Origin of the sequence: Citrobacter sp. RHBSTW-00859 (genome assembly GCF_013729795.1) — a bacterium.
GTDB lineage: Bacteria > Pseudomonadota > Gammaproteobacteria > Enterobacterales > Enterobacteriaceae > Citrobacter > Citrobacter braakii.
Genome location: NZ_CP056284.1, coordinates 2405198 through 2866570, shown reverse-complemented (window position 1 = coordinate 2866570; position 461373 = coordinate 2405198). Strand labels below are relative to the sequence as shown.

At 51.6% G+C, this 461373-nt stretch carries 449 protein-coding genes, 2 tRNA genes, 1 other RNA gene, 18 pseudogenes and 1 other annotated feature (2 of these 471 only partly in view); of the genes and pseudogenes, 201 read left to right on the top strand and 269 right to left on the bottom strand.

Features of this window, described 5'->3' with window-relative positions:
- Both HV302_RS14340 and HV302_RS14335 read left to right on the top strand, forming a co-directional pair.
- On the top strand, positions 1–79 hold the end of the coding sequence (locus HV302_RS14340; protein WP_016152813.1) for a hypothetical protein. It extends 275 nt beyond the left edge of the window; 79 of the gene's 354 nt are visible here — the last part of the coding sequence; its start codon lies off the left edge, out of view; it ends in the stop codon at positions 77–79.
- Between the two features lie 178 nt (positions 80–257).
- Positions 258–1112: an aldo/keto reductase gene (locus HV302_RS14335; RefSeq protein ID WP_181626072.1), complete on the top strand. Its 855-nt coding sequence runs from the start codon at positions 258–260 to the stop codon at positions 1110–1112.
- Positions 1113–1207: 95 nt separating this feature from the next.
- Here HV302_RS14335 and HV302_RS14330 read toward each other — a convergent pair whose 3' ends face one another.
- Together HV302_RS14330 and gapA are read right to left on the bottom strand one after the other, a co-directional pair.
- Positions 1208–2092, bottom strand: coding sequence for a D-hexose-6-phosphate mutarotase (locus tag HV302_RS14330; RefSeq protein ID WP_016156308.1), 885 nt, complete (start codon positions 2090–2092; stop codon positions 1208–1210).
- A gap of 199 nt (positions 2093–2291) precedes the next feature.
- Positions 2292–3287 carry a glyceraldehyde-3-phosphate dehydrogenase gene (gapA, locus tag HV302_RS14325; protein ID WP_003030697.1) on the bottom strand — a complete coding sequence of 332 codons (996 nt, stop codon included), beginning with the start codon at positions 3285–3287 and terminating at the stop codon, positions 2292–2294.
- Positions 3288–3628: 341 nt separating this feature from the next.
- Here gapA and msrB point away from each other — a divergent pair, with 341 nt between their 5' ends.
- Positions 3629–4042, top strand: coding sequence for a peptide-methionine (R)-S-oxide reductase MsrB (msrB, locus tag HV302_RS14320; protein WP_016152816.1), 414 nt, complete (start codon positions 3629–3631; stop codon positions 4040–4042).
- Positions 4043–4084: 42 nt separating this feature from the next.
- Positions 4085–4360 (top strand): YeaC family protein, encoded by a 276-nt coding sequence (locus HV302_RS14315; protein WP_151222743.1) that lies wholly within the window; start codon positions 4085–4087, stop codon positions 4358–4360.
- A gap of 44 nt (positions 4361–4404) precedes the next feature.
- On the opposite strand, the gene yajD is transcribed toward HV302_RS14315, so the two are convergent.
- The 5 genes from yajD to sppA form a co-directional block, all read right to left on the bottom strand.
- The gene (gene yajD / locus HV302_RS14310) at positions 4405–4749 is read right to left on the bottom strand and encodes an HNH nuclease YajD (protein WP_003832478.1); all 345 of its coding nucleotides are present in this window, start codon (positions 4747–4749) and stop codon (positions 4405–4407) included.
- Positions 4750–4842: 93 nt separating this feature from the next.
- Positions 4843–6096, bottom strand: coding sequence for a glycoside hydrolase family 18 protein (locus HV302_RS14305; protein ID WP_155574162.1), 1254 nt, complete (start codon positions 6094–6096; stop codon positions 4843–4845).
- Positions 6097–6356: 260 nt separating this feature from the next.
- Entirely contained in the window at positions 6357–6995 is a 639-nt protein-coding gene (pncA, locus tag HV302_RS14300; RefSeq protein ID WP_046275890.1) for a bifunctional nicotinamidase/pyrazinamidase, read from the bottom strand.
- 14 nt (positions 6996–7009) lie between these two features.
- Positions 7010–8026 (bottom strand): asparaginase, encoded by a 1017-nt coding sequence (gene ansA / locus HV302_RS14295; RefSeq protein WP_016156311.1) that lies wholly within the window; start codon positions 8024–8026, stop codon positions 7010–7012.
- 55 nt (positions 8027–8081) lie between these two features.
- A complete protein-coding gene (gene sppA, locus HV302_RS14290) occupies positions 8082–9938 on the bottom strand; it encodes a signal peptide peptidase SppA (RefSeq protein WP_016156312.1) in 1857 nt (618 codons plus the stop codon).
- Between the two features lie 175 nt (positions 9939–10113).
- On the opposite strand from sppA, the gene HV302_RS14285 reads away from it, so the two are divergent.
- The 3 genes from HV302_RS14285 to topB all read left to right on the top strand — a co-directional run bounded on the left by HV302_RS14285 (position 10114) and on the right by topB (position 13776).
- Entirely contained in the window at positions 10114–10665 is a 552-nt protein-coding gene (locus HV302_RS14285) for an NAD(P)H nitroreductase (RefSeq protein ID WP_016152830.1), read from the top strand.
- 116 nt (positions 10666–10781) lie between these two features.
- On the top strand, positions 10782–11825 hold the full coding sequence (selD, locus tag HV302_RS14280) for a selenide, water dikinase SelD (RefSeq protein WP_016152831.1): 1044 nt from the start codon (positions 10782–10784) through the stop codon (positions 11823–11825).
- Positions 11826–11829: 4 nt separating this feature from the next.
- The gene (gene topB / locus HV302_RS14275) at positions 11830–13776 is read left to right on the top strand and encodes a DNA topoisomerase III (protein ID WP_019076618.1); all 1947 of its coding nucleotides are present in this window, start codon (positions 11830–11832) and stop codon (positions 13774–13776) included.
- A 63-nt stretch (positions 13777–13839) separates the two neighbouring features.
- Here topB and gdhA read toward each other — a convergent pair whose 3' ends face one another.
- Positions 13840–15183, bottom strand: a complete 1344-nt coding sequence (gdhA, locus tag HV302_RS14270; protein ID WP_016152833.1) for an NADP-specific glutamate dehydrogenase — start codon at positions 15181–15183, stop codon at positions 13840–13842.
- A gap of 237 nt (positions 15184–15420) precedes the next feature.
- Between gdhA and HV302_RS14265 the strand changes: the two genes are divergently transcribed.
- Positions 15421–15696 (top strand): YnjH family protein, encoded by a 276-nt coding sequence (locus tag HV302_RS14265; protein ID WP_131405834.1) that lies wholly within the window; start codon positions 15421–15423, stop codon positions 15694–15696.
- On the opposite strand, the gene HV302_RS14260 is transcribed toward HV302_RS14265, so the two are convergent.
- The gene (locus tag HV302_RS14260; RefSeq protein ID WP_032947020.1) at positions 15656–16069 is read right to left on the bottom strand and encodes a pyrimidine (deoxy)nucleoside triphosphate diphosphatase; all 414 of its coding nucleotides are present in this window, start codon (positions 16067–16069) and stop codon (positions 15656–15658) included. The two genes, HV302_RS14265 and HV302_RS14260, sit on opposite strands and share 41 nt — an antisense overlap.
- Positions 16070–16148: 79 nt before the next feature.
- Here HV302_RS14260 and HV302_RS14255 point away from each other — a divergent pair, with 79 nt between their 5' ends.
- Both HV302_RS14255 and HV302_RS14250 read left to right on the top strand, forming a co-directional pair.
- Positions 16149–16718: a carboxymuconolactone decarboxylase family protein gene (locus tag HV302_RS14255; protein ID WP_181626070.1), complete on the top strand. Its 570-nt coding sequence runs from the start codon at positions 16149–16151 to the stop codon at positions 16716–16718.
- Entirely contained in the window at positions 16711–17334 is a 624-nt protein-coding gene (locus HV302_RS14250; protein WP_137352125.1) for a CDP-alcohol phosphatidyltransferase family protein, read from the top strand. Before HV302_RS14255 ends, HV302_RS14250 begins: the two co-directional genes overlap by 8 nt.
- A gap of 100 nt (positions 17335–17434) precedes the next feature.
- Here the strand turns inward: HV302_RS14250 and HV302_RS14245 are convergent, their stop codons facing one another.
- The 7 genes from HV302_RS14245 to xthA all read right to left on the bottom strand — a co-directional run bounded on the left by HV302_RS14245 (position 17435) and on the right by xthA (position 24564).
- Positions 17435–18742 carry a sulfurtransferase gene (locus tag HV302_RS14245; RefSeq protein WP_181626068.1) on the bottom strand — a complete coding sequence of 436 codons (1308 nt, stop codon included), beginning with the start codon at positions 18740–18742 and terminating at the stop codon, positions 17435–17437.
- Positions 18743–18828: 86 nt separating this feature from the next.
- Positions 18829–19461, bottom strand: a complete 633-nt coding sequence (locus HV302_RS14240; protein WP_181626066.1) for an ATP-binding cassette domain-containing protein — start codon at positions 19459–19461, stop codon at positions 18829–18831.
- Positions 19461–20996 carry a thiamine ABC transporter permease gene (locus HV302_RS14235; protein WP_181626057.1) on the bottom strand — a complete coding sequence of 512 codons (1536 nt, stop codon included), beginning with the start codon at positions 20994–20996 and terminating at the stop codon, positions 19461–19463. Before HV302_RS14235 ends, HV302_RS14240 begins: the two co-directional genes overlap by 1 nt.
- Positions 20969–22138, bottom strand: a complete 1170-nt coding sequence (locus HV302_RS14230) for an ABC transporter substrate-binding protein (protein ID WP_181626055.1) — start codon at positions 22136–22138, stop codon at positions 20969–20971. The genes HV302_RS14235 and HV302_RS14230 overlap by 28 nt, the downstream gene beginning before the upstream one ends.
- A 32-nt stretch (positions 22139–22170) precedes the next feature.
- Entirely contained in the window at positions 22171–22881 is a 711-nt protein-coding gene (locus HV302_RS14225; protein WP_181626052.1) for a TVP38/TMEM64 family protein, read from the bottom strand.
- Positions 22878–23552, bottom strand: a complete 675-nt coding sequence (locus HV302_RS14220; protein WP_249417959.1) for a TVP38/TMEM64 family protein — start codon at positions 23550–23552, stop codon at positions 22878–22880. The genes HV302_RS14225 and HV302_RS14220 overlap by 4 nt, the downstream gene beginning before the upstream one ends.
- Positions 23553–23757: 205 nt before the next feature.
- Positions 23758–24564 (bottom strand): exodeoxyribonuclease III, encoded by an 807-nt coding sequence (xthA, locus tag HV302_RS14215; protein WP_016156323.1) that lies wholly within the window; start codon positions 24562–24564, stop codon positions 23758–23760.
- Between the two features lie 444 nt (positions 24565–25008).
- Between xthA and astC the strand changes: the two genes are divergently transcribed.
- The 7 genes from astC to ves all read left to right on the top strand — a co-directional run bounded on the left by astC (position 25009) and on the right by ves (position 32795).
- A complete protein-coding gene (gene astC / locus HV302_RS14210; protein WP_181627464.1) occupies positions 25009–26229 on the top strand; it encodes a succinylornithine/acetylornithine transaminase in 1221 nt (406 codons plus the stop codon).
- Complete coding sequence (gene astA / locus HV302_RS14205; protein WP_181598306.1) at positions 26226–27260, top strand: arginine N-succinyltransferase; 1035 nt, start codon at positions 26226–26228, stop codon at positions 27258–27260. Before astC ends, astA begins: the two co-directional genes overlap by 4 nt.
- Positions 27257–28735, top strand: coding sequence for a succinylglutamate-semialdehyde dehydrogenase (gene astD / locus HV302_RS14200; RefSeq protein ID WP_181598305.1), 1479 nt, complete (start codon positions 27257–27259; stop codon positions 28733–28735). The genes astA and astD overlap by 4 nt, the downstream gene beginning before the upstream one ends.
- Complete coding sequence (astB, locus tag HV302_RS14195; protein ID WP_181626050.1) at positions 28732–30075, top strand: N-succinylarginine dihydrolase; 1344 nt, start codon at positions 28732–28734, stop codon at positions 30073–30075. Before astD ends, astB begins: the two co-directional genes overlap by 4 nt.
- Positions 30068–31033 carry a succinylglutamate desuccinylase gene (gene astE, locus HV302_RS14190; RefSeq protein WP_049282040.1) on the top strand — a complete coding sequence of 322 codons (966 nt, stop codon included), beginning with the start codon at positions 30068–30070 and terminating at the stop codon, positions 31031–31033. Before astB ends, astE begins: the two co-directional genes overlap by 8 nt.
- Before the next feature lie 349 nt (positions 31034–31382).
- Entirely contained in the window at positions 31383–31868 is a 486-nt protein-coding gene (spy, locus tag HV302_RS14185; RefSeq protein ID WP_003030629.1) for an ATP-independent periplasmic protein-refolding chaperone Spy, read from the top strand.
- Between the two features lie 351 nt (positions 31869–32219).
- Complete coding sequence (gene ves, locus HV302_RS14180; protein ID WP_046275875.1) at positions 32220–32795, top strand: environmental stress-induced protein Ves; 576 nt, start codon at positions 32220–32222, stop codon at positions 32793–32795.
- Here ves and cho read toward each other — a convergent pair.
- Together cho and nadE are read right to left on the bottom strand one after the other, a co-directional pair.
- A complete protein-coding gene (cho, locus tag HV302_RS14175) occupies positions 32755–33669 on the bottom strand; it encodes an excinuclease Cho (protein ID WP_181626048.1) in 915 nt (304 codons plus the stop codon). The genes ves and cho overlap by 41 nt on opposite strands.
- Before the next feature lie 106 nt (positions 33670–33775).
- Positions 33776–34606, bottom strand: a complete 831-nt coding sequence (gene nadE, locus HV302_RS14170; protein WP_016152852.1) for an ammonia-dependent NAD(+) synthetase — start codon at positions 34604–34606, stop codon at positions 33776–33778.
- A gap of 210 nt (positions 34607–34816) precedes the next feature.
- Here nadE and osmE point away from each other — a divergent pair, with 210 nt between their 5' ends.
- The 7 genes from osmE to chbG all read left to right on the top strand — a co-directional run bounded on the left by osmE (position 34817) and on the right by chbG (position 40728).
- The gene (gene osmE / locus HV302_RS14165) at positions 34817–35158 is read left to right on the top strand and encodes an osmotically-inducible lipoprotein OsmE (protein ID WP_003030621.1); all 342 of its coding nucleotides are present in this window, start codon (positions 34817–34819) and stop codon (positions 35156–35158) included.
- A 297-nt stretch (positions 35159–35455) separates the two neighbouring features.
- Complete coding sequence (gene chbB / locus HV302_RS14160; RefSeq protein ID WP_003832547.1) at positions 35456–35776, top strand: PTS N,N'-diacetylchitobiose transporter subunit IIB; 321 nt, start codon at positions 35456–35458, stop codon at positions 35774–35776.
- Positions 35777–35863: 87 nt separating this feature from the next.
- The gene (chbC, locus tag HV302_RS14155) at positions 35864–37222 is read left to right on the top strand and encodes a PTS N,N'-diacetylchitobiose transporter subunit IIC (RefSeq protein WP_003030619.1); all 1359 of its coding nucleotides are present in this window, start codon (positions 35864–35866) and stop codon (positions 37220–37222) included.
- Between the two features lie 54 nt (positions 37223–37276).
- Positions 37277–37624 carry a PTS N,N'-diacetylchitobiose transporter subunit IIA gene (chbA, locus tag HV302_RS14150; RefSeq protein ID WP_003030618.1) on the top strand — a complete coding sequence of 116 codons (348 nt, stop codon included), beginning with the start codon at positions 37277–37279 and terminating at the stop codon, positions 37622–37624.
- Positions 37625–37634: 10 nt separating this feature from the next.
- Positions 37635–38477, top strand: a complete 843-nt coding sequence (chbR, locus tag HV302_RS14145; RefSeq protein WP_085951046.1) for a transcriptional regulator ChbR — start codon at positions 37635–37637, stop codon at positions 38475–38477.
- Between the two features lie 124 nt (positions 38478–38601).
- On the top strand, positions 38602–39957 hold the full coding sequence (locus tag HV302_RS14140; RefSeq protein ID WP_181626046.1) for a 6-phospho-beta-glucosidase: 1356 nt from the start codon (positions 38602–38604) through the stop codon (positions 39955–39957).
- 12 nt (positions 39958–39969) lie between these two features.
- Positions 39970–40728, top strand: coding sequence for a chitin disaccharide deacetylase (chbG, locus tag HV302_RS14135; protein WP_019076632.1), 759 nt, complete (start codon positions 39970–39972; stop codon positions 40726–40728).
- A gap of 36 nt (positions 40729–40764) precedes the next feature.
- Here the strand turns inward: chbG and katE are convergent, their stop codons facing one another.
- Entirely contained in the window at positions 40765–43023 is a 2259-nt protein-coding gene (gene katE / locus HV302_RS14130) for a catalase HPII (RefSeq protein WP_181626043.1), read from the bottom strand.
- 212 nt (positions 43024–43235) lie between these two features.
- Here katE and cedA point away from each other — a divergent pair, with 212 nt between their 5' ends.
- Positions 43236–43478, top strand: a complete 243-nt coding sequence (gene cedA, locus HV302_RS14125; protein WP_029139771.1) for a cell division activator CedA — start codon at positions 43236–43238, stop codon at positions 43476–43478.
- Positions 43479–43543: 65 nt separating this feature from the next.
- Here the strand turns inward: cedA and tcyP are convergent, their stop codons facing one another.
- The 4 genes and pseudogenes from tcyP to hxpB form a co-directional block, all read right to left on the bottom strand.
- Positions 43544–44935: a cystine/sulfocysteine:cation symporter gene (gene tcyP, locus HV302_RS14120; protein WP_019078417.1), complete on the bottom strand. Its 1392-nt coding sequence runs from the start codon at positions 44933–44935 to the stop codon at positions 43544–43546.
- A gap of 135 nt (positions 44936–45070) precedes the next feature.
- The gene (locus tag HV302_RS14115) at positions 45071–45670 is read right to left on the bottom strand and encodes a metal-dependent hydrolase (RefSeq protein WP_087050648.1); all 600 of its coding nucleotides are present in this window, start codon (positions 45668–45670) and stop codon (positions 45071–45073) included.
- 83 nt (positions 45671–45753) lie between these two features.
- A pseudogene (locus HV302_RS14110) lies at positions 45754–45876 on the bottom strand (2-deoxy-D-gluconate 3-dehydrogenase); the annotation flags it as partial.
- Between the two features lie 30 nt (positions 45877–45906).
- A complete protein-coding gene (gene hxpB / locus HV302_RS14105; protein WP_181626033.1) occupies positions 45907–46575 on the bottom strand; it encodes a hexitol phosphatase HxpB in 669 nt (222 codons plus the stop codon).
- A gap of 168 nt (positions 46576–46743) precedes the next feature.
- Here hxpB and HV302_RS14100 point away from each other — a divergent pair, with 168 nt between their 5' ends.
- On the top strand, positions 46744–47280 hold the full coding sequence (locus HV302_RS14100) for a YniB family protein (RefSeq protein WP_019076635.1): 537 nt from the start codon (positions 46744–46746) through the stop codon (positions 47278–47280).
- 64 nt (positions 47281–47344) lie between these two features.
- Here the strand turns inward: HV302_RS14100 and HV302_RS14095 are convergent, their stop codons facing one another.
- Together HV302_RS14095 and pfkB are read right to left on the bottom strand one after the other, a co-directional pair.
- The gene (locus HV302_RS14095; protein ID WP_016152861.1) at positions 47345–48205 is read right to left on the bottom strand and encodes a fructosamine kinase family protein; all 861 of its coding nucleotides are present in this window, start codon (positions 48203–48205) and stop codon (positions 47345–47347) included.
- A 269-nt stretch (positions 48206–48474) separates the two neighbouring features.
- Positions 48475–49404, bottom strand: coding sequence for a 6-phosphofructokinase II (pfkB, locus tag HV302_RS14090; RefSeq protein ID WP_016156336.1), 930 nt, complete (start codon positions 49402–49404; stop codon positions 48475–48477).
- A gap of 287 nt (positions 49405–49691) precedes the next feature.
- Between pfkB and HV302_RS14085 the strand changes: the two genes are divergently transcribed.
- Positions 49692–50450 (top strand): DUF481 domain-containing protein, encoded by a 759-nt coding sequence (locus HV302_RS14085; RefSeq protein ID WP_016152863.1) that lies wholly within the window; start codon positions 49692–49694, stop codon positions 50448–50450.
- A 167-nt stretch (positions 50451–50617) separates the two neighbouring features.
- Here HV302_RS14085 and yniD read toward each other — a convergent pair whose 3' ends face one another.
- A complete protein-coding gene (gene yniD, locus HV302_RS14080; RefSeq protein ID WP_003030590.1) occupies positions 50618–50725 on the bottom strand; it encodes a small membrane protein YniD in 108 nt (35 codons plus the stop codon).
- A gap of 304 nt (positions 50726–51029) precedes the next feature.
- On the opposite strand from yniD, the gene thrS reads away from it, so the two are divergent.
- The 8 genes from thrS (at position 51030) to ihfA (ending at position 58305) form a co-directional block, all read left to right on the top strand.
- The gene (gene thrS, locus HV302_RS14075; RefSeq protein WP_047500283.1) at positions 51030–52958 is read left to right on the top strand and encodes a threonine--tRNA ligase; all 1929 of its coding nucleotides are present in this window, start codon (positions 51030–51032) and stop codon (positions 52956–52958) included.
- A 3-nt stretch (positions 52959–52961) separates the two neighbouring features.
- Positions 52962–53504 carry a translation initiation factor IF-3 gene (gene infC / locus HV302_RS14070; RefSeq protein WP_048997935.1) on the top strand — a complete coding sequence of 181 codons (543 nt, stop codon included), beginning with the start codon at positions 52962–52964 and terminating at the stop codon, positions 53502–53504.
- A 96-nt stretch (positions 53505–53600) separates the two neighbouring features.
- On the top strand, positions 53601–53798 hold the full coding sequence (gene rpmI, locus HV302_RS14065) for a 50S ribosomal protein L35 (protein ID WP_003030583.1): 198 nt from the start codon (positions 53601–53603) through the stop codon (positions 53796–53798).
- Positions 53799–53853: 55 nt separating this feature from the next.
- On the top strand, positions 53854–54210 hold the full coding sequence (gene rplT, locus HV302_RS14060) for a 50S ribosomal protein L20 (RefSeq protein ID WP_003030578.1): 357 nt from the start codon (positions 53854–53856) through the stop codon (positions 54208–54210).
- Positions 54211–54330: 120 nt separating this feature from the next.
- Positions 54331–54455, top strand: a sequence feature (Phe leader region).
- Positions 54336–54380, top strand: coding sequence for a pheST operon leader peptide PheM (gene pheM / locus HV302_RS28030; RefSeq protein ID WP_001386830.1), 45 nt, complete (start codon positions 54336–54338; stop codon positions 54378–54380). It overlaps the preceding feature by 45 nt.
- Before the next feature lie 159 nt (positions 54456–54614).
- Positions 54615–55598 carry a phenylalanine--tRNA ligase subunit alpha gene (pheS, locus tag HV302_RS14050; protein ID WP_016152865.1) on the top strand — a complete coding sequence of 328 codons (984 nt, stop codon included), beginning with the start codon at positions 54615–54617 and terminating at the stop codon, positions 55596–55598.
- Positions 55599–55613: 15 nt separating this feature from the next.
- Positions 55614–58001 carry a phenylalanine--tRNA ligase subunit beta gene (gene pheT, locus HV302_RS14045; RefSeq protein ID WP_181626022.1) on the top strand — a complete coding sequence of 796 codons (2388 nt, stop codon included), beginning with the start codon at positions 55614–55616 and terminating at the stop codon, positions 57999–58001.
- A 4-nt stretch (positions 58002–58005) separates the two neighbouring features.
- Positions 58006–58305, top strand: a complete 300-nt coding sequence (gene ihfA, locus HV302_RS14040) for an integration host factor subunit alpha (RefSeq protein WP_003030571.1) — start codon at positions 58006–58008, stop codon at positions 58303–58305.
- A 40-nt stretch (positions 58306–58345) separates the two neighbouring features.
- Here the strand turns inward: ihfA and HV302_RS14035 are convergent, their stop codons facing one another.
- From HV302_RS14035 to HV302_RS14015, 5 genes are all read right to left on the bottom strand, one after another.
- Positions 58346–59575 (bottom strand): NupC/NupG family nucleoside CNT transporter, encoded by a 1230-nt coding sequence (locus HV302_RS14035; RefSeq protein WP_181626019.1) that lies wholly within the window; start codon positions 59573–59575, stop codon positions 58346–58348.
- 3 nt (positions 59576–59578) lie between these two features.
- Positions 59579–60541: a nucleoside hydrolase gene (locus HV302_RS14030; RefSeq protein WP_181626017.1), complete on the bottom strand. Its 963-nt coding sequence runs from the start codon at positions 60539–60541 to the stop codon at positions 59579–59581.
- A gap of 17 nt (positions 60542–60558) precedes the next feature.
- Positions 60559–61293 (bottom strand): outer membrane protein OmpK, encoded by a 735-nt coding sequence (locus HV302_RS14025; protein ID WP_016152869.1) that lies wholly within the window; start codon positions 61291–61293, stop codon positions 60559–60561.
- A 31-nt stretch (positions 61294–61324) separates the two neighbouring features.
- On the bottom strand, positions 61325–62539 hold the full coding sequence (locus HV302_RS14020; RefSeq protein WP_181626014.1) for a PfkB family carbohydrate kinase: 1215 nt from the start codon (positions 62537–62539) through the stop codon (positions 61325–61327).
- An 85-nt stretch (positions 62540–62624) separates the two neighbouring features.
- Entirely contained in the window at positions 62625–62783 is a 159-nt protein-coding gene (locus HV302_RS14015; protein ID WP_016152871.1) for a DUF1427 family protein, read from the bottom strand.
- Between the two features lie 304 nt (positions 62784–63087).
- Between HV302_RS14015 and btuC the strand changes: the two genes are divergently transcribed.
- The 5 genes and pseudogenes from btuC to HV302_RS13990 form a co-directional block, all read left to right on the top strand.
- Entirely contained in the window at positions 63088–64068 is a 981-nt protein-coding gene (gene btuC / locus HV302_RS14010; RefSeq protein WP_032931198.1) for a vitamin B12 ABC transporter permease BtuC, read from the top strand.
- 60 nt (positions 64069–64128) lie between these two features.
- Positions 64129–64680: a glutathione peroxidase gene (locus HV302_RS14005; protein ID WP_016156341.1), complete on the top strand. Its 552-nt coding sequence runs from the start codon at positions 64129–64131 to the stop codon at positions 64678–64680.
- Positions 64680–65429, top strand: a complete 750-nt coding sequence (gene btuD, locus HV302_RS14000; RefSeq protein ID WP_016152874.1) for a vitamin B12 ABC transporter ATP-binding protein BtuD — start codon at positions 64680–64682, stop codon at positions 65427–65429. Before HV302_RS14005 ends, btuD begins: the two co-directional genes overlap by 1 nt.
- A 77-nt stretch (positions 65430–65506) precedes the next feature.
- Positions 65507–65971 (top strand): NlpC/P60 family protein, encoded by a 465-nt coding sequence (locus HV302_RS13995; protein ID WP_003832591.1) that lies wholly within the window; start codon positions 65507–65509, stop codon positions 65969–65971.
- Positions 65972–66289: 318 nt separating this feature from the next.
- Positions 66290–66607, top strand: a pseudogene (locus HV302_RS13990) (EAL domain-containing protein); the annotation flags it as partial.
- A gap of 13 nt (positions 66608–66620) precedes the next feature.
- Here the strand turns inward: HV302_RS13990 and HV302_RS13985 are convergent.
- A protein-coding gene (locus HV302_RS13985) for an IS1 family transposase (protein WP_223429336.1) occupies positions 66621–67318 on the bottom strand; the annotation gives its coding sequence in 2 pieces (ribosomal slippage) (positions 66621–67069 and positions 67069–67318; 699 coding nt in all).
- Between the two features lie 47 nt (positions 67319–67365).
- On the opposite strand from HV302_RS13985, the pseudogene HV302_RS13980 reads away from it, so the two are divergent.
- Both HV302_RS13980 and selO read left to right on the top strand, forming a co-directional pair.
- Positions 67366–67779: pseudogene (locus HV302_RS13980) on the top strand (EAL domain-containing protein); the annotation flags it as partial.
- A 61-nt stretch (positions 67780–67840) separates the two neighbouring features.
- Positions 67841–69283, top strand: a complete 1443-nt coding sequence (selO, locus tag HV302_RS13975) for a protein adenylyltransferase SelO (protein ID WP_181626011.1) — start codon at positions 67841–67843, stop codon at positions 69281–69283.
- A gap of 14 nt (positions 69284–69297) precedes the next feature.
- Here the strand turns inward: selO and HV302_RS13970 are convergent, their stop codons facing one another.
- The 8 genes from HV302_RS13970 to ppsR all read right to left on the bottom strand — a co-directional run bounded on the left by HV302_RS13970 (position 69298) and on the right by ppsR (position 77362).
- Complete coding sequence (locus HV302_RS13970; protein WP_181626010.1) at positions 69298–70059, bottom strand: heme ABC transporter ATP-binding protein; 762 nt, start codon at positions 70057–70059, stop codon at positions 69298–69300.
- Positions 70052–71044, bottom strand: a complete 993-nt coding sequence (locus tag HV302_RS13965) for a FecCD family ABC transporter permease (protein WP_032947022.1) — start codon at positions 71042–71044, stop codon at positions 70052–70054. Before HV302_RS13965 ends, HV302_RS13970 begins: the two co-directional genes overlap by 8 nt.
- A complete protein-coding gene (locus HV302_RS13960) occupies positions 71044–71865 on the bottom strand; it encodes a heme/hemin ABC transporter substrate-binding protein (protein WP_115190643.1) in 822 nt (273 codons plus the stop codon). Before HV302_RS13960 ends, HV302_RS13965 begins: the two co-directional genes overlap by 1 nt.
- On the bottom strand, positions 71862–72893 hold the full coding sequence (gene chuS, locus HV302_RS13955) for a hematinate-forming heme oxygenase ChuS (protein WP_181626009.1): 1032 nt from the start codon (positions 72891–72893) through the stop codon (positions 71862–71864). The genes HV302_RS13960 and chuS overlap by 4 nt, the downstream gene beginning before the upstream one ends.
- Positions 72894–72940: 47 nt before the next feature.
- The gene (locus tag HV302_RS13950) at positions 72941–74926 is read right to left on the bottom strand and encodes a TonB-dependent hemoglobin/transferrin/lactoferrin family receptor (RefSeq protein ID WP_181626001.1); all 1986 of its coding nucleotides are present in this window, start codon (positions 74924–74926) and stop codon (positions 72941–72943) included.
- Positions 74927–75000: 74 nt separating this feature from the next.
- Positions 75001–75231 (bottom strand): hemin uptake protein HemP, encoded by a 231-nt coding sequence (gene hemP, locus HV302_RS13945; RefSeq protein ID WP_072034386.1) that lies wholly within the window; start codon positions 75229–75231, stop codon positions 75001–75003.
- 124 nt (positions 75232–75355) lie between these two features.
- Entirely contained in the window at positions 75356–76402 is a 1047-nt protein-coding gene (gene aroH / locus HV302_RS13940; protein WP_181625991.1) for a 3-deoxy-7-phosphoheptulonate synthase AroH, read from the bottom strand.
- A 126-nt stretch (positions 76403–76528) separates the two neighbouring features.
- Positions 76529–77362: a posphoenolpyruvate synthetase regulatory kinase/phosphorylase PpsR gene (gene ppsR / locus HV302_RS13935; protein WP_016152884.1), complete on the bottom strand. Its 834-nt coding sequence runs from the start codon at positions 77360–77362 to the stop codon at positions 76529–76531.
- 328 nt (positions 77363–77690) lie between these two features.
- Between ppsR and ppsA the strand changes: the two genes are divergently transcribed.
- Positions 77691–80069 carry a phosphoenolpyruvate synthase gene (gene ppsA / locus HV302_RS13930; protein WP_181625981.1) on the top strand — a complete coding sequence of 793 codons (2379 nt, stop codon included), beginning with the start codon at positions 77691–77693 and terminating at the stop codon, positions 80067–80069.
- A 94-nt stretch (positions 80070–80163) separates the two neighbouring features.
- Here ppsA and fadK read toward each other — a convergent pair whose 3' ends face one another.
- From fadK to HV302_RS13905, 5 genes are all read right to left on the bottom strand, one after another.
- Positions 80164–81810: a medium-chain fatty-acid--CoA ligase gene (fadK, locus tag HV302_RS13925; RefSeq protein ID WP_047358876.1), complete on the bottom strand. Its 1647-nt coding sequence runs from the start codon at positions 81808–81810 to the stop codon at positions 80164–80166.
- Between the two features lie 83 nt (positions 81811–81893).
- Positions 81894–82187 carry a ferredoxin gene (locus HV302_RS13920; protein WP_016152887.1) on the bottom strand — a complete coding sequence of 98 codons (294 nt, stop codon included), beginning with the start codon at positions 82185–82187 and terminating at the stop codon, positions 81894–81896.
- Positions 82184–83473 carry an FAD-dependent oxidoreductase gene (locus HV302_RS13915; protein WP_181625979.1) on the bottom strand — a complete coding sequence of 430 codons (1290 nt, stop codon included), beginning with the start codon at positions 83471–83473 and terminating at the stop codon, positions 82184–82186. Before HV302_RS13915 ends, HV302_RS13920 begins: the two co-directional genes overlap by 4 nt.
- 53 nt (positions 83474–83526) lie before the next feature.
- Positions 83527–84462, bottom strand: coding sequence for an electron transfer flavoprotein subunit alpha (locus HV302_RS13910; protein WP_016152889.1), 936 nt, complete (start codon positions 84460–84462; stop codon positions 83527–83529).
- Between the two features lie 21 nt (positions 84463–84483).
- Entirely contained in the window at positions 84484–85248 is a 765-nt protein-coding gene (locus HV302_RS13905; RefSeq protein ID WP_016156353.1) for an electron transfer flavoprotein, read from the bottom strand.
- Positions 85249–85487: 239 nt separating this feature from the next.
- Here HV302_RS13905 and HV302_RS13900 point away from each other — a divergent pair.
- From HV302_RS13900 to HV302_RS13890, 3 genes and pseudogenes are all read left to right on the top strand, one after another.
- A protein-coding gene (locus tag HV302_RS13900) for an IS1 family transposase (RefSeq protein ID WP_223429336.1) occupies positions 85488–86185 on the top strand; the annotation gives its coding sequence in 2 pieces (ribosomal slippage) (positions 85488–85737 and positions 85737–86185; 699 coding nt in all).
- An 8-nt stretch (positions 86186–86193) separates the two neighbouring features.
- Positions 86194–86691 (top strand): annotated as a pseudogene (locus tag HV302_RS13895) (acetate CoA-transferase YdiF); the annotation flags it as partial.
- A 13-nt stretch (positions 86692–86704) separates the two neighbouring features.
- On the top strand, positions 86705–87856 hold the full coding sequence (locus tag HV302_RS13890; RefSeq protein ID WP_003836610.1) for an acyl-CoA dehydrogenase: 1152 nt from the start codon (positions 86705–86707) through the stop codon (positions 87854–87856).
- 54 nt (positions 87857–87910) lie between these two features.
- Here HV302_RS13890 and HV302_RS13885 read toward each other — a convergent pair whose 3' ends face one another.
- The 8 genes and pseudogenes from HV302_RS13885 to HV302_RS13850 all read right to left on the bottom strand — a co-directional run bounded on the left by HV302_RS13885 (position 87911) and on the right by HV302_RS13850 (position 95285).
- Positions 87911–88801, bottom strand: coding sequence for an AraC family transcriptional regulator (locus tag HV302_RS13885; protein ID WP_016156354.1), 891 nt, complete (start codon positions 88799–88801; stop codon positions 87911–87913).
- A gap of 344 nt (positions 88802–89145) precedes the next feature.
- A protein-coding gene (locus tag HV302_RS13880) for an IS1 family transposase (protein WP_223429336.1) occupies positions 89146–89843 on the bottom strand; the annotation gives its coding sequence in 2 pieces (ribosomal slippage) (positions 89146–89594 and positions 89594–89843; 699 coding nt in all).
- Between the two features lie 55 nt (positions 89844–89898).
- Positions 89899–91011: pseudogene (locus HV302_RS13875) on the bottom strand (CoA-transferase); the annotation flags it as partial.
- A gap of 156 nt (positions 91012–91167) precedes the next feature.
- Complete coding sequence (gene aroD / locus HV302_RS13870; protein ID WP_047500321.1) at positions 91168–91926, bottom strand: type I 3-dehydroquinate dehydratase; 759 nt, start codon at positions 91924–91926, stop codon at positions 91168–91170.
- A gap of 36 nt (positions 91927–91962) precedes the next feature.
- Positions 91963–92688 (bottom strand): annotated as a pseudogene (gene ydiB / locus HV302_RS13865) (quinate/shikimate dehydrogenase); the annotation flags it as partial.
- Positions 92689–92827: 139 nt separating this feature from the next.
- The gene (locus tag HV302_RS13860; protein WP_042934497.1) at positions 92828–93808 is read right to left on the bottom strand and encodes an IS5-like element IS5 family transposase; all 981 of its coding nucleotides are present in this window, start codon (positions 93806–93808) and stop codon (positions 92828–92830) included.
- A 73-nt stretch (positions 93809–93881) separates the two neighbouring features.
- A pseudogene (locus HV302_RS13855) lies at positions 93882–94028 on the bottom strand (quinate/shikimate dehydrogenase); the annotation flags it as partial.
- A 21-nt stretch (positions 94029–94049) separates the two neighbouring features.
- Positions 94050–95285 (bottom strand): MFS transporter, encoded by a 1236-nt coding sequence (locus tag HV302_RS13850; protein ID WP_181625975.1) that lies wholly within the window; start codon positions 95283–95285, stop codon positions 94050–94052.
- A gap of 175 nt (positions 95286–95460) precedes the next feature.
- Between HV302_RS13850 and HV302_RS13845 the strand changes: the two genes are divergently transcribed.
- Positions 95461–96158 (top strand): IS1 family transposase gene (locus tag HV302_RS13845; RefSeq protein WP_223429336.1). Its coding sequence is split into 2 segments (ribosomal slippage): positions 95461–95710 and positions 95710–96158, totalling 699 coding nucleotides; the frame shifts between segments, so codons are not numbered across the junction.
- A gap of 18 nt (positions 96159–96176) precedes the next feature.
- On the opposite strand, the pseudogene HV302_RS28605 reads toward HV302_RS13845, so the two are convergent.
- From HV302_RS28605 to ydiK, 3 genes and pseudogenes are all read right to left on the bottom strand, one after another.
- Positions 96177–96239, bottom strand: a pseudogene (locus HV302_RS28605) (Aca2/YdiL-like domain-containing protein); the annotation flags it as partial.
- Between the two features lie 158 nt (positions 96240–96397).
- An RNA gene (rprA, locus tag HV302_RS13835) (antisense sRNA RprA) lies at positions 96398–96505 on the bottom strand.
- A 184-nt stretch (positions 96506–96689) separates the two neighbouring features.
- Positions 96690–97799, bottom strand: a complete 1110-nt coding sequence (ydiK, locus tag HV302_RS13830; RefSeq protein ID WP_016156362.1) for an AI-2E family transporter YdiK — start codon at positions 97797–97799, stop codon at positions 96690–96692.
- Positions 97800–98012: 213 nt separating this feature from the next.
- Here ydiK and ydiJ point away from each other — a divergent pair, with 213 nt between their 5' ends.
- The 3 genes from ydiJ (at position 98013) to HV302_RS13815 (ending at position 101742) form a co-directional block, all read left to right on the top strand.
- Positions 98013–101069 (top strand): D-2-hydroxyglutarate dehydrogenase YdiJ, encoded by a 3057-nt coding sequence (gene ydiJ, locus HV302_RS13825; protein WP_141875122.1) that lies wholly within the window; start codon positions 98013–98015, stop codon positions 101067–101069.
- Positions 101066–101476 carry a 1,4-dihydroxy-2-naphthoyl-CoA hydrolase gene (menI, locus tag HV302_RS13820; RefSeq protein ID WP_016152900.1) on the top strand — a complete coding sequence of 137 codons (411 nt, stop codon included), beginning with the start codon at positions 101066–101068 and terminating at the stop codon, positions 101474–101476. Before ydiJ ends, menI begins: the two co-directional genes overlap by 4 nt.
- 77 nt (positions 101477–101553) lie before the next feature.
- A complete protein-coding gene (locus HV302_RS13815) occupies positions 101554–101742 on the top strand; it encodes a YdiH family protein (RefSeq protein ID WP_029139522.1) in 189 nt (62 codons plus the stop codon).
- Positions 101743–101809: 67 nt separating this feature from the next.
- On the opposite strand, the gene HV302_RS13810 is transcribed toward HV302_RS13815, so the two are convergent.
- Entirely contained in the window at positions 101810–102661 is an 852-nt protein-coding gene (locus tag HV302_RS13810) for a Vmh family MBL fold metallo-hydrolase (RefSeq protein WP_181625973.1), read from the bottom strand.
- 122 nt (positions 102662–102783) lie between these two features.
- Here HV302_RS13810 and HV302_RS13805 point away from each other — a divergent pair, with 122 nt between their 5' ends.
- From HV302_RS13805 to ldtE, 8 genes are all read left to right on the top strand, one after another.
- Positions 102784–103671 (top strand): LysR family transcriptional regulator, encoded by an 888-nt coding sequence (locus HV302_RS13805; protein ID WP_181625971.1) that lies wholly within the window; start codon positions 102784–102786, stop codon positions 103669–103671.
- 769 nt (positions 103672–104440) lie between these two features.
- A complete protein-coding gene (sufA, locus tag HV302_RS13800) occupies positions 104441–104809 on the top strand; it encodes a Fe-S cluster assembly scaffold SufA (RefSeq protein ID WP_016152905.1) in 369 nt (122 codons plus the stop codon).
- Between the two features lie 8 nt (positions 104810–104817).
- Complete coding sequence (gene sufB, locus HV302_RS13795) at positions 104818–106305, top strand: Fe-S cluster assembly protein SufB (RefSeq protein WP_016152906.1); 1488 nt, start codon at positions 104818–104820, stop codon at positions 106303–106305.
- 16 nt (positions 106306–106321) lie between these two features.
- Positions 106322–107068 carry a Fe-S cluster assembly ATPase SufC gene (sufC, locus tag HV302_RS13790; RefSeq protein WP_181625969.1) on the top strand — a complete coding sequence of 249 codons (747 nt, stop codon included), beginning with the start codon at positions 106322–106324 and terminating at the stop codon, positions 107066–107068.
- Complete coding sequence (gene sufD, locus HV302_RS13785; protein WP_103283866.1) at positions 107043–108314, top strand: Fe-S cluster assembly protein SufD; 1272 nt, start codon at positions 107043–107045, stop codon at positions 108312–108314. The genes sufC and sufD overlap by 26 nt, the downstream gene beginning before the upstream one ends.
- Positions 108311–109531 carry a cysteine desulfurase SufS gene (sufS, locus tag HV302_RS13780; protein WP_080858722.1) on the top strand — a complete coding sequence of 407 codons (1221 nt, stop codon included), beginning with the start codon at positions 108311–108313 and terminating at the stop codon, positions 109529–109531. The genes sufD and sufS overlap by 4 nt, the downstream gene beginning before the upstream one ends.
- A gap of 12 nt (positions 109532–109543) precedes the next feature.
- Positions 109544–109960, top strand: coding sequence for a cysteine desulfuration protein SufE (sufE, locus tag HV302_RS13775; protein ID WP_016152910.1), 417 nt, complete (start codon positions 109544–109546; stop codon positions 109958–109960).
- Between the two features lie 117 nt (positions 109961–110077).
- Complete coding sequence (ldtE, locus tag HV302_RS13770; protein WP_016152911.1) at positions 110078–111082, top strand: L,D-transpeptidase LdtE; 1005 nt, start codon at positions 110078–110080, stop codon at positions 111080–111082.
- Between the two features lie 68 nt (positions 111083–111150).
- Here ldtE and lpp read toward each other — a convergent pair whose 3' ends face one another.
- From lpp to ynhH, 3 genes are all read right to left on the bottom strand, one after another.
- Complete coding sequence (gene lpp / locus HV302_RS13765) at positions 111151–111387, bottom strand: murein lipoprotein Lpp (protein ID WP_003029373.1); 237 nt, start codon at positions 111385–111387, stop codon at positions 111151–111153.
- Between the two features lie 309 nt (positions 111388–111696).
- Positions 111697–113109, bottom strand: coding sequence for a pyruvate kinase PykF (pykF, locus tag HV302_RS13760; RefSeq protein WP_016152912.1), 1413 nt, complete (start codon positions 113107–113109; stop codon positions 111697–111699).
- Between the two features lie 7 nt (positions 113110–113116).
- Positions 113117–113347 carry a protein YnhH gene (gene ynhH, locus HV302_RS28600; RefSeq protein ID WP_419095934.1) on the bottom strand — a complete coding sequence of 77 codons (231 nt, stop codon included), beginning with the start codon at positions 113345–113347 and terminating at the stop codon, positions 113117–113119.
- A gap of 338 nt (positions 113348–113685) precedes the next feature.
- Between ynhH and HV302_RS13755 the strand changes: the two genes are divergently transcribed.
- From HV302_RS13755 to HV302_RS13745, 3 genes are read left to right on the top strand one after another with little or no spacing between them, the layout of a single operon-like run.
- Positions 113686–114708 (top strand): methionine ABC transporter ATP-binding protein, encoded by a 1023-nt coding sequence (locus tag HV302_RS13755; protein WP_181625968.1) that lies wholly within the window; start codon positions 113686–113688, stop codon positions 114706–114708.
- Positions 114701–115369: a methionine ABC transporter permease gene (locus HV302_RS13750; protein WP_016152914.1), complete on the top strand. Its 669-nt coding sequence runs from the start codon at positions 114701–114703 to the stop codon at positions 115367–115369. The genes HV302_RS13755 and HV302_RS13750 overlap by 8 nt, the downstream gene beginning before the upstream one ends.
- A 21-nt stretch (positions 115370–115390) precedes the next feature.
- Positions 115391–116203, top strand: a complete 813-nt coding sequence (locus HV302_RS13745) for a MetQ/NlpA family ABC transporter substrate-binding protein (protein WP_003029358.1) — start codon at positions 115391–115393, stop codon at positions 116201–116203.
- 74 nt (positions 116204–116277) lie between these two features.
- Here the strand turns inward: HV302_RS13745 and ttrA are convergent, their stop codons facing one another.
- From ttrA to ttrB, 3 genes are read right to left on the bottom strand one after another with little or no spacing between them, the layout of a single operon-like run.
- Positions 116278–119349, bottom strand: a complete 3072-nt coding sequence (gene ttrA, locus HV302_RS13740) for a tetrathionate reductase subunit TtrA (RefSeq protein ID WP_181625967.1) — start codon at positions 119347–119349, stop codon at positions 116278–116280.
- Positions 119342–120364, bottom strand: a complete 1023-nt coding sequence (gene ttrC / locus HV302_RS13735; RefSeq protein WP_181625966.1) for a tetrathionate reductase subunit TtrC — start codon at positions 120362–120364, stop codon at positions 119342–119344. The genes ttrA and ttrC overlap by 8 nt, the downstream gene beginning before the upstream one ends.
- Complete coding sequence (gene ttrB, locus HV302_RS13730; RefSeq protein WP_019076686.1) at positions 120365–121099, bottom strand: tetrathionate reductase subunit TtrB; 735 nt, start codon at positions 121097–121099, stop codon at positions 120365–120367.
- 227 nt (positions 121100–121326) lie between these two features.
- Here ttrB and ttrS point away from each other — a divergent pair, with 227 nt between their 5' ends.
- From ttrS to ydhT, 9 genes are all read left to right on the top strand, one after another.
- Positions 121327–123060 (top strand): tetrathionate respiration histidine kinase TtrS, encoded by a 1734-nt coding sequence (gene ttrS / locus HV302_RS13725; RefSeq protein ID WP_326928776.1) that lies wholly within the window; start codon positions 121327–121329, stop codon positions 123058–123060.
- Positions 123035–123619, top strand: coding sequence for a tetrathionate respiration response regulator TtrR (ttrR, locus tag HV302_RS13720; protein WP_016156376.1), 585 nt, complete (start codon positions 123035–123037; stop codon positions 123617–123619). Before ttrS ends, ttrR begins: the two co-directional genes overlap by 26 nt.
- A 92-nt stretch (positions 123620–123711) precedes the next feature.
- On the top strand, positions 123712–123921 hold the full coding sequence (gene fumD / locus HV302_RS13715) for a fumarate hydratase FumD (protein WP_003029345.1): 210 nt from the start codon (positions 123712–123714) through the stop codon (positions 123919–123921).
- Positions 123922–124403: 482 nt separating this feature from the next.
- Complete coding sequence (locus HV302_RS13710) at positions 124404–125030, top strand: ferredoxin-like protein (RefSeq protein ID WP_016152920.1); 627 nt, start codon at positions 124404–124406, stop codon at positions 125028–125030.
- Between the two features lie 118 nt (positions 125031–125148).
- Positions 125149–127251, top strand: a complete 2103-nt coding sequence (locus HV302_RS13705) for an aldehyde ferredoxin oxidoreductase (protein ID WP_046274686.1) — start codon at positions 125149–125151, stop codon at positions 127249–127251.
- 10 nt (positions 127252–127261) lie between these two features.
- A complete protein-coding gene (locus HV302_RS13700; protein ID WP_151222723.1) occupies positions 127262–127927 on the top strand; it encodes a YdhW family putative oxidoreductase system protein in 666 nt (221 codons plus the stop codon).
- Between the two features lie 64 nt (positions 127928–127991).
- Complete coding sequence (locus HV302_RS13695) at positions 127992–128660, top strand: 4Fe-4S dicluster domain-containing protein (RefSeq protein ID WP_016152923.1); 669 nt, start codon at positions 127992–127994, stop codon at positions 128658–128660.
- Positions 128657–129442 carry a thiosulfate reductase cytochrome B subunit gene (gene phsC, locus HV302_RS13690; RefSeq protein ID WP_049040486.1) on the top strand — a complete coding sequence of 262 codons (786 nt, stop codon included), beginning with the start codon at positions 128657–128659 and terminating at the stop codon, positions 129440–129442. The genes HV302_RS13695 and phsC overlap by 4 nt, the downstream gene beginning before the upstream one ends.
- 3 nt (positions 129443–129445) lie before the next feature.
- Entirely contained in the window at positions 129446–130258 is an 813-nt protein-coding gene (ydhT, locus tag HV302_RS13685) for a protein YdhT (RefSeq protein ID WP_016152925.1), read from the top strand.
- A 9-nt stretch (positions 130259–130267) separates the two neighbouring features.
- On the opposite strand, the gene HV302_RS13680 is transcribed toward ydhT, so the two are convergent.
- From HV302_RS13680 to HV302_RS13660, 5 genes are all read right to left on the bottom strand, one after another.
- A complete protein-coding gene (locus tag HV302_RS13680) occupies positions 130268–130945 on the bottom strand; it encodes an amino acid ABC transporter permease (protein ID WP_019076692.1) in 678 nt (225 codons plus the stop codon).
- On the bottom strand, positions 130935–131720 hold the full coding sequence (locus HV302_RS13675) for an amino acid ABC transporter permease (RefSeq protein WP_137352089.1): 786 nt from the start codon (positions 131718–131720) through the stop codon (positions 130935–130937). Before HV302_RS13675 ends, HV302_RS13680 begins: the two co-directional genes overlap by 11 nt.
- On the bottom strand, positions 131720–132538 hold the full coding sequence (locus HV302_RS13670; RefSeq protein ID WP_181625964.1) for an amino acid ABC transporter ATP-binding protein: 819 nt from the start codon (positions 132536–132538) through the stop codon (positions 131720–131722). The genes HV302_RS13675 and HV302_RS13670 overlap by 1 nt, the downstream gene beginning before the upstream one ends.
- Before the next feature lies 1 nt (position 132539).
- Entirely contained in the window at positions 132540–133373 is an 834-nt protein-coding gene (locus HV302_RS13665) for an ABC transporter substrate-binding protein (protein WP_016156383.1), read from the bottom strand.
- 204 nt (positions 133374–133577) lie between these two features.
- Positions 133578–133718, bottom strand: coding sequence for a hypothetical protein (locus tag HV302_RS13660; protein WP_016152930.1), 141 nt, complete (start codon positions 133716–133718; stop codon positions 133578–133580).
- 331 nt (positions 133719–134049) lie between these two features.
- Between HV302_RS13660 and HV302_RS13655 the strand changes: the two genes are divergently transcribed.
- Positions 134050–135531: an APC family permease gene (locus HV302_RS13655; protein WP_016152931.1), complete on the top strand. Its 1482-nt coding sequence runs from the start codon at positions 134050–134052 to the stop codon at positions 135529–135531.
- A gap of 21 nt (positions 135532–135552) precedes the next feature.
- On the opposite strand, the gene HV302_RS13650 is transcribed toward HV302_RS13655, so the two are convergent.
- Together HV302_RS13650 and HV302_RS13645 are read right to left on the bottom strand one after the other, a co-directional pair.
- Positions 135553–136251 carry a cache domain-containing protein gene (locus tag HV302_RS13650; protein WP_016152932.1) on the bottom strand — a complete coding sequence of 233 codons (699 nt, stop codon included), beginning with the start codon at positions 136249–136251 and terminating at the stop codon, positions 135553–135555.
- A gap of 24 nt (positions 136252–136275) precedes the next feature.
- Positions 136276–137001, bottom strand: a complete 726-nt coding sequence (locus tag HV302_RS13645) for a FadR/GntR family transcriptional regulator (protein ID WP_016156385.1) — start codon at positions 136999–137001, stop codon at positions 136276–136278.
- Positions 137002–137316: 315 nt separating this feature from the next.
- Between HV302_RS13645 and HV302_RS13640 the strand changes: the two genes are divergently transcribed.
- The 4 genes from HV302_RS13640 to HV302_RS13625 all read left to right on the top strand — a co-directional run bounded on the left by HV302_RS13640 (position 137317) and on the right by HV302_RS13625 (position 142422).
- Positions 137317–138744, top strand: coding sequence for a gamma-aminobutyraldehyde dehydrogenase (locus tag HV302_RS13640; protein WP_181625963.1), 1428 nt, complete (start codon positions 137317–137319; stop codon positions 138742–138744).
- Between the two features lie 11 nt (positions 138745–138755).
- Positions 138756–139229, top strand: a complete 474-nt coding sequence (locus tag HV302_RS13635; protein ID WP_016152935.1) for an ester cyclase — start codon at positions 138756–138758, stop codon at positions 139227–139229.
- A gap of 88 nt (positions 139230–139317) precedes the next feature.
- The gene (locus tag HV302_RS13630) at positions 139318–141210 is read left to right on the top strand and encodes an NAD(P)/FAD-dependent oxidoreductase (protein ID WP_016156387.1); all 1893 of its coding nucleotides are present in this window, start codon (positions 139318–139320) and stop codon (positions 141208–141210) included.
- Between the two features lie 3 nt (positions 141211–141213).
- The gene (locus HV302_RS13625; RefSeq protein WP_181625962.1) at positions 141214–142422 is read left to right on the top strand and encodes a c-type cytochrome; all 1209 of its coding nucleotides are present in this window, start codon (positions 141214–141216) and stop codon (positions 142420–142422) included.
- Positions 142423–142469: 47 nt separating this feature from the next.
- Here HV302_RS13625 and pdxR read toward each other — a convergent pair whose 3' ends face one another.
- Positions 142470–143945, bottom strand: coding sequence for a MocR-like pyridoxine biosynthesis transcription factor PdxR (pdxR, locus tag HV302_RS13620; RefSeq protein WP_181625961.1), 1476 nt, complete (start codon positions 143943–143945; stop codon positions 142470–142472).
- A gap of 106 nt (positions 143946–144051) precedes the next feature.
- Between pdxR and puuE the strand changes: the two genes are divergently transcribed.
- From puuE to HV302_RS13600, 4 genes are all read left to right on the top strand, one after another.
- Positions 144052–145314 (top strand): 4-aminobutyrate transaminase, encoded by a 1263-nt coding sequence (gene puuE / locus HV302_RS13615; protein WP_016152939.1) that lies wholly within the window; start codon positions 144052–144054, stop codon positions 145312–145314.
- Positions 145315–145489: 175 nt separating this feature from the next.
- Positions 145490–146545, top strand: coding sequence for an ABC transporter substrate-binding protein (locus HV302_RS13610; protein ID WP_181625960.1), 1056 nt, complete (start codon positions 145490–145492; stop codon positions 146543–146545).
- Positions 146532–147536: a FecCD family ABC transporter permease gene (locus tag HV302_RS13605; RefSeq protein ID WP_181625959.1), complete on the top strand. Its 1005-nt coding sequence runs from the start codon at positions 146532–146534 to the stop codon at positions 147534–147536. Before HV302_RS13610 ends, HV302_RS13605 begins: the two co-directional genes overlap by 14 nt.
- Positions 147533–148285: an ABC transporter ATP-binding protein gene (locus HV302_RS13600; RefSeq protein ID WP_181625958.1), complete on the top strand. Its 753-nt coding sequence runs from the start codon at positions 147533–147535 to the stop codon at positions 148283–148285. The genes HV302_RS13605 and HV302_RS13600 overlap by 4 nt, the downstream gene beginning before the upstream one ends.
- Here the strand turns inward: HV302_RS13600 and HV302_RS13595 are convergent.
- The 6 genes from HV302_RS13595 to HV302_RS13570 all read right to left on the bottom strand — a co-directional run bounded on the left by HV302_RS13595 (position 148254) and on the right by HV302_RS13570 (position 152371).
- A complete protein-coding gene (locus HV302_RS13595) occupies positions 148254–148994 on the bottom strand; it encodes a substrate-binding domain-containing protein (protein WP_181625957.1) in 741 nt (246 codons plus the stop codon). The two genes, HV302_RS13600 and HV302_RS13595, sit on opposite strands and share 32 nt — an antisense overlap.
- Before the next feature lie 200 nt (positions 148995–149194).
- A tRNA-Val gene (locus tag HV302_RS13590) sits at positions 149195–149271 on the bottom strand.
- 4 nt (positions 149272–149275) lie between these two features.
- Positions 149276–149352, bottom strand: a tRNA-Val gene (locus HV302_RS13585).
- A 199-nt stretch (positions 149353–149551) separates the two neighbouring features.
- Positions 149552–150034 (bottom strand): glutathione peroxidase, encoded by a 483-nt coding sequence (locus HV302_RS13580; protein ID WP_016152944.1) that lies wholly within the window; start codon positions 150032–150034, stop codon positions 149552–149554.
- Positions 150035–150301: 267 nt separating this feature from the next.
- A complete protein-coding gene (gene gap, locus HV302_RS13575) occupies positions 150302–151312 on the bottom strand; it encodes a type I glyceraldehyde-3-phosphate dehydrogenase (protein ID WP_047417734.1) in 1011 nt (336 codons plus the stop codon).
- 78 nt (positions 151313–151390) lie between these two features.
- Entirely contained in the window at positions 151391–152371 is a 981-nt protein-coding gene (locus HV302_RS13570) for a GlxA family transcriptional regulator (protein ID WP_049281863.1), read from the bottom strand.
- Positions 152372–152619: 248 nt separating this feature from the next.
- On the opposite strand from HV302_RS13570, the gene HV302_RS13565 reads away from it, so the two are divergent.
- The gene (locus HV302_RS13565) at positions 152620–153090 is read left to right on the top strand and encodes a GNAT family N-acetyltransferase (RefSeq protein ID WP_019076706.1); all 471 of its coding nucleotides are present in this window, start codon (positions 152620–152622) and stop codon (positions 153088–153090) included.
- 98 nt (positions 153091–153188) lie between these two features.
- Here the strand turns inward: HV302_RS13565 and HV302_RS13560 are convergent.
- Positions 153189–154382, bottom strand: a pseudogene (locus tag HV302_RS13560) (MFS transporter).
- A 141-nt stretch (positions 154383–154523) separates the two neighbouring features.
- Positions 154524–155660: an alpha/beta hydrolase gene (locus tag HV302_RS13555; protein WP_181625956.1), complete on the bottom strand. Its 1137-nt coding sequence runs from the start codon at positions 155658–155660 to the stop codon at positions 154524–154526.
- 172 nt (positions 155661–155832) lie between these two features.
- Here HV302_RS13555 and HV302_RS13550 point away from each other — a divergent pair, with 172 nt between their 5' ends.
- A complete protein-coding gene (locus tag HV302_RS13550) occupies positions 155833–156723 on the top strand; it encodes a LysR family transcriptional regulator (RefSeq protein WP_181625955.1) in 891 nt (296 codons plus the stop codon).
- A 51-nt stretch (positions 156724–156774) separates the two neighbouring features.
- Here HV302_RS13550 and HV302_RS13545 read toward each other — a convergent pair whose 3' ends face one another.
- The 6 genes and pseudogenes from HV302_RS13545 to HV302_RS13520 all read right to left on the bottom strand — a co-directional run bounded on the left by HV302_RS13545 (position 156775) and on the right by HV302_RS13520 (position 161403).
- Positions 156775–157287 carry a GNAT family N-acetyltransferase gene (locus tag HV302_RS13545; RefSeq protein ID WP_181545868.1) on the bottom strand — a complete coding sequence of 171 codons (513 nt, stop codon included), beginning with the start codon at positions 157285–157287 and terminating at the stop codon, positions 156775–156777.
- 258 nt (positions 157288–157545) lie between these two features.
- A complete protein-coding gene (brnQ, locus tag HV302_RS13540; protein WP_181625954.1) occupies positions 157546–158715 on the bottom strand; it encodes a branched-chain amino acid transport system II carrier protein in 1170 nt (389 codons plus the stop codon).
- Between the two features lie 85 nt (positions 158716–158800).
- A complete protein-coding gene (locus HV302_RS13535) occupies positions 158801–159607 on the bottom strand; it encodes a PhzF family phenazine biosynthesis protein (RefSeq protein ID WP_046274915.1) in 807 nt (268 codons plus the stop codon).
- A complete protein-coding gene (locus HV302_RS13530; protein WP_181625953.1) occupies positions 159594–160250 on the bottom strand; it encodes a helix-turn-helix transcriptional regulator in 657 nt (218 codons plus the stop codon). Before HV302_RS13530 ends, HV302_RS13535 begins: the two co-directional genes overlap by 14 nt.
- Positions 160251–160263: 13 nt before the next feature.
- A pseudogene (locus HV302_RS13525) lies at positions 160264–160531 on the bottom strand (RidA family protein).
- 395 nt (positions 160532–160926) lie between these two features.
- Positions 160927–161403 (bottom strand): GNAT family N-acetyltransferase, encoded by a 477-nt coding sequence (locus HV302_RS13520; RefSeq protein WP_095715934.1) that lies wholly within the window; start codon positions 161401–161403, stop codon positions 160927–160929.
- A gap of 382 nt (positions 161404–161785) precedes the next feature.
- Here HV302_RS13520 and HV302_RS28320 point away from each other — a divergent pair, with 382 nt between their 5' ends.
- Both HV302_RS28320 and HV302_RS28315 read left to right on the top strand, forming a co-directional pair.
- Positions 161786–162148 carry a hypothetical protein gene (locus HV302_RS28320; RefSeq protein WP_326928713.1) on the top strand — a complete coding sequence of 121 codons (363 nt, stop codon included), beginning with the start codon at positions 161786–161788 and terminating at the stop codon, positions 162146–162148.
- A gap of 206 nt (positions 162149–162354) precedes the next feature.
- Positions 162355–162564, top strand: coding sequence for a hypothetical protein (locus tag HV302_RS28315; protein WP_326928712.1), 210 nt, complete (start codon positions 162355–162357; stop codon positions 162562–162564).
- Positions 162565–162774: 210 nt separating this feature from the next.
- Here HV302_RS28315 and HV302_RS13510 read toward each other — a convergent pair whose 3' ends face one another.
- Positions 162775–163458 (bottom strand): hypothetical protein, encoded by a 684-nt coding sequence (locus HV302_RS13510; RefSeq protein WP_326928711.1) that lies wholly within the window; start codon positions 163456–163458, stop codon positions 162775–162777.
- A 248-nt stretch (positions 163459–163706) separates the two neighbouring features.
- Between HV302_RS13510 and HV302_RS28310 the strand changes: the two are divergent.
- The 3 genes and pseudogenes from HV302_RS28310 to HV302_RS13500 all read left to right on the top strand — a co-directional run.
- Positions 163707–163891: pseudogene (locus HV302_RS28310) on the top strand (IS630 family transposase); the annotation flags it as partial.
- A 468-nt stretch (positions 163892–164359) separates the two neighbouring features.
- Entirely contained in the window at positions 164360–165532 is a 1173-nt protein-coding gene (locus HV302_RS13505) for a YiiX/YebB-like N1pC/P60 family cysteine hydrolase (RefSeq protein WP_181625951.1), read from the top strand.
- A 747-nt stretch (positions 165533–166279) separates the two neighbouring features.
- A complete protein-coding gene (locus HV302_RS13500) occupies positions 166280–166885 on the top strand; it encodes a hypothetical protein (protein WP_326928710.1) in 606 nt (201 codons plus the stop codon).
- Here the strand turns inward: HV302_RS13500 and HV302_RS28305 are convergent.
- Positions 166841–166966 (bottom strand): annotated as a pseudogene (locus HV302_RS28305) (AbrB family transcriptional regulator); the annotation flags it as partial. The gene HV302_RS13500 and the pseudogene HV302_RS28305 overlap by 45 nt on opposite strands.
- Positions 166967–167083: 117 nt before the next feature.
- Here HV302_RS28305 and HV302_RS13490 point away from each other — a divergent pair.
- Positions 167084–167781, top strand: a protein-coding gene (locus HV302_RS13490) for an IS1 family transposase (protein WP_223429336.1) whose coding sequence is annotated in 2 segments (ribosomal slippage) — positions 167084–167333 and positions 167333–167781 — 699 coding nt in all. Because the reading frame shifts where the segments join, the coding sequence is not laid out codon by codon here.
- A 460-nt stretch (positions 167782–168241) separates the two neighbouring features.
- On the opposite strand, the gene trpS is transcribed toward HV302_RS13490, so the two are convergent.
- From trpS to HV302_RS13475, 3 genes are all read right to left on the bottom strand, one after another.
- On the bottom strand, positions 168242–169246 hold the full coding sequence (gene trpS, locus HV302_RS13485; protein ID WP_053389369.1) for a tryptophan--tRNA ligase: 1005 nt from the start codon (positions 169244–169246) through the stop codon (positions 168242–168244).
- Between the two features lie 218 nt (positions 169247–169464).
- Positions 169465–171249 carry a sensor domain-containing diguanylate cyclase gene (locus tag HV302_RS13480; protein WP_181625950.1) on the bottom strand — a complete coding sequence of 595 codons (1785 nt, stop codon included), beginning with the start codon at positions 171247–171249 and terminating at the stop codon, positions 169465–169467.
- A 119-nt stretch (positions 171250–171368) separates the two neighbouring features.
- Positions 171369–172478: an AI-2E family transporter gene (locus HV302_RS13475; protein WP_016156415.1), complete on the bottom strand. Its 1110-nt coding sequence runs from the start codon at positions 172476–172478 to the stop codon at positions 171369–171371.
- Between the two features lie 203 nt (positions 172479–172681).
- On the opposite strand from HV302_RS13475, the gene HV302_RS13470 reads away from it, so the two are divergent.
- Positions 172682–173641, top strand: coding sequence for a YbgA family protein (locus HV302_RS13470; protein ID WP_019076716.1), 960 nt, complete (start codon positions 172682–172684; stop codon positions 173639–173641).
- 153 nt (positions 173642–173794) lie between these two features.
- On the opposite strand, the gene HV302_RS13465 is transcribed toward HV302_RS13470, so the two are convergent.
- The 7 genes from HV302_RS13465 to HV302_RS13435 all read right to left on the bottom strand — a co-directional run bounded on the left by HV302_RS13465 (position 173795) and on the right by HV302_RS13435 (position 180316).
- Positions 173795–175723 (bottom strand): putative bifunctional diguanylate cyclase/phosphodiesterase, encoded by a 1929-nt coding sequence (locus HV302_RS13465; RefSeq protein WP_181625949.1) that lies wholly within the window; start codon positions 175721–175723, stop codon positions 173795–173797.
- A gap of 17 nt (positions 175724–175740) precedes the next feature.
- Complete coding sequence (locus HV302_RS13460; protein WP_016152974.1) at positions 175741–176235, bottom strand: molybdopterin-dependent oxidoreductase; 495 nt, start codon at positions 176233–176235, stop codon at positions 175741–175743.
- 541 nt (positions 176236–176776) lie between these two features.
- Positions 176777–177418: a helix-turn-helix transcriptional regulator gene (locus HV302_RS13455; protein ID WP_103928178.1), complete on the bottom strand. Its 642-nt coding sequence runs from the start codon at positions 177416–177418 to the stop codon at positions 176777–176779.
- A gap of 124 nt (positions 177419–177542) precedes the next feature.
- The gene (locus HV302_RS13450) at positions 177543–178511 is read right to left on the bottom strand and encodes a threo-3-hydroxy-L-aspartate ammonia-lyase (protein ID WP_016156418.1); all 969 of its coding nucleotides are present in this window, start codon (positions 178509–178511) and stop codon (positions 177543–177545) included.
- A 27-nt stretch (positions 178512–178538) separates the two neighbouring features.
- Positions 178539–178934, bottom strand: a complete 396-nt coding sequence (locus HV302_RS13445) for a RidA family protein (RefSeq protein WP_019076721.1) — start codon at positions 178932–178934, stop codon at positions 178539–178541.
- 245 nt (positions 178935–179179) lie between these two features.
- Positions 179180–179488 (bottom strand): monooxygenase, encoded by a 309-nt coding sequence (locus HV302_RS13440; protein WP_103928180.1) that lies wholly within the window; start codon positions 179486–179488, stop codon positions 179180–179182.
- A 36-nt stretch (positions 179489–179524) separates the two neighbouring features.
- Complete coding sequence (locus HV302_RS13435) at positions 179525–180316, bottom strand: PhzF family phenazine biosynthesis protein (RefSeq protein ID WP_049040335.1); 792 nt, start codon at positions 180314–180316, stop codon at positions 179525–179527.
- A 133-nt stretch (positions 180317–180449) separates the two neighbouring features.
- Here HV302_RS13435 and HV302_RS13430 point away from each other — a divergent pair, with 133 nt between their 5' ends.
- Positions 180450–181148: an RluA family pseudouridine synthase gene (locus HV302_RS13430; RefSeq protein WP_181625948.1), complete on the top strand. Its 699-nt coding sequence runs from the start codon at positions 180450–180452 to the stop codon at positions 181146–181148.
- A gap of 38 nt (positions 181149–181186) precedes the next feature.
- Here HV302_RS13430 and mdtK read toward each other — a convergent pair whose 3' ends face one another.
- Positions 181187–182560 carry a multidrug efflux MATE transporter MdtK gene (gene mdtK / locus HV302_RS13425; RefSeq protein ID WP_016152981.1) on the bottom strand — a complete coding sequence of 458 codons (1374 nt, stop codon included), beginning with the start codon at positions 182558–182560 and terminating at the stop codon, positions 181187–181189.
- Between the two features lie 217 nt (positions 182561–182777).
- Here mdtK and HV302_RS13420 point away from each other — a divergent pair, with 217 nt between their 5' ends.
- Complete coding sequence (locus tag HV302_RS13420; RefSeq protein WP_016152982.1) at positions 182778–183425, top strand: riboflavin synthase; 648 nt, start codon at positions 182778–182780, stop codon at positions 183423–183425.
- 41 nt (positions 183426–183466) lie between these two features.
- Here the strand turns inward: HV302_RS13420 and cfa are convergent, their stop codons facing one another.
- Positions 183467–184615 (bottom strand): cyclopropane fatty acyl phospholipid synthase, encoded by a 1149-nt coding sequence (cfa, locus tag HV302_RS13415; RefSeq protein ID WP_016152983.1) that lies wholly within the window; start codon positions 184613–184615, stop codon positions 183467–183469.
- A 290-nt stretch (positions 184616–184905) separates the two neighbouring features.
- Positions 184906–186111, bottom strand: coding sequence for a purine nucleoside transporter PunC (gene punC, locus HV302_RS13410; RefSeq protein ID WP_016156423.1), 1206 nt, complete (start codon positions 186109–186111; stop codon positions 184906–184908).
- Positions 186112–186224: 113 nt separating this feature from the next.
- Here punC and punR point away from each other — a divergent pair, with 113 nt between their 5' ends.
- Positions 186225–187157: a DNA-binding transcriptional activator PunR gene (gene punR, locus HV302_RS13405; RefSeq protein ID WP_080858749.1), complete on the top strand. Its 933-nt coding sequence runs from the start codon at positions 186225–186227 to the stop codon at positions 187155–187157.
- Here the strand turns inward: punR and purR are convergent.
- Positions 187154–188179, bottom strand: a complete 1026-nt coding sequence (gene purR / locus HV302_RS13400) for an HTH-type transcriptional repressor PurR (protein ID WP_003832757.1) — start codon at positions 188177–188179, stop codon at positions 187154–187156. The two genes, punR and purR, sit on opposite strands and share 4 nt — an antisense overlap.
- A gap of 297 nt (positions 188180–188476) precedes the next feature.
- On the opposite strand from purR, the gene cydH reads away from it, so the two are divergent.
- Both cydH and HV302_RS13390 read left to right on the top strand, forming a co-directional pair.
- Positions 188477–188566 (top strand): cytochrome bd-I accessory subunit CydH, encoded by a 90-nt coding sequence (gene cydH / locus HV302_RS13395; protein WP_003029209.1) that lies wholly within the window; start codon positions 188477–188479, stop codon positions 188564–188566.
- A gap of 176 nt (positions 188567–188742) precedes the next feature.
- On the top strand, positions 188743–189912 hold the full coding sequence (locus HV302_RS13390; protein ID WP_103283845.1) for an MFS transporter: 1170 nt from the start codon (positions 188743–188745) through the stop codon (positions 189910–189912).
- A gap of 40 nt (positions 189913–189952) precedes the next feature.
- On the opposite strand, the gene sodB is transcribed toward HV302_RS13390, so the two are convergent.
- Together sodB and HV302_RS13380 are read right to left on the bottom strand one after the other, a co-directional pair.
- Complete coding sequence (gene sodB, locus HV302_RS13385) at positions 189953–190534, bottom strand: superoxide dismutase [Fe] (RefSeq protein WP_016152988.1); 582 nt, start codon at positions 190532–190534, stop codon at positions 189953–189955.
- 127 nt (positions 190535–190661) lie between these two features.
- On the bottom strand, positions 190662–191492 hold the full coding sequence (locus HV302_RS13380; protein ID WP_019076728.1) for a C40 family peptidase: 831 nt from the start codon (positions 191490–191492) through the stop codon (positions 190662–190664).
- A 333-nt stretch (positions 191493–191825) separates the two neighbouring features.
- Here HV302_RS13380 and grxD point away from each other — a divergent pair, with 333 nt between their 5' ends.
- Positions 191826–192173: a monothiol glutaredoxin 4 gene (gene grxD / locus HV302_RS13375; RefSeq protein ID WP_003832760.1), complete on the top strand. Its 348-nt coding sequence runs from the start codon at positions 191826–191828 to the stop codon at positions 192171–192173.
- A 54-nt stretch (positions 192174–192227) separates the two neighbouring features.
- Here grxD and rnt read toward each other — a convergent pair whose 3' ends face one another.
- From rnt to HV302_RS13355, 4 genes are all read right to left on the bottom strand, one after another.
- A complete protein-coding gene (gene rnt, locus HV302_RS13370) occupies positions 192228–192875 on the bottom strand; it encodes a ribonuclease T (protein WP_181625947.1) in 648 nt (215 codons plus the stop codon).
- A 94-nt stretch (positions 192876–192969) separates the two neighbouring features.
- Entirely contained in the window at positions 192970–193377 is a 408-nt protein-coding gene (gloA, locus tag HV302_RS13365; RefSeq protein WP_003029198.1) for a lactoylglutathione lyase, read from the bottom strand.
- 97 nt (positions 193378–193474) lie between these two features.
- Complete coding sequence (locus tag HV302_RS13360) at positions 193475–194572, bottom strand: alkene reductase (protein WP_003029197.1); 1098 nt, start codon at positions 194570–194572, stop codon at positions 193475–193477.
- Positions 194573–194626: 54 nt separating this feature from the next.
- Positions 194627–195226 (bottom strand): TetR/AcrR family transcriptional regulator, encoded by a 600-nt coding sequence (locus HV302_RS13355; protein WP_016152991.1) that lies wholly within the window; start codon positions 195224–195226, stop codon positions 194627–194629.
- 101 nt (positions 195227–195327) lie between these two features.
- Here HV302_RS13355 and HV302_RS13350 point away from each other — a divergent pair, with 101 nt between their 5' ends.
- From HV302_RS13350 to sodC, 3 genes are all read left to right on the top strand, one after another.
- A complete protein-coding gene (locus HV302_RS13350) occupies positions 195328–195567 on the top strand; it encodes a DUF1289 domain-containing protein (protein ID WP_016156428.1) in 240 nt (79 codons plus the stop codon).
- A 49-nt stretch (positions 195568–195616) separates the two neighbouring features.
- Complete coding sequence (locus HV302_RS13345; RefSeq protein WP_181625946.1) at positions 195617–196513, top strand: aldo/keto reductase; 897 nt, start codon at positions 195617–195619, stop codon at positions 196511–196513.
- 81 nt (positions 196514–196594) lie between these two features.
- Positions 196595–197119 carry a superoxide dismutase [Cu-Zn] SodC gene (gene sodC, locus HV302_RS13340; RefSeq protein WP_016156429.1) on the top strand — a complete coding sequence of 175 codons (525 nt, stop codon included), beginning with the start codon at positions 196595–196597 and terminating at the stop codon, positions 197117–197119.
- Here sodC and HV302_RS13335 read toward each other — a convergent pair.
- From HV302_RS13335 to HV302_RS13325, 3 genes and pseudogenes are all read right to left on the bottom strand, one after another.
- Positions 197095–199135: pseudogene (locus HV302_RS13335) on the bottom strand (FUSC family protein). The gene sodC and the pseudogene HV302_RS13335 sit on opposite strands and share 25 nt — an antisense overlap.
- Positions 199132–199995, bottom strand: coding sequence for an efflux RND transporter periplasmic adaptor subunit (locus HV302_RS13330; RefSeq protein ID WP_016152996.1), 864 nt, complete (start codon positions 199993–199995; stop codon positions 199132–199134). The pseudogene HV302_RS13335 and the gene HV302_RS13330 overlap by 4 nt, the downstream one beginning before the upstream one ends.
- Before the next feature lie 2 nt (positions 199996–199997).
- On the bottom strand, positions 199998–200234 hold the full coding sequence (locus HV302_RS13325) for a DUF1656 domain-containing protein (protein WP_016152997.1): 237 nt from the start codon (positions 200232–200234) through the stop codon (positions 199998–200000).
- A gap of 192 nt (positions 200235–200426) precedes the next feature.
- Between HV302_RS13325 and slyA the strand changes: the two genes are divergently transcribed.
- On the top strand, positions 200427–200867 hold the full coding sequence (gene slyA, locus HV302_RS13320; RefSeq protein WP_019076732.1) for a transcriptional regulator SlyA: 441 nt from the start codon (positions 200427–200429) through the stop codon (positions 200865–200867).
- A gap of 47 nt (positions 200868–200914) precedes the next feature.
- Here the strand turns inward: slyA and slyB are convergent, their stop codons facing one another.
- Positions 200915–201382 carry an outer membrane lipoprotein SlyB gene (gene slyB, locus HV302_RS13315; protein ID WP_046276343.1) on the bottom strand — a complete coding sequence of 156 codons (468 nt, stop codon included), beginning with the start codon at positions 201380–201382 and terminating at the stop codon, positions 200915–200917.
- A 274-nt stretch (positions 201383–201656) separates the two neighbouring features.
- On the opposite strand from slyB, the gene anmK reads away from it, so the two are divergent.
- The 5 genes from anmK (at position 201657) to pdxY (ending at position 206236) form a co-directional block, all read left to right on the top strand.
- Entirely contained in the window at positions 201657–202778 is a 1122-nt protein-coding gene (gene anmK, locus HV302_RS13310) for an anhydro-N-acetylmuramic acid kinase (protein ID WP_016152999.1), read from the top strand.
- 87 nt (positions 202779–202865) lie between these two features.
- Complete coding sequence (gene mliC, locus HV302_RS13305; protein WP_085951051.1) at positions 202866–203195, top strand: C-type lysozyme inhibitor; 330 nt, start codon at positions 202866–202868, stop codon at positions 203193–203195.
- Positions 203196–203253: 58 nt separating this feature from the next.
- Complete coding sequence (gene pdxH, locus HV302_RS13300) at positions 203254–203910, top strand: pyridoxamine 5'-phosphate oxidase (protein WP_003029169.1); 657 nt, start codon at positions 203254–203256, stop codon at positions 203908–203910.
- 126 nt (positions 203911–204036) lie between these two features.
- On the top strand, positions 204037–205311 hold the full coding sequence (tyrS, locus tag HV302_RS13295; RefSeq protein WP_003836431.1) for a tyrosine--tRNA ligase: 1275 nt from the start codon (positions 204037–204039) through the stop codon (positions 205309–205311).
- 64 nt (positions 205312–205375) lie between these two features.
- Positions 205376–206236, top strand: coding sequence for a pyridoxal kinase PdxY (gene pdxY / locus HV302_RS13290; protein ID WP_181625944.1), 861 nt, complete (start codon positions 205376–205378; stop codon positions 206234–206236).
- A gap of 83 nt (positions 206237–206319) precedes the next feature.
- Here the strand turns inward: pdxY and gstA are convergent, their stop codons facing one another.
- The 12 genes from gstA to blr all read right to left on the bottom strand — a co-directional run bounded on the left by gstA (position 206320) and on the right by blr (position 216673).
- On the bottom strand, positions 206320–206925 hold the full coding sequence (gene gstA / locus HV302_RS13285) for a glutathione transferase GstA (RefSeq protein ID WP_016153002.1): 606 nt from the start codon (positions 206923–206925) through the stop codon (positions 206320–206322).
- A gap of 104 nt (positions 206926–207029) precedes the next feature.
- Positions 207030–208535 (bottom strand): dipeptide/tripeptide permease DtpA, encoded by a 1506-nt coding sequence (dtpA, locus tag HV302_RS13280; protein ID WP_016153003.1) that lies wholly within the window; start codon positions 208533–208535, stop codon positions 207030–207032.
- A gap of 612 nt (positions 208536–209147) precedes the next feature.
- Entirely contained in the window at positions 209148–209783 is a 636-nt protein-coding gene (gene nth / locus HV302_RS13275; RefSeq protein ID WP_016153004.1) for an endonuclease III, read from the bottom strand.
- Complete coding sequence (locus tag HV302_RS13270) at positions 209783–210475, bottom strand: electron transport complex subunit E (protein WP_016153005.1); 693 nt, start codon at positions 210473–210475, stop codon at positions 209783–209785. The genes nth and HV302_RS13270 overlap by 1 nt, the downstream gene beginning before the upstream one ends.
- 3 nt (positions 210476–210478) lie before the next feature.
- Positions 210479–211099 carry an electron transport complex subunit RsxG gene (gene rsxG, locus HV302_RS13265; protein ID WP_016153006.1) on the bottom strand — a complete coding sequence of 207 codons (621 nt, stop codon included), beginning with the start codon at positions 211097–211099 and terminating at the stop codon, positions 210479–210481.
- A gap of 8 nt (positions 211100–211107) precedes the next feature.
- Positions 211108–212160 carry an electron transport complex subunit RsxD gene (rsxD, locus tag HV302_RS13260; protein WP_181625943.1) on the bottom strand — a complete coding sequence of 351 codons (1053 nt, stop codon included), beginning with the start codon at positions 212158–212160 and terminating at the stop codon, positions 211108–211110.
- Entirely contained in the window at positions 212161–214278 is a 2118-nt protein-coding gene (rsxC, locus tag HV302_RS13255) for an electron transport complex subunit RsxC (protein WP_181625942.1), read from the bottom strand.
- Entirely contained in the window at positions 214271–214849 is a 579-nt protein-coding gene (gene rsxB / locus HV302_RS13250; protein ID WP_181625941.1) for an electron transport complex subunit RsxB, read from the bottom strand. The genes rsxC and rsxB overlap by 8 nt, the downstream gene beginning before the upstream one ends.
- Positions 214849–215430: an electron transport complex subunit RsxA gene (rsxA, locus tag HV302_RS13245; RefSeq protein WP_003029144.1), complete on the bottom strand. Its 582-nt coding sequence runs from the start codon at positions 215428–215430 to the stop codon at positions 214849–214851. The genes rsxB and rsxA overlap by 1 nt, the downstream gene beginning before the upstream one ends.
- A 76-nt stretch (positions 215431–215506) precedes the next feature.
- Complete coding sequence (locus HV302_RS13240) at positions 215507–215947, bottom strand: DUF2569 domain-containing protein (RefSeq protein ID WP_181625940.1); 441 nt, start codon at positions 215945–215947, stop codon at positions 215507–215509.
- Positions 215948–216038: 91 nt separating this feature from the next.
- Positions 216039–216254, bottom strand: coding sequence for a transcription modulator YdgT (ydgT, locus tag HV302_RS13235; protein WP_181625939.1), 216 nt, complete (start codon positions 216252–216254; stop codon positions 216039–216041).
- Positions 216255–216547: 293 nt separating this feature from the next.
- The gene (gene blr / locus HV302_RS13230; protein ID WP_019076739.1) at positions 216548–216673 is read right to left on the bottom strand and encodes a division septum protein Blr; all 126 of its coding nucleotides are present in this window, start codon (positions 216671–216673) and stop codon (positions 216548–216550) included.
- Positions 216674–216914: 241 nt separating this feature from the next.
- Between blr and HV302_RS13225 the strand changes: the two genes are divergently transcribed.
- The gene (locus tag HV302_RS13225) at positions 216915–217955 is read left to right on the top strand and encodes an oxidoreductase (RefSeq protein ID WP_016153010.1); all 1041 of its coding nucleotides are present in this window, start codon (positions 216915–216917) and stop codon (positions 217953–217955) included.
- A gap of 52 nt (positions 217956–218007) precedes the next feature.
- Here the strand turns inward: HV302_RS13225 and add are convergent, their stop codons facing one another.
- The 3 genes from add to malX all read right to left on the bottom strand — a co-directional run bounded on the left by add (position 218008) and on the right by malX (position 221885).
- Complete coding sequence (add, locus tag HV302_RS13220; RefSeq protein WP_181625938.1) at positions 218008–219009, bottom strand: adenosine deaminase; 1002 nt, start codon at positions 219007–219009, stop codon at positions 218008–218010.
- A 100-nt stretch (positions 219010–219109) separates the two neighbouring features.
- Positions 219110–220282, bottom strand: coding sequence for a MalY/PatB family protein (locus HV302_RS13215; RefSeq protein WP_181625937.1), 1173 nt, complete (start codon positions 220280–220282; stop codon positions 219110–219112).
- A gap of 10 nt (positions 220283–220292) precedes the next feature.
- Positions 220293–221885 carry a maltose/glucose-specific PTS transporter subunit IIBC gene (malX, locus tag HV302_RS13210; protein ID WP_016153013.1) on the bottom strand — a complete coding sequence of 531 codons (1593 nt, stop codon included), beginning with the start codon at positions 221883–221885 and terminating at the stop codon, positions 220293–220295.
- A 169-nt stretch (positions 221886–222054) separates the two neighbouring features.
- Between malX and HV302_RS13205 the strand changes: the two genes are divergently transcribed.
- Positions 222055–223083: a Mal regulon transcriptional regulator MalI gene (locus HV302_RS13205; protein WP_016153014.1), complete on the top strand. Its 1029-nt coding sequence runs from the start codon at positions 222055–222057 to the stop codon at positions 223081–223083.
- Positions 223084–223128: 45 nt separating this feature from the next.
- Here HV302_RS13205 and HV302_RS13200 read toward each other — a convergent pair whose 3' ends face one another.
- On the bottom strand, positions 223129–224637 hold the full coding sequence (locus HV302_RS13200; protein WP_181625936.1) for a YdgA family protein: 1509 nt from the start codon (positions 224635–224637) through the stop codon (positions 223129–223131).
- A 106-nt stretch (positions 224638–224743) separates the two neighbouring features.
- On the bottom strand, positions 224744–225919 hold the full coding sequence (manA, locus tag HV302_RS13195) for a mannose-6-phosphate isomerase (RefSeq protein ID WP_181625935.1): 1176 nt from the start codon (positions 225917–225919) through the stop codon (positions 224744–224746).
- Between the two features lie 262 nt (positions 225920–226181).
- On the opposite strand from manA, the gene fumB reads away from it, so the two are divergent.
- A complete protein-coding gene (fumB, locus tag HV302_RS13190) occupies positions 226182–227828 on the top strand; it encodes a class I fumarate hydratase (RefSeq protein WP_095715956.1) in 1647 nt (548 codons plus the stop codon).
- A gap of 142 nt (positions 227829–227970) precedes the next feature.
- Positions 227971–229374 (top strand): class II fumarate hydratase, encoded by a 1404-nt coding sequence (gene fumC, locus HV302_RS13185; protein WP_016153018.1) that lies wholly within the window; start codon positions 227971–227973, stop codon positions 229372–229374.
- Here fumC and tus read toward each other — a convergent pair.
- Positions 229371–230300, bottom strand: a complete 930-nt coding sequence (tus, locus tag HV302_RS13180) for a DNA replication terminus site-binding protein (protein WP_131405896.1) — start codon at positions 230298–230300, stop codon at positions 229371–229373. The two genes, fumC and tus, sit on opposite strands and share 4 nt — an antisense overlap.
- Before the next feature lie 73 nt (positions 230301–230373).
- Entirely contained in the window at positions 230374–231675 is a 1302-nt protein-coding gene (gene rstB / locus HV302_RS13175; RefSeq protein ID WP_181625934.1) for a two-component system sensor histidine kinase RstB, read from the bottom strand.
- A gap of 65 nt (positions 231676–231740) precedes the next feature.
- On the opposite strand from rstB, the gene HV302_RS13170 reads away from it, so the two are divergent.
- Positions 231741–232085, top strand: coding sequence for a DUF1294 domain-containing protein (locus HV302_RS13170; RefSeq protein WP_181625933.1), 345 nt, complete (start codon positions 231741–231743; stop codon positions 232083–232085).
- Positions 232086–232107: 22 nt separating this feature from the next.
- Here HV302_RS13170 and HV302_RS13165 read toward each other — a convergent pair whose 3' ends face one another.
- Positions 232108–232899, bottom strand: a complete 792-nt coding sequence (locus tag HV302_RS13165; RefSeq protein WP_181625932.1) for an MBL fold metallo-hydrolase — start codon at positions 232897–232899, stop codon at positions 232108–232110.
- A gap of 192 nt (positions 232900–233091) precedes the next feature.
- Here HV302_RS13165 and HV302_RS13160 point away from each other — a divergent pair, with 192 nt between their 5' ends.
- Positions 233092–233931 carry an aminoglycoside phosphotransferase family protein gene (locus tag HV302_RS13160; protein ID WP_181625931.1) on the top strand — a complete coding sequence of 280 codons (840 nt, stop codon included), beginning with the start codon at positions 233092–233094 and terminating at the stop codon, positions 233929–233931.
- 120 nt (positions 233932–234051) lie between these two features.
- Positions 234052–235080 (top strand): HoxN/HupN/NixA family nickel/cobalt transporter, encoded by a 1029-nt coding sequence (locus HV302_RS13155; RefSeq protein WP_181625930.1) that lies wholly within the window; start codon positions 234052–234054, stop codon positions 235078–235080.
- Between the two features lie 148 nt (positions 235081–235228).
- Here the strand turns inward: HV302_RS13155 and rstA are convergent, their stop codons facing one another.
- A complete protein-coding gene (gene rstA / locus HV302_RS13150) occupies positions 235229–235972 on the bottom strand; it encodes a two-component system response regulator RstA (RefSeq protein ID WP_181625929.1) in 744 nt (247 codons plus the stop codon).
- Between the two features lie 117 nt (positions 235973–236089).
- On the opposite strand from rstA, the gene HV302_RS13145 reads away from it, so the two are divergent.
- Entirely contained in the window at positions 236090–236425 is a 336-nt protein-coding gene (locus HV302_RS13145; RefSeq protein WP_016153026.1) for a GlpM family protein, read from the top strand.
- Here HV302_RS13145 and folM read toward each other — a convergent pair.
- From folM to ydgH, 3 genes are all read right to left on the bottom strand, one after another.
- The gene (folM, locus tag HV302_RS13140; protein ID WP_101700678.1) at positions 236422–237144 is read right to left on the bottom strand and encodes a dihydromonapterin reductase; all 723 of its coding nucleotides are present in this window, start codon (positions 237142–237144) and stop codon (positions 236422–236424) included. The two genes, HV302_RS13145 and folM, sit on opposite strands and share 4 nt — an antisense overlap.
- Positions 237145–237180: 36 nt before the next feature.
- Positions 237181–238563: an amino acid permease gene (locus HV302_RS13135; RefSeq protein WP_016153028.1), complete on the bottom strand. Its 1383-nt coding sequence runs from the start codon at positions 238561–238563 to the stop codon at positions 237181–237183.
- Positions 238564–238807: 244 nt separating this feature from the next.
- Positions 238808–239752, bottom strand: coding sequence for a DUF1471 family protein YdgH (gene ydgH, locus HV302_RS13130; protein ID WP_016156455.1), 945 nt, complete (start codon positions 239750–239752; stop codon positions 238808–238810).
- Positions 239753–240277: 525 nt separating this feature from the next.
- On the opposite strand from ydgH, the gene pntA reads away from it, so the two are divergent.
- The 4 genes from pntA (at position 240278) to HV302_RS13110 (ending at position 245273) form a co-directional block, all read left to right on the top strand.
- Entirely contained in the window at positions 240278–241807 is a 1530-nt protein-coding gene (gene pntA / locus HV302_RS13125) for a Re/Si-specific NAD(P)(+) transhydrogenase subunit alpha (RefSeq protein ID WP_029139532.1), read from the top strand.
- A gap of 10 nt (positions 241808–241817) precedes the next feature.
- Positions 241818–243206, top strand: a complete 1389-nt coding sequence (pntB, locus tag HV302_RS13120) for a Re/Si-specific NAD(P)(+) transhydrogenase subunit beta (protein ID WP_016153031.1) — start codon at positions 241818–241820, stop codon at positions 243204–243206.
- A 187-nt stretch (positions 243207–243393) separates the two neighbouring features.
- Positions 243394–243852 (top strand): IS200/IS605 family transposase, encoded by a 459-nt coding sequence (gene tnpA, locus HV302_RS13115; RefSeq protein WP_181625928.1) that lies wholly within the window; start codon positions 243394–243396, stop codon positions 243850–243852.
- 224 nt (positions 243853–244076) lie between these two features.
- Positions 244077–245273 carry a multidrug effflux MFS transporter gene (locus tag HV302_RS13110; protein ID WP_137380407.1) on the top strand — a complete coding sequence of 399 codons (1197 nt, stop codon included), beginning with the start codon at positions 244077–244079 and terminating at the stop codon, positions 245271–245273.
- A gap of 25 nt (positions 245274–245298) precedes the next feature.
- Here HV302_RS13110 and HV302_RS13105 read toward each other — a convergent pair whose 3' ends face one another.
- Entirely contained in the window at positions 245299–246333 is a 1035-nt protein-coding gene (locus HV302_RS13105) for an AI-2E family transporter (protein WP_181625927.1), read from the bottom strand.
- Between the two features lie 138 nt (positions 246334–246471).
- On the opposite strand from HV302_RS13105, the gene HV302_RS28595 reads away from it, so the two are divergent.
- The 3 genes from HV302_RS28595 (at position 246472) to mdtI (ending at position 247431) form a co-directional block, all read left to right on the top strand.
- On the top strand, positions 246472–246642 hold the full coding sequence (locus tag HV302_RS28595; RefSeq protein ID WP_085951052.1) for a protein YdgV: 171 nt from the start codon (positions 246472–246474) through the stop codon (positions 246640–246642).
- 107 nt (positions 246643–246749) lie between these two features.
- Positions 246750–247115: a multidrug/spermidine efflux SMR transporter subunit MdtJ gene (mdtJ, locus tag HV302_RS13100; protein ID WP_161623250.1), complete on the top strand. Its 366-nt coding sequence runs from the start codon at positions 246750–246752 to the stop codon at positions 247113–247115.
- Positions 247102–247431 (top strand): multidrug/spermidine efflux SMR transporter subunit MdtI, encoded by a 330-nt coding sequence (mdtI, locus tag HV302_RS13095; RefSeq protein WP_047500497.1) that lies wholly within the window; start codon positions 247102–247104, stop codon positions 247429–247431. Before mdtJ ends, mdtI begins: the two co-directional genes overlap by 14 nt.
- A 34-nt stretch (positions 247432–247465) precedes the next feature.
- On the opposite strand, the gene HV302_RS13090 is transcribed toward mdtI, so the two are convergent.
- The 5 genes from HV302_RS13090 to msrP all read right to left on the bottom strand — a co-directional run bounded on the left by HV302_RS13090 (position 247466) and on the right by msrP (position 252181).
- A complete protein-coding gene (locus HV302_RS13090) occupies positions 247466–248287 on the bottom strand; it encodes a trypsin-like serine peptidase (protein WP_181625926.1) in 822 nt (273 codons plus the stop codon).
- A gap of 270 nt (positions 248288–248557) precedes the next feature.
- Entirely contained in the window at positions 248558–248878 is a 321-nt protein-coding gene (gene asr / locus HV302_RS13085; RefSeq protein ID WP_181627463.1) for an acid resistance repetitive basic protein Asr, read from the bottom strand.
- Between the two features lie 137 nt (positions 248879–249015).
- Entirely contained in the window at positions 249016–250503 is a 1488-nt protein-coding gene (locus HV302_RS13080; RefSeq protein ID WP_095715962.1) for a carboxypeptidase M32, read from the bottom strand.
- Positions 250504–250549: 46 nt separating this feature from the next.
- The gene (msrQ, locus tag HV302_RS13075) at positions 250550–251176 is read right to left on the bottom strand and encodes a protein-methionine-sulfoxide reductase heme-binding subunit MsrQ (RefSeq protein WP_181625925.1); all 627 of its coding nucleotides are present in this window, start codon (positions 251174–251176) and stop codon (positions 250550–250552) included.
- Entirely contained in the window at positions 251177–252181 is a 1005-nt protein-coding gene (gene msrP / locus HV302_RS13070; RefSeq protein ID WP_181625924.1) for a protein-methionine-sulfoxide reductase catalytic subunit MsrP, read from the bottom strand.
- A gap of 189 nt (positions 252182–252370) precedes the next feature.
- Here msrP and HV302_RS13065 point away from each other — a divergent pair, with 189 nt between their 5' ends.
- The 3 genes from HV302_RS13065 to HV302_RS13055 all read left to right on the top strand — a co-directional run bounded on the left by HV302_RS13065 (position 252371) and on the right by HV302_RS13055 (position 255419).
- Positions 252371–253093, top strand: a complete 723-nt coding sequence (locus HV302_RS13065) for a response regulator transcription factor (protein WP_016153040.1) — start codon at positions 252371–252373, stop codon at positions 253091–253093.
- Positions 253090–254580, top strand: coding sequence for a sensor histidine kinase (locus HV302_RS13060; protein ID WP_181625923.1), 1491 nt, complete (start codon positions 253090–253092; stop codon positions 254578–254580). Before HV302_RS13065 ends, HV302_RS13060 begins: the two co-directional genes overlap by 4 nt.
- Positions 254581–254732: 152 nt before the next feature.
- Entirely contained in the window at positions 254733–255419 is a 687-nt protein-coding gene (locus HV302_RS13055) for a CPBP family intramembrane glutamic endopeptidase (protein WP_181625922.1), read from the top strand.
- Positions 255420–255452: 33 nt separating this feature from the next.
- Here HV302_RS13055 and HV302_RS13050 read toward each other — a convergent pair whose 3' ends face one another.
- The gene (locus tag HV302_RS13050; protein ID WP_016153043.1) at positions 255453–256706 is read right to left on the bottom strand and encodes an MFS transporter; all 1254 of its coding nucleotides are present in this window, start codon (positions 256704–256706) and stop codon (positions 255453–255455) included.
- A 107-nt stretch (positions 256707–256813) separates the two neighbouring features.
- Here HV302_RS13050 and HV302_RS13045 point away from each other — a divergent pair, with 107 nt between their 5' ends.
- From HV302_RS13045 to bioD, 3 genes are all read left to right on the top strand, one after another.
- On the top strand, positions 256814–257722 hold the full coding sequence (locus tag HV302_RS13045) for a LysR family transcriptional regulator (protein ID WP_181625921.1): 909 nt from the start codon (positions 256814–256816) through the stop codon (positions 257720–257722).
- 118 nt (positions 257723–257840) lie between these two features.
- Positions 257841–259061, top strand: coding sequence for a sugar metabolism global transcriptional regulator Mlc (mlc, locus tag HV302_RS13040; RefSeq protein WP_181625920.1), 1221 nt, complete (start codon positions 257841–257843; stop codon positions 259059–259061).
- 125 nt (positions 259062–259186) lie between these two features.
- Positions 259187–259882, top strand: coding sequence for a dethiobiotin synthase (gene bioD / locus HV302_RS13035; RefSeq protein ID WP_016153046.1), 696 nt, complete (start codon positions 259187–259189; stop codon positions 259880–259882).
- Here the strand turns inward: bioD and clcB are convergent.
- The 6 genes from clcB to HV302_RS13005 all read right to left on the bottom strand — a co-directional run bounded on the left by clcB (position 259838) and on the right by HV302_RS13005 (position 266283).
- Positions 259838–261127 carry a voltage-gated ClC-type chloride channel ClcB gene (clcB, locus tag HV302_RS13030; RefSeq protein WP_181625919.1) on the bottom strand — a complete coding sequence of 430 codons (1290 nt, stop codon included), beginning with the start codon at positions 261125–261127 and terminating at the stop codon, positions 259838–259840. The genes bioD and clcB overlap by 45 nt on opposite strands.
- Before the next feature lie 119 nt (positions 261128–261246).
- The gene (dmsD, locus tag HV302_RS13025) at positions 261247–261861 is read right to left on the bottom strand and encodes a Tat proofreading chaperone DmsD (protein ID WP_016153048.1); all 615 of its coding nucleotides are present in this window, start codon (positions 261859–261861) and stop codon (positions 261247–261249) included.
- Positions 261862–261903: 42 nt separating this feature from the next.
- Positions 261904–262758 (bottom strand): dimethyl sulfoxide reductase anchor subunit family protein, encoded by an 855-nt coding sequence (locus HV302_RS13020; RefSeq protein WP_181625918.1) that lies wholly within the window; start codon positions 262756–262758, stop codon positions 261904–261906.
- 1 nt (position 262759) lies between these two features.
- Complete coding sequence (locus HV302_RS13015) at positions 262760–263377, bottom strand: DMSO/selenate family reductase complex B subunit (protein WP_047358406.1); 618 nt, start codon at positions 263375–263377, stop codon at positions 262760–262762.
- Positions 263378–263387: 10 nt separating this feature from the next.
- A complete protein-coding gene (gene ynfE, locus HV302_RS13010) occupies positions 263388–265826 on the bottom strand; it encodes a selenate/tellurate reductase subunit YnfE (RefSeq protein WP_181625917.1) in 2439 nt (812 codons plus the stop codon).
- 148 nt (positions 265827–265974) lie between these two features.
- On the bottom strand, positions 265975–266283 hold the full coding sequence (locus HV302_RS13005) for a DUF1161 domain-containing protein (RefSeq protein WP_085951053.1): 309 nt from the start codon (positions 266281–266283) through the stop codon (positions 265975–265977).
- Between the two features lie 102 nt (positions 266284–266385).
- On the opposite strand from HV302_RS13005, the gene HV302_RS13000 reads away from it, so the two are divergent.
- The gene (locus HV302_RS13000; RefSeq protein WP_181625916.1) at positions 266386–267096 is read left to right on the top strand and encodes a YnfC family lipoprotein; all 711 of its coding nucleotides are present in this window, start codon (positions 266386–266388) and stop codon (positions 267094–267096) included.
- A gap of 7 nt (positions 267097–267103) precedes the next feature.
- On the opposite strand, the gene speG is transcribed toward HV302_RS13000, so the two are convergent.
- Together speG and HV302_RS12990 are read right to left on the bottom strand one after the other, a co-directional pair.
- Positions 267104–267664, bottom strand: coding sequence for a spermidine N1-acetyltransferase (gene speG, locus HV302_RS12995; protein ID WP_006684613.1), 561 nt, complete (start codon positions 267662–267664; stop codon positions 267104–267106).
- 35 nt (positions 267665–267699) lie between these two features.
- Positions 267700–268041, bottom strand: a complete 342-nt coding sequence (locus HV302_RS12990; protein ID WP_016153054.1) for a DUF1283 family protein — start codon at positions 268039–268041, stop codon at positions 267700–267702.
- 153 nt (positions 268042–268194) lie between these two features.
- On the opposite strand from HV302_RS12990, the gene HV302_RS12985 reads away from it, so the two are divergent.
- From HV302_RS12985 to HV302_RS12970, 4 genes are all read left to right on the top strand, one after another.
- A complete protein-coding gene (locus HV302_RS12985) occupies positions 268195–268521 on the top strand; it encodes a YnfA family protein (protein ID WP_016153055.1) in 327 nt (108 codons plus the stop codon).
- A gap of 107 nt (positions 268522–268628) precedes the next feature.
- A complete protein-coding gene (gene rspA, locus HV302_RS12980; RefSeq protein WP_016153056.1) occupies positions 268629–269843 on the top strand; it encodes a starvation-sensing protein RspA in 1215 nt (404 codons plus the stop codon).
- 60 nt (positions 269844–269903) lie between these two features.
- Complete coding sequence (locus tag HV302_RS12975) at positions 269904–271238, top strand: MFS transporter (protein WP_049041486.1); 1335 nt, start codon at positions 269904–269906, stop codon at positions 271236–271238.
- A gap of 159 nt (positions 271239–271397) precedes the next feature.
- Positions 271398–272864 (top strand): mannitol dehydrogenase family protein, encoded by a 1467-nt coding sequence (locus HV302_RS12970; protein ID WP_181625915.1) that lies wholly within the window; start codon positions 271398–271400, stop codon positions 272862–272864.
- A 74-nt stretch (positions 272865–272938) separates the two neighbouring features.
- Here the strand turns inward: HV302_RS12970 and ydfZ are convergent, their stop codons facing one another.
- The 3 genes from ydfZ to ydfG all read right to left on the bottom strand — a co-directional run bounded on the left by ydfZ (position 272939) and on the right by ydfG (position 274851).
- On the bottom strand, positions 272939–273142 hold the full coding sequence (ydfZ, locus tag HV302_RS12965) for a putative selenium delivery protein YdfZ (protein ID WP_003032393.1): 204 nt from the start codon (positions 273140–273142) through the stop codon (positions 272939–272941).
- Positions 273143–273331: 189 nt separating this feature from the next.
- The gene (locus HV302_RS12960; protein WP_016153060.1) at positions 273332–274018 is read right to left on the bottom strand and encodes a GntR family transcriptional regulator; all 687 of its coding nucleotides are present in this window, start codon (positions 274016–274018) and stop codon (positions 273332–273334) included.
- Positions 274019–274104: 86 nt separating this feature from the next.
- Positions 274105–274851 (bottom strand): bifunctional NADP-dependent 3-hydroxy acid dehydrogenase/3-hydroxypropionate dehydrogenase YdfG, encoded by a 747-nt coding sequence (ydfG, locus tag HV302_RS12955; RefSeq protein WP_016153061.1) that lies wholly within the window; start codon positions 274849–274851, stop codon positions 274105–274107.
- Positions 274852–274988: 137 nt separating this feature from the next.
- Here ydfG and dcp point away from each other — a divergent pair, with 137 nt between their 5' ends.
- Positions 274989–277034 carry a peptidyl-dipeptidase Dcp gene (gene dcp / locus HV302_RS12950; protein WP_181625914.1) on the top strand — a complete coding sequence of 682 codons (2046 nt, stop codon included), beginning with the start codon at positions 274989–274991 and terminating at the stop codon, positions 277032–277034.
- Positions 277035–277200: 166 nt separating this feature from the next.
- Here dcp and HV302_RS28590 read toward each other — a convergent pair whose 3' ends face one another.
- Together HV302_RS28590 and mgtS are read right to left on the bottom strand one after the other, a co-directional pair.
- Positions 277201–277350, bottom strand: a complete 150-nt coding sequence (locus tag HV302_RS28590; protein WP_367397983.1) for a YnfU family zinc-binding protein — start codon at positions 277348–277350, stop codon at positions 277201–277203.
- A gap of 423 nt (positions 277351–277773) precedes the next feature.
- On the bottom strand, positions 277774–277869 hold the full coding sequence (gene mgtS, locus HV302_RS12945) for a protein MgtS (RefSeq protein WP_003032406.1): 96 nt from the start codon (positions 277867–277869) through the stop codon (positions 277774–277776).
- A gap of 486 nt (positions 277870–278355) precedes the next feature.
- On the opposite strand from mgtS, the gene urtA reads away from it, so the two are divergent.
- The 5 genes from urtA to urtE are packed head-to-tail and all read left to right on the top strand — an operon-like array spanning position 278356 to position 283823.
- Positions 278356–279627 carry an urea ABC transporter substrate-binding protein gene (urtA, locus tag HV302_RS12940; protein ID WP_181625913.1) on the top strand — a complete coding sequence of 424 codons (1272 nt, stop codon included), beginning with the start codon at positions 278356–278358 and terminating at the stop codon, positions 279625–279627.
- 43 nt (positions 279628–279670) lie between these two features.
- The gene (urtB, locus tag HV302_RS12935; protein WP_181625912.1) at positions 279671–281245 is read left to right on the top strand and encodes an urea ABC transporter permease subunit UrtB; all 1575 of its coding nucleotides are present in this window, start codon (positions 279671–279673) and stop codon (positions 281243–281245) included.
- Positions 281245–282318, top strand: a complete 1074-nt coding sequence (gene urtC / locus HV302_RS12930; protein WP_181625911.1) for an urea ABC transporter permease subunit UrtC — start codon at positions 281245–281247, stop codon at positions 282316–282318. The genes urtB and urtC overlap by 1 nt, the downstream gene beginning before the upstream one ends.
- Positions 282318–283115, top strand: coding sequence for an urea ABC transporter ATP-binding protein UrtD (gene urtD / locus HV302_RS12925; RefSeq protein ID WP_016153067.1), 798 nt, complete (start codon positions 282318–282320; stop codon positions 283113–283115). The genes urtC and urtD overlap by 1 nt, the downstream gene beginning before the upstream one ends.
- Before the next feature lie 9 nt (positions 283116–283124).
- The gene (urtE, locus tag HV302_RS12920) at positions 283125–283823 is read left to right on the top strand and encodes an urea ABC transporter ATP-binding subunit UrtE (protein ID WP_191212325.1); all 699 of its coding nucleotides are present in this window, start codon (positions 283125–283127) and stop codon (positions 283821–283823) included.
- 49 nt (positions 283824–283872) lie between these two features.
- Here urtE and ydeE read toward each other — a convergent pair whose 3' ends face one another.
- On the bottom strand, positions 283873–285060 hold the full coding sequence (gene ydeE / locus HV302_RS12915; protein ID WP_047359042.1) for an efflux MFS transporter YdeE: 1188 nt from the start codon (positions 285058–285060) through the stop codon (positions 283873–283875).
- A 198-nt stretch (positions 285061–285258) separates the two neighbouring features.
- On the opposite strand from ydeE, the gene eamA reads away from it, so the two are divergent.
- Entirely contained in the window at positions 285259–286158 is a 900-nt protein-coding gene (gene eamA, locus HV302_RS12910; RefSeq protein WP_019076776.1) for an O-acetylserine/cysteine exporter, read from the top strand.
- Positions 286159–286188: 30 nt separating this feature from the next.
- Here eamA and marB read toward each other — a convergent pair whose 3' ends face one another.
- Genes marB through marR form a run of 3 tightly spaced genes read right to left on the bottom strand, consistent with a single transcriptional unit; the run spans position 286189 to position 287274 of the window.
- Entirely contained in the window at positions 286189–286407 is a 219-nt protein-coding gene (gene marB / locus HV302_RS12905; RefSeq protein ID WP_016153071.1) for a multiple antibiotic resistance protein MarB, read from the bottom strand.
- Positions 286408–286437: 30 nt separating this feature from the next.
- On the bottom strand, positions 286438–286821 hold the full coding sequence (marA, locus tag HV302_RS12900) for an MDR efflux pump AcrAB transcriptional activator MarA (RefSeq protein WP_003032424.1): 384 nt from the start codon (positions 286819–286821) through the stop codon (positions 286438–286440).
- Between the two features lie 18 nt (positions 286822–286839).
- Complete coding sequence (gene marR / locus HV302_RS12895) at positions 286840–287274, bottom strand: multiple antibiotic resistance transcriptional regulator MarR (RefSeq protein ID WP_016156485.1); 435 nt, start codon at positions 287272–287274, stop codon at positions 286840–286842.
- Positions 287275–287531: 257 nt separating this feature from the next.
- On the opposite strand from marR, the gene HV302_RS12890 reads away from it, so the two are divergent.
- On the top strand, positions 287532–288197 hold the full coding sequence (locus tag HV302_RS12890; RefSeq protein ID WP_016153073.1) for a MarC family NAAT transporter: 666 nt from the start codon (positions 287532–287534) through the stop codon (positions 288195–288197).
- A 35-nt stretch (positions 288198–288232) separates the two neighbouring features.
- Here HV302_RS12890 and HV302_RS12885 read toward each other — a convergent pair whose 3' ends face one another.
- Together HV302_RS12885 and ptrR are read right to left on the bottom strand one after the other, a co-directional pair.
- Positions 288233–289429: a sugar transporter gene (locus tag HV302_RS12885; RefSeq protein WP_019076778.1), complete on the bottom strand. Its 1197-nt coding sequence runs from the start codon at positions 289427–289429 to the stop codon at positions 288233–288235.
- A 221-nt stretch (positions 289430–289650) separates the two neighbouring features.
- Positions 289651–290526 (bottom strand): putrescine utilization regulator PtrR, encoded by an 876-nt coding sequence (ptrR, locus tag HV302_RS12880; protein WP_016153075.1) that lies wholly within the window; start codon positions 290524–290526, stop codon positions 289651–289653.
- Positions 290527–290628: 102 nt separating this feature from the next.
- On the opposite strand from ptrR, the gene sad reads away from it, so the two are divergent.
- The 6 genes from sad (at position 290629) to HV302_RS12850 (ending at position 296768) form a co-directional block, all read left to right on the top strand.
- Positions 290629–292017: a succinate-semialdehyde dehydrogenase gene (gene sad, locus HV302_RS12875; protein WP_191212341.1), complete on the top strand. Its 1389-nt coding sequence runs from the start codon at positions 290629–290631 to the stop codon at positions 292015–292017.
- 175 nt (positions 292018–292192) lie between these two features.
- A complete protein-coding gene (gene glsB, locus HV302_RS12870; RefSeq protein WP_016153077.1) occupies positions 292193–293119 on the top strand; it encodes a glutaminase B in 927 nt (308 codons plus the stop codon).
- Positions 293119–293478 carry a DUF4186 domain-containing protein gene (locus HV302_RS12865; RefSeq protein WP_181625908.1) on the top strand — a complete coding sequence of 120 codons (360 nt, stop codon included), beginning with the start codon at positions 293119–293121 and terminating at the stop codon, positions 293476–293478. The genes glsB and HV302_RS12865 overlap by 1 nt, the downstream gene beginning before the upstream one ends.
- A gap of 81 nt (positions 293479–293559) precedes the next feature.
- Positions 293560–294087 (top strand): GNAT family N-acetyltransferase, encoded by a 528-nt coding sequence (locus tag HV302_RS12860; protein WP_181625907.1) that lies wholly within the window; start codon positions 293560–293562, stop codon positions 294085–294087.
- A gap of 106 nt (positions 294088–294193) precedes the next feature.
- On the top strand, positions 294194–295645 hold the full coding sequence (locus HV302_RS12855) for a tagaturonate reductase (RefSeq protein ID WP_181625906.1): 1452 nt from the start codon (positions 294194–294196) through the stop codon (positions 295643–295645).
- A gap of 208 nt (positions 295646–295853) precedes the next feature.
- Complete coding sequence (locus HV302_RS12850; RefSeq protein ID WP_088582962.1) at positions 295854–296768, top strand: bestrophin family protein; 915 nt, start codon at positions 295854–295856, stop codon at positions 296766–296768.
- Here the strand turns inward: HV302_RS12850 and HV302_RS12845 are convergent.
- The 7 genes from HV302_RS12845 to HV302_RS12815 all read right to left on the bottom strand — a co-directional run bounded on the left by HV302_RS12845 (position 296765) and on the right by HV302_RS12815 (position 303552).
- Entirely contained in the window at positions 296765–297142 is a 378-nt protein-coding gene (locus tag HV302_RS12845) for a GFA family protein (protein WP_016153082.1), read from the bottom strand. The two genes, HV302_RS12850 and HV302_RS12845, sit on opposite strands and share 4 nt — an antisense overlap.
- 131 nt (positions 297143–297273) lie before the next feature.
- On the bottom strand, positions 297274–298032 hold the full coding sequence (gene tam, locus HV302_RS12840; protein ID WP_016157955.1) for a trans-aconitate 2-methyltransferase: 759 nt from the start codon (positions 298030–298032) through the stop codon (positions 297274–297276).
- 519 nt (positions 298033–298551) lie between these two features.
- Positions 298552–299358: a hypothetical protein gene (locus HV302_RS12835; protein ID WP_016239971.1), complete on the bottom strand. Its 807-nt coding sequence runs from the start codon at positions 299356–299358 to the stop codon at positions 298552–298554.
- A 17-nt stretch (positions 299359–299375) separates the two neighbouring features.
- Positions 299376–299816, bottom strand: a complete 441-nt coding sequence (locus HV302_RS12830) for a hypothetical protein (RefSeq protein WP_016239970.1) — start codon at positions 299814–299816, stop codon at positions 299376–299378.
- 152 nt (positions 299817–299968) lie between these two features.
- Positions 299969–301330 carry an FRG domain-containing protein gene (locus HV302_RS12825; RefSeq protein WP_000482601.1) on the bottom strand — a complete coding sequence of 454 codons (1362 nt, stop codon included), beginning with the start codon at positions 301328–301330 and terminating at the stop codon, positions 299969–299971.
- A gap of 13 nt (positions 301331–301343) precedes the next feature.
- Positions 301344–302147, bottom strand: coding sequence for a hypothetical protein (locus tag HV302_RS12820; protein WP_000589340.1), 804 nt, complete (start codon positions 302145–302147; stop codon positions 301344–301346).
- A gap of 58 nt (positions 302148–302205) precedes the next feature.
- Positions 302206–303552, bottom strand: a complete 1347-nt coding sequence (locus HV302_RS12815; RefSeq protein ID WP_076611902.1) for an ISNCY-like element ISLad2 family transposase — start codon at positions 303550–303552, stop codon at positions 302206–302208.
- 226 nt (positions 303553–303778) lie between these two features.
- Here HV302_RS12815 and HV302_RS12810 point away from each other — a divergent pair, with 226 nt between their 5' ends.
- A complete protein-coding gene (locus tag HV302_RS12810; protein WP_001567369.1) occupies positions 303779–304411 on the top strand; it encodes a DUF6904 family protein in 633 nt (210 codons plus the stop codon).
- A 28-nt stretch (positions 304412–304439) separates the two neighbouring features.
- On the opposite strand, the gene HV302_RS12805 is transcribed toward HV302_RS12810, so the two are convergent.
- From HV302_RS12805 to HV302_RS12685, 25 genes are all read right to left on the bottom strand, one after another.
- Entirely contained in the window at positions 304440–305843 is a 1404-nt protein-coding gene (locus HV302_RS12805; RefSeq protein ID WP_001567368.1) for an ISNCY-like element ISKpn21 family transposase, read from the bottom strand.
- 322 nt (positions 305844–306165) lie between these two features.
- Positions 306166–306699: a DUF2514 family protein gene (locus tag HV302_RS12800; protein ID WP_181625905.1), complete on the bottom strand. Its 534-nt coding sequence runs from the start codon at positions 306697–306699 to the stop codon at positions 306166–306168.
- Positions 306696–307196 carry a lysozyme gene (locus tag HV302_RS12795; protein WP_181627462.1) on the bottom strand — a complete coding sequence of 167 codons (501 nt, stop codon included), beginning with the start codon at positions 307194–307196 and terminating at the stop codon, positions 306696–306698. Before HV302_RS12795 ends, HV302_RS12800 begins: the two co-directional genes overlap by 4 nt.
- Positions 307197–307215: 19 nt before the next feature.
- Positions 307216–307422, bottom strand: coding sequence for an HP1 family phage holin (locus HV302_RS12790; RefSeq protein ID WP_050547389.1), 207 nt, complete (start codon positions 307420–307422; stop codon positions 307216–307218).
- 69 nt (positions 307423–307491) lie between these two features.
- The gene (locus HV302_RS12785; protein WP_071446448.1) at positions 307492–307830 is read right to left on the bottom strand and encodes a phage baseplate plug family protein; all 339 of its coding nucleotides are present in this window, start codon (positions 307828–307830) and stop codon (positions 307492–307494) included.
- Positions 307831–308445, bottom strand: a complete 615-nt coding sequence (locus HV302_RS12780) for a phage baseplate protein (RefSeq protein WP_008324361.1) — start codon at positions 308443–308445, stop codon at positions 307831–307833.
- Positions 308446–308528: 83 nt separating this feature from the next.
- Positions 308529–308795 (bottom strand): DUF4282 domain-containing protein, encoded by a 267-nt coding sequence (locus tag HV302_RS12775; protein WP_071446446.1) that lies wholly within the window; start codon positions 308793–308795, stop codon positions 308529–308531.
- Between the two features lie 10 nt (positions 308796–308805).
- Positions 308806–310863 carry a tape measure protein gene (locus tag HV302_RS12770; protein ID WP_181625903.1) on the bottom strand — a complete coding sequence of 686 codons (2058 nt, stop codon included), beginning with the start codon at positions 310861–310863 and terminating at the stop codon, positions 308806–308808.
- Positions 310864–310990: 127 nt separating this feature from the next.
- Positions 310991–311419, bottom strand: a complete 429-nt coding sequence (locus tag HV302_RS12765) for a hypothetical protein (RefSeq protein ID WP_226999269.1) — start codon at positions 311417–311419, stop codon at positions 310991–310993.
- A gap of 49 nt (positions 311420–311468) precedes the next feature.
- The gene (locus HV302_RS12760; RefSeq protein ID WP_008324353.1) at positions 311469–311897 is read right to left on the bottom strand and encodes a hypothetical protein; all 429 of its coding nucleotides are present in this window, start codon (positions 311895–311897) and stop codon (positions 311469–311471) included.
- 2 nt (positions 311898–311899) lie between these two features.
- Complete coding sequence (locus tag HV302_RS12755; RefSeq protein WP_181625902.1) at positions 311900–313267, bottom strand: DUF3383 family protein; 1368 nt, start codon at positions 313265–313267, stop codon at positions 311900–311902.
- Entirely contained in the window at positions 313268–314050 is a 783-nt protein-coding gene (locus HV302_RS12750; RefSeq protein WP_181625901.1) for a phage neck terminator protein, read from the bottom strand.
- On the bottom strand, positions 314050–314403 hold the full coding sequence (locus tag HV302_RS12745; RefSeq protein ID WP_057063258.1) for a hypothetical protein: 354 nt from the start codon (positions 314401–314403) through the stop codon (positions 314050–314052). The genes HV302_RS12750 and HV302_RS12745 overlap by 1 nt, the downstream gene beginning before the upstream one ends.
- A complete protein-coding gene (locus tag HV302_RS12740) occupies positions 314400–314873 on the bottom strand; it encodes a hypothetical protein (protein WP_171845820.1) in 474 nt (157 codons plus the stop codon). The genes HV302_RS12745 and HV302_RS12740 overlap by 4 nt, the downstream gene beginning before the upstream one ends.
- A 121-nt stretch (positions 314874–314994) precedes the next feature.
- Positions 314995–315354, bottom strand: coding sequence for a DUF4054 domain-containing protein (locus HV302_RS12735; protein WP_071687678.1), 360 nt, complete (start codon positions 315352–315354; stop codon positions 314995–314997).
- 9 nt (positions 315355–315363) lie between these two features.
- Positions 315364–315618: a hypothetical protein gene (locus HV302_RS12730; protein ID WP_071687677.1), complete on the bottom strand. Its 255-nt coding sequence runs from the start codon at positions 315616–315618 to the stop codon at positions 315364–315366.
- Between the two features lie 3 nt (positions 315619–315621).
- Complete coding sequence (locus tag HV302_RS12725) at positions 315622–316560, bottom strand: major capsid family protein (protein WP_071446437.1); 939 nt, start codon at positions 316558–316560, stop codon at positions 315622–315624.
- Positions 316561–316577: 17 nt separating this feature from the next.
- Positions 316578–317360, bottom strand: coding sequence for an Ig-like domain-containing protein (locus HV302_RS12720; RefSeq protein WP_181625900.1), 783 nt, complete (start codon positions 317358–317360; stop codon positions 316578–316580).
- Positions 317360–318373 (bottom strand): DUF2213 domain-containing protein, encoded by a 1014-nt coding sequence (locus HV302_RS12715; protein WP_071446435.1) that lies wholly within the window; start codon positions 318371–318373, stop codon positions 317360–317362. Before HV302_RS12715 ends, HV302_RS12720 begins: the two co-directional genes overlap by 1 nt.
- Positions 318351–319706, bottom strand: a complete 1356-nt coding sequence (locus HV302_RS12710; protein WP_181625899.1) for a phage minor head protein — start codon at positions 319704–319706, stop codon at positions 318351–318353. The genes HV302_RS12715 and HV302_RS12710 overlap by 23 nt, the downstream gene beginning before the upstream one ends.
- Positions 319693–321045, bottom strand: a complete 1353-nt coding sequence (locus HV302_RS12705) for an anti-CBASS protein Acb1 family protein (RefSeq protein ID WP_181625898.1) — start codon at positions 321043–321045, stop codon at positions 319693–319695. The genes HV302_RS12710 and HV302_RS12705 overlap by 14 nt, the downstream gene beginning before the upstream one ends.
- Positions 321042–322430 carry a PBSX family phage terminase large subunit gene (locus HV302_RS12700; protein WP_181627424.1) on the bottom strand — a complete coding sequence of 463 codons (1389 nt, stop codon included), beginning with the start codon at positions 322428–322430 and terminating at the stop codon, positions 321042–321044. The genes HV302_RS12705 and HV302_RS12700 overlap by 4 nt, the downstream gene beginning before the upstream one ends.
- Positions 322420–322962, bottom strand: a complete 543-nt coding sequence (locus HV302_RS12695) for a hypothetical protein (RefSeq protein ID WP_128298837.1) — start codon at positions 322960–322962, stop codon at positions 322420–322422. The genes HV302_RS12700 and HV302_RS12695 overlap by 11 nt, the downstream gene beginning before the upstream one ends.
- A gap of 741 nt (positions 322963–323703) precedes the next feature.
- A complete protein-coding gene (locus HV302_RS12690; protein WP_284930911.1) occupies positions 323704–324207 on the bottom strand; it encodes a hypothetical protein in 504 nt (167 codons plus the stop codon).
- Positions 324208–324357: 150 nt separating this feature from the next.
- The gene (locus tag HV302_RS12685) at positions 324358–324720 is read right to left on the bottom strand and encodes a hypothetical protein (RefSeq protein ID WP_181627422.1); all 363 of its coding nucleotides are present in this window, start codon (positions 324718–324720) and stop codon (positions 324358–324360) included.
- Positions 324721–325021: 301 nt separating this feature from the next.
- Here HV302_RS12685 and HV302_RS12680 point away from each other — a divergent pair, with 301 nt between their 5' ends.
- The 4 genes and pseudogenes from HV302_RS12680 to HV302_RS12665 all read left to right on the top strand — a co-directional run bounded on the left by HV302_RS12680 (position 325022) and on the right by HV302_RS12665 (position 329023).
- The gene (locus HV302_RS12680; protein ID WP_181627421.1) at positions 325022–326554 is read left to right on the top strand and encodes an ERF family protein; all 1533 of its coding nucleotides are present in this window, start codon (positions 325022–325024) and stop codon (positions 326552–326554) included.
- A gap of 17 nt (positions 326555–326571) precedes the next feature.
- Positions 326572–327087, top strand: coding sequence for a Ref family recombination enhancement nuclease (locus HV302_RS12675; RefSeq protein ID WP_181627420.1), 516 nt, complete (start codon positions 326572–326574; stop codon positions 327085–327087).
- Positions 327088–327809: 722 nt separating this feature from the next.
- Positions 327810–328445 (top strand): annotated as a pseudogene (locus HV302_RS12670) (tail fiber protein); the annotation flags it as partial.
- A complete protein-coding gene (locus HV302_RS12665) occupies positions 328445–329023 on the top strand; it encodes a tail fiber assembly protein (RefSeq protein WP_181627419.1) in 579 nt (192 codons plus the stop codon). The pseudogene HV302_RS12670 and the gene HV302_RS12665, both read left to right, overlap by 1 nt.
- A gap of 15 nt (positions 329024–329038) precedes the next feature.
- Here HV302_RS12665 and HV302_RS12660 read toward each other — a convergent pair whose 3' ends face one another.
- The 22 genes from HV302_RS12660 to HV302_RS12555 all read right to left on the bottom strand — a co-directional run bounded on the left by HV302_RS12660 (position 329039) and on the right by HV302_RS12555 (position 342270).
- The gene (locus tag HV302_RS12660; protein ID WP_057064842.1) at positions 329039–329308 is read right to left on the bottom strand and encodes a hypothetical protein; all 270 of its coding nucleotides are present in this window, start codon (positions 329306–329308) and stop codon (positions 329039–329041) included.
- Between the two features lie 84 nt (positions 329309–329392).
- Positions 329393–330025: a hypothetical protein gene (locus HV302_RS12655; protein ID WP_181627418.1), complete on the bottom strand. Its 633-nt coding sequence runs from the start codon at positions 330023–330025 to the stop codon at positions 329393–329395.
- Positions 330025–330261: a hypothetical protein gene (locus HV302_RS12650; RefSeq protein WP_008324325.1), complete on the bottom strand. Its 237-nt coding sequence runs from the start codon at positions 330259–330261 to the stop codon at positions 330025–330027. Before HV302_RS12650 ends, HV302_RS12655 begins: the two co-directional genes overlap by 1 nt.
- Positions 330261–330491 (bottom strand): hypothetical protein, encoded by a 231-nt coding sequence (locus HV302_RS12645; protein ID WP_008324324.1) that lies wholly within the window; start codon positions 330489–330491, stop codon positions 330261–330263. The genes HV302_RS12650 and HV302_RS12645 overlap by 1 nt, the downstream gene beginning before the upstream one ends.
- A complete protein-coding gene (locus tag HV302_RS12640; RefSeq protein WP_181627417.1) occupies positions 330484–331239 on the bottom strand; it encodes a hypothetical protein in 756 nt (251 codons plus the stop codon). The genes HV302_RS12645 and HV302_RS12640 overlap by 8 nt, the downstream gene beginning before the upstream one ends.
- Positions 331239–332648 (bottom strand): baseplate J/gp47 family protein, encoded by a 1410-nt coding sequence (locus tag HV302_RS12635; protein ID WP_151219215.1) that lies wholly within the window; start codon positions 332646–332648, stop codon positions 331239–331241. Before HV302_RS12635 ends, HV302_RS12640 begins: the two co-directional genes overlap by 1 nt.
- Positions 332632–332982: a hypothetical protein gene (locus HV302_RS12630; protein WP_008324318.1), complete on the bottom strand. Its 351-nt coding sequence runs from the start codon at positions 332980–332982 to the stop codon at positions 332632–332634. Before HV302_RS12630 ends, HV302_RS12635 begins: the two co-directional genes overlap by 17 nt.
- 214 nt (positions 332983–333196) lie before the next feature.
- Positions 333197–333574 (bottom strand): hypothetical protein, encoded by a 378-nt coding sequence (locus tag HV302_RS12625; RefSeq protein ID WP_181627416.1) that lies wholly within the window; start codon positions 333572–333574, stop codon positions 333197–333199.
- A 9-nt stretch (positions 333575–333583) separates the two neighbouring features.
- Positions 333584–334294: a phage baseplate protein gene (locus HV302_RS12620; protein ID WP_181552884.1), complete on the bottom strand. Its 711-nt coding sequence runs from the start codon at positions 334292–334294 to the stop codon at positions 333584–333586.
- Positions 334291–335244 (bottom strand): hypothetical protein, encoded by a 954-nt coding sequence (locus HV302_RS12615; protein WP_181627415.1) that lies wholly within the window; start codon positions 335242–335244, stop codon positions 334291–334293. The genes HV302_RS12620 and HV302_RS12615 overlap by 4 nt, the downstream gene beginning before the upstream one ends.
- A 1078-nt stretch (positions 335245–336322) precedes the next feature.
- A complete protein-coding gene (locus HV302_RS12610) occupies positions 336323–336580 on the bottom strand; it encodes a hypothetical protein (RefSeq protein ID WP_181627414.1) in 258 nt (85 codons plus the stop codon).
- A gap of 3 nt (positions 336581–336583) precedes the next feature.
- Positions 336584–337465 carry an integrase gene (locus tag HV302_RS12605; protein ID WP_230127381.1) on the bottom strand — a complete coding sequence of 294 codons (882 nt, stop codon included), beginning with the start codon at positions 337463–337465 and terminating at the stop codon, positions 336584–336586.
- Positions 337452–337892, bottom strand: a complete 441-nt coding sequence (locus HV302_RS12600) for a hypothetical protein (RefSeq protein ID WP_181627501.1) — start codon at positions 337890–337892, stop codon at positions 337452–337454. The genes HV302_RS12605 and HV302_RS12600 overlap by 14 nt, the downstream gene beginning before the upstream one ends.
- Positions 337893–338168, bottom strand: a complete 276-nt coding sequence (locus tag HV302_RS12595; protein WP_181627413.1) for a hypothetical protein — start codon at positions 338166–338168, stop codon at positions 337893–337895. It lies immediately after the preceding gene.
- 14 nt (positions 338169–338182) lie between these two features.
- A complete protein-coding gene (locus HV302_RS12590; RefSeq protein WP_181627412.1) occupies positions 338183–338413 on the bottom strand; it encodes a hypothetical protein in 231 nt (76 codons plus the stop codon).
- Positions 338414–338609: 196 nt separating this feature from the next.
- On the bottom strand, positions 338610–338969 hold the full coding sequence (locus tag HV302_RS12585; protein WP_071687563.1) for a hypothetical protein: 360 nt from the start codon (positions 338967–338969) through the stop codon (positions 338610–338612).
- On the bottom strand, positions 338956–339219 hold the full coding sequence (locus tag HV302_RS12580) for a hypothetical protein (protein WP_181627411.1): 264 nt from the start codon (positions 339217–339219) through the stop codon (positions 338956–338958). The genes HV302_RS12585 and HV302_RS12580 overlap by 14 nt, the downstream gene beginning before the upstream one ends.
- 2 nt (positions 339220–339221) lie before the next feature.
- Positions 339222–339491 carry a helix-turn-helix domain-containing protein gene (locus HV302_RS12575; protein ID WP_181627410.1) on the bottom strand — a complete coding sequence of 90 codons (270 nt, stop codon included), beginning with the start codon at positions 339489–339491 and terminating at the stop codon, positions 339222–339224.
- Between the two features lie 9 nt (positions 339492–339500).
- Positions 339501–340223, bottom strand: coding sequence for a hypothetical protein (locus HV302_RS12570; protein ID WP_181627409.1), 723 nt, complete (start codon positions 340221–340223; stop codon positions 339501–339503).
- 7 nt (positions 340224–340230) lie between these two features.
- Positions 340231–340752 carry a hypothetical protein gene (locus HV302_RS12565; protein ID WP_071446410.1) on the bottom strand — a complete coding sequence of 174 codons (522 nt, stop codon included), beginning with the start codon at positions 340750–340752 and terminating at the stop codon, positions 340231–340233.
- A gap of 10 nt (positions 340753–340762) precedes the next feature.
- Positions 340763–341053 (bottom strand): hypothetical protein, encoded by a 291-nt coding sequence (locus tag HV302_RS12560; protein WP_181627408.1) that lies wholly within the window; start codon positions 341051–341053, stop codon positions 340763–340765.
- Positions 341054–341553: 500 nt separating this feature from the next.
- Complete coding sequence (locus HV302_RS12555) at positions 341554–342270, bottom strand: YebC/PmpR family DNA-binding transcriptional regulator (RefSeq protein ID WP_046276377.1); 717 nt, start codon at positions 342268–342270, stop codon at positions 341554–341556.
- A 454-nt stretch (positions 342271–342724) separates the two neighbouring features.
- Between HV302_RS12555 and HV302_RS12550 the strand changes: the two genes are divergently transcribed.
- On the top strand, positions 342725–343012 hold the full coding sequence (locus HV302_RS12550) for a VF530 family DNA-binding protein (protein WP_016153085.1): 288 nt from the start codon (positions 342725–342727) through the stop codon (positions 343010–343012).
- A 12-nt stretch (positions 343013–343024) separates the two neighbouring features.
- On the top strand, positions 343025–344392 hold the full coding sequence (locus HV302_RS12545) for a glycoside hydrolase family 10 protein (protein ID WP_181627407.1): 1368 nt from the start codon (positions 343025–343027) through the stop codon (positions 344390–344392).
- A gap of 65 nt (positions 344393–344457) precedes the next feature.
- On the opposite strand, the gene HV302_RS12540 is transcribed toward HV302_RS12545, so the two are convergent.
- The gene (locus tag HV302_RS12540) at positions 344458–346401 is read right to left on the bottom strand and encodes a methyl-accepting chemotaxis protein (RefSeq protein ID WP_181627406.1); all 1944 of its coding nucleotides are present in this window, start codon (positions 346399–346401) and stop codon (positions 344458–344460) included.
- Positions 346402–346556: 155 nt separating this feature from the next.
- Complete coding sequence (hdeB, locus tag HV302_RS12535; protein ID WP_003019999.1) at positions 346557–346886, bottom strand: acid-activated periplasmic chaperone HdeB; 330 nt, start codon at positions 346884–346886, stop codon at positions 346557–346559.
- Between the two features lie 400 nt (positions 346887–347286).
- On the opposite strand from hdeB, the gene HV302_RS12530 reads away from it, so the two are divergent.
- The 7 genes from HV302_RS12530 to HV302_RS12500 are packed head-to-tail and all read left to right on the top strand — an operon-like array spanning position 347287 to position 354204.
- Positions 347287–348153 (top strand): MurR/RpiR family transcriptional regulator, encoded by an 867-nt coding sequence (locus HV302_RS12530; RefSeq protein WP_181627405.1) that lies wholly within the window; start codon positions 347287–347289, stop codon positions 348151–348153.
- A 14-nt stretch (positions 348154–348167) separates the two neighbouring features.
- Complete coding sequence (gene ddpX / locus HV302_RS12525) at positions 348168–348755, top strand: D-alanyl-D-alanine dipeptidase (RefSeq protein WP_016156534.1); 588 nt, start codon at positions 348168–348170, stop codon at positions 348753–348755.
- Between the two features lie 15 nt (positions 348756–348770).
- Positions 348771–350333: an ABC transporter substrate-binding protein gene (locus HV302_RS12520; protein ID WP_181627404.1), complete on the top strand. Its 1563-nt coding sequence runs from the start codon at positions 348771–348773 to the stop codon at positions 350331–350333.
- A 44-nt stretch (positions 350334–350377) separates the two neighbouring features.
- Complete coding sequence (locus HV302_RS12515) at positions 350378–351400, top strand: ABC transporter permease (protein WP_016153091.1); 1023 nt, start codon at positions 350378–350380, stop codon at positions 351398–351400.
- A complete protein-coding gene (gene ddpC, locus HV302_RS12510) occupies positions 351397–352293 on the top strand; it encodes a D,D-dipeptide ABC transporter permease (RefSeq protein ID WP_049281776.1) in 897 nt (298 codons plus the stop codon). Before HV302_RS12515 ends, ddpC begins: the two co-directional genes overlap by 4 nt.
- Positions 352290–353276: an ABC transporter ATP-binding protein gene (locus tag HV302_RS12505; protein ID WP_016156537.1), complete on the top strand. Its 987-nt coding sequence runs from the start codon at positions 352290–352292 to the stop codon at positions 353274–353276. The genes ddpC and HV302_RS12505 overlap by 4 nt, the downstream gene beginning before the upstream one ends.
- Complete coding sequence (locus tag HV302_RS12500; RefSeq protein ID WP_046276374.1) at positions 353269–354204, top strand: ABC transporter ATP-binding protein; 936 nt, start codon at positions 353269–353271, stop codon at positions 354202–354204. The genes HV302_RS12505 and HV302_RS12500 overlap by 8 nt, the downstream gene beginning before the upstream one ends.
- A 28-nt stretch (positions 354205–354232) precedes the next feature.
- Here the strand turns inward: HV302_RS12500 and HV302_RS12495 are convergent, their stop codons facing one another.
- The gene (locus HV302_RS12495) at positions 354233–355123 is read right to left on the bottom strand and encodes a LysR family transcriptional regulator (protein WP_016153095.1); all 891 of its coding nucleotides are present in this window, start codon (positions 355121–355123) and stop codon (positions 354233–354235) included.
- Positions 355124–355265: 142 nt separating this feature from the next.
- Here HV302_RS12495 and HV302_RS12490 point away from each other — a divergent pair, with 142 nt between their 5' ends.
- The 6 genes from HV302_RS12490 to HV302_RS12465 are packed head-to-tail and all read left to right on the top strand — an operon-like array spanning position 355266 to position 360981.
- Positions 355266–355973, top strand: a complete 708-nt coding sequence (locus HV302_RS12490) for a CoA transferase subunit A (protein ID WP_016153096.1) — start codon at positions 355266–355268, stop codon at positions 355971–355973.
- A 2-nt stretch (positions 355974–355975) separates the two neighbouring features.
- A complete protein-coding gene (locus HV302_RS12485; protein ID WP_016153097.1) occupies positions 355976–356632 on the top strand; it encodes a CoA transferase subunit B in 657 nt (218 codons plus the stop codon).
- Positions 356633–356642: 10 nt separating this feature from the next.
- A complete protein-coding gene (locus tag HV302_RS12480) occupies positions 356643–357848 on the top strand; it encodes an acetyl-CoA C-acetyltransferase (RefSeq protein ID WP_181627403.1) in 1206 nt (401 codons plus the stop codon).
- Positions 357838–358761, top strand: coding sequence for a 3-hydroxyacyl-CoA dehydrogenase family protein (locus HV302_RS12475; RefSeq protein ID WP_181627402.1), 924 nt, complete (start codon positions 357838–357840; stop codon positions 358759–358761). Before HV302_RS12480 ends, HV302_RS12475 begins: the two co-directional genes overlap by 11 nt.
- A gap of 43 nt (positions 358762–358804) precedes the next feature.
- Positions 358805–360199 (top strand): GntP family permease, encoded by a 1395-nt coding sequence (locus HV302_RS12470; protein WP_220131625.1) that lies wholly within the window; start codon positions 358805–358807, stop codon positions 360197–360199.
- 11 nt (positions 360200–360210) lie between these two features.
- Positions 360211–360981: a 3-hydroxybutyrate dehydrogenase gene (locus tag HV302_RS12465; RefSeq protein ID WP_047359111.1), complete on the top strand. Its 771-nt coding sequence runs from the start codon at positions 360211–360213 to the stop codon at positions 360979–360981.
- Positions 360982–361028: 47 nt separating this feature from the next.
- Here the strand turns inward: HV302_RS12465 and HV302_RS12460 are convergent, their stop codons facing one another.
- Positions 361029–361460, bottom strand: a complete 432-nt coding sequence (locus HV302_RS12460; RefSeq protein WP_181627401.1) for an OsmC family protein — start codon at positions 361458–361460, stop codon at positions 361029–361031.
- 227 nt (positions 361461–361687) lie between these two features.
- Between HV302_RS12460 and sra the strand changes: the two genes are divergently transcribed.
- The 3 genes from sra to HV302_RS12445 all read left to right on the top strand — a co-directional run bounded on the left by sra (position 361688) and on the right by HV302_RS12445 (position 365730).
- Positions 361688–361828 carry a stationary-phase-induced ribosome-associated protein gene (gene sra / locus HV302_RS12455; protein ID WP_006684530.1) on the top strand — a complete coding sequence of 47 codons (141 nt, stop codon included), beginning with the start codon at positions 361688–361690 and terminating at the stop codon, positions 361826–361828.
- Positions 361829–362007: 179 nt separating this feature from the next.
- Entirely contained in the window at positions 362008–363705 is a 1698-nt protein-coding gene (gene maeA / locus HV302_RS12450) for a malate dehydrogenase (RefSeq protein WP_181627400.1), read from the top strand.
- Positions 363706–364014: 309 nt separating this feature from the next.
- Complete coding sequence (locus HV302_RS12445) at positions 364015–365730, top strand: ABC-F family ATP-binding cassette domain-containing protein (protein WP_131405921.1); 1716 nt, start codon at positions 364015–364017, stop codon at positions 365728–365730.
- Between the two features lie 139 nt (positions 365731–365869).
- Here HV302_RS12445 and fdnI read toward each other — a convergent pair whose 3' ends face one another.
- The 3 genes from fdnI to fdnG are packed head-to-tail and all read right to left on the bottom strand — an operon-like array spanning position 365870 to position 370464.
- Entirely contained in the window at positions 365870–366526 is a 657-nt protein-coding gene (fdnI, locus tag HV302_RS12440) for a formate dehydrogenase-N subunit gamma (protein WP_016153106.1), read from the bottom strand.
- Positions 366519–367403, bottom strand: coding sequence for a formate dehydrogenase N subunit beta (gene fdnH, locus HV302_RS12435; protein WP_016153107.1), 885 nt, complete (start codon positions 367401–367403; stop codon positions 366519–366521). The genes fdnI and fdnH overlap by 8 nt, the downstream gene beginning before the upstream one ends.
- Before the next feature lie 13 nt (positions 367404–367416).
- Complete coding sequence (fdnG, locus tag HV302_RS12430) at positions 367417–370464, bottom strand: formate dehydrogenase-N subunit alpha (RefSeq protein ID WP_181627399.1); 3048 nt, start codon at positions 370462–370464, stop codon at positions 367417–367419.
- Between the two features lie 287 nt (positions 370465–370751).
- Between fdnG and yddG the strand changes: the two genes are divergently transcribed.
- The 4 genes from yddG to HV302_RS12410 all read left to right on the top strand — a co-directional run bounded on the left by yddG (position 370752) and on the right by HV302_RS12410 (position 374910).
- Positions 370752–371633, top strand: a complete 882-nt coding sequence (yddG, locus tag HV302_RS12425; RefSeq protein WP_016156546.1) for an aromatic amino acid efflux DMT transporter YddG — start codon at positions 370752–370754, stop codon at positions 371631–371633.
- A gap of 490 nt (positions 371634–372123) precedes the next feature.
- Complete coding sequence (locus tag HV302_RS12420) at positions 372124–373104, top strand: IS5-like element IS5 family transposase (RefSeq protein WP_042934497.1); 981 nt, start codon at positions 372124–372126, stop codon at positions 373102–373104.
- Between the two features lie 187 nt (positions 373105–373291).
- The gene (ompD, locus tag HV302_RS12415; RefSeq protein ID WP_181627398.1) at positions 373292–374386 is read left to right on the top strand and encodes a porin OmpD; all 1095 of its coding nucleotides are present in this window, start codon (positions 373292–373294) and stop codon (positions 374384–374386) included.
- Between the two features lie 143 nt (positions 374387–374529).
- Entirely contained in the window at positions 374530–374910 is a 381-nt protein-coding gene (locus HV302_RS12410; protein WP_085951055.1) for a GFA family protein, read from the top strand.
- Here HV302_RS12410 and HV302_RS12405 read toward each other — a convergent pair whose 3' ends face one another.
- Positions 374911–376398 carry an MFS transporter gene (locus HV302_RS12405; RefSeq protein WP_047417428.1) on the bottom strand — a complete coding sequence of 496 codons (1488 nt, stop codon included), beginning with the start codon at positions 376396–376398 and terminating at the stop codon, positions 374911–374913. It abuts the gene before it with no gap.
- A 117-nt stretch (positions 376399–376515) separates the two neighbouring features.
- Here HV302_RS12405 and HV302_RS12400 point away from each other — a divergent pair, with 117 nt between their 5' ends.
- The 6 genes from HV302_RS12400 to narI all read left to right on the top strand — a co-directional run bounded on the left by HV302_RS12400 (position 376516) and on the right by narI (position 385459).
- Positions 376516–377094, top strand: coding sequence for a TetR family transcriptional regulator (locus tag HV302_RS12400; protein ID WP_047417424.1), 579 nt, complete (start codon positions 376516–376518; stop codon positions 377092–377094).
- 212 nt (positions 377095–377306) lie between these two features.
- Positions 377307–378692, top strand: a complete 1386-nt coding sequence (locus HV302_RS12395) for a NarK family nitrate/nitrite MFS transporter (protein WP_019076799.1) — start codon at positions 377307–377309, stop codon at positions 378690–378692.
- A gap of 113 nt (positions 378693–378805) precedes the next feature.
- Positions 378806–382546: a nitrate reductase subunit alpha gene (locus tag HV302_RS12390; protein WP_181627397.1), complete on the top strand. Its 3741-nt coding sequence runs from the start codon at positions 378806–378808 to the stop codon at positions 382544–382546.
- Positions 382543–384087 carry a nitrate reductase subunit beta gene (gene narH, locus HV302_RS12385; protein ID WP_151222657.1) on the top strand — a complete coding sequence of 515 codons (1545 nt, stop codon included), beginning with the start codon at positions 382543–382545 and terminating at the stop codon, positions 384085–384087. The genes HV302_RS12390 and narH overlap by 4 nt, the downstream gene beginning before the upstream one ends.
- A complete protein-coding gene (narW, locus tag HV302_RS12380) occupies positions 384087–384782 on the top strand; it encodes a nitrate reductase molybdenum cofactor assembly chaperone (RefSeq protein WP_181627396.1) in 696 nt (231 codons plus the stop codon). Before narH ends, narW begins: the two co-directional genes overlap by 1 nt.
- Complete coding sequence (gene narI / locus HV302_RS12375; RefSeq protein WP_003833047.1) at positions 384779–385459, top strand: respiratory nitrate reductase subunit gamma; 681 nt, start codon at positions 384779–384781, stop codon at positions 385457–385459. Before narW ends, narI begins: the two co-directional genes overlap by 4 nt.
- A 105-nt stretch (positions 385460–385564) precedes the next feature.
- Here narI and nhoA read toward each other — a convergent pair whose 3' ends face one another.
- Complete coding sequence (nhoA, locus tag HV302_RS12370) at positions 385565–386410, bottom strand: N-hydroxyarylamine O-acetyltransferase (protein ID WP_181627395.1); 846 nt, start codon at positions 386408–386410, stop codon at positions 385565–385567.
- A 157-nt stretch (positions 386411–386567) separates the two neighbouring features.
- Between nhoA and HV302_RS12365 the strand changes: the two genes are divergently transcribed.
- Positions 386568–387140, top strand: a complete 573-nt coding sequence (locus tag HV302_RS12365; RefSeq protein WP_016156553.1) for a flavin reductase family protein — start codon at positions 386568–386570, stop codon at positions 387138–387140.
- A 39-nt stretch (positions 387141–387179) separates the two neighbouring features.
- On the opposite strand, the gene pptA is transcribed toward HV302_RS12365, so the two are convergent.
- Together pptA and HV302_RS12355 are read right to left on the bottom strand one after the other, a co-directional pair.
- Positions 387180–387407, bottom strand: a complete 228-nt coding sequence (gene pptA, locus HV302_RS12360; RefSeq protein WP_016156554.1) for a tautomerase PptA — start codon at positions 387405–387407, stop codon at positions 387180–387182.
- Positions 387408–387441: 34 nt separating this feature from the next.
- The gene (locus HV302_RS12355) at positions 387442–388494 is read right to left on the bottom strand and encodes a LacI family DNA-binding transcriptional regulator (RefSeq protein ID WP_233628821.1); all 1053 of its coding nucleotides are present in this window, start codon (positions 388492–388494) and stop codon (positions 387442–387444) included.
- A 271-nt stretch (positions 388495–388765) separates the two neighbouring features.
- Here HV302_RS12355 and HV302_RS12350 point away from each other — a divergent pair, with 271 nt between their 5' ends.
- Together HV302_RS12350 and HV302_RS12345 are read left to right on the top strand one after the other, a co-directional pair.
- Positions 388766–389962: an L-talarate/galactarate dehydratase gene (locus HV302_RS12350; RefSeq protein ID WP_016153126.1), complete on the top strand. Its 1197-nt coding sequence runs from the start codon at positions 388766–388768 to the stop codon at positions 389960–389962.
- 73 nt (positions 389963–390035) lie between these two features.
- Positions 390036–390437, top strand: a pseudogene (locus tag HV302_RS12345) (MFS transporter); the annotation flags it as partial.
- A gap of 13 nt (positions 390438–390450) precedes the next feature.
- On the opposite strand, the gene HV302_RS12340 reads toward HV302_RS12345, so the two are convergent.
- Positions 390451–391148 (bottom strand): IS1 family transposase gene (locus HV302_RS12340; RefSeq protein ID WP_223429336.1). Its coding sequence is split into 2 segments (ribosomal slippage): positions 390451–390899 and positions 390899–391148, totalling 699 coding nucleotides; the frame shifts between segments, so codons are not numbered across the junction.
- Between the two features lie 282 nt (positions 391149–391430).
- On the opposite strand from HV302_RS12340, the gene ansP reads away from it, so the two are divergent.
- Complete coding sequence (gene ansP, locus HV302_RS12335; RefSeq protein ID WP_047358134.1) at positions 391431–392873, top strand: L-asparagine permease; 1443 nt, start codon at positions 391431–391433, stop codon at positions 392871–392873.
- Between the two features lie 41 nt (positions 392874–392914).
- Here the strand turns inward: ansP and HV302_RS12330 are convergent, their stop codons facing one another.
- Together HV302_RS12330 and yncE are read right to left on the bottom strand one after the other, a co-directional pair.
- Positions 392915–393136 (bottom strand): YgdI/YgdR family lipoprotein, encoded by a 222-nt coding sequence (locus HV302_RS12330; RefSeq protein ID WP_003020157.1) that lies wholly within the window; start codon positions 393134–393136, stop codon positions 392915–392917.
- A 136-nt stretch (positions 393137–393272) separates the two neighbouring features.
- Entirely contained in the window at positions 393273–394334 is a 1062-nt protein-coding gene (gene yncE, locus HV302_RS12325) for a 7-bladed beta-propeller protein YncE (protein WP_046275590.1), read from the bottom strand.
- Between the two features lie 260 nt (positions 394335–394594).
- On the opposite strand from yncE, the gene pqqU reads away from it, so the two are divergent.
- Positions 394595–396715 (top strand): TonB-dependent receptor PqqU, encoded by a 2121-nt coding sequence (pqqU, locus tag HV302_RS12320; RefSeq protein WP_181627394.1) that lies wholly within the window; start codon positions 394595–394597, stop codon positions 396713–396715.
- Between the two features lie 30 nt (positions 396716–396745).
- On the opposite strand, the gene HV302_RS12315 is transcribed toward pqqU, so the two are convergent.
- A complete protein-coding gene (locus HV302_RS12315; protein WP_046275592.1) occupies positions 396746–397783 on the bottom strand; it encodes an NADP-dependent oxidoreductase in 1038 nt (345 codons plus the stop codon).
- Positions 397784–397841: 58 nt separating this feature from the next.
- Positions 397842–398417, bottom strand: a complete 576-nt coding sequence (locus HV302_RS12310; RefSeq protein WP_016153140.1) for a helix-turn-helix domain-containing protein — start codon at positions 398415–398417, stop codon at positions 397842–397844.
- A gap of 37 nt (positions 398418–398454) precedes the next feature.
- Between HV302_RS12310 and HV302_RS12305 the strand changes: the two genes are divergently transcribed.
- Together HV302_RS12305 and HV302_RS12300 are read left to right on the top strand one after the other, a co-directional pair.
- Positions 398455–398973: a GNAT family N-acetyltransferase gene (locus tag HV302_RS12305; RefSeq protein WP_016156571.1), complete on the top strand. Its 519-nt coding sequence runs from the start codon at positions 398455–398457 to the stop codon at positions 398971–398973.
- Complete coding sequence (locus tag HV302_RS12300; protein WP_016156572.1) at positions 398970–399419, top strand: DMT family transporter; 450 nt, start codon at positions 398970–398972, stop codon at positions 399417–399419. Before HV302_RS12305 ends, HV302_RS12300 begins: the two co-directional genes overlap by 4 nt.
- Positions 399420–399485: 66 nt before the next feature.
- Here HV302_RS12300 and HV302_RS12295 read toward each other — a convergent pair whose 3' ends face one another.
- Together HV302_RS12295 and HV302_RS12290 are read right to left on the bottom strand one after the other, a co-directional pair.
- Complete coding sequence (locus HV302_RS12295) at positions 399486–399719, bottom strand: YdcY family protein (protein ID WP_046275594.1); 234 nt, start codon at positions 399717–399719, stop codon at positions 399486–399488.
- A 17-nt stretch (positions 399720–399736) separates the two neighbouring features.
- Positions 399737–401335, bottom strand: a complete 1599-nt coding sequence (locus HV302_RS12290) for an ABC transporter substrate-binding protein (protein ID WP_016156573.1) — start codon at positions 401333–401335, stop codon at positions 399737–399739.
- A gap of 282 nt (positions 401336–401617) precedes the next feature.
- Here HV302_RS12290 and HV302_RS12285 point away from each other — a divergent pair, with 282 nt between their 5' ends.
- Genes HV302_RS12285 through HV302_RS12275 form a run of 3 tightly spaced genes read left to right on the top strand, consistent with a single transcriptional unit; the run spans position 401618 to position 408067 of the window.
- Positions 401618–402925, top strand: coding sequence for an SrfA family protein (locus HV302_RS12285; protein WP_181627393.1), 1308 nt, complete (start codon positions 401618–401620; stop codon positions 402923–402925).
- A 4-nt stretch (positions 402926–402929) separates the two neighbouring features.
- On the top strand, positions 402930–405911 hold the full coding sequence (locus HV302_RS12280; RefSeq protein ID WP_046275606.1) for a virulence factor SrfB: 2982 nt from the start codon (positions 402930–402932) through the stop codon (positions 405909–405911).
- A complete protein-coding gene (locus HV302_RS12275) occupies positions 405908–408067 on the top strand; it encodes a virulence factor SrfC family protein (protein WP_181627392.1) in 2160 nt (719 codons plus the stop codon). Before HV302_RS12280 ends, HV302_RS12275 begins: the two co-directional genes overlap by 4 nt.
- A 19-nt stretch (positions 408068–408086) precedes the next feature.
- On the opposite strand, the gene HV302_RS12270 is transcribed toward HV302_RS12275, so the two are convergent.
- Complete coding sequence (locus tag HV302_RS12270) at positions 408087–408260, bottom strand: GhoT/OrtT family toxin (protein ID WP_016153148.1); 174 nt, start codon at positions 408258–408260, stop codon at positions 408087–408089.
- Positions 408261–408452: 192 nt separating this feature from the next.
- On the opposite strand from HV302_RS12270, the gene yncL reads away from it, so the two are divergent.
- The gene (gene yncL, locus HV302_RS12265) at positions 408453–408548 is read left to right on the top strand and encodes a stress response membrane protein YncL (protein WP_071524268.1); all 96 of its coding nucleotides are present in this window, start codon (positions 408453–408455) and stop codon (positions 408546–408548) included.
- A gap of 119 nt (positions 408549–408667) precedes the next feature.
- On the opposite strand, the gene HV302_RS12260 is transcribed toward yncL, so the two are convergent.
- Positions 408668–409447, bottom strand: a complete 780-nt coding sequence (locus tag HV302_RS12260) for an AraC family transcriptional regulator (RefSeq protein WP_181627391.1) — start codon at positions 409445–409447, stop codon at positions 408668–408670.
- 101 nt (positions 409448–409548) lie between these two features.
- Here HV302_RS12260 and HV302_RS12255 point away from each other — a divergent pair, with 101 nt between their 5' ends.
- Positions 409549–410676: a multidrug effflux MFS transporter gene (locus HV302_RS12255; RefSeq protein WP_181627390.1), complete on the top strand. Its 1128-nt coding sequence runs from the start codon at positions 409549–409551 to the stop codon at positions 410674–410676.
- A 193-nt stretch (positions 410677–410869) separates the two neighbouring features.
- On the opposite strand, the gene patD is transcribed toward HV302_RS12255, so the two are convergent.
- The 8 genes from patD to HV302_RS12215 form a co-directional block, all read right to left on the bottom strand.
- Positions 410870–412297, bottom strand: coding sequence for an aminobutyraldehyde dehydrogenase (gene patD, locus HV302_RS12250; RefSeq protein ID WP_016156580.1), 1428 nt, complete (start codon positions 412295–412297; stop codon positions 410870–410872).
- A gap of 21 nt (positions 412298–412318) precedes the next feature.
- A complete protein-coding gene (locus HV302_RS12245) occupies positions 412319–413125 on the bottom strand; it encodes an ABC transporter permease (RefSeq protein WP_003020204.1) in 807 nt (268 codons plus the stop codon).
- Positions 413115–414059 carry an ABC transporter permease gene (locus HV302_RS12240; protein WP_016153152.1) on the bottom strand — a complete coding sequence of 315 codons (945 nt, stop codon included), beginning with the start codon at positions 414057–414059 and terminating at the stop codon, positions 413115–413117. Before HV302_RS12240 ends, HV302_RS12245 begins: the two co-directional genes overlap by 11 nt.
- The gene (locus tag HV302_RS12235) at positions 414060–415076 is read right to left on the bottom strand and encodes an ABC transporter ATP-binding protein (protein ID WP_016153153.1); all 1017 of its coding nucleotides are present in this window, start codon (positions 415074–415076) and stop codon (positions 414060–414062) included.
- Positions 415077–415092: 16 nt separating this feature from the next.
- The gene (gene ydcS, locus HV302_RS12230) at positions 415093–416238 is read right to left on the bottom strand and encodes a putative ABC transporter substrate-binding protein YdcS (protein WP_181627389.1); all 1146 of its coding nucleotides are present in this window, start codon (positions 416236–416238) and stop codon (positions 415093–415095) included.
- A 329-nt stretch (positions 416239–416567) separates the two neighbouring features.
- Entirely contained in the window at positions 416568–417977 is a 1410-nt protein-coding gene (locus tag HV302_RS12225) for an aminotransferase-like domain-containing protein (protein ID WP_019076828.1), read from the bottom strand.
- A gap of 92 nt (positions 417978–418069) precedes the next feature.
- Positions 418070–418486: a type II toxin-antitoxin system HicB family antitoxin gene (locus HV302_RS12220; protein ID WP_131341011.1), complete on the bottom strand. Its 417-nt coding sequence runs from the start codon at positions 418484–418486 to the stop codon at positions 418070–418072.
- A gap of 31 nt (positions 418487–418517) precedes the next feature.
- On the bottom strand, positions 418518–418706 hold the full coding sequence (locus HV302_RS12215) for a type II toxin-antitoxin system HicA family toxin (RefSeq protein WP_181627388.1): 189 nt from the start codon (positions 418704–418706) through the stop codon (positions 418518–418520).
- 263 nt (positions 418707–418969) lie between these two features.
- On the opposite strand from HV302_RS12215, the gene HV302_RS12210 reads away from it, so the two are divergent.
- The 4 genes from HV302_RS12210 to HV302_RS12195 all read left to right on the top strand — a co-directional run bounded on the left by HV302_RS12210 (position 418970) and on the right by HV302_RS12195 (position 421928).
- Complete coding sequence (locus HV302_RS12210) at positions 418970–420373, top strand: cytochrome ubiquinol oxidase subunit I (protein WP_016153156.1); 1404 nt, start codon at positions 418970–418972, stop codon at positions 420371–420373.
- Positions 420373–421383 (top strand): cytochrome d ubiquinol oxidase subunit II, encoded by a 1011-nt coding sequence (cydB, locus tag HV302_RS12205; protein ID WP_016153157.1) that lies wholly within the window; start codon positions 420373–420375, stop codon positions 421381–421383. Before HV302_RS12210 ends, cydB begins: the two co-directional genes overlap by 1 nt.
- Positions 421383–421508: a DUF2474 domain-containing protein gene (locus tag HV302_RS12200; RefSeq protein WP_003020230.1), complete on the top strand. Its 126-nt coding sequence runs from the start codon at positions 421383–421385 to the stop codon at positions 421506–421508. The genes cydB and HV302_RS12200 overlap by 1 nt, the downstream gene beginning before the upstream one ends.
- Before the next feature lie 189 nt (positions 421509–421697).
- A complete protein-coding gene (locus HV302_RS12195; RefSeq protein WP_016153158.1) occupies positions 421698–421928 on the top strand; it encodes a DUF2554 family protein in 231 nt (76 codons plus the stop codon).
- A 3-nt stretch (positions 421929–421931) separates the two neighbouring features.
- Here the strand turns inward: HV302_RS12195 and HV302_RS12190 are convergent, their stop codons facing one another.
- Both HV302_RS12190 and HV302_RS12185 read right to left on the bottom strand, forming a co-directional pair.
- Positions 421932–423893, bottom strand: a complete 1962-nt coding sequence (locus HV302_RS12190) for a peptidase U32 family protein (RefSeq protein WP_181627387.1) — start codon at positions 423891–423893, stop codon at positions 421932–421934.
- A gap of 79 nt (positions 423894–423972) precedes the next feature.
- Complete coding sequence (locus HV302_RS12185; protein ID WP_016153160.1) at positions 423973–424509, bottom strand: helix-turn-helix domain-containing protein; 537 nt, start codon at positions 424507–424509, stop codon at positions 423973–423975.
- Between the two features lie 105 nt (positions 424510–424614).
- Here HV302_RS12185 and HV302_RS12180 point away from each other — a divergent pair, with 105 nt between their 5' ends.
- Complete coding sequence (locus HV302_RS12180) at positions 424615–425781, top strand: benzoate/H(+) symporter BenE family transporter (RefSeq protein WP_181627386.1); 1167 nt, start codon at positions 424615–424617, stop codon at positions 425779–425781.
- On the opposite strand, the gene HV302_RS12175 is transcribed toward HV302_RS12180, so the two are convergent.
- Positions 425764–426633, bottom strand: a complete 870-nt coding sequence (locus HV302_RS12175) for an AraC family transcriptional regulator (protein ID WP_046275602.1) — start codon at positions 426631–426633, stop codon at positions 425764–425766. The genes HV302_RS12180 and HV302_RS12175 overlap by 18 nt on opposite strands.
- Before the next feature lie 184 nt (positions 426634–426817).
- Between HV302_RS12175 and HV302_RS12170 the strand changes: the two genes are divergently transcribed.
- Entirely contained in the window at positions 426818–427726 is a 909-nt protein-coding gene (locus HV302_RS12170; RefSeq protein ID WP_016153163.1) for a DMT family transporter, read from the top strand.
- A 35-nt stretch (positions 427727–427761) separates the two neighbouring features.
- On the opposite strand, the gene HV302_RS12165 is transcribed toward HV302_RS12170, so the two are convergent.
- From HV302_RS12165 to tehA, 3 genes are all read right to left on the bottom strand, one after another.
- Entirely contained in the window at positions 427762–428436 is a 675-nt protein-coding gene (locus HV302_RS12165; RefSeq protein WP_019076834.1) for a DUF3313 domain-containing protein, read from the bottom strand.
- A 155-nt stretch (positions 428437–428591) separates the two neighbouring features.
- Positions 428592–429188 carry a tellurite resistance methyltransferase TehB gene (gene tehB, locus HV302_RS12160; protein ID WP_181627385.1) on the bottom strand — a complete coding sequence of 199 codons (597 nt, stop codon included), beginning with the start codon at positions 429186–429188 and terminating at the stop codon, positions 428592–428594.
- Positions 429188–430189 carry a dicarboxylate transporter/tellurite-resistance protein TehA gene (gene tehA / locus HV302_RS12155; protein WP_181627384.1) on the bottom strand — a complete coding sequence of 334 codons (1002 nt, stop codon included), beginning with the start codon at positions 430187–430189 and terminating at the stop codon, positions 429188–429190. Before tehA ends, tehB begins: the two co-directional genes overlap by 1 nt.
- Positions 430190–430302: 113 nt before the next feature.
- Here tehA and ydcK point away from each other — a divergent pair, with 113 nt between their 5' ends.
- Positions 430303–431283 (top strand): YdcK family protein, encoded by a 981-nt coding sequence (ydcK, locus tag HV302_RS12150; RefSeq protein ID WP_181627383.1) that lies wholly within the window; start codon positions 430303–430305, stop codon positions 431281–431283.
- On the opposite strand, the gene rimL is transcribed toward ydcK, so the two are convergent.
- The 5 genes from rimL to HV302_RS12125 form a co-directional block, all read right to left on the bottom strand.
- A complete protein-coding gene (gene rimL, locus HV302_RS12145; RefSeq protein WP_016156595.1) occupies positions 431275–431820 on the bottom strand; it encodes a 50S ribosomal protein L7/L12-serine acetyltransferase in 546 nt (181 codons plus the stop codon). The two genes, ydcK and rimL, sit on opposite strands and share 9 nt — an antisense overlap.
- Before the next feature lie 102 nt (positions 431821–431922).
- Entirely contained in the window at positions 431923–432147 is a 225-nt protein-coding gene (locus HV302_RS12140) for a YdcH family protein (RefSeq protein WP_003833168.1), read from the bottom strand.
- A 167-nt stretch (positions 432148–432314) separates the two neighbouring features.
- Positions 432315–433970, bottom strand: a complete 1656-nt coding sequence (locus HV302_RS12135; RefSeq protein ID WP_029139548.1) for a glucan biosynthesis protein D — start codon at positions 433968–433970, stop codon at positions 432315–432317.
- A gap of 193 nt (positions 433971–434163) precedes the next feature.
- Positions 434164–435507 carry a 2-oxoadipate dioxygenase/decarboxylase HglS gene (gene hglS, locus HV302_RS12130; RefSeq protein WP_181627382.1) on the bottom strand — a complete coding sequence of 448 codons (1344 nt, stop codon included), beginning with the start codon at positions 435505–435507 and terminating at the stop codon, positions 434164–434166.
- Positions 435508–435627: 120 nt separating this feature from the next.
- Complete coding sequence (locus HV302_RS12125) at positions 435628–436530, bottom strand: manganese-dependent inorganic pyrophosphatase (protein WP_181627381.1); 903 nt, start codon at positions 436528–436530, stop codon at positions 435628–435630.
- Between the two features lie 230 nt (positions 436531–436760).
- On the opposite strand from HV302_RS12125, the gene pcaQ reads away from it, so the two are divergent.
- A complete protein-coding gene (gene pcaQ / locus HV302_RS12120; protein ID WP_003020288.1) occupies positions 436761–437684 on the top strand; it encodes a pca operon transcription factor PcaQ in 924 nt (307 codons plus the stop codon).
- A 45-nt stretch (positions 437685–437729) separates the two neighbouring features.
- Here pcaQ and HV302_RS12115 read toward each other — a convergent pair.
- The 3 genes and pseudogenes from HV302_RS12115 to HV302_RS12105 form a co-directional block, all read right to left on the bottom strand.
- Positions 437730–439418, bottom strand: a pseudogene (locus HV302_RS12115) (methyl-accepting chemotaxis protein).
- Positions 439419–439587: 169 nt separating this feature from the next.
- Positions 439588–440706 carry an S-(hydroxymethyl)glutathione dehydrogenase/class III alcohol dehydrogenase gene (locus tag HV302_RS12110; protein ID WP_016153173.1) on the bottom strand — a complete coding sequence of 373 codons (1119 nt, stop codon included), beginning with the start codon at positions 440704–440706 and terminating at the stop codon, positions 439588–439590.
- Between the two features lie 32 nt (positions 440707–440738).
- The gene (locus HV302_RS12105) at positions 440739–441014 is read right to left on the bottom strand and encodes a metal/formaldehyde-sensitive transcriptional repressor (protein ID WP_003833178.1); all 276 of its coding nucleotides are present in this window, start codon (positions 441012–441014) and stop codon (positions 440739–440741) included.
- A 357-nt stretch (positions 441015–441371) separates the two neighbouring features.
- Between HV302_RS12105 and HV302_RS12100 the strand changes: the two genes are divergently transcribed.
- Positions 441372–442069 (top strand): IS1 family transposase gene (locus HV302_RS12100; RefSeq protein ID WP_223429336.1). Its coding sequence is split into 2 segments (ribosomal slippage): positions 441372–441621 and positions 441621–442069, totalling 699 coding nucleotides; the frame shifts between segments, so codons are not numbered across the junction.
- Positions 442070–442080: 11 nt separating this feature from the next.
- Here the strand turns inward: HV302_RS12100 and HV302_RS12095 are convergent.
- From HV302_RS12095 to hrpA, 7 genes and pseudogenes are all read right to left on the bottom strand, one after another.
- A pseudogene (locus HV302_RS12095) lies at positions 442081–442482 on the bottom strand (histidine-type phosphatase); the annotation flags it as partial.
- Positions 442483–442760: 278 nt separating this feature from the next.
- A complete protein-coding gene (locus HV302_RS12090) occupies positions 442761–444029 on the bottom strand; it encodes a Y-family DNA polymerase (protein WP_029139549.1) in 1269 nt (422 codons plus the stop codon).
- 2 nt (positions 444030–444031) lie between these two features.
- Positions 444032–444451 carry a translesion error-prone DNA polymerase V autoproteolytic subunit gene (locus HV302_RS12085; protein WP_016153176.1) on the bottom strand — a complete coding sequence of 140 codons (420 nt, stop codon included), beginning with the start codon at positions 444449–444451 and terminating at the stop codon, positions 444032–444034.
- Positions 444452–444622: 171 nt separating this feature from the next.
- Positions 444623–445153, bottom strand: a complete 531-nt coding sequence (gene cybB, locus HV302_RS12080; protein WP_019076843.1) for a cytochrome b561 — start codon at positions 445151–445153, stop codon at positions 444623–444625.
- Positions 445154–445302: 149 nt separating this feature from the next.
- Positions 445303–446742, bottom strand: a complete 1440-nt coding sequence (gene aldA, locus HV302_RS12075; RefSeq protein WP_181627380.1) for an aldehyde dehydrogenase — start codon at positions 446740–446742, stop codon at positions 445303–445305.
- Positions 446743–446941: 199 nt separating this feature from the next.
- The gene (locus tag HV302_RS12070) at positions 446942–447733 is read right to left on the bottom strand and encodes a YdcF family protein (RefSeq protein WP_047417340.1); all 792 of its coding nucleotides are present in this window, start codon (positions 447731–447733) and stop codon (positions 446942–446944) included.
- An 85-nt stretch (positions 447734–447818) separates the two neighbouring features.
- Entirely contained in the window at positions 447819–451721 is a 3903-nt protein-coding gene (hrpA, locus tag HV302_RS12065) for an ATP-dependent RNA helicase HrpA (protein WP_181627379.1), read from the bottom strand.
- A gap of 201 nt (positions 451722–451922) precedes the next feature.
- Between hrpA and azoR the strand changes: the two genes are divergently transcribed.
- Positions 451923–452528 carry an FMN-dependent NADH-azoreductase gene (gene azoR / locus HV302_RS12060; RefSeq protein ID WP_181627378.1) on the top strand — a complete coding sequence of 202 codons (606 nt, stop codon included), beginning with the start codon at positions 451923–451925 and terminating at the stop codon, positions 452526–452528.
- A gap of 43 nt (positions 452529–452571) precedes the next feature.
- On the opposite strand, the gene HV302_RS12055 is transcribed toward azoR, so the two are convergent.
- From HV302_RS12055 to HV302_RS12040, 4 genes are all read right to left on the bottom strand, one after another.
- Complete coding sequence (locus HV302_RS12055; RefSeq protein WP_016153181.1) at positions 452572–452757, bottom strand: hypothetical protein; 186 nt, start codon at positions 452755–452757, stop codon at positions 452572–452574.
- 127 nt (positions 452758–452884) lie between these two features.
- Positions 452885–453208: a YdbL family protein gene (locus HV302_RS12050; RefSeq protein ID WP_049041608.1), complete on the bottom strand. Its 324-nt coding sequence runs from the start codon at positions 453206–453208 to the stop codon at positions 452885–452887.
- Between the two features lie 7 nt (positions 453209–453215).
- Positions 453216–453407: a YnbE family lipoprotein gene (locus HV302_RS12045; protein WP_016156612.1), complete on the bottom strand. Its 192-nt coding sequence runs from the start codon at positions 453405–453407 to the stop codon at positions 453216–453218.
- Entirely contained in the window at positions 453404–456043 is a 2640-nt protein-coding gene (locus HV302_RS12040) for a YdbH family protein (RefSeq protein ID WP_181627377.1), read from the bottom strand. The genes HV302_RS12045 and HV302_RS12040 overlap by 4 nt, the downstream gene beginning before the upstream one ends.
- A 690-nt stretch (positions 456044–456733) precedes the next feature.
- Here HV302_RS12040 and HV302_RS12035 point away from each other — a divergent pair.
- Complete coding sequence (locus HV302_RS12035; RefSeq protein WP_003833196.1) at positions 456734–457723, top strand: 2-hydroxyacid dehydrogenase; 990 nt, start codon at positions 456734–456736, stop codon at positions 457721–457723.
- A 112-nt stretch (positions 457724–457835) separates the two neighbouring features.
- On the top strand, positions 457836–458255 hold the full coding sequence (hslJ, locus tag HV302_RS12030; RefSeq protein WP_046274558.1) for a heat shock protein HslJ: 420 nt from the start codon (positions 457836–457838) through the stop codon (positions 458253–458255).
- A gap of 13 nt (positions 458256–458268) precedes the next feature.
- On the opposite strand, the gene HV302_RS12025 is transcribed toward hslJ, so the two are convergent.
- Positions 458269–458535 carry a putative hemolysin gene (locus tag HV302_RS12025; protein ID WP_003020360.1) on the bottom strand — a complete coding sequence of 89 codons (267 nt, stop codon included), beginning with the start codon at positions 458533–458535 and terminating at the stop codon, positions 458269–458271.
- Between the two features lie 274 nt (positions 458536–458809).
- On the opposite strand from HV302_RS12025, the pseudogene nifJ reads away from it, so the two are divergent.
- A pseudogene (gene nifJ / locus HV302_RS12020) lies at positions 458810–461373 on the top strand (pyruvate:ferredoxin (flavodoxin) oxidoreductase); it runs 960 nt beyond the window's last position.

Sequence of the window (461373 nt, the reverse complement as noted above, 5' to 3'; positions counted from 1 at the left end):
CTTGATTTCCGTCATTGTCTATAAAAACGGGAAAATTAACGCGATGAAAGAGGGGAAATATTTAGGTCGCTTAAAATAACCGCAGTGCAGTTAAGATTTTCTGTCATTCGGCCCGGGAGCATTGTTTGTTCCCGGGTTTTTTATTGCCGTTGCCATAGCGGTCAACTTCCAATCTTAGAAGGTGCAATTTGTGCACCCTAACAGGACACATGCCAGTTGTTTTGCTTTACTGTGGTGCATTAACACAGGAGGGCGCGATGACAGCGAAACAGGTGATGTTTACAAAGCAGGTATCGCTGCCTGCTATTGGGCAGGGAACATGGTACATGGGCGAGGATCCTGGCCGACGCCGGGAAGAGGTTTTAGCGCTGCGGGCTGGTCTGGATCTCGGTCTGCGGTTGATCGATACCGCCGAAATGTATGCAGATGGTGCAGCGGAAGAGGTAGTGGGTGAAGCATTAATCGGGCGTCGTGATAGCGCTTTTTTAGTCTCGAAAGTATACCCCTGGAATGCCGGTGGTCAGAAAGCCATTGCCGCCTGTGAAGCGAGCCTGCGTCGACTAAAAACCGATTATCTGGATCTCTATTTGCTGCACTGGACGGGCAGTTTTTCATTTGCTGAGACCGTTGATGCCATGGAAGCACTCATTGCGCAGGGGAAAATCCGCCGCTGGGGCGTCTCTAATCTCGATTACGATGACATGCAGGCGTTATGGCAAGTCACAGGTGGGCGGGAATGTGCCACTAACCAGGTGCTTTATCATTTAGCATCGCGCGGTATTGAATATGATTTACTGCCGTGGTGCCAGCAGCAGCAGATGCCGGTCATGGCTTACAGTCCGCTGGCTCAGGCGGGGCGATTGCGCGGTGACTTGCTTTCTCACTCTGTGGTGAACGACATCGCGCACGCGCACAATGTTAGTGCTGCGCAGATTTTGCTGGCATGGGTGATCCGTCTGCCGGGCGTGATGGCGATTCCAAAAGCGGCAAGCGTAGCGCATGTCGAACAAAATGCCGCCGCGCTGGAGATAACGCTCTCTGTTGATGAGCTGAAGCAGTTAGATAAGGCATATCCAGCGCCAAAGGGTAAAACGGCGCTGGATATGGCCTGATTTGCCGAATGGCGATGCTCACGCTTCTTATCCGGCCTACGCAATGTTTGGTAGGCCGGATAAGGCGCAAGCTCCGTCAGGCTGCAGACACAATCTTAGCGTTTAGCAACGCGGATAGTTTGTGCCAGGCGTGATGGTTTTTCTTCGCGGGTTTTCTGCGGCGCGGTTGCGTAAGCCGTCTCTACGCAAACAAACGTTTTATAGCCGTCATCCGGCATGTCGCCCATGCTAACGGACAGCGCCGGACCCGGGTTCCAGCCCACGACATTCAGATGGTGGTGATGGACGACGTCGATATTGCGGTTGAGCGCATCATCATGGATAACGCTGCACGCTTGCGGATTCAGATAGACACGATCGGTGCGGTCCGGGAAGGTCTGGATACCATCAGCCAGCACATCTTCTTTAGCATCATTCACTTTGTCGATCAGGCGATCGCCAAGTCCACTGACTTTTACTGCCGCAATGTCACCGACGTTGAAATAGGTATGCAGCGCAGAGGTGGTTTCAAATTCACCGTGGGCTTCCAGTTCCATTTCACAGGTGGCACCTACTTTGAAACGGGCCAGCAGGCAGAACTCGTGCGGCCATAGCTGACGCGTTTCAGCGTTGCTTTGCAATTCAAACGTCAGCACCACGCCATTGTCGTCTTCGTTGTGCGCTTTCAGCGTCCATGGCAGGTTGCGGGCAAAACCATGAGAAGGCAGACCCTGCTGAGCAGCCGGGCCAAACCACGGCCAGCAAATTGGTACGCCGCCACGCAGCGCTACGCCGGTTTTAAACGGGGTATTGTTACTTAGCCACAGGACTTCCTCTTCGCCGTTGGGTTTCCAGGAAAGAAGATGTGCGCCCTGCAGTGCGAAAGATGCTTTAACCTGTGGATGATCGACCACAAGAATCTCAAGTTCATCAAGCTGGCGGCGGGAGAGGACCGGGGTAATTTGTTCGATTACCGGAAGTGCAAAAATTTTATTAATCATTATGCAATCCTTTTTTTTACCCTAAATAATTCGAGTTGCAGGACGGCGGCAAGTGAACGATCCCGATGAGCTTACAGAAGTAAGTGATTCGGGTGAGAGAGCATTGCCAACACACCGGTAACTTGAAGTATGACGGGTATCTTCAGGCAAAAAAAAGAGCGACCTGAGTCGCTCTTACAGATTACTGTTTCATCTCAACTTATTTGGAGATGTGAGCAATCAGGTCCAGAACTTTGTTGGAGTAGCCGGTTTCGTTGTCGTACCAAGATACCAGTTTCACGAAGTTGTCGTTCAGTGCGATACCAGCTTTAGCATCGAACACGGAAGTGCAAACTTCACCGTTGAAATCGGTAGATACTACGTCGTCTTCGGTGTAACCCAGAACGCCTTTCATCGGGCCTTCGGAAGCAGCTTTGATTGCTTTCTTAATTTCTTCGTAAGAAGCAGCTTTTTCCAGACGAACGGTCAGGTCAACAACAGATACGTTCGGGGTAGGAACGCGGAACGCCATACCAGTCAGTTTGCCGTTCAGTTCTGGCAGTACTTTACCTACAGCTTTAGCAGCACCGGTAGAGGACGGGATGATGTTCTGGGATGCGCCGCGGCCGCCGCGCCAGTCTTTGTGAGACGGGCCATCAACGGTTTTCTGAGTAGCGGTGGTCGCGTGAACAGTAGTCATCAGACCTTCGATGATGCCGAAGTTGTCGTTGATAACTTTAGCCAGCGGAGCCAGGCAGTTAGTGGTGCAGGAAGCGTTAGAAACGATGTCCTGACCTTCGTATTTGTCAAAGTTAGCGCCTTTAACAAACATCGGAGTGTTATCTTTGGACGGACCAGTCAGAACCACTTTTTTCGCGCCAGCAGTGATGTGCTTACGAGCGGTTTCATCTGTCAGGAACAGGCCAGTAGCTTCAGCTACTACGTCAACACCAACTTCGTCCCATTTCAGGTTAGCCGGATCACGTTCAGCGGTAACACGGATTTTTTTACCGTTCACGATCAGATGACCGTCTTTCACTTCAACGGTACCGTTGAAACGGCCGTGAGTGGAGTCATATTTCAGCATGTAAGCCATGTAGTCAGCGTCTAACAGGTCGTTGATTGCAACGATCTCGATGTCAGAGCGTTCTTGAGCAGCACGGAAAACAATGCGACCGATACGGCCAAAACCGTTGATACCTACTTTGATAGTCATATATTCCACCAGCTATTTGTTAGTGAATAAAAGGTTGCCTGTAAAATTACAAAAACCTTACGCAGCGTCAAGCGGAATCGTGTCAATCATTGCGACAAATCAATCTGCTGCTTAAGCTTTGCGCAACTGACTCGCCTCACTCTTCCTTTGGGCTTGAAACCACATGGGGTCGGCGGCCCGAATTTTAAAGGGCAATCAAGATAAAAACGTGATTGTGATCACGAATTGCAGGCTGCCATTTCGCACGGATCAAGTTTAGAACAAAAGTTCGCACTCTGGTGTTAATGTTTTGTTAGAATCTGTCTCGCGATGTGAGTTTAGATAAAGCGAGATGTGAGCAAATGGCTAATCAACCTTCTCCAGAAGAACTAAAAAAAAATTTAACCGAAATGCAGTTCTACGTGACGCAGAATCACGGGACAGAACCGCCATTTACCGGGCGTTTGCTGCACAACAAGCGTGACGGAATCTACCACTGTTTGGTCTGTGACAAACCGCTATTTCGTTCCGAGACAAAATATGACTCTGGCTGCGGCTGGCCCAGCTTTTACGAGCCTGTCAGCGCAGAGGCTATCCGTTACATTAAAGATACTTCACACGGCATGCAGCGCATTGAAATCCGCTGTGGTAACTGTGATGCGCACCTGGGGCACGTCTTCCCGGATGGTCCGCAACCTACAGGTGAACGTTACTGCGTTAACTCAGCCTCTTTGAACTTCACCGATGGTGAAAACGGTGAGCAGACCAAAGGCTGAAGAAACGATTCAGCAAATTATTCTACGGAGAGTGGATTTAACATGAATCTTGATGAGATGATCAACAGCATGACGCCGGAAGTTTATCAGCGCTTATCAACTGCCGTTGAACTCGGAAAATGGCCGGATGGCGTGGCGCTAACGACAGAACAAAAAGAGAACTGCTTACAGCTGGTGATGTTATGGCAGGCACGAAACAATATTGACGCGCAGCATATGACGATTGATACCAATGGTGAGATGGTGATGAAGAGTAAGCAGCAGTTGAAAGTGGAGTTTGGTATTACGCCCGAACCCATTGCGACGTTTAAATCCTGATTACTCAGGCCCGGCAAACATCTATGTCGGGCCCGCAGTTGAAGTTATTTCTTGTTCATCATCGCCTTCAGATCGGCGAACGGATTATATTTCGCTTCGCCCACCGCTTTCTGTGCATCTTCGCCTGCAACCACCGTTGAACCATACTGGTCCGCTTCCGTATATTTGGAATGTTCGTGATCGTGGCAGTACAGGCACAACATTTCCCAGTTGCTACCATCTTCCGGGTTATTGGAGTGATCGTGATCGATATGGTGTACCGTCAATTCGCGCAAATTTGAATATACGAACTCACGGGAACAACGTCCGCAGACCCAGGGGAAGAGTTTAAGCGCCTTTTCCCGGTAACCGACTTCCAGACGGGCGTAATTTTTAGGGATAAAAGCCATAAAGCTCATGCCTCCAGTAGAAAATGAAAAGCTGCGCCAAAAGCTGGCGCAGCAGAATGCGATAATCATAACCTATTGTGTCAGGCGTTGGGATCAGTGTTTGATGCCTAACGAATCGGCTAACTGCTTAGCCAACTGGTTTTGGTCATCCGCACCGTATTCCCAGAACATGGCGCCTCCCAGCCCCTTGCTCTTGATGTAGTCAGCCTTGATCGCTACCGAGCGCGGGTTTTCATAGGAGAGGGCAAAGAGCGCTTTTCCATCCACAGACTGCACTGACAGCCACGGTACTTTTGCTTCATCATCCCAATGCTGGCTAAAGCGCTTTTGCGGATCGTTGATCAATTTCGCCACAATGTCGTTGTACTTCACATAGGTATCTTTGCTCAGATCGACGCCCAGTGATTTGAACAATTCAATTTGCGCGGGCTCGAAATAGGGCTGGGTAACAGGATTTTTCTGTGCGTCAGGTTTGCTCCAGTCAATGCCTGGCTCAACAGCGCGTTTCGGTACGCGACCATAAAAACCAATGCCCAGGTTCATCTGACTCGCTTTTAGACCGGCAGCAAGATAGTTGTTGACCACAAAATCAGCGCTGTACTTATCCGCCGCGGCGACTGTCGGCCATTGTGTCGAATCGTACAGGTTCGAGTTGAAATACTGCGTACCGTAAGCCATGTCATAGGTCATCAGGTTTATGTAGTCGAGCGATGGCGCAATGGCTTTCACATCCACCCAGCTTTTCGGGCTTTCCGCATTTGCGCCCACGGCGATAGTCAGTAGTTTTTTATGCCCCAATGCGGCGCGGAGCTCTTTTAACAGTGCGGTAAAGTTAGCTCGGTCGGCCGGTTGACTTTCGACCAGTCCCCAGGCGCCGTTGACCGGATATTCCCAGTCGAGGTCGATGCCATCAAGGCCATATTTCGCAATTATCTCCTGAGCAGACTGAATAAACACCGCCCGAGATTCTTTCGTTGCTGCCGCACCAGAGAATCCACGTGCCCCCCAACCACCGACGGAAAGCAATACTTTCAGGTTCGGATTCTGTTTACGCAGCTGTGGAATTTTCAGTAAATCATCCTGCACTTTCGGTGAAAGCCAAATCTGATGCAGCTTGCCGGCGTCTTTTAAGGCGTCATTGGTCTCGTCTTTTTCGTTGTTGTAGACAAGCCCAAACGAATAGTTGAGATGGGTTATCTGACGAACATCCAGTTTATTGATGTCACCACCAGGACCGGCAGTGACGTCGCCGCCACCATTGAAGTAGCCAACTGACATCAGTGAACTGGCGGAAACAACGCTGGCGCAAAGCAGGGGTAATGCTGCCAACAAAGGCAATAGTTTCATCGGTGTTCCTCTTTGACATTTAAACAAGCAAACACGCCACGGAAATGGCGTGGCGAAAAAAACAGCACCTGCAGGTTAACAGTTTCATAACAGGAAAAATGCGAAGAGGTTCACGTCATGTCGGCGAAGCGGCAAACCATTTCTGGTAGGTTGTATCGGTTGGGGCAAACATTACTGAGTGTTGACGCAAGTCCTTTTTCTGGCCTACAGATTTGCATACATGCGCAAATTCAATAGGCCGGATAAGGCGTTTTAAAGTATTAGCGATGGGTTTCCAGCCAGTCATCAAGCGTATACAGCGTTGCGCCCGCTGCGGCCATTTCCATAAACGCCTCTGCACTGTCCTGGGGTTGAATATTGACGCCACGGCAGCCGTCGGTAATAACGCTGACGGTATAACCAAGATCGAGCGCATCCAGAACGGTGAATTTAACGCAATAGTCGCTAGCCAGACCCATGATAATAAGCTCAGCAATACGGTGTTCGAGCAGCCAGGCGTTCAGCGCGGTTGCCTGACGACGACCGTTATCAAAAAATGCACTGTAACTGTCGACCAGCGGGTTCTCGCCTTTGGTGAAGGTTTTCGCTATTGCACGCTGGTTCAGCAGCGGATGCAGGGCCGCCCCTTCGCTGTTTTGCACGCAATGATCGGGCCAGAACGTTTGCGCCAGACCATCCAGTTGTCCCTGACTGTAGGGGGCGACCTGATGCTGGCTGGCAAAACTACCGTGATTAGCCGGATGCCAGTCAAGACTGGCAACAACCGTGTCGCCGCGTAGGGCGCACCAGTCAATCAGACGGTTGGCAATCTCGATTGTGCTGTCGCCTTGCGGAACAGCGAGAGCGCCGCCGGCACAAAAGTCATTTTGTAAATCGACCAACAGTAAGGCTCGGGCCATGGGCATAGACTCCTTTATTCGTCCGGGGTGAGCTCGCCGCGCAGATTTTGCGTCATAGCTTCACGAATGCTCTGCACATCCAGTCCCTGACTGAGTAAATAGTGCAATTTGGTGAGCGTGGCTTCGACGGTCATATCCGCGCCGCCAATTACGCCAGCGTGGGCGAGGGCATTACCCGTCGCGTAGCCACCCATGTTTACCTTGCCGGACATACACTGGGTCAGGTTCACCACCACAATGCCACGTGAGCTCGCATCTTCAAGTTCTTGCAGAAACTCTTTATTTTGCGGTGCATTGCCCACGCCGTAGGAGCGCAAAATTAACGCTTTTACCGGCTGGCGCAGGAAGTTACGCACCACATCAGCGGAGATACCTGGATAAATGGTGACCACGCCAATCGGTTGTGGAGTAATAGGATGAACAATCAGTTCACCTGCGCCGTGCGGTGCTGGCGGAGTTCCCAGTCGACGGATGTGGATCCCGGCTTCCAGTAGCGGCGCAAGGTTGGGTGAGGCAAAGGCGTCAAAGCCATCGGCGTGCGCTTTAGTGGTACGGTTGCCGCGAAACAGTCGATTGTTGAAAAACAGGGTTACTTCATTGATCGGATAATTTGCCGCAACGTACAGCGCGTTGAGCAGATTGATTTGCCCGTCTGAACGTAGCTCTGCCAGCGGAATTTGTGACCCTGTCACAATGACCGGTTTACCCAGGTTCTCCAACATAAAAGAGAGCGCCGAAGCCGTAAACGCCATGGTGTCGGTGCCGTGCAGAATGACAAAACCATCGTAATCGTCGTAGTGTGCTTTAATGTCTTCCGCAATATGCTGCCAGTCTTCCGGCGTCATGTCGGAGGAATCCATCAACGGGACGTATTCGTGGATGGTGAAGTCTGGCATCTCCGGGCGGTGGAATTCAGGCATCAATGCCAGTTGACGCTGGAGATGACCAGAAACAGGAATATAACCCTGTTCTGAGCGCTGCATACCAATGGTACCGCCGGTATAGGCAACGTAAATCGATTTCTTTTGCATGACTTTTCTTCTGTCTCAATGAAAACCCCTCTTCATCCCGAAGAGGGGGCAATTGTTAGCGAACGTTGGCGCAGGTCAGGCAAAACGCATATCGGTTTTGCGGATCGTTAAACGCGGCCAGCTTATCGCTTTCCGCTTTAACTGCACTTGCCGCAGAAGCAAGCGGCGCCGGGAGCATGGCCTGAATAGCTTCGGGCAGCATGGCGCGAACGGAGCCTGACATGCTGTCCATTACCATATCGACGAATGTCGGTTCATCCTGATAATACGCAATGTGCCACTGTTTCAGCTTGGCAAGCTCAGCCGCTTTCGCGATGGCGTCGTCAAAATCACCGAGGCTGTCTACCAGTCCGTTGGCTTTCGCATCCTGACCGGTCCAGACGTGACCCTGCGCGATTTTGTCAATCTGCTCAGGGGTTGTCTTACGTGCATCCGCGACCAGCGTGATAAAGCGCTTATAGCCATTTTCAATGCTCAATTGCATCATTTGCTGCACTTCAGGCGGTAACGCTTTGGTGATGGAGATATCCGCCAGCGGGGAAGTGGCCACGCCATCGGTATGTACACCAATGGAATCCAGGCTGTTTTCTACGGTGTTGATCACACCAAAGATCCCGATTGAACCGGTTAACGTGCTGGGGTTTGCCACAATGTAACTGGCTGGGGTGGAGATCCAGTAGCCACCGGAGGCCGCCATGCCGCCCATAGACACGACAACCGGTTTACCCGCCGCTTTTGCCGCAGCCAGCTCAGCACGAATGACTTCCGAGGCGCTGACGCTGCCGCCAGGACTGTTCACGCGCAGTACAATAGCTTTCACTTTCGGATCGAGACGCGCTTCGCGGATTTGTGCGGCAGTGGTGTCGCCCCCCACATTTCCTGGGGTTTCTTCACCGTCCATAATCGCGCCGTTCGCGAAGATAACGCCAATGCTGTCTCCGGTATCCGCCGGTGTTTTCAGCGAATAATCGTAATAGCTGACGGCGCGATAGTTTTTATCCGCTTTGCTCCAGCCAAACTGTTTGGTCAGCATTTTTTCGACTTCGGCGCTGGAGGCGAGTGCATCCACCAGTTTGTTGTCGAGCGCATATTTCGCCGTATCTCCATCGACCTTCGTCAAACCGTCCAGCATCGCCTGTGCGCCAGGGAACACCTGCTGAGCTGGGATCTGGCGGTTGGCGGCGACCGTGTCGAGATAGTTCTGCCACAGCTCGCCGATCCAGCGACTGTCGGCTTCACGCGCGGCAGGAGACATATCATCGCGGATAAACGGCTCTACGGCAGACTTATAGGTCCCGACGCGGAACACGTGCGTGGAGACTTTCAGCTTATCGAGCAGGGACTTGTAGTACAGACCGTTGGTGGCAAAGCCGTGCAGATCAACGGAACCCTGCGGAGAGAGGTAAATTTTGTTAGCAAAACTGGCGAGGTAATACTGCCCCTGGCTGAAGTTATCGCCCACGGCAAAGACCGGTTTACCGCTGTCGCGGAATTCCCGCAGTGCTTTGCCGATATACTGCATGGAAGGCTGGTCTGCCCCGGCAAAATTTTTCAGATCCATCACGATGCCGGTGATGTTGCGATCATCTTTTGCCTGGCGAATCGTATTCACGATATCGAACAGGGAGTTTTCCTGCAGACGATCGGAACTGGCGCCAAACAGCTGACGACCAATAACGCTTAAACGACTGGTGCTCGAAGGCTTATCGACAATCACCCCGGAGATATCCAGCAGCAGCGCGCCTCGCTCAGCGTGTTCGCTGGTGTTGCTGCTGCTGACCTGCATCCAGATGCCCACGCCAACCAGCACCAAAAAGATGAAGAACAGGTTAAGCACAAATTCACGGACGAAATTGAGTAATCGCCATGTCCATTTAAAAAATCCGGCAATAAATCGCCACAGGGTTCGCATGTATTCTCCCTACCAATTAACAACACGCCACCCCGAAATCCCGGAGAAAGGCGATAAGATGAGGCTATCGTAATGACCCGACAGGCACTTGTCAGCAGGAATCACCGCCTGTGCTGTAACAAAATCCGCTCACGTGTTAATTTTGTGAACAAATTTCATTGTTGGAGTTAAGCAAATGGATGCACTCGAATTACTTATGACCCGTCGTAGCGCCTCTCGTCTCGTCGAACCGGCCCCGGCAGGAGAACAACTGCAAAATATTCTGCGTGCGGGAATGCGCGCGCCGGACCACAAAACGCTGCAACCGTGGCAATTCTTTGTCATTGAGGGCGAAGGGCGTGAACGCTTTGCCGCCGTGCTTGAAAAAGGCGCTATTGCATCTGGCAGCGATGAGAAGGCCCAGGAAAAAGCGCGCAGCGCGCCGTTTCGCGCGCCGCTGATTATTACCGTGGTGGCGAAATGTGAAGCAAACGACAAGGTTCCGCTATGGGAACAGGAAATGTCTGCCGGTTGTGCGGTGATGGCCATGCAGATGGCTGCCATTGCCCAGGGCTTTGGCGGTATCTGGCGCAGTGGCGCATTAACCGAAAGTGAGGTCGTCCGCGAAGCGTTTGACTGTCGCCCACAGGATAAAATCGTCGGTTTTCTCTATCTGGGCACACCACAGTTGAAAGCATCCACGACGATTACCCTTGCCGATCCGAGCGCATTCGTCCGTTATTTCTGATATCAACGGCAAAACTGTCTGGATTATGAGCAAAGGCACCCGAATTCAGACAGTCACTCTTACCACATCATGGAATGAGCGCTACCATATCCGGATTGCAATGACAGGAGATGTCCATGAGCGAGCAAGCTATTCGTTTAACGCAATACAGCCACGGAGCCGGTTGCGGTTGTAAAATTTCCCCAAAAGTGCTGGAAACCATCCTGCACAGTGAGCAGGCGAAGTTTGTTGATCCAAACTTACTGGTGGGTAATGAAACCCGCGACGACGCGGCTGTATACGATCTGGGAAACGGCACCAGCGTAATCAGCACCACCGATTTCTTTATGCCGATTGTCGATAATCCGTTTGATTTTGGCCGCATCGCCGCCACCAACGCCATCAGCGATATTTTCGCCATGGGCGGCAAACCGATTATGGCAATTGCTATCCTGGGCTGGCCGCTTGATAAGCTGGCGCCGGAAATCGCCCGCGAAGTAACCGAAGGCGGACGCTTTGCCTGCCGTCAGGCGGGTATCGCGCTGGCGGGGGGGCACTCTATCGATGCCCCTGAGCCTATCTTTGGTCTTGCGGTAACCGGCGTTGTTCCAACTGAACGCGTGAAGAAAAACAGCACCGCCGAGGCGGGATGCAAGCTGTTTTTGACCAAGCCTCTGGGTATTGGTGTCCTGACCACCGCAGAGAAAAAATCGCTGCTGAAGGACGAGCACAAAGGGCTGGCGACGGAAGTGATGTGCCGGATGAACATTGCCGGGGCGGCATTTGCCGATATCGACGGCGTGAAAGCCATGACCGACGTTACCGGTTTTGGGCTGCTGGGGCATCTGAGCGAGATGTGTCAGGGGGCCGGCGTTCAGGCGCAGATCGTCTACCAGGCTATTCCTAAGCTGCCAGGTGTTGAAGAATACATCGCGCAGGGCGCGGTGCCGGGCGGTACCCAGCGAAACTTTGCCAGCTACGGACACCTGATGGGTGAAATGCCGCAGTCGGTTCGCGATCTGCTCTGCGATCCGCAAACTTCCGGTGGTCTGCTGTTAGCGGTAACGCCGGAAGCTGAAGCCGAAGTTAAAGCGGCAGCGGCGCAGTTTGGCATCGACCTCACCGCGATTGGTGAGTTAGTGGAAGCTCGTGGCGGTCGCGCCATGGTTGAGATCCGTTAACTCGATGCGGTTGTTTATTGCCGAAAAACCGAGTCTGGCGCGCGCTATCGCCGATGTGCTGCCGAAGCCGCATCGCAAAGGTGACGGTTTTATCGAGTGCGGAAACGGGCAAGTGGTGACCTGGTGTATTGGTCACCTGCTTGAGCAGGCGCAGCCAGATGCCTACGACAGTCGTTATGCTCGCTGGAGTCTGGTTGATCTGCCGATTGTCCCAGAAAAGTGGCAACTGCAGCCGCGTCCCTCGGTGACCAAACAGCTCAACGTTATTAAGCGATTTTTGCATGAGGCCAGTGAAGTCATTCACGCAGGTGACCCCGATCGTGAAGGACAGCTGCTGGTGGATGAAGTGCTGGATTACCTGCAACTGGCCCCTGAAAAGCGCCAGCAGGTGCAACGCTGCCTGATTAACGACCTCAACCCGCAGGCCGTCGAGCGGGCGATTGAGCGTCTGCGCGCCAACAGTGAGTTCATCCCCCTGTGTGTGTCGGCACTGGCGCGAGCGCGGGCGGACTGGCTGTACGGTATCAACATGACGCGCGCTTATACCATTCTGGGGCGTAATGCGGGCTATCAGGGCGTACTTTCGGTCGGGCGCGTGCAAACGCCGGTGCTCGGACTGGTTGTGCGTCGCGATGAAGAAATTGAAAACTTCGTTGCCAAAGACTTCTTCGAGGTAAAGGCGCATATCGTGACGCCCGCCGATGAGCGGTTTACCGCTATCTGGCAGCCGAGCGAAGCGTGTGAGCCGTATCAGGATGAAGAAGGGCGCTTGCTAAACCGCACGCTGGCTGAACACGTGGTAAACCGCATTAACGGTCAGCCGGCGATCGTCACCAGCTATAACGATAAACGGGAATCAGAATCCGCGCCGCTGCCGTTTTCGCTGTCGGCGTTGCAGATTGAAGCGGCGAAACGCTTTGGCTTAAGTGCGCAAAACGTTCTGGATATCTGCCAGAAGCTGTATGAAACCCATAAACTGATCACCTATCCGCGTTCGGATAGCCGTTATCTGCCGGAAGAACACTTTGCCGGACGTCACGCGGTGCTGAACGCGATTAGCGTCCATGCGCCGGATCTGCTTCCGCAACCGGCGGTCAATCCCGATACGCGAAACCGCTGTTGGGATGATAAAAAAGTGGATGCCCACCACGCCATCATTCCAACCGCGCGCAGTTCGTCCATCAACCTGAACGATAATGAAGCGAAGATATACAATCTGATTGCCCGTCAATATCTGATGCAGTTTTGCGCGGATGCGGTATTCAGGAAGTGCGTTATTGAGCTGGATATCGCGAAAGGTAAGTTTGTCGCCAAAGCCCGTTTTCTGGCGGAGGCTGGATGGCGTACGCTGCTTGGCAACAAAGAGCGCGACGAAGATAACGACGGGACGCCGCTGCCGGTGGTGGCAAAAGACGACGAGCTGCTGTGCGAAAAAGGCGAAGTGGTTGAACGACAGACCCAGCCTCCGCGGCACTTTACCGATGCCACGCTGCTGTCAGCGATGACCGGAATCGCGCGCTTTGTGCAGGATAAAGATCTGAAAAAGATCCTGCGCGCAACGGACGGACTGGGAACGGAAGCGACGCGCGCCGGGATTATCGAGCTGCTGTTTAAGCGTGGTTTCCTGGTGAAGAAGGGGCGCTATATCCATTCTACCGATGCCGGAAAAGCGCTGTTTCATTCGCTGCCTGAAATGGCGACGCGTCCGGATATGACTGCGCACTGGGAATCTATCCTGACCCAAATCAGCGAAAAACAGTGTCGATATCAGGATTTCATGCAGCCGCTGGTGGGGACGCTGTATCAGCTAATCGATCAGGCGCGCAGCACGCCGGTACGACGCTTCCGTGGTATTGCCGCACCGGGTAGTAGTGGTGGTGACAAGAAAAAGAGCGCGCCGCGTAAACGCACGGCGAAAAAAAGCCCGCCATCTGAAGAGGCGGGCCTGTAGTGCGCTCTTAGGCTGGATAAGGCGCGTGTGCCGCATCAAGCCTACGGGAACAACAGATCTGAATTAAATCACACCCTGGCCCAACATCGCGTCGGCAACTTTCACGAATCCCGCGATGTTGGCGCCACGTACGTAGTTGGTTTGCTTGCTTTCGCCGCCGTACTCGACGCAGGCATGGTGAATATCCAGCATGATGTGGTGCAGGCGCGCATCCACTTTCTCCGCTTTCCAGCCCAGACGTGCGGCGTTCTGCGCCATTTCCAGACCGGATGTCGCTACGCCTCCCGCGTTGGCCGCTTTACCCGGCGCGAACAATACACCCGCTTCCAGGAACAGATCGGTGGCCTCGATGGTGGTAGGCATGTTTGCCCCTTCGGCGACAGCCTTCACGCCGTTGGCGATCAGCACGCGTGCCGCATCGACATCAAGTTCGTTCTGGGTGGCGCACGGCAGGGCGATATCAACCGGAACCGACCACGGCTGTTGGCCTTCCAGATAGGTCAGGCCAAATTCGCGGGCGTAATCCGCCACGCGGCCGTCGCGGCTGTCTTTGATCGCGCACAGACGCGCCAGTTTTTCTTTGGTAAATCCGCTTTCGTCGACCACGGTACCGCTGGAATCGGAGGCGGTGACTACTCGCGCGCCAAACTCCATGGCTTTCTCAATGGCGAATTGCGCCACGTTACCGGAACCAGAGACGGCCACGCGCATGCCTTCAAAGCCCAGGCCATGGCGTTTGAGCATCGCTTCGGTGAAGTACACCAGACCGTAGCCGGTAGCTTCCGGGCGAATCAGGCTGCCGCCGAAAGAGAGACCTTTACCGGTAAAGACGCAGGCGCTGTTGTTGGACAGTTTTTTCATCATCCCGGCCATAAAGCCGACTTCACGACCGCCTACGCCGATATCGCCCGCCGGAACATCGGTATCGGGCCCTAAATGGCGGAACAGTTCGGTCATCAGCGCCTGGCAGAAACGCATAATTTCGCCTTCGCTTTTACCTTTCGGATCGAAATCGCTCCCGCCTTTACCCCCGCCCATTGGCAGCGTGGTGAGGGCGTTTTTAAATGTTTGCTCGAAGCCAAGGAATTTCAGGATCGACAGGTTCACGGAAGGGTGGAAACGCATCCCGCCTTTGTATGGGCCAATGGCGGAGCTAAACTGCACGCGCCACGCGCGGTTGACCTGCACCTGATTGCGATCGTCCAGCCAGACGACGCGGAACTGGATCACGCGCTCCGGTTCAACCAGACGTTCCAGCAACGACATCTGACGATAACGCGGGTTTTGCTCAAGGAAGGGCCACAGTGTCGTCATTACCTCACGAACGGCTTGCGCGAACTCGGTCTGATTCGGGTCGCGCTTTTGCACATGGTTAAGGAATGACTCCAGAGAACGTGTCTGATCCATAGATATAAGTACCTCTTATGTATTGATATGGTTATATTTTTGATTTTTGTGTTAAGTGTTTTGCAGTTTTTGACTATAACATCAGCAGTGTGACGGGACGCAAGAAAAAATTAACCGCGCTAAGTAAATTAATATTGCGGCGTGGGTCATAACCAAAAGCGATGATGGCAAGGGCTAAAGTTTCTGCCGGTTTATACCGTTATACTGAGCATAACTGTCAGTCAAAAAGGAAAGAATATGCGCCGTATAATCATGGCAGGAGTGTTGGCACTGGTGTCCAGCGCGACGCTGGCAAATCAGCTCTATCGCCCGGACGTGCAGGTGAATGTCCCACCGGAGGTGTTCAGTTCCAGCGGTCAGCGGGCGCAACCCTGTAGTCAGTGCTGCATTTATCAGGATCAAAACTACTCAGAAGGGGCGGTGATTAAAGCGGATGGCGTTTTGCTTCAGTGCCAGCGTGATGATAAAACGATCAGCACGAATCCGCTGGTCTGGCGTCGCGTAAAAGGATAAACGCTTCTAATAGCGGGATATCGGCAGGCGCCAGCGGATAACGCAGCGCCTCTTCGGGTGAACACCAGACGATATCCTGATGTTCATACACTTTCAGCTCCCCCTGATATGACGGTACATGCCAGGCATGTAAGTGAATGAGTCGGCCTGAAACCTCGCGTTGATGGCTGGCAATGTAGCGCCCAACGACCGCCTCGATGCCCAACTCTTCACGCAGTTCACGGACCAGCGCCTCTGGCTGACTTTCCCCCGGCTCAACCTTACCGCCAGCAAACTCCCACATACCTGACTGATCCGCATGCTGCGGGCGTTGAGCCAGTAAAATTTTGCCATCACGTTCAATGATAGCGGCGACCACGTCGAGGGTTTTCATTATATTCATCAATATCTAACGGCAGAAAATGACATACTATCGTTATCTTTGTTTTATCTAAAGTATTCAGGAGCCACCGTTGAACGATCCTCAGTCGTGGGTAAAACCGTTAACGCGTATCCCTTCCAGTTTGCAACCGCTCGTTGCTACGCAGAAAAAACATTATGGCGATGTGCTGCATCCCACGCGCTGGTGGGGGCGGATGCCGTTCCTGTTCTGGCTGGTGGCGCTGTTTGTCGGGTTTCTGGAGCGTAAAAAGGCGCGCCTGTCGCCGGTGATGCGCGCGCTGTTGATGACCCGCGTTTCTCAGGTGTGCCACTGCGCTTTCTGCGTTGACGCCAACAGTTTACGGCTGGCTGAACGCTGCGGCGCGCTGGATAAAGTCTTACAGGTTGCCAGCTGGCAAGAATCGACGCTATTTAGCGCAGAAGAACGTGTAGGGCTGGCCTATGCTGATGCGGTCACCGCAACGCCACCACAGGTTGACGATGCGCTGAAAGCGCAGATGAAGCAGTATTTTACCGATGACGCCATTACTGAAATGACCGCGCTGATTGCGTTTCAAAATCTCTCGGCGCGTTTTAATGCCGCTCTCGATATTCCCTCCCAGGGACTGTGCGACAGTTTTAAAGGACGCCCGCATGCTTGACCGCCATCTTCATCCGCGATTAAAACCGCTTTTGCATCGCTGCGTGGGCATCATTGATCAACCGGCGATTACCCCGGACGGACTTACGCTGGTCGGTTTTGCTATTGGCGTGCTGGCGTTGCCATTTCTGGCGTTAGGCTGGTATATGGCGGCGCTGGTGGCCATTGTACTCAATCGGCTGTTTGACGGGCTGGATGGGGCGCTGGCACGGCGCAGAGGACTAACGGACGCGGGAGGATTTCTTGATATCTCGCTCGATTTTCTGTTTTACGCCTTAGTGCCGTTTGGTTTTATTCTTGCTGCGCCGGCGCAAAATGCGCTGGCAGGCGGTTGGCTGTTGTTCGCGTTTATTGGCACCGGCAGCAGCTTCCTGGCCTTCGCCGCGCTGGCGGCAAAGCATCAGATTGATAACCCCGGTTATGCGCATAAATCGTTTTATTATCTGGGCGGACTGACCGAAGGAACCGAGACGATTTTGCTGTTTGTGTTGGGATGTCTGTTCCCGGAATATTTTGCCGTAATGGCGTGGGTCTTTGGCGCGCTGTGCTGGATGACGACGTTCACCCGGATCTGGAGCGGATATCTGACGCTGAAAGCGGTCCAGCGTCCGGAGTGACGTAGTGCGTTGCCGGATGCGCTTCGCTTATTCGGCCTACAACGATGGTTTATGTAGGCTGGGTAAAGCGTTCTCGCTGCATCCGGCAACAATGACAATCTTACTTGCTGGCGTCCGGACCCCGTTCACCGCTGGCGATCGGGTTTTTCGGAGAGCTGCTCCACTCATACCAGCCGCCGTCGTAGACGGAGACGTTTTTCCAGCCCATTGCGCGGGCATACATAAACGTTTCCGAAGCACGCCAGCCGGTACCACAATAGAATGAGACTTGTTGCTGTGGCAGGATATTCCATTGCTTCCACATGGCGGCGATGTCATCGGCGCTGCGCATGGTGCCATCGGGGTTATGGAAATCTTCCATGTGGGTGGAGTCGCTGCCTGCATGGCCCCAACGCGCCCCTGCGATCTCACCTTTTGGCTTAATGTAGCTATAGCCACTGGTCGTACCGATAAATTCCGGCCATGAACGAATGCTCACCAAAGACGCATCCTGGCGATGCAGCAGACCGCGAGCCTGTTCCATATCCAGCATCAGCTGCGGTTGGGCAGGGATCGTCACGCCGAAATCAGGTTCAGGCTTCACCGTTGGTGCCGTACCGCGTTCGACCGGTAAACCTGAGTCAGACCAGGTCTGCCAGCCACCGTCGAGCAGACGAACATCTTTCACACCTGCATACAGCATAATTTGCGCCACGCGCGCGGCGGCGTAGACATCGCGGCCGTATAAAATCACCGTGGTGTCGTGGCGGATGCCGTGTTTCGCCAGCATCGCTTTGAGCTGCGCGTCGGACACTTTATTCCACAGCGGTTCGCTTTCGACTTCGTTGGTATCAATATAGCCCGCGCCAGGGATATGGCTGAGCAGATACAACTTCGGCGCGCCCCAGGCGGCTTCAATCACTTTCCAGTCACCGGCCGGTTTGGCGGTCACCTCTTTACCCTGCTGAAGGTCGTGCAGCCACTGCGGGTAAACCAACTGTTCGAAGTGCGGCAGACGTTGCAGGCGGGCAGGGTCCGTAAGCGCATCGCTGAGGGTTGAGATAGCGTTAAAGCCGACTTTCTGCAGGCGGGATTTGACGGCCTGCATGTCAGTATCGCTGCCATACAATGCCACCGGCGCGTCGGTTTTCAGGTGATGTGCCTTAACCCAGGCGCTGAGTTGTTCATCATTCATCTTGTCGAGCCAGGCGGCAGACAGGTTCAGTGCGAAAGGCTCGTGTCCTGAAGGACCATTAAGCGATTGCGGCCAGCCGTTGTAAAAAGCGCTCTGACGGGTATCGATCGCCGCGCCTTGCTTTTGCTGTAACTGGTTGAGGGTGAGCGTCTGTGCTGTTTCAGCAGCCCAGGAAGAAGCGCAAGCGAGCCCTAAAGCCAGTGCCAGCGCGGTCATTTGAGAAACACGTTTCATCGAATAGCCCGACGTTGAAAAAGAGGACGACATTCTGTGCCGCCAGTTAAGTAAAAACCTTGCGTTAACGCAGCATATCGCCACATTCACGCCCAGTTTTCCATCTGTAATACGCGACCTGCTGGCGGAACGTCCTGCGCATCGTGGGTAACCTGGACCACCGGAATACCCAGTTTACGTACTTCGGTGAAGACCCACTGGCGAAAGGTATCGCGCAGCGACGCATCCAGCCGGCTAAAGGGTTCATCGAGTAACAGCGCCTGGGGTTGCGCCAGCAGCGCGCGAAGCAGGGCGACACGCGAGCGTTGCCCGCCGGAGAGCGAAGCCGGATCGCGTGAATAAAATCCTGCCAGGCCCGCGCGTGCGAGGGCGCTTTCCACCGCATGGCGTCTGGTGGGACCTTGCACGCTGGCGGGTAAGGCCAGCAGTAAATTCTGCCCAACGCTGAAATGGTCAAACAGCAGCGCATCCTGAAACAGAATGCCAATATGGCGCTGCGCAGTAGGCAGTGTGTCTACGCGCTGTTCGTTGAGCCACAGTTCGCCTGACGCCTGAAACTGAGGAGACAACGCCCCGATCATCCACGAAAATAACGAAGACTTACCGCTGCCGGAAGGCCCCATAATGGTGACAATGTCACTTTTATTAACCTGGAAATTAACGTCCTTCAGTAGCGCCGTCGTACCCTGGTACAACCAAACGCCTTGTACAATGAGCATTAGCGGAGTCCTTGTCGAAAGCGGCCAATCCACGCAGCGAGAAACGCCGCCAGTGCGAAAATTATAAGCGGTAACAGAAGCTGCCATAGCGCCTGGGTTGCCAGAATGGCGGTGCTACCGCCGCTGCTTAATGCCACCGCTTCGGTGGTCAGCGTGGGATAGCGCCCGGCGCCTAACCACAGCGTCGGCATATACTGGGCGATACTGACTGAGAACCCTACCGTGAAGGCAACCAGCGCCGGGCGCGCCAGCTGCGGACATTTTACTTGCCAGAATATGCGCCCCCGGGTCCAACCCAGCGTTTGCGCAATCAAAATCAATCGTGGGTCAATGCGTTGCCACGCCGGTTTGAGCACAAACAGCATCCATGGCATCACCCACAGCAGGTGTCCCCAGACAATGGTTATCATCAGCCCATCCTGTCCGGCATATAACGCCAACAGATACTGTCCAGTTACCAGCGGCAGCGCAGGCAAAATGAGCGGTAGCCAGACCCAACGGTGTCCGGTTTGCGGACCCCATTCCAGCCAGGCAAAAAGTATCAGCAGCGCCAGCACGCTGGAGAGAAGCCCCAGTTGCAGGCTATTGCTGAGCGCCTCGCTATTTAGCGACGAATAGCTGGCGATCAGCGCCAGAACCAGCGCGCACACCACACCGCCAAAGGGCAAAAGTTGTACCAGCGAACGTCCGATTGTACAGGATGAAAAACGCAGGCGTTCCCCGTTTACTGCGGGAATAGTGCGTTGCCAGGCGCGCCAGAGCAGATACCCCAGCAGTGCGATGATGAGTAGCAGCAGTACCAGCAGCAGGCTGGCGAGTGCTCCTTTAGCCTGTTGCTCGGCATCGCCCTGACTGAGCCATTGCCAGCTCAACACGGCAAGCGTTGGTGGGTTTCCGGGACCAAGGACGATTGCTACATCCACTACCGAGAGCGACCAGGCGACGATCGCCAGCATGGCTTTGCCTAACGCGGGGGCGAGAGAGGGCAGAACCAGCCAGTTCAGGCATTGCAGTCGGCTGTAACCCAGCGAATCCAGGATGATAACCTGCTGCGAAAGCTGTTTTTCACTCAGCAGAGCTGAGAGGATCCATAACAAAAAGGCACTCTCTTTTACCGCCAGCGTCACGCCAAGCCCAATGCCGTAGCGGTCAGGCTGGGAGCTGAGAAACGGGAGCCATTGCCAGAGCATGCCGCCTTCGGCAAAAACCAACAGCACGCTGGTGGCGAAGGCAACATGTGGAATCGCCAGCAGCCACGGAAGACGCGTGCACAGACGCGCCCAGCCTGCGCCGGGCCATAAGGCGAGGATCGCCAGCAGGGCGATGATCAGCGCGCCGCCAGCCGCGAGGCTTACGGAAACCAGCGTTGCCAGTAACGCCTGCGGGAGTTGAGGATCGCTAAATAGCGCCAGCCAGTGTCTGGTGCTCAGCGCCGGCGTTATCAGAGAAAAAGCCGCTGGCGCCAGCGGCAGATAAACGCCCGCCATGATGGCCCAGAGTAGCAGAATTAATGTGTACCGTAGCGGCGTAGCCATTCTTGTTCCAGAGCGTTTACCCATGCAGCATGCGGTTCTGGCAGTATGGCAGGGAGCCCTTGTGGGATCCGCGCCAGCAGCGCATTACGCTGGTCGACAGGCAATTTTTGTGGATCAAGCACCGAAGGATCTCCCCAGACTGACGGGTCGGCTTTACGCAACTGCGCTTCGGGTGAAAGCAGGAAATTTGCCACGACTTTCGCTCCGGCGCTGGCGCGCGCATTCGCTGGAATAGTGACAAAATGCACGTTGCCGAGCATGCCCTGTGAGAAACCAAAACTATAGCTGCTTTTGGGTAATTCACCGCTGGCCACTTTTTGCTGCGCGTGGGCAGGATTAAAGGTCATTGATAAACGCAGGGAGCCACCGTTGAGCAGCGCATCCATTCGCGCGGGCGTGGGCGGAAAATCTTTACCTTCGCGCCACAGGGCAGGATGCAAAGCATCAAGGTAATGCCACAATGGAGCGGTAACGTCGGCGAATGTGGACGCATCTGGCGCTATTTTCAGCGCCTGCGGCTTGTTGGTGAGCGAAATTAACAACTGCTCAAGAAAAGCCGTTCCGGTAAAGTCTGGCGGACGCGGATAGGTCACCGTGCCAGGGTGCGTCTGGGCAAACTCAAGCAGTGCTTGCGGGGATTGCGGCGGCTGCGCGGTGACATCGTGCCTGGCAATAAAGGTAAGCTGTGCGCCGCCCCACGGTGATTCAGCCCCCTCCGTTGGAATGGAAAAGTCTTCTTTCACCGGTTTCTGGGTATCAACATAGCGCCAGTTAGGCAGCGTTTGTGCCCACTTGGTCTGTAGCAGCCCGGCTTCTTTCAGCGTGCGGAAATTTTCGCCGTTCACCCACAGTAAATCGACCGAGCCACCGGTTTTTCGCCCGGATGCCGCTTCCGTCTGGATACGTTTTACAGCGTCGGCGGCATCCGCCAGGCGTACGATTTTCAGGTTAATGGCATAGTGCGTTTTCATCTCGCCGCTAACCCAGTCGAGATACTGGTTAACTGCGTTGTCGCCACCCCAGGCGTTGAACCACACCGTCTGACCGCGGGCGTCATTTTTGATTTGCTGCCAACTGGCGTCCTCGGCGAAAGCCGCCAGCGGAGAGAGCAGCAAACTCAGGCACAATAAGCAGTAACGCATAATATCTCCATTGCTAAAAATGGGGGAAAGACTCAGGTCTTTTTCCGTTGATGCTCAAGATAAAGGCTTCTGGCTACGGCAATCACCACGCTCAGAGCGAACAGGATGAACAGGCCGGTAACAAACCAAAATGTGCCGCCGGTTAACAGGCTTCCAGCCCATGAATAGACGATAGTGGCCGGTAACTGACCGATGCCGGTGGCGATGAAGAAATGGCGAAAACGAATCGAGGTCAGGCCTGCTGCGTAGCTTACCGGGTCGAACGGCACAAAAGGTAACAGGCGACAGACAAGAATTGTGTGCTTGCCATAGCGCTCGAAAAAAGCATCCATGTTGCTTAGCACCGTTTTTCCGGTTAGTTTTTCCACCGCGCCGCGACCTAAAACGCGGGCAATAAAAAAGCACAGCGCCGCGCCAGCCATCGCGCTGCTCCAGGACAGTACGCCGCCCCAAAATGCGCCAAACAGCGAGGCGTTGGCAAAGGTGATCACAAAGGCGGGAAGCGGCGCGACGATGGCCTGTAAGATCATCAGGAAGAACGACACGACCGCCGCCTGGGTTCCGTAAGAACGAATGAAGTTCTCAAGAGCATGCTGATCGAGCGTGGTAAATGCCGCCAGGCTGGCGTGAAGAAAATCACTCACGCCAGGTATCCACGCCCACGCCATCAGGGCGAGCAGCAGCAGGGCAAGCAAGCTTAAACGGTAATAGCGTATCCACCGCGCTTTATTCATCTTGATCATTTACCCGCGTACTCGTGACCGGGCGCCGGATCGACATGTTTATGTCGCGCCCAGGCTTTGGCTGCCTGAACGAGGACGAATAGCGCCAGCCCCGCAACGCTGAGCTTACCGATAAATGCCCAGCTAATCCCTTCGCTGGCCAGTTCGTGCGACATCAGCGTATAGATAAAGATGCCGGGCAAGGTGGTTAGCGCAGATATCACGGTAAATGACCAGAACGGAATGGCCGTTAGCCCATAGGCATAGTTTTGAATGTTATAGGGGAACAGTGGCACGAGCCGGGTCAGGATCAGAAAGTCTACTCCACTATGGGCAATGCCTTTTTCGATAGCCTGAAACGTTGCCGTGTGGCCAACGTATTTCAGCAGTAATTCCCGGCCAAGCCAGCGAGCCAGCATAAACGACAGCGCCGAAGCCATGGTTGCCGCCACTAACGAGATAAGCGTCCCTGTCACCGGGCCAAACAGCACACCGCCGACGATCACCAGGATGCTGCCAGGGATCAGACACAGCGCGGCAACTATAAACAGCAGGATATAAAGGGTATAGCCGAACAGGCCGCTTTGGCCGATGACATCTTGTAAATGATGGAAATTGGTGATCAGATCGGTCAGACCGTAATGATGGAAAACTCCCGCCAGAACGCAGAACGATACCGCAACAATTAGCAGCCGGTATTCTGCGTTATGCGAACTTCTTTTTCATGGGGGTTCTCCTGTAAAACCGAATGCAATGTAGCGTTTTCGTCAGCGAAAAGTGCGCGCGAAGATATAATAAATTTCCGGCCGCAACAATGTATTACCGTGGCTTTATTGATTTTGCACAGAATAAACAGACTCTCCAGGCAAGGCCCGGAGAGTGAAAATACGCAGACGATCAGACGCGGAATTTAGCCCATACAGGCGCATGGTCGGACGGCTTTTCCATGCTGCGGATTTCATAGTCGATGCCGGTTTCTTCGCAGCGCTCCGCCAGCGGTTTGCTCGCCAGCAGCAGATCGATACGCAGGCCACGGTTATCATCAAAGCCTTTTGAGCGGTAATCAAACCACGAGAACTGGTCGTTCTTTTCAGGCCAGGCGTGACGGTAGGTATCTACCAGGCCCCAGCCCAGCAGACGTTCCATCCACTCGCGCTCTTCTGGCAGGAAGGAACATTTGCCGGTACGCAGCCAGCGTTTACGGTTCTCTTCGCCAATACCGATATCGAGGTCGGTTGGGCTGATATTCATATCACCCATGATCAATACCGGATTGTCGCGCTTCAGTTCAGTCTCCAGGTAGTTTTGTAGGTTCTGATAAAACGCGGCTTTGGCCGGGAACTTGGTTTCATGGTCACGGCTTTCGCCCTGCGGGAAATAGCCGTTGATCACCGTGATGCTGCCCAGAGGCGACGGAATTTCCGCCATGATGATACGACGCTGCGCTTCTTCGCCATCACCCGGGAAGCCACGACGCACCGCAATCGGCGTTTCTTTCGTTAATAGTGCTACGCCGTAGTGGCCTTTCTGACCGTGATAAAAGACGTTATAACCCAGCTTTGCTACCTCTTCGAGAGGGAACATATCGTCGTGGACTTTTGTCTCCTGTAAGCCAATAACATCCGGTTGGTGTTTTTCGACAATGGCTGCCAGTTGATGGGGACGGGCACGCAGGCCGTTGATATTAAAAGAGACAAATTTCATAGTCGCTGCCACTTTGCAAGATGAATAGTGCAAGGATGGTAGCAGAATTTCTGCAGGCTGACTGCTTCTTGTCACCTGATTCCAACAATGATTGCTAATGGTGTTAACGATGGAGCAAAAACTGCACCGTTTTGGCGCGTAGCGCGTCGGAATAGAGCAATAATTTCCGATAAATTTCGTATACGATCACAATTCCAGAATTATATTTGGCGACTGAATAAAATTGCGTTTTTTCCTCTGTTTAGTCATCTGGTACGCAAACATATTCACTTTATATGCACATACAGTGAATATCGTCAGGTTGTAACTCGTTGATATTCCGTCACCGCCCTCCGTTTATGCACTTTTTTCGCTGGCTGGCACGAAGCCTGCAATCTACATTTACACCGCAAACACTATATTTATTAACATATGAATAACCTTTTATTTACCGTTGAGGTCGCTATGTCTCTGTCAATTACGCGTGAAAATTTTGATGAATGGATGATGCCCGTATACGCTCCGGCCCCTTTTATTCCGGTGCGTGGCGAAGGTTCACGTCTGTGGGATCAGCAGGGTAAAGAGTATATCGATTTCGCGGGAGGCATTGCGGTTAACGCGCTGGGTCATGCACATCCGGCATTGCGCGAGGCATTAAACGACCAGGCGAGCAAATTCTGGCATACGGGAAATGGCTACACCAACGAGCCGGTGCTGCGCCTGGCGAAAAAGCTGATTGATGCCACTTTTGCCGAGCGTATTTTCTTCTGTAACTCTGGCGCAGAAGCTAACGAAGCGGCATTAAAATTGGCACGTAAATATGCCCACGATCGTTTTGGTAGCCAGAAGAGCGGCATTGTGGCGTTTAAAAATGCTTTCCATGGTCGCACGCTGTTTACCGTCAGTGCCGGAGGACAGCCCGCCTATTCACAGGACTTCGCGCCGCTGCCGCCGGATATCCGCCATGCCGTGTATAACGATCTCGACTCTGCCAGCCAACTGATTGATGACAACACCTGTGCGGTTATTGTGGAGCCGGTGCAGGGGGAAGGCGGCGTAGTGCCGGCAACAAACGCCTTTTTGCAGGGGCTGCGTGAATTATGCGATCGCCATAATGCGCTGTTGATTTTTGATGAAGTTCAGACCGGAGTTGGTCGTACCGGCGAACTGTATGCCTACATGCACTACGGCGTTACGCCGGACCTGCTGACGACAGCGAAAGCGCTGGGCGGCGGTTTCCCCATCGGCGCACTGCTGGCGACAGAGCGTTGCGCCAGTGTGATGACGGTCGGTACGCACGGTACAACCTACGGCGGAAACCCGCTGGCCACTGCGGTGGCGGGAAAACTGCTGGAAATTGTTAACACGTCGGAAGTGCTTAACGGAGTGAAACAGCGCCACGACTGGTTTGTGGAGCGTATTAACGCCATTAACGAACGTTTTGGACTGTTTAGTGAAATTCGTGGACTCGGACTGCTGATTGGCTGTGTGCTGAACGCGGAATTTGCCGGGAAAGCAAAACTCATCTCGCAAGAAGCGGCGGTTGCCAGAGTGATGGTGCTGATTGCTGGCGCTAATGTGGTGCGGTTTGCGCCAGCGTTAAACGTCAGCGAAGAAGAAATCGCCACCGGACTGGATCGCTTTGCGCTGGCCTGCGAACGCATTAAAGCAGGAGGTTCATCATGATGGTGATTCGTCCCATTGAACGCGCTGATATCACCGCGCTGATGCTGCTTGCCAGTAAGACCGGCGGCGGGTTGACCTCGCTACCGGCGAATGAAGCTACGCTGATGGCGCGTATCGAACGTTCGCTACAAACCTGGCGCGGTGAGTTGCCCAAAAGTGAGCAGGGATATGTGTTTGTGCTTGAAGACAGCGCCAGCGGAACCGTGGCAGGGATTTGCGCCATTGAGGTGGCCGTAGGGCTTAACGATCCCTGGTACAACTACCGGGTCGGTACTCTGGTGCACGCCTCGAAAGAGCTGAACGTGTATAACGCGCTGCCGACGCTGTTTCTGAGTAACGATCACACGGGCAGTAGCGAACTTTGTTCTCTGTTTCTCGATCCGGACTGGCGTAAAGAAGGCAACGGCTATTTGTTGTCGAAGTCGCGCTTTATGTTTATGGCGGCCTTTCGTGATCGATTCAATGAGAAGGTCGTGGCCGAGATGCGCGGCGTGATCGATGAGCACGGCTACTCTCCGTTTTGGCAAAGCCTCGGCAAACGTTTTTTCTCAATGGAGTTCAGCCGGGCGGATTTTCTCTGCGGAACCGGGCAAAAAGCCTTTATTGCTGAACTGATGCCTAAGCATCCGATTTATACCCATTTCCTGTCTGACGAAGCGCAAAGCGTGATTGGTCAGGTGCATCCGCAAACGGCTCCTGCGCGGGCGGTGCTGGAGAAAGAAGGATTTCGCTATCGCAACTACGTCGATATTTTCGACGGCGGACCGACCCTGGAATGCGATATTGACCGGGTACGGGCTATCCGTAAGAGCAGGCTGGTGGAGGTGGCTGAAGGGCAGCCTGCGCCGGGCGACTATCCTGCTTGTCTGGTTGCCAATGAAAATTATCAAAACTTCCGCGTCATGTTGGTTCGTGCCGACCCGGATACTCAGCGTCTGGTACTGACGGCGGCGCAACTGGATGCCCTGAAATGTCACGCGGGCGACCATGTACGTTTTGTGCGTCTTTGTGCAGAGGAGAAAACAGCATGACATTATGGATAAACGGCGACTGGGTGACGGGGCTGGGCGAGCGTCGGGTGAAAACCAATCCCGTAAGCGGTGATGTACTGTGGCAGGGCAATGATGCCGATGCAGCCCAGGTAGCGCAGGCGTGCCGGGCCGCGCGCGCAGCCTTTGCCAGTTGGGCTAAACAGCCCTTTGGCGCACGCCAGGCCATTGTTGAAAAATTTGCCTCATTGCTGGAAAGCAATAAAGCCGAACTCACACAGATTATCGCCCGGGAAACCGGCAAACCCCGTTGGGAAGCCGCTACAGAACTGACGGCGATGATCAATAAAATTGCCATCTCCGTGAAAGCCTGGCATGCGCGTACCGGAGAGCAGCACAGCGAATTACCGGATGGCGCAGCGACGTTGCGCCATCGCCCGCACGGCGTGCTGGCGGTTTTTGGCCCGTATAACTTCCCCGGCCATTTACCCAATGGTCATATTGTTCCGGCACTGCTGGCAGGCAACACATTGATTTTCAAACCCAGCGAGCTGACTCCGTGGACCGGTGAAGCCGTGACAAAGCTCTGGGAGCAGGCGGGATTGCCGCCGGGCGTGCTGAACCTGGTGCAGGGCGGTCGCGAGACGGGGCAGGCGCTGAGCGGGCAGGACGATCTCGATGGTCTGCTGTTTACCGGCAGTGCCAATACGGGTTATCAACTGCATCGACAGCTATCCGGCCAGCCGGAAAAAATCCTCGCTCTGGAGATGGGGGGCAACAACCCGCTGATTATTGAGAACCCAGAAGATATTGATGCCGCAGTGCATCTGACTATTCAGTCCGCGTTTGTCACCGCCGGACAGCGTTGTACCTGCGCCCGTCGCCTGTTAGTTAAAAAAGGCGCGCAGGGGGATGCGTTCCTGAGGCGCCTGGTGGACGTCAGCCAGCGTTTAATGCCCGGCAACTGGGATGCAGAACCGCAGCCATTTATTGGCGGGCTGATTTCCGAACAGGCCGCGCGGCATGTCTATGATGCCTGGCAGCGTCTGGAGTCGTTAGGAGGCCGGACGCTGTTAGCGCCACGTCTGGTGCAAGCCGGAACGTCACTGCTCACCCCAGGGATCATCGAACTGACCGGGGCGGCGAACGTACCCGATGAAGAGGTCTTTGGACCGCTGCTTGGCGTCTGGCGTTATGACAGCTTTGATGACGCAATTCGTATGGCGAACAACACCCGCTTTGGATTGTCGTGTGGGTTGGTTTCCCCCGATCGCAGCCAGTTTGATCAACTGCTGCTCGAGGCGCGGGCCGGGATCGTCAACTGGAATAAGCCGTTAACCGGCGCGGCGAGTACAGCGCCGTTTGGCGGCGTTGGCGCATCCGGGAACCATCGCGCCAGCGCGTGGTATGCCGCAGATTATTGCGCCTGGCCGATGGCAAGTCTGGAATCACCGGCCCTAACGCTGCCAACGACGCTTAGCCCCGGCCTGGATTTTTCTCGCGAGGATAAGCTATGAAAGCCCGTGAGGTAAATTTTGATGGTCTGGTGGGGCTGACCCACCACTATGCGGGGCTGTCATTTGGTAATGAGGCCTCAACCAAACATCGTTTTCAGGTATCGAACCCGCGTCTGGCGGCGAAGCAGGGTCTGCTAAAGATGAAAGCGCTGGCGGATGCGGGATTTCCCCAGGCGGTGATCCCGCCTCATGAGCGGCCGTATATTCCGGTGCTGCGTCAGTTGGGCTTTACCGGCCGCGACGAACAGATACTGGAGAACGTGGCGCGTCAGGCGCCTCACTGGCTCTCCAGCGCCAGCTCCGCATCGTCTATGTGGGTGGCGAATGCGGCAACGGTCTGCCCTTCAGCCGATGCGCTGGACGGGAAAGTGCATCTGACGGTGGCGAATCTGAATAATAAGTTTCACCGTTCGCTGGAAGCGCCGACCACCGAAGCGTTGCTACGGGCGATTTTCCGTGATGAGAATAGTTTTACGGTCCACGGTGCGTTACCCCAGGTTGCACTATTCGGTGATGAAGGTGCGGCAAACCATAACCGCCTCGGCGGGGATTACGGCGACCCTGGCGTACAGCTGTTTGTTTACGGTCGTGAAGAAGGGAATGCGTCCCATCCGAAGCGCTATCCGGCGAGGCAATCCCGTGAGGCCAGCGAGGCGGTCGCCCGACTGAATCAGGTTAACCCGCATCAGCGCATTTTTGCCCAGCAAAACCCGGACGTTATCGATCTTGGCGTGTTTCATAACGATGTGATTGCGGTGTCGAATCGCCAGGTACTGTTTTGTCATCAGTTGGCGTTTGCCAGACAGCAGGCGTTGTTCGAGCAGTTACGCAGTCAGGTGGCAGGTTTTACCCCGCTGGAAGTCCCGGCTGCGGAAGTGTCGGTGCAGGATGCGGTGACCACCTATCTGTTTAACAGCCAGTTATTGAGCCGTGATGACGGTTCGATGATGCTGGTCCTGCCGCAGGAGTGTCGGGAGCATGCGGGCGTGTGGCGGTATTTGAACCGTCTGCTCGAGGAAGACAATCCGATCGATGACCTGCAGGTATTCGATCTGCGTGAAAGTATGTCCAACGGCGGCGGTCCGGCATGTCTGCGCCTGAGAGTGGTGCTTACGCCACAGGAGCTGCAGGCCGTAAATCCGGCGGTTATCATGAACGATAATCTGTTTAACACGCTGAATAATTGGGTCGACCGTTACTATCGCGATCGTCTTACCGCCGCCGACCTTGCCGACCCGCAGCTGTTGCGTGAGGGGCGTGAAGCGCTGGATACGTTGACGCAATTGCTCAACCTCGGCTCTGTGTATCCCTTCCAGCAGGAGAGGACCAGCCATGGATAATTTTCTGGCCCAGACGCTGGCAGGGATAACCCCCGAGACAACCGAGGGCACAGCTCGCGGCTTTTCCTGGCAGTGGATTGGTCATGGGATTCTGGAGCTGACGCCGGACACTCCGGCGGAATATTCGCTGGTGCTGTCTGCGGGGATCCACGGTAATGAAACGGCCCCGGTAGAGATACTTGATTCAATTCTCTCCAGGCTGTTTAGCGGTGAACTAACGTTGACATGGCGGCTGCTGGTGATTCTGGGGAACCCGCAGGCGCTGGCGGCGGGACAACGTTATTGTCATAGCGACCTGAACCGTATGTTTGGCGGCCGTTGGCAGATTTTTGCCGCGAGTGAAGAAACGCACCGAGCCCATCAGCTTGAGCTGTGTCTGGAGGGTTTTTATTCGCGGGCGAAAGAGCCTGTACGCTGGCATCTGGATCTACACACCGCGATTCGCGGCTCGCAGCATCTGCGCTTTGGTGTGTTGCCACAACGCAACGTTGCCTGGGACGAAGATTTTTTGGGATGGCTGGGAGAGGCAGGGCTGGAGGCGCTGGTTTTCCATCAGACACCTGGCGGCACGTTCACCCATTTTAGCGCTGAACATTTTGGCGCGCTGGCCTGCACGCTGGAACTGGGTAAAGCGCTGCCGTTTGGACAAAACGATCTGACTCAGTTTGCGCAGACGGCAGATGCGCTGGCGAAGCTGCTGCAGGGCGAGCGAATGTCACCGGGAGAAACATCTCCGCTGCGTTACCGCGTGGTGTCGCAAATCACGCGGCGTAGCGACGATTTCATTCTTCACATGGATAACCAGACGCTTAACTTTACCCCTTTTACAGAGGGCACCTTGCTGGCGCAGGACGGTGATGAACGTTTTACCGTCACCCATGATGTTGAATACGTTCTTTTTCCAAATCCAAACGTGGCCTGTGGTTTACGTGCCGGATTGATGCTCGAAAAATTGTGACAAATATATATGCCCTTTTGGTTTATCCCTAAGGGCTTATTTTTACGTGCTGTTTTTATTTATTACAGATTATTCCTGGTGAATTGCTTTCTTAATAATCAGGGATGAGGTATAGTTCTTCATAATCCCTTCAAAATCATCCTGTTGTAATTTTTTATTGCAACTCTGCGCAATTTATTCTTTTTTTCTCCATAATTGATGAAAGTTTGTTTTTTACACTTTCATTGTTTTACCGTTGCTCTGATTAATTGACGCTTAAGCCGGTAAAGTTAATCTCGTCAACACGACATCACATTGCATAAGAGTCGCATGAGTGTCGTAAAAATAACTGAAAGAAAGGATAGAAATTATGCGTAAACTGACTGCTCTGTTTGTTGCCTCTACCCTGGCGCTGGGCGCTGCTAACCTGGCCCACGCCGCTGACACGACAACAGCTGCGCCAGCTGATGCCAAACCAATGATGCACCACAACGGTAAGTTTGCCCCGCATCACGACATGATGTTTAAAGACCTGAACCTGACCGATGCGCAGAAACAGCAGATTCGCGAGATCATGAAAGGTCAGCGTGATCAGATGAAACGTCCGCCGCTGGAAGAGCGCCGCGCAATGCACGACATCATCGCCAGTGATAGCTTCGATAAAGCGAAAGCGGAAGCGCAGATTGCGAAGATGGAAGAACAGCGCAAAGCCAACATGCTGGCGCATATGGAAACCCAGAACAAGATTTACAACATTCTGACCCCGGAACAGAAAAAGCAGTTTAATGCCAATTTTGAGAAGCGTCTGACAGAACGTGCCGCGCAGAAGGGTAAAATGCCGCAAGCTGCTGAGTAATCGTTCAGCGTCTACACTATATCATTCAAGCTGTGTGTGCTGATTGCCGCACAGTGTGAAACCAAACTCAAGACCGCCGCTCTTGTCCACAACACGTTTAACGAGGTGGGCAGGATCGGCGGTTTTTTCTTTGCTACCTCTTGCACCGCGCTTGTGACACGTTATTCTCCTGAAGCCCGCGAAAATTCCACCTGGAGGGCGCGTTGTTCTTTTTTGCAAAACACCGGGTTCATCGCTAAGGCAAATCAACTCTGCTGCCGATAACAATAATCTGCAGGGTGAACATAACAATGATGAATTATGGCTGCCTGTTTACGGTGGGCTGCCGTGCTGCGCCTTTCTGGAGGGATGATGGAATACTTTGATATCCGCAAAATGCCGGTCAATCTGTGGCGAAATGGTGCGGGAGAAACGCGTGAGATTTGCTGTTTTCCGCCAGCAACACGAGATTTTCACTGGCGGGCGAGTATCGCCTCCATCGCAGCGAATGGAGAGTTTTCTCTTTTTCCCGGCGTAGAACGCGTGATTACTCTGCTGGAAGGCGGAGAAGTGACGCTGGAAGAGTCGAACACCTTCACGCATACCCTGAAACAGCATCAGCCTTTTACCTTTGCCGGTGACAAGGTGGTAAAAGCGAAGCTGACGGAAGGGCAGATGTCGATGGATTTTAATATCATGACCCGACGGGATGTCTGCCAGGCAAAAGTCAGAGTTGCCGATCGCACCTTTACGACCTTTGGTTCGCGCGGCGGCGTGGTGTTTGTTATCAGCGGAGCCTGGCAACTGGGTGATAAGTTGTTGACCGTCGATCAGGGTGCAAGCTGGCACGACGGTAAACACACGTTACGACTGCTGGAGCGCGAGGGGAAACTGCTGTTCAGCGAGATTAACTGGATGCCGGGGCATTCTCCGGACTCAGTTCAATAATGTCATATTGACCAGACAGAATAGGCCGGCAGAGAATTTTGTAGCCATCTTGATCAAAGCCGGCCGGCATTCGCGCCAGTGTAGCTGCCTCATCCAGCGTTGAAACGGCTCCCAGCCACAGCCAGTTATTGATGATATGGTACTGCGTCATTTCAGCGCGGGTTTCCTGCAGCGCAATGGCATTGCTCCACGGCCAGCAGATTACGCGCACTCTTTCCAGGGCTTCTACCAGACGCAAATGATGTGCTTCAGGGCTTTCTTTCCCGCAGCAGGCTCCGGCGCAGCGTTTAAGCGCGGAGCGAAAACAGGCGCGCCCGTGGCTGAGGGGTTCCAGCCCCAACAGGCCGTAGCACAGCTGTTGTTCATCGGCGAGGCTTTGCAGCGTCTGTAGCGCTGCGCGGCGGTTGGCAAACAGGCCAAACAGATTTGGGGCGTGGGAGAAATCAATATCTCGTGCGTAAACCACCTGAACCGTTCGATCGGTAAGCTGCAAGGCACACAGCTGGCGATTGCGTCGCAGCCGTTTGTTAAACAGGGGCTGCTGTTCTTTGATAAGCCGCGCTTCCAGTAGCAGGGCGCCAATTTCTCCGGCCGTACAAATCCAGCTAATGCGCCTGGCCTGACGCAGCATACTCGCTTCGTCTGCGGTACGCAGATGCGCCAGCACACGGCTGCGAATATTGACACTTTTACCAATATAAAGCGGCATGGTGTCGCTATCACTGTGAAACAGATAGACGCCTGGCGCGGTGGGAAGCGTACTCAAAAACGGGCGCAGGTGCTCGGGATATTCATAGATTGCCGCTGCCTCAAATGTCAGACGAGGGGCTGATTGACGCTGTACCACTGTTGACTCCAGATGCTGGTTATTCATCCAGTATAGCAGTTTGAGGGCGATTAAAAAAGCGGCATGAGATTCAGCAGGCTAATGCCAGATAGTGCCAATCCTGGCGCTACCCGGCATTTTGAAGGGAAAAGGATTACGCTTTTTTCCAGAAATTATCAAACACGGTGATCGGTGTGCGACGTTTATGCTCAGTTTTCACGTACCAGCCTTCAATTTTTTTCGCGACGTCGGCATCCAGCGTTTTTCCTTCCAGATAGTCGTCGATGTTGTCGTAAGTGACGCCGAGTGCGGCTTCATCCGGCAGAGAAGGGCGATCGTCCTCGAGGTCGGCAGTTGGTGCTTTCTTATATAAGTGCTCCGGGCACCCCAGCGCGGCGAGCAGTTGTTTGCCCTGGCGCTTGTTCAGACGAAATAGTGGGTTAATGTCGGTACCGCCATCGCCGTACTTAGTGAAAAATCCGGTGATGGCTTCTGCAGCATGATCGGTACCCACGACAACGCCGCTGGTCATGCCGGCGATACTGTATTGTGCCTTCATACGTTCACGGGCTTTTTCATTGCCACGCACAAAATCGCTCAGTTCAATACCCGCTTCACGCAGGGCCTGCTCGCTGGCCAGCACCGCGCCCTTAATATTGACGGTCAGTACGCGGTCCGGTTGAATAAAGGCGATGGCATCCTGGCAGTCCTGCTCATCGGCCTGAACGCCATACGGTAGGCGTACGGCAATAAACTGCAGTGCGTCATTACCCGTTTCTTTTCGCAGCTCGGTGATAGCCATCTGGCACAGTTTTCCCGCGAGCGTTGAGTCTTGTCCGCCGCTAATTCCCAACACCAACGATTTCAGAAAGGGGTAGGTCTGCAGATACGATTTCAGGAAATCCACGCTGCGGCGAATTTCTTCTTCTGCATCGATGTGCGGTTTTGCGCCAAGCGCCTGGATTATCTCTTGCTGCAGAGTCATTTAACCCCCTCCGAAAAATAAAATGATCAAAAAAATGATGTGTTAAAGCTAACGCGTTGAGGCCCAAACGACAAGGGATGCGAGCCTGATATAGCATCATTTTGTTTTAATAGAATTTTCCGAAACCACCTAAGTATCCTCTGATTGCTTGAAAAATGCGTTGTTGTGCTCCAGGCTTATATAACACGCTGAAATACAAGAGGACGGAATATGAACAAGAATCTAACAGGAATTCTGAGCGCAGCGGCTGTTTTGACTATGCTGGCAGGGTGTACGGCTTACGATCGTACGAAAGACCAATTTGTTCAGCCCGTGGTGAAAGATGTGAAGAAAGGGATGAGCCGGGCGCAGGTAGCGCAGATTGCCGGTAAACCGTCTTCCGAAGTCAGTATGATCCATGCGCGTGGGACGTGTCAGACCTACATCCTGGGTCAACGAGATGGTAAAGCTGAGACCTATTTTGTTGCTTTAGATGACACCGGACACGTGATTAACTCTGGCTACCAGACCTGCGCAGAGTACGACACCGACCCGCAGGCAGCGAAGAAGTAACAACTGTTTATTGCCTGAGCACTCGGGAAAACCGGCCACTGCGCCGGTTTTTTTATGTCACACGATCTTAATTATTGACGCGAATTATTTACCTGAAGTGTGAGGGTGGTCATAACGCCAGGTCAAGGAGAGACAATTTAGTTGGTCAAGGAAATACCATCCGCTGGTGCAATCCCGTATACTCATTTCAGCCACCTAAAAAAGTAATTTAGCTGACGCAAGTTACCCAGAGCATGGATGCAGGTTAGGGCTTGCGGAGTGTCTGGTGACAGATAATCGCACATGAGGATCGTTTTAATGGAAAAGAAACACATTTATCTGTTTTGTTCTGCGGGCATGTCGACTTCATTGTTGGTTTCGAAGATGCGTGCTCAGGCCGAAAAATACGAAGTACCGGTTATTATTGAAGCGTTTCCTGAAACGCTGGCCGGAGAAAAAGGTCCAGTGGCCGATGTTGTATTATTAGGTCCACAAATTGCTTATATGTTGCCCGAAATTCAGCGTTTGTTACCCAACAAGCCTGTGGAAGTGATTGACTCGCTGCTGTATGGCAAAGTCGATGGTTTAGGCGTGCTTAAGGCTGCGGTTGCAGCAATTAAAAAAGCCGCAGCAAATTAATTATTTTATTTTAATTTTTCCCGTCAAAGAGTTATTTCATTAACATTCACCGCAATTATTAATTGCGGTATTTAAGGGTATTTTTCTATGAGTAACGCTATTGCTTCACTTGAAAAGGTACTCCTTCCTTTTGCTGTAAAAATTGGAAAGCAGCCACACGTTAATGCAATCAAAAACGGTTTTATTCGTTTAATGCCGTTAACCCTCGCAGGGGCCATGTTTGTATTAATCAATAACGTTTTCCTGAGCTTTGGGGAGGGGTCGTTTTTTTATTCAATGGGCATTCGACTTGATGCTTCAACTATTGAAACGCTGAATAGTTTGAAAGGCATTGGTGGAAACGTCTATAACGGTACGCTGGGTATCATGTCATTGATGGCGCCGTTCTTTATCGGTATGGCGCTGGCAGAAGAACGCAAAGTCGACTCTCTGGCTGCCGGGCTGTTATCCGTCGCCGCGTTTATGACCGTAACGCCATATAGCGTGGGTGAAGCCTATGCCGTTGGCGCGAACTGGCTCGGCGGTGCCAATATTATTTCCGGTATTATTATCGGCCTCGCGGTCGCGGAAATGTTCACCTTTGTGGTCCGTCGCAATTGGGTAATTAAATTACCTGATAGCGTACCGACATCCGTGTCGCGCTCTTTCTCTGCGCTGATTCCTGGCTTCCTTATCCTCTCCATTATGGGGATCATCGCCTGGGCATTGAACACCTGGGGTACGAACTTCCACCAGATCATCATGGATTCCATTTCAACTCCGCTGGCATCGCTGGGCAGCGTGGTGGGTTGGGCCTACGTGATTTTTGTTCCGCTGCTGTGGTTCTTCGGTATTCACGGTTCACTGGCGCTGACCGCGCTGGACAGCGGTATCATGACGCCATGGGCGCTGGAAAACATCTCCATTTATCAACAGTTTGGTTCCGTAGACGCCGCGCTGGAAGCCGGAAAGACCTTCCACGTCTGGGCGAAACCGATGCTCGACTCCTATATTTTCCTCGGGGGTAGCGGGGCTACGCTGGGTCTGATTATCGCTATCTTCCTGGCATCGCGTCGTCCGGATTATCGTCAGGTTGCTAAACTGGCACTGCCGTCAGGCCTGTTCCAGATTAACGAACCTATCCTGTTCGGTCTGCCGATCATCATGAACCCGGTGATGTTTATCCCGTTCATTCTGGTGCAGCCGATTCTGGCGGCGATTACGCTGGCAGCTTATTACTCCGGCATTATTCCACCGATTACCAACATCGCACCGTGGACCATGCCAACCGGTTTGGGCGCGTTCTTTAACACCAACGGTAGCGTCGCTGCTCTGCTGGTCGCGCTGTTCAACCTCGGTATCGCCACGCTGGTTTACCTGCCGTTCGTGGTGGTAGCCAACAAAGCGCAGAACGTTATTGATCAAGAAGAAAGCGAAGAAGATATCGCTAACGCATTGAAATTCTAAATTTAATCCGGCATGGCTTCACGGTCATGCCGGACTGAACCAGAGGAAAAAAGTATGTTGGATATCGAAAACATCGTCGACACGCAGTCAGAAGCAGAAGAACTTGAAGAAGTGGTGATGGGGCTCATCATCAATTCCGGTCAGGCGCGTAGCCTGGCGTACGGCGCGCTCAAAATGGCCAAGCAAGGCGATTTCGAGTCAGCTAAGGCTATGATGGACCAGTCTCGTCTGGCGCTGAATGAAGCGCACCTCGTGCAAACGAAACTGATTGAAGGCGATCAGGGCGAAGGTAAAATGAAAGTTAGTCTGGTGCTGGTTCATGCTCAGGACCACCTGATGACATCAATGCTGGCGCGTGAGCTGGTGACTGAACTGATTGAGCTTCACGAAAAGCTGAAATAGCGAGGAGTGCATAATGCAGCTACAGATTAACGCACCGGAAATCAAAACCGTCTATGAACAGCAGCTGTTTAATGGCAAAAATTTCCATGTGTTCATCTATAACAAAACTGAGAGCATCAGCGGGCTGCATCAGCATGACTACTACGAATTTACCCTGGTTTTAACCGGGCGCTATTATCAGGAAATCAACGGTAAACGCGTATTGCTCGAACGCGGGGACTTTGTTTTTATTCCATTGGGATCGCACCACCAGAGTTTTTATGATTTTGGGGCGACAAGGATCCTGAACGTCGGTATCAGTAAACGCTTTTTTGAACAGCACTACCACCCGCTGCTGCCATTTTGTTTCGTTGCATCGCAGGTCTATCGGGCGAATAATTCGTTTCTCACTTACATTGAAACGGTTATTGCATCACTAAACTTTCGCGAGAGCGGACTGGATGAATTTGTAGAAGTGGTCACCTTCTATATTATTAACCGGTTGCGCCATCATCGCGAAGAGCAGGTGCTGGATGATATTCCGCAGTGGCTTAAAACCACCGTGGAGACCATGCATGACAAACGGCAGTTTAGCGAGAATGCGCTGGAAAACATGGTACACCTGTCCGCGAAATCCCAGGAGTATCTGACCCGCGCAACCCAGCGTTATTACAGCAAAACGCCGATGCAGATCATTAATGAAATCCGCATTAACTTTGCTAAAAAACAGCTGGAAATGACTAACTATTCTGTAACGGATATTGCTTACGAATCTGGCTACAGTAGTCCAAGTCTGTTTATTAAAACGTTTAAAAAGCTGACGTCATTTACACCTAATAGCTATCGTAAGAAATTAACTGAATTTAATCAGTAGATATTATTAGCCAATAACCCATTTTTTATAGCTTGCCCAAAATAGCGTCGGGACAGCCACGCTATATCTGACAAACGGGTTGAGCATAATACACGTCAGTGTTTTGACACTGAAGGGAGAAAGTATGAGCCAGAAATTAAAAGTCGTCACTATCGGTGGCGGGAGCAGCTACACCCCTGAGTTACTTGAAGGCTTTATTAAGCGCTATCATGAATTACCGGTTTCTGAATTGTGGCTGGTTGATGTCGACGATGGAAAAGAGAAGCTGGACATTATTTTTGACCTTTGCCAGCGCATGATCGATAAAGCTGGCGTGCCGATGAAGTTGTTTAAAACGCTGGACCGCCGTGAAGCGCTGAAAGATGCTGATTTCGTTACCACCCAACTGCGCGTAGGGCAACTGAAAGCCCGCGAAAAGGATGAACGCATTCCGCTGAGCCACGGGTATTTGGGGCAGGAAACTAACGGCGCTGGTGGGCTGTTCAAAGGTCTGCGTACTATTCCGGTTATCTTTGATATTGTCAAAGATGTGGAAGAACTGTGTCCGAATGCGTGGGTGATTAACTTTACTAACCCGGCCGGGATGGTGACGGAAGCGGTCTATCGCCATACGAATTTTAAGAAATTCATCGGTGTATGTAATATTCCTGTTGGCATGAAAATGTTCATTAGCGATGTGCTGGCGCTGAAAGAGAGCGATGACTTATCCATCGATCTGTTCGGTCTGAACCATATGGTCTTCATTAAAGACGTGCTGGTGAATGGTAAATCACGCTTTGATGAACTGTTGGATGGCGTGGCTTCAGGTCAACTGAAAGCCTCCACCGTGAAGAACATCTTCGACCTGCCGTTCAGTGAAGGGTTGATTCGCTCGCTGAAGCTGCTGCCGTGCTCATATTTGCTCTATTACTTCAAGCCAAAAGAGATGCTGGCGATTGAAATGGGTGAATACTATAAGGGCGGCGCTCGCGCTCAGGTGGTACAGAAAGTGGAGAAACAACTGTTTGATCTGTACAAAAACCCGGATTTGAACGTGAAACCGAAAGAGCTGGAACAGCGCGGTGGAGCCTATTACTCCGATGCGGCCTGTGAAGTGATCAACGCCATCTACAACGACAAACAGACCGAGCACTATGTCAACGTTCTGCACCATGGGCATGTTGACAATATCCCGGCGGACTGGGCGGTTGAGATGACCTGTACACTGGGACGCAACGGCGCCACGCCGCACCCACGTATTACCCATTTTGATGAGAAAGTGCTCGGCCTTATCTATACCATTAAAGGCTTTGAAGTCGCGGCGAGCAATGCGGCACTGAGCGGTGAGCTGAATGATGTGCTGCTGGCGTTGAACCTGAGTCCGCTGGTGCATTCTGACAGCGATGCCGAGATTCTGGCGCGTGAGCTGATTCTGGCGCATGAAAAATGGCTGCCAAACTTCGCCGGGTGTATCGAGAAACTCAAAAGCGAACAACACTAACTGAGGTCGGCTATGGAACGCGTACTGATTGTAAATGCGGATGATTTTGGCCTGAGTAAAGGACAAAACTACGGCATTGTTGAAGCCTGTCGCAATGGCGTGGTCACCTCGACAACCGCACTGGTTAATGGCGCAGCCATTGACCATGCGGTACAGCTGAGTCGCGACATTCCTGAACTTGCCGTTGGGATGCATTTTGTTCTGACGCTGGGCAGGCCGTTGACGGCAATGCCAGGCCTTACTCGTGACGGGTTACTGGGAAAATGGATCTGGCAGATGGCTGAAGAAGACACCTTGCCGTTGGATGAAATTTCTCAGGAACTGGCCGCGCAGTATCAGCGTTTTATTGACCTGTTCGGGCGGGAGCCAACGCATCTGGATAGCCATCACCATGTGCATATGTTCCCGCAGATTTTCCCTATCGTGGCCGGGTTTGCTGCCCAACGGGGGATTGCGTTACGGATCGATCGTCAGACGGTATTCCAGGCGTCTGACTTTCCGCAGACGTTACGGACTTCCCAGGGATTCAGCAGCGAGTTTTATGGCGAAGCGATTTCTGAAGCCCTGTTTTTGCAAACGCTTGACGCGTCAGCAGACCGGGGAGAGTCCTCGCTGGAAGTGATGTGTCATCCGGCCTTTATCGATGACATTATTCGTCAAAGTGCCTACTGTTACCCCCGCTTAACTGAGCTCGACGTGCTGACGTCTCCGTCACTGAAATATGCTATTGCGGAGCGCGGTTATCGTCTTGGCAGTTTTCTGAACGTCTAACTCCTGAGTTTGCGGCGCATAATGCGCCGCATTTTTTTAGGCTGGTATCGTGTCGATTTTTCCGGCGCGTGACCAGACGCGGTGCGCAGTCATTAGCGTCAGCAGGGTATCCATAAACTGTGCGTCTGCACTGTCTGCCTCCACCACGCCTTCTTCTCCTTCATTTTTGATATTCAACGTTGCTTTAAACTGACGCGCATCGCCAGCCAGTGCGATAGGTTTTAAGTGCTTATACGCTTCGAGTAAGTAATATCGGGCATCACCGTTCATAGCGATATCTGCGATATTGCCACACGGAACGATAACCGCATCGACGGTCAGCGATGGTGAACCCGCAAAGGTACCGGCGATTGTCAGGACGGAACCATCATCGGCAACCACATTACCCATTCGGGAATAGAGCAGTTTGGCGTGAACGCCTTTGGCCTGTAAGGCTTGTATGATGGCAAGCAGGTCGCCTGATTTCACCTGGTCATTAAGTAGAATGGCGACCACGCGGCCCTTAATCTCACCTTGCGCACCCGCATATAAACTGAGTGACGGCGCACTTTTCAAACCATTGACGTTAGCCGGTGGGGCGATTTTGGCCTGTTCCTCGGTTAGCTCAAAACCGAGATTATCGGCAACCGCCTCGGCGAGGGCTGTATCAATATGGGCTAACTGTTCGACCACTCTTTCCCGAATATAGGGGCGCGTAACTTTGCTGAGTTCGAAGCTGAATCCGCCGATAATATGCTGCTGTTCAATTGGCGTCTGACTTAGCCAGAACAGGCGAGGGTGCGCATAGTATTCGCCAAAAGAGGGGCTACGTTCGCGGATTTTGTTTCCTTCAATCCGTTCCTGATACGACTCAAATCCACCGCGTTTTGGCCCCGGCGGCGTTTCACGCGGCCAGTTATCATTGATGGAATTTGGTTCATAGTTGGCAGGGTTGGTATCGATGTCCATACGATGCATGCCGTCACGCTGGAAATTATGGTACGGGCAGGTCGGGCGATTAATCGGGATTTCATGGAAGTTGGGCCCGCCCAGGCGGCTGATTTGGGTATCGGTATACGAAAACAAGCGGCCTTGCAGCAAGGGATCGTTGGTAAAATCGATACCAGGGACGATGTGTCCGGGATGAAAAGCGACTTGTTCATTTTCGGCGAAGAAATTATCCGGATTACGGTTCAGCACCATTTTACCGACGCGTTGCACCGGAACCAGCTCTTCTGGGATCAGCTTGGTCGGGTCGAGCAGGTCAAAATCGAACTTGAATTCGTCTTCTTCAGGAATGAGCTGCAGCCCCAGTTCGTATTCCGGATAATCGCCTGCTTCAATAGCTTCCCACAGATCGCGGCGATGAAAATCGGGATCACGACCGGTAAGTTTTTGCGCTTCATCCCATACCAGCGAAGCTTTGCCCGCCAGCGGTTTCCAGTGAAAACGGACAAAGGTGGCTTTCCCTTGCGCATTTATCAACCGGAACGTGTGAATGCCAAAGCCTTCCATCGTGCGATAGCTGCGTGGAATACCCCGGTCGGACATTGCCCATATAACGTTGTGCAACGTTTCTGGCTGTAATGAAACATAATCCCAAAAGGTATCGTGGGCGCTTTGACCCTGTGGGATAGCCCAATGCGGCTCCGGTTTTACCGCATGAACGAAATCCGGGAATTTATGGGCATCTTGAATGAAGAAGACTGGCGTGTTGTTTCCCACCAGATCGAAAATGCCCTCTTCAGTATAAAATTTGGTCGCAAATCCTCGAATATCTCTGACCGTATCCGCTGAGCCTGCGCCGCCCTGAACCGTAGAGAAACGGACAAAAACCGGGGTGATTTTATTTTCATCACTCAGAAAGTCCGCTTTCGTTGTCGCGCTGAGACTGGCATAGGGCTGAAAGTAACCATGAGCGGCCGAACCTCGGGCATGTACGATCCGCTCCGGGATGCGTTCGTGATCAAAATGGGTGATTTTTTCCCGCAGGATAAAGTCTTCCAGCAGAGTTGGCCCACGGTTTCCTGCGCGCAGAGAGTTTTGATCGTCCGCGATGCGAACTCCCTGATTGGTTGTCAGAGCAAAATCTTCGCTGCCTTTGCGAAAACTTTCCAGCGCGTTGAGTTTGTCACTTCTGGTGTCAGGCGCTTTTAAGCTGCCGGACGTAGTGGGCTGCATGCCTGGTGGCGTGGGTTCAGGTGTTGGCCGATGTGAACCGTCTGCTGGCGCCAGTGAGTCAAGTCCTGGCTGGGATTCGCTGGCATCATGAACCGGCGCTGAGTGATGGAGTGGGTGCTTATCATTCTGTGACATTAAACTCGTCTCCTGTTTTCATCGCTTAAAGGTCGTTGTTGCCGTCAAAAGCTTTAACTATAGACCACTTGCTTAGTGGTGCAGGAACTGACCGAGGGCGTAAAGCGCGATGAACCAGGCAAACAGCGCACGCAAGGCAGGACGTCAGGAGGCAAAATCGGCTAAGATAGCCGTTTTCTGATTTTTAGAATTAGTCTTTAGTGAAGCAACTGATTATGAAACCTCTTCGCCAACAAAATCGTCCGGTAATTAGCTATGTTCCTCGCGTGGAGCCAGCCCCACCAGAGCATGCAGTTAAAATGGATGCGTTTCGTGACGTATGGATACTGCGCGGAAAATATGTCGCTTTTGTCTTAATAGGGGAGGCGTTTCAGCGTTCGCCTGCATTTACGGTCCCGGAATCAGCGCAACGCTGGGCTAATCAGGTTCGCCAGGAAAATGAACTGAGTGATTAATGGATATAAAAAAACCGCCGGAGCATGACACTCCGGCGGTTTTTTGTTTTTCAGATCTAACAGATTTAGCGATGCGCCAGTTCGGCGTTATCGTCGCTGTCCAGAATTGTTTTATCGGTCTGTTTCAGCCATTGGCTGGTCAGCGTACCGGCTGTCATAGAACCGCTCACGTTCAGCGCGGTACGACCCATATCGATCAGCGGCTCAACGGAAATCAGCAGCGCAACCAGCGTGACCGGCAGACCCATAGCTGGCAGGACGATCAGCGCGGCAAACGTTGCACCGCCACCCACACCCGCAACCCCTGCGGAACTGACGGTGACGATACCGACCAGCGTCGCAATCCACATCGGGTCCAGCGGGTTGATCCCGACGGTCGGGGCGACCATTACTGCCAGCATTGCCGGGTACAGCCCTGCACAACCGTTCTGGCCAATGGTGGCGCCAAAGGAGGCGGCAAAAGAGGCGATGGATTCAGGAACGCCCAGACGACGGGTTTGCGCTTCAACGTTCAGCGGAATTGAGGCTGCGCTGGAACGGCTGGTGAAGGCGAAAGTCAGCACCGGCCACACCTTGCGGAAGTATTTCAGCGGGCTAACGCCGTTAACACCCAACAGGATCCCGTGTACCACGAACATAATGCCCAGACCGAGATAAGAGGCCACGACGAAGCTACCCAGCTTGATGATGTCCTGCAGGTTGGAGCCCGCAACCACTTTGGTCATCAGCGCCAGAACACCGTATGGTGTCAACTGCATCACCAAACGAACCAGCTTCATCACCCAGCTTTGCAGGGTATCGATAGCGACCAGCACGCGCTCGCCTTTCGGCGCATCATCTTTCAGCAGCTTCAGTGCGGCAACACCGAGGAATGCCGCGAAGATAACCACGCTGATAATCGACGTCGGGTTAGCTCCGGTCAGATCGGCAAACGGGTTTTTCGGGATAAACGACAACACCAGCTGTGGAACGCTGAGGTCAGCTACTTTGCCAACATAGTTGGTTTCAATCGCGTTCAGACGAGCGGTTTCAGCCCCACCTTGCACCAGACCTTCTGCGGTCAGGCCGAACAGGTTGGTCACCAGAACCCCTACCAGCGCGGCAATCAGCGTAGTAAACAGCAGCGTGCCGATGGTCAGAAAGCTGATCTTACCTAACTGAGAGGCGTTGTGCAGACGCGCAACGGCGCTGAGAATAGACGCAAACACCAGCGGCATGACAATCATCTGCAGCAGTTGGACGTAACCGTTGCCGACAATGTTGAACCACTGTACGGAATCTTTAAGAACCTGGCTGTCGGAACCATAAATGGTGTGCAGGGCGAGGCCAAACACCACACCCATGACCAGACCGACCAGTACTTTTTTTGCCAGACTCCACTGCTTGTGACGGGCTTGCGCCAGCACGAACAGCAGCACTACGAACACGATAATGTTCGCGATTAATGGATAGTTCATCCCCGTTCTCCTGATCTTATTATGCGTTTCACCGTGTGACGGTGATTCTGTTGGCGCAAGATTAGCAGAACTGTGACTTGCCTCTTATATTCAAATGGAATTGTTTATGCCAAAAATAACTTTTTGGCTGATTTATTAGTCAACCTGGTGCGTTATAAAACGATTAAACTGCATTTGCAGCGTATTTATCATTTGTGATGACCAGCGCACCGCACTGTTCTCTTGTACGGTCTGCGGCATCCAGATTGCCCACGCGAACAGCGCCATGCACAGAAACCGCTCCAGTTGGTTGCCTTTTTGCGGCACGAGGATAGGCAGACGAAAACGCCAGCGGCAGGGCCAAAGCAAGGGGACGCCCGCCGGGGTCAACATGTCGGCCAGAATGTGGCTGAGATAACCGAGAACCATACCTTGTAAGGCATCCGCTGGAATTATCCAGGTATCAGGGACTTTCAGGTAAAACGTGGCCAGCAGGGCAAAAACCGCCAGCAGGCTATGTGTAAATCCGCGATGACCAAATGCCCGGGCAATGGGCTTTGATATCCACTTCAGACGCTGCCCAAGCAGGGATTTTGGATGATCGATATCCGGCAGCAGGCACGTTAAAATGGCTGAAGGAACAATATGCCACCAGTCACCCTGCGCAAGAACGGGCGTTAGCTCGGCATTCTTGGCAAATACCGCACAGGCAATAGAAAAAAGAAGGTGACCTTCCGCCGTCATGATAAAACCCAATAAACTGTCGATTCATACAGTATAGGGGTTTTATACAGTAGGCGGAAGAGGTGACGTTGTAACCCTTTGTCACAAGTGCGCCTTTACCGCGCCAGCCAACCGCCATCCACGGCCTGCGTATAGCCATGTATATAGTCCCAGGCAGCACTTGCGAGGAACACGACCGGGCCTTTCAGGTCATCAGGCGTGCCCCAGCGTCCGGCAGGCGGGCAATGCGATCATTGCCCGTCGCAGGATTAGCCGCGCAGGTGAGCGGCAGTGAGTTCGGTGAGCGAGGCCAGTTTGACGTCGGCCAGAACGAAGCGAGGATCGTCCTGATTTTCATGAGCAGGTACTACGATGGAACGCATACGGGCGGCTTTCGAAGCAATCATGCCGTTCACCGAGTCTTCCAGTGCTACGCAGTTTATAGGGTCAATGCCCAGTTTCGCCGTGCAATCGAGATAAACCTGCGGGTGCGGTTTGCTGTAGGGCAGTTTTTCCGCAGAAGCCAGTGCGTCGAAGCTGCTGCGCAGATCAAACATGATTAGCACTTTTTCCAGCATATGCAGCGGCGAGGCGGATGCCAGTCCTACTTTCAACCCCTGAGATTTACACAATGCCACGGCCTCACGCACGCCCGGCAGCAGTGGTTTTGTCTCTTCAACTAACGCAATTGCGCGGGTAATGATGCGCTCGGTTACTTCCTGACGTGAGGGACCGTTCCACGGTTGCTGTGCAAACCACAAATCAACCACCATGTCGATGCGTAAGCCAAGTGTATCGGGAAGTTCATGGCGGCGGGAGATATCAACGCCTAAACTTGCTATCACATCCAGTTCGGCCTGATCCCAAAGCGGTTCAGAATCGACCAGTAATCCATCCATATCGAAAATTGCAGCAAGAATTTGACGCGGGGTTGACATCACAACCTCTCCTTTACGGGTGATAAAAGGGATTAAGAGCCAGCCTGGACGGGCTCTGAGCGTTCATTATGGCTAATACAGCAGTATACCGCCTTTAAAGATCAGGCGAAAACGATAATCAACGGGTAAACTTAGGCCAAAATGACACGTCTTAATCAAGGGGAACTCATGACGTATCAACAAGCTGGACGCATTGCCATCTTGAAAAGGCTGGTGGGATGGGTGATTTTCATTCCCGCGCTGATTTCAACCCTGGTTTCAGTACTGAAGTTTATGTATGCGCACAGCGAAAAGCAGGAAGGGATTAACGCGGTCATGCTCGATTTTGCTCACGTGATGATCGACATGATGCGTGTGAACACACCTTTTCTTAACGTGTTTTGGTATAACTCGCCGACGCCCGATTTTCAAAGTGGACTGAATCTCGTTTTTTGGCTGATTTTCATTCTGATTTTTATCGGTCTGGCGTTGCAGGATTCAGGCGCCAGAATGAGCCGTCAGGCGCGTTATTTACGCGAGGGCGTTGAGGATCAGTTGATTCTGGAACAGGCAAAGGGCAGTGAAGGGTTATCACGCGAGCAACTTGAGTCGCGTATTGTGGTACCGCACCATACGATCTTTTTACAAATTTTCCCGCTTTATATTTTGCCGGTGATCGTTATCGTGATTGGCTACTTCTTCTTTTCATTACTGGGCTTTTTGTAACTGCTGCACTATCAGGCCTGACGCGTTGCGAAACGCCAGGCCAGATAAGCAACGTGCGACTTTGCTAAGCCGCCAGTAACCTGTCCAGCGCTTTCTGCGCCACGACCAGATGCTGTCCCCCGAACAGAATAGCCCTGTTCAGCAGCGTATAGAGCTGGTAGACAGGCTGTCTGTCGAGAAAATCCAATGGTAGCGGAGAAACAGACTGATAACCGTCATAGAGTTGCGGCGGCTGATCGGTATGTAACGGCAGCATTGCCAGGTCACACTCTCTGTCCCCCCAGTAGCAGGCAGGGTCAAAGATGTACGGGCCGTTCGGGCCGAGGGCGCAGTTCCCGGACCACAAATCACCATGCAGAAGAGATGGCTGCGGCTGATGGGAAGAGAGACGCTGCTGAACATGCTCGACAATGGCGTCGATATTGCCAAACGCAATGCCTTTTTCAGCGGCGAGTTCCAGCTGCCAGCCAATACGCTGCTCGGCAAAAAAGGTTGACCAGCGACGTTGCCAAGTGTTGGGCTGCGGCGTGGTAGAGAGCGCATTATCGAAGTCGAGCCCAAACTGCGGCTGATCGCTCCATTCGTGCAAATGTGCCAACTGCTGGCCGAGGATAAACGCGTTGTGCGCATCAAGCGGACGGGGAGGGAGGAAATCCATCACCAGAAAGCTGTAATCTCTGTCTGCGCCTACCGCCCAGACTTTCGGTACAGATACGGTTTGACTGCGAGAAAGTAGCTCCAGCTGATCGGCTTCCGCCGTAAAGCCGGTTAACAGCTCTCTTTCATCGCATTTAACGAAAAAATCGCGCCCCGCATAGCGTAAATGCCATGCGGCGTGGATCTCTCCGCCGGGCAGTTCGTTACGCAGTTCGATTTCGCCTTCACCTAATTGCTCGCTTAAAAGACGACTGATAGCCTGCCACATGATGTCTCTCCCCATGTTGTATGCCAGATCATAAGGTTAGCGCAAGAATGCGGTTAAAAAACACGAACTGACGCACACCACGGACGCGTCATCGCTGGAAAGGCACTTAATGTGTGTCGTTCTTCTTCACCTCGCATCGTTGTGAAGACGCCCGGTCGCACATGATTCACTTCTTTGTAATCATGTGATTTTTTATCATAGACGTATAACACCCATGCCGACAGTTTTACGGGGAAATCCCCTTGTATCTAGACAAGGGGAAGCCGTCATTACTGAGCCAGATACGCATATATTTTTTGCGTATCGTCTAAAGCGCACAGACGCGTACCCTGATTCAGGGTGGCGGCGCTACCTGCGGCGACACCGTAACGAACAATATCTGCAAAAGGTGCGCTCTCAGCCAGTTTAAGCGTCATGGCCCCGACCATACTGTCGCCCGCGCCTACGGTACTTTGACTCTTCACCGGTGGCGGAACCACCTGGACACAGGTTTCACGATCAACGCCCAGCGCTCCTTGTGGTCCAAGCGAGACTACTACCCGATGCGCTTTTCCGCTTTGCACGATTTCTTGTGCGGCGTTGCGCACATCATCGGGCTGCGTGAGTTCGCGATTCACCAGCGCGCTCAGTTCTTTGAGGTTGGGTTTGACCAGTTCGATATTGCCGATGGTTAATGCTGCTGCCAGCGCTTCGCCAGAACTATCGACGATACAGCGAATCCCTTGTTTTTGTGCTGTGGTAATGAGCCGGGTCAGCTTCTCAAGCTGTACGCCAGGCGGCAAACTGCCACTGATAACCAGCAGTGCGCCAGACTCAATTTCCAGCACCTGATCCTGAAGTTGGTAGAACTCATCATCGGTGAGCGCAGCGCCTGGCATGACGAAGCGATACTGTTCGCCGCTGGACTCAACGTGGACATGGAGATTTTGTCGGGTCCAGTCTTTAGCTTCGACGGTGGATACGGGAACATTTTCGTCGGCGAGCAAAGCAACAAGATGCTCTCCGGTGGCGCCACCCGCAGGGAAGATGGCCGTAGCGGTGCCGCCAAGATGGGCAATTGCGCGAGCGACGTTGATACCGCCGCCGCCGGGTTCAAAAACCGGCGAGGTACAGCGAAGCTTACCTTCCGGGTAGATTTGCGGCGTGATTGTTGCGCTATCGAGAGAGGGCGCAAGTGTTAACGTATAGATACGTACCATCTTTACCTCCTGTTAGGCTGTCCTCAGTCTGGCACTTAACCCCCCGAAAGTGAAGTAATTAACAACATGATTTTTCATATCTTTATTTAAAATAATCGCGTTAAAGATATATAAATAAAAAAACGGTTTAGGAACGCTCTTATTCAAAAAATGAAATAAGAATTTATTGCTATGTTATTCGAGTCTTTTTATAATTTGTTACCTTTCAAGGGTCTTTTGTCATTGATCCATATGAAAGTTTCCGAGACCGTTATGGTCTCTTTTTTTGTTGTACGGACTCTTAATAAATGAAGCTTTTGAAGACAGTGCCCGCAGCGTTACTGCTGACGGGTGGCCTGCTTGCGTCAATGCAGGCTGCCGCCGATGATTCCGTTTTTACTGTCATGGATGACCCTTCCAGCGCGAAAAAACCCTTTGAGGGTAACCTGAACGCGGGATATCTCGCCCAGTCAGGCAACACAAAAAGTTCTTCTTTAACTGCAGACACCACCATGACCTGGTACGGTCAAACTACGGCGTGGTCTTTGTGGGGAAATGCCAGCAATACCTCCTCAAATGATGAGCGTTCATCGGAGAAATATGCCGTAGGTGGCCGTAGTCGTTACAACATGACCGACTATGACTATCTCTTTGGTCAGGCAAGCTGGCTGACCGACCGTTACAACGGCTATCGCGAGCGTGACGTACTAACCGCAGGTTATGGTCGTCAGTTCCTCAACGGACCGGTGCACAGCTTCCGTTTTGAATTCGGTCCTGGTGTGCGCTATGACGAGCACACGGATGGCACCACCGAAACACAGCCGCTGGGCTATGCGTCCGGGGCCTATGCGTGGCAGATGACGGACAATACTAAGTTTACGCAAGGTGTGTCGGTATTTGGTGCTGACGATACAACGCTCAATTCTGAAACAGCCTTGAACGTTGCCATCAACGAACACTTTGGGTTAAAGGTGGCTTACAACGTTACCTGGAACTCTGAACCACCGGCAACAGCGCCGGAGCATACCGATCGTCGTACAACTGTGTCACTCGGCTATCGTATGTAATGACAAGCCGGGTCAAATAATTGGCCCGGCTTTTCTCAATTAACGTTAAATTTATTTAATATTAAATCTGTGTTTTATTTTTAATACTTATCAATAACGCGCTATTTTCAGACGAATTCGATTTAATTGATAAATACAACGGAACCGGAACAGCGTGTGCCAGTATTTTAACCCCAGATCATCGCAGCCCAACGTAGCATCAGCATTGCCGCACAAATAACGAGCAGTATCACAACCATCTTCCAGTGTTTCTTCGCAAAGCGATTTGTTGGCATTGTCCTTTTCCTGCTCAGGTTAGATGACTTTATACAAGTGTAACAAAAACGTCAGGGTGTCAGTGAATTGATTTACATCATAGAGTGCGCGTTGATTGTTGCTTTGATCGGCTCGTAATGCCGTGTACACTGTCAAACGGTGTTATCAAAAAGCGGGTGTAGGTCCAGTGTAGCCATTAAGGCGACCAGTGACATATTTCGCAGAGTGAAGCGGGAATCAGCCCACACCTTTTTGATGATTTTAAATATTGAATCTTTGTATGTGATCTTACGTGTGGGTCACCACTGCAAATAAGGATATAACATGCCTGTTATTACTCTTCCTGATGGCAGCCAACGCCATTACGACCACGCTGTAAGCCCCATGGATGTTGCGCTGGACATCGGTCCAGGTCTTGCGAAAGCCACTATTGCTGGCCGTGTTGACGGTGAGCTGGTAGATGCTTCCGATCTGATTGAGCATGATGCGAAGCTCTCCATCATCACCGCGAAGGATGAAGAAGGTCTGGAGATCATTCGTCACTCCTGTGCGCACCTGTTAGGGCACGCGATCAAACAACTCTGGCCGCACACCAAAATGGCGATCGGACCGGTTGTTGATAACGGTTTTTACTACGATATCGATCTTGACCGTACGCTAACCCAGGAAGATGTCGACGCGCTCGAGAAGCGGATGCACGAGCTCGCTGAGAAAAACTACGATGTCATTAAGAAGAAAGTCAGCTGGTACGAAGCGCGTGAAACCTTCGTGAAGCGTGGCGAGACCTATAAAGTCTCCATTCTTGATGAAAACATTGCCCATGATGACAAGCCTGGCTTGTACCATCATGAAGAATATGTCGATATGTGCCGTGGCCCGCACGTGCCGAACATGCGTTTCTGTCATCACTTCAAACTGATGAAGACCGCTGGGGCATACTGGCGTGGCGACAGCAATAACAAGATGCTGCAGCGTATTTATGGTACTGCATGGGCCGATAAAAAAGCCCTGAATGCCTACCTGCAACGTCTGGAAGAAGCGGCCAAACGCGACCACCGTAAAATCGGTAAGCAGCTTGACCTGTATCATATGCAGGAAGAAGCGCCGGGTATGGTGTTCTGGCACAATGATGGCTGGACAATCTTCCGTGAACTGGAAGTCTTTGTTCGCTCAAAACTGAAAGAATACCAGTATCAGGAAGTTAAAGGTCCGTTCATGATGGACCGCGTGCTGTGGGAAAAAACAGGTCACTGGGATAACTACAAAGATGCGATGTTCACGACCTCCTCTGAGAACCGTGAATACTGCATTAAGCCCATGAACTGCCCGGGCCACGTGCAGATCTTCAATCAGGGTCTGAAATCCTATCGTGATCTGCCGCTGCGTATGGCCGAGTTTGGTAGCTGCCACCGTAATGAGCCGTCAGGCGCGCTGCATGGCCTGATGCGTGTTCGTGGCTTCACTCAGGATGATGCACATATCTTCTGTACAGAAGAGCAGATCCGTGATGAAGTTAACGCTTGCATTCGTATGGTCTACGATATGTATAGCACCTTTGGCTTCGAGAAAATCGTCGTCAAACTGTCCACTCGCCCCGAAAAACGTATCGGTAGCGATGAAATGTGGGACCGTGCTGAAGCTGACCTGGCCGTTGCGCTGGAAGAAAACAACATCCCGTTTGAGTACCAACTGGGTGAGGGCGCATTCTACGGTCCGAAAATTGAATTTACCCTGTATGACTGCCTCGATCGTGCATGGCAGTGCGGTACTGTACAGCTGGACTTCTCTCTGCCGTCCCGTTTAAGCGCCTCTTATGTTGGCGAAAACAACGAGCGTCAGGTGCCGGTTATGATTCACCGCGCAATTCTTGGGTCGATGGAACGTTTCATCGGTATCCTGACCGAAGAGTTCGCTGGCTTCTTCCCGACCTGGCTTGCGCCAGTTCAGGTTGTCGTCATGAACATCACCGATTCACAGTCTGAATACGTCAACGAATTAACGCAGAAACTACAAAATGCGGGTATTCGTGTAAAAGCAGACTTGAGAAATGAGAAGATTGGCTTTAAAATCCGCGAGCACACTTTACGTCGTGTCCCTTACATGTTGGTCTGTGGCGACAAAGAGGTAGAAGCAGGCAAAGTTGCCGTGCGCACCCGTCGTGGCAAAGACTTGGGCAGCCTGGACGTAAATGAAGTGATTGAGAAGCTGCAACAAGAGATTCGCAGCCGCAGTCTTCAACAACTGGAGGAATAAGGTATTAAAGGCGGAAAACGAGTTCAAACGGCACGTCCGAATCGTATCAATGGCGAGATTCGCGCCCTGGAAGTTCGCTTAACAGGTCTGGAAGGCGAAGCTTTGGGTATTGTGAGTCTGAGAGAAGCGATCGAAAAAGCTGAAGAAGCTGGAGTAGATTTAGTTGAAATCAGCCCTAACGCCGAACCGCCAGTTTGTCGTATTATGGACTACGGCAAGTTCCTTTATGAAAAGAGTAAGTCTTCTAAGGAACAGAAGAAAAAGCAAAAAGTTATCCAGGTTAAGGAAATTAAATTCCGTCCTGGCACCGACGATGGCGATTACCAGGTAAAACTCCGCAGCCTGGTACGCTTTCTGGAAGATGGCGATAAGGCTAAGATCACGCTGCGTTTTCGCGGTCGTGAGATGGCCCACCAACAGATCGGTATGGAAGTGCTCAACCGCGTCCGTGACGATCTGAGTGAACTGGCAGTAGTCGAATCCTTCCCTACGAAGATCGAAGGCCGCCAGATGATCATGGTGCTCGCTCCTAAGAAGAAACAGTAAGGCCTTCAAGTAGCAATGTCTGTGGAGCCTGCGGGCTCCACAGCCGTTGTTCGCCTACGTTTCGTTTATTAACAATGCGAAGTGGAAGTTATTAAAATGCCAAAAATTAAGACCGTACGCGGTGCTGCTAAGCGCTTCAAAAAAACCGGTGGTGGTGGATTTAAGCGTAAGCACGCAAACCTGCGTCATATTCTGACCAAAAAATCTACTAAGCGTAAACGTCACCTGCGTCCAAAAGGCCTCGTTTCTAAAGGCGATCTGGGTCTGGTTATCGCGTGCCTGCCGTACGCATAAGCCGTTAACGTTTAATTAATTTTTTTACTAAGAATATAGATACAGGAGAGCACATATGGCTCGCGTAAAACGTGGTGTAGTTGCCCGTGCACGTCACAAGAAAATTTTGAAACAAGCTAAAGGCTACTACGGTGCGCGTTCTCGCGTATACCGCGTTGCCTTCCAGGCTGTTATCAAAGCTGGTCAGTACGCTTATCGTGACCGTCGTCAGAAAAAGCGTCAGTTCCGTCAACTGTGGATTGCGCGTATCAACGCAGCAGCACGTCAGAACGGTATTTCTTACAGCAAATTCATCAACGGCCTGAAAAAAGCCTCTGTTGAAATCGACCGTAAGATCCTGGCTGACATCGCAGTATTCGACAAAGTAGCGTTCACCGCTCTGGTCGAAAAAGCGAAAGCAGCTCTGGCATAAGCCGGTGAAAAGAGGGAGCCTGGCTCCCTCTCTTTTATTTGTAGTGCAATCAATTGGTTGACAATTTATCCGTAAGCCTTTTCAATAAAGGTTGTCCGGTTTTTACCACACAAGGTAACGCAAGCATGAATGCTGCTATTTTCCGCTTCTTCTTTTACTTTAGCACCTGAACTCAGGAGGCTTGCGCGTGAAAGAAGAAACGGAAAACAGCGCCTAAAAGCCTCCCTGGTGGAGGCTTTTTTTATACACGTTATCCTTCAGGCTGCCTCTGCGTTGGCTGCAGTCGCTTACCCCAGTCACATATTTGTCTGAGGATTAGCGCTCTACTGCTGTCTTGACTCAGCCAGAATGATTTTGTGTATATACGAGCGACTAGTGAATATCGCAACATAACGAGGAAAACCATGTCACATCTCGCAGAGCTGGTTGCCAGTGCAACGGCCGCCATTAACCAGGCTTCAGATGTTGCCGCGTTAGACAATGTCCGCGTCGAATATTTGGGCAAGAAAGGGCACCTGACCCTTCAGATGACTACCCTGCGTGAACTGCCGGCAGAAGAGCGCCCGGCAGCAGGTGCGGTGATAAACGAAGCCAAAGAGCAGGTTCAGCAAGCGCTGAACGCGCGTAAAGCCGAATTAGAAAATGCCGCGCTGAATGCTCGTCTGGCTGAAGAAACGATCGATATCTCCTTGCCAGGGCGTCGTATCGAAAACGGCGGTTTGCATCCGGTAACGCGGACTATCGATCGCATTGAAAGTTTCTTTGGTGAGCTGGGCTTTACCGTGGCGACCGGTCCGGAAATCGAAGATGACTATCATAACTTCGATGCGCTGAACATTCCTGGCCATCACCCGGCGCGCGCTGACCACGACACTTTCTGGTTTGATGCGACGCGTCTGCTGCGCACGCAGACTTCCGGCGTGCAGATCCGCACTATGAAAGAAAAACAGCCTCCGATCCGTATTATCGCTCCGGGCCGCGTATATCGTAACGACTACGATCAGACGCACACCCCAATGTTCCATCAGATGGAAGGGCTGATTGTTGATACCAACATCAACTTCACCAACCTGAAAGGCACGCTGCATGATTTCCTGCGCAACTTCTTTGAAGAAGACCTGCAGGTTCGTTTCCGTCCTTCCTACTTCCCGTTCACCGAACCTTCTGCGGAAGTCGATGTGATGGGTAAAAATGGCAAATGGCTGGAAGTATTGGGTTGCGGAATGGTTCACCCGAACGTGCTGCGTAACGTCGGTATCGATCCGGAAATCTACTCTGGCTTTGCATTCGGTATGGGTATGGAGCGTCTGACCATGCTGCGTTACGGCGTAACCGATCTGCGTTCTTTCTTCGAAAACGATCTGCGTTTCCTCAAACAGTTTAAATAAAGGCAGGATAAAACAATGAAATTCAGTGAACTGTGGTTACGCGAATGGGTAAACCCGGCGATTGATAGCGATGCGTTATCAAACCAAATCACGATGGCGGGTCTGGAAGTTGACGGTGTGGATCCTGTTTCTGGCGCGTTCAACGGTGTTGTGGTGGGCGAAGTGGTTGAGTGCGCTCAGCATCCTAACGCTGACAAACTGCGCGTCACCAAGGTGAATGTCGGCGGCGACCGCCTGCTGGATATCGTCTGCGGTGCGCCAAACTGCCGTCAAGGGTTGAAAGTGGCTGTAGCAACCGTTGGTGCCGTTCTGCCGGGCGATTTCAAAATCAAAGCCGCGAAACTGCGCGGTGAGCCGTCTGAAGGCATGCTGTGCTCGTTCTCCGAGCTGGGCATTTCCGACGATCACAACGGTATTATCGAACTGCCTGTCGATGCACCAATTGGTACCGATATCCGTGAATACCTGAAACTTGACGATAATACTATCGAAATCAGCGTCACTCCTAACCGCGCCGACTGCTTAGGCATTATCGGTGTAGCACGTGACGTTGCGGTACTGAACAAAGCCCCTCTGGTTGAGCCGGAAATAGCGCCAGTAGCCGCAACCATTAGCGACGTCCTGCCGATTCAGGTCGACGCGGTGGAAGCCTGCCCACGCTATCTGGGCCGCGTGGTGAAAGGCATTAACGTTAAAGCGCCAACCCCGCTGTGGATGAAAGAAAAACTGCGTCGTTGCGGCATCCGCTCGATCGATGCCGTGGTTGACGTGACTAACTATGTGCTGCTCGAATTGGGCCAGCCGATGCACGCATTCGACAAAGACCGCATTGAAGGCGGGATTGTTGTCCGCATGGCAAAAGAAGGTGAAACCCTGGTATTGCTGGACGGCAGTGAAGCGAAGCTGAATGCGGATACGCTGGTGATTGCGGACCATAACAAAGCGCTGGCAATGGGCGGCATCTTTGGTGGCGAGCACTCCGGTGTGAATGATGAAACGCAAAACGTCCTGCTGGAATGCGCGTTCTTCAGCCCGCTGTCTATTACCGGTCGCGCACGTCGTCACGGTCTGCACACCGATGCATCTCACCGCTATGAGCGTGGTGTCGATCCGGCGCTGCAACATAAAGCCATGGAACGTGCTACGCGCCTGCTGATTGATATCTGCGGCGGCGAAGCGGGTCCAATTATTGACGTGACGAACGAAGCCTCGCTGCCAAAACGCGCAACCATTACGCTTCGCCGTAGCAAACTGGATCGTCTGATCGGACACCATATTGCAGATGAGCAGGTGAGCGATATTCTGCGCCGTCTGGGTTGTGATGTCACGGAAGAGCAAGATGAGTGGAAAGCGGTAGCGCCGAGCTGGCGTTTCGATATGGAGATCGAAGAAGACCTGGTCGAAGAAGTCGCCCGCGTATACGGTTATGACAATATCCCGAATACGCCAATTCAGGCGGGTCTTATCATGGGTACGCATCGTGAAGCGGATTTGTCGCTGAAACGCGTAAAAACCATGCTGAATGACAAAGGCTACCAGGAAGTTATTACCTACAGCTTTGTCGACCCGAAAGTCCAGTCGCTGCTGCACCCGGGTGAAGAATCGCTGCTACTGCCAAGCCCAATCTCTATTGATATGTCGGCAATGCGTTTATCCCTGTGGACCGGCTTGCTGTCTACGGTAGTGTACAACCAGAATCGTCAGCAAAACCGCGTGCGTATTTTCGAAACGGGTTTACGTTTCGTACCGGACACGCAGGCCAATCTCGGGATCCGTCAGGATCTGATGCTAGCGGGCGCGATCTGCGGTAACCGTCATGATGAACACTGGAATCTGGCAAAAGAGACTGTTGATTTCTATGATCTGAAAGGCGATCTGGAAGCGGTTCTCGACCTGACCGGCAAGCTGGCGGATATTCAGTTCAAAGCTGAAGCGAATCCAGCACTGCATCCGGGGCAGTCTGCGGCGATTTATCTGAAAGGTGAACGCATTGGTTTCATTGGGGTTGTTCATCCTGAACTGGAACGTAAACTGGATCTGAACGGTCGCACTCTGGTGTTTGAACTGGAGTGGAACAAGCTCGCAGACCGCGTGGTGCCTCAGGCGCGTGAAGTTTCTCGCTTCCCGGCGAACCGTCGTGACATCGCGGTCGTTGTGGCTGAAAACGTTCCCGCTGCGGATATTTTATCCGAATGTAAGAAAGTTGGCGTAAATCAGGTAGTTGGCGTAAACTTGTTTGACGTGTACCGCGGTAAGGGTGTTGCGGAGGGTTATAAGAGCCTCGCTATCAGCCTGATCCTTCAGGATACCAGCCGTACACTTGAAGAAGAGGAGATTGCCGCTACCGTCGCCAAATGTGTAGAGGCATTAAAAGAGCGATTCCAGGCATCATTGAGGGATTGAACCTATGGCGCTTACAAAAGCTGAAATGTCAGAATATCTGTTTGATAAGCTTGGGCTTAGCAAGCGGGATGCCAAAGAACTGGTCGAGCTGTTTTTCGAAGAGATCCGTCGTGCTCTGGAAAATGGTGAGCAGGTAAAACTCTCTGGTTTTGGTAACTTCGATCTGCGTGATAAGAATCAACGTCCGGGCCGTAATCCGAAAACGGGCGAAGATATTCCCATTACAGCACGGCGCGTGGTGACCTTCAGACCCGGACAGAAGTTAAAAAGCCGGGTTGAAAACGCAACGCCGAAAGAAGAGTAATCTGAACTAACTAAAAAGGCCGCGAATGCGGCCTTTTTTCTTAGTGGGCCAGAAGGAAAAACAGTCCGGTCAGTGCTGCGCTCAGTAGGTTAGACAACGTGCCCGCCAGGATCACTTTAAGCCCCATTTTAGCAATGAAACTTTTTTTCCCCGGCACAATCCCCCCCAGTACGCCAATCAATGCGGCAGGAGAGGACAAATTGGCAAACCCAGCCAGCGCCATGATCGTTATTATCTGCGAATATTCCGACAGTTGGTCTTTCATTGGAATAAAGCTGGTATACGCGACGAACTCATTCAACACCAATTTTTGACCTAACAGGCTGCCAATTTGCAAGACTTCATTAGTGGGAATGCCCAACAGCCAGGCAACCGGAGCAAAGAGGTAACTAAAGATAAATTGTAGCGTGACGTTACCATAGCCGAAAAAGCCACAAAACCAGCCCAACAAGCCGTTCACCATAGCAATTAATGCAATGAGTGCCAGAAGCATTGCCCCCACGTTAGCGGCGAGCTTCAGCCCGATAGTCGCGCCATTTGTCGCCGCTTCAACGATGTTGATAGGCTTTTCATCTTGACCAAGCATATCGCCCGTCACGTTGGCAGTGTTTTCGGGTTCCGTTTCTGGAAACAGCATTTTCGCCATTAACAGACCGCCTGGCGCTGACATAAAAGAGGCGGCTACCAGATAGCGAATTTCGATCCCCATACTGGCATAGCCAACCAGCACTGAGCCTGCGATAGAGGCCACACCACCTGTCATGAGGGCAAACAGTTCTGAGCGCGTCATGCGTGGCGCATAAGGTTTCATCAGGACGAAGACGTCAGTATTGCCCGCAAAAATATTGGCCGTTGCAGCCATGGATTCTGCCGGGCTGGTGCGCAGCAGTTTATGGATACCCGTACCGATGAGACGGATAATCCACTGCATGATGCCCAGGTAGTACAGCACGGAGAACAATGCCGACATAAAAATGGTAATCGGCAGAACATGCACGGCAAATACAAACCCCATTTTGAACTGTCCGAGATTACCAAAGAGAAAGTTAATCCCTTCCGACGAATAGTTCAGCATGCCTGACAGACTGTTTGATATGGCGAGTAAGATTTTTTCCCCTAAGGGGACATACAGGATAAATGCAGCAAAAAGAGCCTGGATTGCAAAGGCGCCGCCAACGGTGCGAAACCGGATAGCTTTGCGATTTTCTGAACATAGCCAGGCAACGAGTAACAGGACAACAATGCCAAGTATGACGATGAGTATCTGCATGGTTTATCCCTCATCGGCATCAATGATGCTACGGAAAAGATCTTTAAAGAGAGCATCCCGCTCAATAAATTTTGCGACCTGAATGACGTGACGGCGGTTATCAAAACTCCAGCTCAGATTGTCATTGATCAAAGGGGATGTACGGTATTCACAGGTGAACCAGTCAGGATTCAGGACATAGCCAACCGTAGTGATATCCCAAATGACTTTGCGGGATGCAAAACCAATCCAGGGGCATCGCGGGGCAATTTCAGCAAAGTAGCTACCAATGCGGCTGGTCTCTGCAAAATAGTGCTGCATCTCTGGGACCGATGAGGCCATAGTGTTAGCCACGCCAAAGCAGGGGATTTGGGTGAGCGCTACGCCGCTACCAAAAAGTACCCGACTCGCCGCAATGTCCTGCATCAGGTTGAATTCATGATTATCTTTCCAGGCATAACTGTTACCCCCAAGCCAGATGACATGAATCTTTGTGACGATGTCCGGCGCGAGGAGCAGTGCGTTAGCGATATTGGTCGGCGCGGCGATTGCGAGTACATGTAATGTTTGCTCAGCCGTTCTTGCCCGGTTAATCAAATCCTGTACTGCTGCTGACATCTCCGGCTGGTTGCTATCTTTCAGATAGCGTGTTGAACCCTGGAATATTTGCGGTATGTTTTCGCGGCGGGGGAGTTTGTTAAATACGCGATAGATCTCATCGACGCTCAGTTGCATGCCTACTGCGGGATCGTCAACATATGTGTGCGAGCCCTCTTTACCAAAATAGTGGTTGATAAACGGAGCGGCGTAAACAGCTTGCAGATCGAGGCGCTCCGGGTGTAAGAATGCCCAGGCAATGGCCATCTGATCGTCAATTTCATTGTAGGTATCGCTGTCTATAACGATAGGCACTTTGCCATACTTAGGTGGCGTAATTAAGGCAATACGCTGCGCTGAAGTTAATTCAGGCCAGTGGATACTTAACATCGTTAATGTTCCTTAAGTTAGAAGTCGTAGGCCAGTCGATAAATGAGAATATCGCCATATCCATCCGCACCAAGTTTGTTATAAAAGTATCGATACATTAATGTGGTGGATATATGAGGCATGATTTTCCAGGTAATATTCAGGCCGCCGTTTAAACCATTGCTACCATGATTGTTAGCGGTATAGTCATCATTACGGTCAAGTTCTATTTCATTCCAATTGGACAGTAAGAAGTCCTGGTTGAGAAGATTGAAAGCATAACCAGCGTTCCATCCAATTGAGAAACCATTGAGTCCATTAATATCATAAGCTGGGCCAAAATTACTGTGCGCGGTAATATACTGACGAGCAATCCAGGGTTTAAACCACCATCCATCGCCTTTCAGGTCGGTATAGCCAAGCCCAATAAATTGATTCGTCTCTTTAAAATTGGGACTTTGCGAATTATAGACTTTTGTAAATAGGCTGGCACCCGTTTTCCAGAGGTAGGTATGGATTTCACCATTCGCAGTCTGCCCCTGATTTCCCTCGTCGTCTAGAATATTTTCAAAATCATAAAAACCGTACATCTCACCCCAATCAAAACCAATACCTCCCTCAATACCAATTAAGGCTTGTTCATATTCGAGGTCTTTAACACCGGCATCCCAGGATTGATAGTCAAAATGTATATTCCCCCAACCGTATTGTTGTTCAGCTAATGAGGAAAAAGCTACGCACGATAATAAAGCCCCGAAGGCGATTTTTTTCATTTTATATCCCTATTTTTGTGGTGGGTTAATATCAGTATTTAGTACAAGCTAATCGTTTTAATACGAGTTCATGGGATGGCATATTGGCTGCACCTTCACGCTCTACGGCCAGTGCTGCAAATACACAGGCGTAATGAATTGCGTTGGCAATATTTTCTCCACAGGCAAGTCGTGCAGCGAGTGCACCATTAAATGCATCACCGGCGCCGGATGTATCAATATTAACGGCGGGATATGCCGGGAACTGTTGGTGTGTAGATCCATCAAATAACCAGCACCCATCTTTGCCTAACGTAATTAGAATATATTGTGGTCCCATTTGGTGCATGATTTCGGCGGCCTGACGAATATCGTCTGGCGTACGAATAGCCTTGCCAATAATCGCCTCTGCTTCTGTGAGGTTTGGGGTCAGGATGTGTGTCCAGCGGAGAAGGTCTGTCACCTCCTTGCGCCATGGTGCTGGATTCAGGATTGTCATCACCCCGGCGGCTTGTGCGAACTTAATAGCTTGAGCTGTAGCGTCAGGATTGTTTTCCATCTGCGTCAAAAAAACATTGGCGGTGCCAATCTCGTCATAACAGGATATAATTTCTTCACTCGTTATTTCCTGATTAGCCCCTGGATTAATAACGATTACATTATCGCCAGCCTCTTCGGATATCATCACTACGGCACTGCCGGTTGGTGCATCATTTTTGGTAAAGATGGTTAGTTTTTCTAATCCTACGCCATTTAAAAAATGCTGGGCTTTGGTTGAAAACTCATCTTCACCTAATTTGACTGTAAAATAAGTGCGAGCATTGGCTTGTGCGGATGCTATCGCCTGGTTGCTGCCTTTCCCTCCGGGTAAACAACAGGAAAAAAGCGCGCGCGTAGTTTCCCCTGAAATAGGAAAACGGTGAAGCCGATATACTAAGTCAGTATTAAATGAACCCAGAATGTAAACTTTCCCATTGTTTTCGTTCATTGATATTTCTCGTTCGATCTTTGATTGGTTAATGATGATGTTTTGGTGCAAATAAAGAGAGTTATTCTCATATAATGGGAATGCATTGTCGTGATTATATACAGCACCTCCATAGCATGAGCGGACATGTCCTGTTTTTACGAGGTCATTGATGTCGCGGCGGAGTGTTCTTTCCGTAACATCAAGTACCTTAACAAGAGATGATATTTTTACACTTCCTTGTTTTTTGAGTAGTGTTAAAATATAGCGAAGACGCTGTTTTTTGTAATGACAGGGCATCTAATCCTCACTTTTCATGAATGTGATGAGAGGTCCATGTAATAAGTTTATTTTGTCTATACGTTAATTTCTTTGGTGAATGAATTTATTTGTTGAATAAATAATTAAAGATCTGATTACCACTAAGTACACCGATGATACCAAATACACCAGGCCAGGCAGCAGGGGCTGGAATGGGGAGTTTTATTAATGTAAATATGAAACCAATAATTGCACCGGCAATAAGCGAAAGAATTATATCCATAAGATAATTCCTGAGGGTGTTATGATGATATGAAGACTACACAATATATTTACGTATTGATGAGAAGACAATCACACAAAACTTCTGCAACCGGACATCTTGTCCGGTTGTGGTTATTTATTTAATCTCAGGAACGATATTAATAATGACAGCTACTACCTGGTATTGCTGCCAGCATTGCATTATGCAAAAGACTAAGGTTCATGCTGTTTTGGGCCATTGCCTCATTTGCGGTAGAGCTTCCTTCCATGTTTTTTGCTTTCATCGTAAAATTAATGAGATAACCCATAAAAAAAGTATAAACATGCAACCTTTTGCACAATTACAACGTCGGCGAGACCGATACTGGTTAGGCACTTTATCGCTGTTGCTATTGGTCATGCTCGTGATTAGCTTATGCGCAGGAGAACAGTGGATCGCCCCCGGCGACTGGTTCAGCGCCCGCGGCGATCTGTTCGTCTGGCAAATCCGATTTCCCCGTACCCTCGCCGTTTTGCTGGTAGGCGCTGCGTTGGCCTTATCTGGCGCAGTGATGCAAGCTCTCTTTGAAAACCCGCTCGCAGAGCCTGGATTACTGGGCGTGTCTAATGGCGCGGGAGTCGGGCTCATCGCGGCGGTGTTGCTGGGGCAGGGGCAGCTCCCCGGCTGGGCGTTGGGCTTATGCGCCATCGCTGGGGCGCTGATTATCACGCTTATTCTGCTCCGTTTTGCCCGCCGTCATTTGTCTACCAGCCGTCTGCTGTTGGCGGGGGTGGCGCTGGGCATTATCTGTAGCGCGCTGATGACATGGGCCATCTACTTCTCCACTTCTTTTGATTTGCGACAGCTAATGTACTGGATGATGGGGGGCTTTGGTGGCGTTGACTGGCATCAGGCCTGGCTCATGGTGGCGTTGATTCCGGTGCTGGTGTGGATCTGCTGTCAGTCGCAGCCGATGAATATGCTGGCGCTGGGGGAAACTTCTGCACGTCAGTTGGGATTGCCATTATGGTTCTGGCGCAACCTGCTGGTGGTCGCCACGGGCTGGATGGTTGGCGTAAGCGTGGCTCTGGCGGGAGCGATTGGCTTTATTGGGCTTGTGATCCCACATATTCTGCGGCTGTGCGGCTTAACCGATCATCGCGTGTTACTGCCGGGCTGCGCGTTGGCTGGCGCTATCGTATTACTGTTGGCTGATGTTGTCGCGCGTCTGGTGCTGGCCTCGGCTGAGCTGCCAATTGGTGTGGTGACGGCCACCATGGGCGCACCGGTATTTATCTGGCTATTGTTAAAAGCCGCGCGCTAGAACGCGTTGATTCGGTCTATGATTAAAAACTGAAAATCCACCTGTTGTTCTGGAGATGCTATGCAAAACACTATCCTCGATACAGACGTGACGACCATCGACGGCGAGGTGACCTCACTGCAACCGTATGCCGGAAATGTGCTGTTAATCGTCAACGTTGCTTCAAAATGTGGGCTAACGCCGCAATATGAGCAACTGGAGAATCTGCAGAAAGCCTGGCATCAGCAGGGCTTTACCGTTCTTGGGTTCCCCTGCAACCAGTTTCTGGGCCAGGAGCCGGGCAGTGAAGAGGAAATAAAAACGTACTGCAGTACCACCTGGGGCGTTACCTTCCCGATGTTCAGCAAAATTGAGGTCAACGGCGAGGGACGCCATCCGCTGTATCAGAAACTGATTGATGCCGCGCCAACCGCCGTTGCGCCTGCGGATAGTGGATTCTATGAGCGAATGGCGAGTAAAGGTCGGGCGCCGCTCTACCCGGACGATATTCTGTGGAATTTCGAGAAGTTTTTAGTGGGTCGGGATGGTCAGGTACTGCAACGATTTTCACCCGATATGACGCCTGAGGATCCTGTTCTGGTGCAATCCATCAAGACGGCGCTGGCAAACTAATGTCTCGATTGATGCAGCTACAGGACGTAGCAGAATCGACCCGACTCGGCCCGCTTTCTGGTGAGATAAAAGCAGGGGAGATCCTGCATTTAGTGGGGCCTAACGGCGCAGGAAAGAGCACGCTGTTGGCGCGAATGGCGGGGCTGACGACCGGCAAGGGCAGCATCACCTTTGGTGATGTGTCATTGGATGAATGGCCGGCAGCAAAGCTGGCGCAATATCGCGCTTATCTTGCGCAACAGCAAAACCCACCGTTTGCGATGCCGGTCTGGCATTTTCTGACGCTGCATCAACCCGATAAAGCACGCACCGATCTGTTACAGGAAGTCGCCGATGCGCTTGGGCTTGGGGATAAGCTGGGACGCAGCGTGAATCAGCTCTCCGGCGGTGAGTGGCAGCGCGTGCGCCTGGCTGCGGTTATCCTGCAGATTTGCCCACAAGCGAATCCATTCGGCCAGCTTTTGTTGCTGGATGAGCCGATGAACAGCCTGGACGTGGCGCAACAAAATGCACTGGACCGGATGCTGGGTCAGCTGTGTTTACAGGGTATCGCGATTGTAATGAGCAGCCATGACCTTAATCACACCTTACGTCATGCGCACAAGGCCTGGCTCCTCAAACGCGGGAAGCTGCTTGCCAGTGGTGCTCGTGATACGGTACTAACGCCGGCCAATCTGTCTGCGGCTTATGGCGTGAACTTTCGTCGTTTGGATATTGAAGGCCACAGAATGCTCATATCAACCACTTAAGTTAAATGGGTTCTTGAAAATCATATAATTTCCACGCTAAATTGACATAAAAATATAATTCAGAGGATTCGTCCTGAATGCGCTTTTGGCTTCTTTTCATCACAGCATTGTTTTTGGCGGGCTGCAGCAGCCATCGTGCTCCTGCGCCAAATGCCCGCTTGTCGGATTCTATCGCCGTTATCGCCGGGCTTAATGACCAGCTACAAACCTGGCATGGCACACCCTATCGTTATGGCGGCATGAGCCGTAGCGGAGTGGATTGTTCTGGATTTGTATTGATGACAATGCGCGATAAATTCGATCTGCAACTCCCGCGTGATACCCGCACGCAATCAAAGATTGGTACCGAAATTGATAAAGATGATTTGCTGCCCGGCGATCTGGTGTTCTTTAAAACCGGTTCTGGGGAAAGCGGTCTGCATGTCGGAATTTACGATACCAATAATCAATTTATTCATGCCTCAACCAGCCGTGGTGTGATGCGCTCGTCACTGGACAACGTTTACTGGCGCAAAAACTTTTGGCAGGCGCGACGTATTTAATCCTCATCAGTCACGAGGCTGCCTACGGCTGAGCAGCCTCGACATTTCCATTTGTTAGTAACTTCTTATTTCTGCCGCCAGCCGGACAATACCCCTGAACATTAAGAGCGTATCTTGCTAAAAATATGATTTATTCCGAGATATTAAAAAGTGCAAAGCTGGATATTCGCTTATAATCAGGATAAGCTAAAAAAAAGGATTCGATTTACTGGCTATAAAGGGAAAAATGAAAGGGCCTCTACTTGCATCAGCAATAACGTATTTCTCCATCCTTTGCTACAGGATGCCGGATAACACCTATGCAGAGGGGCTGGCACGATGATTGTTTCAATGGATACTCTTTACCATTCAGAGTTCTCTTTTCTCCCTGCGAGAAACGAAAAAGGCGATCTTGAATACGTAGATATCATTACCAGTTTTGCCAGTGCGCAGGGGGATGTGCGTATACCCACCGAACTGGTCTTACCTCGGATGTCGGACGAAGAGCAATGTCGCTTATTTACCGAAAAGCTTGAATTAATCGAAACGTGCCAACATTTTTTTATTCAACGAAAGGTTTCTGCCTGGATTAATTTAACGCCGGCAATTGCTAATACTTTATTATCAGATACTAAATTTGTTTCACAAGTTGAACGGTAATGACTCCAACTTACTGATAGTGTTTTATGTTCAGATAATGCCCGATGACCTTGTCATGCAGCTCCACCGATTTTGAGAACGACAGTGACTTCCGTCCCAGCCTTGCCAGATGTTGTCTCAGATTCAGGTTATGTCGCTCAATGCGCTGAGTGTAACGCTTGCTGATTACGTGCAGCTTTCCCTTCAGGCGGGATTCATACAGCGGCCAGCCATCCGTCATCCATACCACGACCTCAAAGGCCGACAGCAGGCTCAGAAGACGCTCCAGTGTGGCCAGAGTGCGTTCACCGAAGACGTGCGCCACAACCGTCCTCCGTATCCTGTCATACGCGTAAAACAGCCAGCGCTGACGTGATTTAGCACCGACGTAGCCCCACTGTTCGTCCATTTCCGCGCAGACGATGACGTCACTGCCCGGCTGTATGCGCGAGGTTACCGACTGCGGCCTGAGTTTTTTAAGTGACGTAAAATCGTGTTGAGGCCAACGCCCATAATGCGGGCGGTTGCCCGGCATCCAACGCCATTCATGGCCATATCAATGATTTTCTGGTGCGTACCGGGTTGAGAAGCGGTGTAAGTGAACTGCAGTTGCCATGTTTTACGGCAGTGAGAGCAGAGATAGCGCTGATGTCCGGCAGTGCTTTTGCCGTTACGCACCACCCCGTCAGTAGCTGAACAGGAGGGACAGCTGATAGAAACAGAAGCCACTGGAGCACCTCAAAAACACCATCATACACTAAATCAGTAAGTTGGCAGCATCACCAGTTGAACGATTGTCATTTCTGGAACTGGCTATTAATGAAAACTATCCAGAGTTAAATAATGGAAAAGCGAATCCAACGCTGGCAGCACTGGCGGCGCGATTTCCATTAGTACTGACAAACTATGGTGCTGGCGGCATATCAAACCGAGCAATTTTTGATGGGCTGTTCAAACGCGTCGTGCTCGATAAAAACTTTGTTCAACAAAGGATTACACATATTTCGTTTGAGCCATTTATGCGGGCTATCCTGGCACAGCTATTTCCCAGCAGTGAGTCAATTATCATTAGCGGTATTGATACACCCGAGATGTTAGCGCGCGTACTGCCTCTGGGATTCAGCGCCATGCAGGGCGCGCTGTGGCCTGCTGTGCCCCCCGCGCAGATAATTTCGCTCGCGAAGATATAACCCTCATATTTGCTGGTGTTTAACAGGCTTTTAACAGTCTACACTAGAGACAGGAGGCCCTATGACCCTGTCTTTTACCACCCGCTGGCGTGATGAATTACCAGCAACCTATACAGCACTTTCACCCACTCCCCTGAAAAACGCGCGCCTGATTTGGCATAACGATGCGCTGGCGGAGCAATTAGCTATTCCAGAGACGCTATTTGATATTCCGACCGGAGCCGGTGTTTGGGGCGGTGAATCGTTGCTTCCCGGGATGTCGCCTTTAGCGCAAGTTTATAGCGGACATCAGTTTGGCGTCTGGGCGGGCCAGCTTGGCGATGGACGCGGGATCCTGTTGGGCGAACAACAGCTCGCTGACGGCTCAACGTGTGACTGGCACCTGAAAGGCGCCGGACTTACGCCTTATTCCCGTATGGGGGATGGTCGCGCCGTACTGCGCTCGACAATTCGCGAAAGCCTGGCCAGCGAAGCGATGCATTACCTGGGAATACCGACTACGCGGGCATTGTCGATTGTTACCAGCGACACGCCGGTGTATCGCGAAACGGTAGAATCAGGGGCGATGCTCATTCGCGTGGCGCAAAGCCATATGCGCTTTGGCCATTTTGAGCATTTTTACTATCGCCGTGAGCCGGAAAAAGTGCGCCAGTTGGCTGACTTTGCGATTCGCTATTATTGGCCGCAATGGCAGGAAGAAGCCGATAAGTATCAGCTGTGGTTTAACGATGTTGTCACGCGTACTGCGACGTTAGTCGCGGACTGGCAGGCGGTAGGATTTGCGCATGGTGTCATGAACACCGACAACATGTCGATTCTGGGACTGACGATGGATTACGGTCCATTCGGTTTCCTTGATGACTACGTGCCCGATTTTATCTGCAACCACTCAGACAACCAGGGGCGATACAGTTTCGATAATCAACCGGCCGCGGCGCTTTGGAACCTGCAACGTCTGGCGCAAACTCTGTCGCCATTTATCCCGGTCGAGGCGCTTAATGATGCGCTGGACAGTTATCAACTGGCGCTGTTAACACGCTACGGTCAGCGGATGCGACAAAAGCTTGGCTTCTTTAGCGAGCAAAAAAACGATAACGAACTGCTTAGTGAACTGTTTAACCTGATGGCGCGGGAAAGAAGCGACTATACCCGAACGTTTCGCATGCTCAGTCAGACGGAACAACACAGCGCGCAATCCCCGCTGCGCGATGAGTTTATCGACCGCGCAGCGTTTGACGACTGGTTCACGCGGTATCGCTCACGCCTGCAGCAAGACAACATTGCCGACGCAGACAGACAAACGCAGATGAAGGCGGCTAATCCGGCGATGGTATTGCGTAACTGGTTGGCGCAACGGGTGATTAATCAGGCAGAGCAGGGGGATTACGCCGAGCTGCATCGGTTACACGAGGCGTTGCGTACCCCATTTGTCGATCGTGATGATGACTATGTCAGCCGTCCACCTGACTGGGGTAAACGGCTGGAAGTGAGCTGTTCAAGCTAAGGGGCCAGAAACACCTACGGGGATCCGTTGGCCGGATGCTGGCCAACGTGTACCTGCGCGCCATACCAGCGTTTCAGGTCATCGGCCTGTAACACGGCCTCTGGCGTTCCCTGCGACACCAGCCTGCCGTTGTGCAGCAACACTATTCTGTCTGCCCACAGTGCGGCGAGATTCAGATCGTGAAGCACAATGCACACATGCAGCTCTTGTGAAGCGGTAAGCGTCTTCAGCAAGCGCAACAGATGCTGCTGGTGGTAAAGATCCAGCGCAGAGGTCGGTTCATCAAGGAATAACCAGCCGCGAGGCGCGCCGTCGCACCAAAGTTGCGCCAGTGCACGGGCTAACTGTACTCGCTGTTGCTCGCCGCCGGAAAGCGCGGCGTATTGCCGGCCCGCCAGCGGTGTACATCCGGTCATTTCCATCACCTGAGCGATAAGTCGAGGTTCCGACCGCTGGGTCCAGGGCGCACGCCCCATCGCGATGACGGCCTCTACCGGCCAGTCAAATCCCAACTGCGTTTGCTGGCGCATCACCGCCCGATGCCGCGACAGTGTTTGGCTATGCCATTCATCCAGCGGTTTACCCGCCAGCACGCAACGCCCTATAGCCGGTTTCAGAAAACCGGTCAGCAGGCGCAGCAGGGTGGATTTCCCCGCACCGTTTGGGCCGATGAGCGCCACCAGTTCACCTTTTTCGAGAGCAAGAGTGACGTCGTCAATCACCGCTCTGCCCGCGACGCGATAGTGAAGCCCTTCAGCGATGAAATGTTCAGCCATGCGGTCCTCGCTGACGAAAAATAAGCCATAAAAACCACGGTGCGCCCAGAAGACTGGTTAGCAAACCGACCGGCATTTCCGCAGGCGCAACCGCCGTACGGGCCAGCGTGTCGGCTATCAGCAATAAAAATGCGCCCGCCAGCACGGAACCTGGGATAACGGCCCGATGGTCTGAGCCGAGCCACATGCGCATCAGATGCGGGATAACCAGCCCGATGAAGCCAATTACGCCGCTTACCGCCACGGCTGCGGCAACCAGCAGTGCGCTACAAAGTAGCAAAACACGCTGAACGGTACGCACATCTACGCCGAGGTAATGCGCCTCTTCCTCACCTAACTGCAGCAGGTTCAGCGCCGGTGCCAGACGCCAGATGATCAGCACCGTCGGGACAGTCAATGAAGTGACAGCCAGCAGCGTGGACCATTGCGCGGCCCCCAGACTGCCCATCCCCCATAGCGACAGCTGGCGCAGTTGCGCGTCATTACTGACCCACGACAGAACGCCAACCGCCGCCCCGCACAGCGCGTTGATGGCAATACCGACCAACAGCAGACGTGAGAGTGAAGCGTCGCGCTGTTGGCTAAGGATAAATATAACCACCGTTGCCGCCAGCGCACCGAGAAAAGCGGCCAGCATGGGGGCGTACAGCATCAACAGCGCGGGCAAAGAGACCGGCAGCACTACCCACAGGGCGACGGCGCAGGCGGCTCCGCTGCTTATCCCCAGTAATCCCGGATCGGCAAGCGGGTTGCGAAACAGGCCCTGCATCACGCAGCCCGCGAGCGCCAGAGAACCGCCAATCACCAGCGCCAGCAGGACGCGGGGCAGGCGAATGGTGAGCCAGATTTGACGCAGTGCCTCATCGCCATCACGCCACAGCAGACTTACCGGCAGGCGCAACGCGCCAAAACCGGTAGCCATGATTGTCATCACGACCAACATGAGTGCGAGTGTCCATAAAGAACAACGGATACGTCGCGACATCAGGGCAATTGCTCAGCTTTAGCGCGAAGCTGCAAAATGGCCTGCGGGGTGCGTACGCTAAAGCCGAGTAGCGCCATATCGTCAACCTGCAATACCTGTTTATTCCGTCCGGCAGGCGTCTGCGCCAGGCCCGGCAGCGCCCACAGGTTATCTTCGCCCCCCATCGCCTTAACGCCGTCCTGTGAAATCACCACCAGATCGGGCTGGCTGGCAATGACGCCTTCCTGCGACAGCGGCTGATAGCGGTTAACACCCTGCATTGCGTTGCGCAAACCGGCGGCACGAATAGCCGCATCGGCTGCAGTTTGCTGGCCCGCTGCCATCGCGGTCATCCCGCCATGATTGAGAATAAACAGCACGCGTTTGTTGAGTTCAGATGACGGCAGCGCCGCCAGTTCCTGACGGAAGCGGGTGCGCAGCGTTTCGCCATCGGCCTCCCTATGGGTGGCTTCGGCGATGACGCGAATTTTTTCATCAATCACGTTAAGCTCGTTGCTTGCCGGGATCGTCACAACCCTGACGTTGCTCTGTTCGAGCTGTTTTAGCGCCAGAGAGGGCTGCGCCTGCGCGCTGGCAAGGACCAGCGTAGGACGGGTGGCAAGGATCCCTTCGGCGTTGAGCTGGCGCAAATAACCGACATCAGGTAGGGCGTTTGCTGCTTCAGGCCACTGGCTGGTGCTGTCTCGCGCCACAAGGGAAGACTGTGCTCCCAGTGCGTATACAATCTCGGTGACATCGCCACCGAGAGCAACAACCCGTTCCCTGGACGCAGCCATCGCGACGATGGGCAGTAGCGCAATCAGGACCAGCAGTTTTTTCATGCGGCCAGCCCCTTCGGCGTCAGTGCGTCAATTTGCGCGCGCCATTGCGTCTGCTCTGGTTCGCCTTCCGTTCGTTGACCATACAGCTGGGCGATTTGCGTGCCGTCGGCAGCAAACAGTTCCAGGCTGGTGACGTGGCCATCGGCGGTCGGTTTGCGCGTTACCCATGTTTCTGCCACGCTCTCTTCCAGCAGGTGTAAGGTAAATGTCGGGTTGAATATATTCAGCCAGCCTTTCATCGGCACCAGTTTTTCTATCACACCGGTAAAAATCTGTACGCAGCCACGATTACCCACAAAGACCATAATTTCATTGCCATCCTGGCGCGCGGTGTCGAGTAACTGCGCCAGAGCGCTATTTGCGACTTTACAGGCCAGATCGTCGCCCACCAGGTTAAACGCCTGTTGGCGGGTGAGATCGTGGCGTTTCAGCAGACCGAAGAACTGGTGTACATCGGTCATGGCTCGCCACTCTTGATCAACGGTCTGCGCATCGACCGTGACGGTGGCTCGAGTAGAAGGGGGGGCGGGTTGCAGCGCCAGGGGCGGGTTTTCAGCGAAGATGAAACGGGTCAGCAACGCAGCCCATTCCTCAATGAGGGTATTCTGTGTGGCATAGACCTTCAGCAGCGCATCCCCCTGATGGTCAAAGAACTGGATGCTCTGACGCTCGCCGTGGGCGGTTGTTTCGCTGATATGGAACACGCTTGCCCACTGATTGAGGAACAGGCGCAGGTCGAGGGCGCGCGGATTGAGTACCAGTCCGGCATGACCGTTCAGGTGCTGATTGGTAAACGCACCAACCTGCTCATGCACAGCATATTCGTTGCGGCATATACATTTGGTTTCGCCGACGGCTTCCAGTGCGCCGAGGATTTCACGCACTTCGCCACGTAAGCGCCAGGCGTCATGACCGACGCGCGCGAAGGTCAGTTCGGCTTCGCTAATATTCATCAATCCCGCAATATCACGTGCGTATTTGCCCGGATTTTCTTTCTTCAGTTCCAGCCAGCGTGTGTAATGATTCATTGTCTCTTCCTTCCAGATTGCTGCCCCGGCGAACCGGGGAAAAGTGATTACCACTGATAACTCACGAAAATTTTGCCATTACGACCATCCTGCGGAATGCCCTGCGGCGACCAGTACTCTTTGTCGAAGGCGTTGCCCAGTACCAGCGTGGTGGTCATGCCTTTCAGCGCTTGTTGGCCCTGATAGCTCACGTAGAAATCGTTTACCGCATAACCGGGCTGTTTCGTGTAGCTGCTGCTGATATGCGTTGAACGGTCAGCAAATGTACCTATCCAGCCAACGGAAAAACCGCTGTGCGCAACCGGTACGTTCAGTTTGCTGGTGACGGTATCCGGGTTAATGCTGGAAATGTATTCGCCGGTGTCTGTATCTTTGCCGCGCGTACGGTTATAGGCCATGTCGAGGCTGAACAGATCGGCGGAATATTTCGCCATCACGTCCCAGCCCCAGATTTTGGCGTTGGGTACGTTATAGGACATGGTTGTCGCGGCGGCGAAGTCGACGCTGGTGGAGATGTAATCTTTAGCTTTGGTGTCGAAATAGCTGGCTTTAAATTCGAGCGCATCGCTCGCCATCAACAGATCGTCAAAGCGCAGGCCAAATCCGTATTCCTGGGTTTCGTTGGTTTCCGGGCGTAGGTTAGGGTTCGGCACCCAGTAGTTGGTGTAAAAACGGCCAATCGAGAAGTGTTTCGCATCGTTATACATCTCGCCCATGGTCGGCGCACGGAAGGCCTGAGCGTATGAACCGAACAGCATCAGCCAGTCGGTTGGCGCAACGGTGAGCCCGGCGCGGGACGACCATTTATCGGCATCGACATCTTCATAGCCGTCGCTGCTGCCGCGATAAGAGTCATAACGGGTACCGCCCAGCAGCGTAACCGGCAGGTCGCGCAGGGTGATTTCATCTTGTAACCAACCGGAGCTGAAATCGATTTTTGCCTCCGGGAAACCGGTGGTTGCGCCGCCTGGCTGTTGTTCCTGACGATAGTATTCCCCGCCGTAGGTCAGCAAATGAGATGCAAAAGAGTCGGTAAACAGGCGGCTGCGGTTGTCGATTTTGCCGCCTTTGGTGGTTTGTTTGCGAAACTCGCCGGTGTTATCCGTGTTTTGCGCATTAATGCGTGCTTCGGACCAGTAGACGCGGGCATCCGTGTTCAACCAGTCATTGTCGGCTGGAGCAATCGAGTAGGTCAGTTGCGCGTCGCGCTGGATGGTTGACCGATCGGTCATCGGGTTGCTGGTGGCATCCGCTGCGCTGGTTTGCGGATTTTTAGGTTCACGGGCGTCATTGTTGTAGTAACGCAGCGAGCCGGCCAGCGTCTGGGCGCTGTCAATTTTCCAGCTGCCCTTCGCCAGCATATTGTTAATCGCTTCGTCGTTTGGCGCCGTAGTACCGTCGCTCTGGCGCAAATCACCGCGATCGCGACTGGACCAGGCAAGCAGTCCGTCCAGCGTATCGGTGCGACCAAACGCGCTGGCGCCCATACCGAGGCTGTGATCGCCGGTTGCCGCGGTACCGAACACGCGATAACCGCTGTTTTGACCGGCTTCCAGCAGATCTTTGGCATCCGCAGTGTCATAGGCGATCACACCACCTAACGCGCCGCTACCGTACAGCAGTGCAGAAGGGCCACGGACGACCTCGATGCGTTTGATCAGCGCCGGATCGAGGAAGGTACTGTTCAGGTGTCCGGTGTCGGTTCCCTGACGAACGCCATCAACCAGCACCAGAACGCCACGTCGATCGTAGCCGCGCAGATTCACGTCCTGGCCGTTAGTGCGACCGGTGCCGTCAAGGGTCAGGCCTGGAACCGTACGCAACAGGTCGGCTGCTGAGCTGGCGGTCTGGTTTTCCGGCGCGGTGGCATCAATCACGCTGACCATCATCGGTGCTTCAAAAGCACTTCGGGCATTGCCGGTAGCGGTGACGGTCATATCTTCTACCGCCGCATACGCGACGGCGGGCAGGTTACTGATAATTGCCAGCGCCAAGAGCGAAGGGCGCAGGGATGCAGTGTGCAGGTGTGGCATAGCAACTCTCCATTAGGAAATCGAAAAGCGCTGGCTGCCTGGGTACTACCTGGGTGGCTGGCGAAAAGTGGTGTTTATTTGGTCAGAATGAGTTTTCCAGCTTGTGTCTGGCGCAGCAGATAGAGCTGACCATCGTGTTCTATGATCACGCGCCCCTCTTTGCCCAGCAGACTTTTACTGTCAATTCGGCGCTCGTTTGGCGCGACGGCAGGCGGTGTTTTTTCTTTTGCGGGCGTTGTTGTGTTATCCATACGTGAATAGTGTTTAAAAATAACAATCAATTTAACAATGATAATCATTATCATCAAACTGCAAAATTGCGGCAAGCCTTTTTGTGAAATAATTGTGACGAGAATAGATTTTGTACAATAAGGAGGGGGAAAACAAAGGATTAGCACCGGGCAACGTGATGTTACCCGGCGAACAGCATTAAAAACGGCTATTAACCGCAGAGGCGAGTTTTTCAACCAGTAGTTCAGTATCTTCCCAGTTCAGGCACGGGTCGGTAATGGACTGGCCGTAAACCAGCGGCTGGCCGCTAACGATTTTTTGCGTACCTTCACGCAGGAAACTCTCCGCCATAATCCCGGCAATCGCCGTCGAACCATTGCGAATTTGCTGGCACACATCATCACAAACGTCCAACTGACGACGATGCTGCTTCTGGCAATTGCCATGGCTAAAATCGACCACCAGATGTTCAGGCAGGGAAAATTCGTGCAGGGTATCGCAGGCGGCGGCAATATCTTCAGCATAATAATTCGGCTTTTTACCGCCGCGCATGATGATATGCCCGTAAGGATTACCGCTGGTCTGATAAATGGTCATCTGGCCGGTTTTATCCGGAGAGAGGAACATGTGGCTGGCACGGGAGGCGCGAATCGCATCGACGGCAATACGCGTATTGCCATCCGTACCGTTTTTAAAGCCGACCGGGCAGGAAAGCGCAGAGGCCATTTCACGGTGGATCTGGCTTTCGGTGGTGCGTGCGCCAATGGCTCCCCAACTGATTAAATCGGCAATAAACTGACCGGTCACCATGTCGAGGAATTCTGTTGCCGTGGGTACGCCCAGTTCATTGACCTGCAACAGCAGTTTACGCGCCAGTTCAATGCCGTGGTTCACGCGGTAGCTGCCGTTTAAATCTGGGTCGGAAATTAAGCCTTTCCAGCCCACTACGGTGCGCGGTTTTTCAAAATAAGTGCGCATCACGATTTCCAGACGCGCCTGATGTTTTTCGCGCAGCGCCTGTAAACGCGTCGCGTATTCCATGGCGGCATCAAGATCGTGAATCGAGCAGGGACCTACGATCACCAGTAAACGAGCGTCTTCACCATTTAATATTTTTTCTATCCGGCGTCGGGAGTCCGTAACATGACGGGCGACGGAGGACGAAACAGGATGCCGTTGCGCAAGCTCTGCTGGAGTGACCAGGTTGTCAATACGCGCAGTACGGAGTTCATCGGTTCTGTTCATTACTTGTCTCAGAAATTTGTTGCTTCAACGGCAGGACTACCGGGAAGTGATGTATATCACAATATCATACTCATCCTGCCTGGTGGCGAGCATAATAACAAAAAATCGAACCAATGCACTAGCACTCTAGTACATGCGGCGATTCAGCCCCATGATGTCGAGGATCTTGGTAGCAATCTCTTCTACCGAATAATTGGTACTGTTCAGCCATGGGATCTGGTTTTTCCGGTACAGCGCTTCCACCTCAGCAACCTCCATCCGGCACTGGCGCATCGAGGCGTAACGGCTGTTTTCCCGGCGCTCTTCGCGGATGGCCGCCAGGCGCTCAGGGTCAATGGTCAGGCCGAACAATTTATGCTGTAACGGCTTCAGGGACGCTGGCAGCACCAGATTATCCATATCATCGGCAATAAAGGGGTAGTTGGCCGCGCGAATGCCAAACTGCATGGCCAGATACAAACTGGTCGGGGTTTTACCGCAACGGGAAACGCCAAGCAGGATCACCTGCGCCTGATCGAGGTTGCGCAACGAAATGCCGTCGTCATGGGCGAGGGTATAATCAATGGCGGCAATGCGCGCGTCGTACTTGTTAAGGTTGCCGGGGTTCAGGCCGTGGGTACGATGGGCGATCGGCGTAGGGTCGAGCTTCATCTCTTGCTGCAGTGGGGCAACCAACGCCTGCACGATATCCTGACAAAATCCTTCGCTTTGCAAAATGATCGAGCGAATTTCCGGCAAAACGATTGAGTAAAACACCAGAGGGCGCACGCCAGTTTGTTGATAGATCGCGTCAATCTGGTCTTTAACCGCTCGCGCACGACTCTCATTTTCCACAAACGGCAGCGTAATGCTGCTGATCGTAACCGGAAATTGCGACATTACCGCGTGGCCCAATACCTCGGCGGTGATGGCCGTACCATCAGAAATATAAAATACGTGACGATCAACAGCATTATCCATTTTGCTCATCCTGGGGCTGACATAATTCTCTGAAAGCATAAATTAAAATTCGCCAGAAGCGAATATTGCTGCATCTATTTTGTAAAATGAAACGGTATTTTTATATTTACTGAAAAGTACATTTCATTTTTCGGAACAAATGTTTATACCGGTAGTTTTTGTGGTGATCCCCTGTGGCTCGCGGGTTTGCGCAAATGCGGAAACAATCTGAAAAAATAAAAAATAAAGTTGCTTGAACGATTCACCGTTTTTTTCGCTGAAGTAAATATGCAAAGATAATTACGCAAAATTGAGTTTCCTAACCTCGTTCATATATAAGGATTGTTCGATGTCCAACAATGGCTCGTCACCGCTGGTGCTTTGGTATAACCAACTCGGCATGAATGATGTAGACAGAGTTGGGGGCAAAAATGCCTCCCTGGGTGAAATGATTACTAACCTTTCCGGTATGGGTGTTTCCGTACCGAATGGTTTTGCAACGACCGCCGATGCGTTTAACCAGTTTCTGGACCAGAGCGGTGTAAACCAGCGCATTTATGAGCTGCTGGATAAAACGGATATTGACGATGTCACCGAGCTTGCGAAAGCCGGCGCACAGATCCGCCAGTGGATTATCGACACTCCTTTCCAGCCGGAGCTGGAAAATGCCGTCCGCGATGCCTACGCGCAGCTGTCAGCAGACGATGCCCATGCCTCTTTTGCCGTGCGCTCTTCCGCCACCGCAGAAGATATGCCAGATGCGTCATTTGCCGGTCAGCAGGAAACCTTCCTCAACGTCCAGGGATTTGATGCCGTACTGGTTGCTATCAAACACGTCTTTGCCTCGCTGTTTAACGACCGTGCAATCTCTTATCGCGTTCACCAGGGTTATGACCATCGTGGCGTGGCGCTCTCTGCTGGCGTTCAGCGGATGGTGCGCTCAGACCTCGCGTCTTCCGGCGTAATGTTCTCCATCGATACCGAATCCGGTTTCGATCAGGTGGTGTTCATCACTTCCGCATGGGGCCTGGGCGAGATGGTCGTGCAGGGTGCCGTTAACCCGGATGAATTCTACGTGCACAAACCGACTCTGGCGGCAAACCGTCCGGCGATCGTCCGTCGCACAATGGGTTCGAAAAAAATCCGCATGGCCTACGCGCCAACCCAGGAACATGGCAAGCAGGTGACGATTGAAGATGTACCGCAGGAGCAGCGCGACATTTTCTCCCTGACCAACGAAGAAGTGCAGGAGCTGGCGAAGCAGGCGGTACAGATCGAGAAGCACTACGGTCGTCCGATGGACATCGAATGGGCGAAAGACGGTCATACCGGCAAGCTGTTCATTGTGCAGGCGCGTCCGGAAACCGTGCGCTCGCGCGGCCAGGTCATGGAGCGTTATACGCTGCATGCTCAGGGTAAAATTATTGCTGAAGGTCGTGCTATCGGTCACCGCATTGGCGCGGGTCCGGTCAAAGTCATTCAGGACATCAGCGAAATGAACCGTATCGAACCTGGCGACGTCCTGGTTACCGACATGACCGACCCGGACTGGGAACCGATCATGAAGAAAGCGGCGGCGATTGTCACCAACCGTGGCGGTCGTACCTGTCACGCGGCGATCATTGCCCGTGAACTGGGGATCCCGGCCGTGGTTGGCTGTGGTGACGCCACCGAGCGTATGAAGGACGGTGAGAAAGTCACTGTCTCCTGCGCCGAGGGTGATACCGGTTATGTTTACGCTGAGATGCTCGACTTCAGCGTGAAGAGTTCCAGCGTGGAAACCATGCCGGATCTGCCGTTGAAGGTGATGATGAACGTGGGTAACCCGGACCGGGCTTTCGACTTCGCCTGTCTGCCAAACGAAGGTGTCGGCCTGGCGCGTCTGGAATTTATCATCAACCGCATGATTGGCGTACACCCGCGTGCGTTGCTGGAGTTCGATGACCAGACGCCTGAGCTGCAAAACGAAATCCGCGGCATGATGAAAGGTTTTGATTCCCCGCGTGAATTCTACGTTGGTCGTCTGACGGAAGGGATCGCTACGCTGGGCGCGGCGTTCTATCCAAAACGCGTTATCGTGCGTATGTCAGACTTTAAGTCCAACGAATATGCCAACCTCGTCGGCGGTGAGCGTTATGAGCCGCATGAAGAGAACCCGATGCTGGGCTTCCGCGGGGCGGGCCGTTACATTGCTGATAGCTTCCGCGACTGTTTCGCGCTGGAATGTGACGCAGTGAAACGTGTCCGTAACGATATGGGCCTGACTAACGTAGAAGTGATGGTCCCGTTTGTCCGTACCGTTGCCCAGGCGAAAGCGGTAGTGGAAGAGCTGGCGCGTCAGGGGCTGAAACGCGGTGAGAACGGACTGAAGATCATCATGATGTGTGAGATCCCGTCCAACGCCTTGCTGGCCGAGCAGTTCCTTGAGTACTTTGACGGTTTCTCCATCGGTTCAAACGACATGACGCAGCTGGCGCTGGGACTGGACCGTGACTCTGGTGTGGTATCTGAACTGTTTGACGAGCGTAATGATGCGGTGAAAGCGCTGCTGTCGATGGCGATTCGTGCAGCCAAGAAACAGGGCAAATACGTGGGTATTTGCGGTCAGGGTCCATCCGATCACGAAGACTTCGCTGCCTGGCTGATGGAAGAGGGGATCGACAGTCTGTCGCTGAACCCGGACACCGTCGTGCAGACCTGGCTGAGCCTGGCTGAACTGAAGAAGTAACATCATGCCGGATGGTAGTGTAAATGCCTTATCCGGCCTACGGTTAGTATGCAACGTAGGCCGGATTAGAGGTTTAGCATCGCTATCCGGTACTTTACCCTTCAACGCTTTCCACACTCTCCACGCTTAAACGCTGAATGATATCCTGACGCAACTGGTATTTTTGTACCTTGCCGGACGCCGTGCGCGGTAACGTTTCGACAATGACGATGTGTTCCGGATATTTATACTTTGCCACCCGTTTGCGACTAAAAAAGGCCACCACTGATTCCAGCGACAGCGAATGATGCGGCGGTTTCAGTACCACATAAGCGCACGACCGTTCACCTAGCCGATCGTCTGGCATCGCGACAACGCAGGCATCATGAATGCGCGGATGCTGCAATAAAATATCCTCCACTTCGCGGCTGCTGATGTTTTCCCCGCCGCGCACAATAATATCTTTTTTACGCCCGGTAATTTTGATGTATCCCGCTTCGTCCATGCGGCATAAGTCGCCACTGTAATACCAGCCATCTTTGTCCAGCGCGCAGGCGGTCAGTTCAGGTTCATCGAGGTAGCCCATAAAAACATTGGGGCCACGCGACGCCTCTTCACCTTCGCACCCTGCAGGCAACGTATTGCGCGCTTCATCGACGACTTTAATTTCCACGCCTGCGGCGGCATATCCATCGGTATTCATTATGCGTGAAAGTGAATCGTCGAGATTGACCAGCGCATGCGGCGAGCTCTCCGTCGAACCATAGATGCTTAACAATTTAATGCCGCGCTGTTGGCAGTCACGGGCAATTTTTTGCGGAATGGTGGTGCCACCGCATAAGAAAAAACGTAGTGATGTGAGATCACTGGGCCGTTTTTCCAGACTACACAACATGTCGTAGACGAAGGGGGTTGCACCGAGCACGCAGGTACAGCGTTGTTGCTCGAGCAGTTCAAGACAGGCGGTTGGGGTGAATATATCCAACAATACGCTGCGTGCGCCGATTAAAAACGGCGCGGTAACGCCATGCAAAAAACCGGTAGCGTGTCCCAGTGGGGCGGGCATCAAAAACACATCCTGCCAGGTGAGATTGAGACGGGCACTGTAGGCGCGTTCGCTGGCAAGGATATTGTTGTGGGTTAACATTACGCCTTTCGGCATTCCCTCGGTCCCGGAGGTAAACAGCACGGCAGCCAGTTCATCGGCGTGAACGTTAATAACCTGGGTTAATGGCGGAGCCTGAAGCAGTTGGCTGAATGCCAGCGAGGCGGTGGCCGGTGCCAGTTTATCTACGGCGACAATCTGTTGCAGATGCGGCAACTGGTTTTGCAAGGGGAGGATCAGATCAACCGGTCGGGTCTGTTTAAACAACGTCGGTGCGAAAAAAATCTTCGCTTTGCATTTGTTCAGTACCCACACCAGTTCCGCTTCGCGCCAGGCAGGCAGCAGTGGTACGGAAACGGCTCCGGTTTTCAGGCAGGCCAGATAGATAATGGTGAACTCGCACCAGCCAGGCAACTGAAAGGCAATGCGATCGCCGGGTTGGATCCCGCAGGCTACAAACCAGGTTGCCAGACTGCTGGCAGCATCGTCGAGTGCAGCGTAGGTATATGAAGCGCCATGATTATCAACCACAGCGATTTTATCCGGCATGGCTCTGGCGGTTTGGTGCCAGTAATCGCCAAGCGAAGCATCTCCCCATAAACCCAGTTGTCGCCAGGCCTGGCGACGTTCGGCGTTAAACGTAAGTGTGATACTCATGAAGTTATTCCCAGGATTATTTCGGCATACATCTGACCGGATGGCCAGGCGGGGCCAATCCGGCGTACAACATGCAAAATCCGTTAGCCGTAGCGGAAATCAACGCCAAATGTTCCGAGCGGGTATTCCCATTGTGTGAGGATCGTGTCACCGCACAGCACCCGGCAGGTGCCGCACTCCAGGCAGCCTGCGGAATCAAAATGAATATTTCCACTCTCATCCTGTTTATACAGTCCGGCGGGGCAGGCTTTCAGCAACTTGCGAAATTCATTAAGGTCGGGATGTTCAGCCAGAATGATGTGCGGGTGGCCTTCATCAACATTAAATTTATTGACGCCCAGTTTGACGTCGACGTTAACGTTAGTGTCCTGATTCATAGTGCGGTGGCCCCCTTGATGCCGTCTTTCAGTAAGTTCATCAGCCCAATCTGCCTAGCATGGGACATGATCATCTTGCGAACGGGCTGATTTGGGCTTCCGTCAACGGTAAACATATCGTTCATGATATCGGCCACCATGCGGGGATACTGGGTGAACAGGCGCGGGTTTTCCATCAGCGCCGGGATCTTGCGAAAATGCTGCAAATCACGCATCACACAGCCCTGTTCGAGGGCGCGTTTGTAATCCATCAGGCTACTGGCCGAGTAATCCTGGCGCTCTTTTGCTGCAATGGCTGTTTGGGCGGCGGCTTCTGCGGAAGCTATCGCCAAATCCATGCCGCGCACGGTATAACCCAGATTCAGACAGAAACCAGCGGCATCGCCGACGATCATTACCCCGTCATCAACCAGTTTCGGAACCATTGCCAGACCGCCTTCCGGTACCATATGTGCGGAATATTCCAGCAGTTCACCGCCGGCAATCAGCGGACGAATAGTCGGGTGTCGCTTAAAGTCTTCCAGCATTTGCGGAATGCTTTTCGTGGCATGGGCAATATCCCCCAGACCACACACCAGGCCCAGAGAGATGGAATCCTGGTTGGTATACAGAAATCCGCCTCCCATGAGCCCATCAGACGGTGAGCCTGCGAACAGCCAGGCTGCACCCTCGTTGCCTGACAGATTGAACCGATCCGCAATCACCGCTGACGGTAAGCCGATCAGCTCTTTTACGCCAACGGCATAGTGCTGCGCAGAAGAGGGGGGAACCATCCCCAGCGACCGTCCCAGCATAGAATTAACGCCATCGGCAAGGATGACAATATTGGCTTCGAGGATATCGTCCCCGGCTTGCACTCCGGTGACCTTATTGCCTTTGCGAATTAGCGCGTCGACGCGCACGCCGGGGATGAACTGCACGCCAGCCTGTTCCGCTTTTTCCATTAGCCATGGGTCAAGCCGGTTGCGCAAAACGGTATAAGAGTCCTGCGCTGGCGCGTTGTCTTTTTCACGATAGAAGTCGAGGGTAACGGCGCTCTCTTCGGTCAGGAAGGAGATTTTTTCGCGGGTGACTTTACGTTCGAGAGGCGCTTCCTGCGCGAATCCGGGCATGATGCGCTCAAGGCTATGCGCGTAGAGTCTCCCGCCGGTCATATTTTTACTGCCCGCACTGTTGCCGCGCTCGATGACCAGTACGTCCAGTCCGGCCCGGGCCATAACGTAGCCTGCCATTGTACCCGCTACACCAGCACCGACCACAATGGCATCAAATTTTTCATCTGACATGCTTTATGCTCCTTTCCCGCCGCGAGGGCAGCGGGAGATGTGCGTTAACGGGATTAGCGGCTGAGATGGTCGATAAGGGCCGGAACCACTTTGTAGATGTCGCCCACCAGACCGTAATCGGCGTAATTGAAAATAGGGGCTTTTTTATCTTTGTTGATGGCGACAATGACTTTCGCGCCGTTACCGCCGACCATATGCTGAATTTGTCCTGAGATGCCCAGCGTGAGATACAGGTCTGATTTCAATAACACGCCAGAAACGCCAATGTAGCGTTCGCGTTCCATCCAGTTTTCGCCTTCGGCAATCGGTCGTGAACAACCCACTTCAGCACCCAGCACAGATGCCAGTTGGCGCACCATTTCCAGATCGTTTTGCGCCACCAGGCCGCGACCCACACCCACCACGCGCTTGGCTTTGCTGAGATCTACGCTGCTCACGGATTTGGCGCGACGCTCCAGGCACATCACTTCATGGTGCGGTGCGATGTACGTTGCTGAGACAACCGGGCAGTTGTGTGAGGCGTTTTCCGCGACCGGTTCAAGCTGGCCTGGGGCAAGCGTGATAATCGCCAGCGTACTTTTGATTTTTTCTTTGCCAAATGCCAGACCACCATACATGCGGTGTTCGGCGAACAAAATGCCTGCATCCAGCGTTACCGATGTGGCGTCGTTCACCATCGCTGCGTTGAGCTGAATGCTTAAGCGTGCGCCAAGGGATTTGGCTCGTTTAGTCGCGGACATCAGCAGCAGCCCGGCGTGTTCCTGCATCAGGGCGGCGATGGTCTCAGCGTAATTTTCAACACGCTGTAAACCGGAGGTTGCGTCGAGCACGACTATCTTATCGGCGCCCAGGGCTTGCAACTGATTGGCCTGGTCGCTGCCTTGTACGATAAGGTGTACCTGCTCACCCCACAGGCGAGCGCCGGCCATTAATTCTGCATAGCGTTCTACGTTATCGCTGAACACCCAAACGTTGGCTAATTTACTCATGATGATTTCTCTCCGTTGGGCTTAGTTCAGGGCTTTTTTCAGGTGTTCAGCCAGTTCGGCAATGGCTTCTGCTGAGTCATTTTCCAGAATGATGTGCTGACGTTCTGTTTGCGGCGGCACGGTAAGGCTCACCAGTTCCGCTAACGGTGATGCAGGTATCCAACCAATATCGCTGGCTTGCCACGGGGTGACCGGTTTTTTACCCGCGCCCAGAATCGCCTTCATCGAGGGAATACGCGGTGTGTTGATATCCGACGTCACGCACAGTACGGCGGGGAGCGGCAGATCAATTACTTCGACTTCATCTTCAAGCGTGCGCTCAACCACAAGGCGATCGCCGTTACGTTGGATGCTGCTGACGGCATTAATCACCGGGAGCTGTAATAGTTCGCCAACCAGTAAGCCGACCTGCTGCGCGTAGATATCCCCCGATCCTTCACCGAACAGCATCAGGTCGAAATCCATATTGTTGGCCGCACAGGCCAGCGCCTGAGCGGTATCCCGGGGTAATGAATGCTCCAGTTGTGCATCCTGCACCATATACAAACTGTCCGGCCCGCGGGACAGCACGTCTTTACGCACTTTGGAGTTTTGTAGTAGCGACCCGCCCACCGTTAAGGCGATGATTTCATCACCCTCCGCGCTAAGCTGCGCTGCGGCCTCTATCGCATTTAAGTCAAACTGGCTGATTTTGGCATCGGCCCGGTCAAAGTTAAGCGAGCGCTGTGGGGTAACAACAATGTCCTGTTCTTCAGGCACCAACTTAAAGCAGGTTATTATTTTCATGGCATCTCCAGTGATTCTCGTGTGGATGATGACGTGGTGCGTCATTATCGACAGTAGGGAAAATTGACTGAAAATAGTGTGCGACAGAGGGAGGGCTGTTTTCGACGGGGAAATCTGTTTTCATTGCCAACAATCTTGCAAAAAAAACGTCCCGGGAATGCCTGGTTTATCAGCAATAATCAGAGGTGATGCTGCCAACTTACTGATTTAGTGTATGATGGTGTTTTTGAGGTGCTCCAGTGGCTTCTGTTTCTATCAGCTGTCCCTCCTGTTCAGCTACTGACGGGGTGGTGCGTAACGGCAAAAGCACTGCCGGACATCAGCGCTATCTCTGCTCTCACTGCCGTAAAACATGGCAACTGCAGTTCACTTACACCGCTTCTCAACCCGGTACGCACCAGAAAATCATTGATATGGCCATGAATGGCGTTGGATGCCGGGCAACCGCCCGCATTATGGGCGTTGGCCTCAACACGATTTTACGTCACTTAAAAAACTCAGGCCGCAGTCGGTAACCTCGCGCATACAGCCGGGCAGTGACGTCATCGTCTGCGCGGAAATGGACGAACAGTGGGGCTACGTCGGTGCTAAATCACGTCAGCGCTGGCTGTTTTACGCGTATGACAGGATACGGAGGACGGTTGTGGCGCACGTCTTCGGTGAACGCACTCTGGCCACACTGGAGCGTCTTCTGAGCCTGCTGTCGGCCTTTGAGGTCGTGGTATGGATGACGGATGGCTGGCCGCTGTATGAATCCCGCCTGAAGGGAAAGCTGCACGTAATCAGCAAGCGTTACACTCAGCGCATTGAGCGACATAACCTGAATCTGAGACAACATCTGGCAAGGCTGGGACGGAAGTCACTGTCGTTCTCAAAATCGGTGGAGCTGCATGACAAGGTCATCGGGCATTATCTGAACATAAAACACTATCAGTAAGTTGGAGTCATTACCGTGGGCTGGATGTATGCTATTTAAGCTTCGCCGAAGTGGATCGCCACGGCAACGTCGGCGTACATAAATTCAATGGCAAAATTATGGGGACCGGCGGTTTTATCGATATCAGCGCCACCTCGAAGAAAATAATATTTTGCGGCACCTTAACTGCCGGAAGCCTGAAAACGGAAGTTGCCAATGGCAAATTAAATATCGTGCAGGAAGGCCGGGTGAAAAAATTCGTCAACGAATTACCTGAAGTCACTTTCAGCGGAAAAATTGCACTCGAGCGCGGACTGGATGTGCGTTACATCACCGAGCGTGCTGTATTTACGTTAAAAGAAGATGGCCTTCATTTAGTCGAAATTGCGCCAGGAGTCTCTTTGCAGGAAGACATTCTGGACAAAATGGATTTCCCTCCGGTTATTTCTCCGGAACTGAAACTGATGGACGAAAGATTATTTATCGATGCTTCGATGGGTTTTATATTGCCCGATGCCGCCAATTAAAAGGAGTACCCTGATGGATTTTTCATTAACTGAAGAACAAGAGCTGCTGCTTGCCAGCATTCGCGAACTGATTACCAGCAATTTCCCGGAGGAATATTTCCGTACCTGCGATCAGACGGCTACCTATCCGAAAGAGTTTATGCGCGCCCTTGCGGACAACGGTATTTCAATGCTGGGCGTTCCGGAAGAGTTCGGTGGTATCCCGGCAGATTACGTCACGCAGATGCTGGCACTGATGGAAGTTTCCAAATGCGGCGCACCCGCTTTTTTAATCACGAACGGTCAGTGCATTCACAGTATGCGTCGTTTTGGCTCCGCCGAACAGTTACGTAAAACGGCAGAAAGCACCATGGAAACGGGCGATCCGGCTTATGCGCTGGCATTAACCGAACCGGGAGCAGGTTCAGACAATAACAGCGCCACCACCAGTTACACCCGCAAAAACGGCAAGGTATATCTCAACGGACAAAAAACCTTTATCACCGGCGCTAAAGAGTATCCTTATATGCTGGTACTGGCTCGCGATCCGGAGCCGAAAGATCCGAAGAAAGCCTTTACGCTGTGGTGGGTGGATTCGAAGAAACCCGGCATTAAGGTTAATCCGCTGCATAAAATCGGCTGGCACATGCTCAGCACCTGCGAAGTTTATCTTGATGATGTTGAAGTAGACGAAAGCGATATGGTCGGCGAAGAAGGCATGGGCTTCCTCAACGTCATGTACAACTTTGAGATGGAACGGTTGATCAACGCCGCGCGTAGTACCGGTTTCGCCGAGTGCGCCTTCGAAGATGCCGCTCGTTATGCTAACCAGCGTATCGCATTTGGTAAACCGATTGGCCATAACCAGATGATCCAGGAAAAACTGGCGCTGATGGCGATTAAAATTGAAAACATGCGCAATATGGTGTTGAAAGTGGCCTGGCAGGCCGATCAGGAACAGTCGCTGCGGACCAGCGCGGCGTTGGCAAAACTGTATTGCGCCCGCACGGCAATGGAAGTGATTGATGACGCCATTCAGATCATGGGCGGGCTGGGTTACACCGATGAAGCGCGCGTTTCCCGATTCTGGCGCGATGTTCGCTGCGAGCGCATTGGCGGCGGCACCGACGAAATTATGATTTACGTCGCCGGACGCCAAATCCTGAAAGATTACCAGAATAAGTAAGCGGTAATTCGTGCCGGATAGCGCACAAGCGTTTTCCGGCACGATCCAGGATAATCAGACCTCTGGGATCAAGCATTCCTGCTCAACCAGATTATTTTTAAACTGCTTGCGATAATCACTGGGGGTACAACCCACATGCCGCTGAAAGAGTTTGGCAAAGTGATCGACATTTTCATACCCTACCCGCCAGGAGATTTCCGCTAACGAAGCTTCCGTATTCGTCAGGGCAAATTTCGCCTCGGTCATTCGTCGCTGAATCACATAATTGATCGGCGAAATTCGATACTCCTTAGTAAATTCATGGCAGATATAACTCACGCTGGCCCGGAATTTTTTGGATAACTGATCGAGAGTAATTTTTTCGCGGAAGTTATTATTTAAATAAACCAGCACATCTTTAATTAAGACATCTTTTTTAATATAACCTTGCTCAGAACGATAGGCATTTTTAAAGTTTTCGTAAAATAAAACGGTTAGAGCATAAGCAAAAGCGTCGTAGGCTGAAGATGTCAGGTTATTTTTGCTCTGGGGGAGCATAACTCCCAACTCATTAAAGATACTCTTAATAACCTCCTTCCCCTGAGTAACGCTAATCACCGGACACGAGTGCATCTGCAATAGCTGATTATCCTGCCAGCCGTTGAAACGAAAACCGTAGAGCGCGCAGGTATAAGTCGTTGCAGGCGCGCTACTATCCGAAGCAACCGCATGGAGTCGCCCTTGCTCTATCACCACGATATCCCCGGCATGCGCGACATACAGCGACGAATCGATAATTAATCTTGCGACCCCTTTTTTGACATAAATAAGCTCTGTTTCATTATCGTGAACGTGATGACCCGACTCCCAGTTAGGGTCATCACTGATGACGAATCGCGAGAATCTCGGGGTTTTCCCCTGTTCAAAAAGGGTCTCCACGGCATTATCAAAGCAGCGTTGATACATGACAACCTCCACCTAAAGGCAGCAATTTTGGGATTATTAATATCAGAAAATAAAAACGATAATGACGTTATACAACGTTATTCCTTCCCGGCGAAACAAAATTATTTGCCCCGTCTGCAAGATGACACCTTTTGCTTTGGTACATTGCTGCAATTGATTATTTGCGTTTTATAATAATCAAAAAGAATAAATGTTATTAAGTCTGCATTAATAATTTACATATAAGAAACAAATTCAGCGCAGAGGCGATTAAAAACATGACGCATTTCGCAATTATTTTCACTGTCTTTGTGTTCCCGTTTTTTCCTCTGGTACGCACCGTCTGATTAGGTAATGACTCCAACTTACTGATAGTGTTTTATGTTCAGATAATGCCCGATGACCTTGTCATGCAGCTCCACCGATTTTGAGAACGACAGTGACTTCCGTCCCAGCCTTGCCAGATGTTGTCTCAGATTCAGGTTATGTCGCTCAATGCGCTGAGTGTAACGCTTGCTGATTACGTGCAGCTTTCCCTTCAGGCGGGATTCATACAGCGGCCAGCCATCCGTCATCCATACCACGACCTCAAAGGCCGACAGCAGGCTCAGAAGACGCTCCAGTGTGGCCAGAGTGCGTTCACCGAAGACGTGCGCCACAACCGTCCTCCGTATCCTGTCATACGCGTAAAACAGCCAGCGCTGACGTGATTTAGCACCGACGTAGCCCCACTGTTCGTCCATTTCCGCGCAGACGATGACGTCACTGCCCGGCTGTATGCGCGAGGTTACCGACTGCGGCCTGAGTTTTTTAAGTGACGTAAAATCGTGTTGAGGCCAACGCCCATAATGCGGGCGGTTGCCCGGCATCCAACGCCATTCATGGCCATATCAATGATTTTCTGGTGCGTACCGGGTTGAGAAGCGGTGTAAGTGAACTGCAGTTGCCATGTTTTACGGCAGTGAGAGCAGAGATAGCGCTGATGTCCGGCAGTGCTTTTGCCGTTACGCACCACCCCGTCAGTAGCTGAACAGGAGGGACAGCTGATAGAAACAGAAGCCACTGGAGCACCTCAAAAACACCATCATACACTAAATCAGTAAGTTGGCAGCATCACCCAGCCCACCGCCGTGGTAGAAGTCAAACTGGGAGGTCATATCCAGAATCGCGCGGGTGTTGACGTTGGCGCCAAAAGCGATGCCCTGGGAGGTAATTCCGCCAATCGGGCCGGTCTCGACCGTCAGAATAAAGTCGTCAGCGCAGCCTTCTTCGCGTGCAACGAGACCAATACCATCGGCGATACCCACGCCAACGTTGCCGACCGCGCCTTTACGCATTTCGAACAGGGCGCGTCGGGCCACCAGTTTACGCTGATTGAGCGGCAGGGCAGTTTGCTGGCTGTCATCAAGGACAAAATCGCCCGAGATAAAGCGGTTAACCGGCGCACCGCCGTACAATTGAGTTTGATCGGGATCGATGACCACAATATCGACCAGATAGCCCGGAATACGCACAGCTTTTGGGTGCAGTGTGGCTTTCTTCACCATTTTTTGCACCTGCATCATGACGATGCCGCCGTTGTTGTGAACGGCCTGAGCGATCACCAGCGCGTCGAGATACATAACTTCATCTTCAAACGTGGCGTAACCTTCGCTGTCGCAGGTGGTGGCGCGAATAAAGGCGATGTTTGGCGCAATGGCTTTGTAGTAGAGGTACTCTTTGTTATCAATTTCCACCAGCTTGATCAGATCTTCGGTGGTCACTTCATTCAGCTTTCCGCCCTGTTGGCGGGGATCGACAAATGTTCCGATACCGATCTCACTCAGAATACCCGGCTGGTGGGCTGCCGAGGCACGCAGGGTCTGGGTTAATACGCCCTGAGGATAGTTATAGGCGGCAATTTTATTCTGCTCAGCGAGGTCGGAAATTCGTGGTGATTGTCCCCAGTGGCCGCATAATGCCCATTTGACTAAACCTTCTTGTGCTAACGGGCTAATTCCACGGTCAGCACGGTCACCTAATCCCGTTGGGCTAATCAATGATAAGTTTCGGGGTGAGTGTGCGTTTTTATATTTTTCAGCCAGCGCATTAATTAATGTTGTTGCTTCGAGAATACCGCCACCTGCGCCTAATACGCAGAGCGTTGCCTCATCAGGAATATAATTAATGGCATCCGCTGCGGATAATACGGGGACCCGACCATCAATGCGTTTTGGTCTTGATAATTTCATATGAACTCCAGATTATATGCGTGCGACTACCTGTCGCTATATTCGACAATAATAATGTGAGTTGTTTAATAATGTCCGGCCATCTGCCCGATATTCGTGATTAAGCGAATATCTGGGGCAGGGCATTACTGATATTAATATGGATAAACGGTACTATTACGCCTGATGCAATATGGTCAAAACGGTACGTAGATCGGTGACCGAAATTTGCCCAGGGGCAGAGGCTTTTTTCACCGCACCAAAGGTTGCCGCTGAACCGAAAACCTCACCGGACAGACGTGAAATCACCCCTGTTTTGGCCATCGACATAGTAATGATCGGGCGATCGGCATAGCGTTCCTGCATTTCCAGCGTGGCGCCAAGCAGGGTCAATACATCCGTCTTGTTTTGCGGCATCAGGGCGATTTTCGGGATATCAGCGCCAAGCTCCTGCATTTTACGCAGGCGCAGGACAATCTCTTGTGCCGCTGGCGTCTTATGGAAATCATGATTCGACATAATGACGGCGACATTTTTTGCATGTGCATATTCGACGGTGGCTTTAATCAGTTCGTCACCGGTGAAAAGCTCCAGGTCGATCATATCGACCAGACCGCTATCTACCGCCGCACGGTTTAACGCAATATAGTTTTCGACAGCCAGCGCCTGTTCACCACCTTCTTTGGCACTACGGAAGGTGAACAGCAGCGGTTTGTCAGCCATCACATCGCGGATGGCGCGTGCAGCTTCCAGTACGGCATCAACGGAGGACACCTCGGTGAAATGGTCAACGCGCCATTCCAGAATGTCGAAATCCGCCTCGCGATAGGCCAGCGCTTCGCTTTTTACCGTTGCGATGTCTTTACCCATCAGTGAGACAATGATCTTCGGCGCACCCTCGCCAATGACGAGGTTTTTTACGGTTACGGTTTTCATCGATTACCCTTTAAATATTTTACAAATGCTTGCCCATCAGGCTGCAAAACCCATAACCTGTTTCACATACTCAAGAGGGAAATCTTTCCCGGTCCAGAGTTTAAACTGTTCAGCCCCTTGCCATAACAACATGCCGTAACCATCAATCGTTTTGCAACCGGCAAGTTGTGCCTGTTGCAATAATTTGGTCATATGCGGGTTGTAGACGCATTCAGTCACCAGCAGATCCGGGCGTAGCAGGGAAACGTCGGTCACCAGAGATTCGTTCTCCAGCGGCTTCATTCCCACTTTCGTACCGTTGGTCAGAATATCCGCGCTGGCCAGTGCGTCCGCAAAAGCCTCTCGATCGTCGAGATCGATAACGGTGACCACGCAATCGGTATTTTCATTAACACGTTTGGCGAATTCCTGTGCTTTGGCAAAGAACTCATCTTGACGGTTAAAGAGTTTGATTTCTTTGATGCCTTCAATCGCCGCCTGGGCACCAATGGCCGTTGACGCGCCGCCTGCGCCCAACAGTACCATGGTTTTACCCCTGATATCGAAACCGCTTTCCTTGATGGCGCGAATATGCCCCGTGCCATCAGTATTGTAGCCGCGCAGGTAACCATCATCATTGACGATAGTATTAATCGCGCCGACCAGTTTGGCTGCAGGCGTTAATTCATCAACATATTCACATGCCAGTTGCTTGTTGGGCATTGAGACTCCGGTACCGCGCATTTTTAAGGCCTTCAGCCCGGCAATCGCATTAGGGAAGGTGCGAATAAGCGGGGAAATTCTTCTCGGCTGACTCAGTCATTTCATTTCTTCATGTTTGAGCCGATTTTTTCTCCCGTAAATGCCTTGAATCAGCCTATTTAGACCGTTTCTTCGCCATTTAAGGCGTTATCCCCAGTTTTTAGTGAGATCTCTCCCACTGACGTATCATTTGGTCCGCCCGAAACAGGTTGGCCAGCGTGAATAACATCGCCAGTTGGTTATCGTTTTTCAGCAACCCCTTGTATCTGGCTTTCACGAAGCCGAACTGTCGCTTGATGATGCGAAATGGGTGCTCCACCTTGGCCCGGATGCTGGCTTTCATGTATTCGATGTTGATGGCCGTTTTGTTCTTGCGTGGATGCTGTTTCAAGGTTCTTACCTTGCCGGGGCGCTCGGCGATCAGCCAGTCCACATCCACCTCGGCCAGCTCCTCGCGCTGTGGCGCCCCTTGGTAGCCGGCATCGGCTGAGACAAATTGCTCCTCTCCATGCAGCAGATTACCCAGCTGATTGAGGTCATGCTCGTTGGCCGCGGTGGTGACTAGGCTGTGGGTCAGGCCACTCTTGGCATCGACACCAATGTGGGCCTTCATGCCAAAGTGCCACTGATTGCCTTTCTTGGTCTGATGCATCTCCGGATCGCGTTGCTGCTCTTTGTTCTTGGTCGAGCTGGGTGCCTCAATGATGGTGGCATCGACCAAGGTGCCTTGAGTCATCATGACGCCTGCTTCGGCCAGCCAGCGATTGATGGTCTTGAACAATTGGCGGGCCAGTTGATGCTGCTCCAGCAGGTGGCGGAAATTCATGATGGTGGTGCGGTCAGGCAAGGCGCTATCCAGGGATAACCGGGCAAACCGACGCATGGAGGCGATTTCGTACAGAGCATCTTCCATCGCGCCATCGCTCAGGTTGTACCAATGCTGCATGCAGTGAATGCGTAGCATGGTTTCCAGCGGATAAGGTCGCCGGCCATTACCAGCCTTGGGGTAAAACGGCTCGATGACTTCCACCATGTTTTGCCATGGCAGAATCTGCTCCATACGGGACAAGAAAATCTCTTTTCTGGTCTGACGGCGCTTACTGCTGAATTCACTGTCGGCGAAGGTAAGTTGATGACTCATGATGAACCCTGTTCCATGGCTCCAGATGACAAACATGATCTCATATCAGGGACTTGTTCGCACCTTCCTTAGCAAACGTGGAGTTATCGACTTCAAATGCCATGTAGGTAAAAGGTAATCCCGCTTTTTCTAATGCCTTATTTTGCATTTCAGGCGACAAGCTGTGTCTGATAGGGTAGGCCATCAGGCCAATCAGTTCATATTTTGCAGTTACGTCCATTTGATACTCCTTCTAAGCAATTTATTGAAAATAACGTTCGCCCAACCGCACATCATTTTTGGGAATATCAAATACGCGGTAGTAACGAATAAAGACGATGATGGCGGTGATGAAGGCCAGCAAAGCAAATGCGAGGTCCAGCAAAATGATGTACTGCAGGCCAATGTTTGAAAGGTATCCGGTGATTAATGGGATAATAAAGTTGGCTACGCCCCCCATCATCATATAAATACTGGTGACCTTGGCTTTGCTCCTGGGGAAAAACTCTGACATCACCGAAACGCCGAGCTGTAAAATACCGCCTGCGGCAGAAAACCCGATAAGAAATGAACCGGCGTTACACACCAATGGGGATGGATATAAATAGATAATCGCTGCGGTGAGGGTTGCCAGCCCGGCGTTAAACACATTCGCCCAAATGGGTCGAACCATTTTCTTGAGCAGTACAGCAAAAATAAACACGCAGACCAGCGATCCCATACTGTAGTAAGAGATGGTTTTCAGCGCGTCGGCTTCTGCCATGCCGGCAAATGCCATCGCGTATTTCGGCATCCAGACTACGATGACGTAAAAGGTCGAAAATGCGGCCACCCCAAACATAACGGAGGCTACGCCTTCCAGCCAGACCAGCGGTTTACTGTTCATCTGTGGTAGCTCTTTTGCAATGCCCGCATCCACCATCTGGCTGGGGAAGCGGCTTTTGAGCAGCATCAACGTTATGACGACGAACAGTATCCCCGGGATAATGACCGCATAGCCGTACCAGATATGGTTGAGCAGCATGGTGCTGACGACGATGGGGTAGATCATCTGCCCGAATGAGACCATCGCTTTAACCAGGATAACCGCTGACCCAGATGCCTTAGGGAAGCATTCCATCAATGCCGGATAGCCACCTGTATCCAGGGCCGAGTTAGCGACGCCGACACAAACAGCGAGAATAAAGGCAATCATCAGATTCGGGCTGGCGGGAATGCCGAAGAAAAACAGCATGTACAGAATTGCCCCTAACAGAATGATAGCCCGTCTACCAAATTTATCTGAGAGCACGCCAAAGAATAAAATACTCACCAGGCGACCAAGACCAATGCCGGAAATTAAATAGGCTATCCCAGCATTGTCAGTGGAGAATTTTTCTGCGAGAGAGCTCATATTTTGCGCCAGTGTAATGACGCTAATGCCGTGTAAAAAATAACTTAAATAAATACAGATTATCGCCAAAAGGAATGGCGTATTAAAGGTCTTATTTTGAGACATGTTCACAACTCCTTGCGGATTTTAAAATTGTTCTGTGCTCGTCGATTTTGTTTAAATTGCGGCGACCTTGTGATTAATATACCGAGGCGCTGATATTGTGCCTACATAGCATGGCGTTTAGGTGATGCTGCCAACTTACTGATTTAGTGTATGATGGTGTTTTTGAGGTGCTCCAGTGGCTTCTGTTTCTATCAGCTGTCCCTCCTGTTCAGCTACTGACGGGGTGGTGCGTAACGGCAAAAGCACTGCCGGACATCAGCGCTATCTCTGCTCTCACTGCCGTAAAACATGGCAACTGCAGTTCACTTACACCGCTTCTCAACCCGGTACGCACCAGAAAATCATTGATATGGCCATGAATGGCGTTGGATGCCGGGCAACCGCCCGCATTATGGGCGTTGGCCTCAACACGATTTTACGTCACTTAAAAAACTCAGGCCGCAGTCGGTAACCTCGCGCATACAGCCGGGCAGTGACGTCATCGTCTGCGCGGAAATGGACGAACAGTGGGGCTACGTCGGTGCTAAATCACGTCAGCGCTGGCTGTTTTACGCGTATGACAGGATACGGAGGACGGTTGTGGCGCACGTCTTCGGTGAACGCACTCTGGCCACACTGGAGCGTCTTCTGAGCCTGCTGTCGGCCTTTGAGGTCGTGGTATGGATGACGGATGGCTGGCCGCTGTATGAATCCCGCCTGAAGGGAAAGCTGCACGTAATCAGCAAGCGTTACACTCAGCGCATTGAGCGACATAACCTGAATCTGAGACAACATCTGGCAAGGCTGGGACGGAAGTCACTGTCGTTCTCAAAATCGGTGGAGCTGCATGACAAGGTCATCGGGCATTATCTGAACATAAAACACTATCAGTAAGTTGGAGTCATTACCCATAGCGCTTTCTTCTACCGTCATAGCAAAAATATGGCGGATAGCCTGGAGTTCTAATGCGTTCATTATTTGATCACCTCATAAAAGACGGTGGAATAGTAATAACATTGCTGTGGATATTTCGGCTTGAAGAGAGTCACAGTATCTTGTGCAATATTATTTGTTTATCAACGGGGAAGAGGGGTTCTGTGTTGCGGTAAGGCTGGTGGCGAGGCGCGCGAAGGACAAAAAAAAGCCCATCGTGGGAGATGGGCAAAGACTACACACAGCAATTCGTTGTTTCACTCAGGGGATTTCCATGCTTATAAATCAATGTGTTGATCTAAAGCCATGGGCTAATAGTAGGCATACTGATTTTTTACGTCGATCAGATTCATCTCAATAGTTTAAAAACTGTAAATAATTTGCGAAGCAAATGAGTATTTAAAGAAGAATAACGTTGGGTCTTATTCAGTAAGTGGGCGGAATTGATTAGCAATGTTAAACAATCAGGCGGCGGTGCCGCCTGACGTGGGATTACTTATTGCGTTCGATTTCAGCAATTTCTTCGAGGATTTCGTCGGGATCGCTACCTGGCGCAGGGGCTTCGTTTACCCAGGCGGAGAACAGACGCCAGGACACGGCCAGTACCACCGGGCCGATAAACAGACCAATCATGCCGAAGGCAATCAGTCCGCCGATGACCCCTGAGAGAATCAGGATCAGCGGCAAATCGGCCCCCATGCGAATCAGCATCGGGCGAATAACGTTATCCAGCGTTCCGACCACGCCGCTCCACACCAGCAGCACCGTGCCCCAGGTTGAATCGCCCGTCCAGTACAGCCAGATAATGGCCGGGACCAGCACCGGCAATGGCCCCAGTTGCACCAGACAAGACAGGATCATCAATACCGCCAGCAACGTGGCGTACGGCACGCCGGTTACCGCCAGACCAATACCACCGAGCACTGCCTGCACCAGCGCGGTGACCACAACCCCTAATGCGACGGCGCGAATGGCTTGTGCTGCCAGCAGAATGGCGGCATCGCCACGTTTGGATGCCAGGCGACAAGCGAAGTGGCGAATACCTAACGCCACCTGTTCACCGCGCCAGTACAGCAGGGCGCTGAACAGCAGCATCAGACCACAGTGCATCATAAAGCGGCCAAGATGTGCAGCCTGGCCAACAAACCAGGTCGTCGTCGTGCCGATATAAGGACGAACCTTGGCCATGATGGCCGCGCCGCCCATATCCAGCAGACTGTGCCACGCGGCATACAATTTTGCGCCGACCAACGGAATACTGTTCAGCCACGCCAGATCCGGCAGGGTCATATCGCCTGCGGTTACGGCATGGATCAATGGCCCGCTGCCATCAACAATGCTATTGACCAGTAGCGCGATAGGAATGATGAACAACAGCACCAGCAGCAGGGTCATCACCAGCACGGCCAGCGAGCGACGGCCCCAGAGCAATTTTTGTAAGCGTAGCAGGATCGGCCAGGTCGCAATGACCACCGTCCCCGCCCATGCAAAACCGAGGATAAAGGGCTGAACAATCCAAAGACAGGCCACAATCATGACGGCTAAAAACAGCGCCGATAGCAGCACTTGTGCAATATCCTTGGGCTGGCGGAAATTTACCATAAATACTTTTCACCTTTGTCTTTGCGCCAGAACGTTGACGCGACGTGAACACTTAAATGACACCCTGTAATGATGAGCAATTTCAGCGGTTTTTAACAGGCGGATTCTGCCTGTAAATCTGCTGAGCGTATTAGAAAAAAATGTGATACAACAAACAAAGCAACACGCAAACGATTAAATTCACAACACAGACCGCAGGAAAGGGTCACTATAATGATTCCACAAATTTCTCAGGCGCCAGGTGTCGTTCAACTGGTGCTCAATTTTTTGCAGGCACTGGAGCAGCAAGGATTTACGGGCGATACGGCAACGAGCTATGCCGATCGTCTGACAATGTCGACGGATAACAGTATTTATCAGCTGCTTCCTGATGCTGTCGTATTCCCTCGTTCAACCGCAGATGTGGCGCTCATTGCTCGTCTGGCGGCGGAACCTCTTTTCTCTTCGTTGATTTTTACCCCACGCGGTGGCGGCACCGGGACCAACGGTCAGGCGCTGAATCAGGGCATTATTGTTGATATGTCCCGCTATATGAGCCGCATCATTGAAATCAATGTGCAGGAAGGTTGGGTGCGGGTTGAAGCCGGGGTGATAAAAGACCAGCTCAACCAGTTTCTGAAGCCTTACGGCTATTTCTTTGCCCCCGAGTTATCCACCAGTAACCGGGCAACGCTGGGGGGGATGATCAATACCGACGCATCCGGACAAGGCTCGTTGGTTTACGGTAAAACCTCCGATCACGTGCTGGGTATCCGCGCGGTGCTGATGGGCGGCGATATTCTTGATACCCAGCCAATGCCGGTCGAACTTGCCCAAACGCTGGGTAATAGCAACACCACTATTGGCCGCATCTACAAGACGGTTTATGAGCGTTGCCGCGACAACCGACAACTGATCATTGATAAATTCCCGAAACTTAATCGCTTCCTGACCGGTTACGATCTGCGGCACGTCTTTAACGATGAGATGACCGAATTTGATTTAACCCGCATTCTTACTGGCTCTGAAGGTACGCTGGCGTTTATCACCGAAGCCCGTCTGGATATCACGCCACTACCCAAAGTCAGACAACTGGTTAACGTTAAGTACGACTCTTTCGACTCGGCATTGCGAAATGCCCCGGTGATGGTGGAAGCGCGCGCGCTGTCGGTAGAAACCGTCGACTCCAAAGTGCTTAACCTGGCACGGGAAGATATTGTCTGGCACTCGGTAAGTGAATTGATTACCGATGTGGCGGATAAAGAGATGCTGGGTCTGAATATTGTGGAGTTTGCCGGTGACGATGAAGCATTGATTGATTCGCAGGTCAGCGCACTGTGCGAACGGCTGGATGGCTTAATCGCGCGTCAGGAAGCGGGCGTTATAGGCTGGCAGCTATGTACCGAGCTGGCAGGCGTCGAGCGCATTTACGCGATGCGTAAAAAAGCCGTCGGTCTGCTGGGGAATGCGAAAGGGGCCGCGAAGCCGATTCCGTTTGCTGAAGATACCTGCGTTCCGCCGGAACATCTGGCTGACTATATTGCCGAGTTCCGTGCGCTGCTCGATAGCCACGGCCTGAGTTACGGCATGTTTGGTCACGTAGATGCAGGCGTGCTGCACGTCAGACCGGCGCTGGATATGTGCGACCCGCAGCAGGAAGTGCTGATGAAACGCATTTCTGACGATGTTGTCGCGCTGACGGCAAAATATGGCGGTCTGCTGTGGGGCGAGCACGGGAAAGGTTTTCGTGCAGAATATAGCCCGGCGTTCTTCGGTGAGGAATTGTATCGCGAACTGCGTAAAGTGAAATCGGTGTTTGATCCGCAAAACCGGCTCAATCCTGGCAAAATCTGTCCACCGGAAGATGTTGATGCGCCGATGATGAAAGTGGACGCGGTGAAGCGCGGAACGTATGACCGTCAGATCCCGCTGGCCGTACGCCAGGAGTGGCGTGGGGCGATGGAGTGTAACGGCAACGGGTTATGCTTTAACTTTGATGCGAAAAGCCCGATGTGTCCGTCGATGAAAATCAGCCTCAACCGCATCCATTCACCGAAAGGGCGAGCTACGCTGGTGCGTGAATGGCTGCGTCTGTTGGCAGATCGCGGGATTGACCCGCTACAGCTGGAAAAAGAGCTACCGGAAAAACGTGCCAGTTTACGTACGCTGATTGCCCGTACCCGCAACAGCTGGCATGCGCGCAAAGGCGAATACGATTTCTCGCACGAAGTGAAAGAGGCAATGTCGGGTTGTCTGGCGTGTAAAGCCTGCTCCACACAGTGTCCGATTAAAATCGATGTGCCGGAGTTCCGCTCACGTTTCCTGCAGTTGTATCACACGCGTTATCTGCGGCCGTTGCGCGATCACATGGTGGCGACCGTTGAGAGCTATGCGCCGTTAATGGCGCGGGCGCCCAACACGTTTAACTTCTTCATCAACCAGCCGCTGGTGCGTAATCTGGCTAAAAAGCACATCGGCATGGTCGATTTACCGCTGCTGTCTGCGCCGTCGCTTCAACGTCAGCTGGTTGGTCATCGTTCCGCCAATATGACGCTGGAACAGCTCGAATTACTCAGCCTTGAGCAAAAAGCCCGTACGGTGCTGGTGGTGCAGGATCCGTTCACCAGCTATTACGATGCACAGGTGGTGGCTGATTTTATACGTCTGGTTGAAAAGCTGGGTTTGCAGCCTGTACTGCTGCCGTTCTCGCCAAACGGCAAGGCCCAGCATATTAAGGGCTTTTTAAACCGTTTTGCTAAAACCGCAAAGAAAACATCTGAGTTTCTCAATCGGGTGGCGAAGCTGAATATTCCGATGGTGGGTGTCGATCCGGCGCTGGTGCTTTGCTATCGCGATGAATACAAACTGGCGCTCGGGGAACAGCGGGGCGATTTCCATGTGTTACTCGCCAACGAATGGTTATCGACAGTTGTGGAGTCACAGCAGCCAGTCGCTGTGGGCGGTGAACCGTGGTACTTCTTTGGACACTGTACCGAAGTGACGGCCCTGCCGGGCGCGCCTGCTCAGTGGGCGGCTATTTTTGCCCGCTTTGGTGCAAAGCTGGAGAACATCAGCGTAGGGTGCTGTGGCATGGCGGGCACCTATGGCCACGAAGTGAAGAATCATCAGAACTCACTGGGGATCTATGAGCTATCATGGCACCAGGCAATGCAACGATTGCCGCGTAACCGTTGTCTGGCTACCGGATACTCCTGTCGCAGTCAGGTTAAACGCGTTGAAGGTACGGGCGTTCGCCATCCATTACAGGCACTGCTGGAGATTATAGGATGATCTGGAAACGTGAAGTCACACTCGAAGCGCTCAACGCCATGGGTGAAGGAAATATGGTTGGGCTGCTTGATATTCGTTTTGTGCACATTGGCGATGACACGCTGGAAGCCACAATGCCGGTTGACCACCGTACTAAACAACCATTTGGTTTACTGCACGGCGGCGCGTCCGTGGTGCTGGCTGAGAGCATTGGTTCGGTGGCTGGCTATCTGTGTACTCAGGGTGAGCAGAAAGTGGTGGGCCTGGAGGTCAACGCCAACCATATTCGCTCGGCACGGGAAGGGCGCGTCAGAGGGGTATGTCGCGCGGTGCATACCGGCTCCCGTCATCAGGTATGGCAAATCGAAATCTTCGATGAGCAGGGACGATTGTGCTGCACGTCGCGTCTGACGACAGCAATTTTGTGATGCATATTGCTTTTGGTCATTATCTGCACAGGGAATGGTGTTATACTGTGCAGGTTTTGAACACAAGCGAGGATGATATGTCTACCCAATTAGACCCGGCCCAACTGGCAATAGAGTTTTTACGTCGTGATAAAACCGATCTTTCACCAGCTCAGTACCTGAAAAGACTGAAACAGTTAGAGCTGGAGTTCGCGGATTTATTGACGCTTTCTTCGACTGAACTAAAAGAAGAGATCTATTTTGCCTGGCGCATGGGCGTTCATTGATTCCGGTATGCTTATCGTAATGAAACCCCGACACGCGTTCGGGGTTATTTTTTGCGTTAAATCTCAATCACCACTTCATCTCACCAGTATTAACCTTCGCACTTAGCTCCAGAGAACTTGCGTCTGCAAGACCTGGCCATGCCGCGGTGATGGTTTTAATCACATAATCCGAACCTTTCTTCGCCCCTAACGCCTGCTCAAACGATTGCAGATAGTCCTGTGTGAAGCGAATCGCTTTATCGCCCGCAGGGCGTTCGCCGATGTAATGCCCCGGGACCACCTGGGTGGGTTGTAACTTCTGCATTTCGCTCAGTACGCTACGCCACGCGCTACGCTGTTCTGCAGATTGCGTATCCGCCGTCCAGACGTGTATACCAGACGCCACGCCGGTACCGCCAATAATGGCACGGTTCGCCGGGATCCAGACGTAGGCTGCATAATCATTAGGGTGGCGCAGTTCCAGCGTTTCACCATCAACTGTGAAATGCGTTTGCGTTGTCGCTTGCGGAACAGTGAGCGATGTTGGTGCGCCATCCTTCATTTGCGGACCCCAGAATTGCAGTTTGGCCTCTTTGGTGGCACGGATATGGTCTACTACGTGCGGTGTTGCCAGGACTTTTACCTGTGGGAAGGCTTTGACGATAGGCTGCAGTCCGAAATAGAAATCCGGATCGCCGGAGGTGATCACGATGGCCTTCAGCGTTTTACCGCTGGCGCGAATCAGCTGCACCAGCTGTTCACCATCTTTAGTACTGAACTGTGCGTCAAACAATATTGCTTCTTTCGGTCCTGAAACCAGCGTTGAAGAGACCGGGAAAATAGCCTTGTCCTGTGGATTGTAGATGTCCAGCTGTAGCGTCGCGGCAAAGGTTGAAGAGGCGAACAGAGGTAACAGCAGGGCCAGCGTTTTAACTTTCATGCCAGGTATCCTTGTGCAGGGAATTGTCTTTTGATAGTTCCTGTATTTTAAGGAAATTCGGATCTGTTAGAATTCCCTTATTAGGACATGCTGAGTTTCATAAAACGATCGGATGGGATGCAATGGACAGAGTGATGGCGGCAACGGTATTCAACCATATCTGTGATTTGGGCAGTCTGAGCGCCGCCGCGCGTGCGCTGGGGCTTTCCCGTCCGATGGTCAGTCGTTACCTCGACGAGATGGAAAAATGGGCGGGTGCAAGGCTTATCCATCGCTCGTCGCGCCGTCTGACGATCACGCCAGCGGGTGAAGAGGCATTAGTGAAAACGCGTTCTCTGGCGCAGCTTTCGCTGGATATTGGTGCCGCCAGCGCCGCGCAAACTCCCTCTGGCACGCTACGTGTGGCCTGTGCGCATTTTACAGCTATGCATATTTTAGCGCCGGTACTGCCCGCGTTTCTGACGAAGTATCCACAACTGCGTATCGAGGTGGAGATCAATAATCAACCGGTAAGCCTCGTTGGAGAACGCATTGATGTGGCGATCCGTATAACGGAAAACCCTGAACCTGGAACTATCGCCCGTCGCCTTGGCGACTGTAAATCGGTACTGTGCGCGTCTGTAGAGTACCTGCATCGACATGGCACTCCTGAGACTATCGACGACCTTACGCGGCATAATTGTCTGTACTACAGCGGGTTTGCCGGGAAATCCTGGCACTTTCTGGATTCCCAGGGGCGGGCTGCCGCTGTTGCGATTAAAGGCAATTTGAGCGCCGGGATCTCTTCGTTGCTCTGTGAGTCGGCGTTGGCGGGAACGGGCATTGCGCTGGTGCCGGAACTGGAGGCGCGGGAAGGGCTGGCACAGGGAAAGCTGGTTAGACTCTTGCCCGAGCTTCAACCAAAAAGCCTGCCAATTTATGGTTTATATCTTTCGCGGGAGCATCAGCCTGCAGGGCTGCGCCTGTTGCTGGACGCGCTCAGTGAAAAACAGCGCCTAATAATTGATTGAATACGCTTATAAAATAGTCAAATCGCAATTTGTGTTAAACAAAACATATCCGGAAGTGAGATTATTCTTATCGCCCCTTCAAGAGCTAAGCCATCGTGAGTGCCGGAGATAAGCGCCGGATGGGGCCGGAACCCTTAAGCCTGCCAGCAAGCAGCCTTAAGGGTTTTTTGTTGTCTTCACGTAGTGCCCGAACGGGATTGTACCTACTTGCCGTGAGTCTGCAGACCGATGTTGTCAAAAAATAGCCGTGGTGACATTTAAGTTTAAAGAATCAAAACCGCTTTATATCGCACAAAGAATGCAGAACAGACCCTTTGGTAAATCATTACTGTGTGCGCTGTTCTGGTCACCGTATCAGCTTGAAAATAATATAACCCCTGCCTACGGGCGAGTGAAAAATGGCAATGGGTGGTTAGCCAACCGTTAACTTTTTTCCGTTCACCGCTCTGCGAATCTCATCTCTGATAACTCCCTGGTTAGGTATAGCCTGACAGAGGAAGTTACCACTTCTATCACAGAAATAGTCATTTTCTATACATCTTTTGATTATCGACCTGTCTCGCCGATTGAAATTACTTAATCCATTATTAATCAATGCATTGAACAAAAAAATCCATCCCTGTTAACCCACGCAGCAGGGTCTATGCTTAGTAAAAGGGGTCAAAAAGGGCGATTAACCCGAATGCCCCTGCTGTTGAGGGGTTGAAGTGATAATCATTATCACTAACATGTTGTTATAGCTTGAAAGCTAGTGACTCGAGGTAACCCTATGGAATTGCATTCAGGAACATTTAACCCGGACGATTTTGCCTGGCGTGGTCTGACGTTAACGCCAGCGGCTGCGGCGCACATCCGCGAGCTGGTGGCAAAGCAACCCGACATGTTAGGCGTGCGTTTAGGTGTGAAGCAAACGGGATGCGCGGGATTTGGCTACGTGCTGGACACCGTTCGCCAGGCGGAAAAAGACGATCTGCTGTTTGAAACGGAGGGGGCCAGACTTTATGTACCGTTACAGGCGATGCCGTTCATCGACGGCACAGAAGTCGATTTCGTGCGCGAAGGATTAAATCAGCTATTTAAATTTCATAACCCGAAAGCCCAGAACGAATGCGGCTGTGGCGAAAGTTTTGGGGTATAGGCGGTACTATGTCTCGTAATACTGAAGCAACTGACGATGTCAACACCTGGGCTGGCGGGCACCTTAATTACAAAGAGGGCTTCTTCACCCATCTACAAACCGATGAGCTGGCGAAAGGGATCAACGAAGATGTCGTGCGTGCGATTTCGGCAAAACGTAATGAACCCGACTGGATGTTGGAATTTCGCCTGAATGCCTTTAAAGCGTGGCTAACCATGGAAGAGCCGCACTGGCTAAAAGCGCATTACGATAAGCTGAACTATCAGGAGTACAGTTATTACTCCGCGCCGTCCTGCGGTAATTGCGATGAAACCTGCGCGTCTGAGCCGGGCGCGGTGCAGCAAACGGGGGCGAATGCGTTTTTAAGTAAAGAAGTTGAGGACGCATTCGAGCAGCTTGGCGTGCCGGTCCGCGAAGGCAAAGAGGTGGCGGTTGATGCCATTTTTGACTCGGTGTCGGTGGCGACAACTTATCGCGATAAACTGGCGGAACAGGGCATTATTTTCTGTTCGTTTGGTGAGGCGATTCACGATCACCCTGAGCTGGTAAAACAATATCTGGGTACGGTTGTCCCGGGTAATGACAATTTCTTTGCGGCGCTAAATGCGGCGGTGGCCTCCGACGGCACGTTTATTTATGTCCCGAAAGGTGTACGTTGCCCAATGGAACTGTCGACCTATTTCCGTATAAATGCGGAAAAAACCGGTCAGTTTGAACGCACCATTCTGGTTGCGGATGAGGGCAGTTACGTCAGCTATATCGAAGGCTGTTCAGCCCCGGTACGCGATAGCTACCAACTGCATGCCGCGGTGGTGGAAGTCATCATCCACAAAGATGCCGAAGTGAAATACTCGACGGTACAAAACTGGTTCCCTGGTGATGGTAACACCGGCGGCATTTTGAACTTCGTCACCAAGCGCGCTCTGTGCGAAGGCGAAAACAGCAAAATGTCGTGGACGCAGTCGGAAACCGGCTCGGCCATTACCTGGAAATACCCAAGCTGTATTCTGCGCGGCGACAACTCTATCGGCGAATTCTACTCCGTCGCGCTGACCAGTGGTTATCAGCAGGCCGATACCGGCACCAAGATGATCCACATCGGCAAGAACACCAAATCGACCATTATCTCGAAAGGGATCTCCGCGGGACACAGTCAAAACAGCTATCGCGGCTTAGTGAAGATCATGCCGACCGCAACCAACGCCCGCAACTATACCCAATGCGACTCGATGCTGATTGGCGCGGATTGTGGAGCGCACACCTTCCCGTATGTGGAGTGTCGTAACAACAGCGCCCAGCTTGAGCATGAAGCCACGACCTCGCGCATTGGTGAAGACCAGCTGTTTTACTGTTTGCAGCGCGGCATCAGCGAAGAGGATGCCATTTCGATGATCGTTAATGGTTTCTGTAAAGACGTGTTCTCTGAACTGCCGCTGGAATTTGCCGTTGAAGCGCAAAAACTTCTCGCCATAAGTCTTGAACACAGCGTCGGTTAAAATTTAAGGAAAGCACATGTTAAGCATTAAAAATTTACAGGTCAGTGTGGAAGATAAGGCGATCCTGCGTGGGCTGAGCCTGGATATTGGCCCCGGAGAGGTACACGCCATTATGGGGCCGAACGGTTCCGGGAAAAGTACGCTTTCCGCAACGCTCGCCGGGCGCGATGACTACGAAGTCACCGGCGGGACGGTAGAATTCAACGGTAAGGATTTACTGGAACTGTCACCCGAAGACCGGGCCGGTGAAGGGATCTTTATGGCATTTCAGTATCCGGTAGAAATCCCCGGCGTCAGTAATCAGTTTTTCCTGCAAACGGCACTGAATGCGGTGCGCAGCTACCGTGGCGAAGAGTCGCTGGACAGGTTTGACTTCCAGGATCTGATGGAAGAGAAAATCACGTTATTGAAGATGCCGGAAGATTTGCTAACGCGTTCGGTCAACGTTGGTTTCTCCGGTGGCGAGAAAAAGCGTAATGACATTTTGCAAATGGCGGTGCTGGAACCTCAGCTGTGCATTCTTGATGAGTCGGACTCCGGGCTGGATATCGACGCGCTGAAAGTCGTTGCGGATGGCGTAAACTCGCTGCGCGACGGGCAACGTTCATTCATTATCGTCACCCACTATCAGCGCATCCTGGATTACATCAAACCCGATTATGTTCACGTTCTCTACCAGGGGCGAATTGTGAAATCCGGCGATTTCACGCTGGTCAAACAACTGGAGGAGCAAGGTTATGGCTGGCTTAGCGAACAGCAGTAACGTGCTGCAACAGTGGCATCATCTGTTTGAAACGCAAGGGGAGACGCGCTCGCACCACGCCCAACAACACCTGCAGCAGATGCTGCGTCTGGGACTGCCAACGCGTAAGCATGAGGACTGGAAATACACGCCGCTGGAAGGATTAACCAACAGCCAGTTTGTCAGTCATGTCACTGAGATAACGTCCGCCCAGTGTGAAGCGTTAGCGCCGGCTATTGATGCTGTCCGCCTGGTGTTTGTTGACGGGCAATTCTGTCCAACGCTCAGCGACAGCGTGGAAGGTAGCGGGTTTAACATTACCGTTGATGATGTGCGCCAGTCGCTACCGGCGGCTATCCAACCGGAAGTCTTTCTGCACCTGACCGAAAGCCTCTCCCGCAGCGTAACGCACATTCAGGTGAAGCGTAACCAGCGACCGGCAAAACCGTTGCTGCTGCTGCACATTACCCAGGGGCTGGCGGGTGATGAGGTGAACACGGCGCACTATCGCCACCATCTGGATCTGGCAGAAGGCGCAGAAGCCACCGTCATTGAACACTATGTCAGCCTCAGCGAATATCGCCATTTTACCGGTGCACGATTAACGATGAACGTCGCGGCAAACGCACACTTGCGTCACATCAAACTGGCGTTTGAGAATCCGCTCAGCCACCACTTCGCGCATAATGATATTCAGTTGGGCGCTGATGCCACGGCCGCCAGCCACAGCTTTTTACTCGGTGATGCGGTGTTGCGCCATAACACCAGCACCCAGCTTAACGGCGAAAACACCACGCTTCGGCTTAACAGCCTGGCGATGCCGGTGAAAAATGAAGTCTGCGATACCCGCACCTGGCTTGCGCACAACAAGGGATATTGCAACAGTCGACAACTGCATAAAACGATTGTCAGCGATAAGGGGCGGGCGGTATTCAATGGCCTGATCAACGTCGCTCAGCACGCCATTAAAACCGACGGTCAGATGACCAACAATAATTTGCTGCTCGGAAAACTGGCGGAAGTAGATACCAAACCGCAGCTTGAAATTTATGCCGACGACGTGAAATGCAGCCACGGGGCGACGGTAGGGCGGATCGACGACGAGCAGATGTTCTATCTGCGTTCGCGCGGGATCGGCCAGCAGGATGCCCAACAAATGATTCTCTATGCGTTTGCCGCTGAGCTGACGGAAGCCCTGGGCGAGGAAACGCTGAAACAACAGGTCCTGGCACGGATCGCCCAACGCTTGCCGGGAGGCGTAGCATGACATTTCCCATTGAAAAAGTGCGGGCTGATTTTCCGGTCCTGACGCGTGAAGTGAACGGTTTACCGTTGGCGTATCTGGATAGCGCCGCCAGCGCGCAAAAGCCTAACCAGGTGATTGATGCCGAAGCCGAGTTTTACCGTCACGGCTATGCCGCGGTCCACCGCGGGATCCATACGCTGAGCGCGCAGGCCACGGAAAAAATGGAGAATGTGCGCAAGCTCGCCTCGCTGTTTATCAATGCCCGTTCAGCTGAAGAACTGGTGTTTGTTCGCGGCACAACGGAAGGTATCAACCTGGTAGCTAACAGCTGGGGCGGCAGCAATGTGCGGGCGGGCGATAACATTATCATCAGCGAAATGGAGCACCACGCCAATATTGTGCCCTGGCAGATGTTGTGCGCCCGCGTAGGTGCAGAACTGCGCGTTATTCCGCTCAATACAGAGGGTACGTTGCAACTGGAAACGCTGCCGACGCTGTTTGACGATCGCACGAAACTGCTGGCGATTACCCATGTGTCTAACGTGCTGGGCACGGAAAACCCATTGGTTGAGATGATTGAGCTGGCGCATCAATACGGCGCGAAAGTGCTGGTGGATGGCGCACAGGCAGTTATGCATCATCAGGTTGATGTGCAGGCGCTGGATTGCGACTTCTATGTTTTCTCTGGGCACAAGCTCTACGGGCCAACCGGTATTGGCGTTCTGTATGCCAGAGAGTCGTTGCTGCAGGAGATGCCGCCGTGGGAAGGCGGTGGGTCGATGATTGCGACGGTGAGCCTGAGCCAGGGGACGACGTGGGCCAAAGCCCCCTGGCGGTTTGAAGCCGGAACGCCAAACACCGGGGGAATTATTGGACTCGGCGCGGCTATTGAATATGTTTCCGCGCTGGGGCTTACTGAAATCAGCGAATATGAACAATTCCTGATGCGCTATGCGCTGGAACAGCTGGCGGATGTGCCGGATTTAACGCTCTACGGGCCGGATAACCGTCTGGGGGTGATTGCGTTTAACCTCGGCAAACATCATGCCTATGATGTCGGGAGTTTTCTTGATAACTATGGCATCGCCGTGCGGACAGGGCATCACTGCGCTATGCCGCTGATGGCCCACTATAACGTTCCTGCGATGTGCCGGGCGTCGATTGCCATGTACAACACCCACGAAGAAGTGGATCGCCTGGTAACGGGCCTCAAGCGTATTCATCACTTACTGGGATAACAGGGAGGCGTTATGGCTGCGCTGCCGGATAAAGAAAAGTTGTTGCGTAATTTTCTGCGTTGCGCTAATTGGGAAGAGAAATACCTGTACATTATTGAACTGGGTCAGCGTTTGCCGGAATTAAACGACGACGATCGTAATACGGAAAATAGCATCCAGGGCTGTCAAAGTCAGGTATGGATTGTCATGCGTCAGAATGCTGAAGGAATTATTGAATTACAAGGCGACAGCGATGCGGCAATTGTGAAAGGGCTTATCGCTGTCGTATTCATTTTATATGACCGCATGACGGCCCAGGATATTGTGAATTTTGATGTGCGTCCGTGGTTTGAAAAAATGGCGCTCGCACAGCATCTCACACCGTCTCGTTCACAAGGGCTGGAGGCGATGATTCGGGCTATTCGCACCAAAGCCGCAACTCTTAGCTAAACTGATAAAACACGTCAATTTCAGCTCGACGTGAAAGAGTGAGGTAGTGCAACGCAGTGACTCGTAGGCCGGATCGGGCGCTCGACGCCGTCCGGCAGGAACGCCAGGGGGGTGAGTATGAAACGCGCGTCTGTTATTACGTTAATGCTAATCGGCGCTTACAGCGCTATTCAGGCCGCATGGGCGGTCGATTATCCTTTGCCTCAGGCGAACAGCCGTCTTGTTGGGCAAAATCAAACCTACACCGTGCAGGAAGGCGATAAAAACCTACAGGCGATTGCCCGTAAGTTTGATACCGCCGCAATGCTGATCCTTGAAGCCAATAATACGATTGCCCCCGTACCTAAACCCGGAACGCTAATTACTATTCCCTCGCAACTACTGCTACCGGATGCACCCCGAGAAGGCATTATTGTGAATCTGGCGGAACTGCGTCTGTATTACTTCCCGCCGGGAGAGAATATTGTTCAGGTTTTCCCAATTGGTATCGGTTTGCAGGGGCTGGAAACGCCGGTAATGGAAACCCGGGTTGGGCAGAAAATCCCGAATCCGACCTGGACCCCTACAGCAGGCATCCGTAAACGCTCTTTGGAGCGCGGCATAACATTACCGCCGGTAGTACCTGCCGGGCCAAATAACCCGTTAGGACGCTTTGCACTGCGTCTGGCGCATGGAAACGGTGAATATCTTATCCATGGCACCAGTGCGCCGGACAGCGTGGGGCTGCGCGTAAGTTCTGGGTGTATTCGCATGAACGCGCCGGACATCAAAGCACTGTTTGCTCAGGTCCGGACAGGAACGCCGGTTCGGGTGATTAATGAGCCGATAAAATATTCGATAGAGCCGAACGGAATGCGCTATGTCGAGGTGCATCGACCGCTGTCGCCGGAGGAGGAGCAAAACGTCCAGACCATGCCGTATGTGCTGCCAGCCGGTTTTACCCAGTTTAAAGACAATAAAGCCGTGGATAATAGTTTGGTGGAAAGAGCCTTGTATCGTCGTGCTGGCTATCCGGTCACCGTAACGGCCGGGCAAGCGTCGGTCGTAAGCAATGGCGCGGAAGTGAAGTCTGCACAGAATGGCGTGCCGGGAGAGGATGCAGAGGTGCGTGCTACGCAATAACAGGGAAGGGAAATTCAGAGCAAAAAAAATGGCGCACAATGTGCGCCATTTTTATTACACAGATACTATTACTTGCGGTATTTAGTAGCTGCGTTGTCCAGACGCTGGTTAGCGCGAGCTGCGTCATCTTTAGCAGCCTGAACGTCGGAACGCATTGCGTTCACGTCGTTGCTCAGCTGGTCAACTTTAGCGTTCAGAGTCTGAACGTCAGAAGACAGCTGATCGATTTTAGCGTTGCTGGAGCAACCTGCCAGCAGAGTAGAACCCAGGATTACCGCGCCCAGTACCAGTTTAGTACGATTCATTATTAATACCCTCTAGATTGAGTTAATCTCCATGTAGCGTTACAAGTATTACACAAAGTTTTTTATGTTGAGAATATTTTTTTGATGGGAATGCACTTATTTTTGATCGTTCGCTCAAAGAAGCATCGAATTGTGCAAAAACGGCTAAAAACCCGAGTGAAAACAGAAAGCTTCCATCGGATTCATCTTAGATAATCACGGATTAGATAGTGAAATCCGATTTGATTTTTTATTAATTGTAGCTATCGATAAAATAAAAAAAGCGCCACCAGGGCGCTTTTTTAAGCAAATTAATTCGCGTTGGAATTATTACAGCACGTGAACGGATGCCGTGTTGGTCGTGCCGCTCGGAACCAGTGCACCGGAAACCATCACCACAACGTCACCTTTCTGAGCCAGACCGCTTTCCAGAGCGACTTCTTTACCCAGACGATAGAAATCATCGGTAGAGCTGATTTCTTTAACCACCTGTGCAACTACGCCTTTGCTCAGCACCAGCTGACGCGCGGTAGTTTCGTTGGTGGTCAGCGCCAGGATGGTGGCATCCGGGAAGTATTTACGTACTGCGCGAGCAGATTTACCGCCCTGGGTTGCTACAACGATCAGCGGAGCATCCAGTTTTTCTGCAGTTTCAACCGCGCCACGGCAAACGGCTTCGGTGATGCGCAGTTTGCGGCTGTCGTTGTTGAAGTCCAGACGGCTGGTCATCACGCGGTCGGTACGCTCACAGATGGTTGCCATGATGGTGACGGCTTCCAGCGGGTATTTACCTTTTGCAGACTCGCCAGACAGCATGACTGCATCGGTACCGTCGAGGATGGCGTTCGCGACGTCACCGGCTTCAGCGCGGGTCGGACGCGGGTTTTTGATCATGGAGTCCAGCATCTGGGTCGCAGTGATAACGACTTTACGTGCACGGATACATTTTTCGATGATCATCTTCTGCGCGAAGATAACTTCTTCAACCGGGATCTCAACGCCCATGTCGCCACGAGCAACCATGATGCCGTCAGATGCTTCGAGGATTTCGTCGAAGTTGTTCAGGCCTTCCTGGTTTTCGATTTTGGAGATGATCTGGATGTTTTCGCCGCCGTGCGCTTTCAGGTGCTCACGGATTTCAACGACGTCAGAACGTTTACGGATAAAGGATGCTGCAACGAAGTCAACGCCTTGCTCGCAACCGAAGATCAGGTCCTGTTTGTCTTTTTCAGCCAGTGCTGGCAGCGCGATGGAAACGCCCGGCAGGTTAACGCCTTTGTTTTCGCCCAGGTCGCCGTTGTTCAGCACTTTACAGATAACTTTGTTACCTTCGATAGCGGTAACTTCCATGCCGATCAGACCATCGTCAACCAGAACGGTATTGCCGACGGACAGATCTTTAGTGAAGCCTTCATAAGTAACAGCAACGATTTCGTTGTTGCCGACAACGGATTTGTCGGTGGTGAAGGTGAAGGTCTGGCCCGCTTTCAGGGAAACGTCGTTACCGCCTTCCAGTTTGATGGTACGGATTTCCGGACCTTTGGTGTCGAGCAGGATTGCGGCTTTCTTGCCGGTTTTGCTCATGACGTTGCGCAAATTCTTGATGCGCTGACCGTGTTCTTCATAGTCCCCGTGGGAGAAGTTCAGACGCATGACGTTCATGCCCGCGTCCAGCATTTTGGTTAACATCTCTTCGGATTCGGTTTTCGGACCGATGGTGCAAACAATTTTCGTCTTTTTCATGACAGTCTTAGTCTTTAAGTTGAGAAGGATATGGAAATCTGGCTCCCGCCGCGCACGGACGGGAAGCTAAACCTGAGTTACGAAAGTTGTGATGCCTCGCACTAAGGATAGGTGACATCGAAAGAGCGTGCAGAGGAATGTGTGCTTGTGTTTCAGCCCAACGGGATGGTGAGTTTTGTAGTCGTTGAGTTTTACAGGTCAATGTGCTGAAACCATTCAAGAGACAATTGGCGCGCATTATACGCTGAAAATTATCAAAAAGGAAAATGGAAACAGCGTTTCAAAACACTTCTGTGCAGTTTTACAGAAAATATTCATTAATTTGTTTCCAGGTATGGATAAAGAGGTTGTTCGCAGCAGCATTTGTTGCGCAACAAGGTGTAATTGTCATCCCAATCCCTGACTTTTTGTGTATAACGCCGACCAAACCAACATATTTCTAAAAGTTATATCAAATGCGTTTTAATTCATTTTAAAAGCCAATCTCACTGATTAAACTCGTTTGGACATCCATACTGCTAAACAGCCAAAAGCGCTAGCAGCAGAACAATAAGCAGCAGCGGATACCTAAACGACATGATTGTCCTGAAAAATATTTCGAAAGTGTTTACGCCAGGCAGGCTTGCCATTACCGCTGTCGATAACGTCAACCTGACGGTTGAACAGGGACAGATTTACGGAATTATTGGTTACAGCGGGGCGGGGAAAAGCACCTTAATACGCTTACTTAATGGTCTGGAAAAACCGACTTCAGGCAGCGTAACGATTAACGGCCACGATATCTCTGCCGCCCGTGGGGAATCTTTACGTCAGGCGCGACTGAAAATCAGCATGGTGTTTCAACACTTCAATTTGCTGTGGTCACGAACGGTTAGTGAAAATATTGCGTTCTCTATGCAAATTGCTGGAGCGCCAAAAGCATCAATTAAAGCGCGAGTTGCTGAACTGATTTCGCTGGTGGGGCTGAGCGGTCGTGAAAATGCGTATCCGTCCCAGCTTAGCGGTGGGCAAAAACAGCGGGTAGGAATTGCCCGTGCGTTGGCGAACAATCCTGACGTTCTGCTGTGTGACGAAGCCACTTCGGCGCTGGATCCGCAAACTACCGATCAGATCCTCGATTTGCTGCTCGATATTAATCGCCGCTTCAAATTAACCATTGTGCTGATCACGCATGAAATGCACGTGGTACGCAAAATCTGCGATCGCGTGGCGGTAATGGAAAACGGCAGGGTCGTTGAGGAAGGCGACGTGCTCAACGTTTTTACCCATCCGCAGCAGCCGATCACCCGACAGTTTGTTCGTCAGGTGAGTCAGTACACCGAGGAAGACGAGTTTAACCCACAGTTGGCCAGCGAGCTGGGCGGTGTGGTGATCAAGCTAACGTTTACCGGGCAACGTACGCATCGGCCTGTGGTTGGCGAATTGGCCCTGCGCTATGGCCTGCCGTTTAACATTTTACACGGCAAGATGACGCAAACCGCGCACGGTGTATTTGGTCAGCTTTGGGTGCACGTTGTGGCCTCTGAGGAACAATTGAACAATATTTTGGCCGATCTGCGCCAGAGCGACATTGAAGGCGAGGTGATAAACCATGGCTGAAGAACTGTTTCCTCATCTGAAGTGGGAGCAACTGCTGGCAGCAACCCAGGAAACGCTCTACATGACGGTCCTTTCTGGCGCGGCGACCTTTGTCCTGGGCGTTGCACTTGGTCTGGCGCTGTTCCTGACCGCACGCGGCGGACTGTTTCACAATCGCGCGGTGTATAGCGTTATTTCGCTGGTGGTGAATATCTTTCGTTCCATCCCGTTCATCATTCTGATCGTGCTGCTGATCCCGTTTACCAAAGCGATGGTTGGCACCATTCTCGGCGCTAATGCCGCGTTGCCTGCGCTGATCGTAGGGGCCGCACCGTTTTATGCGCGTCTGGTCGAAATTGCCCTGCGTGAAGTCGACAAAGGCGTTATTGAAGCGACGCGTTCAATGGGCGCACGGCTAAGCACGCTTATTTTTCGGGTTTTACTGCCGGAATCCTCTCCTGCTCTGGTGTCCGGGATCACCGTGACGCTGATTGCGCTGGTCAGCTACAGCGCGATGGCAGGGGTGATTGGCGCCGGTGGTTTAGGGAATTTGGCCTATCTGGAAGGATTCCAGCGCAACCACAGCGACGTCACGCTGGTGGCGACGGTGACGATTTTGCTCATTGTCTTCATCATCCAGCTTTGCGGCGATGTGATCACCTCTCTGTTAGATAAACGCTAATAAAATACGGAAACCATTATCATGAAAAAATCACTGACGTTACTCGCCGCAGCAACCTTAAGCGCCCTGAGCTTTGCCTCCTGGGCAGATACTCTGACCGTTGGCGCCTCTAACGTGCCGCACGCGGAGATCCTTGAGCAGGCTAAGCCTATTCTGGCGAAGCAGGGGATCGATTTAGAGATTAAACCGTTCCAGGATTACATTCTGCCCAACACCGCGCTGGCTGGCCGTGAGATTGACGCTAACTACTTCCAGCATATTCCGTACCTGAACAGCGTGATTAAAGATCATGCGGGCGATAAAACCTACGATTTCGTCAGCGCCGGAGCGATTCACATCGAGCCAATTGGGATCTATTCGAAAAAAGTGAAATCGCTTAAAGATCTGCCGGAAGGCGGCAAGGTCATCATGCGCGATGCGGTATCTGAGGAAGGCCGTATTCTGTCGATTTTCGAAAAAGAGGGCGTAATCAAGCTGAAGCCGGGCGTGGATAAAGTCACCGCGCGCATTAGCGATATCGTCGAGAACCCCAAAAAACTGAAGTTCCTGCCTAACGTGGAAGCCGCGCTGTTACCGCAGATGTATAACAACGACGAAGGCGATGCGGTGGTGATTAACGCCAACTACGCCATCGACGCCGGGCTGGATCCGGTGAAAGATCCTATCGCTGTCGAAAGTGGTGAAAACAACCCGTATGCCAACATCATTACCGTGCATCGTGGCGACGAGAAGAAAAAAGATATCGTGGCGCTGGTTGATGTCCTGCACTCAAAAGAGATCCAGGACTGGATCCGCACCAAATATAAAGGTGCGGTGATCCCGGTAAATAACTGATCCGCTGGCATTGCCTTATCCGGCCTACGACGTTCTGTAGGCCGGATAAAACGCGTTGGTGTGGCCATCCGGCGCTAGAGTTTCACTCGCTCAATCCTCGCTGGTAAACCCTGGCGCACCGCTGCACCTGACACCCAGTCAAGCCAGGTATTGGCTACCTGCCGGGTAGGATCCGCAAAGCCCAAATCGTTGAGATTAATCCCCGACCTTATTTGTGCGTCAAACGCCATCGGCTTGCCGTCGAGCGTATGCTGCGCCGCGCCCATTTCTTTATGCCCATAACCGTGTTCAATGGCGATCACGCCCGGCATCACGCCATTAAGCAGGCTTATCTGCGCCTGCGCCTGACCGCCAGGCGTGGTGATACGCACCATATCGCCGTGCGCTAAACCATATCGTTGACCATCCTGCGGATTAAGCGCCACCAGATTAACCGGCTTCAGATGATGCAGACGTGGGATCACCGCCGTGGCGCTGGACATGGTATTGGATTTAAAAGAAATCAGTTTCAGCGGCCACTCTTGTTCCGGGAACAACTCCTCGACCGCACGCCCATCTGACAGGCGTGAAGGATACCAGGCCGGGCAGCCGCTGTAGCGCTCGCCGGTAATTGCATGGCGGTGCGCGGCGACGTCCGCATTCCAGATTTGTAGCGGTTTTTCCCACGCATTGCCTATCCGATTCTCAACCCGCCCGCTGTTGTCTGGCGCAAAACGCCCGCCGCGGGAGTAGATAAACGCCACCCGGCTGATTTCATCGGCTTTCAGCGTTTGGGTCATCACTGGCACGATCCGCTGTACCCCAGTCAGCGCTATGTCTTCCGGTTGCGCTTCAGCGACCGGCGCTTTGCCCATAAACGCAATATTGGCGGCGAGTCGCAGGTAGTAATCTTCCGCACGATTCAACGGATAGTGATTGCCCTGCGGATCGGTAATCGCATTGTCACCAAATCCGGGTAGCCCGATGCGTTTTGCCACTGCGATACAGAAAGATTCCATCGAGGCGGGTTGACCATCAGCGGTACTGCTGGTTGCCGCTGTCACTACCGGCCAACGCGCGGTGGTGGCTTTACTGGCAACGCCGGCCCACGGGGCGCTGAATCCCCAACTTTCGAAGTTGTGCGTATCCGGCACGATGTAATCGGCCAGCGCCGTGGTTTCGTTCATAAAGGCGTCAATAGCGATAAACAGCGGCAGACGCGCAGGATCCTTGAGCTTTTCTTCCGCCACGCCGCGCAACCCTGCGATGCCGTAGAACGGGTTGGTCATGTTGGAGATCCAGGCTTTCAGCGGATAAGGGTAGCCTTCCAACGCCGAGACGAGGAGTTCGGTAAGCTGGCCTGCGACAAACGGATACCACGGGGCTTTGGCCGGGAAGGGCGGTTGTCCGGCCGCCACCTTATTGCGATACTCTTCGGAAGACTCATAAGCAGTTTTACTGCGCGCGATGCTTAATCCTTTTGGTTTTACCTTCCCGGCGAAGCTGTCCATGTTGTAGCGCGGACCGTCGGTGGCGCCATTGAACTTGCCGCCGCCGACAAATACGCCGCCTTCAAGACTGAGATTGCCAATCAGCGCATTGAGCATCATCACCGACCAGGCGTTATAAAATCCATTGCCTGCCATCATTCCACCGTGCGTAATCACCGCTGCCTGGCGGCCATGGCGGGTAAACGCGTCGGCCAGGGCGCCAATGTCAGCTTCAGACACACCGCATTGCTGGCTGTACTGCGTCAGCGTTAGTTTCCCGGCGGACTCTTTCAGACACTGGAAGCTGCTTTTTACCGTCACCGTCTGACCGTCTGCCAGCGTGACCTGGCGGGTGACGAACAACTGCGCGCGTGGGCAACTGCTGGCGGCGACAATTTCGCCGGCCTCGTTAATGACCACCGGCTCCTGGGCGGCGTTTGCACTCAAGTGCGCGAGGGTTAAATGCTGTCCGGCAAGGGTTGGAAGCTCATCGGTAATCACCAGATGCGTGGCGTTAGTCCAACTTTTTTCTCCGGCCTGCTGCATGGCCTGTACGCCGGGAATGGTGAGATAATCGGCGTTATAACGCTGTTTTTCGATAATCCAACGGATCATCCCCATCGCCAGTGCGGAGTCACTTCCCGGACGTACAGGCTGCCAGTGGCCGCGATTGTCAGCCTGCACCGTGGTCAATGGCAGGGCCGGTGCCACCACCACATAACGGAAGTCGTCGCGTAAACGGGCGCTGGCCAGTTGGCGAGCCTGGCGCTTAAACGGGTTACCGGATTGCGCCGGAGACGTTCCCATAAATAGCGCGAATTTGACGTTGTCCCAGTCGGGCTTCACGTGGGTATTTTTATCCAGATCGCCCATTAACGCACCGGAACCGGCACGGTATGCCAGACCACAGTAAGCGCCATGAGCGCCGAAGTTTTTACTGCCAAAACTATTTAATGCAAAGCGGCGCAAAAATGAATCACGTCCTTCATCGCTGGTATTGGTGACCAGCAGTTGATTGGATTTAGGGCCAAAGCCGGGATGCCTGGCATCAAGCGGTGTGTTGGTGTCATGGATTGCCCGCAAGCCGTCAACGTGGCCTTCACCAAACAAGTCGCCGCCTTCCACCACCTCTTTGATCAGCTGTTCAAAGCTGATGCTCTGCCATTTTCCCTCACCGCGTTTGCCGACACGTTTCATGGGCTGGAGAATGCGTAACGGGCTGTATAAACCTTCAAGTAAGGTTGCGCCACGGGCGCAGGCCGTGGAACGAGCGTCAAGACCCGTTTCGCCCGCCAGTTGTTCCATTGCGGTGGCAAAGGGGACGGAGGCGTCAATATGGTGCTCGTGAGACAATGGGTGATAGGGGTTGCCCGCAATGCGCAACACCTTGCCTTGTTCGCTGTCAACGCGCACCCGCACGCCACACTGCGTCCAGCAGCCGAAGCACTGCGTCATGGAGATAACCTGCTGCGGGTTCTGCTGCCAGCGCGGCTGGGCATTGGCTTCGGGGATGAGGGCGTTACCAAAGATGCGGTCTCGGGTAATTTTGCCCGAGGAGCCGTCCAGCAAACCGTCTATCGCGCGCTTTGCCACATCCCGATAACTCAGGCCAAAAGTCACCATGCCACCTACGGCAAGGCCTACTTTAAGCCACTGACGACGGGTTAAATTAGCCATGTTGCATTCTCCTTGCGATCGCGTTCAGGGCTTCACGAACAATAATGATCAGTGCTATCCACAGGCCGAAGGTGCCCACAATGGCCAGCCAGCCATCGGTACCACCGGGCAGGGTATAAGGATTAAACAGCGCGTTAAATTTCGGGATGGTCTGCACCTGGATAAGTAACGTCCAGCGCATCAGCCAGCACAGCGCCATCGCGCTAAATGCAAGTAATATGCGCAGCGGCAGCGATAAGGGGTTACGGAGCACCAGCCCGCACAGGACAAGCGAAACAAGCCATAGCGTAACCCAACCGATAGCGTAGTGTCGTGCTAACGGGGCAACGTTCAGCCATTGGCGAATAGCCGAACCGGAAAGCGTATTGCCGCTCACCCATATCACTACGACTAAAGCCAGTACTATCAGGGTGACTGTCTGCCCCCACGCCAGTTTGCGGGCCAATGTTCCCTCGCGTTTTGCCGCGGCGATGAGCAGGGCGAGAAACGTTTGCAGCGCGCTGAGGAACATCGCAACCGGAAAGGCGTAGCTGAACCAGACGGGACGCGCCTGCACTACCGACACTTCGCGGCCGGTGTATACCAGCAACCCGATGGCTGACAAGGCGCTACCTATCGCCAGCCACTTAGTGACGCTGTAACTTTTAAGCGTTAACCGTTTAACATGCTGCGCCAGAAACCACAGACCTAAGAAGCCGGTAAATAGCGGTAAAAACAGCGCGCCCCAGGGCATCCAGGACCACGGCGTCGGCCAGGCGTAGAAATGCCAGACGCGGGCGGTTTGGTGTAAGTCAGCGGTCAGCGCCAGCGGCGCGGTAATCGCGCAGGTCAGGGCGATTAACAGCGTCAGGTTTTCCAGTTCCGGCATCTCTTGTTTACGCCAGTGAAGCACGCAGGCGAACAGCGCGGCGCAGGCGGCAATGCCGATGAAAAAGAAATATTGTACGGCCCAGGGTAACCAGCTTACGTCCTGGGGATGGGCCAGAACCTCTTCAATAACCAGTGAATGGTTCATTTAAACCTCCTGCCAGAGAGCGGGTTGAGCACGTCCCATCAACGGGGTTACAAACGCTTCGTCCAGACCCAGATAGAACACGTGCGGTGATGTCCCGTTTTCCGGTTTCAGGACTTTGATGGCGTCATGGTGTTCACGCAGCATTTGAGAAATCCGGCTGTGCGGATCTTTGATATCGCCTATGATGCGCGCGCCGCCGACGCAGGATTCCACGCAGGCTGGGAGCAGGCCAGCTTCGAGGCGGTGAACGCAAAAGGTACATTTATCGGCGGTTTGTGTTTCATGGTTGATGAACCGCGCATCATAAGGGCAGGCCTGCACGCAGTAGGCGCAGCCCACGCAGCGCGTGTTGTCGACCACCACAATGCCGTCTTCGCGTTGGAAGGTAGCCTGTACCGGGCAAACGGGCACGCAGGGAGGATTATCACAATGGTTGCACAGCCGCGGCAGCAGGACGTTGGTGACGCTCTGCTGACCTTCAATCTGCACCTGGTACTGGTTAACGAGGGTGCGAAATTCACCCTGCGGCGTCTGGTTTTCAATGGCGCAACTGACAGTACAGGCCTGGCAGCCGATACAGCGTCGCAGGTCAACCAGCATGGCGTAGCGATGCTGAAGTGAGCCTTCATGGCGTTCAGGCGAGAAGGGAAATTGCGCCTGAGCCAAGGGTACCAGTGATGCGCCAGCGGTCAGGACGCCCAGTTGCTGGAGAAACTGCCGTTTACTGCTGTCCATATTTTCTCCCGTCACGATGCAACAACGAAACATTGGTCACGCCGTTGGTTTGCGTGTGATGAATAAAGAATCTTGATGATTTACAGTGTAAAAATCGTGACGGGGGGTACTCTATTGTGGTTAACCACATACCCGGCTTGTTGTTGATCTAAAACAACATAATTGACAGGGATAATTGAGTGGGACGCAACGTAGCAAAATGTCTGACGGTGCTGGTGTCGCTATGGATGCTAAGCGGTGTGGTCAGGGCTCAGACATGGAACATTGGCGTTTTGGCGATGCGTGGGGAGGTCTCCACACGTAATCACTGGCAGCCGCTGGAAACCCTGTTGAATCAGCAAATTCCCGGCGAACAGTTTCATATTCAACCGCTGGACCTGCGGCAGATGCAGGAGGCGGTGAATCGTGGAACGGTACAATTTGTGGTCACTAATCCGGCGCAATTTGTTCAACTAAACAGCCGCGCTGCGCTACGCTGGCTGGCGTCACTCCGTTCTACTCGCGGGGGGAAAGCCACCAGTAATGTGATTGGCAGCGCGATCCTCGTCAGGCGCGATAGCGGGATAACCTCCGCACACGATCTGATCGGCAAAACGGTGGGTGCCATTGATGCTCAGGCATTTGGCGGCTATTTGCTGGGATATAAAGCGCTCAGCGATGCCGGGCTGCGCCCGGAGCGCGATTTGCGCCTGACGTTTACCGGATTTCCCGCCGATGCCTTACTCTATTTATTACGCGAAAAAGCCGTGCAGGCGGTGATTGTGCCGGTGTGCCTGTTGGAAAAAATGGACGAAGAAGGGCTTATTCGTAAAACAGATTTTACGGCGGTGCTTAACCATCCTACGTCGATTCCCTGTTTAACCAGTACGCCGCTCTATCCTGACTGGTCATTTGCGGCACTGCCTGCGGTAAGCGACGAGCTGGCCGATCGCGTCACGCGGGCTCTGTTCAATGCGCCGCAGAACGCGACGTTTCGCTGGGGGGCGCCCGCCTCGACCCGCGAAGTGGAAGCGTTGCTGCGCGATGTCCGCCAGCATCCGCAGCAGCGCCAGTTGTGGCTGGATGTCAAAAGCTGGTTTATTCAACATCGGCTGGCGATGGGGGCCGCGGCTCTCGTACTGTTGTTGCTGACGCTCAATTACATCTGGGTGATGCTGCTGGTCCGCCGACGCGGCAGGCAATTGGAGCGAAACAACGTATTGTTGCGCAAACAGGAACAGGAGCTGGAAACCGCTCGCCAAATGAGCGTGCTTGGCGAGATGACGTCGGGTTTTGCCCACGAGCTCAATCAGCCGCTATCGGCTATCCGTCATTATGCGCAGGGCTGTCTGATCCGCCTGCGTAGTCAGGATCAACAGCATCCGCTGCTGCCCGCGCTGGAGCACATTGATACCCAGGCGCAGCGGGGGGCTGATACGCTGCACAATCTTCGCCAGTGGGTCAGCCAGGCACAGGGCAATCCGGTGATGACCGATGACTGGCAGGTCGTCAACGTTCACGATGCTATCCATCACGTCTGGCAATTATTACGCATGCCACAGCAATTCCCGGCGGTAGCGCTGCAAACGCAGATCGGTAAGGCGTTAACATTAACGTTGCCAAGTGTTCTCTTCGAACAGGTACTGGCTAATGTGGTTCTCAACGCCGCCCAGGCGGGGGCAACCACCGTGTGGTTTAGCGCTCAGCGTGAGGATGGTGATGTGAGTATTCAGGTGCAGGATAACGCCGGAGGTATTGATGAGGTGCAGCTGTACCAGGCTTTTCAGCCGTTTATGACCACCCGTAAAGAGGGCATGGGGCTGGGGCTAGCCATTTGCCAGCGGCTGGTGCGCTACGCAAACGGAGACATTGAGATCAAAAATCATCTGGCTCCAGATGAAAAAGCGGGCGTGGTGGTGACATTACATTTTAAGCAAAATCCGGAGGGAGGCCGTCGTGGCAATCATTCATCTGCTGGATGACGATATTGCCGTCACCCAGGCTTGCGCGTTTTTACTGGAAAGTCTGGGATATGAGGTGTGTTGCTGGGAGCAAGGCGAAACATTCCTCACCGAGGCAAATCTGCACCAGGTGGGCGTACTTTTGCTGGATATGCGTATGCCTGTACTGGATGGGCATGCTGTGCATGAAGCCATGCGCCAGCGTGAGAGTACGCTGGCGGTGGTATTTCTCACCGGGCATGGCGATGTGCCGATGGCGGTTGAACAAATGAAACGCGGTGCGGTCGATTTTTTGCAAAAGCCGGTTTCCGCCGCGCCTCTGCAAGCGGCGTTAGAGCATGCAGTGCAGATTTCTCACGCCGCCTTTTCGCGACAAGAGATCGTGGTTTGCTATCAGCAGCTTACGCCAAAGGAGCGAGAGCTGGCGCAACTGGTAGCAAAAGGGTTAATGAATCGGGAAATTGCTGATGCCATGAATATTGCCGTGCGCACGGTTGAGGTTCATCGGGCGCGGGTGATGGAAAAAATGCAGGCGGGGAGTCTTGCTGAACTGGTTAATCGACTGCAGAGGATTCAGTAAATTTATGACATTTATTTGATTTTCATTGAATTTTGTCTAATCCGTCAGACTGATATATGCTGTTGGTTTGAGTTAATGACGAGCGGGAAAAAATGGGAAATCAGACCAAAGACGATGAGTTGTACCGTGAAATGTGCAGAGTAGTCGGTAAAGTAGTGCTGGAAATGCGCGATCTGGGACAAGAGCCTAAGCATATCGTCATTGCGGGAGTACTGAGAACCACCCTCGCCAACCAGCGCGTGAAGCGCAGCGAGTTAGAAAAACAGGCTATTGAGACCGTCATTAAAGCATTAGCCGGTTAATCCACAAAAAGAGGATGGTGGTCTCGTTCGCCGTCCTTTTATTCTCGTCACGTTAATTTATCAATATATATAATTTAGTGCTGAAATTAGAGGAGTAATCTTCGCTGTATATTAAGTTATATTCCGAGTGAGATATTAAAATATATATGCGAGTAGAGTCACAAATATTTGCAAAGCATGTGAAATATTATTTCAACTTATCTTAATGATAATAAATCTCACTCCACATTTATTATTTCCCTTCCGTTTTTTAATTGATGACGATCAAAACTATGAGCGCTGAATAACCACATTATCTTTATGCCTAACCCTAAAGGATTAGATTCATTCAGTTTAACCACCGTCATTTTACGCGATCAGGTTAGGGCAAAAATTTACGTGTTGTTGGCAACATTAACCGCCCGAAATGGCTTGAGTTGCACGGGTTTAATTTAGCCTGGAGGTGTTGCTAACACAGCGTTTGCGAAGAGGATGCGAAATAAATGAATCAGGTTGATCGTCCATTTTTAGATTGTGGTTTAACGCGGCTTGAATTTCTGCGGATATCAGGAAAAGGTTTGGCGGGATTAACCATCGCCCCTGCACTGTTATCACTATTTGGCTGTAAGCAGGAAGATATCGACAGCGGTACCGTGGGGCTTATCAATACGCCGAAAGGGGTGCTGGTGACCCAGCGAGCGCGCTGTACTGGCTGCCACCGCTGTGAAATTTCCTGTACCAATTATAACGATGGTGCCGTGGGGACTTTCTTTTCCCGTATAAAAATCCATCGCAACTTCTTCTTTGGCGATGATGGCGTCGGGTCCGGTGGCGGACTTTATGGCGATTTAAACTATACCGCTGATACCTGCCGTCAGTGCAAAGATCCGCAATGCATGAAGGTCTGCCCCATTGGCGCTATTACCTGGAAACAGGAAGACGGCTGTATTGCGGTGGATCATAAACGTTGTATTGGCTGCAGCGCTTGTACCACCGCCTGCCCGTGGATGATGGCGACCGTGAATACCGAAACAAAAAAATCCTCAAAATGTGTGTTATGTGGGGAGTGCGCCAATGCTTGTCCGACTGGGGCATTAAAAATTATCGAGTGGAAAGATATTACTGTTTGATAGATAGCAGGCATACCTGATACGCGTCATTAATTGCCAAAAATATCGCAGTTTTGCAAAAAAACTGCCTGAAGGATGGCGGGTATATCTATTAAACCTTCTTGCAAAGGAAAACATGATGGCTAATGGTTGGACAGGTAATATTTTACGGGTCAATCTCACCACGGGGAATATCACCCTTGAAGATTCCAGTAAATTTAAAAAATTTGTCGGCGGGATGGGCTTTGGTTATAAAATTATGTACGACGAAGTCCCGCCAGGCACCATGCCTTTCGATGAAGGGAATAAACTGGTTTTCGCCACCGGGCCATTAACTGGCTCTGGTGCCCCTTGTAGCTCCCGCGTCAATATCACCTCCTTATCGACTTTTACCAAAGGCAATTTAGTGGTGGATGCTCATATGGGCGGCTTCTTTGCTGCGCAAATGAAATTCGCCGGTTACGACGCCATTATTATCGAAGGCAAGTCCGCGACGCCTGTCTGGATCAACATTAAAGACGAAAAGGTCAGCATCGAAAAAGCCGATTTCCTGTGGGGTAAGGGAACGCGCGCCACAACCGAAGAGATTTGCCGCATTACCAGCCCGGAAACCTGCGTCGCCGCTATTGGTCAGGCGGGTGAAAATCTGGTGCCGCTCTCCTGCATGATCAACAGTCGCAACCACAGCGGAGGCGCCGGTACTGGCGCGGTAATGGGGTCGAAAAACCTGAAGGCTATTGCGGTAGAAGGGACCAAAGGGGTCAATATTGCCGATCGTAAAGAGATGAAGCGGCTCAATGATTACATGATGACCGAGCTCATCGGTGCCAACAACAACCACGTTGTGCCAAGCACCCCGCAGGCCTGGGCAGAATACTCTTCGCCAAACTCGCGCTGGACGGCCCGTAAGGGACTGTTCTGGGGCGCGGCAGAAGGGGGACCAATCGAAACCGGGGAAATCCCGCCGGGTAACCAGAATACCGTGGGTTTCCGTACCTATAAATCCGTGTTCGATCTGGGGCCAGCCGCTGAGAAATACACGGTCAAAATGAGCGGCTGCCATTCATGCCCCATTCGCTGTATGTCGCAGCTCAATGTCCCGCGGGTGAAAGATTTTGGCGTGCCAAGTACCGGCGGTAACACCTGCGTGGCAAACTTTGTCCACACCACCATTTTCCCCAATGGCCCGAAAGATTTCGACGATAAAGACGATGGGCGCGTGGTGGGAAATCTGATTGGTCTGAACCTGTTTGACGATTATGGCATCTGGTGTAACTACGGGCAGTTGCATCGTGATTTTACTTACTGCTATTCGAAAGGCGTCTTTAAGCGCGTACTGCCAGCTGAAGAGTATGCGGAGATCCGCTGGGATCAGCTGGAAGCGGGCGATCCTCATTTTATTAAGGATTTTTACTACCGGTTGGCGCATCGCGTGGGGGAACTCAGCCATCTTGCGGACGGATCGTATGCCATTGCTGAACGCTGGGATTTGGGCGAAGAGTACTGGGGTTATGCCAAAAATAAACTGTGGTCGCCGTTTGGTTTTCCTGTCCACCATGCAAACGAGGCCTCTGCACAGGTGGGGGCGATCACCAACTGTATGTTTAACCGTGACTGTATGGCGCACACCCATATCAACTTCATCGGTTCCGGTTTACCGCTGAAATTACAGCGCGAAGTGGCGGGCGAGCTATTTGGTTCGCAGGATGCATACGACGAAACCAAAAACTACACCCCGATCAATGCCGCCAAGATCAAATATGCCAAATGGACGCTGCTGAAAGTCTGCCTGCATAACGCGGTTACGCTGTGCAACTGGGTGTGGCCGATGACGGTTTCACCACTCAAGAGCCGTAACTATCGCGGAGATTTGGATCTGGAAGCAAAATTCTTCCAGGCGGTCACCGGCGATGAAACCACGCAGGAGAGTCTGGACCTGGCCGCTGAACGCATCTTTACCCTGCACCGTGCCTATACGGTCAAATTGATGCAAACCAAAGATATGCGCAATGAGCACGATCTCATCTGCTCCTGGGTGTTTGATAAAGATCCGAAGATCCCGGTCTTCACTGAAGGGACCGACAAGATGGACCGGGAAGATATGCGTCAGTCGCTGACGATGTTCTATCAGGAAATGGGCTGGGATCCAGAGCTGGGTTGCCCAACGCGTGAAACCCTGAACCGACTCGGACTTGAAGATGTAGCCGCTGATTTGGCTGCACAAGATCTGTTGCCGGCGTAAGGAATGCGAGATGACTAACGTGAGCGACGTTCTGACCCCCGTTGAGGCGTTTCCTGACGAAGTGGATAGCCGAAAGAGACAGTGGCTGCAGGCGTTTCACCCGCCTGTAGAACAGATGAATGCGCCCCAGGTTCATGAACCTGCCAGCCCGGAGTCGATTGTGGCAGATTTTATCCGCCAGCATTCAGCATCGGGGCAACTGGTGGCGCGCAGTGTCTTTTTGCTGCCGCCTTATTCGGTTCCTGAAACCGATCTTTCCGCGCTGCTGGATGTGCTGGGCCAGGACGCGAATGGTGCGGATATCACCTGTGTGCAGGGTGCGGAAGAAGCATATTTCTATTCGACGCAAACCATGACGGCAAATTACGCCGACATGTGTGTGCAGGTGGTGGAAAACGACATCTGCCGTGCGATTGCCGAGGCGGTACGCTTCGACTGTCGAACGTATCCTCGCCCTTATAAGGTCGCCATGTTGACGCAACCGCCGTATCGCTTTGAGTCTCAACAGATTGCCGCTGCGCTCACGGCTATGGAAACGCATCCTGATTATGCAGATATACGGACTGTGGAATCGTCAAATGCGGAGCCTTATTTGTTCAGCGAACGTTTTATGAGTTATGGCAAAGCGTACGGCCTGTGCGAATGGCTTGAGGTTGAGCAGTATCAGAACCCCTGAATTATTCAGGTTGATGTCATGGAACGTGTGGACGACCACTGTCACAGTATTAGAGGATAACCCGATGTCCTTCACCCGACGAAAATTTGTCATTGGCATGGGGACGGTGATTTTTTTCACTGGCCCAGGTCAAAATCTGTTAGCGAGTACCAGGAGTTCTAAAGACGTACATTACGTCATGATTCACGATGAATCACTGTGTAACGGATGTAATATCTGCGCCCGCGCATGCAGGAAAACCAACCATGTTCCTGCGCAGGGTAGCCGTTTGTCTATAGCTCATATTCCGGTTTCGGACAACGACAACGAAACGCTGTATCACTACTTCCGTCAGTCCTGCCAGCACTGTGATGATGCCCCCTGTATTGAGGTGTGTCCGACTGGCGCCTCATGGCGAGATGACAACGGCATTGTGCGGGTAGACACGTCTTCCTGTATCGGCTGCAGTTACTGTATTGGCGCGTGTCCTTATCAGGTGCGTTATCTCAACCCGCAGACCAAAGTGGCGGATAAATGCGACTTCTGCGCTGAATCACGTCTGGCGAAAGGTTTCCCGCCGATCTGTGTTAATGCCTGCCCGGAACATGCGCTGATTTTTGGTCGCGAAGATAGCCCGGAAATACAGACCTGGTTGAGAGAAAATAAGTATTACGAGCATCAACTTGCAGGCGCCGGGAAACCCCATCTGTATCGTCGGTTCGGTCAACATTTGATTAAAAAGGAAAATGTATGAACGCGTCGCAGAATGCCGAACAGTTTCACGCCCAGCTTGCGCAGTTTGTTCCCCTGTTTTCACCGGACTACTGGCCTGTGTGGTTGGTCATCGCCGGGTTAATGCTGGTGGGGATGTGGCTGGTGCTGGCGCTACACGCCATGCTGCGCTTTCGGGCCGCGCATAAAGCGTCGGCAGGGCACGGTGAGAAAGTCTATTTATACTCGAAGGCCGTTCGTTTGTGGCACTGGTCGAATGCGCTGCTATTTCTGCTACTTCTGGTCAGTGGCCTGGTCAATCACTTCTCCGTCGTCAGTGCGTCGGTGATGAAAAGCCTGCTTACCGTGCATGAGGTCTGCGGCTTTTTGTTGCTCGCCTGCTGGATTGGCTTTGTCCTGATCAATCTGATTGGCGGCAACGGGCATCACTATATTATTCAACGTCAGGGCTGGATCGGACGAGCGCAAAGACAAACGCGTTTTTACCTGTTTGGCATTATGCAGGGCGAGTCACACCCATTCCCGGCATCAAAGCGTTCTAAATTCAACCCGCTACAGCAGGCGGCCTATGTTGGCGTGATGTATGGCTTACTGCCACTGCTGCTGATCTCAGGGTTGTTATCGCTCTATCCGACGGTTGTCGGTGACCTGTTCCCCGGCGTGCGTTACTGGTTGCTCCAGGCGCACTTCGCGCTGGCAATAATCAGTCTGTTTTTCATTTTTGGGCATCTTTATCTCTGCACGACAGGTCGTACGCCGGGCGAAACCTTCAAGTGTATGGTGGATGGCTATCACCGGCATTAAGCGATGATGATTACGCGAAGTGACTTACGGGCCTGGCGCGTTGGGCCCGTAATGTATCGCTGGTTTCTACGCGCGTTTCCAACTGGCGGAAGCTATGCTGATGTCCATCGTGCGCTCCAGCGGGAAGGGTATACAGACTGGGCAAATAGCCTGGTGGAATACGGCTGGTCAAAATGGCGGGAAGAGGCGAGTTTTGCCCAGCAGGATATTCGCGCGATGGGGAATATTTCCCGTGTGCAAACGGCGGGGGAAATCAGCCGTCCGCTGGCGAGTGCGGAAGATAACGCCCGATTCAGTTGTGCAGGCGATAACGTTAAAATCACCAGCGCCGGGTATGCCGCACAGATCGCCAGCGCAGGTTACAGCGCACGTATTGGTAGCGTAGGCTATAACGCGCATATCGGCAGTTCAGGCGATCGCGGGCGAATTGCGGTTGCGGGAAATTCGGCACGTATCAGTAGCGTGGGTGACGGGACGCGTATCGCCAGTACCGGCATGCGCGTACGCATCAGTTCGCTCGGCGACAGAAACCGGATTGCCTGCGGTGGTGATTTAACTCAGTTGGCCTGTTTTGGCGCAGAGTCTAAAATCGCCAACTGCGCCGACAACATCCACATTATTGCCAGCGGAGAGAACGCCGTTGTTGCCAGTACCGGTGTTGTCGATTCGATAATACTCGGCCCCGGCGGCTGCGCGGCGCTGGCCTATCACGATGGCGAGAGAATGCGTTTTGCGCTTGCCGTTGAGGGGGAAAATAACATTCGGGCGGGCGTGAAATATCGGCTCAACGAAGACCACCAGTTTGTGGAATGTTGAGCCGTGATCTCATTTTAACGCGAAGCGGCGTTGGGTGATTTTCTCCAGGCTCAGGCACAGCAGGTAATAGACCAGTCCCGTAAAAATAAAAATGGCTGCCGGATAGATTTGTACCCGGCTGTTAACCTGACCCGCAACCGTTGTGAGTTCCGGCACGTTAACGATAAACGCCAACGACGTGTCCTTCAGTAATCCAATAAAAATCCCCGTCAGCGATGGCAGTACGTTACGCAGCACCTGCGGCAATAAGATAAGCCACAGGGCCTGATACGGGCGAAAACCCTGAACCACGGCAGCATCATATTGCCCGCCAGGCAGCGCGCTAATTCCTGCATACACTGAGTGCATGACCGAGGCAGCGGTGAACCATGCCAGCGCCAGCGTCACGGTAACGGCTCCGGGGAGATCGCTTCCGGTCAGCATGGGTAGCAAATACCACATCCAGAAAATCACAAAGATTAGCGGAATGCCGCGAATAAACTCCGCCCAGATAAACAACCCGTTGCGAACCGTGCCCGGAAAACGCCAGGCGCAGCAGGCAAGAACTATCCCACCAGGCAAGGCCAGCAGCGCCGCGCCGAGAGCCATCAACAACGTGAGCAGAACGCCGCCGGGTTGTCCATCCGCCACCCGTCCCCACAGGAGATAATCAAGATTGTCGGTAATGACCGAAATATTAGCGATCATGCAGTATGCTCCTGACGCTGAAGATACGCGTTTTAACCCTGGACGATTTACCCGATGCCGGCCGTGGGCCAAGACGCGTAAGCAGCATACCCAGAACGATGCCGGTGAACAGATAGAGCGCAGTGCCAACAGCAAAGGCTTCCAGCGCGTGCGCGTTGTAGCTCTCAATTTGCCGCACCTGGTAGGTTAGCTCAGCAAATCCAATACCACTGGCAAGCGAGGAAAGTTTCATCAGGTTAAGGTATTGCCCAACAATGGGTTGCCAGGCGTTCGCCAGTCCCTGAGGGAGCAGAATGTGACGAAACGTCGCCCAGGATGAAAAACCCTGCGCCACGGCAGCCTCACGTTGTCCGGCAGAAACCGCCTGTAAACCAGAGGCGATCTCCTCGACCAAAAATGCCGAGGTAAATACGCCCAGCCCCCATGCTGAACAGATAAACTCTGGTGTTAACCACCAGACATCGCCTGGCAGAATAGACCAGGGATGCTCTGCATTGATGAAGGTAATGACGTTGCGGGGCAGCCAGTTCCATGCGGCAAAATACCAGAACATCAGTTGCACCAGTAAAGGCGTGTTGCGAAACACCGAAACCCATACACTGACCACCGCTTTGTTGAAGCGATTGCCCGTCAGACGCAAGCCGAGTAGGAAGATGGCAATGAGCGTGGCGAGTACGATACCTGCCAGTGTCACCCAGAGCGTGGTGAGAAAACCGGAAATTATCCATTGCAGAGGTTGCCCGCTCAGCACTCCCTGCCAGTCCATTGCAAGCATTATAGCGATGACTCCTGGTGTAACGGGTCGAGCACTTTTTTCAGGAAACGCTGGGTTCTCGGGTGCTGTGGCCGGGTGAAAAAATCCTCCGGCGCGGCCACTTCAAGAATTTCTCCGCCATCGATGAATACCACGCGATCGGCAATCTCACGGGCAAAATGCATTTCATGGGTCACGACGATCATGGTGATACCGCTGTGGGCCAGGTTTTTCATCACCTGTAATACTTCGCCGATCATTTCCGGATCCAGCGCGGAGGTGGGTTCATCAAACAGAAGGATTTGTGGCGATGAGGCCAGCGCGCGGGCGATGGCCACGCGCTGTTGCTGCCCACCGGACAACTGTGCGGCATAAACGCTCGCTTTTTCTGCCAGTCCCACCTGATCCAGCAATTCGAGTGCCCGACGCGCGGCTGCCGACTTGTTCCAGCCGTGAACATATTCCAGTGCCAGCGAGATGTTCTGATGCGCTGTCAGATGCGAATAGAGATTGAATTGCTGAAAAACGAAACCGATACGGCTGCGTAACTGGCGTAATGCTGCCCCGCGCAACTGACTAATTGGTTTGTCATCAATGAAAATCTCGCCACCGCTGAGCGACTCAAGCTGATTGATAAGGCGTATAAGCGTGGATTTTCCCGAGCCAGAAGGGCCCAGAATAGTTACCACTTCACCGGGTTCAACTGACAGGCTGACGCCGTTAAGTACGGTGTGAGTGTCAAACTGTTTGATGACATTGCGCAGTTCGACGCTTGCCTGGCGCAAATGGTTAAAATCCGCCGCGGAAACTGCACAACGATGAAACAGGGCTGAGAGCATATTACTTCGCTTCTATTTTAAAGGCGCGGGGTTGCGGATTTTTGGTTTCAGGGCCAAACCAGACATCATAAATTTTTGCCGCCTGCCCGGTAGATTCCAGCCTCAAAAGCTCATCATTGACGGCTTTTAACAGCGCTGGCTCACCTTTTTTCACTCCCACGCCAATCTCTTCTTTGCTCAACAGGTCAGGCAGAATTTTGAAATCTGCTTTATCCGGCGCACCGCTTAATAGACCGGCCAGAATCGTACTGTCTTGGGTGATGGCCTGAACATTGCCATTGCGTAGCGCGGTTAACGCCAGTGGAATATCGTCGTAGGCCAGCACACGTGACTGCGGGAAGCGCTGATGTAGCGCCTGCTCACCGGTAGTGCCTTTCACCGCACCGATTCGCGCTTTGCTGTATGCATCGAGCTGGTCCGGGGATTTGGCCGGTACCAGGAACTGCTGCCCGGTAACAAAATAGGGGACGGAGAAGTCAATGACCTGCGCCCGCTCAGGCGTAATCGTGATATCCGCCACGATTAAATCGGCTTTACCGGATTGTAATAATGGAATGCGGTTTGCCGGATTAGTCGCCACCAGTTCCAGTTTTACGCCGAGGGATTTTGCCAGCGCTTCAGCAAAATCAACGTCATAGCCGACAATCTTATGCGTTTTGGCATCGATGGAGCCAAACGGCGGATTCGCGTCGAATGTCGCAACTTTTACTACACCTGCGGCTTTGATATCGGCCAGTTGGTCAGCCTGAGCCTGCGAGGCGGCAATGCCGGTGGCCAGCAGCACGCCGAGTGCCAGCAGTGTTTTTTTAGCGCGGTAAGTTTTCGTTGCCATCATGATGTAAATCCCTGTCGTTTTTGGTTTGTGCTTTTTACGCTCCCATAACTTACGTTCAGGACAAAATAAGAAAAAATTCTTATCTATTTACAAAATGTTATTAGTGAAAGCGGTGTTAACAATGGGTAAACGCAATGGGAAATGTAGATAAGAGGAGGGGCATAGTCTGGCGGTAAAAAAACCGGCATTGCGCCGGTTTGGAAATCAGATTTTACAGGCGTCGCCGCAGTCATTATCAGCAATAATGTCCTGCGCTTTCTTGTCTGCATCTTCCAGACGTTCAGCATTACGCTCTTGCGCTTCTTCCAGTCCATCAAAGACCAGATTATCGAGATCAATTTCCATCATTCACCTGCTCAGGTTCAGCGTTTAACATCACATTATTATATTGCAAAAATGTTGCTTAACAGCAGCGATTCTTGCTACTTAGCGTTGAACTCAATTCGGGGTGCCTGTTTACCCGCCAGTTGACCAACAATTCGCAATTGCTAAAGAACCGTGAAGCGGAAATACCGAAAAATACTTGTGCCCTCGACTGTTCTACTTCCACTTTTTCATTAACGTGATGCGCGATCATTTTTAACAAATTAGCGACAAAATTACTATACATATAACTTAATATCTTTTATACATTAATTGTTCAACCCTGCGACTATTCCACAAAAGAGAAAGCTATATGGAACAGACACCTGATAAGAAAAACGATAATTTTCAAAAAGATGGCAAAGAACAGTTCAATCGCTCGATCGGTCTTATTTCAAATTTTGCGTTGGGTTTTACTTACCTTTCGCCGCTTACCGCCGTCTATTCGCTGTTTGCACTGGCCGTAACGCTGGCGGGGCCGCCCGCAGTCTGGTGGATTTTAATCGTCGCATGTGGACAACTTTTGGTGGCGTTGGTGTTTGGTGAGGTGGCTTCCCAGTATCCGATAACCGGCGGGCTTTATCCGTGGGCCAGAAGGTTATGGGGCAAGAAATATGCGTGGATCGCTGCCTGGATTTACCTGTGGGCACTGGTGGTCACCATTACGTCAATCGCGGAATATACTTCAACATTTGTTGAGTCGCTCTTCCACTATGGTCAGACGCCAGCCACTATGTTGGCGACTTCCGTCCTGCTGCTGCTTTTGATGATGGCTGTTAATATGTCCGGGACTAAAAATCTGGCCCGGGTCGCAAAAATTGGCTTCTGGTGTGAAATCGTTAGCGTGATTGCGCTGGGAATTTATCTGCTGATATTCCACCGTTCGCAGCCATTCTCCGTAATTTTTGATTCGATGGGCGTGCTGGCGCATGACGGCAGCTATTCCACCGCATTTATGTCTGCCGCGCTGATGGGGCTGTTTATGTTCTTTGGCTTTGAGGCCTGCGGTAACGTTGCGGAAGAGGTACAGAATCCAAGTAAAAAGATCCCGGTTGCGATGATTTTGAGCATCGTATTTGGTGCGATTTCGGCGATTATTTCCGTCATGGGATACCTCCTGGCTTCACCAAATCTGGTCAGTATCGTGAATGGCAAAACGTCTGACCCGATTCCGGCCATCCTTAATGAAGCTCTTGGTGAAACTGGTGCAACTATCTTTATCATCGTCGCGATTGTGGCGATGCTGTCGTGCATTTTGTCTCTGCAGGCTGCGTTAAGCCGTCTTATCTTTTCTTTCTCCCGCGACAGAATGCTGCCGGGAAGTGAGTGGATGTCAAAGATCTCTAAAAATGGTGTTCCGGATAATGCGATGGTTGTTAGCTGTCTGCTGCCAGTCATCATCTGCGTTTGGGTCTATTTCCAGCCAGACAATCTGTCGCGTATTACCGCGTTTGCCGTCATCGGTATTTATATCTCGTTCCAGATGGTTGTGCTTGCCGCACTGCGCCAGCGCCTGAAAGGCTGGAAACCGGCCGGGGAGTGGACCATTGGCGGTTGGGGCGTGATTGTGAACGTGCTGGCGCTAGCCTATGGATTGTGTGGGATCTGGTTGTTGGCGCAACCGGCAGACAGCAGCGATTTCATCGACCGTTGGACGGTACTGTTCGGCCTGGCGATTGTCGTTGGCTCCGGGCTTATCTATATGTTCCTGACCCGACCGTTTGGTCGCTCTGCGGCACCGGAAAACGACGCCATTGCCTACGCTAACAAGCTGAATATGGGGCAGGATAACTAAACACTAAGGGCCTTCGGGCCCTTAGTTTTGATAGTGATAAAGGATAAAGTAGTCGCTCTGATAAACAACGGTACTGTTTGCGGGAGAGAGTAATTCACCCACGCGAAAACGTGGCCAGCTGGAAAAGATAATTCTGTTTTCCAGATTGGTCAGAATGACATAGTCAGGATGAGCGCAGGAGAGCAGTTCGGCCTCTATCTGACTGACCAGCAGATCGACGGCGGCAACGCCAAGAAACTGATCGTTGTAGTAGATCGGTACTGCCGAGGTCAGGGTGTAGGAAATATTGCAGATATAGTCGACGTAGGGACCGTGGATATAGGCTTTTCCTGCCGGAGGTGAGTGCTTAAACCACTCGAAGGTTCTGAAATCCAGACGTTGCTGGGTGGCCTGATCTAAATCGAGGTGCGCCTGACTCAAACCATTATCTTTCTTATACCACCATTCCAGCAGCCAATACTCTTTTGTGGTTGCAGTGCTCTCAATATGGCTGGCGAACCCGGCCCCTGAACAGTAATGATTGTTACTGAGGGTGCGCTTGATGTGTTGCTGAACTGTAGATCTCACCGATGGATCGAGGACAACTTCTGCTGAGGCCTTTTGCACCCCGGAAATCGCCTCATGGATGCTCCTCGCCAGCGCAACGGTAGAATCTACGGTAGAGGCGGTAATATCATCAATCTTACGAATTAATGCGCTTAAGGATGTCGAAGAGCTCATTGTCTGTCCTGCCTTCACTGATTGTCAGTTCGAGTTATATTTCAGCTTTTTTTCAATAAGGTAATAGGTAAACGTGTCGATGATCCGTGTGGCAAGCTGCACGGATTCTGCCTCGTTGTGAGCTGCCAGCGCATCGGCCAGTGCCGAGTAAAGCGCAATAATTTCGGCATGAATGTTGTCTGCGCGATAAAGTATCGCCACCAGCGATGCCCATTCAGCCTGGACCTGCAGCTCCTGATTGGCCAGTCGCGCCGAATGTGAACTGGCAGCTATCGCCAGTAGACAGCGCATATCGGCCTGGGTCATCAGCTCTGGTGAGTTTGCCTTGCTGAGCACCTCAACAAACTCGCGAAATTTGGCGATATCCGCGCCGGTCATCCGTCTGGAAGCCAGCCTTGCGCTATGGCTGATAATGGCGCAATGCATTTCACCCAGGTCAGAAAGATAATCCGTACTGATCGCTTTGAACGGATGCAGGGCGCTGTTTTTGCCATCAATATTTTCGCAAACGAAGCTCCCGCCATTACGACCACGAACCGTATGGATAAGATTATTAGCCCGAAGCGTGTTTAGCGCTTCTCTGATAGTGATATGTGAGACACCCATCATCTTTGCCAAATCAGTTTCGTTGGGGAGCTGTTCTTTTGGCTCCAGCAACCCCGTGATAATGGCGTTTGACAGGCGCTGCACTATCTGGTCTGAACGACTGACCTGCCCGATAGGCGCAAATATGACCGCGTGAGTAATCATAATCTTTTCTGCACTCAATTCCCTGAAACAACGACCATTTTTAACACATGCCCGTCAGGCAAGGAAGGTAAGAATGGCCGAGTTATTTTACATGCCTATGCGCAACGTCACTGCACAAGCGGATGTGTGTCCCGATAACTTCATGATGAGCTGAGCATAAAGCCTCGTCTCACGATGAAAAGCCTTATCCCGAAAATGTAAAAATTAAGTTAAAAATGCGAGGCTTATCATAGTGTCAATGTTGCGCATTTGAAAATCTTTTACAATATATATATTACATAAGTTTCTTTATGTATTAACGGGCAGGAGACAGACATGAAAACCCTGAAGCATTTTATCAATGGGCAATACGTAGCAGGTCGTAGCGAAGATACCTTCGAACTGGTGAGTCCGGTCGACGGCGAAACGTATGCATTATCACCCAACGCCAATGCGGAAGAGGTGGAGCAGGCCTACTCGGCGGCGGAGGCGGCGTTTAGCATCTGGCGAAAATCGACGCCGGCACAGCGGCAAAAGGCGTTATTGCAACTGGCAGATGAGATTGAACGAAACGTTGAGCGGCTGGTGAACGCGCAGAGTCAGGAGACCGGTCAGCTTCGCCATTTTATTGAGAAGGAAGAGATCGCGGCATCCTGCGATGCCATCCGCTTTTTTGCCGGTGCGGCGCGCTGTCTTGAAGGGAAAGCGGCAGGGGAATATTCCGCCGGGTTTACCTCGACTATCCGCCGTGAACCGCTGGGTATCGTTGGACAAGTCACGCCATGGAACTACCCGTTCATGATGGCGGTATGGAAGATTGCGCCAGCGCTGGCGGCAGGCAATACGGTCGTATTAAAACCCAGCGACACCACGCCGGTCAGCACGCTGCTGTTAGCTGAACTGGCCGCGCCGTTGTTCCCAAGAGGGGCGTTTAACGTCGTATTAGGTAAAGCCAGCACCGGTTCGCTGGTGGTTTCAAACCCGAAGGCCTCACTGGTTTCGATTACCGGTTCGGTCCGCGCGGGTCTACAGGTTGCGGCTTCGGCAGCGGCGAACCTGACCAAGGCGCATCTGGAATTGGGCGGGAAAGCGCCTGCGGTGGTGTTTGCTGATGCAGATATGGACAAGGCGATCGCGACGATCACCACGGCAGGCTTCTTCAATGCCGGCCAGGATTGCACGGCGGCTACGCGTATTCTGGTCGAACAATCCATCTACGCTGAATTCCTGGAAAAGCTGGTTCAGAAAACGAAGAGTATTAAATTTGGACCGCCAGCGGATCAGGCTGCGCTATATGGCGCATTGAACAGTAAAAACCAACTGGAGCAGGTGAAAGGCTTTATTGCGCGTTTACCGGCACATGCAAAAATTGAAACGGGTGGGCGTGCCGGGCCGGGTCCGGGCTTCTATTTTGAGCCGACGATCGTCTCCGGATTGCATCAACATGACGAAGCTATTCAGCATGAAGTTTTTGGACCGGTAATGACTATTCAGTCGTTTTCGACTGATGAAGAGGGTCTACACAAAGCGAATGATGTGGAATATGGTCTGGCCGCCAGCGTCTGGACCAGTAACCATGGGCGCGCACAGCGCTTCAGCATTGACCTCGATTTTGGCACCGTGTGGATTAACAATCACATTCCTCTGTGCGCCGAAATGCCGCACGGCGGGTTCAAAAAATCGGGTTATGGCAAAGATCTCTCATCCTATTCGCTCGAAGAATATACCCGGGTGAAACATATCATGTGTGACATTTCTGAATAGAGAGGATGTCGATGAAAACATTAAACATAGCGGTGCTTTCATTCGTGATGTTCTCGGGCTATAGCCTGGCAGAAAGCACATCGCTGAATACCGTTAAAGAGTACATGGCAGCCTGGAATGCACACGATGCTTCGCGAGCCGCGCAATATCTTGCTGATGACGCAGTCTATTATGATGCCGCCGCTGGCGAACCGATAAATGGCAGAGAAAAAGCTGAAAAAGAGGTTATCGGTGCCTTTATTAAGGCGGTGCCAGATCTGAGCTGGAAAATGGTCGGCAAACCCGTTTACGACGAAGATACCGTGGCGTTTCGTTGGGAATTTTCAGGCAAAAATAGTGGTGAATGGGCAGGGAGTCCGCCGACAAATAATCCGATAAAATTTGAAGGTGTCAGCTATATTCATGTTAAAGCAGGTAAAATCACCTGGCAGGGTGATTATTATGATTCTAAAAAACTGGATGAAGAGTTAAAGCCAGGGAAATAGTCGGCTGTACCCCTTTATTACTATGAAGGGGGACATCTCTTATTTGTGTCGTATTTAGGGCAGTGTGTAGCAATAAGGAAAAAAGTTAATGGCAATTACCAGACGTGATTTTCTCAACGGCGTCGCGGTGACTATTGCGGCGGGGCTTACCCCGCTGGAATGGGTCAGGGCGGCAGGAAAGGGAAACGCATTTATAGATGGAAATTATTATCCGCCAGGGCTGACGGGGCTGCGGGGTAATCATCCTGGATCGTTTGAAATGGCGCATGCAGTAGGCCGCGAGCATAAGCATTTTGATTTAAACGCTCTGCCCGTTGAGGAAGAGTACGATCTGGTGATTGTGGGCGGCGGTATTAGCGGGCTGGCTGCCGGTTGTTTCTGGCGCCAGCTTGCCGGTCAAAATAGCCGGATCCTGATCCTCGATAACCATGACGATTTTGGCGGGCACGCCAAACGTAACGAATTTACGAGCTCAGGTAAGAAATTACTCGGCTATGGCGGCAGCGAAGCATTCCAGTCGCCCGCGCACAATTTCAGCCCTGAGGTGCAAAAACTGATGGAAACCGTGGGCGTCAGCGTCACGCGGTTAAAAGAGAGTTTTGACGTAAACTTCTACCCCGACTGGCAGCTCAGTCGTGGCGTTTTTTTCGACAAAAAGAATTTTGGCGAGACAAAAATCGTCAGCGGCGATCCGGGGCGCGCGGTATCTGATGATATCCCGCCGAACAGGCTCAATGGCCGTAAAATTGAAGACTTTATCAATGATTTTCCGCTAAGTGAGCATGACCGAAAGGCGTTGATCGACCTGCACGTCCATCCTGGCGACTATCTTCCGGGCATGACGGTCGATGAGAAAATGGAATGGCTGGATACCCACAGCTACAGTGAATTTTTGGCCACAAAAGTTGGTTTGAGCAAAATGGCGCTGCTCTATTTTCAGCAGCGTTCTAATGACTTCTTTGCCATCGGCATTGAAGGCATTTCCTGTAGCGATGCCAGGGCGTGCGCATTACCCGGCATGGAGGCGCTGGGAATACCGCCGTTGGACGGCGAGTCGCTGGCCGACCTCGAAGAGCCGTATGTTTACCATTTCCCTGACGGTAACGCCGGGCTGGCCCGACTGTTAGTCAGGTATATGCTGCCGGATGCGCTACCGGGTAACACGATGGAAGACTCCGTCCTTGCCAGACTGCATTATGAAAAGCTGGATCTGCCGGAAAACACCACGCGCTTGCGTCTGAATAGCACGGTGATTAATGCGGCCAACACAAAGGATGGCGTGGTGGTGACCTATCTGCGTGACGGCAAAATGCATCGCGTGCGCGGTAAAAACACCATCATGGCGGGCTATAACATGATGATCCCGTATCTGGTGCCTGAGATGCCGGAACAGCAGCAGGCGGATCTCAAACTGAACGTGAAGGCACCGCTGGTGTACACCAACGTGGTGGTCAAAAACTGGCAGGCGTTCAAACAGCTTGGCGTGCATGAATTTTACTCTCCGGCGGCACCATACAGCCGGATTAAGCTCGACTATCCGGTCAGCATCGGCGGGTATCAACACCCGGCCTCACCGGACGATCCGATGGTCATTCACATGGTCTATGTGCCTACTTATCCGGGCAGTAATTTGTCGGCCAGAGAACAGTTCCGTCTGGGGCGAGCGTATTTACTGGGGACCACATTTGCGACGCATGAGGAGATGATTCGCTCCCAGTTGCAGGAAATGTTTGGCTCAACGGGCTTTGATAATCAACGCGATATCTCCGCCATTACGGTTAACCGCTGGGCGCATGGCTATGCGTATTACGCCAACGCGTTGTTCGATGATATGGATAAAATGCCAGAAATTATCGAGCGGGCGCGTCAGCCAGTTGGTCGCATTGCCATCGCTAATTCCGATTCTGACTGGGGCGCTTATGCCCATACGGCCATCGACCAGGCATGGCGTGCGGTTAATGAACTCAAGGATATGGGGTGATCTATGCGTAACGTAACCGTTCTTGCCGCCTGTTTGTTTACCGCCTCTGTGAGTGCAGCGGAATCTAATGGCGAATATATCGCCCGTATCTCTGACTGTGTGGCCTGTCATACCACCGAAGGGGGGGCGGCGATGGCGGGTGGCAAAAAGTTTCCTACTCCGGTAGGGGATATTTATTCGACCAACATTACCCCAGACAAAACCCAGGGTATTGGTAATTACTCATACGAGGATTTTGACAAGGCCGTACGTCAGGGAATTGCCAAAGATGGTCATCCGCTCTATCCGGCCATGCCTTATCCCTCTTACGCGAAACTTTCTGATGACGATGTACAGGCGTTGTATCGCTATTTTATGCATGATGTCACCCCCTCTGCGCAGCCCAATAAAGAGAATGCCATTCCGTGGCTACTCTCCGCCCGCTGGCCGCTGCATATCTGGAACTGGCTGTTTACCGACGCGCCAGCGACGACTGTAGAGCGTGCGAAAACGGATGACAACGCTGCGTTAGTAAAACGGGGCGCTTATCTGGTGGAAGGTCCCGGGCACTGCGGTTCTTGCCATACCCCGAGAGGCATGGCGATGAACGAAAAAGCGTATACCAATGTTGATGCCGAGTACCTGAGCGGCGCGATGATCGACGGCTGGTATGCGCCTTCGCTGCGCGGCACGGGAATGTCTGAGCAGGAATTAAAATCGCTGTTGCTGACCGGTAAAAGCAAGCATGCCGCGGTTTCAGGTTCTATGGCTGAAGTCGTTACGCAGAGTACACAGTACCTGACCGATGACGATGCCACGGCGATCGCGCAATATCTGCTGAGCCTGAAAAGCGTGAAGCCTGAAACGGTGCGCGCAGCGGCAACTACGGTGTCCTGGTCGAATTCACCCGAGGCGGGCAAAGTGACCTATAACCGCTACTGCTCAACCTGTCACGGTCTGGAGGGGAAAGGTACGGATGATAACGCACCTTCTTTGATCAACAACCCGCTGGTGATGGTTGATGACCCGACGCCGCTGTTCAGAGTGATTGCCCACGGCGCAGAAACACCGACAACGCGTGGCAGCGTCTCCTTTAAGATGCCGGCTTACGGTGGCATGTTAAGCGACAACGAAATGCGCGACGTGATTAATTACGTGCGTAAAAGTTGGGGAGAAGGGAATGGCGATGTAAGCCAGGAGGACCTGGCAGGGATTAAAAAAGCGTCACATTAAACAGCATGTCGGATGGACAAGGTGCTTGCAGCGCCATCCGGCAGTGCTTAAACGGCGTTTACTCTGATAATACCCACCAGTCGGGTAAACGCCGCCGCCATTTCATGCTCTGCAATACTGGCAAATCCCAGCAGCAGGCCGCTGCGTTTCTCTTCATTCACGTAATAGCGAGACAGCGGGCGCACCAGCAGCCCTTGCGCATTCGCCTGTTGGGCAATGACAACGTCATCGCTCCCGACGGGCAACTGTAGAATCATGTGCAGCCCGGCGTTGCTGCTGAAGGAGCCAAGATACTGCTCGCCCAACTGGCGGCTGATAAGCTCCACCAACGTCTGGCGGCGACGACTGTACAACTGGCGCATTTTACGAATGTGCGCCGCGTAGTAACCCTCGCGGATAAACTCCGCCAGCGCTGCCTGAATCAACAAATGTCCACCACGATAGAGGTCGTTATGAACCTTCTTCAGCGGCGCGGCGAGCGGTTTGGGCAGTACCACATACCCAAGCCGCAGTGCGGGATAGAGTGTTTTACTGAATGTCCCGATATAGATGACCGGCGTCTCTTCTTCCAGTCCCTGCAATGATGGAATTGGCTGGCCGGAAAAGCGAAATTCGCTGTCGTAGTCATCTTCCACTATCCAGCTTCGCGTTTCACGTGCGCGAAAGAGAAGTGCCCGACGGCGGTTGAGGCTCATTACCGAACCGAGCGGATATTGATGTGACGGTGTCACAAAAATCAGCTTTGGCGCAGATTCGCCAGCCTCCGGCGGCACCATACCTTGTTCATCAACTGGGATCGCCGAAAAGTTAACCGCATTGATGCGCAGAATATTTTTGATTCCCCAGTAGCCCGGCTCCTCAATCCAGGCGTTATCCCCCGGGTTGCATAGCGTCCGGGTCACCAGATCCAGCGCCTGGTGAATACCTTCAGTAATCAGAATTTGCTCCGGTGAACACCGTACCCCGCGTGCGGTGCGCAGATAGTCTGCCAGTGCTTCTTTCAGCTCAGTCACGCCGCCTGCGGCATCGTACGTGAGAAACTCCGGGCGCAACCGTCTCGCCAGCCGATCCTGAATTTTTTTGAGCACCCGGTGAGGGAAATGCTCCACATCAGGTACGCCTGGAATAAATGCGCCCCATTGACGAGGGCTGGCGCTGGCATGGCCCAGCAGCTCAAGGCAGCGGGCAGATAAGCGGGTGTGATCCTCCAGTGCGGCGGCAACGGGCTCTTTGTGGGGACGCAGGTCGAGATTGTCCAGCACGCTGTCGGTGACAAATGTGCCGCTGCTGGTGCGCGCGGAAATATAACCTTCGGCCTGCAATTGCTCGTAAACCCGTAGGACGGTATTGCGCGATAGCGTCAGTTCGCCTGCCAGGTCACGCGACGGAGGCATTCGGGTCGCCGGTTTCAGGCTACCTTCGAGGATGCAACTGCAGATGGCGGCATACAGGCGACGATGCAGCTTTTCATCGGTCTGCTGGCTAAATGCCTGCTTGATCACATCTCCGGCAAGTGAACGCATTTGGATCCTTAAAATAAAACGATTTGGCTCTCGATTAAAGTACCAGATGGCGTCTAAATTTAAAGGGTAATTCAACCTAAATGTATTAATGGACAAGGTGTAGAGAATGAACAATAAAAACCTGCAACAACGTCGTCTGGATGCCACCCCGCGTGGCGTGGGTGTAATGTGTGATTTTTATGCCCAGTCAGCAGAAAACAGCACAATTACCGATATCGAAGGCAATCAGTACATTGATTTTGCCGCCGGGATTGCCGTGCTGAACACCGGACACCGTCATCCTCGCCTGGTGCAGGCAGTCGAAGCGCAACTGCAGGCTTTTACCCATACGGCTTATCAGATTGTCCCGTACGAAAGCTATGTGTCTTTGGCGGAGAAAATCAACGCCGTTGCGCCAATCGACGGCAAGCGCAAAACCACATTCTTCACCACCGGGGCTGAAGCGGTCGAAAATGCGGTGAAAATTGCGCGCGCACATACCGGCCGTCCTGGCGTTATTGCTTTTGGCGGCGGTTTTCATGGGCGTACCTACATGACGATGGCGTTAACCGGCAAGGTGGCGCCGTATAAAAAAGGGTTCGGCCCGTTCCCTGGCTCGGTTTACCACGCACCGTATCCTTGCGAGTTGCAGGGGATTTCTACGGCGGACTCCATCAAAGCGATTGAGCGCCTGTTTAAAGCCGATATCGATCCCACTCAGGTCGCGGCGATTATTTTCGAGCCCGTCCAGGGTGAAGGGGGCTTCGTGGTGGCGCCGCCGGAGTTTGTGGCTGCCATCCGCCGTATTTGCGACGAGCATGGCATCGTGATGATCGCCGATGAGGTGCAAAGCGGGTTTGCCCGTACAGGCCAGTTATTTGCGATGGACCACTACGCTGACAAAGCTGACCTGATGACTATGGCAAAAAGCCTTGCAGGCGGCATGCCGCTGTCTGGCGTCGTGGGCAAAGCTGAAATTATGGATGCGCCTGCGCCGGGTGGTCTGGGCGGAACCTACGCCGGAAACCCGCTGTCAATTGCGGCAGCTCATGCGGTGCTGGATATTATTCGTGATGAACAGCTGTGCCAGCGTGCGGCAGCTCTTGGCGAACAACTGCGCGCCACTCTGACTGACGCGCAAACCGGGTGTCCTGAACTGGCCGAAGTGCGCGGCTTAGGCTCTATGATCGCCGCTGAATTCTGTGATGCAGCGACGGGAGAACCCAACGCAGCCGCCGCACAACGCGTGCAGAAGAAAGCCCTTGAGCAAGGATTACTGCTGCTGACCTGCGGTCAGTATGGCAACGTTATTCGTTTCCTTTATCCGCTGACGATCCCGCAGGATCAGTTCGCCAAAGCGCTCGATATCATTAAAGCGGCAACCAAATAATCCGTTAGTCATAGTGTTACCCACAGCCGACGGTGGTCATCACCGTCGGCTTTTTTGTCGGCATAAATTGATCTTCCTCGTGTGTCGTGCGGTATTTATCGCGAATGGGTTGCCTGTCATATCGTTATATAATTTAATACACATCGTTTTTACTCCGCTATCCAGATGGTATCCCATGTTAACTTTCCGCTCTTTTGTGCTGGTATGCGCCAGCATGTTGTTTGCGTTTTCTGCCCAGGCCGACCGTACGATCACCGACCAGCTTGGTCGTCAGGTCACGATTCCGGACCACGTCGACAAAGTGGTCGTGCTGCAACACCAGACGCTGAATATTCTGGTCCAGCTTAATGCTCAGCAGGACATTATTGGCGTGATGTCGAGCTGGAAAAAACAGCTCGGGCCTGAGTTTGCGCGCTTTATGCCGGCAATTGCCACATTGCCGACGCCGGGCGATCTCACCAGCGTGAATATCGAAAGCCTACTGGCGATTCATCCACAGGTGGTTTTTGTCGCCAACTATGCGCCTGCGGAGATGATCCAGCAGATTCAGAACTCCGGTATTCCGGTCGTGGCAATCTCATTGCGCAAGGATGCAGCCGGGCAACAGAATAAAATGAACCCGACCATGGCCGATGAAGAGCAGGTCTACAACGAAGGGTTAAAGCAGGGGATTCGCCTGATTGCGGACGTCGTGGGGCGCAAACCGCAAGCTGAGACGTTAATCGACTACGTTTTTGCGGCGCGGGCAAAATTCAATGCGCCGGTCGCAAAAATCCCGGATGCGCAAAAAGTCCGTATTTATATGGCTAACCCCGACCTGATGACTTACGGTTCCGGGAAGTACACGGGACTCATGATGCAGCACGCGGGTGGGCTAAACGTGGCGGCTGCCAGTGTAAAAGGCGCCCGTCAGGTTGCGCTGGAACAGGTATTGGCGTGGAACCCGCAGGTAATTTTTGTTCAGGATCGCTACCCGCAGGTGGTAACGGAGATCCAAAACGATCCTAACTGGCAGGGGATTGATGCGGTGAAAAATCATCGCGTCTGGTTGATGCCTGAGTACGCCAAAGCCTGGGGCTATCCGATGCCTGAAGCGTTAGCTATTGGTGAGCTGTGGATGGCCAAAAAACTGTACCCGGACGCCTACAAAGACGTGGATGTTGATGCGCAGGCGCAAGACTACTATCAGCGTTTTTATGGTGTGAACTGGCAGCCTGATGCAGTTAAGTAACCACATTTTACCCCAGCAACCACTCTTAATCGCAACGGTCCTGTTGCTGGGCCTTGGTTCGTTGTGCCTCGGACAATATCCGCTGTCGTTAAGCGAAGTCTTTTATCACCTGATGCACTATAGCGACGCTGAAGGGATTGCCGGTCAGGTTATCTGGACGGTCAGGCTACCGCGAATTCTGATGGCGCTGCTGGCGGGTGGGGCGTTGGGGCTATGTGGCGCGACGCTGCAAGGGGTATTTCATAATCCGCTGGTCGACCCGCATATTATTGGCGTGACGTCCGGGGCCGCTTTTGGCGGAACGCTGGCTATTCTGCTCGGCCTGTCGCCGTGGTTGATGATGGGGTCAACGTTTTTCTTCGGTCTGACGGCGCTGATCCTGGTGTATGCCATTGCTGCGCTGCAGGGGCTGGAGAATACGCTGGTGCTGATCCTGTCGGGTATCATTTTGAGTGGTTTTTTTGCCGCGCTGGTGAGCCTGATTCAGTATCAGGCTGATACCGAAGAAACGTTACCCAATATCGTGTTCTGGCTGCTCGGCAGCTTTGCGACGGCTAACTGGCATAAAGTTCTGCTGTTGGCGATTCCAGTTGGTATCGCTGCGACAGTTTTGTACCAGCTACGCTGGCGGATAAACCTGTTATCACTCAATGATAAAGATGCCCGATCGCTAGGCGTCGCGGTGGTTCCTCTGCGACGCAGCGTTTTGCTGTGCTGCGCTTTTTTAGTTGCCGCTCAGGTAGCGGTCAGCGGCAGTATCGCCTGGGTTGGGCTGGTTATTCCGCATCTGGCGCGTTTGCTGGTGGGGGTTGATCATCGTCGTCTACTGCCGTGCGCCTTCTGGATGGGAGGCGGTTTTATGATTGTGGTGGATGATATTGCCCGTACCCTGATGCACGCGGAGATACCGCTTGGGATCATCACCGCATTATTCGGCGCGCCGCTGTTTGCTTTTTTACTCATCCGCTCCAGCCGCCAGGAGACATCATGAAACCTGCCGCATTGCGTGTAAATACGCTTACCTATGGGTATCGCGCGCCGCTATTTGAGCCGCTTACATTCAGTTGCCAGAAAGGTGAGATCTGGGCTGTGCTGGGACGTAACGGCCTGGGTAAAAGTACGCTGCTCGATACGCTAACCGGCACGCTACCAGCTTTGGACGGCAGCATTGAAATTGACGGCGGGATAGGGATTGTGGCGCAGCATTGCCACCTGCCATTTCCTTATACGGTGAGCGACGTGGTGCTGATGGGGCGGGCACAGCACGTGAAGCTTTTTGCGCAACCCAGCCAGCAGGATCAACAAAGAGCGACCCAGGCGCTGGAGCAGTTAAATATTGCCCAGCTTGCTTCCCACTCGTTTAGCTCACTTTCCGGGGGTCAACAGCAACTGGTGATGATAGCCCGGGCGCTGGTGACGGAGTGTCAAACGCTGCTGCTTGATGAGCCGTGTTCCGCGCTGGATCTCGCCAATCAGCAGGTGGTGCTTCAGCTCATCAGCGATCTGGCCCATCTACAGGGATGCAGCATTCTTTTTTCGACCCACGATCCGCTGCATGCGTTACAAATAGCCACCCATACTTTGCTGCTGCTCCCTGAAGGAAAATGGCGGGCAGGGCCAACGGACAGCATTGTGACGGAAGAGAATCTGTTCCAGGCCTATGGCTTACCGCTGCGAAAACTCAGTCTGGAGAACCACCCGACGCCGTTTATCGCACCGCTGTTTTCTGTTCGTCGTTAAGAGGTAAAAACCCGGCGGCGGTAAGAAACGCCTGACCGCCGTTGGAGAGCATGAATTTAACCAGCGCCATCACCTCGTTAGATGCGTCGAGCACCGCCAGTTGGTATTCGCAGCGAATATTGTGCTCATCAGGGATAGCTACATAATGCACGTCGGGTTGGGCGCGCAGCGTTTTCGCGTAATGCGCGTAGCCGATAAACAGATCGGCCAGTCCCTGGCGAAGGATCCAGGCGTTCGCTAGTTCACCAGACGGGATTTTCACCGTATCACGCCCACCAACCAGCGGGATGGCGCGCGCCCGAAGCTGTTGTCCGAGTCCTGGCTCCAGTACATCCATATTGTCGAAAAATGCCCAGGTATAGTCTCCGGAAGGGTCGCAGCCGGGCGTGGATGTACCTATTCGTAGCGTTGGGTCGCGGAGCAAATCCAGCCAGGCGCCGTTTCGGTTGCTGACCAGACTCAGTTGATTCCAGCTAAAGGTTTGCGTGAGGACAGCTTTTTGCAAAGCCAGCAGGCGTTGCGGGTGCTCCCGATTGGCTGAGGCAAAGAGCGCACACGGTTCACCGGCTTCAATACGCTCGCGTAATAAACCGGCCGGACCATATTCCACCTTCACGTCTATTCCGCTATGGCGCGAGAACTGGCTTATCAAAGGGGCAAATGCCAGGCGTAAACTGCCCGCGGCAAACAGAATAATGGAAGAGGGCATGGTATCCGATCTCTGGCGAAAAAGGTTTGCGAAGAGGATAAATGATACGCGCTGAGCATAGAGTTTAGAAGACTTTGGCCTATCGCTTTGTGCCAGCATCATACGGAGTAATGATTAAGCTTAAGGTTACGAACAGGAGGCAATAAAAAGAAATTATGAGGTGTAGCGAAGGGAAATAGCACCAAATCATAGAAATAATTTGGTGCGTCCGAGTGGACTCGAACCACCGACCCCCACCATGTCAAGGTGGTGCTCTAACCAACTGAGCTACGGACGCAAGATGGTGCGTTCAATTGGACTCGAACCAACGACCCCCACCATGTCAAGGTGGTGCTCTAACCAACTGAGCTATGAACGCAACGTTGTAGGTGACAACGGGGACGAATATTAGCGGCACAGACCGAATGAGGCAAGAGGGAAATAGCATTTTTCTTCCTGAACTCACGCGATTGCAGAGTAATTAAGCAAGTTGATTATATTTTGTTGATTTTGCAGCGTGTTTTTTATTCAGACAGTGCGCTGGGGCATAATGGGGACGGTTTGAATGACAGGTGCGCTCAGACTTTAAGCGCAGCAAGGATCGCGGTTTCTATTTTCTCAGGGGTAGTGAACGGCGCAAAACGCTTGAGCGGTTTGCCGTCACGCCCGATCAGGAACTTAGTGAAATTCCACTTGATACGCCCACCCAGCACGCCGGGTAATTCGTTTTTCAGGTAACGAAACACCGGATGCGTAGCCGCACCGTTGACTTCCACTTTCTCAAATATCGGGAAGCTCACACCGTAGTTGATGTGACAGGTTTGCGAGATTTCGTCGGCCCCGCCGGGCTCCTGATTACCGAACTGGTTGCAGGGGAAACCAAGCACCACCAGGCCCTGCGCGGCGTACTTCTTGTAAAGCGCTTCGAGGCCTGCATATTGCGGCGTGAAGCCACAATGGCTGGCAGTATTGACCACCAGAACCAGTTTGCCAGCATAGTCGGCCATAGAGACGGGCTCACCATGCAGACGGGTGGCTGTAAGTTGATAAAAGGTGATCATGCCGGAATCCTCAAATAAGATCGCATTACTCATTTTATTATGGTCGCAACTGTCTGATTAATAAACTGACCGTTGAAGTGCTGGCGATTTATTATTTTGTCGGGTTATCGCTAACGTTTTTAAACGCGTCACCCTAGCAGCATCGTAAGGTGACGACTAAAAATGGGGGACGTGACGTTGTGGGCGATTGTCACTTGGACAAACACGTAACAGATATAAAAAAATCCACGCCTGGCGTGGATTTAGAGAGAGTGTGAGAGCAGGGGATTAACGTTCGTGCCTTGCCATTAGCAGTGCCAGGTCGACGAGGCGATTAGAGAATCCCCATTCGTTGTCGTACCACGCCAGAATTTTGACCATATTGCCGCCAATCACCAGCGTTGACAGGCCGTCGATGATGGATGAGCGCGGGTCACCCTGATAGTCGCTTGAGACAAGCGGTTCATCGCTGTAACCGAGGATCCCTTTCAGTGGCCCTGTCGCGGCGGCGTCACGAAACGCATTATTGACCTCCTCTGCTGTAACATCCCGCTCAAGCGTTACGGTCAGATCGACAATGGACACCACCGGAACCGGTACGCGCAGCGAGTAACCGGTTAAGCGACCATCCAGCTCCGGGATGACTTTGCCAAGCGCCTTCGCGGCACCGCTGGAGTAGGGGACAATCGACAATGCAGCGGCGCGGGCACCACGAAGATCTTTTTCCGGCTGGTCGTGCAGCGCCTGGCTGTTGGTATAGGCGTGGGTGGTATTCATCAAACCATGCTTAATGCCGAAATGTTGGTGCAAAACCTGTGCGGCAGGTGCCAGACCGTTAGTGGTGCAGCTACCGTTGCTGACGACAAAGTGTTTATCCGCGGAGTAGAGGTGATCGTTAACGCCCATCACGATGGTTAAATCATCGTTCTTACCGGGGGCGGAGATAATCACTCGTTTTGCGCCACCGCTGTGGATATGCACCGCCGCCTTGTCACGTTCAGTGAAGAAGCCGGTTGCTTCAATGACAATATCGACTTCACGCTGACGCCATGGGATGTTGGCTGGGTCGCGTTCGCTGAACACGGTAATGGATTTACCGTTAACCACCAACTGCCCCTCACCGGCGGTGACGTCGGCGTCGAGTTTACCGAGCAGCGAGTCGTATTTCAGCAGATGCGCCAGCGTTTTACTGTCTGTCAGATCGTTGATTGCCACGATCTGAATCTCCGGGTTACCCAGTGCAGCACGCAGTACGTTACGTCCGATACGGCCAAAACCGTTAATACCGACCTTTACCATGATGAACTCCTTATCTGTTGTCTCTGGAGTAAATTTAGGCCGGTCATGGATTGGCGTAAATGACAAATAAGGATCACTTTACGCCATTTTACGACAATGAAAGCGTTGGCGATATTCACCAGGCGTCAGGTGAAGCTGTTTTTCAAACAGCCGTCGCAGGTTAATGCTGCTGCCAAATCCTGTTTGTTCGGCGATACGCTCCAGCGTCTCGTTGGTCTGCTCCAGACGCTGTCGTGCTGCGGCCAGACGGGCTTCAGCCACATAGCGTGCCGGTGATGCGCCCGTTTCTCGGGTAAACACGCGGGTGAAATTACGCGGACTCATGGCGACTTTTTCCGCCAGTTTATCCACACTGAGATCGGCGGTGAGGTTCTCAAGCAGCCAGGCGAGCAGATCGTTAATCGGGCCCAGGGTGCTGGTCTGCTGAAGGTTGTAGCGGCTAAACTGGAGTTGTCCCCCGGGACGGCGCAGGTACATGACGAAATCCTGAGCGACGTCGCGCGCCAGACTGAAGCCGTAATCCTCTTCAACTAACGCTAACGTCAGGTCAAAGCCGGAACTGACGCCACCTGATGTCCAGATATGTTCGTCCTGGATATAGAGCGGACCGCTTTCGACGCGCACCTTTGGGAATTCTGCCTGCATGGTTTCCAGTAGCTTCCAGTGGGTGGTGGCTCGTCTGCCGTCCAGCAGCCCGGTTTCTGCCAGCAGCATCGCGCCGCCGCAAATGGATGCAATGCGGCGGGCATGGGGAGCGGCAAGGCGTAGCCAGTCAACCACCGCAATCCCTTCCTGCGGGTTTTGACCTCTGCCAGTGATGATGATGGTATCGAGAGGTTCGCGAGGATCTATCTCATGCAGGCGGTGATCTGCCAGTAGATTTAGGCCGGACTGACCATGGATCACCTGATGCGGTTGCGTTGTCGCTAACTGAACCTGGTAACACGTCTCCGTAGCGCCTTTGGGATGCAGGCGGTTGGCCTGCATCAGAATGTCGGCAATACCGGCGGACTCAAACAGCATACCGCCATCGGGAACAATAATGAGTATCTTCTTCATGTCCTGAAAAGTAATCTTTTTACACAATAAGTCAATATTACATACTCAACTGGAAAAAGCCTTACCCGTGGCGTAGCGACATTACCGCCACTGGTCGATGGTTTGATGTTGACTCAACGGCGTTGCCTGAGCATCTCCCTTGATTAAGAATAGCGTTGCATTGACCCATTAAACTCACCGCGAGGAGCTGACGCTCCGCTGCACCAAAAATGGACTTGTTCTACAAGTCACTCTCCTGACGAGGTCTTATGAAAATCAGAAGGTTTAGTAATGGAGATGAAATTTCGTTGTTCAGCGTCTTTTTATCTTCTGTACATACCCTCGCATCACACTACTACACACAGGAACAAATAGATGCGTGGGCCCCAACGGATATCGACCCGGAACAATGGGCCAATCACATGAAGGAATTACGCCCCTTTGTTGTTGAAGTGGATGGTGAAATAGCTGGATATGCAGATGTTCAGCCAAATGGGTACATTGACCATTTCTTTGTCTCGGGAACCTACCCGAGACAGGGAGTAGGGACACTACTGATGAATCGCATTCATGAAGAAGCCAGACAACGTGGAATTGGCGAACTGACTTCAAATGTCAGTAAGGCTGCGGAGGCGTTCTTTCTACGACACGGCTTTCATGTTGTGGAACGTGGGTTTCCTGCCTGTCGCGGAGTGACATTACAAAATGCACTGATGCGAAAATATTTGGTGAAAAAATAGAAGATAACTGGGCTAAAGGTCCGCGATCAGCGAGGGCGGACACTCGGCTCTCTGCCGTATGCCATGACAGAGAGCACGCCAGAAATGAATGGATTGTTCTAGTTTGCTTTGCTGTTTTGACGGGATGTGACAATCGTCATTGCTGCCGCCGCCAGAAGTAAGAAACCACTCAAGCCAAAAGTACTGCGCCATCCCAGAGTGTCGAATACCAACCCACCTGCCGTTGAACCCAGGGCAATTGATAGCTGGATCACCGCAACCATTAAGCCACCACCCGCCTCTGCATCTTCGGGTAGTGCCCGCGCTATCCATGTCCACCATCCCGTTGGCGCAGCCGTTGCTAGTAGTCCCCACAGGCTGAGCAATACGGCAACAGCCCAGATGCTGTGTCCAACCAGTAGTAACGCCCCGGCAGTTGCTGCCATAAGCAGGGGGATCATGATTAAAGTCTGATAAAAACTTGTGTTCAGGAATATTGATACGGCCAGTGTGCCGACAAAACCAGCCACGCCTATTGCGAGCAAAATCAGAGAGAGACCAGAAGGGCCTACGCGGGTTACGGTCTCAAGAAAGGGGCGCACGTAGGTAAATAAGGCAAATTGCCCCATGAAGAAGAGCCCGCAGGCCAGAAGTCCCGCAGGGACAATGGTGATGCGGAACAGACGATGCATAGATCTCTGGGATTTTTGTTTTTTATCGCTTTCCATCGATGGCAGGCTGACCCACTGCCAGATGAATGCGGCTATAGCCAGGGGAACGAGGCATAAAAAAGCCCCTCGCCAGCCCACGGTCGTCCCCAGATAGCTGCCAAGCGGTGCCGCTACAACGGTAGCCAGCGCGTTCCCACCGTTAAAAATCGCCAGCGCGCGGGGAACCTGATGCTGCGGAACGAGCCGAATGGCGGTTGCAGCAGACATGGACCAGAATCCACCAATGACCACCCCAAGCAGGGCCCTCCCCAGGATATAAACCGGGTAGCTGGGTGCCAGGGCGACGACTATCCCCGATATGGCCATTAAAACCGTCAGCCCCTGCAGGAGATGTTTTCGGTTCAGATCTCAGGCAATATGGGAGATAGTCAGGCTGGTAATGACCGCCAGCGCGCCAGAGATTGCAATTCCCTGGCCAGCCAGCCCTTCGGTAATGTGTAAATCACTGGCAATAAGCGTAAGCAGGCTGACCGGCATAAACTCGGAAGCGATCAGCACAAACACGCACAGCGTCATGGCAAACACGCCCCCCCAATGCGCATGCTTTTTTTCGTAATGCGGTTTTAGTCTTACTGTGGACATTATCAGATCTCTTAATATCGAATCGGCCAGGTTCAGGCGCAGTCCGGACAGACGCCATTCAGGAAATCACGTCAAAACATGGATGAAAATGATCTGCAGGCGATTTACAGCCGCCTGCAAATATCAGGCGGCTTGGGGCGGTTATCTTAGGTTGGTATTGAAAAACTGCTCAAATTTAGCAAACGGAATCTTACCCGCAACGTTGTCGTACAGATCAACATGATTTGCCCCCGGGACAATCACCAGCTCTTTCTCATTGCTGCCGATCGCCCTAAAGGCATCTTCAGCAAAATAGCGTGAATGGGCTTTTTCGCCGGTCACGATAAGCGTGGGGATAGTGACTTCATTGGCGTAGCTCAGCAGTGGCATATTCATAAATGACAGCGGCATCGTCACATTCCAGGCCCCGGTTGAGTTGACCGAACGCGCATGGAAACCACGCGGCATGCGATAATAATCAAAGAATTCTTTCAGAACCGGATTAGGATTTGCGGGTAACGTTTCTGGCAGAATACGTTTCGACGTACTGACGTCCCCCTTTTCATCAACATAAATGTCATGCCCGCCGGGCGCGAAAGCTCCGTTCTTCGCATCTTCCCAGCGCTGTGCGTTCAGATACTGTAATACGGCGCGACGATCCGCAGTGGTATAACGGTCTTTACCATCACCTACGCCATGCCCCATCGCACGGCTCATGTCATACATCACGCTGGTCGCCACCGCTTTCACGCGGGTATCCATCGCGGCGTCGTTTAAGGCCATCCCGCCCCATCCGCAGATACCCAGTAATCCGATACGATTTCGATCAACCTCATTTTGCAGGCCAAGGAAATCAACAGCCGCGCTGAAATCCTCGGTGTTGATATCCGGAGAGGCAACGTTACGTGGATAGCCACCGCTTTCCCCCGTATATGAAGGGTCAAAAGCCAGGGTAACAAATCCCTGCTCAGCCAACGTCTGCGCATACAGACCGCTGGACTGCTCTTTCACCGCGCCGAAAGGCCCGCTGATGGCAATGGCCGCCAGTTTGCGCTCGCCGCGATCCTTTGGAATGTAGAGATCACCGACCAGGGTGATCCCGAAGCGGTTCTGAAAGGTCACTTTACGGTGATTAACTTTCGTACTTTTAGCGAAGGTTTTATCCCATGTCTCGACCAGTGAAACTGGCGCGTTCGGATTGGTTGTATTGGCATAACTCATCGTTGTAACTCCACTTAATGATGCGCAGAGCAGCATGGCTGGTATCGCGGCTGTCAGTTTTTTGGTGAAGGCAGTCATCAAAATCCCCTCATAAAACGTGATAGATACAGGTTTCATACGGACAACACTGCTGTGCTTTGTTGCAATGCGAGCATTATAGTGAGCAGTAATAGTGCTTATTAGAGGGGTAAAATTGCTAGAATTAATACCATATTGTTCTAAATAGTGATGCGATAGCGAGGGAAACGTGATGGCGAAACGGGAAAACTATAATGATTTATACCTGTTCATGCAGGTGGTGCGGGAAGGGAGTTTTACCGCTGCGGCGCAACGACTCGGCCTGGCACAATCAGGTATAAGCCGTTCCGTACGCGAACTTGAAGAAAGACTGGGCGTTCAGCTTCTGGCTCGCACTACGCGTAGGCTATCGCTCACCCATGCCGGCGAACAACTCTACCGGACTATTGAGTCAGGATTCGACGCTTTAGATATGGGGCTTGCCACGCTGGCCCATTATCGCCAGTCCCCGTCAGGTACGGTACGGATTAATGCCAGTCAGCACGCTATTGATAAACTGCTCCTGCCAAAGCTTGCGGTGTTTAAGCAACGCTATCCTGACATCCGGCTGGAACTCATCAGCGAAAGTCGGTTTGTCGATATTATTGCGGAAAGATTCGATGCCGGTGTACGTCTCGGACCGGAAATTGGCGGTGGCATGATAGCGGTCCGTATTTCCCCCGACATGGAGATGGCCATTGTTGGTACGCCAGAACACTTTCGCCGCTATGGCTTTCCACAAGTCCCGGCAGATTTGGCGGTTCATCCCTGCATCGCTTATCAATTTGGCGATGGAAGCCTCTATACATGGGAGCTTCAACAGGATGGTAAAAAAATAACTCATCAGCCGCAGGGACAATGGGCTTTTGCTGACAGTTATATGGAAGCCAAAGCCGCAAGACTGGGGCTGGGGCTGGCTTATGTTCCGGAAGAACTGGTGTCCGATGATTTAGAAGAGGGTTCGCTCATTAGAGTTTTACAACGCTACAGTCAACGCCTGGAAGGTTCATTTCTCTATTATCCGCACCGCAATGTGTCTCCCGCTCTGCGAGCAGTTATCGATACACTGAGAATTTATGAATGAAGGCCAGGCTGCACACGTGTCAGGGTAACTGATCTGAGCGAGGAGCGGGCCTTATATACACATCCCCATTAACTTGAGTATGCTCCTCTGTGAATTTGTTTCGAAAATGATGTCGCTGATGTGTTTCATTCCCTGCTTTTTATAGAATTTTTGAGCACGTTCATTTTGTTCAAGAACCTCCAGCCATAAATATTTTTTCCCCTGACTTCGGGCAAGATCTATGACTTTATTAAACATTAGTTGACCGTAATGCTGATTCGTTTTGGTTGGGGCAAGGTAGAGTTTATTAAGTAAAACACCGCTGATGTCTGTATTCGGGACAGTTGCTTGCCATGTCAGCTTCACAAAACCAATCGGCTGCTCGATTTCAACTATATACCAGCTAATGTTTTTATCATTAATACTCTGTTCAATAACAGGAAGTGAATATTCACCCTCCAAATAATTATCAAATTCTGATTCTGACTTCCACATATGCTTAAAGTGCGCAGTATAGAAGCGGTAGCCAAGCTCATTTAGTAATCCCGAATCGGCTGATGTTGCTTGTCGTATGATTAAAGACATGGGAGAGGCCCTTACTTTATGAGAGAAAAATTATCTTAAATTTGTAATATATACGGCCTGTTAAGTCTACATGTCCGTTGTGACTGTCTTACCCTCAAACTTTGAATACGCAATCTAAGGTCTGAAGTTGGTGGAGCTCGACCATTAAGTTATTTTTTATCGATGTTAGCTTCTGGCTCGAAGCAGACAGGCCAACTGATTGTCTGGTCTGCTTTGAGCGAAAATGAAAAGACATCTTCCGAACTTGCGACTGTTCATTCAGGATTTTACAAATAAGCTCATTATTCCCACTGCCAGGGCGCTATAGAAAAGCAACTGATACAGATTCGTCGGCACGTCTGTCCATTTTCTAACGATGCCCAGCGCGACCACGACCAGCGCAGCCGGGTAAATGGCGCACAGCACGGGAACCGCCATTGCGGTGAGGGAATTCAGTCCCAGCACGGCAAGTGCTGCTGACACCATCAGGGAGAGCGTCACCAGCAGCCCATAAGACGCACCGGTCGTCTGGTTGAAATAGCGCGCTGTTCCGGTCGTCAGACCAATGGCCGTGACCAGACAGGCGAGGGTAATGATCGCCGCCAACAACACCCGGCTATAAACGCCAAAAACAGTCTCGACATAGGCGCTCATCACCTGCATACCATTCGTTGCGCCCCGCACCGGGCTGTGGGACCCCATCGACAGATAGCAGATATAAATCACGGCCAGACCTGCAGCGGCAATAAAGGCTGCAGCGGTGGAATGGGTGAAGATGCCCCGCGGATGGTGGATCCCGCGCTGCTTAAGCGTGTGGGTGATAATGGCGCCAAAGCACAGCGCACTGATCACATCCAGGGTCTGATAACCGTTGACGAACCCTGTATCGAACGCGCGAGTTTGATACGCGGTTGTGGCGGTCGTGAGGTCACCAATCGGATGTAACCAGGCACATATGCCGATAAAAATCAGGGCACTAATTTTAATGGGCGAAAGGAAGAAACCGACGATTTCCAGCAGTTTTCCCGGCTTAGCCAGCGTCGCGCCAGCAAGGCCAAAGAACGCGGCGGAAAATATAATCTTCTGCATCAGGGAACTAGCTGCGCCATCGGTGATGACCTCGTAGCTAATCGTCGCGGTGCGTGGCGTACCAAATAAAACCCCCAGTGTTAAAAAGCAAATGCCAATAAAAATCAGGCTCGGCCATTTGCCTAAGGGTTTCGTTAATTCCGCGATATCACCGCCATTAATGGCAAGGGAAATAATCGCCAGTGCCGGGAACAGAACCGCTGTGATGATAAAGCCAAAGCCTGCATTAAAGGCGTTTGCGCCCGCCTGCATGCCGACCAGCGGCGGGAATATAATATTGCCTGCACCCAAAAAAAGCGCAAGGGTCATCCCGCCAAGAGCCATTGTCTCTGGCAATGAAAGTCTGGTGTTTGCTGTCATTATTAACTCTTATTTTATATAAACATCATGCTTTGGAAGGCGTGGTCATTATATGCCTGGTTACCGTTCCGGTCATACATCGTCATTACAACTGGAATATTCCTTCGATGGTCATACGAGCGAAGCCATGCAATTCCACGCGCCCGTCATCCCGAACTACACAGCGCAACGCCCCTTTACGCTTCCCGCCTTGTTGAGCGGTCAGGACATTTTTACCCGTACGCGCCGCCCAGAACGGGGCGAGGAAAGTGTGTGCCGACCCGGTGACGGGATCTTCGTTCACGCCGACCTGCGGGCCGAACCAACGGGACACAAAATCAAACTGGTTATCAGCGGCGGTCACGATCACGCCGCGGGTGTCGAATACCGCCAGCTTGTTGAAGTCAGGATTAAGCCCGTCGATGATGGTTTTGTCATCGACCAGTACAATCAGATCGTCCGATTTCCACACCCCGATAACACCGTCGGTAATGCCAAGGGCTGCCAGCAGCCCATCAGGAGTATCAATCTTTATGGCCGATTTAGCCGGGAAGTCCATGCAGAGTTCGTCCCCGTTCTTACTCACCGTCAACAGGCCGCTGCGGGTGTGGAAGCTGATAGTTTCTTGTTGGTAGCCAAGCTTGTTGAACAGCACCCAAGATGCAGCGAGAGTGGCATGACCGCACAAATCCACTTCAACCGCAGGCGTACACCAGCGCAGGTGATAACCCTCCTCGAACGGCACAAAAAACGCGGTTTCAGAAAGATTATTCTCCGTGGCGATGGCTTGCAGAACAGCGTCAGGCAGCCACGCAGTTAACGGACAAACGCCCGCCGGGTTGCCGCCAAAAGGTTGAGAGGTGAAAGCATCAACCTGATAAAAAGGAATTACTGTGGTGTCAGACTTTGTCATTTAATTTATCCAGATAGTTGTAAACGGTGTATCGGGTGACGCCCAGCGCTTTAGCGACATGATTAACGCTGCCTTTAATCTTGAAAAAGCCCTGAGCATGTATTTCAGAAATAACCCGTTTTCTGAAATCAATTTTATTTTCTGAACCCGTGGGTCTGAATTTCGAAATAACGTCATCCAGAGATTTATCCTGAATATCACCTAGCGGATTTTCCGGCGTTTCAGCCGCGGCGGCCGGATGGAGTAAATAGTCCAGGTCGCGTTTGAGTTTTGATACCACATCCATATCGACGTTAATGCAAAAAGCCACTAGCGGCACGCCGTCCTTGCTGTAATAAATCGTTGATGCGCTATTCAACGTGGTGCCAGAGAGAGTGGTGGTGGTATATCCACTGAATACCAGACTGGGAACACGCTGCGAAGCATCCAGTAAACCTAAGAATCCCGTGTCATTTTCCGGACCGGACAACAGCGCATCACCGGCTTTCCTGCCGCTGACGTGTCCATTAATGATGTTTATCACGGACGATTCGGGGCGGGTAAGGTCATGCAGAACCGCTTCTGTGTTTAAGGGAAGCGTGGTTCTCAACGCCTCAAGCGAAGCCGTCAAAATAGTGATTAAACGTTCACGTTCGTCTTTCATTTTGCTCTCTCCATCAGACAACGGCCTGGACTTCTATTTCGACGTCTAAATCAAATGCAAGGTGACTGGTGACGACGCTCCTTGCGGGGAAACCTTCCGGGAAGAACGCGCTGTAAGCAACATTGAATTCGCTAAAGTGCTCCATGCTGCTTAACCAAACCTGGACTTTCAATGTGGTTCAGCGTCGTATGCGCCCGCGCCAGAGTTTCCCGGATGGCGTGCATGATATGCCGGGTCTGCTGGGTGACAGATCCATACAACGGTTCACCTTCGGGGCTCATGGCGACATGGCCTGAAAGAAAAACAAACCCGTTCACCTGCACGGCGTCTGAAAAGGGAAAAGGCTTGGTCGTGGGGTAGCGTACGATAGACATGTGTCAGATTTGCCCTAAAGAAAGTGTAGTAGCACGGTAGCATGACTTTATTTTAAATTAAACAAAATTATTATTTTAAACATTTGTTGATTTTGTGGTTTTCCTGCATCTCCACTAGCTGAGCATCGACAGATGCTTTGTTGACGTGATGGGACATGTTCTGACCCGCGTTTAAGTTCTGTAAGGACAAGCTCGTCTGTTTCTGGTACTGATCGGATAAGCTAACTGAGCGAATGTCCGTAGTGGGCGAGGAGCGGACATGGTTTCGAAGATGCCGCTGACTTTTATTTAGTGTCAGTGTCTCAGTCCGTAATAATTTTACTCATATTGATACCTGTAACCCCGAATCCACTGGCTTCATAGACATGCCGGGCGCGGGCATTATCACCTGCAACACGCAATCTGATCTCTTTAAAACCCTTCGCCTTCAGATACACTTCAAAAGCACGTAGAGATTGTTTGCCAAGCCCCAACCCCTGACAGGAGTTGAAAATATGAAAATCGTAGATAAAAATAGTGTGCTTAGTCGAGTCTGGTTTATACCAAAGATAACCTATATGGTTGTTAGTCTTGTCCGACTGAGCATCAATACACATTAATACTTGCCCATGTGTATTAACTCCATCGGGAAGCATTTCCGAAATTTCCAGCTTCGCTCTGACAAGAGAATCACGAAGCGATGCCCCGTAGTTTGATTCGATCTCATATGCATAGTCATTAACAAAATATTCGAGATAAGCCGGGTACTCATCTTTTGTCATCGTTCGGAAAGAAATCACATCTGGCCACCAAAAATATCATACTGAAAAATAAGAATATATTAATAACGATGTAGTCCTCCACCGTCAATAGTATTCACGTCTAAATGCGCGTACTGGCAAGGTGATTAACATAAAAATGGGATTAATGTCCGCTGCTAGCACAGAACGGACCAATCTGTTGGTTGTCAGGTCCGCTGTGAGCGAGTAACTGACTTCGATTTAAATAAATTATAAGGCTTCAAATGTTATTGGCACAAATTTCTGAGATGCATACAGTCACACTAAGTGTTTAAACAAGGTTCTGGACTATGGCTAACCCATCAGTTAAGTTTGTTTCCGACCTATCGTTTCCTCCCTGTCAGGAGCCACTTTTTTTCATGTTAGTTTTTAAGGATAATTCATGAGTAATGGAGCACAATCATTTCTTAGTCAATTGCTAATTGCCCTAGTCTCTATATCTTTAGGGTCATTTCTTTTTGCTGGGATTCTAGAGAGCTACAAAAAAGACCAAGGTCTTCAGGAGGAGCTTATAAAGGATTACTTTAGGCCAATGATGGAATTACAAAATTCTTGTTCTTCTTCACATAATGAACTATTTCTAAAGTATGGAGAGTTATCTGGTTCTTATCAGCTCATGTCTAATGAAATAGTACATATGACAATGACCCCTGATTCAAAATTAGGCCAACATTATGAAGCTCTCCCAATGTCTATTATTAAAGCAAATACAGGGTTAAAAAAAGAGTTGAAGATCTTGAAATAACGGTAAAAAAATGCAAGACCGATTTATTCCTCAAGTACGAAGAGCTTGCATTAGTTACTGGTTCATATCCAGAGTTTAGGAGCTTAGCGAAAAATTATACGAATACGATTAACACCATCTATTCCGAAAGACAAAAAAAAGCTAAGGAAAATACAAAAAATATAGACCCTAATCAACTAATGCCATTGATGCGGAAATTTATTGCTATGGATCTATCCACCAATGCAAACAAATCCATGCTTGCCAGTGAAATGGATAACATATCTAAAATAACAACGCAGCATAGTTTGATAATGGCAGAGTATGAGGAGTTAATTTTCAAAGAAGATAATGATTTATTTCTAAGTCTTCATGATCTTTATGCAATCAAAATTAGTGAAAAGTATTCAGGTGGATTTATCAGTTGGATAATTTAAAACATGATAACTCATCAGATACGACGCTTACTATGTAGAACGCGTAAATCTGTGAAGGTTACCAATGTGTTAGGTAATGTCCGCTCCTGGCACGAAGCGGACCAGGTAACTGAGGTGAAGGTCCGCTGTGAGCGAACAGCGGAAGTTCGCAACTTCAACTCCAACACTAACATTGAGGTGTCTAAATCAACGGGCAACAGGTCAGCAACCCTATTCCTTCGTCCGGTTTTTGTTTTTTTTAAGAGGCAGTTCATCCTTGGGTAAGGTCTTATTCTTCAATTTTTCAAAGGGGTATCGGATAAGGCTACTTAGCATTCTTCCCCAATACCAAAGAAAATTTGTAATTGTCACGCGTTTGGCAAGGCTATTCGTCCAAAAACTCATGGGAGCAGTCAGGAGGTCAGCACTATGCCCTCGATTTGTTATGACTGAGTTAAATCTGTTTACGAATAATTGCTGACCGTAGCCCATCAGTTGGGTGTAATCGACACACTTTTGCTCAACTTCGGCTCCCAGCATCAGCGAACCTGATTCTGGGTTGTCAAAATAAAAACATTTATAATTTTGTGTAATATCTACCCAATCAGGGCTGGAACTCACGTAATTAAATATATCTGACGGAAGTACGCTTTTAGGTTTTTTATTTCCATGAGTTAGTTGCATTCCCGAGTTTTCGTAAGCTTTGGCTGCAAGCTCTGAACAAAATGAGTGGCGTGGGCTGGTATATATAGCATTTAGTAAACTATAGCGCTGTAGATGATGATGCCTCAAATGTTTTTCAAGGTACTCAGAATTTATTTCACTGAGAGAGGCTGTGTGCCGAAAAACAACGAAGTCTTTGTTTTCATTGAGATACTCAACTAAAGGGCGCAGATGAATTCCGAGTTTAGGCATTGCATGAATCAAGCTGTGATTATAGAGGGCAATAGCTACATGATGATGCTTTGCGTCGCGTCTTGTTAGGACTGACTGCACGACAATATTTGCGCTTTTTTTGGGGCGGGAGAATAATATAATATCGCCAGTGCACGATGGAGTTTGCATATTTTTGGGACTCTAAGTAGCTGCGCGGAATAGTAGAACACTTTAATGAAACTCAGCCCGAATTGTGCGATCTGACCAATCACAAACCAGATTGAGCGATGTCTATCATAACATCCATTTCGTGTGAAGCACGATCACTGATGCAGAAAGTAATCGATAAAACATACGATAAAATTATGTTCGTAGACTGACAGCCCTACAGATGTTGCACTGTGGCGAGCGCGCCAGTTGCGGTGTCAGAACACTCTGCTGCGCCCGTTCATCCGTAGAAGGCAGGATTAACTGCGATTGGAGTGTTATTCCAACTTACAGCTCATCGTTTCCTTATAGCCACAATGCACAAATATCCAGGTTCTGCCGGTTCGATTGTATGATTGACAGTCCGCATTTGGCACAGAGTGAACCTTCATCACCCGGCATCCACATGCCGCATGCCATCGTCAGGCTGAAAGACTGGCTATCGAAGAACGCAGTTTCTTCCAGTTGTAATCTGAGATCCGAAAACGCCCAGTACCCGAGCTCTTGCGGTCTGTTACTGGAAGGTTTTACATTCTTCTATTGAAATTGAATATGAAAGGTGAATTTGAAACGGCCCTGCCATATGCCTCTGTCCGAGGCCTCCCGCCGGGCGGCCTGGCAACTGTCAGTATAGATCGTAACGGGAAATCAGTATAAAGGGAGACCATTGTTAAATTCGAGTTCCGGCAGTCCGGACAGATCAAACACACAAATACAACATGGAGATTAAAAGATGGGAAAATTTACAAGCTCGAATGATTATGCTGGCCCGTATTTCATACTGCGTCATGGCAGTCTCCGTCCCGGAGATATTATTCTGGAGCGGGGGTATGAAATGCACTCAGATATAATCTGCCAGCAGACCGGCAGCCACTACTCTCATGCAATGATATATGTTGGCGGGACGATTATTGAAGCCACAAGTGACGGAGGCGTATTCAGTCGTATTCCAAACCGATCGGCGGTAAGGGCCATATCTGATTTCAAAGTCCTTAGGCTGGCCAAAGATCCGGGACAAGAAATAACAACAATTGCGTGCAATCAGGCCCGTTACCTTGTGGGCAGCCAGTATTCAGTTGCTGAAGCCATTTTAGTGAAAGGCCCTGAATTTACGAGGAAATTCCGTGAAAACAGCAGAAAACAGTTTTGTTCACGCTTAGTGGCGCAATGCTTTAAAAAAGCAGGCATAAATCTTGTCAGTGATGCGAATTTCTGCTCGCCTGCTGAACTTGAACGATGCGGGCTTCTGGTGACAGTCCCTGATATGGTCCGCCGTGCTTCCGAACAAGAGGCCGCATTCGCGCTTGAGGTTTCGCCGCACGCCAGTCATGCTAAAAATACGGTTCGTTTTGTGGAAGCGGCACTCGGTATTTTAAAAAATCACGGTATCAAAACCGTGGGGGACTCAGACGGAGAAGTGACTGTCACGACGTTAAACGACATTACTCAGGCCGCATTCGAAAACAGAACTTCTCCCGGGCTTGACGGGGAAATGACGGAGGCCATGCGAGCATCGGGCTACCTAGACCATATTGAAATGGACAGGCAACAGAACCCCTTTCGCTATGATTTTGACCTGTTCAGTGCCCGGATTGGCCAGGATGCTGACGATAATGAAATTTCTGAGAGGCTTTGGGGGGAGATCAACAAAGAAGCTCAGGTTTTTATTCCCCGCCTGCAGTCATACATAAATGGCAAACATAATCTTGTATGGGATCTAGAGTATTTTAAAGCCGAATTTTCTATATATGAAGGCCTATTGCAGGCGCTGTATGACCGTACCGTGATCATAGAACAGTACTCTGTCTTAAAAAAAGATATTCCGTTTTTCAGTGAAATTTATGAGCTAAGTAATGCTATTTTAAAAGAAATAAGGGAGCATGCACCGGAGATTGCTATTTCCTGAAGTTATCAATACCGTAAACTCATGAGGCGCACTCACTGACCTGATGTATCTTGGGCACCCACCGATAGCAAGCAAGACGTAAGCGCAGACAACTGCTGGTCAGTGCCCGGAGAACCAGCGCTGTTATACACGTTAAAAGGGCCGCAGTAATTCTGCAATCAGAGGCTGAGGGATCGGGATCAGACCGGTGTCAGCAAACGTTGCCGCTGTCATCTGCTTAAAAGCTGGCTGTTTTCCCGGAGACGCTTGATGGCATCCGGCACCAGTTGCAATAACTTGCGGAAGTTTGCTGCCGCATCTCGGTAACGAACATCCTCTGAGCCTGCTTCCGTTTCCGCAGATCCGAAAACCCCAATGTCGGATCTGTAGTGGTCGTCCTTCGCGGGACTGAAGGAAAAGTTCAGGCAAGAGATTTGAAGCGAGGAAATAATCTGGGGTAGTTTCGTAGTCCGCTATGAGCGAAGAGCGGACATTGGACCTTCCAAACTTACAAGGTAATCTAATTTGCAAGGTTATGGCGGGATAAATGGACAGAATTGGCAGATTTTGCAGAAGTTATGCATCAAGGAATAATTTTCATGTGCCGTAGGCAATACCGCGCTTTGAGCCGGTTTTGAAATTCAGTTGTACTCTCGACCTTCAGTAAGTATTTCCGCTTCTAAGCCAAATGGAGACTTTAATTTATCTTGATAAACCCCGCCAGTTAGTTTGAAAATGGTGCAATTTCTCAACACAGGGTTTACCCAGATGGCTATGTCACCACCTCCTATTTTTGAAGGCAACGACTATTACAGCGTCTCTGAAGAATTTTTTAGCAAATTACCAGCTGATCTAAGAGCGCCTTTTGAACAAATAATGAAGAAAGGGGCGGAGATTATTAGCGGTTGCGATAAAGAGATTGAAAGTCTGATTAGACTTATAAAGGTAATACCTACTACAACAAGCCTTAGTTACATTTATCGTCGGCTTCGTACGACCAAGTTTGAAATCACTACTGAATCGATGATGGAACAGGAGATGTTAACAACCGCTTTTGTGGTCAGCTACGCACGTTTGTTCGCCAAAAGCAATGGCACTTGCGTTCTCCAGCGGAATGATCTCCCTGTCCACCTACGGGCTGTTCATGATGAGCTGTATAAAATTCGCAACGAACGATATGCTCATAACGGAGGTCATAACCCCCTACAGCGGCCTCGTCGGCTTACTGGTTTTAGCGCTATTACCTTCTATAACCTCACTTTTGCGGTAGATAACTATTGCAGGGATCGTTTGGATGAGCAACATGCGTATAATATGGCTTGCCATCACAAAACTCGCATTCGCGTTAAGCGCCAGTGCCGCAAAGGACATTGATTCCACGCTCCCGGGAACCCAGGAGAGCATCAATACATAAAATGGATAATCCAGAAGATGCGCCGCTGTAAATGCCATCATGACCGTCACACCCAGTCCAATAGCAATGAGCTGTATTGAAGACCAAAGATGACGCAAAAATGGGTGATGCTGCCAACTTACTGATTTAGTGTATGATGGTGTTTTTGAGGTGCTCCAGTGGCTTCTGTTTCTATCAGCTGTCCCTCCTGTTCAGCTACTGACGGGGTGGTGCGTAACGGCAAAAGCACTGCCGGACATCAGCGCTATCTCTGCTCTCACTGCCGTAAAACATGGCAACTGCAGTTCACTTACACCGCTTCTCAACCCGGTACGCACCAGAAAATCATTGATATGGCCATGAATGGCGTTGGATGCCGGGCAACCGCCCGCATTATGGGCGTTGGCCTCAACACGATTTTACGTCACTTAAAAAACTCAGGCCGCAGTCGGTAACCTCGCGCATACAGCCGGGCAGTGACGTCATCGTCTGCGCGGAAATGGACGAACAGTGGGGCTACGTCGGTGCTAAATCACGTCAGCGCTGGCTGTTTTACGCGTATGACAGGATACGGAGGACGGTTGTGGCGCACGTCTTCGGTGAACGCACTCTGGCCACACTGGAGCGTCTTCTGAGCCTGCTGTCGGCCTTTGAGGTCGTGGTATGGATGACGGATGGCTGGCCGCTGTATGAATCCCGCCTGAAGGGAAAGCTGCACGTAATCAGCAAGCGTTACACTCAGCGCATTGAGCGACATAACCTGAATCTGAGACAACATCTGGCAAGGCTGGGACGGAAGTCACTGTCGTTCTCAAAATCGGTGGAGCTGCATGACAAGGTCATCGGGCATTATCTGAACATAAAACACTATCAGTAAGTTGGAGTCATTACCCTTTTGCCTGCATTATCCCACTTGCAGCATCCACCCAATCATTTGCGGTACAACCTGACAATACAATACTCAACATTAATGCAAACGCATACTTCATTTTAACTCCATCATTCATTATTGTATAAATAGCGTCTGTGTAATGCTCAATGTATTTGACGCTAATGCGGTTAATTTAACAAATAATCATATCTCAGGCAAGGTGAGGATCTCGAACCCGTACATGTAATGGGTAATTCATAATGATTAGCTGAAATAATTGAAGGGCCGGGTAGAAATAGCACTGCATAAAAAACGACATATCGTATTGCGCGGATTATTAAACAGCGAATTAATTAGCCTCTGTGACAGAGGTTATCTTTACGCGTCAACGCATGGCTGCGCTACTCCCGGCGATTGTCATTCGTCGGGAGCTATCTTTAATTATCGAACCTGTAGTGCTTCGAGTTCAGAACACCGGCAAACCCAGCCCTTGCTTTACTTCTTTTAATGTCTGCTGCGTGACCTCGTGCGCCTCTTCGCTTCCTTTTTTGAGCATCGCCATCAGCATACCTTTATCCTGGATGTAGGTTGCCCGCCGCTCGCGCATCGGGGCGATAAGCTCCTGCAAGCACATCTCCAGCTCGTTTTTGCATGTCCGGTCACCCAGCCCGCCGCGCTGATAATGTGCTTTCATCTCCGCCACTTTCGCTTTATCCGGATGAAAAGCATCGAGGTAAGTAAATACCATATTGCCGTCAATCTGCCCCGGATCGGACACTTTTAGATGATTGGGATCGGTGTACATTGCGCTGACTGCATGATGAATATCCTCTTCACTGGCGGACAGGAGTAGAGTGTTGCCGAGCGATTTTGACATTTTGGCATTACCGTCGATCCCTGGAAGACGGCTGGTCTCACTCAGTAGCGCTTTACAATGCGACAAGACAGAGGTCGGTAACAGACTATTCATCTTATGCACGATCTCATTGGTCTGTTCGATCATGGGCAACTGATCGTCGCCGACGGGAACCACCTCGGCTTTGAAGGCGGTAATATCTGCCGCCTGGCTGATGGGATAAACCAGAAAGCCAACCGGTAACGAGCGGGCAAATCCTTTCTGCGCAATTTCGTTTTTGACCGTAGGATTTCGCTCCACGCGAGCCACGGTAACAATGTTCATATAAAGCGCGGTCAGCTCAGCGAGGGCGGGCAGGGCCGACTGCAGACAAATGGTGGTGAGTGACGGGTCGATTCCTGCGGCGAGGTAATCAGCCAGCACTTCGGGAATATTGTTGCGGATCTTTTGTGGTGTGCTGCCGTTATCGGTTAGCCCTTGCAGATCAGCAACCAATATAAACTGCTGATAATCATGTTGCAGCGTGGCGCGCTGGCGCAGAGAGCCAACATAGTGGCCGAGATGCAGCGGGCCAGTGGGACGATCGCCAGTGAGGATGATAGTTTTGTTGTTCATGTAAGACTCCTTAATCAAAAAACCGAAAGGGGTCTTTAAATGCAAATAACCGCCTTTCGGCGGTTATTTAAAATGGGGAAAACACATTCTGACCGCCTTTAAGAAGGCAGCCACCACAGGTTGTGATTAAACGCGGTGATATTGTGTTTTGTGTTCATCCAGTCAACATATCACCGCCTGGCGCAGAGGTAAAGCAATGCACGGCGTACAGACGTATCTTAGCTCGCTTCCAGCATGCCAAAGCTCACGATGCGCGAACGCCCTAACTCTTTCGCGCGATACAGCGCCACGTCTGCGGCGCGCAGAAGGTTGTCGCTCTGGGCGTGCTGCGGATAGCTGGCAACGCCGATAGAGACATCAACGTGACCAATCTCTGAGAGTCCAAAGCGCAGCGACAGTTCGCGTACACCATTATAAATATCTGTCGCAAAGCGGTTGGCGGCCTGCTCATCCGTATTGGCCAGCAACACCAGAAACTCTTCACCGCCGTAGCGGAAGGCCATGCCGCTGTCATGGACAACGCGCTGAATAGTGGTGGCGATACTTTTTATCACGCTATCGCCCGCCTCATGGCCAAAGCGGTCGTTAATATTTTTGAAATGATCGATATCGATCATCAGACAACTGATTGGCTCTTTGTTACGCACTGCCTGGCTCATCTGGGTGCGCAGCGTATCTTCCAGATGATGACGGTTGCGCAGGCCGGTTAGCGGGTCGTAGAGTGCTTTCTCCAGCAGCGCATCACGCAGGCGCTGGTTGGCTAACGCCAGACCGAGTGCTTCCGCCATCAGTTCCATATACGCGCGAGAGGGAGCGGAATCATTGCTGAGGTTCTGGAATGAGAGCAGGCCGATGGCTTCACCCTGGGCAATCAGTGGCACGCATAGGGTATGCTGCTGGCATGATTCCGGTAGATGGTAGCAGGCGATATCGGGTTCGCCTTGCACCGGTGGATGGCTCTGACCGCGGCGCACTGCCCAGCATTCGTCCGGGTGGAAAGCATCCGCTTTGCCCTGCGGTGAAAGCCATTGCGCAACGCAGCGCATTTGCCAGGGCTCTCGATCCAGTATGTAAAGCCGCCCGGCAATACCGGGAGCAACATTCGGCGCAAACAGCTCTGCCACATTAATGACATCGGCAAAATTCTCGCAGCCTTGCAAACGTTGAGTCATACGTGCGAGCAGCTCGCGGATTGCCCAGTCGGCGTCTCGTTCTTTCTCCAGTCGCTGACGTGCCAGGCCGTTCTCGCGAAAAATGCGGATCGCCTGTGCCATATCGCCGATTTCATCGATCTGATTAAAGCTGGGTGTCTCAACGGCGTAATCCTGCGATGCCAGACGGTTAACCACATCGCTCAAACGCACCACGGGACGCAGTACGCGGCGTTTTAAAATAAAACCGAGAACGAACAAAAATAACAGCGCCGTCAGCCCGACCATCACTTCCGAAGCCGTACGTAGCGTGCGCGATGTCTGAGTGGCATCTTCAATGGTGTTGCGTACGCGGCTGTCGAGTAACTGACGGAAATGATCTATCCGGTCCTGGGCTCGCTCCAGTTCCTGTTCATAGGATTTGCCATACAGCAGGGCGATGGCCTGCGACTCTTCACCGCGCGCGACGCTGGCAAGCGCCGCAGCTTGCTCATCCTGCAGGGCATCAACAATCTGCAGCCCTTCATGCAATAGCGACAGCTCTTCATCCGTCGCCCCAATGTCTTTTAGTTTCGACAGCCGCTGTTCAACGGCTTTCAGCGACGCTTCTTTCTGGCGGTATGCGTTAAGCGCTTCCGGGTCTTTTGCAATAACATATTCGCGTGCCAGACTGGACAGCGACCAGGCATCGAGCTCGACTTCTTCGGTCAGTTGATCGAATTGATAACGTTGCTCCACCACCTGGCGTTCGGTGTTATCGGCGCTGGAGGCCATCAACATGACAACGCCGGAGGCAATGGTCAGACACACCGTCGCGCTGTAGGCCCAGTTGGTGATTGTGGCAATTCGCACTGATTAGTTCCTTCTGCGACGATTAATGAATAAGCATGATTGAAATTATAGGAAACGTATGATTTTGCGTGAAAATAAAAAAGGCGGTCTCAGGACCGCCTTCTGTTATCGTCCTGCCATCATAAATCTGGAGGATTTTTTCCTTCTTCCATAAAGGCTTCGTCGATTCCTTCCACGTTACCTTCATGATCGCGCCCGGAAAACAGGTTCCAGCAGGTAATGAACAGTGCGGCAATCAGGGGGCCAATCACAAAGCCGTTAATGCCGTAGATCTCCATTCCGCCGAGAGTGGAAATCAGAATCAGATAATCCGGCATTTTGGTGTCTTTACCCACCAGTAGCGGGCGCAGGATATTGTCCACCAGCCCGACGATAATCACGAAGAAGCCAACGATAAACAGCCCTTGCCACAGCTGGTGCGTGGCGAAGAGGAAGATTGCCGCAGGTACCCAGACGATCGCTGAGCCGACCGCGGGCACGAGGGAGAGAAACGCCATCAGCGCGCCCCACAGGACGCTGCCGTCGATGTCGACAATTGCAAACGCGATGCCGCCAAGAATACCCTGAACCAACGCCACGACCGCTGTGCCCTTGACCGTTGCCCGCGTCACGCCGACGAATTTGGCAAACAGGTGCTGTTTGGCAAAATCAGAAAGCGGTAATGAGTCCAGAATCTGGCGCACCAGGTACGGCCCGTCCTTCAGTAAGAAAAACAGCAGATACAGCATGATGCCAAAGCTAATAGCAAAGCCGAATGTCCCTTTACCAATCAGGAACGCGCTGCCGGCGAGGTACTGTCCACCCTGCAGTACAACGTCGGACAGTTTTTTCTGGATCTGCGCGACGTTATCCAGATTATGTTCTGCGAGGAATCCTCTGGCCCAGTCAGGAAGATACGAAATAATGGCGGTGACCACTTCCGGGAACTGAGTGTCGTTTTGTTGTAATTTGGCATACACCACGTTCAGCTCAATAGCCAACGAGGAGAAGATCACCATCAGTGGGATAAAAACAATCAGACAGATGATGCCGATGGTGAGCAGTGACGCCAGCCCGTTACGTTCGCCAAGCGCGCTGCGCAGTCTGTTTTTCACCGGGTTAAAGATGGTGGTTAAGATTGCGGCCCACAAAATGGCAGAGAAATAGGGAGACAACACATCGAAGAACGCCCAGGTCACAAGGGCAAGTATGAAAATGAAGAAACCTTTAGTCAGTCCGTTAAATCGCATTAGTGAACCCTGTAATGAGAAGCAGTCCCGACTATAGAACCGTTCAGGGGAATTACCAACTTTCGCTGCGCATATTTTCTTAAATTGGTTAACCTGTTTTTCGTAGGGAGCCTGCGACAGATAAATAACGTACGCTATGATTTATTAGTGAAACAGTCATACTTTTCTTCCCGAAAAAGGGCGTCAAAAAAAGAGGGGGCGTTATGAACACTCAACCTGTCATCGGGATTAGTGGATGTTTAACCGGCTCAGCCGTGCGATTTGACGGCGGGCATAAACGGATGGGATTTGTGATGGACGAGCTGGCTCAGTGGGTGACTTTTAAACCTGTCTGCCCGGAGATGTCCATCGGTTTGCCTGTACCACGCCCCGCGTTGCGTTTGGTTCAAACCGCCCAGGGGAATATCCGCATGTGTTTTAGCCATGCGCCTGGTGAGGATGTCACCGATAAAATGTCCGATTTCACCGCTTCATATATCAATGGGCTTGGCGGTCTGTCGGGTTTTATCGTCTGTGCTAAATCACCGAGCTGCGGAATGGAGAGAGTGAGGCTGTATGACGAAAAGGGAAATCGTGGGCGAAAAGAGGGAACCGGTCTGTTTACCGGCACCTTAATGGAAACCTACCCATGGTTGCCGGTCGAAGAAGATGGCCGCTTGCACGATCCGGTGCTGAGGGAGAACTTTGTCGAGCGAGTGTTCGCGTTACATGAACTTAATATGCTGCGAGCCACTGGTCTTACTCGCCACGGTTTACTCAACTTCCACAGCCGCTATAAGCTCCAGCTTTTGGCTCATCACCAGGCGGGTTACCGGGATATTGGCCCTTTCGTGGCATCGCTCCATCAGTGGGATGATTTGGACGCTTTTTTCGTGGTATATCGCGAAAAGCTAATGGCGATCCTCAAAACGCCCGCCTCACGGAAAAATCATACCAACGTACTGATGCATATTCAGGGCTACTTCCGCGATCGGTTGAACACCCGCCAGCGCGGAGAGTTGCGTGACGTTATCCTCAACTATAGCGGCGGACTGCTGCCAATATTGGCGCCACTGACTCTGCTCAAGCACTACCTTGCTGAATACCCAGACAGCTATTTACTTACCCAGAACTATTTTGATCCTTATCCGAAGGATTTAGCCCTACGGTTAATGATTAATTAGCCTGATGGCGAGTAAATCTGGGGCAGAAATATCCGTTGTTCGGGAAGGTTATCCCTGCCGTTTTCTGATGCGTTTAAGCAGGGATAATTTTCACGGTGTGTAATCGATGAGAAAACGCGGCCCGCACCCACGGGCAAATGTGCCGACCGCGATTTAACCGTTTCTGATTTCCTCATCGATACAAGGCTGAGGTTTGCCAAACAGATATCCTTGCGCGAAATCGCAGCCCAGAGCCTGAAGTCTTGTCAGTTGCTCCTGCGTTTCAACACCTTCTGCAACAGCTTTCATATTGAGAGATTTCGCCATGCCCGTGATCAGTTTGATGATAGTCAGGGCGTCTTCCTGCGTAGATATCGAATGCACAAAGGACTTGTCTATTTTGATTTTATCGAAGGCCAGTCTGCTGAGGCGCGAAAGAGAAGAGTATCCGGTACCAAAATCATCGATGGAGATTTTTACCCCCAGGGCCCGGAGCTTATTAAGCGTATTTATCGGCGTAGCACTCTCGGTAAAGAGAGAGGATTCAGTCACTTCCAGTTCGAGGCGGTCAGGTGGAAGTCCAGTTTCTTTCAGAATGGTTAACACGATTCCTGCAAAGGCCTTGCTGCTTAGCTGGACAGGGGAGACATTGACTGAAATTTTAGCCGGAACCGCCCAACCCGCGGCTTCCCTGCAGGCAATTTCGAGCACCGCTTTCCCCATCTCATTAATCATCCCTGTTTTTTCAGCAACAGGAATAAAGCTATCCGGTGACAAGAGGCCCTTGAGAGGATGGACCCAACGAATAAGCGCCTCATAGCTGTATATTTTCTGACTGAAAGAATCGACAATAGGCTGGTAATAAACCACGAACTCTTTGTTCACTATTGCTAATGCCATATCATGCTCAAGCGTTCTGCTTTCCTGCAATTTTTCTAACATTCGTTGCCGGAAGACTTTTATTTTGCCAGAGCCTTCATTTTTGGCTTCATAAAGGGCCAGATCGGCAAATTTATAAAGATAGTCAGAGCGACGCTCATTTTCTGAGATAACAATGCCAACACAGGTGGTTATGTTGATAATTGTGTTGTAAATGGTGTAGGGCTGGCTGATAAACTCACATATTTTCTGTGCTCGCGAAACGGCCCGACTTTCTGTCAGACCACTTGAGAGAAACGCAAACTCATCCCCGCCTAAGCGATACAACGTATCCGACGTAAGGCTTGTCGAAATCAGACGTTCGGATATCTGGCGCAGTAACATATCACCGGCATCATGACCATACGTATCATTGACCTCTTTGAATCGATCTAAATCAAACAACATCACCGTCACAGCATCGTTATTTTTCTCTGCCATTTCGATTGTTTTATTTAAATCGCTCCAGAATAGCTGGCGGTTATTCATCTCGGTGAGCGAGTCATGGTAAACGTCATATTCCAGTTTGGCATTCTGAATTTGTAGCTTTTCCTTCGATTTCTGCAGTTCTTCGGCAAGACTCTTGACCTGAAGGTGCGCCCGCAGAATATTTCTGTTTTGATAAAAAATGAGTACACCCAGAATCGCACTCAGTATTATTAGCAGTACAGATGTCGTTGAGTAAATATAGTACAGCGTTTGAATTTTTTGGTTGGCGTTATTAATCGAGTTAACATCTTTGTTTAATGCGCCGGATGAAAGACGTCCAAGTTGTGCATCCAGGGTATGCATTTTTTTCAGATACGCCTGGAGTGCTGGACGGTTCATTTTCTCGAGATTATCATCCAGATAACTAAGGGTATTTTCAAGTGTTACCGCTAGCTCACGGTGGGCAATGTTGCTTTCTATGTAGCGCCCCAAATCACCTTCTTTTATCAAATCACTCTGGCTGAGCATAATGTCGAGACGCATGCGTACATCATCAAGATTCATCGTATCATCGATAGTGTAAAGACCAAGCAACGATTCAAATCGGTAATATTGAGATACCAACTGAGCGGCAGACCAGGAATCGGTGTAGTGAGTCAGTTTCTGTAGCTCTTGTTGCCTTTCATGCACGAGGAAAGAGATATATCCGGTCGATATAAAAAGAAAAAAGATTATGCCAGCCAGTATTCTGTTCATGATGTTCCTCTGAACGCTTACTCAATATCCATACTACTGACCTGCCATGCAGACCTTGAATAATAAATCTGATTATTTAGTTCCGGCATGCTGTCATAGGGATACACAATGAATAATGGGCCTTTATCACGGATGCGCATATATTTTCCGTTGATTTTTAAAGCAAGGATGGCATTGTATTTTTTGAAATCACTGAGAGGGATAACGGTGGTGTAGTCATTAAGCGCAGTAACCTTTACAACGGAGCCGCTCGCTCCAACATAATCCATGAGTTTTTGTAGTGGAATACCCGTAAAGGTCGTACGTCCATTATACCAGGGGGAGGTGGTCTGAAAACTTACCATGCCCAGCTTCTCAAGGCTGGCGGTATCAAAAACCGCTTTCCCGTCTTCATTTGTATTTTCAATATTACCGGATAACGTTAAAAGAACTTTACCGGTGGGCCTGGAAAGTTCACCCGCCCAAAGCTGGGTGGAGAGCACAACGCTTACCAACATGACTATTAACCGCATTCTAACCTCACCAATCAGCCGGATGTAAAAGAATTATAATTTAGATATCACGCTATTTATATATTCCGCCTGTCTATTATTGATGATGTGAAGTTGTTTGTATTTTAATTCATTTAAATCAATGGGTTGCCATGCTTAATGGTTATGAATATTTATTAAATCAGGCGAAGTCTGTTATTAACGGACGGTGATTTTTGTTGTGTCTGTACAAAAAACACTCACTCTGTGGTTGTTAAAAAATCACACGATCATAAAGGTTTATTTTTTTGTGCAGCGACAGGGAATCGTTGTTTTATCGGCGGGTAACCTTGTTGAATAAATCGAACTTTTGCCTATTCCCGGGATTAGATTACACAGGCGTAGCAGACGTTCAAAAATAGTCAATTATCAGGAATTCAAAATATGCAAAATCACCTACGGGATCGTCAGCAACTTAATGAACTTATCAATGGCTGGATGCACCGCGATTGGGGGAATATGCCGCGCTGGCTTGCTGCATGAGCCAGGCGGATATACCTTGCTGAGCGCCGCATAACCGGGTTTATTCGCCAGCCTGAGCCGACTGGCGGGCATACAGATACGCGGTTGCTCTGGAGACGCCCAGATGCTGCGCCACTGTGTCCATAGATTTTCGTACGTTCAGCAAACCGTCTTTGCGTAATTGTTGAATCAGTCGTTTACGGTCTTCAGGTTTCAGGGCGCGGGCCGTCGTTGCGCATTTAGCGGCAAAGTCATCGATACGCTGGCGGATGACTTCGTTACTGCCGGGATCGATATGTTCCTTAATGGGAGAGTCAGCGGTTTCAGTAAAACGCGCAAGAGCACTCTGCATGCCACGAAACAGCGTCATATCCACGTTCAGACAGAGTGCTGCTACGTATTTGCCTTCGTCATCCTTGATGCCGATGGAGGTACTTTTCACCGGGCGGCCATCGGCAAACTGGTTGCTGTAGTTGGCAATAATGCTGGGAAATTCAGGCGATGCGATTCGCGCCAGACCCAGTTCTGTTGCCGGTTGACCGGGTTCTCGCCCGGACAGGTTATTATGGATGGATAAAATGGCATGTTCAGGATTTTTGAGATCGTGAACCACCACTTCGCAAAACGGAGAAAAGGTCTCGCTCAAGCCCCTGGCGATAGTGTCAATTTGGCTGAGAAGTGAGTTGTTAACGGTTTTTGGCATGCCAGTCTCCTGCGGTGATACCTGTTGCCATGATTGCGGGCAGTTTACAGTGAGCAGGGTTCGCTTTTCCAGACGCGAGTGTTCAGACGGTAATAAGGTATCCGCATGGCAGATACCTTCTTGATTACCCGGCAAGGAATTCACTGTAGCGGCTGATATCCACGTTCCCACCGCTGATGATAATGCCGATTTTTTTGCCGCGAAGTTCAGCTTTGCGCGCTCTGGCGGCGGCAAAACCCAGACAGCCAGTCGGCTCCACGACAATTTTCATTCGCTCAGCGATAAATTTCATCGAGGCGACTAATTCATCGTCTGAGACAGTCAGAATATCGTGCACATTTCGCTGGATAATCGGAAACGTAATATTCCCGAGATGTTGGGTCTGAGCACCGTCAGCAATGGTTTTCGGCGTATCGATATGAACAATCTTTCCGCTGCGAAACGATTGTTGACCATCGTTTCCTGCCTCCGGCTCGACACCATAGATGATGCAGTCAGGTGACAGATGTCTGGCTGCCAGTGAGGAGCCCGAAAGCAGGCCGCCACCGCCCAGACACACGAAAAGAACGTCTAGCTGACCCACTTCTTCAATCAGCTCTTTTGTGGCGGTACCCTGGCCCGCAATCACGTGCGGATGGTCGTATGGCGGGATCAGCGTCAATCCTTGTTTCTCTGCCAGCTCCCGTCCGATTTTTTCACGATCTTCGGTATAGCGATCGTAAATCACCACATTTCCACCATAGCCTTTTGTGGCTGCAACTTTAGCCGCCGGGGCATCATGCGGCATGATAATCGTCGCCGGGATCCCCAACAATTTTGCCGACAGGGCAATGGCCTGCGCATGGTTGCCGGACGAAAAGGTGACGACGCCCGCAGCGCGTTGTTCTGGCGTGAACTGGCGTAACGCATTCATGGCTCCGCGAAATTTAAACGCGCCCATTCTCTGGAAGTTTTCGCACTTGAAGAAAACTTCAGCACCAAATTCGTCATTAACCGTTCGGGAGGTCATCACCGGCGTTTTGTTGGCATAGTCGGCGATGCGCTCTGCCGCGGCGGCAACATCGTTATAATCAGGCAGTGTCATTTCAGTCATTGTTGTTCACCTGTATGTCGTTAAACGTCATGCTTGTGGGGCCAGGGCAATAGCTTCAACTTCCAGCGCGAAACCATAATGAAGCTCTGCAACGCCCGCTACCGCGCGGGAGGGCCGGAAATCACCGATCCACTCCCCATAGATTTTGTTAAACGTTGGCCATTGGTTGATATCTGTCACATAGACGCGTACTGACACCAGGTGCTGTCGAGAAACCCCAGCGCCAGCCAGGCAGGCATCAATATTCTGCAGTACCAGCCGCGTCTGCTCTTCAAAAGAGGCCTCGGTTTTTTTTTCGCCATCACTTGTGACCGGCAACTGACCAGAAATGAAGACGAATCCGCCAGCCGTTGTACTGTGTGAGTAATGACCTGCAGGCGGAAAACCTCCTGCAGATGAGTTCAATGTAATGTCCACGGACATAAGAGAATCTCCTGTAGTTAGTGGTAATTCATTTTGTATAAAATAATACTGTTTGTATTATTTTATACGCTTTCATACCGCGTTCGGCTAGTGATAGTTTTCACAGATGATGATTTTGTGAACTAAGGCAAACGTGACCCACGTTATATAGCTATCCTGGCGCGGTGAAAGAGGGGGAACGCTTTTGATGAGGGTAAAGCTGGGGAGTGAAGAAGCGCCCCGGGGCGGGGCGTTAAAGCCAAAAATTAGCCGATATGGCCGTGGTTAATCTTACTTAACGGTTCATTGATATCGAAGATTTTGCACGTCACGTCATCCACACCCAGGTGCTTCAGGCGGGCCGTGTGTTTTTTGATATAGGCCAGAGCGCTGTCTTCATCCTGAAACAGGTAGATGCCACCCGCTTCGTGGTTTACTGCGTTCTCGGTCCAGATTTTCCAGATGAAACCCGGCTCCTGGTTGATGGATTCTGCCAGTTCAACAAGCTGATGTGACATCTCAGCGCCAAACGGACCAGGAAAATCAAAGTGTATCTGCACGAGTTTGTTTGCCATAAATCCTCCATGGATTGGTTAATTCGGGTAAGGCTGCTAGCGTAACAGCACTTTACCCGTCAGATAAGTTACTGCTTGTCCACCAATATAAACACGCGTTCCTGTCAGTTGGCAGCGTAAATCGCCGCCGCGTTCAGAGACCTGGCGCGCCAGCATCTGCGTTTTATTCAGTTTTGCAGCCCAGTAAGGAATCAGCATGCTATGCGTCGAACCGGTGACCGGGTCTTCCGCGACCGCTTCACCCGGGCAGAAGAAACGGCTGACGAAATCGTATTCTCCGTCACCCGGCGCGGTGATACATACCATTTTCCCTAGGGGAATCATGGCGTGGATATTCGGGCGCACAGCCTCAACCTGCTGTTGATTCTCCATCACGACCATGTAATCGCGCGCGACGCGCACTTCTTTATATTCGGTGATGCCCAATGTTTCCAGCAGTAAGGCGGGCGGTTCGACAGGTTCGCTTTGCCAGGCAGGAAAATCAAGCGTCAGCCAATCACCGCTGCGCGTGACCGTCAGTGGCCCCACAAAATGGGTGGCAAAATGGATGGTCGCTTCCGGGAAATCCAGATGTTCAAAGATGACATGTGCGGCGGCAAGCGTGGCGTGCCCACACAGGTTAATTTCGCCTTGCGTGGTAAACCAACGCAGCTCGAAGCCATTCTCATTGGCGACAAAAAAAGCGGTTTCCGACTGGTTATGCTGCTGCGACATTTTTAATAATATTTCATCGGGCAACCAGTCGTCGAGCGGGCATACTGCTGCGGCATTACCGCCAAACGTCGTAGTGGTAAAGGCATCTACCATGTAGAAATCGATTTGTTGCACGGTGTAACCCTCTCATCGCACTCAGGATATCCCACACTCTATCATGCAATGATTGTCATTGGTTAAGCGCCCTGATTCGCCAGTGTGGTAAAAATTCGCTATCATCCGTTTCCACACTTCATCCTGGCCGCTCATGTCTACGATCCTCGATACCTTTATTGCCCCGCCTTGTCATGAGGAGATAGCGATCCTCTATCAGGACGAGCATCTGGTGCTTATCAATAAACCTACCGGACTGCTTAGCTTGTCGGGGAAAAACCCGCAGAATCTCGATTCGGTACATCACCGGCTGGTACAGATTTACCCCGGCTGTACGCTGGTACATCGGCTTGATTTTGGGACGTCAGGGCTGATGGTGATTGCCCGTAACAAGGCTATCAACGCCGCGCTTTGCCAGCAGTTCAGTCAGCGCGCGGTAAGCAAGGTGTATAGTGCGTTGTTGTGCGGGCATCTGAAAAACGATGAAGGCGTTATAGACGCAGCGATTGCCAAGGACCCGGCGCTGTTTCCACTGATGTCGATTTGCGCCATTAACGGTAAACCCGCGCGCTCGCGCTATCAGGTTATTGAGCGTTTTCATCATCGCCAGCAAGATGGGACGTTACTCGCTTTGACGCGGGTACGGCTGACGCCTGAAACCGGGCGTACCCACCAGTTGCGGATCCACTGTCAGCAGTTGGGGCATCCCATTTTGGGGTGCGATTTATATGGTGGGCGTCTGCTGCCAGGCACTGAACGGACGCCGAGACTGATGCTGCATGCCAGTGAACTGCATTTCAGGCATCCGGTCAGTCAGGAATGGATGATGGCCCAAAACGCCAGCCCGTTTTGAGGATATAAAAAAGCCGCCAGATGGCGGCTTTTTGGGGATTATCGTGCGGCGCGTTGTAAAATAACCGCTGACGGCTGGCGCTGCAGAAAACGCATCCGCAGCATCATCAACACTGCCGCAGAGGTCAGGCCGATAATAAAGCCCATCCAGAATCCTGCCGGTCCCATCCGGTCAACCACCAGATCGGTCAGCGCCAGAATATAACCGCTCGGCAGACCCAGTACCCAGTATGCCGTAAAGGTAATAAAGAAAATGGAACGCGTATCTTTATAACCACGTAGGATACCGCTGCCAATAACCTGGATAGAGTCCGATATTTGATACACCGCGGCCAGTAACATGAGCTGCGCTGCCAGAGCGACAACTTCCGGGTTATTGTTGTAGAGCAGGGCAATGTGCTCACGGAATGTCACGGTGAAAATCGCCGTCACAACCGCCATGCAGACGCCGACGCCCAGACCTGTTCTGGCTGCGGTTTGCGCATCCAGCGTGGAACCCTGGCCCAGACGATAACCGACTCGAATGGTGACGGCTGCAGCCAGAGACATCGGCAGGACGAACATTAACGAGCTGAAGTTGAGCGCGATCTGGTGTCCGGCCACGTCGACAATCCCCAGCGGGGAAACCAGTAGCGCCACCACAGCAAACAGCGTCACTTCGAAAAATAACGCCAGCGCGATAGGTAAACCCAGCTGTACCAGGCGCTTCATTACGGCGGTGTCCGGTTTCTGGAAACCACGCTCATTACGGATATCACGCATCGAGCGTGCGCGTTTAACGTATGACAGCATGGCGATAAACATCACCCAGTAAACCGCCGCTGTTGCCACGCCGCAGCCCACGCCGCCTAGCTCCGGCATGCCAAAATGCCCATAAATGAAAACATAGTTAACAGGAATGTTCACCAGCAGGCCGAGAAATCCCATCACCATCGCCGGTTTGGTTTTGGCCAGACCTTCACACTGGTTACGGGCTACCTGGAAGAACAAATACCCCGGCGCGCCCCACAGCAACGCACGCAGGTAGCCGACGGCTTTATCCGCCAGCGCCGGGTCGATGTTATGCATGGAGCGAATAATGTATCCCGCGTTCCAGAGCACGATCATAATCAGAATGGAGACGCTGCCCGCCAGCCAGAAACCCTGGCGTATTTGATGGGCAATACGGTCGCGGCGCCCGGAACCATTGAGTTGCGCAATCACTGGCGTCAAGGCCAGCAGCAGTCCGTGACCAAACAAAATGGCCGGCAACCAAATAGATGTGCCAATGGCGACGGCCGCCATGTCCGTGGCGCTGTATCCGCCCGCCATGACGGTATCAACGAATCCCATTGCGGTTTGAGCGATTTGCGCAAGAATCACCGGAATTGCCAGAGCTAATAACTGACGCGCTTCACTTACATACTTTTGCACGTGTACACCACTATATTGTTGTTATTTGAGAGACTAAAAAAGCCGCCTTATATGGCAGCAAGGAGAAAAAGCAGGGGAAATTTCAGTCTATTGTAGCGAGGAATACGTAATTCTCCAGTGAAAAAACAGGCAGTAGCGGCGCATTGCTGGCAACCTGAATTTCCACCTGCTATTGTGCTGTGCAGAGATGTCTTAATTCAGTTCAGGAGTTAGAAGTATGTTTACGGGTATTGTGCAGGGCACCGCGAAACTGGTGTCTATTGATGAAAAACCAAATTTTCGTACGCATGTTGTGGAGTTACCTGAATATATGTTGGATGCGCTGGAGACCGGCGCATCGGTTGCCCACAATGGGTGCTGCCTGACGGTAACCGAAATCAACGGTAACCAGATAAGCTTTGATCTGATGAAAGAAACGCTGCGTATCACCAATCTGGGTGACCTGAAGGTTGGGGATTTGGTCAACGTTGAGCGTGCGGCAAAATTCAGTGATGAAATTGGCGGACATTTAATGTCGGGCCATATTATGACGACCGCCGAAGTGTCGAAAATTCTGACCTCGGAGAACAACCGCCAGGTGTGGTTTAAAGTTCAGGATCCGTCGCTGATGAAATACATCTTGTACAAAGGATTTATCGGAATTGATGGCATCAGTCTGACGGTCGGCGAGGTGACACCGACGCGTTTCTGTGTGCATTTGATCCCGGAAACGCTGGAACGTACGACTCTGGGTAAGAAAAAGTTAGGCGCGCGGGTCAATATCGAAATCGATCCTCAAACCCAGGCGGTGGTTGATACCGTTGAGCGCGTACTGGCGGCGCGTGAAAGCGCCATCAGTAACGTAACGGGTGAGGCGGGAGCCTAAGCCAGAGTGTAAAACCCCCGTTGGCACGGGGGTGATAACGATTAGCGGGGAACGCGCAGGCCGTGTTCAACGCCGCGGGAAAAAACCACCTGCCACAGCTGGATGTCGCGAGCACGAAACGCACCGGCGCAGGCGTTCAGGTAATAGCTGAACATCCGTTTAAAGCGTTCGGTATAGTTATCGGCGATTTCAGGCCAGGATCTCATGAAACGCTCGTGCCAGGCCATCAACGTTGTATCGTAATCCGCGCCAAAATTATGCCAGTCTTCCATCACAAAATGCGGCTCGCTGGCGTTGGCAATCTGGCGAACTGACGGTAAACAGCCGTTCGGGAAGATATATTTATTGATCCACGGATCAACGTTATTGTCGGTCTTTTTGGAGCCGATGCTATGCAGCAAAAAGAGACCGTCGGGTTTTAAATTACGATCAACCACTTCAAAATAAGTCGCGTAGTTCTTCGGCCCCACATGCTCAAACATGCCGACGGAGACAATGCGATCAAATTTGTCGTTAAGGTCGCGATAATCCTGCAGCAAAATTGTGACATCCAGCCCCGCACAACGCGCCTGCGCCATTTTCTGCTGTTCTGCCGAAACGGTCACGCCCACCACGCTAACGCCATATTGTGACGCCATAAACTGGGATAAGCCGCCCCAGCCGCAGCCAATATCGAGCACCCGCATGCCTGGCTTCAACTGCAGTTTTTCGGCAATCATTTTTAGCTTCGCCTGTTGGGCAGATTCCAGGGTATCGGCATCTTTCCAGTAGGCGCAGGAATACTGCATATAAGGGTCCAGCATGCGGGTAAAGAGATCGTTGCCCAAATCGTAGTGTTCTTTGCCGACGACCCACGCACGTTTTTTGGTCTGTAAATTGAACAGGCGAGCCGTGGCGATACGTAGCGTGTCTTTAAAGTGGCGGGGGAGTTGGTTTTCAAGACCGGCGCGCAGGACTTTACAAAAAAACATGTCCAGCCGGTCGCATTCCCACCAGCCATCCATATAACTTTCGCCCAACCCTAACGATCCTTCCTGCAATACGCGTTTGAAAAAATCGGGGTTCGTTACGCGAATATCTGCCGGTGCCGGACCATTAATGGTAATACCTGCACGGCTCAATAATTCATTGGTGATGCGGTACCAGTCATCATCCGGTACGCTGACGTCTTCTATACACGATGAACTCATAGCTTCTCCATCACTGGTCGGTGATCAGAACCTTAAAATAGCGTAGACGCTTTTTTGGGCTTTGTGAGAACTCTCACGGAATTAATCCGCGAATCTATAATCCGACGTAGAACAGAGGAAGGGAGGAACCCTTGCCGAAAAGACCATCCATGGGAAAACGGGAACGTTCTTGTCCCCGTTAACACATAACAATTATCGTTTTTTTAACAACCGGAAATCAGTATAGGCCTGAATTTTTGACGATTCAACCAATAAATATTAGCAGGCTAATCAATTATCAAGGGTGACTACTAGTGAGACTCACCGTGGGCAATTTGCGCCCGATCATCTGTGTGCGGGGCGTTAGCCTTCTGCGACTGCATTTTGTAACCCGCGGCCGCCAGCAGCACCGTTGTCAGCATCACGCTGGTGGTGGTGAGCAGCGGGGTGGCGATCAACCAGGAAACCACAAGGCTTGCCAGGAAGCATAAACCCAGTTGCAGTGTGTTCTGCAATGCCGCTGCGCGTCCCGTAGCTTGTGGGAAAGGACGTAACGCCTGAGCCACAACAATAGGGTAGATTGCTCCATTGGCAATCGCCATAACGCAGAATGGAATGAGGATTTCAGCCAGCGCAACATGGTGAATAAAGCCGGTTGCCCAGGTGGCTACTACGCTAAAGGCATACAGAATGAGTAACCAGGGCAGCAACTGACGGCCCTGCCATTTTTGCAGCGCAGCGCGGCAGCCGTAACCACCAATTAAGAAAGCGATGGTTTGTGGAACATAGCTCAGGCCAATCACCGCCGGACTGTAGCCCATTTCGCTGAGGATGAACGGGGAACCCGTCAGCCACGCGAAGAAGCTCGCGGAGCAGGCGGCATAAATCAGCACGTTTCCGCGGTAAACTTTTGAGCGCAACAGGGTAGCGAAAGTCAGTTTATCCTGGCTGTCGTCGCGTGCTTTAGCTGTTGGTTTTAAGCGCAGAGCCGGAAGCATCAGGATCAGGGTAATGGCAAACAGGGTGGCGAAAATGGCCTGCCAGGAAAAATGTACCAGGATCCAACTGCCTAATAACGGCGCTAATGCCGGGGATAACCCGACCAATGGCATAATGGTGGCAAAGATGCGGTTTACTTTTTGTGAAGGATAATAATCGGTGACCAGCGCCTGCCAGATAACCGATGCCGCACAAACGCCAACGGCCTGAACAAAGCGCAGTACCAGCAGACCGGTGGCATTTTCAACCCACAGCATGCCCAAACTGCCCAGCGCGAAGATGGATAAACCCAGCAGCAAAACAGGCTTGCGACCATAATGGTCAGAGAGCGGCCCCCACAGAAGTTGCGCGACGGCAAAACCCGCTAAGAATAAGCTAAGGCTGGCGCTGACGGCAGATGCAGGCGTCTGCAGATCGGACTGAATTGCGGCAAAGGCGGGCAGATACATATCCGTTGCCAGAAAGCCGAGTACGCTAAGACCCGCCAGCCAGACTAAAAATCCTTTCCCAGGTTGCATCATCATTTCTCTTTTTTTAGCAGTAGTACAATGCCGCTGAGTGTAGTGAGTGTAATTCTTGCTGTGAAACGCTAATATTTGCTTACTGATTTCAAATTTTTTGTAGGCAGAACATGTGGTCGGAATATTCACTTGAAGTTGTGGATGCGGTTGCGCGTAACGGTAGCTTTAGTTCGGCCGCGCAGGAGTTGCACCGCGTACCCTCGGCGGTAAGCTACACCGTGCGTCAACTGGAAGAGTGGCTGGCGGTGCCGCTTTTTGAGCGACGCCATCGGGACGTGGAATTGACGCCTGCCGGTGCATGGTTTCTCAAGGAAGGCCGCTCTGTTATCAAAAAAATGCAGATCACCCGCCAGCAATGTCAGCAAATTGCCAACGGCTGGCGCGGGCAGTTGGCGATCGCGGTAGATAACATTGTCCGCCCGGATCGTACCCGACAGATGATCGTGGATTTCTATCGTCATTTTGATGATGTGGAGCTGCTGGTTTTCCAGGAGGTGTTTAACGGTGTCTGGGATGCGCTGTCCGATGGGCGCGTTGAGCTGGCAATCGGCGCCACGCAGGCGATTCCGGTGGGGGGGCGCTATACCTTCCGCGACATGGGAATGCTGAGCTGGAGCTGCGTGGTGGCAAGCCATCATCCGTTGGCGTCAATGCCCGGACCGCTAAGCGACGACACGTTGCGCAACTGGCCGTCGCTGGTGCGTGAAGACACGTCGCGTACGCTTCCTAAGCGTATTACCTGGCTGCTGGATAACCAAAAGCGCGTCGTGGTGCCTGACTGGGAATCTTCTGCGACCTGTTTATCGGCAGGTTTGTGCGTGGGCATGGTACCGACGCATTTTGCCAAACCGTGGATTGATAGCGGCAAATGGGTCGCTCTGCAGCTGGAGAATCCATTTCCTGATGCCGCATGCTGCCTGACATGGCAACAGAACGATACGTCGCCGGCATTGAGCTGGCTGCTGGACTATTTAGGGGATAGTGAAACGCTGAATAAGGAATGGCTGCGGGAGCCCGATGAGGCTCCCGCACAACTGTCTTAACGACGGTAATCGCGGAACGGGCCGTCGGCAACGGAGCGGCGTTCTACCAGGCGCGGATGAACCTCGATAGACTGCGACTCTTCACGTTTATTCACGATACGGTCTAACAGCATGTTGAAGGCCGTTTCCCCCAGTGAATCTTTAGGCTGGTGAATGGTCGTCAGAGCCGGCGTGAAGAAGCGGGCGTTGCGCACGTTGTCGTAACCGATGAGCGAAACATCCTGCGGTACGCGCAGTCCCATCTCGTCAGCGGCGCACAGCGCACCCATCGCCATGATATCGCCACCGCAGAAGACGGCGGTCGGACGATGCGACTGTGACAGAATTTGCTGCATGGCGCGATAGCCCGATTCAGGCTCAAAATCGCCCTGCACAATCCAGTTTTCAGGAACTTTAATCAGCGCTTCTTCCATCGCTTTCATAAAGCCTGCCAGACGCCCGGCTCCGGTATTACGCTCCATTGGTCCTGGGATCACGCCAATCTCACGATGACCGCGTTCTACCAGATACCGACCCGCCATGTAACCGCCTTCGAAGGCGTTATCAATGACCGTATCGGTAAAGTCGGCTTTAGCTTCGCCCCAGTCCATGACGACCATCGGAATATGGCGGTACTCTTCGAGCATCGAAAGCAGCGACTCCGGATATTCAGAACACATCACCAGCAGACCATCAACGCGCTTTTGCGCCATCATTGACAGATAAGCCTGCTGTTTTTCGAGACTGTTCCATGCGTTACCCAGAATCAGGGTGTAGCCTTTCTGGAAACAGTTTTTCTCAACGGCTTCGATAATTTCAGCGAAATAGGCCGCTTCGCTGCTGGTGGCCAGCAAGCCAATAGACTTGGTGTGATTCACCTTCAGGCTGCGCGCCACGGCGCTCGGAGAATAGTGCAGCTCTTTGATCGCCGCCCAGACAGCATTACGCGTTTCTTCCGCGACAAAGCGCGTCTTGTTAATTACGTGTGATACGGTTGTAGTGGAAACGTTTGCTCGCTTCGCTACATCTTTAATTGTTGCCATTACATCTCACTCCAGACCATATCCTAAGCTCCTGAGAATACTCCAGGTAAACGTTTGCCTTAACACACCCTTAGCGCAACGTAAGGGTTGCGGCACGCCGGGAAAACGACACGGAACGTCAGGAAGGGGTCAATGGCCGGTACGCTAATCAAGTAAGCGTGGAATTTTGTCTGATCTTAACGAAAAGGGGAAGAGTTAAAAGCAGTTATCAATATAAATCGTGAGAGATTTTTGCTTTCAAGTGTGTAAAAATGCGCAATATCACTTTTTGTGTGGGAATAAAAAGGAGAAAACTTGATGAGCACCGATCTGAAATTTTCGTTAGTGACTACCATTATTGTTCTGGGTTTGATCGTTGCGGGTGGCCTGACCGCAGCGCTGCATTGATTTCCCCCGAGGGAGTTCGCTCTCCCTCATCCTTTCCGCTTGCCTTTCCCGTCGATTGTTTGCGAATAAGCAAAAGTCTTTTGCAATTTTGTTAACTTTATTAATTTTGCGATCAATGTCATGCTTTTGACTCTTATTTTATGTCGCGCCCCGGCTCGACGTTACGGAGTCGAAATATGAAACTCAATTATCCTTTACTGGCGCTGGCGATCGGCGCGTTTGGCATTGGCACCACTGAATTTTCGCCAATGGGATTATTGCCCGTCATTGCCAAAGGTGTGGATGTCTCGATTCCCGCGGCCGGAATGTTGATCAGCGCGTATGCGGTTGGGGTGATGGTGGGTGCTCCGCTGATGACATTACTGCTGTCCCATCGTGCGCGACGTAATGCGTTGATATTCCTGATGGCGATTTTCACGCTGGGCAACGTGCTATCGGCTATTTCGCCGGATTACACCACCCTGATGTTATCGCGTATTTTGACCAGTCTGAACCATGGGGCATTTTTTGGTCTTGGCTCCGTTGTCGCTGCAAGCGTAGTACCCAAACATAAGCAGGCCAGCGCCGTGGCAACCATGTTTATGGGGTTGACCATTGCCAATATTGGCGGCGTTCCTGCGGCGACCTGGCTTGGTGAAACCATCGGCTGGCGTATGTCGTTTATGGCAACGGCGGGTCTGGGCGTCATCGCCATGGTCAGCCTGTTCTTCTCATTACCCAAAGGTGGAGCGGGAGAGCGCCCGGATGTCCGTAGCGAACTGGCGGTACTTATGCGTCCGCAGGTGCTGTCGGCGCTGCTGACGACCGTTCTGGGAGCCGGGGCAATGTTCACGCTTTATACCTATATCTCGCCAGTGTTACATACGATCACCCATGCCACACCGGCGTTTGTGACCGGTATGCTGGTGCTGATTGGCGTTGGCTTCTCAATCGGTAACTATCTTGGTGGCAAACTGGCTGACCGTTCCGTCAACGGTACGCTGAAAGGTTTTTTACTGCTTCTGATGGTTATTATGCTGGCCATTCCTTTCTTGGCGCGTAATGAGCTGGGTGCGGCAGTCAGTATGGTCATCTGGGGGGCAGCGACGTTTGCGGTCGTTCCGCCGTTGCAGATGCGCGTGATGCGCGTTGCCAGCGAAGCGCCTGGATTATCATCGTCAGTCAACATTGGCGCGTTTAATCTGGGGAATGCTCTGGGTGCCGCAGCCGGTGGGGCGGTGATTTCCGGTGGGTTGGGCTACAGCTTTGTTCCGGTGATGGGGGCAATTGTGGCGGGGCTTGCGCTGCTGCTGGTCTTTATCTCGGCGCGCAAACAGCCTGAAGAGGCTTTCACTACCGCGAATTAATGCTAAAACGCAGAAGGGTTCTCCTTCTGCGTCATCTTTTTTACGCTGCGAAGTTCTTCGCAACAAATTCCCAGTTCACCAGCGCCCAGAAGTTTTCCAGGTAGCCAGGACGGGCATTGCGATAATCGATGTAGTAGGCGTGTTCCCATACGTCAACGGTCATCAGCGGCGTCGCGTCGGTGGTCAGCGGTGTACCTGCATTGGAGGTGGAAACGATAGCCAGTTTGCCATCCGTTCCTTTTACCAGCCAGGTCCAGCCAGAACCGAAGTTTTTAATAGCGGCATCGGTGAACTGCGCTTTGAAATCCGCAAAGCTGCCAAAGGAGGCGGCAATTGCTTCGGCCAGTTTACCGGTAGGTTCGCCACCTGCGTTCGGTGCCAGGCAGTTCCAGTAGAACGTGTGGTTCCATACCTGTGCTGCGTTATTGAATACACCGCCTTCAGAGCTACGTACGATCTCTTCCAGTGATTTGCCTTCAAACGCCGTGCCTTTAATCAGGTTGTTCAGATTAGTCACGTAAGTTTGATGGTGTTTGCCATAGTGATATTCCAGCGTTTCGGCAGAAATGTGCGGTGCCAGAGCATCTTTGGCATACGGTAATGCAGGTAATTCAAACGACATTGCTTCTCTCCTTATTATTTGTATTGAGTACACACAATAGCCTCATTGTGAGTAAGGATAGGGTAGCAAATTGAAAGGTTATGCAAAAGAAGAACTTACCCTACAGCAGGTACTGTAGGGTAAGTTTTTAACGAATTGTTTTTGGCGTCATTACCCGACGAGCGCCCACATAGTGGCGCTGCCAGTAATCTTCACTCAGAGAGGTGATTTGAATTTCCTGGCCGCTGCGCGGTGACTGAATAAACTTACCGTTGCCAACATAAACGCCAACGTGATCGGCAGTTCCACGCCCCTGGGTACGGAAAAATACCAGATCGCCATTTTTCAGTTCGCCACGTTCAATCGGCGCGGCATCGCGCAGATGATACATTTCGTTCGCAGTGCGTGGAATGCGGAATTTCACCAGATCTTTATAGGCGTAATAGACCAGACCGCTGCAGTCAAACCCGGTTCTTGGTGAGGTGCCGCCCCAGCGATAAGGCTTGCCGATTTGGTTCATCAGCGTGGACATGGCGGTTTTAGTGGCTTTCTGCACTTTCACTTTATGCGCGTCGGCCAGCGTCGTTGGTGCGGTGGTTTTCACTTTTACACAGCGCGGCTTATGGCCTTTGCGCGGCGTGCATTTTTCAGTCCAGGTAACGGCAGCGGTTTGTGCTGCGGTGTTTTTACCACGACGGTTTGCTGTTTTAGTCGACTTTGCCGGAGCGGCAGTACGATGTTTAGAAGAGGAAGCGGTTTTGGTGCTGGTTTTGCTGGTGGTCTTTGTCGCCGTTTTCTTGCTGGTCTTTGTTGTTTTTTGGCTGGTTGTTGCGCTTTTCTTTTTATCTACCGTTTTGATGGTGTGAGAATGGGTAGGTGTCGTCCTGGCCTGCTTGGAAGCATGAGCCATGGGCGTAAAGGGCAGTGTAGTAAAAAGTAAAGCACAGAGCGTGATCGAGATTCGGTTTATCCGCGCCACTGAGCAATCCTCTGGTAAGGCAGGTCTATCATGCCTGCGTGTGATTTTCAAAACTTGATGATTCTAATCTATAGAAAGAGGGAAAGTTAATAGCTTTTTTGTTTAAAACTACGTTTCGTAACCGACCGCAAAAAAAATCAGCAATTAAAGTTGGCGTTGGTGAACGAATAATCAAATCCACAGGCTTTAAGGGGATAAATGAGATTGTGAATGCAACTTTTGGCGTCAGGGGATAAAATAATAACGCGTAATGAAAATGTTATTTTCCGTTGCCTGTCTGACCCGCTACAATGTCAGACTACTGCCGTAAAAGAAGTTTAAGGAAGCAAGATAATGAGCACCACTATCGAAAAAATCCAGCGCCAGATCGCTGAAAACCCGATTCTCCTGTACATGAAAGGTTCCCCTAAACTGCCAAGCTGCGGTTTCTCCGCTCAGGCTGTGCAGGCGCTGTCCGCCTGTGGTGAACGCTTTGCTTATGTTGATATTCTGCAGAACCCGGATATTCGCGCCGAGCTGCCGAAATACGCAAATTGGCCAACCTTCCCGCAGCTGTGGGTTGATGGCGAGCTGGTTGGCGGCTGTGACATTTTGATCGAAATGTACCAGCGCGGTGAGTTGCAGCAGCTGATTAAAGAAACAGCGGCGAAATACAAAACCGAAGAGCCGGACGCTGAATAATATCAGCGTAAATAAAAAAGCGACCTCGTGATGGTCGCTTTTTTTATCGGTCCGTTATGCCTCTTCAGGCATGGGAAGAGGCCAGCCGCCGAGACGTTTCCAGCGGTTAACAATTTCGCAAAACAGCACGGCCGTCCGTTCGGTGTCATACAGCGCCGAGTGCGCCTGAGTCCCGTCAAATTCCATTCCCGCCGCCAGGCACGCTTTCGACAACACAGTTTGCCCCAGAGACAGGCCGCTTAAGGCTGCAGTATCAAAGGTGACGAACGGATGAAATGGATTACGTTTGAGCGAGGTGCGTTCTGCTGCGGCCATCATAAAACTGTGGTCGAACGTAGCGTTATGCGCCACCATGATCGCCCGATTGCAGCCGCTGTCTTTAATGCCTTTACGCACCATTTTAAAGATGGCATGCAGAGCGTCATATTCGCTGACCGCTCCGCGTAGCGGATTGTTAGGGTCAATTCCGTTAAAGGCGAGGGCTTCCGGCTGCAAATTCGCGCCTTCAAATGGCTCTACGTGGAAATGTAACGTCGTGTCCGGCATCAGCCAGCCTTGTTCATCCATTTTCAGTGTGATGGCTGCGATCTCAAGCAGCGCATCGGTTTTGGCATTGAACCCTGCGGTTTCGACATCAATGACGACAGGATAAAAACCACGAAAACGGTCACACAGACCGGAAAGTTGAGCGTTATCGGACATCTGGGTCTCTTAATACGGGAAAATTGCAGCGCGTATTATGGCAAAATGATGAGTATAAAACTACGGGCACAGACGATCTGCGCCCGTGGGGAGGTTAGTCGCCCAGGCCGCGCCCGGCGTCTTTCTCTTCGATCAGTTCAATTTTGTAACCGTCTGGATCTTCAACGAACGCAATTACGGTGGTGCCGCCTTTTACCGGACCGGCTTCACGCGTGACGTTACCGCCATTCTGACGAATACGTTCACAGGCTTCGGCTGCGTTATCTACGCTCAGGGCGATATGGCCGTAGGCAGTGCCCAGCTCATACTTGTCGACACCCCAGTTATAGGTCAGTTCGATCACGGCTTCGCTGGTTTCAGGGCCGTAGCCGACAAAGGCCAGGGAGTATTTGTATTCAGGGTTTTCGCTGGTACGCAGCAGCTTCATGCCCAGCACGTTGGTATAAAACTCGATGGAACGCTGCAGGTCACCCACGCGCAGCATGGTATGAAGTAAACGCATCTTTTTCCCCTTCGAAAATGGCTAATACATTCAAAATGTTGTTTTAGTATAGCGGCGTTGTTACGCCGCTATCAATGGCAGAACGGAGTTTGTGACGTTAGAGGGTAGGATAATCGGTGTAACCTTCCGCGCCGCCGCCGTAGAAGCTTTCGGCACGTTGCGGATTCAGCTCCGCTTTACGCTGCAGGCGCGCAACCAGATCCGGGTTTGCGATATAGGCGCGACCAAAAGCAACGGCGTCGATCAGGCCCTTCTCGATCAGTGCTTCTGCTTTTTCAGGTGTGTAGGCACCCGCACCAATGATCGGACCGTGGAAACGTGCACGAACTTTTTCGCGAAACGCATCGGAATACGGCTCGCCGCCAGCCCAGTCCGGCTCAGACATATGCAGGTAAGCGATTCCGCGCTTGCCCAGTTGTTCAATCAGATACAGCGCATCGGCTTCTTCGTTCGGGCCGTTGTCAACGTTCTGGAATGAGCCAATCGGAGAGACGCGAATACCGATGCGATCGGCACCCCATTCTTTAATACCGGCATCGACAACTTCCAGCACCAGACGCGCACGATTTTCGACGCTACCGCCGTATTGATCGGTACGCTGGTTAGACGTTGGCGACAGGAACTGGTGCAGCAGATAGCCGTGAGCGGAGTGCAGTTCAACCATGTCGAAACCCGCTTCGCGCGCGTTGGCAATCGCCTGACGGAAGTCATTAACGATGCCGGGAATTTCTTCCGTTTCCAGCGCACGCGGCATTGAGGTATCCGCACGCGTTGCCAGACCATTTTCATCACGAAGCGAGGTCCGGGTACCGGCGCTAATCGCGGAAGGTGCGACCGGTGCCTGACCGTTGGGCTGCAGACTGGCGTGAGAGATGCGCCCGGTATGCCACAACTGGACCGCAATATGACCTTGCTCCGCATGTACGGCAGCGGTGATTTTTTTCCATGCGGCAATTTGCGCTTCGCTGTGTAAGCCGGGTGCCCCCGCATAGCCTTTCGCCTGCGCGGAAATCTGTGTAGCTTCACTGATGATAAGACCCGCGCTGGCGCGTTGACGGTAATACTCGGCCATCAGCGGAGTAGGGATGTCGCCAGGCTCAATGCTGCGCAGACGCGTCAGTGGCGCCATGAATACGCGGTTTGCTGCCGTAATAGCACCCACTTTCAGTGGGGAAAAAAGTTTTTCAGATGACATATGGCACTCCTGAATAGACCGGTCGTCTAGTAATAAAAGAAATAAAAACGCCTGTTAAACGGCAGGCGTAGTAATGATGGTTTTAACGTGCGCCAGCGCATTTTCCAGCGGGGTGGCGCTACGAGAAATCTTGGCCTGCAGGTTGGCGCCCAGCCACAGCGCATACAATACCTGCGCCTGCTGTAACGGCTCGCCAACAAAGGACAGACAATGGTTTGCCTGACCTTTCTCCAGCGCCTGCGCTAACAGCGCAATAATGTGCCGCGCGCCTTTATCCATCGCCGTGCGCATATCTTCTGACAGATCGCACACTTCGGCAGACAGTTTTACGGTTAAACAACCGCTGATAATGCCGTGCTGGCTAAACTGGTTCAGGGTTTCCTGATAGTAGGCCAGAATGCGGTCGCGATAGTTTCCTGCCCCCGTATCAAAGTGCGTAGCCAGTCGCTGATGATAGGCCGCATAGTGGCGTTCCAGCATCGCAACACCGAACGCTTCTTTAGAGCGAAAATAGTGATAAAACGAACCTTTGGGGACTTCAGCGGTTTTCAGTAGTTCGCTTAAGCCCATACCGGTGAAGCCGCGCTGCATACACAGCAGTTCGCCAGTCGCCAGCAGATGTTCGCGTGTATCGTGTTCAGTGATTTTGTTCATGGGAAGGAGTGTAATAGACCAGTCGGTCTAATGCAATAGCGCTTGCGAGAAATTCAGTTAACGTCTTCAATAGGTATATCAATCTTACGAAAGGAGGGGATATGGCCGAACAGCTGGAGTTTTTCCCCGTCCAGAGCCCATGCCGTGGAATATGTCAGTCTGACGAGCGCGGTTTTTGCCGCGGCTGTTTTCGCAGTCGGGATGAGCGTTTTAACTGGCAAAAGATGAGCGATGCCGAAAAGCAGGAAGTGCTACGGCTTTGTCGTCAGCGCCTGATGCGTAAATTACGAGCAAACAAAGCCAACCCTTCGGAAGAACCGCAACAACCTTCACTCTTTTAAAAGCGTAATTGCGTATACTCGATGCACATTCACTTATAAGGAAGCTGCTATGGTTCAGCGTATTACTATTGCGCCGCAAGGTCCGGAATTTTCTCGCTTTGTAATGGGGTATTGGCGCCTGATGGACTGGAATATGTCCGCGCGCCAGCTAGTCAGCTTTATTGAAGAACATCTGGATCTGGGTGTTACCACCGTCGATCACGCCGATATTTACGGCGAATACCAGTGTGAAGCGGCGTTTGGTGAGGCACTGAAGCTGGCTCCGCATCTGCGTGAAAAAATGCAGATTGTTACCAAGTGCGGGATCGCCACGACGGCACGCACGGAAAATGCGCTGGGTCATTACATTACCGACAGCGCGCATATCATTGCCAGTGCGGAAGCATCGTTGAAGTTACTGGCGACCGATCATATTGATTTGCTGCTCATCCACCGTCCCGATCCGCTCATGGATGCGGACGACGTAGCCGACGCGTTCAAAAAATTGCACCATAGCGGAAAAGTGCGTCACTTTGGCGTATCTAACTTCACCCCGGCACAGTTCTCACTGCTGCAATCGCGTCTGCCGTTCACGCTGGCGACTAACCAGGTTGAGATCTCACCGGTACATCAGCCGCTCCTGCTGGATGGTACTTTAGATCAACTGCAACAACTGCGCATTCGTCCGATGGCCTGGTCCTGCCTCGGCGGTGGACGTCTGTTTAATGACGATGCGTTCCAGCCATTACGTAATGAACTCGCCACAATCGCAGAAGAGTTAAACGCGCAGTCCATTGAGCAGGTGGTGTACGCCTGGATTTTACGTCTGCCGTCTCAGCCGCTGCCGATTATTGGCTCAGGGAAGATAGAGCGTGTACGCGCCGCCGTTGAGTCTGAGTCATTGAACATGTCTCGCCAGCAGTGGTTCCGTATTCGCAAAGCTGCGCTGGGTTACGACGTACCGTAATCGCGTTTTTGACGCTTCTCCGTTCAAATTTGTGTCACTGGTTTACACTTATCAATCAGACACCTTTTGGACGGAGGTCTTATGAAGCGTTTGAGTTTGGCCATTATTACTCTACTCGCCTGTGCAGGTGCGCAGGCTGCCAGTGAAGAAAAAGTGACAATGAATCTGGTAACGTCGCAAGGCGTCGGCCAGGCGATTGGTACGGTCACTATTGCTGAAACCGGGAAAGGGCTGGAGTTTACGCCCGATCTGAAAGCGCTGCCGCCGGGTGAACATGGCTTCCATGTGCATGCGAATGGCAGTTGCCAACCGGCGATTAAAGAAGGAAAAGCCTCAGCCGCGGAATCGGCTGGAGGCCATTATGATCCGCACCAAACCGGCAAGCACGAAGGTCCGGAAGGCGCAGGCCACATGGGCGACCTGCCGCTGCTGGTGGTGAATAACGACGGTAACGCCACAACACCGGTCATTGCGCCGCGGCTGAAAACGCTCGATGAGGTTAAAGGCAAAGCGCTGATGATCCATGTCGGTGGCGATAATATGTCCGATCAACCAAAACCGCTTGGCGGTGGCGGAGCGCGCTACGCCTGTGGCGTTATTAAATAATCAATTGCCTAGCGTACCCGGCGGAGGCGCCTGTTCGAGCTGCGAAAGCGAGCAGTGTAGTCGCCAGATAAGCGCCGACAGTTCTTGCGCCGCAGGTTGATGATGGTGGGCGAGCGTGTCGCAAATACGCTGTAGCTCACTCAGCGTGGCATTCAGCGGCCGTTGCTGAACGCCGCGCTCACTCATTACGTCGCGAAGCAGCGAAATACACACGTCTCTGACGCGAGCCAGAGGATCTGAACGCACCTCCCAGGTGCGCAGTTGCCACACCACGTGCGAGCAGTTCAGCAAGACAACCCCCCAACGCAATAGCCAGCGTCGCGCCAGTGCATCCTGACTGTTGCTGAGCTGGCTGACGTGGTGATAGGTCAGCGACTCAAATTCGTTTTCACTGAGCGAGGGATGTCGGCTGAGCTGATCGACAAAATCCCGGCGCAGGGCGCGAATATGGCGGCGACCTTTCCTCGCATCCGATCCGGGCCGCAGAATGGCGAATGCCAGCCACGATAGCGCCACGCCGGTGATTTTCGCCATATTGTCATTCAGGAAATCAGCAAAATCATAAACCGGTGGATTAGTCACCGCGATAAACGATCCCATAAACACGATTAGCTGTCCCCAAAGACCCGCCAGCGCGGGCATTTGCAGCTTCAGGAGTTGCATGGTAGCGAGCAGCGGGAAGAGAAACAGAATGAATTGCCAGAGGTCAGAGATTTGCACCATCAGGCCAAACTTAACCACAAAGCTAAACAGCGACAGCAGAACCAGCGTGCGCATCAGCAAAGAAAGTGACTTGAACGGCGTGGCTACGGCGGAATACAACACGCTGCTGATGGCCGCGAGCGTTAGTGCGCCAGAGCCTGATTCCCATTGCGCGCCAATGCTCCATGCGCCGATAAGCATCAGGGTACAGAACGTACGCAATCCGCTCCAGAGGGCTTCCGCATTATCGGTATGACGGGCAAGTCCTGGCGTGCGGGCGATAGTAATACGCTCGGCGGTAACGCCATTTTCCAGTAAATGCAGATAATGACTGCTGCGTAAGTACAGCCGACAAAAATAACGCAGTCGTTGCCAGAAGGCGACGTGCCGATAGTCGCGTGCATCGAGAGGACGCAGGGGGGCGATAATACGTGCGACGGTGTAGGTGTCGGTATTGGATTTGACCAGCTCGCTGAGCAGTTGTTCGATGATTTCCCGGGTATTAGCCGGGGGATTGGGCCAGTTCAGTAGCATCCTGCGCAGACTGGAGATCACGCTGGTCATACGTAACTGCTGATGCAACAGCGAATTGAGCAACGCATTTTGACGGCGAAAACGGTAGTGACTCCAGAACGCCTGAATACGTAGCAGGTTCATGGTCAAAATCTGACCGATAACACCTTCATGAGCTGTGCGAATCGCATCTGTTGTCTCCGGTTGCCAGAGTAAGCTGGCATGCTCCAGTAAACGCGAATGCATGTTTTTCAGCGCGATAAGCAATGTGGTGCCATCGGAGGTGCTGGGGAGGATCATCATCATCATGCCGCCGCACAGGATACCGACGATGACCTCGCATACGCGGGCCTGAGCGATATCCCACAACTGCGTAATCTCTATGGTATTGACCATGGGAAAAGCAATGATCGCCGCCGTATAACCGGCCAGTTGAAAGGCGTAGGCGACGTTATTGGTGAAATGCGCGCATGCCCAGGTACAAAAACCGATCCACACTGACATGCTCAGCAAAAACAACCACGGCTCATTGAGGGTATGACCGGCAATAATCAACGCGGCGGTGGCGCCCAGTAAGCTACCCGCAACACGACCCAGACTTTTGCTGATAACCCCGCCGACGGTGGGAAAGCTGACCACTGCCGCCGAGGTCATCGCCCAGTAGGGCTCATCCAGATTCAGGTAATAGGCGAACGTTAACGCCAGACACATCGCAATGGTATTTCGCAACGCATAACGCCACTGCGCTACCGTGGCTTTAAACCACGGCCAATGGCCTGGCATCAGGTGGGACAGTTTCATTTACGCTGGCCGATAGACACGCTGCAGGTCGTACCAGAAACCAGGGTGACATCCTGCGGCAGAGCGTCGAATTCGATGCGGACCGGAACGCGTTGGGCCAGACGCACCCACGGCACATTGGGTTTGATGTCGGGAATCAGGCCGGAATCGCTTTCCACACTTTGGTCGTAGATGGCGCGACCAATACTGGATACGTGACCCTGTAACTTTATGTTGCCGCTGTAGAGCGTGATAACCGCAGGAGCACCTTCACGAATGTGGCGCAACTTGGTTTCTTCAAAATACCCCATCACATAGAAAGAGTGGCTGTCGACAAGGGCAAACAGGGGCTTACCGGTTGAGGCGTAGTCTCCAGTACGAGTTGAAAGGTTGGTGACCCAGCCCGCTACGGGCGCTTTGACCACCGTCTGCGTCAGTTGCCACTGTGCCTGGCGCAGACTGGCCTCGGCTGCTTCAACGCTGGCCTGCATGGCTTTCACGTTGAGGTTAGCAGTATCCAGATCTTCGGCTGAGATGTAATTTTGCGATAAATGACGGCGGCGGTTGGCTTCGTTATTGGCTTTCGCCAGATCGGACTGTGCCTTCGCCAGCTGCGCTTGCGCATTTAGTTCAGCAATGTGAAACGGTGTCTTGTCGATGATAAAAAGGACATCGCCTTTGTTCACAAACTGGTTATCTTTTATATTGAGTTCGCTAATGCTGCCTGAGACCTGCGGCGTGATGCTGACCTGCTCAGCTCGCACTTTGCCATCACGTGTCCAGGGCGATTGCATATAGTAATTCCACATCCACCATCCGGCGAAAACTGCGATGGCAGCGACTATAATGGTGGAGAAGTATTTAATGGTTTTAAGCGACATAATCACCACACAATCAGCATTACAAAGGCCAGACATACGCAAAGCGTAAAGAGTGACAGATCCATTAACAGGGGATGCCAGATTTCGCCGGAGTAAATCCAGTCGCGTAGCAGGCGATGAACAATCAGCCAGAGAATAAATCCTGCTACAAACGCCTTGAAAACAGGAGGGAAGTAGACAGATGCTCCGATCATTAAATCTTGTAGGGGCAATCCTGTTGCATTAAACATAAACTTCACGGGCAAAATCCTTGGCGGAAGAGAGCATTGCTATAGGTTTAGCAAAAAAGAGACAATGAGTCTCTGTAACGCATAATGTCTGAAAAAATGTCAGCCGGTAAGCAAATTTGGCAATACATTTGTTTTGGGAATACAAATGCTGCACACTATTCTAAAATCAGCATAATAACTTAGCAAGCTAATTATAAGGAGATGAAATTGGAATCGCCATTAGGTTCTGATCTGGCACGGTTGGTGCGCATTTGGCGTGCTCTGATTGACCATCGCCTGAAACCTCTGGAGTTGACGCAGACGCATTGGGTTACGCTGCACAACATTCATCAATTGCCGCCTGATCAATCGCAGATTCAGTTGGCTAAAGCGATTGGCATCGAGCAGCCTTCGTTGGTACGCACGCTTGACCAGCTGGAAGAAAAGGGACTCATTTCACGACAGACTTGCGCCAGCGATCGTCGGGCTAAGAGAATTAAACTGACAGAAAAAGCAGAGCCGCTGATTGCAGATATGGAAGCGGTTATCAACAAGACGCGTGGAGAAATTTTGGAAGGGATTTCAGCTGAGGAAATTGATCTGCTGATTAAACTGGTCGCCAGACTGGAACACAATATTATTGAACTGCAGTCACAGGGCTGAAACGATGAGATGACGTGTGGCCAGAGCCTGACCACACGTGAATTCGATTAGCGTGGAGACACGGTAACCTGGCTGCCGTTGTTAGCCATAACAACGCGCTGGCCAGCTGAGAACTTGGTCGCACCCTGTTTCTGAACCACCATGATGGTATTACCGTCGTCCTTACGGATTTCCAGTTCTACACCCTGTGTTTTATTCATCGCACCTTGTACGCCTTGACCCGCTACGCCACCGGCAACTGCGCCAGCCGCCGTGGCTAATGAACGACCCGTACCGCCGCCGACGGTGTTACCCAGGAACCCGCCGAGTACCGCACCACCAATGGCGCCAATCACGTTTGCGTCATCACCACCCTGGATTTGCACCGGACGAACATGAACAATTGTACCGTAGGTAACGTTCTGAACTTGTTTCGCTTCGGATGCGGTGTATACGTCGCCTGAAAGGCTATCATTGTTAACGCAGCCCGCCAAAGACACACCCATTAATGCAACAATCAGCACACGTTTAATCATTTACAAATCTCCTTTAACACCACGAAACGCTAATAAAGCACCCTTCATGGCTAAATTATATGGCACTTGTGAGCCTAAGGTCACATGTTCTACTGGAACAATATGAAAATCTTAACCGAAATCGGATATACCGAGTATAAACGAATCATTCATATAATTGATGTAATAAAGCGTCCATTGTAATGATTAGCCCTCAAAAATCATTAAGGAAGCATGGCATTAGTCGGCACTTTATGGTTGAGTGTCAAGGCTAATTTGCTTAAAAGGATGACATATGAAATCGGGCCGTTTTATCGGTGTAATGTCTGGAACCAGCCTTGATGGTGTCGATGTTGTGCTGGCGACAATAGATGAAACGATGGTTGCGCAACAGGCGAGTCTGACCTGGCCTATCCCTCTCCATATAAAGCAGGCGATCCTGGATATCTGCCAGGGGCAGCAGCTTACGCTATCGCAGTTTGGCCAACTCGACGCACAGCTCGGTTATCTGTTTGCCGAGGCGGTGAATGCACTGTTGGCACAGGAAAAATTGAAACCGCAGGAGATCGTTGCGATTGGCTGTCATGGGCAAACCGTGTGGCATGAACCGACGGGAATCGCGCCGCACACGCTGCAAATTGGCGACAACAATCAAATCGTCGCGCGTACCGGGATAACGGTGATCGGTGATTTTCGTCGCCGCGATATCGCTCTCGGCGGGCAGGGCGCGCCGTTGGTTCCCGCTTTTCATCAGGCGCTGTTGGCTCATCCAACGGAGCGGCGGATGGTGCTAAACATTGGCGGAATTGCCAATCTGTCTCTGCTTATCCCACAGCAACCCGTTCGCGGTTACGACACCGGGCCGGGCAATATGCTGATGGATGCCTGGATCTGGCGGCAATGCGGCCAACCCTACGACAAAGATGCGCAGTGGGCCACATCGGGAACGGTGATCCTGCCTTTACTGCAAAATATGCTTAACGATCCTTATTTTTCTGCGCCTGCGCCGAAAAGCACTGGCCGCGAGTATTTCAATTATGGCTGGATAGAACGTCATATGGCGCAGTTCCCGGGAATAAGCCCGCGGGATGTGCAGGCGACGCTTGCCGAACTGACGGCCGTGACCATTTCTGAGCAGGTCTTGCTAAGCGGAGGCTGTGAACGGCTAATGGTATGCGGCGGCGGTAGCCGTAATCCGCTGCTGATGATGCGTCTGGCGGCATTATTGCCAGGGACAGAGGTCACCTCAACCGATGAGGCTGGGATCAGCGGCGATGATATGGAGGCCCTGGCTTTTGCCTGGCTGGCGTGGCGAACGCTGGCGGGATTACCGGGAAATCTGCCTTCCGTGACCGGCGCATCAGAACCGAGCGTTTTAGGGGCGATTTATCCTGCTAACCCACGAACTCAGAGTTAACTGAAATTATTCAGCGCCATATGTCGATAAACTAGGGATATTAGGGAGGGTGCCATTACCCTCCAGGACCAGGAAAGTCTTCAGGATATGGCTATGAAAAAACTGTTGTTAGTGTGTCTGCCGGTACTGCTTAGCGGGTGCAGCGTGTACAACCAATTTGTCGAGCGTATGCAAACGGATACGCTCGAATACCGCTGTGACGAAAAACCGCTTACCGTGAAGCTGAACAATACCCGTCAGATGGCGAGTTTTGTTTATGATAATCAGCTATTGAACCTCAAACAGGGCGTGTCGGCATCAGGTGCTCGCTATACCGATGGTATTTACGTCTTCTGGTCTAAAGGCGATGAGGCAACGGTCTATAAACGAGACAGAATTGTGCTAAATAACTGTCAGTTACAGAACCCGAAGCGTTGAGATTTTCACCTGGGCGGCGCACAATAGCGTCACCCACTGACAATCCGTAGCCAACATCATGTCTGATAACGACGAATTGCAGCAAATCGCGCATTTGCGCCGTGAATACACGAAAGGCGGTCTCCGCCGCCGCGATCTTCCCGCCGAGCCCCTTGCGCTGTTCGAGCGCTGGCTGGGGCAAGCCTGTGACGCCAAACTGGCCGATCCCACAGCGATGGTCGTTGCTACCGTCGATGAAAACGGTCAGCCTTATCAGCGTATCGTGTTGCTCAAACATTATGATGACAAAGGGCTGGTGTTCTATACCAACCTCGGTAGCCGTAAGGCACATCAGATTGAGAAAAACCCACGCATCAGCCTCCTGTTTCCCTGGCATACGCTGGAACGGCAGGTGATGGTGATCGGCAAGGCTGAGCGCCTTTCCACGCTGGAAGTGGTGAAATACTTCCACAGTCGCCCACGTGATAGCCAGATTGGCGCCTGGGTCTCTAAGCAATCCAGTCGGATCTCCGCGCGCGGTATTCTGGAAAGCAAATTCCTCGAACTGAAGCAGAAGTTTCAGCAAGGAGAAGTTCCACTGCCCAGTTTCTGGGGAGGCTTTCGCGTAAGTATTGAGCAGATGGAGTTCTGGCAGGGTGGCGAAAACCGTCTGCACGATCGTTTTTTATACCAACGCGAAGATAACGCGTGGAAAATTGATCGCCTGGCCCCCTAAAGATGCAAAATTCTTGTTTTAAGCGCTGGTGCTGAACAATCCGGCGCTTTATTCTATGTTTCTTTCGCATCAGGCGAAAAGTCGTGTACCGGCTAAGGTGCAGTCGTTTTATACATGGAGATTTTGATGGCAAGCAGTAACTTGATTAAACAATTGCAAGAGCGGGGGCTGGTGGCCCAGGTGACGGACGAGGAAGCGTTAGCAGAGCGACTGGCGCAAGGCCCGATCGCGCTCTATTGCGGCTTCGATCCTACCGCTGACAGCTTGCATTTGGGGCATCTGGTTCCATTGTTATGCCTGAAACGCTTCCAGCAGGCAGGCCATAAGCCTGTCGCACTGGTGGGTGGCGCAACCGGTCTGATTGGTGACCCGAGCTTTAAAGCCGCCGAGCGTAAACTGAATACCGAAGATACCGTGCAGGAGTGGGTGGATAAAATCCGCAAACAGGTTGCGCCGTTCCTCGATTTCGACTGTGGCGACAACTCGGCGATTGCTGCGAACAACTATGACTGGTTTGGCAGTATGAATGTACTGACTTTCCTGCGTGATATCGGCAAACACTTCTCCGTTAACCAGATGATCAACAAAGAAGCGGTGAAGCAGCGTCTGAACCGTGACGATCAGGGGATCTCTTTTACCGAGTTTTCTTACAACCTGCTGCAGGGTTATGACTTTGCCTGCCTGAACAAACTGCACGGTGTTGCGCTGCAGATTGGCGGTTCTGACCAGTGGGGCAATATTACTTCGGGTATCGATTTGACCCGTCGTCTGCACCAGAACCAGGTGTTTGGTCTGACCGTTCCGTTGATCACTAAAGCTGACGGTACGAAATTCGGTAAGACGGAAGGCGGCGCTGTGTGGCTGGATCCGAAGAAAACCAGTCCGTACAAATTCTACCAGTTCTGGATCAATACCGCCGATGCGGATGTTTATCGCTTCCTGAAATTCTTCACCTTCATGGACATTGAAGAGATCAATGCGCTGGAAGAAGAAGATAAAAATAGCGGTAAAGCGCCGCGCGCCCAGTATGTTCTGGCTGAGCAAGTAACGCGTCTGGTTCACGGCGAAGAAGGTCTGGTAGCGGCAAAACGTATTACCGAAAGCTTGTTCAACGGTAATCTGAGCGATTTGAGCGAAGCGGATTTCGAACAGCTGGCGCAAGATGGCGTGCCGATGATCGAGATGGACAAAGGTGCCGATCTGATGCAGGCGCTGGTGGACTCCGAGCTGCAACCTTCTCGCGGCCAGGCACGTAAGACTATCGCGTCTAATGCGGTGACCATCAATGGTGAGAAGCAATCCGATCCGGAATATTTCTTCCAGGAGAGTGATATCCTGTTCGGGCGCTACACCTTACTGCGCCGTGGCAAGAAGAACTATTGTCTGATTTGCTGGAAGTAAGATTTAGTTAGCAGGGGCGTGGGAAACTACGCCCCTTTATTTTTTCAGGGTTGTGGTAAGTAAAATGAAGAATATCCTCGCCATCCAGTCCCACGTTGTTTTTGGTCATGCGGGCAACAGTGCAGCAGAATTTCCAATGCGTCGTCTTGGCGCAAATGTCTGGCCGCTGAATACCGTTCAGTTTTCTAACCACACACAGTACGGCAAATGGAGCGGTTGCGTTATGCCGCCGAGTCATCTGACTGACATTGTCCAGGGCATTGCAGATATCGATAAACTCCAGACTTGTGACGCAGTACTGAGCGGCTATCTTGGCTCGGCTGAACAGGGCGAGCATATTCTGGGTATTGTACGCAAAGTAAAAGCGGCCAATCCGCAGGCGAAATATTTTTGTGACCCGGTGATGGGCCATCCGGAAAAAGGGTGTATCGTCGCGCCGGGCGTAGCGGAGTTTCATGTACGCCATGCGCTTCCGGCCAGCGATATTATCGCCCCGAATTTAGTTGAGCTCGAAATTCTGTGCGAGCATGCGGTGAACAATGTCAATGAGGCCGTGGCGGCAGCGCGTGAGCTCATCGCTCAGGGACCAGAGATTGTGCTGGTGAAGCACCTGGCTCGCGCGGGTATCAGCGCAGATCGTTTCGAGATGCTGTTAGTTACTGCTGAACAGGCATGGCATATCAGCCGACCGTTAGTCGATTTTGGCGCTCGTCAACCGGTTGGCGTGGGTGATGTCACCAGTGGCTTATTGTTGGTTAAACTGCTGCAGGGCGCGTCTTTACAGCAGGCGCTGGAGCACGTGACGGCGGCGGTGTACGAAGTGATGATTGCCACCAAAAAAATGCACGAGTATGAGCTGCAGGTCGTGGCTGCGCAGGATTGTATCGCGAAGCCTGAACACTACTTCAGCGCGACGCAGCTGTAAGCAATGCTCGATGGCGCTCACGCTTATCGGGCCTGCGTTTGGCTGTAGGCCGGGTAAGCGCAAGCGTTACCCGGCAACAACAATTAATTTAACCCTTCTGCTTTCAACGCCGCAGCAACCGCCGGACGTTCAGCCATACGCGCCATATACGCATCGATATTACTTAACCCTGCCATATTCAGCTTAACCGCATACGCCCAACGCAGCACGGTGAACAGATAGGCGTCCGCAATGCTGAAGCGCGAACCGCAGATCCATTGGTTATCTTGCAGCGCGTCGTTCACATACTGCATTTTTTTCTCCAGCAGCGCGCGAACGGTTGGCTTGAAGTCTTCCGGCGTATCGGGACGGAACAGTGGGGTAAAGCCTTTATGCAGTTCTGTCGCAATGTAGTTAAGCCATTCAATTGTTTTGTAACGGGAGAGGCTGCTGGTTGGGGCAAGGAGTTGACGGTCTGGAACGGTGTCCGCCAGGTATTGCATGATGGCGACGCCTTCGGTCAGTAGCGTACCGTCATCCAGCAGCAGCGCGGGAACTTGCCCTTTTGGGTTTACCGCGAAAAAATCATCGCCGTTTTCCAGACGCTTCTTCATCAGATCAACACCATCCAGCGTGAAATCTTTACCGCTCTCACGAAGTGTGATGTGGGAAGCAAGAGAACAAGCGCCCGGTTTGTAGAACAGTTTCATCGGTAACTCCTTTTGGCTGAGGTATATCGTATGGTAGTGCTAGCTCAGGCAAAAAAAAAGCCGCTAACACCAGTTAGCGGCCTGAAAAAGAGTTTCCCTGAGAATTACGCTGTCGCGGCCTTAGAGGCTTTCTCATTGACGTCATCGTCCTGAGTCATACGATTCAGTTTCGGTGCCGTCAGCAGCATCAGAACAGCGATAACAGCCGTAGCAACACCAATCTGCAGGAACACACGTCCGTAGACTTCAAGGGACATCAGCGGGTCAGTGACGTTCTCTGGTACAGCCATCATGTTGGCTACGTAACCACCGATGATGTTTGCACCGGCAGTGGTCAGGAACCAGCTACCCATGATGAAGCCCATCAGGCGTTGCGGAACCAACTGAGCCACCATTGCCAGACCCAGGCCGGAGATCATCAGTTCACCGATACTTTGCAGACCGTAGCAGATGATCAGCCAGTTAACGGAAACGATGCCCGCATCGGTAGCGAATTTAGCACCCAGAGGCAGGATCAGGAACGCACCGGAACACAGCACCATACCAATCGCAAACTTGGTTGGCATCGGCAGGGTATCGCCCATCTTGTTATAGATAGCGGCGAGGATTGGGCTACCAATGATGATCCAGAACGGGTTCAGTGCCTGGTACTGCTCAGGTTCGAAAGCAATGCCAAGAATAGAGTGCTCAACGTTACGAATCGCGAAGAAGTTCAGTGAGGTCGGCATCTGGCTGTACAGCACGAAGAAGATAATCGCTTCCAGCATCAGAATGAAGGCGACGATCATTTTACGACGCGCAGCACCGTGCATGGTGAATGCTTCTTTACCGAAGATAAACACGATACCCAGAGCAATGACGCCCAGAACCATACGTGCGATCTGCTGGTTGTGCAGCAACCAGGTTGCAATCGCGATCAGCACCACGACGCCAACAATAGTCAGCAACAGGTTACGGAAGTTGATCGGCTCAAAGTCAGGTTTAGAACCGTACTGTTTAACCCAGCGCTGACAGAATGCGAAGTTAACAACGGTAATCAGCATACCCACGACGCTCAGAGCGAACGCGGTGCTCCAGCCGTAATGCGCAGCCAACCACGGTGTTGCCAGCATAGAGAAGAATGAACCGATGTTGACGGACATGTAGTACATGGTAAATGCACCATCAAGACGCGGGTCATCTTTGGCATAGCAGGTAGAGAGCAGGGATGATGGGTTTGCTTTAAACAGGCCGTTACCGACCGCGATGGCCGCCATGCCCATATAAACGATACCCGCATCGTGACCAGACCATGCTACCAACGCATAACCGATGGCCAGGACAACGGCACCCAGCATAATGACACGTTTTGTACCCAGAACTTTATCACCTAACCAGCCGCCAATGGCAACCAGACCGTACACCAGGGCGCTAAAGGACGAGAAAAGGGTGATGGAATCCGCTTCTGACATACCCAGTTGTTTAACCAGGTAGACGGCCATAATTCCTTGCAGGCCGTAATAACCAAAACGCTCCCACAGCTCAATAGAGAAAATGAGATAGAACGCTTTTGGTTGTTTGAAGGCGTTTAAACTCACGCTTTCTGTTGGTTTATTGTTTGCAGTAGACACTTTTACCTCTTTTTTTACATCCCATATCAACGGGGGTGTTCAGGCACGTGATGAGTCAAGTTCATCCGTCCGATTGTTATAGTGGGAGGGGAAACGGCAAGTAATGTTCACTATCTTGACCATTCAGACAAGTGGTTTGTAATAATCTGTTACATATATCATGGATGGTGAAATCGTCGGGGCTGTGAAATGTTATCTAGCGTTAAATTTCTTCATTTGAAAAATGGCAGATTTTTACACTGTTTAATCAGGGTAAAAACCGCAATGTGGCGATATGTTCTGCTTTTTGCGCTTGAATCCAGTGATATAGGCCATTATCTGAAAAATAGCCAGTGTAATGTTTTGTTTGGAAACTGTTCAGTTAGGTCATCTGATTGTCACTTTAACTAAAAATAAATATTTTTTAACATTATGTTATCTGGATGATCTGGATCACGTATAGATAGAAATTTCTTTTACTAAAAAAACGATTAACCTGCTCAGGTGTTAATTAACAAGAATATTGCATTAGATATGCGCGGTTGAACGGCATCATTGTCGGGAAAATAAACTCAGGGGAGTGCATAACTAATCGTTATGTTAGCGAGGGGCAAGCAGTATGCCCCGGCAGCATCAGATATCGACTTTCTCTTTGAATTCGCAAAGATCTTCGATAATGCAGGAACCGCAGCGCGGCTTTCTGGCTATGCAGGTGTAGCGGCCATGAAGAATTAACCAGTGATGGCAATCGACTTTAAATTCACTGGGTACGACTTTCAGCAGCTTCTCTTCAACCTGCTCAACGTTCTTACCTGGGGCGAACTGGGTACGATTACAAACGCGAAAAATATGGGTGTCTACGGCAATAGTGGGCCAGCCAAAGGCGGTATTTAACACCACATTAGCCGTCTTTCGCCCAACCCCGGGCAGGGCTTCTAATGCGGCCCGGTCTTCAGGCACTTCACCATTATGTTGCTCCAGCAGAATGCGGCAGGTTTTAATCACGTTCTCCGCTTTGCTGTTAAACAAACCGATTGTCTTGATGTAGGACTTAACCCCTTCAACGCCAAGCTCCAGCATCGCGGCTGGCGTATTGGCGATGGGGTAGAGCTTAGCCGTCGCTTTATTGACGCTGACATCGGTGGCCTGCGCGGAGAGCAAGACTGAAATCAGCAGTTCGAACGGCGATGTAAAATTTAGCTCGGTTGTCGGATGCGGATTGTTCTCACGCAGGCGCGTCAGTATTTCCAGCCGTTTTGCTTTGTTCATTACACATTCCCTGTTTCACCGGCCGGACTGTCCGTGACAGCCGCCTCGGCACGACGTTTCTTCATTTTCTCATCAATCAGATACTTAACAGCCAGCATCAGACCCAGGCCAATAAACGCGCCTGGTGGCAGCATGGCCAGCAGAAACGGCGTATCGGTATGGAAGATCTCAACGCGCAATACTTTGGCCCAGCTACCCAACAAACCGTCTGCGCCATCAAAGAGTGTACCGTTACCAATTATTTCACGTAGCGAGCCCAGAACAAACATGGCGCCAGTTGCGCCCATGCCGATGGAAAAACCATCGAGTGCGGATAGCGCAGGGCCCTTTTTGGCTGCGAAGGCTTCAGCGCGGCCAACAACAATACAGTTGGTCACAATCAGCGGGATAAAAATGCCCAGAGACTGATACAGGCCAAAAGCGTAGGCATTGATCAACATTTGCACCGCGCTCACCACGGAGGCGATGATCATGACATAAATCGGAATACGTATTTCAGGCGGTGTCCAGCGACGAAGGGCAGAAATCGTCAGGTTCGTCAGCGTCAGGACGAGCGTAGTCGCGAGTCCCAGGCCCAGCGCGTTAGTGGCGGTCGAGGTGACGGCCAACAGCGGACACATCCCGAGTAACTGCACAAGCGCGGAGTTATTTTTCCATAACCCTTGGACAATAACGTCTTTAATTTCGCTCATGGTTTATTCTCCACAGGCGCTAAGTTGAGGAAGTTGCGCGGGCAGCGTCTGCGCATACAAACCGGCGCGTTTTACTGCATTAACTACCGCACGTGGCGTAATGGTTGCGCCAGTAAACTGGTCAAAGTCGCCGCCGTCTTTTTTCACCGCCCAGTGAGCGTCGTTACCCGCAGCGATCGTTTTGCCGCTAAAGTGGGTGATCCAGTCGGACAGTCGCAGTTCGATTTTATCACCCAGCCCTGGCGTTTCATGATGTTCGGTCACCCGCGTACCCAACACGGTACCCGAAAAATCGACACCAACCAGCAGTTGAATAGCCCCGGAATAACCATCTGGCGCCGTAGCTTCAAGAATTGCTGCAACAGGACGATCGTCCTGGCGGGCAATATACACTCGGTGAGTGCCTTTACCCAACGCCTGCGCATCGACCAGATAACAACTTTCGGACAAGTTATTATTGTAGCGATCGCCAGGCAGAACCTGATCGAACAGCGTTTTTTGCTGCAGCGCGGCCTGTTCATCAATGGTGGACTTGGTTAATTGATTGATTGCCGCGGTTAACCCCGTCGAGCCCGCTGCAAACAGCGCCAGAGTAATACCGTGTTTACGAATCGTTTTCAGCATAGGAGTCCTTAGCGATGTCCGTACACGCGAGGGCGGGTGTAATAATCAATCAGGGGAACCGTGATATTTGCCAGCAATACGGCAAAAGCCACGCCATCAGGATAACCGCCAAAACTGCGAATCAACCACACTAACAGGCCCGCAAGTGCGCCAAAAATCAGGCGGCCACGGTTGGTTGTTGATGCTGTAACGGGATCGGTAAGAATAAAGAATGCACCCAGCATGGTCGCGCCGGAAAGTAGGTGCAACTGAGGCGATGCCAGCGAATCTGGCGAGAAAATCCAGCCTAAAGTGGCACAAACGGCGAGCGACAGCAGGAAGCTAACCGGGATATGCCAGCGAATCGCTTTCTGCCATAGCAACACGACGCCGCCCACCAGCCAGGCAAGGTTAACCCACTGCCAGCCAGCGCCTGCAAGCATGCCGCTGTAGATTGGGTATTGCATCACCTGCTCAACAGTACGTCCCGCATGCAGCGAAGTCTTAAAGGTATCGAGAGGTGTTGCCTGACTGATACCATCAATACCCATACGCAGCGTGTTCATATCCCCGCCGCTGGCGGTATGTCCGCTAAAGATAACGTTCAGGGCGTCAAAAAAACCAGGCACAGTCGCCGCAATTTCATGCGGCGGCAGCCAGCTTGTCATCTGTACCGGGAATGAGATAAGCAGCACCACGTAACCAATCATGGCGGGGTTAAACGGGTTCTGACCGAGGCCACCATACAGCTGTTTAGCAATGATAACGGCGAATACCGTGCCTAAAACTACCATCCACCAGGGGGCGAGCGGGGGAATACTCACGGCCAGCAGTAACCCGGTGAGCAACGCGGAGTTGTCTTTTAAAATCGCGACAATGGGTTGTTTGCGCAGTTTAAGCATGCCCGCTTCGGCGGCGATAGCGCTGATGGCGGCCAGAACTATCTGGAACAACGTACCCCAGCCAAAGAACCACAGCTGAGCGGCGATCCCCGGCAATGCAGCCAGTAATACCAGCATCATGATACGCGATGTCTGGCGCTGGTTATGGGTATAAGGGGAGCTTGCTATTCTGAATACCATTTATTCCTCGTTTACAACCTGCTGCTGGGCGGCTTTCTTTGCCTGAGCGCGTGCAATAGCGGCCGCGACGGCGGCTTTACGCGGATCCACCGGTTCGACTGTTTCCGTAACCGTCTGCTGCTCGAGCTTGCGAGCTTTGGCGCGGGCGATAGCCGCTTCCACGGCGGCTTTACGCGGATCCACCGGTTCGGCTGTTTCCGTTACGGTTTCCTGTTCAAGCTTGCGGGCTTTGGCGCGGGCGATAGCCGCTTCCACGGCGGCTTTACGCGGATCCACCGATTCGGCTGTTTCCGTTACGGTTTCCCGCTCGAGCTTGCGGGCTTTGGCGCGGGCGATAGCCGCTTCCACGGCGGCTTTACGCGGATCCACCGGTTCGGCTGTTTCCGTTACGGTTTCCTGTTCAAGCTTGCGGGCTTTGGCGCGAGCGATTGCCGCTTCCACTGCAGCTTTACGCGGGTCGACCTCTGTGCTGTTGCCTCCAGTTTGGGGAGGGTTTTCCATCCGGGTTGCGCGAGCTTGCGCCTTACGCGCCTCGCGTGCGGCAATCACGGCACTATTGTCAGGTTTTTCGCCAGCCTGGATGACTACCGGCTGCATTGCCTGAGCCTGCTTTTCTTTTACGCGAGCCAGCGCGGCGGCAATGGCATCATGATCTTTAGCCGCAGGCTGAACGGCAGCGCTTTTGTGACGTTCAAGACGTGCTGCTTTTTCACGTTCGAGTCGCGCCTGTCGGGCTTCAAATCGCGCTTTCGCCTCAGCGGCACGTTTTTCTTCCTGACTAATGGCATAAATCTCGGCTTTTTCCTGACGGAAATACTGCACCAGTGGAATATTGCTTGGGCATACCCAGGCGCAGGCACCGCATTCAATGCAGTCCGCGATATTGTGCGCCGTTGCTTTGTCGTGCTGCTGCCCTTTACTGAACCAATAAAGCTGTTGCGGCAGGAGATCGGCCGGACAGGCATCGGCGCATGCGCTACAGCGAATGCAGCCTTTCTCTTCCGGCGTTTCTCCCATTTCACTGGCAGAGGGCGCCAGAAGACAGTTGGTTATCTTCACCACCGGTACATCCAGCCACGGCAGCGTAAAGCCCATCAGCGGCCCGCCCATAATCACCATCTGGTCGGCGGAAGGGCAGAAGCCCGCGTCATTGAGCAGATGACGAACCGGCGTGCCTAAACGCGCCCAGACGTTGCCCGGACGGCTGACGGCTTCGCCGGTCAGTGTCACGACACGTTCGGTAATCGGTTCTCCGTCAATCACCGCACGTTTAATCGCGTAGGCGGTTCCAACGTTTTGCATCAGCACGCCGATATCTGAAGAGCGTCCCCCGTGCGGAACCTGCTTGCCGGTCAGGATTTGCGTTAACTGTTTGGCCCCGCCTGACGGGTACTTGGTGGGGATCACGCGTAAGCTGATATCGTGTGAATCAGCCAGCACCGCGCGCAGCATGGAAATTGCCTGTGGCTTGTTATCTTCAATGCCCAGTAGAATTTCGCGTGGCTGAAGAATATGCGCCAGGATGCGGATACCTTCGACGACCTGCGCCGCGCAGTCCTGCATCAGGCGGTCATCAGCCGTAATGTACGGCTCGCATTCAGCAGCGTTAATGATCAGCGTTTCAATTTTATCTCCGCCGCCCTGCAGCTTAACGCCGGTGGGAAAACCTGCGCCACCCAGTCCGGCGACGCCGAACTGGTGAATACGTGCGATCAGTTCTTCCCGGCTGCGGGAACGGTAATCGGCCCAGCCGTCTCGCTCAATCCAGCGATCTTCGCCATCGGCATCAATAATAACGCTCAGCTCAGCTAATGCCGATGGATGTGCAGTAGAATGCGGCGCAATAGCAACAACGGTGCCTGACGTTGGCGCATGTACCGGAAGCATTTTACCACGCCCAAGGGTTAACGCCTGACCACGCAGCACGGTGTCGCCTACGTTTACGCACAGCTCACCCTCCGCGCCAATATGTTGTTTCAGCGGAATAACAAAGCGTGGCGCCAGCGGAACCTGTCGCAGCGGCGTACCGTTCGACTGGGTCTTCATTTCTGGTGGATGAATGCCGCCATCAAAGTCCCAGATTTTGTTTTTTCTGAATGCAGAGAATAACTTAAACATGTTGTTCCACGGGAATGATGCGCACAGGGATGGTGTTTAAATCCCATTTCCAGCTATCAGGTGTCTCGGCTACCGGGCGTAATTCGATACATTGCGTCGGGCACGGGTCAACGCACAGGTTGCACCCGGTGCAGAGATCGCTCATCACCGTGTGCATGGCGTGGGTCGCGCCCACGATCGCATCAACCGGGCAGGCCTGAATGCACTTTGTACAACCGATACAGTTATTTTCATCAATGACCGCCAGCATACGCACGGGGGTAACATCGTGTTCATCACCATCAATCGGCTGCGGGTCGACGTTCAGCAGGGCGGCAATTTTTAACATCACCGCTTCGCCTCCGGGTGCGCAACGGTTGATTTTTTCGCCCTGGGAGCCGATCGCTTCAGCGTAAGGATGACAGCCCGGATAGCCGCATTGTCCACACTGGCTTTGCGGGAGAATTTCATCAATTTTCTCCACGACAGGATCATCTTCGACGGCAAAACGTCGTGAGGCGTAACCCAAAATAGCGCCGAACGCCAGACCCAGTAGACTCACTGCGGCAACGGCAATCCAGATAGCATTCATTACAACTTCACCAAACCACTAAAGCCCATAAAGGCCAATGACATTAAACCAGCGGTAATCAGCGCAATCGCATTACCGCGAAACGGAGCAGGCACGTCCGCCACGGCGAGGCGTTCGCGGATCGCGGCGAACAGTACCATCACCAGTGAGAAGCCGACGGCGGCGGAAAAACCGTATAGCGCCGACTGTAAAAAGTTATGACCGAGGTTGATGTTCAGTAACGCCACGCCTAATACCGCGCAGTTAGTGGTGATCAGCGGTAGGAAGATCCCCAACAGGCGGTAAAGTGCAGGGCTGGTTTTGCGTACAACCATCTCGGTAAATTGCACGACGACGGCGATGACCAGAATAAAAGCCAACGTGCGCAGATAGATGAGATTGAGTGGAATGAGGATCCAGGTGTCAATCAGCCATGCGCAGATGGATGCCAGTGTCATGACAAACGTCGTGGCAAGGCCCATACCCATTGCGGTTTCCAGTTTTTTAGAAACGCCCATAAACGGGCAGAGCCCCAGAAACTTGACCAGTACAAAGTTATTGACCAGTACAGTTCCGACAAACAGCAGCAGGTAATCAGTCATTTTTCGGCCTGAAATAAAAAAGCCGCCTATTATCTGACAATCTACAACAGGCGACAACAGGTTAACTGTAGGGTTATTACGGATTCACAAACGTCGATTTAACGCGTTGCGAGCGTTTGAAATAGGGCACCAGCAGTGCCGCAGCCAGCAATGGGAACAGCAGTTGGCGCACGGCAAAGGCGTCCGGAACCGGTGAAAACGCAAACGCTTTAATCGCCAGTAACACGGAGATCAGCAGCCATAGAATATAATGCTTAGGCACACAGGCTCTGCGTTTGAAAAACGCAATCGTCAGCCACAGCGTGTAATACCACATGGCAATCGCGGTAATAAAAGAGACGCCCCATAACAGCAAATTTGTCGTACTTTGCGCACCCAGCGTTTGGAAGGTTTGTGGTGTAGCCAGCGCAGTGACATAAAGTAATAACGCCAGCGAAGCGCTCAACAATGCGACTAACAGCCAGGCCAGTGGCCCAAGTAGCCAGCCCCCGATACGTTGTGCCGGTGTGGTAGTCATCTCTTCTCCAGGTTTACGCGCGCAATCAAACATGCCATTCATTTTGGGGCAATTATTATAAAGCTTTTAACGTTGAGCGCTACTTTCTTCTTTATTGCACGTAATGCCAGACTGATTTGGGTACCTGACCAACATCAAACAGACGACCTCCTGAGATAAGCTCGGCACGGCGATGGTCTGCAGCGCGATACATATTGATAATGTCGCTATCGTCGGTGAGCGAGTAGTTAAGATGGTCGAACAGTTTTTCCAGACTTTCGAGTGAACTGATTTTGCGGAATTTTAATAAGTAATCCTGAACAGTCATAAATGGAAATCCATATTAATAAAATAATACCAACGGAGTAGTAAATATAAATAATAAACAACATGCACAGGTAAAAGCGGATTGACGCGCAAATGTGAGAAGAGTGTTCATACCTGTGGAAAAGCAGGCGCTATGCGCACCTGCGGTAAGGGTAACGCGCTTCGCTACAGCAGGCAATATGCACCGGAGTGGGATGCGGCATTATTCTCTTTTTTTGACAAAATACGATCTTTTGCAGCCAAACCCTGCCGTTACTCGATGTTAATTGCCGGGTTATAAGGGACTGCAGATGCTTATTTCTTCTGCACAGCAGCAACGGGCTCCGGTGGCTGGTAATTGTCAATATGATTGGCAACACCCAGCAGGATCACAGAGACGGTGAGAACAATCCAACCTGCTAATTCAATAAGACGATTCATTACTGATGACATTTGCTTTGATTTATCCATAAACACAGGCTGCAAATGTTACTAATCTCTCAATAATACAGCAAGATAATTGGGAACGATTTCTCCCTCTTTTTCGCTGCAAGTTAAGCATAAGTGGCATATGTTTGACTTAAGTTAATAAACAACCTTTGTAGCGCAATGGTTATTAAACTATTGAGACGTTGCAGGGTATGGTGTGAAATAGGTCAGTCCTGAATTGAGAGGCTATAACATGAGTGACAACATCCGCGTTGGGCTAATTGGCTATGGTTACGCCAGTAAAACCTTCCATGCCCCCCTGATTGTGGGCACACCGGGCCTCGAACTGGCTGCGGTTTCCAGTAGTGATGAAGCAAAAGTGAAGGCAGACTGGCCAACGGTGGCGGTTGTTGCTGAGCCTAAACACCTTTTTAACGATCCGAATATCGACCTGATTGTGATCCCCACGCCTAATGACACTCACTTCCCGTTAGCGAAGGCTGCACTGGAAGCGGGCAAACATGTGGTTGTTGATAAGCCTTTTACCGTGACACTGTCACAAGCACGCGAACTGGATGCGTTGGCGCGTAGCCTTGGCCGCGTGCTGTCCGTTTTCCATAACCGCCGCTGGGACAGTGATTTTCTGACGTTGAAAGCCCTGCTGGCGGATGGCGTTTTGGGGGAGGTGGCGTATTTCGAATCCCATTTCGATCGATTCCGCCCGCAGGTTCGTGATCGCTGGCGTGAACAGGGGGGGCCGGGAAGCGGCATCTGGTATGATTTAGCTCCGCATCTTCTGGATCAGGCGATTAACCTGTTTGGTTTGCCCGTCAGCATGACGGTAGACCTGGCTCAGCTTCGCCCAGGTGCGCAAGCGACGGATTACTTCCATGCCATCCTGACTTACCCGCAGCGTCGTGTGATTCTGCACGGCACCATGCTCGCTGCCGCTGAGTCGGCCCGTTATATTGTGCACGGATCGCGTGGCAGCTATGTGAAGTATGGTCTTGACCCGCAGGAAGAGCGCCTGAAAAATGGCGAGCGACTGCCTCAGGAAGACTGGGGTTACGACATGCGCGATGGCGTGTTGACGCGAATAGAAGGCGAAGAGCAGGTTGAAGAGACCTGGCTGACTGTACCGGGTAATTACCCAGCGTACTATGCTGGCATTCGTGATGCGCTAAATGGTCACGGTGAAAACCCGGTTCCGGCGAGACAAGCTATTCAAATCATGGAGCTGATTGAGCTGGGTCTTGAATCGGCGAAACATCGCTCGACGCTGTGCCTTGCCTGATTAGGCAAATGCCGGATGGTGATGCTCAGCATCGCATCCGGCACTTTAACCGTCACGCTGCGGCGACTTTCTCGCGCAGGGCACGTTTTTCTTCGTTACTCAGAAATGCCATTTCCAGGCCGTTGATTTGCGCCTGACGGATCTGTTCGCGCGTGAGTCCTGCTGCTGGCGCGGCAATGGTGTACTCGTGAATAATATCCACACCCTGTACCGCCGGATCGTCCGTATTCAAGCTGGCTACAACGCCATGCTCAAGGAATGTTTTCAGCGGGTGGGTTGCCAGAGAGGCGACGGTGCTGGTCTGAATGTTCGATGTCAGGCAGGATTCGATGCCGATACGGTGTTCGGCGAGGTAATCCATCAACGCACGGTCTTCAACGGCTTTAACGCCGTGACCAATACGTTCTGCGCCCAGCTCTTTAATGGCCTGCCAGATACTTTCTGGGCCCGCGGCTTCGCCCGCATGTACGGTAATACGCCAGCCGGCGTCGCGCGCCTGATTGAAATGCGACAGGAACAGACTGCCCGGGAAACCCAGTTCGTCACCCGCCAGATCCAGCGCCGTAATATGGTCACGGTGGTCTAACAGCGCATCCAGTTCCTGCAGGCAGGCGGCCTCGCCGAAGGTACGGCTCATAATGCCAATTAAGCGAGCTTCGACGCCAAAGGTCTTGCAGCCCTCGCGTACGCCGGCAATGACGGCTTCAACCACGCCCGCAACCGGGAGCTGATGCGCCATCGCCATATAGCCGGGTGAAAAACGTAATTCTACATAGTGCAGACCGTTACGTGCTGCATCCTCAATATTCTCAAATGCCACGCGGCGACACGCATCCAGAGAGGCCAGTACCTTCACGCCCCAGTCGAGCTTGGATAAAAAGCTCACTAAATCCGGCTCAGTTGATGTGACTTGCACATGAGGGAGCAGCGTTTCCAGCGTTTGTGCCGGAAGCGTTAAATTGAACTGACGACCCAGATCCAGGATCGTTTGGGCACGGATGTTACCATCAAGGTGGCGATGGACGTCGGTCAGGGGGAGGGAAGTATCAATCATGGTCGCACTCGTGTATTTAGGTAAAGTGCGTCGTATTATATGAAAAAATCGGGATAAAAAGCTATGTTGCGCAATGAATAATTTCATTGCGCAAGCTTAATTAGCGTACAGAACGGATGGCGTTAATCAGCCCCTGAACGCCTTTTTCAAGCTTGGATCTTGGGCATCCGGCATTGAGGCGTACAAAACCGCGACCTTCTTCTCCGTAGGTGTATCCCGGCATGATAGCCACTTTCTGCTGGTGGATGAGAACATCCTGCAAGGCATGGTCATCAATATTGAGCGGACGCAGGTCAATCCATGCCAGATAGGTGGATTGCGGAATCTGCCAGTTGAGTTCGGGGAATGCGGCATTAAGCTCACACGCAACGTAATGCAGATTGCTGGCAAGATAATCGCGCAGCGCATCAAGCCAGCTTGCACCCTGTTGATAAGCGGCAATATGTGCGCTATGCGCCAGCACCGCAGGCGAGGAAAGACCATCGCGGCCTTTTAACGCGCTGAGGTAATCGTTGCGGCTTTGAGCATCTTCAATGAGTCCGTAAGCCCCGGTTAGTGCCGGAATATTAAAACTCTTTGAGCCGGAAGTGAGCAGTGCCCAACTGCCACGCGCGACGTTACTCCACGGGATGTGCGGCCGGTCTGACCATACCATATCCATATGAATCTCATCAGAGATAACTTTTACACCATGGCGCTGACACAGTTCCGCCATGGTTTCCAGCTCGTCGCGCGTCCACACTTTGCCCGTTGGGTTTTGTGGGCTGCAAAGCAGAAGAATTTTGCTTTCAGGTCGAGACAGGGCTTTCTCCAGCGCAACCATGTCGCAAAACCAGCCGTCGGCGCGTTTTTCCAGTCCGACTGCGCGTACCTGTCGCTGATTACCTTCAATCGCTTTGTAAAACGCATCGTACGCCGGAGTATGGATAACCACCGCATCGCCCACGGATGACCACTGGCGGATCAACTCCGACACCATATAGATGACCGAGGGGCCATATACCAGCGACTGAGGATCTATTTGAGTGTTATGCCGCGAAAGAAACCAGTGGCTTATCGCCGCCAGAAACTCATCGTTTTTCCAGCGGCTGTAACCCAGCACGCCATGTGACAGGCGCTGAGTCAGCGCCTCCAGAATGCAAGGTGCGGTGGCAAAATCCATATCGGAGATGGTGAATGGCAGCAGGTCGGCTGAACCAAAACGGTCGGCAACGTAATCCCACTGAGTACACCAGGTACCGTGCCTGTCCACAACCTTTGAAAAATCAAACATATTGTTGTCCTTAAGCCTGTACGGTGTTCATCAGAACCGCGATCTCGTCTTTCACTGACTGGACCTGCGGACCGATAACGACCTGAAGGTTATGCTGATTGAGTTGTACTACGCCAATGGCACGATTGTCCTTCAGAGCCTGTACGTTAACAAGCGACATATCTTTCACTGACAAGCGCAGACGGGTGATGCAATTATCCAGGCTGACAATGTTTTCTGCGCCGCCCAGCGCCGCCAGAATGGCAGGGACGTTGTAACCTGATTTACCCGGCGCTCCGGCCATTACTTTTTCGATATTGCTGGCAATTTCGACTTCACGGCCCGGCGTCTTCAAATTGAAACGCGTGATGGCGAAGCGGAAGATCACGTAGTACACCGCAAACCAGATAGCCGCGACAACAGGGACCAGGTACCACTTGGTGGACAATCCGTGCAGGATGCCGAACACCACGAAGTCAATCAGGTTACCGTCAGTGTTACCGATAGTGACGCCAAGCACTGCCATCACGGTGAAGCCAAGACCGGTTAGCAGGGCGTGGATTACATACAGAACCGGAGCGACGAACAGGAATAAGAACTCGAGTGGTTCAGTTGTACCGCCGATGACACAGGCAATCAGACCAGAAATTAATAACCCTTTAATTTTATGACGATTTTCAGGACGTGCGCAGTGGTACATGGCTAATGCTGCACCCGGTAAACCGCCGAGGAACGCCGGCATTTTACCCTGGGACAGGAAGCGTGTTGCGCTTTCAGAGAAACCTTGCGTTGTCGGGCAGCTCAGTTGAGCCTGGAAAATAGTCAGTGCGCCGCTCACGCTATGGCCGCAGACTTCCTGTGTGCCGCCAGCTTCGGTGAAGCGAATGAGTGCCACCAGAATATGGTGCAGGCCAAAAGGCAGCAACAGACGCTCACCGGTTCCAAACAGCATAGGACCAAATTCCCCCGCGCTATTGATGATGTGACCGAGTCCGGTAATGCCCATGGCGAAAACTGGCCAAATCAGGGGAATGACCAGCCCGACCAATCCCATCACCACCGAGGAGATGATAGGCACAAAACGCGTACCACCGAAAAACGCCAGCGCATCCGGCAGACGAATGTTGTGGAAGCGTTCATGCAGCATCCAGACAATGATCCCGGCAATAACGGCACCGAGGATCCCGGTGTCGATCGACTGGATCCCCAGAATGTTTTGCACGTTGTTGGCTTTCAGGATCGCCGCATCTGTGGTGGGTAAGATACCTTTGGCGGTTAACCAGAAATTGACGGCGAGGTTCATGACCGCATAACCGACAAAACCGGCGAACGCCGCAACGCCTTTGTTCTCGCGCGCCAGGCCCAGAGGAATGGCAATACAGAACATGACTGGCAGGAAGCTAAACGCAAAAGAGCCAACTTTACTCATCCAGGTAAAGATGGCCTGAAGCACCGGATTCCCCAACGCCGGGATCAGCGTTAAGACATCATGGCTGCTCAACGAGCTGCCGATCCCCAACATGATCCCGCAAAATGAAAGCAGCGCTACAGGCAGCATAAAGGTTTTGCCCAACTGCTGGAAAAATTCCCATAACGTTATTTTTGGTGTGGTTCTCGCCGTCATCAAACGACTCCTTGTAAAGGCTAGCTGACTAATGATGGCGAGAAGATAAAACGTTTTACCTAATTTTAGTGCGGTATAAATCACATTATCGAACGATAATAGGGGGTATAAATATAAGTGATTGATAAAACGTTTTATCCGTCACGTTATCGGGGAGTTTTCTGTTTTTATGGCTATAGCCAAAAAAATAACCATCCATGATGTTGCGCTGGCTGCGGGGGTTTCGGTCAGCACCGTCTCATTGGTGCTCAGTGGAAAAGGGCGAATTTCATCAGCGACTGGGGAGCGGGTGAATGCTGCTATTGAGCAACTGGGGTTTGTGCGTAACCGCCAGGCATCAGCGCTGCGCGGCGGGCAGAGCGGAGTAGTTGGTTTGATTGTACGCGATCTTTCAACGCCGTTTTACGCCGAGCTGACGGCGGGTCTGACGGAAGCGTTAGAAGCGCAGGGGCGCATGGTCTTCTTACTGCACGGCGGTAAAGATGGGGAGCAGCTGGCGCAGCGTTTCGCGATGTTACTCAACCAAGGGGTAGATGGCGTGGTCATTGCCGGGGCCGCTGGCAGCAGTGATGCACTGCAACAGTTGGCCGCTGATAAAGGGATCCCGGTGGTATTTGCATCACGCGCCAGCTACATGGATGACGCAGACACCGTCAGGCCCGATAACATGCAGGCTGCACAGTTACTGGTTGAACATCTTATCCGCCACGGACACCAGCGTATTGCCTGGCTGGGCGGGCAGAGTTCTTCATTGACTCGCGCAGAGCGCGTCGGCGGTTATTGTGCAACCTTACTAAAATATGGTTTACCGTTTCATAGCGACTGGGTGCTGGAGTGTTCATCCAGCCAGAAGCAGGCCGCAGAAGAGGTAACGGCGCTGTTACGCCGCAATCCCACGATCAGCGCGGTGGTGTGCTACAACGAAATAATCGCCATAGGCGCCTGGTTTGGCTTGATGAGAGCAGGACGTCAGAGTGGCGAAATTGGTGTCGATCGCTATTTCGAACAGCAAATATCGTTGGCCGGATTCGCTGATGTGGCGGAAAACGCGTTGGACGATATCCCGATTACCTGGGCCTGTTCGCCCGCGCGTGAAATGGGATACACCCTTGCTGAACGTATGCTACAACGCATTGCCCACGATGAAGGTCATTCACGCAATCTGACGCTTTCCGCTCGTCTGGTGGCTGCGAAATAAAAAAGCCCGATAAACACTGTTATCGGGCCTGTCACTGACGAGTGATTATTGTTGCGGGATGGCAGGGGCATCCGGCTGTGTAAGAGAAGGCATACCGAACATACCAACAAACTCATCCAGCGGCATTTTTTGTCCGTTCAGCGTCACCTGGCCGTTTGCGTATTGCAGGCTGGTACCGATAACGTTGTCCTGCAAAGTCGTAATGCGGAACATCTGCCCCATCGCCGCCAGGCCATTAACCTGTTGCTTCGCCAGACCAGCCGCTTCTTCCTGCTGATATCCTTCCAGTTTGGCAATTTGCGTCATGAACTCAGTCGCCATATCGACAGGGATGGTCAGTTTCGCATCCAGCGATTTGACGGAACGATCCACTTCCTGGGCCAGCGTTTGCGGCTCCACCGTGTTTGCGGTCGGATCTTTTAGCAGCAGTGACAGATTAAATGTGGTTTCACCTTTTGCATTCTTCCAGCTCAGTGGAGCAATGGTGACAACCGGTTCGCCTTTCATCAGAATCGGTAGCGCATTAAAGAAGGCTTCGGTGACTTTCTGCTGATAAAGCTCAGGATTTTGCACCACATCAATCTGCGCCATCAGCGCTTTGGTTTGGGCGCTGTACTGCTGGCTGAACTGGTGCAGTGCTTCACCGTCAATCTGGCCAACTTTCAACGTCAGCTTACCGCTCCCCATATCCTGGCCCTGCAATTTAAGGCTGTTCAGGGTGTAATCCAACTGGCTGTTGACGGTTTTGCCATCGTTAATCAGATCGGATTTGCCATCGATACCCATGCCTTCCAGCACCGCCAGCTCTTTGCCCTCGACTGAAATCGACAGTTTTTCGAGGGACAATTTCTGAGCGCCGATGCGCTCACCAAAGCTTGCGATACTGCTGGATCCTTCAGTTTTCAGGTTATTGAAAGTAACTTGTACTTTCTGATCATACTCATTGACGGCATTAACCAGGCCACTTTGCGCCTCGCCAGTCAGCGACACCGCATTACCATCCTTATCAGCCGTAAACTGGAACTCCCCGCCGCTAAAGGCCACTTTTTCGTCGCCTTTCTCGTAGTTCAGCGGTTTGAGGGAGAGATCGGAACGGGTATCCCCACTGTAGCCAATACGGGAATTAATGATGAATGGCGTCTCACCTTTGGCAATATCAAACAGCGGTTTCGTCACGTCGTTATTGACCAGCGTCGTTTTCACGGAGGCCATTGCCGGAACAAGATTCAGTGATTTCAGCTGAGCCAGCGGGAAAGGACCGTGATCAACGGTTTCATTCAGGACGATGCTTTGTCCCGGTTTCAGCCAGGAATCTGCCTGCCCGGCGACAGGTTTCACCACCAACTGCAGTTGGCTATTGAACACGCCGCGCTGGTAGTTTTGATAACTCAGTTCAATGCCCGCCTCCGGGGAGTAGCGTTTTAACTGATCGTTTGCCTGCGTCACCATCTCGGCGAGATGCGTTTCGAGTTTCTTTCCTGTGTACCAGGCGCCGCCCGTCCAGACGATACCCAGTGCAACCACCACACCCGCAGCTACCAGCGATTTTTTCATTTTGATATCCATAAAATAAAACCAGGCGTTTGAAGACGCCTGGAGGAGTGACATGTCTTTAACTCGCTACAGCTTAGCAAGAGTTGTTAAAAATATCAGTATCTTGCTACAGCTTGTTATAAACCCGAGCTAAACGGCCCGTGCCGCTGACGTTTACCGGCGATTCATTCGCGCTAATAAAGGCCGACTCACCCGGCTGCAGCACCAGACGCTGCTCGCCCTTGCTCAGCACGGCTTCACCTTCGATGCAGAACAAAATGGCCGCACTTTGCTGGTTGATATCTGCGCCATTGGCGGTCAGTTCATGCAAGGAGAACGCGAAATCGTCGACCGGAATGGGGAAGTCCAGTTCGCTGTCAGTCTTAACTGGCGTGGTCAGCAGTTGATTGGCTGGCTTGGCGACAAACTTAACGTTGGCGACCAGCTCCGGGATATCAATGTATTTTGGCGTCAGTCCGGCGCGCAGCACGTTGTCCGAGTTAGCCATTACCTCCAGCGCCACACCTTGCAGGTAGGCGTGTGGGGTTTCGGCAAATAAGAACATCGCTTCGCCAGGATTGAGCTTCACCACATTGAGCAGCAGCGGGGAGAAGAGCCCGCTGTCATTCGGATAGAAATCGGCGATCAGGCGAATGGTTTGCCACGGTTCACCCTGCTGGCTGTTCAGCGCCGATTTCAGGATCGCCAGCGCATGGGATTTCTCCTCATCCTGCATATTCAGCAAGCTGGCGAAAAGATAGCTCAGACGTTCCGCACTCGGTTCCTGCAGGAAATGCGCAACAGCCGGATGCGCGGCGGACACCGGTTGTAACAATGCGACAATGTCAGAGAACTCGCGGAATGCGTTCATCGCCAGGAACGGTGTCAAAGCAAAAACCAGTTCCGGTTTGTGGTTAGGATCTTTGTAATTGCGCTCGGCGGCATCCATCGGGATCCCCGCCGCGTTTTCTTTGGCAAATCCGATTTCAGAGTTGTGCTTGTTAGGATGAACCTGAATCGAAAGAGGTTGCGCGGCGCACAGCACTTTAAACAGGAAAGGCAGTTCACCAAAGCGTTTCGCAACAGCATCGCCTAACAGTGCGGATTTATCGTGTTCGATGACATCACGCAGAGCGACCGTCTGGCCGTTAGCGTCCAGAACCTGCGAACTGCTTTTCGGATGCGCGCCCATCCACAGCTCAGCCATCGGTTGCTGAGTGGGGTTGGCAATCCCATAAAGTTCCGTTAACGCAGTTTTACTTCCCCAGGCGTAGTTCTGCACTGAGTTGATGAGTTTTTGCATTCTCAAGCCCTGTTTCAATGTGGAATTTTCTACGGCTATTAAACCAAGAAACCCTGAGCGAAGTAACCTGCACATGTAAAAAGTCGTACTTGTCTCAGTTTTTGTTAAAAAATTGTGTAGGATATGGTGACTCGCTTTTAATACCCTGAGTAATTCCGGTTGCAGAAAGCCTTTCCTTCTACAACCCGACCTGCGGCAGGGAAGCAGGGCAATGGAACATCTGCCCAGAGAATAACCAGACCGAGCAGTAAGTGAGAGCACAATGTCAAACAAACCCTTTCATTATCAGCATCCTTTCCCCCTCAAAAAGGATGATACCGAATACTATCTGCTGACCAGTGACCATGTCTCCGTTGCCGAATTTGAAGGGCAGGAGATTGTTAAAGTCGCGCCGCAAGCCTTAACGCTGCTGGCTCGTCAGGCCTTCCATGATGCATCGTTTATGCTGCGTCCTGCGCATCAGCAGCAGGTGGCCGACATTCTGTGTGACCCGGAGGCCAGCGAAAACGACAAATATGTGGCCCTGCAATTCCTGCGGAATTCTGATATTGCGGCAAAAGGTATTTTGCCGACCTGTCAGGACACCGGCACCGCGATTATCGTGGGTAAAAAAGGTCAGCGCGTCTGGACCGGCGGCGGGGATGAAGCTGCGCTGGCGCGCGGTGTGTATAACACCTACATCGAAGACAACCTGCGCTATTCACAAAACGCCGCGCTGGATATGTATAAAGAGGTGAACACCGGTACCAACCTGCCGGCACAGATAGATTTGTATACCGTCGATGGCGATGAATACAAATTCCTGTGTATTGCCAAAGGCGGTGGTTCGGCGAACAAAACCTATCTGTACCAGGAGACCAAAGCGCTGCTCACGCCGGGCAAATTAAAAAATTACCTGGTTGAGAAGATGCGAACGCTGGGAACAGCGGCTTGCCCGCCGTATCACATTGCGTTTGTGATCGGTGGAACGTCAGCGGAAGCCACGCTGAAAACGGTGAAACTGGCGTCGGCTAAATATTACGATGAGCTGCCGACTGAAGGTAACGAACATGGTCAGGCATTCCGCGATGTGGAGCTGGAAAAAGAGTTGCTGATTGAGGCACAGAATTTGGGGCTGGGCGCGCAGTTCGGCGGGAAGTATTTCGCTCATGATATCCGCGTGATCCGCCTGCCGCGTCACGGTGCGTCGTGTCCGGTTGGTATGGGCGTTTCTTGCTCAGCCGATCGAAATATCAAAGCTAAGATCAACCGTGAAGGTATCTGGATCGAAAAACTGGAGCATAATCCAGGCAAATATATACCAGAAGAGTTGCGCCAGGCGGGAGAAGGCGAAGCGGTACGCGTTGACCTCAATCGTCCGATGAAAGAGATCCTAGCTCAGCTGTCGCAATACCCGGTCTCTACACGTCTGTCGCTTAACGGCACCATTATTGTTGGCCGTGATATTGCGCATGCGAAACTGAAAGAACGGCTGGATAACGGCGAAAGTTTGCCGCAGTATGTTAAAGATCATCCGATCTATTACGCTGGCCCGGCAAAAACGCCGGAAGGCTATGCCTCTGGTTCGCTTGGACCAACCACGGCAGGGCGTATGGATTCGTATGTTGACCAGCTTCAGTCCGCAGGTGGCAGTATGATCATGCTGGCGAAAGGCAACCGCAGCCAGCAGGTGACCGATGCCTGTCATAAGCATGGCGGCTTCTACTTAGGCAGTATCGGCGGCCCGGCAGCGGTGCTGGCCCAGGGCAGTATCAAGAGTCTGGAGTGTGTGGAATACCCTGAACTGGGGATGGAAGCCATCTGGAAAATTGAAGTGGAAGATTTCCCGGCGTTTATCCTGGTGGATGACAAAGGCAACGATTTCTTCAAGCAGATTCAGACGTCGCAGTGCGCACGCTGCGTTAAGTAACGTCAGCCGCCCTTCGGGGCGGTTTTTTTTTACCGCACGAACCACCAAACGACAGATTAATCCTCGTTAATACTCATAAGACCAATGCAAATGGGCAATGTCGAAACATAACCTAATCAATTGTTAATGTAAGGAGCAGGTAATGGTAACGGTACGCCGCGAGAATGATTCAATGGGGGCGATTGATGTTCCAGCCGATAAGCTTTGGGGCGCGCAAACCCAACGTTCGCTGGAGCATTTTCGTATCTCTACGGAGAAAATGCCGGTCTCGCTGATCCATGCGCTGGCGCTGACGAAACGCGCCGCAGCAAAGGTTAACCAGGATCTCGGGCTACTGGCGGAGGATAAAGCCAGGGCTATTATGCAGGCCGCAGATGAGGTGTTGGCGGATAAACACCGCGATGAGTTTCCGCTGGCCATCTGGCAAACCGGGTCAGGAACACAAAGCAATATGAACATGAACGAGGTGCTGGCAAACCGGGCCAGCGAGTTGCTGGGCGGCGTGCGGGGGATGGAACGGAAAGTTCACCCCAACGATGATGTAAATAAAAGCCAAAGCTCGAATGATGTGTTCCCGACCGCAATGCACGTTGCCGCGCTGCTGGCGCTGCGTAACTCACTGATCCCGCAGTTAAATGTGTTAACTAAAACGCTCAGTGATAAATCACACGCTTTCGCGGATATCGTCAAAATTGGTCGTACACACCTGCAAGATGCAACCCCGCTTACGCTCGGCCAGGAGATTTCCGGCTGGGTGGCAATGCTTGAACATAACCTCAGACACATTGAAAACAGCTTACCCCACGTGGCGGAACTGGCGCTGGGAGGAACCGCGGTAGGGACCGGACTGAACACGCATCCGGAATATGCCCGTCGGGTCGCGGATGAATTGCGGGACATTACCTGTGCGCCGTTCGTTACCGCACCGAATAAATTTGAAGCGCTAGCTACCTGCGATGCACTGGTTCACGCCCACGGCGCGCTAAAAGGGTTGGCGGCATCGCTGATGAAAATCGCCAACGATGTGCGCTGGCTGGCATCCGGTCCGCGTTGCGGGATTGGCGAAATTTCGATTCCAGAAAATGAACCGGGCAGCTCCATTATGCCGGGTAAGGTCAATCCTACCCAGTGTGAAGCGCTCACCATGCTTTGCTGTCAGGTAATGGGCAACGATGTCGCCATCAACATGGGCGGAGCGTCAGGTAATTTTGAGCTCAACGTTTACCGTCCGATGGTCATCCACAATTTCCTGCAGTCGGTGCGTCTGCTGGCTGACGGTATGGAAAGCTTTAACGAGCACTGCGCGACAGGAATCGAGCCTAATCGTGAACGAATCGATCAACTGCTCAACGAGTCGCTAATGCTGGTGACCGCGCTCAATACCCATATCGGTTATGATAAAGCCGCTGAAATTGCCAAAAAGGCGCACAAAGAGGGGCTGACGTTAAAAGCCTCCGCCCTGGCGCTGGGGTATCTAACCGAAGCGGAGTTTGACAGCTGGGTACGCCCGGAACTGATGGTTGGCAGTATGCGGCCAGGCAGTTAATCCGCAACGTACAGGTGCAGCCGGGGAATAATCAATCTCAACGGCTGCGCCTGAGGTTTAAAACGATGCTGAACATTGTCGGCATCATAATTCAGTAACTCGCCGATATCTGGTACGGTCATGCCGTTTTCATTGTTGAGCAACGCGATCAAGGGCGTCGGGCAGGCATATTGCACCTGCTTTTGTTCTCCTTTGTACCAGACGCGGGCGATGGGCTGCACTTTTACTGGCCGTTTAATCTTCAGGCGCGCCTGCTGGCCCAGGGCGGCGACATCCTGATATTCCCGTTCAAGCTTCGCCTGCCACTCTTCCCGCGTCCAGGGATGTACGCTGCGCGGCGACGTCAGGCTTTTTTCCAGTTGTTGTAGTACTTCATCGCGTTTCAGATTTTTAATAATGTGTTTGTTGGCCCAGCCAAATCGCAGGGTGGCAGGCTCTCTGACAAGGGTGAGCGTACGATAGGCATTCAGCGTAATCAGTCCCGGCAGGTGGCGATGCACCCATTCAAAACGCGCTGCCGGTGCCAGCCCTGATTCCACCGTGACAATGCGCTCGAAGGTGGTTTTTAGCTGGTTAATACGCTGTATTTGCTCTTCCAGAGCGCGCTGAGCTGCGTTATCTACCTGATAACACAGTACGCCTGGCAGGCGGACGGCCGCTTTGCTGCTACGATTCTCGGACTGTTGCTGGATAAACAGATGACGATAGTGGCGTAGCGCCAGCGTTTCAGCCTCTTTACCTAAATGCTGCTTAACATCAATGTTCTGCAGTGGAGCATGCTCTGCCTCTTTGACCACTTCCGGTAACGAGAAGACGCGCGCAATCAGCAGCGTCTGCTGCAACAGATTGTCGTTCAGAAGCGCCAGTTCTTGCTCCATCTGGCGGAAGGTGCCGTTCAGGCGGTCGACGAGATCGTAACGGGCCATAGATTTACCATTTTAGTTACAACATACTTTTTTATAGCACAACCTCCACCATTTGACCACCGAGCCGAATGGGTCAGGCAGCTGAAATTTCAGGAATGTTATGCCAGACGGGCCAACTGAAACAAAAGCGGGCGCCGCCGAGTTCACTTTCATCACAGACGACCGTACCGCCCATAGCCAATGCGATCGAGTGAACAATGGCTAGCCCAAGCCCGCAACCACCGGTCGCCCGGTCACGGCTGGGGTCAAGGCGTACAAACGGTTCAAAAACCTGTTCGCGCGCATCTGGAGCAATTCCGGGACCGTCATCTTCCACAACCAGCGTCGCCTGATTGCCATTCAATAACAGGCTCGCTTGCACCGTAGACTGGCAATAGCGCAGGGCGTTATTCAGTAGATTATCCAGTACGCGCTCCATCAGGCGCATATCCAGCGCGCCGTAGTCGCCAATATTAAGATGGCGTAAGCGCACCGCACGCTCAGGATTTACGCTTTGCACATCCTCCAGATGGGTTGTCAGCCAAACGGCCAGGTCTGGTACGCTGAGCTTCAGTTCATTTTGCGGGCGGTCCAGCCGGGCATAGGTCAGTAATTCTTCGATTAACCCTTCCAGTTGACCAATATCGCGATTCAGCGCCTGGGATTCCTGCGCGGTGAGGTTATCACTCATTTCCAGCCGGTAACGTAAGCGTACCAGTGGGGTACGAAGCTCATGGGCAATGCCATCGATAAGTTGTTTCTTACTGGCGATTAGCGCATTGATATTGTCTGCCATCTGGTTAAACGCGATACCCAATCGCTCAAAGCTGGAACCGCTGTCAAAATGGAGGCGTTCGCCCAGATGTCCTTCCCCAAAACGCTGTGCAGCAGCTTCCAGTCGCAGCATTTCCTGCCAGTGCGGACGCATCCAGATAAGTACCGGAAAGGCCAGCGAGATAGCAATAAACGCCATCAACGCGATGTCCAGCAAGCGCATTTGATGAAGAAAATAGAGATAGGGAAGCGGGCCGACGGCCAGCACGTAATGGCTGCGTGGGATCCGTTGAATAAATGTGTACTGATCGTCAAGCGCCACGATATCGCCTTCGCGCAAACGTTGCATTGTTTGAATGTCCAGCGTGTACTTATTTAACGGTTCAACGCGCAGGTCAAAGGAGAGGTTCAAATCCATCTCCTTCAGCGTTTTACCCCAGTCACGTGGCGGGATCTCGCGAAGCTCGCTGCGCATCAGGTATAACGAGCTTTTCATTAAATCGTCGAGCGATTGTCTGCCTGCGCGCTCTGCGGTGAATTTATAGACCAAGCCGACCAGCAGGGTCATCACCAGAAAGCAGACAAACAGCAGGAGATAAAACTGTACAAACAGCTTCTTCATAAAAAATCACCGAATACATAATATAATGCTCACCGATACTCTCAAAATTGCTGTGATATAAAAATATGAATTTCAATCGCTGTTGTTATTTACTACTCATTTTCACGGCGTTAGGCTGCATTTTCACCTCGCATCCCTTTGTTATATGGTTATTGCTCGCCAACATACTGACGTTGGCAATGTACGGTGCGGATAAAATGGCAGCGCGCAGGGCCTGGCGCCGAGTGCCGGAGTCCACTTTGCTGCTGTTTGGCGTTGTTGGCGGGTGGGGTGGCGCGATAGCCGCCCAACAACTCTTTCGCCATAAAACACAAAAACAGCCATTCAAAACCTACTTCATTATCAGTGTGATAGTGAATGTGTCTGTCATCGGAGCGGCCTATTATTTCTATCCCATTTCATCCTGGTGAACGTCAGTGACAGGCAGCCTGCTTACTTGAGACAGGAAACGTACTTTTCACCTGAGCGCTGCACGATGTCATCGGCATTTTTCGTTATGTCTTTCCCTTCAAACGCGCCATAGAGTTGCTTAAATTTCACCGTACTCAGGCGGTGGGTAATGTCGCTGACCGTTGCGGCTGGCAATGGCAACATATTGGGGTAGCTCCACATAAAGGAGACGGCATGCGCCCCAGGGGTGACCTGAACGATATCGCCGGAAAGCACCACGCCTTCATCTCGCGCCCAGTGCAGAATGCAGCCGCCAGCAAAGTGTCCGCCGAGGCGTATCACACTGACGTCGCGTGTCAGTTCCAGGGTGTCGCCATCCCAAAATTTAATCCACGGGCTGTCGCGCATTACCCACTTGCGGTCGTTGGCATGGAGATAAATGGGAGCGTTAAATTCGTCAGCCCAGTCTTGCATGGTGGTGTAGTAATGAGGATGCGAAATCGCGATGGCCTTAAGCCCGCCCAGGGACGTTATTAGCATTTTTGTGGCGTCGTCGAGCGTGGCAATGCAGTCCCATAAAATATTGCCTTCCGGAGTACGCAGAATAAACGCCCGTTGATCAATTGCAAAACCAGGAACGGTGCGGATGCTGAGGAGGGCGCTGTCATGCTGCCGCCACTTATTTGTGTACGAAGCACAAAGTGCGGCAAAATCGACCCATTCCTGCCCGGTCGCGGGAACATACTGACGTTCGTCCTGGCAGATATCGCAATGTTCAGGAAGGGCGTCTGCCACCTCATAGGATGTTCCACAGGCTTTGCATAACGTGATCATCGTGTCTTCCTCTATTGAAAAAACACAGTCAGCATGGCACACCGATACGCAAGGGTGTGCCCTTTAGTGCTCTACACGATAAGCCAGGAATGGTGGGCGTGGGTCGTTGTGGCCCAACCAGCAGAAAGCAGGAATAATGTCTACACCGTCCCTGTCGAGGGTCATTTCCGGCGAAAAAAATGAGGATAATGTTTGGAAAATAGTCTGTTCAACACCTGGCTCAGCCGTTGGGGACTTACTCCTGATGGCCAACCGCTTGAGACGCACACATCACAGCTTTTGCCCGTGGTGACCAAAGATGGTCAGAAAGCCATACTCAAACTCACCGACGATGACAGTGAACGAAACGGCTGCGAACTAATGGTCTGGTGGAACGGGAATGGTGCTGCGAAAGTGCTTGCTCATGCAGCAGGGGCGATTCTGTTAGAACGTGCAACAGGGGCGGGGTCTTTAGCGGACATGTCCTGGTCTGGCAATGATGCGCAGGCCTGTCGCATTATTTGCCATGCAGCCAGTCGACTCCATCTCCCCCGGAATGCGTCAACGCCTGCGTTAACACCGCTGCTTTATTGGTTTCGCTGTCTGGCTCCTGCCGCGAAAAAGCATGGCGGCATCCTGACGCATTGTGCAGAGGTGGCAAACGTATTGCTCTCCTCTCCCCAGAATGAAGTCGTATTGCACGGTGACTTACACCACGGCAATATTATTGATTTCGGAACGAAAGGATGGCTGGCTATCGATCCTAAAGGGCTGGTGGGCGAGCGTGGCTTTGATTACGCCAATATTTTTACTAATCCCGATCTTGCCGACCCCACCAAACCTGTCGCCATTGAGCCAGAAATATTCACACAACGGGTAAATATTGTGTCTGAAATCGCGAAGATTGAACGGCAGCGTTTGCTGATGTGGATTATTGCCTGGTGTGGGTTGTCGTCTGCCTGGCTTCTGCAAGAAGGAGACTGCGCCACGATACCCCTGCGCATCGCAGAGTTAGCGAGCGCGGAACTCGCTTTTGGGGGTAATCAATTTTGATCTACGACACTGGGCTGGTAATTCTTTAGAGTTATCATTAGCCTGGTAAATGTTTTATTAATCAATCAGTGAACGGCGGTGTAGTGTGTTTTTTAGCGCAAATTTGACAGGCTGTGAGCAATGAACGCATTGTTTTTATTATTAAAAAAACGCCCGAACATTATTTTGTTGATGGTCTTACTCATCGGGGCAAACATCGTGGCGTGGCTGTGGGCTTTCACCGCGTTTAGCAACAACACGTCGTTACTGGCGCTTAGTCTGATCGCATGGTGCTATGGTTTGCGCCATGCTGTTGATGCCGATCATATCGCCGCGATTGATAGCGCTACGCGTAAACTTGTGCAGCAGAAAAAACGCGCCCTGACGACGGGAGCCTGGTTTTCCCTTGGGCATTCTACCATTGTGGTACTGGCAAGCATTGGCATTGCGTTGACCACCAGTGTGTTTAAGCAACACATGGCATGGTTTCAGAATGTCGGCGGTCTGATAGGTACCACGGTCTCTGCCGTATTTCTGCTGATTCTGGCTACCATTAATCTCGTTATTTTCTGTCATGTCTGGAAGGCTTTTCGTCATCTAAAACGCACCGGTACTTACGATGGCACCACAGAGGAAATGACAGTTTCAGGCCCGCTGAACTGGCTTTTCCGCTCGGCGTTTCGGCTGGTAGGCAAAGACTGGCATATGTATTTTGTCGGCTTTTTGTTTGGCCTGGGTTTTGATACCGCTACTGAAATTTCTCTGCTCGGAATTTCTGCTTCAAGCGCGTCCAGTGGCATGTCGGTGTGGTCAATTCTCGTGTTCCCGGCGCTGTTTACCTGCGGCATGGCGCTGATTGACTGCCTGGACAGTATCCTGATGGTTGAGGCCTATGGATGGGCATTCAATAAGCCGCAGCGTAAGCTCTATTACAATATGACCATCACCGGGACCTCGGTAATTGTTGCGCTATTTATTGGCGGGCTGGAGGCGCTGGGGCTTCTCTCTGACGCATTTTCGCTTCAGGGGGGGTTGTGGGATACCGTCAGCGAGTTGAGTGACCATATGGGGAATGTCGGGTTTGCGATTATTGGCGTCTTTATCGGCTGCTGGATTATTTCTGCAATAAATTACCGTTGGAAAAAATACGACGGGCTGACGTTTAGTTGACACAAAAGAAAGCCTTCCGTGAAAGGGAAGGCTTGGATCTTACTTGAGGGCTGACTAATTCGCGGTGACGATACACGCCATCTTCATCACCCAAATCTGGGTGATATTATAAGTGACGGTGTAACGTATAATGGTCGGCCCGTAGGGATTACATTTGAGGTTCATCGTCCCAGGCGTGCGGTGCGAACAGATAACCTTTGTTGCGCACCGTTTTGATTCGATAGGGTTCAGTCGCGTTATCGAGCAGTTTTTTGCGTAACCGGGAAATTGCGACATCAACGCTGCGATCCATGCCGTCATAACTTACGCCGCGCAGGTTCTTCAGCAGCGCATCGCGGTCCATAATTTGCCCGGCATGGGTTGCCAGCTCCCACAGTAATTCAAAATCTGCGGTGGAAAGAGAGACTTGCTCGCCGCCGAGCAGCAAGGAACGATTGGTTGGGTCGATAGTGAGTGTGCCAAAGCGCAGCGTTGTGTGCGGCGTGATGGTTGCCGCCTGAATGCCTTTAGACTGGACTGAATGTTCATTCTGGCGCAGATGCAGACGCAGGCGAGCAAGCAGTACTGCTGGCGGCGTTGTCTTCAGAATATAGTCACAGGCACCCATTTCCAGCGCCAGAATATGGTTCATATCGCTGTCCAGCGAGGTGAGCAGGACAATTGGACCCTGCCAGCGTCCACGCAAATCGCGGCAGATAGTCATCCCATCTTTGCCCGGCAGCATGATATCTAATAACACCAAATCGGGTTGAACTTGCAGGATTTTCTCCTCGGCCAAATCACCTCGAGGCTCAACGATAACCTCAATATCATGCCGGGCCAGATAGGCCGCAATCAGCGAGCCAACTTCGGGATCATCTTCAACAAATACGATGGTGTTCATATCATTCATTTTGAATATAAAACGCCAACATACACCGCCCCGGTTTTTCCTTCCATTAATCTTTTCTAAACAAGAACGCTTCCGTTATGCTAGAGGCTGATGTTATTGATGTGTTAAGGCAGGGTGATGGGACTCGTTATAAAAGCGGCGCTCGGTGCGTTGGTGGTGGTGTTAATTGGTGTGCTGGCGAAAACAAAGAACTACTATATTGCCGGATTAATTCCGTTGTTCCCGACCTTTGCGTTGATTGCCCACTATATCGTGGCCAGTGAACGTGGGATCGAAGCGTTGCGTACAACCATTGTCTTCAGCATGTGGTCGATTATTCCCTATTTTGTCTACCTCGTTTCGCTGTGGTATTTCACCGGATTTATGCGCTTACCCGTTGCGCTCGGCGGTTCAGTGGTGTGCTGGGGCCTGAGCGCATGGTTGCTTATTTTTTGTTGGATTAAACTGCACTAACGCAGATGACGCCCGCCATCAAGGGCAAAACTACGCCCGGTGACAAAACAGCTGGTCAACAGATAGTCAATTAAATCAATGACCTCTTTTTCACCCGGCGCTGTTTTCATCAGTGATTTGTTCAATGCCTGCTGACGATACTCTGCATCGTCACCCTCGTTAAACAGGATTAGCGAGGGGGCGATGGCGTTCACTTTTACTTCCGGTGCCAGTTTGCGCGCGAACGAGCGGGTCATGTTGTCCAGCGCCGCTTTGCTGGCTGCATAAGCAATGTGCTTATCGCTGCCACGCTCCACAACATAATCCGTAAAATGGATAATATCGCTGGCCGCGTGTCCATGCCCGCGCAGCAATCCTTCCAGCGCGTGGTTGAGCAGGTAGGGGGTATTGACGTGAATCTGCATCATGGCCGACAGCACTTTGGTTAACGGCGCACCGGGCTTTTCTGCAAGCCAGGCACTGGCATTATGCACAATACCGCGCAGGCCATCCGTCTGTGCTTTGACCTCATCCGCAAAGGCCAGTACGCCTTCATCGGTGGAAAAATCAGCCTGGATACACAGCGCCCCCGCATCTCGCAGGCCATCAATAGCCGGATAATGCGTGCGGTAGCTAACGATAACTGGCTGTTTTTGATTAATAAAGTGCCATGCGACGGCGAGGCCGATACGTCGACCTCCTCCGGTGATAAGAATTGGCAAAGGGGGTTTTTTACCCATCGTAATCTCCATGTGTCGCGAACGATGGGGACAATGTTACCCCATCAACATCCAGGTCGCCGGAACAGCAGCAACAAGCAGCAGGCCGATCAGCGCCATTTCCTGGCGTTTTAATACGTTTTCATGCGCGTGTGTTTTACGGGCATAAAGGAAGACCAGCAGCCCTGGCGCATACAGCACCACAGACAGCAGCAGGTGCATCGGACCTGACGCATACAATAACCATATGCCATAAATACTCGCTCCGATACCGACAGCCTTATGAATTGGACGAGTGGCAATTTTCAGCAGAAATGCGCCGACCAGTAAATAGGGCACCAGAATCATTTCTGAGGCGATGGTTAATAACGTATTGTAGTCGGAACCTGTGAGCCAGATCAGCACCAGGCAAATCTGTACGCAGATATTGGTCAGCCACAGCGACGCCGATGGCGCGCCTTGCGCGTTCTGCCGCGCAAAAATGCGTGGAAACGCTTTGTGCGTGGAGGCGAGGAACGGCACTTCCGCCGCCATAATCGTCCAGCTTAAATAAGCACCGCACACGGAGACAATCAGACCTGCGGCAATAATAATTTCACCCCATGGCCCCATCATTTTCACCATCAGACCGGCCATTGACGGGTTGCGGATCTCCGCCAGTTCGGGACGCGCGACAACGCCCAGAGACAGCAGGGTGACAAGCAGATAAACGCCCAGCGCGGCGAGTACCGCCAGCAGCGTAGCGCGTCCGACATCGCGTTTGTTTCTGGCACGGGCTGAAACCACCACCGCGCCTTCCACACCGATGAAAACCCACAGGGTGATGAGCATGGTGTTTTTTACCTGCTCCCAGACGGGAACGCCCAACGCTACGCCGGTAAAATCGAGGGTAAAGGTGTCGAGCTTAAACAGCATAAACGCCAGCACGATAAACAGACCAAGCGGCAGTAATTTCGCCAGCGTCGCCACCAGGTTAATACTGGCTGCCGTTTGCACACCACGGAGCACCAGAAAATGGACCACCCACAACAGCACCGATGCGCCAACAATCGACTGCCAGGTATTACCATCGCCAAACAGACGTAACTCCGGCGTGTCGGTAAAGAAGCTGAGCGCAGAGAAAACAATCACCAGATACGAAACGTTAGCGATAACAGCACACAGCCAGTATCCCCACGCGGAGCAAAAGCCAATCAGCTCACCGAAACCTTCACGTGCATAGGTAAATATGCCGCCATCCAGTTCAGGACGGATACGCGTCAGAATCAGCATGGCAAAGGCAAGCAAAAGGATACCCGCACCGGTAATCGCCCAACCAATCAGTAATGCAGCCGGGCTTGCTACCGCCGCCATATTTTGTGGCAGGCTGAAAACACCAGCGCCGAGCATTGAGCTTAAAACCAGCGCGGTGAGTGCGCTCAGACCCAATTTCTTTTCCATTTGTATCCAGTGACAAAAACGAGAGTGAGAGAATAATTATTTTGGCAAACCGCATAAAAATGGTGAAAGCCACTAAGGCGCGGGATTTTACGGAGAGAAGAGAACGCATGCAATGGGGATAGAGAGATTTGTGACTAATAGTGTGAAAAGTAGTCTTAATACTGCTGTTTTTGTTTCGCCCGAGGGGAGGATGGCGGGAAATTATCAGGTCTACAAGGCTGTAGACCTGATAAGGTACTGAGTATTACTTATACAGGTCAGCGCTGATGGTCATGTTATTACCACGTTCAGACCACTGGCGGGTGATGTGATAATACTTAGCGCCTTTCTTCGCTGCGCGTTTGGCAACCTGGTAAGAGATTTCAGTCATGTTGCCATAGTTACCGGTGAACTTGATGCTGTCGAACGGCACCATCATAGCGGCGGTTGCTTTGTTCAGTTCTTCAACTTTGGTTCCATCCGGTAGCGTGACAGTGTAACGCCCACCTTTGGTGGATTGCGTTTCGAAGAAACGACCGACTTCAGCGCTCGGAGACGCGGTAGTCGCAACGCCTGGGATCTCAACTTTCTTCGCGGCTTCGCCACCGGCGGCTAATGCGGCACGTCCGGCATCTGAATCTGCTGGGATCGCATCAGGGCTTTGTACTACGCGTTTTTTCGCATCAGCTTTATAGATGAATGCGGTAATACGCTGGTTGCCGCCCTGGTTGGCATCGACCTGGCGCACGATGTAGAAGGAGTAAGCGCCTTTCTCTTTCGCTGCTTTGGTGATGGCATCGTTCACTTCAGGCTGGCTGCGGTAGAAGCCCTGCACCGTAACGGTATCGAATGGTTCTATCAGAACGGCCTGATCTTTCGGTAATTCCATCACGCCGTTAATGACACGGTTTTTGGACGCTTCCGCTTTTTCAGCATCGGCTTTATAGATGTCGGCTACAACGCGCCAGTTACCGCCGCTGCCAAAATCTGAGGTATCAACAACATAAAAGGAGGCTGCACCGTCTTTATCTGCACGGCGTGATACGGCGGTCACCGCGTCACCGATAGCATTAAAACGACCGGTAACCACAATGCGGTCATAGGGTTTCAGGGCAGCCGCTTGCTCCGGCGTCAATTCTGTCGCTGCATTTACAGAAAAAGCAGTCGCAGAAATAAGTGCGGACGCCAGGAGAGTGTTCTTAAGCTTCATAAAAATAATCCTTCGCCTTGCGCAAACCAGGTACTGGTATTGTTATTGACTAGAAACGTCGCTGATTATTGCATTTAAATTGTGTCAGTGTCTGCGTCAATTTTCACTCATCGTGCCACGTGACGTAACAACACAGATAACATTTTGTGATATGTCGAAAATTTCGGCGTTTGGCGACCAAAACTGATAAAGCAGTTGAATTTCATAAGTTAATTTAATGTTAATCAATTGTTTTTTGCAGGCACGTAATCATGTTTTGCCGCTTCGCTTGAGCGAATTATCGGCCTTTGTGGGCTATTTTTAGGGTATTTTATCTGCCAGCGATTCGATTCATCTCTATTTCGCGAATTTCATAATAAATACTGTTTTTTGGCGCTAGATCACAGGCGTCATTTTCAGTAGGTTATACAGAGTTTGTTACTGTTTTATTTTATTGGGGTAACACTGACCTCTTTCGAGAGTGCGCGCATGCCTCGTGCGAACATTGATAAACCATCATCACAAATACAGATGGAAGGGAACATTATGCGAATTGGCATACCAAGAGAACGGTTAACCAATGAAACCCGCGTCGCAGCTACGCCGAAGACGGTTGAGCAGCTGCTTAAGTTGGGTTTCAGCGTCGCGGTTGAAAGCGGTGCAGGTCAACTGGCAAGTTTTGACGATAAGGCGTTTGTACAAGCAGGCGCAGAAATTGTTGACGGAAATGCCGTCTGGCAGTCAGAGATCATCCTGAAGGTCAACGCGCCGGAAGAGGCGGAAATCCCGTTGCTCAACCCGGGCACGACGCTGGTGAGTTTTCTTTGGCCCGCGCAAAACCCTGAGTTATTGCAAAAGCTGGCAGAGCGCAACGTGACGGTTATGGCGATGGACTCCGTGCCGCGTATTTCGCGCGCGCAGTCGCTTGATGCCTTAAGCTCGATGGCGAATATCGCCGGGTATCGGGCCATTGTTGAAGCCGCTCATGAATTTGGCCGCTTCTTCACCGGCCAGATCACCGCCGCGGGCAAGGTTCCACCTGCCAAGGTCATGGTGATTGGTGCGGGTGTGGCTGGTCTGGCAGCTATCGGTGCGGCAAACAGCCTGGGCGCTATCGTTCGTGCTTTTGACACTCGTCCGGAAGTGAAAGAACAAGTTCAGAGTATGGGCGCTGAGTTCCTCGAACTGGACTTTAAAGAAGAGGCCGGCAGCGGCGACGGTTACGCCAAGGTGATGTCCGAAGCGTTCATCAAAGCTGAAATGGCGCTCTTCGCCGCACAGGCGAAAGACGTTGATATTATCGTTACCACCGCGTTGATTCCGGGCAAACCGGCACCGAAACTGATCACCCGTGAAATGGTCGATTCGATGAAGGCGGGCAGCGTGATTGTCGATCTCGCCGCGCAAAACGGCGGTAACTGCGAATATACCGTGCCCAACCAGGTGACCACCACCGAGAACGGGGTGAAGGTTATCGGTTATACCGATCTGCCAGGCCGACTGCCGACGCAGTCTTCCCAGCTTTATGGCACGAACCTCGTTAACCTGCTCAAGCTGTTGTGCAAAGAGAAAGACGGCAATATCACCGTCGATTTTGACGACGTAGTCGTACGTGGCGTTACGGTGGTTCGCGAGGGTGAAATCACCTGGCCTGCGCCGCCTATCCAGGTTTCTGCTCAGCCGCAGGCTGCGCCAAAAGCCGCGCCCGCGCCGAAAGAAGAGAAAAAACCGGCCTCACCGTGGCGCAAATATGCGTTGATGGCACTGGTCGTCATACTGTTTGGCTGGCTTGCTGATGTCGCGCCGAAAGAGTTCCTGGGGCACTTTACGGTGTTCGCGCTTTCCTGTGTAGTGGGTTACTACGTGGTCTGGAATGTATCGCACGCACTACACACTCCGCTGATGTCCGTGACAAACGCTATCTCCGGGATCATCGTTGTCGGGGCGTTATTGCAAATTGGCCAGGGTGGCTGGGTGAGTTTCCTGAGCTTTATCGCGGTGCTTATTGCCAGCATTAATATTTTCGGTGGCTTCACCGTGACTCAGCGCATGCTGAAAATGTTCCGGAAAAACTAAGGGGTAACATATGTCTGGAGGATTAGTTACAGCTGCATACATTGTTGCCGCGATCCTGTTTATTTTCAGCCTGGCGGGGCTTTCGAAACACGAAACCTCTCAACAGGGTAACAACTACGGTATCGCCGGGATGGCGATTGCGCTGATTGCCACGATTTTTGGCCCGGAGACCGGCAACGTTGCGTGGATCCTGGTGGCGATGATCATCGGCGGCGCGATTGGTATTCGTCTGGCGAAGAAAGTCGAGATGACCGAGATGCCGGAGCTGGTGGCGATTCTGCACAGCTTCGTCGGTCTGGCGGCGGTGCTGGTGGGTTTCAACAGCTACCTGTATCACGACACGGGCCTGGAACCGATTCTGGTGAACATTCACCTGACGGAAGTGTTCCTTGGTATCTTCATCGGTGCGGTGACCTTTACCGGTTCCGTGGTGGCGTTTGGCAAACTGCGCGGTAAGATCTCCTCTAAACCGCTGATGCTGCCGAATCGTCACAAAATGAACCTGGCGGCGCTGGTTGTTTCTTTCCTGCTGCTGGTGGTGTTTGTTCGTACCGAAAGCGTGGGTCTGCAGGTTCTGGCGCTGCTGGTGATGACCATTATTGCGTTAGCCTTTGGCTGGCATCTGGTGGCGTCCATCGGCGGTGCGGATATGCCGGTCGTCGTTTCAATGCTTAACTCCTATTCAGGATGGGCGGCGGCGGCGGCGGGCTTTATGCTCAGCAACGATCTGCTGATCGTCACCGGTGCGCTGGTCGGTTCTTCCGGTGCGATCCTGTCTTACATCATGTGTAAGGCGATGAACCGTTCGTTTATCAGCGTGATTGCCGGTGGCTTTGGTTCTGACGGTTCTTCTACGGGGTCTGATGAAGAAGTCGGTGAGCATCGTGAGATTAATGCGGAAGACACGGCAGAAATGCTGAAGAACTCGCACTCCGTGATAATCACCCCGGGCTATGGCATGGCCGTGGCACAGGCGCAATATCCGGTTGCTGAAATCACCGAGAAACTGCGCGCCCGCGGCATCAAGGTACGCTTTGGTATTCACCCGGTAGCAGGGCGCTTGCCAGGTCATATGAACGTGCTGCTGGCGGAAGCCAAAGTACCCTATGACATCGTGCTGGAAATGGATGAAATCAATGATGATTTCGCCGATACCGATACCGTGCTGGTGATTGGCGCCAACGATACGGTAAACCCGGCGGCGCAGGACGATCCGCGTAGCCCAATCGCCGGTATGCCGGTGCTGGAAGTATGGAAAGCGCAGAACGTTATCGTGTTCAAACGCTCTATGAACACCGGCTATGCTGGCGTGCAGAACCCGCTGTTCTTTAAAGAAAACACCCATATGCTGTTTGGCGATGCCAAAGCCAGCGTGGATGCGATCCTGAAAGCGCTGTAATCGTCAGCGCAAACCAAGACGGCCTCTGCGGAGGCCGTTTTTTTGTGCACAGAAAACCCCCAGCTAGGCTGGGGGTTCCGGAAAGCTTTCAGCTTTGGGCCAGTTATTAAAACCCCTTTTGATTTGTTAAAACACATTGCGGTCTGGCAACTGCAAATGTTTAACAAGAAATCAAAAGGGGGTCCCAATGGGGGACGAAAAGAGCTTAGCGCACACCCGATGGAACTGTAAATATCACATAGTTTTTGCGCCCAAATACCGGAGACAAGCATTCTACGGGGAGAAACGCAGGGCGATAGGCAGCATCTTAAGAAAGCTGTGTGAGTGGAAAAACGTGCGGATCCTGGAAGCGGAATGCTGTGCGGATCATATCCATATGCTTGTGGAAATCCCACCCAAAATGAGCGTATCCGGCTTTATGGGGTATCTGAAAGGGAAAAGCAGTCTGATGCTGTATGAACAGTTTGGGGATATGAAATTCAAGTACAGGAATAGAGAGTTCTGGTGCCGGGGATACTACGTAGATACGGTGGGTAAGAACACGGTGAAGATACAGGAATACATAAAGCACCAGCTTGCAGAAGATAAAATGGGTGAGGAGTTATCGATCGCTTATCCGGGTAGCCCGTTTACGGGCCGTAAGTAACGAAGTCTGATGCAAATGTCAGATCGTATGCGCCTGTTAGGGCGCGGCTGGTAACGGAGCCTTATAGGCGCATCCGAAAAACCTCCGGCTATGCCGGAGGATATTTATTAATACTCCGCTATTCATGATTACCACTCATAAACCCATACGGTTTTAACCGTCTAATCACCGTAAAACGCCGTGTATATACTGCTTCCTGACTTTTTAGAACATAACAGGGCGCTATGCGTACACGTAAACATGCCTCGTCGGCGGCTATAGCAAGCCAGACTGGTCTTACTTTTATTCTGATCCTCAGTGGCCTGATGGCCTTTGCCTCGCTTTCCACCGACATTTATCTTCCGGCAATGCCGACAATGGCAGAGGATTTACATGGCAATGTAGAACTGACGATCACCGGTTTTTTGGTAGGTTTCGCCATTGCGCAATTGATTTGGGGGCCGATAAGCGATCATCTGGGACGGCGTAAACCGCTGTTAATTGGCATGGTGCTTTTTATCATCGGCTCCGCAGGATGTGCGATGTCCACGAGTATTACGCAAATTGTTTTCTGGCGAGTTTTTCAGGCGCTTGGAGCCTGTACCGGACCTATGCTGGCGCGGGCGATGATCCGCGATCTCTTTGCACGTACTCGCGCGGCGCAAATGCTTTCAACTCTGGTGCTGGTCATGGCGATTGCGCCAATAGCAGGACCGTTGATTGGCGGACAAATTATTCGCCTGAGCACCTGGCACTCTGTTTTTTGGCTGCTGGCGGTGATAGGAGCGCTGATGTTTATCTCCTTAAACTGGCTGCCGGAAACATTGCCGGAAGAGAAACGGGTGAAAGCTTCTTTAGCTGGCGCATTTCGTAATTATCGTTCGCTATTCGCCAATGGACGTTTTATGCGCTACACCCTGAGCCTGACGTGTTATTACGTTGCCGCGTATGCGTTTATTACCGGTTCGCCGTTTGTTTATATTAGCTATTATCATGTTGAACCACAGCATTACGGCTGGCTGTTTGCGCTCAATATTGTCGGAGTCATGGTCATGAGCGTAGTAAACCGTCGTCTGGTGCAACGGCATTCTCTGGAGCAACTGCTAAAGTATGCGACGATGCTGGCGGCGCTGGCTGCAGTGGCGCTTGCGGTGCTGGTTAAGCTGGAGTCAGGTGGCGTTGAAGCCATTATCATCACCGTTTTTCTGTTTTTCTCAATGAATGGCATTATTGCTGCTACTTCAACCGCTGCCGCGCTGGACGCGGTACCGAGCATCGCCGGTTCAGCCTCCGCGCTGATTGGCGCGTTACAATACGGTAGCGGCATTATCTCGTCATTGCTGCTGGCCGCCTTCAGCGACGGAACACCATGGACTATGGCCTGGATAATTGCGTTATTTACGTTGTGTAGCGCCGTTCTGGCGCTACGGGCTAAACGATAAAAATGCCCGCAATGGCGGGGCGAATTCACTCTTTATTGAGATCGCTCAGCAACACGGCAATGCTTTGACCGCCGTTGGTTTGCTCAAGCGCGATTTTCACGATGATGGTCAGCGGCACAGAAAGCAGCATCCCGACAGGCCCCAGTAACCAGCCCCAGAAGATTAACGACAGAAACACCACCAGCGTAGACAACCCAAGTCCACGCCCCATGATCCGTGGTTCGAGGATATTTCCGAACACCAGGTTAATGACCAGATAACCTGCCAAAACCACCAGGGCGTCATAAAGGCCGCTAAATACCAGCACCTGAGCAATAGGGGGAATGGCGGCCAGCACCGAACCGATATTAGGAATATAGTTGAGCGCAAACGCCAGCAGTCCCCAGACAAAAGCGAAACGCACGTCGAGTGCGGCGAGCATGCCCCAGGCCACCAGCCCGGTCACAATGCTGATCGCCGTTTTGAGCACCAGATAGTGGGAAACGCTGTCGATGGCGCGTTGAATCGCCGCCATTCCCTCAATGGGACGACTCATCATTTGTTTGAGTTTGTTGGGTAACTGCGGTACTTCCAGCAGCATAAAAACCACCGTCAACAGCAGTAAAAATATCGATGACATGGCATTAGACAACTGCGCCAGTAAATTGGTCACCAGCGTCATTGCTGCGTTCGGGTCGATATATTTGACGAGTTCATCCACGGAAACGCCGATCCCTGCGCGCTGTAACCACGGCTCAAGGTTTTTGAGTGGGATAACCAGTGAAGAGCGATACTGCGGCAGCGTTCGCGCAAGCTCATTTAAGGATGTACCTAAATACGCTAATAGCAACACCATTAGCATCACAATAATAACAATGAGCAATGATACCGCTATTACGCGCGGTATACGAAGTTTGACCATCCGCTGCACCACGGGGTTAAGCACGACGGCAATAAATAACGCCAGAATAAATGGGACGATGATATCTGCGGCAACGCGGATGCCGCTCAGGATGATAACCAGCATGCCCAGCATAATGACTATTTTTAGGCCGCTAAGCGTGATGATCGGTTTCGCCATGTGTATTCCTGCATTTTTCATTTTTGAATCTGAATAATAATGTGATTTGCGTCGAGCTGTTATAACAAAAATCAAATGGGGCAGGTAAAGAAGTGAAAAGACTTTGAGTTCGCATTGAAGCTATGGTACAAATCATCTGTGTTTAACTACCGAGGACAATTATCATCCGCGATGATGAGAAGCAACACTGCGGATAATTGTAATATTATGGACAATATGTTCAGGATGTTCTTGCGTTTACCTTCACTTCTTCGTACCTCCTCCACTTTCTTGCTTGCGGGTGAGCAACACTGGCGCAACGCGCTTTAGTCCCTTCTTCTGCCTGAGCTGGCGCTGTGCGCTGAGCTAACTAATTTTATTTTTTGGTTTACTGCATGCAGTAGGCCCAAAGGACTATATTCTCAAGCAGGAGAAGCATTATGTTTTACTGGATATTATTAGGTCTGGCCATCGCGGCTGAAATTACTGGTACGCTGTCAATGAAATGGGCAAGCGTCGGCCATGGTAATTCGGGCTTTATTTTAATGCTGGTAATGATTGCCTTATCGTATATTTTTCTCAGTTTTGCCGTTAAAAAAATTGCCCTTGGTGTGGCCTATGCCTTATGGGAAGGTATCGGTATTTTATTTATTACGCTGTTCAGCGTGCTGCTATTTGACGAAACCTTGTCCACGATGAAGGTGGCTGGACTGGTCTCGCTGGTGTTAGGTATTGTGCTGATTAAATCCGGTACACGAAAACCGACAAAGGCGGGCAGAGAGGTGAGCCATGCAGCAGTTTGAGTGGGTTCACGGCGCATGGCTTGGCATAGCCATTGTGCTCGAAATCGTCGCTAACGTCTTTTTGAAATTTTCTGATGGGTTTCGTCGCAAGACTTATGGCGTGCTGTCGCTGGCAGCCGTGTTAGCGGCCTTTAGCGCGCTGTCCCAGGCGGTAAAAGGTATCGACCTTTCTGTTGCCTACGCCTTGTGGGGCGGCTTCGGGATTGCCGCGACGTTAGCGGCAGGTTGGGTATTGTTTGGTCAGCGCCTGAATCATAAAGGCTGGATCGGTGTGGCGCTGCTGCTTGCCGGAATGGTAATGATTAAACTTGCCTGATCTCAGTGCTGCCCGTTACTACGGGCAGCATAGGTTATTCGTTCGCCAACTCATCCAGCTTATCGCGAAATCCGGTCATGGATATGGCGCGATTATCGGCCCGCCAGCGATCTTTCGCCGCCGGAGCGGAGCTTTGTACGCCAATCAACTGCCAGCCAGTATCTGTCTTCAACATCAATGGTGAACCGCTGTCGCCCGGGAGTGTGTCGCACTGGTGCGACAAAACGGTATTCTGCGCCCAACCGGTCACCACGCAATCCTGATGCGTGTACAAGTCATCGAGATGATCTTCCGGGTAACCCGACTGCGTAACTTTACGATCTGCGGTTTTCAGCGCCGCGGTTAATGCCGCTTTATCACCTTCAAATAATGGCAGCGGTGTGATGCCAGAAGGTGGGTAACGCAGCACCACCAGACCAAAATCCCACGGGGCCGCGGAAGGCGGCACAATCCAGCCATCGCCATCGGCTTTTAAACGTTTTCCGAGCGAGGGATCTACCCGTCCTTCAATGCCGTGGATCTCGTAGCGCCAGACACCCTTTTTCGACACGAAGCGTAATGCCACGGCTTTATCCGGCTTGCCTTTCGGGGGGGTGAGTAAGCAGTGTCCGGCAGTCAGTGCCAGTCGTGGTGAAATGAGCGTGGCAGTACACAGGTTACCGCTGGCGGTTTCCAGTTGCCCGATAGCGTCCCATGGAGATTGCGTTGGGTCAGTCACTTTTATGCGATCGTCATGACCAAAAAACAGCGTTTTTACGTTTTCTGCTTCAGCGCTGGCCGTTGCAGGCTGGTCCGCATGCGCAACGACAGGAAGTAAACAAATTGAACCCAGTAACACAGCAATGGTTTTATGCATATCACACTCTGGTGGGGAATTATGATTTTTAACAGCAAACCCTCAGTTAATACTATAGACGGGACGGCGGGAAAGTGGGAGTAAAATCAGATAACTACACTCAGGAAAGATAAAAATGCATGGCAATGAGGGCGCAAATTATCAGGGTAATAAGAATGAACTCAAAGCGATAATGTGACACCATTTTACCCTCCAAAAGGCGGCGCTAAATCAGGTCGATTTAGCGCCGTATGCTATGGCGTGGGGGACGCCATAGTAACTACAAATGTGTTATGCAGCTGGCTGAGCAGCGGGTTTAGCGGTGTCGTGTTTTACGGCTTTTTTGGTGTGTTTTTTTGCTGCCTGAGCTTTCTGCTCTGGTGCTTTTTGTTCTGCAGCCGGTTTTGTGGCGGATTTTTTAGCGTGTTTCTTGGCAGCCTGCGCTTTCTGCGGCGCTGCTTTGTGCTGTTTTTTATGATGAGTAGTTTTTGCCGGAGCTGCTTTGGTGGTTGCAGCAGCAGCCGGAGCGGTGGTAGCAGTTGTTTCAGCAGCAAATGCAGCAGAAGACAGACCCATAGCAGCGGCAACAACCAGAGCTAATACTTTTTTCATTCTCATACCCTCGATTTGGTTTTTCATTCAACCCCACTGCGGGGCCGTTGAAATAACTATATCGCTGTAATCACAGGGCTTCCGTGAGTCATTGGTTTCGGCGTGTAACGATATGTACAATGACTCACGGTATGAGATTACAAATAGCGGGCTTCCAGATGAGCGCGGAAATAACGGCTGCTGAGCGGCTCTCCGGTGGCCTGGGTAATAAGCTGTTCAGTGGTAAAACGGCTGCCATGCTGCCAGATATTCTGACGTAACCAGTCAAACAGGGCACCAAACTCACCTTGCGCAATAGACTGCTCTAAATCAGGCAATGCGCGGTTAGCGGCACTGAATAACTGCGCCGCATACATGGCGCCTAAAGTATAGGAAGGGAAGTAGCCAAAGCCGCCATCGGTCCAGTGAATATCCTGCATACAACCGTTACGATAGTTACCGATGGTTGACAGCCCCAGCCAGGACTGCATTTTCTCATTCCACAATGCCGGGATATCATCTACTTCAATATCGCCATTAATGAGCGCGCGTTCGATTTCATAACGCAGGATAACGTGAGCAGGATAGCTCACCTCGTCGGCATCAACACGGATAAAACCGGGTTTAACCTGCTGGTTCCAGGCGATGAAATTGCTTTCTTCAAACGCAGCCTGATCGCCAAAGTGGCGCGTCACAGCAGGAATTAACCGCGTCAGAAATGCTTTACTGCGCCCCAGTTGCATCTCAAAGAACAGACTCTGGGACTCATGAATAGCGGTTGAGCGTGCCAGTGCGATAGGTTGCCCTGACCAACTGTGCGGCAGATTTTGCTCGTAGCGGGCGTGACCGGTTTCATGGATCACGCCAAACAGCGCGCTAAGTAATTCGTTTTCATCATAGCGGGTGGTGATACGCACATCTTCAGGTACGCCACCACAGAAGGGGTGCGCACTGATATCCAGTCGACCAGCCGTAAAATCGAATCCCAACTGCGCCATCGTTTCAAGGCCCAACTCTCGCTGGATTGCGGTTGGGAAAGGCCCAACCGGGGCGATGAGCGACTGCTGAGACTGCTTTGCCACCACCTTGTTGAGCAGATCCGGTAACCAGCTCTTAACGTCTGCAAACAAGACATCCAATTGGGCACTGGTCATCCCTGGTTCGAATATGTCCAGTAGCGCGTCATACGGCGAACAGCCTGTGGCTTCGGCACGCAGCCGGGCTTCTTCACGACTGTGCTTCACGACCTCTTTCAGGTTTTCGGAAAATCCCTCCCAGTCATTGGCTGGTCGCTGGCTGCGCCAGGCATGCTCACAGCGGCTACCCGCGAGTGATTTCGCTTCTACCAACGATTCAGGTAGTAAGGATGCCTGATGATGCAGTCGCGACATTTCGCGCAGGTTGGCCTGCTCAACATCGTTAAGGTCTTCCTGTTGGGCTGCGGCGATCCACGTTGCTACCTTCGGGTCGGTTAACAACTGGTGCTCAAGCACGCTCAGCTCGGCCAGTGCTTCGCCGCGAGCTTTGCTGCCGCCAGATGGCATCATGGTAAACATGTCCCAACTGGCGATTGCCGAGAGGTGGGAGAAGCGAGAGAGCCGCTGGAACGTGCGGGTGAGCTGATGGTAATTATCATTGTTACTCATTTTTTGTTCTCGTTCTGTTTAGGTGTGATGAGAAGTTTACCGTGATTCATTCACTTTTCATAAACACACCTTTGTACCCGACTTTGCGTAACAGCTTTTTATAGCGAAAAGCCAGTAGCACGAGAAAACAGAGGGCATAAATAATGGGGAGCGGTGATAACACTTTTACCGACCACAGATAATGCAGCGGAAGCAAAACGGCCGCCAGGTAGACGTAGTTGTGCAATGTTTGCCAGCGTTTGCCCATTTTACGTTGCGCGGCTTGCGTGGAGGTCAGCGTCAGCAGGAATAAGATTATCCAACCAGTCATGCCCAACGTTAGCCATGGGCGTGAAACCAGTTCAAGACCCAATAATCCCAGATTTTGTATACCCAACTCCAGCAGCGCATAGCTGGTCATATGCAGCGTGGCCCATGCAAAACACCATAACCCTAATAATCGACGGGTGCGATACAACAACGGCTGCTTTGCGTAGCGGGCAAGCGGTGACACCAGCAGGGTAGCAAGCAGAAACTTCAGCGCGGTGATGCCCGTAAAGTGTTGGATATCTTTACCCGGGTCGGCCCCCAACTCACCATGCTGTGCGGCCCAGAAGAGCCATAGCAGGGGTAATAAACCGGCGAGATGCAGCAGTACTTTCAGGCCGGTTATCTGTTTTGCGGTTAACCTCACTTAAAAATACTCCCGTAGATCCATGCCCTGATATAAAGAAGCCACCTCATCGGCATAACCATTAAAAGGCAACGTGGGCTGTCGCTGTACATCGAGAATGCCACCCGAACCGATAAAACGCTCAGTGGCCTGAGACCAGCGGGGGTGATCGACTTGCGGATTGACGTTGGCGTAAAAACCGTATTCGTTAGGTGCCGACATATTCCAGGTCGTCGGCGGCTGTTCACGCGTCAGCTTAATACTGACTATCGATTTAATGCCCTTGAAGCCGTACTTCCAGGGTACGGTCAGGCGTATTGGCGCCCCGTTTTGCGGCGGCAACGCTTTGCCATACACGCCCACGGTCAGAAGGGTAAGCGGGTGCATGGCCTCATCCAGACGTAAACCTTCAACATAGGGATACTTCAACCCGCCACCAATGAAGCGATCTTTCTGGCCGGGCATTTCATCAGGCGCGTAGCGTGTTTCAAAGGCGACGTATTTGGCGTGGCTGGTGGGTTCAACCAGCGCCAATAATTTATGCAAAGGAAAGCCGACCCACGGTACAACCATCGACCACGCCTCAACGCAACGCATCCGGTAAATACGCTCTTCTAATGGAAAACGAGTCGTCAGCGCATCATGATCCAACGTTAAAGGTTTGTTCACTTCACCGCTGATGGTTAACGTCCAGGGATCGGTTTTCAGGCTACCGGCATTCGCGGCAGGATCGGCTTTATCCAGACCAAATTCGTAGAAATTGTTGTAGCCCGTTACCTTGTCTTCCGGCGTCAAGGGCAGATCGTTTTGCCAGATCTCTGGTTTTGTGAACTCGAGCGGTTTGCCCGCTGGTGCAGACGGGCGATCGTTGCCTTTAAACCAATTCAACAGACCAGCCTGTGTCGGGGAAGAGATCGAAGCCGCCGCCGCACCTATCCCAAGAGCTTTGAGGATCTGTCGTCGTTGCATAAAAAAAACGGACTCGGCGGTAACATCAGCTTCCCGAAGTGGATGTTTTTTCTGCATAACTTTTCCTTTTTATTTTCATGTTAAGGAAAACAAATCGACGTTTCCCTGTTGATGCCTGACCTATCTATAACGACATACTGGACGCATGCGTATCCCTGATTCCTCACGAAAAGTTAAAAATTTTGTGATAACTTCCGCCCCTTGCCTGAGGTAAGCTTTCAGCATGACGAGAGGGGGATGACACTGATGGCAGGCGCAAAAAAGATATTTTTGGTGGAAGATGACAGCGATATTGCCTCACTTTTGCAACTTAGCCTGAAGGATGAGGGGTACGAAATTATTCATGAGGCTGATGGGGCACGAGCGGTCGAGCTACTGGAGAAGCACGTCTGGGATGCCGTTATCCTCGATTTAATGCTGCCGGGCGTGGACGGCCTGGAGATATGTCGTCGCATTCGGCAAATGAGTTTCTATCTACCTGTCATTATTATCAGCGCTCGCACCAGTGAAACTCACCGCGTACTGGGGCTGGAAATGGGCGCCGATGATTATTTAGCCAAACCTTTCTCGGTGCTGGAATTGATGGCCCGGGTGAAGGCGTTGTTTCGCCGTCAGGAGGCGATGAGTCAGAACCTGCGTATGGAGGCGGGGATTATCACCGTCCATGGTGTGGAGATTGATCCATTAGCCCGGGAAGTCCGCCTGCAGGGTAAATCCCTCGATTTAACGCCGCGTGAATTCGATCTGCTCTATTTTTTCGCCCGCCATCCAGGGGAGGTCTTTTCGCGTCAGGCGTTGTTAGACCAGGTGTGGGGCTACCAGCACGAAGGATATGAGCATACGGTGAACAGTCATATTAATCGCCTGCGCACCAAAATTGAAAAAGATGCTGCGGAGCCGGAAATTATTCTTACCGTTTGGGGACGGGGCTATAAGCTTGCTGCGGTTAACGCGGAGCATCAACCATGATTTATCGATTGTCGCTGAGCCAGCGTCTGACCCTGGTCTTTACCGCTATTATGTTGATTTGCGCGGTTGCGGTCAGCGTTGTCCAGATCCGCAGCAGTAAACAGTATGGCGACGCCATGGTGCAAAGGCTCTCGCTGGAATTGGCGAGCAAGATTGTCAAAAGTGAGTCGCTTATTGATGCCAGCGGGCAGGTTGATCGGCAGACCTTAAAAGGACTGTTTAATCACCTGATGACGCTCAACCCTAGCGTGGAGCTGTATCTGGTTTCACCGTCAGGCGAGATACTTGCTGATGCCGCTCCGCCTGGGCATATTCAGCGCCAGAACATTAGCGTACAGCCGATCCAGGTTTTCCTTAATTCGGACGAGCTGCCCGTTTATGGCAATGATCCGCGCAGCAGCCAGCAAAAGGTATTCAGCGCCGCGCCAGTTTTATTTAATGGCAAGCTGCATGGCTATTTGTACATTATTCTCCAGGGCGAAGATCTCAATATGCTGGCGAATACCGCCTGGCAAAAAACGCTTTGGAACACCGTGACCGGGACGTTAATACTGGTTTTATTAGCCGGTGCAATCGCGGGGTACCTGGTGTGGAGATGGGTGACGAATCCGGTGAAAAGGCTGACCGGTCAGGTGGTTAATCTGGAGCAGGACAGCATTAGCGTCATCAAACAGTTGGCGCAGAAAAAGCCCGATTTAGCTCCGGCGAATGAAATTGCGTTGCTGAACAATGCATTTATTGAGTTAGCACAGAAAATTGCTCACCAATGGGATTTATTAGCTGACAGCGATCGTCAGCGCAGAGAGTTTATCGCCAATATTTCGCACGATTTACGTACGCCGCTCACTTCACTGCTGGGGTATCTGGAAATGCTGTCGCTGAAAGCCGATACGATGACGCCGGAGGAAAACCGGCATTATCTAAGCATTGCACTGCGCCAGGGGCATAAGGTTCGCCATCTGTCACAACAGCTTTTTGAGCTGGCGAGACTTGAGCATGGCGGCATAAAACCGCAGCGTGAACGTTTTGCTATTGGCGAGCTGATCCAGGATGTGGCGCAGAAATTTGATCTACCCGTTGCCACGCGTCATTTGCAGTTGCACCTTGACGTAATTGGTCCGTTACCGCTGGTGAATGCCGATTTATCGATGATGGAAAGAATCGTCACGAATTTGCTGGATAACGCTATCCGTCATACGCCTGACGGGGGCGAAGTGTGGTTAAAAGTCTGGCGTGAGGAAGACCGCTTGTTAGCAGAAGTGCAGGACAGCGGGCCTGGCGTCGAAGAGGCTGTTCGCGAAGTATTATTTCAGCGCCCGACGGCGTTACTACCCCGTGAGCAGCGGGCTGAGCGTGGTGGTCTGGGCTTACTGATCGTGCGCAGAATGCTCGAACTGCATGGGGGAGATATCCGCCTGATTAATTCGACGGCAGGGGCCTGTTTCCGTTTTTCGTTGCCGCTGGCGGAATCCCCACTGAGTAGCTGATGAGAATGTTCCGCTGAAAAGAGTCTGTAACGCTATACGCGTTGTAAATCGTGGGCATTGCGTAAAAGTTGGTAGGTTGTCAGTGATAATGAGAATTTTTATCATATATTGATAATTCATCAAGTTATCTTTGATAAGCGCAAGGAGATCGTATGTCACTGGATGCCGACAACCTGTATATCGTCAGGACCAAAGCGGTTGCTGGCTGTTTTACCATGTTTTTGCTGATGTTTGGCCTCACGTTTCTTCCGTTGTTTTTCCCCGCCAGCCAGGTTCTGCTTGCCAAAGGGCTACTTTTTCCGCTGCTGTTTGCGCTGGAATTTGTTGTGCTGGTCCCGCTGTATTACTTCTTCTTTAGAAAAAGAGAGGGGCTGGGAAAGGGAATTTTCAACGCCAGATGGTTTGTCATTTTGTTCGTGGCGCTGCTGTTTATTCAGCTTATCCTGCCATGGTTTCTGGGCCTCAGACAAACCGAAGCGTGGGTAACCAGCCAGATATCCCTAAACAGCTACGCGCTGTGGTTATCCACTCTGACCCTGATATTTATTGCGCCAGTGTATGAAGAGATTGTTTTCAGGGGCTGTTTATTCAACGCATTCCAGTATTGGTTCAATAATAAAACCTGGCTGTCGTCGGTGGTGGTATCGGTCATTTTTGCCATCATGCATACTCAGTATGTGGATCTGCGCACGTTGCTGATGCTGTTTCTTGTGTCGCAGGTTTTGATCATCGCCAGACTGAAAAGCAACGGCCTGCTGATGCCGGTTATGCTGCATATAGCGATGAACGGGACGGTTATTGCCCTGCAAATGGGGGCTCAGACGTTACAGCCTGGTTGATGAAGGCGACGCCCGGAACCCGGGCATCGTGGATTATACGTGCAGACGATGGTGCAGACGTGCACCGACCAGCAACGCCAGCACCAGCATCAGGGCGATAAATCCGCCCACGCCGTTCCAGCCGTAGCTGTGCCAGAATACGCCACCCAGCGTACCGGCAATACTGGAACCCAGATAATAGCTGAACAGATACAGGGAAGATGCCTGGCCTTTAGCGCGTTTTGCCCGTGGTCCAATCCAACTGCTTGCCACGGAGTGCGCGGCAAAGAACCCGGCTGAAAAGAGCAGCATCCCGGCGAAGATCAGCCACAGTGATGTGAACAGGGTCATCAACAGTCCAACCAGCATCACGCCGGTTGAAAAGAGCATTACCGGACCACGTCCATAGCGGGTGGTCATCGACCCCGCTTTCGGTGAGCTCCAGGTCCCGGTCAGATAGGCCACGGACAACAGACCGACAACCGCCTGGCTGAGTTCCCACGGCGAGAGCATCAGACGGTAGCCGATGTAATTAAACAGCGTGACAAACGACCCCATCAGTAAAAAACCTTCCGCAAACAGCAGCGGCAACCCTCTGTCGCGCCAGTGCAAACGAAAGTTGATAAACAGCGTTTTCGGTCGCAGCGACGTTGGTCTGAAATGACGAGATTCCGGCAAGATTTTCCAGAACATCAGCGCGGAGGCGAGGGCAAAACAACCGATCGCCGCCAGCGCGATACGCCAGTTAAAAAAGTCGGTAAACACGCCGCTTATCAAACGGCCACTCATACCACCAATCGAGTTACCGCTGATATATAAGCCCATTGAGAAGGCGACGAAGCTGGGATGTATTTCCTCGCTCAGATAGGTCATTCCCACTGCCGCCACGCCGCTGAGCGAAAGACCTATCAGCGCACGCATGATTAAAATACCGTGCCAGCTGGTCATCATCGTCGAAAGCAACGTACAACAGGACGCGAGCAGCAGGGCGGTAACCATCACCGGCTTGCGGCCTATCGCATCGGAAAGTGGACCGGTAAACAGTAAACCGATCGCGAGCATCGCCGTTGAGATGGAAAGCGAAATACTGCTGCTGGCGGGAGAGACCCCAAACTCGTGCGAGAGCACTGGCAGTATGGGTTGCACGCAATAGAGGAGAGCAAATGTCGCCAGTCCGGCAGAAAACAGCGCCAGCGTGACGCGCATAAATGGGGATGTTCCGCGTTTGATAAAACTATCCGGCGGGGTAACTCTCTGTTCATCAACATCGCTTGTCGGCGCGGTATCGACAGTGGTTGTACGGCTCACTTGAAATCCTTGCTCAATCAATTACCTCTACATGACTAGCTTTAAGAGTATGAAAATCGCATTATTCTGTCTAATATATTAATAATCTCAAATGATATCTTAAAAATATGAATATCGAGCTGCGTCATTTACGTTACTTTGTAGCGGTTGCCGAAGAATTGCATTTTGGCCGGGCGGCGGCACGGCTGAGTATTTCGCAACCACCGCTGAGCCAGCAAATCCAGATCCTCGAACAGCAGGTCGGCGCCCGACTTCTGGCGCGCACTAACCGCAGCGTGGCGCTGACCTCTGCCGGAAAGCAGTTTCTGGCAGATAGTCGGCAGATCCTGGGGCTGGTTAATGAGGCCGCTGCCAGGGCTGAGCGCCTGCATCTGGGAGAAGCGGGGGAATTGCGTATTGGCTTTACGTCATCGGCACCGTTTATCAAAGCGGTTTCAGATACGTTATCCCTCTTTCGCCAGAGCTACCCCGCTGTACATATGCAAACCCGTGAAATGAACACGCGCGAGCAAATTGCTCCGCTCAATGAAGGAACGCTGGATTTGGGACTTCTGCGCAACACGCAGCTTCCGGAAACGCTGGAGCGTGAAATCATTCTGCATGAGCCGCTGATGGCAATGATCCCGCGCGCGCATCCATTGGCGCAAAAGCCCGTGGTCACATTGGCGGAGTTGGCCAATGAGCCCTTTGTCTTTTTTGATCCGCATGTGGGGACGGGGTTGTATGACGATATTCTTGGCCTCATGCGTCGCTATGGACTGAAGCCGACTATCACTCAGGAGGTTGGTGAGGCGATGACTATCATCGGGCTGGTGGCCGCAGGATTAGGCGTTTCCATTCTTCCCGCTTCCTTTAAACGGGTGCAATTGTATGAAATGTGTTGGATCCCGATAGCGGAAGAAGATGCCGTTTCGGAAATGTGGCTAGTGTGGCCAAAACATCATGAGAAAAGTCACGCCGCGCAACGCTTTCGCGAGCAACTGCTGGCGGCCGTTCAGGCGATTAATTTAGTTTAAAAATGGGCGAAAATGTGCAGTAAATCACAAGGCTAAGTAAAAAGTTGACGGAAGCCATTGAAGTGCTTCACCATAGCCCGCAGATTATTTCGGAGCGCGAAAATAAAGGGAGTAAGTGGTGGTTGCTGATAGTCAGCCTGGGCATATCGATCAAATTAAGCAGACCAATGCGGGCGCGGTTTATCGCCTGATTGATCAGTTGGGTCCGTTATCGCGTATTGATCTCTCTCGCCTGGCACAATTGGCGCCTGCCAGTATTACTAAAATTGTCCGCGAAATGCTCGAAGCGCACCTGGTGCAAGAGTTGGAAATCAAGGAAGCGGGCAGCCGAGGACGTCCGGCCGTTGGGCTGGTTGTGGAAACGGAAGCCTGGCACTATTTATCCATTCGTATCAGTCGCGGCGAGATCTTTCTGGCGCTGCGCGATCTGAGCAGCAAACTGGTGGTTGAAGATTGTCTTGAAATGGCGCTGGTCAGTGAAACACCATTGCTGGAACGCGTTATTACCCAGGTCGATCAGTTTTTCATCCGCCACCAGCAAAAGCTGGAGCGCTTAACCTCCATCGCCATTACCTTACCCGGCATTATTGATACTGAAAACGGTATCGTTCATCGCATGCCATTCTACGACGATGTCAAAGAGATGCCGCTGGGTGAAGCGCTTGAAAATCATACCGGCGTGCCGGTCTATATTCAGCATGATATCAGCGCCTGGACTATGGCCGAGGCGCTTTTTGGCGCATCGCGCGGCGCGCGCGACGTCATTCAGGTGGTGATCGATCATAACGTGGGGGCCGGGGTAATCACCGACGGTCATCTACTGCATGCCGGCAGCAGTAGCCTGGTGGAAATTGGTCATACCCAGGTGGACCCCTACGGCAAACGCTGCTATTGCGGCAACCATGGTTGCCTGGAAACGATCGCCAGCGTCGACAGCGTGCTCGAACTGGCACAGGTACGCTTGAAGCAGTCAATGAGTTCTTCTCTACACGGGCAACCGTTAACGGTAGACGCGCTGTGTCTGGCGGCGATGCAGGGGGATTTATTGGCGAAAGATATCATTAGCGGCGTCGGGACCCATGTCGGACGCATTCTGGCCATCATGGTGAATTTGTTCAACCCGCAAAAGATATTGATTGGTTCTCCGCTCAGTAAAGCGGCGGATATTTTGTTTCCCACTATTGCTGACAGCATTCGTCAGCAAGCGCTCCCGGCCTACAGTCAGCATATTGTCGTCGAAAGTACGCAGTTCACCAATCAAGGGACGATGGCAGGGGCGGCGCTCGTGAAGGACGCGATGTATAACGGTTCTTTGTTGATTCGTCTATTACAGGGTTAACATTTTTTAACTGTTGTACGAAAAATTGCGCTATCTCAAGCCGATTCTCGTCGTCATACCTTAGACTTTCTCCACTGTATTATTTTCCTGACTTATATTTTCAAAGCATAACGGTGGAGTTAGTGATGCTGAAGCGTTTCTTTATTACAGGTACAGACACTTCTGTTGGGAAGACCGTGGTTTCCCGCGCATTACTACAAGCGTTAGCGTCAGGGGGTAAAAGCGTTGCGGGCTACAAACCCGTGGCTAAAGGAAGCAAAGAGACACCTGAAGGTCTGCGCAACAAAGATGCGCTGGTGCTGCAAAGCGTGTCCACTATCGAACTGCCCTACGAGGCGGTCAACCCGATTGCGTTGAGTGAGGATGAAAGCAGCGTAGCGCATAGTGGTCCGGTCAATTACACCCTGTTATCCAACGGCCTCGCAAGCCTCAGCGAAAAAGTGGATCACGTTGTCGTGGAAGGCACCGGAGGCTGGCGGAGCTTGATGAACGATCTGCGTCCGTTATCTGAATGGGTGGTGCAGGAACAACTGCCGGTGCTGATGGTGGTGGGTATCCAGGAAGGTTGTATTAATCATGCCATCCTCACCGCACAGGCGATTGCCAGCGACGGACTGCCTTTGATTGGCTGGGTCGCGAACCGAATCAATCCGGGGCTAGCGCATTATGCGGAAATCATTGATGTGCTGGGCAAAAAATTACCCGCACCGCTGATCGGTGAACTGCCTTATCTGCCTCGCGCAGAGCAGCGCGAGCTGTCTCAGTACATCCGTCTGTCAATGCTCGGCAGCGTGTTGTCGGTAGATAGAGTCCTGGCGTAACGTTCGCGACAGCACAGACGCCACCACACAGGCAATCAGCAATCCGGGGAGCAGACGATACTCCCCGGTCATTTCACAAACCATCAGTGTCGACATTATTGGCGCATGCGTGGTCGCTGCCAGCAGCGTGGCCATCCCCGTTAATCCCAGCAGAATGGCAATCTCATCCGGACCCGGAAGCCATAATCCCCACACTCGTCCCAGCAGCATACCCACCGAAAGACCGACAAACAGCGTTGGCGTAAACACACCGCCAGGCGCACCGGAACCACTGCTGGCAAGCACCGCCAGTAATTTGCAGATGAAGATCCCGCTTACCACGGCCAGCAGCGGTGGGGAGAGTAAATATGACTGCACCACGCTGTAGCCGTTACCCCAGACCGCAGGCGTGAGCAATGACAGCAGGCCAACGATCAGCCCGCCAAGCGCCAGTTGCCACGGGGGCGAGAGTTTTAAGCGCAAAAACCCATTATGGCTGGCGGTCATCAACCACATGAATAGCGGTCCGCAAACGCCGGCAGCCAGACCGGTGCTGATGATCATGACGTATTCCAGCGCATGCAGTTCCCGTGTGAAGTGCACGGCATACAGCAGCGCATTGCTGTCGCTCAGCATATTGGTGGTGAGCAAGGCGACGACGGCGGATACCACCACCGGTCCCAGTGACGCGAGGATCAAGGTGCCAAACAACACTTCAGCAATAAATAGACTGCCCGCCAGTGGGGCATGATACGCTCCGGCCATACCCGCAGCGGCTCCGCAGGCAATCCATAACTTCCATTCTGTGCGCGGGGTGAAGCGTTGAGCAAAGCTGGAGGCTGCCAGCGCTGCCAGTAAAATCATGGCACCTTCGCGCCCGATGGCACTCCCGCTGGCGACGACCAGTAACGAGGCCAGCGATTTCACCAGGCTTGCACTGACGTCAAATTGTCCGTTAGTTTGCAAGGCTTCCATGTAATCAGTGGGAGCCTGCGGGCGTAACCGGTTGAACGTTTGCCATCCCCAAAGCAGCAAACCCGCCGCCAGCCCTCCTAACGCAGGTGTCAGCATGCGTCTTACAGGGGAAAGGTTTGTTGCCGCGTTGACCAGACTCCCTGTGTCATTGCTCAGGAACAACCATTCAAGAAGGAGCATGGCGTGGCGAAATCCTGCGACGGCCAACGCAGCAAGGATACCAATCAGCGCAGCAATCAGCAGGCGGCGGAACATGGCGCGCAGGTCAGGGTAAGCATGTAAATGATGCATGAGTGGCCAGACAGGAAATTTCAGACGCTTTATTTTGCGGCTATTTGGCAACAGAAGCAAAAGCTCAGCGTGCGCAACAGGATGCTACACAGGCAGGACACATCCTGCCTGTGGTGAAACTAACGAAAAAGTGGCTTATCGGCTATCGGGATCAGTAACTGCGACTGCCATTGCGCCAGCGTCAGACGGGCCAGCTCCCCCAGCGCCTGGTAAAACGGGTGATCAGCTTTTTCGATAAACACATCAAGGAAGCGGGATGACCATGGGAACAGATGCCAGGCCAGCAGCTGTTCGCACTCGGTGTGGCGTTCATTTTCAGCAAGCCAGGCCGTCAGCAACAGCAGTGAACCAAAGTGATCTTCTGGCTCATTTTGCTGCATGGCAAACTGGATGCCGTTGTCCCGCATCCACTGACGGAGTGCCAGCGTAGAGTCGCCAAACAACACGTTTTCACGATCCAGCCAGACGGATCCCCAGGGCGGAGAGGGTAGCGCATATGGACCGACAAACAGGCGTTGCCAGGCCTGCGGGAGAGGCTCATCGACCTCGGCTTGTAGCCGTGCTGCCAGCGGGAAAAGCATTGCCTGATCGAGCGGCCACTGCGCCTGCCAGCCATCGGCTCTTAACGCGCTGACTAAAGCAGAGGCTTCTGCGCTATCTGGCGCATAGTAAAACAGTGCGCCGAGTACACGCGCCGCGGTAGAAAAGTTGTCACCTTGCGAAAAATGGGTCATGCAAACAATCCTGAACAGTGCGGGTTGCCCCGCACCCGAAAGTTAACCTGCAACAGCCATTCCGACTGTCATATGTAAACCGTAAAACAATCCGCGGCCAATGATTTCACCGGCGAGGACTAACATTAAGCCCAGCGCCAGGCCGCCGACGGATGGTGCTTTACGACGGATCAGCGGGCATATCCAGCAGCCCAGACCGGCGGCCAGCAGAATGATGCGCCAGACCTGCAAGCTTCCGTAGTCGGGAACCAGCGCGCTGGCGGATTGCACCGAACTGTGGATCCCGCCGAGCGACAGTCCCTGCAGAACAATAACCGCCACGATCACCAGTAGGGCCAAAACGCTTATGTAGGCGAATCTGGCGGTGCCAGAGGAAACACCCGCAGCACGCAGCAGCAGGGCGGCAAACAGCGGTCCGCTTAGCAACATCGTCATAAAAAATGCCACCGTAGTGTAGCCGTTATACCAGGTCGGGACAGTGTCTATCTGGTAGACGCTGGTCATCGCCAGCACAAATACCAGCCCCAGCAGCATGCCCACCAGTAGCCAGATTTTACCTAACGCTGCGGGCATTTTACCGAGAAACGCCACCAGCCACCACAGGCCACCGACGGCGAAAAACAGTGAACCACTGGCGATTTCGTTACTCAGCGCAGATGCGCCAACTCTATTCAGCGAGTTAAAGGCGCGCAGTGGCGAACCCAGGTGCATTACCGAGGCGAGAAAGGCGATGCCCATCACCAGCCACAGAAAAAACATGCTGCGCACGATACGTTGTTTTGCCACCTCGTCTTTAGCGGTCAGCCAGCCATAACCACTCACTATCAGCGCCCCGGCCACGCACTGGCCCAGCACCGTAAACAGGACCAGCGGCCATTCATGCCATCCATTGCCCATGTTACACCTCCTGCGGATTCGCCAGATAACCCGTGGTATCCCCGGTCGGGCGGCTATTGGCGTTGGGTTTGATCACAATGCTCGGTTTGGTGAAGTGCGCACCTGGCAGCGGAGCGACCGCCGCCAGTTCACCGTGCTTTTTGCGCAGCTCATCAATTGGACCAAAGTCCAGCGCGCGCAGCGGACAGGACTCGACGCAGATGGGCTTTTTGCCGTCGGCCACGCGGTCATGACAGCCATCGCACTTGGTCATATGACCTTTGGCGGCATTGTACTGCGGTGCGCCGTACGGGCAGGCCATGTGGCAGTAGCGACAGCCTATGCATACGTCTTCATCCACCACCACAAAACCATCTTCACGCTTATGCATAGCGCCGCTGGGGCAAACCTTGGTGCAGGCCGGATCTTCGCAGTGGTTACAGGCAATGGAGAGGTAATAGGCGAAGACATTCTGTTGCCAGACGCCGTTATCTTCCAGCCAGTCGCCTCCAGCGTATTCGTAAATACGCCGGAAACTGACGTCGGGAGTGAGATCCTTGTAATCTTTGCAGGCCAGCTCGCAGGTTTTACACCCCGTGCAACGGCTGGAATCAATAAAAAATCCATACTGAGTTGTCATGGGTTAGTCCTTATGCCTTCTCGATCTCGACCAGGTTAGTATGCTGTGGGTTGCCTTTTGCCAGCGGCGACGGGCGCTGAGTTGTCAGCGTATTGACGCAGGCGCCATGGTCAATCTTATCGCCAGCCATATCGGCATCGTGCCATGCACCCTGGCCCATTGCGCTTACTCCGGGCAAAATTCGTGGCGTTACTTTTGCCGGGATACGCAGTTCACCGCGATCGTTAAAGACTCGCACCATATCGCCATTTGCAATCCCCCGTTTTTGGGCATCGACGGGATTTATCCATACTTCCTGACGACAGGACGCCTGGAGAACATCGATATTGCCGTAGCTGGAGTGGGTGCGGGATTTGTAGTGGAAACCAAACATCTGCAGCGGGAATGAACTGCGTTTCGGGTCATCCCAGCCTTCAAATGTGGAAGCATAAACGGGAAGCGGACTGATTACCTCGTCCTTTTGCAGTTCCCATGTACTGGCAATTTTCGCCAGTCGGCTGGAGTATATTTCAATCTTGCCAGACGGTGTTTTGAGCGGGTTGGCCTGTGGATCCTCGCGGAATTTTCTATAGGCGACAAAGTGTCCGTTAGGATCTTTGCGTTTATAGATCCCCATTTTTTTCAGCTCGTCATAAGTCGGGAGCGCGGGGTCTTTAGCCAGCATTTTTGCATACAGATACTGAAGCCACTGCTCCTGTGTTCGGCCTTCAGTAAACCGTTGATAGACATCATCGCCAAGACGTTTTGCGACTTCACTCATTATCCAGTAGATCGGTTTGCGCTCGAACTTAGGCGACGTCGCGGGTTGAATAAAAATGAGGTAACCCATGTTGCCTGCATAATCGTTAGGAATGATGTCTTCCTGTTCGACGGTCATTAAATCAGGCAGCAGAATATCGGCATATTTGGCCGAAGAGGTCATGAAGTTTTCAATGACCACAATCATTTCGCATTTCGTGTCGTCCTGAAGGATCTCATGCGTTTTATTGATATCTGAGTGCTGATTGGTGATGGTGTTGCCCGCGTAGTTCCAGATAAATTTAATCGGCACGTCGAGCTTATCTTTCCCACGTACGCCATCGCGGGTAGCGGTCATTTCCGGGCCCCGGACGATTGCGTCGGTCCAGCTAAAGCAGGATATCTGGGTCTTAATGGGATTTTCTGGCAGCGGCATACGCTCAATCGTGATGGTGTAGGTTGATTCTCGTGCACCGCTATTGCCGCCGTTGATGCCAACGTTGCCAGTCAGGATCGGCAGCATCGCGATTGCGCGTGAGGTCAGCCCGCCGTTAGCCTGGCGTTGCGGACCCCAGCCCTGACAAATATATGCGGGTTTTGTACTGCCGATTTCCCGAGCCAGTTTGATAATGCGCTCGGCTGGGATCCCGGTAACATGTGAGGCCCACTGGGGAGTTTTAGCGATACCGTCATCACCGTTGCCCAAAATATAGGCTTTGTAGTGCCCATTAGCGGGTGCGTCGGCGGGCAGGGTTTTCTCGTCGTAACCAATGCAGTATGTATCCAGAAACGTCTGGTCAACGAGATCTTCGTGAATCAGGACCCAGGCGATTCCGGCTACTAATGCAGCATCGGTGCCTGGACGAATAGGGATCCATTCATCTTCACGACCCGCTGCGGTATCGGTATAACGCGGGTCGATGACGATCATCCGGGCATTAGAGCGCTCCCTGGCCTGTTCCAGGAAGTAAGTTATTCCACCTCCGCTCATACGCGTTTCGGCGGGATTATTGCCGAACATCACCACCAGCTTCGTGTTTTCGATATCGGAGGTGCTGTTGCCTTCGTTTGAACCGTAGGTATAAGGCATTGCCGCCGCGATTTGTGCGGTACTGTAGGTGCCGTAATGACTCAGGAATCCGCCATAGCAGTTCATCAGGCGAGCGACCAGCGAGGCATAAGGGGAGGAGCGAGTAATGTTGCCGCCTACAATGCCAGATGTGTAGTTGATATACACGGCCTCGTTACCGTATTTGTGCACGGTATTTTTCAAACTGGCACTGATGGTGTCCAGTGCTTCCTGCCAGGTTATACGCTCAAATTTACCTTCACCACGTTTGCCTACGCGCTTCATGGGGTAATTCAGGCGATCCGGATGATTGATCCGTCGACGGATTGAGCGGCCACGCAAACAGGCGCGAACCTGGTGTTGACCATAAATATCGTTCCCGGTCGTATCGGACTCCACCCATACGACTTCATTATCTTTAACGTGGAGTTGCAGGGCACAACGGCTGCCGCAGTTTACGGAACAAGCGCCCCAAACCACTTTTTCTTCAACGGGTTGTATCGCCTGCTGTACCGCTGCGGCGGCAGTGCGCATTCCGAAAGGTAACGACAGCCCACCCGCGGCAAGCGCCAGCGAACCGATTGCCGAGGATTTCACTAACGTCCTGCGGCTAATGCCTCCATATTGCTCAGTTTTTGACATTACTCACCCCATTATAGTTATCGCTATATATTAATTCCTATAACGAAATTAATAGCATGCTAATAATGGTTTGAGTTTACCCACTTATGGGTATGTCATCTTAATGCATATCAAACTGGAGTGACCCTCCGCGTACGGAGGGCGTGATTTATTGCGGTTCGGCGACGTGCCCGTCCTGGGCAGGGGTGCTATTGGCAGGGGCGTTGCCACTGTTGGTTCGGGTATAGAGAATTTTGTGCGTATCGTTTGCACAATGTCCCACGACCAGTGAATCAGGCTGATCGGCCTGATCGTTGGGGACAATGTTCAGCGTAAAGCTGGATTCAGCAACGCCATTATTAATGATGCGCTGTTCGATATCACTTTTCACACGTTCACATGACGCCGGTGCCGCCAAAACCTGCGGGGACGCGACGGCCAGTAAGAGCGCGGCAATTCCTGTTATGTATTTCATCATCAGCTCCTTTATGATCGACCTGGACTAAGATTAGCATTTCTGGTGTAAATAACTGTATTTGCTAATATGATTGAGAATTATCTTCTTATCCCGGTGAAAAATGTGAAGAAAAAGATCTTATTAGGTTTCCTGTGCGTCGTGCTGGCCGGGTGTGATAACGCCAAAGGCCTGGATTCCTTTACGCCGGAAATGGCCAGTTTTTCCAATGAATTTGATTTCGATCCGCTGCGCGGGCCAGTAAAAGATTTCAGCCAGACGCTGCTTAATGACAAAGGTGTAGTCACCAAGCGCGTTGTCGGTACGCTCTCACAGGAAGGGTGCTTCGATACGCTTGAATTGCATGATATTGAAAGCAATACCGGCATGGCGTTGGTCCTGGATGCTAACTATTACCGGGACGCCAAAACGCTGGAAAAACGGATCCGCTTACAGGGTAAATGTCAGTTAGCAGAACTGCCTGCGGCGGGCGTGGTATGGGATACCGACGATAACGGTTTTGTCGTTTCCGCCACGGGAAAAGAGATGAAGGTGCAATATCGCTATGATGCGGAAGGCTACCCGCTGGGTAAAACCACCGTCAATAAGGACAATACCTTGCAGGTTGATGCCAAACCGTCGGTTGACCCGTTGAAGAAGCTGGATTACACCGCGGTAAGTCTGCTCAATAATCATCCGTTAGGTAATGTAAAACAAACGTGCAAGTATGATGACTATGCTAATCCGGTCAACTGCCAGCTTGTTATCGTTGACGAGAGCGTGAAGCCGGCAGTTAAACACCATTACTCGATTGAAAACACCATCGATTACTATTAGTCAGTCTTTACTGAGCGGTAGGTTGCAGCAGGTTAGGACCTGACGTTTTATGTTCTGCCAGATACTGCTGCTGGAAGATACACATGCGGATTGTGTTGCGGTATTGGCCGTTGATAAAGAATTCATGAATCAGTTCGCCTTCGACCATAAACCCGAGTTTACGGTAGATGTGGATGGCTTTTTCGTTCTCTTTATCAACGATCAGATACAGCTTATATAAGTTAAGTACGGTAAAGCCGTAATCCATCGCCAGCTTAGCAGCCCGGGAAGCCAAACCTTTGCCCTGATATTCCGGCGAAATAATGATCTGGAATTCTGCCCGGCGGTGCACATGGTTAATTTCAACCAGCTCCACCAGTCCGGCTTTTTCACCGTCGCATTCCACGACAAAGCGACGTTCGCTTTGGTCGTGGATATGCTTGTCATACAGATCTGACAGCTCAACAAATGCTTCGTAAGGTTCTTCAAACCAGTAACGCATTACGCTGGCGTTGTTATCAAGCTGATGGACAAATCGTAAATCTTCACGCTCCAGCGGGCGCAGCTTAACACTGAGCGCGCTAGTCATATCGTATCCTTTCAATATCTTTCAAAGTGCAATCATTATGGGGCAACGGTGCGGCCAGTGCGGCGGTCGAGGCAGCGCAGGGTGTTGGGCTCCCAGTACGCATTAATATTAGCGCTCTGTTCGCATTTATCACGGCTATCGAAAGCTGCGTCGGTTTTGTCCCACTCTTTCTCTGCACGCTTGTTGACCTTCTGGCGTAACTGACGCGTATCGTTCCATTGTTCCTTTTCCATTGCTGCCTGTTGACGACTTTGCGCACTGTCCCCGGATTCAATGATCAGTTTACTGGTTTCAGCAAATGCGGAAGAGGTGTACACAGCCGCAGCCAGCGTCAGCATAGCCGTCAGGCACAGGCGTTTGGTCAGTGTAATATTCATGGTGAATTCCTTTTATGGGAAAGGGAAAAAACAATAAAACAGGGCTAAATTCTACACTATTCTGGCTTGCGGGCATACCCACTCAGCGGAGATGGATACGCTAACGACATTCTGTCGTATCATGGTTAAACCAAAGGTAACTGAATAACATCAATGCTTAAGACCACATTCCTTTTTTTCATCACCGCGTTATGCGAAATCATTGGCTGCTTTTTACCCTGGCTCTGGCTTAAGCGAGGGGCTACGGCATGGCTGCTGATACCCGCCGGGATGTCACTGGCCTTATTCGTCTGGTTACTGACGCTGCATCCGGCAGCAAGCGGGCGTGTGTACGCGGCCTATGGTGGAGTTTACGTGGTGACAGCGTTGCTTTGGCTACGTATTGTTGACGGCGTAAAACTTAGCCTGTACGACTGGTCAGGCGCGCTGGTGGCATTGTGCGGCATGCTGATTATTGTGGCGGGATGGGGGCGCGCATAGCGCCTTTTTTGTGATCAATCAGCGTTTTTTTGATCTTCATACTTGTATGGTAGTAGCTCAGTTGGGTAAATTTCCTGCATCACAAGAACAAATGCAAGGAATAAGAAATGAAGATTGTTGGGGCTGAAGTGTTTGTCACCTGTCCGGGGCGTAATTTTGTCACGTTGAAAATTACCACAGACGATGGGATCACTGGGCTGGGAGATGCCACTTTAAACGGACGCGAGTTATCCGTAGCGTCCTATCTGAAAGATCATGTTTGTCCGCAACTGATTGGTCGCGATGCGCACCGAATTGAGGATATCTGGCAGTTTTTCTACAAAGGCGCGTACTGGCGTCGTGGTCCGGTCACCATGTCGGCGATTTCCGCGGTGGATATGGCATTGTGGGACATCAAAGCGAAAGCGGCGAATATGCCGTTGTACCAGCTGCTCGGCGGTGCATCTCGTGAAGGCGTTATGGTTTACTGTCACACCACAGGCCATACCGTTGATGATGTACTCGAAGATTATGCGCGCCATAAAGAGATGGGCTTTAAAGCAATTCGCGTGCAGTGCGGCGTGCCGGGTATGAAAACCACTTACGGTATGTCTAAAGGCAAAGGACTGGCCTACGAACCCGCTACCAAAGGGCAGTGGCCAGAAGAGCAGTTATGGTCAACGGAGAAGTACCTCGATTTCACACCAACACTGTTTGAAGCCGTGCGCGACAAGTTTGGTTTCAACGAACATCTTCTGCACGATATGCACCACCGTCTGACGCCAATTGAAGCGGCCCGTTTCGGCAAAAGCATCGAGCAATACCGTCTGTTCTGGATGGAAGACCCAACCCCGGCTGAAAACCAGGAATGCTTCCGCCTGATCCGCCAGCATACGGTCACGCCGATTGCGGTAGGGGAAGTTTTCAACAGCATCTGGGACTGCAAACAGCTTATCGAAGAGCAATTGATCGACTATATCCGCACCACCATCACCCATGCGGGCGGTATCACTGGCATGCGTCGAATTGCCGATTTCGCGTCGCTGTATCAGGTACGTACCGGTTCGCATGGACCTTCCGATCTGTCCCCAGTATGCATGGCCGCTGCGTTGCACTTTGATCTGTGGGTGCCGAACTTCGGCGTACAGGAATATATGGGGTATTCCGAGCAAATGTTGGAAGTGTTCCCGCACAACTGGACCTTTGATAACGGCTATATGCATCCTGGAGACAAACCAGGTCTTGGGATCGAGTTTGACGAAAAGCTGGCGGCGAAATATCCGTATGACCCTGCATATCTGCCTGTTGCTCGTCTGGAAGATGGCACGTTGTGGAACTGGTAAATATAAATTTTACGTACGAAAGATGTTGATTAACTCAATACCCTACAGAAGGTAAAACTTATGGTTAGTTCAGTCGATATTAAAAATAACGTAGATAATAAACCCATTATTCGCAGAGTGGCTTCAGCCTCCGCAATTGGTACTGCTGCCGAATACTATGACTTCTTTGCATATGGGACAGCAGCCGTACTCTTTTTTGGTCATTTATTTTTCCCAAGTGACGATCCGTTAATTAGTACGCTGGCTGCTTTTGCAACCTATGCCGTTGGTTTCCTGGCTAGACCATTAGGAGGAATTGTCTTTGGGCATATTGGCGATAAGGTCGGGCGCAAAAAAGCACTGGTTATTACTATATTAATCGTTGGCTTAGGGACATTCTGTATTGGGTTGTTACCTACATATGAAAAAATAGGTGTATGGGCTCCAGCTTTACTTATATTTATTCGTGTATTACAGGGCTTTGGTGTTGGAGGAGAACAAGCCGGTGCAGTATTGATGACTGCTGAATATTCTGAGCCCAAACATCGTGGATTTTTTTCGAGTTGGGTTCAAATCGGTGCCCCAGTTGGTTTTCTTCTGCCGTTAGCACTCTTTGCGTTGTTAAATGCCACACTTTCTCCAGAGGCAATGATGGATTACGGGTGGCGTATACCGTTCCTGTTAAGTCTGTTGCTGGTTATTGTTGGGTTATTTATCCGCTTAAAAATTGATGAATCACCAGTCTTTGCTCAGATTAGGGAGACAAAAGCAGAAGAATCACGTCCATTAGTTGAAGTTATCCGTGATTTTCCGGGAATTGTCGTTAAGGGAGTATGTGCGAAGCTGATTGAGGCTTGCACATTTGCAATGTTTACAGTGATTGTCCTTGCATACGGTAAGGCAAACAATCTCGATGCAAATATCTTGATGGAGACAATGATCGTTGCGGTGATTATAGAAATAATTGCAATACCGATGATGGGCTCGCTATGCGATAAAATTGGGCGTAAACCAGTTTATATTATCGGCGCATTGCTCCAGGTTGTTATGATTATTCCTTTCTTCCTTGCAATCAATCAGGATAGCTTTTGGCTTACGCAAATAGTAATGATCCTGGTACTGAGCGTTGGGCATAGTATGTGTTATGCACCTCAGGCATCTTATTTCCCAGAGCTTTTCCCGACTCATATTCGCTGTAGCGGAATAGCATTAATTTGGCAGTTGGGATCGCTAATTGGTAGTGGGATTCTTGGTTTAGTAGCAGTAAAAATTCTGCAAGTAACTGGTGGACATTATTATGGACTCGCAACCTATGTGATTGTACTTGGCGTCATCTCAGTTATTGGTTTGCTGATGATGCCGGAAACTGCACCGCAAAGGCTTAAACGTGAATACCAGCAGTGGCAGAAACATTAATATCCTTTGGCGGCAATATGCCGCCAAATTTACCTTTTATGGTACACAGCTTTAAGTGATGTCATACCAATCATTAAAAGCTTAATGCAAATCAAAACATACAACCATACAGGCGTTACTCTGAATCAATCCTGATTTCATTGATAAGTAGGTCATACCATGCAAAACAAGCTCTTAACGGCAAAGGCTGCACTTCCCGACTACGATCGTACGAAACTGGTCCCGCGTATTGTTCATCTGGGGTTTGGCGCATTTCACCGCGCACATCAGGGGGTTTACGCTGACATTCTCGCTGCGGATCACGGCAGTGACTGGGGCTATTGCGAAGTGAACCTGATTGGCGGCGAGCAGCAGATTGCCGATCTGAAACAGCAAGATAACCTGTATACCGTTGCAGAAATGTCTGCAGATGCTTGGACTGCAAGAGTCGTGGGCGTGGTGAAAAATGCGCTGCATGCGCAGGTTGATGGTCTGGAAAGCGTACTGGCTGCGATGAGTGAACCGCAGGTTGCGATTGTTTCCCTGACCATTACCGAGAAAGGGTATTGCCATTCTCCGGCGACCGGTCAATTGATGTTAGACAACCCGATGATTGCCGCCGATCTACAAAATCCAAAACAGCCAAAAACTGCGCCAGGCGTTGTGGTTGAGGCGCTTGCACGCCGCAAAGCTGCGGGGTTACCCGCTTTTACCGTGATGTCCTGCGACAACATGCCGGAAAACGGTCATGTGATGCGCAATGTTGTCACCGCGTATGCCCGGGCGGTGGATGCGGAACTGGCTGCGTGGATCGAACAACATGTCACATTCCCGTCGACAATGGTTGACCGCATTGTCCCTGCAGTTACCCAGGATACGCTGGACAAAATTGAACACATTACCGGCGTACGCGACCCGGCAGGCGTGGCATGTGAACCGTTCCGTCAGTGGGTTATAGAAGATAACTTTGTCGCTGGCCGCCCTGAATGGGAGAAGGCGGGAGCGGAGCTGGTTGCTGATGTCATTCCGTTTGAAGAGATGAAACTGCGTATGCTCAACGGTAGCCACTCTTTCCTTGCTTATTTGGGGTATCTGGCGGGATATCAGCATATTAACGATTGCATGGGTGATGAAAATTATCGCCTCGCCGCGCGCGCGCTGATGTTGCAGGAACAAGCGCCCACGTTAAAAGTGAAAGGTGTGGATCTTCCGCACTATGCCGATCTGTTAATTGAGCGCTACAGCAACCCGGCACTGCGTCATCGCACCTGGCAGATCGCGATGGACGGCAGTCAAAAACTGCCGCAGCGTATGCTGGACTCCGTTCGCTGGCACATTGTGCACGGTAGCCACTTTGAACTGCTGGCGCTGGGCGTGGCTGGCTGGATGCGTTACGTCGGCGGTGTGGATGATCAGGGCCAGGCGATTGAAATCAGCGATCCGCTGTTACCGGTGATCCAGAAAGCGGTGCATAGCAGTAACGAGGGCGAAGATCGTGTCCAGGCGCTGCTGGCGATCGATGCTATTTTTGGTCGTGAACTGCCGCAGGTAGAATTGTTCAAGAACCAGGTCACACAAGCCTATCTTGCTTTACTGGCTGAAGGGGCGAAAGCAACCGTTGCGAAGTATGCTGCAAAACTGAAGTAACGAGAACATCATTTAAGTCGCCATCTGGCTATAAACAGGCCAGATGGCGCATTGTTTTTTGGCATTCACACCAATTAGTTCATGCCCAAACGAATCAGTTCGAGGGGGGCATATTTACCTTCACACCCTTCGATTTCCACTGTTTTCCCGCGGCGAATTTGCTCAGCGGTCAGGCCATCGGTATCTATCGCTGTAATGCGGCCTGTAAGTCCGGTGTCGCTAATCATGACGCGGCTGCCAGTGGTGATTGCGTTACGGTTACGATCGTATGTTTTCATGGTGTTTTCTCCTTTCCAACTTACCGTCAAAGCCCGTGGGCTCTAGTCCCACGTAACGGGCGCAATATAAATACGCTTCTCGCTAATGATTTTTTTTGTTTTCGATCAAAATCACAGCTTTTTTTATGCAGATGTGCGGGAGAGGGGAAACGCAGGAGAAACTCACCTCGGTGTGAGGTGAGCGTAATATTAATCTTCGCTGAACCAGTCGCTATTTTCCTGACGGATTAGCTGAACGGACTCACCAATTTCCTGGAGATGCAGCATCATTGCGCGCTCAACGGCATCGCCATCATGTTTCTCAAGTGCGGTAAAAATATCGTGATGCTGACGCAGCAGCATTTCAGGCGGAGAGATATGATCCAGGCTCATATAGCGAACGCGGTCAATCGTGGCCTTAATATTCTCAACGGTGTCCCAGGCGAGCTGGCACTCGGCGATTAAAGCCAGTTTCTGATGAAATTCGTCATCTAGCTGGAAGAAATCATTGATTTGTTTTCGATCAATCGCGATGCGCTGCTGATGCAGATTTTGTTCGAGCTGATAGCACTGTTTATCGGTGATCAGTGATGCGGCGCGGCGGACCACGGCACATTCAATTGCCTGGCGAACAAAACAGCCGTTTTGCACCTGCGACAGCGAAATTTTGTTTACGTAGCTGCCACGCTGCGGGCGGATCTGAATCAGACCGTTCTCTGCCAGTTTGATGAATGCTTCTCGTACCGGCTGGCGTGACACATTAAAGCGTACGGAAACCTCTTTCTCCGACAGCGGCGTACCGGGTGCAATCAGACAGTGCACGATATCACGACGAAGAATACGGTAAATCTGTTGATTTACCGGTTGTGTAGGGTTGAGCTGCGTTTCTACGGTCATTCATTCTTACTTTTTAGAGAGTTAACCCGGAGATCTTATCACTTATTTCAGGCTATCTATACCCGGCGCAAGGCCGGGCAGAGAAATTAGCTCCGATGAATACTCAGTCCGGCAAAAGACTGTGTGACAGGCATCATTTCAAGGGTGTTAATGTTGACATGAGCGGGTAAGGACGCCACCCACCATACCGCTTCTGTAACATCTTGCGGGGTCAGCGCAGTGGTATTTTCGTAGGCTTTTTCAGCTTTAGCGTCATCGCCTTTAAAACGTACGTTAGAGAATTCCGTACCGCCAACCAGACCCGGTTCAATGTCGGTAACGCGAATCGCAGTGCCGTGTAAGTCAGTACGTAAATTCAGGCTAAACTGGCGAACAAACGCTTTGGTCGCACCGTAGACGTTCCCACCAGCGTATGGCCAACTGCCCGCGGTAGAACCGATATTGATAATATGACCGCGGTTGCGCTCAACCATGCCTGGCAGAACGGCACGGGTCATATAAACCAGGCCTTTGTTGTTGGTGTCGATCATATTTTCCCAGTCTTCAACGCTGGCCTTGTGGGCTGGCTCAAGGCCCAGCGCCAGACCCGCGTTGTTGACCAGAACATCAATATCGCGCCATTCAGCGGGTAAGGCGTTCAGCATCTCTTCAATTGATGCACGATTACGTACGTCCAGTTGCGCGGTATAGAGGCGGTCACCCAGCTCATCTTTGAGTTCCTGCAGGCGCTCCTGGCGGCGTCCGGTGGCAATAACTTTATGCCCATTCTCAATAAAACGACGCGTAATGCACTCACCAAAACCTGCGGTTGCTCCGGTTACTAAAACGATCATCTCACTGTTCCTCAACGCTTTTTATGTAGTACTACCATAGCACGTCATTTCCGTTCAGAGCTATTCCTGCTTAACGCGATTGCGGTCGATTCCCGGGAAGTCTACTCTGGTAAACAAATCGTTTTCAGGAGTGAAAGATGTCGTTAACGAATCCATTTTTACACCACAGCACATTGCCGTATCAGGCGCCGCAGTTTGATCAGATCGACGTGCAGCATTATCGTCCAGCGTTTGATGAAGGCGTGCGGCAAAAACGCGCCGAGATCGACGCTATTGTGCAAAACTCACAGGTTCCTGATTTTGCTAATACGTTGCTGGCGCTTGAACAAAGCGGGGGGCTGCTCACGCGCGTGACCAGCGTTTTCTTCGCGATGACGGCGGCGCACACCAACGATGAACTACAGCGCCTTGACGAAGAGTTTTCCGCAGAGCTGGCGAGTCTTGCCAATGATATTTATCTCAATGGCGTGCTTTTCGCGCGTGTCGAAGCTGTCTGGCAACGGCGTGGTACGCTAAGTCTGGATAGCGAATCAATACGTCTGCTGGATGTTGTGTATCAGCGTTTTGTACTGGCCGGCGCCCGTCTGAACGAGACCGATAAAGCTAAACTTAAAGCGCTCAATACGGAGTCAGCCACGCTGACCAGCCAGTTCAATCAACGGTTGCTGGCAGCAAACACGTCTGGTGCTATGGTGGTGGATGATATCCGGCATCTGGAGGGGCTGAGCACAGAAGAAATTGCCGTTGCCGCCGAAGCTGCAAGGACGAAAGGGCTTGAAGCGTGTTGGGTTATCCCGCTATTAAACACAACACAGCAACCGGCGCTTGCGGTTTTACGCGATCGTCAGACCCGCGAAAAACTGTTCACCCGCGCATGGACGCGGGCTGAAAATGATGATGGCAACGACACGCGAGCTATTATTCAGCGACTGGTAGCAATCCGGATGCAGCAGGCGCAACTGCTTGGTTTTGCCAATTACGCAGCCTGGAAAATTGCCGACCAGATGGCAAAAACGCCGGAAGCGGCACTGACATTTATGCGATCTATTGTTCCAGCCGCGCGGGCGCGGGCGTTGGATGAGCAGGCTGAAATCCAGAACGTTATCTTTCAAGAACACGAGTCGTTTAGCGCCGAGGCCTGGGACTGGTCGTTTTATGCCGAGCAGGTCCGTCGTGAGAAATATGACCTTGATGAGGCACAGCTCAAACCTTACTTTGCCCTGGATTCGGTGCTGAACGAGGGCGTTTTCTGGACGGCCAATCAACTCTTTGGCATCAAATTCGTTGAACGATTCGACATTCCGATTTATCACCCGGATGTTCGGGTATGGGAAATATTCGATCATGATGGCGTAGGGTTGGCGCTATTTTACGGTGATTTCTTTGCCCGGGAATCAAAAAGCGGCGGAGCCTGGATGGGCAATTTTGTTGAGCAATCGCTGCTTAACGAAACCAGACCGGTTATTTACAACGTCTGTAATTATCAAAAACCTGCGCAGGATCAGCCTGCATTGCTGCTGTGGGATGATGTTATTACGCTATTTCATGAATTTGGACATACATTGCACGGTCTGTTCGCCACTCAGCGTTATGCCACGCTTTCTGGGACCAACACTCCGCGTGATTTTGTCGAGTTTCCTTCACAGATCAACGAACACTGGGCGAGCCATCCTCAGGTCTTTGCCCGTTTTGCCCGACATGTTGATACCGGGGAGCAAATGCCGCAGGCATTGCGGGATAAAATGCAGCAGGCCAGTCTGTTTAACAAAGGTTACGACATGACCGAACTGCTCAGCGCTGCATTGCTGGATATGCGCTGGCACTCTCTGGAGTTGAGCGAGTCATCTCATCCGGTCGATCAATTTGAACAGCAGGCGCTGGCGGCGGAATGTTTGGATCTCAAGGCCGTGCCGCCGCGTTATCGCAGCAGTTATTTTGCCCATATCTTCGGTGGCGGTTATGCCGCAGGTTATTATGCCTATCTGTGGACGCAAATGCTGGCCGATGATGGCTATCAGTGGTTCGTAGAGCAGGGCGGATTAACCCGTGAAAACGGACAGAAATTCCGCGAAGCAATTTTGTCCCGCGGAAACAGCACTGATTTAACTGAACTTTATCGCCAGTGGAGCGGGCGTGAACCGCGCATGGAACCCATGCTGGAACATCGTGGTTTGAGCGCTTAAGACAGGTCAGCCAGAAAATTAAACCGGGCGTGGTGCCCGGTTGTTAGCTGGATTTTTTCTTCAGCAAAATGAATCGTTGTTGGGTATTGATGCCTTGCATCTCATAGAGACGCTCGGGTAGGGAGTGCTGCTGGTGAAAGGTCGGCATTGTTTTCCTGTTCTTACGTTACTTGACTGGTTTGCTTTGGGAAGGAAGGTAGGTATTGCCGCAGTTGGGGCAGACTAACGTTATGTTGTTTTTTATTCTCGACAGGCTGTGCATTGACTGGCGGCAGCAGTGAGGACAGGTACTTTTCACTGGTCGTAAAGTACGCATCTTAATATCTTTGAGTATCGACATATTGATTGTCCTTGTGATGGGGTGCTTACCATACACTATGAAGCAATAAATAGCTCATTTTATAACCATTGCGATAACATGGATTACTGTACGGGTTGCAAGAATCTTATGAGCGGCCAACATGTCTTATAGAAAGTAGTTACGTTTCGTTTAACGTTCATTGGGGTTGTCGATGATAGATTAGCCAACTATCCGTTATCTTCGCAGGGAATTGCCAGGTAGCGTATAAAAGCAAAACACAAATCTATCCATGCAAGCATTTACCGCTGGTTTATCCGGCGGTTTTTTTTATCTGTACATCAGGGAAAAGGTGCCGGGAGGGGGAATTCAGGTAAAAAAATGGCCCCTTGTGCAGCTACGCAGCAAGGGGCCGGGTCGGTTCAGGACTATCTCCGTTCATCAATCATCCCATCTGTGGCTAAAATACGCGGCCAGGAAACCGGAAAATAAAATAATTCCCAGAACAGCCATAAAAATATTCATATTACCCAGCATAGTAAATGCTCCTTTATTTGTGAGTTTCCTCTCTTACCTTAAGTTCACCTCGCTTATGACTATAGTAGCAATTCAATCTTAAACAAAGGCTGAACTGTGTGATTATTTCGGCGGAAAAGTAAAATTTTGACGTGATTACGTCGGGAAAAATAAATAATAGTGACAAGGCACGGTTATCTGCGAACAAATAACCATGTTTTTATACCGGGGCACGCCGTTATGACCGTGTGTGACAGACACACATTGTTGCACGTTTATAATGCAGAGTTGTCTCATTGTGGTTCAATGTTTCACGCGATTAATCCTTCTGGCGGCAAAAATTAATACTGATTTTTGTGCCTAAAATTCTAATTCATTGATTTTATATGATGTTTTAATATCTGGCATCGTTTTTGCCTTATCACTTCTGAATACCCTTAATTTGCACCGTTTTGTCTGCCCGGCTGCACCGGAGCTTTCAACAAGACTAATTTCAGGAGTGAAACTATGCAGCGTCGTACATTTTTAAAAGCTTTTGCGCTTTCCGCCTCTGTTGTCGCAATGGGAATGAGTTTTAGCGTTCAGGCGGCCGACACTATTAAGATTGGCATCATGCATTCGTTATCCGGCACCATGGCTATTTCCGAAACGCCGCTGAAAGATGTGGCGTTGATGACTATTAATGAAATCAATGCGCAGGGCGGTGTATTGGGCAAAAAGCTGGAACCGGTGGTGGTTGACCCAGCCTCGAACTGGCCGTTATTTGCTGAAAAAGCACGTCAGTTACTGAGCCAGGACAAGGTAGCGGCGGTTTTCGGCTGCTGGACATCGGTTTCGCGTAAATCGGTTTTACCGGTATTTGAAGAATTGAACGGTCTGCTGTTTTACCCGGTGCAATATGAAGGTGAGGAGATGTCGCCTAACGTCTTCTATACCGGCGCTGCGCCTAATCAGCAGGCGATCCCGGCGGTTGAGTATCTGATGAGTGAGGACGGCGGCAGCGCTAAGCGCTTCTACCTGTTGGGTACGGACTATGTCTATCCGCGTACGACTAACAAAATTTTACGCGCCTTTTTGCATTCGAAAGGCGTGGCCGATAAAGACATCGAAGAGGTGTATACCCCATTCGGACACAGTGATTACCAGACCATTGTTGCCAGTATTAAAAAATTCGCCGCAGGGGGAAAAACGGCGGTGGTATCGACCATCAACGGGGATTCTAACGTTCCATTCTATAAAGAGTTAGCGAACCAGGGCCTGAAAGCCACGGATGTTCCGGTGGTGGCATTCTCTGTGGGTGAGGAGGAGTTGCGCGGTATCGATACTAAACCGCTGGTGGGCAACCTGGCTGCGTGGAACTACTTTGAGTCCGTAGATAATGCGGCCAACAAGAAGTTCGTCGCGGATTACCGGGCGTATGCCAAAGCACATAAGCTGCCGAATGCTGATTCGGTGGTGACCAACGACCCTATGGAAGCCACTTATGTTGGCCTGCATATGTGGGCGCAGGCAGTAGAAAAAGCCGGAACTACCGATGTGGATAAAGTCCGGGCGGCTATGGCAGGACAATCATTCGCGGCACCATCAGGATTTACCCTGACCATGGATGCGACCAACCATCACCTGCATAAACCCGTCATGATTGGCGAGATTGAAGGCAACGGCCAGTTTAACGTGGTGTGGCAAACCGAAGCGCCGGTTCGCGCCCAGCCGTGGAGTCCGTATATCGCCGGTAATGATAAAAAATCTGAACAGCCCGTTAAAACCGCCAGCAACTGATCTTACGCCCTCCTGCGGGAGGGCAACGCTTTGGAGAATGCTCATGAAAGCCATGCGCTTTATTCGTGGTGTGTTGTTGCTGACGTGGCTTTTGCCGTGGATAGCGCAGGCCGCAGATGCCGATACCTTTACCGCCGCCAACCGGACTCAGCAGGCCGCCTTGCTAGAACAATGGTCGGTAAAACCCGATGTTCAACGCTTGCCGGTGCTCAAAGCGCTGAGTGATGAGAACCTGCTGACAGATAACGCGAAAAACGCGTTCATCATGAACGGGTCGCACGTACAACCGCTAGGAACGGCGGCAGGTCCGAACGGCGAGCTAAAAAAAATCCGCCTGACTAACCGCCTGCGTAATCTGGTTGCCGGAACCTTGGCCGTCCACCAACTCTTAAGTGACAGTGTCACGCAAAGAGGCGGGGCAGCGCGTACATTACAGCGTGAGGCCCAGCCGGAGATGCTGCCGTTTTTGCAGCAACGACTGGCCCAGGAGCCCGATGCTGACGTGAAATCCTTACTGGCTATTGCACTGGCAAACCTGCAACTGACGAGCACCTCGCCTGAGATCAGACGTCAGGCAATCGAACTGCTAGGGGCGTCGAACGATCCTGAAACCCAGGCACGCCTGCAGCCATTCACCCATGCTGAACATGAACCTGATGCCCGCGTTCGTGCTGCCGCTGACGAAAGCCTGAATGCCATCGCGCATCGCATGAAGGTTGGCGATCTTCTTGGACAGGCATTTATGGGATTGTCGCTGGGCTCCATTTTGCTGCTGGCGGCATTGGGTCTGGCGATAACCTACGGCTTACTTGGCGTCATTAATATGGCGCATGGTGAGATGTTAATGCTCGGCGCTTACGGTACCTGGATGGTGCAACAGCTGATGGGCCAGTTTTTCCCGCAATGGTTGGCCTGGTATCCGGTTATTGCGCTTCCGGTCGCCTTTTTGCTTACCGCTGGGGTTGGAATGCTACTCGAGCGCGGAGTGATCCGCCATTTATACGGGCGTCCGCTCGAAACCCTGCTGGCAACGTGGGGGATCAGCCTGATGCTTATCCAGTTGGTGCGTATGTCCTTCGGCGCACAAAACCTTGAAGTCGCAAATCCGGAATGGCTTTCCGGGGGCATTCAGGTTTATGCCAATCTGATTTTGCCGTGGAACCGAATTGTGGTGCTTGGCTTTGCCATTCTGGTGCTGTTCTTCACCTGGCTGTTGTTGAATAAAACCCGTCTCGGACTGCGCGTACGTGCGGTGACGCAAAATCGCAATATGGCGGCCTGCTGCGGCGTACCTACCGGACGAGTGGATATGCTGGCCTTTGGTCTTGGTTCAGGGATTGCCGGACTGGGGGGCGTAGCGCTCTCGCAGTTAGGCAACGTAGGACCGGAGCTAGGGCAAAGCTACATTATCGATTCGTTTCTGGTGGTGGTGCTGGGCGGCGTGGGACAACTCGCGGGGAGTGTAGCCGCTGCGTTTGGGCTTGGGATTTTCAACAAAATTCTTGAGCCTCAGGTGGGAGCGGTTCTCGGTAAGATTATGATTCTGGTGCTGATTATTTTGTTTATTCAGAAACGTCCTCAGGGGCTGTTCGCGTTGAAAGGGAGGGTTATTGACTGATGACGATGCCAATGACATTAACGCTGGCGCGTAAAGCGCCGCGCGCGACACGCATCCTGGGGCTGGGTTTACTGCTGGCGCTGATTATTCTGCCGTTTCTGGCGCTGTTACCTGCGGATCATCCGCTGGCCATATCGGTGTGGACATTGACTCTGGCCGGGAAAATTCTCTGCTATGCCATTGTGGCGGTAGCGCTGGATCTGGTGTGGGGCTATGCGGGAATGCTCTCGCTGGGCCACGGTATTTTCTTTGCGCTGGGGGGATATGCGATGGGAATGTACCTGATGCGCCAGGCTTCCGGCGAAGGATTACCGGCCTTTATGTCGTTTCTGTCGTGGACCGAGCTGCCCTGGTTTTGGTGGGGAACGCAACATTTTATCTGGGCGATGTTTCTGGTTGTGCTGGTGCCGGGCCTGCTGGCGCTGGTATTTGGCTGGTTTGCCTTCCGTTCAAAAATCAAAGGGGTCTATTTCTCCATCATGACTCAGGCCCTGACTTTCGCCGGAATGTTACTGTTTTTCCGCAACGAAACCGGTTTTGGGGGAAATAACGGTTTTACCGGTTTTACCACCATTCTGGGATTTCCGGTGACCGCGACCTCAACCCGTATCGCACTGTTTCTGGCGACGGTCATGCTGCTGGTGCTGGCAATATGGCTGGGACTGGCGCTGGCCCGCAGTAAATTTGGTCGAATTCTCACTGCCGTGCGCGACGCCGAGAACCGACTGATGTTCTGTGGTTACGATCCGAAAGGTTTCAAGCTGCTGGTGTGGACGCTTTCCGCCGTGCTGTGCGGCCTGGCGGGGGCGTTGTATGTTCCGCAGGTGGGAATCATTAACCCCAGCGAAATGTCGCCGACCAACTCGATAGAAGCGGCGATTTGGGTTGCCCTCGGCGGGCGTGGAACCCTGATTGGCCCGGTATTTGGCGCCGTACTGGTGAACGGCGCTAAAAGCCTGTTTACCGTCATTATGCCGGAATACTGGCAACTGTTTCTTGGTCTGATCTTTATTGGCGTTACGCTGTTTTTACCTCGTGGTGTGATGGGTCTGTTTCGCAAGGGAGACAAATAATGCAGCCAGATGAAGGGCTTTTTACTCGCCAGATGCCAGGCGATCGGTTTCGCAACCAAACGGACCCGGTGCTCCAGTTGGAAAAAATTAACGTTAACTTCGATGGATTCCAGGCGTTAACGGATCTCACGCTCAATATTGGCGTTGGGGAACTGCGTTGCATCATTGGTCCCAACGGTGCCGGAAAAACGACGCTAATGGATGTTATTACCGGCAAAACCAGGCCGCAAAGTGGTCGGGCGATATACGATCAGTCGACCGATTTAACAACGCTGGACCCCATCGCTATTGCACGTCAGGGAATTGGGCGGAAGTTTCAGAAACCCACGGTATTTGAAGCGTTAACGGTGGAGGAGAATCTGGAGCTGGCGCTGAAAAGCGATAAATCTGTCTGGGGCTCTTTACGGGCGCGCCTCACCGGCGAACAACGGGATCGTATAGATGAAATACTGGCGCTGTTGCGGCTGGGCAACGAGCGGGCCCGCCGCGCCGGGCTGCTTTCTCACGGGCAAAAACAGTTTCTCGAAATTGGCATGCTGTTGGTACAGGAGCCACATTTACTGCTGCTGGATGAACCCGCGGCGGGTATGACGGATGCGGAGACGGAATACACTGCGGAGCTGTTTCGTAAGCTTGCCGGGAAGCACTCGCTGATGGTTGTTGAGCACGATATGGGATTTGTCGAAACCATTGCCGATCGCGTCACGGTCTTACACCAGGGACGCGTTCTGGCTCAGGGAAGTCTGCGCGAAGTGCAGGCCAACGAGCAGGTTATTGAAGTTTATCTCGGGCGTTAAGGAGCACAGATGCTGCAGGTGAAAGAACTGAATCAATATTATGGTGGCAGCCATATTCTGCGAAGTGTGAACTTTGAGGCGCGTATCGGCGAGGTGACATGTCTGCTGGGGCGTAACGGCGTGGGGAAAACGACGCTTCTGAAGTGCCTGATGGGGCTTATTCCTGCCCGCAGTGGGAGTGTGTTCTGGCAGGAGAAAAATGTCACTCACTGGAAGCCGCATCAGCGGGTCAGGGCCGGTGTGGCGTATGTACCACAGGGTCGCGATATTTTCCCGCGTCTGACGGTAGAAGAGAACCTGCTGCTCGGCCTTTCCCGTTTTTCAGCACAGGAGGCCAGACGTGTGCCGGATGATATCTATGCGCTCTTTCCGGTTCTACAGGAGATGAAACATCGGCGGGGCGGAGATTTGTCCGGCGGGCAACAGCAGCAACTGGCGATTGGACGAGCGCTGGCCAGTCGCCCGCAGTTGTTGATCCTCGATGAGCCCACGGAGGGGATCCAGCCGTCAGTGATTAAAGAAATTGGGCAGGTGATTTCTCAACTGGCGCACCGGGGTGACATGGCCATTTTGCTGGTGGAGCAGTTCTATGATTTTGCGCAGCAACTGGCCGACAAATACTTACTCATGTCGCGAGGCAGCATTATTCAAAGCGGTGACGGTAAAAATATGGAGTCCGACGGCGTTCGAGGGCTGGTCGCCATTTGAGATTCGCGACAGAGCGGCTTTGGCTCTGTCGCGATCATCATTAGCAGAATTAGCAGACTGCCGTCTGGCCCCAGGGTTTGGCGCGCATGCCTTTTATCATTAGCGCCCAGGCAAGAACGATCGCCACCATCAGCGCCACAAACAGCGACCACGGCGGCAATGTGGTTAAAATGACGCCGCTGACTAATGGGTTTACCGCTGCGCCCAACCAGCCTAACGACTGGGCGGAAAAATAGCTGGCTTTCATTCCTGCAGGCGCGATGTTGTCGATGAGCATGTATTCACCCGGCGCGTAAATGACTTCGCCGATAGTGAAAAAGGCCGCAGAAATGCCCCATAACACCAGGTTGTTGCCGGAGAAGGTGAAGCCAACCAGACCGACCACAAAGAACAGCGTGCCCACAGTCATTAGCGGGCGGATATTGGTGGCGGTGAGCCTGCGCCCGAGGGCATATTGCAGTGATACCACAATGGCGGCATTAACGGGCAGGACGACTGCCACCACTTTCTCGGCAAAATCGCCGTCTGCAACCACCATAACGTATTGCGAAATACAGGACGCAAAGGCACCACCAACGAATGACGCCAAAAATGCTGACAGCGTAAACCAGAATAATGCTCTGTCGCGTAGCAGTACCGAGGGGGACCAAACTGCGGCGTTCAAACCTTCTGATGCTGCTGGTGAACGTTTTACCCAGGTCTGGATAAATACCAGAGGGAGTGCTGAACATGCAGCAGCGAGCCAGAACGGCAGGTTAATGCTTTGCATCACCAGTAGCGTGCCCAGCGGTGGGCCTACGGTCCAGCCGATGTTCAGCACGGTATAGTTAAGCGAGAAAATTTTAGTTTTGTTGGTCGCCGAGAGATTATCGGCAAACCAGGCTTTCAGCACCGTGGCGAAGACGGAGTAGGCGCAGTTGATCAGGGCAAAGAGCAAAACCACTACCACTACGTTATGCACCAGTGGAATAGCAATAAAGCCAGAGGCAAAGCCGCAGATAGCCAGCAGCATATAGCGTTTTTTATCAAACTTGTCGGCCAGAATACCAAAGCCAAGGCTGAACACGACGCCAATGGTCAGTGCGACCGTCATCGCATAACCGATCAGGTCGACGCTCAGATTGTACTGTCGGCTGAGGTAGATCGTCATAAAGGGCAGCGTGGCGCCACGCCCAATCGTTAATAACAATGATGACGCGAGTAACGCGAGAGTGGACCTTCTCAGAGAGATATTCATTTTCCTGCCCGACAATGCATGTTGTTATGTTTTTTTTAGATATCAGAAACAAATAGCATGCTAAAAGTGTGATGTACACTCAATAAGTTGTCCGAAAATGCCCTGTGCGGCCTACCTGAATTAATGATCTGTTACGGGACAATGATTTCCGTTACTTTAATTTGTTTACAAAAATTTAATATTCGCAGGGGCGGTGGTATGTCGCGTAAAGACGGGTTATTAGCGTTACTGGTCGTTGTGGTTTGGGGGCTGAACTTTGTCGTCATCAAAGTGGGGCTACACAATATGCCACCCTTAATGCTGGCTGGGTTGCGTTTTTTATTGGTGGCATTTCCGGCGATTTTCTTTGTTGCCCGGCCGAAAATTCCGCTTTCACTGCTGCTCGGCTATGGGCTGACCATCAGTTTTGGGCAGTTCGCGTTTCTCTTTAGCGCCATCAAATTCGGTATGCCTGCCGGGTTAGCTTCTCTGGTATTACAGGCTCAGGCGTTTTTCACCATCATTCTGGGGGCATTCGCCTTTGGTGAACGTCTGCAAGGTAAACAACGGGTCGGGATTGCGCTGGCCATATTTGGCGTGCTGGTGCTGATTGAGGCCAGTCTGAACGGACAGCATGTCGGCATGCTCGGTTTTATGCTGACGCTGGCGGCGGCACTAAGCTGGGCCAGCGGTAATATCTTTAATAAAAAAATCATGCAGCATACGTCACGCCCGGCGGTGATGTCGTTGGTGGTATGGAGTGCGTTGATTCCTGTTGTCCCATTCTTCCTCGCCTCAATACTTCTCGATGGCCCAACGCAAATTATCCAAAGTCTGGTGACGATAGATATGACCACCATTCTGTCACTGGTTTATCTGGCGTTTGTGGCAACCATTGTGGGTTATGGCATCTGGGGATCTTTACTCGGGCGTTATGAAACCTGGCGTGTCGCGCCGTTGTCGCTGTTGGTGCCGGTTGTTGGACTAGCGAGCGCGGCCGTGCTGCTGGATGAAACGCTTACCGGATTACAACTGCTCGGTGCGCTGCTGATCATGGCAGGATTGTACATTAATGTGTTTGGCTTTCGGTTGCGTAAGACTGCGCAGGCGAGAGGGTAAAAAAAGCCCCGCAGTGACGGGGCAAAAAAATTACAGGTTGCGCATATTGTAATAAGGCACACCTAATTCGTCGGATTTGTCGCTGCCTGCACCCATATGATTAAAATCGAACGGGGACCGATCGTGCGCAGGTGGCATAATCATCGCGTCACGACTGTTTTGTGTGGCAGGCTGCGCGGTCTGTTCCGCCATGCTCTGGCCTGAAACAACATACAGCAGGGCCAGCATCGCATAAGACAGAAGTTTCATGATTTCCTCGGTTACGTCGTTAACTGGCGATTAGCAATTACATTGATTGAGTGGCAGCAAATAGCGTGATTCGCCGTGCATATTCGTCATACGGTATTTATGCGGCGGAACATCAAAATAGTTTTTGAATGTCCGGGTCAGCGTTTGCTGGGACTCAAAGCCGTAACGCTCCGCCAGATAAAGGATCGGCTCGTTACTCTCTTTTAATTTTTGCGCTATTTCAGTCATTTTACGGCTACGGATGTATTGACCCAGTGAATGACCGGTTTCTTTTTTAAACATCCGTTGCAGGTGCCATTTGGAGTAACCTGAACGCTCTGACACCTTTTCCAGCGAGAGCGGCGATTCAAGGTTATTTTCGATCCAGTCCAAAATGCTATGAATAGTGATTGTGTCAGTATTGCGTCTGGACATCGTCATACCTCTTTCTGTTTACGGCAGGATTTTCTTCAGCAAATGCTCAAGCGTGGTCACTTCATCCGCCGTTAAGTTTTTTGTTAGTTCCTGGTGCAGGTCTTGCCCTACTAATTGATGACACTGCTCGCAAATTGCCGCGCCATGCTCGGTGAGTTTCACCAGCACGCCTCGCTTGTCATGTGGATTCGGAAGCCTTTCTATCCAGCCTTTACAGGCCAGCCTGTCCAGCATCCGCGTCAGGGCGCCGAGATCGACAGACAGCACTTTTTTCAATTCGACAGGGGTAATACACACCGCGCAACGGATGGAGCAGAGCACCTTGAACTGTGATGCCGTGATATCCAGCGGTGACAGATAGTCGTTTAGCAAACGATCTTTTTTCTGATTAACCATGTAGATCAAACGACCCAGTGGGATGATTTCGTTAAACAGATCACTGGTGCTTTTCACAATGGTTGCCCTGGCAAGTAGTTAGTCACGGCTGATATTATTGCTTAGGCAAATATAAGTCAAATGAATGGGTCAGCAAATGCCACGTTTTGCTAAATCATCAGACTCAATTTTTGGCGAGTGGAATTTTAACGGTTTGAAAATTATGGCTTATACGTGCGGATGAAAAATGAATCCTTACACCGCGAAAATGGCTTATCTCCCGGATTTCACCGTATACTTGCCGTTGACGATTAACGCACAGGAAAGATGACATTATGATGGACTTGTTTAAAGCAATAGGACTGGGGCTGGTAGTCCTGTTACCGTTGGCAAACCCGTTAACCACCGTGGCGTTGTTCCTCGGCCTTGCCGGCAACATGAACAGCGCAGAGCGTAACCGTCAGTCACTCATGGCGTCCGTTTACGTGTTTGCCATCATGATGGTGGCGTATTATGCCGGACAACTGGTGATGAATACCTTCGGGATTTCGATTCCCGGGTTACGTATCGCGGGTGGGTTAATCGTTGCGTTTATCGGCTTTCGAATGTTGTTTCCACAGCAGAAGGCACATGACTCTCCGGAAGCGAGAAGCAAATCAGAAGAACTGGAAGATGAACCGACTGCCAATATTGCATTTGTTCCGCTGGCCATGCCAAGCACCGCGGGTCCGGGTACGATTGCAATGATCATCAGCTCGGCGTCCACCGTGCGTCATGGGGCTGAGTTTCCGGACTGGGTGATAATGGTCGCACCGCCGATTATTTTTGCGGTGGTCGGGGTTATCCTGTGGGGCTGTTTGCGCAGTTCTGGCGGAATTATGCGCCTGGTCGGCAAAGGCGGTATTGAGGCGATCTCCCGTCTGATGGGCTTCCTGCTGGTATGTATGGGCGTGCAGTTTATTATTAACGGCGTGCTGGAAATCATTAAAACTTACGCTTAAAACAACGTGCCCGGTATTGTCTATCGGGCACGCTTTCATGAATGCTGAGGCTGCTCTTCCAGTGATACTGGCCATTTACGGAAGATAATCACCGACCATATGAACGCCACAACCGCAGGCACTGCACCTACGTAACCAATCGTAGACATTGACCAGTGCAGACTCACCTGATTTCCCACCAGCGCGCCAGCGCCTATCCCAATATTAAAGATACCTGAGAAAAGGGCCATTGCGACGTCGGTGGCATCCGGGGCCAGCGCCAGCACTTTGACCTGCATACCCAGGCCTATCAACATAATGGCGATGCCCCAGAATATACTCAGGACGGCCAGATGCATTTCGCTGTCCGCTGCGGGCAGTAACAGCACCAGGCACACCGTCAGCAGGGCAATGGCGCTACTAATCAATACGGAAGCATGTTGATTACCTAGCTTGCCAAAAATGACGCTACCGACAATCCCCGCGCCACCCAGAACCAGCAGCAGGACTGTGGCAAAGTTTGCGCTCAGCCCGGCGACGGTCTGTACAAACGGTTCGATATAGCTGTAGGCCGTGTAATGCGCGGTGACCACAATCACCGTCAGCAGATACAGGCTCATCAATGCCGGACGGCGGAATAAAACCGGCAGGCTTTTTAATGAACCGGAATGCTCACTGGGTAATTTTGGCAGGAGCTTAATCAAGCAAAGTAGGGTGACTAACGCCCCCATACCGATGGCGAAGAAGGTAGTACGCCAGCCAAAATACTGGCCAACGATGCGCCCGATAGGCAGGCCCAGCACCATCGCCAGCGCGGTGCCGGTCGCAATCAGGCTGAGAGCCTGCGCGCGTTTCCCGGCAGGAGCCAGGCGAATCGCCAGCGATGCGGTGATCGACCAGAAAATAGCGTGGGCAAAAGCAATACCGATACGACTGATTACCAGCACGGTAAAATTCCATGCCAGGAAAGAGAGAACGTGGCTGGCGATAAAAACGACAAACAGGCAGATCAGAAGTTTGCGGCGTTCTACCTGGCTGGTAAGCAGCATGAAAGGCAGCGACATCAGGGCGACAACCCAGGCGTAGATCGTCAGCATGATCCCGACCTGAGCGGTCTGCATATTAAAACTTTGTGCGATGTCGGATAACAAACCGACAGGGACAAACTCAGTGGTATTGAAAATAAAACCGGCAATGGCAAGCGTAACTACCCGAAGCCACGCGACCTTGCGGGAAACAGTGTCTGTTGTCATATCAATTAGGTGGATTAGCTGCGAAAAGGTAAGGCCACGATCTTAAAACTTTTGCTGGCTAAAATACAATCATTTCGTGATGCAGATCTCATTTCATTGACTGGGTGGCAAAATTGACTGCCGAACATTTCGCGTAATTTTAACTATTTCATTATTAATGAAATTCCGGGCGTGCGAATTCACCCGGAACGCTATTTATGGCGTTGTTTGAGAATCGCGAATTATTCCGTGCTTTTCGACAACTGAGGGTTCAATACCTCAATAAACGCTTCCAGTTGCCTCGTCATTGCCCCTCTGCGCCAGACCAGCCACGTATTCAGCCAGCGCCAGTTTTCGCTTAGCGGCCAGGCGTGGACCTGATGGTGTCCTGGCATGCTCTCCAGCATCGAACGCGGGATCAGCGCGATACCCGCACCGGCAATGACGCAAGCCAGCATGCCGTGATACGACTCCATTTCATGAATGGTGCCGGGCATTGCGCGATCGGCATGAAACCAGCTTTCAAAATGGCGACGATAGGAACAGTTGGCGCGAAAGGCGTAAATGCTGCAACCGTTAACGTCGCTGGCCCGCTGGATAGGGGGATGACCGTGCGGAGTGACTATCATCATCTCTTCACGGTAGACCGGCATTCCTTCAAGACCTGGATGAGTAATTGGGCCGTCGACAAAGGCGGCGTTCAGCGTCCCGTCGAGCACGCCGTCCAGCATCGTGCCTGAAGGACCTGTCGCCAGCGCAAACTGAATTTTGGGGTAACGCTGATTATATTCAGCCAGCGTGGCAGGGATCCGCACAGCGGCAGTACTCTCGAGTGAGCCAAGAGAGAACAACCCCTGCGGTTCATCGCCGGCGACGACCATTCTCGCCTCGTCAACCAGGGCGAGGATCCGCTGGCTGTAGCGTAAAAAATTGTGCCCGGACGGGGAAAGCCGCAAACGCTGATTTTCACGAATAAACAGATCGACGCCAAGGTCGGCTTCAAGCTGGCGAATACGGGTGGTGAGATTGGATGGCACGCGATGCACCTTCGCGGCGGCCTGCGTAATACTGCCTGTCTCCGCGACGGCGTTAAACATTTCCAGTTGCGTCAGATCCATAATATTCTCTATTCGTGAATGGTGTGGTTAATATTATTCATTTTTCAGAAAGAGTAAATATGCGCATGATATGACCATACCCTGCGATAAAGAGAGGCACTTATGACTATCACAGCAGCAACACATGCGATTTCCGTTAACCCTACCAACGGTGAAAGGTTGGCGGCAATGCCGTGGGCCAGTACTGAAGAGATTGCACATGCGCTGAGCCTTGCCGCGAATGGCTGCCGCGAATGGAAACACACTGCCGTTGAGCACCGTGCGCAAACGCTGCGTCATATCGGGCAGGCTCTGCGTCATCGCGCGGAAGAGATGGCGCAGTGTATCTCACGTGAAATGGGGAAACCCATCAAGCAGGCGCGTGGTGAAGTTGCCAAATCAGCCGCATTGTGTGACTGGTACGCCGAACATGGACCGGCGATGCTCAACCCGGAACCTACGCTGGTGGAGAACAACCAGGCGGTGATTGAGTATCGCCCCGTTGGAACTATTCTGGCGATCATGCCGTGGAACTTCCCGCTCTGGCAGGTACTTCGCGGCGCCGTTCCAATTCTGCTGGCCGGAAATGGCTATCTGTTAAAGCATGCACCAAACGTAACCGGCTGTGCTGCGATTATCGCGCAGGTTTTTGCTGATGCGGGCGTTCCCGCGGGTGTTTATGGTTGGGTGAATGCCGATAACGCCGGGGTAAGTCAGATGATCAATGACCCGCGTATCGCGGCGGTAACGGTGACGGGCAGCGTTCGAGCCGGTGCGGCGATTGGTGCTCAGGCGGGTGCGGCGCTGAAAAAATGCGTGCTTGAACTGGGGGGTTCCGATCCGTTTATTGTTCTTAATGATGCTGACCTCGATCTGGCCGTTAAGGCGGCGGTCGCCGGTCGTTATCAGAATACCGGACAGGTTTGTGCGGCAGCAAAGCGCTTTATTATCGAAGAAGGAATTGCGGCAGCATTTACGTCTCGTTTTGTGGCGGCCGCGAGCGCGCTCAAAATGGGCGACCCGCTGAACGAAGAAAACGATCTGGGTCCGATGGCAAGATTTGATCTGCGCGATGAACTGCATCAGCAGGTCGAAGCCTCCCTTGCCGAAGGCGCGCGGTTACTTCTCGGCGGGGAAAAAATCGCGGGTCAGGGCAATTACTATGCCGTGACGGTTCTGGGTGATGTCACCCCGGAGATGACGGCTTTTCGTCAGGAGCTGTTTGGCCCGGTTGCAGCGATTACCGTTGCAAAGAATGCGGAACATGCCTTAGCGCTGGCTAATGACAGTGATTTCGGCTTATCAGCCACGGTGTTCACCGCGGATGAAGCTCTGGCGCAGAAGATGGCGTCACGCCTGGAGTGTGGGGGCGTATTTATCAATGGTTACAGCGCCAGCGATGCCCGCGTTGCTTTTGGCGGCGTGAAGAAAAGTGGTTTTGGCCGCGAGCTTTCACACTTTGGTCTGCATGAGTTTTGTAATGTACAGACCGTCTGGAAAAACCGCCTCTGATGGTGTGGGTGCCTCCGACGGGGGCACCGGCCTTAATTCTGCGATGTTTCGGTCTGCGTCATGAATCTCACCCGCTCATGCAGACCGTGGGCAGATTCCGCCTTCCGGCCTGACGCTGCGTATTCAGCTCTGTTATACTCGCAGGCCTTTCATACCTGCGAGCAAGGAGCATGTTGTGGCCAGGGCCATGGACAATTCAATTTTAGAGACCATTGTGCAGCAGGTTCGTCCGCTGATTGGTCAGGGTAAAGTCGCTGATTACATTCCTGCCTTAGCTTCTGTCGACGGTTCAAAACTGGGTATTGCTATTTGCACCGTCGATGGACAGCACTATCAGGCGGGGGATGCGCAAGAGCGTTTTTCTATTCAGTCAATTTCAAAGGTGCTCAGTCTGGTCGTGGCGATGCGTCACTATCAGGAAGATGAAATCTGGCAACGTGTCGGCAAGGATCCTTCCGGTCATCCTTTTAACTCCCTGGTGCAGCTGGAAATGGAGCAAGGGATCCCACGCAATCCCTTTATCAACGCCGGGGCACTGGTGGTTTGCGATATGCTGCAAGGACGTCTGAGCGCACCGCGTCAACGGATGCTGGAAGTGGTACGGGCGCTAAGCGGTGTTTCGGATATCGCCTATGATGCGACGGTGGCGCGTTCTGAATTTGAGCACTCGGCGCGTAACGCGGCTATTGCCTGGTTAATGAAGTCCTTTGGCAATTTTCACCATGACGTGACCACCGTTTTGCAAAATTACTTTCACTACTGCGCACTGAAAATGAGCTGTGTGGAGCTGGCCCGCACGTTCGTCTTTCTGGCGAATCAGGGACATGCTTTTCATCTTGCAGAGCCCGTGGTGACGCCTATGCAGGCCCGGCAGATCAACGCGCTGATGGCGACCAGTGGCATGTATCAGAACGCAGGGGAATTTGCCTGGCGAGTGGGCTTACCGGCGAAATCTGGTGTGGGGGGCGGTATCGTGGCTATCGTGCCTCACGAGATGGCGATTGCCGTCTGGAGTCCGGAACTGGATGCGGCGGGAAATTCGCTGGCGGGTATCGCCGTACTGGAGCAATTAACGCAACAACTGGGGCGCTCGGTTTACTGATGAACACGCTCGATCCTCTTTTTGCCCGGCTGGCGAAATCAACGTTTCGCTCGCGATTTCGCCTTGGCGAGAAAGAAAGGCAGTATTGTCTGGATAAAGGCGCGCCGGTTATCGAACAACACGCCACGGATTTTATTGCCAAACGGCTGGCGCCCGCGTTTCCTGCCAATGACGGTAAGCAGACACCCATGCGCGGGCATCCGGTATTTATCGCTCAACATGCCACGGCGACCTGTTGTCGGGGATGTCTGGCGAAATGGCATGATATCCCTCAGGGTGTGGCGTTAAACGATGAACAGCAGCGTTACGTTGTCACGGTTATCTACCACTGGCTAGTGATCCAGATGAACAAGCCATAGATAACATAATCCTATGATATGACTCCTTGTGTTGTGCAATTGTTAAAAGCAGTGTGAAGGGGTCATTCTAAGGAGAAAAAAATGGCTTCCTGTAAACCCTGCTTTGTGCTGAGTGCGGCCCAGATTCTGTCGAGAATCGATGAATTCAGCGACATCCTTGAAACATGCGTCAATGATGGCGCCTCTGTCAGCTTTATGCTCCCTTTTAGTGGTGATAAATCACGGCCTTTCTGGATAAGTGTCGCGCAAAGCGTTGACCGTGGAGAAAGGATTGTTCTGGGTACGCAGAACGCACAGGGGGGGCTTGTCGGTACCGTCCAGCTCATTATCGATCAACCCGAAAACCAACCTCATCGTGCTGATGTCGCCAAGCTGCTGGTTCACCCCTCAGCCCGGCGCGGTGGTGTTGCCCGGACGTTGATGAACGAACTCGAAAACTGCGCGCGTCAGCAAGGGAAAACGCTGCTGGTGCTTGATACAGCGACGGGCAGTGGTGCTGAGTTGTTCTACCACAATTCTGGATGGCAAAAAGTAGGGGTGATACCGGACTATGCAAAAATGCCTGACGGGAAGCTGACCGGAACCACACTTTTCTACAAAACTCTCTAATTTGTCGCCGGGGATTGATCAAAACAGGGTTTCAATGTATTAAAGTTTGCTAACCTATTGGACCAATTCAATCAGGTTGTATGACTAATTAAAAAGGGAACCCATTGTGCAAACACTAAATCGTCGCGATTTCCCCGGTGCTCAGTATCCTGAACGCATTATTCAGTTTGGTGAAGGAAACTTCCTGCGCGCCTTTGTTGACTGGCAAGTCGATTTGCTGAACGAACATACCGATCTGAACGCTGGTGTAGTCATTGTTCGTCCCATCGAAAGTACCTTCCCGCCATCGCTGAGTACGCAGGATGGTCTCTATACCACCATCATTCGTGGTTTGAATGAGAAGGGCGAGGCCGTAAGCGATGCCCGTTTGATCCGTTCGGTTAACCGCGAAATCAGCGTCTATAGCGAATACGATGAGTTCCTGAAGCTGGCGCATAATCCAGATATGCGTTTTGTGTTCTCCAACACGACTGAAGCGGGCATCAGCTACCACGCGGGCGATAAGTTTGAGGATGCACCGGCCGTGAGTTATCCGGCTAAACTGACCCGACTGTTGTTCGAACGCTTCAGCCATTTTAATGGCGCGTCGGATAAAGGCTGGATTATCATTCCTTGCGAACTGATTGATTACAATGGTGATGCGCTGCGTGAACTGGTGCTGCGCTACGCTCAGGAGTGGGCGCTGCCGGAGGCATTTATTCAGTGGCTGGATCAGGCCAACGCATTTTGCTCCACACTGGTGGACCGCATTGTTACCGGTTATCCGCGTGACGAAGTGGAGAAACTGGAAGCTGAGTTGGGCTATCACGATGCCTTCCTCGACACTGCAGAACACTTCTATCTGTTCGTTATTCAGGGACCGAAGTCATTAGCTGCAGAGCTGCGTCTGGATAAATATCCGCTTAATGTCCTGATTGTTGATGACATCAAACCGTACAAAGAACGAAAAGTGGCGATTCTCAACGGCGCACACACCGCACTGGTTCCCGTTGCCTGGCAGGCAGGGCTGGACACCGTGGGTGAGGCGATGAATGACGCAGAGATTTGCGCCTTCGTTGAAAAAGCGATTTATGAAGAGATCATTCCGGTACTGGATTTACCCCGCGATGAGCTGGCGTCTTTCGCCAGCGCGGTGACCGGTCGATTCTGCAATCCGTACATCAAGCATCAGTTGCTGTCGATTGCCCTGAACGGCATGACTAAATTCCGTACCCGTATATTGCCGCAGCTGCTGGCAGGGCAACAGGCCAGCGGTAAACTGCCGGCGCGCCTGACGTTTGCGCTTGCCGCGCTGATTGCTTTCTATCGTGGAGAGCGTAACGGTGAGGCTTATCCGGTCCAGGATGATGCGCACTGGGTGGCACGTTTTCAACAGCTGTGGTCCCAGCATCATGACCGCCAGATAAGCACCGAAGAGTTAGTCAAATCGGTACTGGACGTTAAAGAACACTGGGAACAGGACCTGACTCAGGTTTCCGGACTCGTGGAACAGGTTTCAGCCGATCTGGATACCATTCTGGCCAAAGGCATGCGTGAAGCCGTTAAGCCATTATGCTAAGAAGACAACCCGGCTCAGGCCGGGTTTTTTATAGAACATTCCTTAGTTACAACATACTATTGTTTATTAATGACTACACCGTTCTGTAACTCCGGTGCGCGGTGGTTCTGGCAGCTCAAAAGTTGTTTAGTTAATGTTGCGATTAACTTGCAACATTGATCATGATCGCGTCTAATGTGATGGATTTCACATTTTCCCGAAGAAAACCATGATCGTTCGCCCCCAACAACACTGGCTACGCCTGATATTCGTTTGGCATGGGTCAGTATTATCTAAAATCTTTTCACGACTGCTGCTGAACTTCCTGCTCTCCATCGCCGTTATTATCATGCTTCCGTGGTATACGATGCTGGGAATCAAATTCACCCTGGCGCCATTCAGCATTCTCGGCGTGGCGATTGCAATCTTTTTAGGTTTTCGCAATAACGCCTGTTATTCACGTTACGTTGAGGCCCGACACCTGTGGGGGCAGTTGATGATTGCTTCCCGATCGCTACTGCGTGAGGTAAAAACCACCTTACCGGATGACGCCGAATTAGGGCAGTTTGTTCGTCTGCAAATCGCGTTTGCCCACTGTTTACGCATGACTTTACGTCGAAAGCCACAGGCAGAGCCGTTGGCGAAGTACCTCAGCGAGAAAGATCTGCAGACGGTATTTGCCTCACAATCTCCAGCAAACCGCATTTTGTTGTTAATGGGAGAGTGGTTGGCCGTGCGCAGGCGTGATGAGCAACTGTCAGACATATTATTTCATAGTTTAAACAATAGGTTAAACGATATGTCTGCGGTACTGGCTGGTTGTGAGCGGATTGCGAATACGCCGGTCCCGTTTGCTTATACTTTGATCCTTCATCGCACGGTATACCTGTTTTGTATCATGCTGCCATTCGCGTTAGTGGTGGATCTGCACTACATGACACCGTTTATCTCGGTGCTTATTTCCTATACGTTTATCTCGCTCGACACGCTTGCAGAAGAGCTTGAAGATCCGTTTGGCACAGAGAACAATGACCTGCCGCTGGATGCGATTTGCAATGCGATCGAAATCGATTTGCTGCAGATGAACGATGAAACAAATGTGCCAGCAAAACACATGCCTGATAAGCATTACCAACTAACTTAGTTACGTTCGTTTTGCCACCAGGCTGGCTGCATATCGGAAAACGAATGAAACTCTGGCGCCAGGTCTTCATCGTTAGGGTCATCAAAAGCCCCGGCTAAAAGTGCAATTACCGGGGCATCATCAATAGCGCCCACGGAACTGCCGCACTGAGGGCAAAAGGCTCGACAACTCGTTTCTGATGAGCGCCAGGTTGTCGGTTTTCCGGCTTTTCCCGTCCATTCTACATTTTCTGCATCAAACTCAATCCAGACGACGGTCGGTGCGCCCGTATGTTTCCGGCATATATCGCAGGAGCAGGTATGGGAATTATTAGGACTGCTGGCCGTGAAGCGGATCGAACCACAAAGACACCCACCAATGTAGACTTTAGACATAACGACTCCCGTCGGAAACACGTGGCAAGACACTAGCAGATGCCTCGCATTGTCACTAGATCCTTATGTTAAAAAGGCGAGGGCGCTCATAGGCGATCCTCTATTCCTGTGATCTATCTGATGATAAATGCTTAATTATTGCGGCGCGCAACAATAAACAATCGGGGAAATGCCAGTAAAATTTTGCCATTTTCCTGCAGTGGATATTGCTCCTGAAGTAGTTCGTGGTAGCGAGCCAGATACTGACGTTGCTCGCTTTCTCTCAAATCCTGTAACCAGGGGCGCAGGCCTGTAGAACTTACCCAGTCGATAATTGCTTGATGAGAATCCATAATGTGATAATACGTGGTGCGCCAGATATCCACCTCACAGCCAGTTTCGGTCAAAATATCATAGTAGGCATGTACGCCAGGAAGTGGCGCACGACCCCGGTCCGGGAAACCCTGTTCATAAGCCACTTCGCGCATCAGAACATGCGTGGGTTCCAGCCAGTTATCCGGCATTTGTACGGCCAGAACGCCGTTGCGACCCAGTAGCGATACCAGGTTCGGCAATAATTCATAGTGATCGGGTACCCATTGTAAAGACGCATTTGCGTAAAGCAGATCCACAGGATGCTCGGGCTGGAACTGACTGATATCCGCTTCAATAAAATGGCATTGCGGTAATGCGTTGCGCGCTTCATTCAGCATGGCGGGTGAGGAATCAACCCCGGTTATTACAGCCGAAGGCCAGCGCTGATGCAGTAATGCCGTGCTGTTTCCCGGACCACAGCCGAGATCAACAACTGAACGAACACTCTCTAACGCCACTCTGTTGAGTAATTCCGCTGCGGGTCTTGAACGTTCAGTTTCATATTGCAGATAAAGCGAAGGGTTCCAGTCAGCCATGAATGAATCTCCAGTATGAGAGAAAAAGGCAGAAAGGACCGCATAAGTCCTTGCCGGTGAGCCATTTCATTTAGAAGATTATATGATAATGAAGGATAAGGGCAGAAATATGCCAGGAAGACAGATTGGCATGTCTGTGGTTTGCCAGCGTGAACTAAAGTTATCAGTTTTGATGTTCAGTGAGTGATGCGGCACAGGTCGAAAATGGTTAGCGCTGGTAACGGCATTTGAAAAGAGGTTTGGCCATCATTATCGAGCAGCACAAGGATTACCATAAAGCATCAGATTCTACCTTACTCAACATCTGTCAAAGCAAGTTTAAAATGTCACCTCTTTGTGCAAGATAGAAAGGGCACTTTCAGCCTATGTAATCATATTAATGTGACTGCTGCGTTATCCCACTCAACCAATTAATAAAGCAAAAGTTAAATATGAAAGACTGGAATAAAAATATAACGAAAACATCTTAATATGGAAATATCTGTGTCAACGGGATCTTTAGTTATTGAATATCTGGTTCTAAATAGGTTCTACATTCAACGGGAAGGGAAACCAAATATCTATATGTTTTTTATAAATACCATTACGTGGCAAACAACAATCTGCATATTTTTTTAAAGAATCTCCACATGGACAAATATTTTCTGGCGATAATACTCCATCATGTTCTTTCGCCTTAAATCTCCAGGTCGTAATATTGAAAATTTGATGTGGGGATTGTATGTATTTGACAACACTAATTAAAGTTGAATAGTTATAATGATCACCATCATTGGAGAAAAAAACACTACATTTGTTAACGGGATTACTAACTATGTCATAAGTAATTAATTCAAAATCGATCACTTCATCAAAGCAAAGAACTCCATTATAAAGTTTATTTTTAACATGACCACAATCATTAATAAAACTACGGGTTGTATTACATACTGAACATTTCACTTCTTTTATTATTTCACGAGAACTACCGAAGATTTTATATGGGAATAACGCCTGCCAATTACATACCATTCTCGCTAAGAAGTTAACACCATAGAAATTAACCTCAGGCAGAAACTCATTATTTTCTTTAATATGTATTAAATCTATTTCTATCCTTTCAAGTTCTACCCATGCTTCATAAAAATCACCTCTTGTAAGTAAATTAATGACTTGAATATATTTTAAATGGGCTAGTAAAATTGTTTTGTATAAAAACAATCTGTTTGATTCATTATTCAAGCTCAAGGATTGAGCTTTTTTTAACTCAGCATTAAGATAATCAAGAATAGCACTATCTTCTTGAGTAATACACATCCAACGCTTTAACTTTTCGTGAATATTCATAATATCTATATAGATTTTTATTTGATTTTGTTAATTACTTTTAAAACATCGTCTACTTTTCCAGAAACAGTGTATTTCACATGTTTTCCTGATTTATTTTTTTTAATTATAGAGACTTTAACGTCTATATCTCTAGTTCCAAAGTTATCAATTTTTTTCTGAATATAATTTGAAACAAGATTTACTAAAAAAGGTATCATTACTGATGTGGCAAAGAAAGTGCCTAACGCTAACGTTATACTGTTTAATTGCAGGTACGAAACACCATTAGAATCTCCGTACACTTTAACATTAGAATGTGATTGCTTGGTGAACTGGAAAAAATCCAGTGCATTACCTCCAGTAATTTTTGAACTATCAAAAACGATCGCAATCTCATCATCTTGAGGTTCATATGAAGAAATGATTTTTACCTCTTCATCTTCATCACTCATTTCACTCAAAGTAATGGGGTTCATTCTCAACTCCTTGTTTTATATTTTTACATTCAAATTTTACTATACGACTGGTTAATTGCTCCTGTCCAACACACACCAGAGTTCATATGCTTAGCATACAAGGGACCAATGCCAGTAGCGACAGGCTAGTGTGTCAAAAAACCACATGAAGATCAATCTCCTGCGGAAAATTTGGCCGCAATTAGTTTCATTGTCCTTTCCATGCCTTGATAAACTGTCGCATCTGTAATGTTTAACCTTGCGAGTTCCTTAAGTATTCTAGCTTTGTTTCTGATCACTATTTTTTCTACTTTAAACTCTTGCATAGCATCATCAGGGTTTGAAACTAAATCGGGATAAACAGCATTATTCCCAAATAATAAGAATGCACCTGACTGTGATGACATCCTTTCATTATTATTTCTTCCTTTAACGAAAATTAACCTTTCCAAATCTGATGGTATAATTACATCTTTAAAATAAGGTTTTTCATCTTTAATGTAATGTATGAGTTTTTGACAAGCTTCAGTTTTATTGAAAGCCTCCTTGTCCATTTTACAATCCAGCTGATCTTTCAGTGTTTGACTTAGCATTGATATATTTGATATGCAACTTACTGTATCAGAGTCAAAGAATTTTATACGATCCCTTTTTGTTTTGAAAATAATAACATGTCCATCAACCTCATTTGTATTTTCATTATTACTAATGTCGCAACAAGCGAAATACAGAGCGATTAGTGGATTTGATGTTATATCCAACAAACGAGTTGGTAGTCCGTAGTGTTGCATCCTTACTAACTTGTCTAGCATTGTTTTATCATCAACAAACTCAGTTGGCCTTGCTGTTAGGGCTTCACGGACTAAATTTGATTCACTGTGCAAATGCTTGAAGTTACCTTTTTTGTTTTTCCTGAAAACTGATGGAGCCAACTCGTAAGATACATCAGAATGTCCACGATAAAATATTTCTGCATCTTCTTCATGATCTTGTTCTAAAACACGCGCCATGAAACTTTGAACATTATCTATTATTGGGTAGTTATCAACTTCATCAGGAAGTGCTTCAGTAGGAGGAAGTGGTGTACTTCTTGTCGTTATATTTAGAAGTGCTAATGTTTGATTTAAATCACGTGCTTTTATTCCCCAGTGAGTCCGTTTCAGCCCATATGCACCTAATTCTAAAGCTGTTTGATATAACTCTTTGTTTATCACTACGACATCATCTTGTGAGTGAGTGATTCTGAAATCAAACTCAACATTTTTGTTAACTGTTCGTAGATTTGAAATTACACCAAGTCGCAAAGTAATGTATTCAACATTGTCTCGGGAATAAAGTTCTGACATAAAAAGCGTAGGTAATTTCTCAATATAAGATAATGCTTTATCATTCAAAGGCGTTAACTTCAACCGGATGTCATCAGAGGTGCCTTCTAACATACGTGATATAGGAAAATCACAACTCCCACTAACCCGTTCATACATGGGCCAATGTTCAAAATAGTCAGGTTCTCCGCCCATAATTAGATTAAACATTAAAACTAAATCCTTATATTTTACTTAATGAATTATTTACAATCCAATCAATTGCGCCAGAGGTGCGAATCCAAGGCTTTATATTATGATTCACATAATAAATGGCTTCATCCATTCCACCTAACGTGATATATCCACTGTTAGACTTGATCTGTAATCTGCACTTCGATAACAAGCCGGGGATGTGTCTATTAGAATCAATCGCAGCTTTAGCGATATCATCGGCATCCGGGGATGACTGTCGGTAGGCGAGTAGGGCGCGTGTATACTGAAAAAACGAACGCATATCCCCAGGATAATCGTCCAGTAGCAAGGCCAGATCATCCACCATTTCAAGCTCAAGGTAATAGTTCGCTAATAAATGACGAATCCCCTGGTTATCGTTCGGGTTGAGCTTCAGCATTTCGCGGCTATGAGCCATAGCCGGATAAAAATTACCAGACTCCCATAAGGCCTCAGCCAAAGCTGCTTTTGCTCTCATATATGGACGTGTTTCGACAAATCCCCAGAAACGTCCTGCGAACTCCTGAAAATCCTCGCCAAGTGCAATGCTGGCTGCGTACAAAGCAGTCTCCAGCTTCCCGATTTTTGACTCAGGAGGTTCTTGAGATATCTCGCAGTAGAATGAGTATGCGTCAGCACAGAGCGGGGATTTCTTGATAGCTTTTCTGATGAGTTTCAGCACAACTTCCAGGTCATCATTTTCCCAGGCATCGAACATGAACTCCTGAGCCGCAACCAGATCTAGATGTAATTGCTCAGAGCTGACAGCAGTTTTATACAAATCAACGCGCTTTGTAGTCGGGAATTTAATCATCTCAAGTATCCTTTTGGGGACTCACTGTTCCGGTACTTTGCAGCACTGATGGTCGATTCTATCGCTTTGAACTTGCCACAAACAAGCTCGGGTCTGCCAGAACGGGATTGATAGCCCGGAGCTGTTCCTGGATGCGCACCTGAGCCTTACGGCTGGGCGATTTTTTGCTTCGTTCCCGTTTGCCTTCGCTTTCCCGCTCATCCTGTTTTACCTGAGCCAGTCGGAGTACAGTCCCGAGACGTTTGTTATCAACAATCTGCCCCTGGTCGACACAGGCCAGCTTATCAAATGCCTGGCACTTAAGGCTCCGGTGCCCATAGAGGAAGGCGAGGGTGCCATCGGGATAATCCAGTACTTTAATTTTTTCACCGGCAAGACGGCTATTTTCTTCTGTGGTGTCCATGAGATAAAGGATCTTATCGTACTGGAAGGTCAGTGATTTCGACACGGTACGAACATCATGCCAGGCAAAGATGTCTCTTAATTCATCGGGGCTTTCCTGCACCGGACGATGCAAATCTTTGGGGAACTTAGCCGGTCGTGAAAACCGGCTGTTAAAGTCAGCGATGAAAGTGGCAAGCCAGGCATTTGCGGCCTCAATGCCGGTTATACCTTCCAGACGCATTTCTTTGATCAGCCGATCCTGAAGTGTCTGATTCGCACGTTCCACGCGGCCTTTAGCTTCAGAGCTGTTGGCACAAATAAGCTCGATTGCCAGGTCATAAAGCACACGTCCGAACTGGGTAACGGTGGTATTGCGTTTCTCCGGACCACTGACGCGAAATATTGCGTGTTTGTCACTGTACAGCGATACCGGCTTCCCATGCTGCTCGATGTATTCCCGGGTTGCCAGCATGTAGTCAAAGGCTGTTTCTGACTCGCTGAACCGCAAATGCATCAGACGCCCGGTGGCATCATCGATAAAGACCAGCAGGCAGCATTTTGGCGCACGGCCTTCAAACCAGTCATGGTGGGAGCCGTCGATCTGGATAAGTTCACCCAGACAATCACGCCGATGTCGGGGTTGATAAACCCGTGACTTACGGCGAGCATGCGGGACCCAGAGTCCGTCAGACGTCATCCAGTTGCGGACGGTCTCGATTGAAAGCCGGATATTATGGCGCTCTCTGAGTTTTTCTGCGGCCAGTGTGGGCCCAAAGTCACTGTAGTTTTCACGTATCAGCGTGAGTACTCGTAGTTTGAGAGATTCGGTCAACCGGCGGTTGCTGGGCTGGCCGCGTTTGCGGCTGACAAGTCCTTCAGCACCAGAAACTCGGTAACGATTGATAAGTCGTTGCGCCTGACGTTCTGAAATGCCAAGCTGTGATGCTGCATCACGACGGCGTAGACGCTTTTCACAAACTGCCTGTATCACCGGTAGGCGGTGGATCTCTTTATCTGACATGGTCACCAACATGCGTTGAGCCCCTTAGAATTGCATTCAGTTTAGCTTACTCTAAGGTGACGTTTCTATCTGGATAAAAAGTGACATTACTAAATGGTTCTAACAATCTATGTCAAGGCTCAATTGAAATGTCCGTTATCCAGCTCAATTAAAATGACCACTTTGATCTCTCATTCTCTTTACTGATAGACTTTCCTCCGACTGAAACAACAGGATGATTGAGCCCATGCTTCGATACGAGTTAACGCCGAACAATGCAGGTTTTATACTGTGGGGAGATTCAGAAGCCCTGAATGAATTACATGAACTCATTCATTACATCGTGGATGAAAGCCCACTGATTAAAGTTAAAGACGGATTTATGTTATCCCTTGCCTATGATATTCGTAAAGCACGGGAAGGTAATCGTCGTGTTGAGCAACATCAGTATGATCAACATGATACATATAAGCTTTATGGTGTTGAGCTTTTATGGCCTCTGGTCCTGGTACAGTCCTCAATACTCAGAAACTCAATGGGTTATATTCAGACAGACAAAAACCAGCTGTCTGTCATGTATGCCTTTGAATACCTGATAGAATCAGCATTAACAGAGTCTGAGAGAACAACGTCGAATGATATTATGCTAACAGTAAAATATGCATCAGACTCTGATTTTAATTTCATTGAGGATAATATTGACAGCAGGTGCTGCTATTTTATCAGCCTATCTCCGGAGCAAAGAAAAAAGCAGTTAATCAGTATTGTTCGTTCTTTTCATTCATTATGGGGTAAGTATGCCCGTGAAAAGCAGGACATAAAGATGCTGAACGAAATGAATAATACATCATGGGTCTGGCCGGACAATATCAACTGGTGAGCAACCACTGTCCGGCCAGTGAGTACCATCAGCGGGCTCTTTTACCAAAAATGTCCTCTGAACGTGACTGAAGCTGTTTGAGTGCTTCGAGCATGTCATCATTATCCAGTGAGCGCTGGGATTTCTTCCCTTCCTGCTTTGGCCGTCGTCGGGAAGGGCCATCTCCAGCGGGAATTGACTGAGAGCGCGTGTTATCCCGCTTGCTCTGCACCAGACTGATAAACTCCAGGGTTCGGCCAAGACGCTTGTTATCGACAATCGCGCCCTGGTCGATTTCTGACAGTCGGTCGTAGGTAGAGTAGGGAAGTAGCGTACCGTTCAGGCGCAGCTCTTTTCTGCCATCAGGATAGTGATACACATCGATATATTTACCTATTGCACGGCGACTCAGTTCGCTGTCTTCAATCAGGTACAACATTTTATCATATTGTATCGTCAACGATTTTGAGACTTTACGTTTTTCACGAACAGTGAAAATAAGCCCCAGGTCCTCATCATGTTCTACAGCACGGTGTACGTCAAAATCATGTCGCGGTACTTTGCCAAAACGGCGGTTATAGTCAGCCATATAGGCCTCAGCGAAGTCATTTGCAGCCTCCATTGAACAAATGCCCTGTAACCGCAGCTCTTTGACCAGACGATCCTGTAAAGTGAGGTGAGCTCGTTCTACACGCCCTTTGGCGGGACTGGTTTCTGCACAGATAGTCTGGATGTTCAGTTCATGCATGGCTCGCCCAAACTGAGTATGCCCGTCTCCGCCTGTGGCGTGTTTATTGTTAACACGAAAAACACCGGCTTTATCGCTGTACAGTGCCAGCGGTTTACCATGCTTATCGATATAGCGCCGCGTGGCTTCGAAGTAAGAAAACGTGGACTCCGATTTAACAAACAACAGTTCCATCAGTTTGCTGGTTGCATCATCAACATAGACCAGCGCGGTGCAGGCCGGGCCACGGCCTTCAAACCAGTCGTGATCACAGCCATCTATTTGTATCAGCTCACCAGTACACGGACGCCGGTACCGTGGTTGAGGGATCCTTGCGGCACGTTGTTTACGGGGAACCCATAAGCCAGCCCGCACCATGATGCGCCGGACAGTTTCTTTGCCAAGAAACAGTCCGTGGAGTTCTTCGAGCTTTTCACGCGCCAGAGTCGGACCGAAATCAGCATAACGCGTCTTGATCAGTTCCAGAGCCTGATCTGCGAGCCCGGGTGGCAACTGGCGGTTACCACGCATGCCACATCGTCTGCTGGCCATACCAAGCGGTCCGCCTTCACGGTAACGGGCAAGAAGTCTGCGGCATTGCCTGTCGCTGATACCGAGGTGCTCGGCCGCACGGCGCGTTGTGATGCGACGTTCAATGACGTCCTGTATAATCTTGATCCGGTTGATCTCTTTCAAAGTAAACACTCCTGAGCTTTCTGCGCTCATGATATGCCTCCCGGTAGTTTAAACGGACCAGTGAAGCTTACCATAGCGCGGACATCTGAATTGAGCCACAGGCGGACATTACTATTGAGCCATTACAACATCAGTGCGCATAATGTATATTATGTTAAATGGCGTGGCGTAACGCGTAAGTCGCTTGTAATCTACGTTAAAACAGAGAAAGCCTTCTCTCCCATGCCTTTCATCGTATATGTAGTTCACATCTAATGCAACTACAAACAAGCGACCAACATCACAGCCCCGCCCTTTTCATTTCATCACCCCTTTTATCAATCACATACGGGCATTAATTGATCCGTTTCGATCACTCAACAGATCGCGTTACTGCTTCATAGGTGCGCTCGCAGACGCTCCCGGCGCTTGCGGCTGCATCAGCATACTTAGCGATTTCTCCCGCGCGGCGGTCAGATTCTTCGTACAGGTCGGCAAGCAAACTTGCGGTTTCGGCGGCTGTCTGCCTTCTGGCGGCATCTGCGGAAATGCGGCTTGTTTCACTGGCTGCGAGTTCACGCCTGATATTGGTAATTGCTCCGCGCAACCTGTCAGCAGCATCGTTAGCAGTAACGGCATCAGCCAGGGCTTTTTGTTTTTCCTTTTCAGCGTTATTGACAATTTCCTGTGTTTCTTTGTGACGGCGCAATTCTTCATTACGTTGTTCCTTTTCCTGTTTCAGTTGCGCGGCTCTGTCAGCTTCATCGCGTTTTGACCATTCAAATTGCCAGTCTTTGCGCTCCGCTTGTTTTCCAGCCTCATAAGCCTGCTGGTGAATTACATAACCTGTCCCGCATAAAACTGACGCAACCAAAAAACCAGTTAAAAGCGTGTATCTGGTTTTCATTTGTCCAAACCCCAGCACGTTAATTCAGATTCCTGGTCTCGTCGGATAACCTGACCGTAACAATTATTCTCACGGATGCGGCAATCACGCCCGGCGTCATGCACCCAGCGTTTTATTTCTGCGCATGCCCCGAATCTGTCCCCGGCATTTAGCTTTTTGTAAAACGTTGATGTGAAACATTTACCGGGACCAATATTCCACGGACAAAATGATGCAATGCCAACTTTCTGAGGTTCACTTAGTGGCACATGGACATTTTTATCGACCCATGCCAGCGCTTTAGCCTGTTCAGCCTTGTCTATCTTGTCGCATTGCTCACGCGTTAATTTCATGCCTTTGATTACCGACTTTCCATTAACGTAAGTCACACCGCCGCAAATAGTCCAGACTCCCCGGCTTTTGTCCTGATATGCTGTCAGACTTGTACCTTCTTTTTCATGCTGAAATTGTGCCATCATCACAGGAGCGCTTGCCCCGGCTGCAATAAGTGCCAGCATTACCGCGCTTAGTTTGCTTTTATTCACAATTAATATCTCTGGTTGTTGAACGTAAAAACTTTTTATGTTCGTAATACCAGTTGACAAAAAAAGTCCCTATCGTGCAGAAAATACCCGTTAATACCGCCCATTCATTTAGAGATAACATTGCCATTGCGACTGTAATCACTCCTACGCGGTATTTAATCCAGTCCCAAAACTTAAATGCACCAAATACCAGAGCCATAAACAAAACAGCTACAACGGCTAGTTTTCCAGATGGCAATGCCGCCTTTATTTGTCTAAGAATCCTCACTTAATCACTCTCCGTTTCGTCATAAAAGAAAAGGCCAAAATTGCCAGCAAAAGCATACACATCGCCAAAAGGCTCATTAGGACGTAAACGCGCAACACCGACCGCGCCAGCCCCGGCATAACCTGGTATTTTCCCGCTAAGCCTGTGCCAGACACCCGGACGCAAGCAAATTTGTGACAGTGTAACCGCTCTGTCAGCGTCAGATATTTCCAGCCACCATAGTTTTGTTGTGGTCGCATAGAACAATCGCATGTTCAAAACCATGCCATTCAGAGATGATGTAAATTCCTGGTCTGCTATGGATGGGATTACGTTGATTTCGTAGTAAGCAGGCTGCATTTAAGAGCCTCCCAGCATGCGGCGCATCTTCTCAAGCGCGAAAACTTTTTGAGGTTCCTTTTTTGCATCAACAGGCGCGGCGCTTTTCTTACCTGCGGCAACTGTCCCCTTCCCTGCCGGATTGGAAGTTTTTGATTGTGCTGATTTATTGCGCGAACGCTGGAATGTTACCGTTTCGACTTTTTGCGCGGTCAGTTTGATGGTGTAGCAATTTTTCTTAGGTACGGCTTCGATATTTAGCGATTGGATAACGCTTTGAGGCATCGCCATAAACGATGTGTAAACTGATACAAACTCTTTTAACTCATAAGCCGCCATGATTTGCTGAGCCTGATTCATCGCCCAAATCATGTTTTGCGTTGTATAAAGCAGTCCATATGTATAAGGGAAATCAGCACCAGTAATGATGCCTTCAAAAGATACAACCTTTGGATCGTCTACCGTGCCGTCAGAGATTTTATAACCTGTTTCGACTTTCCCCTGAGCTATGGTGCGTTTCGCTTCAAACCCTTCTCTGGTCTTTAGCCTTAGTGACACTGTAACACCAGATTCAAACACCATAACTGCGCGTTGGTCACGTGGTGCTGAAATTGCACCCTCCATACCGTCAGCCATGAAAACCCCATAAAAAAAATCCCCTACGTGGAGGGGATTTTCACACCTTATTGGCGTGGGTAACATTGCGTGACCGCTGGCGATTACTCCGCTTTCTTTTCCTCTGCTGCCTCACAGATTCTACGAAGGTATTCATTATTTTTGAATGAAACCATAATCAACTCAAAAATAACTCTTGTCGCGATAAGTGATACAGCAAAGCTAATACTTACCCCTTCTCTCTGCTGTAACCAGCTTAGAATAGTACCTGCGATAAGCAGTATCGTAGCGAGCCAATATACAATCGTAATGATTTTTGGCGTAATCAATGTTTCAAATGTTGCAAAGTTTTTAAATTCATTTTTTGGCATCGCATCTTCCTTATCTCGCGCCCGTCGATTCTGCAATATTACCATCAATATTCCCGTAGGTGTTTCCTGTATCATTGATATTATTCAAAGTTTCAGCGGCTTCCTTGCCACTGTTAACATGAATGTGCGTGGTCTTATTACCACTGTTGCTAATGGTCTGATTCCCTGCTGTAGATGGAGAAGGCATTAAACCAAGTGTGTTTTCTATGCCCGGTAGAGGATTCAGGTCAAACATATCATTTAACCCACTTAGCGCTCTAAATGTGGGGGCTAATGGTGTTAAGTTATACAAGCCATTCACTACTGCTGACAACGGACTTTCAATCGCATCAGTGAAAACACCGTCACTTTTATCGTTTTTTGTCGCAGAATTAACGCTTATCGCTGCTTTGCTTGCCAAGCTAACAATGGTTCGGAGAGCCGATATTAAATTTGGATAACGTTTTTCAAATTCATCAAAACTTCCGAATAAGCTATCAAAGATGGTTCCACCTTCACCATTCAACCAGGCTTTCCATTCAACAAAAGCCTCATAAACCAGCCAGACAGCCGCGCCAATGGCGAGGAAAGGCCAAAGCGCCGCCATAACCGGAACTGCCAGCGCGGTAAATGCCGCACCAACAGCGCCAAGAATCCCAATGAGTATGGCGGTTTTACTTTCATCAGCCAGCGTAGACCAAAACTCAGCAACTTCTTTCTCGGCTTTCCTCGCCAGTGGAATTAAGGTATTTGCCGCCCAATCGGTAAATTTTTGCCACTCGCCGCCGATGGTTGCCTGAGCTAAGAAGGCTTGCCAGTCATTTTTCATGACTGTCATTGTCTGTCCCCACGTCCAGCCCTGCTTTTTCAACAAATCTATGTTGCTCGCCGCCAGCTTTTCAAAGGCTTTAATCATGGTTTCTGAGGTCAGCTTCCCTTTTTCTGACATTTCACGGAGTCCTTTAACGTCTGTACCAAACGCCTCAGCTACTTTCGGTGCCATCGTCCCTATCGCTTCCATGAATGAGCGGAATTCATCGCCGCCGAAGCGGTCTGATGAAAATGCCTGCCCCATCTGATAAAGCGCTGCATTGACTGCCTCAGCACTGCCACCGCCTAATTGCAACGCCCCTACAAGTCCCTGTGTTGCGGTTATCGTTCTTTCCTGCGAAAGCCCTAATTTTTGTGTCGCTGTCGCCATATTGGTATAAGTGGAGATAAACGCCCCGCTGTCGTTTCTAACGTCGCTTGCCGCCGCGTTAAGGGCAAAAAATGCCTCTTTTGCATCCCCTGTAGTCTGCGCCAGTCGTGCAATTTGTGCCTGTTGGCGCTGGATAGAATCAAGGCTATCAGCCAGAGCATTACCAGCGGCGACAATACCCGCCGTCAGCCCCGCGCCAGCCAGCATGCTATCAACACCAAATGGATTACGTGTCGCTTTCTCTACACCCTCTGCAACAGGTTTCTTTTTCGCCTCCAGCGGCTCGCCGGAAAAGCTTCTGGCTGAGGTATCGTATTTTGAGAATGGATTACCGGCATTTGGATCTGCCAAACCACCAGCCCGACCTGCTGTCCAGCCAGAGCCACCCGGAGGCGGTATATTTATGCCTCCACCACCAGACCGACCAGAAGAAAATCCAGAGTCTACATGAGGCGGTAAAGTAGACCGACCAGCGCGAGGCGGCGGGAGATAACCGCCAAACTCATTATTATGCGGTAGCCGGTACAGATTATTGGCTGGGATACTGATTTTATCCGTCAGGCCGCTGGTTGTACCCTCTACGGCTGCACGTGCGACCTTCTGAGCCTCTTTTCTAACTGTATCGGCTAATGGCGTCCGGCTAACCAGATTTGCGCCTGTGGCGGCTATTGTCGCTACTGCTGCCGTTGTTGCTACAGATGGCGCACTGGCGGTACTGGCTGGCGCATATGGGCTGGCGGGTTTCAGGTTGTTAACGCGCTTAATGGCTGCGTCAAGCTGGTTTACTTTGGCAATTGCGCGCTCTATGGCTGCGTCAAAACTGTTTAATCCCTCCAGTTCGGGGATAACGTCAATTTTCGTTACGAGATCGGCTGACTGGTCTGTCATTTTTTCACCTTACTAAGCGCGTGTTGAACCGCGTTATCGAACTGGATAACGGCGGAGGCTCTCATAATGGAATCGAAGGAGGCGCGGCCTGACGCTACGGCGTCGTAGCTAATCAGGCCGCTTTCAATCACTCGCCAGATGACGAGCTCTGTGCGGATGGTTCGGTCAAGGTTTTCAGCAAGGCGTTGAACAATTGCCGCATGGCTCCCTGCATTGTTGCCGCTGTGTCCAGCCCAATATTTTTTTTTAACCCTGCTGTTACCGGAAGAATGGACAATTTAAGGCACTCAAGCGCCACCAGATACACATCAGCAATGTTTGCTGCGGTGAAATTGGTGTTAACTGCGTCCCAAGAATCCAGAAATTCGCCGTTATCCACCAGTTGGGCGCGTGACTTTGAAAGCAGCGTAAACAGCAATTCGTCGTGGTCTTCGCGGTTGAGCATACCGAAAATTTTCGACGACATAGACAGGATGCTTTCTACCTGGCTGATACCGTGTTTCGCCAGAATTTCAGCTACACGCAAGTTGAAGTGAACAGCATCAAAGGCGCTCATACGGATGATGCAGTATTTTTTTCCGTTAATTTCTACGTGTTTGATTGAATCATCCATTGGTTAAATTCACCCCAAGAATCGTTGAATCAAGCTCGCCCGTCAGGAGTTTCCATTCCAGTGTTTGCGCTCCGACGCCGTTATTTGCACCATCAGACGGCTGACGGGCAAACATCGCATAGCCCAGCCGGTGCACGGAAAGATTGCGTGTGTTGGTTACGGTTACAGGAATGACAGCTTTTGTCTTTTGCATCAGCGCCAGCGCGGTATTTACCGGGGAATTACGCTGCGTGGTGAATGTTACTGAGCCTTCCTCGCTAGGATTCTCAATAAATGACCAATCACCGCCGATGCCGGATGAAACAGTAATCTGGTCGTCCGGTACTTCAACGATGATATTGCTGTCTTTCGCCAGGCCAATTACCGGGACAACACCGACAGTAATCAGCCAGTCTTTTGAGGACATATTGCCTAAATACATAATTAAATCCCGTAGGTCAGTGCGGAACCAACAGCATCTACATGCTTGATGGCGTAGCGAAGATAGAATCTGAATTTAACGGTCAGGTCGCCTTTAATGCGCTGGGTCGCGCTGACTTCTGCCATTGTTGGGCGGATTACCTCGTATCCACGGACATAATCACCGTTTTCATCGGTAAAGTTTTCCAGAATACCGCCAGCAGTCTGACCTGCTTTTAGCGAGCTTTCCATCTTGTTACAAACGACTTCATACCCCGGCATGTCGTGACCAACTTTGTTACGGTTCACAAAAAGAGTTGCGAGGTCTTTTTGCATGCGGTCAGCCTGCCAGTAAGCAAAGCGCACAACCTCAATAGACTCACCGTCACCACATGTACCCGGATAAGTTACCGTGATGCCGGAACCGTAATCCTCAAACGTGTTACCGTTGAATGCCTTGATTTTCTGGTAATCGGTTTCGGTAAAGTCATCGGCTTGTACGGCATTAAGCGTCTTAAGCGCCCATGTTTCTGAGCCCGGTTGCATAACCAGACAGCGACCAGCCAGAGCAGCATCAAGGAAGTTCTTTTCCCGTTTAGTGGATACGGCAAACGAACCTGCAATATTTTTTTCAAAGATATATTTAGTGATGTTGTCCGTCGCCCATGTTGGCGATGAATAGTCATCAATAAATACTGCCATTTTATCAATCTGCGATTCAGTCCAGTCAGTAATCACTTTCTGAATTGAAAGGTCGCGGGATGGGGTCATGAGCATGAAGAACTTGTTATACTGGTTCTTTATGGCTGCAATTGCCTGGCTAACTGCAGCCGACAGTACGACAGATGATTTGTGAACGACTTCTGCACCTTCCAGATAAACAATGCGCCCATCGACAAGGAACTGACCTGCTGTGCCAGAATCAGCAACGATATCAGTCGCTACTCCTGTGCTTCCTGACCATGCTGTGCCGTTAAATTTCGCATAACGATATTCATCGCCCTTAACATAGCCAATGGTCGCTTTTGTGCCCGATGGCGCACCAACAACCGGAACATCAGTTAATTTAATCATGGTCTTGCTGTAGGCTGAGGAAAAATCACCGACTACTACCGTGTCTGGCGATGGGCTTTGCGAAAAATAAGCCCGAACAGCCAGAAGATTATCACCAGAAATACCATCAGCGGCAGCATCATCAGGAGCATTTTCACCGCTATAAACCCGGTACAGGTCTTTGAAATTTTCAACTTTTGCGCTTTCATACGTCGAATACTTCAAACCAAAAAACGCCGCGCCCGGTGCAAGGATAATCCCCACACCGAAAACGCCATATTGGGCGGCTGTTGTTTGCCGTCCAATTTTCACACTAAAAAGCCTGCTTAAATTCGCCATTTATGCACCCTTGATATGGAACGTCACTTCGTTCGCTTTCACCGTTGCGCTATCAATCCAGCGCTCTTTTTTGTAGTGCTGGAAAACAAATTGCAGGGTTAATGTCACCTGTGCCATTTGCTGATAAACGAGGTTATCAATTAGAGGTGAGCTATTCTCGAAATCGCCTGAGCGGTCAATGACGCAGTTGTTATCAAACTGCCAGAATTCCCCCTCAGTTGAATCGACCTCATAAAGAAAGTTTTCGAGATATGCCTGAGCGTCGTCAGATGAGCGAATCGCAATGATTTGAGCGGCACAGTTATAGTGATACACCCTGTAGTCACCGTCCCAAGTTTTGGCGAATGGCTGCGGCTCACGCGCTGACGAAAGTAAATGAATGGCGGTAAACGGGTCTTTAGGTTCTGGTAGCTTTTGCTGGGCGTATAGTGGTTTATCGCCTGTTAGCTCAAGAAATGCCTGGCGAAGCCGAACCATAGCAAGATAAGGTGCGCCACTTAGTATTAATGGTGTTGCCTGAGCGTCAGTCTCTTTTAACGTCCCTTTAGGAAACTTAACGACATTTCCCACATCAATACGGAAATTTGCCGGAATGGTAATGCTATTTCCGTCACCCTCATCCAGAATAACCGAAGTAATGAAAGATGGATCTCGCCCGTTATATGGCGTAAATAAAACATCCTTACTGTTGCCGTTATCGGAGAAAGTCGCCTTCTCAGCACGGTAATCTGAATAATCGACCTCCCCCGAAACGGTCATTAATTTAACCGTATATATACTCATTATTCCACCAGCGCTAATGCGTCTTTTTCTTTCATGCCAAATAATAAATATTCATAGTGACTAATGACGCCGTTCTGCCATTCCTGACGTTGTACCACCTCATAATATTTGCCAGCACAATGCACGATAGCGCCGTTATGCTCGCCTTCCTCGGTTACTGCTAAATCAGCTTCCCCTATAGCCTCCATATGGTCTTGAGGCTTACGAGACGCAAGATACGTCTTAAATGAGCTACCGCCGTCTACTGGTTGCATACTGAGGAATGCTGTTTTCTGTTCTGAATATGCCTGGCGAACCATGCCACCCACAATTTCAATAGGGAGTGGTTGCCAGTATTGGATTAATCGTCTCATGAAAAAGCCCTGTAATTTACGGTCTGAATAAGTACCCCGCTATGTATCAGCGGTTTAGTGCTCCCTTTCCGGGCGATGGTGATATCTGAGTTAGGTTTGTATAGTGCGGAGTCTGCTATAGTCTTGCGGGTAATCGACACGGCTTTAGCGCCGATTCTGGCTATAGCTTGCTGAGGTGTTATTCTTCCAAGCGCTACGTCACGTAAAATATCTCTGTACTCATTTGACCTCATCCAGTCTGAAATGCGGTCTGATGCAAATCTCATAAACGGACGTTCGGGGATTAATTCCCAGCCCATCGCGTTTTTAGTACCAAAGTTATTCCATGCTCCATAAAGCGCCACATCAACGCCGTTATTGGTTTTTCCCCGGTGAATACCAACAGTCAGTTTTATGCCTGCCAATCCCTTGATTCGCTGGCGTAAAACCCGGTCAAAACCCTTTGTATCTAACGTTGCACCACCACGCATAGATCAAACTCCGAATTCATTTTTTAAAATCTGGAATATTCATCTGCGAAAGTGCGCTTTAACCATTTTTATACCGTGGGCGCCAAGGCTGACCAATCGCATTTATCAGGATAATATTCTGCTAATCGGCATGACCGATGAGAATACAACCACCAGACAATGAGCCTATAGCGTCTGAGAATTCCTCGCCCCACGTTGTACCCTGCCAGCCTGCCTTTTGTGCTGACTCAGTAAAGGTCATTGCCACTTTCCCTTCACGGCGGCTTGCCACCCCGCGAACACTGGCGCTTATTCCCTCAACAGCTATCGGGGCGAGATTTGCGGCAACATACAGCGCTTTGAGGCGCTCTACGTCATAACCGTAATCTGCTGCGGCTCGAAGGTCGTAGAGCCGCTCACATTGAGAAGAAAGGGCGCTAATAGCGCCCTCATCAAGTGATAACCCCGGTAGCAGAATGGCAAGCCAATCGTTTACCGTCATGCTGTGCCCCTACTCGTCGTCGGATTCAACTACGCCATCGTGCTCTTTATTGAGCTTTTCTGCGTCTGCGGCTGAAACTTCTTTTAACCAACCTTGATCAAGAAACTGCTTAACACCTCCAATAGCCAGTGTTGCAGCGTCAACCGCTACCGCCTCAAGTGGCGCAATGGATATAGTGATAACAGTCCCTTCACTGTTTTTTGCACCGATATGAATCGGCGCTTGTGTGGTGTTGGTTAGAAACTTTTTCCCTTTCTCAGTCATGACTTAAACCACCTTAGAAGATTTAGCAGCAGCCAGCGGCGCACGGACGATTACGCCAGCGGAGCGCGACAGGCACGGAATAGACAGGTCAAGCCCACTACGTTGCACTGGCAACTGACGGAACAACACCGGGGTAGCCTGTGCGAAGTGGCGGCGGTTATTCGCCAGCGCGATACAAATACCGTCATCATCCAGATCGGAGTTTTTGCGGAAAGTCACTTCCGGGTAAGAAGTTCGCAGGAATGACAGGACTGTGCCGAGCGTACCGCTAAGGCGTAGCCCCTGAATTCGCGCCCATGCCTTAGACGGCATATGGAACTCATTTACTTCGTAGATTTTGGTGGTGTTCACTGCAGCGATAATTGCTGAAACATCATCGCAAATTTTATCACCGTCAGTCGTCGCCCATGCACCGGCTACTGCTACCAGAGGAATATTCGGATGCTCGATAAAGCCGATAATCTGGTATTCCTTATTGCCACGCCACAACAGATTAGAAACTGTGCGCTCATGCGCTTCGCGGGTATTCAGCGCCAGCATGTTATCAAGCGGCGTACCTGACATTGCCGCTGCCATAACGTCGCTATAGGTATAGCCATAGCCGAGGCCAATATCGTACATCAGCGCGAAGTATTCCCGGCCTTTAGCGCTCATCATCGGCATATCAGTACCGAATGCCGCCATGATTTTTGCCATACCTTGTGCCGAGTACATGCGATACCCCGCCCACTTAGCCCCTTCGTTAATCCCTGGCTCCTGCTGGAACATGGTTAACGCTACGGGGGCGGGCATTTCTTCCATGTAAACATCTTTAGACATGGAAATCAGGTCGCGGGCAAAAATTAGCCCTTGCTCGTCGGTGTTAACTCCCTGCATTACGCCAGTTACCTGAGCTTCGGTAAAAAGCTGCGCCATCAACGCGGCTAAATAGTTCTCATTCATATTTCGGAGGTTCCCTGTTAGCTAACAGTAATTACAGCGGTGTCAGTGAAACCACCGTCATCAGTTCGTACCGTAATAGTTGCGGTCTGTCCGGTAGTGGCTCCTGCTTTAACCGTGACAAGACCTGCTGAATCCACTGTGGCGACATTTTCATTACCGCTCTGATAAGTGACGGTTTTATTTGCCGCTCCTGATGGTGTAATGGTTGGCGTTAGTTGCTGAGTGCCACCAACCGCTTTTGATGCGGTTTTTGGTGATACCGAAATACCCGTTACAGGTACATCACGCGAAAAACCAGCACTCAACAATTCACCGTCAACCACCATCACAATTGCCGTACCGCCGCGCTGAGTGGTGGTTTCGAACCGAAATCGACTCTTATCACCGGAATTTGCAACGCCCCATTCCATATATCCGGTAGTGTTGTTTCGGCCTTTAGGGATAGCTAAATCACCCACTTTCGGTGATTCTCCCGCCTTAACAGCAACGCGTACCGGACCATTTTCAACGACACCAATCGGGCAATTGATAGTGACAACGCCGATACGTGTATTGCTGCCAAATCCCGGCATGGCTGGCATATTGGAATGAGCACTAACAGCGATACCAATTGTTACCGTCGCATTTGCAAGGGCGACCACTGTTGAATCATTACCTGACGTGAGTTTTACGGCATCACCGGGTGCAACTTCACCACCAGCGCGGCGGGAAGATACGCGAGCAGAGGAACGAAAAGACGGCAGGACAGCTAAATCACCGGGCAATCCCGCGTCAAAATCACCTTTAATTGTGGTCTGCATTATTTTGCGGCCTCTTTTTTGCCAAACATGCGGGACTGATAATCACTGTGCGCATCATTGCTTTTGCCTGCACCTGATTCATCGTTGTTGATGCGTGGATTACGCGGCTTTTGCTCAAACTTTTTACCGCAAGCCACCAGCGCCATTGATAACGCAACATCAACCTGTTCATCGCTCCAGCTATCCATGTTCACTTCTGGATTTGCCTTACGGATGATGGCCTGCTTAACGAGACTGATATCGCCCAGGCTGTCGGTATTGATGTTCAGTCGTTTAGCCGTGTCTTTAAGCTGATGCTCCTGACGACCGTCAGCAACGCCGCGCTCGTAGGCTTCATTGCTGGCTGAATCCATATTTACCAGGCGGTTATTTGCTTTGAGCAAGTCACCTCGTACTGTGCTAAGGTCACTGGTGAGCGTTTTTTTGTCCGTCTCCAGTTGTTCGATTTTGGCTAACGCTTCTTCTAATTCCATCGGTTCACCGTCCAGATTGAATGTTGCTGTCTTTACCCGTGGGTTGCGCACTATGCTCAGGTGGTTGTAGTTAATACCTTTCTGCACCGTGTCAAACTCTTGCCCGTCCGGGGCTCGTCCCGTTTGTTTGGGCTTTTCGTCACACTGGTAGCCAGCCGACGCCCCGCGTAATCTTTTGTCCTGCTGAATCAGGCGAATGGATCTCTCATCCTGAACCAGAGCGCGGGCTACCAATTCATCGCCCTGACGCATTACGGCAGTAACCACACCAGCACTGACAGCCCGGTAATTTTTTGACGTCACCAGACCATTACGAGGATGTGACACCGTAACAGGCTTACCGATTAAGGTATTCATTGAGTCCTGGTTAAACAATTCATCGGCTGAGCGGTACTCTTTTGCCGTGAATGCATCACCGCGATTGCGGTCATAAACCAGTACGCCCGGACGGGCTATAGGGATATCAATCTGGAGATAACCTTCCGGGGTTATCTCCCATTGTTTTATTGCATCAACGTTAACCTGCGTTTCTTGCTGCAATTTCTTTCTCCGCTTCTTCCACATCCGACGCAGAGAACAACCATTCAGGAAAACAGCGGCAACCGTTAGGTTGACCCGGATTCCCGTCTCGTGGCGGTCTGGTCGGCGTGTATGCCTTACCTTCGCGCCCAACATGCTCTTTTCGCTCGCGTTCGTCTAACATGCCCCGCCAGCGGTATATGCTCATCCCGGCAATACGTGCATTGGCTTCCTCAAGGTTCCATGCCTGATTGCCAATCTCATTGCGGGCAACGTTACGGGCTCGCCGGAAAGGTATCTCCATTTCATCAGCCAGCTTATTAGCGATGTAATCGACGCCGCGCCCCTCGCGTAACCCCTGCTGTACTGTGTTAATCCCGCGTTGAAGTGCTTCATCAGAAACATTCTCCATACGTCCCATACTTTCGGTTAACCAGTCGGCGGTTTGCTGCAATAGCTTTTTATCACCGTCATAAATATCGACCGCTATCAGGTCTGCCATGTTCTCATGCGGAATTGTTATACCCGGCGCAAGGTCAACATTTGCGGCGGCTTTAATGATGAGCCTGAAATCATCCAGAGCAGAATCGGCAAGTTGCGTGGTGGTGGTATTTATCGCTGGCAGTGACGGGATAACACTGGTTGTGCGTAGTGATTCAGATAACTTTGCTACCTGTTCGGAGACTGCCCCCGCCGTGTCTGGCGTAGCAGGTAAGCCTTTTTTCAGGTCAATCAGGCTTACACCATCAACGCGGAAGCGCTGGTAATAGCTTTGCCAGTATTCATCGGTGAAACCAAAATTCCCGTTTGCGATAGCGCTCTGTATTTCATCGGCGGTGCGGTTAATGATGCGAATATAAGTATCAGGCTTAGTGTTTGTTACTCTGCCAAAATCTTTAGCCAGATTTATACCTGCGTGCCTTCTTACTTCACTGATGACATACGCCGGAACCGCGCCAAACTCCCCATCTTTTAATAATGCTGGTATTGCCTTGAGGAAAATAGACGCATCAGGCAATAGCTCCTGAGTTACAGACCGTATAAGCCTTTCTTGTTGCTCTCGCGTCATGCGGGAATAGTTTTTACCCGCTCGTTGCCTGATGTAAACGCGCACTTTTTTAACCGTTGCGGCGGCAATAAAATCTCCCAGCACATCATCAACGGATACATCTTTACCATCAGCCGCATCAATATTGAGATGTGCGCCGGATTTACCGATTGCCCGGTAAGTCTTTAAACAGGCTTCGCGAACCCATTTACAAAAAAGCCGGGTGTTATCACCCAGCTTTTGCGCGTAAACCAGTTCTATAGCCAGTGGATAACCAGCGTCATAACGTGGTTCACTTTTCGGCATTATTGGCCTCACTATTGCTGTTTTCGGTATTGTTCTGGTTCAAATCCTTGTCATTCTGGTCATCAATTGTGCCTGTTGCTGGCGCTGTCTCAGTCAGGAGTGTTACGGCGGCGGTTTCCTTCGCGGTTGCCCTGGCTTCTTCGCTGGTGATGGCTCTCATCTGGTAATAAAGTTGCGCCGTTTCCGCTACCTTCTTGTCCCTGTCTACCTCACGGTCAATCTGCCCCTGAGATTTGTTAGGAATAAAGTCAGCTTTTACGCCCAGATAGCGCAACGTCAGCTTTTTAAGTGCCGGGATAATGTCATTGGTGGTGATGTGAGAAACAAGGTTTTGCCATTGCGCATCGGCGCTGGTATCGCTGTTAGATAAGCCTGACCGCCGCTCAGCCAGCATTGATACCGGAAATCCCGTTTCAGCGCACACCAGTTTGATAGCCATATCAACAAGGTCAGCGGTTCCCGTCATACTGGACTGTAAGCGCGTTATATCTTCATCTTTATCTATTGCCACCATGTCATTCAAATGCCTGGTAGCTGCGATACCAGCCAGACGACGCGCCGCCATAGCTTCGCCCTTCGCTGACTTTAAATCTTCTGCAAGTTCATCTTTTTTATAAATATCCTGTACGGACAGCGACAAAATACTGATGATTAACTCATGAGACAAGCCAAGACGTTGTAACGATGCATAAGGTTTACAGAGAACCGGCTCGCCAAATTCGACACCTGCACTACCGTAAATCGGTTGGTATTCTGGATCGCCAAAAAGGAGTGAATCATCTTGCTCAATAAAAACTTCGCCACCAATCGGGCTTTTAAGCTGAATACGCCAGCCTTCCGGCAGACCGAAAAGCGGATCGTTATAATCAGAAAACCAGTCATTTGACGGTGTAATCCAGTTTGCGCCGTGGCTTCTAACCCAATCATCACCCATGACCAGTACCGACCAGCCCTGATGACGTTTAAGCACAGTGGCACGTTCGACGCTCTGCCAGATACGCATATCATCAAAAATTTGTTTTATTTTTTTATCATCTTCCGGTTTATCGGTGATGATATCGAACCCGTTAAGCATCGCTGCAGCAACCGGTTCGCTGATGATGCGCCAGCCTATCCCGGATGTTTCGCCAGCCAGCGCCGCCACCAGCGGTATTTTTCCCTCTGCGGCTCTGGCCTTCATCCGATTTGCCGTTGGCGACCCCATCCCGGCAGCACCTTTAACACCATGTGACACGCTTTCCATCATGGTCACGTAGCTGTCAATGTTGTAGCTGGCAGGCTGTAAGCCCTCTTTTGTTAAAATCCCCTCAGTGGGAATTAAGCTGGTTTTGTTCGTCATTCAATAATTCCTGATTTCATGCGTACCAGATGCGGGAATATGGCGTCGGCGTAGTCAGTGGACACGCCCAACCGTTTTTTAACTTTTTTCTTCGATTCAATAAGAATTTTGTCGTCTGGTGTGGTTTCCCACATGACACCAGTAGAATCAGAAAGGATGCGGTCGAGATAGCGGCGCGGGATGTTGTTTGATATGGCAAAAACCCCATCTTGTGGCTTAATACCACCATCAAGCCAACGCACAGTGTCATTAACTACATCGCGATAAGCCCACCACGCCTGAGCACGCAGATTGTGGAAAGTATCCTCGTTGGATCTCCCGCCGCGATAGCGGGATTTTTTGCGCAAAACCTCGCCCTGAGCCACAAACTTACGAAACTCAATGTCAGAGTCTTCATACTTGTTAAGTTCGCCTTTAACACCAGAACCAACGCCTACAGAGTCATAAATCAGGACTGAACAACCTTCTTCTGTTGCCAGCTTTAACGCCTGCTGCGCTAGCTGAACAGTGTCCCGCGCCTGCAACCGCTCCATACGGTACAAAAAACGCCCATCAAAGAAAGACAAGACCGAATCATCATCACCATCATCTGCAACGTCGAGCACCGCTGTTTTAACACCAGTCCGACAGGCTTTCGCCAGATCTGAATCGGGTTTTACAATGAGTCTTTCGAGGTTGCCGCGATTGACTACGGAACCGGGTAAATCACTTACAGGAACACCATTCCAGATATTGTCGTAGCGGTCTGGATAATGTTTGAGGCAATGCAGGCGCTCTTTATCCAGCGTCTCGCCAAAGTGCGGATTGTGATACCAGTTAACCTCTTCAACGAACCATTGTTCACCCGCATTTAAGACGAAACGAACGTAAGTTTCATCCCAAGCATATGCAGGGTTAAAGGTAATCCATAGCTCTGCACCCGGACGGCGCATGGTAGGTGTTAACGCTTCCCATGCTTCCGGTGAAATTGCATGCGCCTCCTCCACCCAGCAAATGTCTACACCCTCGATAGACTTAATAGAGTCAAGGTTTGACTGAAAGCCTAAAAAGCGGAATTGTGCACCTGATTTGGCCTTGATGCTGTTGTTAGTAACAGTGAAATCTGATTCATAACCGAGGCGGCGTATGGTGTCGCAAAGCAATTGATGCGCTGATGCGTCGATAGACTTTTGCACACGGCGCAGACAGAGAAAACGTAGGTCATATCTCACTGCCAATTGTATCAATGCCTCTGCAACCATCCATGATTTGCCAGAACCGCGCCCACCTCGTAGATTTTTTACTCGATGGGGTTTAGTTGTCAGGCGGCGCATTATGCGCATCCAGTTAGCCTCTTTTTTTGAAGCACATAGCCATTCGTCACGCCGTTCAATATCATTCGTCATCTGTTGCCATTTCCTTATAAATATCAGCCAGCAAATCGCGGGCGGCTCTTTTGCCCTCGTCTGAAATTGGTTTGCTGAGGTCAACTCCCGCAAGCGTGAGGATTCGCGCTGCGAGGTTCGATTTGTCTAATCCTTCAACCTGCCAGCCATGCTTTGTGCGTTTGATATTTTTTATGGCTCTGGTGTCGATTGCCGCCAGACGGCTACGGAACACTTCCGGTTCAAGGCGCAACTTCTCCAGTGCCTGTAACTCCAGCATTACCGCTGTTGAGTCCGGCGCACGGAAACGGGCTGAAAGGTCAATCAATACCTCCTGTCTGCCGACAATATCTTTAGCAATGATGTGTTTTCGATAAACGCTAACGGCCTGTTGTATCTCGTTGTCTTTAAGCAACTTTTCAGCCTGATAATCATCATTGAAACCTTTGTATTCTCTGTTGCGAGATTTTGCATAGCTGAAACCAGGCGCTTCCCGCTCACTGGCCACCAGCTTTGCAAACACATCATCTCGTTTACTTATTTTTATGGTCACAACGCCCCCTTTGTGAGGCTTGCAGCGTAGCGAGGAAAAAGGAGGATCAAAAACAGCGTTACCGCTGGCGTGTAGTACAAATAAAAAAAAGCCACTCCGGGGGCGGAATGGCTCAACATCACAAAGATTAAGGCAATGGCTAAAAGTCAGTTAAACAGGCAGTTCGCTACCTGTCCGTGGCAGATGCCATTATGGTTTTTTGATGAGATAAGACAAAAGGTAGTGCGAGAGGTAACAGCAGATAAAGAAAAGCCGCCCCCGAAGGAGCGGCGTTTAAAGGTGCTCAGGCTGTACATCGCAGTCAGAAAGGCGGGGTGTTACCCCCGCCCTGATTTAGCGACTCTCCTTAGCTTCGTAGGCAAACTTTGCCGCCACTTGCACACCTCCCTGTCCTATTGACGCTTCGCAAAGCGTCCGGTTTAGAGCGGTATATGCCAGTAGCGCCGCGATATAAATCGCGATGAACAAAAAAACTCCTTTGTAAAACAAAGTTGCCTCCTTAGTTATGGGGAGGCTATAATCGGATTGCGAAGTCACGATAAGAGCCTCGTTGGTTAATGAAAATTGACCTTCGGGGCTTTTCTCTATCTGCCGCACGGTAACATGAGACAGATAGCCTCAAGCACCGGGCGCGATTATACCCACATCCCATAGCTCACTGCAAAATTTCTATCCCTTCCCCTTTCGACTTATTTGTAGTCTTTATAATGCGTTATGTCTTTCCGATTTTATTGCGGTGGCTTAGTAACCTGAATATTCCGGCCTTTGGTTTTCAATGCAGACTGATACTTTTTCAATTAGTAACATACATTTTTCGATGAAAGCAGTATCAACTTTAACCAATCCAGAGACAGCAGTAAGGTCACCAACCTCATAGACAGGTGTAGTTGGTGTCTCGACTTCAAAATCCAGAACATTAATCTTATTAACTAACGAATTATAACTCTGACCATCACCATGCTTTAACGCATTGATAGCTCTGTAATAGTTTTGAAATTCTTCTTTTAATGCGACTTCCCCGGCCTGGTCAAGTATGTCTTTAATTTCCTTAAAGCCATTGGTGCATTTGAGCGCCTGTTGTACATGCCCCTCAAAGATTGAAAATAGCCCGACAGCATAGATTACCTTTGAAAGATTTAAGGCTTGCAGGACTTTCCCTGGCAATGTTCTTTCAGTCTCACGCAGTTCGATTTCCGTACGTTCAAAAGCTTCGTTTATCTTTTCCAAGGAAAAATGTGTACTCATAGATGCAATTTCTGTGAACCGATGCATTAGATTTTAATCCCTTACGTTGTCAAACAGTGGCATCAGGATATCAGGAAGTTACAATGTTCACTCCCCCCAAAAATCATTGATGCATCTACGAAACTGATGGAATGGACGAAACATCAGTGATTAACACACTGTCATGGATTGTTGTTTTTTTCTCTCTGATACATCTTCTATTGCCCTCGATATGTCACAGTCGGAAAACAACCATTCAGGGAAGCAACAGCGGCAACTAAAAAATTCATTAATGTGGAATGTCACGCCATTCAATGCAGCATGTTTAGGGTTCACCCACCAGGCATCGTCGTCTGTAAACAGGCATTGCAGGCGAAAGTAACGCATACCCGCAATGCGAGCGTTTCTTCGCTCTCTGCGCCATGATTCGCTACCCACCAACACCGAGCTAACACAAGTCTCCGCCCATTGTTTGGTTATTTTTGCTTCCCCAGCTGAATTCACCTTGATGACTGCATAAGTCGGTGTTTTCACAATTCATCCCTGCTTTTAACTGATTGGCTTGATTCTAATTTGTAGTTGAAATAAGATCTATATCAGGTGCTCAAAACACCCATCCAAAGCGGTAAATCACCCCGTCAGCGTGATTTTTTTGTGCCCGGAATTTATGCTCTGGCGGTTTCGCGCCGCGTGAGTGCTGAATTATGGGGTGGAGTGCGACGAATAGCGCAGGCGTGAACTTGCGTAATAAGTCCGCCGACTTTGGACGGTTTTGAGCTCCACCCCGCCCCATCTCAAAAGTGGGGATTCAGTCTCATCCAAAGGAGCAACAACTATGAGTACATTACTCACTATCCCCGATGCCGCCGAACTACTGGCGCACACCCTCGCTGCTCTTAAAGCTGCTGGTTATGCCAGTGCCGCTATGATGCCCGTTCATCGTAACGACTCAAACGAAGTCGAAAAAACGGAAACTCCAGCCACTACCGCGCCAGAAGTCTATGTAGCACCCGGCAAACAGTACGCCAACGCGCAAGAAGCGCTGGCACATATGGTGCGCGAACTGAAAAACCCGCAACGCGACAACTACAACGAAACACTGGATTTTACGTTTGCTTCGCTGGCGCAACTGCTGGACTTATTACGCGAGCCGATTTACCAGCATGGCCTGATGCTCAAACAGGAGTTTGAGAAAGGTGATGAACTGCCTTTAGATATGGTGACAACGTTTATCCATATCCCAACCGACACGGAAGTTTCTTTCCGTCTCCCCGCCTACATCAAAGAAGATAAACGCCTGGATGAATGCCAGCGTGTGGGCGCGTCGTTTACCTATTTTCGCCGCTATGGTCTGCGTCAGGCGCTGGATATTACTGACGGTGATGACGATATCGACCAGGCTGATTCTAAACGTGAACGCCGGAAGGCTCGCGCACTGAACAGTAGCCGCAAGTGGAAGCCGACCACCAGCGCCCGGACAAAACCAGAATCCATCCTCAATGTACTCGTTGCTTCTGGTGAGTTTTCCGGTAATGCCACCATCGCACAGGCTAAATCCCGTAACCCGTTTCTGCGTACACCGTCTGAACTGGCAGAGGATTTTATCAGCGGCGCAGATCGCATTATGGACGATGAAGGCATAGCGCGTGATACCGTCTCCCGTTTTGGCCTGACCGATACATTCTGGCAGGATTTCTACAGCGGCTATCGTGTTGATGGTGATGAACTGGTAGATAATAAAACCGGGAACCATGTAACTGCTGATGTGGCAATGGCGATTGCTGAATCAATCACGTCATGGGCTGTTTCTGCCGCTGATGCTAACAGTGTTGTTGATACTCGCGATATGGTCAGCGCTGCTACATCAACTTCTTTCGTACCTGACAGACGACCAACCACCCCGGAAGAAGAAGCCTTTATTTCTGCTGTTGGGATTGGTCATGATGATGAGATAGCGGAAATCGCAGAGCGTCTTTTAGGCGCTGATATCGCTATGGGGCTGGATATCAAAGCCGAACGCAATGACACGCGCTACGCTCGCCGCAACTGGCTCAATGCCTGCAAGGTGTTTTACTCCAATGCGCTACTTGCCGGGAATGTAAATTTTGATGCGCTTCCCTCCTTGCTGGCACAACCTGAGCCGCAAATTGAAGCACCCGACGAAATGCAACAAAAAGCCGATATAGCGCGTGAAATTGCATCGGGCAACAGTGAAACAGATATCAAACTGCAACAACTACATGAAATAGCGAAACGATGCGACACGCAGACAGCCAGCTATATTGATACTCTCATCCTGCATGTTGAATGCGACGGGCTAAACACAGATTTGCCCGTATACATCCCCGAATCAGATTTACCGTACTGATTTGCGGGGTGTTCAACATGAAAACTATAGAAGAAAAGTTACAGTGTAACTTTGAGCGTCAGCGCACGTACCAGCAACGCGCCATTGAGCGCCAGCGCGAAAAACAGGCTAATCCTGAATGGCGTCAGGCTCAGTATGAAAAACAGCGGGAACGGCAATCCCGCTATATTGAACGAGCAAAAAATAAACCGTTTAATCGCGGATTAAAGGGGCGAACACCCCGCGCCGCTGAACGGTCATTGATGGATAAAATAGGCGCGTTACCCTGCATTGCATGTTATGTGCATGGCGTGATTAATGAAGTTGTCAGTTTGCACCATATCAACGGACGAACGATTACCGGCGCTCATGCTTTTGTATTACCGCTGTGCAATCACCATCATCAAAATGCAGCACCACCAGTAGTACGCGCTATTTATTCCTGGCTGGTTCCCGTTCATGCAGATGGTAATTGTGGCGGCAAAAGTGCATTTGAGGCTCTCAATGGCTCTCAGGAACATTTATATAGTCTTTGCCTTGAAATGATAGCCTGAATGCCTGATAGCGCCGCCAGTGTTAATCTGGCGGCGTTACCGCTCGCCCCCTTTACTGTATCCCTTCCCCTTCATGTCTTTTAATCACCTCGACACGATTAAAAGAGGTGTTTATGTCCGAAAATAATTACGGCGCCTTAATGCTCAAGTCTGCACTTGATACCAGTGTGGATGTAACCAAAATTATTGCGCCCGGTATATACCCGGTAACTCAGGGCAATGCGAGCGCCCCTGATTCAGTTGCTGGCTTGCTTACCGTTGCACCTGTTCCATTAGGATCAAAAGTTACTTTTGAGAGACAAGATTCCAGCGTTGTCTATTCCCTGATTAATGGAAAATGGGAAAAACCAACTGCAATAGATGTTGGCGCTGCACGGGCTTTCAGTGGTTCGATAAGCATTGGTGGCGGAGGAAGCTGGACGACAGCAGATTTTATCGTCTGGCTGGAGTCACAAGGTGCGTTTAATCATCCGTACTGGATGTGCAAAGGCTCCTGGTCTTATGGTGATAACAGAACTATCACTGATACGGGATGTGGGAATATTCAGTTAGCAGGGGCAGTGGTAGAGGTCATGGGCGTCCGTGGTGCGATGACGATTCGGGTTACTACACCGACAGCGTCAACGACTGGTGTTGTAAATGCTCTGTTTACCTACGTTAATCACGGTGAAGGTTATCCGGCAATATGGAGGCGTGATTTTAACACGGCAAATCCTCCGTATGAGTATTACCCCGTAGGCTCTCCCATTCCATGGCCTTTGGATACCCCCCCTGCTAACCATGCGCTTATGCAGGGACAAGCGTTTAATAAATCTGCCTATCCATTACTTGCCGTAGCGTATCCATCCGGTGTTATCCCTGACATGCGAAGCCAGACAATTAAGGGCAAGCCTGATGGTCGAGCGGCACTCTCGTATGAACAGGATGGTGTTATATCGCATACCCACGGAGCCAGTATTTCCGACACCGATTTGGGAACGAAATACACCAGTTCTTTTGATTATGGTTCAAAACCAACAACCAGTTTTGATTACGGAAATAAGTCATCTACAGAAGGGGGTTGGCACGCACATAACTTTCGATATTGCTCAACGTCTGCATACCGGGATACTCCCGGCCAGGGGCTGGGGATGCACTCGTCGAATATTTCATGGTCGGCGGGAGATCGTATTGAGGGAAGTGGTAATCATGCTCATGTGACGTGGATTGGCCCTCATGATCACTGGGTGGGTATCGGTGCGCATGACCATTATGTGGTTATGGGGTATCACGGACATGCTGCGACCGTTCATGCAACCGGAAATGCTGAAAACACCGTTAAAAATATTGCGTTTAACTATATTGTGAGGCTTGCCTGATGACTTTTGAAATGACCGGAGAAAACCGGACTATTACTCTCTACAACCTTCGTGCAGATACAAATGAATATATTGGGAAATGTGATGGGTTTATCCCGGCTAATACGGGATTACCTGCTTACAGTACCAATATTGCGCCGCCGTCAGCGAAGGCTGGTTTTGTCGCTGTATTTAATGTTGCGTCAGAAAAATGGTCACTTGTTGAGGACCATCGCGGGAAAATTGTCTACGACATTCAAACCGGAAAAGCTACCACGATTGACCAGTTAGGTAAGTTACCTAGCGATGTTGTATCCGTTGCGCCGGAAGGCCATTTTGTTAAGTGGGACGGGAAAAAATGGATACATGATGCTGAAGCAGAAAAAACGGCGCAGATTACACAGGCGACACAGCAAAAAGAAAGCCTTCTTGCGCTGGCTTCATCAAAAATCGCCCCCTTACAGGACGCAGTTGATCTTGATATTGCAACAGAAGTGGAAACTGCACTTTTGCTGGCGTGGAAAAAATACCGCGTTTTACTTAACCGCATAAATCCAGATGATGCGCCTGATATTAGCTGGCCTGATATGCCAGCATAGACCACAAAGGCCGCACTATGCGGCCTGTTCTTTTTTCGCCCCTTTGTGATGCACTTCCCATAGTGTTATCCCTATCGAATCGCAGAAATCGCCCAGGTGGTTTAACCCTGACCATTCCCGGATACCTCCCCTTGCCGCTTCCACAAATATTGCCGCATCCACAGAACGATGCAGACCGAATAACCGCCATTTTCCCTTGTCCGTTTTGGTCGCCACTATGCGTGTGAACGTGCCATTTTCGTAAAAGTCGCGGAATGCTGGTTTTTTGCGTGTTGTTACTTTCATAAAAGACAAATCCCCGAAATGTTATTAACAAATCGGGGATATGTTGGCACAAATCGACGGAATGACTTTTTTATTTCTCAGCGGTCACGATGCCTGAGCAATATCCCGCGCTGATGGTAATGGGTTGCTGTATACCATGCCGCTGATTAGCGGCGCTGTGTTCATCTGGCTTTCATTCTTCCGCTTAAGCGTAATTGACAATGCGCGGCTTGTTTCCTGACTTGTAAGGGGCTGCGTGGACAGCAAAATCATCGTTAACGGGATGACCACCAGCCCGGATTGCTCCAGAAACCGACGCTTACCGCCCAACTTGTACTTTGCGGCGATGCCCGTCACGCCAAGATTGAGATAGTTAGCCGGGGCGGTATCCGTTGCCGTTTTTGCGGGGCAGAAGATAACCGCTTTATCGAAACCTGAAACCGTAAGCTGTAGTGCTGATAAATCTGGTGGTGCTGATAACGGGGCGTTTTCGCCGTGGTATATCTCCAAATCGCACACAACGCGCTGTAACGGATTTTGAAACTTTAGCGACCACGAACCAGCAAGAAGCCCACCAAACACATCTATGGTGTGCTGTGGGTATGGTATACAGCTTATTGGCGCACTGCTGCCGCGTATCTCTGCTGGCATAAGCCATTCAGGTACAACGCTGGAATCGTCAATTGCCGCCCGTTCAAGGTCGGATATTGCTACCAGTTCTTCCGGTGTTAATGCCATTATTTCCCCTTAGCTGTAAGAAGCTGGTCAATGTGCGCGGCTTTGGCGTACAGGTCATTAAAGATGTAATTTAATTCTGCAAAATCAACGGTATCACCCTGAATCGGTTCCCCTGTCAGGCTGATGTAACACGGTCTGAAACCATCAGCCTGCTTTGTAGGTGATGGTTGTTTGACGCTGGCATATTTCGAACCGCGAAAAGGATAGATGCGGCTTATAGTCGCAAAGCTATTCATCACGCATTTACCCTGGCTAATAAATCACGATATTTTTTGTATAGGTCATTGAGAATGAAATTCATTGTTTGTGCCGATACACCATCCCCAAACACCAGATTACCGTTTTCATCAAAATACGTTGGAGCAAAGCCGGTAGCCTGCAATTCTTGTGATGGTTCCTGCTTATTGGGGATATCGGTTCCCCCTTGCCCTTTATAGGTTTTATCTGTTTCCGCCCAGCTATCCATTTTTCACCTTCATTTGTTTGACTGTTACCAGCGTACTGAATGGCGTAATTAGCTCGCCGCCGTTTACCGTCGCAGTGCCATCAATACGGGTTAACAGAGATTTAAGCGCTCTGACTCTGACGCCTTGCGATTCAGTTGCCCGGATCGTTTTTTGGGTTTTCTCGTATCGGATGCCAGCCCATACGCAAGGGAAAGCATTTCCGGGGAACATTGGCGCATGATGGGTGAGATTCACATTTGGCGGTGTTGCAGCGCTGTAGATATCCCCGCCGAACGTGGCAGATACAAGAGAATCGGAGAGCTCAATATCAGGAGCCATACCACCACACTGCACAAACACTGTACGCAGAGGCACACGATTAAAGGCCGCGCCTATTGCGCCAGTGCTTAGCCCTACCCGATTTAGCGGTAGCCAGACAAGTTTGTATACCTGCTGCATGTATGCGCCCACTGATGGCCTTGATTGCGTGGAAACGCTCTGTTCGCCTCTGGCTTGTTGTAGCGCATTACGATAATCATCATCGTCGCGCTCTTCTCGCTGAATGCTGTATTGCTCCCCCCATGCGTCTAAAAGCGTTCCCGTTGAATCTGCCAGAGAAAACCCTTTTTTCATGTATTCAATCGCTGCAGCCATGCTGCTGTTGCCGGATTTTAGCCCTGCGATTAGGTCAATATTTCTCTGGATGCGTACTTTTGACGTCAGGCGCTCTTTTGCTAACTGCTCAGGGCTTTTAATTACAGGTTCCATCAAACCACCGTTACCGATGTTGAATCAGTGACCGCAATAATGCCGCTGCCTACAGAAACATGATTATCTGTTGGCGGGGATATAATGCCGATTTTTACTGTTACGTCCGTCAGTGTTGAAAATGCTGTTAATAAACGGGCATATATTTGACCAGCAAATACATCTTTTCCCGGTGTAAGCTGTGAAAAATAGGCCGTTACGGTGTTTTTAGCCACGCTGATATAATCTGCTGGCCTGCCCGTTGTTTCCTTATCCCATATATCGCCTGACACACTGACATAAACAAGTTGAAAGCTCTGGCGGCTGAAATAAACCGTTTCCGTTATCTCTCCATCGGTCGCCGTTGCGGACACATCACCATGAAACCCACATTCAGCGGCGGAGGCATCATAAATAGCCTGTGCTATTTCATTATCGTCACCACCAGCGACAAAAACCTGAATTGATTTACCGGGTATTCCCTCCGCATTAGTGTTAATTCCCCGGTTAACCTCAACAGAAGCATAAGAGACACCGCTGACGGCTAATACGGCATTTTTAACGCCGGGGCGCGATGCGCTGATGTTCACTCTGGCTGCTGCCGCTGCTATCTGTATGCGCTCACGATATGACTCATCGTCTTCGATGAGATAACCCTTAACACCGTTTGCCAGTACCAGAATGTCATTGTTTGCAACGTAGCCAAACAATACCGATGGAAACTCGGTATTGCTTTGGTAGTAAGCGGTTGCAGGTATACCAGCACGGACAATTTCAAACACATCATCAGCAAAGGAAAACGGAATAATTGTTCTGCCATCAGCAGCATAAAGCAAAGTCCCGTATGATGATTGATATGTCGTAAGGGAAGTTTCAGCCGCCGTAATTTGCGTGTACAGGCGGCTAAGTATCGAGTCTGACGTGTCACCAGCCTGAAATTGTGTTGAGTGCGGTTTACCAGAGATATTAATGGTAAATGTGTTTCCGCTGGTGATGGCATCCTGACGGACTTTTAACACAAATCCAGTAGCTGACTTTCCATCTTCTTTTACTTCGTGGTTTATAGCCCACTCGCCAGCGCTACCAGAGATAGTAAACCCATCACCAGCGCTTATGACCTGCCCCGGCTGTAAAAGGTAAAGAACATAAGCCAGCGAGCGAGTAAGACCATAACGAGGAAGGTTGAAACGCTCGCCAAGACCGTCTAACTGTGCGCCCTCTGCCATTGAAATGAAAAAGCCGGAAAATACCCAGCCAATCGCCTCAATGATGTTTAAGTCATCTTCCGAAACTATCGCTATTGTTTGCCCGACCAGTGAGTCGCCATCGGGGTTAACATCACCCAATGCGCCCTTTAGCTTTTCGTATTTGTCGCCTCTTAGCTCCGGCAATCTGGCACCGTGCCAGCCACCATCATTCACTAATTCCACTTGTTACCTCTGTGCTTTCTGAGCCAATGTAGACCGCAAAGCGGATTGTGTAATTTCCCTTCACATCGTTAATGGCGGTGGTTTTAGCGTCGCTGACTTCTGGTGTGCGTTTGGCCTCAGCATTAATCATATTGGAGACAATCGACGCTGGCAGGCGTGATGCCATAATGCCAGGCACCCACGGCAAACCCTGAGTTTCATCAAGCCACCATTCACCGCGATTTGTCCCAACTCTTATTTCTGCCTGCTGTGCTACACCATCAATGCCGCCGTCTAACACAAAATCGCCGTTACGAAGAATCACCCCGTTTTCGTCCTGCATAATGTCCAGCATCAGTAATTCATCCCCTCAACGAACGCCAGTTTCGAAACCCATACAAGGCATCGGCTTGTACCTACTGACTCAACCCTTTGCACCAGACCAACGGGAATGATTCTTTTACCCCTGCACGTTGGCATAACCAGTGTTAATGATTCGCCTGGCTGCGGTCTGTGAGTGGAAAGGAAGCAACCTTTCATACCGTGTCGATATTGTGTTGTTGTGATGTTCATTCTGTGTGCATCCACTTTTCAACGTGTACCACCGTTACTGCCGCATCCAGTGATTCAATATCCAAAAGGTCATCAAGGTCGAAACCTTCCCCGGCATCGTTCAGCATCTGCGCCATTGCTGCCAGATGTGGTAATTCAAACGGCAAATCGCTGTAAAAAGGCATGAACTGGTCTTTGCATTCGCGACAGGTCGCCATGACCATATAAAGGGGCGCATTAATCAGTGGGATGCACTCGACGCGATCCACAACAAGCCCGGTACGTTCAGTAATGTTGATAATCTCGCCCTTGCTGATGGTTGTGCTGTAGTCACCAGCCATCAGAAAGCCTTTGTTAGAAAGCGCAATTTGCGCCGCACCATCATTCAATTTCATGTCGTTTCCTTATGAAGGCTTGTTAGTCTCTTTGCCCTGACCATTTGAAATGTGGGTATGGTCTTTACCTGACTTACCGCCGCTGATATGGTCAGCCGCTTCGCTTTTCCCGGTTACTTTCACGTTGCCGCCAAATTCAGCGTTGCCACCGCCTTTAGCGCCCTGACTGATAGCGCCGGAAATCGTTAAATTCCCGTTTATGGTGGTCATGGGGGCTGTCATATCGATGCCGCCCGGTGCGTTAACGGTCATTTTGTTGCCCGTAAAGGCAAAGGTTGCGCCCTGTCCGGTATCACCTTTAATGCTCCCGTCATCCCATTCGATGAAGGCGCTACCACTGAAAACGCGTATGCCGGGGCTATCTGGCATCTGATGAATTGATTTGTCGGAAAAGCCGCACAGGGCAACGGCATTTGAGAAGGTTTTATGGTCTGGTTCGTCACCGTCGCCGTGGGATAGCGCTATCAATAAGCATTCATCACCCGGCAAAACTCGCCCGCTGATGCCAGACTTGCCGCCATCCCAGACAAGAGTAATAAGGCGCACATTTTCAACCACTGGATAATCGACAGGCTCTGGATTGTCGCCAAACGAACGTTTTGGCGTTGGCCTGACGGTTGCGCGGCCTTCACCTACCGATACAATCACAGCCTCCAGAGCAAAAATTGCTGAGTTAAGCGCCTGCTCTACGATTGCGTTAACCTGACTTCCCGTCCTCATGCAATGATGCCCTCCCATGAGGATGACCATGCCTGACGGTCACGCGTACTGAATCTGTGGGAAATCTTTTTAACAATGATGTTCCAGCCTTCTCCCATAGAAGGCGACGAAAGCTCTACCTGTTCGCCAATCTCAACACCACCACGTAAAAGCGACTCCCAAGTAATAGCCTCAATAACGCCCATCTGACGGCGAGCGCCTTTTGAGTAGTCAACCTGAGAGCCTTTAGGAGGCCACTGGTATGTGGTTATGCTTTTGTCGTGTTTCTTCTGGATTTTGTCTTTTTCTGATGGGTTCTTTTTTTTGGTGCGTTTTGGTGAATGGATCTTCAAAAATGGAGCGCCAAGTAAGCCCGTTTCAGGTGAGAAAATGGCAGCACCAGTGAGAATAGAATCACCGGCTGTAACAACTAGCGACTGATATTGAAGTGACCATGTGGCATTAACTGGCTTACATAAGCTGGTCAGTACATCGCGGGATAATGCAACGCCGCTGACATTCTTAGGCAATACTAATGTTGCTGCAGTTTTCGAAACCTGACACCCCAGCCCCATATCTGACGCAACCAGCGACACAGCCTCTTTGAGGTTTTGCCCCTTTTTAAAAGTGCGAGATGTGACGCTGGCGCGAAATGGAATAAGCGCCTCATAAACTTTCATTTTCAGACCGTAAACCTCGTTAGGCTTAATGGTTACGGCGCTGATTAGCTCCCCCTGAAACAGGGTGAACATGCCTTCATCTATATAGCCAGCGGCAATGCTGACAGTTGAACCAGCCTGAGCGATTGCATTTTGCGTCTGAGGCGTAAGCCCCCACATGGTCAAGTCAGCTTCGTTCGGCTCTTTTTCATCGTCACGCACAGACGAAAAATCCACATCTACATCCGTAATGTGGATCGTCTCGCCATCTGTGCAATTAACGGTTATCTCGAACTGACGCCCGTAAGCCATAAAAATCACCTCCTTATATAGGAGTGATTTAAAGGCAACGCCCAGGCTAATTACAGAAACGCCGCCAGCGGTAATGCGTCAATATTTAGTACAAGGTTGAATCTGTGGATAAACATGGCGAATACCGACACCTGCACGATTTATGTTAGTGGTCAATATCGCTTTGAGGTGGCGTTAATGCTGATTTTTAATGTGGATAACATTTATCGTGCCAGCTTCAATGTTGCAGTTTTGTTTTAATTGTTGTGGATGGTTTTTGCACATTTAATATGTAACATCCCCGCCACCTTTGAACGGGCAATTATTTACCCGTTACAGTTTGGAGCCAGAAAGTGATAGAAAACGCCTGGTGCTGGTGGAAACAAGCCTGAGCGCGGTTTAAATTATTTTCGCCTCCTGCCTCATGCCAGCTTTCCGCTTTTGTGACTAACTCATTATCTTCATGTCAATATGTTAAAACATCTGGTCGGATGAGATTGTAGAAACATTTCCGAACTTTTTTATGGAGATTTCTCTTTGTGCGAGGCTATCATTTTGATTTATAGAGGATTTAAATGGTGCTCTCTTTTCCGGCTTTATTTCAGGCAGAAACATTTATTAATGGTTATGTGGTTTTTGTCTATTCTTCGAACAATCCCATCATATTTTTCAGAATGTCCAACCTTATATATCCGTTTGCTTCACCTGTGTATATTTATGATTTATATGGTTTATTTTGTAGCTTAACTTTTTTGTTTTATCTTGCTGGCAAAATACAATGTATTGACGGCAAAAAACGTACATAAACTGCGCTAAAAACAACCAGTTTTCGCAATTAATTGTTTTTATTGAGTTAAATAATTTTTCGTTGTTTTTGTCTAAAAACTGACTTTAATCACATTACTTTGTTATGTGTTATGGTTCTGATAAACTTATCCACACAACACATATTTAACTTTGTTGTTAACATTTTTAACCTTGCTTGTGTTTGTATTTTGTTAAGCGAAATTTAACGATTTATTCACATAAGCTTTATTGGATGTGTTTTTGCAGGCATAAAAAAACCCGGCAAATGCCGGGTGTGTTCTGCTGACGTTATTTAGACCATTCTACCGAATGCCGTTTCTACTTCTGCTGCGCTCAGTGTCGCTATGTCCCGATAAAGTGCTATTGCTTCCTGAGTCGTTTTGCGACCTCCCATCAATATCTTTTCACCTTCTCGACTAATCATCTCCACTCGATAAATATCAGGTTTCGCTTTTAGGTTTGTACGCAATTGGAGTAATTTAAACAGGCAATGTCTCGGATATTTCTTTTGATACATTACATCATTATCTTTTATTGCTGGTGTTGACATGCCCTACCCCCTGACCTGTAAATATTCTTCTATCGAGTTAGTTAATATTTTTCTCATTGCTGCGAATGGAGGCGACTGTAAATAAATAGATGGTACATCTTTGACGGCGTGGTTAAGTATTAATTCTGTTGCAAGAAAATCCTCACCACGAACAGCGGCAGAAGTACGGAACAACTTACGCAAATCATGACAACGCCACTTTATACCAGCGCGGGATATCGTCGTTACCAGTGTATTATATTTTATTTCTGACGTCCCAATTACAGATAACCACTCACCTATCAGTGGAATGTACTTAACTGGAATAGGTAAAAGCAGGTCAGCATGCGTCTTTGTGCAACGGTCTGGAATAAAAAGTCTGCCACCCGATATAAGAGAGTTGCTGGATAATGAGAGTGTTTCAGATGCCCTTAAACCGAAACATAACATCATACGTGCGGCTGTTCTGTATGGTTCGCGTAGAGATTCTATATCTTGAACAACGGCGGTGTATTCATCAATGCTTACTCGTGCAGGTTTACTTAGTGCTCGATGGCGCTTAATTCTCTTGCTAATTGCCCTTGCTGCGGTTCGCATAGCCTCCAGCATTCTCCCCAGCGAACCGGGCGCGGCTGGCTTGAATTTTATATCAGCATGAATCACCCAAGCAACGACAGCAGCAACACAATCAATGCGCTGACGGATAGTGGATGCCGCCAGACCATTATCAATGCATCTGTCAGCATATCTTACCCATGTATCTGGCACACTGGCGGCGCGAACCCCAAGCGAAAGAACAGGCTCAAGCATTCGAACAGCGTGACGCTCGTTGATAATGGTCTTTTCACGCAAACTGACCGCCTGAGCGCGGCGGTCAACCATAATCAGCAAATCAGAGAGCATCATCACCGCCTTTTACTATTGGCGTTGACTGAGTGGCAACAGTATATAGAGGCTGGATCTTCCAACCTTTTGATAACCAACTATTCGCCACATTGCGGTTTCTTGTTATTGCCGGAATACCGATACCATTATCAGTATGAAGCCATGCTACTGGCTCAGCGCAATCAGCTTTGCGGCGTTCCTGTAGCTCTGTAGCGTCAGCCTCATTCCGGCTTTCAGCCTCGTAGAGTTGCGCCTGAACGTCTTCAATCTCACCGCGTAGCGCCAGATAGTTACGGCGTAGCTCCTGTAGCTCGCGCAACCACGTTGCTAATTGAGCGTGTTGTGCCGCGCACGGGCCTGATAATGTTGTCGCACGTTCTTCAGCGTGTACGATGGCAGTATCTAGATTGAGCGGCCCATCTGTTAGCTGTTCTGGTTTATTGGTCATTTAAAAATCCCCGTCGCCGACTGAAAGGTAATGACTGGCAGATAAAGCAACCATCTTGCTACCCGCATCGCTATCACCCAGCAACAGATTAAAACCGCCCGATGCCGTGTAATAACATGCGTCAGGAAACTCCTGTTTAATTTCATCCAAGAGTGCGGCAAGCGCTTTTGTAAGGCGCTTAAATCGACGTTCTACATTCGGACACTTTTCATCTAATAGATTGTATGCCACGCAATAATCACCGCCGATGTGCTCTAATAGTTCTTCTGTATTCATTCTGTTATCGCTCCTTACCAGTTGCTCATTTCTTCAATAACGGCGCAATCTGCATCTAACTGGTCATTGATAACTTCATCATTGGGCAATGGCTCAACATTACGCGCCGCATGAATAATAACGGCATTCTCACGGCACCAGTTTTTCCACTGTTTTTTATTTGCAAATCCGTCAGGGTGTCCCATCCAGTGACGGGTTTCTTTACGGAATGCACGATTAAGGCGATTTAATTCTGTTTTAGCCATGTTTTTACCGCCCTTTATGGGGCGTCTCCGTTAGTTGTTCCTGAATGCTTCGCTTGCCCTGTTGACGCGCACGATGTTTGTTTGTACGAATCTCAGATTCGTAGCCACTCCCTTTTTGGTAGCCGCGAGAGCGGCACAGGGAACAAGTACAGCCATCTACTGAATAAAATTTCCCGTATGGTTTCATTTGTTGTAATTACCCTTTAACCGCTAGCGCTGTACGAATCGCATTAGCTATAGCTGCGTAAAACGTTGCATCCTCATAATGTTGTTGCCCCGCCCACTCAAAAATCACAGCTGTAAATTTCATATTGCTGATGACTGTTGATGTTGAATCGCTACGGGCATAAAGAGCCACCCATACACCCGGCTTGATAACCTTGCTCTTAACAACACCCAGCGCCGGTATTACTCCGCGAATGGCTGACGCATGACGCTTAGCAGTATCTTTGCTCACCCCTTCTCGTTCACTACGGTCAGCCACCAGCTTTAACGCTTCTTCAATAAGGTCACGCGATAATCTTCGCTCGCTTCTTTTGGTCTTAATTTTGTCCATTCAAAACACCTTTATTAATCATCCATGCTGTTGCATTCGGACTTAAATGAACCTCAGTTACCAATCCACGCGAAGCCATATTTTTTAGCTTCTGGCGAATGTCATACTGGAGAATTACCTTGTCAGGGTGTGCTCGGCACACAGCCTCACGAATGAAGCTGGTATGCATCTTCTGGTCTTTCAGTGTTGGGCTTGTCCAGCGCTGAAAAACATCAAAAATATCCTTATCCGTAATGATGTAACGGCGCATTGTTACCTCTTTGCCTTTTCTTCGATAACTGGAAAATCAATACCAATGCGCAGAGCGGCAGCGGTATTAAAAATCAATCCTATGCGTGGCGTAGCTTCCAACCCTTCAATGCGGCGTATTGTCGAGCGCATGACACTAACCAATCCTGCAAATTCTGTTTTATCCATACCTAATTCACGGCGTAAAGCACCGCTAACAAGCAGGTCTGTTAATTGACCTATAGTCATACGGCGCTTTTCTACCATGACCTTTTTTACTGTTTCATTGGACATAAAACCCCCTTATGAAATGCTTACTACATACTGGTTATCGCTCAATTTAAAGGCGTGGATAGCCGTTCTGGATGCAACCCAGCCATCCTCACCACGTAGAAGTAATGGAATTGTTTTTTCACTGTTAATTAAATTTTCTATTACATTTTTGGTGTTTTCGTCATTACCAGTGTCAAACATGAACGCACGTTGTTTAACTTTGATAACATTGATCTTTTCAGATCCAGTTAAATATTTGACCAGAGTTATCTCTTTTTCCTTAACAGGAGTAATCATGAGGTTTTCAATTGAATGCTTCATGTTTACTCTGTGGGGGTTTTTATATTCAACCTCCCCGGCAATACTTCCGTTTTCCATCAGCCACACAATATCTTTCAATGGGTAATGACTACCCTGAATTAATACATGTTCTTCCCCTTCCCGTACTCTTATAAACACCGGATTACCTTGCTCACCCATTCCTTTACGGGATTTGCGGAACAACTGCCCATCACGGTATTCAAAAAGTTCATGACACTTTTGGAAAAGCCATGCCTGATTAATATCCTCGCTCCCCGATGTTGCACCGTTGATTAAATCAGCGAGGCATGAAACATCAGCATCGGCAACAGACTTAAGCGCAGCACGCATCACATCAGGCAGTTGTAAGCCACCATTTTTAACGCGCTCTTGAGCGCGACTATAGGTTTCTTCGTCTGCCCTAAACTGAATAATTTGTGTTCTTTTGCTCATGTTTTTCTCAAATTAAGTTAGGTGGAATGTAAATCCCGGTTGAAAGCGCTTTATGAAAAGCGTTAGCCATACGACAAGAGTTAATTTCGTCCTTTGACATTGCTGGACGCGGTTTTATAGCCTTCTTCTTTTCTTGTCGTGCTGATTTCAGGGCGCGAGTAATTGCCCCGCTTACAAAGAAGTTTTTTTGTGCATGTTTCAGGTGATAAAGATATTTTCCAGTAGATTCACATTTGATCTTCTCTATTTCTACATAGGGAGAGCGAAACATGTTCCAAATTCTACGGGCGATGTTCTTTGCAGTTTGTTTTTTAAATTTGGCGTTAACTTCTTCTCGGATTTGGCTCATTGACATGTAACGACCTGTCATAATTTTAACGAGGTCTTTCGCTGTTACATTCCGTTTTAACTGGTTGTAAGCCAACAGAAGTGACTCGCGAAAGTAGTCACGGGCAGAGCCGCCGAACGTCTCAGCCCCCTTTCTTGCCAGTTCCCACGCATGCCGGAAAATCAGAGCAAAATCACGCATGATGCGCCCCCTATGCGTTTCGGCTGAGATTCTTAGGATGTGTGGCAATGAAAATGCCGTGATTTTTTCCGTGCGGCGCTACGTGAAAAAACAGGCCGCGACGTGATATTTCGGAGAGGATTTTTGCTGTGCGTTCAGGTAAAGACTGAACATTTTGGCGTGGTGATATATCTGATACTTCATCGCCGAAAAGATGAGCGGTGTTACTACCCTCACCCATTCGGCAACAAATCAAGAGTAAAGCATTAACAACATGCTGTGTGTTGCTGGTGTTGGTTAACTTCACACTCAATATAGCCATAACATTCACCCATAATATCTATGGACTACGTGTTATCGCTCTACCGAATGTATATTATGTTAAATGCAATTTAGTATTTGATGAATGCTTAGTTCATACCCCTTAACTGACGCCGTTCCATCAAATCCTTACCCTTCCCTTATCTGCTACGGTAAAAAGTTTTCGTCAGATGACCCCGAATGCAGATTCCTCTTTAGCCATTCTCTGTTTAGCGGTTCCGGTTGGTACACAGTGATGAAAAACGATAAGGTCAGAGCTGTTGTTGCCTTCGAGTCAGGAAGCCAGGAAGCGGTTTTTTTCATTCCTGGAAAAGCTCCCCCTGCTAATCCTGACTGAAAACTGCTGGACATGACTGTCTGCCTTGAGCAAAAGCAGACAGTCACTTTGATTTTCTACCGTAAATTTTTTCTTTTTTTATAATCAATGTATCGGGCTAGATATTTTTGTAACAACTTTATAAGTTAAAGATCTGCCGCAATTACAGATTCCTTTATTTATAATTAGAGGTTTGCAACGTTGTGATAGACTTTTTGAACATCATCGTCATCTTCAAGGGCATCAACGAGTCCTGCAAAGATTTCTAAATCTTCTGGTGAAAGTTCAACTTCTGATTGAGCAATCATTTCTAATTCTGTTGTTGAGAATTCATTAATCCCTGCGGCTTTCAGGGCTGCAATTCCTTTATGAAGGTCTGTAGATTCAGTATAAATAACGATGTTTCCCTCTTCTTCGGTTACATCGCGAACATCTACATCAGCATTAAGCAAAATTTCAAAAATATGGTCAGGATCTGTTCCTGCAAATACAATCACCCCGGTATTGTCAAACATATAGCTGACAGCACCTGCCGCTCCGATATTCCCGCCTTTTTTGTTGAAAATTGAGCGGACATTAGCAATCGTACGGTTAACATTTGACGTCAACGTTTCAGCGATAATCAGTGAACCACTTGGACCAAAGCCTTCATAACGCCCTTGCACGAACGTTTCATCGCTGCCGCCTTTGGCTTTATCAATTGCTTTATCAATAACGTGTTTAGGAACCTGTGCTTGTTTCGCACGTTCAATAACGAATTTTAAAGCTGAGTTTGATTCTGGGTCTGGTTCACCTTGTTTGGCAGCAGCATAGATTTCTACACCGAATTTTGCATATATATTAGACGTTGCACCGTCTTTAGCAGTTTTTTTAGCAACAATATTTGCCCATTTACGTCCCACTGGAATAGTCTCCTCAGAAATTCATTTACATTACATGCAGATTAATAGCCTGCAATTTTTTTCCGCAATATTATATCATGATATGTAAACTCTCGTCCATGAAAAACAAAATATCCATGTTTTACTAAATGTTACTTTAATTTTATCAATAGTTAACATTATGGATATGTTATTTTCGGTTTTTTTAGATCTTTTGTTTTTTTATTTTAATAGCTGAATGACAGCGATAATACATAAATAAAGAGAAACTGAAGTAACAATCCAGGTATAAATACCCACTTAAGATTAATGAACGCATCTAATCCAGATCTTTTCTTCAGCAATGTCTGGCTGATGTTTACTTCTTAATCATGAAAGCCGAGGAACAGATGCCATTGCTGGTCGCCCCGCTTTCTTGTAACCTTCTTCCCGTTGCACTACTGACAAAATCTGGAACCACTGAACTGGACTTCATATGAATGCTCATATTTCTAAAGACCCTTTACATGGCGTAACGCTTGAAATGCAGGTCAATGCACTGGTTGATCGTTATGGTTGGGCTGAGCTGGCGCAACGCATTAATATCAACTGCTTTAAAAATGAGCCGAGCGTTAAATCCAGTCTGAAGTTTCTGCGCCGCACGCCGTGGGCGCGGGCAGAAGTTGAAGCGCTGTACCTGGATTCACTGCATGATCTGGCCTCAAATAACACCACTGAACCGGCGTTCGATCCCTGGGCTAACAGCCGCAACAAGAAGAATTAAGAGCAAAATCTGATGTCAGCATCCGGTTTTATTTCAGCAAATTATCAGAAAAAACTGGCGAATATTCTCGCCCGTTCCCGAGCCAGGCTGCCGCGAACCAACATGAAATGGTTCGCGCTGCTCGTAGGCAGTATGTTGCTACTTGGCAGTTGTTCTTCACAGCCGCCCGGTTCAAAAATCACCCCACTGCCCCCGGTGGGCAATCCACAGCAGAGCAAGGAGCCGGTACGCGGTATCTGGTTGGCAACGGTTTCGCGTCTTGACTGGCCGCCGATTTCATCCGTCAACATCAGCTCGCCTGCCGTTCGTATCAGCCAGCAGCAAAAGGCGCTGACGGACAAGCTGGATAACCTGAAACGTCTTGGTATTAACACCGTTTTTTTCCAGGTGAAGCCCGATGCCACTGCGCTGTGGCATTCTACAATCTTGCCGTGGTCAGATACCCTGACCGGTAAGATTGGTCAGGATCCGGGTTACGATCCGTTACGGTTTATGCTCGATGAAGCGCATAAACGCGGAATGAAAGTCCATGCCTGGTTTAACCCCTACCGCGTGTCCGTTAACACTAAACCGGCAACGGTTACCGAATTAAACAACACGCTGTCACAGACGCCTTCCAGCGTTTATGTCCTGCATCGGGACTGGATCCGTACCTCGGGCGAGCGTTTTGTGTTAGATCCCGGTATTCCCGAAGTGCGTGACTGGATAACCAGCATCGTGGCGGAAGTGGTTGAGAATTACCCGGTTGACGGCGTGCAATTCGATGATTACTTCTATACCGAGTCTCCCGGCTCTGCGCTCAACGACAGCCAGACCTTCAGAAGATACGGCCAGGGATTTGTCTCCAAAGCTGACTGGCGGCGCGATAACACGCAACGCCTGATCGCTCAGGTTTCACGAACCATCAAGAAACTCAAACCTGAAGTTGAATTTGGCGTCAGCCCTGCGGGCGTGTGGCGCAACCGTTCGCACGATCCGGCGGGCTCCGACACGCGCGGCGCGGCAGCCTATGATGAATCGTATGCGGACACCCGCCGCTGGGTGCAACAAGGCTTGCTGGACTACATCGCCCCGCAGCTGTACTGGCCTTTTGCCCGCGACGCGGCGCGTTACGATGTGTTGGCGAAATGGTGGGCAGATGTCGTCAAATCAACCAACACCCGCCTGTATATTGGGGTGGCGTTGTACAAAGTCGGTGAGCCGTCGCGAAAAGAACCTGACTGGACGGTCAAAGGCGGTGTGCCGGAGCTGAAAAAACAGCTCGATCTGAACGAGTCTGAACCGCACATTAACGGCACAATTCTGTTTCGCGAAGATTACCTTAATCAGCCGCAAACGCAGGAAGCCGTGACCTATATTCGCAGTCGTTGGGGGCGTTAATGGTCGTCCGAATTAGATTTATAACGCAAGAGCGCCCGGTAATACGGACGCTCTTAACCGATCCATCAGGCAACTGAAGGCTCAGGCAATCTGAATGATGAGACCAGCATCGCCAGCTGTTCCGCCTCCTCTTTCAGCGCCTGCGTTCGCGCTGCGGCATCATCAATTAACGAGGCGTTTTGCTGAACGGTGCTGTCCATTTCGGTAACGGCCAGCGTAACTTCGGAAACGCCCTTGCGTTGTTCTTCACCCGCAACGCGTATTTCCCCCATTAACTGACGTACCTGACGTACATTACTGACCAGTTCTCCCAGACGTTCGCCCGCATTGTGAATTTGCTGGCTTCCGCTACCTACATGAGAAACGGATTCATCGATCAATGCTTTTATTTCCTGCGCGGCGGTGGCGCTGCGCTGGGCCAGCGTGCGCACTTCGGAGGCCACAACGGCAAACCCTCTCCCGGCATCACCTGCTCTGGCGGCTTCAACCGCGGCATTCAGGGCGAGAATATTGGTCTGGAACGCAATGCTGTCGATAACCGCGACAATTTCCACCATTCTACCGGATGAGGCACTGACGTTATCCATTGTAGAGATAACACCCTGCATAACATCGCCGCAGCGGTTGGCCGTTTGCGCGGTGCTATCAGAGAGCTCATCCGCCAGTTGAGTATTACTGGCATTTTGATGAACGGTCGCATTTAACTGTTCCATCGCCGCCGAACTCTCTTCCAGCGCAGCGGCCTGTTGCGTCACGCGAGATGAAAGTTCCATATTACTGTCTGCCAGGCTGACAGCGTTATTCGCCACCACTACGCTACTGCTTCTGACAGTGATCAGGATGGCTGAGATTTTATCGACGAACAGGTTAAACGCTTCGGCGATAGCAGAAATCTCATCTTTGCCACGCACATCCAGGCGACGGGTAAGATCGCCTTCTCCCTGCGCAATGTCATCGAGAGCCTGACGGGTATCATCGAGACGTGAAATCAGTCGGCGAACCACCAGCCAGGATTCCACCAGCAACAGGGTCATGATCGGGATCAACACTTCCAGCACGTCCTGCATCATCACTTTGGCAAGGCCGACGATACGCGATTCAGGCGTCGCAAGACCAACAACCCAACCGGTATCCGCCATCGGGAACAGCATCACCCGTGAAGCCGAATTCAGGACGTTATCATTTGCAAGCGTAATCGTTTTCACCCCGTCCGCTGGGCGCAGAGATTTCAGACCGTTTTCCACCGGGATAAGCCATTGCGCGCTTTGCGCCAGATCGTTAATGGTTTTATATTTCGCCAGATCGGCCTGCGGGAAATAGAGGATTTGTCCCTGCTTGTCCACCACAAACGCGTAACCACCGGTGCTGTTTCCCTGTTGCTGCATGAAAGTGGCGACGTTATCCAGGCGAATATCGGTGGTGGCGACACCGGCAAACTTGCCCGCCAGTTGATAAGGTACGCTGCACGTCACCATGTTGACGCCTGTACTGGCGTCCTGGTAGACATCAGACCATAAGCAACTGTTTTGTGAATGCCCTTTGGCATGCTGATACCAGTTTTCATTGTGGTATCCGCTTGACCCTTCGACGTTATAGTCGTTGGAATACACCAGTTTACCTTCAGCATTACGCGCCCAGAAAAAGCTTCTCTTCTCCACACCTGCGGTGAAAGCGTCTGGTTCTGGCCAGATGCCGCCGCCGGTAATAATCGAATCTTTATCTTCACCAATCAGATGCGGAACGACGCTTTGGTAAAGAGATTCATCATTTGGCAGCACCTCAGCCAGTCGTGACAAGCTAACGGTCTCACCTTCAATTCGGGACAATACGGTACTCAACTGGCGGGTTAAACCTTGCCCTGTTTCTTCGATCAGGGCGGTGTTGATTTCAACGACGCGCGGTTGGCCACGCCAGAGCATAATCACCACAATAACAAGGGTCGTGACTGCAAGCAGCAGAATGCCGCCGATGGTTAAACGCGTTGAAATACGAGTAGGATACCAGGCCATACAAACTCCTTCTGCAAAAGGCTAACTTTTATCCAGTATCGGCACAGGCGTTTATATCTTTATAAAGTTTTCTTAAGTATCACAAAATAAATAGGTGACATTGTCACAAATAGCAAAACCCAGCACTTTGGCTGGGTTTTAATAATGACTTAATCTTATTTGGATAATTCTTTTTTGATTTCGTCTTTTATTTTACTTAATTCGCTCTGCGGATGTTTTTTACAAAGTTCAACGGTCAGAGGAACTGCAGTCGTCACGGTTTCGTTATAGTCTACGTAATCGCCACCCTTGAAATCTTCGTCTTCATTGAGCACCCAGAAAGCCACCGGGGCCATAGTTTGCGGGTTCAAATCAATAAACTCCTGGCAATTCATGCCTTTTGGAGTCACTTCAGTTTTAGCGTTATCAGTTGCTGCATTGACGCTGACACTGGTTAACAGCGCTGCGACCAGAATACCTGCTGTAGAAAGGGAGAATTTATTCATTGTAGTACTCCATTTATAATATAAATAATATCTACACTTGCGCTTCAAACCGTTAATGTAGTTCGTAAAAAATAATACCCCTAACGTCATAAGAATAAAGATTTCCACCATTGATATGGCTGAAATTTATATTTCACATTACTGATTCTGATGTCTGGCCGTAAAACGTGGCCACAATGTGATCGTTCCGACGAAATCAGCAGATTCATACCCCTCTTCCCCTGTCGCTGCACCAAAACTGAACTACGCTGCACAAATGTTGATCATTAGTTAACGGATATGTGCTGATTTTTAACAAAAATGGTCGGCGTGCCGCTGTTACCAACATGGCACGCGTCCTGCATTGTTAATTTGCTAACAGTGAACCGTACTCTGACAAACAATTAACAGCGAGAAGGTAATGACAGCGAAACCGGAGTTATTTACCCGCATAGAGCAGACCTTTAGCCAACTGACGCCCAGCGAAAAGCGCGTGGCCGGGTGGCTGTTAGCCCATGCTGTGCAGATCCCTTTTGAAACCGCGGATGGTATTGCTAAAGCAACCGGAACCAGCGGCATTACCGTTGGACGCTATCTGCGTAAACTGGGTTTTCGCAATCTGGAAAATGCAAAAGCCAGCCTGCGGGAGCTACCCGTCGTCGCCTATCAACCCTGGGGGATGAACGAACGGCTGGACTCCTGGCACCAACAACAAAGCCTGCCAGATCGCGCGCAGCAGTCGCTGTTACTGGAAATCGACGCCATTACCTATGTCTATCAACTCGCGCAAGGCGAAACGTTTTTACGCATAGCGCAGCGGCTGGCACATGCGGAAGCCGTGTATATCCTTGGGATCCAGTCCACCCGCGGGATCGCTAACGCCTTTTTCAGTCACCTGGAATACCTGCGGCCTAAAGTCAGCTACTCCGAAGGGCTTTCCGGCAGTTGGGTCGAGTCGCTGAATTCAGGATTCACCCAGCCTTACGTGGTGATCACCGATATGCGCGCCTATTCCGCTATCTCGCGACAATATTGCCGCGTTGCCACAGAACGCTGCATTCCGCTGGCGTTAATAACCGATGTGTGGTGCCCGTGGGCCAGAGACTATTCCATTGACTTACTTCAGGTGAAAACTGACACCGGACATTTCTGGGACTCACTGGCTCCGGTGAGCTGTCTGTTCAACTTATTACTCTCTGCGGTGGTGGCACAACTGGGTGACTCCCTCGCAGAACGCCTGCAAACCAATCGCCAGTTACAACAACAATTTGGTCAATTCGAACAATAAACAGGAAACGTGCTATGTCAGAAACCCCAGAACTGGTCGATCTGTCGGTGATATTCCCGTCGCTGCATATCGATCTTAAATACGCTACGGCAGACAACATTACCGGCGCCCCTATCTACCGGGAAGCTCGTTGCCTGTTGCATACCGAGGCGGTCACTGCGCTGGCGAAAAGCATCAGTATTGCGCAACTGGCGGGCCTGAAACTTGTGGTATACGACGCGTATCGCCCGCAGCAGGCGCAGGCGGTGCTGTGGAATGCGTGTCCGGATCCTCAGTATGTTGTCGATGTGGCGATAGGATCCAATCACAGCCGCGGGACGGCCATTGACGTTACGCTAATGGACGATCGTGGCAATCTTCTCGATATGGGCGCGGGCTTTGATGAGATGCACGACCGTTCCCATGCCTGGCACCCTTCTGTTCCTCCGGCTGCGCAGCGCAACCGCCTGCTGCTCAATGCCATTATGTTCGGCGGCGGTTTTGTCGGTATCACCAGCGAGTGGTGGCATTTTGAATTACCTGATGCCGCCCGCTATCCGCTGCTTGACGATCAGATAGATTGTTACACTGTCACACCCATAACAACACAACATTCCCTTTAATTCTGGAGCCTGGTTATGAAGACTACACTTGCGTTAAACGCGTTTTTTCGCCCCGCTCTGATAGCCGTTGCGCTGGCGTTTGCCCTGCCCGCTGCGCAGGCCGCCGTTCCCAAAGATATGCTGGTGATCGGCAAAGCTGCCGATCCGCAGACGCTCGATCCCGCCGTGACCATCGATAACAACGACTGGACGGTCACCTATCCCTCTTATCAGCGGCTGGTTCAGTACAAAACGGATGGCGGTAAAGGCTCCACGGAAGTTGAAGGCGATTTGGCCAGCGGCTGGAAGGCCTCTGACGACCAGAAAGAGTGGACGTTTATCCTGAAAAACGATGCCAAATTCGCCGACGGAACGCCGGTGACGGCTGATGCGGTAAAGCAATCTTTTGAACGCCTGCTCAAAATCGGCCAGGGGCCTGCAGAAGCGTTCCCGAAAGATCTGAAGGTCGAGGCTATCGATAACAATACGGTGAAGTTTACCCTCAGCCAGCCATTTGCGCCGTTCCTGTATACGCTGGCCAATGACGGGGCTTCAATTATTAACCCGGCCGTCTTAAAAGAGCATGCCGCAGACGATGCCCGCGGATTCCTGGCGCAGAATACGGCAGGCTCCGGTCCCTTCATGCTCAAAAGCTGGCAAAAGGGACAGCAGTTGGTACTGGTTCCTAACCCATATTATGCCGGTGCAAAACCGGCGTTTAAGCGGGTTTCGGTAAAAATCATCGGTGAAAGCGCCTCTCGCCGTCTGCAATTGTCGCGGGGTGATATCGACATTGCCGATGCGCTTCCGGTTGACCAGCTTGCCGCCTTAAAACAGGAAGGCAAAGTTAACGTGGCGGATTATCCCTCGTTGCGCGTGACCTATCTGTATCTGAATAACAGTAAAGCGCCGCTCAATCAGGTGGATTTACGCCGCGCCATCTCGTGGGCCACCGATTATAAAGGCATGGTAAACGGGATCCTGAGCGGCAACGGTAAGCAAATGCGAGGTCCGATCCCTGAAGGCATGTGGGGTTTTGACGACAAGGCCATGCAGTACAGTTTCGATGAAGCCAAAGCGAAAGCGGCGTGGGACAAAGTTGCCACCAAACCTGACAGTCTGAGCTTCCTGTACTCGGATAATGACCCTAACTGGGAACCTATCGCGCTCGCGACCCAGGCAAGCCTTGGCAAACTGGGCATTAAGGTCAAGCTGGAAAAACTGGCGAACGCCACCATGCGTGACCGCGTGGGCAAAGGAGATTACGACATTGCCATTGGCAACTGGAGCCCTGATTTCGCCGATCCGTACATGTTTATGAACTACTGGTTTGAGTCAGATAAGAAAGGCTTGCCGGGTAACCGTTCGTTCTATGAAAACGGTGAGGTCGATAAGCTGTTGCGTAGCGCGCTGGCCACGACCGATCAGGTTGCCAGAACCAATGACTACCAGCAGGCGCAAACTATCGTGATTCATGAAGCCGCCTACGTCTATTTATTCCAGAAAAACTATCAGTTGGCGATGAACAAAGACGTCAAAGGATTTGTATTCAACCCCATGCTGGAACAGGTCTTCAATATCTCCACCATGAGTAAATAAGCCACGTTAATGCGGAGCCGCTCTGGCTCCGCAAGGGGAAGCTAATGACGTTCTGGAGCATTTTACGCCAGCGATGCTGGGGACTTATTCTGGTGGTTATCGGTGTTTGCGTAATCACTTTTATTATTTCGCACCTGATACCTGGCGACCCCGCGCGGCTGTTGGCGGGCGATCGCGCCAGCGATGAAATTGTCGAAAATATTCGCCAACAGTTGGGGCTGAACCAGCCGCTGTATGTCCAGTTTTTTCGCTATGTCAGCGACATTTTTCACGGCGATTTAGGCACTTCTATTCGCACCGGACGTCCGGTGCTGGATGAGCTGCGCATCTTCTTCCCCGCCACCCTTGAGCTGGCTTTCTGCTCCTTGTTGCTGGCGCTGGTTATCGGTATTCCTTTGGGCATTTTATCTGCGGTCTGGCGCAACCGCTGGCTTGATCACCTCGTTCGCCTGATGGCAATCACCGGTATCTCCACGCCAGCATTCTGGCTGGGGCTGGGGGTTATCGTGCTGTTTTATGGTCATCTGCAAATTTTACCCGGTGGTGGACGTTTAGACGACTGGCTGGATCCGCCAACTCACGTCACCGGGTTCTATCTGATTGATGCACTGCTGGAAGGCAATGGCGAAGTCTTTTTCAATGCGCTTCAGCACCTGATCCTGCCATCACTGACGCTGGCCTTTGTGCACCTGGGGATCGTTGCCCGCCAGATTCGCTCCGCCATGCTGGAGCAACTGAGTGAAGATTACATTCGCACCGCTCGCGCCAGCGGGTTGCCGGGCTGGTACATCGTGTTGTGTTACGCGTTGCCAAATGCGCTTATCCCCTCGATAACCGTTCTCGGCCTGGCATTGGGCGATCTGCTCTACGGTGCGGTGCTGACTGAAACGGTCTTCGCCTGGCCGGGAATGGGCGCCTGGGTGGTGACGTCGATTCAGGCGCTCGACTTCCCGGCGGTAATGGGATTTGCCGTGGTGGTCTCTTTCGCCTATGTGCTGGTTAACCTGGTGGTGGATTTACTCTACTTGTGGATCGATCCACGAATTGGACGCGGAGACGCACAATGATGCTCACACAAGAAACGCCAGCCGCGCCTCAGACAGCACGCCGTCGCACGGACTGGGCTAAACTGTTCTGGATGATGAAAAGCAGCCCGCTGACGCTGGTTGGCGGGGTCATCATTGTGTTGATACTGCTGCTGATGGTGCTGTCGCCGTGGATAACCCCTCACGACCCTAATGCCATCAATTTGAGTGCGCGCCTGCTGCCCCCGTCAGCCGCTCACTGGTTTGGTACCGATGAAGTCGGCCGCGATCTGTTCAGCCGCGTTCTGGTGGGTAGCCAACAATCGGTCGTTGCGGGGCTGGTCGTGGTGGGTATCGCCGGGGGATTGGGTTCGCTGCTGGGCTGTTTGTCTGGCGTCATGGGCGGACGCGCCGATGCAATTATTATGCGAATAATGGACATTATGCTGTCCATTCCCTCGCTGGTGCTGACGATGGCGCTGGCCGCCGCGTTGGGTCCAAGCCTGTTTAACGCCATGCTGGCGATTGCTATCGTACGTATTCCGTTTTATGTACGCCTCGCACGCGGTCAAACGTTAGTAGTGCGCCAGTTTACCTATGTGCAGGCGGCGCGGACCTACGGCGCATCACGCTGGCATCTGATTAGCTGGCACATTTTACGTAACTCTCTGCCCCCGCTAATTGTGCAAGCGTCGCTGGATATCGGCAGTGCCATCCTGATGGCCGCCACGCTCGGATTTATCGGTCTGGGCGCACAGCAGCCCAGCGCTGAATGGGGAGCGATGGTCGCAATAGGCCGTAACTATGTGCTTGATCAGTGGTGGTATTGCGCTTTCCCCGGCGCCGCCATTCTGATTACCGCCGTGGGCTTTAATCTCTTTGGCGATGGTATTCGCGATCTGCTTGACCCGAAAGCCGGAGGAAAACAGTCATGACACAACCCGTGCTGGAAATCGAAGATTTGCATTTGAGTTTTCCCGGCTATAAAGCTGACGTGCATGCGCTTAACCATGTATCGCTGCATATCAACCGCGGAGAAATCGTTGGCGTGGTTGGTGAGTCCGGTTCCGGTAAGTCCGTGACGGCCATGCTCACCATGCGTCTGCTGCCGGAAGGCAGTTATCATATCCACCAGGGACGCGTTTCGCTGCTGGGGGAAGATGTGCTCAATGCCAGCGAGAAGCAAATGCGCCAATGGCGCGGCGCACGCGTAGCGATGATCTTTCAGGAACCCATGACGGCGCTGAATCCGACCCGACGCATCGGTCAGCAAATGGTGGAGGTTATCCGCCATCATCAGGCGTTAAGCCGCACGGATGCCCGTCAGAAAGCCATCGCTTTACTCCAGGAGATGCAAATCCCGGATGCGGCGGAAGTCATGAAGCGTTTCCCGTTTGAGCTTTCCGGCGGGATGCGCCAGCGCGTAATGATAGCGCTGGCCTTTTCGTGTGAACCGGAGCTTATTATTGCCGATGAACCGACCACCGCACTGGACGTCACGGTGCAACTGCAGGTGCTGCGTTTGCTGAAGTTAAAAGCGCGAGCCAGCGGGACAGCCGTGTTATTTATCAGCCATGATATGGCGGTGGTTTCACAGTTATGCGACCGGTTGTACGTCATGTATGCCGGAAGCGTGATTGAGAGTGGCCCAACGCAAACCGTTATTCAACGCCCGACGCATCCCTATTCCATTGGTCTGCTGAAATGCGCGCCGGAACACGGCGAGCCGCGCGCATTGCTGCCCGCCATTCCCGGCACCGTGCCGAACTTAACCTGCTTACCGACGGGATGCGCGTTTCGCGAGCGCTGCTTTGCCGCTGGCCCCCGTTGTGAAGAAACACCTGCGTTACGCAGTCAGGGAGGCGGGGATCAACAATCTGCCTGCTGGTATCCGCAACTGGAGACAACACATGTCTGATTTTTTACTGGCGCTGCAGAATGTCCATGTCAACTTCCCTGCGCGTAAAAACTGGCTCGGCAAGGTAACGGAACGGGTGCATGCCCTCAATGGTCTGGATTTACAGATCCGTCAGGGGGAAACGCTGGGGATTGTTGGCGAGTCCGGTTGTGGAAAGAGTACGCTGGCGCAACTGCTGATGGGGATGCTGAAACCCAGTCAGGGCAACTATGCTCGCCGTGGTGACAAGCAGCATACCGGTATGCAAATGGTCTTTCAGGATCCCCTTTCATCGCTGGATCCGCGCTTACCAGTATGGCGGATTATCACCGAACCGGTGTGGATCCAAAAACGTCCTGCAGAACGTGAGCGCCGTATGCTTGCTGAAGATTTGGCGCGACAAGTGGGAATTCGTCCTGAATATCTCGACCGCCTGCCGCATGCGTTTTCCGGTGGACAGCGCCAGCGTATTGCCATCGCCCGGGCGTTGTCATCAGAGCCGGACGTGATTGTGCTTGATGAACCTACTTCGGCGCTGGATATCTCCGTGCAGGCGCAAATTCTCAATCTGCTGGTGTCATTGCAGGCTCGCAGGAACCTGACCTACGTGCTGATCTCGCACAACGTGTCGGTGGTTCGCCATATGAGCGACCGCGTGGCGGTGATGTACCTCGGGCAAATTGTTGAGCTGGGCGATGCGCAGCAGGTACTCACGCAGCCCGCCCATCCCTACACGCGATTATTGCTGGATTCGGTCCCTAAAACGGGAGCACCGCTGGCGGAGGATTTGGTGTTACGGAAAACCGAACTACCGGGGAACCGAACGCTGCCCCAGGGTTGTTTTTTCCGTGACAGATGTCCACTGGCGACCAGCGGCTGTGAGAAGAAACAGGTATTGCTGAAAAGTGATAGCGGAGGTGAAGTTCGCTGCTGGCGGGCGGTTGCATGAGCTGAACGGTTGGCGTATTGCGTGAGGGTCAGGTGCAATACGCCTTTTTCAGTGAATCCACCAGCACTTCAGAAGCGGTAGATAACTTATGATGCGCCGAACGCAAAACGCCGATCCGACGCTGGATCACCGGCGTATCCAGATCGATACAGGTTGCGCCCAGCTCTGTCATTTGCGTACGGCACAATGCGGGCACGGCGCTGCCGCCCAGTCCGCTCGCCACCAGGCGACCAACCGTCACAAGTTGATGGCTCTCCAGCGCCACCTCCAGCGTATGCCCACTTTGCACCAGCTGTTCTTCCAGCATCAGGCGCACGGCGGAAGGACGTTGCAGGGTGATAAAATCCAGCGTCAGTAATTCGCGCCACGCAATACGATCCCGGCCCGCCAGTTTGCATGTCGGCGGAACAATCGCGATAAAACGATCCACGCCGAGCGGGGTGAAATGCAGATGCCCTGAAGAATCCGGCTCAAAGGCAATGCCCATCTCCACCCGCCCTTCACTGACCATCTCAATCACTTGTTCGTTAATGACGTCATGTACCGTTACGTTGATCCCGGAGTAGGAATCACGAAACGTTTTCAGTACCGATGGCAGGACGTTAGCGGCGAATGAGGGCATGGCGGCAATAGAGATTTTCCCGCGCTGCAGCGTAAAGCGTTGGCGCATTGCCTCTTCCGTATTCTCCCAGTCCGCCAGCAGCTGTCGCCCCATGTTGAGCAGCGTTTCTCCCTCCTGCGTCAGGGTCACTTTGCGGGTGGTTCTCAACAGTAACGCCCCGCCCAGTGAATCCTCCAGTCCTTTAATCGCCAGGCTTAAAGCGGGTTGCGACATATTCAGTCTTTCACTGGCATGAGCAAAATTCAGAGTGTGAGCTACCGCTAAAAACGCGCGTAACTGTTTGATGCTCATTCCCATTTCGCATTCCTTTAACTTGTTGAATACCTTTAATTAACATTAAATTGATAAAAAAACCCAATGAGTGAGTCACAAATTTAAAATTAACAAATCATTTTTCACCCCCAATGATGTCGGCAAGGACAACAGGAGGGGCAAGTATATGGCTGGACTGGATAAACGGGTTGCCACCTATCAAGAGGCGCTGGAAGGACTGACCGATAACATGACGCTGCTGGCGGGCGGTTTTGGCTTATGTGGGATCCCTGAGAACCTGATTGCCGAAGTACGCCGTCGGGAGGTTCAGGGGCTTACGGTTGTGTCAAACAACTGCGGCGTGGATGGTTTTGGCCTTGGCGTTCTGCTGGAAACGCGCCAGGTACGCAAAGTGGTCGCATCTTATGTAGGTGAAAACGCCCTGTTTGAGCAGCAGGTTCTCAGCGGTGAACTGGAAGCTATCCTGACGCCGCAAGGCACGCTGGCTGAGCAGTTGCGCGCTGGCGGCGCGGGGATCCCGGCATTCTTTACCGCGACCGGATACGGAACCCCGGTCGCGCAAGGGAAAGAAGTTCGCGAGTTTGCCGGACGCCCTTACATCTTAGAGCAGGCGATAACCGGTGATTTTGCGTTGGTTAAAGGCTGGAAAGCCGACTGGTACGGCAACGTTATTTATCGCCACACCGCACAAAATTTTAATCCGCTGATGGCTGCCGCTGGGCGTATTACCGTCGTGGAAGTTGAAGAAATTGTCCCTCCCGGAGAGCTGGACCCCGCCGCAATTCACACCCCCGGAATTTACGTTAACCGCATTATCCAGGGGCAGTTTGAAAAACGTATTGAACAACGCACCCTGCGCCAGAAAGGAGCCTGACCATGTTAACGCGTGAACAAATGGCGATGCGTGTCGCCCGCGAACTGCGAGACGGTTATTACGTCAACCTCGGGATTGGTATTCCTACTCTGGTGGCGAACTACATTCCTGAAGGCATGGACGTAATGCTGCAATCGGAAAACGGTTTGCTGGGTATGGGCCCGTTTCCCACGGAAGACGAAATTGATGCTGACATGATCAACGCCGGGAAACAGACCGTGACGGCGCGCAAAGGCGCGGCAATCTTCGACTCGGCGCAATCCTTCGCCATGATCCGCGGCGGTCACGTCGACCTGACGGTGCTCGGCGCGTTTGAAGTGGATGTTAACGGCAATATCGCCTCATGGATGATCCCCGGAAAAATGGTGAAAGGCATGGGCGGCGCGATGGATTTGGTTGCCGGAGCTGACAACATCATCGTGGTGATGACGCATGCCTCTAAAAGCGGCGAGTCGAAACTGCTTCCCGCCTGCACCCTGCCGCTGACCGGCGTGGCCTGTATTAAACGTGTGCTTACCGATCTGGCGCTGCTGGAGATTGCCGATGGGGCGTTCATTCTGCGCGAGCGAGCGCCGGGCATCAGCGTGGATGAGATTGTCGCCAGAACCGCCGGCAAGCTGATCGTTCCCGAAAATGTCCCCGAAATGCACTTTAGCTGAGGAGCTGACCATGCAGGATGTTGTTATTGTCGCGGCAACGCGCACCCCAATTGGCAGTTTTCATGGCGCGCTGGCTCCGCTTTCCGCGGTTGAACTAGGTTCAGTGGTGATCCGTTCGTTGCTGGAAAAAACCGCCGTGGCACCTGAGCAAATTGATGAAGTGATCTTCGGCCAGGTTCTGACGGCTGGCTGCGGCCAGAACCCTGCCAGGCAAACAGCGTTACGCGCAGGACTGCCGGTCACCACGCCCGCGTTAACCCTGAATCTGGTGTGCGGCTCGGGCATGAAGGCGGTGCATCAGGCGGTCCAGGCGATTCGCTGCGGCGATGCGCAAATTGTGATTGCCGGTGGGCAGGAGAGCATGAGCAATGCGCCCTATTTCCTCGACGGCGCCCGGGCGGGACTGCGGCTCGGTCATGCCAGCATGAAAGACAGCGTGGTGCATGACGGTCTGTGGGATGCGTTTAACGACTATCACATGGGGATTACCGCGGAAAATCTGGCGGATAAGTTCGTGATCGGTCGCGAGCAGCAGGACGCCTTTGCCCTGCGCTCACAGCAAAAAGCGGCCGCCGCCATTGAAGCCGGTCGTTTTAGCGCGGAAATCACGCCAGTCAGCGTCCCACAGGGCAAAAAACCGCCGCGTGTCGTGGATCGTGACGAACAGCCTCGTCCGGATACGCAGGCTGAAAAGCTGGCGCAGCTCAAACCAGCGTTTCGCCCAGGTAACGGAACGGTGACCGCCGGGAATGCCTCTTCAATCAACGATGGCGCCGCCGCGGTGATGTTGATGAGCGCTGCCAAAGCAGCAGAACTCAATCTGCCGGTTCTTGCCAGAGTGGCGGGCTACGCTGTCTCCGGCGTCGACCCTGCGATTATGGGCATTGGGCCGGTAGAGGCATCACTTCAGTGCCTGAAGCGAGCTGGCTGGACGTTGAATTATGTCGATCTCATTGAAGCCAACGAAGCCTTTGCCGCGCAAGCGCTGGCGGTTGGCGAATCCCTGAACTGGGACAGCAATCGGGTGAACGTAAACGGCGGCGCGATTGCGCTGGGCCATCCCATTGGGGCGTCAGGTTGCCGAATTCTGGTGACTTTGCTGCACGAAATGGCCCGCCGTAACGCCGCCAAAGGGCTGGCTACGCTGTGCGTAGGCGGCGGTCAGGGGGTGGCGCTGGCGGTTGAGCGCCCGCAGGAGGTATCTCATGAAAACTAAGCATATCTGCGTACTGGGCGCGGGGTTAATGGGTGTCGGTATTGCCACCCACTTCGTCCGTTATGGTCACGATGTCTGGCTGTACGACACCGATAGCAACCGTATTGCAGACATTGGCGCAGTTGCCAGCGGTATTCTGGATGAACTGATTGCCACCGAACAGTTTCCTAAAAACGACAAAGCACAGGCTGTGAGTCGTCTGCATGGTACTACCTCGCTGCACGATATTGCCGCGTGCGGGTTACTGATCGAAGCCATCCCGGAGCGACTCGAACTCAAGCACGCGTTGTATGCACAACTGGAAGCACTGATCGCGCCAGAGGCCGTCATTGCCAGTAACACCAGCGGCCTGCCGCCGGATGCGCTGGCAGAAAAGCTCGCCCATCCTGAGCGGTTGTTAATCGCCCATTTCTGGCACCCGCCGCATTTTATTCCACTGGTTGAGATTGTACCCGGCACGGCCACGAAGCCGGAATATCTGCAGGAACTGCAACAGCTGCTGCTTTCGATGCAGCTGGAAGCCGTCGTGCTCGACCGCGCCGCGCCGGGGTTTGTCGGTAATCGCCTGCAGTTCGCTCTGCTGCGTGAAGCGTTGCATATCGTAAAAAGCGGGATCGCCAGCGCAGAGGTGGTGGATCAGGTAATGCGCGCCTCGCTCGGTCGTCGCTATGCGATGGTCGGTCCGCTGGAGGCGGCGGATATGACCGGACTTTCTACGGTACAGGACATTTGTCGGCATCTGCTACCGGAGCTGGCAACCGGGAGCGACATGATGTCTCTGGTCGCTGACAAGGTTGCTAACGGTGATACCGGTTTGCGCAGCGGTCAGGGATTTTATCGCTGGGATGATTCGCGCAAGGAATATATCCAGCAACGCAGAGAGCATCAGCTGCGCTTTGCCCTGAAACCGTAACTTCTCTTTCTGTACCCCACTATAACAATGATATTGAGGAGTCATGATGAGTGTATTAATCGCCCTGGCAGCGTTGGGCCTGCTGATGCTGGCAGCCTATCGCGGATATAGCGTCATCCTGTTTGCCCCCATCGCGGCATTAGGTGCTGTATTGCTCACCGAACCCAGCGCCGTCGGCCCTGCCTTCACCGGCCTGTTTATGGAAAAAATGGTCGGTTTTGTGAAGCTTTACTTCCCGGTGTTCTTACTGGGCGCTGTGTTTGGCAAGTTAATCGAGTTATCGGGTTTTTCTCGCTCCATCGTTGCCGCCGCCATCAACATTCTCGGGCGTCGTCACGCCATCCCTGTGATTGTGCTGGTGTGTGCACTGTTGACCTACGGCGGCGTATCGCTGTTCGTGGTGGCATTTGCGGTATATCCGTTTGCGGCGGAGCTGTTCCGTCAGAGTAATATTCCGAAGCGCCTGATCCCGGCCACCGTTGCGCTGGGCGCGTTTTCCTTCACCATGGACGCTCTGCCAGGCACGCCGCAGATCCAGAACATTATTCCGACCAGCTTCTTTGGAACTAACGCCTGGGCCGCGCCCTGGCTGGGTTTGATCGGCTCTCTGTTTATCATCGTTGTCGGTCTGGTTTATCTCGAGCGCCAGCGTCGTAAAGCGCAGGCAAAGAATGAAGGATATGGCACTGAACTGTTAAACGAGCCGGAAACGCCGGATAACATTAACCTGCCGAACCCGATAATTGCTATCTCTCCGCTGATCCTGGTTGGCGTTTTTAACCTACTATTTACCCACTGGATCCCGCAATGGTATGGCGCTACGCATCAACTGGAACTTCCGGGCCTTGCCAAACCGATTACCACCGAAGTCGGTAAAATCACCGCTATCTGGGCGGTAGAAGCGGCGCTGATTTCTGGGATCCTGCTGGTGGTGCTCTTCGGCTATCGCAACATTAAAGGTCGCCTGGCGGAAGGGAGCCGAACGGCGGTTGGCGGTGCGATCCTCGCGGCCATGAACACCGCATCAGAATACGGTTTTGGCGCAGTGATCGCCGCCCTGCCAGGTTTCCTCGTGCTGTCAAAAGCGCTGGCGGCCATTCCCGACCCGCTGCTCAATGAAGCTATCAGCATCACCACGCTTGCCGGGATCACCGGCTCGGCGTCTGGCGGGATGAGTATTGCCCTCGCCGCCATGTCTGAAACTTTTATTGCCGCCGCCCATGCCGCCAATATTCCCCTCGAGGTCTTCCACCGCGTGGCGTCAATGGCCAGCGGTGGTATGGATACTCTGCCGCATAACGGTGCGGTCATTACCCTGCTGGCCATAACCGGTCTTAGCCATCGTCAGGCGTACGGCGGGATATTCCCCATTACCGTAATTAAAAGTCTGGCCGTGCTGTTTGTTATCGGCGTCTTCTACACCACCGGAATTGTTTAAGGAGAATCATCATGAACTTAACGGGAAAAACCGCTCTGGTTACCGGCTCTACCAGCGGTATTGGATTAGGCATCGCACAGGTGCTGGCGCAAGCGGGCGCTACCCTGATCCTTAACGGATTTGGTGATGTGGAAGCCGCCAAAGATGCCATTGCGCAGTATGGCAAAACGCCAGGCTATCATGGCGCGGACCTGAGCGATGAAGCGCAAATTGCCGACATGATGCGCTATGCCGATAGCGAATTTGGCGGTGTGGATATTCTGGTCAACAATGCCGGGATCCAGCATGTTTCACCGGTGGAGACCTTCCCGGTTGATAAATGGAACGCGATTATCGCCATTAACCTCTCTTCTGTCTTTCACACCACGCGCCTGGCGCTTCCCGGCATGCGTACGCGTAACTGGGGACGCATCATCAATATCGCTTCTGTTCATGGCCTGGTGGCCTCAAAAGAGAAATCCGCCTATGTGGCGGCGAAGCACGGCGTGGTGGGATTAACCAAAACCATTGCGCTGGAGACCGCGCAGACGGGTATCACCTGCAATGCGCTGTGCCCCGGTTGGGTGCTTACGCCGTTGGTCCAGCAGCAAATCGATAAACGTATTGCCGAAGGCGCTGAGCCTGACGCCGCGCGTGACGCCCTGCTGGCGGAAAAACAGCCGTCGCGCGAATTCGTCACGCCGCAACAGTTGGGTGAGCTTGCGCTATTTTTGTGCTCAGACGGGGCGTCGCAGGTGCGTGGTGTGGCGTGGAATATGGATGGCGGCTGGGTGGCACAATAAAGATATCTGGTGCCGGATAAGACCCCGTCGCATCCGGCACACCTTCTTTACGATTTTAACTGATAATCCAGCGTGATTTCCGCGTTCAGTACCTGTGATACCGGGCAGCCGGCTTTTGCTTTCTGGATGATGCCGTCAAACGTGGCGGCATCTATCCCCGGGACGCTCACCTGACTGTGTAGCGCGACTTTGGAGATAGCAAATCCGGCATCCACTTTATCCAGAGAAACATCGGCAGTGGTATCAATGGCATCTGGGGTAAAACCCGCTTCGCCCAGCATGAGCGAAAGCGCCATTGAGAAGCAGGCTGCATGCGCCGCGCCAATCAACTCTTCAGGATTGGTGCCTTTCGCCCCTTCAAATCGGGTATTAAACCCATACGGTTGCTGATTCAACACCCCACTTTCGGTCGATACGGTACCTTTACCGCGCTTAATGTCGCCTTCCCAGTGTGCCTGACCTTTCTTATGGATAGTCATTACCGCTCTCCTGTGTTGTCGTTGGAGTTACAAGTATAGGACGGCTGAGAAAAAGCATGGCACATACGGGATAGTTCTCATTTGCCGCTTAAGCATTGACCTTTCAGCTGAAATGACCGACCATCCAGAAAGCCGCTATTTTTAACATCGGCTTTCTATCAGGTTGTATTTCGTCCGTTCTCATACGGACTCGCCCTTGAAACCAGTAACAGGATTAAGGAGTTAGAATGAAATCGAACCGTCAGGCCCGTCATATTCTCGGACTGGACCACAAAATCTCAAACCAACGCAAAGTCGTGACCGAAGGTGACAAAACCAACGTGGTCAATAATCCTACCGGAAGAAAGCGCCGCGCTGACGGCAAATAGCCTTTCGCACGTCTGACTGAATAACGAGATAAACACCATTGCAACCGCAGTGGTGTTTTTGCTTATAAAACCCCTTAACCCATTCACAATGCTTTATACTTCGGCCGTTTCCCTGGCTGACAGGCCACATACGATCATAAAGAGTGCCAGGGACGGTTATTCAAAAAAGAGTGAGTGACATGGAAAACGAAACTAAAAAACTGCGTTCCCTTTACATCCCCTACGCTGGCCCGGTTCTGCTGGAATTCCCTTTACTGAATAAAGGGAGTGCTTTCAGTACGGAAGAACGCCGTAACTTCAACCTGCTGGGGTTACTGCCGGAAGTGGTCGAGACGATTGAAGAACAGGCTGAACGCGCCTGGATCCAATATCAGGGATTCAAAACCGAAATCGATAAACATATTTACCTGCGCAACATCCAGGACACCAACGAAACCCTGTTTTACCGGCTGGTGCATAATCACCTTGATGAGATGATGCCGGTTATCTATACCCCAACGGTCGGCGCGGCCTGTGAGCGTTTCTCCGAGATTTATCGTCGCGCGCGCGGCGTGTTTATCTCTTATCAGAACCGCCACAATATGGACGATATCCTGCAAAACGTCCCTAACCACAATATCAAGGTCATCGTTGTCACCGATGGGGAACGTATTTTGGGTCTTGGCGATCAGGGGATCGGCGGGATGGGTATTCCAATCGGTAAACTGTCGCTGTATACCGCGTGTGGTGGGATCAGCCCGGCCTACACCCTGCCGGTGGTACTGGACGTCGGAACCAACAACCAGCAACTGCTCAACGATCCGCTGTATATGGGCTGGCGTAATCCGCGTATCACCGATGATGAATACTACGAATTTGTCGATGAATTCATCCAGGCCGTGAAGCATCGCTGGCCGGACGTGCTGTTGCAGTTTGAAGACTTCGCACAGAAAAACGCCATGCCGCTGTTGACCCGCTATCGCGATGAAATTTGCTCGTTTAACGACGATATTCAGGGTACCGCTGCGGTAACCGTTGGCACGCTGATTGCGGCCAGCCGTGCGGCCGGTAGCCAGTTAAGCGAACAGAACATTGTCTTCCTCGGGGCAGGTTCCGCCGGTTGCGGAATTGCCGAGCAGATCATCGCGCAAATCCAGCGTGAAGGTTTAAGCGAAGAAGCGGCGCGTCAACGCGTGTTTATGGTCGATCGCTTCGGCCTGTTAACCGATAAGATGCCGAACCTGCTCTCTTTCCAGACCAAACTGGTGCAAAAACGCGAAAATCTGCAGCACTGGGATACGCAAGAAGATGTGCTGTCGTTACTCGATGTGGTACGCAACGTTAAGCCGGACATCCTGATTGGTGTTTCCGGACAGACCGGCCTGTTTACCGAAGAGATCATTCGCGAAATGCATAAACATTGCCCGCGTCCGATCGTCATGCCGCTGTCTAACCCGACTTCCCGCGTAGAAGCCACGCCACAGGATATTATCGCCTGGACCGAGGGTAACGCGCTGGTTGCGACCGGTAGCCCGTTCGCACCGGTACTGTGGAAAGAGAAAATCTATCCCATTGCCCAATGTAACAACGCCTATATCTTCCCGGGTATTGGTCTGGGGGTAATTGCTTCTGGCGCATCGCGTATCACTGATGAAATGCTGATGTCGGCCAGTGAAACGCTGGCGCAGTATTCACCGCTGGTGCTCAACGGCGAAGGACTGGTGTTACCTGAGCTGAAAGATATTCAGACCGTTTCCCGCGCCATCGCGTTTGCCGTCGGTAAAATGGCCCAGCAGCAAGGCGTGGCGGTGAAAACCTCCGCCGAAGCGCTGCAACAGGCGATTGACGATAATTTCTGGCAGGCAGAATACCGCGACTACCGTCGTACCTCTATCTGACGGTTTGCCCGGCGGCACTCTGCTGCCGGGCGCTCAGAACTTGCGCGACTGCGTGACTTACGATTACACTTTCGCTACCGATTAACATTCTGAAAAACAAAAGGAGGATACTTATGCTGTACTGTGAACGTTTTATCGTTTCACATGCTTTTGGCGATCGCCAGTGCTCAAGCGTTATCGGTATCGTGCTGCGATAACTTCTGCTTGAGCGAAGCTAACTTCTAAATCCCCTTCTCTCGGGCTTACCGGGTTATCGTCAGCGATGTTTGACGAGGCGTTTTTACGCCTGTAACTCTTGAGTAAGCAACAATGAGCACATTACTAACCGCACAATCCTTACACGTTGATACGGCATTCGGCACGCTATTCGACGATCTTTCCTTTACCCTGAAAAAAGGCGACCGCGTCGGGCTTATCGGCTACAACGGCTGCGGCAAAAGCACGCTGTTAAAACTGCTCGATGGCACAATTTCGCCGACCAGTGGGATTATCGCGCAGGCAAATCACTGCCATCTCGCCCGTGTAGAACAACATCTCCCAGACGAAATACTGCCGCTCACGCTGCAGGAAGCCGTTCTGGCTCAACTGCCCGAGCATGAACGCGCAGGTCAGCAGTGGCGAGTTGAAGCACTGCTCGCCGAAATGGGGTTCACGCCGGAGAATTTATCTCTGACAGCACACACGCTGAGCGGCGGCCAACACACGCGTCTGTTATTGGCGCGGGCGCTGATGCGAAACCCTGACCTGCTGCTGCTGGATGAGCCGGGTAACCACCTGGATCTGCCAACATTACTGTGGCTGGAACAGTTCTTACAAAACTGGTCTGGCAGTTTTGTGGTGGTTTCCCACGACCCGCAACTGTTAGACGCGGTGACTCACGGAACCTGGATCCTGCGCGATCGAACTCTTCATGCCTTCGATCTGCCCTGTAGCGCAGCGCGTCAGGCTCTGGCAGAAAGAGACATCAGCGATGCTCTGCGCCATAAGGCTGAGCAAAAGGAGATAGACCGGGTGACCGCCAGCGCCAAACGGCTGGCTACCTGGGGGCGGGTCTACGACAACGAAGATCTTTCCCGCAAGGCCAAGCAGATGGAAAAGCAGGTACAGCGCCTGAAAGAGGTACAGACTGAAGTGACGTCAGGAAGTCAGTGGACACTAACATTGCAGGGAGATGCCCTGCGTGCGGATCGTTTGCTGGAGATGACTAATCTGTCCGTGGCCCCTGCTCCCGACGCCGATACGCTGTTTTCCATTGCCGGTCTCCGGTTAAAAAGCGGCGATCGCGTGGCGATTGTCGGGCGCAACGGTTGCGGGAAATCATCGTTGTTAAGGCTTATCTGGCAACAGTTTCACTCACAACTGGCATCACCTTCACTGGTGTTGCACCCGCGCGTTACGTTGGGCTATTACGACCAGACGCTGCACCAACTCGCAGATAACGATTCGTTATTTGACGCGCTGGAGCCGTTTGCTCCGCAGCCTGATATCCGCAAAATGGCGCTGATTAGCGCGGGTTTTCCGTGGGTTCGTCACGCGCAGCGGATCAGTTCCCTAAGCGGCGGTGAGCGCTCCCGGCTGCTGTTTGTTGGGCTAACGCTTGCGCGCTACAGCCTGCTGATGCTCGATGAACCGACCAACCATCTGGATCTGGAAGGTAAAGAGGCGTTAGCAGAAACGCTGCAAAGCTATAACGGCGGCGTGTTGTTGGTCAGTCACGACCGTCAGCTTATCAGCCAAAGCTGTAACCGGTTTTGGTTGATCGACAAGGGCGAACTCAGTGAATGGCACGATCTGGACGCGGTCAATGCGCGTATTCGGGAAACATCCTCGGAGATAACCGTTCCCAAAACGGTGGTCGATGCAAGAGCCGAAACAAACGGTGACAGCGATGGATTGCTGGAACAACTTCTTGAGCTGGAGCAGCGTCTGGCTGACGATCTTGCCCGCAAGCCAAAACATCAAAAGCCGCTGTTACAGGCGCAATGGCGTGAGGAGATTGAGCGCCTGAACTCACAACTGGAGTAAACCGTATTGCCGGATGGCAGGCCTACATCAGCAAAATGCGCGTGTAGGGCCGTCATCCGGCTTATCGAAACATGACGTTTTTTGGGCAAAAAAATGGCGCTACAGGTGTAGCGCCATTACGATCAGGGCACGTCAGGAGTTAGTTAACCCCTTCCTCGCTCTCTTTTTTCGCTTCTTGTCGTTCAACTTCGCGATACCAGCGTGGGTGATGTTTCTTCGCCCAGCGACGGCTCACTTTCCCTTCGACCATGCCTTTAATCGATCCTTTCACCCAGAATGCCATATACATGTGGATGAGGATGGCGTGCATCAGGATAATCCCCGCAGCCGCATGGATAAGCAGGCTATAGCGCACGACCTGCATCGGGAAGAACTGCGCAAAGTACGGACGCCAGATAATGATGCCGGTGATCAGCAGCACGAAAATCATGCTCATGATCGACCAGAACATCATTTTCTGCCCGGCATTGTACTTACCCACGTCCGCCACTTTGTGTTCATTGCCTTTCAGCACTTCCACAATGTTTTTCAGCCACGGGATATCTTTTTTATCCGGGATGTTGTGGTGAACAAAGCGTACAAACATGAACATCAGCGCCACGAAGATCAGCAGTCCGAAGAACGGGTGCAAAATGCGCCCCATCTGCGGCGTACCGAATGTCTGCGTCAGCCATTGCAGAGTCGGGAAGAAAAACGAAATCCCCGACAACGCCACCAGGAAGAAGCAGATCACCACTGTCCAGTGACAGGCGCGGTCGATAAACTTCGTGCGCACAATCATTTTCGACTTACTCATGATGATCCTCCTCGTCGTCGTCCACTTCCTTATTCGGACCGATACCAATGTAGTGGTAAATCAGTCCGGCGAAGGTGGCGATAAATCCGGCAGCGGCCAGCGGTTTTAGCGCCCCTTTCCACAGATTGATAGAGGTATCGATCTGCGGTTCTTTCGGCAGGCCGTGATACAGCTCCGGCTGGTTGGCATGATGCAGAACGTACATCACGTGCGTGCCACCCACACCTTCCGGGTTGTAGAGACCGGCATGTTCATAACCGCGTGCTTTCAGTTTTGCCACTCGCTGTTCGCCCATTTCCAGCATTTCCTGCTTGGTACCGAAATGGATTGCCCCGGTCGGACAGGTCTTCACGCAGGCAGGTTCCTGCCCGACGCTGACGCGGTCCACACACAGCGTACATTTATATACGCGGTTATCCTCTTTATTGAGGCGCGGAATATTAAATGGACACCCGGCAATACAGTAGCCGCAGCCAATGCAGTGCTCTGACTGAAAATCAACAATCCCGTTGGCGTACTGGATGATAGCCCCGGCAGACGGGCATGCCTTCAGGCAGCCCGGATCTTCACAGTGCATACAGCCGTCTTTACGAATCAACCACTCGAGCTTGCCGTTCTGTTCGGTTTCGGTAAACCGCATCACCGTCCAGGACTTGGCGCTAAGATCGGCAGGGTTGTCATACACCCCGACGCAGTGGCCGACTTCATCACGGATATCATTCCACTCTGAACATGCCACCTGACAGGCCTTACAGCCTATACAGGTGGAAACGTCGATCAGCTTTGCGACCTCAGCTTTGTAATCACGGGCCTGAGGCGGCGGCGTGATGGCGTTTGTTGCGGACCGTTTGATTATGTCCTGCGTTTCCATAGACATATGTTCGCCTCCCTTACGCCTTCTCGATGTTAACTAAAAACGCTTTGTATTCCGGCGTTTGCGAGTTTGCATCACCGACATTCGGCGTCAGGGTGTTGGCGATATAGCCTTTACGCGCGACTCCTTCAAAGCCCCAGTGGATCGGGATCCCAACCGTTTCAACCTGCTGACCGTTGACGTGCAGAGTGCGCAGACGACGGGTAACCACGGCAACTGCGCGAATAAATCCACGCTTGCTGCTGACTTTGACGTGATCGCCGTTGGAGATCCCCTTCGCTGCCGCCAGCGTTTCGCTGATTTCCACAAACTGCTCTGGCTGGGCAATCGCATTAAGCAATGCGTGCTTGGTCCAGGTATGGAAATGTTCGGTCAGACGATAGGTCGTCCCGACGTACGGGAAGTCCTGTTTCGTGCCCATGCGTAACTTATCCGCTTCGTACAGACGCGCTGCCGGGTTGGAGATCACGTTCGGATGCAGCGGGTTCGTACCCAGCGGCGTTTCCATCGGCTCGTAGTGTTCCGGGAACGGACCTTCCGCCATCTTATCGATAGCGAACAGACGACCCAGCCCTTCCGGCTGCATAATAAACGGATTGGTGCCACTGCCCGGTGCTGCGGTGTTGAAGTCCGGGATATCGTTCCCCGTCCACTTCGTGCCGTTCCACTGGATCAGCATGCGTTTTGGATCCCATGGCTTACCTTGCGGGTCCGCCGAAGCGCGGTTATACAACACGCGACGGTTTAACGGCCATGCCCAGGCCCAGCCCAGCGTATTACCGAGACCTGACGGGTCGGCGTTATCGCGATTGGCCATCTGGTTGCCCTGCTCGGTCCAGCTACCGGTATAAATCCAGCAGGACGATGACGTAGATCCATCATCGCGCAGAAGCGCAAAGCTGCTGAGTAACTGGCCTTTCTTCGCAACCAGCACACCGTTGGCATCATAGAGATCTTCCAGCGCATAGCCGTTGTTCTCTTTTGCCACTTCCTCGGAGTGCGGTTCGTCCGGCTGCTTATAGTTCCAGCTCATTTTCAGCACGGGTTCTACGGCTTTACCGCCTTCAGTGCGATACATGTCGCGCAGACGGTGATAAATACCGGCCAGAATTTCGCCGTCGTTGCGGGCTTCACCCGGGGCATCCTGACCTTTCCAGTGCCACTGCAGCCAGCGACCGGAGTTGGCGATGGAGCCGTCCTCTTCCGCAAAGCAGGTGGATGGCAAACGGAAGACTTCGGTCTGAATAGAAGCCGGATCAACGTCGTTTGATTCACCGTGGTTCTGCCAGAACGTAGAGGTTTCGGTCACCAGCGGATCGATAATCACCAGATACTTCAGTTTGCTCAGGCACTGCACCACTTTGTTTTTGTCCGGGAAGGACGCGACCGGGTTAAAGCCCTGACAGATGTAGCCGGTCACTTTCCCGCTATCCATCATGTTGAAGTATTTGATGACGTCGTAGGACTGATCCCACTTCGGCAGCCACTCAAAGCCCCAGTCGTTTTCTTTCTGCGCCGCATTGCCGTAGAAAGATTTCATCAGGCTGACGAAGAATTTCGGGTAGTTGCCCCAGTAGTTCACCTGATCGGCCAACGTCGCTTTTGGCGTGTTAGCGGCCAGATAGGTTTGCAGATCGGCCTGTTTCTCTGACGGCAGCGTCAGGTAGCCTGGCAGACTGGTAGAGAGCAGCCCTAAGTCGGTTAAACCCTGAATGTTGGAGTGACCGCGTAAAGCGTTGACCCCGCCACCTGCCATCCCCATGTTGCCGAGCAGCAACTGGATCATCGCCATGGTACGGATGTTCTGCGCCCCGACGGTATGCTGTGTCCAGCCCAGCGCATACAGGAACGTGGTGGTGCGATCCGCTGCGCTGGTGGAAGCCAGCACTTCGCAGACTTTCAGGAAGTCTTCTTTTGGCGTACCGCAGATGTTTTCCACCACATCCGGCGTGTAGCGGGAAACGTGCTGTTTTAGCAGATTCCAGACACAGCGAGGATGGGTTAACGTTTCATCGCGTTTCGCGTAGCCGTTTTCATCGAACTGGTAGTTCCAGGACGATTTATCGTATTGGCGTTTTTTCGCGTCGTAACCGCTGAACAGACCGTCTTCAAAAGCAAAATCATCCCGCACCAGCAGGCTGGCGTTGGTGTAATGCTTAACGTATTCAGCGTTGATTTTTTTGTTTTCAATCAGATACAGCAAGACGCCGGACAGGAACGTAATGTCCGTGCCGGAACGAATTGGCGCGTAAATATCCGCTACCGAGGCTGTACGTGTAAAACGGGGGTCAACAACAATTAGCGTGGCATCATTGTTGTTTTTAGCTTCCATCGCCCAGCGGAATCCCACCGGATGTGCTTCAGCGGCGTTACCGCCCATCACCATCACGACGTTGGCGTTTTTAATATCAACCCAGTGGTTGGTCATCGCACCGCGACCAAATGTTGGAGCAAGACTTGCTACCGTTGGTCCGTGTCAGACGCGCGCCTGGTTGTCTACTGCCAGCATGCCGAGTGAGCGCACAAATTTTTGCGTCAGCATGCCGGTTTCATTACTTGCCGCAGATGCGCACAGCATCCCGGTAGAAAGCCAGCGGTTTACCGTTACGCCCTGCTCATTCTTCTCAATAAAGTTGGCGTCGCGGTCAGTTTTCATCAGCTTCGCGATACGGGTGAAAGCCTCATCCCAGCCGATACGCTGCCATTTGTCGGAGCCTGGAGCGCGATATTCCGGGTAACGCAGACGGTTTTCACTGTGCACGTAATCCAGTAATCCTGCACCCTTAGGGCATAATGCCCCACGGCTCACCGGATGATCCGGATCCCCTTCAATATGGTAAATTGACTCTTTGGCGTTTTTTGCTCCATCTCCCAGGCTATACATTAATAGCCCGCAACCTACGGAACAGTATGTGCAGGTGTTTCGGATCTCTTTGGCGCGCAACAGCTTATAGTTTCGCGCCTGAGCCAGTGCCATTTTGGGTGCAAAACCCAGAGCGGCTACTGTTGTTCCCGCCATACCGCCCGCGCAGATTTTAAAAAATTGTCTGCGGCTGACGTCCATTGCTTTCCTCTTTTTTGCAGGGATTCGTACAGGAAATCTCTCAAATTGCGCCAGCGCGGCATGATTGAAAGATGACATGTACAACTTCGCGACGAAACTATCAGCTATATCCATATTTTTTTTGCGTCAAATCAATAACGAAACGGTTCCGCTACTAAATAGTGCACTTCGCTTAACCTTTGTACCCATAAGGGAGTAGACAAAAGGGAATTAATTAGCGCGCTACGGTGTAAAGGTGCTATACATTTCAGCTTAATTTTTGCCAGTACCATGGACAGACAATCAGCATGACAAAACAAAAAGCAACGTTAATTGGGCTTATTGCCATCGTGCTCTGGAGCACGATGGTCGGGCTTATTCGTGGGGTAAGCGAAGGACTGGGGCCGGCAGGCGGCGCGGCGATGATTTTTACATTAAGCGGCCTGTTGCTGATATTTACCGTCGGATTCCCAAATATCAGAAAAATTCCTGTGCGATATTTAATCGCCGGCAGCGTGCTTTTTGTTAGCTATGAAATATGTTTAGCGCTGGCCCTCGGCTATGCCGCCACTCGTCACCAGGCTATTGAAGTGGGTATGGTCAATTATCTCTGGCCAAGTCTGACAATATTATTCGCCATCTTATTTAATGGCCAAAAAACAACCTGGTTGGTGATTCCCGGATTAATCATCGCATTGACCGGGGTTTGTTGGGTGTTGGGGGGCGAAAACGGCCTCAATCCTGGAGAAATTATCAGTAATGTTGCCAGCAGCCCGCTTAGCTATTTCCTCGCCTTTCTCGGTGCTTTTATCTGGGCAACGTATTGCACGGTGACCAATAAATATGCAAAAGGTTTTAACGGCATCACCGTGTTCGTTTTACTAACGGCGGCAAGTTTGTGGGTTTACTATTTTATTACGCCTCAACCGGAAATGGTTTTCAGCACTTCGGTGACGATTAAAATGTTCACTGCAGCATTAACGTTAGGATTTGCCTATGCGGCGTGGAATATTGGCATTTTGCATGGCAACGTGACTGTTATGGCCGTCGGGTCTTATTTTACTCCAGTGCTCTCCTCTGCGCTGGCGGCGGTGTTGCTCAGCGCCCCGCTGTCACTATCCTTCTGGCAAGGAGCGCTGATGGTCTGCGCGGGGTCTCTGCTTTGCTGGCTGGCAACGCGCCGTGCCTGAAAAAAAGTCGGGTTTTATCACAAACAAATAAAATCCGGCTATACTTTAGACAATTTAATGAATAATAATTGTTCATTCCACTGCGGTTTATGTTTATATTTTTTTAATTAAATGTTAAATATATGGAAATTAATTAACGCCAGAAAGTATTACTCGGTCATCTATATCTCTTCACATGTATATATTACACCTGCGAAACTAACGCCATTTAAATCATAGTCCGCACAATAGTCCCCCATGTAAATATACCCATTCCGATCTGTCACATATTAAGATTAATACAATCAGCTATATTATGTAGATCTGGATCACACAACTTCAAATATTTCGCAATATTATGAAACTTATTATTGAACTTATACCACTGCGTCATTTAAAAATGGTTTGCCATTGACGAACTCCTTCGTTTAGCAATGGTTTAGGGAAGGTGCGAACAAGTCCCTGATATGAGATCATGTTTGTCATCTGGAGCCATGGAACAGGGTTCATCATGAGTCATCAACTTACCTTCGCCGACAGTGAATTCAGCAGTAAGCGCCGTCAGACCAGAAAAGAGATTTTCTTGTCCCGTATGGAGCAGATTCTGCCATGGCAAAACATGGTGGAAGTCATCGAGCCGTTTTACCCCAAGGCTGGTAATGGCCGGCGACCTTATCCGCTGGAAACCATGCTACGCATTCACTGCATGCAGCATTGGTACAACCTGAGCGATGGCGCGATGGAAGATGCTCTGTACGAAATCGCCTCCATGCGTCGGTTTGCCCGGTTATCCCTGGATAGCGCCTTGCCTGACCGCACCACCATCATGAATTTCCGCCACCTGCTGGAGCAGCATCAACTGGCCCGCCAATTGTTCAAGACCATCAATCGCTGGCTGGCCGAAGCAGGCGTCATGATGACTCAAGGCACCTTGGTCGATGCCACCATCATTGAGGCACCCAGCTCGACCAAGAACAAAGAGCAGCAACGCGATCCGGAGATGCATCAGACCAAGAAAGGCAATCAGTGGCACTTTGGCATGAAGGCCCACATTGGTGTCGATGCCAAGAGTGGCCTGACCCACAGCCTAGTCACCACCGCGGCCAACGAGCATGACCTCAATCAGCTGGGTAATCTGCTGCATGGAGAGGAGCAATTTGTCTCAGCCGATGCCGGCTACCAAGGGGCGCCACAGCGCGAGGAGCTGGCCGAGGTGGATGTGGACTGGCTGATCGCCGAGCGCCCCGGCAAGGTAAGAACCTTGAAACAGCATCCACGCAAGAACAAAACGGCCATCAACATCGAATACATGAAAGCCAGCATCCGGGCCAAGGTGGAGCACCCATTTCGCATCATCAAGCGACAGTTCGGCTTCGTGAAAGCCAGATACAAGGGGTTGCTGAAAAACGATAACCAACTGGCGATGTTATTCACGCTGGCCAACCTGTTTCGGGCGGACCAAATGATACGTCAGTGGGAGAGATCTCACTAAAAACTGGGGATAACGCCTTAAATGGCGAAGAAACGGTCTAAATAGGCTGATTCAAGGCATTTACGGGAGAAAAAATCGGCTCAAACATGAAGAAATGAAATGACTGAGTCAGCCGAGAAGAATTTCCCCGCTTATTCGCACCTTCCTTAGGAAACACACCAAGAAATAATTATAAGGATTATTTAGAATGAAACTTAAATTAGTTGCAGTGGCAGTGACTAGCCTGTTGGCGGCAGGTGCGGTAAACGCAGCTGAGGTATATAACAAAGACGGTAACAAACTGGACCTGTACGGTAAAGTTCACGCTCAACACTACTTCTCTAACGATACCAGCAGCGATGGCGACAAAACTTACGCGCGTCTGGGCTTCAAAGGCGAAACTCAGATCAACGACCAACTGGTTGGTTTTGGTCAGTGGGAATATGAATTCAAAGGCAACCGTTCTGAAGATCAGGGTTCCGACAAAGATAAAACCCGTCTGGCATTCGCTGGCCTGAAATTCGCTGAATACGGTTCTTTCGACTACGGTCGTAACTACGGCGTAGCATACGACATCGGCGCATGGACCGACGTTCTGCCAGAGTTCGGTGGCGATACCTGGACCCAGACTGACGTCTTCATGACTGGTCGTACTACTGGCGTTGCAACCTACCGTAACACCGACTTCTTCGGTCTGGTCGAAGGTCTGAACTTTGCCCTGCAGTACCAGGGTAAAAACGATCGTAGCGCCGACAAAGAAGCTAACGGCGACGGCTTCGGTCTGTCAACTACCTATGAGTACGATGGCTTCGGCGTAGGTGCAGCCTATGCGAAATCTGACCGTACTGACTCCCAGAACAACCACAGCGGTCAGTTCAAAGCTGACGGTAAGAACGCTGAAGTTTGGGCTGCTGGCCTGAAATATGATGCGAACAACATCTACCTGGCAACCACCTACTCCGAAACCCGTAACATGACTACCTTTGGTGGTACTGTTAAAGGTACTGAGATCATCGGTATTGCAAATAAAGCACAGAACTTTGAAGCTGTTGCTCAGTACCAGTTCGACTTCGGTCTGCGTCCGTCCGTTGCTTACCTGAAGTCTAAAGGTAAAGACATCAACGGTTACGGCGACCAGGATCTGGTTGAATACGTAGACCTGGGTGCTACCTACTACTTCAACAAAAACATGTCCACCTTCGTTGATTACAAAATCAACCTGCTGGATGCCAACAACTTCACAAGAGCTGCCGGTGTAAGCACTGACAACATCGTTGCTGTTGGTCTGAACTACCAGTTCTAATTTTGTTGTAGTCTGAATACAAAGCCAGTCCTTCCAGGGCTGGCTTTTTCTCTTAATGTAGACTCGGTCATAAGGAGTATGCCGTGCAGACATTCACTGGTCGTTGTCTTTGCGGGCAGAGTCATTTTACCGTCGACGTCGAAATGCTGGATGTCTATGCCTGTCATTGTACGCTGTGCCAGAAGTGGTCAGGTGGCATCGCTATGTATCTGGAAGCCAGCGTTCAGCCGCTGATGTCGCCGGATTCAGCAGAACCTTCGCACTTCCCATCTTCAAATCGTGGTGAACGTTTCTTCTGTTCCGGATGCGGGTGCCCGCTCTGGTTTACCCTAACGGGCAGCGATCGTTATTTTGTGCCGTGGACGCTGCTGGAACTGAATGAGGTGGATCGCCGCCGCCTAGTTTTAGCGGCAGAGATCTATACGGAAACACAGCCTGCGTTCTGGAGGCTGACGGGGCAATACGCTCGACTGAGTGGGAAAGAAGTCGAAGAGATGGATTACCCCTGTCATTTAGCCCATTAGTTATTGACGCTGTACCTTTGCCAGACTGAACCACATTCCTACCGCTAATACGATAAGCATGCTGCCGGCGCTGCTTAAGGCCACGCTGTGCGACCAGGTAAAAGCTTCTTTAGCAGCCGACAGCAACGCCTCACTCAGCGACGACGGGAGCGAATGTGCCAGCTGCACCGCCTCACCCATTGACGATGAGGCTCGTTCTATCTCCTGTGGATTAAGTCCGACAGGCGGCAGAATCGAGGCTGAAAAGCTGCGGCTCAACAACAAACCAAAGATAGCGATCCCAAGCCCGGCCCCCAGTTCATAAGCCATTGTCTCAATGGCGCCCGCGGCTGCGGCTTTTTCTGCCGGGGCTGCCGCCATGATAGCCGCCGTTGAGGCCAGCAGCGCACTGGCGGCGCTGAAACCGAGCAAAGCCATTAATATCCACGCTTGAATCTGCTGAGTACTGAAATCCGTCATCGCCAGGCCGTAAAAACTGACGGCGCTAAGCGCCATACCCGCCGTTGCCACACAACGTAATCCCAGGCGTGACACCAGCATACCGGCAATGGGGCCGCTGAAGCCGCTTGCCAGCATCACCGGCAGCATAAACAATCCCGCCTGATACGGTGTTAAACCATGAACAAACTGTAGCTCCTGAGCCATCAGTAACTCGAAACCCACCAGAGTTATCATGGCGGTCATCGCCATCACAACGCCGCTTAAGATGATACGATGCGTGAACAGCCGCATATCAATCATCGGGCGGGAAGCAGCGAGCTGAATGCGGACAAACTGCCACAACAGTAACGCGCCGGTTAACAGCGTCAACGCAATGGCAGCGGTCGCCGTATGCCCTTTCAGCGCGGTTTTAGCGCTGTAAACCAGCAGCAGAATGGCGACAATCAACATTACCGCATGACCGAAATTTAACGACTGATCGCGACGTCCGGCCTGGCGCGGCACTAAGCGTGCGGTTAAGGCCATTACCACCAGGACAATCGGCACATTAATTAAGAACACGGATCCCCAGTAGAAGTGCTCCAGCAGCATTCCACCAACCAGTGGGCCAAATGCCGCACCGCCGGAACCCACGGCCGCCCAGACACCGAGCGCCATATTGCGATGCCGTTGCTCAGCGAATGTGGCGCGAATACCCGCAAGCGTTGCCGGAACAATCATCGCCGCCCCAATCGCCAATACGGCCCGAGTGGCAATCAGCCAACCCGCGCTGTGGGCAAAGGCAGCGGCCAGCGATGCGAGGCCAAATAATCCGCCCCCTAACAGCAGCAAACGTTTAAAGCCGATACGATCGCCCAGCGCGCCCATTGGCAATACCATTCCGGCCATTACCAGAGAATAAATATCAATGATCCACAGCAGCTCGTTACCACTGGCACCCAGCGTCATACTCAGCGTGGGCGCGGCAACGTGCAGCACCGTTGCATCAATCGCAACAGGGATGTAGACCAGTACAATAATGACTAACGTTAACCACTGACGAAACATAAAACTCCCTAACGAAACTGAAACTGGACACGTGTCCAGCTTTAGCGATCCTACGGAAATTTGAACGTATGTCCAACTTTTTGTTAGACTGCGTGCTATACGGGTACAGGAGGAAAGATGAGCTATCTGAATCGGGACGAACGTCGGGAAGTTATTCTGCAAGCGGCCATGCGTGTCGCGCTTGAGGAAGGATTTACTGCTATGACGGTGCGGCGTATTGCCACGGAAGCTCTGGTGTCCACCGGGCAGGTACACCATCACTTTACCTCTGCGGGTGAGTTAAAATCCCTCGCTTTTGTGCAACTGATACGGACCCTTCTTGATGCCGAACAGGTCAGTGATAACGCCAGCTTCCGCGAACGACTGCATGCTATGTTGGGCAGCGAAGATGGCGGGTTCGAACCCTACATTAAACTGTGGCGCGAAGCGCAGGTCCTGGCGGATAAAGATCCGGAAATCAAAAGCGCCTACCTGCTAACCATGCGGATGTGGCATGAAGAAACCGCCGCTATCATCACTCAAGGACAGAGTGCAGGTGAATTTTCAGCAATACCGGATGCGGCCGAGGTGGCCTGGCGCTTAATCGCATTGGTTTGCGGCCTGGATGGCATCTATGTCTTAGGCATTGAGGAAATGGCCGACCCTGCATTCGAACGCCATTTGGATCGTATGATTACGTTAGAGTTAGTTAATTGATGTTATAGATGAATTAATAATACATCTTTTATTTTTACAATTGGTAACACTTAAGCAACATGTAATTCCCTCATCACGCCGCGTTATTGCACTTTTTTATCTATCCTTTCAGTCAATATTCCCAAAACTTTTCAATAGTTTCTAAAAAGAACTCGCGCGGCGCTGTGTGCGTTTATTTCTTTTTCATGAACGGCATGGGCATGGAGAATAATATGGCAGCATCAAATGAGAAAAATAATCGTTATCTTTTAACTGACTGGAAACCGGAGAACCCCGCCTTTTGGGAAAACAAAGGTAAGCATATTGCACGCAGAAACCTCTGGATATCAGTAAGTTGTCTGTTGCTGGCGTTCTGCGTCTGGATGTTGTTCAGCGCCGTGGCCGTCAATCTGAATAAAATTGGTTTTAATTTCACTACTGACCAACTGTTTTTATTAACGGCATTGCCTTCTCTTTCTGGCGCAATATTGCGCGTTCCCTACTCCTTTATGGTACCTATATTTGGTGGGCGCCGGTGGACCATTTTTAGCACGATTATTCTGGTTATTCCCTGCGTCTGGCTCGGTTTTGCCGTGCAAAATAACGCTACTCCGTTTGGCGTATTTATTATCATTGCGCTGATGTGTGGTTTTGCTGGCGCAAACTTTGCCTCCAGCATGGGTAATATCAGCTTTTTCTTCCCCAAAGCGAAACAAGGCAGCGCATTAGGCGTTAACGGTGGTCTCGGCAACCTTGGCGTCAGCGTGATGCAGTTGATCGCGCCGCTGGTGATCTTTCTGCCTATCTTTACCTTTTTGGGCGTACAGGGCGTACCGCAAGCCGACGGCTCGTTATTGTCGCTGGCCAATGCCGCATGGATTTGGGTTCCGTTACTGCTGATAGCCACCTTAGCAGCAGGCATGGGAATGAACGATATTGCCAGTTCGAAGGCCTCAATTGCTTCCCAGTTGCCGGTCCTCAAACGTTTTCATCTGTGGTTATTAAGCCTGCTGTATCTCGCCACCTTCGGTTCATTTATCGGCTTTTCGGCAGGCTTTGCCATGCTGGCGAAAACTCAGTTCCCGGACGTGAATATCCTGCAACTGGCGTTCTTCGGCCCCTTCATCGGCGCTCTTGCGCGATCGGCAGGTGGGGTGATCTCTGACAAATTCGGTGGTGTGCGCGTCACGTTAATTAACTTCATCTTTATGGCGTTGTTTAGCGCCCTGCTGTTCCTCACCCTGCCTGGGTCAGGCGAAGGAAACTTTGTCGCCTTCTACCTGGTGTTTATGGGCTTGTTCCTGACTGCGGGTCTGGGAAGCGGCTCAACCTTCCAGATGATCGCGGTGATCTTTCGCAAAATCACCATATACCGGGTCAAGCTGCACGGTGGTACTGAAGAACAGGCCCAACGTGAGGCGGTAACCGATACCGCTGCCGCGCTGGGATTCATCTCTGCTATTGGCGCTGTGGGGGGCTTCTTCATCCCCAAAGCGTTTGGTTCATCGCTGGCGCTGACCGGCTCTCCGGTGGGCGCAATGAAAATATTCCTCGTGTTTTACATCGTCTGCGTGCTGGTGACCTGGCTGGTCTATGGCCGTAAATCACAAAAAAAATAACAAAATGGATACCGCAGGATCGGACAGTTCGATAGGCCGGATAAGGCGTTAACCGCCATCCGGCCTACCGTTCGATTCACCGTCGGCAATATTCTCAAAGCAGGAGTTATGTCATGAGTAAACTGTTCGATCGCTTTCGCTACTTTAAACAAAAGGGCGATACGTTTGCCGATGGGCACGGGCAAGTGATGCACACCAACCGGGACTGGGAAGACAGCTATCGTCAGCGCTGGCAGTTCGACAAAATTGTGCGTTCTACCCACGGCGTTAACTGTACCGGCTCATGCAGTTGGAAAATCTACGTCAAAAACGGACTGGTGACCTGGGAAACGCAGCAAACCGACTACCCGCGTACCCGCCCTGACCTGCCAAATCATGAACCCCGTGGCTGCCCGCGCGGTGCCAGCTACTCCTGGTATCTTTACAGCGCCAACCGTCTGAAATATCCCCTGGTGCGTAAACGTCTGATCGAACTGTGGCGCGACGCCCTGTCCCGCCAGCCCGATCCGGTGCTGGCCTGGGAATCCATTATGAACGACCCGCAAAAATGCCAGAGCTACAAACAGGTACGCGGACGCGGTGGTTTTATCCGTTCCAACTGGAAAGAGCTTAATCAGCTCATTGCCGCCGCCAACGTCTGGACGGTGAAAACCTATGGCCCGGATCGCGTGGCCGGGTTCTCCCCGATCCCTGCTATGTCGATGGTCTCCTATGCCGCAGGCACACGCTATCTTTCGCTACTGGGCGGAACCTGCCTGAGCTTCTATGACTGGTACTGCGACTTACCGCCTGCATCACCGATGACCTGGGGCGAACAGACCGATGTTCCAGAATCCGCCGACTGGTATAACTCCAGCTATATCATCGCCTGGGGGTCAAACGTGCCGCAGACCCGTACCCCTGATGCGCACTTTTTTACTGAAGTACGCTACAAAGGCACCAAGACGATTGCCATTACGCCGGATTACTCGGAAGTCGCCAAACTGTGTGACCAGTGGCTGGCCCCCAAGCAAGGGACAGACAGCGCGTTGGCGATGGCGATGGGCCACGTCATCCTGAAAGAATTCCACCTCGACAATCCCAGCGATTACTTCATCAATTATTGTCGTCGCTATACCGATATGCCGATGCTGGTTTTGCTGGATGCCCGGGAAGATGGCAGCTACGTGCCAGGGCGCATGATGCGCGCCTCAGACCTTGTCGATGGTCTGGGCGAAAGTAACAATCCGGAGTGGAAAACCGTGGCCTTTAACACTGCTGGCGAACTGGTGGTCCCGAACGGGTCTATCGGTTTTCGCTGGGGCGAGAAAGGTAAATGGAACCTGGAGCCACTGGCGGCTGGCGCTGAAACAGAACTTTCCCTCTCGTTGCTTGGTCAGCATGATGAAGTGACCGGCGTGGCATTCCCCTACTTCGGCGGCAACGAAAACCCACATTTTCGCAGCGTGAAACAGGAACCCGTGCTGATTCGTCAACTGCCGGTAAAACATCTTACCCTCGCCGACGGCAGCCGTTGCCCGGTGGTAAGCGTTTATGATCTGGTGCTGGCGAATTACGGCCTCGACCGTGGTCTGGATGACGCTCATAGCGCGCAAGATTACGGCGAAGTGAAAGCCTACACCCCGGCCTGGGGAGAGCAAATTACCGGTGTACCTCGTCGTCATATCGAACAAATCGCCCGTGAGTTTGCCGATACGGCGCACAAAACGCATGGCCGTTCGATGATTATCCTCGGGGCTGGCGTCAACCACTGGTATCACATGGATATGAACTACCGTGGAATGATTAACATCCTCGTGTTCTGCGGTTGTGTGGGACAAAGCGGTGGCGGCTGGGCGCACTATGTGGGTCAGGAGAAACTGCGTCCGCAAACTGGTTGGTTGCCGCTGGCCTTTGCGCTGGACTGGAACCGCCCGCCGCGTCAGATGAACAGCACCTCGTTTTTCTACAATCACTCCAGCCAGTGGCGTTATGAAAAACTCACCGCTCAGGAACTCCTCTCTCCGCTGGCTGACGCGTCGAAGTTTAGCGGACATTTGATCGACTTTAACGTGCGGGCAGAAAGAATGGGCTGGCTGCCGTCCGCGCCGCAGCTCAACCTCAACCCTCTGACCGTCAAAGCAAAGGCAGAACAAGCGGGAGTGTCGCCTGCGCAATACACTGCACAGGCGCTGAAATCGGGTGAAATTCGTTTTGCCTGCGAGCAGCCGGATAGTGGTAACAACCATCCGCGTAATCTCTTCGTCTGGCGCTCTAACCTGCTCGGCTCCTCCGGTAAAGGGCATGAATACATGCTCAAGTATCTGCTAGGTACCGAAAGCGGGATCCAGGGGGAAGCGCTCGGTTCAAGCGAAGGTATTAAACCTGAAGAGGTGGAATGGCAGTCCGCGGCGATAGAGGGCAAGCTTGATCTGCTGGTAACGCTCGATTTCCGTATGTCGAGTACCTGCCTGTTCTCCGATGTCGTTTTGCCGACCGCCACCTGGTATGAAAAAGACGATATGAACACCTCGGATATGCATCCGTTTATTCACCCGCTGTCGGCGGCGGTCGATCCTGCGTGGGAATCGAAGAGCGACTGGGAAATTTATAAAGGCATCGCCAAAGTCTTCTCTGAGGTTTGCGTCGGGCACCTTGGGCAAGAAACGGATGTGGTATTACAACCGCTGCAACACGACTCCCCGGCAGAACTGGCGCAGCCGTTTGACATTCAGGACTGGCGTAAAGGCGAATGCGATCTCCTCCCGGGGAAAACGGCGCCCAATATTGCCGTTGTGGAACGTGACTATCCCGCCACCTACGAACGCTTCACTTCGCTCGGTCCGCTAATGGACAAGCTCGGTAACGGCGGGAAAGGTATTACGTGGAATACCCAGGCGGAGGTCGATTTCCTCGGCAAGCTGAACTACACCAAACGCGAAGGTCCGGCGAAAGGCCGACCACTGATAGACACCGCGCTGGACGCGTCTGAGGTGATCCTCGCCCTGGCACCGGAAACGAACGGTCAGGTGGCGGTGAAAGCCTGGGAAGCGCTGGGAGCGATGACCGGACGCGACCATACGCATCTGGCGTTGAACAAAGAAGACGAGAAAATCCGTTTTCGCGATATTCAGGCGCAGCCGCGCAAAATCATCTCCAGCCCCACCTGGTCCGGGCTGGAAAGTGAACATGTCTCCTATAACGCAGGCTATACCAACGTCCACGAGCTGATCCCGTGGCGCACCCTGTCCGGTCGCCAACAGTTGTACCAGGATCACGCGTGGATGCGAGCGTTTGGTGAAAGTCTGGTGGCATATCGTCCGCCTATCGATACCCGAAGCGTCAGCAATATGCGCGAAGTTCCGCCTAACGGATTCCCGGAAAAAGCGCTCAACTTCCTGACTCCGCATCAGAAATGGGGGATCCACTCTACCTACAGCGAAAACCTGCTGATGCTGACGCTGTCGCGCGGCGGCCCGATTGTCTGGATCAGTGAGACCGATGCTAAAGAGCTGGGCATTGAGGATAACGACTGGATTGAAGCCTTTAACGCCAACGGCGCGCTCACCGCGCGTGCTGTGGTGAGTCAGCGCGTGCCGCCGGGAATGACCATGATGTATCACGCTCAGGAGCGAATCATGAATATCCCTGGCTCGGAAGTCACCGGTATGCGCGGCGGGATCCATAACTCAGTCACCCGCGTCTGCCCGAAACCCACGCACATGATCGGCGGCTATGCGCAACTGGCATACAGCTTCAACTATTACGGCACGGTCGGCTCTAACCGCGATGAGTTCATCATGATTAGAAAAATGAAAAATATTAACTGGCTGGATGATGAAGGTCGCGATCAGGTACAGGAGGCGAAAAAATGAAAATACGCTCACAGGTAGGCATGGTTCTTAATCTGGATAAGTGCATCGGCTGCCACACCTGCTCCGTCACCTGTAAAAACGTCTGGACCGGACGTGAAGGGATGGAATATGCGTGGTTTAACAACGTTGAGACCAAGCCAGGCATTGGCTATCCGAAAAACTGGGAAGATCAGGACGAGTGGCAAGGCGGCTGGGTTCGCGATGTTAACGGGAAGATAAGGCCGCGCCTGGGCGGCAAGATGGGCGTTATCACCAAAATTTTTGCTAACCCGGTGATCCCGCAAATCGATGATTATTACGAACCCTTCACCTACGATTATCAGCATCTGCATAGCGCGCCGGAAAGCAAGAATCAGCCCACCGCACGTCCGCGTTCGCTGATAGATGGCAAACGGATGGACAAGATTATCTGGGGCCCTAACTGGGAAGAGTTGCTCGGCGGTGAGTTCTCAAAACGTGCCCGCGACCGTAACTTTGAGAAAATGCAAAAGGAGATGTACGGGCAATTCGAAAACACCTTCATGATGTATTTACCGCGCTTGTGCGAACACTGCCTGAACCCAAGCTGTGTCGCCACCTGCCCGAGCGGTGCCATCTATAAGCGCGAAGAAGACGGCATCGTGTTGATCGACCAGGATAAATGTCGTGGCTGGCGCTTGTGCATCAGCGGTTGTCCGTACAAAAAAATCTACTTTAACTGGAAGAGCGGTAAATCAGAGAAGTGCATTTTCTGCTACCCGCGTATTGAGTCCGGCCAGCCGACGGTATGTTCGGAAACCTGCGTGGGACGCATCCGCTATCTTGGCGTATTGCTGTACGACGCCGACCGCATCGAAGAAGCAGCCAGCACCGAGCATGAGACCGATCTCTACGAGCGTCAGTGCGATGTGTTCCTCAATCCACACGACCCGGCGGTCATTGAAGAGGCGTTAAAACAAGGTATTCCGCACAACGTCATCGAAGCGGCCCAACGTTCGCCCGTTTACAAGATGGCGATGGACTGGAAGCTAGCACTGCCGCTGCACCCGGAATACCGCACCCTGCCGATGGTCTGGTATGTACCGCCGTTGTCGCCGATTCAGTCGGTCGCTGACGCGGGGGGACTGCCGCACAATGGCAACATTCTGCCAGCGGTTGAATCACTGCGAATTCCGGTTCAGTACCTTGCCAACATGCTTAGCGCGGGCGATACCGGTCCGGTGCTGCGCGCGCTAAAACGAATGATGGCCATGCGCCATTATATGCGTTCGCAAACCGTAGAAGGCGTTACGGACACCCGCGCGATTGAAGAAGTGGGTCTGACCGTTGAGCAGGTTGAAGAGATGTATCGCTATCTGGCCATCGCCAACTATGAAGACCGCTTCGTGATCCCGACCAGCCACCGTGAAATGGCGCGTGATGCGTTCCCGGAGAAAAACGGTTGCGGATTTACCTTTGGCGACGGCTGCCATGGTTCAGATACCAAATTCAACCTGTTTAACAGCAGTCGTATTGACGCCATCGACATCACCGAAGTGCGCGATAAAGCGGAGGGTGAATAATGCAAATCCTGAAGGTTATCGGCCTGCTGATGGAATATCCCGACGAGTTGCTGTGGGAGTGTAAAGACGAGGCACTGGCGCTTGTGGCCAGCGATGCCCCAATGCTTACCGAATTTAGCCAGGGGCTGCTCAATGCGCCATTACTGGATAAACAAGCCGAATGGTGTGAGATATTTGACCGGGGCCGGGCCACCTCTCTGCTGCTGTTTGAGCACGTGCACGCCGAGTCTCGCGATCGGGGCCAGTCGATGGTTGATCTGTTGGCGCAGTACGAAAAGGTCGGACTGCAGCTCGACTGCCGCGAACTGCCGGATCATCTGCCGCTGTATCTTGAGTACTTAAGCGTGTTGTCGGAAGCGGAGGCCAAAGAAGGATTGCAGAACGTGGCACCGATTCTGGCGCTGCTGGGTGGGCGTTTGAAACAGCGTGATACGCCGTGGTATCAACTGTTTGACGCCCTGCTACTGCTTGCCGGAAGCCCTCTTTCAAGTGACAGTGTCACTAAACAGGTTGGCACGGAAACCCGCGACGATACCCGACAGGCGCTGGATGCCGTCTGGGAAGAGGAACAGGTGAAGTTTATCGAGGATAACGCCACCGCCTGTGACAGTTCACCGTTACAAAACTATCAACGACGCTTTAGCCAGGACGTGGCACCTCAGTATGTCGACGTCAGCGCGGGAGGCCCGAAATGATACAGTACCTGAACGTCTTTTTTTACGATATCTACCCGTACCTGTGCGGCACGGTATTTATCCTCGGCAGTTGGCTACGCTATGACTACGGGCAATACACCTGGCGAGCCTCTTCCAGCCAGATGCTGGACAAACGCGGCATGGTGTTATGGTCAAACCTGTTCCACATCGGCATTCTGGGGATCTTTTTCGGGCACTTGTTTGGCATGTTAACCCCGCACTGGATGTATGCCTGGTTCCTGCCGATTGCGGTAAAGCAGCAGATGGCGATGATCGCCGGTGGGCTCTGTGGCGTGCTGACGCTGGTCGGTGGCGCTGGCTTGCTGGTACGTCGTTTGACCAATCCGCGCATTCGTGCAACCTCCTCCACTGCCGATATCCTGATCCTCTGCGTTCTGCTGATTCAGTGTATCCTCGGCTTAACCACCATCCCATTCTCTGCGCAGCATCCTGACGGCAGTGAAATGCTGAAACTGGTAGGTTGGGCGCAGTCGGTGGTGACTTTCCAGGGCGGCGCGTCTGCGCATCTGGATGGCGTGGCGTTGATTTTCCGTGTGCATCTGGTTCTGGGGATGACTATCTTCCTGCTGTTCCCGTTCACACGCCTGGTTCACGTGTGGAGTGCGCCGTTTGAGTACTTTACCCGCCGCTATCAAATAGTGCGTTCACGCCGATAAATCCGCATTGAAATGTCGGGTGACGACACGCCTTATCCGGCCTACAACCAGGCACCGTAGGCCGGATAAGGCGATTACGCCAATCCGGCACTAATCCCGATGCCCCTATTTCCCCGCCTCCGGATGCGTATCAAACGCCGCCATTACCGTCGCCAGCTCATCCTGGGTAAACCCATGCTTCACGTCATCCACGCCCAGGCCAAACCGCTCCTGCAACAAGGCATACAGGCTGGGGACGTCAGGCAGATTAATCTGTTCTACCGCGTGTCCATCCTGATAATGGGTGAAATGAAAATTGGTTAACGTTAATTTCCCGCCGTCAGGCAGATGACGACACATCAGCAAATGATGGCGAAAATGTGATTGCGGCCAGTGAGCGGACCAGAAGTTGCCTATCAGATAATCGCTCTGATGCTGTACGACCAGGTCGAAACGGTACATTGATTGCCAGTGTTCGTGATGACAGAATTGCAGGATCCAGTCTTCACCTTCCTGAATCAACCGATACTCGCCGTGTGGTGTCTTCTGCTCAACATTCGCCTGCAGACGAATCGGCGCCGTCAGCGTCTGCCCGCCGAAACCAACGTCGGCGATCCACTGCTCTCCCTGCAACTCAACCAGCAACAGACGATGCGTGCGTGGTGGCAGACTTGACGGGTTCGCCAGTACCACACGTCCGAGCAGACTGCGTACGGTAAAACCGATTTCGCGTAGCGCCCGCTCAAATACTCCTTTCTGTTCAAAACAATAGCCGCCGCGACGCGCCGTCACCTGCTTCTCTTCCAAAGACAAATCGTCAAGCTGCATCTCTCTTGGAAGCAATACATCCAGGTTTTCAAAAGGTATGGCGGCGTTGTGCAGTAAATGCAGCGCCCGTAAGGTTTCAATGTTGACCCTGGCCAACTCTGACCAGCCAATACGGGCAAAATATGCGGTTAAAAAAGGCGTCATACGGAGTTCCTGTTCGATTAATGCAGTACTTATAGCGCATTTTTAATTTTGCGCCGTCGATTTTGTGCGTTGTTCCTCCAGACGAGGCGACAAAATCGCTAATACCGTTAATATCTATGTTTATTGTGGTGTGTTATCTCTCAGCCAAGGAGCATCCATGAGCCATTTTCGTCCGATCGAATTAAAACATGCCAGTCGGTTGCTAAATCACGGCCCAACGATATTAATCACCAGCCGGGATGAGCATACCGAGCGGCGAAATGTGATGGCTGCCGCGTGGTCAATGCCCGTGGAGTTTGAACCACCGCGGATCGCGATTGTTGTCGACAAGACCGCCTGGTCACGTGAGCTCATTGAACGTAGCGGCAAATTCGGCATCGTTATTCCGGGCGTTGCCGCCGCCAACTGGACCTGGGCCGTAGGCAGCGTTTCCGGTCGTGTGGAAGATAAATTCAACTGCTACGGCATTCCCGTGGTGCAGGGACCGGTACTGGGTTTACCGCTGATTGAAGCAAAATGTCTGGCCTGGATGGAGTGTCGCCTGTTGCCTGCCACTGCGGCACAGGAAAAATATGACACGCTGTTTGGTGAAGTGGTCTCGGCTGCCGCTGATGAGCGAGCCTTCGTGGAAGGACGCTGGCAGTTTGATGATGGCAAGCTCAATACCCTGCATCACCTTGGGGCCGGAACGTTTGTCTCCAGCGGAAAACTCATAACAGCAGCTGAATAATGGCACGACAAAACGGGCGGAAAATCCGCCCATTTTGTCTTACATGCTGTAGCCGGGTTTTTTAATCAACCTGGCCATCTGCGGCGCAATCTCCGCATCCCACACGCCCTGCCACGCCTCGGGCTCAATTTCATTAAGCGCCACGCTCACTGAACTGTCTTTGCTTTGCAAATGACGAATAATGACGTCGGTAATATCCGCCGCCAGCGCGGATTTTTGTTCGTCGTTAAGATCGCGAGGAAAACATTTGATATCGACGTGCGGCATAGCAGATTCCTTATTGTTTTGGGATGCAGGTAACTTATGCGGATTCTCGTTCTACCAGGTGAAATCCAACATCAATAATATCGTCTTCACGCGGAATTTGTTCGATACGATCGGCAAGCAGAGAGGCGGCGCGTTGTCCAATAGCCCGTCTGTCGACGCTGACGGTGGTGATGGCTGGTCGGTTACTGGCGGCAAAGTCGAGATCGCCAAAACCGATTACCGCTAATTCCTGCGGCACGCGTAGACCACGGCTTTCGGCTTCCATGATCGCCCCCTGGGCTAACGTATCTGAGCTACAGACGATGACATCAAACGCGCGTTCAGCCAATAGCTGTGCCAACCCGCTACGCCCCAATGCCAGAGAGGCAGGAAGCGGGACATCCACCTGTGCACCAGCCGCAATACCATGACGGCTCAGCGCATCGCACAGTCCTTGTTTACGCTGGCCTGCCCGGCGATCGGCGGTCCATAGCAAACCAGGACGGCGATACCCTTTTTCCAGCAAATAGTCTGCTACCGCCTGCCCGACTTTTTCATGCGAAAACCCCACCAGCATATCGATGGGCGTTGGCGTTAAATCCCATATTTCCACGACCGGGATGGCCGCATTAAGAATCACCTTTTTCAGCTCGGCGGTATGATGGATACCGGTGAGCACTACACCATCCGGGCGACGAGAAAGCAGCGTCGCCACCAGCTCAGCCTCTGTTTGCGGCGTATAACCCGACACGCAGAGCAAGATGTGGTATCCGCGTTCAGCCAGTTCATCGCTTAATGACTGGATGGTATCGACAAACATATTGTTGTTAATTTGTGGGACAACCACAGCGATAAGCTTACTGCGACGCGACGCCAGCCCCCCGGCCAGCGCGTTGGGAATATAGCCAGTGGCGCGTACCGCCTGCATTACTTTTTCAACCGTTCTCGGGCGCACCAGTTGCGGGGTATTCAACGCCCTGCTCACCGTCATGGGCGACAATCCCGCGGTACGGGCAACATCTTCCAGCGTGGGTGCGCGCGGAGGTCTGGGATTTTTCACTGTCGATGCCCTTGTCAAAAATCGCTGATTTATCCTGGCATTATTCATCATGATTTCGGCTATTGCCAGCGCCCCTCTACGATAACGCTGAGAAAACAGCAGCTTAGTTAATTAGCGCCATCTGAAATGATAGCGCCATCATAATGACTTGTGCATTTACCCATAAAGTATTGGAATGTGATGCTGTTTACAAGTTACTGCCCTTTTGTCTCAGTATTTGTGAGCGATTGTTCAAAACGCATTCAATTCGCTGGCGCAATGATTGCGCTAATACTAAAAATGTTAGCGCAATCATTTGTTCTCACCAGGAGAGATTAAAATGTCATTAAGTGCGAATTCCGATGCCGTAACGTATGCCAAATCAGCCAATGCAAAAACCGCGGCTGAAACCGGCGACCGTATCGAGTGGGTTAAGCTGTCCCTGGCTTTCCTTCCTCTGGCAACACCCGTGAGCGATGCCAAAGTGCTGACCGGTCGCCAGAAACCCCTAACCGAAGTTGCCATTATTATCGCGGAGATCCGCAGTCGCGACGGGTTTGAAGGCGTTGGATTTAGTTACTCCAAACGGGCTGGCGGCCAGGGAATCTATGCCCATGCCAAAGAAATTGCCGATAACCTGTTAGGCGAAGATCCAAACGATATCGACAAGATCTACACCAAGCTGCTGTGGGCTGGCGCTTCCGTAGGGCGCAGCGGCATGGCGGTTCAGGCTATCTCCCCTATCGATATCGCCTTGTGGGATATGAAGGCCAAGCGTGCAGGGTTGCCGCTGGCAAAACTATTGGGTGCACACCGGGACTCCGTGCAGTGTTACAACACCTCCGGCGGATTCCTGCATACGCCGCTGGATCAGGTGCTCAAAAACGTCGTTATTTCCCGTGAAAACGGCATTGGCGGCATCAAACTCAAGGTTGGTCAGCCAAACTGCGCCGAGGATATTCGCCGTTTAACCGCGGTGCGTGAAGCGCTGGGCGATGACTTCCCGCTGATGGTCGATGCCAATCAGCAGTGGGATCGAGAAACCGCCATTCGTATGGGACGAAAAATGGAGCAGTTCAATCTGATCTGGATTGAAGAGCCGCTGGATGCCTACGATGTGGAAGGTCACGCCCAACTGGCCGCCGCGCTTGATACCCCGATTGCTACCGGTGAAATGCTGACCAGCTTCCGCGAACATGAACAGTTGATCCTCGGTAATGCCAGTGATTTTGTGCAGCCCGATGCACCGCGTGTGGGGGGAATTTCACCGTTTCTGAAAATTATGGACCTGGCGGCGAAACACGGTCGCAAACTGGCTCCGCACTTTGCCATGGAAGTTCACCTGCATCTGTCCGCCGCTTACCCGCTTGAGCCATGGTTGGAACATTTCGAATGGCTGAACCCGTTATTTAATGAACAGCTTGAGCTGCGCGATGGGCGGATGTGGGTTTCCGACCGTCACGGTCTGGGATTCAGCATCAGCGAGCAGACACGCCGCTGGACGCAATTAACCTGCGAGTTTGGTAAACGTCCTTAATTTATTTGGCGGGTAAGTAATACCCGCCCTCTTCCCTACAGAAACGCTCTCAACCTTATGAAAGGAGTGGGTGATGAACACAATAATAAAGCGCACAAAAGTGCGTTACGGTATTTTGATATTTCTGTTTCTAGCCACCGTATTTAATTACGCCGATCGCGCGACGTTATCCGTCGTGGCTCCGATTATGAGCAAAGAATTAGGTTTTGATCCCGAAGCAATGGGGCTGGCCTTTTCTGCCTTCGGTATTTCTTATGTCATTATGCAATTGCCTGGCGGCTGGCTACTTGATCGCTACGGTTCTCGTCTGGTATACGGCTGCGCCCTGATTGGCTGGTCGCTGGTGACCATGTTTCAGGGCACCATTTATCTGTACGCCAGTCCACTTGTGGTATTGATTATCTTACGTTTACTGATGGGTGCCATTGAGGCTCCGGCCTTTCCTGCCAACAGCCGATTAAGCGTGCAGTGGTGGTAATGACTCCAACTTACTGATAGTGTTTTATGTTCAGATAATGCCCGATGACCTTGTCATGCAGCTCCACCGATTTTGAGAACGACAGTGACTTCCGTCCCAGCCTTGCCAGATGTTGTCTCAGATTCAGGTTATGTCGCTCAATGCGCTGAGTGTAACGCTTGCTGATTACGTGCAGCTTTCCCTTCAGGCGGGATTCATACAGCGGCCAGCCATCCGTCATCCATACCACGACCTCAAAGGCCGACAGCAGGCTCAGAAGACGCTCCAGTGTGGCCAGAGTGCGTTCACCGAAGACGTGCGCCACAACCGTCCTCCGTATCCTGTCATACGCGTAAAACAGCCAGCGCTGACGTGATTTAGCACCGACGTAGCCCCACTGTTCGTCCATTTCCGCGCAGACGATGACGTCACTGCCCGGCTGTATGCGCGAGGTTACCGACTGCGGCCTGAGTTTTTTAAGTGACGTAAAATCGTGTTGAGGCCAACGCCCATAATGCGGGCGGTTGCCCGGCATCCAACGCCATTCATGGCCATATCAATGATTTTCTGGTGCGTACCGGGTTGAGAAGCGGTGTAAGTGAACTGCAGTTGCCATGTTTTACGGCAGTGAGAGCAGAGATAGCGCTGATGTCCGGCAGTGCTTTTGCCGTTACGCACCACCCCGTCAGTAGCTGAACAGGAGGGACAGCTGATAGAAACAGAAGCCACTGGAGCACCTCAAAAACACCATCATACACTAAATCAGTAAGTTGGCAGCATCACCTAAACGCCCTTCTCTTTTATTGGCTGAATCGAGGCCACACCGCGCCAGTACCGGCTGCATAAAAATGCTGAATTCTTGTTACCGGGGCTTTGCGGAACCAATCAATTGAATGTAGGATGCTCGGCCGGCAGTTTTCCCCCGTAACACAATGAAGGGTAAGGCTGTTTTCGCCGCAGCAGGTGCGGCAAAAAGGATGTTGTATTTTTGTCAGGTCAACAGGAATCGTAATGAACACAAACAACACGCAAGCCGCGGAACAACATGCGGCGAAACGACGCTGGTTGAATGCTCACGAAGAGGGGTATCACAAAGCGATGGGCAATCGACAGGTACAAATGATCGCCATTGGCGGCGCAATTGGTACCGGGTTGTTTTTAGGGGCAGGCGCACGCCTGCAGATGGCCGGCCCGGCTTTGGCGCTGGTCTATCTGGTATGCGGTATTTTTTCGTTCTTTATACTGCGCGCGCTCGGCGAACTGGTTTTACATCGCCCTTCCAGCGGTAGCTTCGTTTCCTACGCCCGTGAATTTTTAGGTGAGAAAGCCGCCTATGTGGCTGGCTGGATGTACTTCATCAACTGGGCGATGACCGGCATTGTCGATATCACCGCGGTGGCGTTGTATATGCACTACTGGGGCGCATTTGGCGACGTGCCGCAGTGGGTGTTCGCCCTCGGCGCGCTGGCTATTGTCGGTACCATGAACATGATCGGCGTGAAGTGGTTCGCGGAGATGGAGTTTTGGTTTGCGCTGGTTAAGGTACTGGCAATTGTGATCTTCCTGGTGGTGGGTACCGTTTTTTTAGGTACCGGAAAGCCGCTGGATGGTAACGCCACGGGTTTTCACCTGATTACCGACAACGGCGGCTTCTTCCCGCATGGCCTGCTGCCTGCGCTGGTACTGGTACAGGGTGTTGTTTTCGCCTTTGCCTCTATTGAACTGGTGGGTACCGCCGCCGGTGAGTGCAAAGATCCGCAAACGATGGTGCCAAAAGCAATCAATAGCGTTATCTGGCGTATTGGTCTGTTCTATGTGGGTTCTGTCGTGCTGCTGGTTCTGCTACTGCCCTGGAACGCCTATCAGGCGGGGCAAAGCCCGTTTGTTACCTTCTTTTCCAAACTGGGCGTGCCGTACATTGGCAGTATCATGAATATTGTGGTGCTCACCGCGGCGCTTTCCAGCCTTAACTCAGGGTTGTACTGCACCGGGCGTATTTTACGCTCCATGTCGATGGGCGGTTCGGCACCGAAATTCATGGCTAAAATGAGCCGTCAACAGGTGCCCTGGGCCGGGATCCTCGCCACGCTGGTCGTGTATGTCGTCGGGGTATTCCTGAACTATCTGGTGCCGTCACAGGTGTTTGAGATCGTGTTGAACTTCGCGTCATTGGGCATTATTGCGTCGTGGGGATTTATCATGGTCTGTCAGATGCGTCTGCGCCGGGCCATAAAAGAAGGTAAAACGGCAGACGTCAGCTTTAAACTGCCGGGCGCACCGTTTACCTCGTGGTTAACGCTGCTGTTCCTGGTGAGCGTACTGGTATTGATGGCGTTTGACTATCCAAACGGCACCTATACCATCGCGTCATTACCGCTGATTGCCATCCTGCTGGTCGCGGGCTGGTTCGGCGTGCGTAAACGCGTTGCAGAGATCCACCGCACCGCGCCATAACGGCAGAAGGCCTGACAGGTTAATCCTTCAGGCCTTCTTTTTTAGTTCGCTTCAATCAACTGCGCTACGTCGTTGCTGTTAATTTCCCGCGCATTCCCATCCTGATCGGTATAACTGGTCATTCCCGTGTCTTTATCCAGTTTTGGCTTACCCTGGGTGGTGATGGTTTGTCCGCTTTTGGTCGTCATGACGTAATCGGTGGTGCATCCTGCCAATGTAAACAGCATTACGCCTGCACAAAGACAGATAAATGGCTTTTTCATGGTATTCCCGTGTTATTCAGTTAGCCGTTGAGGGCGTAGTGTAAGTCCCTGAAGTAGGTCAGGCTACTGGCGGGGTGTAACGAGGCGTATCGGGGGATTTAGAGAAGTGACAGGAGGGGTTTCCCCCTCCGGTTAATTACAGCGCAATACGAATAACATCGTCCGGCTGGGTGGCTTCCTGCTCGCGGGTGGACTTCTGTTTCACGCTCACGTACAGGGTTTTACCGTCGGCGGAGAGCGCCAGGCTATTCGGGAATGTTGGGGTCTCGAACGTTTTAACGACTTTATAGCTTTTCGCGTCGATCACGCTCACTTTGCCGGCCTGACGATGGGTCACGTAGGCCTCGTTACGCGCCGGGTTAAACAGCACGGCCAGGGATTCCGGCGCGGCGACTTTTGCCAGGACGTTGCCATTACGGGTGTCGATTACCAGCACTTCCGCCGCTTTAGAGTCGGTGACAAAGGCGCGGTTGCCCGCCGTGTCCAGGCTCAGGTTGATGAAGAAATGCTCTTTTCCATCATCCAGCAGCTTTTTACGGCTGAGAATTTTGTTGGTGGTGGTATCGATGGTGATGAATTCACCGTCCGCATTGGCGGTGTACAGGCGTTTAGCCTTGCTGTCGACAGCCAGAGCGGTGCTCATTTTGCCGGTATTTTGAATGGTGTCCTTCAATGTAATGGCATCACCGTCCACCACCCAAATCACGCTCTCTTTACCAATACCGCTAATGTATACCGTGTTGGTGGCGTCATCGGCGACCAGCTCACGCGGCTGCAGTGGGCGAACGTCTTCAGAACGCTTACGCGCATCCAGCACCAGACGTCCTTTCACCGCGCCCGTTTTAGCATCCATTGCCGTCACCGCGCTGTTTACCGTGTTGCCGAACCACAGCGTTTGCGTGGCGTTGTTGATGGTGGCGCCAAACGGTTTGAGATCGTTATGAATAACCTGAGTCACTTCGAGGGTGACCGGGTCAAGACGGTAAACCACCCCGCCGGTATCCAGTTTGCGGCTCTGCGAAGTCGCCAGCCACAGCGCGTTCTCTTGCTGACTGTATGCCATTTCATAGGCGCCTTTGCCCACGGCTTTGCGCAGCAGTTCTTCTGCAGCCTGCGTAGTAAAAGATGATGCAACGAGCAGTGAACCTAACAGTAAAGAACCACGCAGACGCGGCGAAAACAGATGACGTAAAGACATGACGACTCCCTTTGATAAATTCGTTTGTTACTGCTTCACATAGCTTCAATGAGCAAAATCATGGTTTTGCCTTTTTTAAGAATGAGAATAGTAATCATTATTCATCTCAAAGTGGAGCACTTCTTCACATATTGACTACAATCGTTGTCATTGCCCGAAAAATTAGCGCAATTCAGCAGCGCTGAAATTCATCTTTTATAAAAAAATTCACGCGCTTATCGCTGGTGTTACGGCGTAAGCATCATTAACTGGCCTTGTTCATGACGATTTTTGCATCCCGCTACACTGCACTTCCTGTTTCTTTACTGCCTGTCTTCCTCTCGCCTTATGCCGTGGCAGAAAGTGAGATATACGATCAAACGCTGATCGTTAGCGCGACACCACAGTCCGTTTCTGAACTGGACACCCCTGCCGCCGTCAGCGTCGTTGACGGAGAAGATATGCGTCTGGCAACGCCGCGAATTAACCTGTCTGAATCCCTGACCAGCGTCCCTGGGCTGCAGGTGCAAAATCGGCAGAACTACGCCCAGGATCTCCAGTTGTCGATTCGCGGATTTGGTTCGCGAACCACTTATGGCATCCGCGGCATTCGTTTGTATGTCGACGGGATCCCGGCAACCATGCCGGATGGGCAGGGTCAAACATCCAATATTGATATCAGCAGCGTACAAAATATTGAGGTTTTACGCGGCCCCTTCTCTGCTCTGTATGGCAATGCGTCTGGTGGAGTGATGAATGTCAGCACTGAAACGGGACATGAGCCGCCAACCATTGAAGCCAGCAGTTATTACGGCAGTTTTGGCAGTTGGCGCTACGGGTTAAAAGCAACGGGCGCACTGGGCGATGGCACACAGCGAGGGGATGTGGATTACACCATTTCAACAACCCGGTTTACCACCCATGGTTATCGCGATCGCAGCAGCGCACAAAAAAATCTGGCCAATGCCAAACTGGGCGTGCGCATGGACGATACGAGCAAACTAACCCTGATTTTCAATAGTGTAGAGAGTAAAGCTGATGATCCTGGTGGTCTTACCGAGTCGGAGTGGCAGGCCAATCCGCAGCAATCGCCCCGCGCTGAGCAATACAACACGCGAAAAACCATCAAGCAGACCCAGGCGGGGTTGCGCTATGAACGCCAGCTTAGCGCGAAGGATGATATCAGCATCATGACTTATGCAGGCGAGCGTGAAACCACTCAGTATCAGTCGATCCCGATGGCCCCGCAGTTAAAACCGTCTCATGCCGGAGGCGTTATTACCCTGCAACGTCATTATCAGGGGATAGACAACCGCTGGACTCACCGTGGCGAACTGGGCATACCCGTGACCTTCACCACCGGTCTGAATTACGAAAACATGAGCGAAAGCCGTAAAGGCTACAACAACTTTCGCCTTGATGATGGCGTGCCAGAATATGGTCAGAAAGGCGACTTACGACGTAACGAACGTAACCTGATGTGGAATGTCGATCCCTATCTGCAAACCCAGTGGCAATTAACGCAGAAACTCTCGCTGGATGCCGGCGTTCGCTACAGTTCGGTGTGGTTTGATTCTAACGATCGCTATATTACGCCTGGTAACGGAGATGACAGCGGTGACGCCAGCTATCACCAGTGGTTACCTGCTGGATCGTTAAAATACGCCATCACCGATACCTGGAACGTCTACCTGGCCGCAGGACGCGGGTTCGAAACGCCCACCATCAACGAGTTGTCTTACCGCTCCGACGGTCAAAGTGGGATGAATTTTGACCTACAGCCTTCCACAAACGATACCGTGGAAATCGGCAGTAAAACGCGTATCGGCGATGGGCTGTTTACCGCAGCGCTATTCCAGACCGATACCGATGACGAGATCGTGGTTGACAGCAGTAGCGGCGGGCGGACAACCTACAAAAACGCTGGAAAAACCCGCCGTCAGGGAGGTGAGTTATCCTGGGACCAACGCTTTGCCGCAAGCTGGCGCGTAAAAGCTGCATGGACCTGGCTGGATGCGACCTACCGCAGCAACGTCTGTGGCGATCAAAACTGCAACGGCAACCGCCTGCCTGGCATTGCGCAAAACATGGGATTTGCTTCGCTGGGCTACGTGCCTGATGAAGGTTGGTATGCGGGAACTGATGTTCGTTATATGAGCAACATTATGGCCAATGATGAAAATACGGCGCAAGCCCCGTCCTATACCGTAGTGGGTTTAAATACCGGCTATAAATTTTATTACCGCAGTCTGATGTTCGACCTGTTCGGTCGGGTGGATAATCTGCTTGATAAGTCCTACGTCGGTTCGGTGATAGTGAATGAGGCAAATGGTCGATATTACGAACCGGCGCCAGGACGAAACTATGGCGTAGGGATTAATCTGGCCTGGCGTTTTGAGTAACACTGGCGGGAATGACTCCCGCCATCCGTTTTACGCATCGTCTGCAAGACGAATCACCACTTTACCGAAGTTTTTTCCCGTCAGCAGGCCGATAAAGGTCTGCGGCGCATTTTCCAGACCGTCGGTGATTTGCTCGCGGTAATGGATTTTGCCCTCTTTAACCCAGCGCCCCATCTCCCGCTGAAACTCCTGAATGCGGTGACCATAATCCTGACCAATGATAAAGCCCTGCATCCGGATTCGCTTTTTCAGCAGCGTTGCCATCAGCAAAGGTAATCTATCGGGTCCGCCAGGAAGTGTTGTGGCGTTGTAACCGCTGACCAGTCCGCACAGCGGAATGCGCGCAGAGGTATTGAGCAATGGCAGAACGGCGTCGAATACCTTACCGCCGACGTTTTCGTAGTAAATATCGATCCCCTGCGGACAGGCTTTTGCCAGCTGTTGCGCAAAATCTTGTGCATGGTGATCGAGGCAGACATCAAAGCCTAATACCTCGGTGGCATGTCGGCATTTCTCTGCCCCGCCTGCAACCCCGATCACCCGGCAGCCTTTGAGCTTACCAATCTGCCCTACCGTTGCGCCAACCGGGCCGGTGGCGGCGGCCACAACCAGCGTTTCCCCCGCTTTTGGCTGACCGATATCCAGCAGCCCCATATAAGCAGTAAATCCTGGCATCCCCATCACTCCCAGCGCCCAGGAGGGATGTTCGGGATTATCGCCAAGTTTCACCAGCCCGTTACCGTCGGAGATATCATAGTCCTGCCAGCCGCTGTAGCTCAGCACCCACTCGCCAGGCTGGTAATCAGGATGGTTGGAGGACACCACGCGACTCACGGTCCCGCCAACCATCACGCCGCCAATCTCTACCGGCGGGGAGTAAGACGGCTCATCGCTCATGCGTCCTCGCATGTAGGGATCGAGGGAAAGAAAAATGGTGCGCAGCAAAACCTGGCCTTCACCCGGCGTTGCCACCTCATCGTCTTCAAGACGGAAGTTTTCCGGGACCGGCGCGCCATGCGGGCGGGAAGCCAGTACCCAGCGGCGATTGCGATTAGTCTGTTGACCCATGATGTGCTCCTCTGCTTTTGGCATGATTCCATCAATAGTAGCAGCCTGTGTCCGCCAGTTAGCTGACGACATGATTTAACCGCACAACCAGGTAAACGCAGGGTTGTGCGGTTTCATTGATAAACCGACAATCATTCGGCGGGCCAAGCTCCAGGCAATCGCCAGCCCGCATTTCATGACGCACGTCCCCTTCCACAAAGACCAATTCCCCCTGCTGTAGCCAGATAAGTTGTCTTGCCTGCACGTAGGAAGAGGCTGGCATCGGGATATCGCTTCCGGCGGGCAATTCTATCTGCACCAGATCAATAGGCAGATCGCTGCGCGGTGAAACGTGGCGGCGCAGATAGTGGCTTTGCGGGTCGTGCCAGACAGGCTGATCAGCGAAGCGCAGCAGCTTGCCCTCCTGCATTTCGGCCCGCGCCATCAGCATAGACATGCTGATACCAAAGGCACCGGAGAGCCTGCCCAGCAGCGTGGCCGTTGGGCTGCTCTCACCGCGCTCTATTTTATGGATCATCGCCCGCGACACGCCTGCGCGCTCAGCGAGTTCCGTCAGAGACCAGCCGCGAGACTCCCGCTCAATGCGAATTCTTGCACCGATCCGTTGATTTATGCTGTCTTCAATAGTATTCATATTGTAATACTATAGTGAACAATCCCTGAGGTTCAACATGTCCATTCGATTTGCCAGCAAAGAAGACTGTGCCGCCATTGCAGAAATCTACAACCACGCGGTACTGCATACGGCGGCTATCTGGAACGATCAAACGGTCGATGCCGAAAACCGTATCTCATGGTATCAAGCCCGCCAGTTGATGGGCTATCCGGTGCTGGTGAGTGAAGAGAATGGCGTAATTACAGGGTACGCCTCCTTTGGCGACTGGCGTAACTTTGATGGATTCCGTCATACCGTTGAACATTCGGTATATGTCCATCCTGCTCATCAGGGTAAAGGCCTGGGACGAGCGCTGCTCAGCAGGTTAATAGAAGAAGCCCGCGCGTGCGGCAAGCATGTGATGGTTGCGGGCATTGAGTCTCAGAATCAGGCGTCGCTGCATCTGCACAGCACGCTGGGTTTTAAAACCACCGCGCAAATGCCACAGGTTGGCACGAAATTTGGGCGCTGGCTGGATCTGACTTTTATGCAGTTGCAGTTAGACGATCGCCGCGAACCGGATGCCAGCAGATGAACCAGACGCTAACCCTCTCCTTTCTGATTGCCGCAGGTATTGGTCTGGTGGTGCAAAATACCTTGATGGTACGCATCACGCAGACGTCCTCGACGATTCTCATCGCCATGTTACTTAACTCGCTGGTCGGGATCGTGCTGTTTGTCAGCATACTGTGGTTTAAGCAAGGTATGGCGGGGTTTGGGGAACTGGTTTCCAGCGTGCGCTGGTGGACGCTAATCCCTGGCTTGCTGGGATCGTTCTTTGTTTTTGCCAGCATCAGTGGATACCAAAATGTGGGCGCTGCAACCACTATCGCGGTGCTGGTGGCCAGCCAGTTAATCGGCGGACTGGTGCTGGATATTCTGCGCAGTCATGGCGTACCGCTGCGGGCGTTGGTGGGGCCGGTCTGCGGCGCGGTGCTGCTGGTTGTTGGGGCCTGGCTGGTGGCGAGACGTTCGTTTTAATTGCGCTTATCCGGCCTGAACATGCAGGCCGGATAAGGTGTTACCTCGCCATCTGGCCACAATGAATTACAGGATTGTGCCGCCTTTGGTCAACTGTTCGCGACGGGTTTCCATATCCTCTTTATGCTGACGGCCATGATGTGCGATAGCCGTACGCAAACGCTGTTGCTGGGTGTAACGTTCTTCCCGGCTCAGCACGACATCATCGCTGAGTTCAATCAGCAATTCATTCATATGCGTAATGACGCTCTCTTCAATGGTGGCATCAACACGTGCGCTGACCTCATCCAGATGCGACATAACCTCTCCTTAACTCATTAATTTAATTTTGCTTTTGAAAAATCGCTGCCCATCAGGCTAACGCTGTATCCGCTGACGTTGCTGCGCGTCGCGTAAAACGTTTTCCCGTTTGCCAACGCAATCCACGGAGCCTGCTGGTAGAAAATTTCTTGCGACTGCTGGTAAAGCGCGGCGCGTTCTTCCGGTTTACTCACCAGTTTCGCCTTTTGAACCAGCGAATTATACTCTTTATCGCACCAGCGCGCGGCGTTAGATCCGGTTTTAATGCTGTCACAGCCCAGCAGTACATCGGCGAAGTTGTCCGGATCGCCGTTGTCTGACATCCAACCGAACAACGCGGTGTCATGCTCACCTTTACGCATTCCGGAGAGATATTCGCCCCACTCGTACGACACAATTTTCGCCTTCACGCCAACCTTCGCCCAGTCGCTTTGGATCATCTCGGCAATCCGTCGGGAGTTCGGGTTGTATGGGCGCTGAACCGGCATTGACCACAGCGTCGCTTCAAAGCCGTTTTCAAGTCCCGCCTGTTTCAGCAGATCTTTCGCTTTTTGCGGGTCGTAAGCGTAATCCTGCAAATCTTTATTGAAACCCAGCATATTCGGCGGAATTGGCGATTTTGCCACCGTACCGGAACCTAAAAAGACGGCGTTAATAATGGCCTTTTTGTCTGTCGCGTAGTTAAGCGCCTGACGCACCAGCACGTTATCAAACGGTTTTTTCTCGGTATTAAACGCCAGATAGCCGACGTTCAGCGCTTCAACCGAATGCAGCGTCAAATCTTTATTCTTCTTAATCTCGTCAAACTGTACGGGCGCAGGCGCCGGAATTATCTGGCATTCATTGGTTTGCAGTTTCGCCAATCGGGTCTGTACGTTTGGCGTGATTGAGAAGATCAGGTGCTTCGTGGGGACGGCGCCGTCCCAGTAGTTCGGGTTGGCGAGATAGCGGATTTGCGAATCCTGCTTGTACTGCTGCAACACGTATGGCCCGGTGCCAATTGGCCAGTTATCGACGTTTTCCGGAGTGCCTTTTTTCAGCATCACGTCGGCATATTCTGCAGAGAGGATGGAGGCAAAATCCATTCCCCAGTCGGCAAGAAACGCGGCGTTAGGTTCATTAAGGATAAACTGAACGTGATAATCATCGACCTTCTTCACTTCTTTAATCAGTTTATCCAGACCGACATCGTTGAAGTATTCGTAGCTTCCCTGAGAAATTTTGTGATACGGATGATCGGCATCTTTCTGTCGTAATACCGAGAAAACCACGTCATCAGCGTTGAAGTCGCGGGTTGGTTTGAAGAATTTATTACTGTTGAATTTCACGCCCTGACGCAGGGTAAAAGTGTAGGTCTTACCGTCCGGCGAAATCGTCCAGTCCGTTGCCAGAGACGGAACTGGCGTATTTTTTACCGGATCAAAATTGATGAGTCGGTTGTAGAGCACCTGTGAGCTGGCCACAAACGATGGACCGGAACTGGCGATTTGCGGGTTAAATGACTCTGGCGACGCTTCTGAGCAGTAAATGAGAGTGTCGGTATTGGCCGCGAACGCCGCGCCTGATGGTAAGACGGCGCTGAGCGCCAGCGCGAGTAACGTTTTCCTTGCAATCATGGTTATAAGCCTTCTTATTTTATTATTAACCGAGATATCAGAGCATAGCTGACAAAAACTGACCAATAACAAATCACTATCAGGTTATTCTAATTCGGTGTATTTCGCTGAATAATTCATCACCCTAAGCGAATTAATTTCCCTTAAGTCTTTTTCAAAACGTCAAGATTTTTCCCGGCACTCTATGCCATGAAAATTCGCCCCTTTTTGCCTCTCTTCCACCGTTTGCTCGTTTTTATAAAACGTAAAGTAGATACGTGAAGAAGTCTAAGGGGTAACAACGTGGCAAAAACTCTCTTGCGCAGCGGCAATTTGGATGACTATCAGGCCGTGGGCGGCGGTGGTCAGGCCGTGTTTGATTCAGCATTGCAAATTCGTGAAACGCTTCGCCTGCGTAAACAGCAGGCGATGGTGGATTGTCTGGCGATCCCACAAATTAACGACAACGGCGATCGCGTTGACTGGTATTCGCCGATTGAAGGGAAAGCTGTTGCATGGAAAGCCGCTGATGAAGAGGCCCGTTTTCGTGCGCTGCGCTATCTGGGGAGCACGCTGGAAAATGCGGCGGCGCTGAGCCGTAAAAGTCTGCAATCGGGTAAAACCTCCCTGCAACTGTTTGGCTCCCTGCTGGAAAAAGCCATCCAGTTTCCTGGTGAGAATCACGTGTTTCTGGTTGAAGGTAAACCCGTTATTACGTTCTGGGGTTTCGTCAATCTGAATGAAAATCCTCGCGACGATGTGCTCGATTGCCTGGGCCTTGCCGATATTCCTCCGGTCGTCACCGTAGCGGAGCCTGAGCCGGAAGAAGAAATCACTGCCCAAATCACCTTCGCCGAGGCCGAGGCGCCTTTGTTGACTCCAGTGGTTGAGCTACCTAAACCGGCTGAACCTGAACCACAACCCCCGGTCGTTGTTAACGAACCTGAAGTCTCGCCGCCGCTCGCACAGAAGAAACCCGCACGCCGCCTGCCGCTGTGGAGCCTGCCCGTTGCCGCGGTGATCATTGCAGCCATGGTTGGGCCGCTGCTGTGGAAGCAACAGACCACCCCGCCCGTACCCGCTGTTCCCCCAAGAGTCGTCGCTAAGGCAGAAATGGCACCGCTGCCAGAACTGACATCTGCACTGCCGCTGCATCGGGCTGAAGTGGTTCCGGCTGCCAAAAAAGAAAAACCTGTCGAGGGACCGGTCGTGATCGCCGCGATTCCAAAAGATGCGCTGGTGATGGATGCCAACCAGATGAAGGCAGGAACTACGCGTTTTCTCAACGGTAACTGGCGCGTAATGGTTGATGTTAAAGATCCAGTTAGCGGTAAAGCGCCGTCGCTGCGCTATCAGATCCAGGCCAATAAAGGCACGGCGCGCGTGGTTCATGGCGACAATATTGTTTGTCGTGCCGAGATTTTCTCCGGTTTGCATCAGTCAGGTGAATTAATGATTAAGAGTCGCGGGAATGCCCGTTGTACGGACGGGTCACGTTATCCGATGCCGGAAATTACCTGCAAAGCGGGAACCAATGACGTCGCCGCCTGTACCGCACGTTATGACGATCACGCGGAAATCCCTCTGACGATCAAAAAGATAGGTGCCTGATTTTATGTTGGTGAATCTGTGTGACTACAAACAGAGCGTGACGCTTATCGCCAATAGCGGTGTGCAATTTCTGGATTTTGGCCTGACGCCGCAGGAATCTGCGCATCATGGCCGCTTTGTGCGCAAAACGGCAAACGGTCCCCTGCTGCGGCTGGATTTCGATCTGACAACCGGACGTTATACCTTACCTGGCAGCACCGGCGGTCAGCCCGAAGTGGTGAAGCCGGAAAGCACCCAGAAGCTGCATTATTCGCTGGACGTGCTCGACGGTGTCTGGCTGCCGCTGCCGTTCCTGCGCTTTAATCCGCCGCGTACGTTCGTTGAAGGCCCGGATAACTGGGCGCGCGTACAGGTGCGAAAGCTGGCGCAACCTGACAGCGCGGGCAACACCCACCGCGTCACCGTGGCGCTGGACAGCCAGCTCACTGAAAATGCCCCTGCGGCGTTAACCCCCAACGAAAATGACCTGCTGAACGGTACGCGATTTGCGCTGGCCTGGCATGACAACGAAATTGCCGATTTCCTCGACCAGACCTGGATTGACGGCTGGTTGCGCGAATCCTTTATGCATCATGTCACACAGCATGAGAACCGCTCAGAACAAGAGATCCAGCAGGCGCTGCGTAACTTTGAATATCAGGCGCACTGGCTGAATGTGCTGACCCTGTTAGGCGAGCAGCTTTCCGTTCCGGAAGTGAAACTGGTCACGCATACCCTTAGCACGCCCGCCATTCCCGTTGATCTTATCCTGGATATCGGTAACACCCATACCTGTGGCGTCCTGATTGAAGATCACGGGGATGCCAATGACGGACTGCGCCAGACAGCCGAATTGCAGGTGCGTTCGTTAAGCGAGCCACAGTTTCTCAACGATCCGTTGTTCACCAGCCGACTGGAGTTTTCCGAAGCACGTTTTGGTAAGCAGCACTTTTCCGTGGAGAGCGGTCGTGATGATGCCTTTATCTGGCCGTCGATTGTCCGCGTTGGCGATGAAGCCCGAAAGCTGGCGATGCAGCGCATGGGCACTGAAGGCAGCAGTGGGATCTCCAGCCCGCGCCGTTATCTGTGGGACGAAACGCCTGTGTTGCATGACTGGCGCTTTAGCCAGATGAATGGCAAAACCCAGCGCGAACCACTGGCTACCGCCTTCCCGCTGATGAACCTGATGAACGATGACGGGCAACCGCTGTTCAGCCTGCCGCAGGATGATCGTCTGCCGGTATTCTCACCGCAATACAGCCGCAGTACGCTGATGACGCATATGTTGTGCGAAATACTGGCCCAGGCGCTGGGGCAAATTAACAGCGTGGCGACGCGTTTGCGCCTCGGATTCCCGGCATCTCCTCGTCAGTTGCGTACGCTGATCCTGACCCTGCCGTCGGCGATGCCCAAACAGGAGCGCGAGATTTTCCGCCTGCGCATGTTTGAAGCTATTGCGTTGGTCTGGAAAGCAATGGGCTGGCACCCGCAGGATGAAGACTTCACCACCCGTAAACAGCAGGAAAAGAGCGTGGTTCCCGTACCTGAGATCCAGATGGAATGGGATGAGGCCAGCTGCGGGCAACTGGTGTGGCTGTATAACGAAGCTATCTCTCACTACGATGGTCACACCGAATCGTTCTTTAACGCCCTTGCCCGCCCGGACCGTCTGCCGGAGCCTGGTGAGACTAAAGGTCGTGCGCTGCGCGTGGCATCGATCGACATTGGCGGCGGGACAACGGATATGGCCGTCGTCCATTACCAGCTTGATGACGGCGTGGGTACAAACGTCAAAATTACCCCGCACCTGCTGTTCCGTGAAGGCTTTAAGGTTGCGGGCGATGACATGCTGCTGGACGTGATTCAGCGTTGCGTGTTGCCTGCGCTGCAAACCCGTCTGCAACAGGCTGGCGTGACCGACGCCGCCGCATTGCTGGCCACGCTATTTGGCGATTCCGGGCGCATCGACACCCAGGCGATTTTGCGTCAACAAACGGCGTTACAACTCTTTATGCCGCTCGGTCATGCGGTACTTTCAGCCTGGGAACAAAGTGATATTAACGATCCGGTAGCGGGTCTGCATGCCACCTTTGGCGAACTCCTGAGCCAGCAACCAACGCGCAACGTGCTGAATTACATCCAGCAGGCTATCGATCATGCGTTACCTGCGGGATCGCCAGCGTTTGATGTGTTGAGCGTGCCGTTACAGGTGCAGTTCAGGCAGTTACAAGAAGCGTTACTGGCGGGCCAGTTTACCCTGACCTCCCCACTGCACGCGGTCTGTGAGGCTATTTCACACTATCGCTGCGATATTTTATTAGTGACCGGCAGACCCGCCTGTTTGCCGGGCGTACAAGCGTTGATCCGCCATCTGCAGCCCGTTCCGGTTAATCGTATGATCTGGATGGATAACTACCGCGTACATGAGTGGTATCCATTTAGCCAACAAGGGCGGATTGGTAACCCCAAATCCACCGCAGCAGTTGGTGCCATGTTGTGTAGCCTGGCGCTGGATCTACGCTTGCCGCGTTTCAACTTTAAAGCTGCCGATATCGGCGCTTACTCGACCGTACGTTATCTCGGCGTGTTGGATAATACGGTCAATACGCTGCGTGATGAGAACATCTGGTATCACGATATCGATCTGGATAAGCCCGGCGCGAAACTGGATGCCCGCCTGCACTTCCCATTGCGCGGCAACGTTACGTTAGGTTTCCGCCAACTGGCCAACAGCCGTTGGCCTGCCACACCGCTGTATACGCTCAGCATAAATTCTGCCGAACTGGCAAAAACCATCGCCGGAGATGGCGTGTTGAATGTACGGCTGCAGCTACGCGGTGGTAGCAAAGAAAGCGGCCCGGAATTTTTCGTACTGAGCGATGCGTGGTTACAGGATGGCACTCCCGTTGCCGCCAATGCCTTAACGTTAAAACTGAATACGCTGGCAGACCGACGCCATAGCGGGAGCCATTACTGGATTGATAGCGGGAGCGTGTACCTGAAATGAGTAAGATGTTAAACACCGCGCAGGCCGCCATCGAGTGGGTAACTGATACCCGTCAGCGTGCGGCGCGTCTTGATAATGAAGCGGATGCCCTGTTGGCACAGCTCACCCTGGCCGCCGTTAATGAGTCTGCATTGAAGACAACCTTTTCATCGCGAGGATGCGTTGGGCTTTACGGACATTCGCAATCGGCAAAAGCGCACCTGCTCACAGCATTGTGCAGCAACGCCAATGGCAAAGTGAATATCGTTACCCCGGATCGCAGCTTTGATTACTTTTCACATATTAATCCTGGTCATGCGCCAACCAATATGGCGATCCGCTTTACGCGTGATGAAAATCCGCTCGATGGTGAATGGCCGTTGCGCCTGCGGCTACTCAGTGAAGCCGAACTGGTACAGCTATTTATTACCCAGTTCTGTGCGCTTGCGGACAACCGCCAGGTCGAGAAATCGATTATTGAGGCGCGCCTGGAAAAATGGCAAACGTTGCGCCAGCGTCATCCGGTGCCGGGCATTACTGCGCAGGATGTCGCGGCAATTGGCCGTTTCTGGCGCGCCTGCGTACCGGCCAGACAGCAGCAATTTGACGACGCGCTATGGCATCAGTTTGCCACGCTGCTACCCGCTCTGGATCTGACTACTCGGGCAAACGCCTGGGCGTTACTGTGGGGAGAACAACCAGAGTTGACGCAACAGTGGTTGGCGCTGGCGCATACGCTGCAACAAACCGGGAGCGCGCAAGAACTCGCGGCTCCGCTGAGCCTGCTGGTTGACCATTTTGGTTTACCTGCCGAGAGTTTCCTGACTCAGGTAGCATTGAACGGGAATGAGGCGCAAAGCGATGTGGTGGTTCATCCAATAGAAAATGATCAGTTGCTCAATGCGGTCAGCCTTTCTCAGGCTTCGCTGGCGCTGCTCACGCGCGAGCTGGTCCTGACAGTTGAAGACGCGGTACTGGAAAATGTCGATCTGCTGGATATTCCCCTCGCCCCGGATGTTCATCCCCATCCATTGTGGCAGGCCAAATTAGGCTGGATGCTGGAACATTATCGCCAGCATCTGCAACCGGATGTACTTTTAATCTGTAATGCGGTATCTACCCGCTCCCAGACGCCCGCCATCACCCGCAAACTACTGGGCTGGGTTAACGACACTCAGCCCGTACATGACGCCGCATTGCCGGGAGTGGTCTGGGCCATTACTCCGCAGGATGCGCGGTTTAGCACTCAGCAAAATCTTGATGAATCTGTGCAGCAATTAATGGGCAAGCCCGGACTGCACTGGGGCACGCTGCAGGCGCTGGATAAACACAGCTTACAACGCCTCGTCGAATGGCTGACTCAGGCAACCTCGCCCCAGCAACGCCAGACGAGATTGACCTCCCTGCGTGAGCAGCACCAGCAGCGTGTACGCGAAACCCTGATCGGCTGGATTAATCCCGTTGAAACCGAATCGGGTAGCAATGAGTCGGTGATCCGCCAGCTCCAGGCCCAGGCGGCAAAGCATGGCGAACTCCTGGACGGTTTGCTCCCGCCGATGCGCCTATTTGAGTCGCTGCTGCGTGTTCAGCAGCCGCGCGAGGAACAGGTGAGCGGATTATTTAATGAAGAGATTGACCTGTTTGCCGAGGTGCGTGACACACCGCACTCGCCGGAAAGCAAAGAGACCGGGTATCAGGCGCACAAAATGTGGGTTAACCACGTGCGCCAGTGGTGTCGCGATGAAAATAATGCGCGCCGTTTACGTCTCGAGCCGCGTACGCTAAGGCAGGTTGCTGATATCCTCGTCACCACCAGCTATCGGCTGGAAATGCCGCAACGCTTACAGCGCATTATGCAGCGAGAAAACGTCTGCGCCGCGCAGCTTCACGCCGATATTGGGGATTTTATTACCTGGCTTGGATTTGCCAGCGTGGCAGAGGAACAGCGTCCGGCCAGCAGGATCCAAAAAGGATCGGCTATTTTTAGTGCCCCGGCGCAACAGCCGATGTTACGGTTGACGAAACTGGATGAACAACCTTCGCATGGCGCAAGCCGTTACGTTTACGACTGGCTGGTCGCTTTGTATACCCGCGCCAATGAAAACGTGGGATATCAGCATCCAATGGATGTTTGCGCAGCCGACAAAAAACGATTAGATGCCCTGCTTTCCTCCTGAAACGGCGTTTACGCCGTCATCAGAAGAGAGAAAACATTAACGCGACGGGAAAACTCATCGGCCAGGTCGCCCCGACTAATACCGCGCTGAGAAAACGAATCCGCTTTTTATCGCGGGAAAGAAACCAGGTGATGATTGCCGTGATAGCGGCCATCACCGCATAAAAAACCAACATTTTTTGGTACAGAGACATGTCAGGCATCCGGGCCGAAAGGTAAAATCGCGCGCAATATGCTCTTTTTCATGACCTACATCAAGTTTTATTAATTATTTTAAGAGAAACGCCGGTAAAACAAGCCGTTTTCATTATGTTCAGAATCCGTACTATTGCGGATAGTTATAACCCGTACTATACCCATAAGGGTTAAAACGAAAGGTGGCACAAATGAATGTTTCCAGTAAAACTGTGGTGCTGATAAATATATTTGCTGCTGTAGGACTTTTCAGTCTGATTTCCGCAAGGTTTGGCTGGTTTGCTTGATGTCGTTCTTCTTGATTAATTGCAGCGTCCGCTGGCAGAGAGGCTCTTCTCTCTGCCATTAGTACACGATTTTCCCACTCTCCTGCCACCCGGTAAATTATCCTTAGTATGTAATACCCCTAATCCTTCTGCGGCATTATATTGCCCGCATAACGGCTCGGTGTTGTGCCGGTATGCTGATGGAAAAAAGCGATAAAAGCACTGTCACTGACAAATTCCAGATATTGCGCCACCTGGCTGATCTGCCCCCCGTCAGCCAGCATCTCCATGGCTTTTAATAGTCTAAATTGCTGCCGCCAGCTCTGATAATTCATCCCGGTATCCCTGGTAAATATTCGACTGATCGTCCTCTCGCATGCCCCAACCCGTTGGGATAATTGATTTAGTCGTGGTGGCAATTCGCCCATACGTACTCCTTCAAGCCACACGTTCAGCCGTGGATCTGAGGGAAACCGCAACGTCCAGTTTTCACTGCGGGCGGCCCGCATTTCCTCACAGAAAACGGTGATAAGACTGGCCTGCTGCGCGGCAGGCATTTCCCACGGCCAGAAAGCCATACGTTCTATTACTTCAAAAAAGAGAGGATTAACGTCGACTATCTGCAGCGGTAACGTAGATAACGGCAATGTAGTTGAAAAATACAACGAACGATAAGCCATCACCCCGCGCATTATGGCGCGATGTACCGTACCAGCCGGGATCCAGACCGCGCGCCGTGGCGGTAGCAGACACAGGGCATGCTCCAGCTCAATCGTAATGCTTCCCGCTGCCGAAAAAAGTAGCTGATGACGAAGATGGCTATGCCGGCCGGAATCGTGTACGCCCATCTCGGAGGCAATCCCGATTACCGGTTTATCAAAGCTATCCGCATCGAAATCATCATCCGGGGCAATTTCCATTATCTGTCCGATATTTGATATTTAAAGTCTTGATAATGGTAATGCGACACCTCCCTTTCAGCAATAATGCCCGCCAGTTTTCTGTCTCTCTGGATATTGCTATGAACACTCTTCGCCGCCCGCCACTGTGGCTTCTTACTTTGCTGATTATGTTTCCGCAACTGGTGGAAACTATTTATAGCCCGGCATTGCCAGGAATCGCTACGTCTTATCACGTAAGCAGTGAGCGCGCGGCGCAAACACTCTCCGTTTATTTTATTGCCTTCGCCATCGGCGTGGCGATGTGGGGTTGGCTGAGCGACTGCCTCGGTCGACGTTGGGCGATGCTGGCAGGACTTATCTGCTATGGGTCAGGTTGTGCCCTGGCCGTGGTTGCCACTGACTTCAACGTTTTGCTGCTGGCACGGATGATCTCAGCCATCGGCGCGGCTGCCGGGTCAGTGGTGGTACAGACCATGTTACGGGACACTTATGAATCAACTGCGTTATCCCGCGTCTTTTCCGTGATGGGCGCTGCGCTGGCATTGAGTCCCGTTTTCGGCCTGCTAAGCGGAGGTTGGTTGGTTAGCCTGTATGGTCATACCGGTGTATTTATTGCCCTTGTGCTGCTGGCGCTGCTACTGCTACTACTGACTGCGACCATGCTGCCAGAAACCCGGCCCGAAAATACGCTCAGCCCCAGCCTTGCTGCACTGCTCTCCCGCATGATGCGTGACCGCGAGCTGTGGAAAAATACCATGCTGGTTGCGCTGCTGAACACCATGCTGTTTAGCTATTACAGCCTGGCTCCGTTTCTTTTCGGGCAATTGGGATGGAGTTCCAGAGCCTTTGGCTGGACGGGGGGACTACTTGCGTTTGCTTCGCTGTCGGGCAGCCTGCTGAACCGGAGATTATTGACGACAGACCTGACGTCGGAACAGAGGGTACGTTATGCCTGTGCGCTGGCAGCATTGTCAGGCCTCGCCGCGTGGTGGTTACAGCACTCCGCGTGGATTCTGATACCGGTTTTCGGCGCGGTGATTGCCTATGGCATCGCGATCCCTAATGTGCTGAGTCAGGCCCTACGCCACTATCGTGAACAGGCCGGGGCCGCCGGTGCATTATTCGGATTAAGCTATTACCTGTTGCTGGGAATGATGCTGGGGGTGGCAGGCATGGTGCAACAACTGGGGCTGGTTCTGAGCGTCTGTGCGCTACTCGCCTGGATTTGCAGCTTGCGCCGCGGATAACCGGATGACGCTCCTGCACCACAAAGCCCTGACATTAATAAGCCGGGGCTTTGTTGTATTAATAGCCTGACCTCGCGGATATTTCCAACTTACCGCCGTCCGATGGCGACGAGGCCAGTGGCGCGAATAATATAGACACACGTTTGCCAGTATTTAGCTATCCGTGCCGCATTTATTGCTCGCGCTTCAGATATTACTCATGCTTGATCATGACATGGCGAACAATCGTGTAATCTTCCAGCCCGTAAACCGACATATCCTTGCCATAACCAGACTGTTTTTGTCCGCCGTGCGGCATCTCGCTGACCAGCGTGAAGTGGGTATTGACCCAGGTGCAACCATACTGCAGGCGAGCGCTAAATCGATGCGCGCGCCCCACATCCCGAGTCCAGACGGAGGATGCCAGGCCGTATTTCGAATCGTTAGCCCACGCCAGCACCTGATCTTCATCCTCAAATACGGTGACGCTGACCACCGGACCGAAAACTTCCCGCTGCACGATAGCATCTTCCTGCTTCGCCCCGGCCAGCAGCGTCGGAGCAAAGTAGTAGCCTGCGCCGTCCACTTTTTTACCACCGGTGATGACTTTGATATGCCCCAGTGCTTTGGCTTCATCGACCGCTTTAGTCACGCGATCGAGGTGCGCCTGCGAGCTTACCGGCCCCAGCTCCGTCGATTCGTCATTCGGTGCACCGATTTTCAGACTGGCAACCGCGGCACCGAGTTTCTCAACCAACGCGTCATAAATGCCTTTCTGGGCATAGATTCGACAAGCGGCGGTACAGTCTTGCCCGGCGTTGTAATACCCGAAGGTTCGCACGCCGCTCACCACCGCATCCAGATCGGCATCATCAAAAATGATGACCGGGGCTTTGCCGCCCAGCTCCATATGTGTGCGCTTAATCGAAGGCGCGGTGTGCTGGATAATGTGTTCACCGGTCGCAATGGAGCCGGTCAGGGAAACCATCCGGACTTTTTCATGACCGGTCAGCGGGTCACCCACCGTTTTGCCACGGCCAAACAGCACGTTGATAACGCCAGGCGGATAAATATCTTTGGCAAATTCAGCCAGTTTAAGTGCCGTTAGCGGGGTAATTTCTGACGGTTTAATCACCACACAGTTACCCGCCGCCAGCGCCGGTGCCAGTTTCCACGCCGCCATCATCAGCGGGTAGTTCCACGGCGCGATAGAGGCCACCACGCCCAGCGGATCCCGACGAATCATCGACGTATGCCCTTCCAGATACTCTCCGGCCGCCTGTCCTTGCAGGGTACGGGCTGCCCCGGCGAAGAAGCGGAAAACGTCGACGATTGCCGGAATTTCATCGTTAAGGACACAGTGCAGCGGCTTACCACAGTTAAGCGATTCCAGCTCAGCGAAGGTTTGCGCGTTATCGGCGATAGCATCCGCCAGTTTCAGCAGCAGTTCGGAACGAACTTTCGGTGTGGTTTGTCCCCAGGTGGCAAATGCGCTGTCTGCTGCACGTACCGCCGCATCAACCTGCCCGGCTGACGCCTCGGCAATCTCCAGAATGCGTTCTCCAGTGGCAGGGTTATAGACTGGCTGCTTTTCACCTTCACCGTTGACCAGCTCGCCATTAATCAGTAATTGATGTTGCATAGCAATTTCCCATATCGTCGTTTATTTACCGTTTCCGGCGAGAGTGTCGCCTTCACGCGTTAGCCACCAGGCCCCTAAAATTGGCAGTGTTGTCACCAGCATTACCAGCAATGCCACAACGTTGGTGACAGGCACATCTCGTGGTCGACCCAGTTGATTGAGCAGCCACAAAGGAAGTGTTCTTTCATGTCCGGCGGTGAACGTTGTCACGATGATTTCATCAAACGACAAAGCAAACGCTAGCATCCCTCCCGCCAGCAGTGCCGATGCCAGGTTTGGCAGCACGACATAACGAAAGGTTTGCCAGCCGTTGGCGCCAAGATCCATAGACGCTTCAACCAGACTCCATGAGGTACGGCGAAAACGCGCCACGACGTTGTTAAATACCACCACCACGCAAAACGTCGCATGGCCGACCACGATGGTGAGAAAACCGGGTTCCAGGTTGATAGTTTTAAACGCCGTCAGTAGCGCCAGACCGGTAATAATCCCCGGCAGCGCGATCGGCAACAGCAGCAACAGCGATATTGCGCTTTTACCAAAAAAGTCCCTGCGCCACAGTGCGGCAGCGGCCAGCGTCCCCAGAACGAGAGCAATGGCCGTCGACAATGCAGCAATTTTAAGTGACAACGTCACCGATTCCAGAATATCGCTACGTTGCGCCGCAACGCTAAACCACTTCAGCGTTAACCCCTGCGGTGGAAAACTAAAAGCAGCCTCCTCAGTATTAAAAGCATAGGTGGCGATGATGAGGATGGGAAAGTGCAGGAAAATAACCCCGCCCCATGCCGCCAGTTTGAGTAACCAGGGCGCGCGTTCAGAGTGCATCGAAAGCTCCCAGACGCTTCACGAACGCCAGATACAGTGCGATTAATACAATCGGCACCAGAGTAAATGCCGCCGCCATCGGCATGTTGCCGATCGCCCCTTGTTGCGAATACACCATATTGCCGATGAAATAGCCTGGCGGCCCCACCAGTTGCGGCACGATAAAATCGCCCAACGTCAGAGAGAAGGTAAAGATCGACCCCGCCGCGATACCGGGTATCGCCAGTGGCAGGACTACATAGCGGAAAGTCTGATGCGGACGAGCGCCCAAATCAGCGGAGGCCTGTAAGAGCGAAGGCGGAAGTCTCTCCAGCGCGGCCTGTACCGGCAGGATCATAAACGGCAGCCAGATGTAGACGAACACCAGAAAACGCCCTAACCCTGAAGTCGATAACGTATTGCCGCCGACCGCAGGCAGCGTCAGGAACGAAAGCAGCAGAGGCTCCAGCCCCAGATGGGTTAAAAACCACTGCGCCACCCCGTCTTTAGCCAACAGTAACGTCCATGCGTAGGCTTTAACAATGTAGCTGGCCCACATCGGCAACATCACAGCAATGTAAAAAAAGGCTTTCATTTTGCCACTGGTATATCGCGCCATATACCACGCCATCGGAAACGCCAGAATCGCGCTGGCAATGGTGACCGCCACCGCCATCGTCAGAGTACGCAAAATGATGTCGTAGTTGGCGGGATTAAACAGCGCCTGCAAATTCGCCAACGTCAGATCGGGCGTGACCGACATGGTAAAATCATCGAAGGTATAAAAACCTTGCCACAACAGCGTCAGTAATGAGCCGAAGTAGACGATCCCAAACCACATCAGCGGTCCGAGGAGCAGCAAAAACAGCCCCAGACCCGGATTACGCCAGAAGAACCCTGAGATCCGGTTCAGACTTGTCGACTGTGGAGGCGAATGTAAGACATTCATAGCCATTCACCTCTCCTCAACCAGCGGTACCATCACGTCGCGTGACCACGATGCCATCACCTGTTGACCCGGCGACAGCGTTGTTGGCAGCATTTCTCCCGTCAGGTTCGCCTGGCTAACCAGCAATTTTTCACCGCCGACAAGTTTCAGCTCAAAACGTGTCGCGGCACCCTGGTACTGCACTGCCTGGATAACCCCCCGGGCCTGGACTTCGCCACTGCTATCATTCAAGCGAATGTGTTCCGGACGCAGGGAAAACATACCCTGTAGCCCGCAAACGTTCGCTGACATCGTTTCATCAAAAACATTTGACGTCCCGACGAAACTTGCCACAAACGGTGTGCGCGGACGCATGTACAGTTCACGCGGAGAATCCACCTGTTCGATGCGACCATTATTAAACACCGCCACACGATCGGACATCGACAGGGCTTCACCCTGATCGTGGGTGACAAAAATGAAGGTGATACCCAGGGATTGCTGTAGCTTTTTCAGTTCCAGCTGCATCTGCTCACGCAGCTTAAGATCCAATGCCCCGAGCGGTTCATCCAACAGCAGGACGCGCGGTTCATTGACCAGCGCGCGGGCAATCGCCACGCGTTGCCGCTGACCACCGGAAAGTTGCGATGGTTTGCGTTCATAAACAAAACCGAGCGCAACCTTATCCAGCGCTTCACGTGCTTTTGCGTGACGCTGTTTTTTATCAATACCTTTGACCATCAGCCCGTAGGCGACATTGTCGAGAATCGACATATGCGGGAATAGCGCATAATCCTGAAATACCGTATTGACGTCCCGTTCCCAGGGCGGCAATTCGCTGGCCTGCTTACCAAAAATGGTGATTGCGCCGCCTGACAGTTGCTCAAACCCTGCAATAAGGCGCAGACAAGTGGTCTTGCCGGAGCCGGATGGCCCCAGCATAGAGAAAAACTCACCGTCGTTAATCGCAATACTCACCCCATCAACTGCACGAACATCCCCGTACAGACGCGAGACGTTATGAAACTCCACTGCGTACGTCATAAAACCCCCAGCGGAATTAACGACCGCCCATAATGGCGATGTAATCCTGCGTCCAGCGACTGTAAGGAACGAATTTGCCACCTTCTGCGATCGTCGTTTTCCAGAAGGCAATTTTGTCAAAGTAGCTATAGCCGTTGGTTTCACAGCCCTTTTCACCCAGCAGCGGGCTGGCTTTACAACCTTCAGGCACGACTGGCAGAGAACCAAACCAGGCTGCGACGTCGCCCTGAACTTTCGGGGTTAATGACCAGTTCATCCATTTGTAAGCGCACACCGGGTGTTTGGCTTCGCTGTGCAGCATGGTGGTATCAGCCCATCCGGTAACCCCTTCTTTTGGGAAGACCGTGGCAATAGGCTGGCCTTCTCCTTTCAGGGCGTTCGCCTGATAAGGCCAGGCGCTGGACGCCACCACACCTTCGTTTTTGAAGTCGCTCATTTGCACGGTGGTATCGTGCCAATAGCGATGGATCAGCGCGTGCTGATCGCTCAGAACTTTGATCACCGCCTGATACTGTTGTTCGGTGAGCTGATAGGGATCGGTAATGCCCAGTTGCGGCTGAGTCGCCTTAACGAATAATGCAGCATCGGCAATATAGATCGGGCCATCGTAGGCTTGAACGCGCCCTTTATTGCTTTTTCCGTCCCCAAGTTTTTGCTCAACAAATACCACGTTCCAGCTATCCGGCGGCGTTGGGAAAATTTTGGTGTTGTACATCAGCAGGTTTGGCCCCCACTGGTACGGTGTGCCGTAAACTTTTCCGCCAACGTTAAACCACTCGCCTTTTACCACGCGCGGATCGATGCTTTTCCAGTTAGGGATCAGCGCGGTATTAATCGGCTGAACGCGTTTTCCCATAATCAGACGCAATGAGGCATCACCGGAAGCGGTAACCAGGTCGTAGCCGCCTTTTGCCATCAGGCTGACCATTTCATCAGAAGTGGCCGCTGTTTTAACATTGACCGCGCAGCCGGTCTCTTTCTCAAACTGCGAGACCCAATCATATTGTTTATCGGTCTGTCCACGTTCGATGTAGCCCGGCCAGGCAATAATATCCAGACGGCCTTCCGGTTTATCTAAGGATGTCGGGGGTTCGGCTGCCTGTGCAGTCATCAGCGTCATACTGAGTGCGCACAGGCTACTGAGGGCAAACTGCTTGCTCATAACGTCTTACTCCTGTCTAAAAAATATTGAGCGGCAGCCTTGCCGTAAATATATGTCCTTTCCTAAAAATAGTCGGGGTGTTGTAAGCGTTCCTGCTGGCGCAAGGAAATTTAATCAGGTTGTGAGCTAACGCTCATTACGCTACTGACGCTGATCGGGAGCTTTAATCTTCTGGAGTATAGACAAGGAGTTAGGTGCAACGGTGGCAATAGTAAGAACTATTGATTTTTTGTATGGTAGCACCCGATATAAATAACATCGGGGTTAGGTATTCTCTATTTCGAAAATAAGAACGCGCTATTCTTTTATATTGAATAGCGCGTTACGTTTTATTTCATCATCTCGCGAATTAATTTTCCCAGCTGTTTCACAGCCTGTTCCTCACGCTCTCCCCAGTGCCATGCGGTATTAAAGCGAAAAAAACGAGTCCAGCTCCCCGAGGTCGAAAACATTTTTCCCGGTGCAATGCTGATATGGTGCGCCAGTGCCTGGGTGCTGAGCACGCCTGCATCAAGCGGTTCTGGCAGTTCCAGCCACAGAAAATAGCCGCTGTCGTTATGGTGAATTTTGACTTCCGCCGGAAGATGACGCAGCAACGTTTGCCAGGCCTGCTGTTTGCGTTCCGCCAGTTGACGGCGTAAGCGGCGCAGATGCGCGTCATAGCGCCGGGTTGACAGATAATCCACGAGCGCAAGCTGCATGGGGGAACTGGTGGATAACGTGCTCATGAGCTGGAGTCGCTGAATACGTCGAGCATGCTTCCCGGCCGCCACCCAGCCCACGCGAAATCCGGGCACCAGGCACTTCGAGAAGGATGAACAATGCAAAACGCTGTCGGCGCGATCCCAGGCTTTGGCAGGCAGTGGTTTTTCGCGACCAAAGTACAGCTCGCTGTAGACATCATCTTCTATCAGCATTACATGATATTTTTCCAGCAATGCGACCAGGTGCGCCTTTTTCTCTGGGCTGAGCGTAAAGCCCAACGGATTTTGGCTGTTGGTCATCAGCCAGCAGGCTTTTACCGGATACTCCTGCAACGCTTGCTCCAGCGCGGTAAGATCGATCCCCTCTTTCACGTCGGTGGCAATTGAAAGCGCCTTCAGCCGTAATCGCTCCAGGGCCTGCAACGCCCCATAGAAGCAGGGATTTTCGACAATCACCCAGTCTCCCGGTTCGGTAACTGCCTGCAGGCTCAGGTTGAGGGCATCCAGCGCACCGGTAGTGATGACAATTTCATCAGGTGAAATGGTCATCCCCTGTTGAGCATAGCGGCGGGCAATGGCATGGCGCAGCTCATCATTTCCCGGCGGCAGGTTTTCTATCACGCTCATGGCGGTCGCGGTTTTACTGACCTGCGCCAGCGAGCGGTTCAACTGCTGGAGGGGAAACAGACGCGGGTCAGGGAATGCAGAGGCAAATGGCATCACTGACGCATCCCGGCTGGCCTGCAGCATATCAAAAATATAGGTGTTGATATCCACCGCTTCATCGCGCATCACCTGCGCCTGCGGCGCTGCCAGCTCACGTTCAGGGCGCGCGGCAACATAGTAACCCGACTGCGGCCGGGCGATAATCCGGCCCTGACTTTCCAGCAACTGATATGCATGTCCGACGGTCATAAAACTCATGCCGCTGCTGACCACCTGCTCGCGCAAGGATGGCAAGCGATCGCCGGGCTGCCATACGCCAGACGCGATTTGATCGCGAATTTGCTCAGCCAGTCGCTGGTATTTTTTCATTTTTCGTCCTGATAATCGGTGTCGGTGACACGCACTGTATATATCAGTTTACATAATCAGGGCATTTTTTATAACTGTTATAGTTAACAGTTTTACAACATCGTTACTGACAGCTCCTTGCCTAAGGCGCGTGCAGCTATTTGCACAGCATCAATTTTTGTCGCGTGCTTTAAATCGAACAAACGGGTAATTTCCTGCTTAGGCCTGCCGATCCTGTTTGCCAGCTCCTGCTGGGTGATTTTTGATTCAAGAAAGGCATTTAACAAAAGAACCTTCGACGCAATGCTCAGGGGGATTTCCACATAGTCACCTTCAGCGCCAACCGCCGAAGGTAAAGGAATCGGTTCGTTATCGTCGAAATAGAATTCAAAAGCGGTCACCAATGCAGACTGCGCAGCCTGCAAAGCCCCATGACGGGTTTCGCCCTGGGTTAATGCTTCAGGAATATCCGGGAAGGAAACCACGAATCCACCTTCCACGGCGGGGATTAGATTAACGGGATAACGCATGATTTTTTCAAAATCTCTCATATAATTAACCTCATATTGATGATGACTGTAAACCAAGCTGCTTCAGGATCGATTTTCGCAAGGCTTCTTTTATTTCATCACCAGGATGCCTGGGCATAACGCTACGCCTTTCCTGATACCTCAACTTCAGATGATTTGAGCCGTTTGTAACAGCCACTCCCTGAGATTCAAGCCAGCGTCTGAACTCACTTTGCTTCACTGCGCCTCCCTGTCGTCTATTATACGCACAAAGTAAACATTTATGATTACCTTTTCATTACCTCGCTAGTGATAGCGTAAAATCACTCGCGTGGGGAGGACGCGATTCAATAACAGGAATCCAGGTTCCAGATTTCATATCAGCCAGGCTAACCTATAACAGCACGACAACTGTTATGGTTAAAAAGAACTGTTCTGTTTCTGCCTTCCATTGCTTCGCAGCCTTAGAATTGCGCCAAATCAATTTTGCCTGCGGAGCTAAGCATGTTCGGTCTTGACGCGTTTCACCTGGCGAGGATCCAGTTCGCGTTTACGGTATCCTTTCACATCATCTTTCCGGCGATTACCATTGGCCTCGCCAGTTATCTGGCGGTGCTCGAAGGGTTATGGTTAAAAACGAAAAATCCGACCTGGCGCTCGCTATACCATTTCTGGTCGAAAATATTCGCCGTAAACTTTGGTATGGGCGTGGTTTCCGGGCTGGTGATGGCTTATCAGTTCGGCACGAACTGGAGTGGTTTTTCTGAGTTCGCCGGTAGCATCACCGGGCCGCTGCTGACCTATGAAGTATTAACCGCCTTCTTCCTCGAAGCGGGCTTCCTCGGGGTAATGCTGTTTGGCTGGAACCGGGTTGGCCCAGGGCTTCACTTCTTCGCGACCTGTATGGTTGCGCTGGGTACTATTATTTCTACCTTCTGGATCCTCGCCTCCAACAGCTGGATGCAAACGCCACAGGGCTATGAAATTGTTAACGGGCAAGTCGTTCCCGTCGACTGGTTCGCCGTGATTTTCAATCCGTCATTCCCTTATCGTTTGCTGCATATGTCCGTTGCCGCCTTCCTGAGCAGCGCGCTGTTTGTCGCGGCTTCAGCCGCATGGCATTTATTGCGCGGTAATAGCACGCCAGCAATTCGCGCTATGTTTTCAATGGCGCTGTGGATGACGTTAATCGTCGCTCCGCTGCAGGCCTTAATTGGCGATATGCACGGGTTGAATACGCTGAAGCACCAGCCTGCAAAAATTGCGGCGATTGAAGGACACTGGGAAAATCCGCCCGGTGAACCGACCCCGCTGCTGTTGTTCGGCTGGCCGGATATGGAGCAGGAGCGCACCCGCTATGGGCTGGAAATCCCGGCGCTGGGCAGCCTGATCCTGACTCATAGTCTGGATAAACAGGTCCCGGCGTTAAAAGAATTTCCGAAGGAAGACAGGCCCAATTCCACCATCGTGTTCTGGTCGTTTCGCATTATGGCAGGGTTAGGCATGCTGATGATCCTGCTGGGCGCGTTTGCCCTGTGGCTGCGTTATAAGGAGCGGCTATACACCTCACGTCCTTTCCTGCGCTTTGCATTGTGGATGGGGCCCTCCGGTCTGATTGCCATCCTTGCTGGCTGGGTGACCACCGAAGTTGGCCGTCAGCCGTGGGTGGTTTACGGTTTGCAACGTACGGCGGATGCGGTTTCCGCACATGGTGATTTACATATGAGCATCAGCCTACTGTCTTTCTTTGTGGTGTATAGCTCGGTGTTTGGCGTGGGTTACAGCTACATGATCCGCCTGATCCGTAAAGGACCACAGGAAGATGAGCCGACCATTCCACCAACAGGCACGCCGGCACGGCCGCTTTCTGCTGTCGTTCTCGATTCTCAACCGGAGGCACACCGCTAATGGGTATCGATTTATCAGTTATCTGGTTTGTAATTATCGTGTTCGCCACGCTGATGTATATCGTGATGGACGGTTTTGATCTCGGGATCGGTATTTTATTCCCTGCGATTTCGGATGCGGATGACCGCGATGTGATGGTCAACAGCGTCGCCCCGGTATGGGACGGTAATGAAACCTGGCTGGTGTTGGGTGGCGCCGGATTATTCGGCGCTTTTCCCCTGGCCTATGCGGTGATTGTCGATGCGCTGACGATCCCGTTGACCCTGATGCTCATCGGCCTGATATTTCGCGGCGTCGCGTTTGAGTTTCGCTTCAAAGCCACGCCGGCGCATCGACCATTCTGGGACAAAGCTTTTCTCGGCGGTTCAATCCTCGCGACATTCACTCAGGGTATAGTGGTCGGTGCCGTACTCAATGGATTTTCCGTCACCGGACGCAGCTACAGCGGCGGTCCTTTCGACTGGCTTACCCCCTTTACCCTGTTCTGCGGCGTGGGCCTGGTTGTAGCCTACGCCCTGTTGGGGGCAACATGGCTGGTGATGAAAAGCGAAAATCCGTTGCAGGATAAAATGCGCTGCGTGGCAAGAAAACTGCTGCTGGCGATGCTGGTTGTCATTGCCATTATCAGCCTGTGGACGCCGCTGGCGCACAGCGCCATTGCCGAGCGTTGGTTTAGCCTGCCCAATCTGTGGTTCCTGATGCCGGTTCCGCTCCTGGTTGCGCTGATTAGCCTCTGGCTGTGGCGCTCGCTGGGTCAGCAAAACAGCCATACGCTGCCTTTTGTATTGACGCTGGGGCTGATTTTTCTCGGGTTCAGCGGGCTGGGGATCAGTATCTGGCCCCACATCATTCCACCGTCCATTACGCTGTGGCAGGCGGCAGCTCCGGCGCAGAGTCAGGGCTTTATGTTGGTTGGCGCGCTGCTGATTATCCCGATAATCCTGGTGTACACCTTCTGGAGCTACTACGTTTTCCGCGGCAAAGTTCAACATGGTGAGGGGTATCATTGATGCAACAAACAATCTGGAAACGCCTGATGTGGCTGGTGATCCTCTGGGGCGGCAGCGTGCTGGCCCTGGCCGCCGTTGGTATGTTCTTTCGTCTCCTGATGACGGCCGCCGGATTTAAATCCTGATTCTCTCCCTGATAACAACCGGGCAGCGCTGCACTGCCCGGTTGTGACAAATCCCAACGTTATCTAAACAAAAATGTAAAAAACATCGAAATGACAAAACAGAGATTGTCATTAACCCGATTAAAATATTGAATAGTCACCTGGCGAAATTATCGTCAATTCCGCAGCTAACGTACCAGAGGGTGCATGATGTTTAAGAAAGGGTTAACGGTGTTATTGCTGGCCAGCGCGCTTTTTTCCGGTCAGCTTCTCGCTACTAATCAGGGACATGAATATCTTCAGGTGCAGGATGCCGATCACTTATTACGACACACGGCCGACAGCGATGAACTACGAATGACGGCGGAAGAATCCGCCGCCGATCTTCGCGAACACCATTACTGGCAAAAATCACGCAAACCCGATACACATCAGAGCTAACCGTTAGCTTTTACGCTTTGGCAACGTTTTCAGCAGTTCTTCAGGGCTGACGGAAGCCACCACGCTGCCCGGCAACGGCATCTTCAGAATGTGATGTTTCATCTTGCCGATCACGTGCATTTCGCACGGTCGGCAATCAAATTTCAGCGTCAGGACCTCATCGCCGTTAACCAGCTGCATCGGCGTGGCTTTCCAGCTTTTGATATTTCCTTTCGCCTGTTTCGGACACAGGTTAAACGCAAAACGCAGGCAATGTTTGGTGATCATCACCGGCACATCGCCCTTTTCTTGATGCGCCTCATAGGCGGCATCAATCAACTGCACGCCATAACGGTGATAAAACTCTCGCGCTTTATGGTTATAGACGTTAGCCAGAAAGCTCAGATGCGTTTGCGGGTAAACCGGCGCCGGCTGGGCAACCGGTTTACGGCGACCGCGCTGATAGTTTTGCAAACGAGCTGCATCCAGCATGTCGACCGCTTCACGTCGCAGCTGATTCAGTTGACCGTTCGGCACGAACAATGCTCCCGGCAGATTCACCTGAATATTACGGGCGTAATACAGCGTTTGTCCCAGTTTTGCCAGGCCATCCTGCAGGTTGCTCAACGCTTTTTCTGCATTGTTCGCTTCCTCAAACTGGCCGTCCAGCGTATGGGTGATACTCACCCCCTCCTCACTGGTGAGCGTCAGGATCAACTGTTCCTGCCAGCCGCCCAGCTCAATATCGACCGCGACGCGGCGTTCGCTGGAGGTTTTGGTCAACGCTTGCTGCCAGTTATGATCGAGATTGCGGTTCAGCGGATGGTTGGCGCGCACTTTGTGCAGATCGGCGGGCATTTCATTCGGCCACACCCGATAACGATTGTGCCCCGTTTTTTCAACGGTATTGGCGCGAAATCCGACGACCTCACGCTTGATTAACACGTTCAGACCATCCCCGTTGGCCAGCGGTTCTGCTACCTCAACATCGAGATGATCTTTTGCCACCTTCAGGACTTCGCCAACCGGCAGACCGATGAACTTTGGTGAGTCGAATGCGCCGATATCCCCCTTACGGGCATTCACAAAATAATCGGTGCTGCCGCGATGGAAGGTCTTTTCCGTGGATGGAGTAAAGAAATGTTCGGTACGCCCGGCTGAAGAACGTGCAAGATCGCCGCGCTCTTCAATAATGGCGTCCAGCATCTGACGATAATGCGCGGTAATATTCTTCACATAGCTCATGTCTTTATAGCGCCCTTCAATTTTGAAGGAGCGCACGCCTGCGTCAATCAACGCGCCGAGGTTGGCGGTCTGATCGTTATCTTTCATCGACAGCAGATGTTTTTCATAGGACACCACGCGCCCCTGATCGTCTTTCAGGGTATACGGCAGGCGACAAGCCTGAGAACAGTCACCGCGGTTAGCGCTACGTCCGGTTTGCGCATGTGAAATATAACACTGGCCTGAATAGGCGACGCACAGCGCACCGTGAATGAAAAATTCAATAGTCGCATCCGTAGCCTGATGAATGGCGTTTATCTGCTCAAGGCTCAGTTCGCGCGCGAGGACAATTTGGGTGAATCCGACGTCAGAAAGAAACTTCGCCTTCTCGACGCTGCGAATATCACATTGGGTGCTGGCGTGCAGCTCAATGGGAGGGATATCCAGCTCCAGAATCCCCATATCCTGCACAATCAGGGCGTCAACGCCGGTCTGATACAGATCGGTAATTAATCGCTGTGCGGGCTCCAGCTCATCATCATGCAAGATTGTATTTAGCGTCACAAAGATTTTCGCCCCGTAACGATGCGCAAACGGCACCAGTTCGGCGATATCTTTCAGGCTGTTACTGGCGTTATGACGCGCGCCAAAACCCGGTCCGCCAATGTAAACGGCGTCAGCGCCGTGCAAAATGGCTTCACGTGCAATGGCGGTATCCCGGGCCGGGCTTAACAATTCAAGGTGATGAGGCTGCTGGCGCATACAGTTGTTACCATCCACAAGTGGTAAAAATGGCGGCTATTGTAGTCACAAGCGCGGATTTTCGGAATAGTTTTCCCGACTAACCGCGCGGGTAATGGATCAGGGAATGAAAGTGAACCGTTTGTTCGCTACTGTTACGGTAGCTATGCGCCCTGTCTCCCGCAAAACGCACCCCCTCGCCGGATTTCATGGTGCGCCACTGCCCCTCAATACACATATCCAGCAGCCCATTTATCACCACCACGTGCTCTATAACGCCGGTTTCATGCGGAGTCGATTCACTGAGTGCGCCAGGTGCCAGCTGTATCGAAAAATGATCGAAGCACAGCTGTGGGTCCCACGGAAACAATGGCGTGACGACCATCGCCTGCTGCTGGGGATCGAATGTTGGCGCGCCGTCTGACTCTGGCGGTGAAATAAACGTCGAGAATGGCACGTTCAGTCCGGTGGCAATTTTCCACAATGTCGCCACCGTTGGGCTGGATTCATTGCGCTCAATCTGCCCCAACATGGCTTTTGACACGCCGGTTTCCTCCGCCAAACGTGACAGGCTCCATTCCCGCTGGTGACGTAGCGTGCGGAGCGTTGTGGCCAGATAGTGGGTTAAGTTTTCCATTTTTCGCCTTCCTGACTCTCCTTTCTCAAGGCTACAGCTTAGCACTTGTACGCTATAACGCACAGTGCTACATTGATTGACCGTTATAACGCACACGGAGTGACTATGCGCGCATTCTCCATCCCACTATTCACCGTATTATCGGGTTTTGTGGCTGTCCTGGTCGGTTACGCCAGCTCGGCTGCCATTATCTGGCAAGCGGCCCTGGCCGCAGGTGCGACCACCGATCAAATCGCGGGCTGGATGACCGCGCTGGGGATTGCAATGGGCGTCAGTACGCTGGCGCTGACGTTATGGTATCGCGCTCCTGTGCTCACGGCCTGGTCAACACCTGGCGCCGCGCTGCTGGTTACGGGTCTGCACGGGGTATCGATTCAGGATGCTATCGGCGTTTTTATCGTAGCTAACGCGTTGATTGTGCTGTGCGGCATAACCGGATTGTTTGCCCGTCTGATGAAAATAATCCCCCACTCACTGGCATCAGCCATGCTGGCCGGGATCCTGCTGCGCTTTGGTCTGCAGGCCTTTAATAGCCTCAACAGTGAGCTTATTTTGTGCGGTAGTATGCTGGTGGCATGGCTGGTATTTAAAGTCACAGCCCCACGGTACGCGACGATCGCCGCGATGCTGGCGGGTATCGCTATCGCGCTAATAAAAGGTGACATTGTCACAAGCGGAGTGAATTTATCGCCGGTCATGCCTGCGTTTATTGCCCCACACTTTTCATTTGCCCACAGTATCAGCATTGCGCTACCGCTGTTTCTGGTTACCATGGCTTCGCAAAATGCCCCAGGTATTGCCACTATGAATGCGTCGGGCTATTCATTACCCGTTTCACCGCTCATTATCTTTACCGGTCTGCTGGCGCTGCTGTTTTCGCCGTTTGGCGTCTACTCCATCTGCATTGCCGCCATAACCGCCGCAATTTGCCAAAGTCCCGAAGCGCATCCTGATGCCAAACGACGCTGGCTCGCCGCCGCCGCGGCTGGCGTCTTCTATCTTCTGGCTGGGGTGTTTGGCGGTTCAGTCACAGGACTAATGGCGGCACTGCCCGTAAGCTGGATCCAGATGCTGGCCGGTCTGGCCTTGCTCGGGACGATTAGCGGTAGTTTGTATCAGGCGTTGCATAATGAAGCGGAACGCGACGCAGCCATCGTTACGTTTTTGGTCACGGCCAGCGGCCTGACGTTATTGGGGGTTGGATCTGCATTCTGGGGGCTGGTCGTAGGCGGTATCTGCTACGCCGTGTTGACGTTATTTCGCCGCACGTAGCTGCGTTGGCGTTTTACCGGTTACCTGTTTAAACCGGTTACTAAAATGGCTTGCCGAACTGAATCCGCAGGTCATCGCAATATCTGACAAACTGCGTGAAGTGTAACAGACCAGATGCTGCGCCAGCGCCATACGACGTTGCATCACGTACTGATGCGGTGCCATATTCATCGACTGGCGAAACATTCTGGCAAAATGGAATTCGCTAAGCGCCGCCTCGCTAGCCAGATCGTTCAGGGTGATTGGGTACGCCAGATGCGCGTCAATATAGGCCAGCACGTTACGCAAGGTGACGGGCGCGAGTCCCCCGGTGACGGTGGGCAGTCGCCATTGGACGTTGCTGTAATGCTGGATCAGATGCGTTAACAGTAGCGAAGATGCCGCGCTGAGCGTGAGGTGATTGGCCGGTTGCTGCCAGTCGTTATCAAGCAGAAACTGACGGTAAACCGCCGTGATCCCCGGGTCACTGCCAAACGTGTGCTCGTCCAGCGTGAAGCTATAGGGGCTTTTATCCCAGACTTTTTCACCCACTTCGCGTAGATGTTCGTCGGTACAATAGAGATGAACAAAGGAAAGATCGTCGCGGATATCCCAACTTGACTCGCTCTCTTTCGGCATCAGGCAAAAACGGTCCGGTCCGCCGCCATTCTTCCAGCCCCCCGCCGTTTTGTGGTAACTCTCGTAGCCATCCGCGATATATAAACTGAGCGTATGGTGATCGCAATACTGGGTGATGGTATCGCGCTTGTTTGACCAGGCCGCCAGTTGGATCCCTGAATGTAACGCAACCGATTCATGCAGCACGGCATTATGTTTGCGTAAGTTTTCAAAGGCATCGTAGGGCTGAGGCATACCATCACATTCAAAATAAGTTAGCAGGCTTTCAGTCTATAACAGCCACATATTGTTAACAGCTTCCTTTTCGCTTTTACGCTAAAAAAGCGCAAGATTTTGCAAGTCCGCCGCAAACTGATGAAAGCCTCCTGCCGCCAGACATGACACAGTGTGAACCTGAATCCAAAAAAGAGAGAGTTGTATGAACGCACTGTTGTACTGCCTGGTGGTGGTAATTTGGGGAACGACATGGATTGCGATTTATTTGCAGCAGGGCCCGGTTTCTGCGCCGGTTTCTATCTTTTGGCGCTTCGCCGTTGCCAGTTCGCTGATGATAGTGATCCTGCTGGTTAGCGGTAAATTACGCAAACTGTCTGGTCGCGATCATCTGTTTTGTCTGTTACAGGGTGGATGCGTTTTTTGCTTCAACTTCTGGTGTTTTTATACGGCTGCGGCCTGGATTAATACCGGCCTGGAGTCGGTGATTTTCTCAATGGCCGTCCTGTTCAATGCGGTCAATAGCTTCATCTTTTTTGGGCAAAAACCACCGCTGCGTTTCTATATAGCAGCCGGTCTTGGACTGACGGGCATTGTGACTCTGTTCTGGCAGGATTTGCTCAACAGCGGATTCAATCATTCCTTGCTGCTGGGTATCGGCTTAAGCGCCCTTGGAACCTTCGGTTTCTCATTGGGTAATATGATCAGCATGCGTCACCAGAAAAAAGGGCTGGAAGTGTTAACGACCAACAGTTGGGCCATGCTGTACGGCACGCTGTTGATCGCTGCCATTGCGCTGATGCGCGGGGACAATTTTACGCCACAGTGGACATTCAGCTATCTCAGCGCGCTGTTATATCTGGCTATTTTTGGCTCAGTGATTGCTTTCGGCGCTTATTTCACACTGGTAGGTCGCATTGGTCCCAGTAGGGCGGCATACAGTACCCTGCTTTTCCCGCTGGTTGCGCTAACGCTGTCAACATTGTATGAAGGATACGTCTGGCAAGTTAACGCTATTGCCGGATTGGTATTGATTTTACTGGGGAATATGGTGATGTTTGCCCGACCAGAAGTGCTGATGGGTAAACTATTCTATCGACGCCGGGTGGCATAAAAAAAACGCACCATCCTGAGATGGTGCGTTGATTATTATTGTGGTTTTTTGTTCACGTCAAACATGGTGGCATCCGTCGCCATGTCATCAATAACTTTCTTCAACGTTTCGAACGCCATCGGCGTATTTTCGTTGCTCAGATCTTTACCTTCACCCTTACGTACAACTTTAATTACCGGTTTATTGGTCGCAGCATCAATCAACTCACCCTCGAAATAGAGGTTGGTATCCATGGTACGGTGACCCGTTGCCATTTGTGTTCCCGCAACGAGTAGCGCAACCGGGATCACTTCATAGAACTGCAGTCCTTCTTTGCTCGTTGCAACACCGGTAATCGCTCCGCGGAAAATCAGGCTACGTGGCCCAGGGGTAGTAACCAGGGGCTTACGCTTGCTGATGGCGGATTTCAACTGGGTATTGGTGTAGGTCAGCAGTTGATCAAGAACCTGCTGCCCTACCTGCGTGGTAGGTTTAGGAACCGGATAATACGTTACCGGGTTATATACAATGTTGTCATATTTGGATTCGTTGTAGCTCGGATCAACCCAACGGAGTACGGTTTGTCCCGATGCTGATTGTGTTTCCTTCAAATCAGAGTAATTTTTTAAAAACCCAGAATATTTATCCGGCGCAGTCACTTTTGACGCACAGCCGGATAATGCCAACAAGCCAGTAAGCACTGCAACTTTAAATAAAGTTTGAGTACGCATGAAACGATCCCTTTAGTTTTCGCAATGATGCTTAAAAAGCATAGCAAAACCGTTTCATTTTGGATGTACTAAAAATGGTAAACACCGCACAATTTTCTCTCTACGCCCGGCACAAAAAATGCTGAGCGCAGAAAGAGTTAACCCGGGCGGGAGGTTCAGGCAGTTTTGCGTGCCAGCATTGTGGCAAAGCGCAGTTTAATTCGATTACCGTTTTCATCCGTACGATGAAGTTCACCCACGTCTTCGTTATATTTCAGCAGATCCCATCCGCTGTAATAATTGCGCAATTCTCCGGTTTTAAACGCGAACGGGAAACCCACGGTACACGGAAAATCATCGGTATCCATCGCCGCGACAATTAAGTTATATCCGCCCGGTTTAGTGCAACGCTGCATATTTTCAATAAGGCCAGGGATAGTTTTGGCTTCAAGGAACATCAGCACAACGGTAGAAAGAATAAAATCATATTCGCCATCAAAGTGTAATGCGTTGAGATCCGAGACGTTCGCGTGCAGATTGGTCAGCCCTTCCGCCGCTTTTATACGCTCAAGGTTAGCGATGCTCATGGGATTTTTATCCCATGCTGTCACGTCATAACCGTTTGCCGCAAGGTACAGGCTGTTACGACCGTTACCGCAGCCCAGGTCTAACGTTTTACCTGGCTTAACAATGTTTGCCGCTTCAACAACATCGGAATGCGTACGAGTTAAATCGTATTTCTCAGTAAAGTAGTTTTCGTCGCAAAGGGTCATTATTTATCCTCAGATTTCAGTAACGCAGCACGCTCCGTGCGGATGAGCAGTTTCCCCTGCATCAGCAATGCAAACGTACGTACCAGTAATAATGCAATGATAAAATTGGTAAAAATAAACAGTGGGATCGACAGCGTATGAAAAAATCCTGACTCGCTACCGTGGCCCAGATGCAGCCCTGTTGTTGCCAGAGCCGACACGCCAAACGAGAAGCTCCAGAAAGACGCATTAAATGGCTGTGACAAATACCACGGCATGAGCCGTAGCATGAACAAAAGTTGCAGCAGACCATAGCCGAACAACATTTTGGCTAACGTATCGCCCTCGCCGCCGTTGACGCTAAGCCAGGCGCTGCAGGCGACCAGCGCAGGCGCCAGTTGAATGCCAAGTGAAGTACGTAACACCGCAGGCAACTCGCCGCAGCTACGTAAACGTTGCAGAATCACCGGCTCCAGGCTGAGCCAGGAAAAAACCCCGGCGCCTAAAAACACCAATCCTGCGTCGTTGAAACCCAGTGCGCCACAGGCCATTGCACTGATAAAGTTATTGGCGACGGTCGGCAGATACAGACCCGGCGTGGTGGCTTCCTCTGGATGCGATCCACGCCACAACCCTGCCGTTTGCCAGGCGGCGTAGGCCAGCTGTATCACCACGCCAATGCTGAACAACCCAATCGCCAGCGGTCGATACCACGGGACAAAACCAATCGCGACCAGCATCGTTGTGGCCGGAAACAGACTGACAAAACTGCTCATCACCGGGTGACGAATTTCCGCCAATACGCTATGCGGAAAACGCAGTAAACGGCTCAGAAAAGCCAGCGTCAGCAGCCCCCAAATGACCATTGCGAGGATCACTAAACCTTCGCCAATCAAGTGACTCACTGGCCACACCTGACTGGCATAACGCCACGCAAACCCCATCCCAATGATGCCCAGTACCATGCCAAAATAACCGGCCGGAAGATTGAGGACCCGCTCACTCTGTTTGTTCTTACTCATTTTGTTTATTTTTTAAAGTATATTTGAAATGCATTTTATGGAATTTCCGCTGATTTAGCCAGTGCGGAAAACTTTGCTACGTTTAACTAAGGTGCGCAACATGGAAATGAGCTATGACCAAATATCGTCTCAGCGATGAGTCTCGATCCTTTAGTTACCAGGATAATGGCAATAAAAAAAGCGTATTACTACGCCAAATCATTGCGCTCACTGATTTTAATGATGTCCAGGCCGGTACGCCCGGTGGTTGGATCGACAATGAAAGCGTGCTGTCACAAAGCGGTGATTGCTGGATTTACGATGAAAACGCGCTCGCATTTTCCGGCGCGACGATTACAGGAAACGCCCGCATTACACAGGCAAGCGTGGTCAGAGATGGCGCGCAAATTAGCGATGACGTGTGGATTGACCAGGCTGAAATCAGTCATAACGCGCAAATACGTGACAACGTCACCATTCAGGATTCTGTGGTTCGCGGCGAGTGCCTTGTCTTTGGTGATGCGCGCGTGGTGTGTGACTCTGAAATCATCGCCGCCAGGGGGCTAACCCGTGAAAGCGACCAGCTCCTGCAAATTTATGATCGGGCTTTTGTCAGCCACTCACGAGTGGTGCATCAGGCGCAGATCTATGGCGATGCGAAAATCAACTATGCCTTTATTGAACATCGGGCGGAAGTTTTTGATTTCGCACAGGTGGAAGGTAATGAAGAGAACAATGTCTGGATTTGCGATTGCGCCAAAGTCTATGGATATGCGCGCGTCATCGCCGGGAGTGAAGAAGATGCCATACCTACCCTACGCTACAGTTCGCAGGTGGCGGAGCACGCGGTAGTTGAAGGTAACTGCGTGCTGAAACACCACGTGCTGGTCGGCGGTCATGCGCAATTACGCGGTGGACCGCTCCAGTTAGACGACCACATCCTGATTGAAGGCCACGTCTGCGTGCTGGGCGAAGTGCTGATCGAGCATCACATTGAGATAGCCGGTCAGGCGCATATCCAGGCGTTTGATGGCGATACCATTCACCTACGCGGACCGAAAGTGATTAACGGTGAACAGCGCATTACGCGCACGCCTATCGCAGGTTTATTCTGAAGAGCCATCAATGATGCGGGCGTAGAGATTCACATCATAGTAATCACCATTAAGGAATTCCGCCTGTTGCATACATCCTTCCAGTTGGAAGCCATTACGCAGCGCCACCTGATTGCTCTCAACGTTTTCTACGCGACATTTAATCACGAAGCGGCGAATCTCCTGACGCTGCGCATAATGATGAATTAAGGCCTGTAGCGCCTGGGACATGATGCCTTTACCCTGATGCTCCTCATCCAGCCAGTAGCCGATATAAGCCGCTTTGTTCAGCGGTTCTATCTGGTTAAACGAGATAACCCCGACCACATTTTCTTGCGCAAAAATCAGGAACATTTTGGCGTAACCGCGCTGGTGCAACATCATATTGCCCTGCACATTCTTGCGGGTGTCCTCCTCAGAGGCAACAAACTGCGGCCAGTTCAGCGACTGCTGGAGCCAGCTTTTATTTTTAAGCACCAACTGATGCAGAGGCGTGACGTGTTGCTCTTCTACGGCACGCAGTTCCAGCGTGTCGTTGATGGTAATCACTTCTGACATTTTCATTCCATTATGATGGTTAAGCAGGCCACCCTGCTCATCAAATAAAAACAGGAAGGGCTCCCTTTTGGAAGCCCTTTTACACAGCAAGCGCCGTTTTACTTAGCTCTCACTGACACTCTCTTTTTGCAATATTTTGAGCAGATCTTCCTTCAGGTGGAGTTTCTGTTTCTTAAGGCGAACAATGTCCAAACTATACCCCCGACCATCCGAACCTTCCAGTCTGGAGATCTCATGATCAAGGCTGTTGTGTTTTTCGAATAAGGACAGAAAGCGAGGGTTCTCGGATTTCAGTCGGGAAATAAGGTCTCTGTATTCTGGAAACATACTTTCTCCCTGTTAGTGGAAAAGAACGTGTATAAGAAATACACACCTCCAGAGTACCCACTTGACTTACAGAAAAATGCGAACGGGATCGAGTAAATAGTGTACAGAATGGTTGTGAAGAGGATTACGGATACGGCTCCCCATTCGGAGAGCCGTAAAGGGAGTGATTAACGCATCTCGCGGTCGTCAACGTACTGACGTTTATCCGGCGCTGGCGGGAAGTACTGATACAGCCAGGTTTCACTGATGGCGTCGCCCTGACAACGCAGGAACATACGCATATCTACCGGATCGGTTGAGTCAGAGGTCGGATACCAGTCAAACTGAATGCGATAACCGTCGATAGGTTCCACGTAAAGGATCTCAATCTGTTTCGCTTCACCGCTGGAGAGCGTAATCACCGGTTCAATACCCTTCGGCGCGGCGGCTTTTAGATCGCCACCAACGAAATCAACAGCAAAACGTCGCGCCCATTTTTCCGGGTAGTGCTCGCCCGGCGCCCATCCTTCCGGGAAGCCGCCCATGCCTGTTCGGGTCGCCATCACGCGAGCCAGCGGTGAACGCACCGGCGGCTGAGCACTCCAGTACAGGCGATATTTGAATTCCAGATCATCGCCCGCTTTGATCGACCTTTCAGGCTGCCAGAAGCAGACGACGTTATCCAGCGTTTCGCCGGTCGTCGGGATCTCCATCAGGCCGATAGTCCCCTTGCCCCACTGGTTACGCGGTTCGACCCACAGGCTCGGACGCTTGTTGTACCAGCCCATGATATCCTGGTAATGGGAGAAGTCGCGATCGAGCTGCAGCAAGCCAAACCCTTTCGGGTTGTTATCGGTATAGGCGTTGAACTGCAGTTTTTGCGGGTTATTCAGCGGGCGGCAGATCCACTCGCCATTGCCCCGCCACATCGCCAGACGGTCGGAATCATGAATTTGCGGGTGAATGGTGTCACACATCCGACGTTCGTTGTTGCCGCAGCTAAACATGCTGGTCATCGGTGCAATACCGAGCTGCTTGATGTCTTTGCGCGCATAGATGTGGTTTTGTACATCCATGATCACCTGCGTTTTCTCGCAGTGGATCACGAACTTAAATGCGCCGGTTACGCTGGGGCTGTCGAGAAGCGCATACACGGTAAAGGAGGTTGCGCCCGGTTTGACCGTTTCGAACCAGAAAGAGGTGAAATCAGGAAACTCTTCTTTGCTGTCGGTGTAGGTATCTACCGCCAGACCGCGGGCCGATAAACCGTACTGATAGGTGTCATCCACGGCGCGGAAATAGCTGGCGCCCAGGAAAGAAACGATATCGCGACGGGCTAATTCTGGCGCTTTAAACACGCGGAACCCGGCGAACCCGAGGTCAGTCTGCCCTTCCAACTGTTTGGTATCCACACCCGCATCATTGTATTTAAACAGTTCCGGACGGAAGTGGATTTCGCGCGCCATATGCGTGCTGCCATCAACCGAGAACATGCGTACGCGGCGACGGAAGCCCATTCCCACGTGGAAGAACTGCGCATCAAGCTGACGATTTTCAACATTGTTCCACAGAGACTGCTCTGCGTCATATTGAATGCTGTTGTAGGCCTGAGGCGTCAGTTTGGCCAGCGTGTCAGGTAACGCGCGCGGTGCGCCGCCCCAGGGCTTCTGTGCTAAGTCATGGGCCATCGATTGCAGAACGGAAAAATCAAAACGTACGGTTTTTCCGTCTGCAATGTCAGACTCTGCCGCAAAGGCGGCGCTGGAAAAGAGTGATGCAATACCACTGGTTCCGCACACGGCGGCCATTGCCATTGAACCTTTAATAAATCGTCTGCGATTCATGCCTGAAAGTGAGTCCTTCTGGTCGTGTAAATGGTCCCGCGCCGGCCATAATCAGCGGCAAGAGAGTGCACATTTCTGACCGCTCACTCTAGACAAAATTCATTAATAATCCAATTGTTGGTCGCCGATTATCTGTACAAAATCGAAAATATTTTATGTCGATGGGAACAGACCGAATCCCATGTAAATTCAATTAAAGTAAACCACACCGCCGTTTACTGCGATCTTGCGCCTCCTGATACAACGCAAACTCATCATAAACCGCACAACCCAGCGCCTGTTCAAACGCGTCGCGACTGGAATTACCGTGGCTACGAGCCTGAGTTTCATTCCCCAGATTAGACTGGAAAATCCCCGCGGCGCTCACCGGTAAAAAATCTTCGTAGGTAATGGGCTGAGCAACCAGCCAGCCCCGCTCAATGAGCGGCTGCGGGTCGTCATCCGGGCGAATCGCCTGTCGATGCGCCTCGCCCGACGGCGTCAGCCGGTAGCGGAACCAGGCAAGCCCCTGCTGGCGCAGCAGAAATTCGCTGTCCGGGAATGCTTTGAACACCTCCTGCAAATGCAGCTGATGTGTCAGGTTGTCTTTTCCCGTTCCCGCTTTATTCAGCAATTCGTCGTACAATGCTCTGCCTTTCGGCGTCAGGGCCACGCCGCGCTGTTCGATTTCACCAAAACGCGCCGTGTGAGTGCCACGCATTTCACCGGCAAATAACACCGGCTCTTCCAGCGCTTTAAAACTGGTCTGACGCAATAAAATGGGCACCTCGCGGCGCGGTGGCCCTTCAATCAGTATTTTGGGTTCAATGCCGCACTCCGGCATCATCGACTGAACCCGGTCGATATCCAGCGTACGCGGCGTCAGATGGTTAATATGACACCCAGGGAAACACACCACATCAGCAACCAGCCGGTGCTCATTGTGCAATGCGTGATAGGTCGCCTCATCGACCGTGGCATGCTGATGCCAGCGGAAAGTTTCCAGCGCTTCTTGCACAAACTCCTGCGCCTGCTCAGGCGTAAAACTGCCCTGCACATCAAACTCATCCAGCAGTTCGTGACAACGACGGGTGAAAATATCGCGTTTCGCGAGGATCTCCGCGGCTTTTTGCCGTAGCGCGGCGTTTTCGATTAATTCGAGGCGCAATAACGAGGTGAATACCCGAAACGGGTTGCGCGAAAGCGACGCATCGTCAATGGGACGAAACGCGGTGGAATGCACGGGAACACCGGCCTGGGAGAGATCGTAATAACTCACCGGATACATGCCCATAATGGCAAACATCCGGCGTAGCGTAGAAAGCTCCTGCGCAGTGCCCACCCGAATGGCGCCGTGGCGCTCAACGTTTAGCCGGGCCAGCTCATCTGCATTCGCCAGTTTTTCATGCAGCGTAGGATTATTTTCCAGTACCGCCAGATTCACATCAGCGACAAGTTCCAGCAACGTGCCATATTGCGGGACTTCCTGCTGGTACATTGCTGACATTGCCTGCGAAAATTGTTCCCGAATCTCATCTGCCGTGATGGTGTTCGCCATAATGTCATGCCTCCAGTGAATATTACCTGGAGTGTAGAAAACGCCGCTGACTCCGGTGGGAAGAATTTACAAAGTGTGACCCCGCGTAAATTTCCCACCCCTACAGACGGTGAACAGAACCTACTGGCGTGGTTTTAAATGACTTTCCAGCCAGGGCAACATCTGTTTTTTACGGCTGAGCATCCCCTCCACCTTACAGGGCTGCGGGATGTCTGACAGCGCTGTACCGGTAAACCACAGGCTGGTGTCGCCCAGATTGATATCGGTGAGCATCAGTACAACCAGCGCGGCATTCTTTTCCTCTGCATAGCGCGCCATTTCCAGACGGAGATCGTCCAGCACCGCATCCACCTGTTGCAGCGCATACAGTTCAAGCTGCGCCACACAAACAGAATGTCCATGAATGGTGAAGGTTTTAATGTCTTTCTGCAGAAGCTCGCGAGCGCTCATGCCTTCCACGCTTGTTTTAGCAGACAGCAGGTCGCGACTAAACGCCTCGAGATCCACACCGGTTTTTTGGGCCAGGGCCTCCACCGCCAGGCGATCGTCAGAGGTGGTCGTTGGCGAACGAAGCGTGACAGTGTCACTCAATACGGCACCCAGCAATAAAACGGCCTCAGCGGCAGACAACTGGCTGCGCTCCTCTTCCGTCATCAGTTGCCATAACAGCGTCGCGCTACTGCCGACTGGCTTCACCCACACTTCAGGTGGCAGACGAGTGACTAATCCACCGAGTCGGTGATGATCGATAATTCCCACGACGTTACTTTCTGCCAGCGATGCCGGCCCCTGGGCAAGCTCGGTGAAATCGACCAGCCACACATCACGATCGGTCAGTTCAAACGTCAGCCGTTCGGGCATCGTCAGTCCTGCATGCTCAAAGATAAATTGCGTTTCGCGGTTAGGTTCGCCCAGACGCCATGCCGTCGCCTGCTGGCCACGTAAAGTAAGCCAACGCGCCGTCATGGCGGCGGTACAAATGGCATCGCTATCGGGATTAAGGTGCCCTATTACATCTATCATTAATCAGTACCTTGTGAAGATAATGGTTCAAAAGCAAACAATAACGAAAGTATATCGACTGGACGGATTCTCTTCCATGATCCCACCACCCGGTGGCGCTGTACAAAACATAAGCAAAATAAATCAGTTGTAAGTAAAATAGGATAAATGTTAATAATATTTTGCTATCAAGTTATCAAAATCGAACAACTTCACTTGTCACCGATACGACTCTGTTTTTAACATCGCTTATGGAAAAAAATGTTCTGTTCAATCAGCGCATTCGCTTGCGCCACCTTCATACTTTTGTCGCCGTTGCACAGCAGGGAACGTTGGGCCGCGCGGCTGAGACCCTTAACCTGAGCCAACCAGCCCTCTCCAAAACGCTGAATGAACTGGAGCAACTGACCGGTACCCGGCTCTTTGAGCGTGGCCGCCTTGGCGCACAATTAACGCTGCCCGGAGAACAGTTTCTTACCCACGCAGTCAGAGTGCTGGATGCGCTCAACACCGCCGGACAAGCCTTAAACCAGCGCGAAGAGTCACAGACGGATGTCGTACGAATTGGTGCCTTACCCACCGCGGCCCTGGGCATTCTGCCAGCGGTCATTGGCCCGTTCCATAAGCAGCAAATGGAGACCACGCTGCAGGTTGCCACCATGAGCAATCCCATGATCCTGGCGGGTTTAAAGTCAGGGGAAATTGATCTCGGCATTGGCCGTATGGCCGATCCGGAATTGATGGTTGGTCTGAACTACGAGCTGTTATTTCTGGAATCGCTCAAACTGGTCGTGCGCCCTAACCACCCGTTGTTGCAGGAAACCATCACGCTGAGTCGGGTGATGGAGTGGCCGGTGGTGGTTTCACCAAAAGGAACCGCCCCTCGCCAGCACGCAGAGGCGTTGTTGCAAAGTCAGGGCTGCAAAATGCCGCCGGGCTGTATTGAAACGCTGTCAGCATCACTCTCCCGCCAACTTACGGTCGATTACGACTATGTGTGGTTTGTCCCTTCAGGCGCGGTTAGAGAAGATTTACGCCAGGCGACGCTGGTGTCGTTGCCGATACCCACCCACGGTGCGGGTGAACCCATTGGTATTCTTACCCGTGTCGATGTGCAGCTCTCTCAGGCCGCGCAGATCCTGATCGCCGCAATACGCAAAACCGTACCGTTTTGATGCCAAAAATTAAGGGACCATCAGGTCCCTTAATTGATTTTATTGTTAAAACGTTTCCCAGTTATCGCCACTGGCAGTTGCCGCCTGCGGGCGTGAATGGTCAGGCTTTGTCGTCACAGGCGCGCGTTTAATAGCACTTGTCCCTGTTAAACGGAATGTGCCAACAGCTTCCGTTAAGCGCGCCGCCTGCTCTTCCAGCGATGCCGCTGCGGCAGAGGCTTCTTCAACCAGCGAGGCATTTTGCTGCGTTACCTTATCCATTTCTGAAATTGCCTGGCTCACCTGGACGATACCCCGGCTCTGCTCATCAGAGGCCGCTGCAATTTCCAGCATAATGTCGGTGACGCGTTTTACCGCATCGACAATATCCGTCATCGTATTGCCCGCAGCGACCACTTCTCCGGAGCCCTGATCAATCAGTCGGACTGATTCGCTGATCAATCCTTCAATCTCTTTTGCCGCCTAAGCGCTGCGGCTTGCCAGCGTGCGCACCTCACTGGCAACCACGGCAAACCCACGGCCCTGCTCTCCTGCCCGCGCCGCTTCAACCGCTGCGTTCAGCGCCAGAATATTGGTCTGGAAAGCAATGCTGTTAATAACGGCTGTGATTTCGGAGATTTTCTTCGAACTCGTTGAGATATTGCCCATAGTTTTGACCACGCCAGAAACCATCTGACCGCCCCGACTGGCCTTACCGGAGGCATCTTCTGCCAGCTTGCTCGCATGATGCGCGTTGTCGGCGTTTTGCTTCACCGTCGCCGTCAACTCTTCCATGCTGGCCGCCGTTTGTTCAATCGCCGCAGCCTGTTGTTCGGTACGTGAAGACAGATCGGTGTTCCCCGCCGAAATCTCACTGGTACCGCGATAAATCTCTTCCGCGCCCTGACGCACCGTGCCTACCGTTGTCCCCAGCGAACGTTGCATTGTTTGCAGATGGCGGCTCAGGCGACCAATTTCGCTGCGCCCGGTCGGTTCCTCCGGCATGGTGAGATCCCCCGCTGAAATTTGCTCAATACGCTGGGCGGCACGCAACAGAGGATGAATGACGGTACGGCGCAGAACAATGAACGTCATCACGGTCAGCGCCAGCGCAAGAACAAATGCGCCCAGCATAAAAGCCATACCAAGCTGTGTACGCTGATGCGCCTGTTCGCTTAACTGATTCGCCCTGGTGGTACGAATGTCGATCGCCTTTAACAGCACCTTGTTGTAAGCAGAGTCCAGCGGTCTGGCCTGTTCATTTTCATGGTTGATGATCGCTTCAAACATGCCGTTTTTAGCGTACTTCAGCATCGGCTGTAAGCCGTCGGTATAGGCTTTGAAGCTGGCGCTCAGTTCAGCGTCTAACGCTTCATCGGCAGGCGTTTTTACCGCGCGTGACATATAAGCATTGAAACCGTCCTGCGATTGCTTAATCCGTTTTTCTGCCTCGGCGATATTGGCCTTCATGTCATCCATTTCGGCAATACGGCTCGCCGCGCCGGCGTGGATCATGTTGATACGCGCGGTACGCAAGTGGTTAGAGCTGTTAGATAACCCCATCCTGACCTGAATCTCATCGGTTACGTCGCGCTGATCGCGATCGGCCTGCATAAGAAAATAGCTTGCCAGCCCGGAACTTAAGGCGAACAGCAGAAGGATGCCACCGAGAATGGAGGAAAACAGCGGAACCAGCCGGATTTGATGCAGAAAGCCCAGTTTATGCTGGGCTTGCATCGATGTAGTGTTGTCCATGACCGTCGACTCTCTTGTAGGGTTTATGCGTGAAAACACGCCCGTTAGATAGTCATCGGCAATCCGGGAAGTTTACTTACCGTGAAAAGCGCCGGATTCGTCACACTTTCACAACATAATTCTAAAAAATTCAGGAAAGTGCCAGCGGTGAAATCCGCTGGCCAATGAATCAGTTATCGCCAAAGTGGATAACGGTACGGATGGATTTACCCTGATGCATTAAATCGAACGCGTCGTTAATCTGCTCCAGCGGTAAACGGTGGGTAATAAACGGATCCAACTGAATTTTCCCGCTCATCGCATCTTCAACCATACCAGGAAGCTGAGTACGCCCCTTCACGCCGCCAAACGCGGAACCGCGCCAGACACGCCCGGTAACTAACTGGAACGGACGAGTTTTGATCTCTTGTCCGGCTCCTGCCACGCCAATAATGATGCTTTCGCCCCATCCTTTATGGCAGCATTCCAGCGCAGCGCGCATCACGTTAACGTTACCGATACATTCGAAACTAAAGTCCACGCCGCCATCGGTAAGCTCGACAATCACATCCTGAATCGGTTTGTCGTAATCCTTCGGATTGATGAAATCGGTCGCGCCCATTTCACCTGCCAGCGTAAATTTTTCCGGATTGGTATCAACGGCCAGAATACGCCCGGCTTTCGCCTGCGCCGCGCCCTGAATCACCGCCAGGCCAATGCCGCCCAGACCAAATACGGCGACGGTATCACCTTCTTTCACTTTTGCGGTGTTATGGACCGCTCCGATACCGGTGGTCACGCCACACCCCAGCAGACACACTTTGTCCAGCGGAGCCTGCGGGTTAACCTTCGCCAGAGAGATCTCCGCGCAAACGGTGTATTCGCTGAAGGTGCTTGTGCCCATATAGTGATAAATCGGCTCGCCGTTATACGAGAAACGGGTTGTGCCATCCGGCATCAGACCTTTGCCCTGGGTCGCACGTACGGCCTGACACAGGTTAGTTTTACCCGATTTACAGAACTTACACTCGCCACATTCTGCGGTGTATAGCGGGATCACATGATCGCCCGGTTTCAGGCTGGTAACGCCTTCACCCACTTCAACCACAATGCCGCCACCTTCATGGCCGAGCACCGCCGGGAAAACCCCTTCCGGATCGTCACCTGAGAGCGTAAAAGCATCAGTATGGCACACGCCTGTGTGGGTAATTTTAACCAGCACTTCACCTTTCTTTGGCGGTGCGACATCGATTTCGACAATTTTTAACGGTTGGCCGGGGCCGAATGCAACTGCTGCACGTGATTTCATTTGTCTCTTCCCATTATTGCGAGGTGATGGTGTTATTTTAGATAAGCACGCAGAAGATGGCCGATTTCAGCCATGCGCACGGCACGCTGGTCTGGGGTTGTTTCCCCGCTGACCAGTTCGTCTTTCAGGTGGATCTCAACCATTTCGCCCATCAGGCCATTGGATGCGCCGCGCACGGCGGCAATTTGTTGCAGGATAGCCAAACACGGCTCGCCGGACTCCAGCGCGCGCTCAAGCGCATCAACCTGACCGCGAATACGGCGTACACGGGTGAGAATGCGTTTTTTATCTTCGGGTGAATGCGGCATACGCCCTCCAAATACTATAGGGGGGTATACTATCAGTCTTTTTAACTAATTGTAAAATAAATAACTTGTTATTATTTAATACGTTGTACAAACAGCACATTTAGACATATGTGGGCATATCACCGTGTTAAGCGGTTTTAGAGCCGCAACACCGAGCGCTTTTCGATGTATTCTGCATCGCTGAACAGTCCGGATTTTTTCTGGAGCAGTGTAACTGGATTGTCACTCGCAAAGAGCAGTCAGTTGAAGACTCATGTAATTATGAACAATACGAATACCCCCGACTACAAACCGGGGGTTTCGGTGATGCTGCCAACTTACTGATTTAGTGTATGATGGTGTTTTTGAGGTGCTCCAGTGGCTTCTGTTTCTATCAGCTGTCCCTCCTGTTCAGCTACTGACGGGGTGGTGCGTAACGGCAAAAGCACTGCCGGACATCAGCGCTATCTCTGCTCTCACTGCCGTAAAACATGGCAACTGCAGTTCACTTACACCGCTTCTCAACCCGGTACGCACCAGAAAATCATTGATATGGCCATGAATGGCGTTGGATGCCGGGCAACCGCCCGCATTATGGGCGTTGGCCTCAACACGATTTTACGTCACTTAAAAAACTCAGGCCGCAGTCGGTAACCTCGCGCATACAGCCGGGCAGTGACGTCATCGTCTGCGCGGAAATGGACGAACAGTGGGGCTACGTCGGTGCTAAATCACGTCAGCGCTGGCTGTTTTACGCGTATGACAGGATACGGAGGACGGTTGTGGCGCACGTCTTCGGTGAACGCACTCTGGCCACACTGGAGCGTCTTCTGAGCCTGCTGTCGGCCTTTGAGGTCGTGGTATGGATGACGGATGGCTGGCCGCTGTATGAATCCCGCCTGAAGGGAAAGCTGCACGTAATCAGCAAGCGTTACACTCAGCGCATTGAGCGACATAACCTGAATCTGAGACAACATCTGGCAAGGCTGGGACGGAAGTCACTGTCGTTCTCAAAATCGGTGGAGCTGCATGACAAGGTCATCGGGCATTATCTGAACATAAAACACTATCAGTAAGTTGGAGTCATTACCTGAATTTGACATTTTGGTGCTAACCCAGCCAGAAACGCCTCACCCGTTTTACGGGTGCGTTGATCCGTGTCTGCAATAACAGCAACCTGCCCTGGAGATGGGCACGTTTGATTATTCAACAAACCTTTGCTTGTGAACCATAAACGTTGATACTGACCTAATTCAGAAACAAGTTCTCCCCCACGAGGCGTTAGCCATCCTAACGGCACATCCCATTGTGGCCATTGGTCGGGTGTGACATCTTTCATTATTGGAGTGAACTTCGTAGGTGATCTTACTCCATGACGACTCACTATCACAACCCGCTCAAGTTTCATACCGTTCTGCTCTTCAGCACGTATTGAGAAAGAACCGCATAAGAGAGAAAAAATTAATAAACGAATGATGAATGTACTCATTACCAGCACCACCTTTTCGTAAGTGAAAAACAAACAACTCGTATAAGCCAGTTCGATAACTGGTTCTATCAGATAGAAATAATCCTACTCCTGAGTTCACAACAATCCAACTTTTTGAATATCAACTTTGTCTCTTATCGAAGTATTAAAGGAGCGCTAATTTAGCCGCGCTGGAAAGGTATCCAAGGTTATGGAATCGTTGGCAATTTACAACGTCCTGTCATTGAAAGGATAATTGATCCGGTATAAATAAGGTGGGCGTAAGCCTTGTTTGACTATCAATTTACCCGCAGCAAATCACTGTATCTCGTTGTATAACGTGGCGAAAGCATGTCTCGCTTCATCGCCCACGGCTGCTGTATCCCTTGCCCAGCAAAGTAGAGCGTTCCTTTCCCCTTTTCAGCATTAAGAGTATCCAGTAGGTCCATCAATTTATCGCTGTTACGCCGCGGGGCGTTATTATCAAAAAGATTCAGCTGTGCAACGCCAGAGCTAAAAAAATCCCCCAGCATAACGCCCGCTTTTTGATAACGTAGCCCCTCTCGCCAAACGGCGTCCAGGCTGCGCGTGGCTGCTGTAATAATGTCCCGGCTATCCTGAGTTGGCGTCAGCAGTTTTATCGATGCGCTGTTACCGTAATAAGGTTCATTCAGGGCAAACGGACTGGTTTTGATAAACGTAGAGATAAACCGGCAGTACTGGTGTTCTCTGCGCAGCTTTTCCGCAGCACGTGAAGCATAGGTGCAAATGGCCTCTCTCATGGCGTTGTAATCCGTGAGTTTTTCACCAAACGATCTTGAGCAGATAATTTCCTGCTTATCCGGCGCAAACTCTTCCAGCGCCAGACAAGGCTCACCGCGCAATTCCCGGACGGTTCGCTCAAGCACGACGCTGAAATGTTTACGAATGAAGCGAATATCAGTATCCGCGAGGTCGAGAACCGTTTTAATGCCCATGACGTCCAGTTTCTTGCCGATACGGCGTCCGATGCCCCAGACTTCATCAACCGGGAGTGCTGCCATCAGCTTACGCTGGCGTTCAATATTTGAGAGATCCACGACTCCGCCCGTCTGTTCCTGCCACTTTTTGGCCGCATGGTTCGCCAGTTTGGCCAGGGTTTTGGTCTGAGCAATGCCGACCCCAACCGTGAGACGTGTTTTCTGCAAAATGGTTGCTCTGATTTCCTGACCAAAATCCGTAAGATCCCTGCAGTTTCGCACGCCCGTTAAATCACAAAAGGCTTCATCAATACTGTATATCTCCACGCGTGGCGACAACTCCTCCAGAATCGACATCACCCTGCTGCTCATATCCGCATACAGTTCGTAGTTCGAACTAAAACAGAACACGCCATAGCGCCTGAACAGATCTTTCTGTTTGAAGTACGGAGCGCCCATATTAACGCCAAGCGCCTTTGCCTCTACGCTGCTGGCAATAACGCAACCATCGTTATTTGAAAGAACGACAACGGGCTTCCCTTTCAGATCAGGCCGGAATGCCGACTCACAGCTGGCATAAAACGCGTTAACATCCACCAGTGCAAACATCATCAGCCCGCTGCTTTAATGATAAATGTCACCACGCCAAATATATCCAGCGTGTCCTCGCTGCTAATCATGATCGGCGCGTAGGCGCTGTTCTCTGGCTTCAGCATCACAACCGGATGTAATTGCAGGCGTTTAACGGTGAATTCGCCCTCAACGGCGGCAATAACGATGTCTCCATGGGCAGGTTTTCTGGCGCTGTCGACAATCAGTAAATCGCCCTCGCCGATCCCTGCTCCCCTCATGGAGTCGCCCGATGATTTAACAAAATAGGTTGCGCTGGGATGCCGTACCAGCAGGTCATTGAGGTCGATACGTTTCTCAACGTAGTCCTGTGCAGGAGATGGAAAACCGCAGGGCACAAGATCGCTAAATAACGGAAAGTGTTTAATTTCGCGGCGTTCCGCAGGCTGGAAAAACAACATAATAATCTGCCTCTCATTTACTGTATTTATATACAGTAGTTTTAATAAGAGCAGCAATCAAGTAGCGAGTGTGATGAATTGGACGTTGTTTAACCATCTTGCCGGTAAGTTTTTATGATGTCTGGAAAAATAATCGGCTAAAAAAATACCCCGCATTTGCGGGGCATTACATCAGGAGCGTTTTCGCGGCATCATGCGCAGCAGCGTATTGTCCTTCCAGAAATAGTGGTGCATCAGGGCCGCAGCGGCATGCAGAGCAATAACAAAATAGCCCAGATTTGCCAGCGTCACGTGCCAGGACTTCAGCATATCCACTACATCAAAATTGGCCTCTGCCGCATGCGGCATAACGATGCCGAATGCAATCCACGGGTTACCCCGGTTGTACATCATCACCAGTCCAATAATCGGCAGAACAATAAACAGCAGATAGATAACCAGATGCCCCAGATGCGCCATTCCGGTCATCATCGGCTTCGGTTTTGGCACAATCGGCGGTGCCGGATATTTTAGCCTGACCAGCAGACGCGCCACCATCAGCGTTAAAATAGTGATGCCACAGGATACGTGCACCATGTTAAATAAGGGACGATAGCTGCGCGGGAAAAATCCGCGAAACTCCATAGCGCTGTAGGCCACAATGACCAACAAAAAGACCAGCCAGTGAATGCCAATTTGCAGGCCAGAATACTTATTCCCCATAACACTTCCTGAATAAAAACAATAATGCGTCACCATAACGGGCTTTTGTTAAAAATTCATTAACTTTTGCTCACCCGGCTTATTCTTATGGATCGCCAGCAAAGTGTGAGAATTGCGCCGGGTGGCGTACAGGCTCACCCGGCGAAAACTTAGGACTGCAGATACACCACCTGCGTTTGCAGATATTCGTTCAGACCGTGTTTACCGTCAGCTCCGCCAATCCCGGACTTGCGCCAGCCAGCATGAAAGCCCTGCATCGCCTCGAAGTTTTCACGATTAATATAGGTTTCGCCAAACTTCAGCCCTTTGATCGCCTTCATCGCCGTATTCAGATTCTGCGTATAGATCGATGAGGTCAGACCGTAATCGCTGTCATTGGCCATCATCAGCGCCTGTTCCAGCGTATCAAACGCTACCACCGGCAGCACCGGACCAAACGTCTCCTCGTGCATAATCGCCATCTCCTGGCGCACGTCTAACAGTAACGTCGGTGGATAGTAATACCCTTTGCCGGAAACGGCCTTACCGCCCAGCACCACTCTGGCGCCTTCCTGCACCGCTCGTGCAACTTTCTGCTCTACACGCTCCAGCGCAGCGGCGTTAATCAGCGGCCCCATTGCAATATCATTGCGCTCAGCCGGATTGCCAAACTGCACGGCTTTCATCGCCTCGCCCAGACGATTGACGAATTGGTCATAAATACCTTTCTGAACGTACACGCGCTCGGCACAGTTGCATACCTGTCCGGTGTTGATCACCCGCGAGTCAACAATTGCCTTTACGGCCAGTTCAAGATCGGCATCATCCATCACGATAGCCGGGGCCTTGCCGCCCAACTCCAGACAAACTTTGGTGATATTTTTAGCCGCCGCAGCCATAATTTTCTCACCCGCCCCGACGCTACCGGTCATGCTCACCATGGCCACCTTCGGGTTTGCGGCCAGCGCCTGACCGACCGTTTCACCACGTCCCAGCACCAGATTAAATACGCCGCGCGGCAAGCCAATATCATCAACAATTTTGGCAAAGGCGATGGCGTTATTCGGTGTAAATTCACTCGGCTTAATGACAATGGTATTACCCGTCAACAGTGCGGGAGCCAGTTTGCGGGCAATCAGGAAAAACGGAAAGTTCCACGGCAGAATGCCCGTAGTCACGCCCAAAGCGCGCTTAAACAGCAGAATATTCTCGCCCGGACGATCGCTTTGCAGGATCTCGCCTTCATAGCGACGCGCCCACTCCGCCATATAATCGATATAGTCGGCGGTAAACGAGACTTCGACCTCAGCCAGTTGCTGTATTTTTCCACCCTCCGCCACAATCAGGGCGCTGATTTCACTGGCTCGCTGACGGATACCCGCAGAAATTTTGCGTAACCAGTTCGCCCGTTCAATGGCGGGCAGCGCTTCCCATTGCGGCTGAGCGCGCTGTGCAGCATCGATCGCTTTACACGCATCCTCGGCACGTCCATCGGGAATACGCGAGATCACCTCTTCCGTGGCTGGATTGACGACATCAATCCAGGCATCATCGTGCCAGGTCACAAACTGCCCATCGATATACATAGGATGTTGTACGGGTACTGACATGCGGCTCTCCTGTGATTGATTTGTTTTTAACAAGTAAAACTATTGTTAATTAATATCAATCATGCAGGTCGTATTATGGCTGGAGTGGCTGTTCTGTGAGCGGCTTCATAAAAGCGTCTGGCAAAGTGATGATGAAGGGAAAAAACAGGTGTGATTTTTGCCCGTTTGCCGCAAAACGCCGACAAACGGGCAACAGGAATTACAGAGAGCGGCTCTCCAGTAAGTCAGTCAGCACGATGTCATTTTGCAACTGCTGCCAGGCTTGCTCAACGTTCTGAGGAATATCAACATGGGCGATAAAATCGCGGCCGCACGGCCCATAACCGGTGGCATCATCACGCAGGCGAGGAAGTTCACCGGTTATGAGAGACAGATAGCGATCCACTGACCACAAACCTTCTGCTGCTGGCACAAAATCCACGCCGTCTTGCTGTTGGGCCAGCTCAGGGATGAATCCAGGGAAACTCAACCAGCGCGGCGCATGCGGCTCATCGCGGGTTACGCGCTGAAAGGTTGCCATCGTGCGACGTTGCATAGTGGGATCCTGTACCACAATGACGGTATGAATACTTTCCGTCGCCTGATTCAATAATGCACAGCTAAAACGGGCATTCTCACCGCAGTTTGTTGACTGGTCTTCCACCCAAATCTTCTCCCCCGGGATTTGCCAGAACTGATGTGCGATATCGGCAAGGATCGCCGCTTCCGCGCGCCCGGTGGTACGAATGATGTTGTAACGAGGATGCTCTGCAATCGCGTCATACAGAAATCGTGTGGAGTGACCGATGCCACCGCTAATCAACAAGGGAACCTGTTGCTCTTTCGCGATCCGGCAGGCGGCGTCGATGGTCGGAATAACCGCGTTTCCTGCCAGAATCACGCAATCTGACTGAACGGTGATATTCCCCGTAAAATCATTCTGCGCCAACCATCGCCCTACGGTATTGATCGCCGCAAGCGTGGTTGCGGAAAGTGTCGGAAACTGGCTCATACTCATGACTCCTGATCTTAATACTTTATCGGGTTGCATACCGGGCGGTGACGTCACCTTACCCGGTATGCTGTCTGGTACCTATTTATCCCGAAATTTGCTCCATCGCCTGCAAAATACGTTTATCGGAAATCGGATACGGCGTACCAAGCTGCTGGGCAAAATAGCTGACGCGCAGCTCTTCTATCATCCAGCGAATCTCTTTGACATCGTCATCTTCACGGCGCGCGGGAGGTAGTTTATTGAACCACTGATGCCAGGCCTGCTGCACGCTATCCACTTTCAGCATCTGCGCACGGTCACGATGCGGGTCGATAGCCAGTTTTTCCAGACGCTTTTCGATAGCCTGCAAATAACGCAGCGTATCGCCCAGACGCTTGAAACCATTGCCGGTAACAAATCCACGGTACACCAGCCCGCCCATCTGCGATTTGATATCCGCAAGCCCCAGCGCCATGGTCATATCCACGCGCCCTTTCAGACGTTTGTTGATATTAAACACCGCGGTCAGAATTTGTTCGACCTGCTTAGCAATATCCACCACCGTATCGTTCAGTTCAGCCCGCACTTTTTCATGCAGCGCCGCAAAGCCTTCTTCGGTCCACACCGGACCACCGTTGGCGTCGATCAGTTGATCCACACCACAGGATATACAGTCGTCAATCAAATCCAGCACTTTACCGTACGGGTTAAAATACAGCCCCAGCTTGGCTTTGTTGGGCAGTTTTTCATGCAAATATTTGATTGGTGAAGGAATATTCAGTAACAACAGGCGGCGTAAACCGCACCACATCGCCTGCTGTTGCTCCAGCGGGTTATCAAACAGTTTGATGGCAACGCTGTCACGCTCATCCACCAGCGCTGGCCAGGCTTTTACCTTATAGTTACCGCGTTTTTGCTCGTAACTCTCCGGAAGCTGACCGAAGCTCCAGATGTGCAACCCGCTCTGTTCGATACCGTCATCCGCCACCGCAGACAATGTTTCCTGAACTTTACCCTTCAGTGCGTCTTTCAGATCCTGTAGCGAACGTCCTTCCTGCAGCTTTTTGTTCTTATCATCCACTACCCGGAAGGTGATTTTTAGGTGATCGGGCACCTGATCCCAATGCCAGTCTTCACGGTCAACGGTCACGCCGGTCATGCGGCGCAGTTCACGCTCCAGCGAGTCCAGCAGCGGCAGTTCCAGCGGCGTGACGCGGCCTAAAAACGCTTCCGCATAGTTCGGCGCGGGCACAAAGTTGCGTCGTACCGGTTTCGGCAGAGACTTAATCAGGGCGATAACCAGTTCACGGCGCAGCCCCGGAATTTGCCATTCAAAACCGCTCTCTTCGATCTGATTGAGCAGCGGGAGCGGAATATGTACGGTCACACCGTCCGCGTCGGCTCCGGGTTCGAACTGGTAACTTAACCGTAGTTTGAGATTGCCCTGATGCCAGAAGTTCGGGTAATCCAGCTTACTGATTTTTTCCGCGCCCTCTTTGATGAGCATGCTCTTTTCAAAGTTGAGCAGATCCGGCGTTTCACGGCTGACCTTTTTCCACCAGCTGTCAAAGTGACGCGCGGAGACCACATCATGGCTGATGCGTTGGTCGTAAAACTCAAATAGCGTCTCATCATCAACCAGAATGTCGCGACGGCGTGATTTGTGCTCTAACTCTTCCACCTCAGCGCGTAACTTCAAATTGTCACGGAAAAACGCATGGCGCGTTTGCCAGTCGCCTTCCACCAGCGCATGGCGGATGAACAGTTCACGCGACAACGCGGGATCGATCTGGCTGTAGTTCACCTTACGGGCTGCAACAATCGGTAAACCGTAAACGGTAACCTTTTCTGTTGCCATCACCGCGCCCTGCGCACGTTCCCAGTGCGGTTCACTGTATGAACGTTTGATCAGATGCTGGGCAACCGGTTCGACCCACTCAGGATCGATGCGTGCAGCAATACGTCCCCACAGGCGGCTGGTTTCCACCAGCTCCGCTACCATCGTCCACTTCGGCGGTTTTTTAAATAGACCAGAGCCTGGGAAGATCGAGAAGCGAGCGTTACGCGCCCCGGTAAATTCCTGTTTATCGGCATCTTTCATCCCGATATGTGACAGTAAACCGGTCAGCAACGCGACGTGGATCTCTCTGTATTCAGCGGGTTCGCTGTTAACAGGAATCCCCAACTCTTTCACCACCTGGCGCAGTTGCGTGTAGATATCCTGCCATTCACGCACGCGCAGGTAGTTCAGAAAATCAAGTTTGCACTGACGACGGAACTGGTTTGACGACAGCGCTTTCTGCTGCTCGCCGAGATAGTTCCACAGATTCACAAATGCGAGGAAATCAGACTCTTTGTCGTGGAAACGGCGATGCTTCTCGTCGGAGGCCTGCTGCTTATCCATCGGGCGCTCGCGCGGATCCTGAATAGACAGCGCCGAGGTGATAATCATCGCCTCACGTACGCAGCCATGTTTTTGCGCTTCCAGCACCATGCGCGCCAGACGTGGATCCACCGGCAATTGCGAGAGCTGACGGCCCAATGGCGTCAGTTTGTAAGCGGTTGCCTGTTCGTCGGTGGTTATTGCCCCCAGTTCTTCGAGCAGGCGTACACCGTCCTGAATGTTACGTTTATCCGGCGCTTCAACAAACGGAAACGCCGCGATATCGCCCAGCCCCAAGGCGGTCATCTGCAAAATAACGGACGCCAGGTTGGTACGCAGGATCTCCGGGTCGGTAAACTCCGGGCGCGACAGGAAATCGTCTTCAGAATACAGACGAATACAGATCCCCTCCGAAACACGACCGCAACGGCCTTTACGCTGGTTGGCAGAGGCCTGCGACACCGGTTCAATCGGCAAGCGCTGAACTTTGGTGCGGTAACTGTAACGGCTGATACGCGCAGTACCCGGATCAATCACATACTTGATCCCCGGAACGGTCAGCGAGGTTTCCGCCACGTTGGTCGCCAGCACGATACGGCGACCGCTGTGCGACTGGAACACACGGTTCTGCTCGCTGTTGGAAAGACGCGCATACAGCGGTAGCACTTCGGTATGGCGCAAATCCAGCTTATTCAGCGCATCGGCGGTATCGCGGATTTCGCGCTCGCCGCTCATGAAGATCAAAATGTCGCCCTGACTTTCACGGCCTAACTCATCTACGGCATCAAAAATTGCCTGCAATTGGTCACGCTCGGTGTCATCTGCGTCTTCAACAATTGGACGATAGCGAACTTCCACCGGATAGGTTCGACCAGAGACTTCGATAATCGGTGCATTATTGAAATGCTTTGAAAAACGCTCCGGATCGATGGTCGCCGAAGTGATGATAATTTTTAGATCCGGACGGCGCGGCAGAAGCTCTTTCAGATAGCCGAGCAGAAAATCGATATTCAGGCTGCGCTCATGCGCTTCATCGATGATGATGGTGTCGTACTGCATCAGCAGCCGATCCTGCTGGATTTCCGCCAGCAGGATACCGTCCGTCATCAGCTTAACCATGGTGTTGTCGCTGACATGATCGCTAAAACGGACTTTATAACCGATACAACCGCCCGGCTCGGTTTGCAGCTCTTCTGCAATACGGTTCGCCACGGTACGCGCCGCCAGACGACGCGGCTGGGTATGGCCGATCAGCCCTTTTACCCCGCGCCCGAGCTCCATACAGATTTTGGGTAACTGAGTGGTTTTCCCTGACCCCGTTTCCCCGGCGACAATAACCACCTGGTTATCGCGGATCGCTTCCAGAATATCCTGTTTTTTCTGACTGACGGGCAGGTTTTCCGGGTAGCTGATGACCGGACGCGCGGCTTCACGCAGCACAACTTTACCTGCAGCGTGATCAATCTCTTTTGCCATCTCCTGGTAAATGGCCTGTTGTGCATCAGGATTTTTAACCTTCTTCACGCCCTGCAGGCGGCGGGCAAAACGCTGTCTGTCACGCAGCATCAGTGAATCCAGCTGTTGCTGCAACATGTTGAAGGTTAATTTTTGTTGTTCTGTCATAGCGTTAAAAGGCAGTGCTCTGCCGGGTTAAATCTCTTTTAGATGATAGGTATAGAGTACCACATCAGCGCTTTTCATGTGTTGTTCAATAATTTCGAACATAGGATTCGATATATTGCGCTATCACTGCGACAGGATTGTGAATAAAGTGTCAACAAGCAACGGGGCATACCCCCTTCAAACACATAAAAGGAAACACCCATGAGCAAGGTATTAGTTCTTAAATCCAGTATTCTGGCAGGGTACTCTCAGTCTGGTCAGTTGTCTGATTATTTTGTTGAACAGTGGCGTGAAAAGCACTCCGCTGATGAAATCACCGTCCGTGACCTGGCTGCAAATCCTGTTCCGGTACTGGATGGCGAACTGGTGGGTGCGCTGCGCCCGAGCGATGCACCGCTGACACCGCGTCAGCAGGAAGCGCTGGCGTTGTCCGATGAGCTGATTGCTGAGCTGAAAGCGCATGATGTGATTGTTATCGCCGCGCCGATGTATAACTTCAACATCCCAACCCAGCTGAAAAACTATTTCGATCTGATTGCCCGTGCAGGTGTGACTTTCCGTTATACCGAGAAAGGTCCGGAAGGTCTGGTGACGGGTAAACGCGCAGTCGTATTGACCAGCCGTGGTGGTATCCATAAAGATACGCCGACCGACCTGATCACGCCGTATCTGAACTTATTCCTGGGCTTTATCGGCATCACCGACGTGAACGTCGTCTTTGCTGAAGGCATTGCGTACGGCCCGGAAGTGGCGTCCAAAGCGCAGTCCGATGCGAAAGCCGCTATCGACAGCGTCGTCGCTGCCTGATAATTCACCCTCTCACCATCCGGTGGGAGGGTTTCTCCAGCATTTACTTCTTTACCTGCACCTGTTTGCCGTGAATGCGGTTAATATCACGCCAGATGGTTGCATAATCTCTGCACTTCGCCAGATTCTCTTCCCAGCAATGCAGCAAAAATTGTTCTGGCTCGGCAACATCCCGGCTTAACAGCTTGAATATCCAACGATTCCAGACATACCACTTGAAAAGCCACATGATTTCACTCCGCAACGCGACCGGTGTTGAACTATATCAGCCTCAGTTTGATACCGTGTGGCAACTATTGCGATGTCGATGAATAAGTCAGCGTCGTGCCTCTCTGGTTGTGTGCAGAGAAGATTTATTATTTTCTCAACCACTTACCATTGATGCCCTGGACGTACTCCCCTGGTTTAGCCCGGGCGACCAGCTTTTGTCCGGCCATTTTCGCCACTTCATCTGGAGGAATGTTATTGCTCTCAGCCAGTTGCTGATAGCTGGCGCTGCGTGCTTTATTAATCTCACTCACCAGCGCCTGCGTTTCGGCGTCGGTTTGCAATGCCACCAGATAACCATTAAGCGTTTCGCCCACCCGCCCCTGGGATCTGGCTTCATTCAAGGTCAATGCCCACACATTGCCACTGAATAAACTCAATGCCACCAGGATCACTGCAAGCTGTTTTTTCATCGTGACCTCAGAACAAATCGCTGCGCGATTTTAATAAGCTCTCAACGTCTTTATCGACTTTGATATGGATCTCATGCTCGATCTTGACGTTCATATTAATAGTGATCGGCTCTTTAGGCGCAGCCACTTCGATTCTGGGTGTGCACCCGATCAGCAGAGATGAAGCCAGCAGACCCAGCATGGCAGCTATCGTTTTCATTGTTGTTCCTCACATTCCTTGCCTTCCGGGCAATGGGATTCTGGCAGCGCTGCATTTTGTTCAAGCCATGCCTGTAAATTGTCGCCAAAACGCAAACTACGCCATAGCGTAAAGACGTTTTCCTCATGGGTGTAATTCAAATTAACCGTCCCCACTTTGCCATCCACCCGGCTATTGCCAGTTACGGTTGCCTGCATGGTTAAGACACCGAGATTATCCAAATTTATTTTCGTCCAGGAATGGCTTATTTCCATATAACGCAGCCAGTTAATGGCCGCACCAGCGGCCATATTATCTTTGACGACGGCATCCGCCGTGTCTTTATCAATACGCAGCGTCATAGGTCCCGGGTTGGTCAGCCAGCCGTCTTTAATGATCCACTTTTCGTTATCCAGCCATAACGGCAACGCACCGCTGACCGGGCCAGACATGGCGAATTGCTTGGGATTAACCGCGCTGATAAGCTCGCTGGAAGAGATATTCTGCACCCGTAATAATGCCGGATCGTGCTGCGGCATCCGCAGTTGTTGCATGATGACTTTGCCCCCCAGCAGTTCGGCGCTGACATCGCTTAACAGTAACGGATTGTCTTCACTCCAGGGATACGCCCCCTGTAGATCGGCGGCGATATTTTTCACCGTCACCTGATTCACCACTTCCGCAATACGCAGTGAAATAGGTCCACGCGTACCCAGTTGCCATGCGCCTTCACTAAACCGGAAAGGCAACACAAAATCGACGCCATTAATTTGGTTATCGGGCATCCAGGCGCTACCGCCTTTTAATACCCCATGGCCGCCCGCTTCAAAGCCCTGTTCCGGGGCAGCGGAAAACGCAACCTGCGCATACAGTTCACCTTCACGTAGCTTCATTTTCCAGTCTGGTGGGATGAGAGGTTGGAATACGGTGAGCGATTGTTTTGGCCACCAGGCCTGTCCGCGCAGGCGGATCCCGTCCCAACGGCCATTTACCTGTACTGGACCTATCGCGCCCGCGTGAAGCTGGCCTTTAAACTGGAAAATCGTCGGGTCGGTGCCTTCCACGCTGAACTTCAAGGTTGACGGCGGTAACACGCTCCCCCCGGTAAAAGTGGTGTTCCCTGCGTCCTGCGACAGCGCGCCGCTAAACGTCGGTTTGTTGGCATCCCGTACCCAGATGATCGGCTCGTCCATCACCAGGCGTGGGTTTTCTACCTTCATGGTGCCGTATTGCAGGTGGTCAAATCCGGTGGAGAGATCAAAAAGCTTCAGGGTGTTGTCATGCCATTCGCCCTTACCCGCCACGTCCCAACGCGCATGCATTGGCGTAAAGCTGCCTTTGCCCCAGTACCGCCACTGCCAGCGACCCGCGTCAGGGAGAAAATCATTTGCCAGACCATCCAGATGCAATTCAAAACCGCCCATCTGGTTTTCATGCGCGCGCAATATAGCCTGCAGACGGCCATCTACGCCGCGCTGTGTTACTTTTACGCCCGCCAGCGGCCAGCGAATTTCGTCAATATCCAGCGAGTCAATCACCCGTCCACGCGAACGCAGCAGCGCTCCTGGCTCGAAAGTAAGCTGCGGGTCGTTCAGGCTTCCGGTGAGTCTGGCGGGTAATTTGGCGTAGAAGATCAGGTCACCCTGTTTCGCCTCGCCTATCAACTGTAACGGCATATCACTACTATCCACACCCAGCTTACCCGGCCCCAGCGTTAATACGGCGTTTCCTTTACCTGCATCGCCTTGGGTCAATATGTTCAGACGCCCGCTCACCACCGCATTTTCCAGCCCGGCCTGCCAGTTTTCAACTTTCATGCCCAACCGCCCGCTGAGCGGGAATCCCTGATAAGGCCAGTTCCAGCGACCGTCGCTGATGGTTAATTGCTGACGGGTTATTTCCCACGGAAGATCGAGCAACGGATCGGCATTATCCCGCGCCATGACGATCAGTTGTCCGCTGTTTTCTTGCCACTCCAGTTCGGCGTCCACCAGTGAGGGCTCCTGCGGCAAGCTCAGAGTAGCAACCGCATGACCGCTCACCGGTAGTCCATCAGGAACCAGTGGCATGGTAAATTCACCGACCAGTTTTACCGGCGGTTGCCCTTCAAACGCGGCTATATCCAGCTCATTTACCGTGAGATTTTGCCCGTGCAGACGCCCCTGGAATTTCACTTTTTCACCCTGGTAGCGCAGTTGCTGGGTCGATGGCGTTAGCGAGAGAGACAGTTTTCCCTGCCACTCCTGCCAGGGGGAGAGAATAACTTTGTCGATGTTAATCCAGGTATTGGGCAGCATCGATTGCCATTCAGCCAGCGTTTTGGGCGCTGCCGGAGACGCTTCTGTCTGCGGTAATTTAGCCAGGCAAGCGGAATCCAGCTCAATTGTCCCGACATTGAGCAACCAGCGGCTGGGATGAGAAAGATCGGCCTGAGTAATGCGCGCTAGCGGGCAATCATCGACCAGATAACGGAGTTCCGGAATATGCAGCCCATGCCGTGTCAGCCGAGGGCTCTCATCCAGCGCGATGCGCGTGCCAACAGGTAACCAGACGCCCACCAGCGTAGGAACCCACAGGCCAAGCGTCATCACCAACGTCAGCGGCACGAGAATCAATAATAAGAGAAGTGCCAGAGCGGCTTTATATTTACCCTTCATGGGTAGTTAATATCCTGATTTAGCGAAAATTTAAGCCGGTTTAGGCCAGTATTGTGGCATGTTTAACAGGATATGCCCACATTAAGAATAAATTCCCATGAAGTATATGCACTATTTATTAATCAACGGGAATCAATAAAATAATAATTAATTCAATAATATAGTGCATTATTTTATATGGCACGCTGTTACACGTGCCGTCGGGAATATAAAGAACTCAGACTCAATGAGGCCTCAGTTCTCCATCGCTATGTTTAGGTCCTAAACGACCAGCTTCTATCAGAATTTCCTCAATGAGCTCTTCGAGGCACTCTCTACCATGATGATCGCAGACCAGATGTACCTGCCGGGAAATCTCCTCAGGTTTCATACCATCACATAATGCCGCCTTAAGCATTAAGGTGGCCCATCGCTTTGCTTCAGAGTGAGTTAACATGACCCCTCCCGATATTTGCTACCTGTATAAGCGTAGCTGTCTGGATGTGATTCGGCTGGCTTTTTACCTGCATCGATTACGGGTATTGAGTTGGACGGAAAAATATCCAGTTGTTGAAATTGAGTAACCTGCCCACACTAACAACAGATGCGCTGAAATTATTCATTACGCCTATGACTATCAATAACTTTTTAGATTTTGTAAAATAATTTGAATTGGATTAATGTGACGTCAAAATCACTGGAGAAAGTCTTATGAAACTCGCCATCTATAGTACAAAACAGTACGACAAGAAGTATCTGCAGCAGGTTAACGAGGCTTTTGGTTTTGAACTTGAATTCTTTGACTTTCTGCTGACGGAGAAAACAGCCAAAACAGCCCATGGCTGTGAAGCTGTCTGTATCTTCGTCAACGACGATGGCAGCCGCCCGGTTCTGGAAGAGCTGAAAAAGCATGGCGTGAAATATATTGCGCTGCGTTGCGCCGGCTTCAATAACGTCGATCTCGACGCGGCAAAAGAACTCGGCCTGCAGGTCGTCCGTGTGCCAGCCTATTCACCGGAAGCCGTCGCTGAACATGCGATTGGCATGATGATGACGTTGAATCGCCGTATTCACCGCGCCTATCAGCGTACTCGTGATGCCAACTTCTCTCTTGAGGGGCTGACCGGCTTTACCATGTATGGCAAAACGGCTGGGGTGATCGGTACCGGTAAGATTGGGATTGCGGCACTGCGGATCCTGAAAGGTTTTGGGATGCGCCTGCTGGCGTTTGATCCCTACCCAAGCGCTGCCGCACTGGAGTTAGGCGTTGAATATGTCGATCTTAAAACGCTGTTCGCGGAGTCCGATGTCATCTCCCTGCACTGTCCGTTAACGCCGGAGAATTATCACCTGCTCAATCACGAAGCCTTTGAGCAAATGAAAAATGGCGTGATGGTTATTAACACCAGCCGCGGGGCATTGATCGATTCACAAGCCGCTATCGATGCGCTGAAAAACCAGAAAATTGGTTCTCTGGGTATGGACGTGTATGAAAACGAACGCGACCTGTTCTTTGAAGATAAATCCAATGACGTGATTCAGGATGATGTGTTCCGCCGCCTGTCGGCCTGTCATAACGTGCTGTTCACCGGTCACCAGGCGTTCCTGACGGCCGAAGCATTGACCAGCATTTCTGAGACCACGCTGCAGAATCTGGCACAGATATCCAAAGGCGAAACCTGTCCAAACGCCCTCTTCTAATCCCTGTGCTCCCCTGGATTCAGGGGGGCATTTTCAGATAATCACCGATGCTAAAATCTTCAGTATCATTATTATATTGAATATATTCCCGTCACAAACGTAGAGAAATTGAATGAAAAAAGTTGTCACGTTGATTGCGCTCAGCATGCTGATGGCTGGCTGTGTGAGCAATGGAAAAGTTTCCGTCAATCGCGAACAGTTGCAGCATCACCGCTTCGTTTTGCAGAGCGTGAATGGTAAAGCCGTCACCGTCGCTAATAACCAACCTGAATTGAGTTTTGGCGAAAACATGACGGTATCGGGAAAGATGTGTAATCAATTCCACGGTCAGGGCAAACTGTCCGACGGCGAGTTGAAGGTTAAAGATATGGCGATGACACGCATGATGTGCGCCGATCCGCAGCTTAACGCGCTCGACGGGATCGTCAGCGACATGTTTAAGCAAGGCGCACAGGTCGATCTGACTGCTGACCAGTTAACACTGGCGACAGCAGAACAAACGCTGACGTATAAACTCGCGGATTTAATGTAGGAAACGCGGTGGCTTAATAGTTGCCACAGCTTCCGGCGGCAAGCGACTGCTCACTACAGCGTTTGCCGTTGGGTAACGCACACATTCCGATAGCTGAACCATCAAGCTGACGGGCAACGGAGAGCGAACCACCAATCATGGCGCAATTAGCTTCTCCAGAACTGGACATTGCGGCCTTCATCCCCGGTGCGACATGCGCGGCGGTTGCCTGCTGAACAGGTTCACTACTACAAGCCGATAATAATAACGCGGCACACCCTACCCAAAACGCTGCGCGCATCTTACTCCCCTCTGAATATTAACCAAACGACACAGCCATAAATAATAGGCAGCGGAAACACCGCCGTCGAGAGGCAATATGCGCATTTATGCGCACTGTTTACATTTTCTGGCAATTTTTTGGCTGCTCCTTTGATCAAACCATTCATTCTGTTTATTCGGGGGACACAAAAGCGAAAATCTGTCTTTAGCGCTTTTGCTAAACTAAAAGGATAACTACAGGATTCGCCGCTGTTACGCGTGTCCCTTTTTTTGCGCAATGTAAGGGTGTCAGTATGATCACAATTGACGGTAATGGTGCGGTTGCTTCGGTCGCATTTCGTACCAGCGAGGTTATCGCCATCTACCCGATTACGCCCAGTTCGACGATGGCTGAACAGGCGGATGCCTGGGCCGGGAACGGGCTTAAAAACGTGTGGGGGGATACCCCTCGTGTCGTAGAAATGCAGTCGGAAGGCGGTGCGATAGCGACCGTTCACGGCGCGTTGCAGACCGGTGCGCTCTCTACGTCGTTTACTTCATCGCAGGGCCTGTTGCTGATGATCCCGACGCTGTACAAACTGGCCGGTCAGTTGACTCCGTTTGTGCTGCACGTTGCGGCACGTACGATTGCCACTCACGCATTATCCATCTTTGGCGATCATTCCGACGTGATGGCGGTGCGCCAGACGGGATGCGCAATGCTGTGCGCCAGCAGCGTTCAGGAAGCACAAGACTTTGCGCTAATTTCGCAAATGGCCACCCTGAAAAGCCGGGTCCCGTTTATTCATTTCTTTGATGGTTTTCGCACATCGCATGAAATCAATAAAATAGTGCCGCTGGCCGATGACACAATCCTCGGGCTGATGCCGCAGGCGGAAATTGATGCTCACCGCGCGCGCGCACTCAACCCAGAGCATCCGGTTATTCGCGGTACGTCTGCGAACCCGGACACCTACTTCCAGTCACGCGAAGCAACAAACCCGTGGTACAACGCGGTTTACGATCACGTAGAACAGGCGATGAACGATTTCGCTGCTGCGACGGGCCGTCAGTACCAGCCATTTGAATACTACGGTCATCCGCAGGCAGAACGCGTCATTATTTTGATGGGCTCGGCGATTGGAACCAGTGAAGAAGTCGTCGAAGAGCTGCTGGCACGCGGCGAGAAAGTTGCGTTCTGAAAGTGCGTCTGTTCCGCCCATTCTCTGCCAGACATTTACTGCGCGCCCTGCCGGAAACGGTACGGAGCATCGCCGTCCTGGATCGCACCAAAGAGCCCGGCGCGCAAGCTGAACCGTTGTATCTGGATGTAATGACCGCGCTGGCGGAAGCCTTTAACTGCGGCGAACGAGAAACGCTACCGCGGGTGATTGGCGGGCGTTATGGCCTTTCTTCCAAAGAGTTTGGCCCGGACTGCGTCATGGCGGTCTTTAATGAGCTGAGTAGCGCGAAGCCGAAATCTCGCTTTACGGTCGGTATTTATGATGATGTCACCAACCTGTCGCTACCGTTACCGGAAAACACCCTGCCCGGTACCGCGAAGCTCGAGGCACTGTTTTACGGTCTGGGCAGTGACGGTAGCGTGTCGGCCACCAAAAACAACATCAAGATTATCGGTAACTCTACGCCGTGGTATGCGCAGGGTTATTTCGTCTATGACTCGAAAAAAGCAGGCGGTCTGACGGTTTCTCACCTGCGCGTTAGTGAACAACCTATTCGCTCAGCGTATCTGGTGTCGCAAGCCGATTTTGTTGGTTGTCACCAGTTGCAATTTATCGATAAGTATCAGATGGCTGAGCGCCTGAAACCTGGCGGTATATTCCTGCTTAATACCCCGTACAGTGTGGATGAAGTCTGGACACGTCTGCCGCAGGAAGTTCAGGCTGTTCTGAATCAGAAGAAAGCGCGTTTCTACGTGATTAATGCGGCCAAAATCGCCCGCGAGTGCGGTCTGGCTGCACGTATTAACACCGTTATGCAGATGGCGTTCTTCCATCTAACGCAAATCTTACCAGGCGACAGCGCTCTGGCTGAATTGCAGGGTGCGATTGCGAAAAGCTATAGCAGCAAAGGGCAGGATCTGGTTGAACGTAACTGGCAGGCGCTGGCCCTGGCGCGTGAATCCGTCGCCGAAGTGGCGCTTCAGCCAGTTGATCCACATAGCGCTAATCGCCCACCGGTGGTTTCTGATGCCGCACCTGATTTCGTGAAAACCGTCACCGCGGCGATGCTCGCCGGTCTGGGCGATGCCCTCCCCGTTTCAGCGCTGCCGCCAGACGGCACCTGGCCGATGGGCACCACGCGTTGGGAAAAACGCAATATCGCTGAAGAGATCCCCATCTGGAAAGAAGAGCTGTGTACCCAGTGTAACCACTGCGTAGCCGCTTGCCCGCACTCGGCTATCCGCGCCAAAGTGGTTTCACCAGAAGCGATGGAAAATGCCCCTGCCAGCCTGCATTCTCTGGATGTGAAATCACGCGATATGCGCGGTCAGAAATATGTCCTGCAGGTTGCGCCAGAGGATTGCACCGGGTGTAATCTGTGCGTCGAAGTATGCCCGGCGAAAGATCGCCAGAACCCGGAGATCAAGGCCATCAATATGATGTCGCGCCTTGAGCACGTGGAAGAAGAAAAAGTTAACTATGACTACTTCCTCAATCTGCCGGAAATCGATCGCACTAAACTGGAACGCATTGATATTCGTACCTCGCAGTTGATAACACCGCTGTTTGAGTACTCTGGTGCCTGCTCTGGCTGTGGTGAAACGCCGTATATCAAATTGCTTACGCAGTTGTACGGCGACCGTATGCTGATCGCCAATGCGACCGGCTGTTCATCAATTTATGGCGGTAACCTG

Coding starts and splice junctions, on each gene's coding strand:
- HV302_RS12170 (WP_016153163.1), top strand. CDS start 426,818: ATGAACGCACTGTTGTACTGCCTGGTGGTGGTAATTTGGGGAACGACA.
- HV302_RS12825 (WP_000482601.1), bottom strand. CDS start 301,330: ATGTTTAATCTAATTATGGGCGGAGAACCTGACTATTTTGAACATTGG.
- sad (WP_191212341.1), top strand. CDS start 290,629: ATGACTATCACAGCAGCAACACATGCGATTTCCGTTAACCCTACCAAC.
- HV302_RS12110 (WP_016153173.1), bottom strand. CDS start 440,706: ATGAAATCACGTGCAGCAGTTGCATTCGGCCCCGGCCAACCGTTAAAA.
- HV302_RS12275 (WP_181627392.1), top strand. CDS start 405,908: ATGAGTAAGATGTTAAACACCGCGCAGGCCGCCATCGAGTGGGTAACT.
- HV302_RS13535 (WP_046274915.1), bottom strand. CDS start 159,607: ATGACAAAGTCTGACACCACAGTAATTCCTTTTTATCAGGTTGATGCT.
- ydcS (WP_181627389.1), bottom strand. CDS start 416,238: ATGAGCAAGCAGTTTGCCCTCAGTAGCCTGTGCGCACTCAGTATGACG.
- dcp (WP_181625914.1), top strand. CDS start 274,989: ATGTCGTTAACGAATCCATTTTTACACCACAGCACATTGCCGTATCAG.
- HV302_RS13950 (WP_181626001.1), bottom strand. CDS start 74,926: ATGCCACACCTGCACACTGCATCCCTGCGCCCTTCGCTCTTGGCGCTG.
- HV302_RS12470 (WP_220131625.1), top strand. CDS start 358,805: ATGATGAGTGTATTAATCGCCCTGGCAGCGTTGGGCCTGCTGATGCTG.
- HV302_RS13580 (WP_016152944.1), bottom strand. CDS start 150,034: ATGATCACCTTTTATCAACTTACAGCCACCCGTCTGCATGGTGAGCCC.
- purR (WP_003832757.1), bottom strand. CDS start 188,179: ATGGCAACAATTAAAGATGTAGCGAAGCGAGCAAACGTTTCCACTACA.
- sodB (WP_016152988.1), bottom strand. CDS start 190,534: ATGTCGTTTGAATTACCTGCATTACCGTATGCCAAAGATGCTCTGGCA.
- HV302_RS12210 (WP_016153156.1), top strand. CDS start 418,970: ATGTTCGGTCTTGACGCGTTTCACCTGGCGAGGATCCAGTTCGCGTTT.
- HV302_RS12195 (WP_016153158.1), top strand. CDS start 421,698: ATGTTTAAGAAAGGGTTAACGGTGTTATTGCTGGCCAGCGCGCTTTTT.
- HV302_RS14085 (WP_016152863.1), top strand. CDS start 49,692: ATGAAGCTTTTGAAGACAGTGCCCGCAGCGTTACTGCTGACGGGTGGC.
- HV302_RS14015 (WP_016152871.1), bottom strand. CDS start 62,783: ATGGATATAATTCTTTCGCTTATTGCCGGTGCAATTATTGGTTTCATA.
- HV302_RS12710 (WP_181625899.1), bottom strand. CDS start 319,706: ATGCCGAAAAGTGAACCACGTTATGACGCTGGTTATCCACTGGCTATA.
- gdhA (WP_016152833.1), bottom strand. CDS start 15,183: ATGGATCAGACACGTTCTCTGGAGTCATTCCTTAACCATGTGCAAAAG.
- marA (WP_003032424.1), bottom strand. CDS start 286,821: ATGTCCAGACGCAATACTGACACAATCACTATTCATAGCATTTTGGAC.
- tam (WP_016157955.1), bottom strand. CDS start 298,032: ATGGCTGACTGGAACCCTTCGCTTTATCTGCAATATGAAACTGAACGT.
- HV302_RS13475 (WP_016156415.1), bottom strand. CDS start 172,478: ATGCGATTTAACGGACTGACTAAAGGTTTCTTCATTTTCATACTTGCC.
- katE (WP_181626043.1), bottom strand. CDS start 43,023: ATGTCACAGAATGATAAGCACCCACTCCATCACTCAGCGCCGGTTCAT.
- chbC (WP_003030619.1), top strand. CDS start 35,864: ATGAGTAACGCTATTGCTTCACTTGAAAAGGTACTCCTTCCTTTTGCT.
- ansP (WP_047358134.1), top strand. CDS start 391,431: ATGAACACAAACAACACGCAAGCCGCGGAACAACATGCGGCGAAACGA.
- HV302_RS14230 (WP_181626055.1), bottom strand. CDS start 22,138: ATGCGTTACTGCTTATTGTGCCTGAGTTTGCTGCTCTCTCCGCTGGCG.
- cydB (WP_016153157.1), top strand. CDS start 420,373: ATGGGTATCGATTTATCAGTTATCTGGTTTGTAATTATCGTGTTCGCC.
- HV302_RS12245 (WP_003020204.1), bottom strand. CDS start 413,125: ATGCACTCTGAACGCGCGCCCTGGTTACTCAAACTGGCGGCATGGGGC.
- mgtS (WP_003032406.1), bottom strand. CDS start 277,869: ATGCTGGGTAATATGAATATTTTTATGGCTGTTCTGGGAATTATTTTA.
- HV302_RS14140 (WP_181626046.1), top strand. CDS start 38,602: ATGAGCCAGAAATTAAAAGTCGTCACTATCGGTGGCGGGAGCAGCTAC.
- HV302_RS13670 (WP_181625964.1), bottom strand. CDS start 132,538: ATGCTCTCAGCCCTGTTTCATCGTTGTGCAGTTTCCGCGGCGGATTTT.
- nadE (WP_016152852.1), bottom strand. CDS start 34,606: ATGACTCTGCAGCAAGAGATAATCCAGGCGCTTGGCGCAAAACCGCAC.
- HV302_RS13215 (WP_181625937.1), bottom strand. CDS start 220,282: ATGTTTGATTTTTCAAAGGTTGTGGACAGGCACGGTACCTGGTGTACT.
- add (WP_181625938.1), bottom strand. CDS start 219,009: ATGATTGATACTTCCCTCCCCCTGACCGACGTCCATCGCCACCTTGAT.
- HV302_RS14245 (WP_181626068.1), bottom strand. CDS start 18,742: ATGAAACGTGTTTCTCAAATGACCGCGCTGGCACTGGCTTTAGGGCTC.
- HV302_RS12795 (WP_181627462.1), bottom strand. CDS start 307,196: ATGCTGGCACTTATTGCAGCCGGGGCAAGCGCTCCTGTGATGATGGCA.
- HV302_RS12305 (WP_016156571.1), top strand. CDS start 398,455: ATGTCCATTCGATTTGCCAGCAAAGAAGACTGTGCCGCCATTGCAGAA.
- HV302_RS13420 (WP_016152982.1), top strand. CDS start 182,778: ATGTTTACGGGTATTGTGCAGGGCACCGCGAAACTGGTGTCTATTGAT.
- sufB (WP_016152906.1), top strand. CDS start 104,818: ATGTCTCGTAATACTGAAGCAACTGACGATGTCAACACCTGGGCTGGC.
- gstA (WP_016153002.1), bottom strand. CDS start 206,925: ATGAAACTGTTCTACAAACCGGGCGCTTGTTCTCTTGCTTCCCACATC.
- HV302_RS13675 (WP_137352089.1), bottom strand. CDS start 131,720: ATGCTTGCAATGGACTGGCAGGGAGTGCTGAGCGGGCAACCTCTGCAA.
- azoR (WP_181627378.1), top strand. CDS start 451,923: ATGAGCAAGGTATTAGTTCTTAAATCCAGTATTCTGGCAGGGTACTCT.
- astB (WP_181626050.1), top strand. CDS start 28,732: ATGAAAGCCCGTGAGGTAAATTTTGATGGTCTGGTGGGGCTGACCCAC.
- HV302_RS12050 (WP_049041608.1), bottom strand. CDS start 453,208: ATGAAAAAACAGCTTGCAGTGATCCTGGTGGCATTGAGTTTATTCAGT.
- HV302_RS13530 (WP_181625953.1), bottom strand. CDS start 160,250: ATGAAAGACGAACGTGAACGTTTAATCACTATTTTGACGGCTTCGCTT.
- HV302_RS12590 (WP_181627412.1), bottom strand. CDS start 338,413: ATGGCTAAAACAGAATTAAATCGCCTTAATCGTGCATTCCGTAAAGAA.
- yddG (WP_016156546.1), top strand. CDS start 370,752: ATGACAAAACAAAAAGCAACGTTAATTGGGCTTATTGCCATCGTGCTC.
- HV302_RS28590 (WP_367397983.1), bottom strand. CDS start 277,350: ATGCGTACTTTACGACCAGTGAAAAGTACCTGTCCTCACTGCTGCCGC.
- HV302_RS12420 (WP_042934497.1), top strand. CDS start 372,124: ATGAGTCATCAACTTACCTTCGCCGACAGTGAATTCAGCAGTAAGCGC.
- HV302_RS12025 (WP_003020360.1), bottom strand. CDS start 458,535: ATGCGCGCAGCGTTTTGGGTAGGGTGTGCCGCGTTATTATTATCGGCT.
- HV302_RS12645 (WP_008324324.1), bottom strand. CDS start 330,491: ATGGATAGCTGGGCGGAAACAGATAAAACCTATAAAGGGCAAGGGGGA.
- HV302_RS13625 (WP_181625962.1), top strand. CDS start 141,214: ATGCGTAACGTAACCGTTCTTGCCGCCTGTTTGTTTACCGCCTCTGTG.
- ttrC (WP_181625966.1), bottom strand. CDS start 120,364: ATGAACCATTCACTGGTTATTGAAGAGGTTCTGGCCCATCCCCAGGAC.
- cydH (WP_003029209.1), top strand. CDS start 188,477: ATGAGCACCGATCTGAAATTTTCGTTAGTGACTACCATTATTGTTCTG.
- HV302_RS13170 (WP_181625933.1), top strand. CDS start 231,741: ATGAATTTCAATCGCTGTTGTTATTTACTACTCATTTTCACGGCGTTA.
- HV302_RS13020 (WP_181625918.1), bottom strand. CDS start 262,758: ATGGGCAATGGATGGCATGAATGGCCGCTGGTCCTGTTTACGGTGCTG.
- HV302_RS13600 (WP_181625958.1), top strand. CDS start 147,533: ATGAAACCTGCCGCATTGCGTGTAAATACGCTTACCTATGGGTATCGC.
- urtE (WP_191212325.1), top strand. CDS start 283,125: ATGCTGCAGGTGAAAGAACTGAATCAATATTATGGTGGCAGCCATATT.
- HV302_RS12550 (WP_016153085.1), top strand. CDS start 342,725: ATGAATGCTCATATTTCTAAAGACCCTTTACATGGCGTAACGCTTGAA.
- HV302_RS13810 (WP_181625973.1), bottom strand. CDS start 102,661: ATGAAAGTTAAAACGCTGGCCCTGCTGTTACCTCTGTTCGCCTCTTCA.
- HV302_RS13555 (WP_181625956.1), bottom strand. CDS start 155,660: ATGACTGCCTTCACCAAAAAACTGACAGCCGCGATACCAGCCATGCTG.
- cho (WP_181626048.1), bottom strand. CDS start 33,669: ATGAATAACCAGCATCTGGAGTCAACAGTGGTACAGCGTCAATCAGCC.
- fdnI (WP_016153106.1), bottom strand. CDS start 366,526: ATGAGTAAGTCGAAAATGATTGTGCGCACGAAGTTTATCGACCGCGCC.
- lpp (WP_003029373.1), bottom strand. CDS start 111,387: ATGAATCGTACTAAACTGGTACTGGGCGCGGTAATCCTGGGTTCTACT.
- pdxR (WP_181625961.1), bottom strand. CDS start 143,945: ATGCGTTCACTTGCCGGAGATGTGATCAAGCAGGCATTTAGCCAGCAG.
- HV302_RS14235 (WP_181626057.1), bottom strand. CDS start 20,996: ATGGCTACGCCGCTACGGTACACATTAATTCTGCTACTCTGGGCCATC.
- HV302_RS13960 (WP_115190643.1), bottom strand. CDS start 71,865: ATGAAAAAACTGCTGGTCCTGATTGCGCTACTGCCCATCGTCGCGATG.
- nth (WP_016153004.1), bottom strand. CDS start 209,783: ATGAACAAAGCAAAACGGCTGGAAATACTGACGCGCCTGCGTGAGAAC.
- aroH (WP_181625991.1), bottom strand. CDS start 76,402: ATGAACAGAACCGATGAACTCCGTACTGCGCGTATTGACAACCTGGTC.
- HV302_RS13465 (WP_181625949.1), bottom strand. CDS start 175,723: ATGAACAGAATACTGGCTGGCATAATCTTTTTTCTTTTTATATCGACC.
- HV302_RS13660 (WP_016152930.1), bottom strand. CDS start 133,718: ATGGAAATTGATCTCGATAATCTGGTCTTTGATGGACTGGAAGAAGCG.
- HV302_RS12640 (WP_181627417.1), bottom strand. CDS start 331,239: ATGGAACCTGTAATTAAAAGCCCTGAGCAGTTAGCAAAAGAGCGCCTG.
- HV302_RS14305 (WP_155574162.1), bottom strand. CDS start 6,096: ATGAAACTATTGCCTTTGTTGGCAGCATTACCCCTGCTTTGCGCCAGC.
- btuC (WP_032931198.1), top strand. CDS start 63,088: ATGCAACCTTTTGCACAATTACAACGTCGGCGAGACCGATACTGGTTA.
- HV302_RS12745 (WP_057063258.1), bottom strand. CDS start 314,403: ATGAGACGATTAATCCAATACTGGCAACCACTCCCTATTGAAATTGTG.
- HV302_RS12315 (WP_046275592.1), bottom strand. CDS start 397,783: ATGGGTCAACAGACTAATCGCAATCGCCGCTGGGTACTGGCTTCCCGC.
- HV302_RS12865 (WP_181625908.1), top strand. CDS start 293,119: ATGAACACGCTCGATCCTCTTTTTGCCCGGCTGGCGAAATCAACGTTT.
- HV302_RS12760 (WP_008324353.1), bottom strand. CDS start 311,897: ATGTATTTAGGCAATATGTCCTCAAAAGACTGGCTGATTACTGTCGGT.
- speG (WP_006684613.1), bottom strand. CDS start 267,664: ATGACTAGCGCGCTCAGTGTTAAGCTGCGCCCGCTGGAGCGTGAAGAT.
- HV302_RS13695 (WP_016152923.1), top strand. CDS start 127,992: ATGTCCTTCACCCGACGAAAATTTGTCATTGGCATGGGGACGGTGATT.
- HV302_RS13165 (WP_181625932.1), bottom strand. CDS start 232,899: ATGATCACGTTATGCAAAGCCTGTGGAACATCCTATGAGGTGGCAGAC.
- tyrS (WP_003836431.1), top strand. CDS start 204,037: ATGGCAAGCAGTAACTTGATTAAACAATTGCAAGAGCGGGGGCTGGTG.
- HV302_RS14025 (WP_016152869.1), bottom strand. CDS start 61,293: ATGAAAAAAATCGCCTTCGGGGCTTTATTATCGTGCGTAGCTTTTTCC.
- HV302_RS12175 (WP_046275602.1), bottom strand. CDS start 426,633: ATGCCTCAGCCCTACGATGCCTTTGAAAACTTACGCAAACATAATGCC.
- rsxB (WP_181625941.1), bottom strand. CDS start 214,849: ATGAATGCTATCTGGATTGCCGTTGCCGCAGTGAGTCTACTGGGTCTG.
- HV302_RS13345 (WP_181625946.1), top strand. CDS start 195,617: ATGGTTCAGCGTATTACTATTGCGCCGCAAGGTCCGGAATTTTCTCGC.
- yncE (WP_046275590.1), bottom strand. CDS start 394,334: ATGTCTTTACGTCATCTGTTTTCGCCGCGTCTGCGTGGTTCTTTACTG.
- sufA (WP_016152905.1), top strand. CDS start 104,441: ATGGAATTGCATTCAGGAACATTTAACCCGGACGATTTTGCCTGGCGT.
- HV302_RS12500 (WP_046276374.1), top strand. CDS start 353,269: ATGTCTGATTTTTTACTGGCGCTGCAGAATGTCCATGTCAACTTCCCT.
- HV302_RS12665 (WP_181627419.1), top strand. CDS start 328,445: ATGACTTTTGAAATGACCGGAGAAAACCGGACTATTACTCTCTACAAC.
- HV302_RS12660 (WP_057064842.1), bottom strand. CDS start 329,308: ATGAAAGTAACAACACGCAAAAAACCAGCATTCCGCGACTTTTACGAA.
- sufD (WP_103283866.1), top strand. CDS start 107,043: ATGGCTGGCTTAGCGAACAGCAGTAACGTGCTGCAACAGTGGCATCAT.
- tehA (WP_181627384.1), bottom strand. CDS start 430,189: ATGAGTAAGAACAAACAGAGTGAGCGGGTCCTCAATCTTCCGGCCGGT.
- ydiK (WP_016156362.1), bottom strand. CDS start 97,799: ATGGTAAATTTCCGCCAGCCCAAGGATATTGCACAAGTGCTGCTATCG.
- HV302_RS13390 (WP_103283845.1), top strand. CDS start 188,743: ATGAAACTCAATTATCCTTTACTGGCGCTGGCGATCGGCGCGTTTGGC.
- HV302_RS12850 (WP_088582962.1), top strand. CDS start 295,854: ATGATCGTTCGCCCCCAACAACACTGGCTACGCCTGATATTCGTTTGG.
- HV302_RS12395 (WP_019076799.1), top strand. CDS start 377,307: ATGGCAGCATCAAATGAGAAAAATAATCGTTATCTTTTAACTGACTGG.
- sufS (WP_080858722.1), top strand. CDS start 108,311: ATGACATTTCCCATTGAAAAAGTGCGGGCTGATTTTCCGGTCCTGACG.
- narI (WP_003833047.1), top strand. CDS start 384,779: ATGATACAGTACCTGAACGTCTTTTTTTACGATATCTACCCGTACCTG.
- hemP (WP_072034386.1), bottom strand. CDS start 75,231: ATGATAATGATTATCATTGTTAAATTGATTGTTATTTTTAAACACTAT.
- aroD (WP_047500321.1), bottom strand. CDS start 91,926: ATGAAAACCGTAACCGTAAAAAACCTCGTCATTGGCGAGGGTGCGCCG.
- HV302_RS12105 (WP_003833178.1), bottom strand. CDS start 441,014: ATGCCGCATTCACCCGAAGATAAAAAACGCATTCTCACCCGTGTACGC.
- HV302_RS12775 (WP_071446446.1), bottom strand. CDS start 308,795: ATGCCAAAAAATGAATTTAAAAACTTTGCAACATTTGAAACATTGATT.
- gapA (WP_003030697.1), bottom strand. CDS start 3,287: ATGACTATCAAAGTAGGTATCAACGGTTTTGGCCGTATCGGTCGCATT.
- thrS (WP_047500283.1), top strand. CDS start 51,030: ATGCCTGTTATTACTCTTCCTGATGGCAGCCAACGCCATTACGACCAC.
- HV302_RS12225 (WP_019076828.1), bottom strand. CDS start 417,977: ATGAAAAAATACCAGCGACTGGCTGAGCAAATTCGCGATCAAATCGCG.
- HV302_RS12140 (WP_003833168.1), bottom strand. CDS start 432,147: ATGTTTCCAGAATACAGAGACCTTATTTCCCGACTGAAATCCGAGAAC.
- HV302_RS13135 (WP_016153028.1), bottom strand. CDS start 238,563: ATGGAAAAGAAATTGGGTCTGAGCGCACTCACCGCGCTGGTTTTAAGC.
- marB (WP_016153071.1), bottom strand. CDS start 286,407: ATGAAACTTCTGTCTTATGCGATGCTGGCCCTGCTGTATGTTGTTTCA.
- grxD (WP_003832760.1), top strand. CDS start 191,826: ATGAGCACCACTATCGAAAAAATCCAGCGCCAGATCGCTGAAAACCCG.
- HV302_RS12355 (WP_233628821.1), bottom strand. CDS start 388,494: ATGAATAATGCCAGGATAAATCAGCGATTTTTGACAAGGGCATCGACA.
- HV302_RS12255 (WP_181627390.1), top strand. CDS start 409,549: ATGAACACTCTTCGCCGCCCGCCACTGTGGCTTCTTACTTTGCTGATT.
- selD (WP_016152831.1), top strand. CDS start 10,782: ATGAGCGAGCAAGCTATTCGTTTAACGCAATACAGCCACGGAGCCGGT.
- HV302_RS13640 (WP_181625963.1), top strand. CDS start 137,317: ATGAAAACCCTGAAGCATTTTATCAATGGGCAATACGTAGCAGGTCGT.
- HV302_RS12630 (WP_008324318.1), bottom strand. CDS start 332,982: ATGCTGGACATTATGCAGGACGAAAACGGGGTGATTCTTCGTAACGGC.
- ydgH (WP_016156455.1), bottom strand. CDS start 239,752: ATGAAGCTTAAGAACACTCTCCTGGCGTCCGCACTTATTTCTGCGACT.
- HV302_RS14260 (WP_032947020.1), bottom strand. CDS start 16,069: ATGAAAACCCTCGACGTGGTCGCCGCTATCATTGAACGTGATGGCAAA.
- HV302_RS13915 (WP_181625979.1), bottom strand. CDS start 83,473: ATGTCAGATGAAAAATTTGATGCCATTGTGGTCGGTGCTGGTGTAGCG.
- HV302_RS28320 (WP_326928713.1), top strand. CDS start 161,786: ATGAGTAATGGAGCACAATCATTTCTTAGTCAATTGCTAATTGCCCTA.
- anmK (WP_016152999.1), top strand. CDS start 201,657: ATGAAATCGGGCCGTTTTATCGGTGTAATGTCTGGAACCAGCCTTGAT.
- chbB (WP_003832547.1), top strand. CDS start 35,456: ATGGAAAAGAAACACATTTATCTGTTTTGTTCTGCGGGCATGTCGACT.
- HV302_RS12975 (WP_049041486.1), top strand. CDS start 269,904: ATGGTTAGTTCAGTCGATATTAAAAATAACGTAGATAATAAACCCATT.
- HV302_RS13890 (WP_003836610.1), top strand. CDS start 86,705: ATGGATTTTTCATTAACTGAAGAACAAGAGCTGCTGCTTGCCAGCATT.
- HV302_RS13645 (WP_016156385.1), bottom strand. CDS start 137,001: ATGATTACTCACGCGGTCATATTTGCGCCTATCGGGCAGGTCAGTCGT.
- HV302_RS14005 (WP_016156341.1), top strand. CDS start 64,129: ATGCAAAACACTATCCTCGATACAGACGTGACGACCATCGACGGCGAG.
- urtC (WP_181625911.1), top strand. CDS start 281,245: ATGACGATGCCAATGACATTAACGCTGGCGCGTAAAGCGCCGCGCGCG.
- urtA (WP_181625913.1), top strand. CDS start 278,356: ATGCAGCGTCGTACATTTTTAAAAGCTTTTGCGCTTTCCGCCTCTGTT.
- brnQ (WP_181625954.1), bottom strand. CDS start 158,715: ATGACAGCAAACACCAGACTTTCATTGCCAGAGACAATGGCTCTTGGC.
- HV302_RS13055 (WP_181625922.1), top strand. CDS start 254,733: ATGTCACTGGATGCCGACAACCTGTATATCGTCAGGACCAAAGCGGTT.
- spy (WP_003030629.1), top strand. CDS start 31,383: ATGCGTAAACTGACTGCTCTGTTTGTTGCCTCTACCCTGGCGCTGGGC.
- HV302_RS13705 (WP_046274686.1), top strand. CDS start 125,149: ATGGCTAATGGTTGGACAGGTAATATTTTACGGGTCAATCTCACCACG.
- HV302_RS12165 (WP_019076834.1), bottom strand. CDS start 428,436: ATGCGTACTCAAACTTTATTTAAAGTTGCAGTGCTTACTGGCTTGTTG.
- HV302_RS13610 (WP_181625960.1), top strand. CDS start 145,490: ATGTTAACTTTCCGCTCTTTTGTGCTGGTATGCGCCAGCATGTTGTTT.
- HV302_RS12310 (WP_016153140.1), bottom strand. CDS start 398,417: ATGAATACTATTGAAGACAGCATAAATCAACGGATCGGTGCAAGAATT.
- HV302_RS12410 (WP_085951055.1), top strand. CDS start 374,530: ATGCTGGATGTCTATGCCTGTCATTGTACGCTGTGCCAGAAGTGGTCA.
- HV302_RS12600 (WP_181627501.1), bottom strand. CDS start 337,892: ATGACCAATAAACCAGAACAGCTAACAGATGGGCCGCTCAATCTAGAT.
- HV302_RS12070 (WP_047417340.1), bottom strand. CDS start 447,733: ATGAGCCAGTTTCCGACACTTTCCGCAACCACGCTTGCGGCGATCAAT.
- ttrA (WP_181625967.1), bottom strand. CDS start 119,349: ATGGCTAATTTAACCCGTCGTCAGTGGCTTAAAGTAGGCCTTGCCGTA.
- HV302_RS13330 (WP_016152996.1), bottom strand. CDS start 199,995: ATGTCGCTTAAAACCATTAAATACTTCTCCACCATTATAGTCGCTGCC.
- yajD (WP_003832478.1), bottom strand. CDS start 4,749: ATGGCTTTTATCCCTAAAAATTACGCCCGTCTGGAAGTCGGTTACCGG.
- HV302_RS13970 (WP_181626010.1), bottom strand. CDS start 70,059: ATGGCTGAACATTTCATCGCTGAAGGGCTTCACTATCGCGTCGCGGGC.
- HV302_RS14330 (WP_016156308.1), bottom strand. CDS start 2,092: ATGATTAATAAAATTTTTGCACTTCCGGTAATCGAACAAATTACCCCG.
- HV302_RS13455 (WP_103928178.1), bottom strand. CDS start 177,418: ATGCCAAAAACCGTTAACAACTCACTTCTCAGCCAAATTGACACTATC.
- HV302_RS12235 (WP_016153153.1), bottom strand. CDS start 415,076: ATGACGTACGCAGTGGAGTTTCATAACGTCTCGCGTCTGTACGGGGAT.
- ydcK (WP_181627383.1), top strand. CDS start 430,303: ATGACCAAATATCGTCTCAGCGATGAGTCTCGATCCTTTAGTTACCAG.
- HV302_RS13005 (WP_085951053.1), bottom strand. CDS start 266,283: ATGATGAAATACATAACAGGAATTGCCGCGCTCTTACTGGCCGTCGCG.
- HV302_RS12465 (WP_047359111.1), top strand. CDS start 360,211: ATGAACTTAACGGGAAAAACCGCTCTGGTTACCGGCTCTACCAGCGGT.
- astC (WP_181627464.1), top strand. CDS start 25,009: ATGTCTCTGTCAATTACGCGTGAAAATTTTGATGAATGGATGATGCCC.
- yncL (WP_071524268.1), top strand. CDS start 408,453: ATGAATGTTTCCAGTAAAACTGTGGTGCTGATAAATATATTTGCTGCT.
- HV302_RS13755 (WP_181625968.1), top strand. CDS start 113,686: ATGATTGTCCTGAAAAATATTTCGAAAGTGTTTACGCCAGGCAGGCTT.
- HV302_RS12680 (WP_181627421.1), top strand. CDS start 325,022: ATGAGTACATTACTCACTATCCCCGATGCCGCCGAACTACTGGCGCAC.
- HV302_RS12240 (WP_016153152.1), bottom strand. CDS start 414,059: ATGGCTATGAATGTCTTACATTCGCCTCCACAGTCGACAAGTCTGAAC.
- fadK (WP_047358876.1), bottom strand. CDS start 81,810: ATGAGTATCACACTTACGTTTAACGCCGAACGTCGCCAGGCCTGGCGA.
- HV302_RS12720 (WP_181625900.1), bottom strand. CDS start 317,360: ATGCAGACCACAATTAAAGGTGATTTTGACGCGGGATTGCCCGGTGAT.
- HV302_RS12890 (WP_016153073.1), top strand. CDS start 287,532: ATGATGGACTTGTTTAAAGCAATAGGACTGGGGCTGGTAGTCCTGTTA.
- HV302_RS14335 (WP_181626072.1), top strand. CDS start 258: ATGACAGCGAAACAGGTGATGTTTACAAAGCAGGTATCGCTGCCTGCT.
- HV302_RS12655 (WP_181627418.1), bottom strand. CDS start 330,025: ATGGCATTAACACCGGAAGAACTGGTAGCAATATCCGACCTTGAACGG.
- ydhT (WP_016152925.1), top strand. CDS start 129,446: ATGATGATTACGCGAAGTGACTTACGGGCCTGGCGCGTTGGGCCCGTA.
- slyB (WP_046276343.1), bottom strand. CDS start 201,382: ATGATTAAACGTGTGCTGATTGTTGCATTAATGGGTGTGTCTTTGGCG.
- HV302_RS12815 (WP_076611902.1), bottom strand. CDS start 303,552: ATGTCAGATAAAGAGATCCACCGCCTACCGGTGATACAGGCAGTTTGT.
- HV302_RS13905 (WP_016156353.1), bottom strand. CDS start 85,248: ATGAAAATAATAACCTGCTTTAAGTTGGTGCCTGAAGAACAGGACATT.
- HV302_RS13650 (WP_016152932.1), bottom strand. CDS start 136,251: ATGAGCTCTTCGACATCCTTAAGCGCATTAATTCGTAAGATTGATGAT.
- ldtE (WP_016152911.1), top strand. CDS start 110,078: ATGAAACGCGCGTCTGTTATTACGTTAATGCTAATCGGCGCTTACAGC.
- HV302_RS12495 (WP_016153095.1), bottom strand. CDS start 355,123: ATGGGAATGAGCATCAAACAGTTACGCGCGTTTTTAGCGGTAGCTCAC.
- HV302_RS12055 (WP_016153181.1), bottom strand. CDS start 452,757: ATGTGGCTTTTCAAGTGGTATGTCTGGAATCGTTGGATATTCAAGCTG.
- puuE (WP_016152939.1), top strand. CDS start 144,052: ATGAACAATAAAAACCTGCAACAACGTCGTCTGGATGCCACCCCGCGT.
- HV302_RS12750 (WP_181625901.1), bottom strand. CDS start 314,050: ATGAGTATATATACGGTTAAATTAATGACCGTTTCGGGGGAGGTCGAT.
- HV302_RS13805 (WP_181625971.1), top strand. CDS start 102,784: ATGGACAGAGTGATGGCGGCAACGGTATTCAACCATATCTGTGATTTG.
- HV302_RS12560 (WP_181627408.1), bottom strand. CDS start 341,053: ATGGCTATATTGAGTGTGAAGTTAACCAACACCAGCAACACACAGCAT.
- ptrR (WP_016153075.1), bottom strand. CDS start 290,526: ATGGATCTGACGCAACTGGAAATGTTTAACGCCGTCGCGGAGACAGGC.
- pntB (WP_016153031.1), top strand. CDS start 241,818: ATGTCTGGAGGATTAGTTACAGCTGCATACATTGTTGCCGCGATCCTG.
- HV302_RS12970 (WP_181625915.1), top strand. CDS start 271,398: ATGCAAAACAAGCTCTTAACGGCAAAGGCTGCACTTCCCGACTACGAT.
- pdxY (WP_181625944.1), top strand. CDS start 205,376: ATGAAGAATATCCTCGCCATCCAGTCCCACGTTGTTTTTGGTCATGCG.
- HV302_RS13745 (WP_003029358.1), top strand. CDS start 115,391: ATGAAAAAATCACTGACGTTACTCGCCGCAGCAACCTTAAGCGCCCTG.
- HV302_RS14250 (WP_137352125.1), top strand. CDS start 16,711: ATGCTTGACCGCCATCTTCATCCGCGATTAAAACCGCTTTTGCATCGC.
- HV302_RS12735 (WP_071687678.1), bottom strand. CDS start 315,354: ATGACGGTAAACGATTGGCTTGCCATTCTGCTACCGGGGTTATCACTT.
- HV302_RS12545 (WP_181627407.1), top strand. CDS start 343,025: ATGTCAGCATCCGGTTTTATTTCAGCAAATTATCAGAAAAAACTGGCG.
- HV302_RS12035 (WP_003833196.1), top strand. CDS start 456,734: ATGAAACTCGCCATCTATAGTACAAAACAGTACGACAAGAAGTATCTG.
- cybB (WP_019076843.1), bottom strand. CDS start 445,153: ATGGGGAATAAGTATTCTGGCCTGCAAATTGGCATTCACTGGCTGGTC.
- HV302_RS13605 (WP_181625959.1), top strand. CDS start 146,532: ATGCAGTTAAGTAACCACATTTTACCCCAGCAACCACTCTTAATCGCA.
- rsxA (WP_003029144.1), bottom strand. CDS start 215,430: ATGACTGATTACCTGCTGCTGTTTGTCGGAACTGTACTGGTCAATAAC.
- HV302_RS12860 (WP_181625907.1), top strand. CDS start 293,560: ATGGCTTCCTGTAAACCCTGCTTTGTGCTGAGTGCGGCCCAGATTCTG.
- HV302_RS14265 (WP_131405834.1), top strand. CDS start 15,421: ATGCGCCGTATAATCATGGCAGGAGTGTTGGCACTGGTGTCCAGCGCG.
- pptA (WP_016156554.1), bottom strand. CDS start 387,407: ATGCCGCACGTCGATATCAAATGTTTTCCTCGCGATCTTAACGACGAA.
- patD (WP_016156580.1), bottom strand. CDS start 412,297: ATGCAACATCAATTACTGATTAATGGCGAGCTGGTCAACGGTGAAGGT.
- HV302_RS13270 (WP_016153005.1), bottom strand. CDS start 210,475: ATGAGCGAAATTAAAGACGTTATTGTCCAAGGGTTATGGAAAAATAAC.
- HV302_RS12690 (WP_284930911.1), bottom strand. CDS start 324,207: ATGAGTACACATTTTTCCTTGGAAAAGATAAACGAAGCTTTTGAACGT.
- HV302_RS14315 (WP_151222743.1), top strand. CDS start 4,085: ATGAATCTTGATGAGATGATCAACAGCATGACGCCGGAAGTTTATCAG.
- asr (WP_181627463.1), bottom strand. CDS start 248,878: ATGAAAAAAGTATTAGCTCTGGTTGTTGCCGCTGCTATGGGTCTGTCT.
- punC (WP_016156423.1), bottom strand. CDS start 186,111: ATGCAACCTGGGAAAGGATTTTTAGTCTGGCTGGCGGGTCTTAGCGTA.
- fdnH (WP_016153107.1), bottom strand. CDS start 367,403: ATGTCTATGGAAACGCAGGACATAATCAAACGGTCCGCAACAAACGCC.
- HV302_RS13430 (WP_181625948.1), top strand. CDS start 180,450: ATGTCTACGATCCTCGATACCTTTATTGCCCCGCCTTGTCATGAGGAG.
- HV302_RS12040 (WP_181627377.1), bottom strand. CDS start 456,043: ATGAAGGGTAAATATAAAGCCGCTCTGGCACTTCTCTTATTATTGATT.
- HV302_RS13815 (WP_029139522.1), top strand. CDS start 101,554: ATGTCTACCCAATTAGACCCGGCCCAACTGGCAATAGAGTTTTTACGT.
- HV302_RS13680 (WP_019076692.1), bottom strand. CDS start 130,945: ATGATCGCTAATATTTCGGTCATTACCGACAATCTTGATTATCTCCTG.
- rnt (WP_181625947.1), bottom strand. CDS start 192,875: ATGTCCGATAACGCTCAACTTTCCGGTCTGTGTGACCGTTTTCGTGGT.
- HV302_RS12800 (WP_181625905.1), bottom strand. CDS start 306,699: ATGAAAACCAGATACACGCTTTTAACTGGTTTTTTGGTTGCGTCAGTT.
- ynhH (WP_419095934.1), bottom strand. CDS start 113,347: ATGCGCGCCAATTGTCTCTTGAATGGTTTCAGCACATTGACCTGTAAA.
- HV302_RS13965 (WP_032947022.1), bottom strand. CDS start 71,044: ATGTCGCGACGTATCCGTTGTTCTTTATGGACACTCGCACTCATGTTG.
- HV302_RS13885 (WP_016156354.1), bottom strand. CDS start 88,801: ATGTATCAACGCTGCTTTGATAATGCCGTGGAGACCCTTTTTGAACAG.
- astE (WP_049282040.1), top strand. CDS start 30,068: ATGGATAATTTTCTGGCCCAGACGCTGGCAGGGATAACCCCCGAGACA.
- HV302_RS12135 (WP_029139548.1), bottom strand. CDS start 433,970: ATGAATCGCAGACGATTTATTAAAGGTTCAATGGCAATGGCCGCCGTG.
- HV302_RS12780 (WP_008324361.1), bottom strand. CDS start 308,445: ATGGCTGACGGTATGGAGGGTGCAATTTCAGCACCACGTGACCAACGC.
- HV302_RS13505 (WP_181625951.1), top strand. CDS start 164,360: ATGGGAAAATTTACAAGCTCGAATGATTATGCTGGCCCGTATTTCATA.
- HV302_RS12985 (WP_016153055.1), top strand. CDS start 268,195: ATGCTTAAGACCACATTCCTTTTTTTCATCACCGCGTTATGCGAAATC.
- HV302_RS13440 (WP_103928180.1), bottom strand. CDS start 179,488: ATGGCAAACAAACTCGTGCAGATACACTTTGATTTTCCTGGTCCGTTT.
- topB (WP_019076618.1), top strand. CDS start 11,830: ATGCGGTTGTTTATTGCCGAAAAACCGAGTCTGGCGCGCGCTATCGCC.
- HV302_RS12480 (WP_181627403.1), top strand. CDS start 356,643: ATGCAGGATGTTGTTATTGTCGCGGCAACGCGCACCCCAATTGGCAGT.
- HV302_RS13355 (WP_016152991.1), bottom strand. CDS start 195,226: ATGAACAAAATCACTGAACACGATACACGCGAACATCTGCTGGCGACT.
- HV302_RS12280 (WP_046275606.1), top strand. CDS start 402,930: ATGTTGGTGAATCTGTGTGACTACAAACAGAGCGTGACGCTTATCGCC.
- HV302_RS13145 (WP_016153026.1), top strand. CDS start 236,090: ATGGGACTCGTTATAAAAGCGGCGCTCGGTGCGTTGGTGGTGGTGTTA.
- HV302_RS13065 (WP_016153040.1), top strand. CDS start 252,371: ATGGCAGGCGCAAAAAAGATATTTTTGGTGGAAGATGACAGCGATATT.
- HV302_RS13110 (WP_137380407.1), top strand. CDS start 244,077: ATGCGTACACGTAAACATGCCTCGTCGGCGGCTATAGCAAGCCAGACT.
- hglS (WP_181627382.1), bottom strand. CDS start 435,507: ATGGCGAACACCATCACGGCAGATGAGATTCGGGAACAATTTTCGCAG.
- astA (WP_181598306.1), top strand. CDS start 26,226: ATGATGGTGATTCGTCCCATTGAACGCGCTGATATCACCGCGCTGATG.
- folM (WP_101700678.1), bottom strand. CDS start 237,144: ATGGGTAAAAAACCCCCTTTGCCAATTCTTATCACCGGAGGAGGTCGA.
- HV302_RS13200 (WP_181625936.1), bottom strand. CDS start 224,637: ATGAAAAAATCGCTGGTAGCTGCGGGTGTGGTGGTTGCACTGGGTATC.
- msrB (WP_016152816.1), top strand. CDS start 3,629: ATGGCTAATCAACCTTCTCCAGAAGAACTAAAAAAAAATTTAACCGAA.
- cfa (WP_016152983.1), bottom strand. CDS start 184,615: ATGAGTTCATCGTGTATAGAAGACGTCAGCGTACCGGATGATGACTGG.
- btuD (WP_016152874.1), top strand. CDS start 64,680: ATGTCTCGATTGATGCAGCTACAGGACGTAGCAGAATCGACCCGACTC.
- hdeB (WP_003019999.1), bottom strand. CDS start 346,886: ATGAATAAATTCTCCCTTTCTACAGCAGGTATTCTGGTCGCAGCGCTG.
- HV302_RS13045 (WP_181625921.1), top strand. CDS start 256,814: ATGAATATCGAGCTGCGTCATTTACGTTACTTTGTAGCGGTTGCCGAA.
- narH (WP_151222657.1), top strand. CDS start 382,543: ATGAAAATACGCTCACAGGTAGGCATGGTTCTTAATCTGGATAAGTGC.
- HV302_RS13630 (WP_016156387.1), top strand. CDS start 139,318: ATGGCAATTACCAGACGTGATTTTCTCAACGGCGTCGCGGTGACTATT.
- HV302_RS12990 (WP_016153054.1), bottom strand. CDS start 268,041: ATGAATATTACACTGACCAAACGCCTGTGCCTGACGGCTATGCTGACG.
- HV302_RS13910 (WP_016152889.1), bottom strand. CDS start 84,462: ATGAGTAAATTAGCCAACGTTTGGGTGTTCAGCGATAACGTAGAACGC.
- HV302_RS13665 (WP_016156383.1), bottom strand. CDS start 133,373: ATGATGGCAACGAAAACTTACCGCGCTAAAAAAACACTGCTGGCACTC.
- HV302_RS12765 (WP_226999269.1), bottom strand. CDS start 311,419: ATGAGCGCCTTTGATGCTGTTCACTTCAACTTGCGTGTAGCTGAAATT.
- HV302_RS12300 (WP_016156572.1), top strand. CDS start 398,970: ATGAACCAGACGCTAACCCTCTCCTTTCTGATTGCCGCAGGTATTGGT.
- ttrB (WP_019076686.1), bottom strand. CDS start 121,099: ATGGACAGCAGTAAACGGCAGTTTCTCCAGCAACTGGGCGTCCTGACC.
- pntA (WP_029139532.1), top strand. CDS start 240,278: ATGCGAATTGGCATACCAAGAGAACGGTTAACCAATGAAACCCGCGTC.
- nhoA (WP_181627395.1), bottom strand. CDS start 386,410: ATGACGCCTTTTTTAACCGCATATTTTGCCCGTATTGGCTGGTCAGAG.
- tnpA (WP_181625928.1), top strand. CDS start 243,394: ATGGGGGACGAAAAGAGCTTAGCGCACACCCGATGGAACTGTAAATAT.
- HV302_RS13860 (WP_042934497.1), bottom strand. CDS start 93,808: ATGAGTCATCAACTTACCTTCGCCGACAGTGAATTCAGCAGTAAGCGC.
- HV302_RS12885 (WP_019076778.1), bottom strand. CDS start 289,429: ATGACAACAGACACTGTTTCCCGCAAGGTCGCGTGGCTTCGGGTAGTT.
- HV302_RS12190 (WP_181627387.1), bottom strand. CDS start 423,893: ATGCGCCAGCAGCCTCATCACCTTGAATTGTTAAGCCCGGCCCGGGAT.
- rplT (WP_003030578.1), top strand. CDS start 53,854: ATGGCTCGCGTAAAACGTGGTGTAGTTGCCCGTGCACGTCACAAGAAA.
- aldA (WP_181627380.1), bottom strand. CDS start 446,742: ATGTCAGTACCCGTACAACATCCTATGTATATCGATGGGCAGTTTGTG.
- HV302_RS12045 (WP_016156612.1), bottom strand. CDS start 453,407: ATGAAAACGATAGCTGCCATGCTGGGTCTGCTGGCTTCATCTCTGCTG.
- HV302_RS13450 (WP_016156418.1), bottom strand. CDS start 178,511: ATGACTGAAATGACACTGCCTGATTATAACGATGTTGCCGCCGCGGCA.
- HV302_RS12615 (WP_181627415.1), bottom strand. CDS start 335,244: ATGGCTTACGGGCGTCAGTTCGAGATAACCGTTAATTGCACAGATGGC.
- HV302_RS12845 (WP_016153082.1), bottom strand. CDS start 297,142: ATGTCTAAAGTCTACATTGGTGGGTGTCTTTGTGGTTCGATCCGCTTC.
- HV302_RS13240 (WP_181625940.1), bottom strand. CDS start 215,947: ATGACTACCACACCGGCACAACGTATCGGGGGCTGGCTACTTGGGCCA.
- HV302_RS13060 (WP_181625923.1), top strand. CDS start 253,090: ATGATTTATCGATTGTCGCTGAGCCAGCGTCTGACCCTGGTCTTTACC.
- fumD (WP_003029345.1), top strand. CDS start 123,712: ATGGGAAATCAGACCAAAGACGATGAGTTGTACCGTGAAATGTGCAGA.
- pheT (WP_181626022.1), top strand. CDS start 55,614: ATGAAATTCAGTGAACTGTGGTTACGCGAATGGGTAAACCCGGCGATT.
- HV302_RS12220 (WP_131341011.1), bottom strand. CDS start 418,486: ATGCGTTATCCCGTTAATCTAATCCCCGCCGTGGAAGGTGGATTCGTG.
- HV302_RS12540 (WP_181627406.1), bottom strand. CDS start 346,401: ATGGCCTGGTATCCTACTCGTATTTCAACGCGTTTAACCATCGGCGGC.
- dmsD (WP_016153048.1), bottom strand. CDS start 261,861: ATGACCCATTTTTCGCAAGGTGACAACTTTTCTACCGCGGCGCGTGTA.
- HV302_RS12515 (WP_016153091.1), top strand. CDS start 350,378: ATGACGTTCTGGAGCATTTTACGCCAGCGATGCTGGGGACTTATTCTG.
- HV302_RS13500 (WP_326928710.1), top strand. CDS start 166,280: ATGGCTATGTCACCACCTCCTATTTTTGAAGGCAACGACTATTACAGC.
- maeA (WP_181627400.1), top strand. CDS start 362,008: ATGGAAAACGAAACTAAAAAACTGCGTTCCCTTTACATCCCCTACGCT.
- HV302_RS12805 (WP_001567368.1), bottom strand. CDS start 305,843: ATGAGCGCAGAAAGCTCAGGAGTGTTTACTTTGAAAGAGATCAACCGG.
- HV302_RS12490 (WP_016153096.1), top strand. CDS start 355,266: ATGGCTGGACTGGATAAACGGGTTGCCACCTATCAAGAGGCGCTGGAA.
- HV302_RS13545 (WP_181545868.1), bottom strand. CDS start 157,287: ATGTCTTTAATCATACGACAAGCAACATCAGCCGATTCGGGATTACTA.
- punR (WP_080858749.1), top strand. CDS start 186,225: ATGTGGTCGGAATATTCACTTGAAGTTGTGGATGCGGTTGCGCGTAAC.
- ynfE (WP_181625917.1), bottom strand. CDS start 265,826: ATGTCAAAAACTGAGCAATATGGAGGCATTAGCCGCAGGACGTTAGTG.
- HV302_RS12810 (WP_001567369.1), top strand. CDS start 303,779: ATGCTTCGATACGAGTTAACGCCGAACAATGCAGGTTTTATACTGTGG.
- sppA (WP_016156312.1), bottom strand. CDS start 9,938: ATGCGAACCCTGTGGCGATTTATTGCCGGATTTTTTAAATGGACATGG.
- sufC (WP_181625969.1), top strand. CDS start 106,322: ATGTTAAGCATTAAAAATTTACAGGTCAGTGTGGAAGATAAGGCGATC.
- HV302_RS12570 (WP_181627409.1), bottom strand. CDS start 340,223: ATGAGCAAAAGAACACAAATTATTCAGTTTAGGGCAGACGAAGAAACC.
- sufE (WP_016152910.1), top strand. CDS start 109,544: ATGGCTGCGCTGCCGGATAAAGAAAAGTTGTTGCGTAATTTTCTGCGT.
- HV302_RS14035 (WP_181626019.1), bottom strand. CDS start 59,575: ATGCAGATACTCATCGTCATACTTGGCATTGTTGTCCTGTTACTCGTT.
- HV302_RS13350 (WP_016156428.1), top strand. CDS start 195,328: ATGGCCGAACAGCTGGAGTTTTTCCCCGTCCAGAGCCCATGCCGTGGA.
- chbA (WP_003030618.1), top strand. CDS start 37,277: ATGTTGGATATCGAAAACATCGTCGACACGCAGTCAGAAGCAGAAGAA.
- narW (WP_181627396.1), top strand. CDS start 384,087: ATGCAAATCCTGAAGGTTATCGGCCTGCTGATGGAATATCCCGACGAG.
- HV302_RS13510 (WP_326928711.1), bottom strand. CDS start 163,458: ATGCCTAAACTCGGAATTCATCTGCGCCCTTTAGTTGAGTATCTCAAT.
- HV302_RS13710 (WP_016152920.1), top strand. CDS start 124,404: ATGAATCAGGTTGATCGTCCATTTTTAGATTGTGGTTTAACGCGGCTT.
- mdtI (WP_047500497.1), top strand. CDS start 247,102: ATGCAGCAGTTTGAGTGGGTTCACGGCGCATGGCTTGGCATAGCCATT.
- HV302_RS12090 (WP_029139549.1), bottom strand. CDS start 444,029: ATGTTTGCACTGGTGGATGTTAACGCGTTTTATGCCAGCTGTGAGTCG.
- pfkB (WP_016156336.1), bottom strand. CDS start 49,404: ATGGTACGTATCTATACGTTAACACTTGCGCCCTCTCTCGATAGCGCA.
- astD (WP_181598305.1), top strand. CDS start 27,257: ATGACATTATGGATAAACGGCGACTGGGTGACGGGGCTGGGCGAGCGT.
- HV302_RS13155 (WP_181625930.1), top strand. CDS start 234,052: ATGAACGCATTGTTTTTATTATTAAAAAAACGCCCGAACATTATTTTG.
- HV302_RS12565 (WP_071446410.1), bottom strand. CDS start 340,752: ATGCGTGATTTTGCTCTGATTTTCCGGCATGCGTGGGAACTGGCAAGA.
- ydeE (WP_047359042.1), bottom strand. CDS start 285,060: ATGAATATCTCTCTGAGAAGGTCCACTCTCGCGTTACTCGCGTCATCA.
- malX (WP_016153013.1), bottom strand. CDS start 221,885: ATGACGGCGAGAACCACACCAAAAATAACGTTATGGGAATTTTTCCAG.
- HV302_RS14100 (WP_019076635.1), top strand. CDS start 46,744: ATGACGTATCAACAAGCTGGACGCATTGCCATCTTGAAAAGGCTGGTG.
- urtB (WP_181625912.1), top strand. CDS start 279,671: ATGAAAGCCATGCGCTTTATTCGTGGTGTGTTGTTGCTGACGTGGCTT.
- selO (WP_181626011.1), top strand. CDS start 67,841: ATGACCCTGTCTTTTACCACCCGCTGGCGTGATGAATTACCAGCAACC.
- rsxC (WP_181625942.1), bottom strand. CDS start 214,278: ATGTTTAAGTTATTCTCTGCATTCAGAAAAAACAAAATCTGGGACTTT.
- HV302_RS12740 (WP_171845820.1), bottom strand. CDS start 314,873: ATGCGTGGTGGTGCAACGTTAGATACAAAGGGTTTTGACCGGGTTTTA.
- HV302_RS12180 (WP_181627386.1), top strand. CDS start 424,615: ATGCGCGCATTCTCCATCCCACTATTCACCGTATTATCGGGTTTTGTG.
- HV302_RS12505 (WP_016156537.1), top strand. CDS start 352,290: ATGACACAACCCGTGCTGGAAATCGAAGATTTGCATTTGAGTTTTCCC.
- HV302_RS12295 (WP_046275594.1), bottom strand. CDS start 399,719: ATGTCGCATCTGGATGAGGTCAGCGCACGTGTTGATGCCACCATTGAA.
- sra (WP_006684530.1), top strand. CDS start 361,688: ATGAAATCGAACCGTCAGGCCCGTCATATTCTCGGACTGGACCACAAA.
- HV302_RS12730 (WP_071687677.1), bottom strand. CDS start 315,618: ATGACTGAGAAAGGGAAAAAGTTTCTAACCAACACCACACAAGCGCCG.
- pheS (WP_016152865.1), top strand. CDS start 54,615: ATGTCACATCTCGCAGAGCTGGTTGCCAGTGCAACGGCCGCCATTAAC.
- HV302_RS12530 (WP_181627405.1), top strand. CDS start 347,287: ATGACAGCGAAACCGGAGTTATTTACCCGCATAGAGCAGACCTTTAGC.
- HV302_RS12755 (WP_181625902.1), bottom strand. CDS start 313,267: ATGGCGAATTTAAGCAGGCTTTTTAGTGTGAAAATTGGACGGCAAACA.
- HV302_RS12405 (WP_047417428.1), bottom strand. CDS start 376,398: ATGTTTCGTCAGTGGTTAACGTTAGTCATTATTGTACTGGTCTACATC.
- HV302_RS13920 (WP_016152887.1), bottom strand. CDS start 82,187: ATGAATCAGGACACTAACGTTAACGTCGACGTCAAACTGGGCGTCAAT.
- HV302_RS12835 (WP_016239971.1), bottom strand. CDS start 299,358: ATGAATATTCACGAAAAGTTAAAGCGTTGGATGTGTATTACTCAAGAA.
- HV302_RS12790 (WP_050547389.1), bottom strand. CDS start 307,422: ATGGCTCTGGTATTTGGTGCATTTAAGTTTTGGGACTGGATTAAATAC.
- urtD (WP_016153067.1), top strand. CDS start 282,318: ATGCAGCCAGATGAAGGGCTTTTTACTCGCCAGATGCCAGGCGATCGG.
- rsxD (WP_181625943.1), bottom strand. CDS start 212,160: ATGGTATTCAGAATAGCAAGCTCCCCTTATACCCATAACCAGCGCCAG.
- HV302_RS12330 (WP_003020157.1), bottom strand. CDS start 393,136: ATGAAAAAGCCATTTATCTGTCTTTGTGCAGGCGTAATGCTGTTTACA.
- HV302_RS12605 (WP_230127381.1), bottom strand. CDS start 337,465: ATGATGCTCTCTGATTTGCTGATTATGGTTGACCGCCGCGCTCAGGCG.
- pcaQ (WP_003020288.1), top strand. CDS start 436,761: ATGGAAAAAAATGTTCTGTTCAATCAGCGCATTCGCTTGCGCCACCTT.
- HV302_RS13205 (WP_016153014.1), top strand. CDS start 222,055: ATGGCTATAGCCAAAAAAATAACCATCCATGATGTTGCGCTGGCTGCG.
- rsxG (WP_016153006.1), bottom strand. CDS start 211,099: ATGCTGAAAACGATTCGTAAACACGGTATTACTCTGGCGCTGTTTGCA.
- HV302_RS13595 (WP_181625957.1), bottom strand. CDS start 148,994: ATGCCCTCTTCCATTATTCTGTTTGCCGCGGGCAGTTTACGCCTGGCA.
- HV302_RS13470 (WP_019076716.1), top strand. CDS start 172,682: ATGAACACTCAACCTGTCATCGGGATTAGTGGATGTTTAACCGGCTCA.
- xthA (WP_016156323.1), bottom strand. CDS start 24,564: ATGAAATTTGTCTCTTTTAATATCAACGGCCTGCGTGCCCGTCCCCAT.
- ppsA (WP_181625981.1), top strand. CDS start 77,691: ATGTCCAACAATGGCTCGTCACCGCTGGTGCTTTGGTATAACCAACTC.
- HV302_RS12125 (WP_181627381.1), bottom strand. CDS start 436,530: ATGATAGATGTAATAGGGCACCTTAATCCCGATAGCGATGCCATTTGT.
- slyA (WP_019076732.1), top strand. CDS start 200,427: ATGAAATTGGAATCGCCATTAGGTTCTGATCTGGCACGGTTGGTGCGC.
- HV302_RS12585 (WP_071687563.1), bottom strand. CDS start 338,969: ATGGACAAAATTAAGACCAAAAGAAGCGAGCGAAGATTATCGCGTGAC.
- HV302_RS14240 (WP_181626066.1), bottom strand. CDS start 19,461: ATGCTCATTGTACAAGGCGTTTGGTTGTACCAGGGTACGACGGCGCTA.
- hxpB (WP_181626033.1), bottom strand. CDS start 46,575: ATGTCAACCCCGCGTCAAATTCTTGCTGCAATTTTCGATATGGATGGA.
- HV302_RS12770 (WP_181625903.1), bottom strand. CDS start 310,863: ATGACAGACCAGTCAGCCGATCTCGTAACGAAAATTGACGTTATCCCC.
- HV302_RS12785 (WP_071446448.1), bottom strand. CDS start 307,830: ATGCAGCCTGCTTACTACGAAATCAACGTAATCCCATCCATAGCAGAC.
- HV302_RS13635 (WP_016152935.1), top strand. CDS start 138,756: ATGAAAACATTAAACATAGCGGTGCTTTCATTCGTGATGTTCTCGGGC.
- HV302_RS14285 (WP_016152830.1), top strand. CDS start 10,114: ATGGATGCACTCGAATTACTTATGACCCGTCGTAGCGCCTCTCGTCTC.
- HV302_RS12705 (WP_181625898.1), bottom strand. CDS start 321,045: ATGACGAACAAAACCAGCTTAATTCCCACTGAGGGGATTTTAACAAAA.
- chbG (WP_019076632.1), top strand. CDS start 39,970: ATGGAACGCGTACTGATTGTAAATGCGGATGATTTTGGCCTGAGTAAA.
- rpmI (WP_003030583.1), top strand. CDS start 53,601: ATGCCAAAAATTAAGACCGTACGCGGTGCTGCTAAGCGCTTCAAAAAA.
- HV302_RS13850 (WP_181625975.1), bottom strand. CDS start 95,285: ATGTCTCAAAATAAGACCTTTAATACGCCATTCCTTTTGGCGATAATC.
- HV302_RS14225 (WP_181626052.1), bottom strand. CDS start 22,881: ATGATCAAGATGAATAAAGCGCGGTGGATACGCTATTACCGTTTAAGC.
- pykF (WP_016152912.1), bottom strand. CDS start 113,109: ATGAAAAAGACGAAAATTGTTTGCACCATCGGTCCGAAAACCGAATCC.
- pncA (WP_046275890.1), bottom strand. CDS start 6,995: ATGGCCCGAGCCTTACTGTTGGTCGATTTACAAAATGACTTTTGTGCC.
- HV302_RS12260 (WP_181627391.1), bottom strand. CDS start 409,447: ATGGAAATTGCCCCGGATGATGATTTCGATGCGGATAGCTTTGATAAA.
- trpS (WP_053389369.1), bottom strand. CDS start 169,246: ATGAACAACAAAACTATCATCCTCACTGGCGATCGTCCCACTGGCCCG.
- HV302_RS12620 (WP_181552884.1), bottom strand. CDS start 334,294: ATGAGGACGGGAAGTCAGGTTAACGCAATCGTAGAGCAGGCGCTTAAC.
- HV302_RS12625 (WP_181627416.1), bottom strand. CDS start 333,574: ATGAAATTGAATGATGGTGCGGCGCAAATTGCGCTTTCTAACAAAGGC.
- clcB (WP_181625919.1), bottom strand. CDS start 261,127: ATGCATCATTTACATGCTTACCCTGACCTGCGCGCCATGTTCCGCCGC.
- HV302_RS13225 (WP_016153010.1), top strand. CDS start 216,915: ATGAGTGACAACATCCGCGTTGGGCTAATTGGCTATGGTTACGCCAGT.
- HV302_RS14020 (WP_181626014.1), bottom strand. CDS start 62,539: ATGCCCTGTCATTACAAAAAACAGCGTCTTCGCTATATTTTAACACTA.
- HV302_RS12675 (WP_181627420.1), top strand. CDS start 326,572: ATGAAAACTATAGAAGAAAAGTTACAGTGTAACTTTGAGCGTCAGCGC.
- gloA (WP_003029198.1), bottom strand. CDS start 193,377: ATGCGTTTACTTCATACCATGCTGCGCGTGGGTGACCTGCAGCGTTCC.
- msrP (WP_181625924.1), bottom strand. CDS start 252,181: ATGCAGAAAAAACATCCACTTCGGGAAGCTGATGTTACCGCCGAGTCC.
- hslJ (WP_046274558.1), top strand. CDS start 457,836: ATGAAAAAAGTTGTCACGTTGATTGCGCTCAGCATGCTGATGGCTGGC.
- ydfG (WP_016153061.1), bottom strand. CDS start 274,851: ATGATCGTTTTAGTAACCGGAGCAACCGCAGGTTTTGGTGAGTGCATT.
- eamA (WP_019076776.1), top strand. CDS start 285,259: ATGTCGCGTAAAGACGGGTTATTAGCGTTACTGGTCGTTGTGGTTTGG.
- manA (WP_181625935.1), bottom strand. CDS start 225,919: ATGCAAAAACTCATCAACTCAGTGCAGAACTACGCCTGGGGAAGTAAA.
- tcyP (WP_019078417.1), bottom strand. CDS start 44,935: ATGAACTATCCATTAATCGCGAACATTATCGTGTTCGTAGTGCTGCTG.
- HV302_RS13445 (WP_019076721.1), bottom strand. CDS start 178,934: ATGTCCGTGGACATTACATTGAACTCATCTGCAGGAGGTTTTCCGCCT.
- hrpA (WP_181627379.1), bottom strand. CDS start 451,721: ATGACAGAACAACAAAAATTAACCTTCAACATGTTGCAGCAACAGCTG.
- rstA (WP_181625929.1), bottom strand. CDS start 235,972: ATGAATGATATGAACACCATCGTATTTGTTGAAGATGATCCCGAAGTT.
- yniD (WP_003030590.1), bottom strand. CDS start 50,725: ATGCCAACAAATCGCTTTGCGAAGAAACACTGGAAGATGGTTGTGATA.
- pqqU (WP_181627394.1), top strand. CDS start 394,595: ATGACGATTTTTGCATCCCGCTACACTGCACTTCCTGTTTCTTTACTG.
- HV302_RS12520 (WP_181627404.1), top strand. CDS start 348,771: ATGAAGACTACACTTGCGTTAAACGCGTTTTTTCGCCCCGCTCTGATA.
- gap (WP_047417734.1), bottom strand. CDS start 151,312: ATGGTAAAGGTCGGTATTAACGGTTTTGGCCGTATCGGACGTAACGTA.
- HV302_RS12475 (WP_181627402.1), top strand. CDS start 357,838: ATGAAAACTAAGCATATCTGCGTACTGGGCGCGGGGTTAATGGGTGTC.
- ddpC (WP_049281776.1), top strand. CDS start 351,397: ATGATGCTCACACAAGAAACGCCAGCCGCGCCTCAGACAGCACGCCGT.
- HV302_RS13550 (WP_181625955.1), top strand. CDS start 155,833: ATGGCGAAACGGGAAAACTATAATGATTTATACCTGTTCATGCAGGTG.
- ppsR (WP_016152884.1), bottom strand. CDS start 77,362: ATGGATAATGCTGTTGATCGTCACGTATTTTATATTTCTGATGGTACG.
- ydgT (WP_181625939.1), bottom strand. CDS start 216,254: ATGACTGTTCAGGATTACTTATTAAAATTCCGCAAAATCAGTTCACTC.
- phsC (WP_049040486.1), top strand. CDS start 128,657: ATGAACGCGTCGCAGAATGCCGAACAGTTTCACGCCCAGCTTGCGCAG.
- HV302_RS12290 (WP_016156573.1), bottom strand. CDS start 401,335: ATGATTGCAAGGAAAACGTTACTCGCGCTGGCGCTCAGCGCCGTCTTA.
- HV302_RS12830 (WP_016239970.1), bottom strand. CDS start 299,816: ATGAACCCCATTACTTTGAGTGAAATGAGTGATGAAGATGAAGAGGTA.
- HV302_RS12820 (WP_000589340.1), bottom strand. CDS start 302,147: ATGATTAAATTCCCGACTACAAAGCGCGTTGATTTGTATAAAACTGCT.
- HV302_RS12390 (WP_181627397.1), top strand. CDS start 378,806: ATGAGTAAACTGTTCGATCGCTTTCGCTACTTTAAACAAAAGGGCGAT.
- chuS (WP_181626009.1), bottom strand. CDS start 72,893: ATGAATCATTACACACGCTGGCTGGAACTGAAGAAAGAAAATCCGGGC.
- HV302_RS13750 (WP_016152914.1), top strand. CDS start 114,701: ATGGCTGAAGAACTGTTTCCTCATCTGAAGTGGGAGCAACTGCTGGCA.
- HV302_RS13655 (WP_016152931.1), top strand. CDS start 134,050: ATGGAACAGACACCTGATAAGAAAAACGATAATTTTCAAAAAGATGGC.
- osmE (WP_003030621.1), top strand. CDS start 34,817: ATGAACAAGAATCTAACAGGAATTCTGAGCGCAGCGGCTGTTTTGACT.
- HV302_RS13360 (WP_003029197.1), bottom strand. CDS start 194,572: ATGTCATCTGAAAAACTTTTTTCCCCACTGAAAGTGGGTGCTATTACG.
- ydiJ (WP_141875122.1), top strand. CDS start 98,013: ATGATTCCACAAATTTCTCAGGCGCCAGGTGTCGTTCAACTGGTGCTC.
- HV302_RS14030 (WP_181626017.1), bottom strand. CDS start 60,541: ATGTTAAGTATCCACTGGCCTGAATTAACTTCAGCGCAGCGTATTGCC.
- HV302_RS12595 (WP_181627413.1), bottom strand. CDS start 338,168: ATGAATACAGAAGAACTATTAGAGCACATCGGCGGTGATTATTGCGTG.
- HV302_RS12185 (WP_016153160.1), bottom strand. CDS start 424,509: ATGGAAAACTTAACCCACTATCTGGCCACAACGCTCCGCACGCTACGT.
- tehB (WP_181627385.1), bottom strand. CDS start 429,188: ATGACCCTTTGCGACGAAAACTACTTTACTGAGAAATACGATTTAACT.
- HV302_RS13565 (WP_019076706.1), top strand. CDS start 152,620: ATGAAAATCAGAAGGTTTAGTAATGGAGATGAAATTTCGTTGTTCAGC.
- HV302_RS13105 (WP_181625927.1), bottom strand. CDS start 246,333: ATGGCGAAACCGATCATCACGCTTAGCGGCCTAAAAATAGTCATTATG.
- HV302_RS12270 (WP_016153148.1), bottom strand. CDS start 408,260: ATGTCTCTGTACCAAAAAATGTTGGTTTTTTATGCGGTGATGGCCGCT.
- ydfZ (WP_003032393.1), bottom strand. CDS start 273,142: ATGAAAACATACGATCGTAACCGTAACGCAATCACCACTGGCAGCCGC.
- HV302_RS13015 (WP_047358406.1), bottom strand. CDS start 263,377: ATGACAACTCAGTATGGATTTTTTATTGATTCCAGCCGTTGCACGGGG.
- HV302_RS13090 (WP_181625926.1), bottom strand. CDS start 248,287: ATGCATAAAACCATTGCTGTGTTACTGGGTTCAATTTGTTTACTTCCT.
- ttrS (WP_326928776.1), top strand. CDS start 121,327: ATGCTAAGCGGTGTGGTCAGGGCTCAGACATGGAACATTGGCGTTTTG.
- HV302_RS12200 (WP_003020230.1), top strand. CDS start 421,383: ATGCAACAAACAATCTGGAAACGCCTGATGTGGCTGGTGATCCTCTGG.
- HV302_RS12085 (WP_016153176.1), bottom strand. CDS start 444,451: ATGTTGTTTTTCCAGCCTGCGGAACGCCGCGAAATTAAACACTTTCCG.
- bioD (WP_016153046.1), top strand. CDS start 259,187: ATGCTGAAGCGTTTCTTTATTACAGGTACAGACACTTCTGTTGGGAAG.
- HV302_RS12725 (WP_071446437.1), bottom strand. CDS start 316,560: ATGAATGAGAACTATTTAGCCGCGTTGATGGCGCAGCTTTTTACCGAA.
- mliC (WP_085951051.1), top strand. CDS start 202,866: ATGGCTATGAAAAAACTGTTGTTAGTGTGTCTGCCGGTACTGCTTAGC.
- rimL (WP_016156595.1), bottom strand. CDS start 431,820: ATGTCAGAAGTGATTACCATCAACGACACGCTGGAACTGCGTGCCGTA.
- HV302_RS14095 (WP_016152861.1), bottom strand. CDS start 48,205: ATGTGGCAGGCTATCAGTCGTCTTTTAAGCGAGCAATTAGGTGAAGGC.
- HV302_RS13570 (WP_049281863.1), bottom strand. CDS start 152,371: ATGAAGAAGATACTCATTATTGTTCCCGATGGCGGTATGCTGTTTGAG.
- ddpX (WP_016156534.1), top strand. CDS start 348,168: ATGTCAGAAACCCCAGAACTGGTCGATCTGTCGGTGATATTCCCGTCG.
- HV302_RS12365 (WP_016156553.1), top strand. CDS start 386,568: ATGAGCCATTTTCGTCCGATCGAATTAAAACATGCCAGTCGGTTGCTA.
- HV302_RS12445 (WP_131405921.1), top strand. CDS start 364,015: ATGAGCACATTACTAACCGCACAATCCTTACACGTTGATACGGCATTC.
- HV302_RS12460 (WP_181627401.1), bottom strand. CDS start 361,460: ATGACTATCCATAAGAAAGGTCAGGCACACTGGGAAGGCGACATTAAG.
- tus (WP_131405896.1), bottom strand. CDS start 230,300: ATGGCCCGTTACGATCTCGTCGACCGCCTGAACGGCACCTTCCGCCAG.
- fumB (WP_095715956.1), top strand. CDS start 226,182: ATGTCAAACAAACCCTTTCATTATCAGCATCCTTTCCCCCTCAAAAAG.
- sodC (WP_016156429.1), top strand. CDS start 196,595: ATGAAGCGTTTGAGTTTGGCCATTATTACTCTACTCGCCTGTGCAGGT.
- rstB (WP_181625934.1), bottom strand. CDS start 231,675: ATGAAGAAGCTGTTTGTACAGTTTTATCTCCTGCTGTTTGTCTGCTTT.
- menI (WP_016152900.1), top strand. CDS start 101,066: ATGATCTGGAAACGTGAAGTCACACTCGAAGCGCTCAACGCCATGGGT.
- ves (WP_046275875.1), top strand. CDS start 32,220: ATGGAATACTTTGATATCCGCAAAATGCCGGTCAATCTGTGGCGAAAT.
- HV302_RS12960 (WP_016153060.1), bottom strand. CDS start 274,018: ATGACCGTAGAAACGCAGCTCAACCCTACACAACCGGTAAATCAACAG.
- HV302_RS12575 (WP_181627410.1), bottom strand. CDS start 339,491: ATGTCCAATGAAACAGTAAAAAAGGTCATGGTAGAAAAGCGCCGTATG.
- HV302_RS28315 (WP_326928712.1), top strand. CDS start 162,355: ATGGATCTATCCACCAATGCAAACAAATCCATGCTTGCCAGTGAAATG.
- HV302_RS12610 (WP_181627414.1), bottom strand. CDS start 336,580: ATGTCAACACCAGCAATAAAAGATAATGATGTAATGTATCAAAAGAAA.
- HV302_RS12580 (WP_181627411.1), bottom strand. CDS start 339,219: ATGCGCCGTTACATCATTACGGATAAGGATATTTTTGATGTTTTTCAG.
- HV302_RS13995 (WP_003832591.1), top strand. CDS start 65,507: ATGCGCTTTTGGCTTCTTTTCATCACAGCATTGTTTTTGGCGGGCTGC.
- HV302_RS13700 (WP_151222723.1), top strand. CDS start 127,262: ATGACTAACGTGAGCGACGTTCTGACCCCCGTTGAGGCGTTTCCTGAC.
- HV302_RS12350 (WP_016153126.1), top strand. CDS start 388,766: ATGTCATTAAGTGCGAATTCCGATGCCGTAACGTATGCCAAATCAGCC.
- HV302_RS12700 (WP_181627424.1), bottom strand. CDS start 322,430: ATGACGAATGATATTGAACGGCGTGACGAATGGCTATGTGCTTCAAAA.
- ihfA (WP_003030571.1), top strand. CDS start 58,006: ATGGCGCTTACAAAAGCTGAAATGTCAGAATATCTGTTTGATAAGCTT.
- rspA (WP_016153056.1), top strand. CDS start 268,629: ATGAAGATTGTTGGGGCTGAAGTGTTTGTCACCTGTCCGGGGCGTAAT.
- HV302_RS12650 (WP_008324325.1), bottom strand. CDS start 330,261: ATGAATAGCTTTGCGACTATAAGCCGCATCTATCCTTTTCGCGGTTCG.
- HV302_RS13080 (WP_095715962.1), bottom strand. CDS start 250,503: ATGAGTAACAATGATAATTACCATCAGCTCACCCGCACGTTCCAGCGG.
- ansA (WP_016156311.1), bottom strand. CDS start 8,026: ATGCAAAAGAAATCGATTTACGTTGCCTATACCGGCGGTACCATTGGT.
- ompD (WP_181627398.1), top strand. CDS start 373,292: ATGAAACTTAAATTAGTTGCAGTGGCAGTGACTAGCCTGTTGGCGGCA.
- pdxH (WP_003029169.1), top strand. CDS start 203,254: ATGTCTGATAACGACGAATTGCAGCAAATCGCGCATTTGCGCCGTGAA.
- blr (WP_019076739.1), bottom strand. CDS start 216,673: ATGAATCGTCTTATTGAATTAGCAGGTTGGATTGTTCTCACCGTCTCT.
- fumC (WP_016153018.1), top strand. CDS start 227,971: ATGGTAACGGTACGCCGCGAGAATGATTCAATGGGGGCGATTGATGTT.
- HV302_RS12485 (WP_016153097.1), top strand. CDS start 355,976: ATGTTAACGCGTGAACAAATGGCGATGCGTGTCGCCCGCGAACTGCGA.
- HV302_RS12400 (WP_047417424.1), top strand. CDS start 376,516: ATGAGCTATCTGAATCGGGACGAACGTCGGGAAGTTATTCTGCAAGCG.
- HV302_RS13460 (WP_016152974.1), bottom strand. CDS start 176,235: ATGCGGTTAATAGTCATGTTGGTAAGCGTTGTGCTCTCCACCCAGCTT.